This is a genomic window from Kiritimatiellaceae bacterium, from assembly GCA_013141415.1.
Lineage (GTDB): Bacteria > Verrucomicrobiota > Kiritimatiellia > Kiritimatiellales > Tichowtungiaceae > Tichowtungia.
This window is the reverse complement of record JABFQY010000001.1, coordinates 113643-572251: the sequence shown is the minus strand read 5'-3', so window position 1 is coordinate 572251 and position 458609 is coordinate 113643. Positions and strand designations below refer to the sequence as shown.

The following is a 458609-nucleotide window of genomic DNA, read 5'->3' as shown; positions in this document are numbered from 1 at the left end:
CACGGATAGAAGGTTGTTCGTTCAGTCGAAATGAACGCACTTTTAAATCAGCCGGACAGTCTTTTGAAACAGAGAAAGGAATGGATTATAAGCAGAAGCGGTTGACAGACTCCATAGAAGGCCCGGTGACCTCACCGGGCGTTAACTTAAAATGTAGTGCAGACACTCTGTGTCTGCAAAAAAACCGACAGACAAGAGTGTCTGTCGCACAAGGCCGCCGGGACGGCGGCGGTACGTATCGCAAGCGTCCCGGTTTCGGCGAGACTCACCGCGGGCCGCTCTTGCCTTGGAATTTTCCACCCAGAACAAGGCCGCCGGGACGGCGGCGGTACGTATCGCAAGCGTCCCCGCTTGCCTTGGAATCTTCCACCCAGAACAAGGCCGCCGGGACGGCGGCGGTACGTGGGAAACCGACAGATAAGGGTATCCGTCGCACAAATCGCCCTATTTCATCACGCTCAGCAGGTTGCTGTAGTCATCGGTCCATGGCCGGATGTCGCGAACCATCTGGTTTTTAAGCGAATCAACCTGAGCAATCGCCGGTTGGCGCAACCATTCCGCATCACGGCTGAGGAGAACCCACTGGGCGTTGGCGCTGATTTTCATGTCGCCCGGTGTGGTGATGTAGGCCGCGTTCAGGTTGAAATGGTTCCTGACCTGTACCAGCACCGGCAGGAGGTCAAGGTAGCGGTTGGAAATGTTGACCGCAATAACGCCGCCGTCGGCCAGATGATTTAAATAGAGCCCAAAAGCTTCGAGCGTTAAAAGATGCGCCGGAGGCGAGTCGCCAGTGAAAGCATCCAGCACCAGAACATCGAACCGGTTGGCCGGGTCCCGTTCGAGCGAGATGCGTCCGTCGCCTTGAACAACTTCGATTCCGGCTTTGGAGTCTTTCAGGAACGAAAACCACGGGCTGTTTTGCGCCAGCTTGATCACGGCGGGATCAATTTCGTAGAGCCGGTACACATCGCCGGTTCTTCCATAAACCGCCAGCGTTCCAATGCCAAGCCCAAGAATCCCGACGCGCATGGGTTCCGGATTCTGCTGCTTCAATTGCATGGCCAGCCCCACCCCGCTGTTGGCGGTGAAGTAGGTGGTCGGACGGGTACGGAATTTCGGGTGGTCGATCTGCATGCCGTGGTTGATTTTCCCGTGCAGCAGACTGTAGATCGGGATGCCGTTGTTGATTTCTTTCGCCACCCGCACACAGCCGAAAAAGTTTCGCTCTATGTAAACCGAGCGGCGCAGTTCTTTCACAATGCCGGAACCGAGAAACACGGCAAACGCCGCCAGCAGAACCGGAAAGGCGTGCCGAACGACCCGGAAGGTTTTGCGGGTTTCTGCGTCGGTGTAGATAAAATAAACGGCCAGCGCACCGGACAGGATGAGCACCAGCTGATATTCCCAGTATCCTTTGAAGAGAAACGGTGCCGCCAGCACCGTGAACAGTCCGCCCAGCGCGCCGCCCAGTGAAATGCAGAGATAAAAGCCGGTCAGGTGCTTCGGATCCGGTTTTGCACGATACAGTGCGTTGTGACAGAAAAGACAGATGGCCAGCAGGATGAAGCTGTACGCGGCAATCTGATTCCGGATTTCCAGTTCCAGTCCTCCTCGCATCAGGTACCACGCCGCACCAAAAGCACATAGCAGAAGGTAAACATAAACATCCTGCCAGCCGCGCAGTTTTTCCATGAAGCCGAGGATGTAGCTGAGTAGATAAATGGACAGTGGCAATATCCATAGAAACGGAACCGGCGGAATGTCCTGCGTCATTTGATTGGTGACCGCCATCAGCGCCAGCACTCCGCCGAACGAAAGAAGCGTCCACAGAATCGGATGGCGTTTGGAATGTGTTTCACTCTGAATACATTCCTTCTGCTTTATTTCCGGCACGTTCCGAACCATGGAAGAGCAAACTGCGCACAGCACCGCATAGATCAGAAATCCGCCGCTCCATATCCACGCCTGTTCGCGAATCGTTAAATGCGGTTCCACCACAAACGGATAACTCAGCAGGGCCAGCAGGGATGCCGTGTTGGATACCACATAGAAAATGTACGGCGAGCGTTCCGGCTGAATCCGGTGTGACCACGCCTGCAGAAGCGATGCGCTCGTAGAAAGAAGAAAATAGGAAAGGCCGACACTGATCAGCAGAAGCCGCAAAATATCCGCCGTCGGGCGTTCCGAACCGGCAACCGGCCTCCATGACGCGCCGGGAAGAATCGGCGACCCCCACGCGAAAACCAGCAGTCCGCCCGTCACCAGTGCCGCAACCAGCAAGCCGACATGCAGCGCAGATTGTCTGCCGGACGGAAGACGCTGAAGAAAGTGAGCGTAGGTATAACCGCCGAGAAGCAAAAGCTGGAAAAACATCAGACAGGTCAGCCAGACGGCAGGGGCTCCGCCAAACCAGGGGAGAAAGTATTTTCCGATGATCGGCTGAATCTGGAACAGAAGGAATGCGCCGAGAAATACAGTGAAAGGAAACGGGCCGCCGGTTTTCGTTATTTTCATACCCGGAATCTAAACGGCCAGACTGACCGCTTCAACGTTTTTCGCCCCGGTTACGGTTTGCGGATGGCGTTTTTTTCATCCACCAGCAGAACCGTCGGCTTATTGGCGCTGGCTTCCGCTTCGTTCATCTGGGCATAGGTGATGATGACCACCTTGTCGCCGACATATCCGAGACGGGCGGCCGGGCCGTTCAATTCGACGATGCCGGAGCCGCGCTGGCCGGGAATGGTGTAGGTGATCAGACGGCTACCATTGTTCAGGTTGACCACATGCACCTGTTCGCCAACCAGTATCCCGGCGGCGTCCAGCAAATCCTGGTCAATGGTGATACTGCCTTCGTAGTACAGTTCCGTACCGGTCAGCGTCGCCATGTGAATCTTGGACTTTAGCATTGTGATCGTCATCGTCTTATCCCCTCACCTGTCTTCAATCGGGCTGAGAATATACATTGTTCCGGCCCGAACATCCAACCTGAAAACGGGGCACCATACGCACCTGCTCTCCGTTTTTCCAGCACTGTCTGCGGATTTTAATTACGCACATTGACCGTCGATTCTTCACCCTTGTTTCCGTACAGAGAAACTATTACGGTTAAACCCATGAAGAAGGAATTCAACGTGGTTATTGAAAAGGATGCGGAGGGCTGGTTCGTCGCCTCGGTTCCCGAGCTGAACGGTTGTCATACTCAGGCAAAATCACTGGATACCCTGATGAAGCGCATCCGGGAAGCCATTGAGCTGTGTCTCGAGGTCGAGCAACATCCGGCGGGCGCGGATTGCTCGCAAAAATATTGAAAGATTGTGACCTGTCGCAAACCGATCTTCAAAAACTTCTGTAATTCGTCCCGGACGCTCCTGCTCCGCTGAATGATTTTGTAACCCTCCCCGCCGGGCATTGAACATTGAGTATTGAATATTGCCCTTCCTCTCCCCTACAATCCGCCCCCTATGAACCGCATACTTTTTAAAAAACAGCTCTCCGGCGAAGTGTTCCAAATGCGCATCGAAGCTCCGCTGATTGCCCGTGAGCGGCGTGCCGGACAATTCGTCATCCTTCAACTCAACAGTCATTTCGGCGAACGAATCCCGCTGACGATTGCCGACGCCGATCCGGTCGAAGGTTCCATCACCATCATCTTTCAGGCGGTCGGACGCACCACGCATCTGCTGGCGCTGAAAAACGTCGGCGATACCGTCGAACATCTCGTCGGCCCGCTCGGCCAGCCGACTCATATTGAAAAGTTCGGACGTGTCATTTGCGTCGGCGGCGGAATCGGCGTTGCCCCGCTCCACCCCATCGCACAAGCCATGAAAGCTGCCGGAAATGAAGTGATCATCATCATGGGAGCACGGAACAAAGAACTTCTGATTCTCGAAAACGAAATGCGTGCCATTGCCGACAAACTGATTATCTGCACCGACGACGGTTCCTACGGCCGCAAAGCGCTGGTCACCGCGCCGCTCAAGGAACTTTGTGAAGCCGATCCGAAACCGGCGCTGGCCGTTGCCATCGGCCCGCCGGTGATGATGAAGTTCTGCGCCGAAACCACCCGGCCTTACGGCGTACACACGATGGTTTCGCTCAACACCATCATGGTGGACGGCACCGGCATGTGCGGCGGATGCCGCGTAACCGTCGGCAAGGAAACCAAATTCGTTTGTGTGGACGGCCCGGAGTTCGACGGCCATCTGGTGGATTTCGACAACATGATCAGCCGCCTGAAAGCCTATAAACCGCGCGAAGACGCCGACCACCACCGCTGCCACCTCGAAGAGGAAATCGAAAAAGTCGAAGATCAAAAGTCTAATATCCTCAGAAAACAATGAATTCAAATTTGTTAATCCCTTTTGAACCACCCGCTCACCCGTTCGCTGGAGAAAACAGCCGAGTGTGTGGTTGAGTTTAAAAAAGGAACTTCCATGGATAAAGAACTGGATCTGACAGAAAAAATCATCGGCGCAGCAATTGAGGTTCATAACTACTGGGGGCCCGGACTTCTGGAAAGCATTTATGAAAAAAGCCTCGCTCATGAGTTAGTCCTACGAGGAGCGAGCGTCAAACAACAGGTTCGTCTCGACCTGAAATATAAAGATCTGGTTCTGGATGATGAGTTTGTTCTGGATTTGGTTGTGGACGAAAAGGTTGTTGTTGAACTGAAAGTGGTTAAGGAGCTTGCTCCGATTCATGAAGCTCAACTTATTACGTATATGAAGTTGACGGGATGTAGGGTCGGTCTTCTCATTAACTTTAATGTATTGAAGCTGAAGGACGGAATTCGAAGAATTGTTTTATAGAAACCTCGGGGTTCACTCGGCTGTTTTCTCCAGTGAACAAAGAGAACGAGTGGTCAAAATCGGCCCAATCCATTCGTCTCCGCGAGCCCCAACAATAGAAAGTCAGAACGCTGAAACATGAACGCTGAACACAAAACTTCTGAACAACTCGCCGAAGAAGCCCGCGCCGCGCTCGCCGGATTGACGAAACCGCTTTCGCCGAAACAGCGGCTGGCGATTCCGGCGCAGGAAATGCCCGCGCAGGACCCCGCCGTACGGCGATGCAATATGCAGGAAGTCGCGCTGGGCTATTCGGAGGAACAGGCAAAGCTGGAAGCCGAACGCTGTCTGCAATGCCCGACCAAGCCGTGTATCAAGGGCTGCCCGGTCGGTATCGAAATTCCTGCCTTTATTCAGAAAATCGCCGACGGCGACTATAAATCCGCCATCGGCATCATTCGTGAAAGTAGTCTGCTACCTGCCGTCTGCGGACGGGTCTGCCCGCAGGAAAGCCAGTGCCAGGAACCGTGTACTGTCGGCAAGGCGCTCAAGTCGATCGACAAAGCTGTCGCCATTGGCCGCCTCGAACGCTACGTCGCCGACTGGGAACGCGAAAACGGATTGATTCAATCGCCGACCGTTAACCCGGCCACCGGTAAAAAAGTCGGCATCATCGGCAGCGGCCCCGCCAGTATCACCGTCGCCGCCGACGTTCGACGCGAAGGCCACGAAGTTACCGTCTTCGAAGCGTTCCACCGCCCCGGCGGCGTGCTTCTTTACGGCATTCCCGAATTCCGCCTGCCCAAAGCCATCGTCGATCAGGAAATCAGCAGCCTTCAATCCATGGGCGTTGAAATCAAAACCGACTTCGTGATCGGCCGCACCCGCCGCCTGACGGACTTGCTCGAAAAAGACGGCTACGATGCCCTTTTCATCGGTACCGGCGCCGGTCTGCCTAAGTTCATGAATATCGAAGGCGAAAATTTGGTCGGCGTATTTTCCGCCAACGAATACCTGACCCGCGCCAATCTGATGAAGGGCTACGATAACCGCGCCGCCACGCCGATTTTCCCGTCGAAAAAAGTCGCCGTGCTCGGCGGCGGCAACGTCGCCATGGATGCCGCCCGTAGCGCTATCCGCCTCGGCGCGCAAGAAGTCCACCTGATCTACCGCCGCACTGAAGCGGAAATGCCGGCCCGCGTTGAAGAAGTCGCCCACGCCAAAGAAGAAGGCGTGATCTTCCACACCCTGCGCAATCCGAAACGTATTCTCGCCGACGAACGCGGCTGGGTTTCCGGCATGGAAGTTCTGAAATACGAACTCGGCGAACCGGACAGCTCCGGACGCCGTCGCCCGGTCGAAATCAAGGGCAGTGAATTTGAAATGGACGTGGATACCGTCATCGTCGCCATCGGCAACGAATCCAATCCGCTCATCCGCCAGACTACGCCGGGCCTGCAAACCAGCAAATGGGGCACGCTGATTGTGGATGATACCGGAAAAACCTCGCTCGACCGCGTCTTTGCGGGCGGCGACATCGTCCTCGGTGCCGCGACCGTAATTCTCGCCATGGGCGAAGGCCGCCGCGCCGCCGCTGCCATTAACAAACTGCTGGCCGAATCATAATCCGGTTTGGAGTGCGGCGGGAAACAAAGTGCCAAGCCGCTCTTAGCTGACCGACTGGAAAAGCGGTGTCGCGCTGCGCTTGCCCCCGCACTCCAGATTGTGCAACCTCATTGATTATGAAGCTGAATGTCTTCCCGAACTTCGACGAACTGGCATCCCAATGTCTGGAACTTTTGCGTCAGACATTTCCGAAACTGGGAACCCATGACGGCATCATGCTGGCTGGCGGAAAAACTCCGCTCGAAATCTACCGTCGCGCCGCCGCAGAAAATCTCTCCACCGCCGGAAAACTTTTCCTGAGCGATGAACGCTACGTTCCCTTCACTGATCCGCAGAGCAACTACAGAAGCATTGCCCCGTTTTTTCCAACGCTTGGAAGAGTCCCGACAGAGCTTCCGATTGAAGCCGCGGCACAGGCGTTTTGTGAATACTTAAGCCGAATGCAATCCGTTCCGCTCGGACTGCTCGGTCTCGGCGCCGACGGCCACACCGCTTCGCTGTTCACTCTGCAAGATGCCGCGTTTCGCAATGGGCGACTCGCTGTTCCGGTGATTAAAACAGAAAAGCCGGATCGCATCAGCGTAACGCCCGTTCTGCTCCGACGGATCGAAAAAATCATCATCCTCGCCACCGGCGAAGAAAAAAAAGCGATCATCCAGACCTTGCTTGAAAACTCGGAAACGATTCCGGCGGGTGCGGCCTTAGCTGGCCATCCAAACGTCGAAGTCTGGACTGATAATAGGGGTCAGGCCTTGACTTTTGCCAAATTTGCAAAAGTCAAGGCCTGACCCCTATACTAAATTCACAGCCGCAATAGCTCTGGCGGTAGAGGTCGTATTCTTCAGCCAATTTAATGCCGCGCAGGAAGCCGCCCTGCTTTTTAAAGTCGATCGGCACAAAGCGCGGGAACTGTGCGCCGATTTCAAAAATGATGCGTGATACTTTGTGCGGACTAAGCGTCAGCGTCGTAGCGAACGCCGGAATGCCAAGCCGTTCCGCCATCTGGCTGGTGCGCGCCAGACTGAATTCAAAACATTTGCGGCAACGCGCGCCCTTTTCCGGCTCGTTCTCCAATCCCCGGATATGCGCCAGCCATTCGGCGTGGTCGTACTGATCTTCTTCAATCACCAGATTCATCACCTTGGCCAGTTTACGGGCCGCTTCCAGTCGCTTGAGATATTCCGCTTCGGGATGAATGTTGAAATTGCTGAAATAGAACACCACTTCATGGCCGTCGAGCACCAGCCGTTCCGCCGACGGCGCGGCGCACGGCGCACAGCAAGTATGGAGTAGAATGCGCTTCGTTATTGGATATTCGTTATTGGTTGTTGGTTTTCCCACAACGATCCTTTTTGTGTTTTTCGCGGCTAAACTTCTTCAATGTCGCCGCTCATGTAGTCGACATGAAACTTCTCTGCAAAAGCGGCCAGCGCTCCGGCTTCAATCGCGCCGCGCAGTCCGGCCATCAGCTCCTGATAGTAATGCAGGTTATGCTGGGTCAGCAGCATCGGGCCGAGCATTTCTTCGCACCTCAGCAAGTGATGAATGTAAGCGCGGCTGTAGTTCCGGCAAGTGTAGCAGGTGCAGTCGGCATCCAGCGGACGCGGATCGGCGGCGTGGCGGGCGTTCATAAAGTTGAGCGTGCCGCGCCGTGTAAACGCCTGCGCCGTGCGGCCCGATCGGGTCGGCAGAACGCAGTCGAACATATCCACGCCGCGCAGTACCGCGCCGACAATGTCCGACGGCTTACCAACACCCATCAGGTAACGCGGACGATCTTCCGGCAGGTGCGGCACGGTGGTTTCCAACGTTTGGAACATCAGCTCCTGTCCTTCGCCGACAGCAAGTCCGCCGATGGCGTAACCGTCGAAGCCGATCTGTTTGAGCGCCTCCGCCGACTCGACACGCAGTTCGGAATAAATACTGCCCTGCACGATACCAAACAGTCCGTAGCCGTCGCGCACCTTGAACGCATCTTTGGACCGTTGCGCCCAACGCATGGAAAGACGCATCGATTCGGCGGCGGTTTTTTCGTCGGAAGGAAACGGCGTGCATTCATCGAACGCCATCGAAATATCGGCGTCGAGCAGGTGCTGAATTTCAATCGAGCGTTCCGGCGACAACTCGTAGGTGCTTCCATCCGTATGCGACTGAAACGTCACGCCTTTTTCGGTGATTTTCCGAAGCTTGGAAAGCGACATCACCTGAAAGCCGCCGGAGTCGGTCAGGATCGGCTTATCCCAGTTCATGAACTTATGCAGACCGCCGAGCGACGCGACGCGCTCCGCGCCGGGGCGCAGCATCAGGTGGTAGGTGTTGCCGAGCAGAATCTGCGCGCCGGTATCCGCCACCTGTTCGGGGCGCATCCCTTTAACCGTCGCCGCCGTGCCGACCGGCATAAAGGCGGGCGTATCAATTACGCCGTGCGCCGTCGTGATTTTTCCGCGCCGCGCCGCGCCGTCTTTTTTAGATAGTTCAAATTTCATCATTCAGCATTCGTCCTTTTCAACAGACACGCGTCGCCGTAGGAGTAGAAACGGTAGTCCTGTTTCTTGGCATGTTCGTAGGCGGCGTGCATCCGGTCAAGTCCGGCGAAGGCGGAGACGAGCATAAAGAGTGTCGAGCGCGGCAGGTGGAAGTTGGTCATCAGCAGGTCAACGGTTTTAAACTGATAGCCGGGCGTGATGAAAATGTCGGTCTCGCCGGTGAACGGTTTGATGATGCCCGGTGCGGTTGACGCGCTTTCGAGCAGACGAAGCGACGTCGTGCCGACGGCGACAATCCGTCCGCCAGCCAGCCGCGTCGCGTTAATCCTGTCCACCGTCTCCTGCGAAACGGTTCCCCACTCGGCGTGCATTTTATGGTCTTCGGTATTGTCCACTTTGACCGGCAAAAAGGTTCCGGCGCCGACGTGAAGCGTGACGGTTTCAAACGCCACACCGCGCTTTTCCAGCGCCCGGAAAAGTTCCGGAGTAAAGTGCAGTCCAGCAGTCGGCGCGGCAACCGCGCCTTCTTCTTTGGCGAAAATGGTCTGATAGTTTTCGCGGTCGCTGGCGGTCTGCGCCCCGTCCTCGCCGCGCGGAATGTATGGCGGAAGCGGCATGCGGCCGTATTTTTCCAGACATTGGAAAAGTTTTTCGCCGCCGCAGTTGAAGCGCAGACGGATTTCGCCGCCGTCGCGTTTTTCCGTCACCTCGGCGAAAAAATCGTCAGCAAAATCGATCAGGCTTCCTTCTTTGAGCCGTTTACCGGGCTTGGCGAAAGCGAGCCATTCGTTATCGGCGGTGCGCATGTGCAGAGTCACTTCAATTTTCACCTCGCCGCGCAGACCGTCGAGCCGCGCCGGAATCACCTTGGTGTTATTGCCGATCAGCAGATCGCCGGACTGAAGAAGTTCCGGCAGGTCGCGGATGATCCGGTCGGCAAAGCCGTCGCCGGTCAGGTCGAGCAGGCGCGCGGAATCGCGCGGACTGGCCGGGCGGTCCGCGATAAAGCGTTGCGGCAGTTCAAAATCAAACAAGTCAACTTTCATGGACGCCGGTTATTGGTTATTAGTTATTGGTTATTGGCCCGCTTGGTGGTACTCAAGGCCGAGTAATTTATGAACAAAACCACTGAAATGACAGCTTTTGTGAGCGAGATATTCAGCTCCGCGCAGGGCGAAGGAATTAATATCGGCCGCCGCCAGCTTTTTGTCCGCTTCTGCGAATGCCACCGCAATTGCCTCTACTGCGACACGCCGGTCGAACGGACGGAATCCGTCGCTATTGAGCGCGAGCCGGGCAGCGGAAAGTTCGAGTCCGTTCCGAACCCGCTTTCTGCAAAACAGCTTATTGAACTGCTGGCCGGACTGAACCGTCCGGAATCGGCTCACGATGATTTGTTCATCACCGGCGGCGAGCCGTTGTTACAGGCGGACTTTCTGGCAGAGTTCCTGCCGGAGGCTCGTAAACGGCTCGACCTGCCGGTACACCTCGAAACCAGCGGCGACCTGCCGGAAGAATTTGCCAAGGTCGTCGAATGGATCAACCACGTTTTGATGGACATCAAACTCCCCAGCGTCACCGGCGAGCCGGAAGCGTGGGCAATGCACCGCGCATTTCTGAACATCATCGAGCGCGAAGAAACCGGAGCGACGATCAAGCTGGTTGTCGGTGCGGACACATCCGACGAAAACCTTGCACAGGCGGCAGAAATCATTCGTGCGTCCGGCTCGCTGGCCGCCGTCGTTTTGCAACCGATGACCGCCGCATCAAAAACCAACCGCGTGCCGACTGCGCGGCAGGTGCTGACATGGCAGTCGGAAATGGCTGTTGCTCTCGGTCGCAGTGTACGCATCATTCCGCAGTGTCATAAAATGATGGGATTATTGTGAGGAAGAAAGCCGTAGTTCTTTTGAGCGGGGGACTCGATTCCGCCACCGTGCTGGCGATTGCCAAAGATCAAGGCTATGACTGCTACGCTCTTTCCTTCCGCTACGGCCAGCGCCACGCCGTTGAACTGGAATGCGCGGCGCAGATCGCCAAAATGCCGGGGGCCGTCGAACACCGTACCGTCACCATTGACCTCGGCGCGTTCGGCGGCTCCGCGCTGACCGACCTGAACATCGCCGTGCCGCACGAACCGGGCCGACCGAACGAAATTCCGGTCACCTACGTTCCGGCGCGTAACACCGTTTTTCTTTCCTATGCGCTGGCGTGGGCCGAAGTGCTCGGCAGTTTCGACATTTTCATCGGCGTCAACGCACTCGATTACAGCGGTTATCCCGACTGCCGGCCCGAATTTATCGCCGCCTACGAAACCATGGCCAACCTCGCCACCAAGGCGGGCGTGACCGGTTCGGAAAAGCTGACGGTTCACACGCCGCTGATTTATCTGACCAAAGCGCAGATCATTCAAAAGGGGCTGGAACTGGGCGTGGACTACGGCGTAACGTCCAGCTGTTACGACCCGGCAGCGAACGGCAAAGCCTGCGGAACCTGCGATTCCTGCCGCCTGCGCCTTAAAGGATTTAAAGAAGCCGGCGCAACCGATCCGCGCCGGTATGTATAAGGAGAACTGCTATGCCTGAAATGGAAATTTATAAAACGCTGCGCTTTGATGCCGCCCACCGCCTGACCGGCGTTCCGCCGACGCATAAATGCTCGGCCATGCACGGCCACGGCTTTGAGATCGAGGTCTATCTGCGCGGCCCGGTTGACCCGAAGACCGGTTTCGTCATGGATTTCGGAGATCTGGCTAAAGTATGCGAGCCGGTCATCAAACAGCTCGACCACGCTATCCTGAACGAGATTGAAGGATTGGGAAATCCGACCAGCGAGAACATGAGCGTCTGGGTTTGGAAAAAACTGAAGCCGCAGCTTCCCCTGCTCTCCAAAATCGTCATCAAAGAAACCGAAACCTCCGGCTGCATTTATCGGGAAGAAAAGTAACACCGCCGCTGCGAATCTATTTCCCTGCGTCCGGTCCCTTGAAAAACAGAGCCGTTCCGCTATACGGCTTCGTCAATCCGGTCAGTTCGCGCGGGACTTCCCTTATCGGAGTTTTACCGGCTTCCTGCAGACAGATAAAATTCATGACCGGCACAGTCAGCCCCTGCGAAACATAGTTCAGTTTACATACTGTCGCAATGTGAGACATGATCTGCCCGCGCGGATATTCAATCGAGTTCAGAATATCCGGAACAAAGTTAGATGACAGACCGGCCTCCTGACGGGCTTTCTTTTCCGCCGCGATCCGGTCGAGGGTTTGTTTTAAAAGCGCGGCGGCCAGTTTCTTATCCTGTTGAAGCGATTGTAATTTACCGCCGGACGTGGCGGCGGTTCCCGTGATAACAGGATTTCCGTTTTCATCTTCTTCACCAACGTTTCCGGACGAGCCGCCCAGAGAGTTCCAGATGGAAAAATCGAGCAGACGGGCGGCTTTTTCCGGGCTGACCGGCTGAGGCCCGATTCCTGTCGACACAATGAATATCGCATCGGCCTGTTCTTCCATCGCCGCCTGCACGGCATACGGCAGAGACTGAACATCCGCTCCGATCGCGGTATCGTAAACGTTTGTCGGCGTATAGTTGTTTTGTTCGGGCCGCAAACCGGATCGGGCAACACTGCTGTTCAGATTCTTCAACCAATCGGCCAGCTCCCGGCTTTGCGATACAGGAGCCATTTGACTGCGGAACTGCGTAACCTGCTTGCGGTCGTAGGCGATCACATTAAACAGCGTGCCGGGCTGCAGTTCCGCCACGGCCTTTATTATGCAATCCTTGATCAGCGCATAGGTATTGGTTCCGCCGGTCTTAACCGAAAGCATCCCGGCGGACGCATCGAGAATAAACGCGATCCGCGAACCGTCCGCATTGGCTCCGAGAAATTTAACCGGAGAAACCGGTGCTTCCGGATTCTGCGTCATGTCCGCAGTCTGATCCGCAACAGATTCTTGCAGACCATTAACTGAAGAAGCGCTTTGTCTGCCGGAGAAAGCTTCAAATTCGCCGTTATAGCGGCGAACAAGATTCCGCATATACGTCATAAAATAGTCGGAGTTGCTATTACTGCCCTCCGAAAGAAGCCGGACGACGTGCACTCTGGGACGTTCAAGCTGATACGGCATATACTGTGTGCGATAAACCCCCTCGGCGTGATCCAGAATCTGATCCGCCGGATATTCAATATATGCGGGAATGTCGTGCAGGAACTCACCGGGAAGCCCGGCGTTTTTGCGCGAATCCGCCTGCTTCTGAATCGTTTCCACGGCCCGCTTCAATAGATCGTCCCGAAGCTTCCGGTCATCGCGCAGAATCGACGACCCGCCAACCGAGGCCGCCCCCCCGCCGCTCAGCAGCTCCCAAAGCGAGAAGTCGCGCAGAAGCCGCTGTTTTGCCGGACTGATATTGTGCTTCCCCCAATCGGAAGTGAGGATAAAAACGTTATCGGGACGCTGCTCGAAGGCGGCCTGAAGAGACAGCAGCCAGCCTGCGGAATCCGAACCGACCGCCGTCGGGTACGGCTCCGGGCGGCGGTAATTGTCCTGCTCGTTCGCCAGACCTGCGGCGGATGAATCCTGATTGACGGCTTGAATCCATTTGCTTAACGCGGCGTTGTTTCCCTTGGTGGCCGGAACCGGCTGAGGACGAAACAGGCTGATCTTTCCGCCGTCATAGAGAATCACATTATACAGAACCGCCGCAGGCAGTTTGGTGATCGTCTGGCACAGCGTATCTTTGATGTAGTTATAGGCCGGAAGCCCGCCTGTTTCCGGTGTCAGCATGCCGGCCGATGCATCAATAACGAAAACAAACTTTTCACCCTCAGTTGAAATTCCGAAAAAATTGATCTGCGGTGTTCCGCCGCCGAACCGGCCGGAAATCGCTTCAACGTCGCGCCCGGCCTGCGCGGCGGGGAGAGAAAACTTCTGCGAACTGGCGTGTTTGGGTTTGTTATCGGGCGCAGCAACCGTTGGCGCGGTGAACGTCGGCGCAGATACGGAAACCGAGCGGCTGACGATTTTTGTCGGACGGATCATTTCACGCGGCGGTTCAGGTTTGGCTTTCGCCGTCTGTCGGCGCTCCTGTTTCGGCGAAGCGGTCGATACCGTAAATTCGGCATTCTGCTTCTGAATATAGTGCACGGCCACAATTGAACCGGCAAAAAAAACCAGCAGAGCATGAAAGGTCAGGCTGAGTGCGGCGGCCTTGAACGAGGTGGAGCGGCTTTTCAGTTTTAAATTGGACAGCGTGTTCTTCATTACAATTTACCAGCCCTGTTCAATTCCCGATTCCAAAGGTTATGGTTTTAATGCCGGCACCGGCGCAGGCGTTCAGTGCGTCAACGACCCGTTCATGGGTTGCCTCGTCATCCGCTTCAATCGTGATGGCCGGAAGCACGTTGGCCAGCTGGGAGGCTTCGCGGTACCGGAGCAATGTATATCCCAGTGCATTAATATCCGCCTTGGATGGATCGGTATAGGTTCGCCCGTTCATGACAATGGCCCCGTCGGCATGAACCTCAATAATCTGCTCGTCGGGAATACTGACGGCCTGCGTCTGAACCACGGCGCCGGGCAGAGCCAGGCTCAAATCGGCTTCCGATTTTTTCATAGACGAACTGACCATGAAGTAGATCAGCAGCAGAAATACGCAGTCGATCAGCGGAGCAATCTGCAACCCCACCTTTTCGTTTATTAATTCGTCCAGCCAGGCTTTCATACTATTTTCCGGATTCAACCACCCCGAAGATGATATCGGCAATTCCCGCTTCCGCACACGCCGACATCACCGCTTTAATGTGTTTCTGCTTCACCTGTCGATCGGCTCGCAGATAGATCCGCACGTCTTTATTGGCAGCCTGCTGCCGGATCATCTCGGCAGATAACTCCTGAATATTCACCTTTTGCAGGTTGATGTAGTAGCTCACTCTGCCGCCGGACTCTGCCGCAACCGTGACGACCTGCCGGTCGCGCGCCGTCTCCGGCACCTTGGCCTTATCCGCTACCGGCAGATTAACCGGCGTCAGTTCCAGCGACTTAATGTGTGAAGTCACCATGAAAAAGATCAGCAGGAGAAACACCATGTCAATCATGGGCGCCATGTTGATCTCGTCATCGCCGCCTTCGGTTGGAATTTTGAACTGCATTCCTGCTCCAGACTTTTTACCGGCTTACGGAATTCCGATAGACATTCATGAAGTGCCCGACCATCCGGCCCATCGTGGACATGTTTTTGATAAAGTTGTTTTTGAAGATGAAATAGGCCGTCATGGCGGGAATGGCAATAATCAGCCCGGCGGCCGTGGTAATCAGCGCTTCGCCAATGTTACCCGCCAGCAGTTCCGGTTTCCCCATTCCGCCGGCCGAGATATTCGCGAAGGCTTTAATCATCCCGGAAACCGTTCCCAGAAGCCCGAGCATCGGAGCAACACTGCCGATCATGGAAAGATAATTGATTGGCTTCATATAGGTAACCATCTGTTCATTCCCGGCCTCCTCGATCGCTTCCATAACATGCGCGGGATCAAAATCGTTTTCCGAAATACGCTCCAGTCCGGCATCGAGCACCGAGGTCATCAGACTGGGGTTGTTCTGACAAACTTCGCGCACACCTTTCAGATCACGGCGGGCGAGAAACGTTTCGATTTCGGACTTCAGATCCGACCGGAGAAGATTTTTTGTGCGAAGCATGATGATATTACGGATTACAAAATACATTGCAGCAACCGAGCAAAGTCCCAGCGGCCACATACACCATCCGCCTACCCGCCACATTTCGGCAAACGTCACGGTCTTCACTCCGGCGGCCGAGCTCTGCGCCTGAATGGCCGCTGCCGTTCCGCTTTGAGCACGGGCTTCAACCAGAGAACCGGCGGCCATCAACAGAACCGCCGCCACAATGAATACATTCAAACGGATTTTTTTCATAACCGGACTCCTCTTTTTATTTCGAAATCTATTTCAACTGCTCTTTTGCTATCCGGCACCAGCGACTGGCCGGATAAAGTGTTTCCAATTCCTGAACCGCTGCCGCAGATGCCGTTGGCAGTTCAGCCTGTTTAGACACCAGCCCTTCGTAAAACAGGGCGCACGGCATCCATTCTTTTTCGCGGTAATAAAAGATCTGCAGACGGGCCAAATGCTGCAACGCCTCCTTATAATCCGAACGGGAGGCCGACAGCCGGGCGAGAATAAACTCCGCCGCCGCCTTGTCCGACATCTTCGCAGCATCGAACATCTTTGCCGCCTCGGCAATGCGGTTCGCCTCAATCAGTGAAATAATTTCATACGGTGCGAATTCTTCAGCGGACAGGTTACCGGTCTGGCGGAGAGTCTGCATCGTTGCGATGGCCGCAGCGTAATCACCGCTATGAAACTGCGCCCGGCTCAGCAAGCGAAGCCACTCCGGAGCATTTCCCTTCATAGATACGGCGGCCAGCAATGAAGTTCCCGCATCCGCAATCTTTTTGATAACGCCGTCGGCGTCACCCCGATCCAGAAGTTCCCGGCACTGTCCGGTTGAAAATCCGTCGAAAGTAAATTCTGCCGAGACGACCTGCACAACGGGAACCTGCACGTTTTCTGCCGACAGAAGAAGACGGCCATCTTTCACGACCAGCGAATCCATCGTGCGTACCGTACCGCTCTGAAGCGTCACCTTCACTTTGGCAAAGGCTGCATGGCAGACCAGAAGCATCAGAAAAATGAGTTTTGAAATTTTCACCGGCTTGCCTCCAGCTCAGCCTGCGCACGGCGGCCTTCAGGTGTCGCGGCGACCTCCGCATTGCTGACCATCTCCTTCAAGGTTTTAATCAGCTCCGGCTGGCGTCCGAGTTTCCGCAGACAGTTCGCACTGCCTTCGTAGGCTTTGGAAGTCCACTCCGTGTGTCCTCCATAAAGCACATATACCCGCTGAAAAAATGCGAACGCTTCCTCAAACCGCCCCTGTTCGTAGCGGCATATTCCGATCCAGTAAATCACTTGCGGCGTCAGCGGGCCGCGCCATTCGCGAACCGGCAGGAACCGGTTATACTGCTCAACCGCTCCGTCATAATCCTTCATCAGCCGGAGCGCATCGGCCGCCAGCTTCTGAGTCAGCCCCTCTTTCGGATTACCGGAAACCTTTTGCAGATTTTCCTGCGCCATCTTCAGCGCCTCTTCATATCTGCCGGCACTCAACAGCACGGAGGTCTCGATATTCGCCATGTCCGGCATCAGCTCAGACGAAAAGAACGCGTGCCGGAACTGCCCGTAGGCGGCCTGCACCCGATCCATGTCAGAGCGCGCGGCGGACTCTCTGGCAAACAGCAGCAGTAAAAACGGCGAAAACGCAGTCATATCCTTTTCGCCCAGAATGGCGTTCACATATACTTCCCGGTCCGAACCTTCACTGGCACCTGCAAACAGTGCGTTCATCCGCAAACAAAGCGTCTTCTTTGCATTGTCACGACAGGCCGCTTCCCGGTCACCCGCCAGACGGGACTTCATCCGTTTGGCGAATGCACCATCCCGCTTCACGTCCGGTTTTTCGTTCGCCAAGGCTTCGATCAGCAGATCAACGCTTTCGAGTTGAGGGTCGTTTCCGTACTTGGCAAAAATTTTTCCGCAAGCATCCAGAGTCTTATCGCAGTCATCCGGAGTTTTGCAGGATTCGATCATCCAGCGACCGGCTCCGGCGAAGTCGCCCTTGCTGTCCGCTGTCGCAAGGTATTCTTCCATCAAAGCAATAACTCCGGCGTAATTTTTCTGCAACGTGTACACCTGCGCCATCTGAACCACGGCACGGGTTTTCTGTTCTGTACCGACAGCACAGTCCCTCGCCTGCCGGTAATAGTCGAGTTCCGCGTTTAAATCGCCGCCCGCTCCGCGCAGATCGCCCGTCAGACTCAAAACATCCGAACGCAAATTGCTTTCGGGGAACTGCACCAGAAACCGGCGGAATGTCTTTTCAGATTCCGCGGCATCGCCTTTACCGCGGAAAGCCATGCCGAGCCGGTACATTGCATCTTCGGCAAACTCTTTTTTCTCCCAGACCGGATTATTCAGATAGCCTTCGAATACGGCGATCGCCTCGTCGAACCGCTCCAGAAAAAGATTGCACATACCGGTCCAGTAAACTGATTCCTGCGCATAAACGCCGGACGGCCACTTTTCCGCCGCATTAGAAAAAAGTTCGAGCGCCGCTTCATAGTTCTGCTGTTCAAATTTGACATAGCCCAGCAGATAGCTCACCTGATCGGCGAAACGGTGCGGCGGTTGCTGTGCCAGCAGTTCCTTTCCGAGAGTCTCCGCCTTATCCGCCTCATTCATTGCCAGATGCAGATTCATCAGACTCAGCGTCAACTCATCATGGAAAATTCCCTGCGGGTAAAGTTTCATGCAGGCGTACCCTTCCGCCTTGGCCACCTCCTGTTCCTTCAGAGAAATCAGCGACTGGAATGCAAAATACCGGCACTGTTCCGCCAGCGGATTTTCCGGGAACCCGGCATAAATATGCTTAAAGATCAAATAGGCCGGCCAGTTGCGGTCCATCGCCTCGTAGCACCGCGCCATACGGATCATCAGTTCCAGATCATAATTCCGCACATCGAGTTCCTGCCGCTCTTTCAGCATTTGTTCATAGCGCACCTGATCATCTTCCCGCCCGGCCTTCTGCGCCTCGCGCTGAGCCAGCGGAACCCACGGCGGCGGTTTGGACAGTTCATCTTTCAGCGCCTTCAGCCGCTGGTCATACGCGACCTTCAGCTCTCCGCTCAACTGCACCATACGGTACAGTTCCAGCGCGTGAATATAATCCTTCTGCTCAAATACAAGGTCTCCGCCTTCCATCAGCGCGACATTCAATCCGACATCACTGCGGGCCGGTGTGTCGCAATAGGGAAGAAACCGCTGAACATTTTCCAGATCGGCGGAACGGGCATACGCTGTGACCAGCAATAATGCCGCATGCCGGTACGTATCTGAATTTTTCGAATCGGAGAAAACAGACAGCAGGCGATCCATCTCACCGCTGGCCTTCAACTGTTCGATGTAGTCCTTCATCGGGCGGGTATCGGACTGCCATGCGTAGGCTTCCAGAATCAGGAAGCGCGCCATCAGCGCCGCTTTATCATCCGGGTAGGTCTGAACAAACGTCTTAAACAGCTCCACCGCTTCCGGAAATTTTTGCATTTGGAGGTAACACATCCCCAAATGATACATACAGGTTGCGCGGGTGTTGACGGTGGACGCATCGGTCAACCCGTCAAGCCGGACTAGAATTTCCTGAAGATAAGGAATCGCCTGCTCCGACTGCACTTTCTCCAGCAAGTCACGAACCGTTCCCAGCAATGCACTGGTTGACTGCTCGGAAATCGGGATTGCTTCCGGCTCCTGCGCGGTGGCCGTGCCGTTTAAAAAAAATAGCGTGCACCCGAAGATCAGGATGCTGGACACAAAAAACCTGCGGCGAAGAGTGCACGGTAGATTCATGAAGCGGACATGAGTAACAGAACCATAGGGAACAATCAACCGCTGATTGCAACCATGCAAATCGATCCGGCGACTGCGGCATTGAGGGATTCAACATTCCCGGACATTGGAATCGAAAGGCTCCTTGTCGCCCGCTGCTGAACCGCCGCCGAAACGCCGTGCGCCTCATTGCCGATCACCAGTACATTTTTCGGTCCGAGCTTCATGGTATGCAGATTTTCGCCGCCGTGAATAACCGTCGAAATCAAATCGTAGCCCGATTGTTCCAGAGTCTGGAAAACCGTTTCATCGGTCTTCCAGACATTGGCAAACGGCAGAGCGCCCATCGTTGCCCGAACCGTTTTCGGGTTAAACACCTCCACCGTGTCGCCATGCAGAAAAACGCCGGAAAAACCGAAAGCAACCGCCGAGCGGATCAATGTGCCGAGGTTGCCGGGATCGGTCAGTCCGTCAACCAGCAGATAGTTTCCCTTCTCCGGAAGAATCGTCAGCGGCTCCTGTGTGTACTGCACCACACCGAGAATTCCCTGCGAAGTCTGGCAGTCGGAAAGCTGTTCCATCACGGCAGGCTCAACGGCATAAACCGGTACCGCAAAATCCTTCGCCAGCTCAACCGCATCGGAAGCAACCCAGATTTCTCTAAGCCGGTACTGAGGAAGCGCGGAACCGTCGCTCAGTGCGCTGAGTGAACGGACGCCTTCCATCACAAACGCGGAGGCTTCCTGCCGGTCTTTCTTAGAACGCACCAGCGCACGTACCGCCTTGAGCTTCGGGTTGTCCTTCGAAGTAATCGTCTGCATCAATTCCGCCTTTCATTCAGCAACTTGATTCCGCCCGCGCCGCGCTCCAGCTCCTGAAACTTCAGCTCCGGACGAGCCGTTACACCAATTTTAAAAATATCAATCAGGTGAAATGAATCGGCACCGGCGCGGTGCCACATCTCATTCTGCAAGCCGAGATATTGAGCAAGCGGTTCGAGCGCGAAACTTTTCGCCTGCGGAAACCAGACGCGGAACAGCGGCAGTGTATCGAGTATCGGCAGTTCCGGCGCGGAAACTCCGGCGCGCGCAAACCCGGCTCGGAGAAACCCGACATCAAACGTCGCGTTGTGCGCCAATAAAACACTGCCGTCGCAGAATGAAACAAACTCCGGACAAACCGCCGAAAACGGCGGCGCACCGGCTACCATCGCATCGGTAATTCCATTCACTTCCGTGGCCTGCGGGCGAATCGGCATTCCCGGATTAATCATCCAGTTGGTGACCGCCAGAATTTCGCCGTTACCGCGAAAGCGCACCGCGCCGATTTCAATCAGCCGGTCATTCTTCGGACTGAAGCCGGTAGTTTCGGTATCGAGTGCCACGAAAACAATCTCCGCAACCGGCGTTGCGGGCTCCGGCAGTCCGGCAAAAAGCGTTCCGGAGACCAGAATGACGGCAATCAAAATCTGTGCTTTTACAAACATTGGAAACAAATCATAGTGCACCGCGATGAAATTGGTATCCGAAATTCAAACTCTTTTCCCGCAACTGCGCGTCACTGAAAACGCCCTGCTCCGCGACATCACCACCTTCCGGGTCGGCGGCCCCTGCCCGCTGTTAATCGAAGGCGCCGCCGCCGCGCAACTCCCCGCCATCATTCAACGGCTCAACAAAACCGGCCAGCCGTTTCTCGTGATCGGTCAGGGCGCCAACCTCGTCGTTTCGGACAAAGGAATTGATCAAGCCGTCATCCGGTTCTGTTCGGAAACGCCGACCATCACCGCGGACGGCAAGCGCGTAACCGTTTCCGGCGACACCCTGCTCGACGATCTGGCGGTCTTCACCATCGAAAACGAATCCGGCGACCTCTCCTACTGCTCCGGAATTCCCGGTACCGTCGGCGGCGGCATCGCCGGCAACGCCGGAGCCTTCGGACGGCAGATGGGCGACCACTTAATTTCCGCCGAAATCCTCGGATTGGACGGACGCACACGAACCGCCGCGAAAGCGGATTTGGAATTTGCCTACCGCCACTCCAAGCTGAAAGAAACCGGCGAGATCGTTCTTTCCGCGACGTTTGAACTTCCGATAGAGAAGAAGGAAATCATGCAGGCCGAGCGCGACCGGATTATGCAATTCCGGAAAGACCATCACCCCGACTGGCACAAAGAACCCTGCGCCGGAAGCGTGTTCCGCAATATCGAACCGACCTCAGCAGTCGAACGGCGCAAAGCCGCCGGATTCTTTTTACAGGAAGCTGGCGCGCATTTGTTTCGCGTCGGCGGCGCGCGGCTCTACGAAAAGCACGCCAACATCATCGTCGCCGACCCCGGCTGTACCGCGCAGGACGTCTGGGAGCTTTCCGAAAAAATGGCGCGCGCCGTCAAAAACAAATTCGATATCACCCTCGTCCGCGAAGTCCGCTTCCTCGGAGAATTCTAAAGCAAAAATTTTGGAGTGCGGTGGCAAGTTTACGCGACACCGCTTTCTTCTTTTAGACTCACACGAGACATTAAAAACGCGACGAGGGCGTCGCGTCTACGTTTTCCAAATAACCAATCTCGAATAACCAATAACAAAGAAGTCAGCCGCTAGGCTGACTTCTTCTTTAGATCACCGAGTTCGATCGGATGGGCGCGTCCTTCGACAACATCTTTGGTAATGCGGCAGTTGGTGATGTCTTTGCGCTGCGGCACTTCGTACATGACGTCGAGCATCAGGTGTTCAAGGATGGCGCGCAGTCCACGGGCACCGGTCTTTCGTTTCAGCGCCATCTTCGCTAGTGCCCGTAAGGCATCGTCGTCGAATTCCAGTTCCACGCCATCCATGGCGAGCAGTTTTTTGTACTGCTTGACCATCGAGTTTTTCGGCTGAGTCAGAATGTGAACGAGATCGTCTTCGGAAAGTTCCTGAAGCTGAACCACCAGCGGCAAACGGCCGATAAATTCCGGAATCAGTCCGTACTTGAGCAGGTCTTCCGGCTCGACGTTCATCGTCTCCGGCTTCCAGTCTTCGGAAACCTGTTCATTAATTGCGCCGAAGCCGAGCACCTTTTTATCGGTGCGGCGTTTGATGATGTCGTCGAGGCCGACGAATGCGCCACCGCAGATGAAGAGGATATTGCTCGTGTTGAGCTTAATGTATTCCTCCTGCGGATGTTTGCGTCCGCCCTTCGGCGGAATGCTGGCAATGGTGCCTTCGATAATTTTCAGCAAAGCCTGCTGAACGCCTTCGCCGGAAACGTCGCGGGTAATGGAAACGTTGTCGGTCTTGCGGGAAATTTTATCGATCTCGTCGATGTAAACGATGCCGCGCTCGGCGCGTTTGACGTCGTAGTTGGCGTTCTGCAGCAGCGCCAACAGAATGCTTTCCACGTCTTCACCGACGTAACCGGCTTCGGTAACGGTGGTCGCATCGGTGATGGCGTACGGCACATCCAGCATGCGCGCCAGCGTTTTAGCCAGCAGGGTTTTGCCGCTGCCGGTCGGGCCGACCAGCAGGACGTTGCTCTTTTCGAGTTCAACGCCGTCGTCTTTGGACGACGTATCCGTCATCCGTTTGTAATGATTGTGAACGGCAACCGAGAGAACCTTCTTGGCGTGTTCCTGTCCGATGACGTATTCGTCGAGCCGCGCTTTGATTTCGTGCGGCTTGAGCACTTTGACGGCTTCGGACGACGCATCCGCTTTGCCGCGCTGTCCCTGCTGTTTGACCATGGCATCGCAAAGTTCGACGCACTCATCGCAAATACAAATGCCGTCCGGCCCGGCAATCAGATGGCGGGCGGCTTTTTCTGGTTTTCCGCAAAAGGAGCAGACAGGCTTTGGGGGCCGCTTGGTGTTATTCATAAAACCTGATTCCGGTTACATCTTTTTGGTGACGACTTCGTCGACAAGGCCGTATTTGACGGCTTCGGCGGCGGACATGAAAAAGTCTCGGTCGGTGTCTTTTTCGATCGTCTTGATCGGCTGTCCGGTATGGAACGCCAGAATTTCATTCAGCCGCTTTTTCATGCGGAGAATTTCTTTGGTCTGGATTTCAATATCAGTTGCCTGACCCTGCGATCCGCCGAGCGGCTGATGGATCATGATGCGGGCATTCGGCAGTGCGAAACGTTTGCCTTTGGTGCCTGCGGACAGCAGAACCGCGCCCATGCTGGCGGCTTGGCCGACGCAATAGGTCGTGATCGGGCACTTCAGGAATTGCATCGTGTCGTAAATCGCCATGCCGGAGGTGACGACACCGCCGGGCGAGTTGATGTAGATGCTGATGTCTTTCTCGGCATCTTCGCTCTGTAAAAACAGCAACTGCGCGATGACGAGATTACTCACGTCATCATTGATCTCGGTGCCGAGGAAAATGATCCGCTCTTTCAGCAGACGCGAATAAATGTCATAGGACCGCTCGCCGCGCCCCGTCTGTTCAATCACCATTGGAATAAGCATGTGCGCCCTTTCAGGGGCCGTGGGCCCCGTTAACCGATAACCTACTTGATTTTGGCTTTTTCGAGCAGGAACTCAACGGTTTTTCCGAAACGGATCTGATCGCCGACGGATTCCAGATGACCGTTCTTTTCCAGTTCCTTGCGAAATTCAGCGGCATCGCGGCGCTGTTGAACGGCCATACGAACCACTTCGGCGGAAATTTCATGATCGTCAACTTTGATCTCTTCCGCGTCGGCAATCGCCATGATGATGTAGCGCAGCTTGACCTGCTCTTCGGCTTTTTCTTTAGCCTCTTTCATCATGTCTTCCTGCTGGGCTTTGATCTGATCCTGATTCATGCCGCTCATCATGCGCTGGCGGGCCATATCGTACATCACGTTGCGAGTCTGTTCCTTCACGGCGCTTTCCGGCACGTCGAGCTTGGTTTTGCCGAGGAGGAATTCGCAGACCTCGTCCTGCTGGCGGCCTTTTTCTTTATTCTTCGCCGCTTCTTCCATGTGCTCGCGGATGTTCTTGCGCAGTTCCGCTTCGGACTCCACGCGGATCTTCTTCAAAAATTCTTCGTTAAGTTCCGGCAGTTTGGTTTCGCGCATACCGGTGACTTCGACCTTGAACTCGGCCTTCATGCCAGCCAGTTCCTTGACAATAAAACCTTCCGGGAATTTAACGGTGACATCTTTCTTATCGCCGATCTTCGAGCCGACCAACGCCTTGCCCATGCCGGGCAGGAATGACTCTTCGTCGCAGGTGATCCAGTAGCCGTTACCGCGGCCCATGCCGCGCGCCTGTGGAACTTTTTCTTCCAGCGGCTGACCGCCGATAGTGGATTCGTAGGAAACCTGCACCATATCTTTTTCTTTGGCGGCGCGGCCTTCGATATCTTCATAGGTCGCGTGCTGACGGAGAATGCTCTGCACGGTTTCTTCGACCTGTTTTTCGGAAACGTCGGTCTTCTCGGCCTTAATGGAAATGCCTTCGTACTTCGGCAGTTTAAATTCCGGCAGAACGTCAACCGTCACTTCAAACTTCAGCGGCTTGCCTTCGACCAGTTCCGGCTCACTGACATCCACCACCGCCACCACTTTGACTTTTTCCTGTTCGATGGCTTCGTGGTAAAACTTCGGCACCACGCGATCCTTGAGATCGGCGGCCATATCCTTGGCAAACTTCTTTTCCACCAGCGCCTTAGGCGCATGACCTTTACGGAAACCCGGCACGGCCACGCCCTTGGCGTAATAGTTCAACAGTTCGGCGCGCTCGGCGGCCACAGCCTCGGCAGGCACCTCGATTTTCAGCGTCTGGCGGCAGGTTCCGGTGTTTTTTACAGTAACTTTCATCAAAATTCTCCTGTTTATTAGAAATCTAAAAGCGGCACAGAATACGGTACGCCTATGGTGAGGTCAATTTCCAAGGTTTGGAAAAACAAACGTGGGGAAAGGCACGAGGGCAAAAGGAATGAACTTCCTTGCGCGGAACGATTTGCGGACAGATAGCCGATCAATTCACCACGCGCAATTCGCCGTAGCCGGTGTCTTTTTTACCTCTGGTGGTTTCGCAGTGCGTCATCTTAATGACACCATCCTTCGCCGTACCTTCGAAAGCAAACGAGCGCTCCTTCCCTTCGGTGGTATTGGCGGTGCCGGTGACTTCGCCGTCGAGCAGATTGCCCTTCACGATGCCAACATACGTCACAGGTTTATTGCCCCACTGAAAGTTCCAGGTCACGCTCCACTCATTCGGCCCGACGGGCGTCAGCTTGGCATCAAGCCCGTGGGTCGTCTCCGGCTTTTTTTCCCAAACAAACGTACCTTTAATGGCGACCTCTTTGCCGCCTGTCACATCTGAAGCCCAAAGCGTCGCCGCCGTAATGAAAAAAACCGCCATAAGAAATTTTATCTTCATTGCTGCGCCCTTTCGTGTTTACTGCGCGGGAGTATACCCAACCGCACCGGTTCGTCAATGCGGCACACCGCCGCCGCGCAATCAGCTGTCTCAGGTGGCGGGAAGTCTAATGTGGAAGCCCTCTCCAGTAAAAAGTGATCTTCAATCCTACCGTATTTTCAGCGTTGCGATGCCGATCAGCGCAAAAATGATGGAGAGAATCCAAAAGCGGATGGTGATCATATTTTCCGCCGCGCCGACGGAACGGCCTGCCGCCGCCGCACGGTCTCTGGCGATGAATTCAAAATGATGATGAAGCGGTGCACAGCGGAAAACGCGCCGTCCTTCGCCGTACATTCGTTTCGTGATTTTGAACCAGCTCTGCTGAATCAGCACGCTGGCTGCTTCCATGACGAATACGCCGCCGACGATGACGAGCACCAGTTCCTGTTTAATCAGAATGGCGACCGCCGCAATGCCGCCGCCAATAGCCAGACTGCCGGTGTCGCCCATAAACACGCGGGCCGGATGGCAGTTAAACCACAAAAAGCCGAGTCCCGCGCCGAGCAGTGCGCCGCAAAAAACGGCCAGTTCGCCGCAGCCTTTTACAAACGGAACCTGCAGGTATTCGGCAAAAGCAAAGTGCCCGGCCACATAGGCCATCACCAAATAGGCCGCCGCCGCCGAGTTGGTACAGCCGATCGCCAGTCCGTCGAGTCCGTCTGTCAGATTCACCGCATTGGAAGAACCGACCAGCACAAGAAACAGAAACGCCAGTGTACCGAAACAACCCATGGATAAAATTAACGGATGTTTAAGGAACGGAACCATGAGCTGCTGGGTGCGCACACAGGTTTCCGGATTCGAGCAGAGCGCAAACATCAGCAGTACCGTCCAGACCGCCTGAGCCACCAGTTTTACACGCGGAGACAACCCGCCCTGTGCACCTTTCCGTTTAATCTTCAGGTAGTCGTCAATAAATCCGAGCACGCCGAGAAAACAGAAGGTGGTCAGCGCACAAAGCATGAAAAAATTACCCGGCTCGGCCCACAGCACCGTTGCGGCGACCGTGCTGAAAATAATCATCAGCCCGCCCATGGTCGGCGTGCCGACCTTGGCTTTACGTTCCAGACCGGCCACCCGGTCGTCTTCGCGCAGTTCGCCGAATTTGACCACGCGCAGTTTTTCGATCAGCCACGGGCCGATGATCAGACAAAGAATAAAGGCGGTTCCGGCGGCCAGCACGGCTCGGAAGGTGATATAGCGGAACATGCGCAAGGGCGAAAACACATCGGTAAACTGAGACAGCCAGTAAAGCATAGTATCTTCCTCCAGGTTAAATTTTTGTTTTTAATTCCTCTAAAACAGTTTCGAGCCGCTCGCCGCGCGACGCTTTGAAAAGCACCATGTCACCGGCACGAAGATGAGTACGCAGAATGTCCGCCGCCGCAGTTTTTTCGAGACCGGCGATACTGTCGCAACCAATCTGCGCGCCGGCCGCTCCGATCGTAATAACGCTATCGAGTTTCAGCGCATCCACGAACTGTCCCAGCTCCCGGTGTTCGGCTTCGCCTTGTACGCCGAGTTCACGCATGCCGCCGAGCACGGCAAACCGCCGCCCTTCGCACGGTAATTGCGCAAAGGTTGCAAGCGCCGCACGCATGGAAAGCGGATTGGCGTTGTAGGCGTCGTTGATGAAAACAATTCCGTTATGCAACGTCCGCTCCCAGCGCATCGGCGCAGACTGGAAAGAAGACAGTCCGGTCTGAATCGCTTCCGGCGAAAGTCCCAGCGCAAGACCGAGAGCCGCCGCACGACGGGAATTGCGGATCATGTGTTCGCCCGGCAGCGGCGGAATGAAGGTGAAAGGTTCGCTGCCGAACGTAACGATACGGCCTTTGCATTTTGACCGGAACAGCTCAACCCATTCCGACGTTTCGTCGAGCAGTGCGTTATCGGCATAAGCCAGCAGCGAGGCTTTCTCTTCCGCAATGCCATCCAGTCCCTGAAAAAACTCAATATGCGCTTTCCCGATTTCTGTAATGACGGCCCAGTCCGGCTTGAGCAGGCCGGCAAGCGGGGCAATTTCTCCGGGATGGTTCATGCCGAGTTCAAAAACGAAAAAATCCGCATTGCGGTCGGCGGCCAGCATACTGAGCGGCAGGCCGATATCGTTGTTCCAGTTGCCAAGCGTTTTAGCGACCGTTCCCTTTTGTGCCAGCACAGAGGCGATCAGTTCTTTGACGGTGGTTTTACCAACGCTGCCGGTAATGCCGATCACCGTGCCGGCCCAGCGACTGCGTACTCCGGCGGCCAGCGCCCACAGCGCGGCCATCGTATCGGAAACGACCATCTGAGGAATTTCAACGTTTGGAAATTCCTTTTCAACAATGATTCCCGCCGCACCCTTTTCCGCCGCCTGCGTAACAAAGTTGTGCCCGTCATGCGTCGCGCCTTTGATGGCAATATACACGTCGCCCGGCGTCAAGGTGCGCGTGTCGTGGGAAATTCCACGGATCGGAAAATTGGTTGCTGATTTTTTCCAGTCGCCGGAAACCCATGCGGCGCATTCCGCCGCGCTGTATTTTACCTGCTCCATCAGAGTGCCTCCCGAACGGCTTCACGGTCGTCGAAAGGAAAAATCGCGCCGTTAAATTCCTGATAGTTCTCGTGGCCCTTGCCCGCGACAAGAAGGATATCTTTCCTGCCGATCAGCTTCAGGCCGCGCGCAATGGCGGCCTTGCGGTCGAGGACGATTTCGTATTTCCGTTCGGAATCAAATCCGGCGGCGATTTCGGCGGCGATTTTTTCAGGAACCTCGTTGCGCGGATTGTCGTTCGTGATGACGGAATAATCGGCCAGCCGCGCGGCGACCTTGCCCATCAGCGGGCGCTTGCCTTTATCGCGATTACCGCCGCAGCCAAAGACAACGACCAGTTTGCCGGGCGTGATTTCGCGCAAAGTTTCGAGAACGTTGAGCAGAGCGTCGTCGGTGTGCGCGTAATCCACAAAGACCCTCTTCCCTTTATGGTTTTCAACGGCTTCAAGCCGACCGGGCACACACTGCATTTCGGCCAGCGCTTTGGTAATAATAACAATCGGTATGTCCAAAGCGGCGGCGGCAGCAAAAGCGGCCAGCGCGTTATACAGGTTGAACCGTCCGATGAGACTCAAACTGATTTCGGCATTACCCCACGGGCTTTGAACGTGCATCCGCGATCCGCGGGCATCGGTAACCGGGTTAAGGGCGCGCACGACGGCGCCTTCGGCAAATCCGTACGAAACCAGTCCGGCCAGAAACTTTTTCTCGCTGAGCAGGCGGCGGCCCCACGGATCGTCGCAGTTGATGACCGCGAACCGCCGAACCTGATTAAACAGGCGGGCCTTGACGTTGAAATATTCTTCGAGCGTACCGTGATAATCGAGATGATCCTGCGTCAGGTTTGTAAAAATGGCCGCATCATAAAGAATTCCATCCACCCGGTGCTGAGCCAGAGCATGCGAAGAGACTTCCATCACCGCGCTGTCGCATCCGGCGCGTTCCATCTGCGCAAACATAGACTGAAGATCGGGGGCTTCCGGCGTGGTGCGCGAGGCGGGAATAACGCGATCGCCGATTTCGTAGCGCACGGTGCCGAGCAGGCCGGGACGCCGTCCGGCGGCTTTAAAAATTTCGCGCAGCATGAAGCTGACCGTCGTCTTTCCGTTGGTTCCCGTGATGCCGACCGTGCAAAGCCGGGACGCCGGATGATTAAAAAAGGCACCGGACAGCCGGGCCAGAGCCAGCCGCGCATCAGCAACCTGAATGCACGGAAAACTTCCACCGGAGGCGCAGGGCGTCTGAGAAATAACCGCTGCCGCACCGCGCTGAATGGCATCCTCCACATAGGCGGCACCGTCTGCTTTCTCGCCGTGCAGCGCCACAAAAACAGAACCCGGCAAAGCGCGGCGCGAGTCATAGACGACGCCGGTGATATCACAAGATGTGTCTCCGGTAACTTCCACGGTTTCGATGCTGTTTAGCAGTTCGTTCAGGTTCATGGTCTTCTCAGTCTAAAACGTTTTCTTCGCCGGAACCGCCGGCATTAATCTCCGTCAGATATTCGGTGGTGAATCCTTCGGGCGGAATACGCAGGTAGCGCACGGTCTGATCGGCAATTTCACGAAAATAGGGAGCGCAAACAGTTCCGCCGTAGTAACCGCCCTGCTGAGGTTCGTCCGCCACAACGATAATGCTGATGGCCGGATTTTCAACCGGCAGAAAGCCGACAAACGAAGCGATATATTTGTCATGATAGTATCCGCCGTTCTCCAAATTCACTTTCTGCGCCGTACCGGTTTTGCCTGCCACCAGATAACCCGGCAGTGCAGCCATCGTGGCGGTGCCGCCGGGTTGCGTGACGCGCGCCAGCAGACGGCGCATTTGTTTCGCTGTTTCAGGCCGGATCGGCCGGCTCAACGCTTCCGATTGCGTTGCCAGAATTGTATCGCCGTCTCTGCTTACCACTTTGCGAATAATAAATGGACGCATCCGAATCCCGTCATTGGCGATCGTACTGACGGCATTCAAAATCTGCATGGAGGTGACGAGTACTTCGTGGCCCATCGCAATGCGGGTAATGCTCATTTTTTGCCAGCGGTCGGTTTTCCAGAGAATACCGGCGTCTTCGCCGGGCAGATCAATCCCCGTTTGACTGCCGAAGCCAAAGGCGCGCAGCGATTGATAGACTTTCGCGTTTCCCATCTGGAGCGCCACTTTGGCCGCGCCGATGTTGCTCGATTTTTTTATAATGTCCGCCACGGTCAGTCTGCCGCAAGGGTGCGAGTCATGAAGAACGGCTCCGCCGTAAAACCAGGCTCCGTTTTCACAGTCGAAAATATCGGTCTCGCGCACAGCACCGCAATCGAGTGCCGCAGCAACAATCATGGCCTTCATGGTTGATCCCGGTTCGTAGGTGTAATTGATGGCACGATTGCGCATCCATTCCGCCGGAGTTGTACCGAAACGGTTTGGATTATACGTTGGCAGCGATGCCATCGCCAGAATTTCCCCGGTACGCACATTCTGCACAACAGCCCATGCGGCCTTGGGGTGATATTTCGCCATCAGATTATCGAGCGCCACTTCCGTGAAATGCTGAATCTGCTGGTCGATGGTCAGATATACATCAGCACCGGACTGTTCTTCGATGTCCACGGTACGGCGGCCGTAAATTTCACGCCGGCGGCCGTCTTTTTGGCTGATACGCAGACCGGCCACCCCCTGCAGTTGAGAATTCATACGTTGCTCCGCTCCGGCACTGCCGACCCCCTCATGGTTGGCATAGCCGATCACATGCGCACCGAGCACTCCTTTGGGATAGTCGCGAATCGGCACATCCTCAAACACAAGACCTTTCAAATTCATTTTTCGCAATGGATCAACCGCTTCTTCGCGCATGAATTTTTGAATTTTAACATACTGACGATTCGTCTGACTGAGAAGATTCGACACAACTGAACGATCCATCGAGAGCTGACTCGACAAAGCTGTGCACACGGCATTGATATCGCCGTTTTGCAGAATAAACTTCGGATCGGCGCAGACATTCTTGGCGGCAATATCCACAGCCAGCATATTTCCATTGCGGTCAAGGATCCGTCCGCGCGGCCCGCGGGTTTCCTGCTCAAGCCGCCGGGAGGTTTCAATACGCGCCAACGTTCCGGGAGAAGGGCGTAAATGCAAAAAGGCCAGGCGAACACCCAGCCCTGTGAAGACCGCCGCGATTGCGGCGGACGCTACTATTATTCTCCCGTTATATTTCATTCATAGATGCCCATCGGAATATTATTTGTTGTAGGCCAATGCCGCAACCGAAGAGGCCGCGCCATTGCGAACTCGCACAATCTGCTGTTCATCCGGAAGACGCATCGCGAGCTTGTGATGCTTAAGCGCACGTTCCAGGCTGCCGGGTGACGTCTGGCTGGACCAGCGATCCTGCTCGTTGTTCAACAGGCGACGGGTGTCGCGCTGTGCGGATTCCAGTCTTTTAATCTCCTGCCCAAGCGTATCGCAACGGGCGCACAGCCAGACGTAACTGAGACCGAATACGGCCACAAAGACCAGAAAGTTAGCTAATACCACTGGAAATGGTATGCGCACCTGGGCCTTACGGTTTCCTGTTCTCTGTCTTTTTTTCATGCTGCTTTCTCCCTTTCCGCCGCGCGCAGTTTGGCTGAGCGCGAACGCGGATTATCCGCCAATTCCTGTTTCGAGGCCGTCAGCGGCTTTTTCGTCAGCAGCCGTACAGCCGGTTCGTCATAAACCAGTTTCTCTCCACCCTGCTGAAGCGACTCACGCTTCACCGTGTGGCGTTTAAAAAATTCTTTCACCGGACGGTCTTCCAAACTGTGGAACGTAATCACCGTGATCCGCCCGCCTTCACGCAGCATCGAAAGTCCGGCTTCAAGGCCTAACGCCAAACTCTCCATTTCGGTATTCACCGCCATCCGCAACGCCTGAAATGTCTGCGTCGCAGGATGAATCGGGCCGCGCCGTCCGCCTTTGGCCTGCTCGACGATTTCCGCCAGCTTCAGCGTCCGCTCTATCCGGCCTTTTTGACGCTCCAGCACAATCGCCCGCGCAATCCGGCGGGAATCGCGCTCTTCACCAAGGCGGTAAATCAAATTGGCCAGCGTTTCTTCATCGTCCTCATTCACCAGATCGGCGGCAGAACGGCCTTGCGTGCGATCCATGCGCATATCAAGCGGCCCGTCCTTGGCAAAACTGAACCCGCGCTCCGCGACATCCAGTTGCGGCGAGCTGACGCCGAGGTCGAGGAGAACCCCGTCCACCTCTGTCACGCCAATCTGTCCGCAAAGTTTTTTCATATCCGCAAAATTTCCGTGTATCCGTGTTGCCCGCTCTCCGAAGGGTTTGAAAATCTCTTTCGTCTCTTCAATGGCCTCCACATCGCGATCCAGTCCGATCAACCGCCCGTTCGGAGAAAGCCTTTTCAAAATCTCTATCGCATGCCCGCCCCGCCCCAGTGTGCCGTCGATGTAGATACCCGCCGGGTTCGTCACCAGCAGGTCCATCGTCTCGTTCAGCAGCACCGGTACATGCATAACTCCCCTTTTAAGCCGTCATTGCTCCAATGACCCGTCGTGAACAGGCCGACGAAAACGTAGCCGCCCGGGCCGGGGTCATTAGCACTGTGCGGTGCATTCCGCTATCCGGCAGCCGGAGGTAGCGGTCTTTTTCCGGCGTCAGGTCGATCGCCCGCGAAAAGTACATATATTTTGCAATGCTGTTCATGCTCATGCCGTTTTCTAGTAGCCTCCGTAAAAAGCGCTCTCCGCCAGCGCCGAAACGGCGGGCAGCGCCATATCAAAATGTTCTTCACTCCAAAGTTCGATGCGGGTAAGCGTGCCAACCAAAACCACCTTGCTCTGGACTTCAATATGCGCCAGCAGTTCATCCTTAATCCGAACCCGGCCTTGGGCATCTACAGTCAAAGCGTCAGCAGAGGCCGTCATCGCCCGAACCGCCTGCTCGTCCTGAGCGTCTACCGCAACCGACTCGCGCAACTGCCGCAAACGGCGGTTCATTTCCGCTAAGGTGTAGAGATACAGGCATTTGCGTTCGGGATGAGGGAAAACATACAAGCGGGGCGTTTCGCCCATCATTCCGCGCCAGTCCGACGGAATAATCAGCCTGCGTTTAGGATCCAGCGAGTGATGGAAGGATCCGACAAACAGCTCTTCAACCTTCACTTCTACCGTATTCATACTCCACTTCGCCCTTCTTGGCTCCCATTTATGTCACCTCATACCACCTCCGTCAAATTTTTTATGAATTATTTTTCGTAAAGAAAGTCCGGAACAAAACCATCCGGCTGTTTGACTAAAACGGCATAGACAGATACCATGGAACCCATAAACCACAAGGAGGTTCCGTGAAAAAGTTCATTGTTGCTATCGCCGTGACCGCGCTAACCGTGTCCGTGTATGCCATGTCTAAGACCCCCGCCGACACAAAAGACTGCGGTGCAAACAAACCCAGCGCTGTAAAAGCCGCCTGCCCGGCCTGTACGGCCGCCGGCGGAATGTGCGCCGCATGCAAAGCAAAAGCTGACGTAACTAAAGCGGCTGGTGACATAAAGGCCTCCGCGTGTCCCGCGTGTAAAGCGGCTGGCGGAGCGTGTCCGGCCTGCAAAGCAAAGGCTGATGCAAAGAAAGCAGCAAGCACCACAGAAGCAGCCGTAAAAGACGCCGGTTGCGCAGGCGGTGTCTGCCCGCTCAAGAAATAAGCCGCCTCTTTAAAAACCCACCCTGTACCCCCCTCTCCTTCACGGGAGAGGGTTTTTTGTTTTCGGGAGGGTGCGCACTAAGCACGACGGGCACGAAGCTGGCCGCAAGCGGCTTTGAGCGCGGAACCTTTTGAATCGCGCAATGTCGTGTTGACGCCGGCGTTTTCCAAAATCTGGAAAAAGGTTTTCATTGTTTCCGAATCAGGACGCTCTCCGTCGAACTCTTCCACCGGACTAAGCGGAATCAAATTCACACGGCAGGGAAATCTTTTGAGCAGCTTCACCAGAGACCGCGCCTGCTCTGGCGAATCGTTCAGGTCTTTGATCAGCGTGTATTCGAAGGTGATAATCCGGTTCGTCTTGGCGGTGTAATCCGCACACACGGAAATCAGCTCATCAAGCGGCCAGCTTTCATTAACCGGCATCAGTTTTGAGCGAAGTTCGTTTTCCGGGGCATGCAACGAAACCGAAAGCTCCACCTGCAACCCTTCATCAGCCAGCCGCTGAATGCCGGAAACCACACCGCAGGTGCTGATGGTGATGCGGCGTGCGCCAATACAAAGGCCATCTGGATGATTCAGAATGCGGATGGCTTTCATAACCTCATCGTAATTATCAAACGGTTCGCCAATTCCCATAAAAACCACATTGTCGGGCCGCCCGCCGAGAAGCGTCGTCACTGCCATCACTTCGCCAACAATCTCGCCAGCGGTCAGATTCCGAATAATCCCTTTTTGTCCGCTGGCGCAGAAGGCGCAGCCGAAGCGGCATCCGACCTGACTGGAAAGACAGACTGTATTTGCCTGCCTGCGTGGCGCGGGAATAATCACGGTTTCGATCAGCTCATTATCCGCAAGTTTGAAAAGCAGTTTTTGGGTCTCACCGGATGCACCGCTGGTTTCGATTTTCTCCAAACATTGAAAGTTGAACTTTTCTGCAAGTTGCGCCCGAAATGGCGCGGGCAGATTTTGCATTTCATCGGACGAGGAGGCGCGTTTGACGTAAAGCCAGTCCCATATCTGTTTTGCGCGAAAGACAGGCTGCCCCTGCTCTTTGCAGAAGGCTTCAAGCTCTTCAGGCAAAAGTCCGTGAATAGAAACCGGAGACATCAGAGTTCTTCCGCAATATGAACGGCAAGACCGATGTAGCTTGCCGGAGTCATGGCGAGTAGGCGCTTTTTGTCTGCCGCATCAATTTCCAATCCCCGAACAAAGGTGTGGATTGTTTCGGCGGTAATCGCTTTACCGCGCGTCAGCTCTTTCAGTTTTTCGTAAGGCTTCTCAACACCGGCTTTACGCATAACCGTTTGAATCGGCTCCGCCAGCACTTCCCACGCGTTATCGAGGTCGGCGACCAGCTTGGCTTCATTAAGTTCCAGCTTACCGAGGCCTTTGAGCGTTGAGCTGTATGCCAGCAATGTGTAGCCGAAAGCCACGCCCATGTTACGCAAAACTGTCGAATCCGTCAGGTCGCGCTGCAACCGTGAGACAGGCAGCTTCTCCGCCATATAACGAAGCAGCGCATTGGCGAGACCGATATTTCCTTCGGAATTTTCGAAGTCGATCGGATTAACTTTGTGCGGCATGGTGGACGAACCGATTTCACCCTTCACCGTTTTCTGTTTGAAACAGGCAAAGGAAATGTACGTCCAGACGTCGCGATCCAGATCGAGCAGGATGGTGTTGAAGCGCGCCAGCGCATCGAACAGTTCTGCCATGTAGTCGTGCGGCTCAATCTGCGTCGTGAACGGATTTTGCGTCAGCCCAAGTTCGCCTTCGATCACTCGCTTGGCCAGTGCAGGCCAGTCGACATCCGGATAGGCCGCGAGGTGCGCATTATAGTTTCCGACAGCGCCATTCAACTTACCGCGAACTTCCAGAGCTTGAAAAACTTCTGCGGCACGGCACAGGCGGCTGGCGAATACCGCCAGTTCCTTTCCGATGGTCGTCGGCGAAGCGGTCTGGCCGTGCGTGCGGGCCAGTAACGGAACCGCCTTCCACTGTTTCGCTTTGGCGGACAGATCCGCAATCAGCTCGTTCTGTGCAACGGCTAGAATTTCACGCCCCTGCTTCAGCATCAGCGCGTGAGAAAGGTTATTAATATCTTCGGATGTGCAGGCGAAGTGCAGGAACTCACCCAGCGCTTCAAGCGACGTTCCGGCTATTCTTTCCTTGAGATAATACTCAACCGCCTTGACGTCATGGTTGGTGGTTTTTTCGATCAACTTAACCTTCTCTGCTTCGGCGGGCGAAAAATCGGCGATGACCGCATCGAGCAGTTTGCTTTCCGCTTTTGACAGCGCACGGCATTCCTGAACTCTCTTTTCGGCGCAAAGCGCCTTAAGCCAGAGAACTTCGACCTGCACGCGGCAGCGGATCAGCGCGTATTCTGAAAAAATATCCTGCAGTTCCGCCACTTTGGATTCGTAGCGGCCATCAAGAGGACTCAATGCTGTGATTGACATAAATATTCTCCTTCAAAGAAGCCCCGAAAATATCCCGCCGGAGCTTTCATGACAACGTAAATTCCGAGGTTCCGTCTCCGCCTCCGGCTCCGCTGTGACACATTGGAAATGGTTCGCCTTGCTCTGGCCCGGTTCGCTATGGTTCACCGCATGAAAAACAGAATCAATAAAGAACAGGCCATACAACACCTGATGGATCTGCTCGCAGTCGAAGGGCCGAGCGGCGGCGAAGGGCCGGTAGCGGCAGCGGTGAAACAGAAACTGCTGGCGGCGGGCTGCCGACCGGAATGGATTCGCTCAATCGGACTCAAGCGCCTGCCGAAAGGATTTACCATTGGAAATCTGGTCGTAAAAATTCCCGGCACGGTCAAAGCGCCGCGCATTATGTTCTCGGCCCACCTCGACACCGTGCCGCTCTGCCGCGGAGCGGTGCCGGTCAAAAAAGGAAACCGGATTGTGCCGAAATCTAAAACCGGACTCGGCGGCGACAACCGCGCCTCGGTGGCCGCCGTGGTTACGATGGCGGAAGCCATACTGAAAACTAATCTGCCGCACCCGCCGATCACGTTACTGTTCACCGTCGGCGAAGAAAACGGACTGCACGGCGCGAAAGCCTTTGAACCGGCCGACGGCGGAAATCCGGCGATGTGCTTCAACCTCGACGGCAGTGGACGGCGCAACGGTGTCGTCGGCGCGCTCGGCGCAAACCGCTGGATTGCTACTATTCACGGCAAAAGCGTTCACGCCGCCGTCAATCCGGAAGGCGGCGTTTCCGCCGTCGTCATCGCCGCAAACGCCATCGCGGAATTGAAAGTAAACGGATGGTTCGGGCGAATTAATAAAGGCCCGTGCACCGGAACCGCCAACGTCGGATCGATCAACGGCGGCGAGGCCGACAATCAGGTCATGGACTTTTTGAAAGTCACCGGCGAGTGCCGCAGCCATAATCCCGCTTCGCTCAGGAAAATTTCCGGCGTCTGGAAAACGGCGTTTGAAAAAGCCGCACGCGAACTGAAAAACGCCAAGGGTGAATGCGGCTCGGTTGATTTCATCACCGCCAGCGACTACCGCAGTTTCCGGCTGAAAAAAAGCGAACCGGTTGTCCGGCATTTTCTACGCGCCGCACCGCTGGCGGGCCGCACAGCGGATGTTGAAATCATCAACGCCGGACTCGACGCCAACATTCTGAACGAAAAAGGAATTCCGACGGTCACCTTCGATGCCGGAAATTTCCACGCCCACGACCTGAATGAATATGTGGATATCCCGCGCTACCTCGAAGCCTGCAAACTGGCAACGATTCTAGCGACAGAAGAATAAAAGTGGCGGAGAGAGAGGGATTGCCGTTCGCTCCGCTCACTGCCTCGCGTTGCGAGGCCAGTCTCGCCCTGCGGGCTCGGCTCGAACCCGTCGTTCTCATCCCTTACGCCAAAAAACCGCCATCTGGCGGTTTTTGGCGGAGAGAGAGGGATTCGAACCCCCGGAACCTTGCGGTTCTCCGGTTTTCAAGACCGGCGCGTTAAACCACTCTGCCATCTCTCCGAGTAAGTCGGGGAATATACGGAGCCCGTTAAGAATATCAAGCGCCTAGCCGCAATACTTCTTCAAGACGGCGACGAGGGCCTCAACGTGAACCGGCTTGGATAAATAGTCGTTCATGCCGACATCCAGACAGTGCTGGCGGTCTTCTTTAAGAGCGTGCGCGGTCATGGCGACGATCGGAATGTCGCGGATTTCTCCAACCATCTGCCGAATGGCGATCGTAGCTTCAAACCCGTCCATGATCGGCATCTGGCAGTCCATAAAAATGAGGTCGAATTTGCGCAAAGCAATCTGCTCCAGCGCCCGGGCGCCGTTCGGCACAACGGTTACAGTGCATCCCATTTTTTTGAGCATTGCCGAGGCGACTTTCTGGTTCACCAGATTGTCTTCGACCAGCAGAATATTCCCGGCAATTTTTTTCTTTTCGTCCGGAACCGGAGCGGCAGGTGCCGGAACCGGCGTCTCATTTTCCACGCTGCCCAGTTTTAAATTAAACTGGAACGTGGCCCCCTTGTTGACGTCGCTCTCCACACTGATCTCGCCACCCATCAGACGGACCAGCTGGCGGGTAATAGCCAGTCCGAGACCGGTTCCGCCGTACTGGCGCTTCGACGATGTATCGCCCTGCGTAAATTTCTCGAAAATGCGCTCCTGCAGTTCGGGCGTCATACCGATGCCGGTGTCTTTAACATCGGCCAGCAGGTTCCATCCGTCTTCGGCGCGTTCAGCCTGCATACGGATCTGAATGTGACCGTCGTGTGTAAATTTCAGCGCATTGCCAATCAGGTTGATCAAAACCTGACGAATGCGTCCGGGGTCGCCGAGCATTCGCTTCGGCACGCTGTCATGAATGGCGATCGAAATATCCACGCCTTTTTTCCCGGCGCGGTCGGCAAACAGAAGAACCACTTTCTCAACCGTTTCCCGCATGCAGAACGGTTCGGGATACAACCGCACCTCTCCAGCCTCAACGCGGGAAATATCGAGCAGCTCATCAATGATACGCATCAGTTCCTGAGTTGATTCCATGATGGTCTGGATGCTGTCGCGCTGATCGGCGGTCAGTTCTGTTTCGAGCAGCAGATGAGTCATTCCCATGACACCATTCATCGGTGTGCGTATTTCATGGCTCATGTTGGCAAGAAATTCGCTCTTGGCGCGGCTGGCGCGTTCTGCGAATTCCTTGGCTTTCACCAGCTCTTCGCTGGCGCGCTTCAGCTCAGAAAGATCCACATCAATTACATACAGTTCCCACTCGCCGCGGTGATTGCGCGTGGCCAGACGACTGGAATAAACAGCCACCTGACGTCCGTCGGCTGTGCTTTTCAGCATTTCGCCGGAAGGAATCGGCGCGCCGGTTTTCACCCAGTTATCGAATGCGGCTACCATTTCCTCCCGCCGGTCAGCGGCCAGCACAATCTCTTCCATTTTCCGGCCAAGGACATCCTTCTTGGAATATTTGTAGAGTTCTTCGCTGGCGCGGTTCCAGAAAATGACTTCGCGAGCGGTGTTGTAGCCTTGCACCGCAATATGAGGAATTTCTTCAAATAAAAACCGGAGCCGTTTTTCGCTTTCCTGCAGGGCTTCATAAATGCGGCGGCGTTCCGTGATGTCCTGACCCACGCTTTGGATTTCAACCACCCGGCCTGATTCGTCAAATACAGCAATATTTTCCCACTGTACCCATGCCGTGCGGGTGCGGGCGCGCATCCGGTGTTCAATGGTCACGCCCCGCTCGCGGCGAGATACCAGCGCCTCGATTGCCTTGTTGAGAATCGCAAGGTCATCGTAGTAAACGAATGAGCGGCTGTCGGTGCCAACCAGCTCGCTGCGCGAACGCCCCACAAACCGGCAGAACGCTTCATTAACAAATGTAAAAAGACCTTCCGTATCAATACGGACAATGAAGTTGCTTTGCGCCTCAATTAATCCGCGGTAGCGCATTTCGCTCTCTTCCAGCGCCTGCTCGACATGCTTGCGCTGAGTCATATCCCGCACCAGAAGCAAAACGGCACTCTTTCCTTCAAACCGCATCGGCGCACCGATTACTTCAACCGGAACTTTTCGGCCGTCACCGGACTGTAAAAGCGTTTCGTAGCGTTTCAGTTCGCCGGTAAACCATTTGCGGAAATCCCGTTCCACTTCATCACGGCAGGCGGCGGGAGCCATGTCGAACGCATTTCTCCCAACCATTTCGTCGTGGCGCAACCCGTGGAAAGCGCACGCCACCGGATTTGCATCCAGCACCATGCCGCGATCATCCTCAATCAGAATCGCATCGGGCGAATTCTGAAAAATAGTGCGCAGCCGTTCTTCACTGTTGCGCAATTGCCGGGTCTTTTCGATCACGCGCCGCGAAAGCCGGATGTCCCATATCCAAAACAAAAGGAGCGCTGCCAGCAATACCCCGATTCCAATGATGACATAATGCACATACCGGAATATACGGGCGCCCAATGTGGTGTATTCGGGGCCGATCCACTGGCGCTGAAGCCGACGGGCCAGCCCTTCCTGCTGCGCCGCCAGAACTCCTTTTGAGAGAATCGACTGCAGAATCCGGTTTGTTCCGGCCACTGCAATGCATGATTCTCCCGTCAGAAGCGGTTCATTGATCTTTTTAATACGATCGCCCAGACTCATACCGTATATGTAATACTGCACGACCTGATCAATTCCCACCATGGCATCGGCCCGCCCGGAAACAACCGCCATTAGTTGGGGTTCAATCTCTTCATAAAACATCGGCGTATGTTTTATATTCAGGTCGTCCAACAGCTTGTTATCCGGATCATGCGCCACGATCCGGCCCTCCAAATCTTTTAGTGTGCGGACACCCGAATCGGCCACCGTAAACGCAGAGATCGGCATTTCTATAACAGTGGGTGTAAAAAGAAATTCCTGATGTCTTATGCCGTTCCACAGACTGGTCTTGGCATCGAACTCACCCGATAATACCGCCCGTCCGTCTTCTCGTGTGTCCGCATGGAATTCCGGCGTAAACCCGGTCTCTCTCCCTATCCAGCGGATAAAATCAATCATGATGCCGGAGGGTTGATTGTTTTTGTCCAAAAACTCCACCGGCATATAGTTGGGATGAAAAACAAAACTGATCTTCCGCCCGTGTTCATCCAGCCAGGCCTGTTCCTGCGCAGTCAGCTCCACGACTGGAGCCGCAAGCGCAATAACGGCGGTAAAAAAGAAACAAAGTACGAAGACACCTTTGGAAAAAGATTTGTACATGATTCGAAAATACCTTTTCAACCCGTCCGCCGTCGAGCGGGAAGCTCTCGTTTTCAAAACATTGGCTGATCTTAGCCAACATCAATGATACTTGGCGTATAGTCGGCGGGCGGCTCATAGCCGAGCAGTTTCAAACAGGTTCCCGCCAGACTGCTGATTCCCAGACCGTTCACCGCTGAAAGCCGCGCTTTCGAAACGCCGGACGGGTCATAAACGACAGCCGGAACCGGATTGAGCGAATGGGCCGTCTTGGCTTGCGGCTGACCGGCTTTGTTGAGTTTCACCGCGCCGGTCTTGTCGTGCTCATACATGTCGTCGGCGTTGCCGTGGTCGGCGCTGACAACCATAATGCCGCTGGCTTTTTCGACGGCAGCTTTGAGTCGGCCTAACGCTTCGTCCACCGCCTCAACCGCGATGGTAACGGCGGAAAAGACGCCGGTGTGGCCGACCATGTCGCCGTTGGGATAGTTGAGGCGGATGAATTCATACTTGCCGCTTTCGATCGCTTTCACCACGGCATCGGTGATCTCGGCAGCTTTCATGCGCGGGGCATTTTCAAACGGACAAACATCGGATTTGATTTCGATATAGTCTTCGAGCGCTTCGTTGAATTTGTCGGCGCGGTTGCCGTTAAAGAAATAGGTGACGTGGCCGTACTTCTGCGTCTCACTGATCGCAAGCTGATGCACGCCGGACGCAGCGAGATATTCGCCCATCGTGCGGTTTATGGCTGGAGGGGTGACAAGATAGTTGCGCGGGATGCGCAGGTCGCCGTCGTACTGCATCATACCGGCATAGCAGACCTTCGGTTTCGATCCGCGGTTGAACTCTTTGAGATTATCGGCTTCGAACGCTTTGGTGATTTCGAGCGCGCGGTCGCCGCGAAAGTTGAAAAAAACAACACTGTCGCCGTCCACGATTTTTCCGATGGCTTTTCCGTTACGCTCAATCACGAACGGCGGCAAGTCCTGGTCGAGAATGCCGGGCTTTTCGGCGCGGAACGTTTCGACCGCCTGTGTCATACTGGCAAACAGGCGACCTTCGCCTTTGACGTGCGTGTCCCAGCCGCGCTTGACCATGTCCCAGTTGGCGTTGTACCGATCCATGGTGATGTTCATACGCCCGCCGCCGGAAGCAATGGCGTAGTCCACAGTTCCGCCAGCGTTCAACTCCGCCAGAAACACTTCGAACGGCTTTACGTATTCGAGCGCGGAAGCGGGAGGAACGTCGCGGCCGTCGATTAGCGGATGAACTCGCGCGGTCTTGATTCCTTCCGCCTTGGCCTGCTTCAGCATCGCTTTAAGATGATCAATGTGGCTGTGGACATTGCCGTCGGAAAACAGCCCTATGAAATGAATTGTTGAGCCGTTGGCCTTAACATTGGCAACCAGTTCCTTCCACGTTTGACCGGTAAACATCGCGCCGGAAGCGATGGCCTCACTGACCAGCGCCGCGCCCTGATGAAATACACGCCCGCAACCGATGGCGTTGTGGCCGACTTCGCTGTTGCCCATGTCTTCGTCGCTCGGCAGGCCGACGGCGGTACCGTGCGCCTGAAGCTGTGTTGAAACACCATTCTTCATCAGCCAGTCGAGGTTTGGCGTATTTGAGGAGAGAACAAAATCGCCTTCGGCGTATTTGCCGATACCAACGCCGTCCATGATAACCAGCACCACCGGCCCTTGCGGCCCTTTAAAAACAGTCGATTTTTTCAATGCTTCCATATGTGCATCCTCTCTAAAAATTTTCTGGGAGTTGGAGCGCAGAAATATGCCTTGCGAGCGGCCCTCACTCAAGTTTTCGCGCCAACTCTTTTCAAATGCCTTCTTGCAATGGCGGGGTGCGCGTGTAGCATCGGCGCGACAAAAACGAAACCGGACTGGAGAATGCATGGCCAAAGATGAAGTAATTGAACTCGAAGGTGTTGTGGAAAAGGTTCTGCCGGCCACGATGTACAATGTGAAACTGGTAAACGGACACCGTGTTCTGGCTCACATCTCCGGCAAAATGCGCAAAAATTTCATCCGTATCGCCATCGGTGACCGGGTAACCGTTGAAATCTCTCCTTACGATTTGACCAAAGGACGCATCTCGTTCCGCCACCGGGAATGACGGGCCTTTCCGCCGGATAATCGGTTGACAAAGCAACGCTCATCACCTAACTTCTCCGCCTTTGTGAAAAATCCTATCCCGTTTAAGGGGGTGTTAAAATTATGGCCAGTACATCTTGTGAAGTAAAACTCCGCCGCGGCGAACCCGTCGAAAAAGGTCTCCGCCGTTTGAAAAAACTGCTCGACCGCGAAGGAATTCTGAAGGACATGCGCGAACGCCGCCGCTTTGAAAAGCCGGGCGACAAACGCCGCAAGAAACAGGCTCGTGCCCGTTCGCGCGCTATGCGCGACAGCCGTCCGCCCAGCAGCAGTGACTCAATAAAACCGAGGTTTAAACATGCCGAATATTAAAAGTGCAAAAAAAAGAGTGCGCTCGTCTGAAAAGCGGCGCATCGGCAACATGACGGCAAAGACGAAAGTCAAAACCGTCCGCCGCAAAACGCGCGAAGTGCTGACCGCAGGCGTTACAGCAACGTCTGAGCAGGCCGTGCGCGAATACAGCTCGGTGCTTGATAAAGCCGTCAAACGCGGCGTCATCAAGAAGAACACCGCGACCCGCCGCAAAAAGCGGGCCGTTGCCGCCCTGCGCAAGCTGGCAAAATAAGCACATATGGACTGCGCAGGCTTGCCTGCGCTTTCTGCGCCGAAGCTCGCTTCGGCAATAAAAAACCGCCCTGTGAAAACAGAGCGGTTTTTTTATTTCCCTCCAAAGCGGCGGCAGGCCGCCGCAGTCCAAAGTTTTTTTACCAGGCGGTTACCACCGTGCTGACCACTTTGCGCGCCAGATCATTTGCCGCCTTCGGCAACGCTTCGCGCTTCGTCGTGGTCAGGTCGGCGGCATAAGGAAATTCCGCCTCGCCCCGCACAACCGGAGACTCCAGAATCACCTCGCTGGTCTGAGCATCGCTGAGCACTGCTCTGGCTATCAGTGTCATACGGTATTCTTCGGCCAGCGAACCCTGCTTGCGATTAAACGCCAGCGCATCCAGATCAAACTTCGTCAGCGTCACAGTCAGCGAGGCATCCGCCTCTTCCAGCGGACGAACCTCAAGACGGCCGTCCATTTGCAGTTCGGCAATCAAAGCTTTCTTCACCGCCACCTCAATGGAGGGTTCATCCGTTTTATTGATTACCGACAGACTGACCGTCCGGACCGACTCGGGAAGCGTACTGCCGACGCGGTAGCCCGCGCAACCGGAGAGAACCAGCATCAGGATGGGAAACAGAAGGAGTTTTGCGGATTTCATGCCGACACCATAGAAGAGCGCCCTGTTCACGGTCAAGCTAAGAGTCCGTTCTGGGGTTCATTCGGATTAGAAGAGTACGACACCGGATCGCCGGAGCCGGTGGTGAAATGCATAACCACATTCACATCGGTCAGATTAATACCTGCCAGACCGTTATGAATTACCAGCTTCGCGTTGAAGGCCTGACGTTCCAACGTCACTTCCTGACTGATATCCATCGTCACGGAGGCGCACAGAGACTCTTCCGCCTGAACGGATAGTGTGAATAGTAATAGGCCCAACAGGGCCAACAGGATGGCAGCAGATTGTTTTTTCATAGTTATGCTCCGGTCATTTAATTTCAAATCGTTCTCCTCACGAAACACACAAATTTTCACGAATCATTTCTTCACCGCAAAGGCGCCAAGACCCTTCGCGTGCTTCAGACGCCTGAACCGGTCGAAATTTTCGACCAGTTCCTGTTTCTCGGATTCACCAAATTTGCGGTCATCTTAAATCCGCCCTCAGATTTACTTCCCATGTAGTTTCTTCTGTTGCTTGCGTTCGATCTGTTTCACAGTTTTTTCAGGTGTCGGCAGATTCTCCGGCATCGTGCCGCCAAGCTCTTTAATCGTTTCCCGGACTTTTGCGCCGACTTCATAGTGAGTCCGGTTGGCGTTCGTTTTGCCTTTTACCTCGTCACGCCGGAGCTTTTCTTCCGCCTGTGTGGCCCGGAAAAGGTTCGCGGCCAATTCGGTGCTACCCATGTGATCGAGAATCTTGTTCCCCTTTTTGAGTCCTTTACGGGCATGGATATCGGCGGCATCCAGCCCGCCGTACAATCCCCAGTATCCGTGGTTCTGGAATATGGCAAAATCCAGATTGGTTTCAACCCCCGCCTGCAGGGCGGCTTCGACCAGCTGTTTATTATGTTCTTTGAGTTCGTTGCGGAGAAACAGGCGCTTTTCATCCTCCCTGAGCTGCTGAAAGGCCGCGTCATCAGAAAGCTCCTGGCGGCGGGTTTGAATGGCAAAATAGGTTTGCCCGTTTGCGATCACCGGTTTGGACGGATCGCCGTTCTGAACAATCAGATAACATGCGTAGCGGGAAAGAGCATACGACTCCATTTTACGCTCGGCCCCTGATCCGATGGAGACCATCTCGTGCATCTCCACGAAATGGTTCTCAACCGCCTGCCCGCTGTTTTTACAGGCCGCCTTGGCTTTTTCAATGACGGGAATAAAATTCCGGTATTCAGCATATTCCAGCACCTTGCCCAGCGGACGGGCCAGCCAGAACTCCTGACCGAACTCATTAACCTTCCTGATTTCCTCAAAGGTCTGATGATGCTTTTTTGTAATCTCATTTTCCGGCATAAGATATTCCCGTCTCACTCATACACATTGATCTCAATCCACCCAAAGCCTTCCGCCTTCGTACCCTTTGCCTGCCACGCCGAAGGCCTTGTGGTTACCTTCTGTAAAAAATCTTTTTTCCGCTCTCTGCGCTCTTTCTTGACCGCCATAGCCTTTGGCAACGGCTGGTCGTGGAAAATCTGTCATTTCTCACCCAAAGCCTGAAGCCTAAGGTCTACAGCCCATCCATCCATTCATCATTTAGCGTTTATCGCTCATCACTTCTCTTCAGCGTTCATCACTTCTCACGGTCCCCGTCCCTGTCCTCTTCCCGTCTCCGGAGGTGGAACGCGACCGCCGGGCGCGTTTTCTCCTGCGGCGGAAAGTAAGCACGCTCGGCGATCGTGCTCCACCTAAAGCCTAAAGTCTATTTGCCTTTCCCTTCCCTGCCCTCAGGCCTCTTCCCCCTCGATTCTAAAAATCATCGGCTGACCCCTTTTCTTTTTCGGCTGACCCCTTTTAAACCAGGCTCTATTTCACCCAACGGACTCCCCCGATGAATGCACCGCGCTCGACCTTTGATGGCTTGGCATCAACGAACCGCTTTTTCTGGCCGGTTTTCAGATCGCACAAATAATAAATGCTGTCCATTCCGTTGCCGGTAATAAAACTCCCGCCGACAAGAGCATAACGAAGACAGGGGGAGACCTGTTGAAGAATAAGACCCGCATCTCTCCCATAAAACCGGCACACCTCGCGACCGTGTTCGCGATCCACTGACTTTCCCGCACCCTCGGGCACCTTATATACCTTTACTGCACCTTCATCCCACCCGACATAATCTCCGGCATATGAATAGTCAAAGAAGTCTGAGTCTTCTCCCGCCGTGCGTGTTGCCGCGCCAGTGTCCAGATCGCACATATATAACCCGCTTTCACGGCTCGATAAACTAAAACGACTTACGAACAGGTGGTTCGTATCCGCCATTCTGGAAGCCACATATATGGATTCTGCGGCCTCCGCAACTCTAACGTTTATCGCCCGCTGAGTTTGCAAATCGATAATATCCACACGCTGGCCGCCACGAGGTCCTGATTTGACACACAACCGGCCATTGATGATGACCGCAGCAATTTCGTCTGACGCAAACATATGCGGAAATTTGAATGTGTGCGTATATCCCTTGGCTGGCGAAGACACCAAAATTTCACCGTTCTCGAATATTATTCCGATCCATATTCCATCCGCTGAAACAAAAAGTTCGCCAGCTTCTTTGACATCCAGCAACTTTACTTTTTCTTTTGTCACCAAATCATACGACCACACTTCTGCAGGGGGTCGGACGCCAAATTCTGGAAATCGTCCTTTAAGATAAATCAGTCTGCCGGTCAGGCCGTGAAAAGCATCGTGGATAATGATCCCGTCGGCCGTTTTGTATCTTCTGATAGTCTGGCCGGCCATTATCGCGACGGCAATCAAGCCCACCAATGTGACCGACATCATGCACCATTTGGATGTTTTCATTGGGAATTCCCTAACATTTCATCTGCGCAACAACCATCAGCCTGAACGGCATCCGCAAATCGCCGTATGTCTCTTCTCGAGTCACCTCTAACGTCAATCTGCGCCCTTAACTGAGAGTTGCGCTAGAAAAGGGGTCAGAAAAGGGGTCAGTCCTATAAATTAATGTTTTTAATCGCGCAGAACTCCTCATATCCCCACCCGCCTTTCTTTGCCAATTCAATCCGCCGAAGATACGCCGAAAAATTGGTGGCGGCTCCCATCTGAAGCCGGTTTTTAATCCAGTCGTTCCTTACGCCGGTGCGCCTGCGGACAAGCCAGGCCAGCGCATATTTTTCCGGACTGCCTTTTTTCTGCTCCGTCAGATTTTTCTCTGTAAGTCTCAGCACCCTCATCCCCAGACTAATCAGCCGTTCCGCCTCAGCTTCATCATGCCGCCGGACATCCGTACCACTGAACGACTCCCTGCGTGTTACTTTCAACATCCCGCCCAGATGATCCACGATTTCTTTTCGAAACATATCATCTCCGAAGCACCAGCCGCGACGGATATGGCTCCAGTTTTCATCTGTCTGCCATGGCTTCGCACTATTGCGCATCTCCAGAATCCGCCGCTCCACCGTTTCCCGGTAGCTGCGCCGTCCGTTGGGCGTATCTTTCAGACCCAGTCCTCCGAATACGCGCTCCACACAAAGCCACTCCGGACGTTTCCCAGTCTGAAGATATCCGGGATAACTGCTCCAGACATGCTCCTCCAGTTTTGCCTTCTCAAAGTCAAAGCCCTTGATCCGGGCTGGATTCAGATGAATGTAAGCGGCAACTGTCGAAAAATAATCTCCGCGTCCATCCACCGGCAACGCCTTATACCGCCCTTGGAACAAATGGCCCCATTCCTTATGCCGGACATTAAACCTTTTCGTGTACGTTCCCTGCAACCACTGCATCCCCGTCACCAGATTCGCCTCAGGGGTTTCTACCAGCAGGTGATAGTGATTCCCCATTAACACAAAGGCATGAACCCGCCATCCACAACGGACACAAGCCGCCCCCAGTGTGTCCAGAAATATCTCGTTATCCCGCGCGTCCCGGAACACGGTCTGCTGCCGGTTACCCCTGCACATCACATGGTAGGTCGCCCCATCATATTCAATTCTCGGCTTTCTTGGCATATCCGCATGCTACCGTCCACACAGCAACCGTCAACGCCAAAATCATTAAATTATAGGACTGACCCCTCATGCGCCCCAGCTGCTTGCTAATTTTCTGCATCATAAAACCCGTCTGCACTTGATTCGGTTAAGTCCGCCGATTACCTTGTTGGCACTCACTTTCCTACGGAGAAAAACTATGAAAAAAGTACTGATCCCGACCAAACTCGATTCAATCGCCAAAGAACTGCTCGAAGCCAACGGAAATTATACCGTTGTGCAGGAAGCTCAGACTGAATTGTCCGCGCTCGTCGCGCAGCATCCCGATACATACGCCCTGATCGTCCGCAGTGAAAAAGTCACTGCGGAAATCATCGACGCCCTGCCCGCCCTGAAAGTGGTCATCCGCGCTGGCGCCGGTTACAACACGATCGACACCAAACACGCCCGGCAGAAAAAAGTTGATGTAATGAACACCCCCGGCGCCAACGCCAACGCCGTCGCCGAAGAAGTCGTCGCCCTTATGCTGGCCGACGCCCGTCACCTGATTGCCGCCGACGCGTCCACCCGGCGCGGTGAATGGGAAAAAACCAAATTCATGGGCCGCGAAGTTACCGGGAAAACCGTCGGAATCGTCGGCCTCGGTGCCATTGGAAAACTGGTTGCCAAACGCCTCAGCGGTTTCGAATGCAAAATTCTGGCCTTCGATCCGATTCTTTCTGAAGAAGCCGCCGCGCGGATCGGCGCGAAGCTGGTTTCGCTGAAAGACCTTTTTGCTCAGAGCGACTATGTTTCTCTCCACATCCCGGAAAACGAGCACACCAAAGGCCTGATCAATAAAGAACTGTTCGGCGTCATGAAAAAAGGAGCCACGCTCATCAACTGCGCCCGCTCCGGCGTTGTGAACGAAGGCGATCTGCGCGCCATTAAGGCCGAAAAATCGTTGCGCTTCCTGAACGATGTTTACGCCAAGGATGCCGAAGGACCGAAGAGCGTTATTGATATCGCCGACATCATGGTACCGCATCTCGGCGCGTCCACCAAAGAAGCCAACTTCAACGCGGCCCAGCGTTCGGCGGAGCAGCTGATCGATTTCGACAGCAAGGGCATCACCTCGTACATCGTCAACCGCGATATTCCGGAAGGACTCGACGAAGCGTACGCCGACCTGACCTACACCATCACTACACTGGCCCGCGCCATGATCGGCGGCGACACGAAGCTCAGCCGCATCGAAGCCAGCTTCTACGGCGACCTGCAGCGCTTCGGAAAATGGCTGGCGGTTCCGGTCGTCTGCGCGCTCAGCGATGAGTTCGACCGCTCGATGGATCCGAAAGCGGCCATCGCTTTCCTTAAGGACATGGGAATTGAATATTCCGTCCGCGAAGCCGACGGAACCAAGGGCTACGGCAACTCCATCACCATCGACCTGATGGCCAGCGTTGATAAAGACAATCTGCGCCGCATCAGTGTGCGCGGCACGGTGGCCGAAGGCGTCATGATGATTTCGCGCATCGGTGGCTTCGACAAACTTTACTTCGAACCGAGCGGACACATCGCCCTCTTCACCTACATGGATCGCCCCGGCGTGCTCAGTGAAATCGCCGGTGCCATGGCGAAAGAAGGCATCAACATCGACGATGTCCGCAATCCGCACGACAAGAGCGGCGAGCGTTCCATCGCGATCTTGAAAGTCAGTCAGCCGGTTCCTGAAAAGGTTCTCGCTAAAGTCGCCGGGAAGATTGAGGCCATCAGCTTCTGCACGGTTTCGTTCTAATTAAGGAGTCCGTATGATTAAAAAATTATTCTGCCTGATTTCAATGCTGCTACTCTGCAGTTCGTGCGTCAGCCGCACCCTCACCAAAGAGCCGGGACTGAAAGGCGCTGATGCCGCCGGCAAAGCCAACACCTCCACAAAAATCGTCTGGATATGGGACAAAGATTTTTAATCGTCTTTGACGATTATCGCATCGGCTTGGCGGCACGTAACGCCGCGTCAGCGTCGGCAAAAAGATCGTCCGACGGCAAAGCGGCCGCTCCGGCGGTCGCTTTGATTTTTCCCAAGGCTTGGGAAACCCGGTTCAAAAAGTTTCCGATATTGACTGATCCGGTCTCCGGAAGAATAACGGCAAACTCATCGCCGCCAGTGCGGCAGACGATATCGGCTTTGCGTGCGGTTTCCTGCAAGAGCCGGGCGAAATTTTTCAGCACCTCATCTCCGGCCTGATGACCGCAGGTGTCGTTGATCCGCTTAAAGCCATCGAGGTCAAAAAGCACCAGACTTAATTCGCGTCCATACCGGCGGGCGGCTTCAATGTTACGCGTGAGCGCTTCATCAAAGAACCGGCGATTATAAAGTCCGGTAAGCGGATCGCGGACGGCCAGCTCAGCCAGCTCAGCTGCAAGCTCACAGACATCGGAAGGGGCTCCGATTTCGGCGAGGCGGCGCTGGAGGCGGTCAGGCATGGTGCGTTACCAGAAAAAGTTTCGCGTAGAACCAGGAGATAAACTCCGTAACAACATGCTTGAAGCCGGCGCTGTGACGATACCAGTGTTTAAGATCGTAGTACGGCGGTTCCACCGCGATGACACCAAGAGGATAGTTTTGTCCAAAAACACAGCGGAACATGAGATAGGAACGGCGGGCATGCGCGCCGATGGTGTAGAGGTTGGCGGATTTACCAAACAGCCCAAGATCTTCCAGCGTGCGGCGCGTGGCCTGAGCTGAAACATAGGTTCGGTCGCGCAGGGTTTCCGGTGCCGGAATGGTAATAATGGTTTCGGCAGGAATGCCCAGAGCAATAAGGCGTGCGGCGGCCATCTCAGCGTAATTTTCGTAGTTGAGGATTTTCTGCCCGAAAGTAACAGGCCCGCCGGTGGTGACAACAATCTGGCCGGGCCGAATGGCTTTGGCGGCCTCCTTGAGTTCGGCATCAGCCAGCCAGCCTTCGATGATAATCATCTCGGCATTTGGCACCGGATGATTCTGCGCCAGAAACGGATAGAGATGCCGCACCGCGCCATAAAGGAGGCCGCCGACCAGCAATAAAAGCACGGTCAAGCCCTGCCAGGTGGGTATCCAGACCTCTTTTTTGCGGAAAAGTTTCATACGGATGGGTATAGCCTTTCAGCTGGCTCAGAACAATTCCTATCTTTTTGTGTAAAACTTTGGGCAGAGGTGTTGACACGGGGTACCCCCTCGTATATTTTCCCCGCCTTGCATTTGAACTGGAAAGATTTGTAATGAAGACATTTGTAGCAAACGAAAATGATATCAAACGGGACTGGTACGTGGTGGATGCCGCAGACAAGTCCACCGGACGTCTGGCTGTTTTTATCGCAGATCTTCTGCGCGGCCGGAATAAACCGACTTACACTCCGCATGTGGACACCGGGGCCTTTGTAGTCGTCATCAACGCCGAAAAGGTGAAGCTGACCGGCAATAAGGAAAAGGGCAAAATTTATCAGGACTACAGCGGATTCCCGAGCGGTCTGAAAGAACGCACTGCCGCAACCATCCGCGAAAAGAATCCGACGCGCATTATCATGCAGGCGGTTGAAGGAATGCTTCCAGGCAACCGGCTGATGCGCAAGACGATCACCCGCCTGAAAGTTTACACCGGCCCGAACCATCCGCATTCGGCGCAGAAGGTTCAGACACTCGAATTTAAAGGCTAAGCAAGGAGTACAACGTGGTAGCAGCGAAAAAAGTTGATCAGATTGCCGCAACAGGCCGGCGCAAAACATCGGTAGCGCGGGTCATTCTCGTTAAAGGCTCCGGCATTATCACCGTGAACGGCAAAACCGCTCAGGATTATTTTGACACCAAAGACATGCTCGACACCGTGGTTCGTCCGCTGGTGCTCACCGGACGCGTCGATCAGTACGACATGATCGTCAAAGTCAGCGGCGGCGGCAAAGTCGGCCAGTGCGGAGCCATCTCGCACGGCACATCCCGCGCCCTGATCAAAGCGGAAGAAGATCTGAAGCCGATCCTGAAAAAAGGCGGCTTCCTCACCCGCGATGCGCGTATGAAAGAGCGTAAGAAACCGGGTCAGCCGGGTGCTCGCAAACGCTTCCAGTTCTCGAAACGTTAAGCCACTTGCGGCTTACGGCGAAGTCCCGGCGCTCTTACGAGACCGGGACTTTTTTTATTCCGAAAACATGTGCGGGAGTGTAGGCTCCTGCGTCTGGAGTTAGAACACATGAAAAAATCATTGCCCCTGCCAAAAGGATTTTCCGCGACCGGAATTCAGGCCGGAATTAAAAAGCATAAAAAGGATATGGCCCTGATCGTCTCGGATGTTCCGGCGGTCAGCGCAGCGGTTTTTACAACCAATCAGGTTAAGGCCGCGCCGGTAAAGTGGGATCTCAAGGTTGTTGAGCATGATAGGGCTCGGGCGATTGTGATGAACAGCGGCAACGCCAATGCCTGCACCGGTGCACAAGGTATGGCCGACGCCGAAGCCATGGCCGCCCTCGCCGCCGGGAAACTGGGTGTGCAGTCGCTCAATATTTTCGTCTGCTCGACCGGAACAATCGGCAAGCCGCTGCCGATGGATAAAATCGCCGGCGGCATTGAACTGCTGTTTGACGATGCTTCCCCGGACGGCGGTATGGACGCTGCGGAAGCGATGATGACCACCGACCTCGTCAGCAAAACAGTTACGGTGGAAATTGACCTCGGAGGGAAACCGGCACGGATCACCGGCCTCGCCAAAGGTTCCGGCATGATTGAGCCGAATATGGCCACGATGCTTGCGTTTATTCTGACCGACGCGGCGGTTGAAAAACATACGTTGCAATGCGCGCTGCGGGCCGCCGCCGACATGAGTTTCAACCGGATCACCGTGGACGGCGACCGGAGCACCAACGACACCGTCATCTGTCTGGCCAACGGTCAGGCGGGCAACGACGTCCTCACGCAGGATTCCAAACACTGGAAAACATTTTACCACGCGCTGGAAAAAGTCCTTTTCGATCTCTCGATGATGATCGTCAAAGACGGCGAAGGCGCGACGCGGGTTATCACGGTACGGGTGAATGGCGCCGCTTCCGGCGGCGAGGCCGAAGAAGCCGCGCGGGCCGTGGCCAACTCCATGCTTAACAAAACCGCGTGGGCTGGCAAACGGCCGAACTGGGGCCGGATTATGGACGCCATCGGCTATTCCTACGCGCAGGTTCAGGAAAACAAAGTCGATATCGATTACGACGACGTGCCCGCCGTGCGGAACGGCATGGCCGCCGGAACGCCGGAAGAAAAACTGGTCGCCGCCGTTTCTAAAGAAGCGTTCACCATCAATATCAATTTGAATCTCGGCAGCGGAAGCACCGTGGTTTACACCTGTAACTGCACCGAAGATTATGTGCGGATCAACGTGGAATAATTGGTTGAAATGAAAACGGTCTATATTGAAACAAGCGTAGTCAGCTATCTGGCATCAAAACCCAGCCGCGACATCATCATTGCGGCGCACCAACAGATCACTCAAGAGTGGTGGGAAAATGTGCTGTTTCAAAACTTTGAGCCCTGCATTTCTGAAGTTGTAATTGAAGAGGCCGGACAGGGAGACCCTTCTGCTGCTGAAAGACGACTGAGCAAGCTGGTCGGTATTCGTATCCTTCCCACCTCCTCAGAAACAAAAGAACTGGCAACAGCTTATCTTCACTGCCTGTCACTGCCGCAAAGCGCAGGGCTGGATGCCGCTCACCTAGCCATAGCGGTCTTGAACGCCGCTGATTATCTCGTTTCATGGAATTGCAAACACATTGCCAACGGGCGCATCATTCGATTGATTCAGGAAGAAAACAAAAAAAGAGGGCTAAAAACTCCGGTTATCTGCACGCCAGAGGAACTGTGGGAGGCTTAACATGTACAACGACCCAATTATTGCCGAGCTGAGAGAAGTCCGGAAGAAAATCTACAAAGAGTGCGGAGGAACAATGGACGGACTTTTTGATTTTCTAAAAAAGAAAGAAACTGAAAATGTCCGGAATGGCGTTTTTTGCCCGCGCCTATCCGACAAAACGCTGAGCATCGCGGAAGACCCGGCGGAATATAAAGTTAACTCAGGAATTAAAAATGCAGCAGATGATTGAAAAAGCGTCGGTACTGATTGAAGCCCTGCCCTACATCCAGAAGTTCCGGGGCGATACCGTTGTCGTTAAGTTCGGCGGCAGTATCATGGAGAGCGAGATCGGCTACCGGAATATTCTCAAGGATGTCGCGTTCATGGAATGCGTCGGCCTTCAGCCGGTGATTGTACACGGCGGCGGAAAATCCGTTTCCAAAAAAATGCGGGAAGCGCACATCCAGCCGAACTTTGTTCAGGGCCTGCGGGTGACCGATGAGAAAACCATCACCGTGGTGGAAAGCGTTCTCAACAACGAAGTGAATCCGCATCTGGTGGAAATCATCAAAAACTACGGCGGCAAAGCGCACGGCATTCACGGCGAAGACATCATCAAGGTGAAGAAGCATGTCGGCGTTGATCCGCAGACCGGAGAAACTCTCGACTGGGGCTACGTCGGCAAAGTGATCCATGTGGATGTTGAGCCGATCAAAGCGTTCCTGAAAGCCGACATCATTCCGGTCATTACGCCGCTCGGTCGTGGCGAAGACGGCCATCTTTACAATGTGAATGCCGACGACGTCGCCAATGCCATCGCCTGCGCCCTGCAGGCACGGAAACTGGTTTTCCTGAGCGATGTGCCGGGACTGTTGCGGGATCCATCCGATGCAACCACGCTGATTTCAACGCTAAGCCTGTGTGAAGTCGAAGACCTGATCAAACGGGGCATTATTTCCGGCGGCATGCTGCCGAAAATCGGCGGCGCAGTCGAAGCGCTCAAAGCAGGCGTCAGCAAAACGCATATCATTGATTCCGCCCTGCCTCACTCACTCCTGCTGGAACTCTTCACCGACAAAGGCGTCGGAACCGAGATTGTGAAATAAAAACCGAAGGTAGCTACGCACTTATCAAATGAAAATTACTAGATTACGGGACTGACACTTTTGACGTTCGGCAAGAGAAAAAGAAGGAGCAATAAATGCCAGAGACTTTCAAACAAGCCATAGCTCGACTCGTAGCCGCTACTCCATTTGGAGTCGATCCAAACATCCAAATGACAGGCAGACCGCCAACGATGGCCAGTTCAGAATTTCTGACCAACAAGGAACAGGGGGATTGGGCGGAGCAAATTGTCTTCACGGCAATCAACGAGAATTCCTCCGACTACCGTGCCGTGAAATACGGACGTTCCGATACTCTAGCTGCTGGCGATTCTGGGTTTGAAGACTTCTACCAAGCATATCAGGATGAGTTAAACAGCATAGGCAAGCGTCCCGATCTGCTGATCTTCAAACGAAGCGATGTCGGGGATGCGATACTCAACCTGGCCGACGACCAAACAGTCTCCAGAGCAATCGCAGCTATCGAGGTCAGATCAAGCTCGTTCTTGGCAAATCGATACAGTCAGTTTATGGAAACAAGGGTCACCCAAGCGGTTCGGCGGTGTCGCGAGTTGAAAACCGCAATACTGCAAAACCGAATGAGAGACCTGCTACAGCAAAAGAGCCCAGAAATACTGGCCATGATCCAACACTCAAACGACGAGACGTTCAGAGAGTTGGACTTCAGGTTGCGGTCATGGTCGTCGTCTGCTGAACTTCAGGAATTAACAGCACTGCTACGCGAACTCAAAGATCAGATTAAAATACTGCACAAACGTGATTACCTCAGCATTACCCCAAAGGTAGAGGATCTTGCTCTTGTTAATCGGTGGATTCAGCATTTCAATGTGCGCCACTTCTATCTTCAAGTGTTCTTTGACAAGGCATACGTTATCCCCTTCCGTAGCATCCTTGAGATTGCCTCTGATCCAACCAAAGAAGATGTGGTCTTTTCGGTAGAGCAGGACATTAAGAACCAAGGTAAAACAACCATTAAGATTAACGTTCAAGTAGGAAAAGAGATACTCGGTCGAATTGACATGCCGGAGCACAAGTCGGCCATGAAGGAGTTGGATAGAGGAAGGCTCTTATTCTACGTTACCTTCCAAAATGGTCGTGGATACTTGGACAATAAGGTTTTCACTACGGAAATTGTAAATGAGCCATGATTCCATAGAGCAGTACACAGCCTCTGTAGGTCTTGGCCACCGGCGCGATCACGGACAGTTCTTTACGCCGTTCGATGTAGCCCTTTTCATGTGCCGATGGGTGATGGCACATAAGCCCACAGACGTTTACGACCCATCTTTCGGTCTTGGCGCATTTTTCAAGGCCGCACAGGCTGTTGATTCGCAGATGATATTTCGCGCCTCGGAGATAGACCCGCGTATTCTGGAGTTCTACTCGCAAGCCAATGGTAGTCCGAAGACCCTGCATGTTACGCGCGAAGATTACCTTTCGGCCTGGAATCAGCGGCACGAGGCCATTGTTTGCAATCCGCCCTATATGAGATTTCAGTTGTTCACCAATCGCGATGCCGTGTTCGCATCCTTTGCGAAACATTTGGATTGTCAGTTATCGGGGTACACAAACATTGCATCGGCGTTCTTGATAAAGTCGCTTGCAGAACTGCGCCCTTCGGGGCGTCTCGCTTACATCATGCCTCTTGAATTTCTGAATACCGGTTATGGAGAAGTTGTAAAGGAGCGGTTGCTGAACAATGGTTTACTGAAAGCACTAATCCGAATAAACCCTGAAAAGGATGTATTCCCGGACGCAACAACATCCGTGGGCATAGTTCTAGTAGAAAACGACGGAGTACATTCACCCGTTAAGTTCTACACTGCATCGAGCCTTTCCTGTCTGCCCTCTTTGCTTGAATCAACGCCAACGAAGGAGTTGAGTGGTGACAAACTGAAACCTAAAGACAAGTGGCTGAAACACTTTGATGAGAGACATTCCGATTTTCAATCCTGTGATCTAGTCACCATTGACACCTACGGAACATTCAACCGGGGAATTGCCACAGGAGCAAATGAGTTCTTTGCCATGTCAAACAGTGAAGCGGAGTGCCGTCATCTTCCGCGTTCTGTCTTTCTTCGGTGCATAACAAAAAGCGCCCAAGTGACAAAAAGCGTGTTCACTGAGGACGACTTGAACGCGCTAGACTCTGGCGGCGCTCCTGTTTTACTGCTCAATCTGAATGGTGCAGTTGGTGGCGCCGCGCGTGATTACCTGAAATGCGGAGAGGAAAAGGGTTATAATCAGCGATATTTAACAAGAGTCAGAAATCCTTGGTATAAGCTGGAGAAAAGAACCCCGGCTCCTCTTCTCTTTGGTGTCTTTTCACGAGAACGGTTCAAGGTGATTAGAAACCTGAGCACGGCAGTCAATCTCACCTGTTATCACGGGTTCTACCCGAATCTGTTTGGACAAGTGATTATTGACTCTTTGTTTCTGTATTTTCAATCACGAGCAGCTAGAAGGCTGCTCGAGTTAAATATGCGCCGATATGGGGATTCGCTCGATAAGTTTGAGCCAAACGACTTGAACCGGGCTTTTGCTCCCTCCGTCGAATGGTTCGCGAAATTGCCGCCTGATGCAGTAAGCAAGGCACTTGAGTTATGCCGCAATGGCAACGGACTCCCCGGTTTCATGGACGATCTATTTGATGAACTCATATCGGAAGCCGAACACTCGCATGGAACATTACAACTTGCCCACCGTGGGCCCGCCGTGGTTCATGCGTAACGTTAGTCATAGCTACTTGCTGTCCGACTCTCTCTTCTGCCGTTTAAACCACTGGCAATTCCGGCGACCGTGCGTTACATTCCCCCGTCTTTTAGGGAATGGAAGTCATGAAAACAGAAGAAATTATCCAGTTGCACAAAAAGTATGTAATGCCGACCTATGCGCCGGGCCTCGTGCTCGTTAAAGGTCAAGGTTCCAAGGTTTGGGATGCCGACGGCAAGGAATATCTCGATTTCCTCGCCGGTATCGCCGTGCTGAACGTCGGCCACTGCCATCCGGCGGTCGTCAAGGCCACCCAGGAACAGGCGGTGAAGCTGGTGCACGTCTCCAACCTTTATTACAACGAAAACCAGCCGCGGCTCGCACAGGCTCTTTCTGAACGGTCGCTGAGCGGCAAATGCTTTTTCTGCAACTCCGGCGCGGAAGCCAACGAAGGACTGATCAAACTGGCGCGGCTCTGGGGTTCGACCAAGGGCAAATATGAAGTGATCACCATGAAAAACTCCTTTCATGGCCGGACGCTCGCCACGTTGACCGCCACCGGTCAGGAAAAGGTGCAGAAAGGTTTCTATCCCCTGCCCGAAGGTTTTAAATATGCTGAGTTCAATAATCTCGAATCGTGCAAAGCCGCTGTAACCGAAAAGACCGCCGCAATTCTGGTTGAAGCCGTTCAGGGCGAAGGCGGCATTCTTCCCGCCGACCCAGCGTTCATCAAAGGACTGCGGAAACTCTGTGACGAAAAAGATCTCCTGTTGTTTTTTGATGAAGTGCAGGCCGGTGTCGGCCGGACTGGTAAATGGTTTGGCTTCCAAAATTATGACGTACAACCGGACGCTTTCTCGGTCGCCAAAGGACTCGGCAACGGATTCCCGATCGGCGCGGTCGTCGCCGCGCCGAAAGTTTCCGACGTGTTCCAGCCGGGCAACCACGCGACCACGTTCGGCGGAACCCCGCTGGCCTGCGCCGCCGCGCTGGCTGTCATCGAAACAATCGAGAAAGAACACCTGCTCGAAAACGCTCAGAAGATGGGCGCGCTGTTCCTTGAAAAACTTCAGGCGATTGCCGCGAAGTACGATTGGATCGAAGGTGCGCGGGGCTGCGGCCTGATGGTTGGTCTCGTACTGAAAGATAATGCAGCTCCGCTCCAGAAAATTTTACAGGATAAGGGCCTGCTGACCCTCGCCACCGCCGTGCGGGTGCTGCGGATGCTTCCGCCGCTCAACGTCACCGCCAAAGAAGTCGAAAAAGCCGCCGCTCTCATTGCAGAAGCCTGCGCAGAACTGGATAAAACACAATGAGCCGAGCATCCTTTCAAATCACACCGCACGAAGACGGACTGCCGCTGGTCGACGTCCTCGCCGACCGGTTGCGTTGCTCCAAAAAGCAGGCGCGCGTACTGCTCGACGCCCGTCAGGTTTTCGTGAACGGTCAACGCGTCTGGATGGCCAAGCATACGCTTAAAATCAAAGACGTCATCGAGACAGTCCGCCCTGAGGCAAAGACACACAAAATCGAAATTCTGAAGCGGTCAGGAGATATCCTTATCGTCAACAAGCCGTCCGGCATGGTGACGAACGGCAGCAGTCGCAGTCTGGAAGTCCGGCTCCAGCATGAGTTGAATAATCCGCAGCTCTGCGCCGTACACCGCCTCGACCGCGATACGTCAGGCTGTGTGATGTTCGCCGCCAACGCGGCGGCAAAGGACAAGATGATTCCTCTTTTCAAAGAAGAGAAGATTGTAAAAATTTACCGGGCCATTGCGGTCGGTCGTGTTTCTGACTCTCTCAAAACGATCACGCGGGACATTGACGGTGAGTCGGCCACCACGATGGTGAACGTACTCGACCGCAACCGCGACGCGAGCTATCTGGAACTTCGTATTCATACCGGACGAACTCACCAGATTCGCAAACACCTTGCCGCCATGCGCCACCCGGTTCTGGGCGACAAAGAGTACGCGGGCGAACAGCGCGGTAATCCGATTTTCCGCGCCGTGCCGCGCCAAATGCTTCACGCCTGCCGGCTGATCCTTCCCGATCCGCAGGGCGGAGCCGCTCTGCGCGTCAGCGCGCCGGTTCCGGAAGACTTTCAGGCGATTCTGAATGCGCTGAAACTAAAGTGATTCCAACGCCCGAAAACAGAAAACCCCGCCAAAATGACGGGGTTTTTCAATATCCGGAATTTCCGGTTATTGAGTGACGGCTGGAGTCGCGGGTTTTTTGCCTTCTTTCTTCGGGGCTGCACCTTCGGGCCGTTTGCCTTCCGGATTTTTCAGCGGCTCACCTTTTAGAATCCGCTGAACCTGTTCTTCAATGCGGGTGGCCTTGTTCTTCTCAGCATCCGCCAACCGTTCTTTGAGTTTTGGCATCTCCTGATCGGCCTGCTCAACACGCTTTTTCAGTTCTTCAAGCCGTTTATCGGCATCGGCGGTAAGCTTGGTGCGAAGCTGGGCAACCAAAGCTTCTTTTTTGGCCGGATCAGTTTCATTACGCGCGGCTTCGCCAAGTTTCATGAGCGCCTCACGCTGAGCTTTCATTTTTTCCATTTGTTCCGGGGCGATCTGCGGGCGCTTGCCTTCGACTTTGCCATCCGGACGTTGCATCCGCGGCATTTCTTTCGTCGGAGCTGGCACTGGAGCCGAAACCGCCGGAGCCGGAGGAACAACCTGAGCCTGCTCATCTGCGCTCATGCCGAATAATCTCTTGTACCATGGCGCCTTAGCTTCTTCCGCCACGGCAATGCCAGTCGTAACTGCACCGATCAGTACCATCATCATCCACTTTTTCATCACTTCTCCTTCGGGTTACATTTCCATGATATTAAGGGAATCGCTTGAAGCCACAATCAGGCGTTCCAATTTGCTCAGGTCTTCTTCAAGCGGATCGTTCCACACGTCCACTCCCGCCGCCGCAACAACGGCAACAGGAGTTGAAGAAACCCGTTTGTCATGGAAATTAAAAACTCCGCTAACGGCCATCAGGCAAGCCGCCAGCGCAAGGGCCGACTTCCAGACTCTGGCGGAAGCCAGAACCGGCACGGGTCCAACGTGCAGGCGGGCGGAAATCTTTGCGACAGACCACGGTGACGGCTCCAAAGCGGGCGTGATGACGGTATCTTTCAGCCATCCGAGTTCACTACGCAATACACGGGCCTCTTCAGAGCCGGCCAGTTCACGGTGAAGGGCACGGAGTTTCCGAGGCGATAATTCCCCGGACTGTTCGAGCAGTAACCATTTTTCGATTTTCTTTATTTTCATATACCCGCCTCCTGCAACTCGCGGTACTCACAGGCCAGTTCCTTCCGGAGTTTTGAAACGGCGTACTGCATCCGGGCCAGCGCGGTGTTGATAGAGCATTTTTGAATTTTTGCGATTTCTTTGAAACTGAGATCCGCCTGCATACGAAGCCAGAAAACCTCGCGCTGTTCGGGCGGCAGTTGCGCGGCGGCGGTTTCGATCCGAAGCCCCAGCTCTCTTCCGCCAGCTTCGCCGTCGGGGCCGAGAAGCGCCGAAGCCAACTGTTCGCTCAGCGGAATTCCACCATCCGTCGCAGCCACATCCAACGAGAAGCCCGGTTTGTGGCGCCGGATACGGTCGATCATCAGGTTATGCGCAATGCGGAACAACCAGCTGAGCAAACTTTTCTGACGGTAACGGTTCATATTTTTAATCGCTCGCACCCATACTTCCTGAAAAACCTCGTCTGCATCCTCGCGTCCTTCTGAAAACCGGAGAATAAACCCGAATAGCGGACGTTTGTACTTTTCGACCAGCTTCCCCAGCGCCTCTACATCGCCGGATCTGTACGCTGACAGAAGCTCTGCATCGTCCTGATCCATTAGGTGATTTCCTGTATCGCCGGTTTTCATGACATATAACGAAAGAGATGAGTGTTTATTGCAGGCCGGATTCTACTTTTAGAGGTTAGCCGTCCGGCCCATGCCGTAAAAGACAAATATTAGCAGTTGATTTTATTATCCCGAAAAGTTTCAATGCCGCCTCATTTTGCACCACGAGGAGAACTGTTATGAGTAAGTACGTTGCCATTTTCCACGCCAATATGAACTATGCCTTCCTTATTCCGGAAAGCTACGAACGGGTTATCCGTTCATCGTACGAAGTAATCATCGACGGGTTCGATAAATATCCGGACGCCAAATACGTTTTCGAGGCCTCTGGGTACACGATTGAGCAGATGGCGAAAATAACGCCGGACGTTCTCGCAAAACTCAAAGCCGCCATCGCCCGCGGTCAGTGCGAATTCATGGGTGCGCCCTACTCCCATCCGATCATGGCTAACATTCCCGAAGAGGATGGCTACTGGTCCTGCGAATTCGCCCAGCGCATCTACGAAAAATATCTGGGACAGCGCATCGAAAGCTTCTGGAATCCGGAATGCACATGGATGCAGTATGTTCCGAACGCGTTCGCCCGTGCCGGTGTTAAATACCTGACGCTCGACTTCGAATCCTACATGACCTGCTCCGACAAGGACTACAGCTGGACCGAGCGCAACCGCGCCAAAGAAATGCTCTGGGGCGGCCATCTGCCGTGGTACAACCTCGACCCGAACTGTAAATTCCTCCATCGCCCGTTCAAAAATATCGTTCCCGGCCTCGACGGATTCTGCCGTTCCGATCGCCTGATCGGAAAATACCTTTCCTACTTCCGCGGAAACACGACGGTAGAGGAGTATGTAGATAACGTGAAAAAATGGAGCGGAAACGGCAAAGGTGCCACCATCATTATCGCCGACGATGCGGAATACTGCGGAACCACCGGCTATTACTTCATCAAATATAAGGGCGACTACTCGCAAACCTTCCTCACCGATCCAGACGCTCCGGCAAAACTCGACAAGCTGATCCCTGCCGTCATGAAAATCGGCAAGCTGGTCACATTCAAAGAAGCCTGCACCGAGATTGAGCCGGTAGAAGAACCGTTTTTCGTCGAAGACCGCTTCGCTTGGCACCGCACCTACGCTGATGCCTGGGCCAATACCCCCGAAGCCCGTGAATGGGAGCCGATCCTTCAGTCCATGCGCAAGGAATACAAAGAGAAATATCAACCCATCGTTGAGGCCGAAGAAAATAAAGAAAAGTTCAAGGAAATCGTCAGCCGCTTCTGGTTCCACATGACTAACTCCGCTAACTCCGACGGACGCTGGCCGCCGCCGCCGCAAGCTACCTGCGAGTTCAACCGCGACTGGTGTCTCAATGAAATTGAAGAAACCAAGAAAGTACTGGTCGAATTAGCGAAAGTCACCAAAGGCTACACACTGCCTGAGCCGAAAGAACCTGTCCTGCCTGGACAACGGGATTGGCGCTACGGTTTTCACTTTACGGATAAAGATCCGGAGGATATTAAAAACCTCAACAACTATGAACTACAGCACGGCATTTACTACGCCCACAAAATGGTGGATAGCGATAATGCGGAAAAAGTTGAACACGGCAAAAAAATCCTTAAAGAAATTTTTGACGAACTCGACAAACGCGGACAAGTCGGCATCCGCCCTGGATGTATTACCGGCCAGAAAGAACACGGAACCAAATAAGTTTCCCTGTTGATGCGACAAAAGCCCTGCCATAATCGGCAGGGCTTTTTGCTTTCCCAATAGAATCAGAACTGCTCGTCGTCGCGGAGGTAGCGCCACCGTCCGGAAGGAAGATTGCCGAGCATGACACGCCCGATGCGAACACGCTTTAAGCCGATGACTTTGAGTCCGACGAGTTCACACATGCGGCGGATCTGCCGCTTCTTGCCTTCGTGCAGCACAAAACAGAGCTGATCCTCGTTCTGCCAACTAACCTGCGCGGGCTTGAGTTTTTTCCCGTCGAGGCTAAGTCCGTGGTTTAAAATTTTCAGTCCGTCGGCGGAAAGTTTGCCGGTGACACGAACGAGGTATTCTTTATCCACTTCCGATTCTTCGCCGATGATTTTGCGAGCGATGCGCCCGTCCTGCGTTAAAACAAGCAATCCGTTGGAATCAATGTCAAGCCGGCCGGCCGGTTCGAGACCTTTGAGCTGAGTGGAGTTAAAATTACGGGGCGATTTATCGCCTTCCCAGCGACTGGAGGCCCTGATCAAATCAACGGCGGGCTTGTAGCCGTCCTCCGGCTGGCCAGAAACGTAGCCGACAGGCTTGTTTAGAAGGATTGTGACCTGTGTTTGCTGGCGCGCGAGACCTTCCTGCGAAAGTTCGATTTTTGCATCAGGCAAAATTTTTGTGCCGAGTTCGGATATGCGCACGCCATCAACCAAAACGAGACCGCGTTCGATATAGCGGTCGGCCTCGCGGCGGGAGCAGAGTCCGCGCTGCGCCATGATTTTTGAGAGTCGTTCTAATTGCATTGGATTTTTTTACCACAGAGAACACAGAGGAGCACAGAGAATAAAAGCCTGCGAAAAAATGCACAGGCTTAAAAAGGTGAAGGCCGTTCTGATTGCTCAGAACGGCCTTCGTAGATCCGGCAGCGTGCTACTCTCCCACAGTCTTATCTGTAGTACCATTGCCGCTGAGAGGCTTAACTTCCGTGTTCGGAATGGGAACGGGTGGATCCCTCTCGCTATAGCCACCGAAAAAGTGGTTTGGTTGACGGTTTTGTCGCCGGGACTCAGAAGAAACAGGGGTTTCCTCCTCGCTTTGCCAGTAACATAGAACTGTTAACCGAAAAATTAACTGCATAGATTAGGGAACTGCGCACATGCGTGCCGTTATAAAAGTAAGATTAAGCCTCACGGCTAATTAGTACTGGTCAGCTTCACTCCTCACAGAGCTTCCACACCCAGCCTATCAACGTCCTAGTCTAGAACGAGCCTTTAGATTCTTGCGAATAGGGAAGTCTTATCTCAGAGGGGGCTTGGCACTTAGATGCTTTCAGCGCTTATCCTTTCCGTACATAGCTACCCAGCGATGCTCCTGGCGGAACAACTGGAACACCAGAGGTACGTCAATCCTGGTCCTCTCGTACTAAGGATTGATCTCTTCAAACTTCCTGCGCCCACGGCGGATAAGGACCAAACTGTCTCACGACGTTCTGAACCCAGCTCGCGTAACGCTTTAATTGGCGAACAGCCAAACCCTTGGGACCTTCTCCAGCCCCAGGATGCGTTGAGCCGACATCGAGGTGCCAAACGACTGCGTCGATATGGACTCTTGGCAGTCATCAGCCTGTTATCCCCAGAGTACCTTTTATCCGTTGAGCGACGGCGCTACCACTAGCAACCGCCGGATCACTTAGACCTGCTTTCGCACCTGCTCGACTTGTAGGTCTCGCAGTTAAGCTCCCTTATACCTATACGCTCTACGCATGATTGCTGACCATGCTGAGGGAACCTTTGCGCTCCTCCGTTACTTTTTGGGAGGAAACCGCCCCAGTCAAACTGACCCTCTGACACTGTTCCGCGCCCGGTTTCACGGGACGCAGTTAGAATTTCGCTTAATCAAGACTGGTATTTCACCAATGGCTCCACCGTACCTTACGACACAGCTTCAAAGCCTCCCAGCTATCCTACACGTGATGAATCAAAACCCAATATCAGATTACAGTAAAGGTTCATGGGGTCTTTCCGTCCTACCGCGGGTATCCGGCATTTTCACCGGAACTACAACTTCACCGAGATTATCGTTGAGACAGCGCCCAGATCGTTACACGATTCGTGCAGGTCGGAACTTACCCGACAAGGAATTTCGCTACCTTAGGACCGTTATAGTTACGGCCGACATTCACCGGGGCTTCGGGTCGGAGCTTGCACCCCTTGCCTTAACCTTTCGGCATTGGTCACGTGTCACACCATATACATCCGCTTGCGCGTTAGCATAGTGCTGTGTTTTTGATAAACAGTCGCCTGGGCCCTTTCATTGCACCTCCTTGGAGCTTATGGAGTAAATCCTTCACTCTAAAGAGGGCCCCTTCTTCCGAAGATACGGGGCTAGTTTGCCGAGTTCCTTAACGATGATTCTCTCGCGCGCCTTGGAATATTCTTCCCTCCCACCTGTGTCGGTTTTGGTACGGTTACCTATTTGACTCGCTAGAAGATTTTCTTGGCAGCATAGTATCAGCTGATCCGCATTGTCCGAAGACTCTGCGTCCCATCGCTTCTCGGAATTGTTCCAACGGATTTGCCTGTCAGAACTTCCTACGAGCTTAGACTGTCATTTCCAATCGACAGCCAGCCTAACTTCCTGCGTCCCTCCTTCGCTCAAATGTCAAATCGGCAGTACGGGAATATTAAACCCGTCATCCATCGTCTACGCTTTTCAGCCTGGACTTAGGAACCGACTAACCCTGGGCGGACGAACCTTCCCCAGGAAACCTTAGGATTTCGGCGGACAGGACTCTCACCTGTCTTGTCGTTACTCATGTCCGCATAATCGCTTGTATGCGCTCCATGCTGGGTCACCCCCACACTTCAATGCACATACAACGCTCCTCTACCACGTGCTAAAAGCACATCCGCAGCTTCGGCAGATAATTTTAGTCCCGATCATTTTCGGCGCCAGATCACTCGACTAGTCAGCTATTACGCTTTGTTTAAATGGTGGCTGCTTCTAAGCCAACATCCTAGCTGTCTGTGCAATCTGACATCCTTCATCACTTAATTATCTTTAGGGGCCTTAACTGGCGGTCTGGGCTGTTTCCCTTTCGACTATGAAGCTTATCCCCCACAGTCTGACTCCCGACGTGACTGAAACGGCATTCGGAGTTTGATAGGCTTCGGTATCCCGGTAAGGACCCTATTCCAATCAGTGCTCTACCTCCGTTTCGAGCATTCGTCGAGGCTATCCCTCAAGGTATTTCGAGGAGAACCAGCTATCACCGAGTTTGGTAAGTCTTTCGCTCCAACCCACAGCTCATCCAAGTATTTTTCAACATACACTGGTTGGGGCCTCCCCCTGATTTTACTCAGGATTCACCCGGGCCATGGGTAGCTCACTCGGCTTCGGGTCTACCGCATGTGACTGGACGCGCTATTCACACTCGCTTTCGCTTCGGCTCCACATCGTAGATGCTTAACCTTGCCACATACGGTAACTCGCGGACTCATTATGCAAAAGGCATGCAGCCACCCCCTAAGGGGCTACTACAGTTTGTAAGCGCACGGTTTCAGGTTCTATTTCACTCCGCTAACAGCGGTTCTTTTCACCTTTCCCTCACGGTACTGGTACGCTATCGGTCATTGATTAGTATTTAGTCTTGGAGGGTGGGCCCTCCGGATTCAGTCAGGGTTTCACGTGTCCCGACCTACTTGGGATACCAATAGAGTTTGTTTCAATTTCGCGTACAGGCCTATCACCTTGTATTGGAGAACTTTCCAGAACTTTCCGCTATCGTCTCAAATCTCATGTTATGGTCCCGCAACCCCAGCCTGCAAGCAGGCTGGTTTAGACTCTTCCGCGTTCGCTCGCCACTACTTGCGGAATCACTGTTGTTTTCTATTCCTCCGGTTACTGAGATGTTTCACTTCACCGGGTTTCGCTCTGAAGCCCTATTTGATTCAGACTCCAGTGACGGGACATTACTCCCGCCGGGTTTTCCCATTCGGACACCTCCGGATCAAAGCTTGTTTGCAGCTCCCCGAAGTTTATCGCAGCTTACCACGTCCTTCATCGCCTATCAATGCCAAGGCATCCACCGTGCGCCCTTAGTAGCTTAATCAAAAGTCTACTATTGTAACGACACGCATGCTATATAATGTATCTCAATTATAAGTTGCAGTTACCCTAATCTATGCAATTGTCAAAGAACACTTCCCCGAAGGGAAAAAATGTTTTCTGTCTGTTTTGTTTGCCTGTACTTCCAGCCAGCCCGCCTTGCGTCCACTTTCGCCATGCGAAAGTTGGTGGGCGTGCCTGGAGTCGAACCAGGGACCTCGTCCTTATCAGGGACGCGCTCTAACCAACTGAGCTACACGCCCTTCTAAGGTTGGTGGAGGTAGACGGGTTCGAACCGACGACATCCAGCTTGCAAAGCTGGCGCTCTACCAACTGAGCTATACCCCCAGTGCGGTCCGACCGGCTCCAAAACAGCCAGTTGAATGATTTCACGATTTTTAACTTCGATCTAGAAATGGTACGATTTGTTTCTTGCTTGCGTGGTGCTCCGGGTCGCGCCGGAGCGATACTTCATTACTGAAGCATTTACCCTATCCATCTGCCGGCCAACAAGTTGGTCGGTCAGAGGATTCTCCTTAGAAAGGAGGTGATCCAGCCGCTGGTTCCCCAACGGCTACCTTGTTACGACTTCATCCCAGTCATCAGCCACACCTTCGGCGCCTTCCCCCTTTTAACAGGTTGGATCAGCGACTTCGGGTGCAACCAACTTCCATGATGTGACGGGCGGTGTGTACAAGGCCCGGGAACGTATTCACGGCGCCGTAGCTGATGCGCCATTACTAGCGATTCCAACTTCATGGAGTCGAATTTCAGACTCCAATCTGAACTGGGGGTGATTTTGGGGATTTGCTCCACCTCGCGGTATTGCTTCCTTCTGTACCACCCATTGTAGCACGTGTGCAGCCCTGGACATAAGGACCATGCTGACTTGACGTCATCCCCACCTTCCTCCGGCTTTCACCGGCAGTCTGTTTAGAGTGCCCAGCATTACCTGATGGCAACTAAACACAGGGGTTGCGCTCGTTGCGGGACTTAACCCAACACCTCACGGCACGAGCTGACGACAGCCATGCAGCACCTGTGTAACACCCTCGAAGGCTACGTCGGTTTCCCGTCGTATGCAGTTACATGTCAAGCCCAGGTAAGGTTCTTCGCGTTGCATCGAATTAAGCCACATGCTCCACCGCTTGTGCGGGCCCCCGTCAATTCCTTTGAGTTTTAACCTTGCGGCCGTACTTCCCAGGCGGTGCACTTATCGCGTTAGCTTCGACACGGAAGGGGGTAAACCTCCCACATCAAGTGCACACCGTTTATGGCTAGGACTACGAGGGTATCTAATCCTCTTTGCTCCCCTAGCTTTCGTTCATGAGCGTCAGTATCGGTCCAGAGAGGCGCTTTCGCCACCGGTGTTCTTCATGATATCTACGCATTTCACCGCTACACCATGAATTCCCCTCTCCTCTCCCGTACTCTAGCCCTGTAGTTTCAAATGCATTTCCACGGTTAAGCCGTGGGCTTTCACATCTGACACACAAAGCCGCCTGCGAACCCTTTACGCCCAGTAAATCCGAACAACACTTGCCACCTCTGTATTACCGCGGCTGCTGGCACAGAGTTAGCCGTGACTTCCTCTTGAGGTACTGTCAAGGATGCAGGGTATTAGCCCGCAACCATTTATTCCCTCATGACAGGAGTTTACAACCCGAAGGCCTTCATCCTCCACGCGGCGTCGCATGTTCATACTTTCGTACATTGACAAATATTCTCGACTGCAGCCTCCCGTAGGAGTCTGGGCAGTGTCTCAGTCCCAGTGTGGCTGGTCGTCCTCTCAGACCAGCTACCCGTAAGCCTTGGTAAGCCATTACCTTACCAACTAGCTGATAGGATATGGGCTTATCTTGAAGTGGCAGGTCCGAAGATCCCCGCCTTCACATAAGGAGTTATGCAACCCCCGAGCACATCCGGTATTACCTACCCTTTCGAGTAGCTATCCCGGGCTTCAAGGCAAATTACCCATATATTACTCACCCGTTCGCCGCTCTCACCCAGTACTTCTTTTCCGAAGAATTGAAGCACCAGGATCCCGCTCGACTTGCATGCCTAATCCACGCCGCCAGTGTTCGTTCTGAGCCAGGATCAAACTCTCCGATAATTATTACGGAAACATTTTTGAAACGTTTGCTTAAAACAAATCGCACCATTTCTAAATCGAAATGATGATCGTGAGTCATTCAGTTTTCAAAGAGCAAAAAAAACACCAACGAATTTTTAAACCTGCCGTAACAGGCCTTTCCCGTTGGAGCGGCAGACAAGCTATGTTATTCACTTCGTCCGGTCAACCGCTTTTTTAAAATTATTTTTTACAACAATTTCCTGTTCAACTCTCACCCGCTTTACAGCGCGTTTTGTTTCGAACAAGGCGGGTCATTATACGCACATCAGTTTGTTAGGCAACCCGTTTTTGAAATTATTTTCAGAACAATTTTCTCACTCGATCCTCACCCGCTTTGCAGCGTGTTTTGTTTCGAACAAGGCGGGAGATAGTACGCATATAAAAAAACCGTGCAACTTTTTTTTAGACAAAAATGCTGCCTGCCAGCTGAAACATAAAAAACACCAGTAAATCGACGAAAAATACCGTCCACTAGGGGTGCCAAGTCCGCCATTATTTCGTCAAACCAGCCAGATACTCAATAATGACTGTTGCAACTATTTACAAACGAATGGGTTTCGCATAACAGTCAACTTGTGACAAGCCGCAAAAATACAAGGTTACCTATGAGAATTTATGATGTAATTCGTTCATATTCAACATGGTTGCATTTTTTAAAACAAAACGGCAGTTTCCAAACATTGGACACTGCCGTCTTTTCCCCTCTTTAAATCCTAGCGGCCTAAAATCTAACGCCTTCTCATCTTCTGCTTTGAAGCTTCGACAGCAACCGCAGAATCTCCATATAAAGCCATACCAGCGTCACAATCAACCCGAACGCCGCATACCATTCCATGTATTTCGGCGCGCCCTGCTCTGCACCCTGCTCAATAAAATCAAAGTCCAGCACCAGATTCAGCGCAGCCACTACAACAATCACAGCACTGAAAATAATACCCACCGGCCCGCTTCCGGCAATCATCGGAATCTGCACACCGAAAAAGCCAAGGATCCACGACACCAGATAAAACAGCGCGATACCGCCAGTAGCCGCGACAATACCGAGCTTAAAATTTTCCGTCGCACGAATGAGTCGTGATGTATAGGCCAGCAGCAGCGCGCCCAGCGTACCGAATGTCAGTAACACGGCCTGCATCACAATGCCCGGGAAACGGTTTTCAAACAGACTGGAAATCCCGCCAAGCAGAAGCCCTTGGCACACCGCATAAAGCGGCGCGGTAACCGGCGCAGCCTTTTTGTTAAAAACCGTAATCAGAGCCACCACAAAACCTGCAATTGCTCCGATCAGTATCCACCCAGTGCTCTCCTGCGGCGTCGCTGGCTTCCACGTCAGCAGCGTTGCCGCAAACAGCAACGCCAGCAGCATTGCCGTGCGACTTACCGTTCCCTGAATCGTCATCACCCCCGCGCCTTCATTGGCTACATCAAACGTTTTGGCATTTAATGCTGGATTCGCTGTACGCATCATAAAACAACCTCCTGTTAAAATTTTTCAGAACATACCGATTCACCCAGAAAAATGCAAAACCGTTCACTCTCTTGTGTCCCGTATGTTAAATTCCTCCTGATGAATTTCGACCTGACAGCACTGCGCGCAACGCTCGCAAACGGCCCGTGCCGTCTGCCTATTGTGCCGCCGTCTGCACAAGCGTTTCTCGGTTGCGAACTGCTCCGGCAAGAACCTCGTCCGCAACTGTGGGTTACGGACCACCTCCAAAATTTAGAAAAACTGGCTGACAGCTTCCGTACACTTTGCCCGCAAGCCACATTGCTAACACTCCCGCCGTTCGACGATAAAGATATGGAGGCGCAAAGCGAGCGGCTGAAAACATTGGCGTTTCTACAAAACAAAAAGAAAAGTGCACAACCTTTCTTCCTGATCACGACATTTCAATCACTGGAGGAAAAACTTCCAAGTATTAAAAAAACAACCGTTCTAGAATGCGGTCACTCGGTTAATCCAGATAAACTTTTACAAACCTTGGAAAAACAGGGCTACACGCTCGACGTCGAAATCTACGAAAAAGGTTTCGCCGCTCGGCGCGGCGGCATCATTGACGTCTGGCCGCCCACGTCCGCCCTGCCCGTGCGCATTGAATTTTTCGGCAACGAAATCGAAAGTCTGCGTACCTTCGACCCCGACACCCAGCGCTCGATCGAAAAAATTGAAAGCGTCGAAATTTTTCCGCTCAACTCCACAGGCGACACCACGCTCGCTGACATCCTGACCCCTAACACGCTGAGAGTCTTTTCTAACGTAGACGCGGTGTCCCCACCGCGTTCTCTGCGCTCGCAACGCGGTGGGGACACCGCGTCTACAATTGAGATTGGATGCATAACTTCTGATGCAACCCCGATTGATTTAGATTTTTACAATACCAACCTAAAGCCTGTCAGCGAACTGCACCGCCCCGAAGCCGCAGAGCAGCAACGCAAACTGTTTTTTCGAACACTCGAGAAAATGGCGAGTGACGAGTGGCTGATTGATATCTACATGGAAACCCCCGGAGCGGCAGAACGCCTCAGGGAGGCTTATCTGCCAGAGGTCAGGAGTCAGGGATCAGGAATCAGAATTCTGATTGGAATGTTGCATGGGAGTTTTATTTCAAAACAGCACCGGCACATCGTCATTACTGAAGCCGATATTTACGGGTATCGGCCCAAAACTGCACACCTGCGGCGCGGCGAAAAAGCCGCCAAAGCCGCTGGCGTGCGCGTCGCGGAGTGGACTGACATTCAGCCCGGCGAACTGGTCGTGCACGTTGACCACGGTATCGGCAAATACATGGGCCTGGTCGAAATGGAAATGGCGGGTCGTCGTCAGGAGATGCTCCTCATCGAGTATGCCGAAGGCGCGCGAATATACCTGCCGACCGGTCAGGCACACCTGCTGACACGCTATGTCGGCATGGGCAACGCCGCCCCTGCCCTGCATAATCTCAAGGGCGCTCGCTGGCAAAACGAGCGCGCCTCCGCGCAATCGGCGATTGAAGACCTCGCCGCCAAGCTGCTCGAAACGCAGGCGGCACGCGCACTGAAAAAGGGGCTTGCCTGTGGGCCGGATACGCATTGGCAGAGCGAGTTTGAAAACTCATTCCCATACATGGAAACGCCCGACCAGCTCACGGCGATCAACGCCGTCAAAGCCGATCTCGAATCGCCTCAACCGATGGATCGTCTGATTTGCGGCGACGCCGGTTACGGCAAAACCGAAGTCGCTATGCGTGCGGCATTCAAGATGGCAATGGAAGGTCGGCAGGTTGCCGTACTCGTTCCGACCACCATTCTGGCACAGCAGCATTTTGATACGTTCACTGAGCGCATGGCGGCCTTTCCGGTGGTCATTGAAATGCTCAGCCGCTTCCGCACGCGCCACGAACAGAACGAAACGATCCAGCGTCTGCGCGAAGGCGAAGCGCACATTGTCATCGGCACACACCGGCTGGTTTCCGGCGACGTACAGTTCAAGGATCTCGGCCTTGTCATTATTGATGAGGAGCAGCGTTTCGGCGTACGCGCCAAAGAACATTTAAAACAGCTTCGCCAGCAGGTGGACGTGCTGACGCTGAGCGCGACGCCGATTCCGCGCACGCTGTACATGAGCCTGACCGGCTCGCGCGACATGAGCACAATTCAGACGCCGCCGCAGGAGCGTCAGCCGATTGAAACCATCGTACTGGAATATCACGCCGACATTGTGCGCGAGGCGATCCGCCACGAACTGGCGCGCGACGGCCAGATTTTTTATCTGCATAACCGCGTGCAGACCATCGGAAAAGTCGCCGCCAAAGTGAAAAAACTGGTGCCGGAGGCTCGTGTTGAATTCGCTCACGGACAAATGAGCGAGCATGAACTGTCTGGAGTCATGCACCGCTTTGTGCGTGGCCTGTTCGACGTGCTGATCTGTACAACGATTGTCGAAAGCGGTGTCGATATCCCGCGCGTCAATACGATCCTGATCGATCATGCCGACCGCTTTGGCCTGGCCGACCTCTATCAATTGCGCGGACGAGTTGGTCGCGCCCGGCATAAGGCCTATGCCTTTCTGCTGCTGCCGCCCGGCGGCTCGCTGTCCGATGATTCGCGCAAACGCATCGAAGCACTGAAACGCTACACCGGTCACGGCACCGGCTTCCGCATCGCCATGCGCGACCTGGAAATCCGTGGAGCAGGCAATCTGCTCGGCGCACAACAAAGCGGCCACATCGCCGCCATAGGCTTTGACCTCTACTGCCAACTGCTCAAACGCAGCGTCGCTAAACTGCAAGGGAAGAAAGTTCCGCCGATCATTGATGCCTCCGTCGAACTCGACTTTCTCGACCGATCGCCATCGCTCGGTACAGCGGACAACGCGGCATTTATTCCGTACAGCTATGTGGATGATGAAAATATGCGCGTGAAGCTTTACGGACGAATTGCTTCTCTGGCGACGGAAGGTGAGGTTCGCGAACTGACAAAAGAATTCGCCGACCGCTTTGGCGCCTTGCCCGTCGCCGTAAAAAATCTTTTTGAAATCGCGCGAATCCGCATTGCGGCGGCACAGGTTGGCGTGCAATCTGTCAGGACAAGTGAAGAGCGTCTAATCGTGATTCGTAACGGCGGAGCCGTCATGCCGGACGGACGTTATCCGCGACTCAAGGCGCGCACTGCGGCGGCCCGCCTCAAAGAAATTCTGGTACTGATCAAAAGGATGAAGTCATGAAAAAAGAGCTGAAACACCTGCTCGAAGAATATACGGAGCTGGAGCGCGAGGTGCAGGTGCTGGTCAGCGCACAATGCCGCGAAGTCTGCGAACTCTGTACCGCCTGCTGCTGCCGGGCCGATCTGTGCGAAGAGGCGCTGGAAAGTCCTTTTCTGTGCGCTGTGCATGGTCGAAACGAACTGGACAGTGACCGGTACGGATTTCTCACAGAAACGGGCTGTGCGCTTGAGATCGGCCGTCCGCCGGTCTGCTATGAGTTTTTCTGTGACGAGCTGATGGCGGCTCAGCCGGACGATCTGCACCGTGAAGTTTTGCTGGTTCTCGGCCGGCTTCCGGCCTACGCGGGCGGAAACGCCTCCGGTGACACGCATCTGGTCGAAATCATGCAGGTGGAAGAGATGGAGCATCTGGCTTTCCAGCGCTTGGAAAAGCAAATGCAGAATGCCCGCGAAGCGCTCGACTGCATTCAAACCTTTTACAACGAAGGAGCCCTGCCGGAAAATTCCCGCAGGGCTCTTCAACGCATCACGCCAAGCAAGGCGTAATTACATACCTTTTTCAACAATCACTTCACGAATGCCTTCGAGATAGTCGCGGTTTTTCGAAATCAGCTCAATGCGCTGCTGCACACAGAGATTGCTCGTCAGCGGGTCGGCGGGCGTGTTGAGAACATAATCGAGCATCTTTTCAACCGTCGTCGTGGCGACATGCAACCGTGTGTCGCTCGATGCGTAGTAAATGAAAAGACGCCCATCGTCCTTAACGATCATGCCGTTTGAAAAAACGACATTCGACACGTCGCCGACGCGCTCGGAACAAAGCGGGGAAATTAGATGCCCGCCGGGATTGGCAATCATTTTGGTCGGATCGTTCAGATCGTACAACGAAGCGTACAGCACATAACGCAGACCGGCGGCGGTATTTCGCACACCGTGATCCACATGCAGCCAGCCTTTGGCCGTTTTCACCGGTGTGCCGCCCATGCCGTTTTTCACTTCCTTAATGGTGTGATAAACGCGCGGGTCAATCACCTGCTCTTTGCCGACAACCGGTTTCTCCATGCTGTCCGCCAGCGCCCAGGAAATTCCTCCGCCGGAACCGGTGTCGATAAAGCCGTCCTGCGGACGGGTATAGAGCAGATACTTCCCGTTCACAAATTCCGGATGAAGAACCACATTGCGCTGCTGTGACGAATTGGACTTCAGATTCGGCAGACGCTCCCAGTTTTTCAAATCTTTGGTGCGCACAATACCGCAACTGGCCGTCGCGGCGGACGGATCGTGCGGCTTGCTGTCGTCGTGATATTCCGCGCAGAACAGACCGTAAATCCAGCCGTCCTGATGGCGGGTCAGACGCATGTCATACACATTCGTTTCGCCCTGCGAACCGATCCGGCACGGCTCATCCCAGAAACGAAAGCCGTCAATGCCGTTATCGCTCTCACAGATTCCGAAGAATGATTTACGGTCGTTGCCCTCAATGCGGCAGACCAGCAGATGCTTACCGTTCCATTCAATCGCACCAGCGTTGAGCACCGCGTTAATTCCGATCCGCTCAATCAGCCAGGGATTAGTTTCCGGATTCAGATCATATCGCCACTCCAGCGGAATATGGTCGCGAGTTACCACCGGATTCACATGCCGGTCGTAAAGACCGTTGTCCCAGCAACTGCTCAAACTATTCTTCTTGGCCAGCAACTGCTCGTGACGTTCACGCAGCCGCACCATTCGTTGATCGAATTCTTTCGTTTCCATCGGTATCCTTTTGTTTAGAATTTAAGCTGTGCCTTGGCCAGCCGCGCGGCCAGCTCATTTAAAACCCGTTCGTCATCGGCTTCGCCGGCAGATTCAAACACCGCGCCGAAACGGATAAACGGCCCGGTGTTATCCCACGGCACGGTCGAGATGCCGAAATTTTCAATCAGATAGAGTGAAACTTCTTCCGCATTGGCAAAGGTTGTTCCGCCCGCGCTCTTCGGCGCTTTGACGTACAGGTAGAACGTTCCGCCGGGCATTTTCGCGTCGAAGCCGACACCGCGCAGAACTTCGACCATCCGGCGCAACCGTTTTTCGTAATGGTCACGGATTTCTTCGGCGAGACGTTCGTCGGCAATGCCCGCACAGGCGGCGTGCTGAATCGCTTTAAACTGTCCGCTGTCGCAGTTGTCTTTGATCATCGCCAGCGCATCCACCGCCCACGCCGCGCCGCAGAAAAAGGCCAGACGCCAGCCGGTCATGTTGTACGCTTTACTCATGGAGTGAAGCTCAATCGCGCATTCTTTGGCGCCGGGGCGCTGCAGAATGGATTTGCGCGGAGCATCGTAAACCAGCGTGGCATACGGCGCGTCCTGCACGATCAAAATATTGTGCTTTTTGGAGAAGGCGATCAGCTCGTCATAAAATTTGTCCGTCGCCACCGCGCCGGTGGGGTTGTTGGGATAGTTGATGTAAAACAGTTTGCAGCGGTCCGCCAGCGCCGTGTCGATTTTCTTGAGATCCGGAAGGAATCCGTTTTCTTCCAGCAGCGGAATATTCACCACTTCGCCACCGAGATATTTGGTGTGCGTCGCCATCACCGGATAGCCGGGAACCGTCTGAAAAATCACGTCGCCGGGATTCACAAAGGCAAGCGGGAGCATCGCCAGCGCGGGCTTGGTGCCGATGCTGTGGTTGATTTCGGTGATTGGATCGAGCGTAACACCGAAGAATTTTTTCATGTAGTCGGCGGCGGCCTGCTTGAACTCCGGAATCCCGTTGTCGGAATAACCGCGGTTGGACGGCTTATCGACTTCCACCTTGAGCGCCTCGCGAATCGGGGCTGGGGCCATGCCGTCAGGTTCGCCCACGCCAAAGTCGAGAATTTCAAGCCCGGGGTGTTGTTTGCGGGCTTTGGCTTTGGCCCGCTTTATTTTTTCAAACTTATAAATCTCGGTCGATTTGCCGTAGTTCTCGCCGCCGATCCGTTCAGCAAAAAGTTTTTGTGCATCCATCATGCTTTCATTTCCTTTACTTCATCAAAACGCCTCGTTGTCGCTCTCTTTGGTCCGAACCGGACTTCCCTTCGGAATCAGCTTATCCAGCCGTTTTTCAAATTCTTCAACCGAGTACTTCGACAGCGGAATGCTCATGTCCGAGTTTTCCAAGACACCGTTCTCGATGGATACATTCTCGCGGAAAAACCCGACCACCAGTTTTTCGCTCAGCACGTCCACGCCGAGAAAAATGATATCCACCACCTTTTCATGTCCCCGTTTAAATTCCTTGGAAAAGGCATACTGGGTGTTCCGGGCATAGTCGCCGTGCCGGGTGAATTCCCCGTCACTTTTGCAATGGTGATAACCCCGCGCCGCGAGAACCTTTTTCATGCTTTGACCAAACAGCATAGCCATTGCTCCTCTCCTGCCTTAAAGGCGGAGAACCGTAGTAAAAACGGGGCCGCCTTGTAAATGATGAATCACCCGGTTACAGCAAATTGGCCGCCTTTTCAGCAATCTCGGAGCGCACACCTTCCGTTAGAAGCATGTGGGCCGCCAGCGGTTCCCTGCGGAACTTGTCCACCACCGCGCTCAGTCCGTTGGACATGCTGTCAACATACGGATTATCAATCTGGTAGAGATCGCCGGTCAGCACAATCTTGGTGTCATGCCCGACGCGGGTAATCACCGTCTTCACTTCTAACGGTGTCAGGTTCTGCGACTCATCCACGATCATAAACTGATTCGGAATGCTCCGCCCGCGAATATAAGTGAGCGGCTCCACGTCAATCAGCGGATTGGAGGCCAGCAAAGCACCGCCCTTCTTGCCCGTTGAGGTGCCGGGGCGGGTATGAACAATCAGCTCCAGCGCGTCGTGAATCGGCTGCATCCACGGGTCGAGCTTTTCTTCAATCGTACCGGGCAAGTAACCCAGATCGCGGCCCATCGGAAAAATCGGACGGGAAACCAGCAGGCGCTTGTAATATTTTGTGTCCATCACCTGATGATAGCCTGCGGCGATAGCCAGCAGGGTTTTGCCTGTACCGGCTTTGCCGGAAAGCGTCACCAGCTTGATCTTGTCATTCAGCAGCGCATCCATCGCAAAGCGCTGTTCGCGGTTGCGCGGAACAATCGGCGCGCCCTCGCCCATCGTCAGGAGCTTTACCAGCCGGTGAGTTTCCGCGTCATAGCGCGCCAGCATGGTCTGCCGGGAATCGTTCTCGTTCCGCAGCGTCACATACTGATTCGGAAACAGATTTTCCATGTCTGGAAGCACCGCATGACCTTCCTTGGCAAAGAAGCTGATTGCCTCCGAATCCGTGTCGAGCACCGTCTGGCCGGTATAGATTTCGTCGGCCTCGCGGCTGTTGCCGTTTTCGTAATCCTCGGCTTCCAGCCCCAGCGCATCGGCTTTCAGCCGCAGATTGATATCCTTGCTCACCACCGTGCAACGCACGTCCGGCTGAGCCGTCTGCACATCCATCGCCATCTTCAGAATCAAATCATCCGCCGACAAGCCGACCGAAAAGGGATTCTCTTTGTCGGCAAAAACGACCTTGATCGTACCGCCGTGTTCCAGCGGCACTCCATCGGAAAGCCGTCCCTGCTTGCGCAGCTCGTCGAGTGACCGCGAAATCGTACGGGCATTACGCCCGCGCTCGCTGAGTTCCCGTTTAAATTGATCAATCTCTTCCAGCACCTTCAGCGGAATAATCACGTTATTCTCTTTGAAGTGGCGATAGGCGGATGGATCGTGAAGAAGGACGTTGGTATCCAGAATGAAATTTTGCATATCCTAGGTATAAGGCTTTCCGCCCGCTCACAAAAGCCCGTTTTTCCAAACCATGAAAAAAAACGTTCCAACCCCGGAAACCCGGACGGTCAGCGGCGGAAATTGTACTTCAAAATACACCAGACGGCGCGGACGCCGTCGCGCCAGCCGATTTTTTTGCCTTCGTCATAGGTGCGACCGTAGTAGGAAATACCAACCTCATACATCCGAACCTTGAGCTGAGCCACCTTCGCCGTGATTTCCACCTCAAAACCAAAGCGATCTTCTTCGATAGTAATCTGATCCAGAACCGATTTACGGAAGAGTTTGTAGCAGGTTTCCACGTCGGTGAGGTTGACGTTGCTGAACATATTGGAAAGCAGCGTGATCAGCCGGTTGCCCGCCGAGTGCCAGAAGTAGAGCACACGGTGCGCAGAGGAACCGGCAAAGCGTGAGCCATAGACGACGTCGGCCTTGTCCTGAAAAACCGGCGCGAGCAAACGCGGGTATTCCGCCGGGTCGTACTCAAGGTCGGCATCCTGAACAATCACATACGGCCCTTGCGCGGCGGAAAAACCAGTACGCAATGCCGCGCCCTTCCCTTGATTCCGCTCATGCAGAAAAATCCGCACGCGCGGCTCGTCCGCCGCCAGCTGTCTAATTATTTCGCAGGTGCCGTCCGCCGACCCGTCGTCCACGACAATCAACTCCTTCACGCAGGGACGTTGCAACACCAGCTCCGCCATTTTCCGAATGGTTTGCGCTTCGTTATAAACCGGCATTACAACCGACAAACAGGATTCCATGATCATTTCTCCTTCTGCTGTGCCAGTAATCGGCGGCTCGTTTCCAGATTCAGTTCCGCCTGCGCGGAATGGCGCGGATTGGCGCAGGCCGTTTCAAAGCAAATCAACGCCCTCTCCAGATCGCCGCGCTGGAAAAAAAGCAGGCCCAGATTATTAACAGATGGTGAGTAAGCCGGGAAAAGTTTAACAGCGCGAAGCAGATGCGGCTCGGCTTCGTCGAGCCGTCCTTCTTCGACCAGCCAGCCGCCATAGTGACTGTGCGCGACAAAATTATTTTCCGTTACGGCCAGCGCCCGGCCGAAGAGCGCGTCGCTGTCGCGCCAGAAAGCAATCTGCCGGATCGTCAACAGAACCAGTCCGGCCACCACAACCAGCGCGATTTCTTTTTTGAAAGGAATTCGCCGGAGCGCCGCGACGCCCCAAACCAGCGCCATCGTCAAGCCGATGGACGGCAGATAGGTGAACCGGTCGGTTGTGGTCGTATTTCCGATCTGGATAAATCCGCAGACCGGCGCCAGTGCGATGCAAAACCAGAACCAGCCGGTAAAACCGAACGGCGCACGACGGATCAGCAAAAGCGCGGCCAGTGTGATCGCTGCCAGAACTGCCGCCGACGCCAAAGCTGCCGGAACAGTCGGAGCCAGCATCGGGTACGGCGTCGCCAGTCCGAACGGCCAGAAAAATTTTACGATGTAGAAAAGACAGTTCTGCAACGCAATGCCGGCGCGCTCGACCAGCGAATACGTTTCGAGCGACGAAATCGCCGTGCGGTGCGCCAGCCAGCCTGTCACGGTGAAAACAACCGCACAGAGAAACAGCGGAATTTTCTCAGCGATCTTCTGCCTGACCTTTGAAAAATTTTCCAGCGGCCAGATATCGAGCAGAAGCAGCAGTACCGGCAGAGTCACCAGCACCGGCTTCACCATCAGCCCTGCCGCCATAAATAACAGCACGGCGATGTAACGCGCCGCGCCGCCGCAGCGGGAAAATGAAACGTAGGTGTGCAGCGATAGAAACATGAAAAAAGCACTCATCACATCTTTGCGTTCCGTGATCCACGCCACCGATTCAACGCGTAGCGGATGGAATGCCCACAACGCGGCGGCGATCAGCGACAACCATACCTTGCCGGTCATTCGACGCAGCAGCAGAAAGAGCATCCCGGCATTGAGACTGTGAAACAGCACATTGGTCAGGTGAAACGCCCACGGCTTTGGAGCCAGCAGCGTACTGTCGAGCATGTAGGAAATCCAAAGGAGCGGACTCCAGAAGCCGTTGTTCTCACGAAACGCCCAGCGGATATTTTCCAGACTCAAACCGGAGAGAACATGATGGTTATTGAAAACGTATGCGGGATCATCAAAAAAAACGGTTCCGCAGAAAAGGGCAGGCGAAAAAACCGTTGCTGTACTCATAAACAGCAACACCGCGATCAACCATTCTGAGCGCCGGTTTTTCATGGTCGTTATAAAACCATACCGTTTGTGTGGTGCCGGGGGAGGGACTCGAACCCTCACGATATTACTCGGCAGATTTTGAGTCTGCTGCGTCTACCAATTTCGCCACTCCGGCTTCGTGAGAAGTGGGGAAGATAGAAAAAGCCCCCGCCTTTGGCAAGCAGGGGCTTTCGTTCTCAACCGGTTTTCTTACTGTCCGGTCATTTCATCATAGAATTTGATGAAGTCATTTTTCTTATCGCTTTCCCGCAACGCCATGGCGGAGCGCGGATGCTGATTCATCTGTCCGGCAATCATGTACGGAATGCTGTAACCCCAGTCGATGGTTTCGCGCAACGGAAGCGTCAGCTTTTCAACCGCTTCAATGATCGGGCGCTGTTTGAATTTCGGATTACGCAGGAAGCCCAGCAGCAGTTCCGTCGGGCAGTTGCCTGCGCCGCGCCCAAGTCCGTCGATGGTCGAGTCGAGCATCGTCGCGCCGTGAATGGCGGCAAAGATGGTGTTGGCATAGGCCATCTGCTGATTGTTGTGTGCGTGAATACCAACCTGCTTGTCCTTGCCCATGGCATCAAGATAGCGGCGCATCAGGTCGCCGATCTGCTCGAAGTAGAGCGATCCGAAACTGTCGACGAGATAAACCATATCGGTTTCGCTTTTGCCGATCAGCTCCAACCCTTTGTTTAGTTCGAACTCCGGCACGGTGGAAATCGCCATCAGGTTCACAGATACTTCATACCCCTTATCCTTGCAGTCCTTCACCATATCCAGAGCTGCCGGAATTTGATGGATGTAGCAGGCAACACGTATAAGGTCGATCAGACTCTTCTCACACGGCACAATATCGGTCTCACTGGTACGTCCAACGTCGGCCATTACGCTGAACTTGAGACCTTTTTCAACGCCTTCGAAAAAGCGGTTCAGATCGTCTTCGTCGCACGATTTCCACAGACCGTATTCTTCCGGACTGAAAAGTTTTTTGTCCGCCTTATAGCCAAACTCCATGTAGTCCACACCGGCGGAAACCAATGCCTTGTGCACGCCCAGAACAAATTCGTCACTGAACCGGTGATCGTTCATCAGTCCGCCGTCGCGAATGGTGCAGTCGAGCACCTTCAGTTGCGGCCAGTAATCCACCCACCCTGCACTGGTATCTTGTTGTTTGGTCATTTTCTTCTCCTTTATAAATTCTCCGCTCTTCGCGGCTTGGGATTTTTCGGTCATTCGCTTGATGGCTTCGGCTTTATTGCCGGTCTGAAGCGACTCGGAATACTGGACGCCGCCGACCTTCTGCCGCCAGTAGTAGATTCCACCGCGCAGCTTTAAATTTTTTATTCCAGTTCCTTCAAACGTTCCCATAGCGCATCACCAATGTGAACAACTTTTATTTTTGTGATGCGCAAATGATGCATATTATCTCCGCATTCATCAACCTTTATTTCAAATTGATTGAATCACCCTTCCCAATCATCCATCATCCGGCGTCCTAAGTATTCATGGAGGTTGTCTATGGCACACATCATCGTTCCGGAAGCCGAAAAACTGCTCGATCAGGAAATCAAAGTTCTCGACCACGGATTCGTCAGGCTGGTGGATTATATGGGCGGCGACGCCCGCATCGTGCAAACCGCACGCGTCTCCTACGGCGAAGGAACAAAAACCATCCGACAGGACGCCGGGCTGATTGATTACCTTCTGCGCCACGAACACAGCTCGCCCTTCGAACACGTCATCTTTGAACTCCACTGCAAAATGCCGATCTTCGTCGCCCGCCAGTGGATCCGCCACCGCACCGCACGCCTGAATGAAATCTCCGGCCGCTACAGCGTCATGAAAGACGAATTCTATCTTCCGCCGCGCAGCCAGATCAGCCTGCAAAGCCTCGACAACAAACAGGGCCGCGAAAAAGAAGCCGTGCCGGTTGAACTGCAGGACAAAGTGCTCGAACTGCTCAAGCAGGATCAGTCATCCGCATACGCCAACTACAGCGAAATCCTGAACGACGGCATCGCCCGCGAACTGGCGCGTATCAACCTGCCGCTCTCCATGTACACCGAGTGGTACTGGCAGATGGACCTCAAAAACATGCTGCACTTTTTGAAACTGCGCATGGACTCACACGCTCAGTGGGAAATTCAGGAATACGCCCGCGCCATCGCGAAAATTGTTAAAGCGGTCTGCCCCCTCGCCTACGAATCGTTCGAGCGGCACATCCTGCGCGGCGCGAAATTTTCCAGCGACGAAATCGCCGCCATCAACGCCCTGCTCGCCGGAAAGCCCAACCCGCTCGAAGAACGCCGCCGCGCTGAATTCGAAGATAAGCTTAAAGGCAACCTCTCCCTCTTCGAAAAACCGGCTGAATAGTTTTCACCACAGAGAACACAGAGGCTCACGGAGGTTTTCAGATATTGGAATTGTAGCCGCGATCCGTGATCGCGGAGAATCTCAACCCCGAGGCCTCGGGCCTCGGCTACAAAACATCCAGCATCTGCTGTAGCCGCGTCCGTCGGGCGCGGGTTTCCAAACATTGGGAAAAAGAATTCCTCGCAACCGTCTTCGCCGGAGGCTCCGCCGTGTCAGGAAGCTGCGGAGAGTTCCCAGACATTGGACGATTTTCACCACGAATTACGCAGATGGGTTCGGATTTTCACAAGCACTGGAATCTATGATACCGTGCGAAGCGGATTACTTTTTACGGTCACGCACATAGACCGTTTTCGTTGCGCCGTTGCTGCGGCGATCAACTTCAAAAAGACCAGTGGCCTCAAAAAGAAGCGTGAAGGTGCGACATCCGTAACTACGCGGATCGAAATCGGGATACTGCCGCTTGATTAAACTGCCGCAGGAAGAAAGAACCGCCCATCCGTCCGCATCGGCATATTCAACGACCGCATTGTGCAACACATTCACCAGTTTGCGATCCTGGCTAAGCGGCTTCCGGGTTGTTTTTGCCGCTGGAGCCTTCGCCCCCGCGCTCTTTTCAGGCTTGATCTCGTCGGGCGACTGGAGCACTTCAGTCAGGATGAAATCGTCGCATGCGTTGCGGAAAGCAGTCGGCGTTTTTCCTTCACCAACACCAAAGACAAATATCTGTGACTCCTTCAGACGCGATGCCAATTTGGTGAAGTCGCTATCGCTCGTCACTAAAGCAAAGGCATCGAATTGCTTGGTATAAAGCAAATCCATGGCGTCGATGATCATTGCTGCATCCGAGGAGTTTTTGCCCTGCGTGTACGAAAACTGCTGCACGGGATTGATCGCCAGCTCGTTCAGCGGTTGCTTCCAGTTCCTCAAGTGGGAGCTGCCCCAATCGCCATAGGCTTTCTTCACAACAATGTGTCCGTGTTTGGAAATTTCATTCAGCACGGCGGCGAGCACACTGCATTGCGCATTCTCCGCATCAATCAATACAGCGATCTTCTTGGCGGTTTCAATGTCCTTCATATTCGCTTCCTTCGCTTGACTGAATTCCAATCCTTGGAGGGTTTTTAGCGGATTCTTCCAAGGTTTGCAACCTGCGTGGCTATGCAGGCCAAGAATCAGGGCAGCGTGAGGATTTCGGGAGCGGTGATGCCGACGGCGACGGTGTGTTCGAAGTGCGCGGAGGCACTGCCGTCTTTGGTTACAGCCGTCCATTTGTCTTCAAGCACTTCGACTTTCGGTCCGCCGATATTAACCATCGGTTCAATCGCGAGCGTCATTCCGGCTTTGAGCTTCGGGCCGCGCCCAGGATTTCCAAAGTTTGGAATCTGCGGGTCTTCGTGCATGTCGCGGCCGATGCCGTGGCCGACAAATTCTCGTACAACGGAAAAACCAGCCGCTTCAACGACGGTTTGGATGGCGTGAGAAATATCGCCGAGCCGGTTACCGGCAACCGCTTTGGCAATTCCGGCGTCGAGCGCGGCTTTGGTGACTTCGAGCAGTTTCTTTTTTTCGCCGTCAATTTTTCCGGCGGCAACGGTGACGGCGGTGTCGCCGATAAATCCGCCGAAAGTAATACCGGTGTCTATACTGACGATATCGCCTTCTTTGATAACCCGCTTGCCGGGAATACCGTGAACGACTTCGTCGTTTACGGAAACACAGATTTGCCCGGGAAAGCCGTGGTAGCCGTGAAATGCGCTGACTCCGCCAAGTTTGTGAATGAGTTCGAAGGCAGCATTACCGAGTTCGAGTGTGGTGATGCCGGGGCGAACCATGGCGGCGAGCTCATCGCGAACGCGGGCGGTCATACGGTTGACACGACGCATGGCGTCGAGTTCAAGCGGGGTTTTGATTACGATCATCAGAAACCCTTACGCAGTGAGCACTTTAAGGACAAGCGCATCGGTTTCCGCTGCACTGCCGCCCGCCGCAATGTCGCGGATGAGGCTCTGCTGCTGATAATAGTGAATCAGCGGAGCGGTCTGTTTTTCGTAAACATCGAGCCGGTTTCGAATAGTGGCTTCGCTGTCGTCGGCGCGCTGATACAGTTCGCCGGCATCCATATCGCACACGCCCTCTTTTGCCGACGGACGGCGGGTCATATGGTAAACTGCCCCGCAGGTTTTACAGATGCGGCGTCCGGTAAGACGTTGCAAAATAATTTCGTTCGGAACGGCCAGATTAAAAACGTGGTTGATGGCTCCGCCCCGCTTTTTAAACAGCAGATCGAGACCTTTCGCCTGTTCAATGGTGCGGGGAAATCCATCAAACATAAAGCGGGTTCCCGCCGGCTCCTGTGAAATGCGTTCTTCAATGATGCGCAGGATGACGGAGTCCGGAACGAGCTGGCCGGCTTCCATGAAGGCTTTGGCTTCAAGACCGACAGAGGAGCCGGCCTGAATGGCCGCACGAAGCATATCGCCGGTAGAGACATGCAGATAGCTGGTCTGCTTTTTAAGAAAATCAGCCAGCGTGCCCTTTCCGGCTCCCGGGCCGCCAAGGAGAATGATCGCTTCCATGCTTACTTCCTTCCGGACTTGAGCTTCCCTTTTTTCAGAAATCCGTCGTAGTGGCGCATCAGCAAGTGAGATTCAATCTGGCGCATGGTGTCGAGCATGACGCCAACAATGATCAGCAAGCTGGTTCCGCCGAAGAATGAGGCGATCATTTGAGGAATACCGAACTGGTTGCCCATGATGGTGGGAAGAACGGCAATACCGGTTAGAAAGACAGCGCCAGCCAATGTAATGCGGGTCATGGTGCGATCCAGAAATTCTGCAGTCGGTGTCCCCGGGCGGATGCCTGGGATGTAGCCGCCGCCTTTTTTCAAATCATCTGCAATCCGGACGGGATTGAACTGTGTGGCAACCCAGAAGTAGGAGAAGAAAAGAATCATGAGACCGAAAGATGCCATGTAAAGGCCGCTTCCATAACTGAGCGCGGCACCGATCTGCCTGGCACCGGCCCAAGGCAATTTGTTAAAGATATAAATTGGAACCATCAGAATCGATTGTGCAAAAATAATCGGCATAACACCGGCATAGTTGACGCGCAACGGCATAAAGGTGTGCTGTCCGCCGTAAACTTTGCGGCCGACGACACGCTTGGCGTACTGCACAGGAATCTTCTGCTGGGCCTGAGTAACCGCAATAACCAGCGCAATCACAGCCAGCACCATAACGAGCATGGTGGCTGCCATGAAAGGAGAGTGGCGAACCACTCCGTCAACCGGCTTGAACATACTGATCATTGCACCGATCGAAGACGGCATGCGGCTAACGATCCCGACTGTGATGATCATAGAAATTCCGTTACCAATCCCGCGGGCAGTAATTTGTTCACCGAGCCACATCAGCATCAAAGTGCCGGTGACCAGTGTCATGGTGGTAAGCAGTTCAAATCCAAAACCTGGAATACGGACGACTTCTGCAGGAAAGTACTGGCTAAGGTGTCCGCCCTCAAGGGCGCGGGCCATCAAAAACCCCTGAAACGCGCAAAGCACAACTGTAAGATAGCGGGTGTACTGAGTGATTTTCGCGCGACCCGCCTCGCCTTCGCGTGCCAGCTTTTCGAGCATCGGCACAACTGCGGTCATCAGCTGAATAATAATTGAGGCGCTGATATACGGCATAATTCCCAGCGCACTGACAGCACAGTTTTGAACCGCGCCGCCGCTGAAAAGGTTAAACATATCCAGCAGGCCGGTTCCCTGATTACCGGCCGCATTTTTAATGCTGCTGGTAATCATACTGAAGTCAACACCCGCAATCGGAATGCTGGACAGCAAACGGCACAAAAAGATTACGCCCAAAGTGAAGAGTATCCGCTGGCGTAATTCCTGAATCTTAAAGCTGTTGACGAAGGCGGAAAGCATCGTTTACCCCGCTTAAATTGTTGGATCAGATTGTTTCACAGCTGCCACCGGCAGCTTCGATCTTTTCCTTGGCCGTGGCGCTAAAAGCGCTGGCTTTGACCGCGATTTTTTTCGTGATCTCGCCATTACCAAGAATTTTTACGCCGTCCCAGTTGCCATTAACAAACCCGGCTTGGCGAAGCAGGTCGATGGTGACACTCGTGCCAGCTTCGAACGCGTTCAACGTAGCCACGTTAACCGGTGCAAGCACCTGACGGTTGACGTTTTTAAACCCGCGCTTAGGAATGCGGCGAGCCATCGGCATCTGTCCACCTTCGAAAAGCGGTTTGTGTTTATGTCCTGAGCGGGCATAAGCTCCTTTGTGACCGCGTCCGGATGTCTTACCTTTTCCGGATGCCCGTCCGCGACCGACGCGCATTCTCCGGTGAGTCGAACCTTTTGTTGGCTGTAATGAGTGCAGTTCCATTTTAAAAACCTCTTAATTTATTTTCCGCGGGCCGCAAACACAGACTCGCGCGAACGCAGGGATGCGAGAGCTGCCATGGTGGCCTTAGTTACATTCAAACGGTTGCTGCTGCCAAGCGACTTGGCCAGCACATCTTTAACACCGGCCAGTTCCAGCACGGCACGGCAGGATCCGCCCGCAATTACACCGGTACCTTCAGACGCGGGACGCAACAGAACCTGTGCGCCGCCGAATTCGCCCGTTATTTCATGCGGAATGGTTGTGCCTTTCATAACGACTGGCTTCATCGCACGTTTGGCGCTTTCGCCGCCTTTACGAATTGCATCGGCCACTTCGTTGGCTTTGCCGAGGCCGTAACCGACCCGTCCGGCTCCATCGCCGACGACAACCAGCGCTCCGAAGCTGAACCGGCGTCCGCCTTTGACCACTTTTGAATTGCGGTTAATGTGAACGACGCGTTCTTCGAACTCGGATTTCACTTTTTTTTCTGCTGATTTTTCAGTCACTTCAAGCAACTCCTCATTTACATAAAACTAAAACTGCAGACCGGCTTCGCGGGCACTGTCGGCCAGCGCACGCATGCGCGATCCGAAAGCAAAACCGCCGCGGTCGAACACAACTTTGGACACACCCTGCGCTTTAGCCGCTTCGGCCGCCTTGGCGCCGAGCGCTTTGGCGGTTTCGACGGTACACTTGTCGCCCAGCGATGAAGCCGAGCAAAGTGTCTTTTGCGCATCGTCGTCGATGACTTGCACGTAAATATAACGGTTGGAAACATAGACAGCCATGCGCGGACGCTCGGCGGTTCCCTGTACCTTGTTCCGCAAACGAAGATGTCTGCGCTTCCGATAATCTGATTTGTTTTTGACCTTCATGATTAAGCCACTGCCTTACCTTCTTTGCGCCGAACCTGTTCGCCTTTATAACGCACCCCTTTGCCCTTGTAGGGTTCAGCAGGAGCAAATGAGCGAATCCGTGCGGCGACCTGACCAACCAGAGCCTTGTCGTGCCCTGACACTTTTACATCGGTTGTCCCGGCAACTTCCACTTTAATGCCTTCGGGAATTTCATATTTAATCTCGTGAGAAAATCCGAGCGAGAGAACCAAAACTTTTCCCTGCAACTGCGCTTTATAACCGACGCCCTGAATTTCAAGATCCTTAACATACCCGGACTGCACCCCAAGAATCATATTCTTGAGAGTGTTGCGAATGGTTCCGTGCAACTCACGGGATTCTTTGGTTTCGGCTTTGCGATCAACAATCACCTGATCGCCATTCACATTCACAGTAATCTGCGAAGGAACCCGCAATACGCTCTGCCCTTTGGCACCTTTAACCGTCGCGACATCTCCGCTGAGCGCTACTTCCACGCCCGCCGGAATCGTCAGAGGCATTTTTCCTATTCTAGACATCGTATGACCTCAATTTGAAATTACCACACATAGCAAAGGACTTCGCCACCCACATGGGCTTTGCGAGCCTCTCCGTCGCTGAGCATACCGGATGAGGTGCTCAAAATTGCTGTGCCGATACCGCCCAGTACGCGCGGAACATCATCGGCTCCGACATAGTGATGGCAGCTCGGACGGCTAACTCGCCGCAACCCCTGAATCACCGGCTTCTGGTCGGCCTGATACTTAAGATGAAGAACGAGGGTCGGCTTACCTTCCACTTTTTCCGTGGTGTAATCCTTGATGTACCCTTCCTGTTTTAAAATGCGTGCCAGCTCACTCTTCATTTTGGAGTGGGGCATCTGCACCTTGATGTGTCCCGCCATGTTGGCGTTACGGATACGAGTCAGCATATCAGAAATAGGATCGCTCAATATCATTGCTGTTCACCTTTGTTTTTGGCGGTTTCAAACGGCATCCCCAGAAGGCTGAGCAGTTCGCGAGCCTCTGCGTCGGTCTTAGCCGTCGTGACAAACGTCACATCCATGCCGTGCACCTTACGGACGTTATCCGGATTGATTTCCGGGAAAATGGTCTGCTCCTTGAGGCCGAGGGAATAATTCCCGCGTCCGTCGAACGATCTGGGCGAAATGCCGCGGAAGTCGCGGATACGCGGCAGGGCGACATTGATCAGCCGATCCAGAAACTCGTACATCCGGGCACCGCGCAGGGTCACTTTGCCTGCCAGCGAAACCCCTTCGCGCAGTTTAAAGTTCGATACGCTTTTCCGCGCCTTGATGGTTACCGGACGCTGGCCGGAGATCTTGCCCAGATCGTCCAGCACCGCCTGTAACGCATCACGGTCATGCTGCATGCCGACCGAGACGTTGATCGTAATCTTGGAAAGCGACGGGATCTGCATGCGGTTGCCGTAATTGAACTTCTTCTGAAGTTCCGGCACCACCTGTTCACGATATTTTTTCTTCATTGCCGGTATCATGGATACCCACCCCTCTGGATAAATGGATTTAATTATTCTGCTTTTTTCAGGTTCGACATGTGAATCGAAGCTTCTTTTTCGAACACGCCGCCCTGCGGATTGTCCTGCGTTTTTCGCGTGTGCTTCTTCACAACATTCAGCCCCTCAACCACGGCTCGTTCGTTGCCCGGAAGCACCTGCAGAACCTTTCCTGTCTTACCTTTGTCATCACCGGTAATGGCTTTGACCAAATCACCTTTTTTAATACGTGCTGCCATACAAAACGTTCCTCTCCTTAAAGCACTTCCGGCGCAAGCGAGACAACCTTCATGAAGTTGCCGTCGCGCAGCTCACGGGCCACAGGGCCGAAGATGCGCGTTCCGCGCGGATTTTTCTGGGCGTCAATAATGACGGCCGCATTATGATCGAAACGCAACACGGAACCGTCGCGGCGGCGGATTGCCGATCTGGTACGAACTACAACCGCTTCGCAAACATCGCCTTTTTTGACGACACCGCCCGGCTGAGCTTCTTTAACGGCCACCTTAATTACTTCGCCGACTTTAGCGTAGCTGCGTTTTGTTTTTAAAACACGGATGCACATCACGCTACGCGCGCCGGTATTATCCGCGACATCCAGTCTGGTCTGTACTGAAATCATTTACTCACCCTGCCTTATTTGGACAAAATTTCTACAAGCCGCCAGCGTTTCAGCCGGCTGATCGGACGGGTTTCCATGACGCGAACCACGTTACCGATTTTTGCTTCGTTGTTTTCATCATGCGCATGAATTTTCTTCGTCACACGCAGTTCCTTGCCCAGCAATGGATGCCGAACCCGGCGCTCAATGAGCACCGCAATGGTTTTGTTACCCACCGCGCTGCAGACGCGACCTTCGCGTGTTTTTCGATGACCTCTTAGCTCCATCTTTTACCCCTCGGCTTTCGCAGCCTGATTCATAACCGTTTTGATGCGCGCTACCGAACGCCGTGCGGCACGGATGCGCAGCGGATTTTCCAGCTGACCGGAAACCTGCTGAAGGCGCATGGTGAACAGCTCCTTCTTTGCATCATCCAGCTGCTGCTGCAGCTCAGCTTTTGTCAGATCCGTAAGTTGTTTTACTTTTTTCATTCCGAAATACTCTCAATTATTTGCCTGCATGGCGGGTCACAAAGCGCACGCGAATCGGCAGCTTAGTGGCCGCGAGCCGCATGGCAACGCGGGCCTGCTGTTCTGTCACACCGTCGAGTTCGAACAGCATCCGTCCGGGGCGGACAACCGCAACCCAGCCTTCGACGCCGCCCTTCCCTTTACCCATTCGGACTTCAAGCGGTTTTTTAGTAAACGGCTTGTCCGGATAAATACGGAGCCAGAGTTTCCCTTTGCGTTTCAGATTGCGGTTGATCGCCACACGGCAGGCCTCAATCTGAATGTTTGTAATCCATGCGCGCTCCAGCGCCTGCAGGCCGTATTCTCCGAACGACAATGTCGTGCCGGCTTTGGCCATACCACCGCGGGAGCCCTTTTGGACTTTCCGATACTTAACTCGTTTGGGCATTAAAGGCATTGGTCAATACTCCTAAGCTTGCGCCTTTTCATCCTTCTTACAAATCCACACCTTGATACCGATTGCGCCGGCTACAGTCCGGGCAGTTGCCGTTCCGTAATCAATGTCGGCCCGCAACGTATGAAGCGGAACTTTGCCTTCTTTATAGCTTTCCGTACGGGAAATCTCGGCTCCGCCCAAACGTCCGCCAGCCAGCACTTTAATGCCGTCCGCACCGGTATCCATCGCCATCTGAATTGCACGCTTCATCGCTCTGCGATATGAAACGCGGCGTTCCAGCTGCACAGCAATTCCTTCGGCTACCAGTTTGGCATCGATGTCGGGGTTTTTTACTTCATCAATCTCAATGTAAACTTCTTTTTTGGTCATCTTACCGAGCTGCTCGCGCAACTTTTCGATGTCTTCGCCTTTGCGGCCAATCACCAGACCTGGACGGGCTGTACGAATGGTCACGCGGACACGGTTGGCATAACGCTCAATAAAGACGTTCGAAATCGAAGCATCTTTAAGGCGTTTGTGTACGGCTTCGCGGATAGCGATATCCTCTTGAAGCAGATCAGCAAACTCTTTCTTGCTGGCAAACCAGCGCGAGCGCCAGTTCTTGTTTACCGCAATTCGGAGTCCGATAGGATTTACTTTCTGTCCCAAAACGATTCCCTTTCCTTATTTACGATCCGTTAAAACCACTGTGATATGAGACGTACGCTTCCGAATGGGCGACGCCGAACCGCGAGCACGCGGGCGGGATCGCTTGAGCGCCGGACCACCATCCACATAGGCTTCTTTTACAAAAAGCTTGTCCGCAGAGACCCCTTCGTTGCTCTCCGCATTGGCAACGGCCGACTGAAGTGTTTTACCGATTTCAGTTGCCGCTTTCATTGCGTTAAAGCGTGTAATACGAAGGGCTTCCGCAACCGAAAGTCCCTGAATCTCGGACGCCATATAGCGTGCCTTGATCGGCGACATTCTTACATATTTCGTTGTTGCTGAAACTTCCATGTTTTTCTCTCAGTTTGCTACCGCTTTCTGAACGCAAAGGCGGCAACTATACGTCATTCCATTTTCAAATCCAGAACTTCTATAATAAAAATAAATTATTTCGAAACGGTCTTGTCGGTCGCAATACCATGCGACTTGAAAGAACGGGTCGGAGCAAACTCGCCGAGGCGATGTCCAACCATGTTTTCCGTCACAAAGACGGCAACAAACACCTTGCCGTTATGAACGGAAAAGTTGTGGCCTACAAATTCCGGTACGATCATTGAGGCGCGAGCCCATGTCTTGACCGGTTTTTTTCTGCCTGACACTTCCATCTGCGCAATTTTCTTGAGCAGCTTCGCATCAACGTAAGGACCTTTTTTAAGTGAACGAGCCATAGCTTACTTCTTTCTCCGTGCAACGATGTACTTATTCGAAGCCAGTTTGTGTTTGCGAGTGCGTTTGCCTTTGGCCAGCGTGCCCCACGGCGACTGCGGATGACCGCCGCCGGACGTACGACCTTCACCACCACCCATAGGATGGTCAACCGGATTCATCGCCACACCGCGAACGGTCGGGCGAATACCAAGCCAGCGTTTCCGTCCGGCCTTACCGCTGGAAATGTTCTCATGATCCGCATTACCGACCTGCCCTATCGTTGCGTAGCAACTGATGCGTATGCGGCGAATTTCACCGGACGGCATTTTCAGATTGGCGAAATCGCCTTCGCGAGACATCAGCTGTGCGCCGGTTCCAGCCGAACGGGCAATCTGCCCGCCGCCGCCCGGTTTCAGCTCGATGTTGTGAACCGTCATGCCCAGCGGAATTTTTTCGAGCGGCAGCGCATTGCCTGCAACCGGCTCTGCTTCTGGGCCGGATAGGACGACCGTGCCGACCTGAAGGCCGACCGGCGCCAGCATATAGCGCTTTTCGCCGTCCACATAGTTCAGCAACGCAATGCGCGCCGAGCGGTTCGGGTCGTACTCAATCGTAGCAACCGTTGCGGGAATGCCGTGCTTGTTGCGTTTAAAATCAATAAGGCGGTAACGCTGTTTGTGTCCGCCGCCGCGATGCCGGGTCGAAATGCGCCCTGCGCTATTGCGTCCACCGGTGCTCTTCTTGGCACGAATCAACGACTTTTCGGGCGTTGATTTTGTGATTTCTTCAAACGCGGAAGTCACCGTATGGCGGCGGCTTGGCGTGGTCGGTTTATATGTTTTTAAAGCCATGACTTAAACTCCTTACACGAAATCAATTTTGCTGTCTTCAGCCAGCGTCACTACGGCGCGCTTCAATCCGGCTGTGCGACCGGCGCTTGCGGTACGCTCGCGTTTGCCTTTACCCATCCGTTTCATGGTGTTGACCGCCGTCACCTTCACCTTGAACAGTTCTTCCACCGCCTGCTTAATCTCTGCCTTGTTTGCGGCAGGATTGACGTTGAAAATGTATTTGTTTTCAGCTTCGGTAAGGCGAGTGCCCTTTTCCGTCAGCATGACCTTTTGAATTACCTGATATACGTCTTTCATTGCAAATTCCTCTCTAAGCCAGGCGCTGTTCGAGTTTTTCCACACCCGCTTTGGTGATCACAATCTGCGGATAACGGACAATCTGATAGGTGTTAACATTCGCGGCGCAAACCACTTCAATATCCTGCAGATTACGGGCGGCCAGACACACATTTGCGTCCAGCGTATCCAGAATCAGCAGAGTCTTGCCTTTGATTTCCAAAGCCTGCAGTAGCGAACACATTTCCTTGGTGCGCGGTGTCGCCAGTTTCAGATCATCCAGAACCATTACCTGACCGGCTTCAGCTCTTTCACCGAACGCACGGGCAAAAGCTAAACGAACCACTTTACGCGGAACCTGCTTGCGAACCTTGCGCGGATGCGGACCGAACGCCACACCCCCGCCGCGCCATACGGGCGACTGACGGTATCCGGCGCGAGCACGTCCAAGACCTTTCTGCTTCCAGGGCTTCTTACCGGAACCAGCCACTTCACCCTTGCGCTGCGTGTTAGCAGAACCTTGGTGCTGATGGGCCTGATGGGTGATGACAGCCTGATGGACAGCCTGAGCGCCCTTATCAGAAACAGCGAAATTTTCGCTGAGGGTCACTTCGCCCAGCTTCTTCCCTTTGCAATTTTTAAGCGTTAACGTACTCATGATCATCCTCTCAAATTACTTCCTCTTGAGCGCTTCGCGCACAACCAGCGTCGTGCCGTTTGCACCGGGTACTGCGCCTTTAACTAAAATCAGGTTTTCAGCAGCGCGCACCTGAATCACCTTCAAACTCTGAGTGGTGACTTCTGTGTTGCCCATCTGACCGGCCATCTTCTTGCCTTTGAAAACACGACCGGGTTTTTCTTTCATACCGATCGAACCGGTCGTGCGGTGAAAGTGCGAACCGTGAGTCGCGCGTCCGCCGCCGAAGTTATGACGCTTCATAACCCCCTGAAAACCTTTACCTTTAGTAACGCCCACGATGTCAACATAGTTAACGCCTTCTAAAACAGAGGCGGTCACGGTGTCTCCGGCTTTGGCTTCATCCGTCGCATCCACACGGATCTCACGCAGTTCGCGCAGAGTGGCAACACCGGCTTTTTTGAAATGCCCCGCCAGCGGCTTGGCAACCCGTTCCGGTTTCTGTGCGCCGAAACCGAGCTGAACTGCTTCATAGCCGTCAGTCGCAACCGTTTTGCGCTGAACCACGCTGCACGGACCAGCCTCGATCACCGTTACGGGTATCAGTTTTCCTTCTTCGTCGAAGATCTGGGTCATACCCAGTTTTTTTCCTAATAGACTCTTCATGATTTCACTCAGATTTTAATGGTGATGTCCACGCCCGCCGGCAGATTAAGCTTTTTGAGCTCATCTACTGTTTTAATCGTCGGGTCAATAATGTCGAGCAGTCGCTTGTGCGTTCTGATCTCAAACTGTTCCATTGATTTCTTATTCACAAACGGACTGCGATTAACGGTAAGCCGTTCAATACGGGTCGGCATGGGAATGGGTCCTGCCACGCGAGCACCGGTGCGTTTGGCGGTCTCGACAATTTCCTTTGACGAGGCGTCCAGCACCCGGTGGTCAAAAGATTTTAAACGTATGCGTATGCGCTGATTATTCATAATTTCTCTCTGCTACCGGTTTAAGATGGTCTCCTGTATGGAATCCGGCACCGCCTCAAAGCGGTACGGCTCCATCGTGTAACTGGCCCGGCCTTTGGTTAACGAACGCAGTGTCGTGGCGTAGCCGAACATTTCTGCCAGCGGAACATCCACATGTACAATCTGCACCGCATCGCGGGCCTCGATCTCGCGGATCCGTCCGCGGCGACCGTTTAAATCATTCATCACATCGCCCAGATGTTCATCCGGAGCAATAATCTCAAGCTTCATGATCGGCTCCAGCAAAGTCGGCGAAGCATTGCCGATTGCCGCACGCAACGCCATAACAGCCGCTGTGCGAAAAGCCATTTCAGATGAATCAACCGGATGCGCGCTTCCGCCGGTAACCGTCACTTCAATATCCACCAGCGGATAGTTGCCGAGCACACCGGTCATGAGCGCATCGCCCAGACCTTCTTTAATGGCATCGTGAAATTCCGCCGGAATAATTTCTTTTGAAACTTTAACGGTCAGGTGGTTTCCGGAACTGCGCTCACGCGGAGCGACCTGAACGATCACATGTCCGAAGTGGCCGCGCCCGGCAAACTCACGCTGGAAAGTAAACTCACCAGAAGCAGTTTTCTGAACGCTCTCGCGATAAGCGACAACCGGCTTGCCGGCATTGGCCTGAACTTTGAATTCTCGGAAAATACGATCTTTGATAATCTCAAGGTGAAGCTCGCCCATTCCATTAATGATGGTCTGTCCGGTGTCTTCATTCATGGTGACACGGAAAGTCGGATCATCTTCGGACAGCGAAACAAGCGCGGATTTTAAAGCATCACGGTCAGCCTGAGTCTTCGGCTCAATCGCCATGGCGATCACCGGCTCCGGAAATTCAATGCGCTCAAGAACAATCGGGTGGTTCTCAAAACAAAGCGTATCGCCGGTTGTAAAATTCTTCAGGCCGGAAATTGCGCCGATTTCTCCGGTGTACAGCACTTCGATATCTTCACGGCTGTTGGCGTGCAGGCGCAGCAGGCGGCCAATCTTTTCACGATTCTTCGTGCGCGGATTATAAACGTTCTGACGTTTCTCAAGCTTGCCCGAATAGATACGCACAAAAACAAGTTTTCCGACGAAAGGATCAGTGGCCAGCTTAAACGCCAGTGCGCTGAGCGGCTCAAAGTCGCTGGCTTCGCGATGAATCACGTCTTCGGTTTTAGGATGGACTCCTTTGACAGCCGGAACATCGACAGGAGATGGCAGAAAATTAACAACGGCATCCAGCAACGGCTGAATTCCTTTGTTCTTCAGAGACGATCCACAAAATACCGGAACGATTTGTCCGGAAATCGTGGTGCGGCGCAGAGCGGCAATCAGCAACCCGGACGGAACATCCGGATTTTCGAGATACGTTTCGATCAGCTGCTCGTCTGCTTCCGAGACACGTTCGATCAATTCAGCGCGGGCTTTTTCAGCCGCAACAGCCAACTCTTCAGGAATGACACCTTCGATCACTTCGCTACCGAGGTTTTCTTCTTTGAAGAAAAGCGCCCGCATAGAAATCAGGTCGATCACGCCTTTAAAATTTTCTTCGGCTCCGATCGGAAGTTGTACAGGAACGGCTGGCGCCGCAAGCTTTTCGCATATCTGTTTTACAACCGAATCAAAGTCAGCACCTTTGCGATCCATCTTGTTGACGAATGCCAAACAGGGAACGTGATATTTTTTTGCCTGACGCCAAACGGTTTCGGACTGCGGCTGAACGCCCCCGACTCCGCAGAAAACGCCAACGGCTCCGTCAAGCACGCGCAAGGATCTTTCAACTTCAACGGTGAAGTCAACGTGTCCGGGCGTGTCGATTAAATTAATCTGATGGTCTTTCCAGAAACAAGTAGTCGCAGCGCTGGTTATAGTAATGCCGCGTTCCTGTTCCTGCTCCATCCAGTCCATGACGGCAGTACCTTCATGTACTTCGCCCATTTTATAGACGCGACCGGTGTAATACAGAATGCGTTCTGAAGTTGTAGTTTTTCCGGCATCAATGTGCGCGACGATTCCGATGTTGCGAATCGAGGACAAACTGCGTCCGCGCGCCGCGTCTTCCCGGTGGGAGGGCGCAGAGCTCTTCGCATTTTTTCCATCCTGTTTCACAGCAACCTTCATTTCGAATCCAAATCATTACCACTTGTAGTGAGCAAACGCCTTGTTAGCCTGAGCCATCTTGTGCGTATCGTCGCGTTTCTTAACAGCAGAACCTTGGTTATTGTAGGCATCCAGAACTTCCATCGCCAGCGCGCGGCGCATCGGCTGACCGCGGCGGGTCTTGGCATACAGAATGAGCCAGCGGCAAGCCAGCGCGGTTTGGCGCTTCGGGCTGACTTCGAGCGGAACCTGATAGGTTGCACCGCCGACGCGCTTGGACTTCACTTCCAGCTTCGGTTTGATGTTATCAACGGCACGGGCAAATACGATCAAAGGATCTTCGTCTTTCAGTTTCTGCTGAATGTCTTCCAGCGCACCGTAAACGATCGCGGCGGCGGTCGATTTTTTTCCACCCCCCATGATGCTGTTGATCATGTAAGCCAACAGTTCGTTGTTAAAGCGCGGGTCCGGAGTAACCGTACGTTTTTCTGCTCTGCGTCTTCTTGCCATGGTTTAAAGCTTTCTCTTAAGATTCTTTCGGTTTCTTGGCCCCGTATTTGGAACGTCCCCGGCGGCGACTGGTTACACCGAGGCAGTCGAGGGTGCCGCGCACGATATGATAGCGAACCCCTGGCAAGTCCTTCACCCTTCCGCCGCGAACCAGCACCATGCTGTGCTCCTGCAGATTATGCCCTTCACCCGGAATGTAAGCATTGACTTCGCGACCGTTCGTCAACCGTACACGAGCGACTTTCCGCAACGCGGAGTTCGGCTTCTTCGGGGTCATGGTCTTCACGAGAAGACAGACGCCGCGGCGCTGAGGACAGTTCATCAACGCGGGTGATTTCTTCTTCTTCTGAAGCGGTTTACGCGGTTTTTTTATAAGCTGATTAATCGTCGGCATAAGTTCCTTCCATCAAAAAAAACGAGCGGCAGATAATAGGAGCCCACCGCTCATCCAGCAAGCATTAAGATTTAACTTTCTGCGGTTTTTTCTTCCTGACCCAATAACGGATTCGAACCCAGCGCATCCTCTACGCTGATCTCCTCACCCAGCTTGACCGGGCGGATGTTCTTGTAAAGCGGGAAGCCGCTACCGGCCGGAATCAAGTGACCCATGATCACGTTCTCTTTAAATCCGCGCAGCTGATCAATTCGTCCCAGTGTCGCCGCCTGCGTCAGTACGCGAGTGGTGTCCTGGAACGATGCTGCCGAAATAAAGCTCTCGGTTGCCAGCGCCGCCTTGGTGATCCCCAGCAGAACCGGTGAAGCTTCCGCCGGACGGCGACCTTCTTCCATGGCCCGCTGATTGACTTCCTGAAATTTCTGTTTCTCGACCTGTTCGCCCCAGAGAAACTCTGTGTCGCCCGGATCGGTAATTTTTACTTTGCGAAGCATCTGGCGGACAATCACCTCGATATGCTTGTCGTTGATTTCCACACCTTGGAGGCGGTAAACCGCTTGAACTTCGTTCACCAGGTATTCCTGCAGTTCCTGCGGACCGCAAACTTCGAGCAGTTCCTGCGGAACAATCGGTCCTTCCGTAAGCTGCTGCCCTTTCTGAACCACGTCGCCGGAATACACGATCACGTGCTTGCCCATCGGAATGAGATGCTCTTCTTCGGTGCCGGTAGCTGGGTCGCGAACGATCAGCTGACGTTTACCTTTAGCGATACCGCCCAGTTCGACAACCCCGTCGATCTTCGCGATCTCGGCGGCTTCTTTCGGACGGCGGGCTTCCACCAATTCGGCCACGCGCGGAAGACCCCCGGTGATGTCCTTGGTACGGGCCTGTTTGCGCGGTGTCTTAGCCAGCGTGGCACCGGCGCTGATCTTCATGCCTTTAAGCACCATCACGTGGGCTGCAGACGGAATCGAGTAATACGCGATCGCTTTGCCGGAAGCGCCTTTGACGACGATCTGCGGATGCAGGTCTTCTTTGTGCTCCAGCACAACAAGACCTTCAATGCCGGTCGTTTCGTCTTCGGCGCGCTGAACGGTAACGCCTTCAATAAAGTCATGGAAATCAACCGTTCCGTCTTGCTCCGAAAGAATCGGCACGCTGTACGGATCCCAACTGACAAAGGTTTCGCCTTTTTTGACCCGCGCTCCATCTTCAACTGCAATCACTGCGCCGATTACGGTCGAATAGCGCTCAAGTTCGCGGCCATCGTCGTCGTACGTCACCACAAAACCGTTTTTATTAAGAATGACGTGTCCGGTCTCAACTTTAACTGTGCGCAGATTTTCGTACCGGATGACCGAGGTCTCTCTTGCCGTAATCTTTGGCTGTTTAAAGACCGAGCTCGCGGTACCACCGATATGGAACGTACGCATGGTGAGCTGTGTACCGGGTTCACCGATGGACTGTGCGGCGATAATACCGACCGGCTCGCCCAGACGGGCCTCACGGCTCGACGCCAGATTGCGGCCATAGCACTTGGCGCAGACGCCGCGGCGCGACTCACAGGTCAGTACGCTGCGAATACGGATTTTCTCGACGCCGACCCGCTCAATTTTCTTGGCGGCGTATTCGTCGATAATCTCATTGGCCGCAACAATCACTTCCTTCGCGTTGTACGGGTCACAGATATCGTCGCAGGCGGTACGCCCGATGATGCGCTGTGCCAGAGAGACGAGTTCGTCATCACCGTCGGTGATGGCACTCACTTCAATACCGTTAAGCGTGTGACAATCTTCTTCCATGATGATGATGTCATGGGCCACATCGACCAGCTTGCGAGTGAGATAACCCGAGTCGGCAGTCTTCAACGCGGTATCGGCAAGACCCTTACGGGCACCGTGCGTCGAAATAAAGTATTCCAGCACGCTCAATCCTTCGCGGAAGTTCGCGAGAATCGGACGCTCGATAATTTCACCGGACGGTTTGGCCATCAAACCGCGCATACCGGCCAGCTGACGAATCTGCTGACGGCTACCGCGGGCACCGGAATCCACCATGATGAAAACGGGGTTCAGGTCTTTGGCCGAATCTTTGTTGACTGGATCATCGTTGCGTTCCAGTGCGCTGAACAGCTTGCTGGTCAGCTTATCGTTGGCATCGGTCCATTGGTCAATGACCATGTTATAACGCTCGCCGTCTGTGATTAGACCTTTTTTGTATTTGTCTTCCACCGCGCTGATCGTCTTGCGGGCCGCCGCAATGATTTCCGCCTTTTCCGGAGGAATGATCATATCGGAAAGACCGATTGAAATACCGGCGGCAGTCGCTTGAGCAAAGCCGAGGTTCTTGAGGCTGTCGAGTACGCGAACCGTTTCGTCATGACCCGCCACTTCGTAGCAATGCTCAATGAGCTTGCCGAGGAGTTTCTTGGTAATGCGCTCATTGACAAAACCGATGCTGTCAGGCCAGACCTCGTTAAAAAATACACGACCGACTGTGGTAATAATCGCCGACTTGTGCTGATCGCCGAATTTTGTTTCCCGCTGATAATCGGTATTGCGATAACGAATGCGGTCATGCAGGCGTAAAGCACCTTCATCAAACGCAGTGTGAACTTCGTTAATGTCGGCCAGTAGCGGCAGGCGCTCCTGATCGTCCTTACCGCTGTTCTTGCGGGATTCCAGCATGAAAGTCTGTGAAAAACTGGTCAGGAAGTAAATTCCGAGCGCGATATCCTGCGTTGGTGTCATGACCGGTTTTCCGCTGGACGGCGAAAAGATATTGTTCGGAGCCAGCATCAAGCTCTTGGACTCGATCTGCGCTTCAACCGAAAGCGGAACGTGAACGGCCATTTGGTCACCGTCGAAGTCTGCGTTATACGCCGTACAAACGAGAGGATGAACCTGAATGGCCTCCCCTTCGATCAAGATCGGCTCAAACGACTGAATCGAAAGACGATGCAACGTCGGTGCGCGGTTCAGCATGACGGTGTGACCTTTGGTCACCTGATCCAGAATGTCCCATACGACTTCTTCTTCGCGCTCAATCATCTTCTTGGCGCTGCGCACGGTATGCACAATGCCACGCTCTTTGAGCTTGCGAATGATAAAGGGTTCGAACAGGACAAGTGCCATTTTCTTCGGCAAACCGCACTGGTTCAGCTTCAGGTTCGGGCCGACCACGATCACGGAACGCCCGGAGTAGTCAACGCGTTTGCCAAGCAGGTTCTGACGGAACCGGCCCTGCTTACCTTTAAGCATGTCGCTTAGCGACTTGAGCGGACGGTTCCCCGGGCCGCTGACCGCGCGACCGTGGCGACCGTTATCAAACAGCGCATCCACAGCCTGCTGCAACATCCGTTTTTCGTTGCGGATGATCACTTCCGGCGTTTTGAGTGCCAGCAAAGTTTTTAGACGGTTATTGCGGTTGATGACGCGGCGGTAGAGATCGTTCAGGTCGGACGTTGCAAACCGTCCGCCTTCAAGCGGAACCAGCGGACGCAGATCCGGAGGAATCACCGGCAGTACTTCAAAAATCATCCACTCAGGACGGGAGTTGCTCTTGATCAGTCCTTCGATGACCTTCATCTGACTGACCAGTTTCTTGCGGGTCTGCTTGCTACGGGTGCTGGCGAGTGAGTCTTCAAGTTCACCCAGCTTTTCAGCCAAATTAATCTTCTTGAGAAGCTCACGAATCCCTTCGGCGCCGATACGGGCGTCGAAACTGCCTTCGCCGTAATTATCCAGCGCCTCACGGTATTCGAGTTCGGTCAGTAATTGTTTTTCTTTGAGCGGTGTATCCCCCGGCTCAATGACAACATAGTCATCGTAGTAGATAATGTGCTCGAGGCTGCGCAGAGTCATGTCAAGCAGAAGACCCATGCGGCTCGGTGTGGCTTTGAAAAACCAGATATGCGATACCGGAACGGCCAGCTCAATGTGAGCCATGCGTTCACGGCGGACGCGTGACAAAGTCACTTCAACGCCGCAACGGTCACAGATGACCCCTTTGTGCTTGATGCGTTTGTATTTTCCGCAGCTGCACTCCCAGTCCTTGGAAGGACCAAAAATCCGTTCGCAGAAAAGGCCGCCCTTTTCAGGTTTGAATGTCCGGTAGTTGATGGTTTCTGGGTTTTTAACTTCCCCAAAACTCCAGGAACGAATGTCTTCGGGCGAAGCCAGTTTGATGCTGGCCACGTCGACGATCGCTTCTGTCTCTACGCCGAGTATGTCTGCTGCGTTGCGTGTATCCACCGTTTTTCTCCTGTCAAAGATTAAATACGTCCTGTGAACGAAACATTGTCTGTGTTCGGCTTCTTAACTTCAAAATTCAAGCCGAGCCCCTGCAGTTCCTTGATGAGCACGTTGAACGATTCCGGACGTCCGGCATCAAGTACGTTCTCACCCTTCACAATGGACTCATAAATACGAGTACGGCCAGCGAGGTCATCGCTCTTTACCGTCAGCACTTCCTGTAATGCATGGGCCGCGCCATAGGCTTCCAGCGCCCACACTTCCATTTCCCCGAAGCGCTGTCCTCCGTACTGCGCCTTGCCGCCCAGCGGTTGCTGAGTGACGAGCGAATACGGACCGACGGCACGGGCGTGGATCTTCTCCGTTACCAAGTGATGCAGTTTGAGCATGTAAATGGTTCCGACCACAACGCGCTGTTCAAATGCTTCGCCGGTACGACCGTCGTAGAGCATCGTCTTGCCGTCTTTGGGCAATCCGGCTTCTTCGAGCATTTCGCGAATTTCTTTTTCCGAAATCCCGTCGAAAATCGGTGTAGCGGCGTGGATGCCAAGATGTTTACAGGCCCAGCCAAGATGGGTCTCAAGAACCTGACCGACGTTCATACGCGAAGGTACGCCGAGCGGATTCAGTACGATTTCGACCGGTGTTCCGTCCGGCAGGAAGGGCATGTCTTCTTCGGGCAGAATGCGCGAAATAACACCTTTATTACCGTGACGACCGGCCATCTTGTCCCCGACCGACAGCTTCTTCTTGCTGGCCACATAAACCTTGACCTGCTTGACGATGCCTTCGTCGACTTCTTCGCCGCTTCCGGCGCGATCCAGTGAACGCTGCTTGTCCGCTTCGGCTTCCGTGAACTTGTTGCGGAAGTTGTCGATGATGCTCATGATCTTGATCCGGATGGGGCTCGGATCGATTTCGATGTGTTCAAAACTGGCAGCCAACTTGCGCAAAAGAGTTTTGGTGATTTTGCGGTTGGCCGGGATGATTACATCGCCGGACTGCACATTCACCACATCCAGCGGAATCTTTTCGCCCAGCAGAATATTGCTGAGGGCTTCCGTCAGATCTTCAGTCAGTTCATGAACCGAACTCCTATAATGCTCTTCGATGTCCTTTTGGCGTTTGCGCATGTCGGCAGCCGGCTTGGCTTTCGGTTCTTCCTTAGCATTCTTATTCTTGGAAGAAACTTTAACGTCCATCACGATGCCGTACGTGCCGCTAGGTGCACGCAGGGAAGTATCGCGAACGTCGGCCGCTTTTTCGCCGAAAATGGCGCGCAGAAGACGTTCTTCAGGAGCCAGCTCGGTCTCAACTTTCGGTGTAATTTTCCCGACAAGAATATCGCCGGGCTTCACTTCCGCACCGATCTGAATAATTCCTTCGTGCGTCAGGTTCTTGAGAGCCTCTTCGCCGACATTCGGAATGTCGCGGGTGATTTCTTCCGGACCCAGCTTGGTGTCGCGGGCACCGCACTCGAACTCTTCGATATGGATTGAGGTATAGACATCTTCCTTAACGATCTTCTGACTGATCAGAATCGCGTCTTCAAAGTTATATCCGCACCACGGCATGAAGGCTACGGTTACGTTACGGCCGAGAGCGAGCTCGCCCTGATCCGTTGCGGGGCCGTCAGCCAGAACCTGACCCTTCTTAACCTTCTCGCCGCGTTTGACAATCGGGCGCTGATTAAGACAGGTGCCTGCGTTGGAACGCATAAACTTGCGCAGATCGTATTCCTGATAGTCTTCTTTGGGTGTCTTCTTTTTGACCGGCACTTCACCGTCTTTAGAGACAATGATCTTATCAGCCGAAACGTAAGCCACTTTGCCGGCCTCTTCGGCAAGAATCAGTACCCGCGAGTCGCGGGCAATACGCCCTTCAATACCGGTGGCCACAAACGGACGCTCAGACACCATCAGCGGAACAGCCTGACGTTGCATGTTCGAGCCCATCAAGGCGCGGTTGGCGTCGTCGTGCTCAAGGAACGGAATCAGTCCGGCTGCAATACTCACCACCTGCTTGGGCGAAACGTCCATGTACTGCACTTCGGACGGGGCCACTTCTTTAAAGTCGCCGCGAACACGAACCATGACGCGATCATTCTGGAAAGTGCCGTTGGCGTTGAGCGGAGCGTTCGCCTGAGCAATAACAAAATTTTCTTCTTCATCCGCCGTCAGCGATTCGACCTTGTCGCTCACGCGACCTTTTTCAACCTTGCGGTAGGGAGAGATGATGAAGCCGTACTCATTGATGCGCGCAAAGGTGCTCAACGAGGAGATCAAACCGATGTTCGGACCTTCCGGTGTTTCAATCGGGCAGATACGTCCGTAGTGCGAACTGTGAACGTCGCGCACCTCGAAACCGGCGCGGTCGCGATTCAACCCGCCTGGGCCAAGCGCCGAAAGACGGCGTTTATGCGTCAGTTCAGACAACGGATTGGTTTGATCCATGAACTGGCTGAGCTGCGAGCGACCAAAGAAATCTTTGATTACAGCGGAAAGCGCTTTGGGATTAATCAGCTTTTGCGAGCTGAGGCGGTCAACCGTCGTATCAAAGATCGTCATACGTTCTTTGACCAGCCGCTGAATACGGGCCAGACCGACACGACACTGCCCTTCAAGCAGCTCGCCAACCGTACGAATGCGACGGCTTCCCAGATGATCGATGTCATCAAGCGTGCCATTCCCCATGCGGATATTGATGAGATAGCGGACAGCTTCCACAACGTCTTCTTTATCCAGCGTCAGTGAAGTCGCTTTGGTTCTCAGCTTTTGCTGAATCTTGTAGCGACCGACACGGCTCAGGCTGAAGCGGGTTTCGTCGAAGAAAAGACGCTTGAGCATCTGGCGGGCGGAAGCGGTAGTTGGCGGATCGCCGGGCCGCAACTTTTGGTAAAGGTCTTTGAGTGCTTCGTCGACTGAACGGGTGGTGTCCTTCTGGATAGTCTTCATGAAAAGACCTTCGTCCCAGGAAACATTGACCACTTCGACATTCTTATAGCCGGCGAGCTTCATGCGCTGAATCATGTCCAGCGTGAGCGCATCGTAACGGCGGCCGATAACGGACTGAGAGTCGCTATCCACCGCATCGTCTTTGAGCACCAGATTGGAAAGCTCCGCTTCATCGCCGATCCGTTTGCTCAGCTGGAAACTTTCGATTGTGTAATAGAGATTAATAATTTCTTCGTCGGTTCCATATCCGAGAGCGCGCAGGAATGTTGACGCAAGAAATTTTCTGCGGCGGCGCTTGCGGTCGAGATAGACATAAAGCAGGTCGGAGGTGTCAAACTGGGTTTCCACCCATGAACCATGATCCGGAATGATGCGGAAAGAATAGAGCAGCGAACCGTTTGCGTGAGTGGTCTGCTCGAAGCAGATACCCGGCGAGCGATGCAACTGGCTGACAATAACGCGTTCGGCTCCATTGATCACAAAACTACCGCGTTCCGTCATCAGAGGAATTTCACCCATGAACAAGGTGTCTTCGCGAACATCTTCGTTTTCGCGCAACCGAAACGTTACATAGAGCGGAGCTGCGTAGGTTTCGCCTTCTTTAATGGCTTCCACATACGACAGATTCGGCTCTTTGATTTCGTAACTGGCGAAATCAAGCGCAATCTGACCATCATAACTTTCAACCGGAAACGCTTCGCCTAAAACCGCCTGCAAACCGGTTTTCTTTCGGCGCGACGGGGCGACTCCCTGCTGGAGAAACTCCGCATAGGAATTAGTCTGAAGCTCAATGAGATCCGGTGCTTCAATTACGTCTATCAGTTTTCCAAAGTTTTTTCTATCGGCCATTCAATCACCTTCAGGCTCTTATTGGACGCTTCATCCCGCGCTTTATAAAAAGACGGCGGGTCACGAAATACAAACACACTACCTGACGCACAGAAGCACCGGCGGGGAAACCGCCGGGCCATGCCTGAGCATCGCTTCTGTTACTTGATTTCGATGGTAGCGCCGGCGGCTTCGAGCTTTGCCTTGATGGATGCAGCTTCTTCCTTGGAGACGCCTTCTTTGACCGTCTTCGGAGCGCCATCCACCAGATCCTTAGCTTCTTTGAGACCCAAGGCGGTAACGCCGCGGAGCTCTTTGATCACCTGGATCTTCTGCGAACCAGCCTGCGTCAGCACAACCGTGAACTCAGTCTTCTCAGCAACCGCTTCGGCTGCTACCGCGCCGCCCGCTGCCGCAACTGCGACCGGAGCTGCTGCAGAAACGCCCAGACGGGTTTCTAGAGCTTTGACGAGCTTCGAAAGCTCAAGTACGGAAATGCCTTCAATCCAGTCAACAAACTCGGCCATTTTGCCTTCGAGCTGGACGCCATCTTTTACTTCTACAGTTTCTTCAGCCATTTTATCTTCCTCCCTACGAATTGAATTCAACCAACCAATTAAAAAATTACTACGCCGCTTTTTCTTTTTTCTCAGCGACGGCATTCAGTACATACAGCAGGCTACAAACCTTCTGATTCATCACACCAACAACCTGCGTCATCGGAGCCGCCAGCGTGCCGACCAACTTGGCCTGCAGCTCTTTCTTGCCAGGCAGCGATGCCAATGCAACAACATCCTTTGCCGAAAGAGCGGCGCCTTCCAGCACACCGCCTTTGACCGCCGGCCTATTCTTGTCGGCGGAGAATTTCTTCAGAATCTTAGCAACTTCAACCACATCGCCCGAACCAAAGATTACGGCGGTCGGCCCGGCCAACGTTGCATTTCCAATACCACAACCCATTTCGCTACTGATGCGTCCGAGCATGCTGTTCTTTACAACCTTCACCCGGGCATTGGCACCGCGCAGAAGCTTTTTGAACGCATCGGTTTCAGGCATGGTCATGCCTTTGTAGTCGGCCAGCAACATATAGAGCGCTCCGGAGACATTCTCCTGAACCTCGTTATACATGGCCTGCTTTTCCGGTCTGATCTTTTTGTTTTCTTTGCTCATGACTCTTTACCCTGCTTTACGATTAAACTGTTGCAGACTCTTTGGTGTCAATGTGCAACCCCGGCCCCATCGTGCTGGAAATCGTGCACCGCTTGATGTAAATCCCCTTCGTCGAAGCCGGTTTGGCAGCTAGAATCGCTTCGTATACGGCGTGGAAGTTTTCAGCAAGCGCCTCGGCAGCAAACGACCGTCTGCCAAACGGCACCATGACGTTTCCGTTCTTATCCATACGGAATTCAACGCGACCCGCCTTGAACTGCTTAACGGCAGTAGCGGTATCGTCTGTTACAGTTCCGGTTTTCGGGTTGGGCATCAAACCGCGCGGGCCGAGAACTTTACCGAGCTTGCGGACTTCCTTCATCGCATCGGGCGTGGAAATTACGATGTCAAAATCCATCCAGCCGCCGGTTACTTTGGCCAGAAGATCTTCAAAACCGGCTTCGACAGCACCTGCCGTGCGGGCTGCTTCAGCAGCCGAACCGGTAGCAAATACAATCACGCGAACGTCTTTACCCGTTCCATGCGGAAGCGCCACGGTCGAGCGAATCGCCTGATCCGATTTGGTCGGATCGACGCCCATTCGCAGAGCCACTTCAACGGTTTCGTCAAATTTTGCGGTCGGATTGTTTTTGATGAACTGGATCGCCTCTTCGATTGGATACAGTTTTTCGACCGAAACTTTTTTCTTTACTGCGGTATATGTTTTTCCGTGCTTAGCCATGGTTATTCAACCTCAATTCCCATACTGCGGGCTGTGCCGGCGATGATACGGCAGGCCGCATCAATATCGCTTGCATTTAAATCAGCCTCTTTAATTTTGGCAATCTCCGCCACCTGCGCGCGGGTCACTTTTCCCACTTTATCGCGGTTCGGAACTCCTGATCCCTTAGCAACAGCTGCCGCCTTTTTGAGCAACGCGGAGGCCGGGGGACTCTTAGTGATAAAACTGAACGAACGATCCTGATAGACGGTAATCACCACCGGGATGATCATGCCCGCTTCTTTTTGCGTGGCCGCATTGAAGGCCTTGCAAAACTCCATGATGTTCACGCCGTGCTGACCCAATGCAGGACCCACCGGCGGCGCCGGATTGGCCGCTCCGGCCGGAATCTGCAGTTTGATCATTCCTTTTTCTTTTTTTGCCATAACAAAACTCCGCTCAAATTACGCTTTGTCCGCCTGCCAGTATTCAAGTTCTACCGGAGCTGACCGGCCGAAGATCGAAACTGAAACTTTCAGTTTGCCGCGACCCGGATCAACTTCTTCAATCACTCCGTTAAAGTTAAGGAACGGCCCGTCTGTAATCTTGATGGTCTCACCTGGTTCAAAATTGATCTTGGGCGTAACCGTTTCCTTCTTCTCTTCCACCTGATTGATAATCCGATCCACTTCGTCAGCGCGCAACGGCACCGGAGATTCTCCTCCGACAAAACCGATCACACCGGGAGTGTTCTGAATAAAATACCAGGTTTCCTCTACCAAATTCTTTTTTTCGCCATACAGCGCCAGATTGGCCAGCACATAGCCGGGGAAAAACTTGCGAGAGACCGTCGTCTTTTTGCCCTGCTTCACTTCCGAAACTTTTTCGGTTGGAATCAGAACTTCGCCGATAAATTCTCCCAGCTCTTCCTGCTTTACCCGGCTAACGATGCTATTCTGCACCTTATATTCGTGCCCGGAGAGCGTATGTAAAACAAACCACTGTTTTTCCATTGTTTTCTTTCTCTCCGATTACCGAAGAACCGTCCGCAACAGGCCCATCAGAACCGTATCACTCAACCCGACAAAGACACCGAGAATCAAAACCGAAATCACCACAACCATCGTCGATCCGAAAAGCTCCTGCCTCGTCGGCCAGACACATTTCTTCAGCTCGATCTTCACCTCGCTTAGAAACGTCTTCAGTGCATTGAACAGTTCGACTATTTTTTTCATCTCGTTTTCCCGAAGAACTGGCAGGCCAGGAGGGAATTGAACCCCCAACCTGCGGTTTTGGAGACCGCCGCTCTGCCAATTGAGCTACTGGCCTACACCGAAATTTTTCCTACTTGGTTTCCTTATGCACCGTGTGACTGCGATCGTGCGGGCAGAATTTCTTTACCTCAAGCCGACCCGTCGAAAGTTTTTTGTTCTTTGTCGTCGTGTAGTTCCGCCGCTTACATTCCGTGCAAGCCAGTGTAATAATATCGCGCATGATTTAAAGCCCTTCTTCCGGCAGATTGCTCATAAAACAGTGCACCTCTTTACAGATGCACTGCTTCCAGTTTCCGTCACCGCTTACTTAATCACTTCGGTTACACGTCCGGCACCGACAGTACGTCCGCCTTCACGAATCGCAAAGCGCATGTGCTGTTCCATGGCGATCGGAGTGATCAGCGCAACATTCATTGTCACATTGTCGCCGGGCATAACCATTTCCACGCCTTCCGGCAGGGTGATGTCGCCAGTCACGTCCGTTGTGCGGAAGTAGAACTGCGGACGATAGCCTTTAAAGAACGGAGTATGACGTCCGCCTTCGTCTTTGCTCAAAACGTACACTTCGGCTTTGAAGTCCGTGTGCGGCAGAATAGAACCCGGCTTGGCCAAAACCTGACCGCGCTCGACATCTTCTTTCTTGGTGCTGCGAAGCAAACAACCTACGTTGTCGCCAGCCTGCCCCTGATCCAAAATTTTACGGAACATTTCAACGCCGGTACAGGTCGTTTTAACGGTCGGCTTCAAACCAACGATTTCAACGTCATCACCGGTATGAACAATACCGCGTTCGACACGACCAGTCACCACAGTGCCGCGACCTTCAATCGAGAACACGTCTTCGATCGGGAGCAGAAAAGCCTGGTCGGTAACACGCACCGGCTCCTTGATGTAGTTGTCGAGAGCGTCCATCAGCTCCTGAATGCAGGCAGCACCCGGGCCGGATGGATCAGCGATCGCGCCCGTTGCAGAACCGCGAATCACCGGAATGTCGTCACCGGGGAATTCGTACTTACAGAGAAGTTCGCGGATTTCCATTTCGACGAGGTCGAGCAGTTCAGCATCGTCCACGAGGTCGCACTTGTTCATGAACACCACGATGGCCGGAACACCGACCTGACGGGCGAGAAGAATGTGCTCACGGGTCTGCGGCATCGGTCCGTCGCAGGCGCTGACCACCAGAATCGCGCCGTCCATCTGAGCGGCACCGGTAATCATGTTCTTGACGTAGTCGGCATGGCCGGGGCAGTCAACGTGTGCATAATGTCGATTGGCCGTGGAATATTCGACGTGCGAGGTGGCAATCGTCAAAATTTTGGTCGGGTCGCGGCGGCCCTGTGACTCGGAAGCTTTAGCAACCTGGTCATATGCAATGTAGCTTGCGAGGCCTTTGGCGCCCTGCACGCAGGTGATGGATGCCGTCAGCGTTGTTTTACCATGGTCAACGTGGCCGATCGTGCCCACGTTCACGTGCGGTTTTGTCCGTTCGAATTTATCTTTAGCCATGACTTCTCCTTCTGATCCGTTTACTACTTACTTAATCCAGTTAACAAATTCTCTCTTCTCTTGTGGAGCCCACGAGCGGAGTCGAACCGCTGACCTCATCCTTACCAAGGATGTGCTCTACCAACTGAGCTACGTGGGCGGTTTTCCCCCGTGCTCGCGCCATCTCATCCAAAAGTAAAAAAGTATAAAAAGGCCCGCTTCCTGTTTTTCGCCTCAAGAAACAGACTTTTCTTACACCCGTTTAGTCCTAAATTACTCTGCGCAAACACCAACAACTGCTTGGTCTATCACACAAAGGGGAGCGACTTTAGCGGAAACGAACAGCCTGTCAACTATTTTGGGGTAAATATTTTCAACCGATCCAAACGAACGGTTTTCAACCTCTTCGCTACGAAATGCATGAAAAATTTAGTTGATTGTAAAAATGTAATGACTACAATTTTTGTCATGTTTAAAATCGAACTGTAACATAAGGAAATATCGAATATGTTAAAAATAGGAAAACAGGTGCCCGACTTCGAAATGGATGCCTTCCATAACGAGGAAATCAAAAAAATCAAACTCTCGGACTACAAAGGCAAGTGGGTCGTAGTGATTTTCTACCCAGCCGACTTCACCTTCGTCTGTCCGACTGAACTCAAAGAAGCCGCTACTCTCTACCCTAAATTCCAGAAAGCGGGCGCGGAAGTCATCAGCGTCAGCACCGACACCGCCTTTGCCCATAAAGCATGGCATGACACGTCCGATGCCATCAAAATAGTCAAATACCCAATGGGGGCCGATCCGACAGGCAATATCAGTCGCGCTTTCGGCACCTACATCGAAGAAAGCGGCCTTGCTCTGCGAGGCACGTTCATCATAGATCCAGACGGTGTACTGAAAACCGTTGAAATGCACGATCTCGGCATCGGCCGCAGCGCGGTTGAAGCCTTGCGGAAACTCGAAGCTGCCAAATTCGTCCGCGAACACGGGGATCAGGTCTGCCCAGCGGCGTGGCAGCCCGGTGACGAGACACTCACTCCAGGCCTCGACCTCATCGGAAAAATCTAAAGTTTCAACGATTGGAACTTTGCCGACCCCGTTTTCAAACCATTGGAAAACGGGGTTTATTTTTTCCATACACTGGAAACAAGCGCGTCGTACTCGGCGCGGCGCCAGAGTTCGTCGAGACCCGGATGCACCATGATAATTCCAGGCTCTTGAACGGTGCGGAGAAATTTTTCAAGGTGTTGCGGGTAGCGCACGAAATCGGCGTAGTTATAAATTCCGCCAAAGCCGTCGTTGGTTGGAATCCCTGCCTTTCTCAATTTGAACTTCAGTACGCAGCCCGGCGCGGCGATGAAAAAACTTTTTAGCGAGCACTGTCTCAACGGCATCGCCGCATTACGTACGAACGGCAGGTTACCCGCACAGCGGTTTTGAATAAACCCGATCACCGCATCGCGAATGACCGGCAGCTGCTGAACATGCAAATGGCCGTCGATGAAATCCGGGCGACGCCCCGTGATTTCTTCGAACCGCTCGTATTGCATCGAAAGCTCGTTGTAAATCTCCCTCTGAACAAGTTGCCGAGTGTAAGCCCGGAGCACAAGACAGCGAAACTCCGGCGGAGTTTCTGCCAGTGTAAAATGCAAACCAAGCTGCGCCGAACCGAGTTCAGAGATTTGATCAGCCGTAAAAAACGGCATATTGACCATGCAGGAAACTGCGCTGATTTTTCCGGCACGGGCCAATTCCGCCGTGGCGCGGTTAATGTCTATCGTCATTCCGAAGTCGTCGGCACAAATAATCATTGCTTCGTCCCATGCAGTAATTCGAGTAGCAGTGCGGCGGCTTCGTCACCTCCATTAAAATCAACCGGCACGCGGTTTTCTTTAATTCCATCCCAGCGGTTAAGCCGGTACACATCCTTCAGCCGTTGGATAATTGTTCCGGTGGCTGCAACATCCCCCGCCCCAACATCTTTCACCATCTGTGCGTTGATTAACTGCTCGGCGTGATTGGGTACAGGAATGACATACACCGGACGCATCATGGCGATCGCTTCGCTAACGGATGAAAACCCGCCATTAATCACCAGTGCGCCGGCATTGCGGACAAACTCAAGGCTCTCGCGGATTTTCCCGTGATAGGTGACGTTGCCGGCGCTGACGCCTTCACGGCCGATCACGTCCACTTTCCATGGCAGGGTTTGAAGTTCAGAAATTTGCGATGCAAACGCCGAGCCGCTGAGCATGACTACAATACGATCAATCTCCTGCGGAAGCGGAACCGGCTTCCCGGCACGTTCCAGCGCGGTTTCGCGGGCACCATCGCGCACAATCAAACCAACGCGTTTGAAAACATCGCTGCGCGGTTTATCGGCGAACGGCGACGGGCTGACCGCCAGCTTCCACTTCATGCGGTGGAATAAATAGTCCGAATATTCGATACCCCAGAAGTGAGAGCGGATGGACGCCGGAAGATTCTTCCGCCGGAAGTATTCCGTCACCACGACATCCGAATTATTGATACCGGCCAGCGGAATGCGGCGGCGCAAAACCGGACTGACAACATATTCAGAGTCTGTAACCACCATGTCCGGCTTCAGCTCACCAAGAAGTGCTTCGAGTTTGACTCTCTTCTCACATAACGCGCCGCGCATGTTTCGCACCCCTGCCAACGTGCCGAGCGCATTCACGCCGTCGCCGGAAAAAGCGTAGGCCAGCGGCGGCGTGGCGGTGAGAGAGGCAATGCCGGGGCGATCATTAAAAAAGAAAATTCCGTTTCCGGAAGTAATGATGTGTACTTCAGCTTCGGCGATCAAACGCTGAATAATTACATGGCAACGCGTGCTGTTGCCCATGCCGAGCCCGTTAATCGCAAAAAGGATGACCGGTTTCTTTGCCATTTGTTTATGCCGTCATGGTACGAAGGAAAGGACTCTGTTGTATAGCGGAAAACCCGCAGAGTATCCGACCGGTATTTCGCCGACAGTCCTGCCTTCTGTTTTAGGGCGTGTCATTAATTAATAAGAAAGTCTTCGTTTTTAACGAAAGATAGAGCAGGATTCCTCTTTTTTTGGAGGGTTCTTTGACCTGCCCCATGGACTGGACAGGGTCTAATGAGAGTCCAGCACGGTTAGTTTTTCTTTCTTTGGATGAAGCAACCCCGGTTTGACGGACACTCATCTGGCTTAATTTATGACACGCCCCAGACCTCTCATGTCAGGCCGATTGAGAATCAATTCGCAAGCCGAACATTCACCCGATAATAGCCGCGAGAAGTGATATTTGAGTTGGTATAGTTTCCCTGCGTCCAAAGAATATTGGTCGCCAAAGATTGAAACCCGTTCATCAGATTGGTTGTCCAGTAAACTGAATACACACGGCCGGATGCAGCATTCCATCCGATTACTTCCCCAGAAAAGGAGGCCGATATGCGAAGTACACTCTGCGGGTCATTCGGGTTGAGTCCGGCAACGTAGGCTTCAATTACGGTGTTGATTCCGTTAGAGCAGATTGAAACCGGATTGGCGTTCGTTATCCCGCCAAAGTACTGCTGCTCCCATGCATCAGGAATTCCGTCTGTATCCGCATCTCCATCTGCATTCTGCGACGCCCACAGAGCGGTCGGCCGTCCGCCCCAAACGTCCGGAACAGTCGGCCAGCCAGTGGCTTCAGATAAACGATAGACTGTCGCGTCATTGTCATTGGCAAATATATTTTCACCAGCCGTCGGGGCATTCCCCCGAAAATAGATACCCGACAGGCGGGAACACTCCTCAAACGCCGATCCGTCGATGCTGATGACCCCAGAACCGACCGTTGCATTGGTCAACGCGTTACAGTAGTAGAATGCTGAAAACCCGATGCTGGTGACACTGTCGGGAATATCAAGGATTGGCAGGTTGTCGCAACGGTTAAACGCCGACTCCCCGATGCTGACAACGCTTTGTCCGATCACGAGGCGGGTCAAAAAACCACATCCATAGAATGCCTCGGTTCCTATATTAACGACGCTGTCAGGAATTGTTAAGTCAGTCATCACGCCGTAGTACTGAAACGCATAATTCCCGATATCTGTAACCGGCAGGCCATTAATCGTAGCCGGAACAATAACCACTTCATTGGTGCCGATGTATTGGGTAATTGTGATCGTTCCGCTATTGGTCGTGTAATAATAATCAGAATTCTCAGCATGTACGGCGGAAAATGTCAGCACAAGCAACCCTAATATTTTCAACCCCGTTTTCATTATTGGTACCTCACACCCGTTTACAACGTTTTTATTGTGCCCTTCTGCTCCTGTTTTTAACAGCAATTTTTTACAGGAACAGATCAGGATGGAAGTTCTTATTCCATCGGTTACCAGTCGCCGCCGCATTGAACAACTCATGAACCCGTTTATGCGGGAAGTCGTTGTCCGCGAAGCGTGAAAAAATCAGCTTTGGCAAGCGCCCGCCGTCTTATTCGTTCAGGGGTTGAATTCTGGCGCCAGGCAGACATGCTCCAAGTTTTATAGTTGGAGTTGCGCATTCACACGGATAGTTCGCCGACCATTCGACCGTGTTCCGTTCAAATACGAGACCATCAACAAAATCGGCGTGCAACAGCGGAGCGCGGCAGAGAATAAAGCGGTTATCCGAAAAACGCAGATTACGGTGAACCGGCGGGGCCCCTTCAGGGTTCTGCACTTTAGGCGATACATGGATAACAGCGGAGCCTGATTGACCATAGCAGCAACTCTCAAAAATATTGTTGCTCACCAGCAGATCGGTGAGCGGGCCGGATTCCCACCAGTAGTTGCAGTCACTTTCGACCAAAACCCCCGAACAGGAGGAATGGATGATGTTGCGCTCAACGCGAACTTTTCCGGGAACGGAAAGTAATAATCCGCGTCCGCGGTTGGGGCCGAACTTACAATCCGTCACGTTGACTTCAAAATCCGGGCAATGGCGCCGGATCGCCATTTCGGGGCAGTCCGGTACCGGCCCGTCGAACACGATTTTTGTGATGACCAGGTTGATGGGAGAAACCTCAACTACGTTTCTATGTATCAGGCCGGCGAGGTTGGCGCGGTTGTGGAATGCCGCGATGTCGCCGGACTTGAGCATGGCCACGCCGCGCTGTTGCGTATGGCGGACTTCCGCCAGAATTGTGCGGTCGTCAATCCGTTCGGCAACCGCCCAGTAGGCTCCGTGTATGTTGCCGGCATCATCGCATTGCCCGCTGAATTCGCATCCGCAGATATCGAGCCGTCCGTCGCAATCGGTAAAATGTGAAGCGTCAACCCAGGTTGAAAAAATGCGGTCGCCGGAAGGAACCACCTTGCAGCGGCTCAGAGCCGTGTTGCGACACATCTGGCCGAGAAATCCCATACCCGGCGCATGGTGAATCGTTACGTTTTCGATCAATGTATCCTGACAGCGATCCATAAAAACAGCCGGGGCAATCCGGTCGCCCTGCATGAGCAAAGCCCGCTGGCCCGGTTTCGGGACGGTGATCCATTTCCCGTCTATACGGAAACGATTCGGCGCCGTTTGCGTGGCAACGTGGTGGCTGGCCAGCGAAAAATTGTCGCCCTGATCAAATGCGAGTTCCGGTTTTTGCGGATCGAAGCCCAGGATATTCCATAGGGAAGTGTTACGGTATCCAGCCTCATCACACAGCACGAGCCGGTTACCCTCCACCGTCAGCGGATATTTTTCTGTATCGACCTCCACCTCAACAAAATCAGCCCCCGATTTCAGCACCAGCCCTTGCGTAAAGAAAGGGCGCTTCCAGTCGATAGAAAAGTTGAGCAGCTTGACGTTGCGGCATTCAACCATGCGTACAGGCAGCATTTCGCCGTGAAACACCAGCGTTGCACCTTGTCCGTCGATCGTCAGATTATTCACGCCAACGAGATCAAAGAGGATGCGCTTAACGCCTTCGTCGTTGTTGGATGGGCAGCAAAAGCTGTCAGGCAGCAGTTCTCCGGATACTTCATAGCATCCCGGATCGAGACTGACTTTAGAACAGCCGCTCTTAACGGCCTGCTGAATCCTGTTATGCAAATCCAAGGCGGTATATGACGACGCACGAAGCATTATAGACTCCTGAGCTTTATCAATATTTCTCTCTTCATGAAAAATCTCTATTCGCGTCCGTGCAAATCCGAGCGATCCAGCGAAGTCCAGCCGCCGCCGAGCGCTTTGTAGAGCTGGATGAGGTTCAGCGTGATGGCACTGCGGCTTTGTACCAGCTGATCTTCAAGAATGAGCCGCGCACGCTGCCCGTTGAGAACCACATCAAAATCAACGAGTCCGTTTTTATAGCGGTCGTCGGCCAGTTCCGCTGCCGTCCGCGCGGCGGAAACAGCGGCGTCCAGTGATTGGATGCGTAACTGCTCGTTTTCAAACGCACTGAGCGCGTCGCGGGTTTCCTGAACGGCACCCAGTACGGTTTGTTCGTAGGCGGCGAGGGCCTGCTCCTGCGAAGCTTTCTGCACTTCGATGCGGTTGCGCACAGAACCCATATTGAAAATCGCCCAGCGGACGCCGGGGCCGATGCTGTAAAATTCACTGCCGGACTTCACCAGCGACGAGGCGTGCAACGCTTCAATACCGATCGAGCCGTTCAGCGTGAACTTCGGGTAAAGGTCGGATTCGGCGACACCGATGCGCGCCGTTTCGGCGGCCAGCTTACGTTCCGCCCGGCGCACGTCGGGGCGGCGTCGCAACACATCCGCCGGAATACCGGTGACGGTTTGCGCCGAGGCAACCGGAATGTTTTGCACCGCGCTCAGCCGTTCGTGCAGCGAGCCGGGCAGAACGCCGGTGAGAACCGCCAGTGCGTTGAGACTTTTTTCAACGCCGGTTTCCAGCGACGGAATGACGGAACGTGTACTTTCCAGTGTGTAACGGGACTGCTGAACCGAGAGTTCGTCAACCAGTCCGCTGTCGAAGCGGGATTTCAGCAGATCAAAAGTCTGTTGCTGAAGTTCAAGATTTTCGCGGGCGACCTGCAGACGCTGCTGGTAAGTGCGCAACAGAACATAACTTTGCGCGGTTTCGGCAGACAGCGAAACCTGTACATCGGCCTGACCGGCTTCCTGCGCTTCAAGTCCGGCGACAGCGGCTTCGACCGAACGGCGGTTTCCGCCGAACAGGTCGTATTCCCAGGATGCGTCAAAACCGGCGCGGTAAAGATCTCCGGCACCAGCACTGGATACGTCTTCACCGGCCTTTCGCCGGGCGTAACTGCCGGTTGCGTTCAGTTGCGGACCGAACACAGCCTGTGCAATTCCAAGTTGAGCGCGAGCCGCACGGACGGCGGCAACCGCCGACTTGATGCCATTATTATTCCGCTGAGATTCGTCAATGAGCGCTGTCAATTCCGGATCGTTCAGCGTCATCCACCACGCCGAAGGAACTTCGAACAGCTGGCCGCCGAGCTGCGGAAGTTCCGGTTCTTTATAGTCCGGCCCAACGGTTTTGCATCCGCCGAACAGGAACGGGATAAGCAGAATCACCAGCAGGTGCAGTTTATTTCTGCCGGAACGGATCGTATGACTCTTTTCACGCAAGGTTTGAAAAAGCACGTAGAGCGCGGGAATCAGAAACATGCCAAAGACCGTCGCGATGGTCATACCCCAGAAGACCGTCGTACCGATCGACTTGCGCGCGGCGGAACCGGCGCCGGTGGCCAGCATCATCGGCAGTACGCCGAGAATAAAAGTAAACGCGGTCATCAGCACGGCGCGGAACCGTTGCTTCATGCCGTCAGCCGCCGCCTCAAGAATAGTAAGACCTTCTTCGCGGCGGGCTCGCGAAAACTCGACAATCAGAATGGCGTTTTTGCTGGCGAGTCCGACGAGCAGAATCAATCCGAGCTGCGCGTAGATACTGAGCGGCATGTGGCTGAACAGCAGACCGGCCAGCGCGCCCAGACTCGCGACCACCGTGGAAAGCATTACCGGCAGAGGAATGATCCAGCTTTCATACTGCGCGACGAGAAACAGATAGCCGAAGATCAGCGCCATGACGATGAGCAGAGAACTTCCGCCAGCCGCTCTGGCTTCCTGATAGCTCAGACTGGACCAGTCGAAGGTGTAACCGGCAGGCAGCGTTTCGCCAGCCAGCTTGGAAACGGTCTTCATGGCTTCGCCGCTACTGATAAACGGCAGCGCGATGGCCGTGACGGCCGCGGAGGTGAATTTGTTGTAACGATCCACCGTTCGCGGAGAAAGAATGACGCGGGACGTTAGCACACTGCCGAGCGGAACCATGTCGCCGCGGTTGTTTTTGACGTAAATCTTTTCAATGTCGGCCACCTGATTGCGGAACGGCCAGTCGGCCTGTACGTTGACGTTATTCACCTGTCCATCAAAGTTCACGTTGTTGACATAGCGCGAACCGAGGTTGTCCTGAAGCGCCGCAAAAATGGCGCTGGTATCTACGCCCATCAGCGACGCTTTGACACGATCCACATCCAGAAACAGATACGGCGTGTTCGCGGTGTAGGTGCTGAACGCGTACATGATTCCCGGCGTTGTGTTGAGCTTCATGAGAAAACCTTTCAGCACCGCGTCGAGTTTTTGCGGATCATTGTCGCTGACCGCCTGCAGGCGGATATCCATCCCGCTGCTGGCGCCAAGCCCGCGAATGGCTGGCGGGGTAAAGAGATTAATCTGCGCACCGGAAACCTGCGCCAGTCGGCCCTGCAGTCTCTTTAAAATCGCGGAAGACTGTAACTCCGGCGTCTTGCGTTCGCTCCAGTCCTTCAGACCGCAAACGAAGAAGGCCACGTTTTCGCCGGCGCCGCCCATCAGGCTGAACCCGGTGATCTGAATGACAAAAGCAACGCCGGGCTCGTTGCGCAGCGGCGTGACCGCCTGCGTAAGCAGCGCGTCGGTACGGGCAAGCGTCGCGCCTTCCGGAAGCTGGACAGCACCAAAGATGATGCCCTGATCTTCGTCCGGCAGGAACGAAGTCGGACTGAATTTTCCGATCATATACGCACCGCCGATAACGGCCGCCAGAACCACAACGGTCAGAATCAAATGCCGCGACAGAAGACTGGACGCCGATACATAGCCGCTTCGCACCTGCCCAAGCCCGGCGTTAAACCAGCGCAGCGGGCCGTGCCGCTTTGGCTTGATAACCTGAAGCATGCTGGCACATAACGCCGGACTGAGCGTCAGTGCGTTGATGGCCGAAAACAAAACGGCCGCCGAAATCGAAACGGCGAACTGCTGATAAATTTTCCCGACGATTCCGCCCATGAACCCGATCGGCACAAAGATCGCCAGCAGGACCAGCGTGGTTGCAATAATCGGGCCGCTCACCTGTTCCATCGCTTTAATGGTTGCGGTTCTCTGATCCAGATGCTCGTGCTCCATCAGGTGAAGAACGCGCTCCACCACCACGATGGCATCATCCACGACGACGCCGATGGCCAGCACCAGACCGAACAGCGTCAGCGTGTTAATGCTGTAGCCGAAGGCCGTCAGCACCGCGAAAGTGGCGCACAGCGAAACCGGAATCGTCAGCGCCGGAATCAGCGTTGCCCGCCAGTCTTGAAGGAAAATGTAGCAGACGCCAACCACGAGCAGGAAAGTCAGCAGCAGCGTTAAAGCGATTTCTTCAATACAGACGCGCACAAACTGGGTGGCGTCGTACGGGAACTGGCATTCGACGCCGGACGGAAATTGTTTTTGAAGAGAGGCCAGTTCCTTGCGCAGGTTGTTCATCGTCGTCAGCGCGTTGGCGTCCGAGGTGCGGCTCACCATCATCGCCACCGACGGCTCGCCGTTGTAGCGTGCGGAGAACAGATAATTGTCCGCACCCTTTTCTATCCGGGCAACGTCGCCCAGAAAAACAACTGCGCCGTCGGCGCCGGTGCGGACAATAATTTTTTTGAAATCCTCTACGGTATTCAACCGTCCGGTGGTTTTCAGTGTATAGGTCATTTGCTCCGAGCCGTCGCCGGGAACACTGCCGATGGCACCGATCGACGCCTGAACGTTCTGACTGCGAATCGCGGCAATCACATCCGAAGAACTCAGACCCAGCGCGGCCAGCCGGTCGGAATCCAGCCAGACGCGCATGCTGTATTTCGAGCCGCGCACGCTGGCGCTGCTGACGCCGGAAATCCGCTCCAGCGCCGGCTTGATGACTTTATAGGCGTAGTCGCTCAGAAAAAGACTGTCGCGTGAACGGTCGGGCGAACGCACCATCAGGAATCCGAGAATGTCCGACGACTGGTTCTGTACCGACACGCCCTTCTGAACAACTTCGGCAGGCAGCAGCGGTGTGGCCTGCGCAACCCGGTTCTGTACTTTAACCAGCGAAATATCGATGTCGGTGCCGACGGCAAAAGAAACGGTCAGAGCGTAGTTGCCGGAACTGTCGGACGTGGATGACATATAAATCATGTCGTCCACGCCGTTGACCGCATCCTCAAGCGGACCGGCCACGGTGTCGGCCAGCACTTCCGCGCTGGCGCCGGGATAACTCGCCGACACGGTGATCTGCGGCGGCGTTACCAGCGGATACTGCGCGACCGGCAGTGAAAAAATCGAAATGATGCCGGCCAGCATCAGCACGATGGAAATCACGCCCGCCAGCCGCGGACGGTTAATAAATACGCGGGATATCATTTTCCGTCCTCCGCTAACGTCACTTTCACCGTGGCTCCGGGAACGGCTTTCTGCACGCCGTCGATCACGACGTGATCCCCCGCTTTAAGTCCGGACTCCACAATGACGTCCGCACCAAGCTGTGCACCGGTTTTAATACGCGCCGCAGAAACCTTCCCGGCTTCGTCCACTGTCAGAACATACGAACCCTGCTGATCGACCAGAACCGCCTTTTGCGGAATTTTGATTCCCTGCGGCGCGTCTGGATTTTCGAGCAGAACTTTCACATATCCGCCAGCCACCAGCAGTCCGTCGGCATTATCAAAGGCAAAGCGAACCGCCATCGTACCGGTGCGGTCACTCATCATGTTGTCGTCGAAATCTTTTTTTCCAACGACTGGAAGAACGGTGCCGTTCGGCAGACGAACGTGCGCCGACAAAGACGACGCGGTTCCCGCCAGTATTTGCTGGCGCAAACTCAAGTAAGCGCGGTCGGTCACGGAAAACACCACCCGCACCGGATCAGTCTGTACGATGCTGGCCAGCGCGGAGGACGCAGGCGTCACATAATTTCCTTTGGTTATCTCCGCGATGCCGATACGTCCGCTGATCGGAGCCGTGATTTCTGTGTAGCCCAGATTAATGCGCGCCAGATTCAGGTTGGCTTCGGTTTGTTTGACGGCGGCTTTTGCCTGAAGGCAATCGCTTTCCGCTGTGTCTAGAGAGGTTTTCGAAATACTGCGGGCGTCGGCGCTCTTAATCCGGTCGTAGTATTTCTCGGCGCGGCTCAGCGCCGCTTCCGCCTGAGCTAGCTCGGCTTCGCGGACAGCGATAGCGGCCCAGTACGAGTCCGGCTGAATGGTGAAAAGCCGATCGCCCGCTTTGACAAAATCGCCTTCTTTGAAATGAACAGCCTCAATCGTTCCGGAAATCTGCGGACGAATCGTCACCTGCTGAACCGGCTCAACCTTAGCGATATATTCTTCGACCGGCTGAAGCGACTGCTCTTTCAATACCTGAACAGTAACGGCCGCAGGCGGCATCGGCGGACGGGCCATCGCCATCGGCGGCATGCCGGCAGTCTTCGGTTTTCCGCCGTACAGTCCGTGAACATACCAGCCCGCAAAAGCAGACAGGCCGATGATCACTACAGTTGAAACGAATTTTTTAATCATGCCGTCACCTCTTTCTTCAAGACACCGTTCATTATGCAATCAAATCCATCCGCCGCAGCGGAAACCAAATCAATCTTCGGGCAGGACCCCAGATAAAACTTACACAGCCCGACCCAAAGCCCCGCCAGCGTAACGGCCAGTTTTTCAGGATCAACATCTTTACGGAAACGGTTTGAGATCGGCGACGAACGGAGAATCGCAATCAGCTTTTCAAACGGATCCTTGCGGATTCGATCAAGAATCTTGTGCGTCTCCGTCAGCAGTTCCTCCGACCACTCCATCTGGAAGGCCATGAAGAATTCAAACTTCTTGAGCCGCTTATCCTCCACCACCGCCCGGGCGTGTTCCAGAAAAGCTTCCCGCAATTCTTCCAGCGAATGGATTTCAGAAAAATGCTGCCGCACCCGGTCTTCCCTGAGGCCGCAGAAATAATCCACCATCGCGGCGAGCAGTGCCGGTTTGTTATCGAAGTGCCAGTAAACCGCACCGCGCGTCATGCCGATTTTTTTGGCGATGTCGGCGAAGGTCGTGCGGGAATATCCTTTTTCGCTGAACAGATCCAGCGCCGCAATCAGCACGCTTTCTCTGGTCGCCTGCGCATCCTCTTTGGTTTTTCTGGCCATTTCTTACTCCGGTAATTCCGGATGGCTTATACATACATTCGTGAATGTATATCAAGCGGATAACCGGACTTTCTCGAGACAAAGTAGTTTTATCAGCCGACAGGCGCAGTGACCGGTTCGACGGGCGCACGGCGGGCGGGCTCGACTGGTTCACTGCGTACCGGCTCGACCGGCACCACATTAGTCTGCACCGGCACCGTCACGGATTTCTCAACCGCAGGCGGAGTCGCCGCCGGTACCGGTATCAGATCCGCGACCTGAGAAGGCGTGCGATCATAAAGTTCAAAAATGAAAATGCACTCGAAGATGAGCATCGCTGCGCATCCCAGAATGGCCAGAAACGGGATCAGTTCGAATCGCTTATAGTTTCGTTTTTCTTTCACGCGGCGCAGTCTCGACTTTTAAATTTTAACTTTCAACTCCAAACCGTTTCGGGCATCCTCTGCGGCCTTATGAAAGCAAACGATTACTCAGTTTCGATGGACGCGCTGGCCTCGCTCTGCAAGCGCCGCGGCTTTATTTTCCAAACCTCGGAAATCTACGGAGGCATTAACGGCTTCTGGGACTACGGCCCGCTCGGTGTCGAACTGAAGCGCAACATCAAGGAAAGCTGGTGGAAAGCCACCGTCCAGAGCCGCGAAAACGTCGTCGGCCTCGACAGCGCCATCATCATGCACCCGAAAGTCTGGGAAGCCTCCGGCCATATCGGCAACTTTAAAGACCCGATGGTGGACTGCCGCGAAACCAAGAGCCGCTACCGCGCCGACCAGATTCTCGTTTTCAAACACAAAACCGACGCTGCCGCGCTGATGTTCGCCTACCCCGAGGACGAAGAAGCTCCGGAGAAGAAGGCCAAGAAAGCCAAGGTCAACACCGCCGACTACGAATCCGTTCCGCTTTCCACCATCGCGCTCGACGCCTATGACAAACTCGTCGGCCCCGACACCGACAAGCCGGGCACGCTCACCGAGCCGCGCTCGTTCAACCTGATGTTCAAAACGTTCGTCGGCCCGATGGAAGACAGCTCCAACGTCGCGTGGCTCCGCCCCGAAACCGCGCAGGGCATCTTCGCCCAGTTCGCCAACGTACTGTCCGTCTCGCGCCAGAAAGTACCGTTCGGCATCGCGCAGATCGGCAAAGCCTTCCGCAACGAAATCAACCCGCGCAACTACACCTTCCGCTCGCGTGAGTTCGAACAGATGGAACTCGAATTTTTCATCAAGCCCGGCACCGATGCCGAGTGGCATGAATACTGGGTTTCCGAACGCCTCAAATGGTACGAAACCGTCGGACTGCCGGAAGGCCGTATGCACCGCGACGTCCACGAAAAAGATAAACTGGCCCACTACGCCAGCGCCTGCACCGACATTCTCTACGACTTCCCCTTCGGCACGCAGGAACTCGAAGGAATCGCCGCGCGCGGCAACTTCGACCTCACCCAGCACCAGAACGCCAGCGGCAAATCGCTCGAATACTTCGACGAAGAAACCAAGGAAAAATTCCTGCCGCACGTTGTCGAGCCGTCCGCCGGGGTTGACCGTATCGCCCTCGCCCTGCTCTGCGAAGCCTACCGCGAAGAATGGATTCCCAAAGAAGGCCCCGTCCTCACCGCCGAGCCGGGCAAACAGGCTCCGGAAGGCTACGAAGCCCGTACCGTCCTGCGCTTCGCGCCGTGCATCGCGCCGTACAAAGTCGCCGTCTTCCCGCTGCTCAAAAACAAAGAGGAACTCGTCGGCAAAGCGCGTGAAGTATTCGAAAAACTCAACCGCCGCTGGAACTGCTTCTACGACCACGCCGGTGCCATCGGCCGCCGCTACCGCCGTCAGGACGAAATCGGCACGCCGTGCGGCGTCACCATCGACTTCCAGACTCTGGAAGATCAGACCGTCACCCTGCGCGACCGCGACACCATGCAACAGATCCGCGTCTCCATCGACGAACTCGAACGCATCATCGAGGAGCGCGTGCGGTTTTAAGAATCGCCACGAAAAACACAAAAAGCGAATCTGTAGGGTGGGGTCCACGACCCCGCCTTTTCTTTTCCCAATGTTTGAAAGATTCTTTGTCGCCTGCACCCACAGAACAGATGCCCTCGCAAAAGCCGCAGAGATTTTCCATCCTCACAATCCTGCCTCTGCGCCCTCTGCCTCTCCGCGGGGAAAAATCCACTGCAAGAATTCCAATGCCGTCTTGCACATTCGTCGACTGTAGGGTAGTTACTCGGCCATGATTTTATTTGTCAAACTAGTCTGCTTGGTGAGAGGAAAATTGTTAAAAGCCCTCGGAATATTAATCCTCCTTTGCCTCACAGTCTCATGCTTCGATAGACACGGGGTCATCGGTGCCATTTTTAGATTGCGGGACGACTCTACCCTTCCTCAATGGTTCGTCCTTCCATCCGGGATGTCGCGAGGTCAGGTGAATATTGAAATCGTGAGGTACGAGGCGACGTTCACTCCAAAATGCAAAGTACGATTCGTGATCTCCGACAAACAAAGTCACGTCCTTCAGGAAAAGCTCGGGTATATGTGGTGGCATCCCGACTCAGAACGAGAAGATCGCCCCGCAGGTACGCTCCCAAGCTGGAGTATCATTGAAGTCGATGGCATCAAGGAGGTCTACGAGAAGTCGGAAAGGAACGAACTCCTTAGAATCGTAGAGAAACCTTTGAATTGAATCAGCGCAACTGAGAAAAGGTGTCGGCCCTATAAATTAATGAGTCCGTTTTAAACCTCGGAAGATTTCCTCCCGAAGATTCTGAACATCTTGTCGCGCCGAAAAAGAAAAAGGGGTCAGCCAATGAATTTTAGAATCTACTGATTTCCAAACCCCGGAAGATTTCATCCCGAAGTTCCGAACATCTTGTCGCGCACGGCGGGCGGTAAAGATTTTGGAGTGCGCCGGCAACCAACCTGTCACGCCGAAGTGTACGAAGGCGGACGGGCGACGGCGCTTTTACGGCGGAACGGCAAAAAAAGGGGTCAGCCAATGAATTTTAGAATCCACTGATTTCCAAACCCCGGAAGATTTCATCCCGAAGATTCTGAACATCTTGTCGCGCCGCAATTCAACAGTCCGGCCCCTTTTCCTTGGAAAGGCATGTAGTACCGGCTTTAGCCGAAAAAGGGGTCAGCCAATGAATTTTAGAATCCACTGATTTCCAAACCCCGGAAGATTTCATCCCGAAGATTCCGAACATCTTGTCGCGCACGGCGGGCGGTAAAGATTTTGGAGTGCGCCGGCAACCAACCTGTCACGCCGAAGTGTACGAAGGCGGACGGGCGACGGCGCTTTTACGGCGGAACGGCAGAATAACCAGAGCGGTGTCGCGCCATGCTTGCCACCGCACTCCAGAGCACTCAAATCCGTGCCCATCCGTGTCATCCGTGGTTAATAATTTTATTGCCTCGATTTCCTTCTCATGTAGGGAAAAGGGGTCAGCCAATGAATTTTAGAATCCACTGATTTCCAAACCCCGGAAGATTTCATCCCGAAGATTCCGAACATCTTGTCGCGCCATAATTCAACAGTCCGGCCCCTTTTCCTTGGAAAGGCATGTAGTACCGGCTTTAGCCGGAAACGTCGGAGCCGCCTGAAGGCGGGACTACATACCTCACCGGAGACGGCGCTCTTTGCGGCGAAACAGTGTGACTGCAAGAGCGGTGTCGCGCTTCTCTTGCCGCTGCACTCCAGAGCACGGCAAGGGTGTCCTATAAATCCGTGCCCATCCGTGTCATCCGTGGTTAATAATTTTATTGCCTCGATTCCCTTCTCCTGTAGGGTTTCCGCTCAATTTAACCCGAAGGACAACCATGATCGCAGACGGCAAAACAGTACGTATTCACTACACCGGCACGCTGAACGACGGAACGCAGTTCGACTCTTCCGCCGGACGCGATCCGTTTGAATTTGAAATCGGTGCCGGCAAAGTGATTCCCGGTTTTGACATCGCTGTACGCAGCATGGAAATCGGCGACAAAAAGATTGTCACGATTCCGACGGCGGAAGCGTACGGAGAAGTGCGCGAAGAAATCATCGGCGATCTGCCAAAAAAGATGTTCCCGCCTGAAATGAAACTGGTCGTCGGCGCACCGATGCAAATGATGAGTCCGCAAGGGCCGGTCATGGTGACGATTAAAGAGATCAAGGAAGATGCCGTCACCGTCGATGCCAACCATCCGCTCGCCGGAAAAGACCTGACGTTCGAACTCGAACTGGTTGAAGTCGTCTGAGAATTCGGCTCGCAGAGCCGACTCTACAAAATCGTAAATTGTAGCGTTGGCTCTATGAGCCAATCTCAGCTCTACATTTCAATTCGTACAACCTCGCCCTGCCATGGCCAGTCATTCACTGTTGTACATAGGCCAGCCCGCACAGGGTTTTCGCGAACATAATTCCACTTTTCTGAATAACTGTCCGAATGGCGCAACAACCGGTCAAAAAATCCGGGTTGCCAAAAATTATCGGTCGCACCAAGCTTTCCGATCTCCTTGGTTAAAGCCTGTTTGAGCAAACGCACGAAATCATTCAACCGAGAGTCCGTTCCGATTCGCACAAAAAGATGGATGTGATCCGGCATAATGACGAACCGACCAACCGCCCGACCACTCACTGCATTTTTACGGGCATATTCAAGAAAAGCATCGAAGACTTCCTGCCGCGCCAGCAATGATCTGCGGTGCTGAGTATTGAGGGTCACGAAATAAAGAGGCGGATCATACGGCTGAAAGACCCTCTCAAGTCTCGGCGGAGTCTTTTTGATTTTCTTCTCCATACGAACCCCTTAAGCAAGATCGGCTCATAGAGCCGACTCTACAATCTTTGTTGTAGCGTTGGCTCTATGAGCCAATTATTTATCCTTCTCTTCAAACTTCAGCGCTTCGGAATTGATGCAGTAGCGCATGCCGGTGGCGGTCGGGCCGTCGTCGAAGAGATGGCCAAGGTGCCCGCCGCAGTTGGCGCAAAGCACTTCGGTACGGGTCATGCCGAGGCTGTTGTCGGGGCGGAGAACCACAGTTCCCGCTTTGGCCGCCGCGTCGAAACTCGGCCAGCCGCAACCGGAATGGAATTTTGAGCCGGATGTAAACAGTTCCGCACCGCAGGCAGCACAGCGGTAAACGCCGGGCTTGTCATTGTCGGTGTAAATTCCGCTGAAAGGCCGTTCCGTTCCGGCCTGACGCAAAACACGGTATTGCTCCGGTGTCAGCTCTTTTTTCCACTCGGCGTCACTCTTCTGGACAGGGAACTGCTGTTTCATCGGGGCCTCCTTTTCTGTGCAGGAGCACAGGATGATTGGAATGATGGAATAAAGAATTGTTCTTTGGAGTGCGGCGGCTCGCCGCCGCTTTCCATTGCGGAGCTTGCTCCGCAACCCGCCAAAGCGAGCTTCGTCAAACAAAGCGCAGGCAAGCCTGCGCACTCCATATTGTTTTTCCATCACTCCAACCCTCCATTCGCCAGAATAGACAGCAAGCGGTCGGTATCCGTTAGATCTTCGAAGACAAAATCCGCACCGGATTTTTCCAGTGTCTGAAAATCAAAACCTCCGGTGGCGACGGCGATGGCGGTAAAACCGTTAACCTTGGCGGCGTTAATATCGCTCGGCGTGTCGCCGATCAGGAAAACTTTCCCCGGACGCTCAACGCCGGAAGCTTTTAACGCCTGCCGGGCGATCTCGGCACGGTCGGCGTGCGTACAGCCAAAGCCGCCGAAGTCGAAATAGTGCGCGATACCGGCATGGTGTAGCTTGGCCCACGCTGTCGCTTCAATGTTGCCGGTAACGAGGCCCATTTCCCAACGTAGACGCGACGCCCTCGTCGCGTTTCTCCGGTTCAGCAAACGCGACGAGGGCGTCGCGTCTACGTTTTCATCCGAGAGAAGTTTTAAAATGTTTCCAACGTTCGGGAAAAGTGTCGGCGGGCTGACGGCCAGCCGCATTTCGAGCGCCGGAGCGAGCCGTTCAAAGAAGGCTCGCTCCATGTCCGGCGTCGATTCAACACCGCGTTCGACGCAAATTCCGCGAAAGACGTTCAAATCGGTCGCGCCGTAAAAATTGATGTGCTCGACGCCCTGCTCCCAGCCGAACGCCTCTTGGAAGGCCAGCGCAAAAGCTTCGCGGCCTCCCGGCGCGTGAAGCAGAGTTCCGTCGATATCAAAGAGGATCAGTCCTTTTCCCATAAATTCTGTTTCCAAGGCTCAGGCGGAGTGATAAAAACGCCGTCTTAATTTTCCCCGGAGTCTAAAGGAAGAAAGCAGGTTGGCATGTCAAAAACGTACAAAATTACAGTGATGGCCGGCGACGGTATCGGCACCGAAGTGATGGCGGAAACCATTCAACTGCTGGATGCGGTATCGGCCAAATGCGGATTTAAACTGGAATACAACGAACAGGCCGCCGGCGGAGCAGCCATCGACAAATATAACGATCCGATGCCCGACCACGTCATCGCCGCCTGCAAAGCCTCCGACGCGACTCTTCTCGGCGCTATGGGCGGCCCGAAGTGGGATCATCTGACCGGCGCGCTCCGTCCGGAGTCCGGCCTGCTCAAAATCCGCAAAGAACTCGGCGTTTTCGCCAATCTGCGTCCGGTTTCGGTTCCGGCGGCACTGGCTGACTCGTCGCCGCTCCGCCCGGAAGCCGTGACTGGCGTCGATCTGCTGACCGTGCGAGAACTGATCGGCTGCATTTATTTCGGCCAGCCGACCGGCAATGACGGATTCGAAGCGTTCAACACGATGCGTTACACCGTTCCGGAAATCGAACGCGTTGCCCGCGTGGCGTTTGAATGGGCGCGCAAACGCCGCAACAAAGTCACTTCCGTGGATAAAGCGAACGTGCTGACCGTTTCCCGTCTGTGGCGCGACACCGTTAAGCGTCTGCACGAAACAGAATTTCCTGATGTTGAGCTCAATCACATGTACATCGACAACGCGACGATGCAGGTGGTTCTCAACCCCCGCCAGTTCGACGTGATTCTCACCGGCAACATTTTCGGCGACATTCTTTCCGACACGACCGCCACGCTCGGCGGCTCGCTCGGACTGTTGCCGTCGGCCAGCCTCGGCGAAAAATACGGACTGTTCGAACCGATACACGGTTCGGCACCGGACATCGCCGGTCAGGGCAAAGCCAATCCGGTCGCGATGATGCTGTCATCGGCCATGATGCTCGACTTCCTCGGCGAGCCCAAAGCCGCCGCCGCCATCCGTAAAGGCTACGAGTCCGCACTGGCTCAGAATTACCGCACCGCCGACCTGTGGCGCGAAGGGTACAAGAAAGCTTCGACCTCGGAAATGGGCCGTGTGATTCGCGAAGAAGCGCTTAAACAGCTGTGACCGGAACTCAGCGGCGCGATCCCTGCTGAGGCATAGCGGAAGAGTCAATGCCCACATGCATTGCAAGCCCGACGATGCCGAGAACGACCAGCAGTGCGATGACAAAAACGGTAGTCAGATAAATATGTTTGGCGTGCTCAAACTGCCATATCCGGCAGCGCTCCCGCCAGTCATGCACCGGAGCCCCTGACCGGATTCCTAAATATTCACTGTTGAGATTTACGCTGTCTTTCAAAACCCCCTTACCGTCAAACGTGTGTCTCCACGATTTCAGCGGAAGATCGATTACGGCAACACCGGAAGCCGGCAGGTCGGCATAGTTCTCATCGGTCAGATAACGAAGAAATTCGCTTAGACCAGGATTGTGTCCAACCAGAACCGCCGTGCCGTGGCGATCATCCATGCCATGCACAACCGCCAGCAGTTGATTCAAACCCGCTTCGTAAATACGGACATCAGGGTTGACCGGAAGAGAAAGTTTTTTTGCAAAGGCTTCGGCCGTAGATAAGGCCCGAACCGCCGGACTGCTGATCAGGACATTGACCCGCAGACCAAGCGCGGCAACCCGCTCCGCCAGACCCAGCGCGTCGCGTTCGCCATTCCGTCCGAGCGGACGGTCAAAATCGCGAAGTGACGGATCCGTTTTATCCGACTTCGCGTGACGCACTAGAACCAGAGTTTTCATCAAACTTATTTAACAACCGCGCCGGTGGCGGGCAGTTCGCCATCGACCGTGATCAGCTTGAGTTGATCGCCGATGGAGGCGCACAACAACATGCCCTGAGATTCAACGCCGCGGATTTTAGCGGGCTTCAGGTTGGCGACAATGACAATCGTTTTGCCGACGACCTGTTCCGGTGTGTAGTGCAGTGCGATTCCCGCGACGAGCTGGCGCTTTTCCTCGCCGACTTCAATCTGAAGCTTGAGAAGCTTGTCCGCGCCTTCCACCTTTTCGGCGGCGAGCACTTTGGCGGTGCGTAGCTTCACATTCATAACTTCGTCGTAGGTGATGACGCCTTCGGCTTTTTCGGATTCAGTATTCATTTTTTTCGTAGACGCGACGCCCTCGTCGCGTTTTTCTTTCTTTGACTGAGGCGACGGGGGCGTCGCCTCTACGTTTTCAACCTCGACGCGCGGGAAGAGAATGCCGGGATTACCAATGACGGTTCCGGCTTTGATCACGCCGAAGGTGCGCAGCCGTTTCGGATCGGGCCTGCCGAGGCCGAAGGCGGCACGCAAGACGCTCATTTTTTCCGGCATAACCGGATAGAGCAGCGCGGCGCAGACCCGCAGGCTTTCGGCGGCGAGCGCCAGCGTAACGCCGACTTCTTCCGTCTTCCCTTCTTTGGCCTGCGTCCACGGCTGTTTGATTTCAAAATATTGATTCACCTTGCGCACAGCGACCAGTACGGCATTGAGACCCCCATTGAGGCGCATGGTGTCGATGGAACTTTCCATTTCAACGACTGCCAGCTGAACAGTTTCCCAAAGCTCTTTCTCGGGTGCGCCGTCCAGTGCGTTTGTTCCAATGTTTGGAAAAATTCCGTCGCAGTAGCGGCCAAGCATATTGACGGTGCGGCTGAGCAGGTTACCGAGGTCATTGGCGAGATCGCTGTTGTAGCGGCGGACAAAAGCTTCTTCGGTGAAGGAGGCGTCTTGACCGAGCGTCATTTCAGCAATCAGAAAATAGCGGAAGGCATCGACGCCGTATTTATCAACCATCTCCATCGGGTTGACGACGTTGCCGAGGCTCTTGCTCATTTTGGTGCGGCCCGTCAGCCACCAGCCGTGCGCGAAAACGGTTTTCGGCAGCGGCACGTTCATCGCTTTGAGCATGGTCGGCCAGTAAACCGTGTGCGTGGTGAGAATGTCTTTACCGATCAACTGGTGCGTCGCCGGCCACCACGTTTTAAATTTTTTGTCGTCGCGCTTGTAGCCGATGGCGGTGATGTAATTCAGGAGAGCATCGAACCAGACGTAGGTGACGAAATCCTTGTCGAACGGCAGCTCGATGCCCCACGCAAGACGCGCCTTGGGGCGCGAAATGCAGAGGTCTTGCAGCTTTTTCGTTTTCAGGAAGCCAAGCGTTTCGTTGGCGCGGAAGTCGGGCTGAATGAACTCCGGATGCGTCTCGATGTATTCGATGAGCCAGTCCTGATATTTGCTCATGCGGAAGAAATAGTTGGTTTCCTGAATGGCATCCACTTTACGTCCGCACTCCGGGCAGTTCCCGTCCACGAGATCTTTTTCGGCGAAGAACCGTTCACAGCCGACGCAGTACCAGCCCTGATAATCGGCGCGGTAAATTTCGTCGCGGTCGAAAAGATCCTGCAGCACCTCCTGCACAATCACTTTGTGGCGCTCTTCGGTGGTGCGGATAAAATCGTCATTGGTAATTTCAAGGCGCTTCCAGAGTTCCTGAAAGCGGACAACCGTCTGATCGCACTGCTGCTGCGGCGTCAGGCCGTTTTTGTCAGCCGCCTGCTGGACTTTTTGTCCGTGCTCGTCGGTACCGGTCAGAAAATAGGTTGGAACGCCCAGCAACCGGTGATAGTTCGCCAGCACGTCGGCCAGAATCGTTGTGTACGCGTGGCCGATGTGCGGCTTATCGTTCACGTAATAAATCGGCGTGGTTACGTAGTAGCTCTTGTCTGACATGGCTTGGTTCCGGTGAAACTAAAACTTATAGCGAAGGCCGGTGTTGATTGACGCATCGTTCTTTTCGATATTTCCCTTGGACTCCGGCTGGCTGTCATAATCATCTTCGAAAATGATCAGCAGGCTGAGGTTGCCGCTGATTTTGGTGTCAACACCTGTTCTAAAAACGGCGAGGTAGGAAGCGACCTCTGTAGCATTCATGTCCAGTTCCATCGAAGTCCACCACCGGAACGTATCTGTAATCTGCCAGCTGAGTCCCTGCGCAAACCGCCACGCCAAATAACCGCTCCGGGTTCCCGATTTCTGTTCGGACACATAAAGCGGGCCAGAGCTGATGTCAGACGTTAAATCCTTAGTGTCGGAAAAATAATAGCCCAACCCCGGACCGGTTTTTACGCGGTAATCGAGATCCTTAAGCCCGTCATTCAATGCGGACAGCAACCCGTAGGCGAACCAGCGTTCATCGAGCATCCGGCGCATTTCACCGGAAGCTTCCGTTTTTGAAACGGTAACCTCATCCTCACTCTTGCTGTATTTTCCATCCAATTTCAGTTTGCCGCGATAAATCTTGCCCTGCCGACTGTAGTCGCCGCCGTAGTTGTACGAGCTGGAAGTCTTGTTGCCGCTCTGGGCGGAAAAACCGCCATAGATACTCGCCTTCCAGTCGTTGGTCGTTGCCGACTTAACGATCTCCGCGGGCTCAACAGCCGCCGGAATGAGCGCTACCGTCTGGTTCGTTTGCACAAAGCCACAATGAGGACAGGCCGCCACCGCCACGGTCTGATTGGTTTCCGCGCGAACCCCGATGGCCGCCAGCAGAAGCCCCAACACAAACGCTTTTCTAAGTATTTTTATCATCACCTTCACCTAAAGTACCCGCCTCGGGAGGCGGCTCAATCATTCTTTTTGACCATAGCTGAATTGTTCGGCTTCCTACAAGAACTTCATTCCGAAGTTCGGATCGACTGCGCCTAGATTTTGTTTGAACAACCTCGGTTTTTTGCCCACATTCACCCCCATTTGAGAGGTTCTATGCTGAAAAAAATATTCCCGTTCCTTAAGTGGCCCGTTTCCAAAGAGACCGTCCGCGCAGATTTTATCGCCGGGCTGACCGTTGCGCTGGTGCTCATTCCCCAATCCATGGCCTACGCCAATCTGGCCGGACTTCCGCCCTATGTCGGTCTGTACGCAGCCTTTCTGCCGGCCATCGTCGGCGCTCTGTGGGGATCATCCAATTATCTCCAGACCGGCCCGGTCGCAATGGTTTCACTGCTGACCGCCACAGCGCTGGCAACCTTCGGCGCAATCAGTCCGGAAGAATATTTCCGGCTGGCCGGACTGCTGGCCTTCATCGTCGGAATCATCTGGCTGATTATCGCCGCCGGACGCCTTACGTTCGTCGTAAACTTTCTCTCCCGTCCGGTGATCGAAGGCTTCATTCACGCCGGAGCCATCATTATTGCGGCCTCACAGCTAAGTAAAATATCCGGCATCAGCATGCCGGGCAGCGGCCATTTTTTTTCCAACCTCTGGAAATACGAAGTTTTAGAGCTCAACCACGCACACATTCCCACGCTGATCATCGGCGTCGGCTCACTGGCTCTTCTGCTCGGCCTGAAAAAGCTTTGGCCGAAAGTACCCGCCGCATTAACCGTCATGATCCTCACCAGTCTGGCCGTCTATTTTTTCAAACTGAATGAACTCGCGAAGCCGGTCAGCGTAGTCGGCTTAATTCCGTCCGGATGTCCGCGTTTCACGCTGATCAGTCCCGATTGGGAAACCGTCAAAAAACTGCTCCCCGGTGCGGCGGTAATCGCCTTTGTCGGCTTCATGGAAATGTGCTCGGTCGCCAACGCGCTGGCCGCTAAAAACAAACAGAAGCTGAGCATTTGTCAGGAAACAGTCGGCCAGGGACTGGCTTCGCTTACATCGGCATTCACCGGCGGCTACCCGGTCAGCGGTTCTTTTTCCCGCTCTGCCCTGAGCGATGCCTCCGGCGCAAAAACCGGCCTGAGCGCTGTGTTTGCCGGACTGTTCGTGCTGCTGTTTTTGATGTTCTTCACCAAGCTGATCTTCTTCCTGCCGCAGGCCGCGCTGGCCGCCGTCATTATTGCCGCCGTACTTAACCTGCTCCATTTCAAAAAATTCGCTCACTATTTCAAAGTCAGCCGAACCGACGGTGCAGCTGGCGTTGCAACCTTTGTTGCAACACTCTCAATGGCTCCCGACATGGACAAAGGGATTATTTTCGGTGCCGGACTTTCAATCATAATGTATCTGTACCGCACCATGAAACCGAACGTCGCCGTACTGGGCCGCCACGAGGACGGAACCTACCGCGACGCCCAGAAGCACAACCTGACCGTCGATCCGATCATGCCGTCGGTGCGTTTTGACGGACGGCTTTATTTTGCCAACACGACTTATTTCGAGGAACATATCTTCCGTCTCCGCGAAGAATATCCTGGCGCAAAATTTATCGCGGTGGACTGTCAGGGAATCAATGCCATTGACGCTTCGGGCGAGGAAATGCTCGGCAACATCGTTTCACGGTTGCGCAACAGCGGCATTCAGTTGTTTTTTTCCGGCGTCAAAGCGCCGGTACGAAGAGTTCTGGATCGTTCCGGCCTGACGAAAGAAATCGGCGAGCAGAATTTTTTTCACAAGCTCGATGCCGCGCGCGCCAGTATTGAAAGGAGCCCTGTTAAATGAGTGATAAACCGTATTCGAAATTTGAAAGCGACGACCTGATCCTGCGGGATGAACTGGCCATTGACCGGACGCTGCTGGCAAACGAGCGGACACTTCTGGCTTATCTGCGTTCCGCCGTCGCCCTGATTATCGCCGGAACATCCATCATGCACTTCGCCGATCAAAGTTGGTTCTGGGCTGTCGGAATCGCCTGCATCCCGACCGGCATCGTCACCGGCATCATTGGCGTGATGCGCTACCGGAAAATGAACCGTGCCATCGCCTTCGTCCGACACACAAAAAAATCCGGCGACGCAAACAACTGAAACCGGAAATTATGAACGAAGATTTTTCAGCCGATGTGATCTACATGCGGATGGCACTGCGCGAAGCGGAGCGCGCCGCCGAGGCGGGCGAAGTGCCCTGCGGCGCCATCATCGTCAAAGACGGACAAATCCTCGGCAAAGCGCACAACCAAACCGAACTGCTCAAAGATCCGACCGCCCACGCCGAAATCCTCGCCATTACGCAGGCCGCCGCCGCGCTCGAAAACTGGCGACTGACCGATGCCGTCCTATACGTCACCAAAGAACCCTGCCCGATGTGCGCCGGTGCTATCGTTCTCGCCCGGCTCAAAAAAGTCGTCTGGGCCGTTGACGATCCGAAGCGCGGCGGCGCCCGCTCCAAGTTTGAAATTCTCGACCACGCCGACCTCAACCACCGCGTCGAAATCCAAACCGGCGTCCTTGAAGCTGAATGTAAATCTCTTCTTCAGGGGTTTTTCCGCGAACGGCGCGCCGAGAAAAAAGAATCCCTCTAACAGTCAACTCAACAATTAAGGAATGAAATGAAAAAAATAAGCAGGTTAATACTATCAATGGTATTGCTACTTCCATTAGCGAGCTTTGGGCAATTGCCGAAACCACCAGAAGGATATACGTGGCATAAACTTGATGTCATTAAAGCCGCCCTGCTGGTGCCTGATGGCTGGCACGTGAAACATCAAGGAGCTGGCGATAAAAATTTATGGGCCGTCAGCAAAGAGGATATCGATAAAAACGGCAGTTTTGAAACAGGACTGACATTTATATCTACACAAAATGTAAGCACCAAACCTCAAGGAAAGGTTCCACCTTCAAAATTTGCCGACGCTATGCTCAAGGAAATGAAAAAGAAATGTCCTTTAGAACGCGAAAGCTCCGGCCCTCAAGGCCCTTTTTATACGGTGCGGTATCAGTACATCGATGCGCCGAAAGGAAAAACTGCTATCCGTATTTACAATTTACTGATGGCAAACGATCAAACCGGAACACTTTATCAGGTCGTTTATGAGGCTCCATTGAGAGAATGGGATAAAGCGTGGGAAATTGGTGAACAGATTCTGAAAAAAATCCTTGTTGATGACGAAGTCTGAACGACGATTCGCCAGACGACCCTCTCATAAGCTAACGAAACAGAGTAAGTGCCTCAGCACAGGTTCCAGCGAGCGGGAGGCGGTCGGTGAGTTTAGAGAATTCAAACAGCTTCCGAATTTTTGAACCGGCGTGGAGTAAAACAACTTTTTCAACCCGCTTACTGAGTTCGAGCAACGCGCCGATTTCCTGACTGTTGAGCCATTCGATACCGCGCAGATCGATGATCACTTTGCCGGATAAGTCGTCGGGCAAATCTTCCAAACATTGGAACTTATGATACACGGCTCCGAGCGGCGGAGCCGACGAATCGACCTTCGCCGGAACGTTCCGGCCCAGCCGCAGTTCCAGCGTCAGTCCGATTGCGCGGAACATAAAACCGATATTCGTAATGTAGCGTTTGGTCAGCCGTTTCGGATCAGTGCCCCACCGCCAAAGCCATTCGCACTGCATCTTCTGAACCCAAACCGGCGCGCGGGTCTGCACACCGGCTATAAAGTCGAGTGTGCCGCCAACGCCGATCGCCACCGGAACGTTCCAGTGCTTCACATGCATGTGGTTAAACTTGTCCTGCTTCGGCGCACCAAAGGCGGTAAACAGAATGTCCGGCCTTGCCTCGGCCAGACGGCGCAGGATTTCGGCGTGATCCATTTTGTCGAGCGGCGCGTACTGCGGCGACCACGCTCCGGCTATCTTCAGGTTTGGATACCGCCCTTTCAGCACCGCCATCGCCTTCATGGCGACGCCTTCGGCGGCACCGAGACCGTAGATGGAAATTCCTTCCTTCGCGGCGCGTTCGGCGAGCATCGGCGTAATGTCACTGCCGGTCACGCGATCCTTAAGCGGTGGACCGAAAAACGGCGCCAGCTTCACCGGCGGAAACCCGTCGGCAATGACAAGGTCGGCTTCACGCAATATGTTGCGCAGTTCGGTGTCGTGCTGAGCCTGAACAATAAAGTCGAGATTGGCGGTAGCGATATAGCCGGGCCTGCCGGAACGAACGCGGTCAACCGTCCACTGAATCGCCTCTTCGAATGTCACGTTATGAAACGGCACTCCGAAAAGTACCAGCGGAACCGGGCTGAAGGTTTTTTGCATGCCGCGAGGATAGATAAACAGCTAGGCTCTTTCAAGCGCCATGACTCAGCACCTCGGTAGCCGAGGCAACCAGCGCGGCGATATCGGCATCGGTGTGAGTCGCAGAAATAAAAGCCGTTTCAAACTGCGCGGGTGGCAGATAGATCCCGCGTTCCAGCATTCCGTGAAAAAACGCGGCATACCGCTTTGTGTCACACTCTTTCGCCTCCGCCAGATTCCGCGGCAATCCATTCCGGAAGAAAACCGTAAAGGCACTTCCCTTTGCCTGAACGCTGATATTTCCAAATCTTGGAAACGTAGACGCGACGCCCTCGTCGCGGTTTCCAAACTTCGGAAACGGATTATCTCGCCCGATTTTCTCTAACGTTGTCAGCCCAGCGACGACGGCCAGCGGATTGCCACTGAGCGTTCCGGCCTGATAGACCGGGCCGAGCGGCGCGAGCTGTTCCATAAGTTTCCGCCGTCCGCCGAGCGCGGCCAGCGGCAATCCGCCGCCGATGATTTTTCCGAGACAGGTCAAATCAGGTTCCACTCCGCACAGCGCGCCGTAGGTCGTCGGCCCGAACCGGAAGCCGGTAATCACTTCGTCAAAAATCAATAACGCGCCGTAGCGGCCCGTCAGCTCGCGCAGCGCTTCGAGAAATCCCGGCTCCGGCAAAACCAAGCCCATGTTGGCGGCCACCGGCTCGACGATAATCGCGGCGATCCGGTCGCCGGAATGCTTCATAATTTCTTCCACCGCCGCGACGTCATTGTACGGTGCGACCAGCGTATCGTCCGCCACCGCCGCCGGAACGCCAGCGGAGGAACTCAGTCCACCGGTCAGCAGCCCGCTTCCGGCAGAAACAAGCATTGAATCGGAATGACCGTGATAACAGCCGTCGAACTTCAGAATTTTATCCCGCCCCGTTGCGCCGCGAGCTAGGCGGATCGCCGTCATCACCGCTTCCGTGCCGGAGCTGACACAACGCACCTGTTCCACATACGAAATCATCGAACAAAGTTTTTCGGCAAACAAAACTTCCCGCCGGGTCGCCGCACCGAAGCCGGTACCGTCCACCGCAGCTTTCTGAACGGCTTCGACAATTTCCGGATCGGCGTGACCGAACAGTAGCGCGCCCCACGACATACAAAAATCAATCAGCTCGCGCCCGTCGGAGGTGTAAAGTTTTGATCCCGCGCCGCGCTCGATAAAAATCGGCGTTCCGCCGACCGAGCGGAAACTGCGCACCGGACTGTTCACCCCGCCGGGGATTACCCGTTCCGCGCGTTCAAAAAGTTCTTCATTTGAAAAAGCGGTCATATTGATTGGCCCAGTAAGAGATGAAAATATCGGTTCCGGCGCGCTGCATGGCCGCCGTGCTTTCGCGCACCATGGCGCGCAAATCGCCCCAGCCGCGTTCGGCCTGAGCAATCAGCATAGAATATTCGCCGCTGACGTTGTAGGCCGCCACCGGCAGGTCGGTTGATTCGCGCACCTGTTGGATCACATCGAGATAAAAGAGTGCCGGTTTGACCATCAGAATATCCGCGCCTTCGTCTTCATCAAACTCCGATTCGCGCAGTGCCTGCCGCAAATCGTTGTACGGCGCCTGATAGCCCTGCCGGTCGCCTTTGCCGGGAGCCGACTGCTCCGCTTCGCGGAACGGGCCGTACATGGATGAAGCGAACTTGCTGGAATAACTCATAATCAGCGTGTCGGTCAGCTCCTCTTCGTCGAGCGCTTCGCGAATCGCCAAAACCTGTCCATCCATCATCGCGCTCGGCGCGACGCAGTCGGCACCGGCGGCGGCGTGCGAAAGCGCCACCTTTTGCAGCATTGTCAGCGCAGCATCGTTATCGACTTCGCCGGCTTTATTCAGCGGACCGCAATGTCCATGATCGGTATAAGCGCACAGGCAGACATCGGTGAAAACCGTCAGTTGCGGAAACGCTTTTTTGATTGCCGGAATCGCCCGCTGAACCGCGCCCTTTTCATTGAAGGCCTCTGAGCCGCTCGCATCTTTTTTCGCCGGATCAGGCAGTCCGAAAAGAAGCACGCCGCCGACGCCGCTTTCTGCCACCGGTTCCAGTTTTTTAAGCAGCACATCGACGCTCATGCGGGACTGGCCCGGCATGGCGGAAATCGGCTCATCCACTTTTTTGCCTTCGCGAAGGAACACCGGCCAGACAAATTTTTCCGGCCCGGGCAACGGCTGTCCCAGCATCCGGCGCAACGATTCCGTGCGGCGCAACCTCCGCAGTCGGGTTTCAGGAAATCTGCTCATTTTAAACCTCTCTCTTAACCCGGGAAATATGCACCAGCGAATGAATAAAATCTACGAATCAACATTGCAGTTCTCTTATCTATGTATTCGTAAATTTTATTCATTCGCTGGTCATTTCTCAATTTCACCTCGAACCGTAAATTCTGCAAGTGCGGCAACCGCATCTTCGACCGTGGCGCGGCGAGGTGCAATAAGATTACTGACGCCGTGACAGCGCAAAGCCTCCGCATCGCGCGCGCCGATCACAACAACCGTTTTGTCCGCCAGTTTTCCAACGCCGAACTGTTCGACAAAACTTTCCACCGCCGAAACGCTGGCAAAAAATACAGCATCGCATCCGGGCATTTCACAGCGCACCGGCTGATTGCGGCAGATCACGACATCATCAACGCGTGAAAATGTTTTACGCAGTTCAGCCGAAAGTTTTTCTCCGGCGCGATCTGAGCGCAGACGTAAAATCCGCGCGTCCGGAGGAATCACTTCCAGCGCCGTACGCAGAACGCCTGCGGTATTAAATTCGCCCGGCGGCATCGCATCAGTCTGAATCCGGAAAGCGCGCAGCGCGGCGGCAGTGCCTTCACCGCAGCAGATAATTTTCGGCAGGCCGCGCAAATCATCCAGTTGCGCCAGCAGACAGCGAACCGCCGACGGCGAAGTCAGAATGAGCCAGTCGTAAACTCCAAGCGGAGGAACTTTTTCCGGCACCAGTTCAATCAGCGGCTGTTGAACCGGCACACCGCCGAAATCGAGAACCGCCAGCGCGGCGCGCGGCTGAACGTCGCGACTGCATGTCAGCCAGACGCGCTTGCCGCGCAAGGCACCGTGAGCGCGGTAGATAAATTTTGATTCGGCGGCCTCGCCGATTAAAACCAGCCCCGGCAAATCCGTCGACCCGATCTTCGCGGCGATTTCATCGAGCGGTGCCGAAATGATTTGCTGTTGTGGACCGCCCGCATCCAGCACCACCGAAACCGGCAGGCTCGGAGAATATCCTTCAGCCAAAAGCCGCGCCGCTGTTTCTTTCAGCGATTGAATTCCCATAAATACCGCGATGGTTTCGCCGGAGCCGCCGTCGGCGGTTTTTGCCGTCAGCACACGAAAACGGTCAGCCGTTCCACGTCGTGTGAGCAGAAGACCGGTTCCGGTCGTCGCTGAACTTAAACTGCTGACGCCGGGAACAACGCGATACGGAAGCTGAAGCGCGTCGAGCGCATCAATTTCCTCGGCGAGCCGTCCATAGATTCCGGGATCGCCGCCCTTCAACCGCACAACGCGCTTTCCCTGCCGGGCGAAACGGGCAATCAGTTTACAGATTTCATCCTGCGACCTGCTGTGCTGTCCGCTACGTTTACCGACGAAAATTTTCCGGGCCGTTTCCGGCAGTTCGGCCAGCAGGGCTTCGTCGAGCAACGCGTCGTACAGACAGACTTCGGCGCGTCGGAGCGCCGCGACGCCCGACTGCGTGCAAAGTCCGGCATTCATGCCCGCGCCGACAAAAACAATCGGTTTGATGAAGAGCGAGCGAAGCCGGAGAAAGCGTTCGTCGCCGGAACGAAAAGTCAGCGCCAGCGCGCCCTGCCCGTCGGGAACCGGAAGATCGTCCGGTGAAATCCATTCGGCGATTCGATCGTCTAATCCCAACCGCTGGAGCGCGGCGGCGGCCATGATAAGCACATCGAATTTCCCGGCGTCAAGTTGCGCGAGCCGTTCTTCAATGGTTCCGCGCAGCGGTTTGATTTCCGCCGACGGAAACCTTTTTTTTACATACGCGGCGCGGCGGTCGCTGCTGACGCCGACGGTACGCGGCGTCAGCGACCCGACCAGCACGTCGCGCGGATCGGCGGAGTCGGGCATCCAGAAAAAATCCAGACCGGCTGGCAATGGATCGGATAAATCTTTGGCGCTGTGGACGGCGCAGTCGATGGACCCGGCCAACAGCGCTTCGTCGAGGTCGCGCGTGAAAAAATCGTCCGGCGCCGTCGTCAGATCGGCGATTTTGTCGCGGTCGCCGGGACTGGAAAAGGGAGCAAGCTCCCATTCCAGACCAGAAATCTTTTCGCGCAAAAGACAGAGCACGGATTCCGTCTGGATGAGCGCCAGACGGCTGGAGCGTGTTCCGGTTTTGATCGGTCGTTTCATTGGAATTTCACCAGCCGGTCGTATTCGTCGCGGTGTGCATTGATTATTTCGCGGGCCTTTGCGAAAAGTTCGTCCGCATTTCCCGGCGGTACGGCGGCGCGCAACGCGCTCAGTCCGATGACACCGGGAAGTTCCGGGTTGATATTGCGCGGCAGGGACAAGTCAATCAGGACAGCTCCGGCGCGCAAAAGCGGACGGTGTGATTCGTCGATGAGAAAACCGGCGCTACCGGTGGCGCAAATGATTACATCAGCGCGAGGCAGTTGCTGACGGAGTTCATCGTCAGAGCGTCCGCTGATTTGGACGGCATCCGGAAAGCGGCGCGCCAGTCCCTGTCCGATTTCGCCGCGACCAATAATCAAAACCTTTCCAACGGCTGGAAGATTTCTCTTCAAGGTCTGGGAAACAAGATCTTCCGTTTCCAGCGCAGGCAGCAACGAACCGGTCACTTGCCGGATTTCTTTAGAGATGTGGAGAGCCGTATCCGTCCAGTTTTGAAGAAAACTTCCGGCAAACCCTTTTTCCTGTGCATCGGCGAGCGACTGTTTAATTTGAGCCACGATACGACTTTCACCGAAAGCCTGTGAACGGAGTCCGGCGGCAGTTTCGGCCAGCCGACAGAAAGCGTCCATTCCTCTGGAGACAAAAACGTCGGACGTTTTCCGTAAAACAGTTTCAACCGCCGCGCAGGAGCCAGAAGAAATGAGCGCGACGATTTCAAAGCGGTTGCAGGTATCTAGAATCATAAATTCATGAACGCCCCAGACACACGGCAGCAATTCTTCGAGTTCCGTCCGGGCGGCTTTCAGTTTTTCCACCGATTGAAAGCCGCCGGTACTGTGATCCGCGCCGATGACAATCAGATCGATGTCGCGCAGAAAGCGGACGTGGCGGCTGAGGCTTTCGCGCAGAAGGCGCGACCGGCGGCAGGAGCGTCCTGACGTGCTGACAGAAACGGTTAGTCCGTCTTCGCTGAAACTGGCAGGCAGAATCAGATCGCCGTCAGGCCAGTTGCCGTCGGCAGCCGAGCAGAGGATTTTCTTCTCGCGGCAGAGTTCGACAATCCGGCGGTTAAGCACCGGATTATCCGTCAAAGCAAAAACCAGAAAGGCTCCGTCGAGGTCTTCGGGGACAAAACAGCGCTCAACCAAATTGATGCCGGACAGTGCTTTAATCGGCGGTTTGATTTCCGGAGCCACCACCGTCAGTGCCGCGCCGGCCTCGGCCAGTTTGGCGGCTTTCCGCACGGCGACCCGCCCGCCGCCGACAAGCAGACATTTCCGTCCCTCTAAAATAAGGGCGGCCGGAAACATTTTTTTTGACAATGGCGCTCCAGACATGGTTCTATCTCTTTTAGTGATAAATACTATCACGTTTTAGGTATATGACTTTTAAGTCGAAGTCAACACCCGAAAACCCGTGCGCAGGATGAGAAAAAATAGAAGAGTTGGCCAGTGAATTATCCGGCGGCAACTTGGGGGAAATAATTTGATGACAGCACAACCGGAATTAACGCAGGTCGAACGCGATAAACTCGAAATCAACCCGGACTTCGATTTCCGCGAGATTGCCACCCGCCCTTTTGATCAAATCACGCCGAACGAGCTGGCGATGTTTAAATGGAGTGGCGTTTACCACCAGCTTCAGCCTAGCTTTTTTATGATCCGTGTCGTCACCCCTGGCGGACTGATGACAACCGCGCAGTTTAACCGCGCGATTGATCTGGCTGAAGAATTCGCGCAAGGCGAGCTGTGCATCACCACCCGCCAGACGCTTCAGTACCACTGGATCCGCAAAGAGGACATTTATAAAATTATCGAAGGCATGGCTGAAGTCGGCATCACCACCAAGAACGGTTGCGGCGACGTACCGCGCAATATCATCGGCTCATCGCTGGCAGGCGTCGCTCAAGAACAGATCGGCGACTCGCACAAAATCATCCAAATGCTGGCGACCGACCATGAAATCCGCGATTTACAGCGCAACCTTCCGCGCAAACACAAGATCAGCGTAGCGTTCGCCAACGAAGCAGGCGCGCAGACGCTGATGAACTGCCAGGGCTGGGTGCCGGTAAAACGCGGCGACACAGTCGGCTGGAAATTCCATGCCGGCGGCGGACTCGGCGCTCGTCCCTATCTGGCCAAAGTAATTTTTGACTGGGTGCCGGAAGAATTGGTACTGCCGGTCGCCCGCGCCACCGTGGAAGCGTTTCGCCGTCACGGCGACCGGCGCAACCGCGCCTTCTCCCGCCTGAAAATTGTCGTCGATAAGATGGGCGCCAAAGGCTTCGGCGATGTCGTCATGGACATTCTGAAGGAGCGTGGCATCACCGGACTTGAGCAAATCGAATATGCCAAAAATCCGCTTCCAAACATTGGAAGAATGCTACTGAACGGTCAGGAAATCATTCCACAGAAACAGGCCGGACTAAGCGTCGTGCGAGTAATGATTCCGCGCTCGGAGCTAAAGACGGCGCAGTCCAGAATCATTTCGCGGCTGGCCGATAAACTCGGCGGCGGAAAAATCATGTTCACCAACCGTCAGAATATTGAATTGCACGACGTTCCAGACGCCAACGTTCCGGCGCTGCTGGAGGCGCTGCATGCCGCAGGCTTCCGCACCAGCGGTCACGAACACCTGCCGGATATTGTCGCTTGTGTCGGCACCACCATGTGCAAGATGGCGGTATCCGATTCGCCGGACGCCTACCGTCGCCTGTACGCCGCACTGGCCGGTGACGAAAAATACTGGAAGGATGTCGGTCCGCTGCGGATTAACATTACCGGCTGCCCGAACAACTGCGCTCACGCCTGGATTGCCGACATCGGACTGCGCGGTCGGCGCACTCGTAACGAGAGCGGCGGCAGCACCGAAGGCTATACCGTCTTTGTCGGAGGAAAATTGAGCGAAGCCGGAAAAATCGGCGAACCGCTTTGCGATGCTGATTCGGCTGAAATCGTTCCGGCGGTGAAGAAGATTCTGAACGCTTATCTAAAGCACCGTAACAGTCAGAATGAACTCTTCACCGACTTCTGCGAACGGATCGAAATCGAAGCTTTCCGGGCGTTTATTGCCAGCGAATGAATAAAATCTACGAATAAATCTCTGGTATGCCGAAACATGAAACATATAACCCGGATCTGTTGCACCCCGAATTATCGCATCAGATTATCGGGGCAGCATTCGATGTTCATAACGAACTTGGACCGGGATGGGATGAATGGGACTACCACCGGGCCATGCTGAATGCCTTGCGGACAAGAGACCTGACCGCTGAAAGTCACTTGAGCAAGCGGCTGATGCACCGGGATGACCCGGTTGATGAATTTGAACTGGATATTCTGGCGGGAAACCGGGTCATCCTCGAGCTCAAGCACATCCGGACCGGCTTTGCATCTCAGCATTACACACAACTGATCAATTATTTGAAATGCTGGGAAAAAGACCTCGGGATGCTCATTAATTTCGGCTTGGAACGTCTGTCTTACAAACGAGTGCCGCACACACCTGTCAGCGGGGAAATCTGCTTTGAGGGATGCTGGGATTCCATTGAGTCGCAAATGCCAGATATTACCGGGAAAATCCGAGCGTCTTGTAAAAATGTTCTGGCGCTGCACGGCCTTGGTTACGGCGCAGAATCTTCTAAAAAAATTCTGCGACGAGAACTCGCCGGGCAGAACCTGAACCCTCAAGTGCCGGAAGCGGCCCCGTCATTTAACGGAATCGTTTTTGAACGGCGTATGCTGGATTCCGTTCTTATTGATAAAAATCTTCTTCTTTCTGTAACTGCTTTTGAGGATACCACCGCCATGGAGCTGGCCCGGTTGCGCAGCGGTATGAAACATCTTTTTGTTCCTGCCGGAGTTTTGCTGAATTTCGGGAAATCAAAACTGACGTTACGAGGAGTTCTTCTCTAATTTTCCATTCGTAGATTTTATTCATTCGCTGGAAAAACAGGATACCCATGAAACAACTGCTAAATGAAGCCGGAGAACTGATCAAAGCAGACCGCTGCGAAGAAGCGGTTGCCGTTCTCTGCCGACTCGGCCCGCCGGAAGGTGCGCCGATCTGCGAACTGATCGCCAAGGCTTACCACGGGCTCAACCGGACGCGCGGCGATGTGTACACGGCGAAGGTTTTCGCGGAGCAGGCCATCGCGCACGGCAGCGCCGATCCCGAAATGCAGGAGATTATTGCGAACGCCGCACGGACTGATTCACCGCTCAACCATCCGCTTGCTCTGCCGGATTGCAAACTGGGCGGCTGGCAGGAAAAGCGTCCGGAAGGCGACGCGCCCTACTCCTTCTGCGCGCTTTCAAAAACCTGCGGCAGCGCGAACTCACCGAAAGATTTCGACTGGCTGGAAAAAAATATTCCGTGCCAGAAAGCCTGCCCGGCTTCGACGAACATTCCCGGCTACCTCGACGCCGTCTATCGCGGCGAACACGACAAAGCGTACCGGATCAATCTGGAAGCCAACGTCTTTCCCGCCGTGCTGGGTCGCGTCTGCGCGCGGCCATGTGAAGCGGCCTGCCGCCACGGCTGGGACGGACTCGGCCAGCCGGTAGCAATTTGTTTTTCAAAACGTTCCGCCGCTGACTTCGGCGGACAGTCGCCGGTGGTGATGAATAAATGGTTTCCGCCGAGTGGCAAAAAAGTCGCCGTGGTCGGTGCCGGCGTCGCCGGTCTGGCGGCGGCGCGCAATCTGGCGCTACTCGGACATCAGGTGACGGTTTACGAAAAGCACAACAAGCCCGGCGGCATGATTAACCAGGGCATTCCGGTTTTCCGCCTGCCGCGCGAAATTATCACCAAGGAAATTGCGCAGATTGAAGCGCTGGGCGTGAAGATTATCTGCAATACAGAGATTGGAAAAACCGTCACGCTGAGTTCGCTGGCAAAGGAAAACGACGCCGTAATTCTGGCGGCCGGAACACTGAAACCTAATCTGCTCGACCTGCCCGGCAAGGATCTCAACGGCATCCGCCACGGTCTGGATTTTCTACTGGAAGTGAACGAAACCGGGAAAGGCGACGTCGGCAAAACGGCCGTGGTCATCGGCGGCGGCTTTACCGCAATGGACTGCGCCCGCACCGCCAAGCGGCTCGGCGCGCAGGTTAAAGTCTGCTACCGCCGGACGGCAGCGGAAATGCTGGTGACGCCCGGCGAGCTGGAAGAGCTGGAACACGAAGGTATTCCGATGGAGTACATGGTGGCGCCGAAGGCCTACACCGGTACCAGCGGTCGTTTGAAAACAATTCAATTTGTCCGTACCGAAATGGGCGCGCCCGACGCCAGCGGACGCCGCCGTCCGGTTGAAATTCCGGGCAGTGAATTTGAGCTGGTCGTGGATACGGTTTTGCTGGCGACCGGACAGTTTCCCGATACGTCATGGCTCGATGAAACTTCCGGAGAAGCCAAAGTTTTCTCCGCCGGTGATTTCAAGAACGGCGCGAGTTCACTGATTCAAGCGATCGGCCACGCCAAGGAGTGCGTACGCGAAGTTGACCGGTTCCTGACCGGTAAAGTCCGGCTGAACGATTACGCCGTGATCGAAGACGTCACCGCAACCGGCCGTATCCGCGAAATGGATTATGTCGGTCTGCAACCGATGCCCGCCGTTGAACTGTCGCAACGCGACCTCACCACCGAAGTCGAAACCGGCTTCGGCAAGGAAACCTCCGGCGACGAAGCGCAGCGCTGTTACCAGTGCCACTACAAGTTTGAGATCGACTCCGACAAGTGCATCTACTGCGACTGGTGCGTCAAAGCCAAGCCGCGCCCCGAGTGCATCCTGAAAATCAAGGAACTGCATTACGACGCCGAAGGTCGCGTAACCGGCTGGACGCTCGCGCAAAAAGCCGACGACGTTCACCTGATCTGGATTAATCAGGACGACTGCATCCGTTGCGGTGCCTGCGTTTCCGCCTGCCCCGTGGACGCCATCAGCATTCAGAAGGTGTCCTTGCGGGCCGGTTCGCCAACAAAGTAGCGCACCATCGTTCTTCTGTAGCCGGGGCCGGTGGCCCCGGAAAAATTGGAAAGAAAGAGGCGCGGCCACCGTCCGCGCCCTCTGATAGTTCCCAATATTTGGAAAAAGTCTTCTCCCTTTATACCGCCTCTGTTACATTCCGTCCGTCTGTAAAAGTTTATACCCAAAAGGAATATAGCTCATGGCCATACCAGACTATCAGACGCTCATGCTCCCCGTTTTAAAACTGGCTTCAGATGGTGCAGAGCATAAATTCAGCAAAGCTGTTGAACTCCTTGCCGACGAGTTTTTGCTAACCGATGATGAAAAAAACGAGCTTCTCCCTAGTGGCAGTCAGGCCGTCTTCAATAACCGTGTCGGATGGGCTCGATCCTACCTAAAACAAGCCGGCCTTCTTAACTCTCCCAAACGCGGTTTTTTTACAATAACTGACTGTGGTCTGAAATTCCTGCAAACCAACCCTTCGAAGATTAATGCGTCTGTTTTGGAACAGTTCCCGCAATTCATCGAATTCAGAAATCGGAAAAGAGAAAGAACGGGTCTCGAAGATGACATTACAATTCAGTCTGAACCCGCTGAGCACCAGACCCCTGAGGACACTCTTGCTACGGCATACGCTCAGCTACGTAGCGCTCTTGAATCTGAAATTTTAAGCTCCGTGAAAGAAGCCTCCCCGTCATTTTTCGAAAGGCTTGTCGTCGATCTCTTGGTTCAAATGGGATACGGAGGAAACCGCCGGAACGCCGGAAAAGCTTTAGGAAAAAGCGGTGATGGAGGTATTGACGGAATCATTAACGAAGACAAACTCGGCTTGGATGTGATCTATATTCAAGCTAAACGCTGGGAAGGCACTGTTGGGCGTCCAGAAATTCAAAAGTTTGCAGGAGCACTCCAAGGGCAACGGGCAAAAAAAGGCGTTTTCATTACTACTTCATCATTCACAAAAGAAGCCAGAGAATACGTTGCACTCATAGACGTAAAAATCATCCTCATCGACGGAGAACAATTGGCAACCTTAATGACAGACCATAATGTGGGGGTCTCGACCGTCGGCCAGTACGAAGTGAAAAAGATAGATTCCGATTACTTCGACGAGTAGCGAAAAGTGTCGACTCGATCCTCCGGTCAATCATTGAAGCAGGAAAGGCGGAGGGCATAAGCCATCCGCCTTTCCTGCTCACTGATTCAAGCCCGGCTTAAATGCAGTACTCGATAATCACTTGAGCGCGGGTGAGTTCGCGCACAACGGACTGTACGGCTTCTGCTGGCGAAACGTCCGGTTCGATCACCAGATCGACCTGATAATTTTTGAACGGATTTCCGCCGATGCTGACGACGAACAGTTCGTTCGGTGAGTTCAATATTTTCAGCCTTTGCAGGTCGTATTCGTCGGCACGCTCCAGCGAGCTGATGAAGATGAGTCCGGCGTCGGTCATGATGCGCGCCAGTTCGCCGACGCGGCGGATGTGTTCATCGCGGTCGCGGAAGTTCTGTCCGATGTCGGCATCCAGCCCTTCCAGCAGACTGGAGATGCCGAGGTAGTAGGACTGAAGACCTTTATCGTAGAGTTTGAGTTCCAGCCGCCGCGCCAGATCGCTCTTGCCGCCAGCCGGGCCGACAAACAAAACCGTTTTCCCGCGATGCTGGTTCCGGTTGATCCGGGCTTCCGGAGAAACCAGTCCGCGCTCCCAGAGAAATTCGCGCCGGTCAACCTGCGCTTCCAGCGGAGCCCGTTCTCCGGTGGTTGCCTGCGGTCGCTCGATCATTCCGGCGGCAACGGTGTTGTTGCTGATCGGGTCGATCAGAATGAAGCTGCCGGTTTCGCGGCAGTCGCGATAGGCGTCGAAAAACAACGGCTGATGCGTCGTAATATTCGCCCGCCCGATTTCGTTGAGCTGTAAAATGTCGGCAGGCTGCTTCTCCATCGTGTTGACGTCCACGCGATACTCCAGATCCGCAAGCCGCGCCTTGGTCGTGTGCGAGGTGTGGCGCAACAGGTAGGTCGCGCTCCGGTTCATCGGCGTTTCCGAAAGCCACAGAATCATCGCCTCAAAATGAGTGGCGACATTCGGAATATTTTCGGCGTGGACAATCATTTCGCCGACGCTGATGTCGATTTCGTCATTCAGCTCCAGCGTCACCGCCTGCGGAACAAAGGCCTCGTCCAGCTCCCCGTCGGCGGTGACGATCCGCTTGATGGTGGATTCCTTCAGCGACGGCAACGCTTTGATGCGGTCGCCTTTGCGGATTACGCCGGAAGCCACACTTCCGGCAAAACCGCGGAAGTCCAGGTTCGGGCGGCTGACAAACTGCACCGGAAACCGGAAGTCGCCGAGATTACGGTCGGCGGAAATATCCACCGTTTCCAGAATGTTCAGCAGCGACGGCCCGTCGTACCACGGCATCCGCTCAGACGAATCTACGATGTTGTCGCCTTTCAGTGCCGACAGCGGAACAAAGCGGATATCCGGAATCGAAAGTTCTTTGCTGAGCACTTCGTAATCCGCGCGGATTTCTTCAAACCGCGCCTGACTGAAATCCACCAGATCCATTTTATTCACCGCCACGACGACGTGGCGGATGCCGAGAAGCGACACGATAAAACTGTGCCGCCGCGTCTGCGTGATGACGCCTTTGCGGGCATCGATCAGAACAATGGCCAGATCAGCCGACGATGCGCCGGTGGCCATGTTGCGGGTGTACTGCTCATGGCCGGGGGTGTCGGCGATAATGAATTTCCGGTGCGGCGTGGTGAAGTAGCGGTAGGCCACGTCGATGGTGATGCCCTGCTCGCGCTCGGCTTTCAGACCGTCCAGCAGCAGCGCATAATCAATTTCGCCTTCGCCGGCGTTGCCTTCGCGGGCGCTGTCGCGCTCCAGCGCGCTCAGCTGGTCATCGAACAGCAGTTTGCTGTCGTACAGCAGCCGCCCGATCAGCGTGGATTTGCCGTCGTCCACCGAGCCGCAGGTCAGAAACCGCAGCAGGCTTTTGTTTTCATGTTCACTTAAAAAATTTTCGATATTCATCAGAAGTAGCCTTCCTTCTTCTTTTCTTCCATGGAGGAGTCGCCGTCTTTATCAATGATGCGGGTCGAGCGTTCGCTCAGCCGCGTCGTCATCATTTCCTCGACGATCTTGTCGACGGTATCTGCATCCGACTCAATCGCGCCAGTCAACGGGTAGCAACCGAGCGTACGGAAACGCACCAGAATTTCTTTCGGCTTTTCGCCCGGCTCCAGAGGAAAGCGCTCATCATCGATCATGATCAGTACGCCGTCGCGTTCGACGACCGCCCGCTTGGCCGCCAGATAAAGCGGAACCAGCGGAATTTTTTCGAGCCGGATGTATTGCCAGATATCGAGCTCCGTCCAGTTCGAAAGCGGAAACACCCGCACGCTTTCGCCGGGATTCACCCGCGCATTAAAATTCGACCAGAGTTCCGGACGCTGATTTTTCGGATCCCACTGATGATTCCGGTCGCGGAACGAAAAAATCCGTTCTTTGGCCCGCGACTTTTCTTCGTCGCGCCGGGCACCGCCGAAGGCGCAGTCGAATTTATGTTTATCCAAAGCCTGCAACAGCGCCTGCGTTTTCATGACGTCGGTGTACTTGCGACTGCCCAATGTAAACGGCGACGCGCCGGAGGCGCGGCCTTCTTCGTTGGAGTGCACCAGCAGATCCAATCCGTTTTCCAAGCAGAAGCGGTCGCGGAAGGTAATCATTTCACGAAATTTGAAGGTCGAATCAACATGCAGAAGCGGAAACGGAACCCGTCCGGGGTAAAACGCTTTTTGCGCCAGCCGAACCATGACGCCGGAATCCTTGCCGATGGAATAAAGCATGACCGGATTCTCAAACTGACTGTACGCGTCACGAATGATCCGGATGCTTTCGGCCTCCAGTTGTTTAAGTTGACTCAGCTGATACCTACTCATGACTCTTCTCCAAATCTTTACTCCGCACGAATTTCCCGTTCACCAAATGCAACCCGCACTCTTTCTGTTCGGGTGTTTCCCACCACCAGCGGCCCGACCGGATATCTTCTCCCGGCTGAACCGCCCGCGTGCAGCAGGCGCAACCGATACTGATAAAGCCCTGATCATGCAACGGATTATACGGAACCCCGTTTTCTTTCAGATAGGCGACCACCTGCGCCAACGACCAGTTGTACAGTGGATTGATTTTAGGAACTTTGTTGGCCTCATCCCACTCGATCACTTTCAGTTCTGATCGGGTCGATGACTGTTCCTGCCGTAACCCGCAAATCCAGCCGCCTGACTCGCGAAGCACACGCCGCAACGGATTAATTTTGCGCACCTGGCAGCAACGCTTCCGTTGATCTACGCCTTTAAGAAACAGATTGATCCCTTCTTCTGCGACCATCGTCTCCACTTCCGCCGCATCGGGAAAGAGAATCCGGATTTTTACGCTCAATCTGGATTCGGTCTCGGCAATCAGATCGTACGTTTCCGGAAACAACCGGCCGGTGTCCAGTGTGATCACCGGAATTGGCAGCCGGTGGGCAGCAATCAGATGTAAAATCACCTGATCTTCCTGACCGAGTGAACTGGCAAACACCGGACGGTCGATATTTTTCACCACCCATTGCAGGACTTGCAGCGGGCCGAATCCGCTAAGTTCCGGCTGATTTTTTTCAATTTCTTCCTTCAAAAAGTCACTTTTCACAACAACTACTCCCAATCTGATTTGCAGATATATAAGTTTGTTTATCACCTAAGTAAAGTTTAAACACTAAAAATATACATATAACATGATAATGTTTCATGTAAAACAAACTGCACCCCAAATAAACCTCTACAAATTGAGGATTTTATATAGATTTACGGAGCTTAAACCGGAACTTTGCCTATGCCACTACTTTCTATTTTTCTGATCGCACTCGGTCTGGCGATGGACGCCTTCGCCGTTTCCATCACCAGCGGCATTACCATTAAAAACCTCAAAGTGCGTCACGCCCTGCTCGTTGGCGCGGCTTTCGGTATTTTTCAGGCCGTCATGCCGATCCTCGGCTGGCTGCTCGGCCAATGGGCATACCGTTTTATCTCCGTGGTGGACTATTGGATTGCCTTCGGCCTGCTTCTTTTTGTCGGCGGACACATGATCATTCAGGCCATGCAGCCCGAAGATGAAGAGTCAGGCCCGAAAAATCCGCTGCACCTGCCGACCCTGCTAACACTGGCCGTCGCCACCAGTATTGACGCTTTCGCTATCGGCATCAGCCTTTCGATGCTGCGCGTCTCGATTCTGCAACCGGTGCTGATTATCGGCCTCGTCACCTTCGCCCTCTCCTTCGCCGGTGTTTATTCCGGACGTTTGTTCGGCCACCTGAACGAGAAGAAAATGGAGGTTTTCGGCGGACTGGTATTGATCGGTCTCGGCGCAAAAATGCTGATTGAACATCTGATAGAAAATCACGAAATGTTCACCGATTCACAGACCGTCTGGTTTGCCTTCGGTCTGACGCTGGCCGCCGGAATGGCGACCGGCATCGGCAGCCTGCTGGCTTTTTTTACCCGGCGTAGCGGCGCACGGCGCTTCTCATTTTTCCTCGGCGTTTCGACCGGATTACTTCTTTGGATCGCCTTCCGGCAGATGCTGCCGAGCGCCGGGAATGACCTCGGCAGTACGTTTCCAATGATGGCGGCCTTCTTCGGCGGCCTTCTGATCACCGCACTGATTGATAAACTGGTTCCAACTTTTGGAAACCCGCACGAACCGCACCGCATCGAAGATTTTGCAGGAACGCCCGCCTTCCGCCGTACCGGTATGCCCGCCGCACTGGCCATCGTCGCGCACAGCTTCCCGGAAGGTCTGGCCATTTTTGTTGTGGCACTGCACGCACCAGCGCCGGTCGCCATCGGCGCGGCCATTGCGCTGGCGCTGCACAACATTCCTGAAGGAATCGCCACCGCATTACCGATGTATCACGCCACCGGCAGCCGCGCCAAAGCGTGCGGCTTCTCGTCGCTCACCGGACTGGCCGAACCGCTCGGCGCGCTGATTGTTTATACTCTGCTCTACCAGTTCATGAGTGACCGGGCGCTCGACCTTCTCACTGCGGCCAGCGCCGGCATTATGGTCTTCATCGCACTCGACGGACTGCTCCCCGCCGCCCGCGTTTACGGAAAATATCACCACGCCGTCTGGGGTGTCCTGACTGGCATGCTCGCCGCCGCCGCGCTCTCTCTGCTTTGATTTTGCCTTTCCGCCGCACGCGGCGAAGTATATACAAACGACATGAAAACCATTTTCACCGCTGTCATTCTGCTGGCCGCAACCGCCGCCTTCGCTGAAAGCAAATCACCGTCCGATGGTGTTGTGACAAACATCGTAACGGTCACCAATGCCGACGGCACCGTGATAATCAAAGCAGTTCCGGCGAAAGCGGATGCCTACACCGGTGCCACCCGCAAAGGCAATAAGCGGAAATAATATCCTGACTTTGCCGCAAGGACACATGGTTGCGCTTTTGGTGAGAGATCGCCGCTGCCCGCGTGCTATAAAGCTCAAACCAAATTAAAGGAACACCTATGGCCAAACCCAACTACACCTTCGAAAAACGCCAAAAAGAACTCGCCAAAAAACGGAAGAAGGAAGAAAAGCAAAAGCGCAAAGCCGGAGCCTCGAACGAACAACCGACGGATGACGCACCCCAGTCGCCCGCCGTCTGATTTTTCGGTTGTTTCCCAGCACTGACAACTTAAGTGTGCCACATGCAATAAGGGAGGATGATCAATGGACATACCTGAAACTGCTGAACGATTTGTCGCTTTCTTCGACATTATGGGATTTAAAGACCTCGTTTACCGGAATGATCATAAAGAGGTCCAAAAAATCATGGCTCGGGTTTGCAAAACCGTAGCAAGCCTCGAGAAATTTAGAGGCGACGTACTGAAAAATATTGCCCCGCCCATTATGTTTTCCGATTCCATTATTTTTGTTTCTCACGGCAATACACCAGAAGATGCCGATGATCTTCTCCTTACAGCGACCTACTTATTGTGCGAAATGCTTGTAGCTCGTGTTCCAATCAAAGGCGCGCTCGCATACGGCTTATTTACTGCAGATTTTGAAAAATCGAGTTTTTTTGGTCGCCCTCTAGTAGACGCCTGCCTGCTAGCTGAAGAAATGCACTTTTATGGAGCCATCCTCCATCACAGTGTTGAACCACACCTCCCGCCTCATAAAGAAAAGAGTGATAACATTGCGTTGACGCTGCGCGCCCCAGTACCGATGAAAGGAGGGCCGGTGACACATTCCTATGCTGATTGGCGTCATTTCATGAAAGATGGTCAAACGCAAGAATCTGTTCTGGAGCCTTTCTACTCAACTGTATCAGGAAGCACACGCCGATATGTGGACAACACTATTGGTGTTTATACCCCTGTTAAAAAATGATTCCTCAGCGAATAACTGTACGGTATGAAGGCTGGGTGCAGGGCGTCGGGTTCCGGTACACGGCGGTAAGTCTGGCGCAGGACTTGGATGTAACCGGCTGGGTGAAGAATGAGTTCGATGGCGGCGTGTCAGTGGTGGCGGAAGGCGCGGAAGAGTCGCTGATGGAGCTTTTGCAGGCGATCCGCCGGTCGAACCTCGGAAAATACATCACCACCGAACTCGTCCGCCGGTCGGCGGCAACCGGTGAATTTAAAGGTTTTACCGTCGCACATTGACGGTTTCCCAGCAAGGCAACCGGGACGGTTGCGGTACGTATCGCCGACGTCCCGTCGGCCTTGTGCGGAAGTTATGGCGTGCGGCGTGCGACACTGAGGATGGCAGAAGCGACTTGCAGATCGTCCGGCGTGCGGATTTTCATGTTGCCGGTCGAACCAGCCACCAAATGAACTTCCTGTTTCCCCTTCGCCAGCAGTTCGGAATCGTCATCAATCAACTTGCCAGAGCCTTTGAGCATCTTCCTGAACACGTCGATTTTATAAACCTGCGGGCTTTGCACCAGCCAGACGCTGTTACGATCGACCGATTTGGTAACCTTCTGCCCTTTTTCGGCGAACTTAACTGCTTCGGGACTCTTCACGGCGGCGATGGCGGCACCGTAGCGTTTGCCGGCTTTGATGGTTTCGGCGACCACTTCGTCGGTTACAAACGGACGGGTGGCTTCATGAATCAATACTGCGGTTGCTTCTTCCGGAATTTTTTCCAGCGCGTTCTTCAGGTTCGTCAAACGGATCGGCCCGCCAGCAACGATGGCAGAAATTTTGCGGCAGCCGAAGGAGCGAACGGTATGCAATGCGCTGTCCACGCGCTCTTTGCGAACGACCAGTACGATTCCTTCGATGAGCGGATTCTGTTCCAGTGTTTGAATGGAACGCGCGACGATCGGCCGGGAACCGAGTGTGAGAAATGCCACATCGATGCCTGCTCCAATTTCCTGATCCTTACCGCATGCTAGAACAATCGCCCATGCTGACATATCTTACGCTCCTTCCGGGTTTGCACAAATGCAACCAGCGAGACGGCAGGAATTTAACAAGACAATGATGGACTGTCAAATGCGGCGGGGCTTTTGAGGCATTTAAAATGACCGAAAAAGCTCTGGAAGCCGGAATGATCCGTTAGTCTATGCGGCACATTGACTTAAGCTGGTCAGCGCGGAGGTCAATCTGCTTCCGGTCAAGGGCTGCCAGACGTTCCAGACTGAACTCTTCGACGCCAAAGGCGGCGGTGACGCTTCCGTAGAGCATGGCGCGGCGGATTGCCGGCTCATCCGTTCCGCCGGATTCGGCCAGCGCGCCCATCAATCCGCCGGCAAAGGTATCGCCCGCGCCGGTCGGATCTTTGAAGTCCGCCAGCGGAAACGCGTGCAGCAGAAAGATTCCGTTTTTGGAAAACAGCATACTGCCGCTGGCCCCTTTTTTGATCAGGACAAAACGCGGCCCCATCGCGAGCAATGCGTTGGCGGCATCCATGAGCGAATGTTCGCCGGTGAAAAGGCGCGCTTCGGATTCGTTAAGCGTGAGCATGTCGCACTTACCGACAACCTGAACCAGTTTTTCGCGGGCAATGTTGATCCAAAGATCCATGGTGTCGATCAGAACAAACTTCGGCGAGTGCACCTGCTCAAGAACATGAAGCTGGAGTTCCGGCGCGATATTACCGAGAAAAAGGTACGGCGCGTCACGGTAGGCTTCCGGCAGTTCCGGCGTAAAGCGCTCGAAAACATTCAGCTCGGTGAGAAGCGTACGGCGGTTGTCCATGTTGGCTTCATAGACGCCGGACCAGCGGAAGGTTTTGCCTTCTTCGGTCTGAAGCCCGGCCAGATCAATCCCCATCTTTTCCCAGAGATCGCGGTGCTCGGATGGAAAGTCGGTGCCGACGACGCCAACCATGCCGGTTTTGACAAAGAACGAGGCGGCGGCACAGGCGTAGCTGACGGAGCCGCCGAGAATTTCGACGCGTTTTTCGCGGGGCGTTTCGATGGTGTCAATTCCGATGGAACCGACGATAACCAATTGGGGAGCGTTGTTTTTCTTCATGGGATTAATTAGCGGCGGGAAGGCCGCGGCGTTCCGACAATTTCCTGAATGCGTACTTTGACTTCCTTCACTTCAAGAATACCCAGACTGTCCTGCATCCCTTCGCGAACCCGGTTCTGAAGAGCTTGAGAGAATTCCGGGATGCGGACGCCTGTCTGGACTTTCACATCCAGATCGACACTGATGGCGTCTTTTTCGGAGCGGATTTTCGGGTCGATACCGACCACGGCACCGAATTCATCGCCGAGCTTGCGGATAAAATCACGCACGGCACTGACGCTAATGGATACCGCGCCGTTGCCGGAATCGAAGGAGATGTAGCGCGCCTTCTGGCGACGAGGAGCGAAGGTGATGAGGTAGAGCATGGCAAGCAGTATGATCACACCGCCGATACCAGTCGTTTTGATACTCTGAAGCGGTGGCAGGACGTCAAACAGACTTATCGTTACACCAGGAATGTTCGCATGAACCAGTGCACCGCCCAGCGCGGCAAAAAGAAACCAGATCACCAGTCCGGAAAGTACATGAAGAAACTTTGTCATTTCACACCTCCTTCTGCCGAATCCTTCACCGCGCGGCGAATACTCTGCACCGAAATATTAACCGCCTGCACCCGCTTGCCGGTCAGCTCTTCGATCGACTTGCGGACTTCGAGCTGAAGTTTTCCGCAAACCTCGGGAATATAAACGCCGTACTCAAGCACGGCGGTCAGTTCGACGATGATGGTATTTTCCGACTCAACGGCGACGCGAACGCCGCGATCGCGGTGGCGTTTACCGATGATATCAACCAGCTCGTCAACCAGCGTTCCGGAAAGCTCCACCACGCCGGGAACACGGTTGGCCGCTTCATGAGCGATGACGGCGATGACGTTGTTGTGAATCTGTACCGTGCCAAGACCGGCATCTTCGGATTTTTCTTCCGGAATCGGCCAGTTCCTGGAAAAAGGAACGTTTCGCTCACTCATCGCCGCACCTCCCTGCTACCGGTCTACCATGAAATTTTCATGCATGAATTTTTCGAGGAAAGCGGTGTTGTACTCGCCGCGCCGGAAACGGTTATCCATCAGCAGCGCCATGCCGACCGGTACCGTGGTGTGCGGGCCGTTGATAGTGAACTCTTCCAGCGCGCGGTGCAGGCGGTTCAGCGCCTCTTCGCGATTGGCTCCGCGGGCGATGATTTTGGCAATCATGCTGTCGTAGTAAGGCGAAATGGTGTAGCCGCTGTAAACGTGCGAATCAATCCGGATGCCGGGGCCGCCGGGGAAATGCACCGCTTCGACTTTACCGGGGGACGGAGTGAAGTTCTTATAGGGATCCTCGGCGTTCACACGGAATTCGATGGCGTGGTAGCGCACTTTTACATCGTCCTGCGTGAACGAAAGCTTTCTGCCCGCAGCGACCAGAATCTGTTCCTTAACCAGGTCGATCCCCGTCACTTCTTCACTGACGGTATGTTCCACCTGAATACGGGTATTCATTTCCATGAAGTAAAACTTCTTGGCCTTTTCGTCGTAAAGAAATTCCAGCGTTCCGGCACTGTTGTAGCCGACCGACTTGGCGGCTTTGACACCGGCTTCACCGAGTGCCTTACGCTCGTCGGGCGTGAGCACCGGACAGGGCGACTCTTCCACCAGCTTCTGGTGGCGGCGCTGAATACTGCAATCGCGCTCGCCAAGATGCACCACGTTGCCGTGCTTGTCGCCGATCACCTGCACTTCAACGTGCCGGGCGGACTCAATGTATTTTTCCATAAACACATCGGGATTCCCGAAAGCACTTCCGGCTTCGGCGCTGGCCATCATAAATCCCTGCGCCAGACTGACGTCGTTATGCGCCACGCGCATTCCTTTTCCGCCGCCGCCAGCCACCGCTTTAATCAGAACCGGATAACCCATTTTATGAGCCAGCGCCAGCGCCTCTTCCTTCGTGGCGAGAATTCCGTCGCTGCCGGGAGTAATCGGTACACCGGCGGCTTTCATCGTATCGCGGGCAATCGCCTTGTCGCCCATCTTGCGGATCACTTCCGGATCCGGCCCGATGAAGGTGATATTGCAGTCCCGGCAGATTTCGGCGAAGTGCGCGTTTTCGGCCAGAAAGCCGTAACCCGGATGAATGGCATCCACATCGGCCACCTCGGCGGCGCTGATGATATTTGCCATTTTCAGATAACTGGATGTCGCGGAAGCCGGACCGATACAAATGGCCTCATCAGCCATCTGAACGTGGAGAGATTCCGCGTCGGCCTCGGAATAAACCGCGACCGACTTGATTCCCAGCTCTTTGCAGGCCCGGATAATCCGCAGCGCAATTTCGCCGCGATTGGCAATCAGTATTTTTTCAAACATAGAAAATCCCGTGATTCAGGTGTCAGATTCAGCCGGTGCTATTTCGACTAAGCCGGTTCGACGAGGAAAAGCGGCTGGCCGAACTGCACGGGTGTGGCGTTATCGACCAGAATCTTTTTGATCTTACCCTTCACTTCGGACTGGATCTCGTTCATCACCTTCATCGCTTCGATGATGCAAACGACCGTTTCGGCGGATACGTCCTGCCCGATCTGAACGAACGAGTCGGAATCCGGGGACGGTGAGCGGTAGAACGTTCCAACCATTGGAGATTTAATGGCAACCAGCCCGGCATCAGCGTCGGCAGTCGGAACGGCGGCGGGAGCTGAAACCGGAGCGGCAGCGACCGGAGCGGCCATCATCTGTTGCGGAGCGGAAACGATCTGGGTGATGCCCGCGGTACCGCGTTTGAGCTGCAGGGTAAAAGCTTCTTCTTCGAGCAAAAATTCAGCGAGGTCGTTCTCGGTCATCATCTCGACGATCTTCTTGATTTCCTTGAGTTCCATCTGGTCGTTCTCCTTTTGTTTTTTAAACAGGGCACGCAAACTACATTAAACCGGTTTTGAACGCAAGGCTTCCGGCAGGCCGCGTTGGTGGGCGTGGCAGATGGCCGCCGCAAGCGCATCGGCGGCATCGTCTTGCGGAATTTCTGCCAGCCCCAGCAGACGCGCCACCATCTTGGCAACCTGATCTTTGGTGGCGGCTCCGGCTCCGACCGTCGCCTGCTTGATTGAGCGCGGCGAATATTCATAAACCGGAAGATTACGCAAGGCACAGGCCGCCAGCACGACGCCGCGCGCCTGGCCGAGAATCATCGCCGTTTTGGCGTTCTTGGCAAAAAAAGCACCTTCAATAACGGCTTCATCGGGGGAAAACTCTGTAATCAGCTTATCGACTTCGCGGTGAATCGCCGCCAGACAGCCGGTGTGCGACAAAGCGGCTTTATTGTGAATCCGCCCGTATGCCAAAGCCCGCATTTGCTGGCCCGACACCTCAATCACCGCCACGCCGGACGAGCGCAGTGAGGTATCGACCCCTAGAATGCGGACTTTATTCATTCCATTTCCGCCAGAATGGCGTCGTCGATTTCAAACGCGCCGTACACATTCTGAACATCGTCGAGTTCGTTCAGCGCATCAATCAGCTTCATCACCTTCTGCGCCTGTTCTTTATCCTTAATATCCGTCGGCATCTCGGGAAGCATCGTCAGCTCCGATGAAGCCGTCGCAATACCCGCTTTCGTCAGGGCTTCGGACACAGCGGAATAATCGGCAAACGCCGTCAAAACTTCGAACTGGTCGCCGTCGCGCCGCATATCTTCAGCTCCGGCTTCCAGCACGATATTCATCAGCGAATCTTCATCAATCCCGGCGGCATCAATATAAATCTGTCCTTTGCGCTGGAAACTGCGGCTAACGGCTCCCTGCTGAGCCAGACTGGCGCCGTTCTTGGTGAACGCATTACGAATTTCGGAAGCCGCGCGGTTCTTGTTATCAGTCAACGCCTGCACAAGAATGCCGACTCCGCCCGGAGCATAGGCTTCATACATCAGCTCTTCCAGTGATCCGCCTTCCAGCTCGCCGGTACCTTTCTTAATGGCGCGGTCGATATTGTCCTTGGGCATATTCACGGACTTGGCTTTGCCGATCAGCATGCGCAACGTGATATTGCCGGACGGATCGCCGCCGCCAATACGCGCCGACACCGTCATTTCCTTGGCGATCTTGCTGAACGCTTTACCGCGGGCGGCATCCGCCTTGCCCTTTTTGATCTTAATATTCGCCCACTTACTATGACCTGACATGAAACTCTCCCGCTAAACCATAAAATTGCCGTCCGTCCTCCGGACACCGGAAGCGCACCTTATACACAACCATCGGAGTGAAATAAACCGTTTTTTACCGCTTCCGGCGCCCCTCCTCCCATCCTGCTTCGCTCTCCTTCACAGAACCCTTTCTTAATCCGGCTGTACCGGTTACGGGAACTCAAGTCCTGTTTTGCATAAAAAATTCAGTTTATTTCTGATTGGGCAATCCAGGCACACCACGTATTCATTGCGTTGCATTGCGCCCCCGTCAGTGCGGGCGGCGAACTGCAATCGGGATAAGGCGTAAGAATCAGAAGGCGGCCTTGCGCACAGAGATCGTAATATCGCCCGGATGGCTTGTAACCGTCAGGGAACCCTCCGGCCTTCATAAGAATCACGTCACCGCGACCGGCATCAAGAATGGCCGACACCACCGCCTTTTCGCCGGATGAAATAAAGGGCGAAATCACCACCGCGCCGCGTGCGGCCTGATCAACAAACGATTTGCACAAGCCCTCAATGTCTGCCGGAGAAGCCCGCCGCGAAACCCGAAGGCTGATGATCTCCGGACGGTCGAGCAGAAAGCGGTTGCCATACCCGTTCCATATAGGCTCCGGCGGCAACCGGGAATGCCGCAGATGATTGACCCGGATAAAGAGATCCGGATGCTCTTTTCGCAGACAATACCGGCGCGGATTGTCGCAAAGATAATGCGTATACGCCTTCAGCGCCCCTTTGCGCCAGACACACAGATCATGATAACCCGGATTCCAGACCGCAAGAGACGGGTTTTCATATTTCTTTCGCAACGCACTGGTCACCTGCGATTTGAAGGCACGCAGCGGCACGCCCACGCTGTGTGCCATGCGTTCCGTCACGCGCACAATTCCGTGCAGGTGATCGGGCATAATCACCAGCGTCGAAAGAGTCAGCTCCGGATAGGTTTTGGGCATGGCATGCCACAGGTTGTAAACCAGCCAGCCATCCTCATTCAGCGTCGAGAGGTTATCTGCGCAGGCAGAAAAAAGTGGACGGCGGCTGAGCGTCGTCATCGTAATCATGTAAAAAGCCGGTGCACGGTAATCCTGAAAAGAATTGCGGTGGTTCACGTGTTCTTCCCTGCCGGAGGCGTTAACGCCCGTCTTTTGACTGAATATCCCGTCGCACTTTCGTGTTCACACGAACCAGACCCGGCGTTCATCCGCCCAATCTGCTTCACGGAACCCTCCGCGAATTATCCCAAGGGCTGGAAGAATCTCTTCCAACCCCTGGAAAATCAGATTAATCCTCGACGGCGACTTTGTCTTTCTGGGCGGCGGCGATGATTTTCTGGGCGATGCTGGCGGCGACCTGTTCGTAGCGGGCGAAGGTCAGCTCGAACGAGCCGCGTCCGCCGGTGACGGAGCGCAGTTCAGAACAGAATTTGAAGGTTTCGACCTGCGGCACTTCGGCGGTGATAACCTGCATCCCTTCGTCCACGCCCATGCCGAGAATCCGGCCGCGCTTGGTGTTGAGGATGCCGGTGATGTCGCCCATGTACTCGTCGGGCACGGTGATGGCGATGGTCATGATCGGTTCCAGCAGAACCGGCCGCGCTTTTTCGATCGCTTCGTGCAGGGCGCGCGAACCGGCGATTTTGAAAGCGACTTCGGACGAGTCCACGTCGTGGTAGGAGCCGTCGTAGAGTTCCACTTTTAGATTACTGACTTCGGAACCGACGAGCGGGCCTTTGGCCATTCCTTCCAGAAAACCTTTCTGGCAGGCGGGAATGAAGTTATGAGGAATGGTTCCGCCGACGACTTTATTGGCGAACCATTCGTTATCGCCCGGCGCGCGCGGATGAACCCGCACAAAACATTCGCCGTACTGGCCGCGTCCGCCGGACTGCTTTTTGTGCTTATAGTGCCCTTCGCCGGTTCCGGTGATGGTTTCGCGGTAAGCGACTTTCGGCGTGTGGTGGGTGATGTCCACTTTACTGCGGTTCCGGATATGCTCGAGCGTGACGTCGAGGTGCATATCGCCCATACCCCACAGCAGGGTTTCGCGGGTCTCCGTGTTGCGCTCGACGCGGATGGACGGATCTTCGTCCGCCGCGCGGTGCAGTGCCGTGCCGATTTTGTCTTCGTCGCCTTTGGTCTTGGGTTCGACGGCGTAGGCGGAAACCGGATGCGGAAATTCAATCGGTTTGAACGTAATTTTTTCCGTCGTCGCACAGAGCGTGTCGTTCAGGAAAGTGTTTTTCAGCTTCGGTAGCGCAATGATATCCCCTGCCTTGGCCTCCAGACAGTCAGTCGATTTTTTACCGTTGATGTAAAAAATACTGCCGATGCGTTCCTTTTCGCCTTTGGTGGCGTTGAGCACTTCGGAGTTGGGCGTAAGTTTGCCGCGATAGACGCGCACAAAGCTGAGCTGGCCGGTAAACGCATCGTTGACCGAGCGCCAGACGAGTCCGGCGAACGGCTGGTCTTCGCCGGTGGCGACTTCGTGGCCGTCGGCGCATTTGACCGGATAATCTTCCGGCGACGGGAAAAGGCGGCTGATGGAATCCATCGTTTCCTTCACGCCGATTTTCGTTTTGGCCGAGCAGGCGAACACCGGAATCAGGTGCGCTTCGTGTACCGATTCGCGCAGGCCGTGCGAGAATTCGTCGGCAGTGAGTTCTTCGCCGTTAAAATATTTTTCCATCAGCTTGTCGTTGGTCTCGGCGGCCAGCTCGATCAGATGGTCGCGGATCGCCTTCACCGTGGCCGCCATATCGGCGGGCACGGCATCGGTCGGCATGTCGAGAATATCGACTTCAGATTTTCCGTCGGTCGTCGGCAAAACGACCGGCACACAGCGGATGTCGCCCCACATGGCTTTAACGGCAGCCAACGCTTTTTCAAAACTGGCTTCCGGCTTGTCGAGACCGGTGATGACGACACCGCGCGGCAGATTGCGCTTCTCGCATATTTTCCACGCGCGGTTGGTGCCGACCTGAATGCCGGAAACGGCATCGACCACGATCAGCGCGGCGTCGGTGATTTCGGCGGCGGCCATTTGCTGGCCGACGAAGTCGGCGTAGCCGGGAGTGTCAATAACGACGAAGCGGCGCTGTTTGCCGCTGGCGGCGGTATAAACGCCGTCGAAGGGTTTCGCCCAGATCGAAATTTCGTGTTCCTGCTCTTCCGGCGTCCAGTCGGCCATGCTGGTTTTATCGTCCACGGAGCCGGCCCGCTCATTGGTTCCAAGGATATTGAGCATCACATCCAGCAGGGACGTCTTGCCGCTGCCCGTGTGGCCCATCAGTGCAAAATTGCGGACACCTGAGATTGGAATACCCTTCATCGCAACTCTCCTTGGATTTAATTTTTAGTCAAAACCGGCTCCGCACACAAAGCGCGGCGCATGAGGATGCCAAGGTACACGGCTTTGCAAATGGCCGCAATTAATTTTCCGAACCTTGGAAATAAAAAACGCCCCGCGGATGCGGGGCGTTGTCTGGAACTAAATGTTCCGGTTATTTCTTGGCGGCGAGCTCCTTGGCATAAGCTGCCATCTGGTCTTTCAGCTTGCCGACTGATGTGGTGATTTTGTTCATGTCGCCCTTGAGGGTCTTGGCTTTTTCGCCCATCAGTTCGGTCAGCGGAATATCTTTAACCTTTGCCGCGAGGGCTTCGAGTTCTTTGCCTTTTTCAGCAATAGCGGCGTCATATTTCGCCACCATCTTCTGCAGATCGGCCTGCGTCATCTTCTGCGCATCAGCCGCAACCTGGCTGACCGGCTTGTTTTCATCAATACCGCTTCCACCGCATCCAGTGAGCATCGCAACCAGCATCAACCCGGCAAGTAATCCGTAACGCTTCTTCATGAACCCTCCGTTTCCGGCAGGCGCACCATGCCCCCGCCAACTGCTCCGCATTCTAAACAGGAAATTCTTTTCTGCAACCTCAAATCCTGACCTTCCAACTTGGATTTACCAAACATTGAAAAAACTTCCAGACATTGGAAGCCTGCTTTGTTAGCTTGTGCGGGCTATGGCAGAAAAAAGCACACCGATGATGGATCAGTACCGGCGCATCCGCCGTGAACTGCCGGAAAACACCCTGCTCTTCTTCCGCCTCGGCGATTTTTACGAAATGTTCATGGAGGATGCCAAGGAAGCGGCGCGCATCCTGGACATCACGCTAACCAAACGCCATGACATTCCGATGTGCGGAATTCCCTATCATGCCGCCGAAGGCTACCTCGCCCAGCTGATCGACGCGGGAAAAAAAGTCGCTATCTGCGAACAAGTTGAAAATCCCGCCACCGCCAAAGGGATTGTAAAGCGCGAGATTACCCGCGTGGTGACGCCCGGAACGATTCTCGACGAAACGTCGCTCGACCGCACCAGGAACAATTATCTCGCGGGCCTTGTTCGCGACGGCGGGCGTTTCGGCCTCGCCATGCTCGACCTTTCGACCGGCGCGTTCTGGATCGAAGAGTCGGCCAGCGCCGACGCGCTCTCCGGAAATCTGGCGCGCTACGCACCGCAGGAATGCATCGTCGCCGAAGCGGCGGCGGACGATCCGGAAATTCAGGCCGTCATCGGCCGGACGCTCAAAACTGTCGGCGAAGACTGGACGTTTGAATCCGCCAGCGCGGAAGATGTTTTGCTGCGCCACTTCAAGGTGCATTCGCTGAAAGGGTTCGGCTGCGAAAACTCGCCGCTCGGACTGCGCGCCGCCGGTGCGGTGCTTTATTACGTAAATACCGGACTGCGCCGGAATCTTTCTCACGTCCGGCGCATTCAGGTTAAAAATCCGGACGACTATCTTCTGCTCGATGAAACGACGGTGATGAATCTGGAGCTGGTCGCGCCGCTCAATCCGGCGCGGCAAGGTCCGAAGTCCACGCTGCTTTCCGTACTGGATACGACCCGCACCGCGATGGGCGCGCGAATGCTGCGCGACTGGATTGTCCGCCCGCTCCGCGATCTTTCATCCATCAATGCGCGGCTCGACGCCGTGGAAGCATTCACCGCCAACCGGACACTGCTGGCCGAAGTGCGCGAACTGCTCGGCGAAATGCGCGACCTCGAACGGATTATGTCGCGGCTCGGTTCGGGCGGCGGCAATGCCCGCGACCTGCGCGCCGTCGGCGAATCACTCGACCAACTGCCGAAGCTCAAAAAACTGCTGGCGGCAAACGGAAGTTTTCAAGCACTGGAAAAATCGCTGACCGAACTTCCAGCCATTGGGAAAATGATCGACGAGGCGATCGACGACGAGCCAGCGGTTTCGACCAAAGACGGAGGAATGATCCGGCGCGGCTTTTCGGCGGAACTGGACGAACTGCGCGACGCGGCCGGTAAAGGCAAACAGTGGCTGGCGGAGTTTCAGGCGTCGGAACAGGAACGTACCGGCATCAAGTCGCTCAAGGTGCGCTTCAATCAGGTGTTCGGTTACTTCATCGAGATCACCAACAGCAATCTTGCGATGGTGCCGGAAACCTACACCCGCAAACAGACGATGACCAATGCCGAGCGGTTTATCACGCCGGAGCTGAAGGAATACGAAAATAAAATTCTCGGCGCGCAGGAACGGGCCGTCGCGCTGGAATTCGAACTGTTCACTCAACTCCGCGACGAAGTCGTTAAACACATTGACGAAATTCAGCGCAATGCCCGCGCCGTCGCCGAAGCCGACGTATTGGCGTCCTTCGCCGAAAATGCGCTGACGCGCCGCTATGTAAGACCCGTCATGAGCGACGGCGATGAACTGATCATCCACGATGGCCGCCATGCGGTGGTCGAGCAGATGCCGGACGCCGAGCGGTTCGTGCCGAACGATACAACGCTTAATTGCGCCGACCATCAGCTGATCGTGATTACCGGGCCGAACATGGCGGGCAAATCAACCTATATCCGGCAGGTCGCGCTGATTACGATCATGGCGCACATCGGATCATTCGTTCCGGCGTCGGAAGCGAAGATCGGACTGGTTGACCGCGTTTTCACCCGCGTCGGGGCCAGCGACGATCTGGCGCGCGGACGAAGTACGTTTATGGTGGAGATGCAGGAGACGGCGAATATTCTGAACAACGCGACGCCGAAGAGCCTGATCGTGCTCGACGAGATCGGCCGCGGCACCAGTACGTTCGACGGCATCAGCATCGCATGGTCGGTGGCCGAATTTCTCTGCACAAACCCGGCGGTACGCGCCAAGACGCTGTTTGCAACACATTATCATGAACTGACCGACTTGAGCCTGACGATGCCGGGAGTGCAGAACGCCAGCGTACTGGTGAAAGAGCGCGGCGATCAGATTACTTTCCTGCGTAAGATTGTTCCCGGTGCGGCGGATAAGAGCTACGGCATTCACGTCGCACGGCTGGCGGGACTGCCGCAATCCGTGTTGGAGCGAGCCAACGAAATTCTGCATAACCTTGAAGAAGGCGAATTCGAATCCGAGGGTCTTCCGAAATTGGCTCAACATCGCACCCGGCGCAGAAAAAACGATGATTCACAAATGAACCTTTTCTGAAACGACGGGCTTTCCTGCTTGTAAAAAAGGCTTGAGCTACTAACATTCGCCCCGTTGTTTCAAACAGGGAGTTTTTACTTTATGAGTAACAAGAAATCGCTCGGTCTCGTTCTGGTTGTTCTCGGATTCCTCCTTCTCGCCCTCACCGGCGTACGCACCATCAGCAGTCCGGATATCTTCACGCATATCGCGCTGGGTCAGGCGGGCGGAGTTTCGGCAGATCCTCTTTCGTACACCATGAGCAGTCAGCCGTGGATCGATATGAACCCGCTCTACAACAGCATGGTTTCCTTCTTCTGGAATCTGGGCGGAGCCGGACTCGTCACACTGGTTCATGTTCTGGCCCTGCTGGCGGCTTTCATCATGATGCTCCGCTTCAGCAAAGAATGGGGCGGCCCGGTAAGCCAAGGGCTGGCGCTGCTTCTTTGCGCACGCCTGCTGGTTCCGGTATTCAACCCCGGCCCGGGCATATTCTTTATGCTTTTCTCCGCGCTGTTTTTAACCCTGCTCTATCGCGTTAAGAACTTCAACCTGCTGGCCGTTCTTCTCATGGTGCTGCAAATCCTCTGGACCAACATTCACCCCTCTTTTCTGTTTGGCCCTGCGCTGATCCTCTTTTTCGCTTTCGAAAACTGGCAGAAAACCCGCAACGCTTCGCGCACCGCGATGGTCACGCCGCTGACGACCAAGCTCTTCGGCCTTTCCGTTGCCGCATTACTGGTTACTCTGATCAACCCGAACCTGATCAATCTGCACCGCCATATTTTCTCCAACTGGCTGGTGCTGACGGGAAAAGAAAATATCGAGTGGGTATCTCTCTTCGGCCAGTTTTTCTCGCAGGACTTCTTTAACAATCTGACCCGCTTTGCGCTGTTGCTGGGTGCCGGCGGACTGATTACGCTGCAGAAACGACTTCCCACCATGATCACTCTGCTGGCGCTGACAGGCGCAATACTCTCCGTGATCTCTCCCGACATGACGCATCTGTTCGCCTTTCTCGCGTTCCCTTTCATCATATTGAGCTTTAATGCCGTCAGCGAATATCTCTCCCGCACCTTGACCATGGTGTTCAAAACCAGCGATACGATGCTTCACGATGTGCTGACCGTCATCACGCTGATCTTAATCGTCATCTCCACCGGATCGCTGGTCACAAACCGGACCTACACCCACATCGGCAGTGCTTCGCGGTTCGGGCTGGGCATCGAAGACGGCGCATTCCCCGTAGCGGCAGCCGGTATTCTATCGCGCGCCGATTTCCCGAAAAACATTCTGAATATCGCGCACGACGGCGGGTACATCGCTTTGAAGGCTCCGGGCCGGAAAATTTTCTGCGACACCCGCACATCGTTCTACGGAGAAGAATTCTACAAGACACTCGATGCCGCTCTGCGCGGACAGCCGGGCGCGTGGAAAACCATCCTGTCGGACTGGAACCCGCACGCCGTCGTTCTTAACGGATGCTGGCCGGACGCCGGAGCATTGGCCAACCGGTTGATTTCTTCCGGAGTCTGGAAGCTGGTCTATTTTGACGGAGCGACGGTTATCCTGGTTCGCAACCTGCCGGAATATGAAACGCTCATCAAAGATGCATCCATTCAGAGCCAAGGCGTTGCGATTCTCGAAAAATCCCGCACTGACTATCTGGAACAGAGCAAGGGCTTTGTTAAAGCAGGCAACCCGGCCCGGCTGATCGGCGCCGGAGGAATCTATCTGGCGCTCAACCGGCCTCAGGAAGCGCAAAGTTTTTACGAAGCCCTCACTCAAAACAGCCCTAAAATGGCTGGCGCATGGCTTGGCCTTGGACAAAGCCTGATCCTCCAGAAACAGCTCTCCAAAGGTCTGGCCTACATGGAAAAGGCCGCCGATATCACACCTCGCAACGGCCGCGTCTGGATCGGTCTTTTCCAGGCCTATCAGCTGAAAGGTGATGATAACAAAGCCCGCAATGCCGCCGACCAGCTCAACAAGTTCTACAAGGCGGAAAAGGCAACGGTTGAACAGCAGGCCGTTAAGGAACAAAAGAGAGCCTCGACGAAATCAGCCGAGAAACCGGTGCAAAATCCCGGTACGGCCCCCGAGATGCCGACGCAACTGAAATAGCAATCCGGTTCAGAACAGTCAAAACCGCCTCTTTCGGAGGCGGTTTTTTTATTGCCGGACTGTCAGCGACTGCGCCTTCGCCGTTGGACGATGGTTTTCAAACAGGTAGGAATAAGCAAACAGTGCGTAGCCTCGGCACCCGGCTTTGCGCACGGCGGCAATCTGACGGCGGATTTCGGTCGGACTGGCTTTGCAATCGATGCCCACCACCAGTTTCTCGGCAGTCGCGCCGCGACCCAGCGACTTACGGATTTTGCTGAGCCGTTCATCGAAAAGCGGCGCGTTGTAATTCATCGGCACCAGCCAGTCCACCATCTGGTCTTTGGCCCAGCGCCGGCTGTCCTGAAACGCGGAGCCGTACCCTTTATCGAAGTCGGCCAGTACACTGGACGAAACGATGCATTGCGGGCCGCGCTGCGCCTTAAAGGTTTTATTCAAGGCGGCGACAACCTGCGACACGGCATCACGGCGGAATGCGCCCCAATTTCCGCCGAAACGCTGCCGCGCCTGTTCCGTGGAGTACCGGTCATAGGAAAAATCTGACCGCTTGGCGATTTCCGCCGCCGAAGCCCGCGGATAAAGCTGCGGCGCCACGTCTTTGTAGTCGTAAGGGAACCGGATGTAATCGAGATGCAGTCCGGCAATGTCGTAGCGTGCCAGTTCGGCGGCCAGTTGCGTCAGATGCTGGCGGACTTCCGGTAGCGCCGGATTCAGAAAGGAATACCAGCCGCTGGTCGGGCGCATCCGCTGGCCGAGTGAATCGACCATGAACCACTCCGGATGCGCCGTCCAGTTCTGACCCGCCGAGCGCGGCGGCTCCTGCGTGCCCCGCCAGCCGGGCAGCACATTCATGTAGGCGTGCAGACGGATTCCGTTTTTCTTCGCACCGTCCGCCGCGATTTTTAACGGATCCCAGCCGGGATTCCGTCCGGTCGTTGCGGCGTTTTCGCCGGTAAGCTCAAAAGCCCACGGTTCCGTCCGGCTTGGATAGCAAACCGTGCCGTTGCCGCGAATCTGGAAAAAGATATCGGTGAATCCGGCGCGGGCGCAATTGGCGACGATCGCCTCCACATCGGCAGGTTTTTTATAGTCAAACCGCGTCACCCAGATCGCGCGGACTTCCGGCAGATGCGCCGGTGCAGCTCCGGTCAGAAGCAGGGAAATCAGCAGAGGAAAAAGCGTCAGGAGCGCGGTCGGGATTTTTTTCATGCGGCGGAGCATAGTTGATTTTTACGATGTTTGGAAAAAAAACTGTACTGTTTTTCCAAACCTTGGAGAATACGGCAACTTTTCCCCAACGACCGGAAAAGAATGGAGATAATAAATTATGAATGGACTGCTGTCCCCCTTGATGCTGGCCAATATCGGTCTGGCGTTCAGTCAAAGTGAATTGAACGGCAAAGTGATTGTGATTCTACTGGTTCTCATTTCGGTAGGCGCATGGACCGTCATGCTGACCAAGTTCACCCAGTTGCGTGCAGCCCGGCTGGCCAGTAATCGTTTCTTGAAAGTTTTCCGGGAACAGGCCCGTGCAACCAATCTGTTTGTGAAAAAGCAGCGCATGCCCGAAACCCCGCTCGACTCGATTTATGAGGCCGGATGCAAAACGCTGATTGAGCAACTCATTTTAATCGGCGGAAACCGCGACGAAATCCTGCTGGGGCACGTCTATCCGCAAGGACAGCGTCGGCTTGATACGCACCAGATGGATGTCATCCGCGACGCGACGGATTGCGCGCTGGCAGACAAGGCGCTGGAACTGGAAAGCCTCATGGGTCTGCTGGCGACCGCTGTCAGCGTCGGCCCGTTTCTCGGATTATTGGGAACCGTCTGGGGCGTGATGGGAACGTTCAGTGGGATGGCGACGGCCGGCTCTGCCACGCTTTCCGCCGTGGCGCCCGGCATCTCCGGCGCACTGTTGACTACCGTCGCCGGGCTGTTGGTGGCCCTGCCCGCCTCAATCGGCTATGGCCTGCTGGCGACCCGCATCCGCTATCTCTCGGTGCAAATGGATAATTTTTCACAGGAATTCACGGGACGCATTCAGCAGGAATTCATGCTGGATTATTCGAACTAAAGGAGCCGCGTGTGAGAAGGAGAAGAAGAAAAACCAGTCTGATCGCGCTCCGGGAAAACAACGAGATCAACATCACTTCTCTGATGGATATCATCGTTATTCTGCTGTTCGCCTTCATCATCACCATGCCCATCATCGAACAGAGTCTTCCTGTCAACCTGCCGAAGGGAAAGGCTGAGGCAATGGATTTAACACAAAAACACCACACGATTGAACTATCCATCAAAAATGGATTAACGCTGGATGGCGCGGCGATGTCCGTGCAGCGGCTGGAAGAAAAAATGAAAACAATCGGCGCAGCCAATCCGAAAGTCGCAGTTTATGTGCGCGCCGATGAGAAGCTTGATTACGGTCAGGTTGTGGAAGTTATGCGAATTCTGAATGCTGCCGGGATCAAGACCATGAAACTCGTTACACAGGCCGAATAAACGCCGTATAAAAACGTGAAAAATCCCCTAGCAAAAAAAATATTCGGACGGGTTTCCATCGCGCATGGAATTGTAATCCTTCTGACCATTTTTCTACCGCTTTTCCGCGGATGCTTCCATAAACCAAGTCCAATGGTTACGGAGGTTGATACTTCCGGCGCCCCGCCACCCGCGCCTGCACCTGAACCTGAATCTGCGGCGGCTCCCGAACCAAAACCGGAAATTAAATCAAAACCGGAACCGAAGCAGGAAAAGAAGCTGACTCAAAAGCCGGTCATCACCAATACGCCGCCAGCGAAAATCGAAACCAACGCACCGCTCAAAAAAGCGGAAAGTAAAAAACCGGCGGTCACCAACGCACCGCCAAAAGCAAAAACGTTAGAAGACAGGCTGGCCGAAGTACGTAAAAGCGGCAAAGTGATGACCGCTTCCAAAACAAAAACAAGCGCACAAACAAGCGCACAAAACAATCTCGACCGACTCAGGGCAGCTGGGGAAGCACTAAACCGCGAAACTGCCGGCTTAGGAACAGGCCGCGGAGGATCAAGCACCGGATCCGGTTCGGGTTCCGGCGGCGGGATGTACAGTCCGTTCGCCGGCTACTATGACGACATTAAACAGCGCATGTACTCCGTCTGGCCGCAGCCCAACGCTCCAAGAGGCACTACGGCGACCGCAACGATCCGGGTCGAGCGCAATGGAACCGTCTCTTTGAAATCCATCACCCAACGTTCCGGTAATTCGCAATTCGACCAATCGGTACAAAGCGCCCTTAACGCCACTACGCAGCTGCCTCCGCCGCCTTCCGATCCGGATTTCGACCGCACTATTGAGGTTGTATTTGAACTCTCAGACTAAATTGTGTCGCAATTTCACCTCCGTTTGAGACCCTGTCGGCATGAGAAACGGATTCTTATGTGCAGTCGCGGGACTGTCTATATCAGCAGTAGCGTCACAACTTCCGCTTTCAGAGACATTTGAGATTTCAGGCGGCGTCACAAACGGCACAGTTCACGGACAAAACGGCTGGGCGGTCGAGGGGGGAACGGCCACCGTTCAGTCTAGTATTGTTCAGTCCGGCACTCAGGCTCTTGAAATAAGATCCGGAACGGTTACACACGCTCTTTCCAGTAGCGACAATTCATTACAGCTCAGCTTTCAGGCGCGCATCACCGCCAAACCCGACATAGACCCCGCTGTAACAAACACCAATACCAGCGCGGCCTTTTTCATAAATACCAATCTGAATCTAGTGGTGTACAACGGAACAGCCCCCGTGGTGCTGGACACTAAAATATCCACCAACATATGGATCCGCTTCGACGTCCGCTGTGATTACAACACCATGACGTGGGCTTTGGGAGTCAACGGTGTCAATGCGGCAACCAACCTGACGTTGTACTCTGCAAACAACCAGCTGGAGTCTGTTCTGATCGCCAACTACAGCGCCGCACCGGCCTACTTTGATGAACTGACCGCAGAGGATGCCGATGATACCGATAACGACGGCCTGCCGGACTGGTGGGAACAGTATTATTTCGGCGGTATCACCAATGCTATAGCCAATTCCGTTATGTCAAACGGCACGACCTGCATCCAAATGTATATCGCGGGACTGAACCCGGATGACCCGGCAGACCGACTCGCCCTGAATAAAACAACCGGACAAAAGTTCAATTGGACCCGCAAGCCCGGACGGCTGTATGACATCTACTGGAGTTCTAATCTCCTCGCGGGGTTCTCCTGTATTTACCCGGCAGTCTCTGCCAGCGAGTTTGAAGATACCGATGCCGGACGCACTCAAAATGCCTCCGGATTTTACCAGATTCGCGTGCGCAAATAGACGCCAGACAACGTTCCGGAAAATTCCACTTTCATCGGCCACCTTGTTGCGCTAATGATGAGAGCTATGAAAAGGTTTTTATCTCTCTGTCTCTGCCTGATTATTCCCGCGCTGTCAGCTCACGCTCAAGTGAGAGTGGTAAAATCCGCTGATCGCAAAATTACCATTAATCTCTCCGGCCTGCGCACAGCAGGCGATTCCGCTTCACAGACCTTTCTCCAGACTCTGGAAAAAGACCTGCGTCTTTCCGGCTGGCTCGATCCGGTACGCGCTGGCGGTGAAGTCCTCGTGAACGGAACCGCTTCCCCCTCCGGCAACGCACTGAAAGCGGGGTGTCAGGTCGTACGGCTTGGCGATCAGACCACACTGCTTTCCAAAAGCTACGGCGGACAACCGCGCGAAATCGCCCATAAAATGGCGGACGACATTGTAATGGCTGTCACAGGACGTAAAGGGTTTGCCTCGATGAAAATTGTACTGGTCGGCAACCGCACCGGCAAAAAAGAGCTTTACCTTTGTGACGGCGACGGCGGCAATGTGCGCCCGCTCACCGGCGAGGGACGTATTGCGATCGGCCCGAACTGGGGACCGGACGGAAACAGTATCGTTTACACCTCGTACATGCGCGACTTCCCCGACGTCTGCCGAATTTTTGATCTTGGCCGTAACCCGCGGCGCGAAACGCTGGCGAGTTACGGCGGACTGAATACCGGCGCAGCCGTTTCACCAGACGGCAAAGATGTCGCACTGATTCTGTCCAAAGACGGCAACCCGGAACTATACATCAAAAATATCCGTAGCGGGAAACTGACCCGTCTAACCAATTCACCCCGCGCCGCCGAGGCCAGCCCGGACTGGTCGCCAGACGGCCGCCAAATCGTGTATGCCTCCGACCAGAACGGCACCGGCAGGCCTCAGCTCTACATCATCTCCCGCGAAGGCGGCACTCCAAAACGCATCAGCAACCGCGGAACGGAAAATGTCGCGCCCGACTGGGGGCCGAACGGCATGATTGCCTGCGCCAGCCGGACGGGAGGGCAATATGTAATTGCCATCATCCAGCCGTCCAATGGACAAATGTTCTACCTGCCGCTTGACGGGGCCGACTACGAAGACCCTTCCTGGGCTCCGGATGGACGTCATATCGTCGCCGCCCGCACGGTTAAATACCAATCAGCCCTCTACCTCCTTGACACAGTCAGCGACCGTCCGGTAGCTTTACTCCAAGGTAGCGGAAGCTGGTATTCGCCCGCTTGTTCGCCGCAGTAGGAAAAAGTTAAACGCGAGGTTCGTTGTCATGAAGAAAAGTGCTTCCTTTGTTGTTGGTCTATGTTTGTTGATGGCTGTCTCATCTCTCACCGGTTGCAAGAGCCTGAAAAAGAACCCGGCAGGAGTTTCCGGTTCCGACGGTCTTTACGGCGACGGTATGGGCGGCGGACTGGCCATGGGCAACCGCTTTACGGGCGGAACCGAACATCCCGGCATGTTTGCTCCGGTCTATTTTGACTACGACAGCTCGCAAGTAGCTTCCACCGAACGTTCGAAGATTGAAACCGTTGCACAGCATCTCAAGAAGAACAATTCTGTTGCCGTGATTATCGAAGGAAACTGCGACGAACGCGGCAGTAACGAATACAACCTCACGCTCGGCGAACGCCGTGCACAGGCTGTCCGCGACTATCTGGCCGGTCTCGGCATCGAAGCCGAACGGATTCAAACCAAGAGCTACGGCGAAGAAAAACCGGCTGGCACCGGACACGACGAAGAAGCCTGGGCTGCAAACCGGCGCGGTGAATTCGTGCTCTATTACTAGGCCGAGCTTCGCGCTTTCCCCGAAGCGACTCCTACATGCCGGGTTCTATCCTACAGATCTCACTGATCGCACAGCTGCCCTTGGCGCAAGCCGGGCAGCTGTTGCTTGTGGTTGGAGTTGCATTTGCAATCATCACCATGGTCAGCAGTACCTACCGCTTTCATAAAATGATTCAGCTCAGTGAAAACGAGCTCGTTACTGTCGACGATTGTAACGATTTCTTTTTTATTCAGGTCACTCGCTACCTTAGCAAAATCAACCGCACATCTTCCGGATTCGGCGTATTCATCCTGCAGTTCATCGCCGAGACAGACGACAACCGGAAAGTGCAGGAAGAACTGCTTGGCGCACTTAAAGACACCGTCCGGAAGGCAAGCGACAAGGTCTGCCTGTTCCGAAACGACTGTGTGGCCGCCATTATTGATACCGAGGAAGAGCATGTGCCGATGGCGGCACGGCGCATGGCAGACCGCCTTGGGAAAAAAATGGCAACGCTCTCCGGAGTCAGTGCTGTCCGGGCCGGCGTCAGCAGCTTTCCCCTGCATGGACTCAATACTCAGACATTAATTGATGCCGCCACCAATGCGCTTGAGACGGTCGGCTATGATAATCCACAGACCCTTTGCATCGCATCGGCACCGGCAACCGCAGAAGAATCTAAAAACGAATCTGAATCCATCGGCGAACTCAGCCGTCAGGATAAAAATGCCGCGCTTGATCCTCTCACCGGGGTGCTCAAACCAACGGTTGTCGGTTCGTACATGCGCAAATATCTCGACGAGATCCGCCGCAGCAAAAAACCGGCTGTTTTGCTCTGTGTCGGTATCAGCCGCATTGACCAAATCATTAAAATGCACGGCGAACTGGCCGCCGACGACGTGATCGCCGGGGTCGGCCGGATACTTCAACGCCTCACCCGTGATTGCGACCTGATCGGCCGCTATCATCGCGACGACTTTCTTGTACTCGCTCCCTGCACCCTGCAGCAGGGTGAAACGATCGCAACCCGTTTGCGCGAAGCGGTTCAAAAAGAAGTTTTTGTTTCCGGAGTTAAACGAATTAAAACCGCCGTCAGCATCGGAATCACAGCGCATCCCGAACACGGACGCAACCTGCGAGATCTTTTCCGCTGTGCTTATCGTGCACTTGAAGTCGTTCGCGGATGGAATACCACCGCCTGTCTGGTGTATGATTCGGCGCAACACGGAAAAAAGGCCTTAGATGAACCTCGGCGTTAACATTGACCATGTCGCAACCTTGCGCCAAGCGCGCGGAACGATCTATCCGGACACGCTTGACGCCGCGAGAATCTGCGCAAAAGCCGGGGCCGTCAGCATCACCATTCACCTCCGTGAAGACCGCCGTCATATTCAGGACACCGACGTTTACCGCCTCAGCAAAGCCTGCCCGCTGCCTATCAATCTTGAAATGGCTAATGCCGAAGAGATCATCCGGATCGCGCTTGAGGTAAAACCTGCCGAAGTCTGCCTCGTTCCCGAAAAACGTCGGGAACTCACCACGGAGGGCGGTCTCGATGTAATCGGAAATTTTAAGGCGTTGGAAAAAACCGTTTGCCAGCTTCAGGACAACGGCTCAATCGTCAGCCTGTTCGTCGAACCGGACTGTAAAACGCTTGAGGCCTGCGCAAAAACCGGCGCACGCGTTGTCGAACTGCACACCGGTTCTTTTTGTGATGCAACCGCTCCGGAAAAGGCGGAACAGCTTTTGCAAAAACTGATTTCAGGAGCGAACTGCGCTCATTCACTGGGCCTGCAGGTCAATGCCGGTCACGGCATCAACCTCGCCAATATCGCGGACATCCTTAAAATTCCGCATTTGGACACGCTCAACATCGGCCACAGCATTATTGCCAGAGCCGTTTTCTGCGGGCTGGAAAACGCGGTTCGCGAAATGCTCGCCGCGATGTCAGAGCGCGGAACGGGTTAACTGTTCTTGTTACGTGTCGCCTGCGTCATCGGCAGACCCGTGTCGTAATCCATCTGCCGCGGTTCGCCGATATCCGGCTCGCGCTGACGGGTATATCCGGTGAACGCCCATGTCGCCGCCGGAGCATCCTGCCGCCACGGACGCCGCAACCAGTAATATCCGCGAAAGGGATCGCGCGATGTATTCATCCAGTCGAGGAGCTTATCGTGAAGTGCGTCGCGGAGTTTCATGTGCTCCGGACTTTCAATCAGGTTAACCATTTCGTCCGGGTCGTTCTGCATATCATACAGTTCGTCTGTGCAGAGCAGATTGATCACCAGTTTATAACGGTCGTCGCGCACGCAGCGAACCGGCTGGAATCCGCCGAACCCGTCGTGATCGACCTCGTAACGCCCGAACTCCATGAAAATTTCTTTATGGGTCGGCTTCGAAAGATCCGTAAACATCGGAACCATGCTCTTGCCTTGAAGGGTTTTCGGTATTTCTTCCGCGCCTGCCGCTTCCAGAATGGTATTCACTACATCAATGTGCGACACCAGATTCTGCGAAACAGACTGCGGCGGAATCACATTCGGCCAGCGCACGATGAACGGAATGTTTGTAATCTCGTCGTACATCACCGGCCCTTTATTCCAGATCCGGTGGCTTGCCAGCATATCACCGTGGTCGGCGGTGTACATAACCAGCGCATCCGGAGCATATTGATCAATTGCGTCAATCACCCGTCCGATCTGATCATCGACAAACGAGTTGCAGGCAAAATAATCCGCGGGCCGGTAGCCGCACTGATCTGTTAGCTCTTCGTGAACCGCTTTACCCGCCCACACCCGATGATGTTCCGGCTTATTCGTCAGCGGATCGGCAAGATTCTGATTCCGCGGAATCGCAGTGTCTTTGTGCATTTCCCGCCATGAATCAGGGCATAGATACGGGCCATGCGGTTCATCGTACGAAACGACCAGCAGAAAATCCTCGTCGCCGTGCTTATTCAGAAAATCAACGGCGCGGTTAGACACGCGGTATCCGTAGGTGAATTCCTTGGCGATGCCGCCTTTCAGTTCGTTCATCAGGTTCTGCCGGCGCGAAGCCACGCGTTCTTCAGGTGTGAGTTCGTCGAGATAATTCTTCATCTCGTACCAGTAATCCGGATCCCACCCATCCGGACAGTCGCCGTAGCCAAAATAATCGCCGCCGTCCAAATGATATTTCCCGATGTAGGCCGCGTGAAGACCCAATGCGGAGGCTCGCTGACCGATCGTCCGAGTTTTAAAATCCGGCACCAGACTGTTCGCCCAGCCGTTATTGAGGTGCGGCCAGGTTCCGGTAAACAGCGCGATACGCGCCGGCCCGCAGACTGGCTGACAGGTATACGCCTTCTCAAACCGGGCTCCGCCCGCAGCCAGCCGGTCAAGACATGGAGTCCGCATCGCCGGATTCCCATAACAGCTCACCATATCGGCCCGCTGTGTATCCGTCATGATCAGTACGATTTTCCGTTTTTTCATAAGCTCCCGTTTCCGTTAAATCCGCGATCGGCTGTTTTCACTCTCTCATTCCATTAGGATTGATTCATGTAAAAAATCGGTTCATTTTCATCCCCATGAAGACCGTGTCAACCATGGAAATGCGCGAACTCGAACGTCAGACGATCGCAAACGGCGTGACCGGCGAAGAACTCATGCGCCGCGCCGGACAGGGCGTCGCCGATATTGCGCAGGATATTCTCGCCAGCCGCAGCGGACATTCCGTTCTGCTGATCGCCGGAACCGGCAACAACGGCGGTGATGTCTTCGCCGCCGCCACCGACCTTTCACAAACTGATCTCGATATCGAGGTCTGGCTCTGCGGTTCGCAAAGTCAGATTAAAGGCGACGCCCAACTGCACCTGAAAAAAATGGTGCGCGCCGGAATCATCCCAAAAGAAATTCGCAGCCCGAACGATCTCTTTCCGAAAACGTGGCCCCATCTCATCGTTGACGGACTGCTCGGAACCGGCTCCAACGGTGCGCCGCGCGGCTTCATGGGCCCGCTCATCGAATGGATCAATGCTGAAGGACAACACGCCTTTGTGCTCGCCATCGATATTCCATCCGGTATCGACGCCGACACCGGCATTGCCGAAGGCTCCGCCGTGAAAGCCGACCTGACCGTCACCATCGGCCTGCCGAAAACCGGACTCATCCGTCCCGAAGCGCTTCCGTACACCGGAACCGTCGAAGTCCTCGACATCGGCATTCCGCTTGAATTTATAGAGGATATCGCCGGCTGCGAAGAAGCCGCACTGATTAATCGCTCCGATATTTTCATTCCGCGCCGCGAACGCGACAGCCATAAAGGAAGTTACGGCCACGTTCTGCTCATCGGCGGCTCCAAAGGGTTTACCGGTGCCATCGCGATGGCCGCGCGCGCCGCGCTCCGTTCCGGCGCCGGACTCGTCAGCGTGCTGACACCGGAAGAAGTGTATCCCATCGTCGCACAGGCCGCCGGGCCGGAAGTGATGGTTCATCCTTTCGACAAAACCATTCCCTTTGACCTGTCAAAATTTGACGCCCTGCTGATCGGCCCCGGCCTTGGCCGCTCCAAAGAAACCGCCGCGCTGGTCGAGACACTGCTTAAAACATGCAACGTTCCGCTGATTCTCGATGCCGATGCACTCTGCGTGGCACCGAAAAAAATCGGCGCAGCAAAATGTCCGGTAATTCTTACGCCCCACCCCGGCGAGTTCGAACGGCTTTTTGGCGTTCCGGTTTCCGACCGTTGGAAACAGGCGCGGGAAGCCGCGGAGTTAACCGGCAAGACGATTGTTCTGAAAGGCGCCGGAACCGTGGTGGCAGAACCGGAACACAAGCTGGCGATCAACATGACTGGAAATCCGGGCATGGCGACCGGCGGCTCCGGCGATGTGCTCGCCGGCCTTCTGACCGGCCTGCTCGGTCAGGGAATGGAACCGTTTGATGCGGCAATGAGCGCAGTTTATCTGCACGGAATCGCCGGGGATATCGCGGCGCACGACCTGACACAGGAATCGTTAATCGCCACCGATATGATCAACGCCCTGCCCGATGCATTCCGGTTTCTCCAGTCGCGCTGATTATCCGTTCACCATGCGGGCCGGCTGATGCGTTGTCTGCAAAACGGCCTGCCAGTTCCATCCGCGAGGATCAACCAGTTTGCGCTCGCCGATCGTCGAAATCGGCATGTGAACCAGCCGGTGATTATGCAATCCGACCACCATGCCGGTTTTTCCGGCCATCGCGGCGTGCATCGCGTTGTAGCCGAGAAAAAGACAGTATTCCGCATCGTTGGCGTTGGCAGGCGTACTGCGGATTAAATAACTCGGATCAAAATATTTGACGTTGAGTTCGCAGTTCTTTCCGGCGAACCAGCGTAGCATCTCATCGCGCAGAAAAACTCCGATATCGGCCAGCTTCTTATTGCCGGATCGGTCTTTAGATTCGCCATGCTGAATCAGATTTTGGCCCGCGCCTTCGGCCACGACAACCACAGCATGATCTTTGCGTTCCAACCGCTGACGGAGGTGTTCAAAAAATCCGTTCGGCCCGTCGAGATCAAACGGCACTTCCGGAATCAGACAGAAATTGACGTTGCTGTTGGAGGTGGCGGTCGACGCGGCGATCCAGCCGGACTCGCGGCCCATCAGCTTCACCAGACCGACCCCGTGACGGTACGCCTTGGCCTCGGCGTGAGCGCAATTGACCACACCCCAGGCACCTTGCACAGCGGTTTCATAACCGAACGACCGCTCGATCATGCCGATATCGTTATCAATCGTCTTGGGCACACCAATGACTGCGATCTTCAGTCCCTGCGTTTTAATTTCTTCCTGAATGGCGCGGGCACCGCGCAACGTGCCGTCGCCGCCGATGGCGATCAGAATGTTCACGTTGTAGTGCCGCAGAGTGCGAACGATTTCCTTGATGTCCTGCGGGCCGCGGGAAGACTTTAGAATGGTGCCGCCTTTTTCGTGAATGTCGTCGGTGTTATCGGTGTTCAACTCGACCGGCGGATGAGCATATTCGGCAACCAGCCCTTCGTAGCCGTACTGAAAGCCAAGCACTTTCTTGACGCCATAGCCTTCAATCGCACAGAACGTCACCGCACGAATGACGTCGTTGAGCCCCGGACAAAGTCCGCCGCAAGTCACCACCCCGACGACAACTTCCTTCGGCTTGAAATAAATCTTTTCGCGGGCGCCCGCCCGCTGAAAGTATTCGATACCGTCCACCGATGAACCCGGCGCGTAATCCAGCGAATGCACCCGGCAGATCACTCCGTTATCATCATTGAAAAATTCCTGCTGCTGCGCCTGAAACGGCGAATCAACTTTGCATTCGCCCAGCGTTTCGATGGGAATAATCCTGCTCATATAGCCCCTTAGAACTGCGCGAGGAAGCGCACGTCGTTTTCGTAGAGGTTGCGGATGTCTTTGATGCCGTACATGATCATGGCGAGCCGTTCGATGCCCATGCCGAAGGCGAAGCCGGTCACTTTATCCGGATCGTAGCCGACTTTGCGAAAGACGTTGGGATCGACCATACCCGCGCCGAGAATTTCGATCCAGCGGCTCTTGCCGCCGACTTCGAAAAAGAAATCGACTTCGAAACTCGGTTCGGTGAACGGGAAGAAGTGCGGACGAAACCGGATTTTCACTTCATCGCCAAGAAACTGTTTGGCGAAATAAGCCAGCGTGCCCTTCAAGTCGGCCATCGAAACTTTTTCCGCAACAAACAATCCTTCAACCTGATGGAAGTTGGCGCTGTGCGTGGCATCCGGCGTGTCGCGGCGGTAGCAACGGCCGGGCGCAATGATGCGGATCGGCGGCTGATGGCTTTCCATGTAGCGCACCTGCACCGGCGAGGTGTGGCAGCGCAGCAGTTCACCGCTGTTCAGATAAAAGGTGTCCTGCTCGTCGCGCGACGGATGATCGGCGGGCGTGTTGAGCGCGTCAAAGTTGTTCCAGACGGTTTCAATATCCGGCCCGTCGGCGACGGTGAAGCCAATCGACTGAAAGATTTCGACGATGCGCGACGTTACTTTACTGATCGGATGTTCCGAGCCGAGTTCCGGCCAAAGGCCCGGCAGAGTCGGATCAAACACCGCGCCGGATTTGGAACCGGAAGTCAGCGCGCCCTGCCGTTCTTTGATCAGCTCAGCCAGTTCGTTCTTGAGCGCGTTGGCGCCTTTTCCGAACAGAGGCTTTTCTTCGTTCGGCACTTCTTTGAGCTGAGCCATCACGTCGGGAAGAAGTCCGCTACGGCCCAGATATTTAATGCGCACCGCTTCGAGCGCAGCGGCATCCGCCGCGCCGCGTGCTTCGGCCAGCGCTGTTTCTCTGATCTGATTGAGTTCCTGCAGGTTCATATGTTTTTGAATCCTTGAAAAATCCATTCACCGTCACAACCGGCTTCCACTGTTCGGAAGAGTTTCTTCCAAACATTGGAAAATATAGCAAGCCGCAACGCAGTTGCTACTTCAATGTGCCCAGCGAGAACACCAGCACAAACAGCGCGACGGTTTCAATGATCCCGATGGTCATCAGGTAGTTGCCGAAGCCCTGATTGGTTTCCGCCAGCGCATCCGCACAGGCCGCTCCGGCCTTGCCCTGTAGCCAGGCGGATACGCCCAGCGCGATGCCGCCCAGAATTCCGGCCGTTGCCATCGCCAGCCAGTTTTCAAACGACGGCGCATTCCGGATAGCATTCATCAGGATCATGCCGTAAATGGTTTGTGAAAGCGGCGCGCCGATAAAAACCACCAGAATAAACGGGGCGGCCTTTTTCTGCGCGTAGCATTTCTTCCATCCGCCAACGGCCGCCAAACCGGCAGCGCAGGCTCCAATAGCAGATCCAAGAGCCGCCAGACTGAGCGTCGCCACCGCACCGGCCTGCGCCACGGTCTTCATCATTGCTGCATCCATATTCATTCCTCCTTTTTATGCGTCTGTTACAGAAATCTTCCGGAACGGATTATATTTCCGCCCGGCCCACTGCACACCGATGTGCCCTGAAAATTCGAGTGTATTCAACCGGATGCCGTGAACCATGATGCCCATCGCCGACAGCACAATGTTCAGCAAGTGGGAAAAGAAAAGAATCATGGACGCGCCGAGTCCGCTTAAAAAACTGTTGAACCCGACATCCATCGCCATCTGATTGAACGCGCTGGCCAGAGCAAATGAGGCCACGCCAACGGCAAATAGTCGGACGTAGGAAACTACGTCCACAAAATTACTGACGATGTTGAGCGGCAGAATGACGTAGTTGAACCATTCGCTTTTCATTTTGTTCACCGGAGTCATGAAAAACAGAATCAGCACCACGCTGACCGCAAGTACCCAGAGCATCACCGGCGGGAACGGAGCGTTGAGCACCAGCGTCCGGGCGGCAAAAAACATCGTCCAGGTGGAGCCGATCCAGCCGATCTGCGCCAGCACCTGCCAGGTATTGCAAATGCGAATGGCATTCCAGGCATGCGCGATGGTCAGATGTACCGCACCGATCAGGAAGCACAGCCACATGATATGCGCGTCCGCTTCCGGCCCTGTCAGCCAGCCCAGCCGCAGCTGTTTGAGCGGAGCGGGAATGTTGGCAAGACCGAAATACGTACCGGTCAGTACGCCCCAAATAATCGTACTGACACTGGTGACCAGCAGAAGATTGAATACGTCCTGCGGCGCTTTCCGAAACTTTTGTTTTCCAATCAGAGTCAGCACGAGGAAGAGAACTCCGTAGCCCGCGTCGCCGACCAGCATGGCGAAAAACAGACTGAAGAAAATCAGAAATACAGCGCTGATGTCCACTTCGTGATAACCGGGCGACACACCGATCATTTGAAATACGGCATTAATCGGACGGACCCATTTCGGATTGCGCAACAGGGTCGGCGGCTCATCCCCTTCTCCGACAGCACGAACCATCGCCGCCCAGCCGTTCAGTTCCGCCGCCTTCCGCACAGCGGGCTCCTGTTCGCACGGAAAAAATCCTTGCAGATAAACAACCGGCCCTTCCTCGCCCATGCCCGCTTTCACTTCAAGGTAACCGACCGTGTCTTCAGACTGCTGAACCGCCGCCGCGATCCGCGCGCGGTCTCCGGCATACGATCCAAACGCCTCGTCAACCCGGCCGAGATCATGCTCAACTTTTACGAGCTGTTCTCTCACGACGGTCGGCGAATGCTCCGGAAGAGCCATTCCCTGCACATTCAGCTCCACCCCGGCACGACTGATTACAGCAAAAGTAATGGTGCCGCGATCGCGACTGAGTTCTTTCAGCACACATCCGTCCGGCATGCTGATTTTTTCTTTAGCCGACGCCTGAAAAAACCGCACGGCAATACCCTTATGCGCCAGATCGCGAACAGTATCCGGATCGAACTCACCGAACGGCACCAGGCGCTGTTGTTCCATCCGCAGCATTTCGAGCTTTTCTTCCAGCTCGACACGCTGATGAATTAGCTTCCAGACGTTTTCGATCACCGTATCAACCGGCTCATCAGACGGTTCGATATGAGGATGTTTCGGAAGCACTTCGAGAGCCCGCCGGACGTAAGCAAGATGGTTACGAGCCTGCTCCAGATCGCCGCCTTCGGGCATACGGATCGACTCGACATGCAGTACACCCAAATCACGCAAGGCATTCAGTGTGCCCTCCTGTGAAGCAGAAGTGCATAACAACGTCAGTTTTTTCATTTTGACGATCATGCGGAGCGAACCTTTTCTACGCTCTTGCCTTTCGCAATCTTGGCCCGGGCGACGGCGGCGGTTTGCTGGTCGCCCATGAAAATACGGATGACGCGGATGTTTTCACGGCATTCAGGAATCTTCACCTTCTCGAACAGATTCACGCGCTGCGACGTCGTGCGTAATTCGTCGGACAGCAGACGATGCTGCTCTTCAATCACCTGCCGCTCAATCCGCAAACGGATGAGCTGACGGAGCAGATCAATCCCGCCGTCCACCCAGGCAGGCGTTTCAAATAAATCCGGCAAAGCCTCTTCAAAGCGCAACCTTTCAAACAGCGGAATCGTGACGCCCGCGATATTGCCGCTGGAGCGCTTAATCTCTGCAACTTTGATGTACGGTGAAAAATCGAACGGTTCGGCGGAGCTCACCGCAGGCGGCTCGGAAAACAGTTTTACCCAGACAGACAGATCGGCGCGTGTCTTTTCTTCTTCGGCGCGCTTGGCGGCAATCTGTCCTTCAAGCAGACGCATCTCGAGCTGCAACTGCTGCTTTTTGAGCAGCAGCGTCGGCAGATAGCGCCGGAAGCGCGTCAGCGAATCCCGCTGCGCCTTCAACTCGTTTTTGGTGTACTTGATTTTTGCCATGCTGTTTTTCAGGTATGGGCAGGATGCATCCTGCCCTTACGATTTCGGCCAGAACTTATCCGTCAGTTTAGAGGCGATCCCCGTCTCCTGCGGTTCAAAGCAGTCGGCCAGAATCTGCCAGCCGAGATCGAGCGCGCCTTCGAGCGGAATATTCACCGAGAGCGCCATCATTTCCTTTTCGAACCGTTCGCCGTATTTAAGGAGCTTGGTGTCCCAGCCGCTCATGCGGAAACCCATCGACTGCTTTTCCAGCGTTTCTTTGTACGAAGCGTAGAGCTGGATCATGGTGTCCATGATGGTGCGATGGTCGGCGCGCGTCTTTCCGTTCACCTGCTGTTTCAGACGGCTGAGCGAACCGAACGGCTCGATGCGTCCGTTCTTGAGATAGAACTGCCCTTCGGTGATGTAGCCGGTGTTGTCGGGAACCGGATGGGTCACGTCGTCGCCCGGCATCGTCGTCACCGCCAGAATGGTGATCGAACCGGCACCTTCAAAGTCCACGGCCTTTTCGTAGCGCGAGGCCAGCTGGCTGTAGAGGTCGCCGGGATAGCCGCGATTCGAAGGAATCTGCTCCATCGTAATGGCGACTTCCTTCATTGCATCGGCAAAGTTGGTCATGTCGGTCAGCAGTACCAGCACGCGCTTATCCTTCAGCGCGAACTGCTCGGCAACCGCCAGCGCGATATCCGGAACCAGCAGACATTCCACCGTCGGGTCGGAGGCGGTATGCACAAAAAGCACCGAGCGCGACAGCGCACCGTTTTCTTCGAGGTAGTCGCGAAAGTAAAGGTAGTCGTCGTGCTTCAGTCCCATGCCGCCGAGAATGATGATGTCCACTTCGGCCTGCAGGGCGATACGCGCCAGCAGTTCGTTGTAGGGCTCGCCCGCGACCGAAAACACCGGCAGCTTCTGCGATTCGACCAGCGTATTGAACACGTCGATCATCGGAATCCCGGTACGCACCATATTGCGCGGAATAATACGTTTGGCCGGATTCACCGACGGCCCGCCGATTTCAATCATGTTTTCACTGAGCACCGGCCCGCGGTCGCGCGGTACGCCCGATCCGGTGAAAACACGGCCCATCAAGTTTTCCGAGAACGGCACCTGCATAGTGCGGCCGAGGAAGCGCACCTGCGAATCCGTCGAGATACCGCGTCCGCCAGCAAAAACCTGGAGGTAAACGCGCCCGCCTTCGAGACGAATCACCTGTGCCAGCGAAGTGCCCATATCGGAGGTGACCTGCGCCAGCTCGCCGTAGCTGATCCCTTCGGCGCTGACCACGATCACGTTGCCGGCGATCTGTTCAATGCGGTGATAAACCTTATGCATAATCCGTAACCTCCGCGAGCAGTGCGTTGATCTGCTCCTGCTGTTTCTTAAATTCTTCGCTTTCAAAGGCGGCGTTGTTCCAGTCGCGCGTTGCCTGCGTCAGCTTATGAAAGAAGGTGCGCGCCGCATCTTTGTTTTCAAATTCCAGCTTGGTTCGAAGAATAGCGGCAAGTGCGCCAAAAACATACCGCTGGCGATCCACCGGCGTGGCAGCGTCCACTTCACTGAACGCGTTTTGCTGAAGATATACGGAGTCGATGTATTCGCCTTTCAGGTAAACCACAAAATCCTCAATCGAGGTGCCTTCTTCGCCGACGACCTTCATCATCTGGTTCACTTCGCTGCCTTCGCGCAGGAAGCGGCGCGCCTGTTTCAGCTCTTCGGCATCCACGACGCTCGGATATTTGCTCCAGCTTTCCAGCGGGTCAATGGCCGGATAGCGGCGCGCATCGGAACGGGCGCGTGACAGACCGTGGAACGCGCCGACCACTTTAAGCGTGCTCTGCGTGACCGGCTCCTCAAAGTTACCGCCCGCAGGCGAAACCGTTCCGCCGACCGTCACCGAACCGGTTGAGCCATCGTGCAGACGCACCACGCCACCGCGTTCGTAGAAGGCGGCAATTACGGATTCGAGATAGGCCGGGAACGCTTCTTCGCCGGGGATTTCTTCGAGACGTCCCGACATTTCGCGCAGCGCCTGTGCCCAGCGCGAAGTTGAGTCGGCCAGCAGCAGAACATTCAGTCCCATCTGGCGGTAATATTCAGCAATCGTCACAGCGGTATAGACCGACGCTTCGCGCGCAGCCACCGGCATTGAACTGGTATTACAGATAATCAGTGTGCGCTCCATCAGACTCTTGCCGGTACGCGGGTCGGTCAGTTCCGGAAATTCGCGCAGCGTTTCCACCACTTCACCGGCGCGCTCGCCGCAGGCCGCAATGATCACCACATCCACATCGGCGTGGCGGCTGGTGATCTGTTGCAAAACGGTTTTGCCCGCGCCGAACGGACCGGGAATACAATAGGTTCCTCCGCGCGCCACCGGAAAAAAGGTATCCACGATGCGCACTTTGGTAATGAGCGGTTCCGTCGGGCGCAACCGTTCGGCGTAGCACTTGATCGGCACTTTGACCGGCCAGAGCTGCATCAGCTTCACGTCATGCTCACGGCCTTTTTCGTCGGTGACTTTCGCAACCACATTCTCGACCGTATATTCACCGGCAGGCGCGATTTCTTTAACCGTCAACCGTCCTGTGATGCGGAACGGCACCATAATGCGGTGATCGAAAATTCCTTCCGGCACGGTTCCGACCGCAGAACCGGCCTGTACAGCATCGCCGATTTTCACCGACGGCGTGAACTTCCACTTTTTATCGCGCGGAAGCGCTTTTAGATATTTTCCGCGCTGAAGAAAAAAGCCGCACTCTTCGGCCAGCGCAGGCAGCGGATTCTGCAAGCCGTCGAAAATCTGTGTCAGCAGACCGGGGCCGAGTTCGACGGAAAGCAGCGCACCGGTAAATTCCACCTGGTCGCCGACTTTCAGACCGGCGGTGGATTCGAACACCTGCAGTTCAGCGTGGCAGCCGCGAATACGGATCACTTCGGATTTCAGGTGAATGTCGCCGAGCCGGGCAAAACCCGTTTCGTTTTGAATGACAGGTTTTTCAAACTCCACCGTCAGTAGGTTTCCGTTTACACCGACAATTTTCCCAAGGTTCATGACTCTGTTCCTGTTTTAAGCGGTTGCCTGTTCGATAAATTCTTCGACTTTACTCTGCCCTGCGGCGTCATCCAGACCGGCCCAGCGCTCCGCAATGCGCAGTTTGATGGCAAAAGCAAAAACACCGGGGAAACCGAATGGAGCAGCCAAAGCCAGCTCGTCCGCCTGCGCCCAGCGGATACGATCCAGCTCGGCTTCCTGCTCCAGCGGGTTGGCGCGCGTAAAAGCGTCCGCCACCGTTTTTTCAACCGACATATTGAACCCGTCGCATGGGCGGATAAACCGGGCCGCATCGGTATTGCGGTTTTTGGCGCGAACCCGCACCACGGCATTGCGCAACTCAACCTCGCCATTCCACCAGCGCCGCGAAACATCACTGTCCGGTGAGCACCGGTTTTCGAATGCGGCTTGAAGTGCCGTCACATCTTCTTCTGCCAGCCATTCAGTGCAAGCCGCTAAAAACGCCGCGCGGTTCACCAGCGGCTTTTCGCCGAAGCGCAAATACGGAAGCGAGGCGACTAGATACCAGTGGTTCACGATTAGAAGTTCTCAATACACAATGTTCAACTTTCAATATTCAAGTTTAGAACATCCTGCACTTAGCCCTTTCCCTGTTCATTGAGCATTGAAAATTGTTTGTTGATTATTTTCCGGGTTCCTTCGCCACGCGGCTGACGATGGCGGCCAGTTTGGGACGCAGGAAGGCGGTCAGCGAAGCCGCGATGGCTTCGCTGGTAAAATCCAAATAGACGTGATCGTCGGCAAAACTGACCTTGAATCCCTTCAGGATTTCCTTATCGGTGTGCAGCTCAATACCGTGAATCATCTTCTCGCGGTATTTGTTAGCGAAAAACGTCGCCATCTCTTTCTGGTCGGCTTCGCTGATCAGCAGTTCGATGCGGGTCTCACCGTGGTTCGCGGCACAGGCCTCGGCCATCTTCACCATCATCTGCTCCAGCACTTCGATCTTCAGCGCGGAATCCACCGACTCGGCGATAATGTCGGCAATAATGTTTTCAATCCCCTGTCCGACGGTAATCAGCAGGTCGCGGGCGGCCTGTTCGAGGGTGGCCGTGCTGCGCTGCGTGTAAACCTCGGCATCCGTTTCGGCTTTGGCAACCAGTCCTTTGGCCTTGGTTTCAGCCTCGCGCACGGTCTGCGCCGCTTTAGCTTTGGCCTGCGCAAGAATCTCGGCAGCCTGTGCCTCGGCTTTTTCGACACCTTCCTTGCGAATCTGTTCGAGTAACGGTTGCAGTTCTTCAGCCATAAGCCACTCCGGTCGTTTAGGTGAAAATGAAGCGGAAGTCTAAAGGATGCCCGCCTTCCTGCAAGCTTCTGATGAATAAAACGGGGGTCTTCGCGGGTTTAACGCCGTACTATGACACGAAGAAAACCATCCCTGCCGGATCAAAGTTCAGGCTGTATTGTTATACCGGCAGATCCGGCGGCAGTTCATCCGCAGTTGATTCACGGCTGGCGGTGTATTCACGCATCAGCGCATAGCCGACAGCCAGCAGCACCGGTCCCAGAAAAAGACCGATAAATCCGAAAGCCACCACGCCGCCGACTGCGCCCAGCAGAACAATGATAAACGGCAGATTCGATCCCCGGCTGATCAGATACGGGCGAACCAGATTGTCGATGCCGCTGATAATGAAAATGCCCCAGACGATCATGAAAATACCCCAGCCGGGATGTCCTGCGTTAAACAGCCAGAACGCTGCCGGAATCCAGATACACGGCGGGCCGCCGGGAATCAGTGCCAGCAGGAATGTCAGCAGACCCAGCAGGAACGACGACGGCACGCCCGCCACCCAGAATCCGATCGCCGCAGCAATGGCCTGAGCCAGCGCCGTGCCGATAATGCCGTAAACGACACTGCGAACCGTATTGCCGGCGATGGACAGCAGGCGTTGTGAAACGTCACCGGCAATACGCTGCGCTCCGGCAGAAATTCGCGCCGATACTCTTTCGCCGTCCCGGTAAAACACGAACATGATAATCACGCTCAGTATCAGCTGAAGAACTCCTTTACCGAAATCAATGCTGTGAGCCAGCAACCATCCCCCGGCCTTCATCCCGACAGACTTCACACTGGTGGAGAGCCAGCCGGTATCCTGCGCAATTCCCGGCCAGGCATGCTCGATCGCCCGGCCGACCCACGGCAGTTGCTTCACCCATTCAGGAGCATTGACCGGCAGCCCGCCTTGCAGAGCACGAAACAGTTCTTCCAGCCGCGATACATTTTCCGTCAGCGTGATTCCCGCCAGCACAAACGGGAAAACAAGAATAAGCGCGATCAGCGCGGTCATGGTGAAAGCGGCCAGCGTGCGGCGCCCTTTCATCCAGCCTTGCAGTTTCAGCAGTAGCGGCCATGTAGTAAAGGTCAGCACAGCGGCCCACAGGATGGCCGACACAAACGGACGCAGTACCAGCAGACATCCGACCGCCAGAAAAGCCGCCGCCGCTACTGCCGCCACCGCTTCGATCCGGTTCATATTTTTCAACATCATCGTCAGTCTCCTTTACTTCACCCATCCACAGCAAATGGACAGTAACAGGATTTCCTGCGAAATTGCCAGATTCAACATTGGTTGACCGCCCTTCGCTATTCAAACCCGCCCTGCCGTCAGAAACTAACGGCCAGCACCGGCACCGTCAACCACAACGAACTCCCGAAGTGCGATAAAAGTGACTTTTGGCGGCCTGAACTATTGCGCCGGAGGGGGCTCGCGTGCTATCAAGTTCCAATGTACCTGAAATCTGTAGAGCTTGTTGGTTTTAAAAGTTTCGCCGAAAAAACCCGTCTGGAGTTTGAACCGGGTATGACGGCGATTGTCGGCCCGAACGGCTGCGGAAAAAGTAACGTCTCGGACGCGATCCGCTGGGTGCTCGGCGAATCCCGCCCGACCGCCATTCGCGGCTCTTCGATGGAAGACTGCATTTTTAACGGCACCGATTCCCACAAACCGCTCGGCATGGCGGAGGTCACCCTCACCCTCGCCGACTGCGAAAAGGAGCTCGATCTCGGACTGAACGAAGTCAGCATCACCCGCCGCGTTTTCCGTTCCGGCGAAAGCGATTATTTCATCAACAAAAAAGCCTGCCGCCGCAAAGACATCCAGCGGCTGTTCATGGACACCGGGATCGGCACCGACGCCTACTCTGTCATGGAACAGGGTAAAATCGACCGCGTTCTTTCCTCGCGCCCCGACGACCGCCGCGCCGTTTTCGAAGAAGCGTCCGGTATCACCAAATATAAAACCGACAAGCAGGAATCTCTCCGTAAGCTCGAACAGACCGAAGCCAACCTGCTCCGTCTCGCCGACGTAATTCGCGAAGTGAAGCGTCAGATTATTTCCCTCCAGCGACAGGCCGGCAAAGCCCAGCGCTTCAAGGTCCTGCAGGAAGAACTCCGCGCGCTGGATATTTATTCCACGCGCCACCGCCTCAAACAGCTCAGCACCCGTATCGACGAAATCCGCGCCCAGCTCGAAACCTCCCGCGTCAAAGTGGACGAAACCCACCGGCGCATCGCCGCCGCCAACGGCGAAACCGATGCCCTGCGCGCCGAACTCCAGCAGCTCGAAACCGCGATCGGCTCGGCGATGGACGATTCGATGCGCGTTAAAAATGAACTCGAACGCGCCCAGCAGACCATCCGTACCAACGCCGAACGCATCACCGAACTCGAAACGCTAGCCCAGCAGAACACCAAAGAATCTGAAGAGGCGAAAAGCCGCCTGACCCAGCACCGCGCTTCGCTCGAAGAAGTTGTACAGATGATGCAGTCCGCCGAAGCCGAACGGCTGAAGGCTAAGACCGAACTGGAAACCGCGACAACCCGTCAGCGCGAAACCGAAGCGCAGGTTCATTCAGGCCGTGAAGCGCTGAACCGTCTGCGCAACGAATCCATGACGCTCGACCAGCGTATCGGACGCCTGCAGAACGAACTTTCCGAAATCGACGCCAAGGAGCGCGCCGGTGTGATCCGCAAGGAACAGCTCGCCGCCGAAAAGAGCGGACTCGAACGGGCGCTGGCGTCCTATCAGGAACGCGGCACTCAAATGGCCGCCAAAGCGGAAGAACTGAAAGCGGCCGTCGCCGCACAGCAGACCGCGATGGCTGAACTGCGCGACCGCCGCTCGTCCGCCGCCGAAAAAATCCAGACTCTGGAAAAAGAAATTTCCGAACTCCAGCGGAAGCTGGCCGACAAAAACGCCCGCCTCGAAATGGTTTTTGAAGCCCGCAAAGAAGGTTTCCCCGCTGGAGCCCAGCACCTGCTGGATCGCGGCGACGAAAACGTCGTCGGCCCGCTGGCCGAACAGTTTACCGCCGCGTCTGGTTTCGAAACCGCGCTCGAAGCGGTCCTCCGTCCGTGGATGGATGCACTGGTTGTCCGCACCCGTTCCGGCGCACGCAACGTTCTCACCCTGCTGGCCGAAAGTAATCAGGGCGCGGTACGCCTGCTCGCCGCCGAAGGCGACGCTCCGGCCGCTGCCGAAAATTCACTGCTCGGAAAAATTTCCTGCGCCGACGAAGTCCGCCCGCTGGCCGCGCGACTGCTCGCTAATGTTTTTGTCGCTGAAACGCTTCAGGCGATTCCGCTCACCCTGCCCGCCGGTTCGGTGTTTGTAACCAAGCGCGGCGAACTGCTGACCGCCGAAGGCACCGCCGAACTTTGGAAACCCGAAGAAGGCGAAATCAATCCGCTGGGCCGCCACCATTTGCGCGAACAGTTGCAGGGCGATATCCAGACCTTGGAAAAAACGCTGGCCGATAAACGTAAACTGCACGAAGCCCTGCGCGCCGAGCAGAACGGAACCGGCGACGCGCTCGAAGCCGCTCAGCGCGAACTCGATGACCGCCGCCGTTCCCTCGCCGTACAGGAAGGTGAAAGCCAGGTCATTGCCCGCGAACTGAAACAGGCCCGCGAACGGGTCGAAACCGTCACCTACGAATTTAATAAACTGATGGAGCAAAAAGGTTCCGGCGAAGACCGCCGTACCGCCGTTGCCCGCGAAGGGGCCGAAGCGCGCGATAAGCTGGCGCAGACCCGCCAGCAGATTTCGACCCAGACCGAAACGCTCAACGCGCTCGAAGAACTGCGCGCCACCGTGCTTTCCGAAACATCCGAGTGCCGCGTGCAGTATTCCCAGCACGAACAGCGGATCGAATCGCTCAAGAGCCGCCGCCAGCCGCTCGAAGCGCGGCTGAAAGAACTGCAGGAACTGATCGAAGAACGGACACGCGGCGTCAGCTCCTACCAGCAGCGCGTCGCCCAGCTCAAAGCCGCCAGCAGCGAGGCCGAGCAGAAAGTTGCTCCGCTCAGCGCCGCCGTCGCCGCCGCGGAAAAGAAACTGGCCGAAGCCCGGCAGGTACGCGAAGGCCGCACCGCCGCCCTTTCCGAACGCGAGCAGACTCTCCGTACGCTTCAGAGCGAAATGGAAGAAATGCAGAACGGCAAAACCAAACTCGAAGTCGAACTGGCGGAACAGCGTATGCGCCACCAGAACTCGCTCGACCGGTTGACCGCCACTTGGCACATCACGCCCGACCAGCTCGCCCGCGAGCCCGCCCCGAAATGGGAAAACGATGTCGAACCGGCGATGGAAGAAATTGAAATTCAGGCCGCTGAACACCGCGCTAAGCTCGAATCCATGGGCCCGGTTAATCTGGTCGCCATCGAAGAACACGCCGAACTCGAAGAACGCTTCGCCTTCCTCAGTCAGCAGGAAGCCGACCTGATCAGCGCCAAAGACCAGCTTGTCGAAATGATCAAAAAGATCAACGCCACGACCACCGAACTGTTTAAAGACACGTTTGACAAGGTGAACGAAAACTTCGGCATCATCTTTGAACAGCTCTTCGGCGGCGGCGCGGCCAAGCTGGTCTTGGTGGACGAAACGGACGTACTGGAATCCGGCATTGAAATTATCGCCCGGCCTCCCGGCAAAAAGCTCCAGACCATTTCGCTGCTCTCCGGCGGCGAACGCACGATGACTGCGGTCGCCCTGCTCTTCGCGCTGTTCAAAGTTAAGCCGAGCCCGTTCTGCGTACTCGACGAAATGGACGCGGCGCTCGACGAAGCTAACGTCAGCCGGTTCGTGAAAATGGTCAAAGGCTTCCTGACGCAATCGCAGTTCATCCTGATCACGCACAGCCGACAGACCATTTCAGCGGCCGACGTGATCTACGGCGTAACCATGCCCAACCGCGGCGTCTCGCGCACCATGTCCATGAAGTTTTCCGACTATCAGGACTCCGACGCCGCCAAGCCATAATTCTTCCAAGGAGAAGTTCCGGAAATGATCTGCAGGCGGGAATTCATCGGTGAAGCACTGGGCACCTTTTTGCTGGTGCTGTTCGGATGCGGATCGGTCGCAGTTTCCATTCTGTTTAATGCGTATCAGAGTTTGATGCAGATCGCTCTGGCGTGGGGAATCGGCGTGACGCTGGCGATTTATCTCACGCGGCATCTGTCGTGTGCGCATCTCAACCCGGCGGTGAGCGTGGCGATGGCCGCCAGCGGACGCATGCCGGTTCGGAAACTGCCGGTCTATATCACCGCCCAGTTCGCTGGCGCGATTCTCGCCGGTCTGACGGTGTACGCGCTATTCGCCCCGTCCATCGCGGCCTACGAAAATGCTCACGGCATTGTGCGCGGCACGGCGGAATCGGTGGCGACCGCCCGAATGTTCGGCGAATATTATTCCGGCTCCGGCGCCGTTGTTTCTCTTCCACTGGCCATCGGCGCGGAAGCGTTTGGTACGTTCCTGCTGGTACTGATGATTTTTGCGCTGACGGAAGGCTGTAATGTCGGCCGCCCGGACAATGCGCTGGCACCGGTATTCATCGGCCTGACCGTGACATCCATCATTTGCCTGATCGCGCCGCTGACTCAGGCGGGACTGAATCCGGCGCGCGATTTCGGCCCGCGTCTGGTGGCCTGGCTTGCGGGCTGGGGCGACGCCGCATTTCCAGATCGCTCCGGCGGGTTCTTTTATGTTTACATCGCCGCCCCGTTAGTCGGCGGCGTAACCGCCGCGCTCTTTTTTATTCACATATTGGAGAAAGCCATGAAACAACCTGCCAATTCCTGCTGCTGTGCGCCGGATAAAACCGACGCCGCAAAAAAAACGTCCTGCGAATGCGACTGCTCGACGGATAAATCCGTATCTGCAACCAAATCGGCCTGCCAGTGCGATTGCTCGACAGACAAGCCCCGGTCATCCGGGTGCTGCTGTTAGATAACTGCGTCGTCACGGAAAACAAGGCATGATGCATAGCCGTCAAATTGACGATCTCAACTGCGTCATCCGCTTTCTTGCCCGGCAGGATTTGACGGAGCTGACTTCCGCCGAACTGTTCGCCCGGCGCGGCATCCGTCAGGTCGACCGCCTGATTCTGCTGGGCGGCATCACGTCGCCCGACTTTGCCGAGATCACCGCCGAAGCGTTTCATAACGGATTCGCGGCGGGGCTGATGGTGGTCGGCGGAATCGGGCACTCCACGCAAAACCTGCGCGACAATATTGCCCGCCATCCGCGCTACGGAAAAGTTCCGACCGTAGGCCGTCCGGAGGCCGACATGCTGTTTGATATTCTGACGACCTTCCTCGGCGTCCCGCCGGAACGGATTCTGGTCGAACGCCAATCCACCAACTGCGGAAACAACGCAACCTTCGCGCTGGAAGTCGCACGAAAAGAAAATGCTGTGCCCCGGACGGCGGTTATCCTGCAGGATCCAACGATGGAGCGCCGAACCTGTGAAGCGTTTTTGCGCGGATGGGAAACTGAGCCAACCACCTTCGACTGCGTCGCGCCGGTCATTCCGCTTCTGACGGTTCAGAACGGAGCAATCGCTTTTGAAAATCCGGTTCACGCCGGATATTATAAAATGGACGGCTTCCTGAAGCTGGTAATGGGCGAAATCCCGCGACTGCGTGACGACGAAAACGGCTACGGCCCCAAAGGACACAATTTCATCAATCACGTCGATATTCCGGCCTCCGTGCTGGATTCTTTCAACCGGCTGACCGAAAACTTTTCCGGCCACATCCGTCCAAGGTACACACCTTATAGCACTTAACAATTGAGATGCCGTGCGATTCGCTTGTAGGACGCGGTTGCCACTTCCTTCGGGCGTTGCTTCACGATAGTGAAGCCTCTCTCCCCTTGGTCGAGTCCCGTATTCGGGAGCGTGTGTGCTCCTGCCCGTGCATGGGACACAAGCTCTCTGGATACAGAGAAGCTCGTCCTACAAAATATGGGTGCGGCATTTCATTCGTGAAATGCTCTAATCAGGCCCTGAACTATTTTTTCTTTTTGCCGGATTCGAAGTAGCGGTCGGTTTCGTCTTTGATCACCTTGGACAGCACCAGCAGCCCGATCAGATTCGGAATCGCCATCAGCCCGTTCATCAGGTCGGAAACATTCCAGACCAGCTCCAGCTTGGTCATACAGCCGACCATGACCGCCGCGATGAAAATAATGCGGTAGATGCGGATGGAGCGCGGCCCGAGCAAATACTCGATCGCTTTCTCGCCGTAATAGTTCCAGCCGATCAGCGTCGAATAGGCGAACAGCGCGGTGGAAATCGCCACGATAATCCGTCCCGTTTCACCCAGCGTTTCGGCAAAACTGGCGCTCGTCAGTTCGCCGGGAGCGATACCTTTCGTCCAGGACGTCGCCGTCAGAATCACCAGCGCGGTCATCGTGCAGACCACCAGCGTGTCAATAAACGTCTGAGTCATGCTCACCAGCGCCTGCTTGACCGGATCATGCGTACGGGCCGCTGCGGCGGCGATCGGCGCGGAGCCCAACCCGGACTCGTTGGAAAACACGCCGCGTGCAATCCCGAAACGCATCGCGGCGGCTATCGTGGCTCCGGCGAATCCTCCGGTGGCCGCCGCCGGAGAAAACGCGTGGCGGAAAATCAGCATGAAGGCGTGTGGAATCTCGCCTGCGTTCAGCACCAGCACCACCAGCGAGGCGATCACGTAGCCGAGAATCATCACCGGCACGAGGAACGAGGTGAATTTGCCGATGGAGCGGATGCCGCCGATAATCACCAGCGCCGTCAGCACCATCAGCACCAGCCCGGTGATCCACGGTTCGACATGAAAGACCGTCGCAAAAATTCCGGCGGTCGCATTGGCCTGCGTCATATTGCCGATCCCGAATGTCGCCAGCGCGGTAAAGATGGCGAACAGCGTTCCGAGCCACGGAAGGCCGACGCCTTTGGAAAGATAATACATCGGGCCGCCGCGCATTCCGTGCGGGCCGTGTTCGCGGTATTTCACCGCCAGCACCGCCTCAGAATACTTCGTCACCATCCCGACCAGACCGGTCATCCACATCCAGAACACCGCGCCGGGGCCGCCGAGCGTAATCGCCGTCGCCACGCCGACGATATTGCCGATACCGACCGTCGCCGCCAGCGCCGTCATCAGCGCCTGAAAATGGCTGATATCGCCCGCGTGGCCGTGGTCTTTTTCCCAGATCATGCGGAACGCCATCGGCAGAGCACGAAATTGCAACCCTTTGAGCCGGATCGTCAGGTAAAGGCCAGTTCCGACCAGCAGAATCAGCATCGGCGGACCCCATACCCAGCCCGACAGAATGGAAATCAGTTTTTCAAATGTTTGCATAAGAGTTTTTCCTCCGGATGAATGCGGAAAGTGTTAAACATTCCGACCGCCGTCTGCAAGCGAACAGAGAGTTTTTAACCGCGAATGGACGCTAATCAGCACGAAAGTACTGCCGGAACTCAGCCGTATCCCGGCGTGGATCCGGCAAATCCGGTCGCACCGCCCGCCTCTAAGCCGGATCTACGAGCTCCGCTCTAAGTTCCGGCTTTACTCAATTGCCGGAAAATTCCCGGCGGCGATTGATTTGCTCCCGCCCAAAGCCGTTAATGCCGTAAGGCGCCTATTAATTATCGACTCCGTCCCCACTCCCCAAACGGCGGACTGCCTTCCAGATTTGTAATGCGGCCCTTTTCGACATCAAGCGTCTGGCCGCTGATCGTCACCTGAAAGTACGGAGTGTGGCAAAGTTTCCAGTCGTTGGAAGAAAGTTTTTCGATGATCGAAAGAAGCTCCACTTCTGTGATATTTTTCTCAACGTAGGACAGGCTTCCAGCCTGTTCAGACAGGCAAGATGCCTGTCCTACATTCCTGCCATACATCTCACGGAACGTTTCAATCAGCGCAGCGGAAATTTTTTCAACCGTCAGCTCCGGCGCAAATGTTGAAAGATTGGCGACGTCCGCCGGAACGGAAGCGACGGCTTTGGTTTCGATTCCTTCAATTTCGGAGCCGAGGTAGCGGCCCAGCCGGTTCAGATCGCTGTTCACCAGCAATGTGCCGTGATGCAAAACGTGCTGTCCGCGAAAGCTAAAAGCCTGTCCGGAAAATTTCTTTCCATCCACCGCCAGCGAGTTTTTCCGAAGCTTGGAAGCTTTCACTCCGAATTCTTCCAGAGTTTGGAAAATCAGTTCGTACTGCTTTTCTTCGCGGTATTCTGTACGCGGCACAATGACGCCGACGTTCAGATTGCCTTCGTCGTGATAGACCGCTCCGCCGCCGGAAATACGCCGCGCCAGCGGCACGCCCTCTTTTTCCATCAGCGACAACCGGCATTCGCGCCACGGATTCTGGTTTTTACCGATCACCACGCACGGCGCATTGACGCAGAGAAACAGAATCGGCCCGCGCCCTTCGGCGTGGTCGAGCAGCCACTCTTCCACCGCCAGATTGCGGTACACATCCGTGCTTTGGGATTGAACAATTAACATGGGCCGAAAACTACCAGCTCCCCGGCGCTTCGGCTACAAAACTCTGAAAGAGCGGAGTGACCGTCTGCTCGTGAACTCCATCGGTTTCCCCGTGACCGGATCCGTGAATTCAAGGCGGTGCGCCAGCAGCTGCATTGGCCGCTGATAATCATCCCCGTCGATGTCTGAATACTCCGAATACAACGGGTCGTCGATAATGGCCGATCCGATCGCACAGAGATGGACGCGCAGTTGATGTTTTTTTCCCGTTACCGGTTGCAGGTGGAACAACCCGATCCCGTCACGGCGGTCAACGAGATTAATGATACTCTCCGAATTGACCGGCCCATCCGGAACAATCTGCATATGAAAATGGTCGCGGGGTTCCATGCGCGCCTTAATGTGCCAGTGAGTTTGGTCGGTCTCCGCCGGAAGAGTTCCCGCCGCGAGGTAAATCTTTTTTACCAATCCCTCCTTAAACATCTGCTGGTACAAACCACGCTTTGAACAGTTTTTTACGCAGAGCACCAAGCCGGCGGTTGATCGGTCGATCCGGTGCGCGCTGCCAAGCTCTTTATATCCATACTTGGCGCGCAGTCGCGTGATCAACGTCTCGTTTACATATTCCCCTGCAGGATGAACCGGCAGAAAATGGGGTTTATCGGCCACCAGAAAGTCGTCATTCTCAAAGATCACCTCTTCCTCAAAGGGAATCTTTGTTTCATTGATGACCTCCCGGAAATAACAGATGCGGCGGTGCGCCTGATAAGGGGTAACAAAACCGATCAGCTTGCCATCATCGAAACGCACCTTGTTGAGTTCGATCCGTTCGCGCCAGACCGGTTCCGGAATGCGCGGGAACCGAAACACAATAAACTCATAAATGGTCGCAAAGCCGCCGCCCTCAGGAAGAGTCACATAAGACGGAATCGCCGATTTGCTGTATGAATTCATCCGTGCGAACTGTACCTCAAAACCTCCGCGTATCAATACGGACAACCTGAAAGCGCCGTTTTATCTGCGAAACCCGGCGAGACGCGCAGAATCGTAAAACAGGATTGACTCGACCCGCACTGAACGCCAAGCTGTTGCGGCAAAAGGACACATTCCATGAGCCAGAACAAGTATCTCGATAAATTTATGAGCACCTTTCCTTTTGAAGGGCTCACCTTTGACGACGTCTCCCTCATCACCCAGTACGCCGACTTCCTGCCCGGCGATACCGACATCACCAGCCGCCTGACCGCTAATATCAAGGTGAACATTCCGTTCCTCAGCGCGGCGATGGACACCGTGACCGAAGCCGACATGGCCATCGCGATGGCGCTTCACGGCGGCATCGGCGTCATCCACAAAAATCTCGATCCAGACCGGCAGGCGGGCGATGTGGCTCGCGTTAAACATTATCTCAACGGACTGATCAGCAAGCCGGTCACGTTCAACATCAACCAGACGCTCGCACAGATTCAGCATCACCGGCTGGAAAAAGGCTACAGCTTCAGCGGCTTCCCGATTCTGGACGACGGCGGCAACCTCGCCGGCATTCTGACCACCAAAGATATTAAGTACGCCGCCAATAAAAATGTCCACGCTGGCGACATCATGACAAAGGATGTCATCACCGCGGCAGAAGGCACCGACCTGCGACAGGCCTACGAAATCATGAAGGCCAATAAAATCGGCAAACTGCCGCTGGTTAAAAACGGCAAGCTGATCGGTCTCTACAGTTACACCGACGTCGCCGACCTGATCGAAAACACCCGCCCGCTCTATAACCGTGACGAACACTACCGCCTGCGCGCCGCCGCAGGCATCGGCCCCGGCGACTATGTCCGCGCCGAAGCCCTCGCCGGAGCCGAAGTCGATGTGCTGGTCGTTGACACCGCGCACGGCCACAGCAAAGGCGTGATCGAAATGACCGCGTGGGTCAAAAAGAATCTTCCCGGTATCGACGTCATCGCGGGCAACATCGCCACCGGCGAAGCAGCGCTCGCTCTGCGCAAAGCGGGCGCAGACGCCGTAAAAGTCGGCATCGGCCCCGGCTCCATCTGCACCACCCGCGTCGTCGCCGGAGTCGGCATTCCGCAGATCAGCGCGATTTATAACTGCGCAGATGCGCTCAAAGGTTCTATTCCGATCATCGCCGACGGCGGCGTCCGCCACTCCGGCGACATCGCCAAAGCGCTCGTCGCCGGTGCGTCCAGCGTCATGATGGGTTCCGTTCTCGCCGGTACCGACGAAAGCCCCGGTGAAAAAATTCTTTACGAAGGCCGCCAGTTCGTCGTCTATCGCGGCATGGGCAGTCTCGACGCCATGAAGTCGCGCGAAGGCTCCCGCCAGCGCTACGGACAGAAAGACGGCGCAGAAGACGATCTCGTTCCGCAGGGTATCGAAGGTGTTGTTCCCTACGCCGGAGCCGTCAGCAAAATGCTCAAGCAGTACAGCGGCGGCCTGCAGGCCAGTCTCGGCTACTGCGGATGCCGCACCATTCCTGAACTGCAGGAAAACGGACAGTTCATCCGCGTTTCCCACGCCGGAGCGCTCGAAGGCCACGCCCACGACATCAAGATCACCAAAGAAGCCCCGAACTACCGGCGGTAGGGAATGCCGAATATCGAACAAGGAACTCTGAACTCCGAAGGGCGGGTGAAAGGCTCTTCACTTAGAAATTCGTTATTCTCTGTTCGGTGTTCTGCGGTTCTCCTTGTCGTCCTGACATCCGGCTGTACCAAAATGATTACCACGCCGATTAAAGCCGCCGGAAAAGTAGCCACCACGTCGATCGGCGTCGCCGGAGATGTCACCGTAGCTGGCGTAAAAGCCGGAACCAAAGTGGCAAAAAGCGCCGGAGGAGACTCCACGGCCGTTCAGGCGGCCGCTCTGCTGGCCAAGTAACATGAACCATCTAAAAACAGCTTTAATCCAGATGAACCCCGCCGTCGGGGCGCTGGAGGAAAATGCCGGACGCATGATCGCCGATGCCGAAGGCGCGGCGGGAACCGGCGCACAGCTGATCGTTTTTCCGGAACTGGCGCTGTGCGGTTATCCGCCGGAAGACCTTGTCCTCCGTCCGCAATTCATTCAGGACTGCGATAAACAGCTCAAGCGGCTGGCGGATAATCTGCCGAAACAGGTTTACACCGTCGTCGGCGCGCCGCTGACCGACGGCACCGGCCGCTATAACGCCGCCGTGGTTTTTCACGCCGGTAAAGTCGTCGGCATCTACCGCAAAATGCTTCTGCCGAACTACGGCGTCTTTGACGAAAAACGGGTCTTTGATGCAGGAAACGAAGCCTTCACTTTTGACGCCTTCGGCACCAAAGTCGGCATTCACATCTGCGAAGATTCGTGGCAGCCCGACGGCGACGCCTGCCGCGCACTCGCCGCTGAAAGGCCGGAACTGGTGATTAATCTGTCGGCGTCACCATATCACCGCGGCAAGCGGTTTGAGCGCGAAGCGGTTTTCGCCGCCGCCGCCAGGAAACTCAACGCGGCGCTGCTCTTTTGCAATCAGGTCGGCGGACAGGATGAACTGGTCTTCGACGGCGGCAGCGCCGCTTTCGATGCCGCCGGAAACGTCACCGCCCGCGCTCCGCTTTTTGTTGAACACACGCTGATACCGACCGTTGTAGGACAAGCTTCTCTGTATCCAGAGAGCTTGTGTTCTGCATGCGAGCAAAATGACACACGCTCCCGAATACGGGAAGCGCGTCCTACAAGTTCCAAGGATTGGGACTCGCTCGATCCGGTCGAGGAGGTTTATGAAGCGCTCAAGCTCGGTCTGCGTGATTATGTAAACAAGAACGGCTTCAAGAAAACCGTGGTCGCCGTCAGCGGCGGAATTGATTCCGCGCTGGTACTGACGCTGGCGGTTGACGCGCTCGGCAAAGACCGCGTCGCCGCCGTCACCATGCCGTCGCAGTATTCATCAAACGAAACCCTTTCCGACGCCGGACTGATCACCAAAAACCTCGGCGTTGAATTCCACACCATTCCGATTTTCCCGATCTACGAAAAATTCACCGGCGCGCTGGCCGAAGTCTGGAAAAGCGCGCAGCCGGATCTGACCGAAGAAAATCTCCAGGCGCGCATTCGCGGTACGCTGATTATGGCGCTCTCGAATAAGTTCGGCTGGCTGGTGCTCACCACCGGCAATAAGAGCGAGTTTGCCACCGGCTACTGCACGCTCTACGGCGATATGGCTGGCGGCTTCGCCGTCATCAAAGACGTTCCGAAAACACTGGTGTTCGATCTCTGCCGCTGGCGCAACCGGCAGGGCGTTGTCATTCCGCCGTCCACCATCGACCGTCCGCCAACGGCTGAACTGCGGCCCGACCAGAAAGACAGCGACTCGCTCCCGCCGTACGACGTGCTCGATCCGATTCTCGAAGCCTACGTCGAAAAAGATATGGGCGTCGCCGAAATGCTCGCCGCCGGATTCGACGAAGCCGCCGTGCGTAAAGCCGTCCGGCTGGTTGACCTCAGCGAATACAAACGCCGACAAGGTCCGCCCGGCATTAAGATCACACCGAAAGCCTTCGGACGTGACCGCCGCATGCCCATCACCAACCGCTACCGCGGGTAACTGGATCAATAAAGATGAATAGATTGCTGTTTACTGCTGGAATTCTTCTCGTGGCCATAATCCTCTACTTCCTCGGTAATTTTGCTATAGGGAAAAAACGAGAAGGAGGTTTTCGTGTAATTGCATTTGTTGCAGGCCTGCTATGTTGCGGACTCGGAGGACTTTTCCTTAAAGACCTGATGTCGGGAACTCCATCCAATCACACGCTCTGTTTGATAGTAGGCTCCGGACTTACCCTATTTGGAATATCATTGGTCCTGATGTCCCTTCTCGCGAGTAACAGTACCGTCAAAAAAATCGTCGACGGCCTGTCGTGCGGCCTATAAAAACGCTCAAAGAACTTTCCAATAGCAAGGGCTGGCGGGCGGTGCGGAAAACGGTTATACATCCTGCCAGTTTCTAGAACCTTCTAGCCTGAATAATTCATGAATGAATTATTCACCCCGGAGGGGCTTCGACAGAACCCTTGAAAGGGTTCGCTCAGGGCTAGCCTTGAGCGAGCCAAGGGCGAGTCGAAACCTGCAAGACGAGCATAAGCTTGATTTGCAGGTGGCTATGAAGGAAGTGAATAGATCAGGCTAGGAGTTAATTATGGTTAAAATTCTTTGCATCGGTGCGGGTTATGTCGGCGGGCCAACCATGGCGATGATCGCCAAGAAGAATCCGAAGGTCAAAGTGACCGTGGTGGACATCAACCAGAAGCGCATCGACGCCTGGAACTCCGACACATTGCCGATCTACGAGCCGGGTCTCGACGAGGTGGTTAAGGCCGCCCGCGGCAAGAATCTCTTTTTCTCCACCAACGTGGTGAAGGGCATCAAGGATGCCGATATTATTTTCGTGAGCGTGAACACGCCGACCAAAATGTTCGGTCACGGCGCGGGCTGCGCCGCCGACCTCCAGTACTGGGAAAAGTGCGCCCGCCAGATTCTGGAAGTTTCGACTTCCGATAAAATCGTGGTCGAAAAGAGCACCCTGCCCGTCCGTACCGCCGCCGCGATGGAACGTATTCTGAACAGCGGTAAGAACGGCGTGCATTTCGACGTTCTCTCCAATCCGGAGTTTCTCGCCGAAGGCACCGCCATCGCCGACCTCGAAAACCCCGACCGTATTTTAATCGGCGGACATCCGACATCTAAAGGCAAGAAGGCGATTAAGGCGTTGGCAGATGTTTACGCCGCATGGGTTCCGCCGGAAAAAATCCTGACGACCAATCTCTGGTCGAGCGAGCTTTCCAAGCTGACGGCCAATGCGTTCCTCGCCCAGCGCGTCAGTTCAATCAACAGCATTTCCGCGCTGTGCGAAGCAACCGACGCCGACGTCGGCGAAGTGGCGCGCGCCATCGGCATGGACAGCCGGATCGGCCCGAAGTTCCTGAAAGCCAGCGTCGGTTTCGGCGGATCGTGCTTTAAGAAAGACATCTTGAACCTCGTTTACCTCTGCGAAAGCTACGGACTGCACGAAGTGGCCGAATACTGGCGGCAGGTTGTGAAGATGAACGAATATCAGGAACGCCGCTTTGTCGCCCGGATGCTCAAGGAAATGTTCAACACGATTGCCGGCAAGCGGATCGCGCTGTTCGGTTTCGCGTTTAAGGCCGATACCGGTGATACGCGCGAAAGCCCGGCCATCCTGATCGCCCGCGAACTGCTGGCGGAAAATGCCGAAGTGGTGATCACCGACCCGCAGGCCATGGAACACGCCAAGGTTGATCTGGCCGATGTGATCGACCGCGTCAAGTTCGAGGCTGATCCGTACAAGGCGGCCAAAGGCGCGCATGCCATTGCTCTGCTGACCGAGTGGAAGGAATACAAAACGCTCGACTATAAGAAGATTTTCGACGGCATGGTTCAGCCCGCGTTTCTGTTCGACGGACGCAATCACCTCGATCACAAGGCGCTTCACAAGGTCGGCTTCAACGTCTATTCCATTGGCAAAGCCGCGCGGAAGCACATCTGAGACTTCGGCAAGCGGGACGCTTGCGGTACACGTATCGCCGCCGTCCCGGCGGCTTTGGTGTGATACTCACCCGCAGAAGATAAACAGCGCCATCAGGACGAAGAAAAGTCCGAGGAGAAGCTTGGAGACGACTACGTTCCGGCGGCTCCAGGCGAGCAGCGTTTCCGTCCGCAGGCCGAAGTAAACCGCGGCGAATACGACAACCAGCGGCAGAATAAACAGCGCGTTATAAAGCAGCAGAAGCATCCACGCCCGGAATTCGGAGAAGGCGCTGTCTTTCAGAATCAGAACCAGCGTCGGGACATAGACCTGCCCGGTGCAGACACTTTCCAGTACCGTCACCGCGCAACCGATCAGCAATCCGCCCCAGATGATGCTGGTACTGCCAAGTCCGCGGCGCATGACGTCGTGAATGCGCTTCTTCATGCCGGCGGAAAGCTGAAGCGTCACATCGGCGGCGCGGCCGGTTTTCCGGAAGCGAATGGCGTCGCGGAACGACAGGACGGCGAGAACCAGCAAGGCCGTGACCATTCCCAATTCCACCGCGCTGCGCAGTGCGGTAAAGCCGGAGAACAGATGTATGATGCGGAACAGTCCGAAGCCGATACCCAGATAGGTCAGAAATGAAGCGGTACAGAATGAGATTCCCAGCAGGATGAGCTGGCGGTTCCGGACTTTAGCAACTGCCAGCAGGCTCATGAAAAAGACCAGCGTTGAAATCGCGCACGGATTGATTCCGTCAATCAGTCCGGCGGCGATCACCGCGGAAAACGTAAATCCGCTGTACCATTTCTCTGCCAGATCCGGCGCGACCGTTTGCGTCGCCGGACTGACGGTGCTTTGGGTCAGCAGATTGGAGACTGCGGCGAAAAAATCCTCGTGCGACGGCGATGGGCCGAAAACAACCTGCCGGTTGACGATCAGGTAAGCCCGATCCGGACTTGTATAGCCCAGCTCATGCTCCAGCTGGAGCAGATGCAGGAAGTTTGTCTCGACGCCGATGTCATGACGCCGAATTGAGCAGGTTCCGGGAAACCTCTTTCCGATCTCCGGAAGAAGCTCCGTTTCGATCCGCTCGCACTCATGACAGCCCGGCTCGAAAAAGAAATCGACCTGTACCGGCTCCGCGCCGCGCGCGATTCCGCAGAGAACCATGGCCGCCAGAATTCTAAAAATGGTCTTCGCGTTCATCACGGACGGCACTGTACACCGGCAGCCGATTCCCTGCCAAGGCTGTTACCAACTTTGCGGGGGAAGTTTATTTTAAATGCGCGGCGGTGTGGTTAGAATCCGGCGGCAATGAAGATTGGATTTTCAGCTTTTGTAATGCAGGGCGGGCGCTCCGGCGTGGCTTCCTACATCCGCGAACTGCTCCGGCACCTCCAGCAGGAGGATCCGGTCAGCCGGTACGACATCATGATGCCGATGCGCGAAGCCGAGCTGATTAAGCTGACGTCGCCGAATTTCCAGAAGCGGCTCTATTCGGATTTTATTTCCCATCCGGTGGTCAACATTGCGTGGCACAACACCGTTCTTCCGGTTCTGGCAAAACTCAGAAAGTTTGACCTGCTGCATGTGCCAAGCTACCGGCGGATTCCGCTGGTAAAGGAATGTCCGATTGTCGCGACCGTTCACGATGTCGCCACGCTTTCGATGGACGCCAAATATGATGCCGCGCGAATGTTCTATAACCGCCGCATTGTTCCATCGCAGATTCGCAATGCCGACCACATCATCACCGTCAGCCATTATTCCAAGAAGGACATCGTCGAACGCGTCGGCGTTGCGCCGGAAAAAATCACCGTGCTCTACTCCGGCATCAACCATCAGATTTTCTGCCCTGCGGAAAAATCATCCGCCCGCGCACAACTCGCCGAAAAGTACAAACTCGACAAGCCCTTCATCGTTTATGTTTCCCGGCTGGAGCATCCGGCGAAAAATCACGTCCGGCTGATCGAGGCCTTCGAACAGTTTAAGACGGCAACCGACAGCCCGCATAAACTGGTCCTGCCGGGAGCCGACTGGAACGGCGCGGACGTGATTCGCGCACGCGCCGCCACCAGCCCGGTACACGACGATATTCTTTTCCCCGGCTTCGTGCCGTTGGAGGATATGCCGCTTTTCTACAACGCCTGCGACCTGATGGCGTTTCCGTCGCTTTTCGAAGGCTTCGGCTTCCCGATCATTGAAGCGCTGGCTTGCGGAGCGCCGGTGATCTGTTCCAACACGTCCTCCATGCGCGAAATTGCCGGCAATGTGGTGCCAAAGTTTAATCCGCACAGCACGGAGGAAATTTTTCAGTGTCTGGAAAAAACGCTTTCCGAAGGCTGGAGCTATGCGAAACGCCGCCAAGGCGTTGAGTATGCGGCGGAGTTTGACTGGAACCGCACGGCAAGGCAGACTCTCGACATCTACGAAAGGGTCGCCGGATTATGAGTCGCGTCGCCGTCATCATGCGCTCAAAGAACGAGATGCCCTATCTTCCGGAGGCCATCGCCAGCCTGAGGCGTCAAACGTTCAAAGACATCGAGCTGTTCGCGGTAGATTCCGGCTCGACGGACGGGTCGCTCGATATTTTGCGCAACACGATTAATCCGGAGCACCTGATCTGTATTCCGCCGGAATCATACCTTCCGGGTAAGGTGCTGAATGATATGTCGGCGCGTGCCACGCAGGAGTTTATTGTTTTTCAGAATGCCGATGCGATTTTCCAAAGCGAAGACGCGCTCGAAAAATTGCTCCGCCCGCTGTTTGACGGCGAAGCCGACGCCGTGATGAGCGCACAGGTCACGCGCTCCGACGCCCGCTTCATCATCACCTACGATTACCTGCGCGCCTATGATCCGAAAAACATCAAGGGTGACAATGCCGACTTTTTTTCCGCCGTCACCTGCGCGTTCCGGCGCGATCTCTGGCAAAAAATCAAATTCCCGGAAAAGGGTTACGCTGAAGATGTCGCATGGGCACATGAATGCCGCGCACAGGGCGCACGATTCAAGCTGGCAGCCGATTCCGTTGTGGAGCATTCCCACAATTACACGCTCAAGGAGCTTTACCGAAAAAAATTCCGGCACGGACTGCGGTTCGCGCACACCTATGGCCGCCGGACGAATCTGTTTTCCCAAACCATGGAACTCTGCAAGGAGTGGGCGCGCGATTTGTTTTATGCCCTGCGCAAAGGACGGCCCGATACAATTCCCTATAACATCGCCTATCGCGCCGTCATCCATACGGCCCTCTACCGCGGACTGAAAGAAGGCTCCCGTGGGTAAATATTCCGTCAAAGGGTCTCCGGCATTCGATGCCCGCATTGACGCAGACATGAAACGTATCGCCGACGCGTTGTACGCATCGCCTTTTTCAAGACATTGGATGGCGCTGATCCTGCTCGGCGGCTATGGACGCGGCGAAGGATCGCCGATGATCGGCCCCAGCGGACAAGAGCTCCCCTTCAACGACTACGACTTGATTGTGGTGACCGATACACTGGATCCGCTACTGAAGAGGGCTCTCAAAAAACTGGAGAAAGAACTTTCCGGAGAGATCGGCCTGCCGGTTGACCTCTACCCTTATCTTTCCTCCGCACTGCCGAAGTGCGAATTTTCCCTGCTCAACTACGAAATGAAATACGGCCACCGGGTGATCCGCGGAAATCAAAAAATTCTCAGCGCCATGCCGGCTTATCCGCGCAACGCCATTCCGCTTTCCGAAGGTACGCGACTGCTGATGAACCGGGGTAAACTGCTGCTCGATATCAAACGGCGGCTCGCCCAGCCGGAAATACTGACACACGATGAAAAAGAGCGCTTTTTGAAGTTCCTTTTCAAAGCCGATCTTGCCTTCGGCGACTGCGCGCTGCTGATGCGCGGCGCTTACGACCCCTCGTATGTTGTTAAACGGCACCGTCTGCCGGAAATCGATCTTTCCGGGCTGGACGATGCGCGAACCTTCATGAGCGCCTACAGCCAAGCGATTGATTTCAAGGAACGGGTCGATTTCCAGGCTCTGGACAACGGAAATGTCCATTTGCGCTTTGCAGAAACCGTGCAACGTTACGAGCAGTTCTTTCTCTGGTATGAGCGGCGCCGGCTTAACCGGAAGTTCCAGACACTGGAAAAATATGCTCACTATTTTCCGCACCTCGGAAAAGAAGGGTCGCCGGTGAAAAACACAATACACAACCTGCGCACCTTCGGGCCGGGCGCTCTCCGCTATGGATTTGCTCACCCCCGCCTGCGGCTTTATGCGGTGCTGCCGTTACTGCTGACGAAACATGCGGATCGCGATGTCATCGGCCACCTGCTTTGTTCCTATGAAACCGAATTTGAAAAACTGTGCAGTGAATTTTATGCCCTTCAGCAGAGATTCTCATGAAAAAGCCCAAGCTGAGTCTTTTCATTTTTATTGATGCGTTCGGCCGGGAAATTTTTCTCCGGCACCCGTTCTTCCTGCACGGGTTGATCCGTGACCACAAAAAACTGGATACCATTCTGGGCTATTCTTCGGCGTGCGACCCGTCCATTATTTCCGGCAAGCTCCCCAGTGAACATTTGATGTGGTCGTCATTCTACTATGACCCGAAAGGCTCGCCGTTCAAGTGGACAAACGTGCTGGCGGTTTTGCCAGACATCATTTTCCGGCGCGGACGGGTTCGGCACTATCTAAGTAAAATTATTAAGAAGACTCTGGGGTTCACCGGTTATTTCCAGCTCTACGGCGTACCGTTCAAAATTCTGCCGCTGTTCAACTACGCCGAAAAGAGACGTATCTGGGAGCCGGGCGGATTGCTGCGCGGCGAAACCATTTTTGATGAACTGGTGCGGCGCGGCATTCCGCACTACGTTCACGACAGTGCGGTAAGCGATGAAACCAAGCTGGCACGCCTCACGACCGACATAGAAACACAACGGATTGAGTTTGCCTACTGCTCCCTCGGAAAGCTGGATGCCCTGATGCACGCTGTCGGCACACACGACCCGAAAGTTACAGAACTGATTCACAGGTACGATCTGCAGATACGTCAACTGATTGCGACAGCGGAAAAAAATTATGACGAAGTGGCGTGGTATGTTTTTACCGACCACGGCATGCACGATGTCACCGCAGGATACGACTTGATTGCCGACATCAAAAAAACCGGCCTGCGCTGGAATAAAGATTATGTCGCATTCTATGACTCTACGATGGCGCGGTTCTGGTTTCTCAATGACGGCGCGCGACAGGCGATTACAGCTCTATTGAGCCGTCACCCGAAGGGCCGGGTTCTGACCGATGACGAGCTGAAACGCGAAGGCGTATGGTTTGGGAACGGCATGTACGGCGATCTTATTTTTCTGATTCATTCAGGTCTGCAAATCGTTCCCGGCTTCATGGGCGTCAAGCAAATCAAAGGGCTGCACGGCTACGACCCTCAGGATGCGGATTCCGCCGCCTCTATTTGTTCCAACCGTGAACTGCCGGCAGACTTGACAAACATCCGCCAAATCTATCATCTAATGCACAAGGAGCTTGGCTTTAGTGACTGAAAAAACTCAAGAGTTTGCCGCGAAGGAAAAGGACGCCGTTCTGGTTATTGACGACGACGCGTTCATGCTGAAAGTTCTCTACCGGGTTCTTCAAAAAGAATACGTCATCTATCAGGCCGGATCGGCCGAAGAAGCCGTTGAGGTTCTGCGCGGACGGAATATCAAAGCCATCCTGTGCGACCATATCCTGCCGGGCCAAAGCGGCCTCGACTTTCTGGTCACACTAAAACAGCGGAATGCCCAGATCAAAAGCGTACTCTTCAGCGCAGCGCTTGAAACTGATCTGTTTATTAAAGCCATTAACGAGGGCCAGATTTTCCGTTTTATAAAGAAGCCTGCCTCGCCTGCCGACATTCAGCAGGCCGTCCATGCGGCCGTACGCCAATACGATATCGAATCCTTACAGCAGCAACTGGCGCTCAACCAGAAGGAAATTGACAAGCAGGTCTACAGCGCACCTTACTGGCTTTACCGGCTACGAGTGATCTCTCAGCAATCCTTCCGCTACGGCGCGCCGCTCTTTGGCAACATTCTGGCGCTCATGCTGGCTCTAGGAGTCCTCGCCCTGAGCGTTGGCATTTGCATTATGCTGATTATCTATTTCGTAAAAAGTTATCTGGGAATCGACATTTTCAGTCAAAGTCATTTTCTGACCCGCTGAGCCCCGGTTTTTTTACAAAATAAAAAGGCTCCCTTTTTGCAGGGAGCCTTTTCGGTTTTGATGCGCTGACGCGAATTACATCATGAACAGCATCTCGACGTAGGTCGGAACCGGCCAGATATCATCCGGAACCATCTTCTCAAGCGCATCAACTGAAGCGCGGACTTTGCCCATCGCGGCAATCAGTTTTTCCGCACCGTGCGCTTTTTCAAGCGCAGCCGCAGCCTTATAGAGTTTTTCGGTCTCAGCACTCATGGCTTTGAGCTCCGCTTTGGCGCCAGTCACCGTTCCGCCAGCCGCTGCAATCGCCTTGATGGATGCGGCCAGTTCGCTTTGCGCAGTCACGGCCGCCGGAATAAACATGGTTTTCGCCATGGTCAGCGTCACGCCGGCTTCAATCTCAACCGTCTTTTCATAGGTCTCGTTGTAGATATCGAAGCGGGAGTGCAGTTCCTTCTCAGACAACACACCGTACTTCTCAAAGAGCTTCTTCGCTTTAGGTGTGTTGAAGGCTTTGAGTGAATCCGGGGTCTTTTTGACGTTCGGCAGGCCGCGCTTGGCAGCTTCTTTGGCCCAGGCTTCGGTGTAGTTGTCGCCGTTGAAAAGAATCCGTTTGTGCTTTTTGATGATCGAGGCCAACAGGGTCTGGAGGGCATCATTAAACTTCTTGCCGTCTTTTACGTCGGCTTCGAGTTTCGTGCAGATTTCATCGAGGGCTTCCGCGACGATGGTGTTGATCGTCACATTGGAACCAGCACAGCTCTGGTTGGATCCGACAGCGCGGAACTCGAATTTGTTTCCTGTGAAGGCAAACGGCGATGTGCGGTTGCGGTCGGTATTACCGCGCGGCAGGGCTGGCAGTGTGTCCACACCGAGGTTGATGTGCCCGCCCGCCTTAGAGCTCTTCGCTCCGCCTTTTTCGATCTGCTCCACGATGTCGGAGAGCTGATCGCCGAGGAAAATGGAAATGATCGCCGGGGGCGCTTCATTGGCTCCCAGACGATGATCGTTACCGGCAGTGGCAACTGTGGCGCGAAGAATGTCCGCGTGGGTATCGACCGCTTTCATCAGCGCGCAAATCATGGTCATGAACTTGGCGTTTTCGTGCGGATTGTCGCCGGGCGAAAGCCAGTTCTTCCCATCCGGACCGCAGAGCGACCAGTTGTTGTGTTTGCCGGATCCGTTAACGCCCGCATAGGGTTTTTCGTGCAAAAGACAGACAAACCCATGTCGTTCAGCCGTCTTGCGGAGAACTTCCATGGTGATCATGTTGTGGTCTACCGCGAGGTTCAGGCTTTCGAATATCGGAGCGATTTCAAACTGGCCGGGAGCCACTTCGTTGTGGCGGGTTTTGGACGGAACGCCTAAACGCCAGAGCTCCAAGTCAAGGTCTTCCATGAAGGCCACCACACGGGTCTTAATGGCGCCGAAATAGTGATCTTCCATCTGCTGATGCTTGGCTGGCTTGCTGCCGAAAAGAGTGCGACCGGTCTGCTGAAGATCCAAACGGGCATTGTACATCTCTTCGTCGATCAGGAAATATTCCTGCTCTGCGCCCAGCGTAGAAAACGCGGTCTGCTTGCAAGGAAGCTTGAAAAGCTTAGCCAAACGTTCGGCCTGCTCGCTGAGGGCCTTCATAGAGCGCAACAGTGGAGTTTTCTTGTCCAGCGCTTCGCCATGGTAGCCGCAGAAAACGGTCGGAATGCACAGGGTGTTGTCTTTGATGAATGCTGGGCTGCTGGGATCCCAACCGGTATAACCGCGGGCTTCAAAGGTGGCGCGCAGCCCGCCGGACGGAAAACTGGATGCGTCGGGTTCACCCTGAATCAGCTCAGCACCGGAAAATTTACAAACAACAGAACCTTCTCCGTCCGGAACAATAAAGGAGTCGTGTTTTTCGGCGGTTGAGCCGGTCAATGGCTGGAACCAGTGGGTGAAGTGAGTCGCACCTTTAGCAATGGCCCATTCTTTCATCGCTTCAGCGACTTCATCTGCGATACCAGCATCAAGGCTTTTGCCGGTTTTAATGGTCGCTTCGAGCGATTTAACGGTCTTCTCAGAGAGGTGCTCGCGCATAATGCGCATGCTGAATACGTTTTCTCCAAACAGTTCGGTGGGATTGGCCATTTTATGTCTCCTTAGCGTAGTGGGTTCAGTTCTTTTTCAAATAAATCAATATCAGCTCTTCTGCCGACAACTTCAGTCGAAGGCGCCCTTTGTCTTAGCAACAAGCGTACCTCTAAGCGCCATAGACCACATAACATCCTCAACATATTTATTAACAACAAATTGCGACAACATAGTCGCCGCCTCGCAATTATTTTCCCGGACGACTAGATACCAAAGTGTATTTTATTTGAAATTTAAAATACAATTGTGTTCCGCTTATTCAGATTTGTTGCGCTCCTCCAGCTTACTCACTCTGTCCTGCAATGCGGCGATACGTTCCTTCATTTTCGGAAGGAGCATAACACTGGCGTTCATTCTCTTCATTTTATCGGCCGGCATTGCAGGCGCACCCATAACGTGGATTCCATCCGGGAGGTCCTTGGTGACGCCGGATCTTGGGCCAACGATCACCCCGGATCCTATGTTGAGATGGCCGGCAATGCCGGCCTGTGCAGCTAAAATAGTTTTATCCCCGATGGATGTGCTCCCGGCAATACCTGTCTGTGAAACGATAACGGCATGATCACCAATGGTGACATTGTGGGCAATCTGCACCAAATTATCGATTTTAACGCCTTTCCCGATCCGGGTTTTCCCGAAACGGGCACGATCAATGGTTACGTTCGCGCCGATTTCAACATCGTCGCCGATTTCAACGTGACCGATCTGGGGAATCTTCGTACGGACTCCTTCGCCGTCCACCGAGTAACCAAACCCGTCGCTGCCAACCACCGTTCCGTTGTGGATAATCGTACGGTTTCCGATTTGTGTAAATTCACGCAGGGATACCTGAGGGTAAAGAAAACTTTTTGCGCCGATAACGGACCGGAATCCAATGTAGCACTGAGCAGAAATCACCGTTCCTTCACCGATTTTTACACCTGATTCGATTACGCAAAACGGGCCAACGCTAACTCCAGACCCCAGCTCGACATCTTTTGCAACAACCGCTGTCGGATGCACGCCGGACGAGGGGTCTGGCGCGGGAACATAGAAAAGCAAGGCAACCTTGGCAAACGCCGCATCAGGATTTTTGACACGGATAAGTGTCGCCGGACAATCTGTAGCCCAGTCCTCGGCAACAATTACAGCTGATGCTTTAGTTAAAGCGGCTTCCGGGGCGTAACGCGGGTTGGCAATAAAGGAAACGTCGCCCGCCTCGGCTTCCCGAATACCGGAAACGCCGCAGATTTCCACCGCCCCATCGCCATCGAAAGAGCCGCCGATCTGCCTGGCTAAATCAGAAAGCTTCATGGCTTTTTATTTTCCTTCGCGGAGGGTTTATTTGTTTCTGTTCCATCATCGAACAGACCTCCCCCTCGGGATACATCAGGGTGCTTGCTATTGAGTATAACCAGAATGGCCTCCGTGATTTCGACATCAGGATGGGTGTAGATAAAAACGCCGATGGCTGCGCGGCGTGATGAGTTATCCACCACGGCAGTAAATCCTTCTTTTTTTGCATACTCCACGACGGTTTGGCGTATTTCATCCATAATGGTCTGGCTCATACGGGAAACCTGAAGCTGAAGCTGCTGCTGCCGCCGAGAGGTGAACTCTTCAATCTCTTTTTGCTTGGCTCGCAATGTAAGTAGCCGTTCTTCGTAAAGCATGCGCTTACTGTCGCGAATTTCATCCGTCAACGTGACGTCGCGCGCTTCTTTTTTCAGCGCATCAACTTCGTTGTTAATGATGGTCATTTCATCCACCATGATCTTCCGCTCAGCCTCAATGTCCTGCTGCTGAACTTCGACCTTTGATTTAGCCAGCTGTGTTTTGTAGAACTCGTTAAACGTCCGTTCAAGATCTATGAAAACGATACTTTCCACCGACATCGCTGAGCCGGCCAGCAGAAAAACAGCAGCGATCGATAACAAAAATTTCTTCATACCATCTCCTTGTTTCGTTGATTAAAACGAGTATCCCAGCAGAAAACTGAACCGCCCGCTGGCCCCTGAATTGTTTTCATCCATAATATGCGGAATTGCATAGTCCAGACGCAACGGGAACATCGGCAAGTCAACGCGGGCGCCGATTCCATAGCTGGAATTAATATCCGCACTGAAGAAATCAAACGAGTTTGCCGAAACCGCCCCAATGTCATAGAAAACAGCGCCACGGATTTTACTCCAAAGCGGAACCGTGTATTCGGCTGTTGCGTACCAGCTACTCAAGCCACCCATTGGTTCATTACCATTGATCGAATCGCGCGGGCTGATATCCCGATAGGCAAAACCGCGAATCGTGCGCGGTCCACCAAGAAAAAGGCGGTCGAAAATCGGAACCCGACTCGAATCGCCATAACTATCAACCGTACGAACCTCGCCCTTGAGATTAAACACATGATCATTCAGCACCGGCCAGAACTGGGAAGATTTTGCCTCCAGCGCATAGATGCTTTCATCGCCTGCAAGCGGTCCGCCGGACAACTCGACACCGACCGAACTGAAATTTCCTTTAGTCGGAATAAAGAACTGATCACGCGTGTCGCGCGAAATACTGGTTCCGACTGTTGATTTTAGCCAAGTTCCCGCATCGTTCAATATATCGGAGCCAGCTGGAGCCGTCACATTATCGACATTAAACTGTTCGAGTGAATAGCTCACCGTTCCGCGAGTAAACGGATCCCAAATCGGTTTCGTCAGCGAGGTCTTACTTCCCACGGTCTGTAAATCGAATTGATCGCTGTAATAGCTGGCATTGCGATAATACAAATCCTGACCCAGTGCCAACTTGCGATCCATAAACCAAGGCTCAATAAACGAAACTTCCAAGTCACTGCGTTTCGTACCGGCCTGTACCCGCACTTTCATCTTCTGCCCGTCGCCGACCGGCGGCCAGCGCTGGATATCAAAGTTGCCGTGGGAAAGTTCGGCGAAGCCGACCAGACTGTCCACGCTGGAAAAGCCTGCACCGATTAAGAAACTGCCCATCGCCTTTTCTTTAACCTTAAACGCGAGATCATAAGTATTGGTGGTTGCCGCCGGAGTGTATGAACTACTAACGGTTTCGAAGTAGCCAAGATTTTTAAGCCGACTCTCGCTGGTTTCAACTTTGCCCTGATGGAAGAGCTCGCCGGGATAAACCGCCAGTTCACGGCGCATCACTTCGTCGCGGGTTTTTTCGCTGCCGCGGATATCAATCTCATTGATGTGTGCCAGTTCACCCTCACGAACGACAAACCGGATGGACGCTGTTTTTGTCGCCGGATCCGTTGTAATCAACGGCTGAACGTCGTTGCGAATATATCCGCGGTTGCCGTAATAATGGTTCACAGCAGAAGCGGAATCGTCAATCGCCGTGCGGGAAGCCAGCGCACCGGACTGTATTTTTATCTGCTTTTCGAGTTCTGCGCGGTCATACAGAGTATTTCCATCAAATTCAATCGGGCCGATTTGATACTTAACTTTTTCCTGCACGCGATAAACCAGCTCTACATTCCCGTCGCCAAGAGGCTTGATCTCCGGACCCTCCACCTGCACATCCAGAAACCCGCGATCCTGATAAAGCTTACGGATGGCGGCCAGATCGGCTTCCTTCATTTCCGGCTTATACGCGCCGAACCAGGGAGTGATCCACCAGGTCTTTTTCTGCTGCATCACCTTCCGCAGTTCCCATGGATTGAACTTATCGGAAGCTTTCCGGGACGGAAAAATGTTGGGCGTCATCCTCCGGCAAACGCTGTCGCTCGCAATGTTATCGCCCTCAAAAGATATCCGCTTAACCCGCAGTTTTTCACCTTCCGTCACCTTCAGTGAAAGATCGCCTGCGCCGGTTTTTTCATCCGGCTTCAGTTCCCATGTGATGGTGGCGTCGGGATATTTGTTTTTCCGGCAATAGGCTTCGACTTTACGCACCTTCTCACCAATCAGCGCCTCATCCACATAATCGCCCAGCGTCAGATCAAGTTCCTTTTTGATTTTGCGATTACCAATCTCTTCGGCACCGATAATATCAATCTGCCGGAGACGCAACCGGCTGGCCACCTTGTACACCAGCGTAAATTTATCGCCGAACTGCTCGATAACAGCGCGCACATAAGCGAACCGTCCGGATTTTTTAAGATTATCAACATCGTGAGCAACCGCCGCGTTCAGCTCAAATTCACTTCCGATTTCCTGACCGGCCCGCAACGAGACGTAGGCCCGCACAAACGATTCGTCAAGCACGGCGCTTTCGATGTTTTCAATGCGGACTTCACTGAGCACCAGAGCAGAAAAACCGGAAGCCGCCAGCCCGGTTGTCAACAGCAGCAGTCCAAAAAGTAATTTTGTTTTTTTCATTATGTTTTACTCCGCCGATCCATCTACCCCGTGCCGTTCGTCCCGATCCTCGAACCGCGTAATCTCTCTAAAGAAATTCAACTTCACTTCGCCGGTAGGCCCATTACGATGTTTGGCAATATCAACAATGGCCAGTGTGTCCTCCCCGGAAGCTGCGTCCAGCTCTTTGTTATAGTAAGATGGACGCTGAAGCAAAAGCACGACATCGGCATCCTGTTCAATCGCACCGGAATCGCGCAGGTCGGAAAGTCGCGGCTTGCCGTCGCGGGTTCCCTGCTCCGGAGCGCGGCTGAGCTGGCTGAGAATCAGAACCGGAATTTTCAACTCTTTCGCCATCGCTTTGATGCTGTTGGAAATCGAAGCGGTTTCCTGCTGCCGGCCTTCGCGAGAGCGGCGCTTATCCGCCAGCAATTGCAAATAGTCGATCACGATTAAATCGACATTGTGGATTCGTTTCATCCGGCGGGCGCGGGCGCGCAAATCCATCACATCCAGACCGGCAGAATCATCCACGATGATGGAGGCTTTCCCCAGCTGGTCGGCGGCGGACGAAATTTTTCTCTGATCGACTTCCGAAAAATAATCTTTCCAGGCCGGCACGCCGGCTTTGCTGTAAAGCATGCGGCGGACAAGCTGTTCCTGCGACATTTCGAGACTGAATACACCAACCGCATGTTTTTTATCTCCGCCCCGGCCGAGCGCGGCGTGTTCCGCAATGTTCATGGCGAGCGACGTTTTTCCCATGGAGGGGCGCGCCGCCAAAACGATCATGTCGGTATTATGGAGACCGCGCAGTTCCTTATCGAGACCGGCAAACCCGGTCGGTACGCCGTTGTCGAGCATGTTGCCATTGATAATCTGCCCGGCGGTCTTATAGACTATGTCTTTCCAAGCTTCGGAAGACGCCGTCTTTTTATCGCTGAGTTCAAAAAACGCCTCTTCGGTCCGGCTGAGCAGTTCTTCTGCATCATCGTCCGTGTAGCAATGGTCAATGGCTTCGGCCGCCTGACTGATGATGCGACGCAGCAGGTGTTTCTGCTGGACGATATCAATGTAGTAGTCGGCATGCGCCGATGTTGGCGTACTGTCGATCAGCCCTTCAAGAAAGGCGTACCCGCCAACCTGATCGAGCCGTCCGCTTTTTTTAAGATCTTCGCCGACCGTCAGCAGGTCGACGGCACGCGCGCTTTGATACATTCCCAGAAGCTGCTCAAAGAGCAACCGGTGGGCGGGAACGTAAAATGAATCAGTGGACAGCGACTTGATCAGGCAGAGTTCAATAACCCGGTTGGATTCGATCAGAGCGGAGCCGAGAACGCCTCGTTCGGCTTCCTCACTATAGGGCGGAAGACGACGCCCGCTCTGATCGATAGAACTCATTCTTCAACGATCCATACCTTCAGCACAGGTTTCACTTCCGGGTGGAGGGTCACAATAACGTCAAATACACCCAATTCATGCAACGGAGCATCCAACTTCAACTGAGCGCGTTCCAGCGTGATACCCTGTTCGGCCAGTTTTTCGATAATCTGCGCCGCTGTAACGGAGCCGAACATCTTACCGCCTTCCGAGGTCTTCACCGCAATCGTGCAGGAAATGCTCTCAAACTTTTTGGCCAGCTCTTCAGCGGCGGTCTGTTCTTTGCGCATCAGCTCAAGACGCTCAATGCGTTTCTTCTCAATCTGGCGTTTTTTGCCCGCGGTTACTTCCGAGGCCAGCCCGTTTGGAAAAAGATAGTTCCGTGCATAGCCGTCGGCCACACGAACCACATCGCCTTCGATGCCGAGTCCGGGCACCGCATTCATCAATAAAACTTCTACAGCCATTTCAATTCTCCTCTATTCGCGCCTTAGCGCAAAAGTCCCATTACGCGCGCCTGACGGACTGCCCGTTTCACCTGACGCTGCTGTTTGGATGTTACACCAGTATAACGGCGCGAAAGAATTTTGCCGCGTTCGGTCATAAATTTACGGAGCAGCTCCGCATCCTTGTAATCAATTTCGGTCACGCCTTCCAGAAGCCGACCGCCTTTTTCCTCTTTGTCGTATGCCATGTTCTATGATCCTTTCCTTATCAAAACGGAATATCGTCTTCATCCGCCGCCGGGACTTCAAATCCTGCTGACGTCGGCATGCTGTTATGGGGAGCATCAGCTGTTTCGGCGCCGCGTTTTGGCGCACCGAGAAACTGCACCCGGTCCGCGCGCACTCTCAACTTACTGCGCTTTTCTCCCTGCGGATTCGTCCACTGATCGAGCTTCAAACGTCCTTCGACGAAAACGGGCGACCCTTTATAAAGGTATTCCGCGCAGGTCTCCGCCTGGCGGGCCCACACTTCCACATCAACAAACACCGTGCTTTCAACTGTTTCGCCGGCTTTGTTTTTGTAGCTTTCGTTGATGGCCAGACCGAGGTCGCCGACCGCAGTTCCAGAAGGCGTATAGCGCACTTCCGGATCGCGGGTCAGATTGCCCATCAGGAATACTCGATTCAGGGTCGACATATTTTACGCCTCCTGAGCTGTAGCCGCCTCGTCCTTCTGCATAAATTGTGCACGGAACACATTGGTGGTGAGCTTCAAACGGTGCTTGAACGCGGCCATCTGTCCGCCTTCGAGACGGAACATGTTCACCACATAAATGCCGCCCTTTTTCTTTCTGAGCGGACGCGCAAACGAACGCTTGCCGAGCCGTGTCGAACTTTCCAGTGTGCCGCCCAGCTTTTCCAATTCAACCTTCACGGCCTCAAGAGCCTGATCCAGCTGTGCCTCGTCCAGTGTTTCGGGGAAAATATAAAGCCCCTCGTACAGTGTTTTCAATTTCTCTCTCCTTGCTCCTATACTCTATTAAAGCAGTTCATGGCCTGCTCAATCCCTGCAGTGCAGACCTTCTCCACCGCATCTGCGGCGCGGCGAACCACATCCTTCAAATCCTGTTCCTCGGCATCCGAAAACGGCCCCAAGACATAATTTGAGAGCGACACACTATCAGGTTTCGGGCCGATGCCAATCCGAATCCTGCCGAAAGCGCCGCTCCCCAGCACATCCGTTACAGACTGCACTCCGTTGTGTCCGCCCGCCGAACCTTGCGCTCTTACGCGCAACTGACCCCAGCCGAGCGCCACATCGTCAAACACCACAATCAGGCCATCTGCTTTCCCGCCTGCCTTGCGAAGCGCTGTTCCGACCGCCAATCCGCTGCGATTCATGAACGTCTGAGGTTTTACCAGCCGAACTGCTTCACCACCGATTGTTCCTTTGGCCGTCTGCGCCGGGAACCACCAATTCCGGCGAAAAGAAACTCCTGAGCGCCCGGCGAGTTCATCCAGCACCAGAAATCCGATGTTATGGCGGGTCATTGCATATTCCCGCCCGGGATTTCCAAGTCCGACGATAACCTTCACGCAGACGGTCTCCTCAGAAAACAGCGGGGTTTACTCCGCGGCTTCTTCCGGTTTTTTCTCGCGGATCACTTCGGGCTCGCCCGGTGCCGCAACAGCACCTTCTTCAGCCGCCGGCTCTTCAACAACCTTCGGCAGCGAAACCGAGGCCACACCGGTGTCAGCATCCAGTAAAATCGTGTATTTCGAAGCGTCTATCTGAATATCTTTAACGGCAAGAACGTCACCAAGTTTCAGTGCGCTGACGTCCACATTGATCGCCTCAGGAATATCAGCCGGGAAGCACGAAATTTCGATGTGGTGCAGCAGATGATCCAGCACGCCGCCCTGATTTCTAACGCCTTCGGGCTCGCCGATAAGCTCGACCGGAACTTCGATGTGCAGCTTCTTGTCCATTGCAACTTTTTGCATATCGACATGAACCACGCCGCCGGAAAGAGCGTCATGCTGAACATCTTTCAGAAGTACAGATTCCTCTTTGCCGCCTTCGATCTGAATCTTAATCATCACATGCTCGCTCGTGTGATGCCGCAGCATCTGCTCGAACTCATGTTTCGGCAGCGAAACAGAGCGGGCCGCCGTGCCTTCACTGTAAATTACACCTGGTACCCGGCCGTCGCGGCGCAGTCTGCGTGCACTGGCGGAACCCTTCTCATCTCTGCTCATTACTATAATTTTTGCGTCCATAGCTTTCTTCTCCTCAAGTTATTCTGAAAAGTGATGTTACCGAATTATTGTCATGAATGCGGCGGATTGCTTCGGCCAGCAACTCCGCCACAGAAAGAACCTTTACTTTACTGCCGGTCTCACAACGGGCCGGCACGCTGTCGGTGGTCACCAGTTCGATAATCGGCGATTCATTCAACCGCTCTACTCCTTTGCAGTTCAGCAGGGAGTGACTCACCGCTGCACGGATCGAAGAAGCTCCGGCCTGTTCCAAAAGTTTGGCGGCAGCCGTCAGCGTGCCAGCGGTTGATGTCATGTCGTCCACCAGCACCGCGTTACAACCTTTTACATCGCCAACCAGATGAGTTGCCTCAACCCGCTCAGCGCTTTTGCGTTCTTTACCGACCACAGCGACACCGGCATCCAGCATATCCGCATAGGCCGCAGCCAGCTTCATGCCGCCTGTATCCGGTGCCACAACGACCAGATCTTTAAGTTTTTTCTCGCGCAGGTATTTTACAAAAACCGGCGCGGCATAGAGATGATCAACAGGAATATCGAAAAAGCCCTGAATCTGCTGAGCGTGCAGATCCATGGTCAGCAGACGGTTGGTTCCTGCCGCCACCAAAAGATTAGCCACCAGCTTGGCCGTGATCGGAACGCGCGGCTGATCTTTGCGATCCTGCCGGGCATAGCCGTAGAACGGCATCACAGCCGTGATGCGGGACGCCGAAGCGCGCTTGGCCGCATCAATCATAATCAGCAGTTCCATCAGGTTTTCATTCGGGGGATAGGACGTCGGCTGAATAATGTACACATCACGCCCGCGGACATTTTCGGCAATCTTCACGAAGATTTCCCCGTCCGGAAAGCGGCTGATCTGAACATCACAGAGCTTTTCGCCGACTTTGGCGGCAATGCGTTCCGCCAGTTCCGGATGGGCTGTACCTGCTAAAATTTTCACCGTTTCATTTCCTTAATACCATTGCGTTCTTTTCAGCCGGTCGCTTTACCCGTCCTAGTGGATTTGCCCGACTAGGATTTGAACCTAGACGCCAAGAATCAAAATCTTGTGTGCTACCATTACACTATCGGGCAGCCCTTTTAGTACCAAAAAAAACACCCCTCTCCCCCGAGAGAAGCGTTGAACCATAAAAAGAGCCCCTATCGTTGTCAAATTAAAACGGGAAAGAGAAAAATTGCATCAGCTAAAAGCGGATTTATGCGTCCCGCCGCTCTTTTTTCGTGCATTTACATGCATCTTGAATATGCTTCGCGCGTGAATAAATACAGACTTGCTCCAGTGATACTGCTTTGCGCAACGCTCAACGGGTTCGCGCAGAATGAAAGTTCGGCTTTCGACTTTAACGCGCTCAAAAACCGGGCGCAGAATCTGGCCGCCGCGCCATATCAGCCTTCGGATCGAAGCCTGCCCGACGAGTTGCAGCGCTTTAATTACGATAATATGCGCAACATCCGGTTCGATCCGAAATCCGCCATCTGGCGCATGGAACGGCTTCCCTTCCAGCTCCAGTTTGTTCATCGCGGCGGCCCGCAAAACGGACACATCACCGTGAACTCCATTGAAGACGGGCGGGCAGAACTGATCCCGTTTTCCAAAAATCTGTTCAACTATTCGCAGGTTAAAATAAACGGGCGCCTTCCCGACGATTTAGGCTTCAACGGCTTCCGCATCCATTATCCGCTCAACTCCATGGAATACCTTGACGAGATCATCGTCTTTCAGGGCGCTTCCTATTTCCGGGCGCTGGGCAAAGGACTTCACTACGGTCTTTCCGCACGCGGACTGGCCATCAACGTAGTCGGAAAAACGCCGGAAGAATTTCCAGAGTTCACTGAATTCTGGATCGAAAAACCAAACAGCCGATCCGCCAGCATCAAAATTTACGCTCTGCTGAACAGCCCGAGCCTCGCCGGGGCCTACGAAATGCTGCTCATTCCCGGCATCGACACGGTCATGGAAATCAAAGCGGCACTCTTTGCCCGCCAGACGGTCGAAGGTCTCGGTCTGGCCCCGCTGACCAGTATGTTCTGGTTCGGTGAAAACTCCACTTCGCGGCATGGAGACTTCCGTCCCGAAGTGCATGACTCCGACGGACTTTTGATCCACACCGGCACTGACGAATGGCTATGGCGCCCGCTCTCCAACGAAGGCGGCATCAAAGTATCCTGTTTCGCCGGAGAAAATCCGCGCGGATTCGGACTTCTTCAGCGCGACCGGAATTTTCCCAACTACGAAGATCTTGAAACATTCTACCAGAACCGTCCCAGCGCGTGGATAGAGCCTGGCGCAGACTGGGGCCGCGGCGAAATCCGGCTCGTCGAGCTCCCAACTCACATGGAATATGCCGACAATATCGTTGCGTTCTGGATGCCTGAAAAACCGCTCACCCCGGAAAATCCCATCGAGTTTTCATACCGTCTGCACTGGTTCAGAGATGACGCAGCCCTGCCGCCTCTGGCACGGGCCGCATCCACCCGGATCGGTGATGCCAGTGAATATCCCGGTGCCAAAAAATTTGTACTCGATTTCAGCAACCACCCGGGCCTTGACCGGAACAACCCGGACAGTGTGGAGCCGATCATCTCCGTCACCAACGGAAACCTGAAAGGTAAGCATCTTCAGCGCAACGATCTCGGCAACACGTGGCGCGTCTTCTTTGATGTCGAGCCGGTTGACCGCACCAAACCTGTCGAAATGCGCTGTTTCCTGCAATCAGGCGGACTGCCGCGGAGCGAAACGTGGACCTACTTCTGGAACCCATAGAACCCTTCGTTCCCACCTGGGGCAGCCCGGAGGAATGGAACAGCGCCTACGAAAAACTCGAGAGCTACCTGCGGGCTCATGAGGTGGATAGCCATTTACACCGAGCTCACCTTAACACCATGATTCTTCGCCGTGTCAGCCGCCGATGGCAGGATCAACGCCCGGCAGCGCCTCTGGCAACCTTGGTCATCGAAGAAGCGAATCGTCTGTTAAACGAATGGTTCACTATGATTATGGAGCTACCCGCCGGAACCAATACCAGTTTTACCGCCGCCGACGGTCGTGTCGCCCTGTTCCTCTGTGACGGGCCGTTGCGCTGGCCCTACGCATTCCTTGAATCCCGCCAGATCCCGACCGACCTGAAAGTCGCCATGCGCAAAAGCCTTATCCGCGCCGGGCCCGAACTTCAGATCAGCAACATGGTGCCGCGTCCGATTGATCTGGGGCTGATTCCTGAATTTGCCGACGACGCCATGGATGCCTTAAACCGCATGCCGGTTATCAAAGCATTGGTCGGCTGGCTGATTTTTCTGGCATTCCTAACTTATCTTTTCTGGATGACACGATGACGGCAGTAAAACTTTTATCTGGCATTCAAAAAATACGCCGGCGCATTATCTTCTTTTCGCTGGTGTTCCTGCTCATCACGCTGGCCACCTGGGTCATGGCAGACATTCTCTGGCGTGGCGGCATGAACAGCTGCGAAGTCGCCATCCTGATTCTCTTTGCCATCCTCTTCACACCGGTCTCTCTCGGAATCGTTCAGGCGCTGACAGGATTCATCGTTCTCTGGCGGCAAAAGGATCCGGCACGCATTCTTTCCCTGCTTGAAAAAACAAAAGACCTTCCGGAACTCCCCGTCACAGCGGTTGTTCTGCCCATCTTTAATGAAGACGTCAGCCGCGTATACGAAGGCCTGCGCGCCATCTACCGATCTGTCGAACGAACCGGAAATCTTTCGCGCTTCGACTTCTTCATCCTGAGCGACTCCAACGATCCCAACAAATGGATCGAAGAAGAAATGGCCTGGGCTGAACTCTGTAAACAGGTCTCGGGCTTCGGACGCATCTTCTACCGCAAACGCAAAACCGCCCTTAACCGCAAGAGCGGCAACATCAGCGATTTCTGCCGCCGCTGGGGCAGCAAATACCGCTACATGGTCATTCTCGATGCCGACAGCGTGATAAGCGGAGACTGCCTCGTCAAACTGGCACAGCTCATGGAACTGAATCCGCAGGCCGGCATCATTCAGGCCGCCCCGGTTCAGGCGCTCAGCGAAAGCCTCTTCGGGCGCGGTATGCAGTTCGCCGGCTCATTATACGGCCCCGTCTTTCAGGCCGGACTGAATTTCTGGCAGGCCGACGAAGGCAACTACTGGGGCCACAACGCCATCATCCGCCTTGCTCCATTCATCGAACACTGCGCTTTACCCGATCTGCCGGCCAGCAAAACGCCCCGCGCCAAATTCATGAGCCACGACTACGTCGAAGCGGCTCTCATGCGCCGCGCCGGTTACGAAGTCTGGCTGGCCTACGGCCTTGACGGAAGCTACGAAGGCGGCCCGCCGACGCTCCTCGACATGGCCAAACGCGACCGGCGCTGGTGCCGCGGAAACTTTCAGCACAGCTGGCTTGTGCTGTCGCCACACGTCCGGCCGATTAACCGCCTGCACCTTGCCCTTGGCATCATGAGCTATCTTTCCTCTCCGCTCTGGCTCTTTTTCATGATCATTGGCACGCTCCAGTTCTGGATCGCCTCCCGGCTGACCGTTCGCACATTCGACTATGATGTCGGACTCTCTTCACTGCTCGACATCGGCGGCAATCAGCTGGCCATTATTCTTTTCGCCACCACCATCTCACTGCTCTTCCTCCCCAAACTGCTCAGCCTGATTTTAATTCTGCGCAGCCGGCAGGCCGCCCTGCCGTTTGGCGGACGCCTGCGCGCCACCATCAGCGTTTTCCTGGAACACTTCTTCTCCATGCTCATCACCCCGATCCTCATGCTCTTCCACTCCCGGTTTGTCCTCGGCGTTATGGCTGGACAGGAAGTCGGCTGGGGGCCTCAGCGGCGCGGCGGCGAAAACGGCATCGACTGGGGCGAAGCGATCGAAGCGTACGGTGGACACACGATCATCGGCATCCTTTGGGGCGCAATGGCCTGGCATATCAACCCGGCTTTTTTCTGGTGGATGAGCCCCATTTTTATCGGCCTCGTCGTCGCCATTCCGGTTTCGTTACTGCTCGGCAAAGTATCGGCAGGAGCCGCCGCCCGCCGGATGAAACTTTTCATTACCCCGCAGGAAAGCAATCCGCCGGTCGAACTGGCGGAACTGCAGGTCAGCCTGGATGTCTGCACTCAGCATGTGCCGCCGCTCGAACCGTTGCGTAAAAATTACGGCTTCATGCAGGTTGTCATTGATCCCTACGTCAACGCCATCCACATTGCCTTGTTGCGGCGGCACAACAAACGCCGGCTGGAAGGCACCTACTTCACACAGCTTCAGGATCGCGTCGTGACCGAAGGCCCCGACGTGCTGAGCCGCCGCGAACAAATGGCACTGCTGATGAATCCGGAATGCATGGCATGGCTCCATGAGCAGATATGGCTTCTGCCGCCGGAAAAACTGGCACCGTGGTGGATGATGGCGCTGCGGCAGTACAACGTTCTCGAAAGCAAGCCGCAGACCGCGCTTTACCTATAGTTTCCGGGAACTCAACAGACTCCGGAATCCGTGCGTGAGGTGAACGCCGGCAATCGCCATACCGACCAGCAGAAGCGATGTGCCGCAAGGATAGGACAGATAGCGGGCCTCCCAGCACGGCTGATATTTCTGCTTAAAGAAGAACAGCCGTTTATAGCCGTAGAACCGTTCGAGATTTTCAAAGACAAACCGGATGGAGCGGTCATACATGCTGTGCTCGCTCGGATCCGCTGTGTTCGCAAGCGGCGCGCTGCCAAAACTGATTTCTTCGATCCCTTGATCACGGAACGACTGAATGGCTTCCAGAATCAGAAAATCCATCACATCCCGGGTTTCGGCACGACTCCGCATGATGTCAAGACAGCGGCCTTTGTTATGGTCATAGGTGTGCCATGTTGCAAAAGCTTCCAGCCGGCCATCCGGCGAACGGACCACCGCAGCGCCTTTTTCGCGAATGGCCTGCAGATCAAATGAGCTGAGATCAAAACCCATTTCTCCGCCGCGTTTCCGTTTCAGCCATTCTTTGGATAGCTCCAGAAGCTGCCCTTCCATCTGCTCATCCGGCAGAGACCCTTCGCCCCCGTACCACCCGAATATCAGTCCGTTTTTCCGGGCCTTGTTCCGGGCCGTGCGCAAATTCTGAAAGCGTGCACCGTCCAATTTGAAATCCGCCAGCCGGAGCCGGGCCTCCTCGGCAATCCGGATGAGCTGAAATCCGATCCGCTCGTAAATGTCGCGATTGGTGTAGTGGGAACAGTAAAAAACCGGCTTCCAATCGCAACTGCGGCAATGGCGGATAAATCCGTGCACCAGTTTTTCCCGGCAGTCCGGTTTGCAAATCGGATCGGCCAGCACCACGGCGACATTCCACCAGAGCGCGTAAGCGACAACACCTTCAACGCCTTCTTCAAAGTAATAGTGCTTATCCGGAAGCAGAGCAAACACGGCCATCGGATCATCCGAATAGGTGTCCACCAGCCATTTGACGTTTTCAAAATCTTCCGGACTGTGTGCCTGTTTTCTCAGAATCACCGGGCGTAAAACCATAATCAGCGCAAAAAATCCGATAAACAGACCCTGAAGGCGGATCGTATGCAAAAAATGAGAAGCTTCCCGCCCGGCAAGTTCATTAAGCTCGGTTTTGATCTGCAGGGCGGCAGAAACCGCTCCGTGAAACGCCTCGCTCCAAGACAGCGGATCCCCGAAAACCCCGCGTGCGCCCAGTCCGTGAATGGCTATTGTTCCATAACTCGCAAGCAATAGGAACATGACACCGGCAGCGGCAATACCAAGCCGGAAAGAAGGCGCATCGGAGCGGGCATCAAACAGACTACGCCGCCGGAACAGCGCCATCAGGATCACCAGCGCAACCGCTGAGCGGTTCCAGTTAAAGGTTTGTGTGAAATCCAGAACCGCAGCCGCCGACAGAATAGCGGCTGTCATATTCCATGCAACCCGTTTACGCCGGCGCAATCCACGGGCCAGAGCAAGAAGCATCGCGCCGGATAGAAACAGAACAAACCGTCCGTGCTGACTGACTTCCAATGGAATCCATTCCTGTATTTTATCAATAATCGCGGGGGATGCCGGAATGATGGAGTCGAGAATGTTTGAGAATCCGCACAGAGCCACCGAAGCCGGCAGAAGCACCAGCGAGGCCCGGCGCGAAACCATTCCGGCCAACAGCATGAGCAGAAGAATTCCATATATGGTCATCCGTACCGGGCGCAAATGCCGGCCTTCTTCCGGCGGAGCGGCGGCGGAATCGTCCCCCAGCGCCCAGGCCACGCCCTGCAGCAATACGGATTGGAACTCAGGGCCAAGCCCGTCAAAGCCATGGTTCATTCCCTTCAGCAGGTACAACTGATGCGGCGACTTCAACAAACGGATCCACGTCGTTTGGGCCATGAAGTCTGCCGTACCGTGATACTGAACCACTCTGATGTCGCGCAGATCCGGATTAAACTCATTCAGATCAAATGTTCCCGGCCCGGTTGGCGTGATACCGACCAGATCCGGCGCGCGAATACCGTAACGTCCGCGGCTGTCCAGACTCATCAGCAGCAGGCCGGCAAGTTCCGGCGGACGGTTTGTTCCCTTGGCGGCGGCAATTGCCTGAGCCGCGCCCATACTCCACCCGCCGTAAAGAACCGGCAGGCCGTCGGCATGTAACTTCTTCGCCGCAAAATCCGCCACGGCGGCCATATCCTTCGCAACAGTTGGCTGGTCAAAATCTGTCGCTGAATATTTTTCAAAATCAAAAGAAACAACCGCCAGATTAGCCTCTTGCAACCAGGTGGCAATCACATGCTCCCACGCGCTCCAGCCGCCGTCCCCCGATCCGAAAACAACCAGCGCACGCGGATCATTACCCTCTGTCGCATAAAGCCTGACGTCAAAATCGCCGTGCGTGAGAGCAATTTTCGTCAATGGTGGAAATTCGGATCCGCCTCCTTCAGCGCCTCGCCCCGCTGGCGGGGAAAGCAGAAGGCTCAGAAAAAGAATCACACCGGAAGCCCGTATCAACATGGAACCAGCCATATAAATTACTCCGCACGCCCCTTAAAACCACCACTCGCAGGGCGTGGATATAAGCATAGAAGGCTGAGCAAAGGCAATCACAGCCACAGACCAAGCAAAACCAGAACCAGCGCGGCAAACGCCTCAATCAGCGCGATGCGCGGAACATTAATCTTCGGTGCCAGCGCCCGAACCCGCTCGTGATTCCAAAGCCCGAACGCCGCATCCAGCAACAGAATAACCGCCGACCATATACTGACTGAACCCCAGTTCATCTCATCTCAACTCGTATTCGATCGGCAGCAGAATATCAAACCGCTCCGGCAGGGTCTGGCCAATCGACCGGCCCCTGATTTTATCCAGCGTCGTTTCGACGGCTTTTCCAATCAGCGGATGTCCGCGCCGCGCCGTAATGGAACAGCCGGAAATCGTACCGTCCGGCTCAAGTCGGATAAGTGCCTTGAACTCTCCGGTATAGCCTGCTTTCTGCGCCGCCGCCGGATAGAATTTTTCGCGCTCAACCATCGCGCGGAGTTTTGCAATCGCCAGCGCCCGCCAGTCCGCTTTCTGTGCCGTGCCCGCCATTGATTCCGCGGCATTCACCTGCACTCCTGACGCGGAGGCTTCCTGTGCCACTTGTGCCATGGCGGGCGCCTTGGACTCTCGGACTGCATCAGAGGGCGACACCTCAGGTTGAATTTTTGGTTCGGGTTCCGGCGCTTTCTGAATTTCTTCCAGTGCCACATCCGCCGGTTCAGGCGGTGGTCTTGGCAGCACCGGAACCGGGGCCGATTCCGCGGGCGAAGCGGCAACGGCCTGCAGTTCGATCTGCGCAAAACTCAGGCTGACCGCTTTCGGCCCCATCGCGGGCTGCTTTTCGACACTGTTTCTCTGCGCCAGAACAATAACCAGCACTCCGACTGAAATATACGATAGTCCACTGAGCGCAAAGGCCAGCAGACTGCTAAGCCGCTCGGATGTACGAAAGCTATTCACGGTCTGCCGGACGCGTGGTGATCGAAATATCTTTGCGGTTCAAAAGACGCGCTTCATCCACCACCGTCAAAAACGACTGAAACGGCGCGGTCTCGGCGACAAACAGGTTGATGCCCTTTTCCGGATTCGCTTTAAGCAGCGAGGGAATGTCTTCACGGGTCAACAGTTTGCCGCCGTGAAAAATTGAACCCTGCCGATCCACCGTAATCTCCAGCTGGTCTTTCCGCTCGTCCGTTATCGCCGCCGAGGCGGCCTTCGCCAGATTGACCTGCATGGACGGACTCACAAATGTCGTCGTGAGAAAGAAAAAAATGAGCAGAATAAAGATCGTATCCACCAGCGGCGTCAGATCAATTTCCGCATCGAATTCATCATCCAGTGAAAAGTGTTCGAACATGGCAGGATTTCTATTTTGAACTTCTCTGCAAATCCCGGGCGGTTTCAATACATTCGATCATCAGAGACCGGATGCGCAGACGAACCAGATAGTAAAAGACCAGCGTAGGAATGGCGATCGTCAGCCCCATAATGGTAGTGATCAGTGCCTCCCAAATCCCATTGGCCAGCACCGACTGATCAACCGCGACCGCCTTTGCACCGATTTCGCGAAATACTTTCGACATCCCCAGCACCGTTCCGTACAGCCCCAGCAGCGGCGAAATCACGGAGATCAGCCGCAGCACCGTGACCGCGACGTAGGTGCGTCCAAACGTGCGCTGAAAGAGATACTGAACTTCTTCCTGAACTTCTCCGCGCGGCGTCTGATGCTTCAGCACATCCCAAAGTACAGAACTGAGCGGATTACAGCGCGCCTGACTTTCCGTTACTGCCGGAGCGGGCTTTTCAAATGCCGCGCAAAACGTTCTGAATCCGCGCGGAACCCATGCCAGATAAATCAGCGGTTGTATAAAAAAGTAGAGACTGAATAACGGCAGGAACGCCAGCACCACGCCCGCCATCCCGATTTTGTCATAAATGCCATCGAACATAATTATTCTCCAAAGGCCCGGAGCATAAGCCTGCTCAGCGGAAATGATCAATGCTCAATATTCAGTGTCCGCCGTTCCGGTATTGGAAAATCGCGGCGTCTTCGGGTTTCACTTCAGCGCAACCTTTGCAGCGCGAGCATTTGGTGTCCAGCCGCTGAATGCGGCCCTTGCGTTCCAGCATCTCCAGCATACCTTCCATCGCTGGGACGTCGGTTTGAAAATGGCGTGCCAGATCGGCGAGCGACATCGGCCCGCGTTCTTTCAGCAGTTTGATGATTTCTGTCAGCATCAGCGCACCTGAATTTTCGTCGCGGCTTCCTTAGAAATGATGTAACGGCTTTCGCCGGCGGCAACCACCATGCTGGTATCGCCGGGACGGTTTTTCATGACATGAACCAGCGCACCGCTGAAGAGTCCCATCTCAAGCGTCTTGCGGTCGCCATTGGAAATAACGACCACATCGGCGCCTTGCGCGAAGTCGCTAAGCGGATGAGCACAGCAAATTCCCTGCCCGGCGCGCCGTCCACACCGCTGCTGCTGCCGTTTTTGAAAAAGACGTCTGAACATGAATTTATCCTTTTCTTCGAGAAATCAATTTAAGTGTGAGCGCAAATAAAAGTCCCGCCAGAAAAATCGCGCCGAGCCATCCGGCCGACCGTACAGGATGCGCGGCGAATGTGGCAAATTGATAGAAGAGCGTCGCCAGCGTCCACGCCAGCACGGTGAGATAGCTGACACTGAAAGTCATCCACTTCCAGCCGGTTTCGCGCTGAATGGCGGCGATGGATGCCACGCACGGCGAGTAGATCAGCACAAAAAGCAGATAGGCAAACGCGCCCGCCTGGCCGTCGAACGCGGCGAGCATGGTCGCAGCCGGATCGGCGCCGTTGGCGCTGTAAAACGTGTTGAGTGTGCCGACGACCAGTTCCTTGCCAAAGACGCCGGTGATGAGTCCGAGCGTAGCGGGCCAGTTGTCAACGGTGATTCCCATCGGTTGGAATAGCGGCGTCACCGCACGGCTGAACGCGCTTAGAACCGAGCGTTCTGATGTTTCGTTGCCGAAACTTCCGTCCGTGCCGATGGACCAGAGAACGCTCAGAACCAGCACGAGAATCAGAATGATTTTCCCGGCACGCAGAATAAATTCTTTGAGGCGCTCCCAGGTGTGGTGAACGATCGCCACAGCGCGCGGCAGGTGGTACGGCGGCAGTTCCATGACAAAGGTCGTGGCGTCGCCTTTCAGAATCGTACGACGGAAAAGCAGTCCGCTCCCCACAGCCAGCAGAATGCCGGTGAGATACAGCGCGAAGATCACCGCGCCGCCGGTCTGCGGAAAAAAGATGCCGGCAAACAGCGCATAAACCGGCAGGCGCGCGCCGCAGGACATAAACGGATTCAGCAGAATCGTGAGTGTACGGTCGCGCTGATTTTCAAGTGTCCGCGCCGCCATGATGCCGGGGACGTTGCAGCCGAAGCCGACCAGCATCGGAATGAAGGCTTTGCCCGGCAGGCCAATGGCCCGCAAACTGCGATCCATCACAAACGCCGCACGCGCCATGTAACCGGACTCCTCCAGCAAAGACAGACAGAGGAACATAAAAAAGATCGGCGGAATGAACGTTGCGACGGTCTGAATGCCGCCGCCGAGGCCGTCGGCCAGCAGAACCTTCAGCCAGACCGGCGCGCCGATTCCGGTGAGCCAGCCGCCGAAGCCGTCAACCAGCAGCGCACCGAAAGCGGTGCCGATCCAGCCGGTGATCGGAGCGGAAAACGTAATGGTGACGGTGAATACCAGATACATCACAGCCAGAAAAAGCGGAATGCCGAGCGGTCGGCTGAGGACAATCTGATCAATCGCATCGGAAAGATTTTTCCGCAGCTCGCCGGTGCGGCGCGAAACGTCGAGCGCAAGGCCATGGACAAAACCGTAGCGGCCGTCCGCCATGACAATTTCGATGTCTTCGCCGATGTGCTTTTCGACCTTCGCGATTTCCGCCGCCAGCAGTTCGTCACAGACCCCGATCGTCAACTCTTCCGCAACCGGATCGCGCTCCAGCAGTTTGACGGCGAGCCAGCGGGCCGGTACAGAAACCCGCTCGGCGGCGGGCGTAACTTCAGGAATCAGCCGGGCCAGCGCCTTTTCAACCTGCTCGTCATACGTCACATTCGTGGCACTCACCCAGTGCGTTGCGGCGGCTTCCGCCACGGCGGCTTGCAAAATGTCCAACCCTTCCTTGCGGGCGGCGACCATCGATAGAACGGGACAGTCAAGGTGCCGTGCGAGATGATCCACCTGCACTTCAATACTCCGTCGCTTTGCCAAATCCATCATGTTGAGCACAACGATCAGCGGCACACGCATCTCCAGAAGTTGCGCCGTCAAATAAAGTCCGCGCTCGACGTTACGGGCGTCGATGATGTTCACGACCGCATCGGGTTTTTCCTTGAGGATATAATTGCGGGCGGCGTTTTCGTCGGGAGATCCGGCCGAGAAGGAGTAGATACCGGGCAGGTCAACCACTCGAACAGCCGCGCCGTCATGCTGATATTCGCCTTCGAGGTGTTCAATGGTAACGCCGGGCCAGTTGCCGACCCGCCCTCGCGAGCTGGTCAACGCGTTAAACAGCGTGGTCTTCCCGCAATTAGGATTCCCCGCCAGAGCTATAGTGAACTGCTTCATTCCGCCTCAATTCAGAGATAAGACTAAACCCGTCAGGTTCATGAAATAACGGTACAATAATCCGTTAGAAAAGAAACGCGGCGATTAAACGGGTTTGATAATCCGCTTCGTCCTGGACATCTGAAACCTGCGCCAGCTGGCTGACGGTGAAATATCCGCCCAACGCCTGAACAGACAGAGATGGTCCGGCATAAACGACATTACGACCGGCCTGCTCCCAATTTCCGATCTCCAGCTCATGCACAGCCTCTACGCCAAGAGAGAGACGATCACAAAGGCGATATGAGGCGCCAACGGTCTGCCCCACCTCACCCTTCTTCTCATCATAGCCTTTGCTTTCCCATTTCGCGGCGACGGAACCGTTCCAGACCAGCGCCCAGTCACCGATGTTTTTTTGCAACAGCAGCTTGCCCTCCGTTTCGATAATTTCGTCGCCCAGCTTAACTTCCCCGTACAACGCACTGCCGAAAGCCTCCTGATCGGGATCGGTCAGCTGATAAATTGTCTCCCAGGCCACATCGCGAAACCGCGCACGATCCCGCTCAACTGATTCGCCGTCCTGATAGCGCCAGTCGAAGTATAGCGCTGTCTGCAGACGATCTGTCAGCCCGTATTCGATCTCGTGCCGGATATCCAGCCGGTCAAACGAGCTGTCCGTATCATGCTTGTGAGTCTTCCAATTCAGGTGCTGCTCATATTCCCACACCCCTTTAGGCATCACTGTGGTCTCATAGTTATAAGCAAAACTACGCGCACCGGCCTGAACATCCAGCCCCGCCGCCAGCACCAGCCCAGCCAAACCCTTTCTCCAACGCAATCCGCTGCAAGTCATCGACGCCCCCTTATTTTGCCAAAGCGAAACAATTTAGCTTGGCCTAACTTTTAGTCAATCCGTTTCTGTCCAAAAAAACAGCGCTCCGGCTCTTGGGAAACAGAAGGAAGCCTGCTAGGCTTTGCGGCATGGAAAAACTCAGCGCCAGCCTTGAAGATTATCTGGAAGCCATCCTGACCGTTGCCGGAGAAAAAGGCGCCGCACGGCCCAAGGACATTGCCGACCGGCTGAATGTGAAAGCCGCTTCGGTAACGGGAGCCCTCCGCCAGCTGGCTGAAAAAGAGCTGATTAATTACACCCCGTACGACATCGTCACGCTGACACCGTCCGGCAACCGGGCCGCGAAAAAAATTGCCGGAAAACACAAGGCGCTTCTGAACTTTTTCGCCAATGTGCTGGATATCCCGCGCGAAGAAGCCGAAGAGTTTGCCTGCCAGATGGAACACGCGATTCCCGACCATGTGTTAGAGCGTTTTATCGGTTTCGCAGAATTTGTCGAACGCTGCCCGAACAGCGGCGCAGTCTGGCAGGGAAAAACCAAGGGCTATTTCTGCAAAGCTCAAGGATCCGGCCAGATCGCCTGCGAAAAATGCAATCTCGCCGAATAACCTGCCTTCCAAACATCGGAAAAAAGAATGCGGAGCTTCCAATATTTGGAAACTCCGCATTTACACAGACAAAACCCGCTTACCAGTTTTCGCCGAGCAGTTCAAAGTGAGCCTGGGGATGGTCGCAGGCGGCGCATTTGACAGGAGCCTTATTGCCGGTATGCAGATAGCCGCAGTTGCGGCAGCGCCATACAACCTTTTCTCCGCGTTCAAACACCTTGCCCGCTTTGATGTTGGCGGCGAGTTCACGGTAGCGCTTATCGTGCTGCTTTTCAGCGACAGCTATGGCGCTGAACACAGCGGAGATCAAAACGAAGCCTTCTTCTTTGGCGATTTTGGCGAAGGACGGATACATATCGGTCCATTCGTGCTCTTCGCCTGCGGCGGCGGCCAGCAGATTGTCAACGGTTGTTCCAACAGGTCCGGCCGGAAAACATCCGGCGATCGAAATTTCGCCGCCCTGCATCAGTCCAAACAGACGTTTGGCATGTTCTTTTTCCTGATTGGCGGTTTCTTCAAAAATATCGGCGATCTGAACGTAGCCTTCCTTTTTGGCTGCGCTGGCGTAATAGGTGTAACGGTTGCGGGCCTGCGATTCGCCGGCGAATGCGGCCATCAGGTTCTTCTCGGTTTGGCTTCCTCTGAGTTCCATGGTTCGTTCTCCTTTTGGTTTAACGGGCGCATTATGCGGGTTGCCGCTTATATTTCAAAACAGATTTAAAATGTTTTGGCTTTTCTCCGCAGGCATTAACCGCTAACAGATAACACTCTTTTTGAACGCACCTGTAGTTCAATGGATAGAACACTGGCCTCCGAAGCCGGTGATCTGGGTTCGACTCCCGGCAGGTGCACCAGCCTTCGCTCGAAGCGAAGCGCAGAGACTCACTATGATCAGGCGTTTGAAACAGCGTTTTGCAAGCACCAGCGGCGATGTCCGCCGATTTCTGGGGGCCATTGCCATCGCCAGCTTTTCCGGCAGTATCGTGGAAGCCGTCTTTAATAACTTCCTGAACGAAACGTTCACCATCAGCAGTCTGACCCGGACGCTGATTGAAATCCCGCGCGAAACGCCAGGCCTGCTGGTGATGTTCTTCTCCGCCCTGCTATTTTTTTCTGTGCAATCGTCGGCTGGCGGCCTTCGCACTGGCGCTGTGCTCCGTCGGACTGACACTGATCGCCTTCAGTTCAAATTCGCTGATCATCGCTCTGGCCTGCCTCTTTATTTACAGCACCGGCCAGCACCTGATGATTCCGCTTCAGTCCGGCATCGGTATGGAGCTGGCCCGCGAAGGACAGGACGGACGGCGGCTCGGCCAAATCAACGCCATCCGTAATTTCTGCGCGATCGGCGGCGCCTTCTTCGTCTTCGCCGGATTTCACTGGCTGCACCTCAACTTTTCATACGCTTTCCTGACGGCCTCGGCGGGATTTCTCTGCGGAGCGATCATGCTCTACCGGATGAAAGCCAGCCGCCCGCATCCGCCGTCGATGCATCTGAAGCTTCATAAAAAATACCGGCTGTTTTACTGGCTCTCCATTCTCTACGGAACCCGCAAACAAATCTTCCTCACCTTCGCGCCGTGGGTGCTGGTTAAAGTATTCGCCCAGCCGGTGCAGAACATCGCCATCCTGATGACCATCGGCGGAATTCTCGGAATCATTCTCCAGCCAATGCTCGGACGGCTGATCGACACCCGAGGCGAACGGTTTGTGCTGGCCGGTGAAGCGCTGGTGCTGATCGGCGTCTGTTTGCTTTACGGCTTCGCCGGAAAACTGTTCTCCACGTCCATCGCCCTGCTCGTCACCGGCGGATGCTATATCGCCGACCAGCTTTTGATGTCCGTCGGCATGGCCCGCGCCACGTACCTGAAAAAAATCGCGCTCTCACCGGATCACATCATGCCCGCGCTGTCGGCCTCGACCAGCATCGACCATATATTTTCTATTTCGACCGCCATCCTGTGCGGATGCATCTGGCAGAAATTCGGCTACCAATACGTTTTTCTGATCGGCGCCGCCGTGGCCTGCGTCAATCTGGTCTCCGCGCTACAGATCCGCATTCCTGTCAAAACTGCTGTAGCTTTTCGCGATTGAAATGCCGGTACAGCCGGAACTAGTGCTCACGCCATTTACGTTGGATATTCGGTAAAAAGTCAGCGGGAGTCCCTTTTTCATGGCAAGGTATGTAGTACCGGCTTTAGCCGGAGCAGGTCATGCCGCCTGAAGGCGGGACTACATGCCTTGCCAAAGACGGCCTCATTATTGGAGAAGGCGGCCCACACGATGCTTCCGGCAAAGGCGGGGTCGCTGGATGCGTCGCTTAAATTGCTACATGCTCCAAATAAAAAATCCGCAACCACGCGAACGCGGTGGCGGATTTTCGGTCGAGCCGGAATCAGGCTTAGCTATTCTTGGCTTCGAAATCCTTCATGAAGGCAACCAGCGCATCGACACCTTCGGTCGGGAAAGCATTGTAGATCGAGGCGCGAACGCCGCCGACGGAACGGTGACCTTTGAGGCTGGTCATTCCCAGCTTGGACGCCGCTTTGATAAAGGCTTCTTCCAGCTCTTCGGTCGGCAGACGGAAGGTGACGTTCATCGGCGAACGGTATTCCTTCACCGCAGTGCCTTTGTAGAAGCTTGAAGCGTCAATCGCGGCATAGAGCTTGGCCGCTTTGGCGTCGTTGATCTTCTGCATTCCTTCGAGTCCGCCCTGCGCGATCAGCCAGCGGGTGACCAGCATGATGATGTAGATCGGGAACGTCGGCGGCGTGTTCTTGAGCGAGTTTTCTTCGATGAAGGCGCGATACTGAAACAGTTCCGGCAGCGTTTCTTTCGGTGCAAGTTCAGCCAGGTCGTTACGGATGATGACCAGCGTCACACCCGCCGGAGCAAGGTTTTTCTGCGCACCGGCGTAGATGAGGCCGAACTGCGAAACGTCGATCGGACGCGAAAGAATGTCGGACGACATATCGGCGATCAGCGGCGCTTTGGTTTTCGGAAATTCCTTAACCTGCGTTCCGGCGATGGTTTCGTTGGACGTGATGTGAACGTATGCGGCGCCATCAGTGAACTTCAGTTCGCTGTTGGCCGGCATACGGGTCGGAATTTCTTTCGAGGTGTCGGCAATCACGTTGACTTTGCCGAGCTTCTTGGCGGCCTTGACCGCTCCTGCGCCCCACGAGCCGGCATTGATGTAGTCGGCGCTCTGTCCGGCACCGAGCAGATTCATCGGAATAAAAGAAAACTGGCTGGTTGCGCCGCCGGTCATGAATAGAATGCTGTAATTGTCCGGAACGTTCAGCAGCGTCTTAAGATTGGCGACAGCCTCTTCGTGCACAGCGGTGTATTCCTTGCCGCGGTGACTCATCTCCATAATGGACATGCCGGTTCCTTTGAAATCCAGCAGATCCCGTTGAGCTTCGAGAAGAACTTCGGTCGGCAGAATTGCCGGCCCCGCACTGAAATTATACGCACGCGCCATATTGACATTCCTTTCGGTTAAAAACGACGGAAGACATCTAGCACGGCGAGCCCCGCGCGGGCAAACGGAATGTTGAAATTCTCTTTGGAGTGCGGACGCAAGCGGAGCGCGAGGCCGCTTTTTCACAAACTTTCGGCAAAAAGCTCCGTCGCACTATTCGTTTGCCGGAGCACTCCAAATCATCTTAACCAATCGCTTCCGAACCGGTTTCATCGGTGCGGATGCGGATGCACTGTTCCAGCGGCATGACAAAAATTTTGCCGTCGCCGATTTTACCGCTCTTGGCCGCTTTGATAATCGTCTTGATGGTGAGATCGACGAAATCGTCATTCACGGCGATTTCCAGCCGCACCTTTTCGATCAGGTTAACGGAGCGAACCTGCCCGCGGTAGTGCTCGGTAAACCCCATCTGCTGGCCGCAGCCGCGCACGCGGCTGACGGTCATTTTATGCACCTCAGCGTTGAACAGCGCCGCTTTAACGTCTTCGAGTTTTTCAGGCTGGATAATGGCAATAATCATTTTCATGGCAAAAGTTCCTTTCAGGTTTAGAGCGCGTCTTCAGGATGTGCTTCAATCCGGTGTACCGCGAGATCGGAGCCGATCAGTTCTTCGTGCGGATTCAGCCGGATGCCGACGGTAATTTTCATCAGACCGTACACGATGGTGCTGGCGGCCAGACAGAATAGAATCACCGCCAGTGTCACAATCAGCTGAGAGAAGAACGAAACGCCACCGACTCCGCCGAGCGCCTTCTGGCCGAAAATACCGGCGGCGATCCCGCCCCATGCGCCGCAGACACCGTGCAGCGGCCAGACGCCGAGTACGTCGTCGATCTTCCACTTGACCGTTTCGGTTTCGAACAGGAAAACAAAAATCGCGCCGGCCATCGCGCCGACAACCAGCGCACTCACCGGATGATAAATATCCGAACCGGCGCAGACCGCCACCAGTCCGGCCAGTGCGCCGTTATGCACGAAACCGGCGTCGTTCTTGGAAATAAACATCGCCGCCATCGTGCCGCCGACCATCGCCATCAGTGAATTGATTGCCACCAGACCGGAAATGGCTTCGACCGAACCGGCGCTCATCACATTAAAGCCGAACCAGCCGACGATCAGCGTCCAGCTTCCCAGCGCGAGGAACGGAATACTGCTGACTTTGATCGAATTGGTTTCGTAGCGCTTCAGCCGCGCACCGAGCAGCATAATCGCCGGGAGTGCCAGCCAGCCGCCGACGGCGTGTACCACCACGGAACCGGCATAATCATGGAACGGCGCGCCGAAGGTTGTCGCCAGCCAGCCGGTAGCTCCCGCCAGCGTATTCGAGAACTGACCCCACAGCGAACCTTCGACCAGCGGATAAACCAGACCGACAAAAATTCCGCCCGCCAGCGAGTTCGTCCAGAACTTGGAACGTTCCGCCACGCCGCCGGAAATAATCGCCGGAACGCAGGCCGCAAAACCGAGCAGCAGGAAAAACTTCACATAGGCGAAACCGTGATCAACCGTCAACACTTCAACCGGAACCAGAAAGGAAACGCCGCGTGCAATCGGATAGCCGATCAAGAAATAGACGATGGTCGAGAAGCCCCACTCGCAGATGATCTTATTGAGCGCGTTCACCTGGTTTTTCCGGCGCACCGAACCGACCTCCAGGAAGGCGAACCCGCCGTGCATCGCCAGAATCATCACTGCGCCGATCAGAATGAACAGCGTATTGGAAGATTGCGCCAGTTCGCTCGGTGCGCTTTCCGCCGCCTGCGCGGCACCGACCGACAAAACCGTAAGTAAGAACAGACTCCATCTTTTTCTAAACCACATCTTTGTTTTCCTCCGTTTGTCAGCGTCAATTTTTCCGTGAAAAGTAAAGACCCGAGAAAAGCACGATCTATGCCCCAGCCAAAAATGCCGCCGCAACACCGCGGTCTTAGATGCTGGAGGTGAATGGATTAGAATTATTTTCTGCAACGATCCGTCGCGCCGCCAGAACTGACCAATGTTACACGCCTGTATTTTTTGGTGAACAAATCAGACAAATCTGGTCCGTCCGCGCCGAAATTTGTCCCGCCGCCAGTTTTGTATTTTCTTCTGTAGCCGAGGCCGACGGCCTCGGAATGTGGAAGCGGCATCTTTGCCGCTGGTCACAACGTAGATGCGACGCCCTCGTCGCATGTAAATGAATGAGAAACGCGACGAGGGCGTCGCGTCCACACTTTAAAACTCACCGCTGGAACTTGAGCATGAGTGCGCCGAGCGGCGGCAGGTCGAGCTGGATGGAGAATCCTTTGCCGTGCCACGGCAGGTGGTGCGCGTCGTAAACATCGGTTTCTTTCGGGCCAGAGTCGCTTCCGCCGTAGGTGGCGGCGTCGGTATTAAGAATGACTTTCCAGTCGCCGGCCTGCGGCAGGCCGATGCGATAACCAAGGCGCGGCGTCGGCGTGAGGTTAAGCGCGCAAACAATGATTTCCTGCGGGTCGCGCCCTTTGCGGAGAAATGAAACGACGGAACTTTCCGCATCCTGAAAGTCAATCCAGTCGAAACCCTGCCAGGAAGATTCAATATCGTAGAGCGCGGATTCGCCGGTGTAGAGGCCGTTCAGCCGCTGAACCAGCGTTTTGAGTTTCCGGTGCGGATCGTAGGCGAGCAGGTTCCAGTCGAGGCTGGTCGCGGCGTCCCATTCGCGCCACTGGCCGATCTCGCATCCCATGAAAAGCAGTTTCTTGCCGGGATGCGCAAACATATAGGCAAAGAGCAGGCGCTGGTTGGCGAACTTCTGCCAGAAGTCGCCGGGCATTTTGTCGAGCAGTGAGGCTTTGCCGTGAACGACTTCGTCGTGTGAGAACGGCAGGATGAAGTTTTCGGTGAAGGCGTAGATCATGGAAAACGTCAGGTCGCCCTGATGGTATTTCCGGTGAACCGGATCTTTACTGAAATATTTCAGCGTGTCGTTCATCCAGCCCATGTTCCACTTGAAGTCGAAGCCGAGGCCGCCGATATCAACCGGATGCGAAACCTGCGGGAAGGCGGTGGATTCTTCGGCAAACGTCAGAAAGCCGGGGCATTCCGCGTGTACCATGCTGTTGAAGTGTTTGATAAATTCAATCGCTTCGAGGTTTTCGCGTCCGCCGTATTTATTTGGAATCCACTGTCCAGCTTCGCGGGAATAGTCCAGATACAGCATACTGGCGACGGCGTCCACACGCAGGCCGTCGATGTGATATTCATGCGCCCAGAAGATGGCGTTCGAAAGCAGGAAGCCGCTCACTTCGTTGCGGCCATAGTTGAAAATCAGCGTGCCCCAATCCATGTGCTCGCCCTGGCGCGGATCGGAATGCTCATAAAGATGTGTGCCGTCGAAGTAGCCGAGGCCGTGCGCGTCTTTCGGAAAATGCGCCGGAACCCAGTCGAGAATCACGCCGATATTTTCCTGATGGCAGCAATCCACAAAATGGCGAAAATCGTCCGGCGAACCGAACCGCGAGGTCGGCGCATAATAGCCGCCAGTCTGATAACCCCACGAACCGTCGAACGGATGCTCGGCAATCGGCATCAGTTCAATATGCGTGTAGCCCAGCTCTTTGACATAAGGAATCAGCTGTTCGGCCAGCTCACGGTACGTCAGCCAGCGGTTACCCTGCTCAACGTTGCGCTTCCACGATCCGAGATGGACTTCATAAACACTAATCGGCTTTTCGTGCCACTTGGTCTGCCCGCGCTGTTTAATCCACGCGGCATCGCTCCACTGATAACGGCTGAGGTCGCAAACGACCGACGCCGTGCGCGGACGCACTTCGGCGGAAAAAGCATATGGATCGGCCTTTTGCGCCCAGAATCCGTCCGGCCCTTTGATCTCAAATTTATACGGGTCGCCTTCTTTGACACCGGGAATGAACAACTCCCAGATGCCGGAATTGCCGATGAGTTTCATCGGATGAATCCACGCTTCCCAGTTATTGAACGAGCCGATCACACTGACGTGCTGAGCATTCGGCGCCCAGACCGCGAAATAGACGCCCTGCTTGCCGCCTTCTTCCAGCAGGTGCGCGCCGAACTTTTCATACGTCCGGTAATGCGTTCCTTTGCCGTGCAGGAACAGGTCAAAGTCCGTCAGCTTCGGTCTCGTTTCCATTATCAGTAAGCCCTCGCGTCGCTGTTTTCCATGAAGTTGACAAACGAGCGGTTGACGACGCGATTGCCGCCGGGCGTGGGATAGTCGCCGGTAAAATACCAGTCGCCCTTATGCTTCGGACAGGCGGCGTGCAATCCTTCGATGCTCTGGTAGATCACCTGAAACTCAGCCTTGAGGTCGGACGGTCGCAGAATCGCCGCGATTTTTTTCTCCACTTCATTCGGTTTGAAGAGTTTGTAAAGCGCCTGCACTTCGTTCTGAACCTGATCGCGCGGCAGTTCGAGGCTCGCTTTACAGGCGTCATAGATATTCTTCAGGATCGTATCGCGTCCGGTTTCCTTCACCAGCGCGACGGCCGCCTGAAACGCAACGAAATCCTTCAGCTTCGACATATCGATGCCGTAGCAGTCCGGATAGCGGATTTCCGGAGCCGAGGAAACGATAACGATTTTCTTCGGATTCAGCCGGTCAAGAATCCGCAAGATACTCTCGCGGAGCGTCGTGCCGCGCACAATCGAATCGTCGAGGATCACCAGCGTGTCGGTTTTTTTGACCACGCCGTAGGTCGTGTCATACACCAGCGAAACCAGATCGCGCCGGTCGGCGTCAGCGGTGATAAAGGTGCGCAGCTTGGCGTCCTTCGTCATGATCTTTTCCATGCGCGGCTGATAATTCACCAGCTCGGCGATTCGCTCGGCGGTCAGGTTCCGTTCATGCAGAATGTGATATTTTGCCCGGTCGGCGACGTAGGCTTTCGCCCCTTCCATCAAACCGTAAAATGCGGCGTCGGCCGTGTTCGGAATGTAGGAGAACACGGTGTTATCGAGATCATAGTCCACCGCCTTCAGAACCGGCTCGGTCAGCTGGCGGCCCAGCTGTTTGCGCTCGCCGTAAATGTCGCGGTCGGTTCCGCGCGAAAAATAAATCCGCTCAAAGGAACACGGCCGGATTTCCTGCACGTCTGAAATCGGTTCATGCAGCACCTCGCCGTTTCTACGGACAATCAGCGCATGACCCGGTTTGATTTCCTGAACCGCGTCAATCGGCACATCAAACGCCGTTTGAATGGCCGGTCGCTCAGAAGCCACCACCACAAACTCATCGTCGTGGTAGAAAAATCCGGGGCGGATACCGCAGGCGTCGCGCATGACAAACAGATCGCCGTTACCGATAATACCCGCCATCGTGTAGCCGCCGTCAAAATTCTTCACGGCCCGCTTCAGCACGGTTACCAAATCGAGATGATCGGAAATTTTTTCTGAAATCGCCGAGCGCTCCACACCTTCCTTGCGGAACTCACGAAAAAGACGGTCGTTCTCTTCGTCGAGGAAATGGCCGATCTTTTCCAGCACCATCACCGTATCGGTTTCATCGATCGGATGCTGACCCAACTCGACCAGCGCGTCAAAAAGTTCATCGTTGTTGGTCAGATTAAAATTACCCGCCAGCACCAGATTGCGGCTGCGCCAGTTGCTCGGCCGCAGGAACGGATGACAGAAATCAATGCCGCCGCGGCCGCGTGTGCCGTAACGCAGATGGCCCAGCAGCAGTTCGCCGGCAAACTTCGCGTTGCGCTTCAGCCAGACCGGATCGTTTGCGTTCGCCGGATTTTCGGCCTGCGATTCCGCCAGCGCCGCCAGCATTTCCTGATGAACCCGCGCAATCGGGTCTTTGTCTGCGGAACGCGAACGGAAGATAAACGGCTTGCCCGGCTCGACATCCAACTTGATGACCGCCGCGCCAGCACCGTCCTGCCCGCGGTTATGCTGCTTTTCCATCAGCAGATACAGGCGGTTAATGGCGAAAGCGGGTGAACCGTACTTTTCGACGTAATATTCGAACGGCTTCAAGAGCCGGATCGCGGCGATGCCGCATTCATGGCCAATCCAGTCACTCATATCCCATACACTCCTTGGTTCCGGATAAGATTGAGCGCACATCCTTGCATCCGGCCCCGCCCCGGTCAAACGGAAATCTAACCGAACATCCGCGCCCTTCCCCAAACAGTCAAAAAAAATCCGTGAAATCGGGGCGGTTCGTGGTAGATTTTCGGCCCGCTTAGCACTGATAACTTATAACTGAGAGTTGCCCCATGACTTCTAACGAAATCCGCCAGTCGTTCCTCGATTTCTTCCAATCGAAACAGCACACCCTCGTCAAATCCGGCAGCCTGCTGCCCGACTCCCCGAACTTGCTGTTCACCAACGCCGGAATGAACCAGTTCGTGCCGATCTTCCTCGGCCAGTCGAACTGCCCCTACTCGCCGGGCCGCGCCGCCGACACCCAGAAGTGCATCCGCGCCGGTGGCAAGCATAACGACCTCGACGACGTCGGCCTCGACACCTACCACCACACCTTTTTTGAAATGCTCGGCAACTGGTCCTTCGGCGACTACTTCAAAAAAGAAGCTATCGACTGGGCGTGGGAACTGATCACCAAAGTCTGGGGCTTCCCGAAAGAGCGCCTCTACGCCACCTACTTCGGCGGCGACGACAAAATGCCCGCCGACACCGAAGCGCAGAACTTCTGGCTGAAATATCTCCCGGCCGACCACGTCGTCCCCGGCAACCGCAAAGACAACTTCTGGATGATGGGCGATACCGGCCCGTGCGGCCCGTGCTCCGAACTGCACGTTGACCTTTCCCCGAAAGGCGACGGCGGCGCAAAGATGGTCAACGCCGGTTCCGCGCAATGCATGGAAATATGGAACCTCGTCTTCATCCAGTTTAACGCCAACCCCGACGGAACCTTCTCGCCGCTCCCGGCCAAACACGTTGACACCGGTATGGGCTTCGAGCGCGCCTGTTCCGTCATCCAGTGCACCAAAGGCTTCAAGGATTTCTCCGGCGTCATCTCCAACTATGAAACCGATGTCTTCACACCGATCTTCCAAGCTCTGGAAAACATGAGCGGCAAAAAATACGGCAGTTCGCTCACCGATCCGACCGACATCGCCTTCCGCGTTATCGCCGACCACATCCGCTGTCTCAGCTTTTCCATCGCCGACGGCATCGCGCCGTCGAACGAAGGCCGCGGCTACGTTCTGCGCCGCATCTTGCGCCGCGCCGTCCGCTACGGTCGCGCCCTCGGTTTCCGCGAGCCCTTCTTCTACAAACTCGCCGACACCGTCGCCGACAGCTTCGGCGACGCCTTCCCCGAACTGCGCAAAAATGCGGACCGCGTTCAGAAAACCCTCAAAGCCGAAGAAGAATCCTTCAACCGCACCCTCGACCGCGGCCTCGACCTGTTCGAGCAGGTTGTTTCAACCCTTTCTTCTGTAGCCGAGGTCCGCGACCTCGGTCCGCGATCAGGGATCGCGACTACAGTTTTCCCGGCCAACGAAGCCTTCCGGCTTTACGACACCTACGGTTTCCCGCTCGATCTCACCGAACTGCTGGCCCGCGAACGCGGCCTGACCGTCGATGTCCCCGGTTTTGAAAAACTGATGGAAGAACAGCGCAACCGCGCCCGCGCCGACCACGCCAAAAAGAAAACCGTCGTCACCGTCGAGAGCGAAGGTCTCGAAGTGAACCCGACCGTCTTCATCGGTTTCGATAACCTCGAAGCCGAAGCGCTGGTTGAAGCGATCTCCCCAGTTGTAGCCGCGATCCCTGATCGCGGTTCTTCTGTAGCCGAGGTCCGTGACCTCGGTCCGCGATCAGGGATCGCGGCTACAGAATATAACATCATCTTGGACAAAACTCCGTGCTACGCCGAAATGGGCGGACAGTCCGGCGACACCGGTAGAATCCGGCTCATCGCCGACGAAAATCTGATCGGCGAATTGCAGATTCTCGATACGCAAAAACAGGGCGAACTGATCGTCCACCGCGCCAAGCTGGTTTCCGGCCGCGCGCCGGAGCCGGGCGAAGGCGTGCTCGTTGACGTCGATGCGGAGCGCCGCGCCGATATTCAGCGCCACCACACCGCCACCCACCTTTTCCACTGGGCGCTGCACAACGTCGTCAGTAAAGAATCCCGCCAGCGCGGCTCGCTCGTCGCGCCGGAACGGATGCGCTTCGACTTCAACTCGCCGGAAAAAATTTCCGACGAACAGATCGCCAAAATCGAAAAGCTGGTCAACGACCGGATTAAAGCCAACGAGCCGGTTTACTGGACCGAAGTTCCGTTCACCGAAGTACAGAAACAACCCAGCATCCAGCAGTTCTTCGGCGAAAAATACGGCGACACCGTCCGCGTTCTCCAGATGGGCGGACACAAAGGTAAGTTCGACGGTTTCTCGATGGAACTGTGCGGTGGCTGTCACGTCCGCAACACCGGCGACATCGGTCTCTTCAAAGTCATGCGCGAATCGGCCATCGCCGCCGGTATCCGCCGTATCGAAGCCGTCTGCGGAAAATTCGCCAAACAGTTTATCGAAGAGCAAAAGGCCGCCGGCGCCGCTGAAGCGGAACGCACCAAAGAAGTGGAACGCCAGAAACAGCTCGCCAAGCAAAGACAGGCCGAAATGCAAGCGAAGGCTCCGGCGATTGCGGAAGAACTGCTCGGCAAAATCAAAGACGGATTGCTCATCGAAAACATGGGCGAAGCCGACGCCGAATTGCTCAGCGCCGTCATGGACGCGCTTCAGCCGAAACTCACCAGTGCCGTCGTCATCCTCGGCGGAGTTTCCGACGGTAAAGTCGCTTTGGTTTGCGCCGTCACACCGGATTTAGTCAAAGCCGGAAAGAACGCCGGAAAAATCGTCGGCGCGATTGCCAAGCAGTGCGGCGGCGGCGGCGGCGGCAAACCCGACCGCGCCCAGGCTGGCGGCAAACTGCCCGAAAAACTGGCGGAGGCTCTGGATAGTGCAGGGAAATCGATCTAGTCGCTTAAACCGCAAATGAAAAATTACGTCAGCCAGCGGGATATAGACTTAACTGTAGCTTTACTGGATGAACTCCCTGTTAAATCAGCGCACATCCAGTATTTGTACGAAGAGTCTTCTTGCTTAAACGATGAATTCCCAACGCCACTAATAACGTGGCTTGAAAAGTGGAGATCGGTTGATTTTCATTTTGAGAACAAGCGCCTTGAAAAAAGAAGAATGGCCTTTCAACAAGCATTAGATATCTTGTCTTTCAATCTACTCACCGGCAAGTACGCTCCCAAAAAAGCCGTGTGCGATAAATACCTAGATTTAGTTGCCGAAATCAAAAAAGCCGAACTGGAACCACCGTGGAGAACCTCAAAACCCCATTCACGACGAAAAGAGATTTTTTGGATCATCATCGCATCAGCAGTGTGGACGCCGTTATTTACACCTCTGTGGATTAAACTGGAAGAAAGCGAGGGTGTTAGAACGGGAGGAATCGCTTTTACGAGCATCTTCATTCTCATCTGGATACTTATTACCAGTTTGTACTATGCAAAAAATAGCGGTCCGATTTTTATTGGCCGCTATAGAATCTGTTCGGTTTTTATTTTTGTTTTTGCCATGGAGCTTGTAACGCTTATTTCACTAGCTATCAATATTGCCATGTACGGATTTTAATCAGGCAAAAAAGTCAGTCCCGTAATCTAGTAAATTTGGATCTGCTATGGAGATAATCGAATGCCCGTGCGGGAGCGGGAAAAATTTTCAGGGCTGTTGCGGGCAGTGGCTTTCCGGAAAACAAAGCGCACCGACGGCGGAGGCGCTGATGCGTTCGCGCTATACCGCCTACGTTTTGAAGAATGTCGATTATCTGGTGAAGACCGCCCTGCCCGCGTCGCGCGAACCCGATCTGGCGGAATCAATCCGGGACTGGATCGGTCAGGTGACGTGGCAGAAACTGCATGTGCTCCAGGTTGGAGCCGGCGGACGTTCCGATAACGAAGGCACGGTTGAATTCATCGCCGAGTTTATCGGCCCGCGCGGTGCCGACCGCCACCACGAGCGCTCGCTGTTCAAGAAAGTCCGCGGCATCTGGTATTACGCCGAAGCCATTCAGTAATTTTCCAAAATTTCACCCTCGCAGAGATTCAGAGACCGCAGAGTTTCCTGGCGTCTTTGCGCCTTTGCGAGAAAAGCTCCCCGCTCCAATAAATCATCTTCGGCATAGCCGAGGCGACAGCCGGTTCATAGATGGTCATCAGGAATACATGTTCTGCGACCTTGAAGAAACCAGCTCCGCGGATTAATGATTCACCGATTCTGAGATGAAGGGGCGGAACCTATGCAGACGCTTGTTAGATCGTTGGGTGCTGTGCTGTTTGTTTTCATGTTTTCACAGGCGGTATCCGGCGAAGAGTTGCCGTTCCAAGGAATAGAGAAGACAAAAACGTTTCCGGAACTGCCGGACACGCTGTTTAAAAAAATACGAGGAATTGACGAGCCGCCCGCGGTGTCCGTTTCTTTTCCGCTGGATTACGATGCGACCAAAAGTTATCCGGTTGTCCTGTTCATGGGCGGATCACAAGGCCACAGCGGACTCTCAGCGCAACCCGTCCGCAGAATTTTCGGCGACCGGGATTTCATCTGCATCAGTCTGCCGCTTTTTCTGGAACACCTTGACCCGTTGGCTGAGAACGGATCGAACAAGTGGTCGCGTATGTACATTGCTCCGTCGGAAGCCGGGTTTATCTGGGCCCAGTATAAGGTACTGCTTGCGGCGGCTTTTGAGATGATTCCGAATGCCGACCCGCGCCGGTGTTTTATCGGCGGTTTTTCCAACGGGGCGAATACCACCGCCGCCCTGTTGAGCCATCCGGAAACCCGCGACGGGCTCCTGAAGTATTTCAGGAATTTTTTCCTCATTGAAGGCGGCGATGAAATCGATCCGGTCATTGCTCCGGCAGACGCGACCTACTATATGGCATGGGGCGACGACCGGCAGGATTGGCGGCAGGAATTCATTAATCAGTTTCAGAAAAAGGCGGCGGAGCTTTCAGCGTTATCTCAAAAAGTGGTCACTCATGAAATGCCCGGCACCGGCCATGCGTTCCCGCCATCGGAGCAAAAGCTGCTGCGCGAATATATCCTGAAGCTGGCGGGTGAGCCGGTCGCAACACGACGTCCTTGACCCGCCCTATCCGGCCGCTGTACAAACGACACCGGAATCGGGGTTACATCATTCTCTGCAAACAGGAGGTTTTTATGTCTCTCTCAGGAAAAGCGTTTCGCGCGATCATGCTCGCACTCGGCGTTTCTGCTTCGGTGTCGTCGGCGCAAACCAACTACATTTACAATGGCGACTTTTCTGCGCCCATCACGACAACAACTAAAATGCTCCTGCTCAATAACGGCCACGACTGGTCTGTTAGCACAAACAATATTGTCACATGGGACAAAATAAACGGACACAACGCCCCCGGATGCATGAGAATCAAGGCCGATACCGTCGGGGCTGTAAAGCCGAAGTTCGACCGGATCATCGCGCCAATTACGACAACCGGCGCTGACGTTTATGCTCTAGGTGCGACCAAAATGCAGATCAAATTCTGGGTGCGGAGCGGCCGGGCGGATGGCGCTGACTCAAAGGTCTTTGCGCGGTTCGAGGCCTTTCTAAACCATTCCCCGTGGACAATGGTTCCCAAGGGATTCTTGACCTATCCTCAGCACAATAAAGGCGCAGGCAAGTGTGACTCCGTGTGGCGCGAGTGCGTCATAAACGACATGCCGGTCACCAGCAATAACGTTTACAACTTCCATTTTCTCGTCAACGACACCGACAGCGAAATCCTCGTTGACGACATCACGTTTGTGATTTCCGAAACCGGCTCGGCGGCGACATCAACCCATTAAATGAAGACGATTCACTTCTACCCTTGTATTGGAGAATAAAATGAAACTTAGCTTAAGCCTTAACCTTGTAAAAATCCTCGGTCTTGGTCTGGCGGGCAGCGTGACAGCGGAACAACATTCCCTGCCTCTCGAAAAGCCGGTTGCGCCCGGTGGTGAACGACCGAACGTGATCCTGATTCTCACCGACGATCAAGGCTTCGGCGACATCGGGTTCAACAATAATCCCAAAATCCGCACACCGAATATTGATCGTCTGGCGCGCGAAGGAGTCCGTTTCGAGCAGTTCCACGTCAACCCGGTCTGCTCACCCACGCGGGCCAGCCTGATGACCGGACGTTACTATTACCGTACCGGCGTCGTGGACACATGCAACGGGCGTTCAATGATGTTTCCCGACGAAACAACCGTTGCCCAAATGCTCGGCACCGCCGGATACCGTACCGGCATTTTCGGTAAGTGGCATCTGGGTGACAACCACCCGATGAGAGCGATGGACAAAGGTTTTCAGGAATCGCTCGTCATGAACGGCGGCGGGCTGGCGCAAGGCGGCGACGCGCCGTTCGAGATCAGCCCCAACGGCGCTTATTTCGATCCATGGCTTCAGCACAACGGAGAGTGGACTCGAACGAAGGGCTACATCACCGATGTCCTCACCGACGCGGCGCTTGCTTTCATAGAAAAGAAAACGGATCAGCCGTTCTTTATCTATCTGCCCTATAATGCGCCGCACATCCCGTTACAGGTGCCGGAAAAATATTATGCGCACTATAAAGACGCCGATCTGCGCGTTCCGCAGACCGGCGGCCACCCCGTTCCGAAATTCGACCATGAAACCACCGCCCGCGTTTACGCAATGGTCGAATGCCTGGATGACAACATCGGCCGTCTGCTGAACCGTCTGGATCAGCTCAAGCTTGCTGAAAATACCGTTGTGATTTTCATGAGCGATAACGGCCCGGAACAGATGCGCTACAACGGCGGCCAGCTCGACCTCAAGCACAGCACCCATGAAGGCGGAATCCGCGTGCCGTTTTTTGCGTACTGGCCGGGACATTTCCGGGCCGGTCAGTCCATAGACCGGCTGACCGCGCACATTGATGTACTGCCGACACTGCTTGATCTGTGTCGTGCGGAAAAACCGGAAGGCGTGAAACTGGACGGCCTCAGCCTTCTGCCTTTGCTGACGGGCAATGCCACCAACTGGCCTGACCGTACGATCTATTTTCAGTGGCATCGCGGCGACATGCCAGAGATGAACCGGGCTTGTGCCGCGATCTCACAACAGTACAAGCTGGTACAGCCGAAGAGCGCTTTTCGTCTGGAAGCCGGACAATCGGATTTTGAACTCTACAACCGTGAAATCGATCCGCTGGAAATGAATAACATCGCTGCGCCGACTCCAGATGTCGTCATGCAGATGCGGCGCGATTACGAAGCCTGGTTTAAGGACGTCACCGGAGCCAGAGATTACACGGTGCCGCCGCGTATCTATATCGGCGCGCCGGAACAGAAAAATGTACTGCTGACCCGCCAGGACTGGCGTGTGCAGGGCGCGCGCTGGACGCCGGTGGGTGCGGGCTATTGGCAGGTGGATGTCCGGCGGGCTGGCGATTACAAGATCACACTGCGCTTCGAGAAAACGAAACAGCCGTCCACCGCCAAACTCACGCTGGCGGATGTTAGGCTTCAGCAGAAAATCCCCGCCGGCGAAACGATCGTTGTACTGCCGAAGATTCACCTGCCCAAAGGTCCGGCGATGCTTGAAGCCGTTCTGGGAAGTGACTCCCGTCAGACGGGCATGCGATCCGTCGAGGTAACCTCACTGGAATAGAGACGGGCGTATCCGGTCGATTTCCGGAAGCGAATTTATTCTAACCCGCGCTTAAACAAGTCGTCTTCGTCGAGGCCGAGGTAATGGCCTAATTCGTGCAGATAGGTGATGCGAACCTCGTTCCGGAAGGCGGATTCATTCCCTTCTGCTTCGTCCCAGAGATTTGCAAGAAACAGGATGATTTGCGGCGGCATCGGCTCGTCTCCCGCACAGGCGAGTTCCGGGCCGGTGAAAAGGCCAAGCAGATCATCTTCCAGTCCGTCGTCCGGATCAGGTTGTGCCTTAAACAAAACCGGCACCTGCTTCGCCGGCCCGGCCAGTGGCTTCGGCAGTGCCGCGAGCACCGCCGCCACTTCGTCCGCCGCCACTTTTTCCAGCCGCCTATTCATTGCGGTAAAAATTCTTTTCACAGGATCTCTTTGAGGGCTTTCAAAACAACTCGGTTCTGAACCGGTGTGCCAACGGTAATGCGAATCCATTCGGGCAAGCCGTAGCCGTCCATCGGGCGGACGATAACTTTGCGTTTCTGCAGTTCGCCGAAAACTTTTCGTCCGTTACCGGTTTTAACGAGAATGAAGTTCGCATACGAAGGAACATAAGCCAGACCGAGCGCGGAAAAACTCGATGCGAAAAGTTCCAGACCCTGAAAATTTGTCTTCCGCGTTTTTTCTAAATGTTTGTCATCGTCGAGCGCGGCGAGCGCGGCGGCCAGCGCCATGGCGTTGACGTTGAACGGCTGGCGGACGCGGTTGAGCAGTGCGATCAGCTTTTCGTGCCCGACGGCGTAGCCGATGCGCAGTCCGGCCAGTCCGTACGCTTTGGAGAAGGTGCGCAGAACGATGACATTCTCTCTGCCCTTCTGGATTTCTTTGACCAGATCGGGCTTCGAGCTGTCGGGCATGAATTCAAAGTAGGCTTCGTCAAAAACGGCCAGCACATGCGCGGGAAGTTTCTTCAGGAAGGCCTTGATCTTGGCAGGCGAAACAATGGTGCCGGTCGGATTATTCGGATTACAGATGATCACCATGCGGGTTTCCGGCGTCACCGCCTCCAGCATTGCGTCGAGGTCGTGCGAGAACTTCTTCATCGGCGCGGCAATCACCTTCGCGTTGAAGAGCATGGCGACGAGGCGGTAAACGACGAAAGCGCCTTCGCTCATGACCAGATTGGTTCCGGCGCCAAGATAAACGTGGCCAAGGAATTCAATCAGCTCGTTACTGCCGTTACCGAAAAGCAGGTTCTGCGGTTTCACACCGAGTTTTCCGGCCAGCTTTTCTTTCAGGTAAAAGCATCCGCCGTCAGGATAGCGGTGCATTTCTGCCGCCGCGACGGCCATCGCTTTCATCGCCTTCGGCGACGGGCCGAGTTCGTTTTCGTTCGAAGCGACTTTGATGATTTCGGAAATGTCAGCGAACCCGAGTTCGCGCGCCACCTCTTCAATCGGTTTGCCCGGCTCGTAAACCGGCACACTGGAAATCCATTCGTTCGTTTGCATCACGCGACAGGGGCTCTCATTTTATTTCTCGCAAATTTCCAGACATCGGAAATGCGACCGGTTTTAAGGCGCCATGCGGCGGAAAGAATAACGGGGATGTCAAAAATAAAGGCCATGACGGCCACCGGAAGCATGCCGAGTTTTTTAACCGTTCCGATCTTCGGGTTTTTCCAGAAGCGGAAGCGGAACCACGGCGACGGCATCGTTGCGTAGAGTCCGTTCACGTGGATGTTGAGCTGGACGAGGCGGTGCAGCCACGACGGGTCAGTCTCGTCGCGTGCGCGCAGGTAAGCCATTAAATTAAGATTCGGCTGTTCCGTACGCATCGTCTTGAGATGGCTCATGAGTGTTTCAATAAAGGTCTGCCCAACAAAGAGACGCACACGGCGATGATAAATATCGGTGAACGTACGATACGCTTCAAAGGTATAGGCGGCATTGCGTGCGAGACCAATCCGCATCGGTTTGTCCTGCGTCGATGCCATATTGCTGACAATCATCCGCTTGAAACAGCCGTCCACCGCGCCGGGGAAATATTTAGGGAGCCAGACGGAGCGCATTGCGGCGGCGCGTGCGCAGAAGCAGTGTCCGCGCACCTGTGCCGTCTGGTTTTTTTCCGTGAAGCGAGTGACGGCCAAATTCAGCCGGTCGCAGAAAGTTCGGCATTTCGCCGCTTCAATGTGTTTGCGACCGACCGGCGAAACGACCTGCATACCGGAATCTTTCTGAAGCTCGTTGAGCATCCACTCAAACGCGTCGTCCTGATCAATAACAATGTCGGCGTTGACGAAATAGATGAAGTCGGCGTCGGCCCGGCTGTAGGTATGCGCCAGCAGGTTCCAGGCATTGGCAAAGCCCGCTTCAGGAACTGTTTCAAGCCGCAGGGAAACTGTACCATTCTCCGGAAATTCGCGGCGGGCCTTTTCGAAAAACTCCGCCGTCACTTCGACGGTGGAATCGGTGCAGCCGTTGGCGATAACAATTAATTCTGTTTCAAAGCCCGATCCAGCCGCGTTGCGAAAAATGGTCTGCTTAAGAACAGATTCCAAGGCCTGCACGATACCGGATTCTTCATTCCAAGCCACCACGCCGACCGAAAGTTTCAGCTTATCGCCCGATCCATCCCGTTTCAGAAAACGCGACGGAGACGGTGCTTCTGCGGCTCCGAACTCCGGAAAAAAGTCACTCATTCTTCCATCCCTTGAACATTTACATTTCTGCTTTCGGATATGAACCGAGAATATTGAGCACGGCACAGTGCTTTGAGAGCGCTTTGAGGGCGTCCTTCACATGCGGATCGTCCGCATGGCCTTCGAAGTCGACGAAGAAATAGTATTCCCACGCCTTGTTTTTGCTGGGGCGAGACTCAATCTTGGTCATATTGATCCGGTTAATTTTGAGCGCGTCGAGCGCGTCGTGCAGAGCGCCGACTTCGTCCTTGATGCCGAAGTAGATCGATGTTTTATCTTCACCGGTCGGTTCGCTGTATTTTTTACCGATGACCAGAAAGCGGGTCGTGTTGCCGCTGGAGTCCTGAATATTATCGGCGATGACGTTCAGACCGTAGAGGTCGGCGGCCAGCGCGCTGGCAATGGCGGCGCAGTCACTTTTCGCAGCCATTTCAGCGGCCAGCGCAGTACTGTTGACCGCATCCATTTCCACGCCGGAAAGATTTTCGCTGAGCCAGCGGCGGCACTGGCCGATGGCTTCCTGCTTACTGCAAACCCGCGTGATTTTTTCCTTCGGTACGGAGGCGAGCAGATAAAGCGCGACTGGCAGATAAATTTCCGCACAGATTTTGAGCGGCGTTCCGGTGAACTGATCGAAGGTGTGCGTAACCGCACCTTCGATGGAGTTTTCAATCGGTACGACGCCGTAGTCGGCGGTTCCGCGCTCGACGGCGGTGAACACATCGGTGATGGTGCCGACCGGATGGTAATCGACGCTGGCGCCGAACTTGGCGTGCGCCGCCTGATGCGTGAATGTGGCCGGAGGGCCGAGATAAGCAATCTTCAGATTGCTTTCCAGTGCCAGTGCGGCCGACATGATTTCGCGGTAGATGGCGCGCGCCGACTCGGCGGGGAGCGGGCCGTTATTCAGCGCGGCAATCCGGTCAAAGACGGCTTTCTCGCGGGACGGAACATAAATTTCGCCGCCTTGCTCTTTTTTGGTTTTCCCGATTTCGAGCGCGACTTTGATCCGCTCGTTGAGGAGCTTCACCAGCTCCGCATCGAGACCGTCAATCTGCTTCCTCAGCTTCTCCAGACTCATGATCGCCCTCCGTTTCCGCCTGTTCCGCCCGCAGTTCTAGCTCTTTTTCCATCGCAGGGAAAGTTTTTGTCCGCTCTGGTTTTTCCATCCGCTTCAGTTCTTCCATACCGGGCATCTCGTCGAGCGCCCGCAGGCCGAAGTGTTCGAGGAAGCGCTGGGTCGTTCCGAAAAGCCACGGACGGCCCGGCAGGTCACTGCGGGCGACCACCTTGACCAACTGCATTTCGACCAGATTGCGGAGAACCTGATCAACTGCGACGCCGCGCACCGATTCAATCTCAGAACGCAGGATCGGCTGGCGGTAAGCGATGATGGCCAGCGTTTCAAGCGCGGGCTTGGAAAGCCGGGCAGCGTGGTCTTTGTCGAGCAACGTGCGCACCCATGGGCCGCAGTTGATTTCGTTCTGCAACCGGTAGCCGTGCGCTATTTCAGCAATGCACAAACCGCTACTGCTGCGCGCCAGCTCGTTTTTCAGTTCCTCGACGGCGGAAACGATTTCGTCCTCCTTGATGGCGGAAAACTGTTCGTAAGAACCTCCGTAGCCGGCGCCTGCATCGGTCAGCACCTTGCGCAGCTCCTTGGAAGTCATCGGTTTCTTCGCCGCGAACAGCAGCGAGCCGATAATCTGTTTGAGTTCAGGAAGTACTTCAATATTGCTCATGGTTGTTCATTCTCCTGCAAAACCGGTTCGGACTCGCCGCCCTCCACCTGCTCAATGACAATTTCACCGAAATGATTATCCTGCCGCGCCGCCAGCCGGTTGAGTTTCATCAGCTCCAGCACAGCGAGAAACGTACAAACGATTTCCTGGCGCGAGCGCATCCCGCGGAACAGACGGCCCAGCGTCAGCGGTTTGCCGTTTTTTGTCGTTTCCAAAAGGTAGTCCACTTTTTCGCTGACCGTGAACTGCTCGGCGAAAATTTCGTTCAGTTCTTCTTTCGGCGCGCGATCCAGCGCCTGATTCAGTGCACTGATTAAATCAAAGATGCTGACATCCGACATGCCGATTTCAGGCCGCGCGCCGAGTTCGACATGTTCGCCTTCCCGCGAAAAAACATTTTCCTGAACCTCTTCAAGGTGCCCAAGGAACCCGGCGGCATCCTTGAACTTTTTGTATTCAACCAGCTGGCGTACCAGATCCCAGCGCGGATCGTCTTCGTCGTCCTCTTCCACCGGCCCGCGGTCTTCGTCGGGCAGCAGCAGTCGGCTCTTAATCACCATCAGCGTCGCGGCCATCACGATGAAATCGCCGGCGATCTCGAGATTGAGGATTTTCATCAAATCGAGATATTCCATGTACTGGGTGGTGATCCGCCCGATCGGAATGTCGTAGATGTCCACCTCATCTTTTTTGATGAGATAGAGAAGCAGATCGAGCGGGCCTTCAAAGACCTCCAGATTCACTTTGTATTCTTCGTTCGGAAGCAGATCGGGCATATGAAAATCCTTAAAGCTCATCCAGCGTCACCACACGCAATTCTGTAATTTTCTTCCAGGCGTGATCATTCGTAATAACAATATCCGCCCCGAAAACCTGCGCCGTTGCCAGTTGAATTGCATCCGGCGTTTTAAAACCGTATTCAGCCCGAAAATGGACACACTGGTTCATGATTGACGGATTGGTTTGTACAATTTTAAGAAACCGGGTTTGGGTTAACAGATGGGTATAAAGTTGCTCCATCGGCTGGTCTTTCATTTTGCGGGGAAGAGCCAAAACTTCGACATACGTGACAAATGAAGTAATCCACTGTTGACGAAAATTCGCCACAGCATCTATCAATGCATCCATTTTACTGGAAAACTGCGGATGATTTTCGATGTAATAAATCACCGGAGCGGTATCAATGAACAGGATTTCGTCGCCTCTAAAACTTAATCCCACTCTTCACGCTCCTTCCGGACGTATTCGTCAGGAGTCTGTCCCGTACTCTCCCACATCTCTTTTCCCGCCCCTCGCAATCGGCGGAACTCATTGACCGCTTCAGTAACACGCCGGTATTCTTCATCATCCCATGTACCGAAAAATTCAGAAAAATCTATTTTGCTTCCACCCTTTTTCTTCACTGCGTACGCTTCCGCAACCGGCTCACTGACGGCACTCTCTTCAATCGCCGTCAGCCGGGCGATTTTTTTTCCGGCCCGCTCAATGATGACTTCTTCGTGTTTAATGGAAACCAGATTGAGGAGTTCCCCAAGATTCTGCCGCGCTTTAACTGCCGTAACGGTAATACTCACGATGCACCTCCAATCGACATGATCATACTGATTGATATGACCATGTCAATCACTCCAAACCAACGGCCTGACGGGCGGCTTGAAGGGTTTTACGGGTTTCGGCACGCGCTCTTTCCGCACCCTTCTTCAAGACGTCGTTTACGAAGTCAGGATTCTTTTCGAGTTCGGCGCGCTTTTCGCGCATCGGCGCAAAGTAGTCATTAATTTTGGCAAGCAGTTCTTTCTTGGCGGTGCCGTAGCCGAAGCCGCCTGCACGGTAGCGCGCGGCGAGGTCGGCGGCCTCGGCATCTGTGGCGAAAAGCTTATAGAGCGCAAACGCGTTGCAGGCGTCGGGGTTCTTCGGATCTTCCAGCGGCGTACTGTCAGTCACAATCTGCATCACCCGTTTTTTCAGAATCCCTGGATCGCCAAAGATTTCCAGCGTGTTGTCGTAGGACTTCGACATCTTCTGCCCGTCCACGCCGGGAACCACGGCGACCGAGTCGCGGATGGACGGCTCCGGAATCGTGAACACCTCGCCGAACTGGTTATTGAATTTGATGGCGATGTCGCGCGTCACTTCGACGTGCTGCTTCTGGTCGCGCCCGACCGGCACCACGGTGGACTGCACCGAAAGAATATCGGCGGCCATCAGCACCGGATAGGCGAACAGGCTGTGCGTGGCGGCGATGCCTTTGGCGGTTTTATCTTTGAAGGAATGACAGCGCTCCAGCAGGCCCATCGGCGTCACCACCGACAGCAGCCACGCCAGCTCCTGAACTTCCGGCACGTCGCTCTGGCGGTAAAACGCGGTCTTGGCCGGATCAAGCCCGGCGGCCAGAAAATCGAGCGCGACATCTTTTACCATCGTACGCAGTGCGGCGGCATCGTTCACCGTCGTCAGCGCGTGGTAATCGGCGATGAACAGAAACGCCTCGCCCTGCTCCTGCAGTTCAATCGCAGGCTTCATCATCCCGAAATAGTTGCCGATATGCAGTTTGCCCGAAGGCTGTATGCCCGAAAGAATTCTCATGGGTTTGGTATTTTTCATTCTTACTTCTTCTCAACTCTATATTCGCCGCCTTCTTCCTGAACACGCAACGCTTCTGCCGCCGAAATCCGGTACGTCTTCCCATTCCGGCTGACAATCACATCCTGACCGAGTTTGGATTTTTTCACCATCTCGTCATGCACCGCTCGTTGCAAACATTGACGAGCTTCTTCAGTTTTTTTCAGCAAATATGTGTTACTCATTGCCGCTCTCCAAAACCAACCGGTAACGGTCGGCATCCAGCACTTCCTTCTCGCCACCGACAATAGAAAATACCGGCACCGTCCCCAAATCGGAGTTATCGTAGCAGAAAACTTCATCGCACAAAGGCGCAAAAACCGTCAGAAAATTAGAAACGGTTCTGCGGTAGCGGCGGGCAATCGCCTCATCCGGAATATCATGTCCGCCCGCCTCAACCCGTTGCTGGACGCGAAGCCGGGAAAACTCCGCCCCAGGAATCCAGAGATAGAACAAAACGATTTTCCAGCCTTTTAAACGCAACTCTTTCAGTAGCCGGATGTACATGAGACCCGATAACGTCGTCTCGAAAGCAAAGTCGGTTCCTGCCGCCACATTCGCCTCGATTTCCCGCAGGAAGATTTTCCCGGCTTCGATTTGAACTCCGGCAGGATTGAGCGGCGACAACCCGTCCGCAATCAGGTCGGCATTGATGAAATTCCGGCAACCAGTCATTTCCGGCAGATAGCGCAAGGCAAAGGTCGTCTTGCCCGCCCCGTTCGGCCCGGCAATCACGTAACAGGTTGGTTGAGAGACAGAAGACATTTTTCAACCCGCCTAAGAAGACTCCTTGGACAGCCCGTTCTCCGGTTCGGCGGAGAGCAATCCTTCGATTTGCCTAACAGCCTTGTCGAAATCGCTCTCAAACAGCCGATCCTGCACCATGCGGTATTTTTCAAACTCGCTTTCAGCGTGGGTTTTAGCCAGTTCTGCGGAGACCTTCCCCGCATCCTGAAGAATATCCCGATCCCATAGTTTAAGGAATCCACCCAGACGCCCTTCCCAGTCAGCCATCGTCATAGGAATTTTCCGCATCGCCTGCATTTCCGCCATATCCAGATAAGCCGAAACAATTCGCTGCATCTGCCCAAGTTCAAACTCGGACAGGTAGTTCTTGGCAACCAAAACATCGTACTTATAGATTTTCCCCGAAGGAGCCCCGTCCCAACTGGTCAGCCCCATATTGTCCTTTTTATGATCCGCACGATCCACAATCACCTCTGCGGCCGTATTCCCATGGACGGCATAATGCATTTTATTTTGAACGGCGGCAAAGAAACGCTGGGTGGCCGCAGCAGACGGATCGTAGTCGAGCGAGGTCGCATAGATATCGGTGATTTTTTGATAAAACTTACGTTCCGAAAGCCGAATTTCCCGAATCTTCTCTAACTGACGCTCAAAAAACTCATCCGTCAAATTTCCGCCCTGTTTCAGGCGCTCAACATCCATGACCCACCCCTGGATGGTGTAATCCTTCACAATCCGCCCGGCCCACTTGCGGAACTGCACCGCGCGTTCGTTTTCGATCTTGAACCCAACGGCGACGATCGCCTGCAGGTTGTAGTGCTTTGTAGTGTAGTTTTTGCCGTCAGCGGCAGTTATTAAGTATTGCTTAACAACTGAGTTTTCCTCCAGCTCGCGGTCCGCGAAAATACGTTTCAAGTGCTGGTTGATGGCAGGAATCGAAACATCATAAAGAACCGCCATCGTCTTCTGCGTCAGCCAGATATTCTCATCTTCATAACGCATTTCCACGCTGGTTTCCGAGCCGCCACCGGCGGCAATAAAGGTCAAATACTCAGCCGTACTGCTGCGAATCAGCTTGTTCTTATTCTGCTCACTCATATTTGTCCTTATTTAACCGCGAATGGACGCAAATTGACGCCAATTTCCAGACATTGGAACCGATTTTCATTCGGCCAAACCCTGCCCGTTTGCTCTTTTGTCGCCACCTGCCGCGCCCGCCGTACGCGGCTACAGAAAATCATCTTTCCCCTGTGGGTGCGGACGGTGGCCGCGCCTGTATGGGTCTTCGCTCTGGATCAATACACCTTGATCATCACAACCGATTTTTTCAGTTCCTCGACCAGAGACAGCAGATGGACTGGCTTGGTCTGGGAAGGCTGAAGCTTAATTCCATCCACCGTTTTCAGGAGCGGAACGAGATAGTCCGACTTAATGGCATAGTTGACGTTCTGGGTCAGATCGCCGGTAGCGGCCAACATCTTCAGAGAGTCGAGTTTGGCGGCGACGATTCCCACCAGATTGCCGTACTCGTCGAAAAGCGGTCCGCCGGAGTTGCCAGACTGTAACGGCGCACTGATCTGGTAATAAACCGGCGTGTTACCGGGGCCGGTCAAACCGCTGATTGAACCGGTCGTAAATTTAACATCCGAACCCTGCAAACCGGGATGTGGAAATCCCATTGTGAACACCTGTTCACCCAGCTTCACGCTCTTAGAAAAGCTCATCGAAACCCCGGCGGCAACACCATCCATACGCAAAATGGCAAGGTCATTACCCGCATCCTTCTGTACCACACTGGCGTTGAAATCCTTTCCCTGACAACTGACGGAGATTTTTTTGGCGTTCTCAACCACATGCCAGCAGGTCACAACGTAACCGCCTTTAACCAGCAACCCGCTACCATATCCGGATGGAGCAATATCCGCAGAAGGCACTTGGTCGGCAGGTAATTTAGCAAGTTGCTTTTTTCGCTCAAAATTCGTGATTAACTCTTTTGCTCGAGCCTGTCCCGCAGATATCTGAATACTGCTTAACTTCTTTTTCAACGCATCTTTGTCTGTCACTTCATCTTTTTGTGTAACCCTAGGCATGCCATTCACTTCCGCGACTAGGTACCAAGCGTATGCCTGAACATAATCTTCCAGTACGCCTTGGCCTTTTTCATAAGCACGCCCCAGATTTAATTGCGCTCCCGCATTACCCTGTTCTGCAGAAGAACGAAGCCATTTGACGGCCTCTTTATAATCCACAAAGGTACCGCTTCCCCAAGCATAGTTTAATCCTAGAAAGCATTGTGCGTCAGCATGGCCCTGCTCTGCAGCTTGGCGATACCACTTGTTCGCCTCTTTCTCATCCAGGGGAAACCCGTCAGTTCCAGTGTCATAACCGCGGCCAAGCCTGTACTGAGCCTCGGCATCCCCTTGTTCTGCGGCTAGGCGATACCATTTGGCAGATTCTTTGGCATCATAAGGAACACCAAAAGACGTGGAGTAAATGTAGCCGAGACTTCTTTGGGCATCCACGTCGCCCCGATTAGCTTTTTCTCGTTTTTCCACCACAAACGAAGGCTCATCAACTTTCACCGTAGATTTCTTTTCATCAATCATTCGGCGGTCATCAACTCCCACCACTCGATTCCCCTCAAGCTCTACCTCACAGTCTTTAAACATCAAAACTTCCGTATTACCAAATACGGCGCAACCAGTAGGCTTCCCCATTTTTGAAATAACCGACTCCCGCGTATCATTCCTGAAAATCTTTGCATCTGATTGCAGACGAGCCGCCGAAACAATGATCGGCAGAAAGGCGAATCCAACAATCAGCGAAACCCATCGAATTTTGTGTTTCATAAAAATCTTTTCCCTTTGCGCAATCTTTGATCCTTCGCGGTAAAAAAATCTCTTCTGCCATGGAAAAGCATGACACTCATCCTGCTTGGGGCTCACGTTTTTGAAACTAGATAATTACGGATCGCCGACTCGTCGTTGGCAAGGGTGTCGCAGCGGGTTTCGGCGGCGGCGAGTTTGTCGAGCGTCGGATGGTGCGCAGCGATGCCGATCGCCTGCTGAATGGCGTCCGTAAATTTAGCCGGGTGCGCGGTCGCCAGACAAATCGTAGGAATGGCTGAATCAGCAAAGCGTTCAGCGACCGCGACGCCGACGGCGGTGTGCGGATCGAGAATGTAACCTTCCTGTTCGTAGCATTTTTTGATCATCGCCAGCGTTTGCGCGGTGCCCGCTTCACCGGCGGCGAAAAGATCGTCGGTGCCGGGAACGGTCAGCGATTTGTTTTTGGCAAAACCAGCCATCAGTTCGCACAGCTTGGCGGCGTCCTGGCCGACCCGGTAATAGAGATAGCGCTCAAAGTTGCTGGCGACCTGAATGTCCATCGACGGACTGATAGTCGGCACGACTTCGCCGATGCTGTAAACGCCGGTATTGAAAAAGCGCGACAGAATGTTGTTTTCGTTGGTGGCCAGAATCAGCTTTTTAACCGGCAGTCCCATTTGTACTGCAATGTATCCGGCCATGATGTCGCCGAAGTTACCGGTCGGAACAGAAAACTGAACCTGCTCCGCGCCGGTGTTTTCCTGTACACGGAAGAAGGCGTAGAAATAATAGACGATCTGGGCCAGCACCCGCGCCCAGTTCACCGAGTTAACGGAACCGAGCGAGTGTTTTTCTTTGAACTCCACATCGGAGAAAATGGACTTCATCAGGTGCTGGCAGTCGTCGAACGTACCTTCGACCGCGAGGTTGAAGACGTTGTCGTCGAGCACGCTGGTCATCTGCTTTTCCTGCACCGGACTGGTGCGTCCCTTCGGATGCATGATGAAAATGCGGATGTTCTTTTTGCCGTGCACGCCATAGATGGCGGCCGAGCCGGTGTCGCCGCTGGTCGCGCCGAGAATATTCAGCTCTCCCCCCTGCTTTTCGAGAACGTACTCGAACAGGTTGCCGAGGAACTGAAGCGCCACATCCTTGAAGGCCAGCGTCGGGCCGTGCCAGAGTTCCAATACATGGAATCCGTCAACCGGAATAACCGGAGTCACTTCCGGCGCGCGGAAAGTGGAGTAGCTCTTTTCAATCAGCGCTTTGAGATCGGCGGACGGAATGTCGGTGGCGAACCGACTCATTACTTCGAACGCCAGCTCCTGATAGGAAAGTTTCTTCCATGCCGTCAGTTTGCCTGCAACGTTTGGAAGAGATTCCGGCAAAAGCAGTCCGCCGTCGGGCGCCAGCCCGGTCATTACGGCATCAAGGAAGCCGACCGGCTCCATCCGCCCTCTGGTACTGATGTATTTCATATAAAATCCGTAACAAATAATACCAACACCTCACGATCTTCGGCATAAGAACGCCCGGTCGGGGACCGGGCCTACAGATTTTGTAGGCCGGGTGACCTCACCCAGCGGATCTGGTTAAATACCGAATTTCATCCGCACTTGGTATAATGCGTAACTGTCAAAATTTGAATGGCGGAGCATAGACCAAAGAATCCGGTGAACACCAGCCTTTGTTGACACGTCGGCTTGGCGGGCCAGCCGTTGTTAATACAGCGGCTTGGCGAGCACGTAAAAAACCCGCAAGGGAGAGTTTCCAAGGCCCGGACGGGCCGTTATATTGCCGACGTTCCCGTCAAACAGCAGAAAGTGAATCAGATGATTTTTGATAGTATTGAAAACCAAAGCCTCTACCCGTTCGGCGCAGAGTGGAAAGCCGCCTTTGACTTTCTAAAAACCGCGGCGCCGGAGATGGAAGATAAAAAATATTTCATTCAGGGCGATGATCTATTCGCTGGGGTGAACAGTTACAGCACCAAGCCGCGCGACATCGCCAAACTGGAAACCCACCGGAAATATGTCGATATTCAGGTGCTTCTGAGCGGCGAAGAAATTATTGAGGTTTTCGAGAAGCCGGGATTAGTTGTCAGCGAGCCATACAATCCGGAAAAAGATGCCGAGTTCTATCAGGTTCCGGCAAAGCCGCCTGTAACGGTCACACTCAAACCGGGACATTTCGCCGTCTTTTTGCCGGAAGATGCCCACATGCCGTGCATCATGACCGGAAGTTCGCCGCAACCGGTCAAAAAGGTCGTCATCAAAGTCGCTATTGATCTGCTGTTTTAATTCCAGCTTCCGGAAGCGTCCTGGACTTTGTCGCCGGGATCGGCTTTATCACGCTGAACGCGGGCAAAGACCGCTTCAACCGTCGGAAGCGCAGCCGGGCCGAGCTTGTTCTGCTGAACAATCGCTTCATAAACCTGCTTGCGATCCTTGTTTTCCGCCGCAACCAGCGCCTTCACGTCGGCACCGCCGCCGAGAGCCTGAACGTAACCGCGATTGTTTTCGCCAACAACGCCCTGCGCTTTCATCGTCTTCAATTCGGCGAACCGTGACTTGCGTCCGTCCAACGCCGACTTCACCGCCGGAGTCATTTCCTTGATGTCATACGTCGCCTGCGCCGAAACCGTCATCGCCGCACAAATCAGCAAACCAACCAGTAAAAGTTTTTTCATAGGTGCTCCTTTATTTTCCACCGCTGACATAATCCTCGATGCCGGAAGCCGTCTTCTCCAGCCCTTTGATATCAATGGTCACATGCGCATTGATCGTGATTGGACGGTTGGGATCGCCCACCGCCTTCACCGTGCATCCGGCGCAACCCATCAGCATGGCCGCCAACAAGAGATACTTCATTCGATTTCCTTTCGACTTACCGCTTCTCACTTAAACACCGCCTGCCACGCCTGCAACAGCGAATCAATCCGCGCATCCACCCGGATCTCGTGCGTCACATTCAGCTCCAGATTCGCCTCGCGGCTTTTCAAACCAATCACCCCGCTCAACTGTTCGGGCGAATCGTTCTTCAGTGTAAACAAAAAGGACTCTACCGCAAGCTTTCCGCCGGAACGGATCAGAAAATCGATCCGCTTTTTTTGAACCGAATCAGGGATGTAGCGCGTGATCGACGACAGCAGTTCCGCGCTGATCGCGCCGCCCGACGGCATATTCCACGACGTATCGAACAAATCGACGCGCTGACCCACACCCGCCACATGCAGCCGCCCGGACAACTTACCGCCCAGCTCGCGGAACACTCCGCCCATGGCGCGCTCCAACTCATCGACATCGGCGTTCTGTAAATCCACATTCACGTCGTAGCCGGACGGAAAAGTGAACGCCGCCGCGCCGGACAGCTTACCGCCGTAAACCGCCGCCGTCAGATTACTCAGCGTCACCGACTGCGGATCGCCGGTAAAATCCGTCTTCACATCCGACACGCCAAACGGCGACTGCGAAACGTCCGCCAGCAAAATATTCCCGCGATAGGAAATTCCGTTCGTCAGTTTGCGTAAATCCACAGCGCACGAAGCGCCGCGCACCTTGAGCTGGTCATACGCCGCTTCGACGCCGGAAACGTTCACCTGAGCGTGCTCGCCGTCGGTCAGCAGATGAAGCACGTCCGTCAACTCGACCCGCCCGGCATAAATCAGCGCCGGTTTGCCTTGTGCCAAAACCGTGGCGCGCACACCGCCCAGCGTCCAGCTCGACGGAAACGTATAGTCCAGCGAGCCGAGACTGAACGACTGAACCTCTTTGGCCGTCCGCTGTAAAACCTGCCGAACGACAAACTCCATCGCGCGGACATTCGTCGCCACCACCGCCAGCACGACCAAACCCGTCAGCACAAATAGCATCAAGCCGATCAAAATGTTTCGCAGAGCTTTCATCTTCGGCTGGCACTCTATCGGGTTTCCGAGGCTTGGAAAATCTCTTTATTGCCCGGCGACTGCCGACGTGTTAAGAACGAGCCGTTCTGCCAACTATTCAAGGAGACACCATGAGCCTTGCCGATGAGATTCAGAAATTGAACGACCTCAAACAGTCCGGCGCCATTTCCGAACAGGAATATCAGACCGCCAAGGAATCCCTGCTGACGCAAAACCGTCTGGCGGAACCAGCGCCTCCATGCGCCCCGCTGGATGTGAACACCTGGGGACTGTTCATCCACCTCTCGCAGTTTTTCACCTACATCATTCCACTGGCCGGACTGATCGTTCCGCTCGTCCTCTGGCAGGTCAAAAAAGATCAATCCGCGATCATCGACCGGCACGGAAAAATCGTCATGAACTGGATTCTCACCGAATTCGTCCTGCTGCTCCTCATCGTCCCGCTCTGTTTTATCCTGATTGGATTTCCCCTGCTGTTCATAGTGGGCATTGTCGGCATCATCTTCCCGATCATCGGCGCCATCAAAGCCGGTAACGGCGAAGTCTGGCCTTACCCCTGCTCCATTCGGTTTTTTAAGTAATGAAAAACATCATCCTCATAGCCGCTGCTGTGATCATTGGAGTAGTGATACTGATCGCGACGATTCCCGTTGAACGCGAAAGCAAACGGCGGCTTCAGCGGTATTGGGATAGAACCTGCACCGGAGCCAACTGGCATAGTCGTTTTCCAGATGCTCCAAAGGATGAGCTTCGTAAATTTCTACAGACATTTGTTGATGGGTTCGCATTCAAAGACCAGCAACGACTCAAGTTCGCCCCCGACGACAAAGTTATGGACGTGTATCGCGCCCTTTATCCTTCGGAAGGCTGGCTGGATTCATTGGAGATCGAGACGTTTTCCAAAAATCTGAAAAAGGTGTACAACTTCGATCTCGCAACGGTGATTGATCCGGATGTAACGCTTGGGCAGTTGTTTGCGATGATACACGTTCCCAATATCCAAAACTGAACTGGAGGGTTTCGCTCTGTCGAAACCGGCTCCGGCGGCGACGGAGCGCCGCCCTCCAGAATACATTAACCCTCAGTAAGCTTGCGGGATGGACGCGCGGACATCCAGGATTTCATTTCGGCATCGAGTTTTTTGCACGCGCCTTTATCGTCGCGCAGTTTGGCGAAGGTGCAGTAGAGGCCGAGGATCGCCTGCCGGAAGGTTTCGAGCATTTCCATCCGTTCCTGAAAACGGCCTTCGGCGTCGATGGCTTCGGTCGGCGGCAGTTTGATACCGCGGAAAGCAAAGGAATCGGCGTCGAGCGTAACCGTCCAGCACTCTTCGCCGCGCGCCAGCGTGAGTTTGGCGCGGCGCAGTTTTTTACCGCTGAGCAAAGCGGCACGCGTTTCGGCGCTGAGCATCGGTTCGCCTTTACGGATGGCGGTTTCGCCCTGCTCTTCCTGATCAAACAGCAGCGGCCCTTCAACCAGCACGGCAAATTTTCCGCCTTCGGGCAGATCGACTTCGCCGCCTTTGGCTTCGGACATAAACCAGAGCCACATCAAAAATTCGCGGCCGGGGGTGCAGTCGGCCCACTGCTCGGCGGCGAAGCTCCACGGCGACCACTGGTCGGCGCGGCAGCGCGCTTCGCTCCACGCGGCGGAAACCGGCTCGACCGGTATCAGTTTGACGCCGGTGGTTTTGCCGAAGTTGATCAGAAAAGCGTCGAGCTGTTTTTCGGACAGCGCGGAGGCGTAGAGAATTTTTTCTTTCGGGTCGTAACAAAAGTCGATCCCTTTGAGCTGCGGCGGCATTTGCGGCAGGAGCCGTTCCGTCACCTGCTTTTTGATTTCGCTGCGGGTGGCGCGGTTGACGTAGTCGCGGTGCTCGGCCTGCATACGGGCCAGTTCTTCCATGCGGCACTCGGCGCGCAGGAGCGAGGCGGGAATTTTCCGCTGGGCCTGACAAAGCGTCAGACGCAGAAAGCCGGACGGCCACGCCGAGCCTTCGTTGATGTCGCGGTCGAGCAGATGGCGGTGGCCGACCCAGCCGTGGATTTCTTCGTCGAGCAGGTAATCGACCGAGCCGAGCACGTCGGCGGCAAACTTTTCATAGATATCCACCGGCAGCTCGCCGGGGACATAGAACATACGGAAACTGATGGAGCCGCTTTCAAAAGACATGGGGGAAGACCTTGGTTATTAGTTATTTGATATTAGCTATTCGTAATAAAACCGGGCGGCATCTTTCCGGTTCCGCGCACTGACCGCCAGCCTTTTTCTTAACTTCCGACCGCCGGAAAAATCCGGACACAAAAAAGCCGCCCCGGAAACCGGAGCGGCTTGGCACTGAGACAGGTCAGCTTACTTGCTGATGACTGCGATCAGGTCGAGGACTTTGTTGGAGTAGCCCCATTCGTTGTCGTACCAGGCAACGACTTTAACGAAGGTCTTGTCGAGCTGGATACCGGCTTTGGCATCGAAGATCGAGGTGCGGGCTTCGTGGCGGAAGTCGGTGGAAACGACATCGTCTTCGGTATAGCCGAGGATGCCCTTGAGGGAACCGGCAGCAGCTTCTTTCATCGCCGCGCAGATTTCTTCGTAGGAAGCTTCCTTGACCAGTTCGCAGGTCAGGTCGACAACCGATACGTCGGAGGTCGGAACGCGGAAGGCCATGCCGGTGAGCTTGCCTTTGAGTTCCGGAATCACCACGCCGACCGCTTTAGCAGCGCCGGTCGAGGACGGGATGATGTTTTCGAGAATACCGCGGCCGCCGCGCCAGTCTTTGGCGGAAGGACCGTCAACGGTTTTCTGAGTGGCGGTAGCGGCGTGAACCGTGGTCATCAGACCGCGCTTGATGCCGAACTTGTCGTTCAGAACTTTGGCGACCGGAGCCAGACAGTTGGTGGTGCAGGAAGCGTTGGAGACGATGGTCTGACCGGCATATTTGTCGGTGTTGACGCCGCAGACGAACATCGGAGTGTCATCTTTGGACGGAGCGGAAAGGACAACTTTCTTCGCGCCGGCGTCGATATGCTTCTGAGCCGTTTCTTTGGTCAGGAAGAAGCCGGTGGATTCAACGACGACTTCAGCGCCGATATCGCCCCACTTGAGAGCGGACGGATCTTTTTCCGCGGTGATGCGGATCGGCTTGCCGTTGACGACGAGCTTGCCGTCTTTGACTTCGACGGTGCCTTCGAACTGGCCGTGTACAGAATCATACTTGAGCATGTACGCCAGATAGTTGACGTCCAGCAGGTCGTTGATGCCGACCACTTCGATGTCTTTGCGACCGGCGGCGGCGCGGAAAACCATGCGGCCGATGCGCCCGAAACCGTTAATACCAACTTTGATAGCCATTCTTCTCTCCCTTTGCGTTGCGCCCCGAGGGGCTGTTTTTCTATAAAATCCCGCGAACCCTACCGGAACACCCCCACCCCGTCAATCCTCCGAACCCGCAAACTTGACAGCCCTGTTTAAAGCCTCAACACTCTATGCAAACAAAGGATTTTTTTATGATTAAGCGTTCCTATCTGCTCACAAAAGTTATGGGCATCCCGGTGCGGATGCATATCACGCTGGTTATCCTGCTCATTTTCGCCGCCTTTAAGTTCAGTCTTCTGGGCGTCCTTTATATGACTGGACTCTTTGCCAGCATCGCGCTTCATGAATTGGGTCATTCATGGGTGGCGATCCGCAAAGGATGTCGCGTACATGAAATCATGCTGCTGCCGATCGGCGGCGTTGCCAAAATGAGCGGTCTGCCGTCACGGCCGATGGACGAGTTTCTGATTGCGGTCGCCGGACCGCTGACCAGCTTTGCACTGGCGGGTCTGTTCTGGTTTCTATACGAAACCGGATTTTTGGTGATGCTGTTCGCCAGTCTGGCCGGCATCAACCTGATGCTCGGTCTGTTCAATCTGCTTCCGTCGTTCCCGATGGACGGCGGACGAATCTTCCGCGCCTTACTGACGCCGCGGCTTGGACGCCTCAAGGCCACTGAACTGGCTGCCCGTATCGGGCGGATTATGGCGGTCGTCGGTGGAATTTTCGGACTGTATTACCACGAATGGATTCTCGTCCTGATTGCGGTGTTTATTTATCAGGCGGCGGGCGCGGAATACCGTGCAGTTTATATGCAGCAGATGAGTCAGGACTGGTTTACCGCCAGCCAGCCCACGGACTTTGAGGCAAGTCCGCCGCCCTACGCGCGCAAAGCTCCGCCGTTCTGGAAAAAGTGGAAAAACAAAACCAACGCTTTTTTCAACGACCTGTTTAAAAACTGGCAGTAGAAACTTACTTCAGTCTCGCCGGATAAGTGCTCGGCGAAGGATCAAGCTGCTTCGGATAACGGAAGAAAAGATCCCAGAAGATCAATAAAAGCAAAATCAATCCCGCCGACCCCAGCGTGATGAACCAGAATTTTCTGCTAAATTCAGGCTGTTTCATCCGGTGCCGGAACCGGCGCATCCCGCTGTTATGACTGCGGCGGCGGTGCGTGCCGGAAATATCAACTCCAGCCGTTTCGTCAAAGCTTTTGTTGTGCCGACGACGACGGTGATGCTGCGATGCAGTTGCCTCCGCTTTCTTTGCCCACGAAGGTTCTTTTACTTCGTAAATGTCGGATGAAGCCATGAATCAGTTCCTTTTCGCGGGTAACCCTACACCAACCCTGCCGAAAGCAACAATTACAAATCGAGTCCAAAAAAGGTACGGCTCGGCGTTAAACAATTGCTTTGCCTCCATCCGGAGCTTTAAATTCCGCACTAAAGGAGACCTCCATGAGTACCGTTCGACTGTCAGACAAAATAGATCAGATATTGCAGGAAGCCGGAAAACGCCTTCCCGTTTTTTTAGAAGACCCTGCCGATCGCGGCAGTGAAGGCAACGTATCCATGTGCATCATTGACGAAAACGGCCATGTGTACGGAACCATGTGGGGCGAAAACAAAGTGAAACGGCGCGGCAGTTTTCAGGTCGCCTGGCGCAAGGCCAGTCAGGTGTGGATGACCGGTATCGCGACCGGTAAATATGAAGAGCTCGTTTACTCCAAACAGATTGATCCATCAAAATACGGAATCATGCATCCGGACTTTATCGGCTGGGAAGGCGGACTTCCGGTAATGCTGGCGGACGGAACACGTCTTTCTGCGGGTGTCAGCGGAATGCGCGGTCAGAGCGACCTCAACCTGATTATCCAGTCCGTCACCGCTGTTGGCGGGAAAGTAATCTGACAAATCAGATGGCCGCCACCATGTGGGAAATAACCCCGCGGCGGGATTCCACTACGCCGCGAGCGGTCTGGCCGAGCTGGGCGCGGGCCGAAGGATCAGCCAGCAGTTCGGCGACGGTTTTTTCCAAAGCTTGGACGTCTGTAACCTGCCGGATGGCGTTCGCCGAAAGGAAGTCGTCCATCACGGCCGGAAAGTTTTCCATATTCGGGCCGACAACGACCGCCTTGCCAAACAGCGCCGGTTCAATCGGATTCTGTCCGCCGTGCTCACAAAGACTCTTGCCGACAAACACCACATCGGCAGCGGCATAAAAACTCATCAGCTCGCCGGTGGTGTCCACGACCAGCACATCGGACTTCGCCGCGCCGCCCGCCATCTGACTGCGCAGTACCAGCGAAAGTCCCTGTGACCGGATGGCTTCCGCCACGTCATTACGGCGCTCGGCATGGCGCGGAACCAGCACCAGAAAAAGATTTTGATGCTGCGTACGCAACGTTTTATAAATTTTACAGAGAGCCTCTTCTTCACCCGGCCAGGTTGAACCGCCGAGCAGAATCAGCGCATTTTCCGGAATCGAAATCTTTTTGAGCACTGCGCGGGCGACAGCGCCGGCATTCGCTTCCGGCGGCGGCAGATCATACTTGGCCGTTCCAGGCGTCTTCACGGTCTCTGGCCGAGCCCCCATAGCGATGATGCGTTCGGCATCCTGCCGTCCCTGCATACAAACCGGATTGATCAGAGCCAGCAACCGGCGGGTGAATGGACGGAGTGCCATGTACCCTTTGAACGACGAGTCGGAAATCCGCCCGTTAATCAGCGCAACCGGAATGCCGCGTTTATGCGCCTCCCGCACCAGATTCGGCCAGAACTCGCACTCGACCAGAATCAGTTTGAGCGGATTAATCGCATTGAAAACACGTCGCATTACAAACGGCAGATCGAGCGGAAAATAAATCAGCACATCGCGCCGATCCATCTTCTGCTCGGCGAGCGTGTGGCCGGTTGAAGTGTTGGTGCTGACGACGAACAGTGCTTCGGAATGAGCCGTGCGGTATTCTTCGATAAAGCGAAGCGCCACAAACAACTCGCCGACACTGACGGCGTGAATCCAGATACGGCGACTTTCCGCCAGCCGAGCGGCGGTTCCGTGGCCATAGATGCCGAGCCGCTGTTCAAAGTGCCGACGATAGCCGCCGCGCCGCATCATGCGCGAAATAAACTTCGGTAGCATCAGCAGAAACACCAAAGGGAAAAACAGGTTGTATAAAAACCAAATCATAGGCATTTAGGATTTTGGATTGATGATTTTCGATTTAAAACCGCTCTAATGTCCATATTCAAAGCCGTTCTGGCCAGTTCAATCTGCAATCGGCAATCATAAATCGTCATTGCCTAAGCGCGCGGATGTGCTTCTTCATAAACTTTCTTCAGCTTCTCAACCGAAACGTGGGTGTAAATCTGGGTGGTGGACAGACTGGCGTGGCCAAGCAGTTCCTGCACACTGCGCAGGTCGGCTCCGTTATCCAGCAGGTGCGTGGCAAAACTATGGCGCATCGCGTGCGGGGAAATAGTCGGCTTCAGTCCGCAATATCCGACATATGTCTTCATCATCCGCTCAATGGAGCGCGCGGTAAGCGGCCCGCCATGCTTGTTCAGGAAAATTGCGCGCCGCAGGTCGCCCTTCACGCCGAGCGACAGCCAGATATCCTGCCGCCACGCCAGCGCATTCTGCAACGCCCGCTCCGCCGGACGTCCAAGCGGACAAAGCCGTTCCTTTTTACCTTTGCCAAGCACGCTGATGATACCGGACAGAATATCAATGCGGGATTCGGTCATCGTCACCAGCTCGCCAATACGCATGCCGGTGCTGTAAAGCACTTCGAGAATGGCGGTATCGCGCACCGGAATATATTCCTGAAACAGGCCGAGCGGTTTTTCAGCCGCCGCCATCGCATGCGGTGCCGCCAGCAGCTGCTCGATTTCATTGACCGAAAGAACGGCGGGCAGATAACTGCCTTTCTTCGGCAGATGCAATCCGCTGAACGGATTGAGCGGCACATATTCCTCTCGCACCATAAATTTATAAAACGAACGCAACGCGGAAAGCTTCCGGCTCGTCGTCGTCGGCTCCATTTCCAGCTTCTGAAAAAAAACGAGAAACTTGCGGGCGGTGAGCCGATCGGCCTCTTTCCAGTTATACGGCGGCTTCGCCTCTTCGCCCCAGATCAATTCGATGAACTGCCGGATGTCGATCAGGTAATTGCTGACCGTATGCTCCGAGGCGTTTTTCTCCCCTTGGAGATATTTAACGAAATGCTCCACACAAGGATCTGCAATTGCGTTCATCGCAACGGATTCTACTTCTTCACTTTTGGTTCAGGAAGGCCGTACTGTTCGCGGAGGGAGTCGAAATCCGGAATCTGCGCGGCATAGCGGGAAACAATCTTCTTGAGCGCAGCAACCTGTTTTTCAGACAGCGCGCCCTTTGTTCCGAACTGGCCGGACAGTGATTCGTAAAAGCTCTGGTCGTTGAACTCGCGCTTTCCGCGCATGACCGGCGGGTTCCACACCTGAATCGGCTTGAGCAGTTCGAGCAATGCGCCGGTCAGACCAGAATCCGCCGTTTCAGGTTTGGCGGCCATGTTGAGGCTCGCCTTGATCGTTTCAAAGTCAGGAACCTGCTCGGAATATTTTGTCAGCACAGAGTCGAGTGCGGCGAGCTGGCGTTCGCTCAGGTTGCGTCCGCCCTGCACCTGCTGGCGCAACGACTCACAAAACTTTTTGTCGTCGTACGTTTTCTTGCCGACCTTGCGAGCTTCGGCGAACTGGACGTGTTCCAGCAGTTCCAGCTTGCGGACGGTTTCACCGGAAGCCGCTTCAGGTTTTTCAAGCTTGAGCGCACTCACCTGATCGCCGCTGACCTGACTCATGTACTTGCAGGCCAGATTATGAAGCATCTGCTGCTGCCGGGTCGTGATTTGTCCGTCAGCCGCGAATTTTTCGCGCACCGACTGCACCGTTTCGCGGTCGTCATAGGTGCGGCGTCCGCGCTTGACCGGCTCGGTCCACTCCTTGACCTGATCGAGCGCCGCGAGAATGTTTTGGGTTTCACCGGCATCGGCCATATCGCGCGCACCTTCGAGCCAGACAAGAAACTGCGTATAGAACGTCTGCATCATGTCGGCCCATTCGACGGAACCGTCCTCGATCCGGTCGAGCTTCTCTTCCATTTCCGCAGTGAACTTAACGTTGAAAAGCGGATCGAGCGCGCCGACCAGAAATTCGCAGACGCGCATCCCGGCTTCTGTCGGAACCAGCGAGCGCTTTTCTTTGGTGACGTATTCGCGTTTATCAAGAGTCGCCAGTGTTTGCGCGTAGGTGCTCGGACGACCGACGCCGTTTTCTTCGAGCGCCTTAATTAAGGCCGACTCGCTGTAGCGCGCTGGCGGTTTGGTGAATTTCTGTTCGCCAAGCCATTCCACGCAATCCAGCTTTTCACCTTCGGTCAGCGGCGGAAGTTTGACTTCTTCGTTTTCTTCCTCGTCGTCCTCGTTTTTCTTGTCGGCAGCTTTTTCAATTCCGCTGGCGCGCATGTAGCCGGGGAAAACAATTTCCGAAGACGTGGCGCGGAACAGATAGACGTTGGCTCCGGCGGTTTCAATTTCCGCCGTGCGGCGGGCAATGCGTGACGGCACCATCTGGCTGGCCACAAAACGTTCCCAGATGAGTTTGTAGAGTTTTTGCTCTTCCGGTTTTAGATTAGAGAGGCCTTGCGGCGTCTGCGTAACATCGGTGGGACGAATCGCTTCGTGCGCTTCCTGCGCATTGCCGCGGCTCTTATAGAAGTTCGGCTTCTCGGGCAGATAGTCCGCGCCGTATTCCGCAGTGACAAATGCATGACAGGCTTCCTGCGCACTCTTGGCAATATTGAACGAGTCGGTTCGCATGTAGGTGATCAACCCGTTTTCGTACAACGCCTGCGCGATACTCATGGTGCGGGCCGGAGCAAATCCGCAAAAGCTGGACGCCGCCTGCTGAAGCGAACTGGTGATAAACGGAGCGCGAGCCTTGCGCTGAATTTCTTTTTCGATGATCCGTGCAACGTGCAACAAACTCGCTTCGAGTTCGGCGCGAACCTGCGCCGCCTGTTCGCTGCTTTTAATTTCAGCTTTCTCGCCGTTGATCTGCGCCAGCTTGACGGCAAACGGATCGCGCGGATTAACCAGCTTGCGAACATTCGCGCCGAGCATCCAGTATTCTTCAGGATTGAAATTCTTAATTTCGTTTTCGCGCTCGCAAACCAGACGAAGCGCTACCGACTGAACACGGCCTGCGCTGACGCCGCCGCGAACCTGCTTCCAAAGCAGCGGGCTGACTTTAAAACCGACCAGCCGGTCGAGTACACGGCGCGCCTGCTGTGAGTTGACGCGATTCATATCGATCGCGCCGGGCTTGGAAAACGCCTCTTTAATCGCCGGCTTGGTAATTTCGTTATAGGTTACGCGGCTGAATTTTTCCGGCGGAACGATTTTCTTGAGCAGTTCAAACAGATGCCAGGCAATCGCCTCTCCTTCGCGGTCCGGGTCGGGCGCCAGAATCACTTCGTCGCACTGCTTGGCCGCGGCTTTCAGATCGGTGATTACCTTGGCCCGGCCGGTCGTGTTGACATATTCCGGCTCAAAGCCTTTTTCAACATCCACGCCGAGTTTTTTCTGCGGCAGGTCGCGCACATGGCCCATCGACGCTTTGACGATATAGTCATCGCCCAGATATTTGTTAATTGTCTTCGCCTTGGCGGGAGACTCTACGATGACCAGTTTTTTCATTTAAATCCCTCAGTTTCTTAAATCGTCCGCCAGTTCGACCACGCGGCCCGGCAGCATTTTCACGACACGCTTCATTTCGAGCCCGACCAGTAATGCGCTCACTTTAGCACTCGGCAGTCCGGCGGCACGGGCCAGGCTGTCCACATCCAATTCTTCATCCCAAAGAGCTTTTACCAGCGTCTGTTCGTCTTCCGAAAGCGGCACTTCCGGCCGCGCCGAAGGAGCATTAAGGGGTTTTTCAAACAGTCCCGGCGGCACCAAAAGCTCGAACTCTTCTAATATATCGCCGACGTTGTCCACCAATTTCGCCCCGTTTTTTATTAACCGGTTGGTTCCCTTCGATGCCGGACTGTCGATTCGGCCCGGCACGGCAAAAACACTCCGGCCCTGCTCTATGGCGGCATCAACGGTATGTAACGAACCGCTTTTAGCGCCCGATTCAACCACAATAACCCCCATCGAAAGTCCGCTGATAATCCGGTTGCGGTACGGGAAAGTCTGGCGGTCAGCGGGTCGGCCAAGCGGATATTCGCTGATCACCGCGCCGCTGCTGGCGATAGCGTCGGCCAGATCCGCATTCTCCGGCGGATAGAGCTGATCGATTGCCGCACCGAGCACGGCGACGGTGCGCCCTTTGGCTTTGAGTGCTCCCTGATGCGCGGCGGTGTCGATGCCGCGGGCCAAACCGCTCACCACGGTAAAGCCGGTTTGCGCCAGCTGGTAGGCCAGCCGGTCGGCGGTGCTGAGTCCGTAGCTCGTGCATTTGCGTGAGCCGACGATTCCCAGTGCGTGGCGGTCGCCCGGCTCAAATTTTCCGCGCACATACAGCGCCAGCGGCGGGTCGTGAATCGTCTTCAGCGCGGCGGGATATTCGTCGTCAAGCGGAGTGATGATGTGGATTCCGAGCGCTTCGGCCTTTTCGATTTCCGCCTGCGGGTCAACCTGTGTGCGCTGAGTCAGAATCGATTCGGAAAGTTTTTCGCCGATTCCTTTCACCGTCCGCAGGTCGGACTGTTCCGGATCAAAGATCGCCTGCGGCGAACCCAGCGCTTCAATCAGGGACTGAACCTTGATCGGCCCGATCCCTTCAATCATGTTCAGGGCAATATACGCTTCACGATCGGTCATTGTTTTACGTTCTGTCGTTTTGTCTTTTTGGCGGCAAACAGATCGAGCTGGGCATCTTTAAGCAGGTCGTAGGTTTTCAGAATACGCAGGGTTTGTATGAGATCCGATTTTTCATAATTTTTGGCAACATCCACACTTTCGATCAGCTCAAGCAGCATCGTGCGGAATGAAAGCACGCCATCGATGCCACCCTGCCGCAAAAGCGACAGTGTTTCTTCCTGCGGCGCAACAGTTGTTGTCAAATCGGAAAGGCAGAGAATCTTCGTAACCGAGCCGGCGCCGAGTGTTTTCCGCGCTTCCTTGACAACGGACAGTTCGGCAAACCGGAAAATATCGGGATTTTTTTTGAGCACCGCCGGACTGAACCGGTCGGTATGCCAGCCGCGAATACTGACGATTGCGCGCTGCACTTTTTCCAGTTCCGGTGCGCCCCAGACAATCTGCGCGGGCGTGGTAAACACACCGGCCTGCCCCGGACGCGCAATCAGCAGATCGATCTCTTCCGCATCCAGCTTATGGCGCGCGGCTACTTGATGTTTGTTGGGCTGGATCACGAAAAAGCCGAGCGTTTCAAAATACTCGCGCACAATCTGTTCATTGACTGATGCCATGCCAAACCTCCTCCAGCAACTTCTCCGGAACTTCGCAGCCGAACTCGACGTGGCCGATCCGGTCGGCCAGCACGAACTTCGGTATGCCGCCGACGGTCTTCTTGTCGACAGCCATTGGCGCACGGAGTTCCTTCCACGTTAAGCTCGGAACACCAACCGGCAGATGAAGTTTTTTCAGCAGGGTTTCGATTCTTGCGACGTCTCCGGCGGAAAGTTTTTTGACCTTTGCGGAAAGACGCGCGGCATAAACCATACCGATAGAAACGGCCTCACCGTGAAGATATGCACCATAGCCCATCCCATTCTCGATAGCGTGCGCCGCAGTATGTCCGAAATTCAGAATACCGCGCAACCCGCCTTCGCGTTCGTCCTGCCGGACGACCTCGGCTTTGATTTCGCAGCAACGGGCAATTAATCCGGCATCAACCAAGGAACCCTGCTCCAGTTTCCGGAACAGCTCTGCATCCCAGATGACGCCATATTTAACGACTTCGGCCATTCCGGCGGCCAGCTCGCGCGGCGGTAATGTTTTAAGTGTATCGAGATCCATCAAAACCAGTTCCGGCTGATGGAACGCGCCGACCAGGTTTTTTCCTTCCGGAATATTGATGCCGGTCTTTCCGCCGACGGAGCTATCGACCATTGCGAGCAGTGATGTCGGCACCTGCACAAAGCGGATGCCTCGCAGCCAGCTGGCGGCGGCAAAGCCGGTCAGGTCGCCGATAACGCCGCCGCCGAGGGCGACCATAAAGCATTTGCGGTCGAGGCTGTGCGCGGCAGCTTTGCTGTAGAGATTCATCAACTGCGTCTGACACTTGGTGGTCTCGCCCGCCGGAAGAACTTCGAGCGCAGGCTTGAATCCGGCTTTTTCCAAGGATTGGACAACTTTGTTGGCATAGAGCGGCGCGACGTTTTCGTCGGTGACGATCAGGCAGCGCCCTTTAAGCCCGGCGTCTTGGCAAGCGGCACCGATCGAATCGAGATTTCCCGAACCGATGTGGATGGGATAGGAGCGGTCGCCCAGATCAACATTTACGTCGCAATTCATGTTGCGCACGCTACTTAAAGAAGCAGGCAGGTTCAATCCTTCTTTTCAGGGCAGGTTCACCCGGAGGCGGTAAAAGGACTTGGTGTCTCCATTTGTCACCGTAATCGACGAGTTGGTTCCGGCGCCCCAGACTTTATTGGTATTCGCCGCAATCCAGATCAGATTGGTGGCCGCTAAATCGTTGGTCGCATAGAAAACCTGGTACTGCCGCGCCGTGCTGCCATTGAAATATATAGTCTCACTGCCTGCGGCAAGAAACCCGCTTATCTCAAAAAATGACGCCGGATTCGTCGGGTTGGTGTCGGCTAGATATTCCAGATAATTGCTGAATCCGTCGTTGTCGTTATCAGCAGAAGCAACCAATCCGGTTGTCGTTCCATACTGCTGTTCCCAATAATTCGGAATTCCGTCGCCATCTAAATCACCGGTCAGGCTCATCACATTGGTCGCCCAGGTTGAATATGCGGGCATTGAAACAGAAAATAAGCGATCAAGCCCGTCTACCGGCGTGGCAACATTGACTCGATAAACAACCGTATTGATGCCAGCTAGCTTCCACGTTCCTCCGTCATTCACAAACGTTCCCCCGCCGGAGTCATACGTTCCAAGCCCAGCTTCATAAACCGTATCGCTTAATGAAAAATCCATCCTAAACCCGTCATTGGTCGTCATTCCGACGACTCCATCTGGGTCATACGACAACGTATAAGGCGCATCAATTTTTTGGGTTCCCCACCTTTTTGTTCCTTTCGATGAATCAGTATAAGCTCTCGCCGTATAATAGTTGTTGGAAACGGTTCCGATTACCCCGTAACCGATCAAGACCACATTGAGACGCTTATCCTGCCCGTGGCCGGGATAAGTCGGGAAAGTATTGGTATAGAGCGGGTAATATCCGGGAAACGGCTTGTCGAAACGTACTAGAGCTAAATCCGCTTTACTGGTGTGCTGCGGATCATTTGCGACCGCATGAAAAATTATTTCTTGCTGATAGTAGTTGGTTCCATTGATCGCCAGCGTCCCCGCGCCGCCGTCATTAGCCAAATGCGCCGCCGTTAACAGCCAATGAGAACCAACGGCCACAGCCGAGCCACCCTGATAATTATAAACATATCCCCAATCCACATTCCAGACGCCGGGCGGTGGATTGGTGGCCGTTGCATAATCCGCCACGACAATGGCCGACGCCGCACCAGCCAGAAAAAGGAACAGCAGAATGATCGCAAAGGATTTCACTGGTACATATACCGCAGGCGCTTGATCGCGCCGAAAACAATGCCGACGCCGACGAGCAGAATCCCTGTCGCCGGCTCCGGAATCGTTTGAGTAACCCATGACGCATAAGCCGGCATAGACGCCATATATGAAACCGTATAAGGCGGCGTGCTGGGATTACGCGCAATATTGATCCCGACCACTTTCCAGGTTCCGGCATCATTAAAGAACGACCCGCCGCCGGAATCGAACACCCCCACTCCGGCCTCATTGGTGGTCGCCCCATTGTTGAAGTTGGCCGCCAGCACATAGGTACTGCCCAGCCAGCCGCCGGCGTCAATTTTATTACTTCCCCAGCGTTTCGTTCCACTGCCTTGGCCGCTATCGGTATAGGATGCTGATGAAACCGTTCCGGTGTCGCCATAGCCGACCATGAGAATGCCATCGCCGACGTAAAGCGCTCCGGCATACAGACCGTAATATCCCGGCAACGCCTTGTCATAGCGTACCAGCGCCAGATCGGCTGAGGCGTGATAGACAATCTCCTGCTGATAATACTTCGTTGAGCCGATCGTCAACGAGCCGTCTCCCGCATCATCAGCCACATGCGCAGCCGTTAAAATCCAGTAAGGATTAACCGCAACCGATGAGCAGCTTTTATAATTATAAACATAATCCCAGTTAAGCCCCGGCGGGGCTTGCTCCGCCATACCGTTGTTGGCGGTAACAATGGGAAATCCGGTCAACGGGAGCAGGATACAGGTCAGTACAAAAACTATCTTCGCTCTCATGGTTTTCTATAAATACGATAAAAACCGCAAAAACTCAAACGTATTTAGGCTCGATGAAAACCGGCGGATGCATGTAGAGCGGCTCTAAAGGTTCATAAATTTCCTGCATTAAGGCCAGCACCGCCACGTCGCTCGCCAGCGGAAATCGCGGCGCTCCAATGTTCGGAAAATACTGGGCCAACCGTTCGGCTTCTGGGCTGATAACGAGTGTTTCGGCAGGAACGACGAGCTCTTCGTAGGGAACAAGCTTCCAGTCTTGAGCCAACGCAGGACCGGCTTCAAACAGCCCATACCAAAACTGCCCGCGCCGGGCGTCGCCGACAACAGCGATCCGTCCGGCCCCTTCGCGTGCGACGGCCAGCGCCAGTGCCGCGCCGCTACTGACGGAACGTACTTCCGTTTTATTCGGCAAAGCCAGCGCCTGCGCCACAGCGAAAGACATCCTCATACCGGAAAATGATCCCGGCCCGCGACCAACGGCATAGAGCGATATATCGCTGTACGAAATTCCGGCGTCACCCAGAAGCGTTTCCAGAGTTTTGAAAAGTATGTTGTGGCGAACGTTTTCCCCAATCCACGTTTTTTCCGCCAGCAGCTCGCCGTCCTTGAGCAGCGCCAGACCGCCCTGCCGCGACGAAAGTTCGATTCCGAGTGTGATCATAAAGGGTTCTCCACAATACGGATGATGCGTTGGTCATCGCCTTCGCCGCGTTCAAGCCGGATGTGAACCGTTGAAGGCGGCAGCATTTCGGCGGCGCGCTCGGCCCATTCAATAACGGTAATGCCGTCGGTTTCGAGATATTCATCAAGACCGAGATCATAGGCTTCTTCGGGGCCGCCGAGCCGGTAAAGGTCAATGTGGTGAAATGGAATGGTTCCTCGATATTCGCTAATGATCGTGTAGGTCGGACTGCAAACCGGCTCTTTGACTCCCGCCGCCTGCGCCAGTCCTTGTGTGAAGCAGGTTTTTCCTGCGCCGAGATTCCCGTGCAAAGCAATCACCGCCGGTTTTTCCAGAGTCTTAAAAAACTCCGCCGCGATTTCCCACGTGCGGGAAGGACTGTCTGAAATCCATTTCATGAGGCGGAGTTTCTATTCAGCTTGCGGCTTAAATGCAATGGCAAAAGCCTGCGGCGCACTGCGCACTTCCATGCCGTCCGGATAAACAGAGACGGCCTGAATGCGCTGAGGGCCTTCGCCAGCCAGCCGTTCGTCAAACGAAAGCTCGGCACCGACGACATACGGTTTACGATCCAACGCCCGTCCGTTCCACAGCAGATAAATTTCTTTGGGCGTTTCTTTTCCGCCCGCCGCGACCTTTACCGCAATCTGGTGCGATGCGCCGTCGGCCATTCCGGTGATTAATGTTGAGCGCCCTTTTTTATTGATGATCACCGGAAAATCTTTGAACCCGCCGGGTGTCACTGGAGAAAAGGCCTGTGCGATGATGCGAACTTCGTGCCAGCCATCGCCCATCTCCTTAAACGGAAGCTCAATCAGTGAAATAGTATCGGCTTCTTTAATCTGCTTCCCGTCGAGTAGCGCGCTGTAAAGAATTTGCGCGGGCATCGGAAGTTTGGCTTCAGCGACAAACGCCGAATCGAGACTGCTGGTGATTTCCTTGCTCAGCCCGACCGTTTTGATTTCAACCGGAAGTCCGGCAATCTGCGAAAGTGGATCGCCCAGCAGCAGCACCTGAACCGGACTGTAGATTGATTGGTAGAAGCTTTCCATCGCCGAACAGCCGGAGGCGTAGTGTACAAAAAAACGGGCGTGCGGGAATTTGACCCAGGCATTGTACGGCTCCGTCACCATGCCGGCCGTCACCGTCGCACCCGCCTTGAGCCACTCGATACATTTGGTCTGTTCTTTTTGAAACTCGGCCGACCAACTGGTCAGATGTTCTGCCATCGCCCCTGGCGCAAACGTGCCGAAGTCCGCCGGATTCACGGTCGCCGCGCCGGTCAACACACCCAACAAATTATTCTGCGCGGGCGGCTGATTGGTGTAAATCTCTACCGAACCGCCGCGGGCCGCCATTTCTGTTTTCACTCCGGCATACTGCCATTCGCGCGGGCCGGAGCGTTTTTCATCCGCCGTTTTGACGAGTAAAATTCTGGATCCGATTCCGGCCTGCCGGGCGAGAACGCCGTTCTGCAGACAGCGCAGAACCGTGTCCATGTCCGTACCGTTTTCTCCGGTATAGCCAAGCATCATCGAAGGCAGCGGCATTTTTTCTTTCAGCCCGCCCTGCAGAATATCGAATGAGCGCGATGGATTCGCTGGCCCGCCTTCTTTCACCGGACCGGCGAACAGCGGCGACAGGAACTGTCCCTTCTCAATCATCTCCGGCGACGGCACTTTGCCGCGCGTAAACGTCACCCCCATCAGCGACATCTGCTGGCGGTCGTTCGGCGACGTGACCACGCGGATCGGGAAATCAACAGAGTAAACCCACGCCAGCACCTGATTGGTCAGACCACGCTCTTCGACTGTCTTCTGCGCCGGATCATAAATGTACTTCATGAACTCTTCCGGCGTGCACTCGGCACGGCCGGTTACGATGGAGTCAGGAAGATTCAGATAGACGATATTGACATTCGGCACACCGTGTACAGCGGCAAAAACATTGGCGGCCTTTTTGGAATTCTGCGAGTTTTCGTTCACCAGCACCGCGACGCGGTGCGGCATCTGTGCTTTCGCCCTTCCGGGTGAGAGCAGAACCACAGAACATAGAATCAGAAATATTGAACTCCGAAGGAATTGCCACTTCTGCCTTCTGCGGTTCGTCACTTGATATTCAATATTCATGTTGCCGAGCCTACCGCTTGACGAAAATTAAACAAGGACGGATAATGCCCGCCGTGAAAGCCCTTGTTGTCATCCTGATTCTATCCGTTTCCGCCGCGTTCAGCTGGTCGGACGATGCAGGATTCAAGCGCTATCAGCCCATCCTCGATAAGAAGCCTTTCGGTCAGGAACCGCCTGAAGCTGAAATGGTTCAAGTGCCCGCTTCGCAGTCTTTCGCCCGCAACCTCCGCCTCTCAATGCTTTTCGAAGGACCGGACGGCACCACACGGGCCGGCATTGTCGATAGTGCCACCAAAAAAAGTTATATCCTTCGCATCGGTGAGCCGCAGGACGGACTGGAAATGGTCGAAGCGGATGTTAAGACATCCGAGGCCATGATACGCAAAGACAACGAGGTGGCTCTTTTCAAACTGGAAGCGGGCGCAGGCGCGCCGATTTCAAAATCAGAACAGTTCTCCCGTCAGTCCTCCTATGCGGAACGCCGCCGCGCGCTTCTGCAAAAAATTAACGAGCAACAGAAACCCGCGCCGCCGCCTGAACCTCTACTGACCGGTGAAGCACTCAAAAAACATCTTGAAAATGTACAAATGGATGCCATCCGCAATGGACTGCCGCCGCTGCCGCTGCCGCTCACGCCGGAAATGGATGCCCAGCTTGTCAAAGAAGGTGTACTGCCTCCGCAGTAAGGGCGAGATGCATCTCGCCCTTACTGAAGATTTTCGATCATCCTCAGCACCGTGTCTCCAACGGTTTGCAGGCTTTTGATGGACAGCTTGTCGAGCGTATCGTTCGGCGTATGCCAGTAGTCGTTGCGGCCCGGCGCGGAACCGTAATCAAAATCAATCACATCAATCGCCGGCATGCCGGCAATCTGAAACGGAACGTGATCGTCCAGAATGGAGCCGGGGCCGAGGGCGAATTGCGGACGAACGTTTAACTCGTGGGCCGCATAAAAAAGTTCTTTGACCAGCTCGCGCGAGCTGTTGCGCGGAACCGAAATGTTCAGGTTTTTATCGCCGACCATGTCGAGCACGATCACCGCATTAACCAGCTTTGCGCCGCCGGCCTCATAAATCTGCTGAGCCAGACGGCGGCTGCCGTGCAGTCCATCGTGCGGGCCGTATTCTTTCCGGCACTCTTCACCGTCAAGAAACGCAATCAAAAATTCCGTTTCATACGGGCCGCGCCCGCTCAATATTCGTGTCAGCTCCAGCAGCACGCCGGAACTGGAGCCGGAATCGTTTGCACCTTGAAAATCTTTGGAAATGCCGCTCTTGGTGTCGAAGTGCGAAACGAGCACGATCAAGCGGCTGGTCTTGCCCGGAATGCGTCCCAGCACATTGTTGAAGTGCATTTTACCGCTCGGCGTCTCTTCGGAAAAGGTGTCGATCGTTGTCTTCAGTCCGAGCGCTTTAAGTTTTCCTTCGAGCAGTACCGAGGCGCGCCGGGCTCCGCCGCCGCCCGCTTCGCGCGGGCCGATCTTCACCAGCGCCTCGGTCTCGGCCATTGCCTTTGCGCCATCGAACGCTTCCTTTTTACATCCGGAAAAAACAAGCACTGCACTCACCAGCAGTAAAATTTTCAACATCTTCATCGCATAACCTCAAAACAGAGTTTGACAGAAAGAGGCAGGAAAATATCCCGCTCAACCGCGTATGACAACGCAATTCCGGCTCTTCCGGAAAAACATCGCCAGGCCGGTTTCCACTGCAATCCAAGCCGACAAAACAATCAAAACCACTGCAACAATCGGCACGACGCCTCCGGCTTGTTTTGCTGTCGCGGTCTGAATCAGCGACCAGTCGGAAATGACAAACATAAACACTGCTGGCAGAAACGACACCAGCCAGACTTTGGAATTCCGGCGCGTATTCATCAGCCAGACCGACACGCCAATCAAAGCCAGCGCAGCCAGTAACTGATTGGACGCGCCGAACAGAGTCCAGAACGTCTTCCAGGCTGGCACCGGATTACCTCTACCGTCCAGCACCGTACGGAAAATAAAGAACAATGGAACTCCGGCAGTAAGAATCGTTCCGGTCAACCGCCCAAACCAGTTCCGCAGACCGGTCAGCTCCTCGAAAATATAACGCCCTAGCCGGGTACAGACATCCAGCGTGTCATACACAAACGTCGTAAATGCCATCAGGCCGAATGAAATGCCGAACGACGCCGAAATGCCGATCAGTTCCAGAAACCGGCCGATCCCGGATGCATAAATAAAATTCGGCGCCTTTGAAGCCAGCGGGCTGTCTTTCGCCACAATCATCACGCAGGCCAGTGAAACCACCGCCACCATGCCTTCGAGCAGCATCGCGCCGTAACCGATCGGCGTGACATCGCTTTCTTTTTTAATCTGCTTACACGTCGTGCCGGACGACACCAGCGAATGAAAGCCGGAACAGGCGCCGCAGGCGACCGTGATGAACAAGAGCGGAAACATCGGAAACCAAAAACCGGCGTTCAGTCCGTCGGCGAGTTTGGTAAACGCCGGATATTCAATCGGACAACCGCCGAACACCACTCCGATCGCGGCGGCGATCAGCGCGGCATACAGAAAACAACCGCCGATCGCGCCACGCGGTTGGAGAACCAGCCATACCGGACACACCGACGCGACGACACAGTAAACCAGAATCAGAACGCACCATATCTTCTGCGCCGCGGCGGGATCCGCCGCCAGCCATGCTGGAAAATCAATTGGCATATATTTGCCAGCCCAGATGGCGACGCCGACCAGCGGAAGAAAAATCAGCAGTGCCCAGCGCTCGCGAAGCCGGGTAAATTTCAGGAGAAGGCCCATCAGCACCGGCAGAATCAGATAAAGAACCGACGAAGCCGCAATCGCTCCGCCGCCGACTTTTTCCCCGGACTCCAGCGTTACCGTGCCGATGAATGATCCGGCGGTGATATCCGTGAACGCCACGATGATATAAACCAGCGTGATCCAGATAAAGACCATGAACAGCGCCCACGCCCGGCGGGAAACATGCGTACGAATCACCTCCGTAATGGAACGGGCTTCGTGGCGGATCGAGGCAATCAGCGAACCCATATCGTGAACGCCGCCAATCAGCACCGACCCGATCAGAATCCAGATCAGCGCGGGCGCCCAGCCGAAAAGAACTCCGGCGAGAATCGGCCCATTGATCGGCCCGGCGGCGGCGATGGCGGAAAAATGCTGACCCAGCAACATACCCTTTTTCGCGGGAACGTAATCGAGGCCGTCGTTCAGCTCAACCGCCGGCGTGATCCGGCTGTCATCCAGACGGAATACTTTGCGGGCGAGGAACCGACCGTAGGTGAAATAGGCCAGCAGAAGAAAGAGTCCCGATCCACCGACTACCAAAAAAAGACTCATTGCTGCCTCTCAGAAACGTCCGGAATAATTCCGTTTTTATTCCACCGTTAGCATTTTCTGAGTACATTTAACGGCAAGAGGCGAGGACGCTTTGTTGCGCTCGACCAGCTCCTCTTTGCTTTCCGTCCGATAATATTGCTTATCAAAACAAGTGAATTCCTTTCCCTGCTGGTAGCCGAATTCGACAACGTAACCGGTGATCTTTGGCCTTTTTAAATCTCCGTGCAACGCCTCAAAAACCCAACGAACCGCGCCGGAATATGAAGTCCCCGCAAACTCTCCGCCCTTCACCTGTCCGGCCGGAGAACTGGCCTTCGCCTTACCCCAGGCGACTCTTCCGTCTTTATCCGTCAATTCCACAAAAATCTGAACCGTGCCGGGAAATTTCCCGCCACCCCCGTTCTGCTGAGTATTGAATATGAAACGCTCAACCTTTCCCCCGTCCTTCGTTTCGGTGGAACTGGTCTGAACTGACGAAAGAGTTCCTCTAGCGACGTCGTCCGCTCCGAGACAATTCAGAGACAGACAGCTGGCCGCCAATAAAACAACGATACGTTTCATCATACCCTCCTTTTATTTTTCAACTCGAAACACCCGTACGGAGTACGAAACCAAAGAAACTATTCGCTGCCGTCGGTCTTGGCTTTGGCGGTCGCTTTGATTTTTTCAGCCAGTTCATTGGCCATCTTCGGATCTTCCATCAGCGCTTTGCGCGCTCCGTCGCGGCCCTGTCCGAGCTGCTGACCGTTGTAAGAAAGCCACGAGCCTTTCTTTTCAATGATGCCGCAATCGGTACCGGCGTCCACGATGGATCCGGTCCACGAAATACCTTCGGCGTAAAGAATGTCGAACTCGGCCATGGTAAACGGCGGAGCCACTTTGTTTTTGACCACTTTGACCTTGGTGCGGTTGCCATAGATCGAGCCGTCGGTGTTCTTGAGCTGACCGATGCGGCGGATATCGAGCCGCACGGAGGAGTAAAACTTCAGCGCGCGGCCGCCGGGCGTTGTTTCGGGACTGCCGAACATCACGCCGACTTTTTCACGAATCTGGTTGGTGAAAATACAACAGCAGTTCGAGCGGGCAATCGCCGAAGTCAGTTTACGCAAAGCCTGAGACATCAAACGAGCCTGTAAACCAACGTGCGACTGACCCATTTCGCCGTCGAGCTCGGCGCGTGGCGCCAGCGCCGCGACGGAGTCCACGACTACGACGTCGATCGAATTACTCTTCACCAGCGCTTCGCAGATGTTGAGTGCTTCTTCGCCGGAGTCGGGCTGAGAAACCAGCAGGTCGTTCAGGTTTACGCCGATCTTCTGGGCGTACCCCGGATCGAGCGCATGTTCGGTATCAATAAAAGCCGCCGTGCCGCCCGCTTTCTGGACGTTGGCGATGATGTGGGAAACCAGCGTGGTTTTACCGGACGATTCCGGGCCGAAAATTTCAATCACACGACCGCGCGGAACTCCGCCAATGCCGAGTGCGATGTCGAGCGTCAGCGCGCCGGTGGAAATACACGGAATTTTCCGCGGACCGGCTTCGTCGCCGAGGCGAACAATTGCTCCGTCGCCGTATTGTTTTTTGATGTCAGCGAGTACTGCCTCAAGGTTGGAGGCGCCTTCTTTTTTATCGGTTTTTGCAGCCATGCGGGACAGCCTACACAGCTCGGAAAATTGTTCAAGCGCAGAAGCGGACTTCTTTTGAAGAAAGTGACGAGACATCCCTCGCAAAGGCCGTGGAGTCAATAAGGTGGAAGCGGCATCCCTGCCGCTTCCACATAAAACCCGCTGCAAAACTTACCGGCCCTCAAATCTGTGCTTGGACCAAGCGAGCCTACGTGACGAACGCCCGTTGCCCAGATGAAGCACACTCCACGAGGCTCCCTTCAGACGTTCAACAAGCTTTTCCCACCTTCTCCACATACCCATCGATATCACATTTGCGTTTAAGGCCGACGGCGTTCATGTAGCGCGTTTTCCCGAAGATTGAACGCTCAGCCCACGCGGTGTCGTGTTTGCCGAAGACCCAGGCAACTCCGGCGTAGGAGTTCGGGTCGCGGCCATCCAGAAAATATCTATTGTTGATGGCGAGCAGCGTTTCAAACGCTTCTTCCGGTGACGGACTCCACTCCAAAACCTTTTTACCCCAGTACATCCGCATGTAGTTATGCATGAATCCGGTGACGCGCATTTCGGTCATGGCCGCATTCCAGTACGGATCGTGTGTCTGCGACTGCTCCAGCTGTTCACGGGTGTAGAGAAATTCCCGTTTATCTTTGGCGTGGTTTTTCAGCGTCAGCTTTGCCCAATCCGGCAGACAGGAAAAGCGGTCGTAGTCCGGCGTGAACCAGACAAAGTTCATCGCCAGCTCGCGGCGGACAATCAGCTGTTCCAGAAAGCGGCTTTTCGGATCAGCCTTTTGAATTTCCAGCGCGATGTAGAGCGGCGAAATCTGTCCGAAGTGAAGATACGGACTCAGCATGGAAATGTCGTCGGTCTGCGGCTGGTTGCTGTGCGCTTCATAAACCGTCAGACTCTCCGCAATAAACCGTTTCAGCCGCTTCTTCGCTTCCGCTGTTCCACCTTTAAAACGCGACGAGGGCGTCGCGTCTACCTTGGGAACCGTCTTGATTAACGTAGACGCGACGCCCTCGTCGCGTTTCCAAGGTTTGGAAAGTTTTACTTCTCGAACAGGCTGAAGAAATTCATCCAGCCGTTTCAGGAGTTTCGGGCGGATGGTGCGGGCCATGTATTCGGCGTGATCCGATGCGGTTTCGACCGGCACGACGACATCGCTTTCGATTTCGACGACTTCACATCCGGCTTTTTCGGCAACTTTTGCGCGCCATTCGGCCTGATGGCGCAGATACCCCATATCGCAGACGATCAGCGCGGCGTCTTTACCCGCTTTAAGCGCGACCTCTGCCGGATGTCCGCGTCCGATAAATGCGCCGATGCCGCGTTTCTCCAATGTCTGGAATGTTTCCCGCAGTCCTTCGAGCATGAAGGCGTAGTGACGTTCGGTGGCTTCGGGATAATCGTCCATCAGGCCGAAAACGACGGCGACCGGCAACCCAAGCGCATTGGCGCGCTCCACGGCATATTCGAGGGCGTGGTTCCACTCGGCGCGCTGGCTTTGCTGCATCCAGTATAAAACAAACCCGCCTTTGCGGGCGGGTTTGTCGTTAAGCCGGTGAATTCTCGCGGGGTGTATCATCTTCCCGCTTCCTGATTACATCTGCGGCGGTTCACATTCGAAGCCGGCTTTCTTGAGACACCAGCAGGTGCGCTTCAATAGCAGCCAGGCGACAAGTCCCTGAGCGACTGGGACAACCAGTCCGGACAGCAGAACCTTGACCAGAATGATGCCGAGCATTTTGATATAACTGACACTTGCGGGACGATCCGAGAAGATGAGAGTCAACAGGGTGTTCAACACTGTGGAACTCGCACCGATTAACGCCAGCACCGCAATGTAAATCCCCACCAATTTGGTTCCTACCGCTACCCAATCTTTTTTCTGCATAATTTAACCGCGCGCCGCGGGACATACCGGACGCGAACTTCCTTTCGTGCGTTACATTACCGCTTTTAAATGAAAAAGCAACCGGCAGGAAAAAGTTCCCGAATCCGTCAAACTCAGGAATCTTCTTCGTCCTCTTCGCTGACGCGGAGGATTTCCTCAACGGTGGTGACACCGTCGAGAACTTTGCGCCAGCCGTCGTCACGAAGTGTATGCAGGCCGTGACGCATCGCCTCGCGTTTGATGTCGCTGGAAGCGGAGCGATCGATGATAAGCGGACGGATATGATCGTCCACGGTCAGAATTTCGTAGATCCCGGTACGGCCTTTGAAACCGGAGCCGCGGCAGGCATCGCACCCGACCGGTTCATAGATTGTGTGCGTGGCAAGTTCTTCAACAGGGAACCCTTCTTTACGCAACAGATCAATTTTAACGTCGGTCAATTCAAGCGGTTTGCGGCAGGCAGGACAAAGCCGGCGGATGAGGCGCTGGGCGACGATCCCTTCGACAGCGGAAGCCACCAGAAACGGCTCGATGCCCATGTCGAGCAGACGGTTGATACTGGCGGCGGAGTCGTTGGTGTGAAGTGTACTGAAAACAAGATGGCCGGTAAGCGCGGCGCGAATGGCGATTTCGGCGGTATCGCGGTCGCGGATTTCACCGACCATGATGACGTCGGGGTCCTGGCGCAGAAAGGTGCGCAGAGCGTGGGCGAAGGTGAGCCCGATTTCCGGCTTCATCTGCACCTGATTGACGCCGGCCATTTCGTATTCAATCGGGTCTTCCGCCGACATGATGCGGATATCAACGGAGTTAATGGTGTGCAACCAGGCGTAGAGCGAGGTGGATTTACCGGAACCGGTCGGGCCGGTACAAAGCAGAATGCCGTGCGGCCGGGTGATCATGCGTTTGAGAATTTTTTCATCTTCCGGACTCAGTCCGAGCTGATCCATACCGATCATGCCGCTGCCGCGCAGAAGCAGACGAAGGCTGACGCTCTCGCCGTAAACCGTCGGCATGGTAGAAACGCGGACATCGATTTCCTCGCCCTGAATACGCAGACTGATACGGCCGTCCTGCGGAAGACGTTTTTCGGCGATGTCCATATTCGCCATAACCTTGATACGGGAAATAATGGAAGACTGAAACCGTTTCAGGGTCGCCGGCACCGGCGTCTGAATCAGAACACCGTCAATGCGGTAGCGAATACGCAAATCCACTTCCAGCGGCTCAATATGAATGTCGGTGGCGCGGCTCTGGTGCGCTTCCCAGATGATCTGGTTAACGAATTTTACGACGGAGGCTTCCTGATCGAGGTCGCTCAGATCCTGTTTAAAGAGCCCTTCCTCGTCGAGGTTGATGCGGTCGTCGTCCTGCATCATGCGGTCGAGCGTTTCGGCGCCGACGCCGTACAGACGCTTGGCGGCGGATTCAATGTCGGACGCCGGACTGAGCGCGAGCTTGATCCGCCCGCCGGTGACAAGGCGCATAGCGTCGATCAGGCCGGGTTGCAGTGGATTGGCGGTGGCGATACACAGCGCGCCGTTTTCTTCGGCGACCGGCATGATGTTGTATTGGAAAACTGCTTTAGGCGGAATTTTTGCGAGCAGTTCGGGTTTGATCTCGGCCTTAGCCAGCCGCATGAACGGCAGAGCCATGACACCGGCCAGTTTTTCGAGAAACAATTCTTCTTTAACACCGGTTTTTTCAACAACGGTGTCGGTGAAGGCGGCGCCAGCTTCTGCCACAGCCGGAAGAAGCACTTCCACCTGTTCCGGTGTAAAGAGATCCGTCCGCTGTAATAAATCCGCTAGCTGGCCGTTTTTCATTTCATCTCACAATTCCAACCTTCGAGGCGCGTATGAAATTAATCAGGTGCTGCACTTCCGGTGTGGACGGCAGTTCTTTTTCCATCTGCTCAAGCGCCTCGGCAATAGGAAGTTTCTGCCGGTAAAGAATTCGGTAGGCCTCCTTGATGGCGTTGCGCGATTCTTCGGAAACGCCGCGCCGCTCCATACCGATCTTATTAAACCCGCGAATTTCGATGTCGAGACCGTCGGCAATCATGTACGGCGGAACGTCTTTGGTGGCTTTGGTATAGCCGCCGAGGAACGCCATGGTTCCGATTCGCCGGAACTGCACCACACCGCAAAGACCTTCGATAATGGCAAAATCTTCGATGATGACATCGCCGGCGAGCTGAGTTCCGTTGGCAATGATTACGCCGTTGCCGACTTTGCAGGCGTGGGCGATATGGCTGTAGGCCATCAGCAGACAGCCGGAGCCGACTTCGGTCATTTCGCCGTCGTGCGTTCCGGCATTGATGGTGACGCATTCGCGGATGACGGTCTTGTCGCCGACGATCACGCCGGGCGCGCCGCCTTTAAATTTTAAATCCTGTGTGGGGCCGCCAACGCGGGCAAAGGGATGAATGACGCATCCGGCTCCGATGGTGGTGTTGCCGTCAACCACGGCGTGCGCCATCAGTTCAGTGCCGTCACCGATCTTTACGCCGGGACCGACGATGCAGTACGGACCAAGCTTAACGTCCGCGCCGAGCACGGCGCCTTCGCCGACAATTGCTGTGGAGTGAATCGTACTCATATCTTGATTACCCAGCGGAGCTGAACATCAGGTCGGCTTCAGAAACCAGCTTGTCTCCGACAAATGCTTTGGCGTGAACCTTAGAGAGACGCGGCTTGGCATTGACGATATCAATTTCCATGCGGAGCTGATCGCCGGGCACAACGGGCCGGCGAAAACGGGCGTTGTCGATGGCCGCAAAAAAAGAAATCTTTCCTTCCCCGCCGAACATTTTATTCAGCAGAATACCGGCGACCTGCGCCATCGCTTCCATTTGAAGAACGCCGGGCATCACCGGCTTGCCGGGAAAATGGCCCTGAAAGAACTGCTCGTTGAAGGTTAGGTTCTTAATGCCAACGATCCGTTTTCCGTCTTCGATCTCAATGATGCGATCGACGAGCATGAAGGGATAGCGGTGCGGCAGAATGTTTAGAATTTCGTTAGCTTCGATTACGGACATGCAGCGGGTCTCCTTTTTATAAGTTCAGGACGGTGATTATCTTTAAACCGAGAACTTTGTTCAACGCTTAAACTGCGCTGGTTTTATCCAATGCTTCGAGCGCAGGACAACCTTCAGCCACCCGCCAGCTGTGAGGAAAGCCGCGGCACTGGGCGGGCCGCGCCTCATAGAGCGCGCACCGTCCGCCTTTGAGCAGCACACAGCTTCCGTCGGACGCATCTGCCAGACTCAACTGGCGGCGATTGGCTGCCAGTACCGTGTACCGGGCAATAAACACGTCCTCAGAAAGCCCCGCCGCAACGGCCAGTCTGGCGATGTCCTCATCGGAAAGAAGGACATGCCCGGACCAGCGGCAACAGGTACCGCACTGCTGACATTTAAATGAACGTTCTGCTGAATCCATGGTCTACCTGTTCCGAATGTTATTTAAAGGCGATTGGATTGACATAAAACCCTTTAAATATAAATATGCCGCCCTTGCCCGCCGAAAGGATTGCGCGGCATGAGGATTAACAATCAGAGGGAGAATTCTGAACATGACCACGCTCGTCAAGAAAACAAAAATCGCTGGCTTATTCGTTACCGTATCTACACTGGCCCTGCTCATCGCAGGATGCTCGAAGGAAGTGAAAAAAGAAACGGCTAAAGAAACAGTATCGGCAGCGCCGACCGCCCAGACCATTGATCTACCCCAGCAAACACCAGACCTCTTTGAACAGCCGATCCAGCCCAACCCGTTGGCCCTTTCTCCCGAAGAAGTCGTCGTAACGGTTGATGGCGAAAAAATCACCCACGGCGAAATCATGCAGGGCGTGCAGATGAACATGATGCAAATGAGCCGCAAGGTTCCGCCTCAGCAGCTTTCCAAGATGGCCGGTCAGATGTACCAGAATGTCACGGATACACTGATCGCCAACATCCTGCTCACCAAGGCGGCTGAAAAATCCAGTCTGGTCGTTAGCGATGAAGATCTGGCTAAAGAAATCGCGCGCATTGAAACCAACGCCCCGGAAGGCACTTCATTGAAAGATGCGCTGGCTGAAAACAAAATCGACTTCGCCGAATGGAAAAATGACCTGCGCAAACAGATGCTGGTTCGCAAACTGGTCGAAGAGAAAACCGCAGATGTGCTCGGTGCTACCGCTACGGAAGTCACGAAATTCTATGAGGAAAACGCTGACTCCTTCAAAGTGCCCGAAAATGTAACTGCCAGCCATATTCTGCTGACCTTCAAACCCGAAGATACGGATGCAACAAAAGCTCTGAAGAAAAAAGAGATTGAGAAAATCCGTGCCGATATTCTTGCCGGAGCGGATTTCGCCGTGATCGCAGGAGAAAAATCCGACTGTCCCAGCAGCAAGCGGGGCGGGGATCTCGGCAGTTTCGCCCGGGGACAGATGGTTCCTGAATTCGAAACTGCGGCGTTCTCTCAGGCCGTCGGAGCCGTCGGCGACATCGTTGAAACCCAGTTCGGTTACCATCTCATCAAAGTCACAGACCACCAGCAGGCCGGCATTCGTCCTCTGTCTCAAGTAAAAGACCAGCTTCAGGAATACCTGACCGGCAAGAAAAAGCAGGAGTCTCTGCTGGCCTACATCGAAGACCTTAAAGGAAAGGCTGATGTTAAAATCAACACACCGAACCTTGACGCGGCAGCTAAATAAACCGGCTGTCACGCAAAACAAAAAAGCGTTCCCTTCCAAGGAACGCTTTTTTGTTTTCGGCTTACTCGCCGCAACGAAAGGCTGGTGCGCTCGAGAGGACTCGAACCTCCACACCTCGCGGCACAAGAACCTGAATCTTGCGTGTCTACCAATTTCACCACGAGCGCTTTTTCTGCAAAAACAGAGCGCGTATTAAACAGGAACTTTCAGCAAAGTCAACGGTTTCAAAAACGATTTTCTTTACCCCTTGCCATCAACCGGTCTGAAACCTATACTCTGGCTCGTGCTGTAGCTGGTTCTCAGGAAAGGAGGCGGGTGTTGTTGTGCAAAATATTGATGAAAAACAGTGGAAAACACTGAAATTAAAACTCGCCCGCTCCAAACAGATCGTAACTCCTGCCATGGGTGAGCCGGAGAAAGAGTACGTTCAGTCGCGCGGAATTGATATCCTCAGGCTTCATGCAACCGATTTCGTTAACAAAAGACTCGCGCCGGCCGATCCGAAAAACGACGGGCGTCAAACGCCGCTTAAGGGACATCCCGTCTTTATCGCCCAGCACGCCACCGGCACCAGTGATCGGGAAAAGCTCGAGAAATTTCATGGCATTAAAACCGGCATTGAGCTCACCGAAAAGGAAGTCTCTTACATCGTGAGCGTCATTCTCCGCTGGATTCAGGAACAGATCGGAGAACCCGTCTGATTTTCCAGTGTTTGGAAAAAAAACTTTCACCTCTTCTCTGCACCAATTACATTTCTCCGAACCTTGGGAACGTTTTTATCATATGGAACCTCAAATCATAGCCCGCCCCGAACACAACATCAGCCGCAAGCAAATCAGCGCCGCCGCACTTAAAGTACTTTACGGACTCAAAGATGCCGGGTACACCGCCTATCTGGCCGGCGGAGGCGTACGAGACCTGTTGCTCGGACGCAATCCAAAAGATTTCGACGTCGCCACCAACGCCACACCGGAAGAAGTCCGGAAAGCCTTCCGCAACTGCCGCTTGATCGGCCGCCGCTTCCGGCTTGCACACGTTTACTTCCACAACGAAATCATCGAAGTATCCACCTTCCGCGCTCCCGCGCCGCCCGCCGACGAATCTCCGCAGGATGATGATAACACCTTCCGCGCCAAAGACGGTCTCGTCTTGCGCGACAACCTTTTCGGAACTCCTGAGGAGGATGCTTTGCGCCGTGACTTCACCGTCAACGCCCTTTTCTACAACATTGACGACTTCTCTATCATCGACTACGTCAACGGACGAGGCGACCTCGAGAAACGTATTATCCGCGTCATCGGCGACCCCGACCAGCGTTTCACCGAAGACCCTGTGCGTATTCTGCGCGCCATCCGCTTTGCCGCCGCACTTGGATTCGATATTGAACCATCCGCCCGCGAAGCCATTCGCCGCCACGCCGCGCGACTTGAAGACTGCTCATCCTCACGTCTCTACGAGGAAATTCAAAAACTTCTCAGTTGCGGAAAAGCCGAACAGGTTTTCTCTCTCTGCTGTGAACTTGAAGTTTTCGAACATCTTTTTCCCGAACTCGGCGCATGGCTCAACGCGCCCGACGGAGAAGGCAAAACCCATTGGCTCCGTAAAAGCTTCGCGCAGATCGACCGTTGGCGCGCCGCCGGATTCAACGTCGATCCCGCCCTGCTCTTCGCCCTCATTTTCGGCGAATATCACGAATGGGTCGCCACACAGATTATGCAAAGCGAAGAACTGCCTCACGCCGAAGCCTTACAGGATGCCACTCACCGCCACATCCGTCAGCTTGACCGCATTCGTATTCCTAAAGCCATCGCCCATCACATTGCAGAGATCATGAGCGGCCAGCCGCGCTTTCTGAAAACCACTCCGAAAAACGCCCAGCGAATCATGCGCCACCGCTGCTTCCTCGACGCCTTTCTCTACTTTAAATTCGCCGCCCGCACCGCCGGACGCCACACGGCCGAACTCGAATGGTGGGAACAGCAGCGGAAAGCGAGATAAAGCCTTTTGCCGCTTGCCCTGCACGGCTGAATATCATACATAAAACGTCCTTCGCGGAGAGGTGGCTGAGTGGCTTAAAGCAGTGGTTTGCTAAACCGCCGTACGCCGTAAAGGCGTACCGGGGGTTCGAATCCCCCCCTCTCCGCCAAACCTTTAACCCTGCCAGACCTCGGTCTGGCGGGGTTATTTTTTGGTGAAGCGGGGCGGGATGAAGAACCCCCGGGTTCGAGCCGAGGCCAACGGCCGAGACAGGCCCCGAGCATTCGGGGCAGTGAACAACGTGAACGTCAATCCCCCCCTCTCCGCCACTTTTCAACCCGTTATCCTGCAATGGATAACGGGTTTTTCCTCCCAATAAAACCTCAACTTACAATAAGGCTTACAATGGGCTCGCCAAGACTCAAGGATGCTCAGGGATGTCGTTTATGCGCTTTCCATAGGGGAAAATGACGAGAATTCGACCCGGAAAAAACATAACAGGCCATCTCTACACTTAATTTTTAAGGCGAGCCACCACACTCAAAGGCACAATACATATTCAGAGAACCGCGCTCCGCTTGCGCGTCATCGCGTTCCGCCCCTGCTGCTCAAAGGCTCTCCGTCTCGATCGCCCCGATTTTATGACATGGCTCCATCTTTGAACCCATGGAATCCGTTTATCCGGATTCAAGGATTGTCGATTGCGTGCCGCCACGGTCTCTGTTAGATTCACGACATGAAACTGAAAGACAGACTAAAGACCGGCCCCCTGCTTCTCGATGGCGCGGCAGGAACTTATTTGCAAAATCAGACGATCACCCGCGACCAGTGGGGCGTTTATGAAGGCTGTAACGAGTGGCTCAACCTTTCCGCGCCGGAAATCATCCACGGACTGCACCGCGCTTATCTCGAAGCCGGTTCGGACGCGATTGAAACCAACACGTTCGGCGCTTCACCCATAACACTCGGCGAATACGGCCTTGCGGATCGCGCTTACGAAATCAACAAAGCCGCCGCGAGCCTGGCCCGCGAATGCGCCGACGAGTTTTCAACCCCGGAACAGCCGCGCCACGTTTTCGGCTCGATCGGCCCCGGCACCAAACTGCCGTCACTCGGACATATTTCGTTCGACGAGCTGGTCGATGCCTACAAGATTCAGATTCAAGGCCTGCTCGACGGCGGCGTGGACGGCCTGCTCATCGAGACCTGTCAGGATCCTCTGCAGATTAAAGCCGCACTGGCCGCCGCCGATGACAGCCTCGGCCCGGACAGCGATATTGTCCGCTACGTCTCAATCACCGTGGAAGCCACCGGAACCATGCTGGTCGGCACCAGCGTCCCCGCCGCCGCTGCAATTCTTGCGCCGTATCCGATTGATGTGCTCGGTCTGAACTGCGCGACCGGCCCCGACGCGATGGAGCACCACCTCGACACACTTAGAGAAGTCTGGCCGGCACATCTCGCCTGCATGCCCAACGCCGGAATGCCCGAAGCACGCGCCGACGGCAATGTCCGTTATCCACTGGAGCCGACCCCGTTCGCGGAAAAGGTCGCCGCGCTGGCGAAAGAACACGGACTCTCGATTGTCGGCGGCTGCTGCGGCACGACACCGGAGCATATCAGGCTGTTGCGAGCGCAACTGACAGGAGTCAGGAGTCAGGAGTCAGAAGCCGGCAATCGGCAATCTCAAGTCGCCAGCCTTTTTACGGCGGTTGACCTGACACAGGAACCTGCGCCGCTGTATATCGGAGAGCGAGCCAACGCCACCGGCTCGAAAAAATTCCGCGACACGCTGCTGGCCAACGACTATGAAAACGCTTTTCACATTCTGACGGAACAGGAAGAAACCGGCGCGCATGTCCTCGACCTGAGTTGCGGCTATGCCGGACGCGATGAAAGCAAAGATGTCGCCGTGCTGGTGCCGCGAATGGCGCGTGAATGCAAGATTCCGATGATGATCGACTCCACATCCGCCGACGTGATTGAAGAAGCGCTCAAACTCTACGGCGGCCGGGCTGTCATCAACTCAATCAATTTTGAAGACGGCGGGAAGCGCGCCGAACAGGTTGTACCGATGGCACGGCGCTACGGCGCGGCACTGGTCGCGCTGACGATTGATGAAAAAGGTATGGCAATGAACGCCGATGAAAAATTCGCCGTCGCCAAACGACTGGTTGATTTTTGCGTCGAACGCGGACTTAAAGCCGAAGAAATTCTGATCGACCCGCTGACGTTCACCATTTGCAGTGGCGACAAAACGCTGCGCGATGCGGCGCTCCAAACTCTGGAAGCGATCAGCCGCATCAAGGCGGAACTGCCGGGCGTGAAGACCATCCTCGGACTGTCCAATATTTCGTTCGGCCTGAAACCTGCACTGCGCAAAGTACTCAACGCCGTATTCCTGCATCAAGCGGTACAGGCCGGCATGGACGCCTGCATCATCAATGTCGCCGCAATCGTGCCGCTCAACGAAATTCCGGAAGATCTCCGCAAGGCCGCCGAGGCTTTGCTGGCCGACGACCGTTCCGGCGGCGATCCGCTTGAAAACTATATCAACCTTTTTGAAACCGTGCAGGAAACCGTCGAAGTCGCCGTTGAAAGCAGACCTTCCGTCGATGTGCTGGCCGATGCGATTATTCGCGGCAAATCGCCGTGGCTCGAACCGGCGATTCCCGATCTGCTGAAAGAAAAAAGCGCCGAAGACATTCTCAACACCATTTTGCTTCCGGCGATGAAAGAGGTCGGGCGTCTTTTCAACGACGGAACGATGCAGCTTCCTTTTGTGCTGAAGTCTGCCGAAGTGATGAAACGCGCCGTTGACATGATTAAACCGTTCATGAAGAAAAGTGCGGCGGGCGACAGGGTTCCGCTGGTTATTCTGGCGACCGTGGCGGGCGATGTGCACGACATCGGCAAAAATCTGGTCGGCATTATTCTTTCCAACAATGGATTCGACATCGTTGACCTTGGTATCAAAGTGCCGGTTGAACAAATGATGGAAGCAGTGAAGAAACATAACGCCGCCGCGCTCGGCATGAGCGGACTGCTGGTAAAATCCACCGCCGTCATGGCGGAGAACACGAAAATTCTCGAACACGCCGGATTCAAAACGCCGGTATTGCTCGGCGGCGCGGCGCTGTCGGAAGAATTTGTTGATCTGGCCTGCCGTCCGCACTATTCTGGACAGGTTCTTTACTGCAAAGATGCCTTCGCCGGACTGTCCGCCATGCAAACACTGAAAGACACCGGCAGACTGCCTGACTATGTCGCGCCGGTGCGTGACGTTCTCGGCTGTGAAGTGAAGCCGGTTGACGAAAAACCGGCAGAGCCGATCGACCGCGACATTCCGATTCCGGAAGTCCGGCTCGGCACGACCGTGACCAAAAATATTCCGCTCGACGCCATCTGGAACTATCTCGATCTGAACGGAATGATCAAGGGCGCGTGGGGCTACAAGCAAGGCAAACTTTCCGACACCGAATATCAAAAACTGCTCGCCGACGAAGTTTATCCGAAGCTCGAGGAGATGAAGCAGATTGCCCGCGGCGTGTTTGAACCAAAAGTCATCCACGGCTTTTTCAACTGCCATTCCGAAGGCGATACATTCCTTCTCGAAAATCCGGCGGGCGGAACTATTCCGATGCCCTTCCCGCGCCAGAAAAAATCCGACGGACTTTGTCTGGCTGACTTTTTCCGCCCAGACCGCGACGTCGCCGCACTGATGGCGGTCACGCTTGGAAACAAAGTGATGACCAAAGAGCACGAACTGCGCGACGCCGATCGCTACCACGACTATCTGCTCTTCCACGGACTGGCCGTGATGACCGCCGAAGCGCTGGCGGAAACCTGGCACCGGCAGATCCGTCTGCTGTGGGGATCGAATGAAGGCGAGCTGACGCTGGCCGAAATCTGGAAACGGAAACTCGATCAGAGCCGCTTCGGCTTCGGCTATGCGCTCTGCCCCGACCTTGCGATGAACAAAGTCTGCTGCGACCTGCTCGATACCGACCGGATCGGTCTGAACGTCACCGAACTCTTCATGGCCGACCCGGAAGTTTCCACCTTCGCGCTCGTCACCCATCATCCGCAAGCGTACTATTTCGACCTGTAATACAGAACTAGTCAGGACGCGAATGAAACGTGATATTGAATGGATTGAAAAACTCGACGACGGCGTAAAGCGCACCGTGCGCATTGCGGTTTCCATGGATAAGGGAATCAAATGGCAGTTTAAACGCTCCGACGAAGAGCGCTGGGATTACGACACCCCAGCCTCCCCCGAAGACTGGGAAGCTCTCGACGAAAAAGTCGCCGCGCTCTACAACCGCCGCCGCGCCACACACGAAGAGCTGCAAATGGTTCGCGCGCAGAGGAAAAAACATGGATGAGTTCACCATTACCGGCGACTACATCGAACTGGATAAGCTGCTGAAAGCCGCGCGGCTCTGCGGAACCGGCGGCGAGGCGCGGATTGTCATCAGCGAAGGTCTCGTTACCGTGAACGGCGAAACGGAACTGCGCCTGCGCCGGAAAGTCCTCCCCGGCATGGCTGTCTGTTACGACGGCCAGACCCTCACCGTCCGCTGATGCAGAAAATTATTCGCGCACAGCGCCGCGACAGGGTATAAAGCCCGCAGAAACAGAGGCCTGCTTTGAAACGGAAGTTTTTCAAAAAGACAAATTATCGCGGCACCGCGACCAGAAACATCACGGCTCGCAAAAAGGTGCGGCGGTTTTCATTTTTCAATCTGTTGCTGGCCGTTGTCCTTTGGCTGGCGCTGGTCGTGTTTTTTTACAGCGGACGCCTGCTCCGTCCGCAGACGCTGGTGCTCGGACAGAAAGCCCCCGAAACCATTGCGGCATCAGTCGATTTCCGCGCCGAAAACGTCGCCGCCACACAAGCCGGGCAGCGTGCCGCCACCGATGCGGTTCTGCCGGTTTTCTCCATTGATTCATCCGCCATCGAAAACGCACGCCTGCTGCTGACCACCAACCGGCTGACAGAAATCCTGCCGACAGATAAACAGGTTGACGTTCAGACCATCCTTTTCACCGCGCTTTCCAATACCAGTTCTCGCGGCATCATTTCCGTCAGCGACGCGCAGACAAAATTTAACGGCAAAGCCCCGTCCGGAAAAATAGCACTGCGCGGCGGCAAAACGGACGTGATCCGCACACTCGACAGTTTCGTCCAGCAGGCCGATGCGCTCAAGGCGGCCACGGCAGAAATTCTCCACGAGCTTCCGCGCGAAAGCCGCAACGAAGAAAAAACCATTCGCGCGCTGATCGCGCCGTGCCTATGGCCCAATCTGGCGTACGATGCCGCCGAAACCGATATGCGCCGCGCTCAGGCAACCGCACTCGTCGATCCGGTCATTGAGCCGGTGAGCGCCGGAACCATTCTCGTTCGTAACGGGGACACGGTGAGTGAACAAACACTCAAGCGGCTGGCCGCGCACGAACAGCGGCTGAGCGAACTGGAAACACCTGCCGAACGCATCCAGCGGCTGGCGGGCAACGGATTTCTGCTGCTGATCGGCCTCACGCTCAGCGCGGCAATCGCCGGCATCGTGCAACCTTTACTGCTGCGCAGCCGCCGGCAAATGCTGTTACTGGTAACGCTCTGCGCTTTGCCGCTGATCGTCGGCAAAGGCTTACTGTACGCCACGGTCGATTTACATCTGATTCCGGCAACCTTGCTTCATTTTGCTCTGCCGCTATCCATCGCGCCGCTGCTGGCTTCCATCCTGCTCGGCAGTGCGCCGGGGTTGATCTCCGGCTTCTGGGTCAGCTTTGCGCTTGCGACACTGCTCGGCGGAAACTTCGATGTGTTTGTGCTCGGCCTGCTGACTTCCGTGGCGGCCATCTACACTACCCGCGACGTCAAACGCCGCACTGCGCTGTTCCGCGCGGGGTTCTGGATCGGCGCGGTCGAAATTATTTTTGCACTGGTGATGGCCGTGCTTGAACATCCGTCATGGCAGATTCTGATTCCGCAGATTGGAACCGCCATGCTGTGCGGACTGGTCAGCGCGCTGCTGGCCCTGTTGCTCATCCCGGTCTTTGAACACCTCTTCAAAATCACCACCGACATTTCTCTGCTCGAACTTTCCGACCTGAGTCATCCGCTGCTTCAGAGCCTTGCCATCAACGCGCCCGGCACCTACCACCATTCTCTGATGCTCGCCAGCCTCGCGCAGAATGCCGCTGAAGCCGTCGGTGCTAACGGACTCATGCTGCGCGTTTGCGCTTACTTCCACGACATCGGCAAACTGGTGAAGCCCGGTTTCTTCAGCGAAAATATTCAGTTCTCGGAAAACCCGCACGATGACCTGACACCGAGTATGAGCACGCTGGTGATTGTCTCGCACATCAAAGAAGGCGTCATGCTGGCGAAAAAATATAAACTGCCGCAGGTTGTCATCGACGGCATCGAACAGCATCAGGGCACCAGCCTGGTTTCCGTTTTCTACCAGCGCGCCAAAACCCGCGCCGCCGGTCAGCCGGCAATCAACGACGAAGATTTTCGCTACGAAGGTCCTCGCCCACAAACTCGCGAAATGGCCATTCTGATGCTGGCCGACAGCTGCGAAGCCGCATCGCGGTCACTCGAAAAGCCGACGCCGGTTCGCGTCACGAACCTGATCAACGATATTTTCGACGCTCGTCTGCGCGACGGCCAGCTCGACGAATGCACACTCACGCTCGCTGAACTCAACAAAATCAAACAGTCCTTTGTCTTCTCGCTCACCAGTATGCTCCACGGCCGTGTCGCCTACCCTAAAGATGAAAACCGTTCTAATAAACCGGCAGAAACGCCGGATCAGCCTGTCGGCAATCCGCCGGCTGACCGCTAAACTGGCCGCCGCGCTGGAAGCCTCCGATCCGGATACCGTCTGGCAGGAAGTCACGCTTCTGCTGACGGACGATTCCGGCATTACGCAGTACAACCGCGAATTTTTTGGCAAAGACCGCGCCACCGATGTCATCAGTTTCCGCAGTGAACCGTTTCCCGGCGAAGACGGCGTCACTGGAGACCTGATCGTCAACGTCGAGCGCGCCGCACTGGAAGGCCCGAACCACGACGGCATCAAAGCCGAACTGGCTCTCTACATCGCTCACGGCTTCAACCATCTGTCCGGTGCCGACGACAACACGCCCGCCAAACGCGCCGCCATGCGCCGTACAGAAATGCGGAGGCTTGCGGAGTTGCAACCGGAAATCAAAAATCTGATAGTGGGCTGACATGAACGAAATCAACTTCAACCACCTCGCAGGCAGTATCGCCGCGCTCCTTCTGGCCGCTCTATGGGCCGTTCTTTTTGCCGCTTTCCGCGAAACCGGTAATGCGGGCATCAGCCGCCTCGCCGAAAAAAAACCACAAGCCGAAAAGGCTCTTGAAAGCTGGTCGGGACGATGGAACCTGCTGCGTACGACACTTCGTTTCTGCCTGACGCTCTGTGAAATCACCGCCATCTATTTCGCTTTTCACACCTTCAAACTCTCGCTGGCCGTCGAGTGGATCGGCCTGATGCTGGTAATGACACCGCTCTACCTGATTTTCATCCGTGTCATTCCTTTCGTGCTGGCCGAAAGCTACGCTGACCGCCTTTCTCTCTTTTTCCTTCCGGCGGTTATCGGCCTGACCCGCGTTCTCTGGCCGCTGGTCTGGCCCATCTACGCGCTGGAACGCGGCCTCCTCGCCCGCGCTCTTTCCTCCGCCGACGAAGACGACAGTCCCACGCCGGAAGAAGAAATTATGACGCTCGTCGATCAGACCGACTCCGAAGAGCTGGAAGAAGAAGAACGCGAAATCATCCGCAGCGTTTTTGAATTCGGCGACACCGTCGTCCGAGAAATCATGACGCCGCGCATCAATATCGAAGGGCTGCGCACCGGCAATACCGTCGCCGAGTGCGTTGAAAAAGTACAGCGCTCGACCCATTCCCGCTTTCCGGTTTACGAAGAAACCGTCGACAACATTGCCGGTGTCGTACACGTCAAAGACCTATTGCGGCTCTTCGCCAGCGGCGAAGAATCCCGCCCGGTCAGCGACATCGTCAAAAAACTCAGCGCCGTTCCGGAAACCATGCCGATCAACGACCTCCTGCGCCAGATGCGCGAACAGCACTTCCACATGGCGCTCGTCGTTGACGAATACGGCGGCACCGCCGGGATTGTCTGCATGGAAGATATTATCGAGGAGCTCATCGGTGAAATCCGCGACGAATACGACCTTGCCGAAAAAGACATTCTGAAATGCTCTGACGGCACCGCGCTGGTCAAAGCCAGCCTCGCCGTCGCCGACCTCAACGAAGAACTCGGACTGAACATTCCCGAGAGCGACGAATACGATTCCATCGGCGGCTATGTTCTAAACGAACTCGGCAGTATTCCGCCTGCCGGAACCAAAGTCGCCGCGCCCGGCCTCGAAATCACCGTCCAGAACGCCACGCCGCGCCGCATCCATACGTTGCTGCTCACGCCGGTTCAGGAAAAGGACTAGCATGTTCATTCAACAGGCGCTGACCGATCCGTTCCTTTACTTCGGCTGGATTATCTTCGTGGTGTTTTCCATCTGCTGTCACGAATACGCCCACGCCGCCACTGCACTGCGCTTCGGCGACGACACGGCCGCACGCAACGGACACCTGACGTTAAATCCGCTGGTGCAAATGGGATTGCAGTCGCTAATTATGCTCGCGCTCTTCGGCCTCGCCTGGGGCGCTGTTCCGGTCAATCCGGTCGCGGTGCGCAGTGCATCCAAACGGGCGCTGATTGCCTTGTCCGGCCCGCTGACAAACCTGTTGCTCTGCCTGATCTTTTCGCTCCTGATGGTAATCGCCGACACCGCTGGCAATCCCAGCGCCGTGCATTTCCTGCTCATCGGCGGCGCGGTTAACGGCATGTTATTTGTCTTCAATATCCTGCCGGTGCCGGCACTCGACGGCTTCGCCGTCGTCTCCGCCTTTCATCCGGCATTCGATCGGTTCGCGCAGAAACACGCCACTGCAATTTTCCTGATCTTCCTCCTGCTACTATGGAACTCTCCGCTCGGCTCCTTCATCTTCGCCGCCGGCTACGCTCTCGAAGGCATCTTCGTCGCCTTCTTTCACAGCCTCGCCGCGCTGATTGTTTGACCGCGAAGGCACAAAGGCCGCCGGACGATCAATTCCCCTGAAATCTGGATACACACTCGGGGGCAGGCCACACTGAACCCGCGAATCAGCGTGTACATAGATATTTATTGTCGCGCTTGACTTTTTCGGCATATCCAGCAACATCTGGCCATCTTTTAAACCTCTTTCCTAATACGGTCTTGCCGGGCGTGTGTCCGTCCCGTATTTGAAAATGGGTTGTTGGAGTTGGATATTTAGTGAGGTGTATCATGAAGTGGATGAAAAGTGTTTTGTCCGTTACCGTTCTTTCCTTGTGTGTAGTTGCTACAGGTTGCCGCTCGCCCAAAGTACCATTGACCCCCACACAGCAGGGTGCTGTCGCTGGTGGTGCAGCTGGTGCAGCCGTCGGTGCCGTCTGGGCGCATAATGCCATCAATGGCTCCCTGACCTCTTGGGAAGGTGCCGGATACGGTGCCGTGGCCGGTGCTGCTGGCGGTGCTCTCATCGGCGACGCACTCGACGAATATGCAGGCGATAATGCTGCCGGCATGAAAGACAAAGAAGCTCAGATCAATGATCTTCAACGTCAGCTCGCAGATGCCGAAGCCAAACTCCGCGGTCAGCCCGGCATGGAAAATGTGCAGGTTGAAGCCGTTAACGGTCAGATTCGTTTCACCATTCTGAACGAAGTTCTTTTCGAAGCTGGCAAGGCCGACCTGAAAGTCAGCAGCAAAACCACGCTCGACAGCGTGCTGAACGTCATCTCTGCTGATTTCGCCGACCGCGATATCACCATTGAAGGCCACACGGACAGCGACCCGATTCAGAAGTCGAAATGGAAAGACAACTGGGAACTCTCTTACAACCGCAGCATGTCCGTTCTCTACTATCTGATGAACGAAAAACAGATTCCTGCAGAACGCCTCAAAGCGGTTGCCTGCGGCGATGCTCAGCCGGTTGTTCCGAACGATAGCGCTGCCAACAAACGCCTGAACCGCCGCGCGGTTATCGTTGTCATGCCTGCTAAGAACTCGATCGTTGTAGAAAAGAAATAAGTGCGGAATCGCACCGATCTGTTGTTCATGAAAGCCGCCGTTCCATTGCTGATTGCAGGAACGGCGGTTTCTTTTTTGCTGTGCGGATGCGCCACCTCGATTGAGACGCCGATCCGCAAGCCAATCCCCGCTTCGAAACCGAACCCGTTTCGGGTTGCCGTTCTGCCTCCGCGTATCCATCCGGATATTGAGCCGGACAATCTCAAACCGGAAAGTCCGCTCTATAAACAGCTGATGGACGGACGCGGCGTGGTCGTCACCAGTGCCTCGGCATCAAAAGACATTGGGCTTGAAATCGTCTCCACGCTGACACAGGCCGGCACATACGAACGTATTTTCACTGTTGAAAATGAAGAAGAGGCTAAGCAGTTTGGGGCTGACTCCTTGCTGACGGTTACCGTCTGGGACTACCGTACCGTTCATCTCGGCTCAAACAAAAAATATCCGCTAATGGCTCTGTTCGGCCCGCTTCTATCGCAGTACTGGATTCGTTGGCAGACATTGGAGGCGCGGTTTGAATGGGATGTCCGGCTTACCTCGATAGCCGACGGCTCGACGCTTTATCATAAACGGCTGAAACGCGAATATACATCGTCCGTGAGATCGGCGTCCGGCCGTCATTTCACTAACAAGATGCTTTCGTTTCTACAGAACCGCGCCGCGCCCGATTTTATCGGCGAGTTGTTCGATTTAGAAATGCCTGCGCCGTCGCTGGAAGAAAAACTTCCAGATTCTGAAAAATCAATTGCCCTCAGTGCGGAGCCGCGGGTCGAGAGCATCACGCAAAGCATCGCCGAGTAGATTGAAGGCGAGAACAAGGCCGAAGATGGCCAGCGTGACGAAAGTCATTTCCCACCAGACGCCTTGCCAGAGCCGCATCCGAGCGCTGTTAATCATCACTCCCCATGACGGTTCGCTGACGACGCCAATGCCGAGAAAGCTCATGAACACTTCCGTGCTGACCGCCGCCGGGAAGCGCAACGTGAAGGTGACGATGATGACGTGGAAAACGTTCGGCAGAATGTGGCGGAACAGAATCCGCGGCCAGCTCAGCCCAAGCGCTTTGGCCGCCATCACATAAGCCTGCTCTTTGTGCTTAATTACTTCGCCGCGAATCAAACGGCATAATCCGACCCAGGTGGTGAGTCCAATGCCGAGATAAATACCGAGCAGTCCTTTTCCAACCACCATGGCGATGGCGAGAATAAACAAGAGGCCCGGCATGGAAGCGACCGTTGAATAAAGCCAGACAACAAAGCTGTCCACCCGACCGCCGAAGTAGCCGGCAAGACAGCCGAAGAAAACGCCAATGGGAATCGCGATGAGTGCGGTGATGATGCCGACCTTGTAGGCGATGCGTGTTCCCTGAATCAGCCGCTGCATCACGTCGCGACCGAGTGCGTCGGTGCCCATCCAATGGCCGGAAGACGGTGGCTGATAGGCCTGATTCAAATCGGTCTTCTGATAAAACGCCGTTTGATCTTTTGCCTGATAGTAGCGAAAAACTACTTCGCCGTAGATCGCCAGCACGGTGTAAACCGTGATAATGCCGAGACAAGCCATCGCCAGACGGTTTTTCTTCAACCGCCGCCAGGCATCGCTCCACAAACTGTTTCCTTTTTCGCTCATTTCAATTTTACCCGCGGGTCAACCAGCGCATAGCAGATGTCGGTCAGGAGGTTGGCGATCACAAATATAATGGCGCCAACCAGCACGATGGCGCGAACCACATCGACGTCAGATGAATTGATGGCGTTGATGCCGAGATAGCCGAGGCCGGGAATGCCGAAGAAACTTTCGAGGAGAAGATTGCCGGTGTAAAGGAACGGGATAGCGATAACGGTGTTGGTAATGATGGGGATCATCGCGTTTTTCAAAACATGTTTAAACAGCACTCCGCTACGCCCAACCCCTTTGGCCCGTGCGGTACGGACATAGTCGCGGTGTGCTTCGTCAAGCATGATGGTGCGATAGAAGCGCAACTCAGCTCCGAGGCCGCTGAAGACGCCGATCAGCACCGGCAGAATCAGATAGCGCAACCCTTCAAAACCCCAAACTGGAAACCAGCCGAGTTTAAAGCCAAGTAAATATTGCCCGCCGACAATCCAAACCAGATAGTTGACGCTCATTAACGCGACAGAAAAGACGATGAAAAAGCGATCTACCCATGTGTCGCGCCAAAAGGCACAGAAGAGCGAAAGCATGACCGCAGCAATCAGTCCGGCGAAAAAAATCGGCACGGCGAGCATCAGCGAGGGGCCGATGCCGTCGAGCAACAGCTTGGAAACGCGCTGATTGCTACTGCCCGAAATACCGAAATCAAGATGCGCGAGCTGGTTCAGATAAAACACGAACTGCGAATCAAATGGGTTGCTCATGATGCGGCGCAATTTAATGGAATGAATTTCGATCGGAGCATTACCGGGAATGATCTTTCCCCATTCGACTTCGCCTTTGGCGTCGCTCAGGGCGGGCCTTGCCTGAAACCGCAGTTCGATTTTTTTCCAGTCTTTCGGGAGTTTAAGCTGTTCGTCGCCGAACATCGGGAATCCAGCGGAACGGCCTTCAATTTCCAGCTCATATTCGCAGTCGGTGCGCAGTGAAAATTTTAGCGGCAAAGCATATTCGCCGCCTGCCGGGAGAATGATTATGCCGTTCGTCCAGATAACACCATTCTGCTTTTGCCAGTCACCAGCGGTGCGAGTGAAATCAGAGTCGGCGTAGGCGCGGGTCGTTGTGCGAGCTCCGATAAACAGCGGCTTGTTGAAGCCGCGCTGCTCATCAAACTGTTCGAGTGTGTCGGCCTGCGCGTGCGGACCGAGCACCTGTTGAGCCGGACTGCCGCCGACCATGTTAAACAGAACAAACGTAATCATGATGACGCCGAACACCGTCGGGATCATCTGGAGGATTCGCTTGCCGATGTAACGAAGCATCAGTTTCTCCTCCCCTGCTTCGCTTTCCACTCATTCCATGCGGCGTTGTCGATACGACGGTATTTGGTCATGGTATAGGAAAAGTCGTGGAGACTGAAATTTTTCAGCCAGTTGTGGGTAACGGCAAAATCCATCGGCTGGTACAGGAAAACCCACGGACAGTCTTCGATCACGATATCCGCCATTTGCTCACAGAGACGGTCTTTCTCCGGGCCGGGCAGCATGGTGCGCAACTGATTGTAGAGTTTATCAAACTCCGGATTTACGTAATTAGAGTGATTGGGGCCGGGCGACACATTCGCGCCGCAGAAGAGCTGAAGAAAGTTTTCAGAGTCCGGATAATCAGCAACCCAGCCGAGCTTGAATATCTGCGCCTGACGGCGATCCATCTTGTCGAGAAAAGCCGGCCAGTTGTTGTAACTGGCTTTCAGCACAATGCCGATTTTATCGACCATGCCGACCATGAGTTCAACCGACTGTCGCGTATCGGGCGCCGCGTCGCCAAGCTCGAGAGTCAGCTCAAGACGGCGTCCGGTTGCAGGATTGATGCCGTTTGGATAACCCGCTTCAGTCAAAAGCCTTTTTGCCTTTTCAAGGTTGAATGAATAGTCGGTCGGCTTGGGTTTAAAGCCCGCCAGCGGACTGGGAAGCGGGCCGTAGACCGGCGTGACGCGACCGTTGTAGTACTGCACCAGAAGCTCGGGATCGAACGCGCAACTGAGCGCCTGCCGCAATTTCTTATTTTTACCGACGACGGGATCATCCAGATTGAAGCCAATGTAAGAAAGATAGAGCGTCGGACTGGAAAGCAGTTCAACACCCTGCTCTTTCATACTGGCAGCCAGATCCCGGCTGGGCGTGATGACAGCGCTCCAGTTGTCGCGAGAGATTGTGCTATAGCTGAACTGTCCCGACAGAAACATCATCCACGCAGTCGTTGGATCGTCCGTCACATATTGCACAATGCGATCAATAAAAGGAACCTGCTTGCCTGCATCATCAAGCAGTCCGGCGGCGCGGGCTTCGGCGGTTCCGGTGGATGGATAGAGTTCAACGCGACCGGTCTCCACCCATTTCGGATTACGGACAAATTCGATGCGGTAGTTGTTTTTTTGCGATTTAAGAATGTACGGGCCGGTACCGACAGGATGATTGATGAACTCTATGCCGTACCGTTCAACCGCTTCGCGCGGGACGGCGAAAGCATAGTTCATGGCCAAAACCCAAAGCAGTTGCGGATAAGGTTCTTTGAGCTGAATCTGAAAGGTATAGCGATCCGGCGCGCGCAGACCTTCGACCGGTGCGCTGTAATCTGTCGGCAAATTGCCCGCTGATGCGGCGCGGAATTCATCGAGCCCGGCAATGCGCCCGTTGAAAGCCCAGTAGCCGGAAGAGGCGACCTTCTGATCCGCGATGCGCTTGATGGAATAGACGAAGTCCTCCGCCGTCAGCTCGCGCCCTTTTCCGTTTGGAAAGCACGGATCGTCCTGAAAGAAAATGCCTTGGCGGATGCGAAAGGTGTAAGTAAGTCCATCGGCGGAAATATCCGGCATGGCGGCGGCGAGCATCGGCTGGAGGTGATATGGACGATCCAGATAGGAATATTCGAGCAAACCCTCGTAAATGCGCCCGACCACCATAGATGAAGAAACATCGCCCGCTTTTGCAGGATCCATTCCTTTGATGCGCGCCGTCTGTCCGTAGAGAACCTGCTCGCCTTTGAAACGCAACGTATCGAGATCGCTCCGTCCGCAGGCGGACAGGAGCAGGAAAAGAAAAACGGCGGAACCGTGGAGGAACAAATTCCATCCGCTAATCCGCCGTTCCATGAATTCACATCTCCGTTTTACTGCGCAGGAGCCGCTGGCATTTCTACCGGAAACTGAGGCGCGGACGGTTGAGCCATAGGAATCGGCTGTGCAATTGAAGCATTGTCCATGAGCGACTTACTGGCGCTACCGGCAAAAAGCATACCGAGAATCAGCGTGTTCACGAGGAAAACGATTCCGATACCAACGGTGGCCTTAGTGAGAACATTGCCGGCACGCGCGCCAAAAAGTGAGTCGTTACCGCCCGATCCGAAAGCGAGGCCGAGACCGCCGTCTTTGGATTTCTGCAACAGGATTAAACCGATCAGCGACAGACTGCATGCGGCTTCAAGAACGATGAGCAATGTACGAATAATAGCCATTTTTAAACCTCCGAGGCTGTGAACTTTAGGCTTTAGGGGCTGAATTGCGAGTACAATTTCAGCCCCCGCCCGATTACATTCCCGCTTTGACGATATCAATGAAGGACCGGGCGTCAAGTGCCGCGCCACCAATCAGTCCACCGTCAATGTCCGGCTGAGAAAGCAGTTCTTTGGCATTGGAAGCCTTCATGCTTCCGCCGTACTGGATACGCAAACCCTTGGCCGCTTTTTCGCCAACCATGTCGCGGATGATACCGCGAATGAAGGCGTGTACTTCCTGAGCCTGTTCGCTGGTCGCGGTTTTGCCGGTGCCGATCGCCCAAACGGGTTCGTAGGCGACAACAACGTTTTCAAACTGCTCAGCGGTGATATCAGCCAAACTGCCGCGCACCTGTGCTTCGACCACTTTTTCGGTGTTTCCGGCTTCGCGGTCGGCGAGCTTTTCGCCGACACAAACGATCGGACGCAGATTTTTATCGAGCGCCTTTTTGACCTTCTTGTTCACCCAGAAATCGGTTTCCTTGTAATACTCACGGCGTTCGCTGTGGCCGAGAATAACGTATTTGACCGACAACTCGTGAAGCATGGTGTGGGAAATTTCGCCGGTATAAGCGCCGTCGTCTTCCGAGCTCATGTTCTGACAGCCCAGCTTGATCTGGCTGTTGGCCAGCGCGTCGCTGACGGACTTAAGCGCGGTGAACGGCGGGCAGACCACCACTTCAACATCCTTGCAACCGTTCAGTTCAGCCTGAATTCCTTTAACCAGCGTCAGCGCATCGGCAATCGTCTTATTCATCTTCCAGTTGCCAGCAATAATTTTCTTTCTCATGAGATTCTCCTATTTGTTTTAAAAGGTTACTTGTCAGTCAGAGCGGTAACGCCGGGAAGCTGTTTACCTTCGAGAAACTCGAGACTCGCTCCGCCGCCGGTGCTGATATGGGTCATCTTGTCGGCCAAACCGCTCAGGTTGACCGCGCTCACGCTGTCGCCGCCACCGATGATGCTGACACTGTCAGAATCGGCCACCGCCTGGCAAACCGCAAAGGTGCCTTTGGCGAACGGGGCCATTTCAAAGCAGCCCATCGGACCATTCCAGACCACGGTTTTGGCCTTGGCGATTTCCGCGCAATAAAGCGCGATGGTCTTCGGGCCGACATCCAGAGCCATCCAGCCGTCGTCAATGTTTTCGCCAACCACTTTGGTGTTGGCGTCGGCACCGAACTTGTCAGCCGCGATGTTATCAACCGGCAGCATCAGCTTCACGCCTTTGGCTTTGGCCTGAGCGAGAATGTCTTTGGCCATTTCGACGCGGTCATCTTCAACCAACGATTTGCCGACCTTGAAGCCTTGCGCTTTGTAGAAAGTATAAGCCATGCCGCCGCCGATCAGAATCGCGTCGCATTTGCTCATCAGGCTAGTGACGACGTCGATCTTGCCGGAGATTTTTGCGCCGCCGATGATGGCGACGAACGGTTTTTCCGGAGCTTCGAGCGCTTTGCCGAGGTAATCAATTTCCTTCTCCATCAAGAAGCCGGCGACGTTCTTTTTGTAGAACTGACAGACTACAGCGGTGGAAGCGTGGGCGCGGTGCGCGGAACCAAAAGCGTCGTTGCAGTAGATTTCGCCGTCGCCGAGTTCGGCGAGTTTTTTGGCGAGCTCTTTCTGCTTAGCTTTCATTTCGGCCTTAGCGGCTTTCTTCTGCTCGTCGGTGGCGTCGTCGGCCAGCTTGGCTTTGCCTTCCTCTTCCTTATAGAAACGGGTGTTTTCTACCACCATGATTTCGCCAGCCTTGAGCGCCTTGGCCTGAGCGATGGTTTCCGCGCCGACGCAATCGGTACCGAATTTGACCGGCTTGCCGAGCAGCTCTTCCAGCTTGGCAGCAACCGGCTTGAGACTGAATTCGGCTTCGTAGCCTTTGCCCTTCGGACGACCGAGGTGGCTCATCAGCACGAGCGAACCGCCCTTTTCGAGCACATATTTGATCGTCGGTAGCGCGGCGGTGATACGAGTCACATCGCCTACGACGCCGTCTTTGACCGGCACATTAAAATCCACACGCATCAGAACCCGATGGCCCTTTACGTCCACATCGCGAATCGTCATTTTCTTCATTTTCTATTTCCTTTCCAGTTGGCCTGCCCTGAGCGACATAAGGAGTCGAAGGGTTTAAAAATGAGCCCCGAATATAAGGAAAAAAGAACCGGAGTCAACCAGACTCAACCCCTGTTTTTCCGAACCGGCGGAAGAAAAGTTTCCGATGCTCGGAAATCAACTTCCCTTCCGGGGCGGGCTTCTGTAAAAACTGCCAACGGAGAACCTCTATGAGCATAAAAGTTGTTATTCAGGGCGCGGCGGGCCGCATGGGCAAAACGCTGATCCGCTGTATTCAGGAACAGAAAGTCGCCGGTCTCGAACTGGCGGGCGCGATTGACCTCTGGGACGTTCCGGACATTGGAAAAGATGCCGGACTGGCCGCAGGCACCAAAGAAACAGGTGTTAAAATCACCACTGATCTCGCCGCCGTCGCTCCGGGCGCGGATGTCATTATTGATTTTACCTCTCACTTCGGAACCGCTGGCAATGCCGAACGGATTGCCGGATGGAAGACCGCCTGGGTGATCGGCACGACCGGCCTCGGCGATGCCGAGCTGGCGGAAGTGAATGCCGCCGCGAAAAAAGTTCCGGTGGTGATGGCAGGCAATATGAGCCTCGGCATCAACCTGCTCTGCAACCTCGTCAAGGAAGCGGCCAAAGCGCTTCACGCCAAAGGTTACGATATCGAAGTTATTGAGCGGCACCACAACCAGAAGAAGGACGCCCCGAGCGGTACAGCGCTGATGCTCGGCAAAGCCGCCGCCGACGGCGCGGGCCTTGATTTGAAAAAATCGCAGGTTGATGGCCGCACCGGATTGCCCGGCGCGCGGACAAAAGACGAAATCGGATTTCATGCGGTGCGCGGCGGCGACATTGTCGGCGACCATACCGTGTTGCTGGCCGGAACCGGCGAAATGATCGAGCTTTCACACCGCGCCACCAGCCGCGAAACCTTCGCCGTCGGCGCGCTCAACGCCGCCGCGTGGGTTGTTCAGCAAAAGCCCGGTCTTTACAGCATGAAGAATGTGCTGGGGCTTTAATCCACACGCTCCCGGTTACGGGAAGCGCGTCCTACAAATTGCCAAATCGCGTGTCCTTTAAAAACTTTCCCCTAACTTGTAGGACAAGCTTCTCCGGTATTCCGGAGAGCTTGTGTCTCAGTACCGCAGAGGAACAATCTGCCCAGAATACAGCCACTCATCCGCAGATTGAACCAATCCGGCGCGCACCGGATTCTGATAAACGTATTCCCATTTTTCTGAATAGCTCGTCGCGCTTCGCACCATGTGATCAAAAAATCCGGGCTACCAGTGCGGCAGAGAATGTCCGCTTTCTTTAAGAGCAACCGACAGTGTCTTTTTCAAGAATCCAACAGTGGCACCCAGTTTGTATTGGGGAGCAAGCCGAACGAAAAAGTGAATATGATCCGGCATGACCACATACTGACCGATTGCGATTCCGCAGCCGGAATGTTCCTTGCCAAATGCAACAAACCGGTTGTGTACAGCATCGGCGGCCAATACAGGCTTGCGTTCAAAGGTTCCGATTGTGATGAAGAACAGCGGTGAGTCGTATTTCTGAAACGGCTTCAATCGCGGCGGGTGTTTGGAAATCCGATCCATACATCAACCTACACACGCTCCCCTAGCGGGGAAGCGCGTCCTACAATTCCAATTTATTCTTTTTCATCGAGTTCTTCATCAACAGCCATGCGATAGATTGAAGAAAGTTCGTCGGCGCCGCGCACACAGACGTGCAGGTCGCGCAGCAGTCCGTTGTCCAGACCGTAAACCCAGCCGTGAACCGCCAGTTCCTGTCCGCGCCGCCAGACATCTTGCACAATCGTGGTGTGGCAGACGTTGGAAACCTGCTCAATCACGTTCAGCTCGCAGAGTTTATCACTGCGGCGCTTCTTGTCCGTGATGCGGTCGAGCGTCAGTTCATACTTCTGGTAAATGTCGCGAATGTGCCGCAGCCAGTTATCCACCAAGCCCTGCGGACGGTTGTCCATCGCGCCTTCCACGCCGCCGCAACCGTAGTGTCCGCAAACGATGATGTGTTTCACCTTCAGAAAATCGACGGCGTACTGAATGACGGAGAGGCAATTCATGTCGGTATGAATCACCATGTTGGCGATGTTGCGGTGTACAAATACTTCGCCAGGCGCCAGACCGATGATTTCGTTGGCTGGCACACGGCTGTCGGAACAACCGATCCAAAGATATTGCGGCGCCTGCTGGTTCGAGAGTTTTTTAAAAAACTCCGGATCTTTTTCGACAATGCTCCGCGCCCAGTTCCGGTTGTTTTCAAACAGTTCGTTCAATATGCGCATTTTTCTACAAAGCTCCTTATGACTGATTGCATCTGAGGCATCGCGGCATCCGCTGTACGAAGGACATCTTCGCCGCTCAATTTTTCGTCGCCGAGTCCCGCCGCCCAGTTACAGATACAACTAAGTCCGGCAACTTTCAATCCGAGTGCGTTGGCGAAAATCGCTTCCGGCACAGTGGACATACCGACGGCATCGGCGCCGAGCGCGCGGAAGGCGCGGATTTCAGCTGGTGTTTCAAAGTTCGGCCCAGCGGTCGCGATATAAATACCGGAAGCGTCCGCGCCGGAGTCCATCAGCGCCCGACGCAAATCGTGACCGTAAACAGACGTCTGATCAGGAAAGCGCTCGCCGAACGCCAAGTTGTGCGGGCCGGCGAGCGGACTGCCGCCGAGCAGATTAATATGATCCTCAATCGCCATCAGCGTGCCGGGCCGCAGGTCTTCGCGAATTCCGCCGGAAGCGTTCGTCAACAAAACCGTCTGCGCACCAAACTGCTTCAGAATCCAGACCGGCAGAACGACCGGTGTCCAGCCCTCGCCTTCATAAACATGGCGGCGACCCTGAAAAATAAAAATTTCTATTCCGTCTAGTTCCGCATAGAGCAGTTTCCCGGTGTGGCCTGGCGCGCCGGGCCTCCCAAGGTTTGGAATTTTGTCGTACGGCAGCTCGTCTTTGATCTGAAATCCGCTGACGGCTTCGCCCCAGCCGGAGCCGAGCACGATGCCAAGCCGCGGCTCCGCCTGCGGCCACGCTTTTTTGACGGCCAAAGCGGCCTCATTCATTACCAATTGATTGATTGCCTGCATGATTACTTGGTGTCAGCTTGAGGAAACCACGCCTTAAACTCTTTCCTCATGGCTTTTAGTGCTTCGGCGTGGGCGGGATCGTCCGCGAACTGCTTTGTCTCGTAGGGATCTTTCTGCAAATCCATCAGCTGCTCCTGAACAGCGCCCTTGTCGTAGCGGATATACTTGTAAGGCCCGCTGACCACCATTCGCCCGATCTGACTTTCTACACCGAGACTTTTCCGCCACTCAACCGAAGCCTTGCCTTCAATAAGATTCCGCAGGCTCCGGCCCCGATCATCCGTCTGGGCGTTTTCGATTCCGGCGTAATCCAGAATGGTCGGCAGGAGATCAAGTCCGTTGGATATCAGATGCGTGGTGTCAACCTGTCCGGCCGGTACAACGCCCTTATACATGACCAGAAAGGGAATGCGCGCCGACTCTTCATAAAGAGAGCTCTTATGCTCCAAACGGTGAGACGCATCGTGATCGCCGTGGTCGCTGGAGAAAATAATCAGGGTGTTGTCTTCCTGACCGCTAGCCTTCAGTGCATCCAGAATCGGCTGGATCTGCCGGTCTGCCACCTCTGTAAGACGGTGGTAGGCCCAGCGGTGCAAGCGCCAGTCCCGATCCGTATAATTCTGCCGGGCAAGAAGTCTGAACTTTTCGTCTTTAACCATCCCCTTGATTGCTTCCGGCTCGTCCTGCTGAGGTGCATAGTTGGGCGGAAGCGGCGGGCAGTATTTGCCGAAGAACTCGTCGTCAGTGACACCTTCCGGAATTGTTATCGCATCTTTGAGCTTCTTCGGTACGCCCGGCCCGGCCTTTTTTTCCTTAACCACAACTTGATCACGCGTTGCATAGCGGACGTCTTTAATTGCAAAAAAACAGATGTCGTGGGGATTTATGAACGAAGCAATCAGACAGTATGGTTTGTCGTGGGCGCGCTTGATATAGTCAACACAAGCTTGGGAAAGCTCTTCCGTCGCACTGGCGGTCAGCATTTCAAAGCCCGTTCGTTCAGGGGTCATAAGATCCGGCAGATGGACTTTCCCTCCGTACGCCAGATCATACCCGGCCTTCTTTAACTGGTTTCCGAGAAATGTCTTTTTCACTTTCTCATCTATCTTTGAGATACGAAGGCTGTCGTCATTTTCCAGCGCCGACCCAGACGGCGCGACAAAGGCTGTAGGAAACCGTCCGGTCATCATACTGATTCGGGCGGGAACGCAGACCGGATTGGCTGTGTAGGCGCGTTCGAAACGGATTCCGTTCTGAGCGATGTAATCCATGGCCGGAGTTTTGAGCCATTGGTTTCCGGCGCAGCTCATCATCGTGGCGCTTTGCTGATCCGTAAAAATATAAATGATATTGGGGCGTTTACTTTCCGCCGCGTTACCTTCCGCCGTCAGAAATAAAGATCCAAACCCCGCCATGATGCTGCCAATCAACTCGCGCCGCGATTTTACATTCATTGTTCCGCTTTTCCCTGTCCCTCTTCCCCGTTATCTATCGGACTGAAATAGTCGCAAACTGGAAGTGAAAAAATAAATCCCAGCAACAGCCCGTTTGAAATCGCGGTCAGCAGTGCCGCACTAAGCATGACGACAAGACCCCGATCCTTCAGGGAAAAGACCGCGCTGATCACCGTGAACAAAAGAGAAAAAGCAAACAGGGCCGAAAGCATTGTCTGAGCGACCAGCCAAGCCAGCCGGGAGCGTTGGATGAATCCGCGGAATACCGCCACCGCCAGCAGGAGGTAACAGAAAAGCTGCATGATATTAAAAACCAGATGAACCGGACGAACTAAACCAGCCAACAGAAGATACTGCACCACCATCACCACAAGGATAGCCCCTAAAAGGCTGTGAAGATATTTCGGCATAATTTTCCAGTTCCGCTTCATACAATTCACCCTCCGGTTCGTCTCGAATATCAGCACAGGCCTTTGTCCTGCACAGCCAAAGCATACCGCGAGATTATCGCGCCATCATTTATTTGGCAAGACGGGCCGCTTTCATTATGCTCGCCCCCTATTTTTTGATCGGAGACAGAACTATGCCAACCAAATGCTATCTTGCAATCGACCTCGGAGCCTCCAGCGGACGCGTACTCGCCGGCCTTTTTGAAAACGAAAAACTGGAACTGAAAGAGATGCACCGTTTCTGGAACGGCGCCATTGAGAAAGAAGACGGGCTGCACTGGGACATCGACCAGCTCTTCACCGAAATTAAAACCGGATTGAAAAACGGCTTTGCAGCCTACGGCAGCGCGGTTCAGGCTATCGGTGTGGATACCTGGGGCGTGGACTACGGTCTGCTTGATGCAAACGGAAAACTGGTTAACACACCTTTCCAGTATCGCGACGCCCGTACCGACGGCATGATGGAGAAGGTTTTTAAGACCGTCCCGAAAGCGGAAGTCTATAACCGCACCGGCTTGCAGTTCATGTTCTTCAACACCCTCTATCAGCTTTCCGCCGAGCTCAGCCGCCCGGACTTCAAGAAAGCGGAACAGATGCTGTTCATGCCCGACCTGCTCAACTACTGGCTGACCGGCAAGGCGGCCACGGAATACACGATTGCCTCCACCAGCCAGCTGCTCGACGCCAAAAAACGCGACTGGGATTTTGATCTGATCGAAAAGCTGGGCCTGCCGAAAAAAATCTTTGGAAAGATTGTTCCGCCGGGAACCGTTCTCGGATCGCTGACCGCAGAGCTTCAGAAAGAACTGGGCGGCAACGCACAGGTGATTGCCGTCGGCGGCCACGATACCGCCTCAGCCGTCGCGGCCGCTCCGCTTGCAAATAAAGACTGCGCCTATCTCAGCTCCGGCACATGGTCGCTCATGGGACTCGAAGAATCGAACCCGATCATCACAGCGGAGAGCGCGAAATACGATGTCACCAACGAAGGCGGCGTCTGCAATACCATCCGTTTTCTCAAAAACATCGGCGGACTCTGGCTATTGCAGGAATGCCGCCGCAACTGGATGGAACAGGGTGAAGAACTCGACTTCATACAGATTGCCGAGCTGGCCATGGCCGCTGAACCGTTCGTCGCATTCATTAATCCGGACGCCCCGGAATTCGCCAAGCCTTGCGACATGCCCGCCGCGATTCAGGCGTTCTGTAAAAAGACCGGCCAGCGCGTGCCGCAGACCAAAGGGGAAATTGCCCGCACCGCCTATGAAAGTCTCGCCATGCGTTACCGTTCCGTTTTCCAGACTCTGGAAAAACTGCACGGACGGCGGCTGGAAAAACTGCATATTGTCGGCGGCGGATGTCAGAACAAAGTTCTCAACCAGTTCTCTGCCGATGCACTTAACCGCCCGATCGTCGCCGGACCGATCGAAGCGACGGCCATCGGAAATATTCTGATGCAGATGATTGCCAAAGGCGACGTCGGCGGACTCGCCGAAGGACGCGCCATGATCAGCGAATCGTTCGCTGCCAGAGTCATTCTGCCGGAAGACACCGCCGCGTGGGACAAAGCATTCGAGCGCTTTACCGCGATTGTCTAATTATCGGCGTATCCGTTCGGATGCGCCTTGTGCCAATTCCATGCGCTTTCAACGATAGAGCGCAGGTCGGCATATTCCGGTTTCCAGCCGAGGACGGTTTTGGCCTTGGCGGAGTTGGAAATCAGGCGGGTACAATCGCCGACGCGGCGCGGCTGAAGCTCCGCCGGAATCGAATGTCCGGTAACAGCGCGGGAAACTTCAATGACTTCTTTAACGGAATAACCATCGCCGTTGCCGAGATTGAATGCACCAGTGATGCCGAGCTTGAGCGCAAGAATATGAGCCTGTGCCAGATCGCGGATGTGAATGTAGTCGCGGATACAGGTTCCGTCCGGCGTGTCGTAGTCGTCACCGAAGATAAAAATTTTCTGCCGCTTACCGAGCGGAACTTGCAGAATCAGCGGAATCAGGTGGCTTTCCGGCGCGTGGTCTTCGCCGTATTTAGCGGTGGCGCCGCAGGCGTTGAAGTAGCGCAGGAAAACGCACTCGACACCGTGAATCTGCTGCGCCCACTGGAAGATTTTTTCACAAAGCAGTTTGGATTCGCCGTAAACGCTCTCCGGCTTCTGCGGCAGCGATTCGTCCATCGGAACCCGCTCCGGCGTGCCGTAGGTGGCGCAGGTCGAGGAGAAGATCAGCTTTTTGCAGTCCGCCGCAACCATGGCCTTCATCAGGTTCAGTGAGCCAACGACGTTGTTTTCGAAAAACGGTAGTGGATTGACCATGGATTCGCCGACTTCGATGTAAGCAGCGAAGTGAATAACGGCTTCCGGCTTCACTTTTTTCAGCGCGGCTTCAATGACTTCCGGCCGGCGCAGGTCGCCCTGAATAAATTTGGCGCGCGGATCAATCGCGGCGCGATGCCCGCGTTCCAGATTGTCAAACACGGTAACATCGTGCCCTGCATCGCAAAGCATCTCGGTGGTGACACTGCCGATATATCCGGCACCGCCGGCAACTAAAACATTCATGCCTTCTCCTGTTGGACTTCAAAGCGGTGAAAGATAGCGTCCAAAGAACCCCTCCGCCAATTAAAATCCCCGCCCAGAGACTGAAAAACGCCGGTGATATGCCCTGTTTTTTTGAATGCCTTTTTCAGGCGAGTCCCTATACTCGGCTCCGAGAAGAGCGTTATTGAGCGGCAAAGAAATCATGAACACACACAAAACCGGCTTTTGGACATTAGACGCCGCCCCGGGGCGCAAGCGTTACTGGATTATATATGCCACAGCGTTCCTGCTGCTGCTCGTCGGCATTCTGGCCGCCAAAGAGGCGGGACTGCAGACGGATTTGAATATGCGCCGTGAAGCAGCCGGTCAGATCCGCCGCATCGCCGAAGCGATTCCGGCAGATCTCGTCCGCAAACTTTCTTTCAGCGCGGAGGATGTTGACCGCCCAGAGTTCCAGCGGCTGCGCGATCAGATCAAAGCCTATGCCGAGGCGTCCGGCATCCGCAGTCTCTACACCATGGCTCTGCGTGACGGCCAACTGGTATTCGGGCCGGAAAACTTTGAACCGGGCCATCCGCAAGCCTCGCCGCCCGGAACGGTTTATCTGACTCCCACAAAAAAGGATTTCGGGATTTTCGAAACCGGCGGCGCCACCGTTCAGGGTCCGGCCCGCGACGAATACGGAGACTTTGTCACGGCGACAGCTTCTGTCATTGACCCTCGTGGCGGTGAAGTGCTGATGACGGTCGGAATCGACATCGAAGCGGCGGTCTGGCAGGCCGAAATCCGTAAAGCGCAATGGGTTCCTTTTCTGACCGCAATGGCTCCGCTGCTGATGCTGGCACTTGGGTTTGCCGCATTAAAAGTCCGCACACGCCTCTCCGCCGCGAACCATCGGCGCTTCCGCCACATCGAAGCGTTCACCTGCGCCATCATCATGCTGCTGCTGACGGGAACCGTGGCGCGGCTGCTTCATGTTGCGGACAAAAAATCGCAAGAAGAAAATTTCTACTCCCAGGCGCAAATCAAAGCGGAAATTTACACGACCTTGTTTAAAAACATCTCTCACGACCTGAACATGCTGGTCTGTTTTTTTGAGTCCAGCGATTACATCAGCCGTCAGGATTTCCGAACCTACTGCGGACCGCTCATCGATAAAAACCCTATCCGGGCCTGCTTCTGGTTTCCGGAAGTTTCCGCCACCGATGCCGCCGGCTTCACCGCGCGCGTTCGCTCGGACGATCTGCCGGAATTTTCCATTTGGCAGTTTAATGAGCAGAACGCCCGGATTCCGGCGCAAGGCACAGTGCTCTATCCGGAGGTTTACATTGAACCGCTGGCCGGACACGAAAAAGCTCTGGGATATGACCTCTACTCTGAACCGGTCCGCAGAGCCGCCATCGCCGACGCACTGCGCACCGATCGGGCAACGGCTACCGACCCGGTCACTCTGATTGCGGAGAACGATCATCCAACCGGCCTTTTTATTCTTCAGCCGGTTCACGCCAAACAGGGTCTCGGTATGGCCGGGTTTTCTGTAAGCCCAAAGGCTCTGCTGGAATCCCACGCCGGAGGTTCAGGCAGCGAAATCTCCGGGCTCTCGGTCAGTCTGGTTGAATTGCGCGCCGGACGCCCGCCGCTCTGGCTCGCCTGCTCACGGAAAGATTGTTACGAGTGCGAAACAACCTTACGAACCGGGCTTTATTCCAGCACACCGGTTTTCGCCTTCGGCAAAACCTACGATCTGCTGATTACCCCGGAGAAGCAGTGGCTGGAGGCGCACCCCCTGCACGCCGGACAGACCGCGCTGTTCACCGGACTCATTCTGACGCTGCTGCTGACGACGCTGGTCGCCATCTTATCCAACCGTCCATTCTTACTCGAACAGCTTATCCAGCGGCGCACGGCGGAACTTCTCCGTCTTTCCACGGCGATTAATCAGTCGCCGGAAGCCGTCGTCATCACCGGCACCGACGGCACGATCCAATATGCCAATCCGGCTTTTGAACGCATAACCGGATATTCCCTTGAGGAGGCGATCGGGAAAAACATGCGGCTGATCAAAAGCGGACAGCACGATGCCGGCTTTTATTCCAGCCTCTGGAAAACCATTACGGCCGGAAATATCTGGTATGGCCGGTTTACCAATAAGAAGAAAAACGGCGAACTCTACACCGAGGAAGCTTCCATTTCGCCGGTACGCGACCCGTCCGGAGAAATCGGCGGATATGTCGCCGTTAAGCGGGACATCACCGGCGAACTGGCCAGAGAAGAAAAGTTTCAGCAGAGCCAGAAGATGGAAGCAATCGGCCAGCTCGCCGGGGGCGTCGCGCACGACTTCAACAATATCCTTCAGGCCATTCTCGGATTCTGTGAAATTCTGCAGACCCGAATGAAAACCGACACCGTCGAACACCGGAACGTGAACGAAATTCATAAAGCCGCACTCCGGGCCGCCGAACTGACCCGTCAACTGCTGGCCTTCAGCCGCAAACAGCCGGTGGATAAAAAACTGTTCAACCTCAACAGCGCCGTTCGTGATGCGGAGGTGCTGCTCGATATGCTGCTGGGCGAAAAAACCCGGTGCGTCTTTGATCTTGCCCCGGATTTACAACCGGTTCATGCCGACCAGGGGCAGATCACACAAATCATCATGAATCTGGCCATCAATGCGCGGGACGCCATGCCCGCAGGCGGACGCCTGAGCATTGCAACCGAAAACATCGCTTTCGATTCGCAGGCCGCCGCCGGGATACCTGAAGCGGAAGCAGGAACCTTTGCCTGTCTGTCCGTCACCGACACCGGCACCGGCATGAGTCAGGAAGTGAAAAATCATCTGTTTGAACCGTTCTTCACAACCAAAGAAGTTGGTAAAGGCACCGGACTCGGTCTGGCGGTGGTGTACGGAATCGTTAAACAGAGCAACGGCTGGATTCACGTTTACAGTGAGGAAGGGCACGGAACGACGGTCAAAATCTATCTGCCCGCATCCCGGCCGGCTGAAACGGCTCCGGTTCGCCACGGACAGGCAAATCAGGAGCGGATTCTACTGGTGGATGACGATACGGATGCCCGCAATCTGGTTCTCCGCATCCTGACTCCGGCGGGATACGAAGTGGCCGCCGCCGCTTCCGCAGAAGAAGCGTTACAGCTTTTCGAACAGGACGGCCCCGGTTTTGACCTGCTCTTCAGCGACGTCGTCCTGCCCGGAAAAAACGGTGTCGAACTGGCCGATATAATCCGTGAAAAAAATCCCGGAATCCCAGTACTGCTCTACAGCGGCTACAGAGATCCATACGAACGCTGGAGCGATCTGGATCGCAAAGGGTACCGCTTTTTACAAAAACCGTTCGGCGTAACCAGTCTGATCGCGGCGGTCCACGACACATTGGCAGAACGAACCGGCTGAAAGGAATAAACCATGGCCCATATTCTGGTGATCGAAGATGACGAATCGGTGTGCCGGCTTTTCGGGCAGTTTCTCGAAGGCGAAGGCTTCACCGTATCTCAGGCGTCGAACGGAAAGGAAGGGCTTGCTCTGCTCAAACAGCAGAAGCCCGATCTGGTCATCACCGACATCATGATGCCCGAAATGGACGGGCTGGAAGTGATCCGGAATCTGCGGCATCAGCATGCCGGTCTACCGGTGATCGCCATTTCCGGCGGCATGAAAACGGCCTCGGTTAATTTTCTGCCGCATGCAAAAAAATTCGGCGCAGACTGCGTGTTTGAAAAACCGGTTTCGCTGACCGCTCTGCTGGCCGTCGTCAGGAAACTGCTCAGCAAGCCGGACTAGGGCGTGTTAACACGATTGAGATGTCGGTATAGCCGGAACTCAGGCGAAGCCGTGGATCCGGCTATTAGCGCTAAGAAGCCGGATCTACGGGCGAATACGCCCTAAGTTCCGGCTTTACCTTTTGTGGTGCTTAAATCGTTACATGCTCTAACTATCTTTGGCGGTTTCCGGCTTTTCAAAATAGATCGCCCCCTCTTTCGGGCAGACCGTGATTTTAAAATTCTTCAGCAACTGCGCACCGATCCGCAATCCGCCGGGAGACGAAGACGCCGCCGGAGACGAAAAACCAAGGCCTGGATCAAGCTGAACGGAGGAAACGGCCTGCGCGCCAGCTGTCGCCACTTCAAAATCGCCCGCCGGATCAATCAGAATAATCTCCGGCTTGCCATCCACCAGACCGCGCACCGCACAGACTCCGGCATGCTTAACCAGCGGAACTCTGGCGATTAACAGCGACGGTTCCGGAACATAAGCCGCTTCGACCGTCGAAATAACCGTCCGCTTCCCGGCGTAGTCTAAATGAATCTGGCCGAAATTTTTGAGCAGATCCCAGCCAAGTACTCCCTTGAGCTCCGGCTCCTCAATGCCGCGCGCCAGCGTTCCGATCGGCCCGTTCGCCATACGCACATAAACCAGCGGACGTTCAACATGAAGCTGCTTAAACCGCATAACGGGCACTGTTGAAAGACAGCCGGCAAATTCCTCGCCGGGCATTTTGACCAGCTGAGCCGTGCGTTCGTTGAGCGGGATCGCGCCGAGTTCCTGCGCCAGATCAAATTCCAGCCAGCCGGCTGCTGCTGTGAAATCAAAAAGAACCGGAGAGTCCAAGCCAAAATTCCCGCGCAGCATCACCACCGGACGGAGCGGTTCCTTCGCTTTCATCGGAAGTTCTGCGATCTGGTTCGGATGCAGACGGCAGCCGTCGCGATATTCGATTCCTCCGCCGGGTGTCTGGTAAATATTAAAACCGTAAATGCGCGGATCGCGCACTTTCGCCATGTAGGCCGACTGTTCTTTCCACTTCACCGGCTCCGGCGGTTTCGGTTCGGTAGTCTTGCATCCTGCCGCCAGTAAAACAGCAGACGCCGCCAGAATCATCGCAGTTGTTTTCATCGGGGTTCCTTTTGTTCCGCCGAGGGGCGGCGGCCATCGAGTGTATCAAGCAGGTAGTAGATATCATGACTGTCATCGGAAATCGAACAAATCAGCAATCCCTCGGCAATCGAGAAACGAACCCGCACCCACGGCGGCAGTGACGGATCGCTGTACTGCCAGATCGGCCAAGAGCCGTACGAACGAATCGGCTTAACACCTTCCGGCGGAGAAAACCTCAACTTCCAGTGCAGAAAAACGGCGCGCGGCCCGACGGCGCTGACCGCAATCCATGTATCGCGCCGGTCGCGTCCGCCGAGCGGAACCGCAGCCAACGTCAGGGGACTTTTTTCCAGCGTTTGGGAAAAGCGGCCCGCCGCCTTCCAGCCGTTTGAATCGTGAAGCTGTTTTAGAACGGATAGATCGGGCATCGCACTGCGGTAGATAATCTGAGCGTGCGCCGGAACCGGCTTGAGCGTCTGCAACGCCGCCGGAGGCATATAAAAAATCCATCCGGCCACAGAAAGCGCCAGCAGAAGCGTCAGCGCACCAATCGTCCAGCGGCGCATCATGCCTGCACCGTTCCTCTAAACTCTGCAACCGAACCAATGCCTTTGGCCGCCATCCACTTCTCCATTCCGTCCATCACGCGGACGGCGGTGGACGGATCGGAGAAACTGGCCGTGCCGACGGCGACGGCTGTTGCCCCGGCGATGATAAATTCGAGCGCGTCTTCAGGCGTATAGATGCCGCCCATTCCAATGATTGGAATTTTGATGGCTTTGGCGGCTTCCCAAACCAATTTGATGGCTATCGGTTTAATCGCCGGACCGGAAAGTCCGCCGGTACGGTTGGCGAGTTCCGGTTTGCGCGTTTCGATATTAATCGCCATCGCCGGATAGGAATTCATGATGGAGACCGCATCGGCACCGCACTCTTCGGCGGCGCGGGCAAACGCTTTGATGTCGGCAACATTCGGCGCCAGTTTGATGATGAGCGGTTTCTGCGTCTTGGCGCGCACAGCGTCCACGACGGTGCGGAAAAGATTTACGTCGGTTCCGTAAAGCGCCCCGCCCTCTTTGACGTTCGGGCAGGAAACATTCACTTCGAGCGCATTGATCCGCGACTGTTCGTTAAAGATCTCGGTGACACCAGCGTAGTCTTCGACCGTTTTTCCCCAGATATTGACGATGAGCGGAACCCGGTAATCGTCGAAGAACGGTAGATATTTTTTGATGAATCCCTGTGCGCCGGGGCCCGGCAGGCCGATCGCATTGAGCATGCCGCCAGCGGTTTCAAAGGTGCGCGGCGTGGAATTGCCGACATGCGGTTCAGTACAAATGCCTTTCACCGTGATCGCACCGAGGCGATCAAGATCAACGAGGTCGGCGTATTCCGGGCCGTAGCCGAACGTTCCGGAAGCCACCGTCACCGGATTTTTCATTTCCAGTGCGCCGATTTTTACGCGCATGTCGGGTTTTTTATTCATCCCAAAGAATCTCCCGTGCTTTGAAGACCGGGCCGGTTTTGCAACAGCGCGCCCATTCCCATCCGTCGGCGGTTTTGCGTTTGATAACACAGGTGAGACAGGCGCCGACACCACAGGCCATGTTGCGATCCATGGAAAGCCACGCGGTGATGTTTTTCTTAACAGCACGATCACCGACAGCTTTGAGCATGGCGTTCGGTCCGCAGGCAAAAATCTCCAGAGTTTGGGTGTCTTTTTGTTCCTCAATCCATGGATCGAGCGCAGCGGTGACGAGACCTTTTTGCCCAAGCGATCCGTCGTCGGTGGTAACTCGTACGTCCCAGCCGAGCGCCTTGAATTCATCGACACAAAGAATGTCTATCGCGCTGCGTCCGCCAAAAAAGGCAACCCCTTTAACCGGAAGTTTGGCCGCTTGCAAATAGAGCGCGGCGTTGCCGTACCCGCCCGCCACCAGCACCGGTGTTTTCGAGCTTTGCCCGATGATTGGAAACCCGTTGCCGAGAGGGCCGATCAGATTGATCTCTTCGCCTTCCAGCACAAGACACATTGCGGCGGTGCCCTTGCCGACGGATTTATAAAGGATCGAAAGGCTTTCAGCGTCCGCTTTAAAAACGCTGAACGGGCGGCGCAAAACAGCGCCGGAGAGGCGCGGTACACGCAGATGAACGAACTGCCCCGGCTTCACAAGCGGGCCGATGGCCGGAGCAGAAAGTTTAATCAGGCGGTATTCGCCCTGAAAGATGCGATGTTCAATTACGGTGGTGTTTTCCTGTATCATCGGGCGGAGATTGTGCGAGGTTTCAAAAGAGAGGTCAAACGCATTCCGCCCGGCGGCAGATCAATCCCGCAGTACAGGGGTCTTCTTGATTTCCCGCTGTTCGCGATGGTAATCAGAAAGAAACTGTATGATTTCAGGATGACGCTCGGTAGCGGCCAGATCGAAAGCAGTTTCACCGGAAGATAGCTTGGCATCAGTTTTTGCGCCGCCCCGCACCAAAGTTTCAAAAACATCCACGAGACCCGTCTGCGCTGCCATGAGTAAAGGAGTGCGACCCTGATTCCCGCAGATTTCTGTATCCGCCCCGCGCTCAAGAAGTATTCGAACCACGTCGGCCTGGTTTCCGCGCACGGCATGATGCAGCGGAGTCCATCCCTGCCTGTCCTTTGCATTGATCTTCGCGCCGTGATCAAGAAGCAGTTCAAACTCCTCCAGATGGCCCCTGTTCACGGCATAGTGCAATGCGGTCGCGCCGTTTTTCGCGCTGACATTGACATCGGCTCCGCGTTCGATCAGAAGTTTCAGCATGGCGAAATTACCGGTTCGGGCCGCGCATAAAAGGTAACTTTCTCCGGCGCAGGAAAAATCGGCCGGAAGTGCGCCTGCGGCCACCAGCCGTTCAGCCGCCGGAGAATTGGCCTGTATGGCAAGATAAAGCGGCGTGGCTTTGTCGGCGTTGAGCCGCTGGAAATCAGCACCGGCAGCGACCAGCCGGTCGGTTAGACGCGAATCGTTCTGCTGTGCGGCAACGTGCAGCGCGGTGTTTCCCTTCTGTCCGGCCCGGTTGACGTTCGCTCCGGCAGTCAGCAGGAAATCAACAGCCCCCGCATCTCCGCCCTGGACGGCGCACATCAGCGGCGAAAGCCCGTTCTTATCAAGCGCGTTGATGTCGGCGCCGGCGGTCAGCTGTTTTTGAATCAGCCTCAAATTCCCATCGGCGGCGGCACGATGAAGGGTCTGAACCGGACGCATATCCAGCCAGCACAGTCCGGCAAAAATAAACAGTGCGACCGTGAAAACAGAAATTGAAAACCACAGTTTATTCAAAACAGCATATCTCCTTAGACCGGTACGGGTTTGTATGCTGTTCACTTCCAGAGATGCTGTATAGCGGGAGCCTGCCTGAAAGTTCTGTGGGGAAATGTATTACAAGACAACAGAGGAAAAATCATCACTTCTTGTCGAGAAGCCACTGAACGGCGCGTTGCATCAGCTCGGTTGCGGTTTGCAAGCTGAGTTTGGCCTTGATGCGTGCGCGATACGTTTCGACGGTCTTAACACTCAGGTGCATCGCTTCGGCGATATCCGCCGTGCTCTGCCCTTTCCCGATCTGCTCGAAAACCGCCAGTTCACGGTCGCTAAGAGTGGTGACCGGATCGCACCCCGTCTCATTCCGTCGAACGGTCTGCATAATTTTCTGTTTAACCGCTTCGCTGGCATAGACACCGCCATCCAGCACGCAACGGATCGCTTCAACCAGCTGGTTGGGAGGAGCGCTCTTGCCGACGTAGCCGCCGGCACCGGCACGCAGAACCCGCTCGGCGTAAAGCAATTCATCCTGCATGGAAAGCACAAGCATCTTAAGGCCCGGAAACTGAACCGCGACGTCTTTAACCAAATCCAGCCCAGACTCTCCGCCCAGTGATAAATCGATGAGAACCAAATGAGGATCTGCGCTAGAACAAAGCTGCAACGCTTCCGCGCGACCCGCCGCTTCGCCGCAAACAGAAAGGTCAGCTTCGCATTCTATACAGCCCCGCAACCCCTGCCGGACAAACGGATGGTCGTCAACAATGAGGATTCTCTTCTTCGCTGTTTTGGGATTTGTTGCGCTCATGCGACGCATACTGCCAAATTTTATATGAATTACAACGCCTGTTTTCAGGACTTTTGTCTCTCCGCCGTTTTAACTGCAACCCAAACCGCTTCGAGTTCTTCCAGCGAGCATTTTTCAATCTCGCGTCCTTCGGCGTGAAGCCGGCTTTCCAGGCACTGGAAACGGCGCATAAACTTGGCGATGTTTTCGTTAAGCAGTTCTTCGGACTCGTGGCCAAGGTAGCGGCTTAGATTGACGGTGGAAAAAAGCAAATCGCCAAGCTCCTCGCGAATGGCCGCAACATCTTTCTGCTCCATCGCTTCTTTTACTTCGGCGAGCTCCTCTTCCAGCTTGGCGATAACTCCGCCGATCTCATCCCATTCGAAACCGGCACGGGCAACACGCTTCTGTACCAGATGCGCCTTAGCCAGCGCTGGCAGATGGCGCGGTATTCCTTCGACCAGCGACCGCGGCGTTTCCGTGTCCTTCTCGGTCTTCTTGATTTTTTCCCAGTTGCGCAGCACTTCGCCGGAAGTATCCGCCTGCACATCACCGAAAACGTGCGGATGACGCCGGACGAGTTTGTCGGCGATGCCGGTAACCACGTCGTCAAAATTAAACTCCCCGGCTTCGTCACAAATCTGCGCCTGAAAAACGACCTGCAAGAGCAAATCGCCCAGCTCGCCGCGCAGCTCGTCGCGGTCGCCGCTTTCAATGGCGTCGATCACCTCATAGGTCTCTTCGATCAGATTGGACTTGAGTGAATCCAATGTCTGCTCACGATCCCACGGGCAGCCGCCCGGCCCGCGCAGTTTGCGCATAATTCCAAGCAACCGCTCAATCGGCTTCTCTTTCATTGCACTCCTTATAAAACAAAAAGGCTGAACCGCGGTTCAGCCTTTTCTCAGAATACCGGAATTCGCGTTACCGGCGGCTGACCAGTTCCAGCAGTTCTTTGGCCGACATGTCGCCGAGCGTTTCGAGTACCACTTTGGCCCCGGTGAAATCTTCGAAGGCTGTGTAGGCATCCGGCAGAGCAACCGCCGTGGCGCCCGCCGTCAGCGCGCCCTTGCAGGCGGCGCGTGAGGCAACAACCGCGATCAGCGGAATGTTTTCCTGATTGCGCAGTTTGAGAATACGCAACCAGTGGTCGGCACGCGGGAAAATCGGATCGACACTGTCCATCGCCACCAGATCAACCCCCAGCTCGTCGAGTCCGGTTTTCTTCATCAGTTCTTTAGCGGCGGGTTCCGGCCAGGCCGAAAGAGCAACAACCTGAATGTTTCGATCCTGAGCCGCTTTAATCAGCGCCGGAAGGCCTTTATTCAGCACCGCTTTGTCCGCGAAGGCTTTAACCAGCAGATTTTCGGCCTGCTCGGTCAGCTGGTCGCCAGTGGTCAAATTGCGTCCCGTGGATTCAATCATCGCAGAAATCGCCTTCCCTGGGCGGGGCGTGAGACCGTAGCGGGCAAACAGCGCCGGAGTGACGTCGATATCTTTGCCTTTCATCACCTGTTTGAGCACGTCAAACATGATCTGCCGGCCATTGATCGCGACGTATTCGAGTTCGAAGAAAAGGACTTCCCGCGCCTTGATTTTTTCGGTCGGCGGTTTAGTTTCGATTTTGACTTTGCTCATTCAATTCTGCTCCGGTTAATTACACTTTTTTCATAAAAACAGGGGGGCAGTGTATGCGTCGGAACCGGTACAGTCAACCCCTGAAAAATATCCCCCTTCCGGAGCAGGAAAAGGGTTGCAAGGCTCGGTTCGGCTTGTGATTATGTCCGGAATTTTGGCGGAATTACGGGACTTTTCAGCGGACACAAAATGAAAAAAGCAATCATTGCACTCGAAGACGGCACCTGCTTCACCGGCCGGGCCTTTGCCGGTTCGGGCGAATTCTACGGCGAGCTGGTGTTCAACACCTCGATGACCGGCTATCAGGAAATTCTGACCGACCCTTCCTATAACGGCCAGATCGTCACCATGACCTATCCGCTCATCGGCAACTACGGTGTAAATCCGGAAGATGTCGAGTCACGCGCCGTTTTTGCCAGCGGACTGGTGGTCAGCGAGTGCAGCCGTATTGTCAGCAACTGGCGCGCCACCATGAGCCTGCCCGACTATCTGGAACAGGCTGGCATCATCGGCGTCGACCAGATCGACACACGCGCCGTCACCATTCACATCCGCGACAAGGGTGCCATGAAGTGCGTCATTTCAACCGAAGACCTCGACTGCAAGAGTCTCGTTCAGAAGGCAAAAAACTCAGCCGGACTCGTCGGGCGCGACCTTTCCACCGAAGTCAGCGCACAGAAACCTTACGTTTTCCCGGAAGGCGGAAAGAAAAATGCCCGCTTCCGCGTCGCCGTAATCGACTGCGGCATTAAGACGAATCAGCTCCGTATTTTCGACGAACTCGGTTGCGAATGTCATGTATTCCCGAACACGGCCTCGGCCAAAGAAATCCTTTCCTGCAAACCCGACGGTCTTTTCCTTTCCAACGGCCCCGGCGACCCGGCTGGCGTTCCGCAGATTGTCGCGACCGTCAAAGAACTGATCGAATCCAGACTTCCGACCTTCGGAATCTGCTTCGGCCACCAGATGCTCGGTCAGGCGTTCGGCGCAAAAACCTATAAACTTAAATTCGGCCACCGCGGCGCAAACCAGCCGATTCAGGATCTGCGCACCGGCAAAGTGGAAATCGCCTCGCACAACCACGGCTTCTGCGTTGATCCAGCCACCCTTGATCCAAAAATCGCCGAAGTGAGCCACATCAACCTGAACGACAACACCGTCGCCGGCCTGCGGCACAAAACGTTGCCGGTATTCTGCGTACAGTATCATCCCGAAGCCTGCCCCGGCCCGCATGACCCTTATTATCTGTTCGAGGAATTCATTGCGCTGATGGAAAAAGGAAAGAAGTCATGAAACATAGCGAATGGATTGCCATTTTAGATTACGGCTCGCAGGTGACGCAGCTGATCGCCCGCCGTATCCGCGAGCAGAAGGTGTATTGCGAAATCATCCGCTTTGACACCAAAGCCGCCGACCTCGCCAAACGCGCCCCGAAAGGCATCATTCTTTCCGGCGGACCGGCCAGCGTCACCGACCAAGGCTCGCCGCTGTGCGATCCCGCAATTTTCGAACTCGGCATTCCGATTCTCGGAATCTGCTACGGCATGCAGCTCACCGCCCAGACACTCGACGGAAAAGTGCACCGCGGCACGAAGCGCGAATACGGCAAGGCGATGATGCAGGTCACCAAAGACTGTCCGCTTTTCCAGGGTCTCGACAAAAACCTTCAGGTCTGGATGAGCCACGGCGACAAAGTCGAAGCGATACCCGCCGGTTTTGAAGCCGTCGCCGAATCCGACAACTGCCCGTACGCCGCCATGCAGAACTCTGCGAAGAAAATCTATGGCGTGCAGTTCCATCCGGAAGTCGTCCATACGCCACAGGGCGCGCAGATGCTCGGCAACTTCGCCTACAAAGTCTGCGGATGTTCCGGCGACTGGAAGATGAGCAAATTTATTGAAGACAACATTCAGGCCATCCGCACCAAAGTCGGCACCGACCACGTTCTGCTCGGACTAAGCGGCGGCGTCGATTCTTCTGTCGTGGCCGCCCTGCTTCATAAAGCAATCGGCCCGCAACTTCACTGCGTCTTCGTGGACAACGGCCTGCTCCGCTACAACGAAGCCCGCGAAGTCGAAGAACTTTTCGGTAACGCCTTCGGCATCGATCTGCACACTGCCCACTCACAGGATATTTTCCTCGACGCACTGGCTGGCGTCAGCGACCCGGAGAAAAAGCGCAAGATCATCGGCAAAACCTTCATTGATGTCTTCGCCGAAAAAGCACGCACCCTGAGCGGCAAGGTTAAATACCTCGCGCAGGGCACACTTTATCCCGACGTCATCGAAAGCGTTTCGCCGATCGGCGGACCTTCAGCCACGATTAAGAGCCATCATAACGTCGGCGGACTGCCCGCCGATCTAAAATTTGATCTCATTGAACCGCTACGCGAACTTTTCAAAGACGAAGTACGCGCCGTCGGCCGCGAACTTGGACTGCCGAGCTATGTTGTCGATCGCCAGCCTTTCCCCGGTCCCGGTCTGGCCGTGCGCATTCTCGGCGACATCACCCGCGACCGCGTTGACCTGCTCCAACTCGCCGACCTGCGCGTCCGCGAAGAAATTTTAAAAATGCCGAACCACCTCGATGTCTGGCAATACTTCGCCGTACTGCTTCCGATCCAGACCGTCGGCGTCATGGGCGACGACCGCACCTACGAAAACGTCGTCGCCGTGCGCGCCGTGCAAAGTCTCGACGGCATGACCGCCGACTGGTTCAAACTGCCGTACGAAGTGCTCGACAGCATTTCCAACCGCATCATCAACGAAGTCAAAGGCGTCAACCGCGTTGTCTACGACATTTCTTCCAAACCGCCTTCAACGATTGAATGGGAATAATTTCAACGCAAAGACGCAGAGGGTGCCAAGGATCGCTGAGAAGATGACAGAGAATGAACTTTCTAAAGAGATTATCGGAGCAGCAATCGAAGTCCATCGGGTGCTGGGTTCCGGCCTTTTGGAAAGCGCCTATGAGGAAGCTCTTTGCTATGAGCTGGAATTGCGGGGAATTTCCTATGAGCGACAAAAGTACCGTCCGTTGAATTATAAAAACAAAGTGCTGAAAACAGATTACCGGATTGATCTGCTGGTTGACGGAAAAGTGGTTATTGAAATCAAAGCCCGCGAAACAGTCTCTCCGATTGATAAATCTCAAACTCTGACATACCTTCGCCTAAGCGGCATAAAACTGGGACTGCTGATTAACTTTCATGAACCTTTACTGAAAAACGGAATTACACGAATTGTAAATAACCTTTAATTGAACTTTGCGAAACTCGGCGCGCTTTGCGCCTTTGCGTTGAGGATCCGACATATGCCTAAAAGAACTGACATCCACCACATCCTGATCATCGGCTCCGGCCCGATTGTAATCGGCCAGGCGTGCGAGTTTGACTACTCCGGAACACAGGCCTGCAAAGCCCTGCGCGAAGAAGGGTTCCGCGTCACGCTGATCAACTCTAATCCGGCCACGATCATGACCGACCCGGCCACGGCGGACGCGACCTATATCGAGCCGATCACGCCGGAAACCGTCGAAAAGATTATTATCAAAGAACGGCCCGACGCCCTGCTGCCGACGCTCGGCGGTCAGACCGCGCTTAACACCGCCATGAAGCTTTACCGAAGCGGCGTGCTCCAAAAGTACAATGTCGAAATGATCGGCGCCAACTACGACGCCATCATGCGCGGCGAAGAACGCGACATTTTCAAATCCGTTATGAAGGAAGCCGGCATCGAAACGCTCAAGAGCTTCCATGTCCACAATCTCAAAGAAGCGATCCACGTCGCCGAAAAGGAACTGCCCTTCCCGATCATTGTGCGCCCCAGCTTTACGCTCGGCGGCACCGGTGGAGGTATCGCCAACAACATGGAAGAGCTGATGCAGATCGCCGAGCGCGGCCTCAAGGCCAGCCTCAGCAGTGAAGTCCTGCTCGAAGAATCCGTTTACGGCTGGAAAGAGTTCGAGATGGAGGTCATGCGCGACAAGAAGGATAACGTCGTCATCATCTGCTCCATCGAAAACATGGATCCGATGGGCATTCATACCGGCGACAGCATCACCGTTGCACCGACCCAGACACTGACCGACCGCGAATATCAGGCGATGCGCAACGCATCGATCAAGATTATGCGCGCCATCGGCGTCGAAACCGGTGGATCGAACGTGCAGTTCTGCATCCATCCGGAAACCGGCCGCATGGCGGTGATCGAAATGAATCCGCGCGTATCGCGTTCCTCGGCGCTGGCCTCCAAAGCCACCGGCTTCCCGATTGCCAAACTGGCGGCCAAGCTGGCCGTAGGCTACACGCTCGACGAACTGCCGAACGACATCACTAAAGAAACGCCCGCCTGCTTCGAGCCGTCCATTGACTACTGCGTCGTCAAAATGCCGCGCTTCGCCTTCGAAAAATTCCCGTCGGCGGACGCGCACCTCGGCGTCAGCATGAAGTCGGTCGGCGAAACGATGGCGATCGGTCGAAATTTTAAAGAAGCGCTCCAGAAAGCGTTCCGCTCGCTGGAAATCGGTGTGGACGGTCTCGACCTGAAAGCCGAAGCCAAAGTTCCGCTCGCCCGGCTGGACGAATGGTTGACGCGCACCAAGACCGAACGGTGTATCGCTATCAAGGTCGCCCTCAAGCAGGGCTACACGGTTCAGAAAATTGCCGAGATCACCAAAATTGATCCGTGGTTTATCGACAACATTCTGCAAATTGTCGAAATGGAGCGCGAAATTCTTGATGCACCGAAAGACAAGCCGCTCGACATCGACCTGCTCAAAAAGATCAAGTTAAACGGTTTCTCCGACGCCCAGATCGCCGTACTGCGCGGTCAGGATCCGCTGGCGTTCCGCGAAGAGCGCAAAAAAGCCGGCGTCATTCCGGTTTACCGTCTAGTGGATACCTGCGCTGGCGAGTTCGAAGCCGCCACGCCTTATTTTTATTCCAGCTACGGCGACCTCAACGAAATCCGGCACACCGGCAAAAAGAGCATCATCGTTCTCGGCTCCGGCCCCAACCGTATCGGCCAGGGAATTGAGTTCGACTATTCCTGCGTGCATACCGTCATGGCTCTGCGCGAAATGGGCTATGAAGCGATCATGGTCAACTCGAACCCGGAAACCGTTTCGACCGACTACGACACCTCCGACAAACTCTATTTCGAGCCGCTGACCTTCGAAGATGTGATGAACATCTACGAACAGGAAAACCCAATCGGCATGATCGTCCAGATGGGCGGACAGACTCCGCTGAATCTCGCCGACCGTCTGCTCGCCGCTGGCGTGCCGATCCTTGGAACTTCGCCGACGAGCATTGCGATGGCCGAAGACCGCGAACTCTTCCGCCAGATGATCATCAAGCTCGATCTCAAACAGCCGGAAAGCGGAACCGCCAAAACCATGGATGACGCGCTGAAGATTGCGCACCGCATCGGCTTCCCCGTCATGATCCGTCCGTCGTTCGTACTCGGCGGACGCGCCATGATGGTCGCCTACGACGAAACCGAATTTGTTCCGTTCACTCACGCCGCATTCAACGCCAGCCCCGGCCATCCGGTGCTGATCGACCGCTTCCTCGAAAACGCGATCGAGATCGACGTGGACTTAGTTTGCGACGGCAAAGACGTTTACGTCGGCGGCGTCATGCAGCACGTCGAAGCCGCCGGGATTCATTCCGGCGATAGCGCCTGCTCGATTCCGCCCTACTCGCTCGACCCGAAAGTCGTCAAAGAAATCGAGGCGGCCTGCACCCGCATGGCACTCGAACTGAATGTTAAAGGGCTGATGAACGCGCAGATGGCCGTTAAAGGCAGCGATATCTACGTCATCGAAGTCAATCCGCGCGCCTCGCGCACCGTGCCATACGTTTCAAAAGCCACCGGCGTGCCGCTGGCGAAAATCGCCACTGAAATCGCCGTCGGCAAAACGCTCAAAGAACTCGGCCTCGTCGGCTTCCGTCCGGAACTGAGCTGGTATGCCGTCAAAGAAGCGGTTTTCCCGTTCAACCGCTTCGCGGGCGTCGATCCGATCCTCGGACCGGAAATGAAATCCACCGGTGAAGTCATGGGGATCGACACCACCTTTGAAATGGCCTACTGGAAATCACAGATCGCCGCCGGACAGATGATCCCGACCGAAGGGTGTGTATTCCTCAGCGCCACCGACCGCGATAAAGGCTGGATGGTGGAAATCGGCAAAGCGCTCGTCGGTCTTGGCTTCACATTGACGGCCACAGAAGGAACCGGCAAGGCGTTATGTGACGCCGGACTATGCGTCACCGAAACCTGCAAACTCGCCAGCGGACAGCATCCGAACATTATCGACTTCATGCAGGACGGCAAAATTGCCATGGTCATTAACACGCCCAGCGGACCGGTCTCGCGCATGGATGAAATAAAAATCCGGTCAGAGTGTATCCTGCGCAACATCCCGATCGTCACCACCGAATCCGGTGCCCGCGCCACACTTGGCGCCATTAAAGCGGTCGCCGGAAAAGATTGGGACGTTAAGCCGATTCAGGCCTATCACGCGTAACCGATTATTATTCTGGAGTGCGGCGGCAAACGCAGTGCGACGCCGCTTTAAACAGAGCGGCCTCGCGCCTTTGGCTTGCGTCCGCACTCCAAAAGGGAGCGGCGCTCGAAGAATGCTCGACGCCATTCGTGCCGCGCTCTAATCTATCCCGATGATTCCAAAGAAAACACCGTTTCACCTGATGGCTAAGCCTGCCGGGCCGGATTGCAATCTGGCCTGCCAGTACTGTTTCTATCTGGAAAAAGAGGTTCTCTTTAAGGAACAGAAAATCCACCGGATGAACGACGAGGTGCTTGAGGCCTATACCAAGCAATACTGTGAGTCGCAGAATACGCCGGAAATTCTTTTTGCCTGGCAGGGCGGCGAGCCGACACTGATGGGTCTGGAGTTTTTCCAGAAGGCCGTCCAGCTCCAGAAAAAATATTCCGCCGGGCGCCCGGTTCTGAACGCTTTTCAGACCAACGGTACACTGCTCGACAACGACTGGTGCAAGTTTCTGGCGAAAGAAAAGTTTCTGATCGGGCTGAGCCTCGACGGCCCGCGCCACATCCATGACAAATTCCGCGTTTACCGCGGCGGCCAGCCGACCTTTGACCGGGTGATGAAATCGCTCAAGCTGATGAAATCTCACCGGGTGGATTTCAACACACTTACCTGTGTCACCCGCCAGAGCGCGCCGTATGCGCTGGAAATTTATGACTTCCTGAAAAGCACCGGCAGCACGTTCCTCCAATTCATTCCGATCATTGAGCGCAAGCCCGACGATGCCGCCGCACGGCTCGGCCTCAAACTCGCCATGCCGCCGGATCTAGCCGCCGACGATACCGACGACCGCGTGATGCCGTGGACGGTTCAGCCTAAACAGTACGGCCAGTTCCTGATCGATATTTTCGATGAGTGGGTGCGGCACGATGTCGGCAACGTCTTCGTGCAGATATGCGATGTCATGCTGAATGCCTGGATGGGTATGCCGCCGCCGCTGTGCGTCTTTGCCGAAAAGTGCGGTAGCGCGATGATTATCGAACACAACGGCGACATCTACGCCTGCGACCATTTCGTTTATCCGGAATACCGTCTCGGCAATATTCTGGAAACACCAATGACGGAAATGGCCGCCTCGGAAAAACAGCGGCAGTTCGGCAGCGACAAATTCGATAAGCTTCCGGGGTACTGCCGTCAGTGCAATTTTTTCTTTGCCTGCCACGGCGAATGTCCGAAACACCGTTTCATCAAAACACCGGACGGCGAACCGGGCCTAAACTGGCTGTGCGAAGGCTACAAAATGTTCCTGCCGCACATTGATCCGTACATGCGTACCATGGCGCAACTGATCCGGGACAAGCGGCCCGCCTCGGATATCATGGCCATGATTCCTCCGAAAAAATAAAGTAGGACGGGCTTCCAGCCTGTCCAGACAGCCAGGATGGCTGTCCTACATTTCGAAATCAGACAACGAAACCGCCGGATGATGATAGCGGTGCTGCTTTTCAGAGCGGCCGTACTGTACCGCCTTCTGCGGGCACCAGTGGAAACAGGCGTAGCACTGCTCGCAGTGTCCCATCCATGACGGACGGCCATCAACCATCGCCACGTTATTCACCGGACATACCCGAGTGCAAAGACAGCACCCGTTGCATTTCTTGTCCGCACGGAAAGAGCGGTCGGCGCGCGCCGCCCTCTTTTGGAATACAGGAAACATCATCCGGCTGACGATCTTCCAAACCGTCTTGATTTTTTCATGCCGTCCGCGCGGCGACTGCTGAATCTCGGCGGCAATTTTATTAATCCGTTCAGCCGCAGCGGCGTTGACCGTCTGCTGTTTTTCCGGTGCGGGCGCGCCGCCAAACGGTGGATAGTTTTCCGGCATCTTAACGCCCCAACTGGCGGACAGATCAAGACCGCGCTTTTTCATCAGACGCTGTAAAACAGAGATTGTTCCGCCCGGACTGCCCGCATAGGTGATGACGGAGAAAATATACGAATCCGGTGAGGCGTTGAGTTTTGCGACAAAACGCGCCACCAGCGCGGGCGGACAGAATGCGTACACAGGGAAAACCAGTCCGATGCGCCCGGCGGACGGCGGCGGATTTCTGATGGCGCGGGCAACCGGAATCAGCTCGGCATCGCCGCACTGTTTCGCCAGCTCTTTGGCAACCGCCAGCGAATTTCCCGTTCCCGAGAACCAGTAGATGATCGTTTTCATACTCCCCCGCATTGATGGAGGGTTTCGCTCTGTCGAAACCGGTTCCGGCGGCGACAGAGCGCCGCCCTCCCGTAATATTACGCTTTCATTAATTTCGAAACTGCATGGTCGATGACACGGCGCTCTTCGCGGACGGTTTCGGCGACGGCGGATACGCGGTCTTTGAGCAGTTCCCAGTCTATGCCGAGCGGCGCGCCGAGGTGCGTCTTTTGCATAATCGCTTTCACCGGATCGATATTCGCCAGTTCGCCGAGGTTTTCTTTGACGTGGTGATACGCGTCGCGGAACGGCATCCCCTGCCCGACCAGTTCCAGCGCGCGGTCGGTGGCGAAAACATCCGGCGTGAACCCTGCAAGCAGGGCTTTCTTATTAACCTTGATTGTGTTCACAAACGGGGACAGCACGCGCAAACAGGCGCGGGTCATAGAGATTCCTTCCATGAACGGTTCTTTGGCATCCTGCAGATCGCGGTTGTAACCGCCGGGTGAACCTTTGATCAGGTCGTAAACCGCCAGCTCACACGCTTTCACGCGGGTGGCGCGGGCGCGAACCAGCTCGATCACGTCCGGGTTTTTCTTCTGCGGCATAATGCTGCTTCCGGTCGTCAGTTCGTCCGGCAGTGTGAAGTAGCCGAACTCCGGCATGGTGAACAGCATCAAATCCTGCGCCATGCGCGACAGCGACAGCATCACCTGGCTCATCGCGCCGAGCACGATAGATTCCAGTTTGCCGCGTCCGTTGTTGGCGTAAAGCACCGTGTGCGACGGACGGCTGAAGCCGAGCAAGTCGGCGGTCAGCTCGCGGTCAATCGGAAGCGGTACGCCGTAGCTGGCAGCGGAGCCGAGCGGACACTGGTCGTTCAATTCATAGGCGTTGACCAGCAGAGCGCAGTCGTCGAGCAGACTTTCGGCGTGCGCGGCGGCCCACAGGCCGACGGACGACGGCATGCCCGGCTGCATGTGGGTTCTTCCAACCATTGGAACTTTTTCATTTTTCTTCGCGAAGGCCAGCAGCGCGGAAATCAGCGCGGCAGCTTCGTCCAGCGTGCCGAGAATTTCTTCGCGGGCATAAAGGCGCAGATCGACGGCGACCTGATCGTTGCGGCTGCGGCAGGTATGAACCTTCTTGCCTAGATCGCCCAGCTTTTCGGTCAACGTCCGCTCGACCGCCAGATGAACATCCTGATCGGCGAGGCGGATTTTAAATTTTCCTTCGGCCGCCAGCGCGACAATTGCATTGAGCTCTCTGATTACTTTCTTTTTCTCAGCAGCCGTAATAATAGCAGGCTTCATTTTCGAAAGCATCGTCACATGCGCGGCAGTCCCGATGCAGTCGGCGGCGATCAGGTTGATGTCGAGTTCAACATCTCGCCCCGCCGTAAACGCCAGCACTTCCTCGTTAATCGTTCCAACCGTTGTTTTCTGTGTTTTCATAAATCTGATTCCTTCATTTTTCCCGGCCACTGAAATTAACTCCTGCTCCGAGCCGTCCAACCAACTTGATGGCATCCTTTTCGATTTTCGAGAAGGCAAACCATTTTTTGCCCAGATCCTTGAGCGAGGCGCCAATGTGGTAAACCTCCGTATTATCCAAAATCAAAAAGCGGTCATGTGCCTCCTCAAATGGAACGATCTCAACCGGTCGATATTGCGCATTGTGCTTTTCCAGGTCGAGCTGAAGCTGTTTTGAAATGCGCCGACTGTAAATCCGTGCGGACACCTTTTTGCCGCGCTTGGAAAGCAGGGTCAGCACCGAATCGTCCACATAGTTGTCAATCAGAACAACAGACGACCTCGCCTTGCGGACAAGCTTGGACACGAAGGCGTAGGCATCAAATATTTGTCCGTCAAAAAATATCCCCTGTTTTGGCTCCGGCTCTTGAGCGCTGATGGCGTCCAGAACGGCATCCACTTTTTGCTCTGTCTTGAGTTGTCTGATTTCCAACGACCCGATCCGCTGGAATATTTCCGCATTTGCCATCATGAAGCGGCGCACCTCTACGAATGCGCGAATGATTTTGATACCCATTTCGACCGCAAGAGGCGTGCGTAAAACGCTGGAAAGCATGGCTACACCTTGTTCGGTGAAAACCAGCGGCACAGCACCTCCGAAGTGCTTTTTAGAAGGTATCACAGATTGTGATACCAGCAGGTTGATATCCGCATCCTCAAGCTCAAACATAAAATCCGCCGGGAATCGTTCGATGTTTCGTTTGACGGCCTGTTTGAGTATACGGGTTTCGGTCTCATACAATTCCGCTAGATCGCGATCCAGCATCACCTGAACTCCGCGAATCAGATAAATCTTCCCCGCAATTCCATCTTTTCTGACCAGCTCATTCATCGATGTTTCCCCACGTCATCTATTTGGACGCCCATTCTCTCTATCACTTTCCCAACCATCCTGTCACGCCGTAGCCCCTGCGAAGGCGGATGGATTTTTGACCGCTAAGACGCAAAGAATTTTTCCGAACCTTGGAAACCGAATCCAAAAATTACTAGATTATGGGACGGACCCTTTTAGCCGTCCATCAAAACTGTTTTTTCTCCCTTCCGAACGGCCTCTTCGTTGTCTTGCACTTTTTTGTAGTAGGAAAATAGCACCTCGTCAGCGGTAAGCCGACTCTCGTAGCTCTTATGAATATCCCAGTCTTCTTGTGAGATGTACTTGCGGATGTTGGAAAGTGGAGGCAAGCAGAACTTTCCTCCAATAGACTCTCCGTCTGGATAGCCAAGAGACATTCCGCTGGGAGGATTCCTGATATTAAGAAGGGAAACGAAGTCTGTAACTCTTTCGGCCAGCTCAGGCAGCTCAATAACTTTGCTAATCCAAGCTCCACACAGCTGCAAATACGCACCATTCCCATGTGCAAGTCTCGCCGCGCCTTTATCTTCTTCGCACAGCTCATTTTTTATCAAGGTTAAATAATTTTCCACACAACGGCGGACGCCTTCTTTAAGCCGTTCCTCATTGCGTTTTTCATAAGCACAGATCGCGAGCCCAACAAAGCCAAAATACTCTTGTTCCCAGTCAAAAACAAAGCCCTTCGTGATGTACAGCGCTGGCATGACTTTATTCCACGCGATGAACAGTGCAGCTTCCAAACGATTGCGCGGTTCGTCCTCGCTCGTCCGACGCCGTCTCAAAATTACAGGGCAAGCATCATAGAATGGGTCATGTATCACCTCAAAAGTTTGCGGCAGCTTTTGGAACACAAAAAAGGAGACCTCATAAAGAGCGGCGCTAATGGTTTTTGCATCGGAGCTGCCTTCTCTTGCGGCATGAACGGCTAATTCCGAAATGAGATTAATCACCTCAATCAATCCGTTTGTTGCGTCATTCTGCTCGTAAATGTCAGCGATCTGCCGTTGTACGATGGACATAAAAATATCCTGAAGTGCGAGCCTCCCGTCCAGCGCACATCCCGTAAGACGTTGTGCTAAATTTTGTGCAGGAAGAAACATATCTCGTGCGCTTCCCACCCCGCCATGCTGAGCCGCGCTTTGGATTGTCTTGATAGCCCGCTTGTGTATCGACCCATAGTCGCCTAGATAATCATGGTGACTTCTGAGGTTAGTATTCCAAACTGTGAGCACGTCACAAACGCATTGAACCATGAGTATTTGGTGATATGCATCTCTGTGTAAAACGCACACCATAATAAGCCTTTCGATCGTTGGGAAATACGAGTTCACCACTACCGATGGATCCCCCTTACTATCTGCGTGTATTGCAAAGCAACGCAACTGTTCTAACACGTCTTTTGGCGCAGCACTTCTTTGCAAAGAATGTAGCTGATCAAAGGATTCTTCCAGAAGACCGATCCAGTACATGGCTAAGGTGTGCTCTCTCCGAGTGCGGCGGTTTTCTTCGGTTCCGCCAGGAGGGTCAGGAAGGTATTTGATTCGAAGCACTGTTTGTCCCACACGCCCAATAGTGCAGACGATCTCTTCCGCAAGGTGTTCGTTGGGAGCCCTTGCGGCGGCCCGCATTAGCGCCGAAAACTGATCGTTGCAGTACGAATATGCAGAATCCTCAGATGACAAGTGGTCTGCCCTCTTCAACGAGTAGGTGTCCATCACGAGATATATCGAGTAAAGAGCCGCTCGCAACGACTCGTGCTGCCCGTCCATAATGGTCTTGTTAGCGGCGCTGAATAACAATGTTAATTGCTGTTTACAGAGGGATGCCCCCGCAATCGGCTCAGAGAACACCTTGAACCGTTCCATGCGCCGAAAATCCAGTCCGAGAATCTGCAACAAGCGCCACCATAGCTTGGCACTGTCCGCGCCGGCTGTTATTGGGCGAACTATTGCTTTTCTTAGTTTTCTGGAAAAAAGATGTCCTGCGTAAACAAGAAGTCCATCTGTGTCGACACCCTTTCTTGATACAGAAATTGTGAGAATAAGGGAGGCCACGAGCGATACGTGCAAAAGCCAGAGTGACGTCAAACAAAGGCGGGGACAGCCCCACTGCTGAATTGTCAGGAGGATCGCCACTAATAAAACCGCAGTATATTGAAGCGCCGCAACAGCCCGGTGTTTAACTATTATGGTCGCAAGCTTTGTAGAGTATTTTCCGAGGCTATAGCTGAAGAGAAAATTAAATAATGCGATCTGTCCAGCGAGGAGCCAACCCGCGAAAGTTGTGGTCACTTGTAACTTGTTGAGCATTGACGCGAACGGTGCAGTGTCTGGCAGCACCATGTTTTTAAGCCCCAGCAGGAAGAACGCTAAGAAGACAACGAAAGGCAGCACAACAAACAACAGGCTCAACCAATACCGTGTAGCTAAAAAATCACCGCGCCCAATGCGGGTTCGCCATATCACCACTTGTAACATTCGATATGCCGTCTTGTCCTGTATAGACGCGCTCGTTCTAAGGTATTCGCCTAAAATTAGTACGAGAAGCGCGAGTATTGCCAGCAGGCTGCCCACTATCCAAGAGCCCTCTGGGATTGCCCAAAACACAAGGAAGAGCAAGAGCCCAAACGCCATACAGCTCGCAACAATGGTAATCAGATAATAGGCGGCCCACTTAATCCGATGAAGAAAAAGCTGATTCATTACTGCGCCTTGCGTTTGTCCGAGGTGGCGCTCCATTTCCTCTTGTATCAGGTGCAGCATTCCTAATCCTCCTCAGCAGGCTTGCTCTCCTCTAAAGGAGGCGTTGGAGCTCGGAGCATGTCTCGGAATGCTGAGTAGTAAAAACGGCGTGTCATAGTGACCGTGATTGCGGCGAGGTAAAGAAGCCCCAGCAGAGCTGTCGCTTCAGAAATATGAGATGCCGTGATGCCGATGCGATGAAGAATCATTAATACGAGGCATTGTGCGATTGCCCATATAACAGAGATGATCAGTGCCGTAGCTGTGAGATCAACGCAAACAGGCATCAGAACGGACAGCCAAATGCGCCGCATATATGCGGAGGCAACAACCTGCGTGTCTTGTTTTAGTCGTTTTTTGGCGCTTTTTTCTGTTGGTGACACATCAACGGACATTGCCATAATGAATTCCTTTTATTCCATTAACACCATTCCACTATTCCATTCCCTTTGTCCGATATTTTTCAGCCCACTCGCGGATGATCATTCCGGTTTCGCCATCATTGTCTTCTTCGACCTTTTCGGCAATTTCTGCCACCGCTTGTGGCAGATTTATAACCATTTCTCTTTCAGCAAGATAGATACTTTCTACTCCTTCAACACTCCAGCATTCCAGTATTCCATTATTCCGATCTTTCGGTGCTTTCGAGAATCAGTGTAACCGGGCCGTGGTTGATGAGGCTGACTTCCATTTCGGCCTGGAAGATGCCGGTTTCAACACGCGGGCCGAGTTCGCGGAGCTGTTTGACATATTCTTCGTAGAGCTTCAAGCCTTTCTCCGGCGGGGCGGCGTCAATATAGCTGGGGCGGTTGCCCTTTTTACAGTCGCCGTAGAGAGTGAACTGGCTGACGGCCAGAATCGCGCCGCCGGTATCGAGAACGGAAAGGTTCATTACACCGTTCTCGTCGTCAAAGATGCGCAGGTTGACGGTTTTCCTGGCGAGGAAGGCGGCATCGGCGGCGGTGTCGCCGTGCGAGACGCCGACTAAAACGAGAAGGCCGCTTCCGATGTCGCCGACGGTTTTCCCGTCAACTTTTACGGACGCGGCCTTCACGCGCTGGACGACCAGCCGCATAGGCTTACTCGGTAGCGTGCGATACGCGGAACGTCGGCAGGCGGTTGAGCGCGGCAGCCAGTTCGTAGCGGCGCGGACGGGCCAGGTCGCCGCGCAAGTCGCGGGAAATGGTTCCGAGGCCTTCACTACTGAGGTCGCGGTCGATCATGTCGAGCATTTCGCGCAACGGATAGCCTTCCTGCATGTAGCGCAGTTTGGCGTAATAAAGAAGCAGTCCGAGGGTGAGCGTCTGGCTCTTGTCGGCGATCTGCGGAACGCCGTCGAGTTCGATGACAGAACGGCCGAACTGGATGGCATTGAGGTCGATCGCTTCGATGACGACGTCTTTTCTGCCGACGGCGGCGTCGATACTGCTCGGCATAATCCAGCGCGAGCGGCCCAGCATCGGGCCGAGGTTGACGGCGGGCGCTTCCGGCGGAACGGCCAGATTGAGCGCTTTGGCTTCTTCGGTAATGTTGGTGACCTGGAAGTCTTCAACTTTGAGGATGGTGTCGGCGACGGGAATATATTCAGCGACGAGGTTTTCACCGCCGATGATGATCGAGACACCGAGTTCGTCCACCATCTGGCGGGCGCGCTGTGCCAGTGAGGAGCGCGGCGTGGAACCGAGCAGTCCGGCGACGCGGGCGTCGGTAGTGAGAAACGCGGGCGCGGAGCTGTTTTCGTCAACGATCAGTACGCGGGCGCCAACTTCGAGCGCTTCGATGGTGGCGGCGGCCTGCGAGACAAACGAGTCGGCAGAGCGGGTGCTGTAAGAGGCCGGGTTGCTGGTCTCGGATTCGGCAAGGAACGGCGAGATATTGACTTCCTGCACACTGCGGCCGCGTTCTGCGGCAATCTGAACCGCATCGGAAACGGTGACGACCGTTTCGCGTCCGTCGCCGGGAATATGATTGAATACACCGGCGGCAAGGGCGGACATGAAATCTTTCCGGCCGTTGGCGGCGTCGCCGAGAACAACAGTCAACCCGGCAGGAATGCCAAGGCCGATAATTTTGCCGGCGTTCGGAACATCAATTTCGGTCTGCGCAGCTTCGGAAACTTCGAAGGGCGCAATGCAGTCGTAATCCGGCAGGTCGCTATCCTGTTCACGGGCCAGCAAAGAACCTTCGCCGACGAAGCTGACGAGTCCGAGGGTGGCAAGCGTCTGGCGGATCCGGTCGGCGTCTTCCATGCCGCTGACGAATTCTTCGACTTCGTCGAGATTGAGATTGCAGCAGAAAATACCGTTGCTGACCACTTCAGGAAGGTCTTCGAAAAACACCTTGCGGGCCATTTCTCCGTCAACCAGCCGTTCGCCGGAGGCGTAGACTTTATAGGGCAATGCGATGCGGACGCGGGCGTCGATATATTCTTTGCTGACGAATACTGAAGTGCGCGGCAGAATTTTCTGTCCGGGTTCGGCGATGATGATGTTGCGGCGGGCCCAGCCGCTTTCGTTGAACTGGGCGATGTGTCCGGCGACCGAGCAAAGATGGCGGGTGATGTAATCTTCCAGCGCGGTACGGCGGACGGGCGAGTCGTAAAGGTGGCCCGGCAGTTCGGCAATCGACTGGGGAACGCGGATGTTGAATACCGGGTTTTCGCCGTCGGCGGCGGTTTCAAGCTTGGTGAATTTGATCACATAACGGGCAAAGTCAAAGTCACCAATCAGCCGTTCGTATTCAGCAAAAGGCTTTCCGTCGATTTCGGCGAGCAGGTTATAGAACTCTTTTCTGTCTTTCATAGCGAAGCTTCCCCGTTTTGGTGGTTGACCGTCTCCATCTGCAAAATGAGTCGGGATAGTAGGATTGCCCCCCTGCCGCTGTCAAACCATTCTACCCTGCTATTACTTTACTAATAAAGGCGTTGGGCTATCATCCGCCGCATGAATGAGCTGCAAAATTACCTGAAACAGCAGGCAGATACCATTAACCAAGCGCTTGAAACTTTGCTTCCGCTGGCCGGAGAACGCCCGGTCAGACTTCATGAAGCGATGCGGTACAGCGTTTTTGCCGGCGGCAAGCGGTTGCGCCCCGCACTTTGCATTTCAGCGTGCGAGTCCTGCGGCGGCACGGCGGCACAGTCGATGCGGGCCGCCTGTGCGCTGGAACTGCTTCACACCTATACGCTGATTCACGATGATCTGCCCGCGATGGACAACGATACTTTGCGGCGCGGACATCCGACCTGCCACATCGCTTTTGACGAAGCAACCGCGATTCTGGCGGGCGACGCTCTGCTGACGCTGGCCTTTGAAGTGCTGGCCGGGATTCCGGACATCGGAGGATCCCTCGCTTTGGAGCTGGCGCGGGCGGCAGGCAGTCGCGGTGTAATCGGCGGGCAAATAGAAGATATGGATGCCGAAGGGAAAACGCCGGACGCAAATCTCGTGGAGTACATCCACCGCAACAAAACCGCCGCACTGATCCGCGCCGCCTGCGTTATGGGCGGAATCTGTGCCGGAGCAAATGTCCAGACACTGGAAAAACTGACGTCCTACGGCGAAAACATCGGGCTGGCGTTTCAGCTGGCCGACGATCTGCTGGATGAGAACGCAACGGTCGAAGAATTGGGCAAGGATATCGGCTCCGATAAAGCACGGGGGAAAATGACCTGGCCCGCCGTTCACGGAACAGAAAAAACCGCCGCCGATATGCGATGGTTGGAAACCGAAGCCCTCGCTGCACTGCGAGGATTAAAAAACTCCGCCCGCCTCGAACAGCTGGCTGGATTTGTCGTCCGGCGGAGTTTCTAAAAAATCGGCTTAGCCGGATTTTCCGGTGCCGGTAAAAATTGAGGACAACTATCCGTCGCCTGAACTTCTTTTTTATGCAGCGAGCAGAACTGTATAAACGGGTTCACCACATAATTCGCGCAGTAGCGGCAAATGAGTTTGTTTTCACCTTCGTCAAAAACCGTCACCTTTTTCGAGCGGTCAGCATCGGTGAAAATTTTTGGAGCGGAGGATATCTCCTTGAATGGAACCGCCGTCTCGGAAGCAAATACAAATCCACAGGCGGAGCAGCTCAGCTCCTCGCCGGTTTTTTTGAATCCGTCATAAACCGGCTCGCGCTTCAGGAACGTTTCCGCGCCGCAATGTGTGCAGATAATCTCAACGGTCGGCTTCATTGAGTTGCAACGTCTCCTCGTCTTCGCTCATCGACTGGATCACCCGCGGATAACGTACCGTGAACCGCGTTCCCTCTTTTTCGTTGGAGACAAATGAGACATGCCCGTGCAGATATTTTTCGCTGATCAGCTTGATGCTGTAAGTGCCCAGTCCGCGCCCGCTTCCCTTGGTTGAAAACGATCGCGAAAAAACCTGCAACTGAATTTCGGGCGGCATCACCGCCGCGTCGTGCACCGTAAAGCAGACTGAATCGCCGTCCGCATAAGCTCCCAGGGTAACCGTGCCGCCTTCATCAATCGCTTCCAGCGCATTTTTCACCAGATTAATCATCACCCGCCGCAGCAGCACCGGATCGGATGTAAAATCAAAATGCACAGCCGCTTCGTCCACCACCAGCACTTTGCCGCGAGCGGTGCTGTGCGAATGGAACTGCCGGATAATCCGGTAAAGAAGTTCCAGCGAGTGAAGCTCCTGCGTTGAAACCTTCAACTCGCCAGTTTCGGCCGCCGAAAGCATCCGTTGTGCACTGATCTCTTCGATCAGCTGATCGGACGATTCAGAAATCATACTGGCGATATCTTTGATTTCCATTTCCGAAAGCCCGACCTGAATCAGCAGATCGGCCAATCCCTTCACGCCGCCGGCCGTATTAAGCACATCGTGAAAGAAAATCCGCTCCAGCACCTTGCGCCGTTTTTCGTTACTGATATCAACCACCGAAAAAACTGTAAAAAAATCATCCGCCACGGAGATCGGCCGTGACCAGACCCGTAAATCGAGCGCCGTTTCGTTTACGCCTTCTTCGCCGCAGACCATCCGGCATTCCTGAATATCCAGCGTGCGGAACTTCTGACTGTTCATGATCGAAATGACCGCGCCGCAGGTTTTGCAAAAGGCGGTGGTTCCGCAGCCGCCTTCGGTCAAACGTGCGCGGATACAGCCGACTGCCTCGCCGGGGCGGCGACCGAGAAATTCGCCGTAAAGACAGCTGAACGCTTCGCAATGACTTTTACCGAGCAGTTCGTCAGCGTTTTTCAGACCAAGGAATTCCGCAAAAGCGCGGTTGGCAAAAATGATCTGCCGCTGTTCGTTGAGAACCACCGACATGTTCGGAACGGCATCGAGAAAATCGCGAACAAACGGCAACGCTGCCAGTGTTTCATACTGCCGCCGGATTGCTTCCTTCGAAGCGCGTTCCGCTGGCGCGAATTCCGTTGTCATAGTCATTGGATACCCTCCGGTCGCTTAACTGCAATGACCTTAACATAAGCTTCCAAAGGCTGGAAACTTTAGCGTATGGTTTTTCCGATGATTGAAAAAATTCACTGTTTGGAAAATCCGGAATGGCTCGCGCGGCTTGATAAAACCCGTAACGGCCTTTCAACCACTCTTTACGCGATGTACTCCGGCCTGACCGGAGGCATTACCGTTGACCCGTCACTGATGATGATTCCGGCGGACGACCACCTGCCTCAGCGCGGCGACGGCGTTTTTGAATCGCTCAAATGTCTGAACGGGCAACTCTACAATGCAGAGGCCCATCTCACACGGCTGGAGCTTTCGTGTAAAGGCATCGGCATGGAATTGCCCTGCTCTTACGCGAAACTTCTTGAGATCATCTGCTCGACGATCCGCGCCGGGGGAAAGCGCGATTGTCTGATCCGCGTACTGGTTTCGCGCGGCACCGAAAACATGGGGATTGATCCCGCACTCTGCAAAGGGCCGGTGATCTACGTCGTCGTTTACCGTTACACCGCACGAATTGAAAACGGAAAGCTCAAACCGGCGCGTGTTGCGCTAAGTGCTGTTCCGATTAAGTCGCCGGATTTTGCCACAATCAAGACCTGCAACTATCTGCCGAACGTGCTGATGAAACTTGAAGCGAACCGGCGCGGACTCGATTTCGTTATTTCCATAGACACGAACGGCAATCTTGGCGAAGGCGCCACGGAGAACATCGGCATCCTGACACCGGACAACGAATTGCTGATGCCGACACCCGATTATGTTCTTTCCGGCACCACCGCCCGGCGAGCGCTCGATCTGGCCAAAACACTGGTTGCCAACGGTACACTCAAAACAGCCGAATACCGCGATATTTCTCCGGCACAAGCGGCACGGGCCAAAGAAATTTTTATCTTCGGCACCACCACCGACGTCACACCGGTTATCGAATGGGAAGGCCGGCCCGTCGGCGACGGAAAGGTCGGCCCAATCGCCGAACAACTGCTCGCGCTGTTGAAAAACGATATGACGCCCGAAAGTGAAACGTTAACGGAGGTATTCAAATGAAACAATGGATTGCCTTGCTCCTGCTCGTCCTTCTGGCCGGGTGCGCCACCGCACCGAGAGATACCGTCGTGCAGGTTTCGACGATTGATGCTCTGCTGGCAGGCGCTTATGACGGCCAGGTATCACTCGATGACCTGTTAGACTGCGGCGATCTCGGCATCGGCACCTTCGACGCGCTCGAAGGCGAGATGATTATGCTCGATCACCATGTCTATCAGGCTCGTGCCGACGGAACCGTTCGCCAGATGCCGGAAGATTCCTCTACACCGTTTGCCAGCGTGGTGAACTTTAAGCCGGACATGACGCTGGGACTGACCGACGTTCTCACTAAAGAGACGTTCCAAACCCGTGTGGATGGCTTGGCACCCAACCAGAATCTTTTCCTTGCCGTGCGGTTCGACGGATACTTTACATCCATGAAAGTCCGTTCCGTTCCAAAACAGGAAAAACCCTATCCGCCGCTGGCCGAAGCCGCAGAACACCAGTCGGTGTTTGAGTACACCGGCGTGCACGGCACCGTACTCGGCTTCCGCTGTCCGTCATTTGTGAAAGGCGTCAATGTTCCCGGTTACCACCTCCATTTTATTTCTGACGATAAAACCAAAGGCGGACACATTCTTGACTTCACCACCGTCGGCGGCAATCTGCAACTCGATGCCTGCAACCGCTTCTATATGATACTGCCTGACCAAAACCAGCTGCGCGCGCTCGACCTTTCTAAAGACCGTTCCGCAGAACTCGAGAAAATCGAAAAATGATGATTCCCGATCTCCAGTCCAGTCTGATTTGCGACGACGTCCGTCAGGAACGAAACGGCAAGTTTATGCTGATCGGCCTGTTCGATGCCATCCACGCCGAACGCCTGCCGGTCGCTTTCGCCAAGATGTGCCTCGTCACCCGCTGGTGCAGCGGCGAAGGCGCTTTCACCCAGCGGTCGAGGATCGTTCACCCTGACCAGAAAAAAGTGTTGGCCGAAGGTCAGGATGTGCAGGTGAATCTGCCTTCGCCGGAGGCCGCCGCCACCAGTGTCGAAGTGTTCATGAACGTCACATTTCCCGAAGCCGGCACCTATTGGGTGGAGATCCTGCTCGATGGCGATTTGAAAATACGCTATCCGTTAAGAGTCAATCGGCTTGAACGCTGAGTTGTAAATTTTAAAAATTCAGGCTACCGTCCGGATGGTTTTATTTAAACGGGCATTAATCCTGCGAGTGACCTGATTGCAATATGACAGAGAACCTACAACAGAACAGTGATCAGAAGGGGCCGTTCTCGCCGCTTCAAACCGGCTGTGCTGTTGTAATGCTCACCAACATGCTGATTTATCTCGGCGTCGTGGCTTTCACCTTCAACCTTCTCGACCCCTCCAAGATTGACGCCAGCTATCTGGCAAAACGCGGATTCACCTCCAAGCCTGATCTGGAACGCAAGGAAGACACGACGTTCCGTCAGATTGCCGAAGGGAAGCAGGCGGAGCAGAAGGCCGTGCAGGATGAACTGCTCAACGCATCCAAAGAGGGGTCAAAACAGGAGCCTTCGCCAGCCGTCCGCCTGTCTCAAATTGACCAGCGCAAATTTACGCCAAGCGGTCCGGAGGAGCCGCAAAAGCCGAAAGCCGCACTGACCGCAAGTGCGCACGGCGAAGGCTCGACCATACGCTCGGCCCAAACCCGGCTTTACTCTATAGCAATATTCCCGCAAGCCACCCTGGGACTGGGCTATTCCCCTTACCGTCTAGCCACTCCGCGAATTGTCACACTGGAAAGATATGATACCTTGCCGGTTGAAATGGCTTCCGGCATTTCCTTCCCGTCGTTCAGCCTGCCATCAGCCGATCCGGCAGGAGCTTATCTTTATACACCGCCCAACCCGGTTCCTGAAGCCGCGCGCGGCGGATTAAAGCTCAGCTCGCCGCCCGTCGGAGCCGAGTCGCTTTATACAAACGGCATCCAAAAAGCCGCAAAACCGCCGGTCGCAAAAGATCGGCCATAAGGTGTTGACAGCCCCCGCCTTCTGGCCTACTTTCTCACGTCTTTGACTCAAAAAGGAATTTGATATGGAAGCATACGCAGTGATTGAAACCGGCGGTAAACAGTACCGCGTGGAAAAAGATACCGTGCTGAGCGTCGAACTGCTGGACGCCGCTGAAGCCGGTAAAACCGTTGAATTTGATCAGGTGCTGGCCGTCTCCAACGGCAGCCAGCTCACCATCGGCGCGCCCGTTGTGGCTGGCGCCAAAGTAACCGCCACGGTGGTCGAAAACTACCGCGGAGACAAAGTGGTGGCGTTCAAAAAGAAACGCCGTCAGGGGTACCGCAAAAAAATCGGTCACCGTCAGGGCCTGACGAAGATCAAAATCGAATCCATCCGCGCTTAATTTTGAAGGAGCAGAACAATGGCACATAAAAAGGGACAAGGGGCTTCTACCAACGGTCGCGACAGTCAGCCAAAACGCCGTGGCGTCAAACGCTACGCCGGTCAGGAAGTAACCGCAGGCAGCATCATCGTTCGTCAGGTCGGCAACAAATTCGTCGCCGGATCCAACGTCGGTCAAGGCCGCGATTTCACGCTTTTCGCGCTCAAGCACGGCATCGTCGAGTTCGACAAAGCCGGTCGCCGCGTCAACATTCGCGAAATGCAGACTGCATAATTGTTTTCCCAATGTTCGGAAAAAAGAAAAGGCGGGCTTTCTGGGCTCGCCTGCTTCATTTAAGGTGTCCGCCGTGATTGTATTTAAAGACCGCGTCAAAATCTTCGTCAAAGCCGGCAACGGCGGCAATGGGATTTCCTCATTCCGGCGCGAAAAATTTGCCCCGCACGGCGGCCCTAACGGCGGCGACGGCGGGCACGGCGGCAGCGTCATTCTGCGCGGCGATACCAACGCCGACTCGCTCAACCACCTCTACCACCACCCCCACCAGAACGCTGAAAACGGCGGGCACGGTAAGGGTTGTGACTGCACCGGACACACCGGCGAAGACAACATTCTGGTTGTTCCCTGCGGAACAGTTGTTCTCGACGCGGACACCGAAGAATTCGTCGGTGAGATTCTCGAAGACGGTCAGGAGCTGATCATTGCGCGCGGCGGTCGCGGCGGACTCGGCAACCCGCACTTTAAATCATCCGTGAATCAGGCTCCGACCAAATGCACCCCCGGAACTCCCGGCGAAGAGCGCGACTACCGGCTGGAACTCAAGCTGATGACTGACGTCGGACTGGTCGGGTATCCAAATGCCGGGAAATCCACTTTGATCACCGAACTCACCAGCGCCCATCCTAAAGTCGCTTCGTATCCTTTCACCACGCTCAACCCGATCATCGGGACGCTGATCTACGAAAACTTTAATCAGATTAAAATCGCCGACATTCCCGGCCTGATCGAAGGGGCCAGCGAAGGCCTCGGCCTCGGCCACTATTTTCTGCGCCACATCGAACGCTCCCGCTTCCTCATGTTTGTCATCGACATGGCCGCCGAAGACGGGCGCGATCCGGTTGAAGACTACCGCAGCCTGCGGCGCGAACTGAAAGCCTACAACCCGGATCTGGCCAACCGCCCATCTCTCGTACTGGCTAACAAAATGGACATGCCGACTGCGGGCGAAAATCTGAAAATTTTTAAAAGAAAAACCCGCCTGAAACCGCTCGAGATTTCCGCCGGACTCGGCGAAGGCCTCGAACAGATTAAAGAAATCCTTTACGAACAGTTTTTCGGCAAGTAAAAGGTATGCTTCTTTTTTGTCGCGCCGGAGTTCGGCGGCGGCGAACGAAGGAGGATTTGAGGGCGTTTAGCTCAGTTGGTTAGAGCGCTACCTTCACACGGTAGAAGTCACAAGTTCGAATCTTGTAACGCCCACCATTATTTAACCCGGGAAAATATGCTACACCCCGACACAGAAGTTCGCTGGATCAGTGAGGAGATCGGTTGCGGCATTGTCGCCACCCGCGATATTCCCAAAGGCACCGTTACCTGGACGATGGATCCGCTCGACCGCTTCTTCACCGCTCAGCAGGTCGCCGCGCTTCCTGACCGCTGCCGCGAGACGCTCTATAAATATTCCTACCGCAACCGCGACGGCAATTATGTCTTCTGCTGGGACAACACGCGCTTCATGAACCACAGCTTTAATCCCAACTGCATCACCACCGCCTACAACTTTGAGCTGGCCGTGCGCGATATCCGGGAAGGTGAAGAGCTCACCAACGACTACGGCTCGCTCAATATCCTCGAACCGTTCCACGCCTGCGACGAAGGAACCGATCGCAAAGTCGTCTACCCCGACGACCTCGCCCGCCACTACGCCGACTGGGATCGCCAGCTCGAAAAAGCTTTCAAACGCATTCAAACGGTCGAACAACCTCTGCGCGAACTGCTTTCCGCAGAACAATGGGAAACCGCCGGCAACATCGCCGAACAGCGCGCACCGATGGATTCGATTCTGAACTGCCTGCATTGTGGATAAGCAGACCTTCGACTTTCAGCTTTCAGCTTTCAGGTTTCGTCTCTAGACTCCCGCCCCATGAACGACGACTATGAACTGATCGACAGCGGCGACGGCCGCAAGCTGGAGCGCTTCGGCGATGTGAAACTGGTGCGCCCCGCCGGACAGGCCGCTTGGCAGCAGTCGCTACCCGAAAATGACTGGCAGAATATTTCCGCCGGATTCGACCGTGAAGGCGGGAACCGCTGGCATAACCGCCACAACCTGCCCGACAACTGGAAGGTCACCGTCGCCGGAATCACCTTTAAACTTTCTTCCACCGACTTCGGACATCTCGGCATTTTCCCCGAACAGCGCGTCATGTGGAAATGGATCCGCGAAACCGTGCAGCGGCGCAAAGAGCAAACCGGAACCTCCAATGTGCTGAATCTCTTTGCCTACTCCGGCGGATCGACATTGGCTGCCGCGCAGGGCGGCGCGGAAGTCTGCCACCTCGACGCCTCCAAAGGAATGGTCGACTGGGCGCGCGAAAATGCTGTGCTCAACGGACTGGAAGAAGCGCCGATCCGCTGGATCGTCGACGACGCCATCGGCTTCCTGCGCCGCGAAGTTAAACGCGAGCGGCGCTACGACGGCATCATTCTCGACCCGCCGTCGTTCGGACGCGGGAAAAAAGGCGAGGTCTTCAAGATTCAGGAAGCCCTGCCGGAACTACTCAGCCTCTGCCGCGACCTGCTGTCGGACAATCCGTCGTTCCTACTCCTGAGCTGCCACACGCCCGAATACTCGCCGATGATCCTCAAAAACCTGCTCACGCAGTGGCTCAAGGATTTAAACGGCGCCACCGACTGCGGCGAAATGCTCCTCACCGGCAACCCGGATGTCATGCCGCTACCAAGTGGTGCGTTTGCGAGATGGATCGGCAACAGATGAACAGATTGATTTTCATATTTCTTCTTTCGTTCTCCGTTTCTCTCGAAGGATTCGGGAGTGGCGGCGACGCGGTTGTGGCTTCGGCTTTCGCCAATCACAAAAGCAATATTCAGGTACAAGGCTCCGGACAGGTCATAAAGGTTCTGTCTGATGATAACAATGGAAGCCGACACCAGCGCTTTATCATCAAGCTCGCATCAGGACAGACGCTTTTAATAGCTCACAACATTGATATAGCGACGCGGATTGATTCGCTAAAAGTCGGTGATACCGTCGGGTTTTCTGGCGAATACGAATGGAACCCGCAAGGCGGTGTAATCCACTGGACTCATCACGACCCCCAAGGCCGGCACACTGCAGGCTGGATAAAACACAACGGTCAAGCCTATCAATGACCTCACCATCTGAACAACCGTGGAATCTGCTGCACGGCGTTACGCTGGAGATGATGCTTAATCAGCTGGTGGAGGATCACGGCTGGGAGGAGATGGGCGAGCGTATTCGAATCCGCTGCTTCAAGGTCGATCCATCGATCAAGTCCAGCCTGACGTTTCTACGCAAAACACCGTGGGCGCGGGAAAAGGTCGAACAGTGGTATGTCGCCGACGCCCGCCGCAAACGAAGAGGAAGATAGCCCATGACTCTTGATGTGCTTTATCACGACAACCAACTGCTGGCGGTGAATAAACCGGCGGGCTTGCTGACGCAGCCGAGCGGAACGGATAAGGACAATCTCGAAGACCGCGCGAAAGCATACATCAAGGAAGTCAAAGGCAAGCCGGGCAATGTGTTCCTGCACGCCGTTCACCGGCTCGACAAGGACGTGAGCGGCATCGTTCTGTTCGCCTGCACCGATAAAGCGCTGTCGCGTCTGAACGCCGATATGCGCGCCCACCGCTTCACCAAAATCTACCATGCGGTCGTTTCCGGCGCGCCGCCGCAGAACGAAGGTTCGCTGCGTCATTTTCTGATTCACGACGATTACCGCGCCGAAGTGGCGAAGGAAGGCGATCCCGAGGCGAAAGAGTGTCTGCTGGATTATCGGGTTATTACGCCCGCTGAGGGCAGCGGGCCTACAAACCATTCCGCACCTGTAGGCCGGGTGACCTCACCCGGCGACAAACATACGCTACTGGAAATTCAACTGCACACCGGGCGCTACCATCAGATCCGTGCGCAGCTCGCCGCGGTCGGCTGTCCGATTGTCGGCGACGAAAAGTACGGCTCAAAAGTAAAGCTGGCCTGTGGTGCGATTGCCTTGCACCATGCGCGGTTGACGGTGATTCATCCGGTCAGCAAAGCGGAGATCGTTATCGAAGCACCGTATCCCGATCACTGGCCGACGGTCTAAAAGCGTTACGCTTCGGAAATGCAGCTGACGGGACAGACGGGTTCACAGGCTCCGCAGTCGATACAGTCCGCCGCTTTGATGAAGCGTTTTTCGCCTACTTCAGAAATACAGCCCACCGGACAAACCGGCTCACAGGCTCCGCAGTTTATACATTCGTCTTTTTTGATGATTCGTGCCATGACGTTCTCCCTTGGTTAAATGAACAGGTTGGCCGATGAACAGCTAAGACGGTCAATGTACATGGCGACTCCGCCTTCTTCAACTCCATCGATCAGTTCTTCTTTCTTAATGCCCATCAAATCCATGCTCATGGTGCAGACAACCAGCTTAACTCCGCCAAGTTTTGCCTGAGCGATAAGCGCCGAAAGCGGCATGACGTTTTTCTTCTTCATAATGCCTTTGATCATCGCCAGACCCATGCCGCCCATATTCATCTGCGAAAGCTTCAGACGCTCCGCACCTTTCGGCATCATGAAGCCGAACATTTTTTCGATCAGGTTTTTCTTCGCCGCAACCGGCCCGGACTTCCGCAGAATGTTAATTCCCCAGAAGGTGAAAAACAGCGTCACTTCATAACCTGCCGCCGCCGCGCCGTTGGCGATGATAAAGGCGGCCATGGCTTTGTCGAAATCGTTGCTGAATACGACATTGGTCATGGCGCGTTTACCGGAACCCTGCCCGCCGCGTTTGATAACGGTGGCGCGATATTCACCTTTCCCCGCCGGCTCCATGCTGACGAGCTCATGGCCGGTGGTGTTGCACCAGGCCGGGGCGTCGGCGACAAACCCCGGATCCGTGGCGGTGATGCTGACGGCTTCGCCCTCGTTGACTTCATCAATCGCATTTTTAAGCTGAAGAATCGGGCCGGGGCATTGCAGTCCGCAGGCATTAACGGTTTTAACAATTTTCATGGTCGGTTCCTTTTCAACATTCTGAGCGGGTTTGTGTTTTTCCGGCATTTCGGCGGCAGGTACTTCAACCGTCCGCTGATACGTGGTATAGCCGCCGCTGAGGTTCCGGCATTTAAATCCGTTCTGCGTCAGAATGCGGCAGGCGAGATAGCCGCGCTGTCCCACTTTACAGAAGACGAGATATTCCTTTTCTTTCGAAAGCTCGCCAAGCCGGTCGCGCAGTTCATCGAGCGGAATATTCTTCGCACCGGGAATCGTGCCCGCCGCCACTTCGCCGGACGTGCGGACATCGAGCACCTGCTGATGCGCCGCCGGTTTCAAAACATCTTCCACCTGACAGAGTTTGACGTCGCCGCGCAAAGCATTCGCCGCGACGAATCCAGCCATATTAACGGGATCTTTGGCGGAGCCGTACGGCGGCGCGTAGGAAAGTTCAAGCTCCTCGAGATCATAAACGGTCAGTCCGGCGCGAATGGCGACGGCAAAAACATCAATTCGCTTATCCACGCCGTCGGAGCCGACCGCTTGCGCGCCGAGCACTTTTCCATCTTTCGGATCGAACAGCATTTTAATGCTCAGCGGCGAGGCGCCGGGATAATATGATGCGTGGCTGGCGGGATGAACGTAGATTTTTTCAAACGGAATTCCGGCGCGCTTCGCCGCTTTTTCGCTGAGGCCGGTCATACCGATAGCGAGGTTGAAGACCTTGCAGATCGCGGTGCCCTGCGTGTCTTTGTAGCGCGAGTCGCGACCGAACATATTGTCGGCGGCAATGCGTCCCTGCCGATTGGCCGGTCCGGCCAGCGGAATCAGCGCAGACTGGCGGGTGATAAAGTCGGTGACTTCGACCGCATCGCCGACCGCGTAAATGTTTGCGTCCGAGGTTTGCATCCGGTCGTTCACCTTGATGCCGCCGTGCGGACCGAGTTCAAGGCCCGCCGCTTCGGCGAGCGCGGTTTCGGGTTTTACGCCGATCGCCAGAATTACCACGCCGGTTTCAAGCGTTTCACCGGAGCTGAGTGTCAGCTTCAACCCGTTCGCCGACTCGCTGTAGCGGGTGACCGAAGTATTCAGACGCAGATCAACGCCGTTGAGTGTCAGTTCCTGATGAAGAATCGAAACCATTTCCGGATCAGCCAGATTCATCACCTGCGCCGGACGTTGGATCAGCGCGGTGGCGATTTTCCGCTGACGCAGCGCTTCGACCATTTCGAGACCGATGTAACCGCCGCCGATGACAGTGGCGTGCTGCTTGCCGTCGAGCGCTTTGATGATGCGATCCATGTCCTCCATGTTGCGGAGCGAAAGAACCTTCGGACTGTCGATGCCGGGCACTGGCGGATGAACCGGATGTGCGCCGGGACTGAGAATCAGCGCGTCGTACGACTCGCGGTAAACTTTTCCGGTTTCCAGATTTTTGATTTCGACTTCTTTCGCCGCCGGATAAATCGCGGTGACTTCGTTTTGCGTGCGCACATCAAGCCGGAATCGGGTGCGGAGCTGTTCCGGCGTGGTGACGAGCAAACGGTCGCGGTCGGCGATTTCGCCGCCAATGTGGTACGGCAGACCGCAGTTGGCGAACGAGACGTACAGGCCGCGTTCGAGCAAAATGATTTCCGCTTCTTCGCTCAGCCGCCGGGCGCGCGCCGCCGCGCTGGCTCCGCCAGCCACGCCGCCAATGATGATAATTTTTTTCGGTTTCATAATTTATTCAGTCCTTGAAGTGTAAAAAGGTTCTCAGGTGTTTGCTCATACAGTCGAACAGTTTCAGGAAATCAGGATTCTGCAACGCGCAGTATTTCTGCGTCCCCTCCTTGCGGATGGAAATCAGCTTCTGCTGACAGAGGATTTTAAGCTGTTGCGACATCAGCGACTGGCTGCATCCCAGCTGCTCAAACAGTTCCGTACAGGTTTGCTCGCCGTCCGCCAGCAGTTCAATCACGCCGAGCCGTACCGGATGCGCCATCGCCTTAAGCACCTCTGCCGTCATTTCCCGTTCTCGATTGTTCATATCCACCTCATACATTAGAAAATTATAATGTTATAAATTTAAAGCAATTAAAATCTCCGGTTTTTCGGCATTAATACCCTTATAGCTAAATACGTATTACGCGATAATGTTTATCATGTTTATCATTGCAGGCCGACCGCAGTTCTGGTTATCTGTCTTTAAATACTGAGAAGTTGATCATGAAACTTGTAAATATTGATTTGGCAACTAACCCCGCCGGTGCTGAGCATGCGACATTGGATTTATCCCCGATCGAAACGTCGGTCGCACATCCTGGCGACCATCCGATCCTGAGAGTCGGAGCCTGGCTGGCGGCGTTCATGTTTGTCGGAGCTGTCGGCTATCTGGCTGTTCGTCTATTCAACTTTTCGGGCAGCCTTGAAAGCGCAGGACAGATCGTTCTGGGAACCTTGCAAAGCCGACTGTTCTGGAGCGCCGTCGCCGTGGGCGTGCTCGCACAAACCATCGACGGGGCTCTCGGCATGGCCTACGGCATAACGTCGAATACATTTCTGCTGGCGTCGGGCATTCCGCCGGCCGTTGCAACAGCCAGTGTGCATATTGCCGAGGTTTTCACGACCGGTATCTCCGGAATTTCCCATGTCCGGATGAAAAACGTGAATGCGAAGCTGTTCCTGCGGCTACTGGTGCCGGGAATTATCGGCGCGGTCGCCGGAGCATTTCTGGTTTCATCCATTGATGGCAAGGTGCTGAAGCCGTACATTTCAATCTACCTGTTCTTAATGGGGCTGTATCTCGTCAGCAAAATTTTCCGCAAATATAAGGCGGCGCAGCACGAACCTAAGCATGTGGCGAAGCTCGCCCTGTTCGGCGGCTTTGTTGATTCCGTGGGCGGCGGCGGCTGGGGCCCGGTTGTAACCACCACGCTGATCGGCTCGGGTCACGATCCCAGAACAACGATCGGTTCGGTGAATTTTGCCGAGTTCTTCCTGACCTTCGGCAGTGCGATTGCCTTTTCGCTGCTGGTGGGTAACGGGCCCTGGCCGGTTGTCGCCGGACTGGTGCTCGGCGGCGTGTTTACCGCCCCGCTGGCGGCACTGCTGACACGCAAAGTTCACGCTAAAGCGCTGTTAATCATGGTTGGCGTTCTGATTTCACTGGTAAGCGCACTGAATTTGTATAAAGCGTTTTTCGCCTGACCGGCGGGATCCCTTGGAAAAGATTCCGGCCTCATAAAAGCCGCTCCGCCGCCGGGGCGGATTTCTTTTTCCAAAACATTGAAAAAAATCTGCTGGCCTGACCGGCTCATCCGGCCTAAAAAGTTTTCATGCAATCCAAACCGCCCATCAAAAAACAATCGTGGAAACCCGGCAATATGCTTTCGCCGGTTCCGGTGGTTCTCGTCAGTTGCGGCGGCACCAAAGAATGGAAGCCAAACCTGATCACCATCGCGTGGGCCGGAACCGTCTGCACCAATCCGCCAATGCTTTCCATCTCTGTCCGGCCCGAACGGCATTCCTACGACATCATCAAACAGACCGGCGAATTCGTGGTAAATCTTCCCACCGTCAAACAGACCAAAGCCACCGACTGGTGCGGCGTCGTCTCGGGCCGCGAGCACGATAAGTTTGAAAAAACCGGGCTGACGCCCGCGCCCGGTCTGAAAGTTAAATGCCCGATCGCCTTGGAATGTCCGGTGAACATCGAGTGCCGCGTCACCCAGACCTTGGAACTCGGTTCGCACGTCATGTTCCTCGCCGAAGTCGTCGCTGTGCAGGCTTCCTCGGAACTGATCGACGCCAAAGGCAAGCTCTGCCTCGAAAAAGCCGGACTCATCGCCTTTGTTCACGGCGAATATTTCGCGCTCGGCCAAACCCTCGGCCACTTCGGTTTTTCTGTCCGCAAACACAAACCCGCACCGACCGGAAAAAGGAAACCGCATGAACGAACCAAGCGTAAAACCTGAACGTGAGAAGTGGAGCGGCCAACTCGGATTCATTCTCGCGGCGGCGGGCTCGGCCATCGGACTGGGAAGTATCTGGCGCTTCCCGTACATCACCGGCGAAAACGGCGGCGGCGCTTTCATGCTCGTCTATCTGTTATGCTGCGCCGCCGTCGGCATTCCGGTGATGATCTGCGAAATCACGCTCGGACGCCACACCCAGCGCAATCCGGTCGGCTGCTTCAACCAGCTCACACCGCCCGCCTCTCTGCTGGCCCACTTCCTCGGCGGCGGCATGGTGCTCACCGGCATCGCCCTGCTCTGCTTCCACGCCATCGGCTGGGGCATCACTTCGCTGATTCTCGGCGGACTGGTCTTCTGGAAAAGCTGGCGGATCGTCGGCATCATGGGTGTCGTTGCCGGATTCCTGATTCTTTCCTACTACAGCGTCATCGGCGGCTGGGCCATCGGTTACGTCGTGAAAGCCGCCAGCAACCAGCTCGTATTTGAAACTGTTGCACAGGCAAAAACGACTTACCTGGATTTCATCGGCAGTACCGGTCTGGTAATCGGCTTCCACTTTGTTTTCATGCTGCTCTGCGTGGCGATCATCTACAAAGGTGTCCAGAAAGGGATCGAGACCGCCTGCAAATTCATGGTGCCTCTGCTCTTCATCATCATGCTGGTGCTGATTCTGCGCGCCCTGACTCTGCCCGGCGCCAAGGCGGGCGTCAGCTTCTGCTTCACGCCGGACTTTTCCAAACTCACCGCGCAAGGCGTGCTGGTCGCGCTCGGCCACGCCTTCTTCACCCTCAGCCTCGGCATGGGCGCAATGATCACCTACGGCAGTTACCTCGGCAAAAACGAAAATATTTTTGCTTCCAGTGTCTGGATCACCGGACTCGACACGCTCGTCTCGGTGCTCTCCTGCCTGATGATTTTCCCCGCCGTCTTCGCCATGGGCTTCGAACCGGGCGAAGGCCCCGGCCTTGTCTTTCAGGTCGTTCCGGCGGTCTTCCACCGGCTACCCGCCGGGCCGCTGTGGGGAACTCTGTTCTTCATCCTGCTCGCCGTGGCGGCGCTCGCCGCCGGCATCAGCCTGCTCGAAGTCGTCACCGCCTACTTTGTGGACGAGAAAAAATGGACGCGCCACCGCGCCGCCATCGTCACCGGCATCGCCATCTTCCTGCTCGGCGGACTCTCCGCCGTCAGCATTGAAAACTGGGACAAACTTCCGGCCATTCAAAAAGCAGTCGCCGCCTGTTTCGGCGGAGCCAGAGCCAGCTTCTTTGACCTGGTGGACAACCTCACCTGCAACTGGATGCTTCCGCTCGGCGGACTCTTCATCTGCCTCTTTACCGGCTGGATCTGGGGAACCCGCAAAGCGATTGAAGAAATCCGCCACGGCTCAAAAAACTTCGCCGACGTTCACCTGCTGGCTCTGCTGGCTGGACTCAAAGACGACCCATCGCACAACTCCAGCACTCATCCGCTCACGCTGGCATCCATGTGGGGCATCTTCGTCCGCTTCGTCTGCCCCGTCGCGATCCTAATCACATTCCTGCACACCATCGGCTGGCTGAATCTGAAGCCGTGAAACTCATCCAGATGCTCGCTAAGTTATGAAAAAAATTAAGAGAAAAAAAAGACGTGGAGGAGTCCTCTATTGGATCTATTCCTGCCTGTTGCTGATACTAGTACTCATCCTCCCAAGCATCGCCACAACTAAAGTTGTAAGTTTGTATGGCTGCGGGCTCGTCATCGCATACCTATCAATAATTTCGGCCACCACTACTTACGCCTATTGGTCTGATAAAAAGAAAGCTCGGCTTGATTTAAGGCGCACACCGGAGAGCACGCTTCATCTGTTCGAGCTTCTCGGGGGATGGCCCGCCGCATTTTTTTCCCAACGGATATTCAGACACAAAATTTCTAAAACCGAATACCAGGTTTCATTCTGGTTGATCGCGTTAACACAGCAATACGCATCATTCGACTACATTCTCAACTGGCGGTACACAAAGATGCTCTACCAATTCGCCAAACCGTATCTGGATCACTGAAGCCCGCGGGCAAAGTTTCCGGCGTGGCCGGGAACGGCGGAGCAGGAGGTAATGCGTCGGACGATGTCGGCAACTTCGTCCGACGAACTGATTCCATACGACAGATCGATGCGGAAGCGGCGCGCGCCTTTGGCTTTCAGTTCATCCAGATGACCGGTCAGCGAAAACGGTGTCTCGTTGAGAAACACAAACTGCCGTCCGTTCGGTTCGACGCGGAAATTCCGCCGTGAACGGTCGGTTAATTCATCGCCGGACGCCGCCGGACGCGTGGCGGAAATCATCAGCGGCGTATGCTGATAAACCGGAACAACCGCCGCGCCTCCGAGCTGTTCGATCAGCGCAAAAAGATTTTTGGCGTCGTCTTCCGGTGAAAGCACAAACTGCTGAACGCCCTGCTCGCGCCACTGCAAAGCGGCTTGTGTATTGAGCGTATAGAGCGGCCAGTCGGTGGTGATGTCATATTCAATATCGCCCGCTGAGGTCAGCGGGCCTACACCAATCTTCTGTAGGCCGGGTGACCCCACCCGGCGCAGCAGATTAAGTCCGCCGACATTGGCCGCTTCCCACTTTTGCTGATCCGGCAATGCCGCAATCAGTTTACGGAATGCCGCAACGTCTTCTTCGCGAATAATCACCGGCAGAGCCAGCCGAAGTTTATCGCCATAAAACGACAGCGCCTTTTCGATCTCTTCCGTCCGCGCCGGATCAATTTCCAGTACGAATTCGTCGATGTTTTCCAGCGGTTGAAAGACCCGTGACTTCACTGCCCAAGCAACCGGCTCCTGTTTGTAGCCGAGGTCCGTGACCTCGGAAACCGGCGGGATCACGGATCCCGCCCTACAATTATTTTCCCAGAGATTGGAAAAATCTGAAATCAACCGGCGGCGGGCATCGTTTAAAACGGACACCGGAATAAAAACCGGCGCGCCTTCCAGCGTCAGTTCGCCAAGTTTACAGTCGGTGTCGCCGAGTTTTTCAAAACACTGACGAATTGTGGCCGCAGCTTTCTCCGGATTTTTCGCCGCTTCGAACGGGCCGGGCAAAACCAGTTCAGACTGCACGCCGTCCGCTGACGCAACAAACTTCACGTTTTCCGAAGATTGGGAAACGTAAATGTTCACCGGCTTCCGCTGACGGAACTGTCCGGGGCGCGGGGCAGTAAATTCGTAGCGCTGACGCACCACCTGAGAATAGGAGCAGTAAACCGGCGCGCCTTTTTCGAGTCGCGGTGCATCGGCCGGAAGTTTGAGCGCGATCTCCGCATCCGCCGGAAGTTCAAACCGGCGCTTGGATTCCGGATCGCTCGCCAGCCGCATTTCATCGGCGGCAAAGCCGAATGCGTTTTCAAATTTCAAGCCGTCGTGTTTCTGCAATGCGCGATTGCTGTGCAGAATCAGCCACGGCCCGGCGACGGCCTTAACGGTTCCGATCAGTGCGCCGCGATGTCCGTCGTTGACCGGATCGACCGGACTGGTTTCAGAATTTTTTAAATACAGTTCGGTGGAAGGTCTGCCGAAAATCGTCTGAATGTCCGCCAGCCGCTGCGCGGAGTCGGCAGAGTCGCCCGCCAGTGCCTTGCGATAGAAGTCGGTGACGGCGGCGACATAGAGCGGACTTTTCATGCGCCCTTCGATTTTGAGCGAGGCGACTCCGGCATTGAGAAGTTCCGGCAGATGTTCAGCGGCAGAGAAATCTTTCATTGAAAACGGCAGGGTTTCTTTGCCGTCGCCGTCACGGAACGGCTGGCGACAACAGTAGGCGCAACGTCCGCGGTTGCCGCTACGGCCCAGCAGGTGCGACGAGAAAAGGCAAAGCCCGCTGTAGGAATAACACAGCGCACCGTGGATGAACGTTTCGGTTTCGATGCCGCAGTGGAGGCTGATGTGCACGATTTCTTTCAGGCTCAGCTCGCGCGCCAGCACGACACGCTTGAAACCGAGCGACGCGAGCTGTTTGGCTCCTTCGAGATTATGAACTGCCAGCTGTGTGCTGGCGTGAAGACGGAGTTCCGGAAAGTTTTTCTGCGCCAGACGCACGACGCCCATGTCCTGAACGATCACGCCGTCAGCGTTCAGATCGCGGATGAGCGCGAGCGTTTCGAGCGCCGCATCCAGTTCGCGTTGCTGAACCAGTGTGTTGAAGGTGATGTAAACGCGGCGGCCGAGGTGGTGCGCGTAGCCGATCAGCTCGTCGAGCGCTTCGGCGGAAAAATTACCGGCTTCGGCGCGGGCGGAAAAGCGCGGCAGTCCGGCGTAAACGGCATCCGCGCCGTAGGCCAGCGCGGCCCACGCCGCTTCCGGCGTTCCGGCGGGTGCTAAAAGTTCTGGAGGTTGTTTATTCAAGCGGCCCGAACGCTATCCTGCTTCCGCCGCTGCTTCAAGTTCCGGATGTTACAACCGGATTGCTGAAAAGTTAATTTTGTTGAAGCAAATCTTTTCATTCTTTAAATCTCTGGTATGTTCTCCGCCAGAATGCGGCACGGGGTCGTATTCGCGTAAACAGGAACCATCACAAGGAGACGGGATGAAAAAGTTAGCGATCATTACAGCAGCCGTATTAAGCGCAGCGTTTGTTTCTATCGCCGCTGACGCAGGAGTCGAGACCACATATAAAGGCAATCCGGACAGCAAGACCTTCCATAAATCAAGCTGCCGATTCTTCAGTAACACAAACTGCACCGCTACATTCAGCGCGCCGGAAGCCGCGCTCAAGGCCGGATACAACGCCTGCAAAGTCTGCAAGCCGTAAACCGTCATTGGAACGGAAAACGCCCCGGAAAAATCCGGGGCGTTTTTGTTTTCTGTCAGCTTACTTCGCCAAACATTGTTTCAGATCGGCTTCAGCCGTAGTCGTCGGTGCAATGTTGAATTTTTCAACCAGTACATTCAACACGGCAGGCGTGACGAACGCCGGAAGGCTCGGGCCAAGTTTGATGTTCTTGATGCCGAGGTGCAGCAGTGTCAGCAGAATGCAGACGGCTTTCTGTTCGTACCACGACAGGATCATCGAGAGCGGCAGGTCGTTGACGCCGCAACCGAAGGCTCCGGCAAGCGCGACGGCGATCTGAATCGCCGAGTAGGCGTCGTTGCACTGCCCGATGTCGAGCAGGCGCGGAATGCCGCCGATGTCACCGAACTCCAGTTTGTTGAAGCGGTATTTACCGCAGGCCAGCGTGAGGATCACGCAGTCTTTCGGCACAGCCTCGGCAAACTCGGTGTAATAGTTGCGTCCGCTCTTGGCGCCGTCGCACCCGCCGATCAGGAAGAAGTGCTTGAGCGCACCGCTCTTGACCGCTTCAATGACAGTCGGAGCAACGCTGAGCACCGCATTATGGCCGAAGCCAACCAGAATGGTTTTTTCCGGTTCGGTCGTGGTGAAGCCGGGAGCTTCGAGCGCGGCTTTAATGACCGGCGCGAAGTTGCCGTCGTCGATATGCTCTACGCCGGGCCACTGAACAAGGCCGCAGGTGAAGATGCGCGCTTTGTAGTTTTCCTTCGGCTTCTGGATGCAATTGGTGGTCATCAGGATGGCGCCGGGAAATGCTTCGAATTCTTTCTGCTGATCCTGCCATGCACCGCCGTAATTTCCGACGAGGTGTTTATACTTTTTCAGCTCCGGATAACCGTGGCATGGAAGCATTTCACCATGAGTGTAAATGTTAATGCCTTTGCCTTCGGTCTGCTTGAGAAGCAGGTCGAGGTCTTTCAGGTCGTGACCCGAAACGAGGATCGCTTTGCCTTTGACGGCCTTGATATTCACTGGCGTCGGTACGGGGTGGCCGTAGGTTTCGGTGTTGGCCGCGTCGAGCAGTCCCATGACCGTCAGGTTGACTTCGCCGACTTTGAGAGCCAGCGGCAGAAGCACATCGACGGTCGCCGGGCCGTTTTTGAGAGTTGCCAGCGCTTCGTGGAAGAAGGCGTAAACGGCGGGATCTTCTTTGCCGAGAACATAGGCGTGGTCGGCGTAGGCCGCCGTGCCTTTAAGGCCGAACAACACCAAGTCCAATAAACCGGCGATATCGTCGCCGAACTTTTGCTTGCGACTGACAACGCCTACGGCTTCGCCCTGCTTAATCAGGCCGGCGAGATTGGCGTTGAAATCGATTGTTGATTTTGCGCCGAGACCTTTAAGTACATCCGCGCCACGGCGGATGACACCGGCGATATCTTCGACATCGAAGTTGACGTTGGTGACGGTGGTGAAGAGCCCTTCCATCACGTAGAGGTCGGCGGCACGGTTCTTCTTATCTTTCGCAGCAACGGCAATCTGCTTGCACACTTCGACCAGCAAGTCCTGAAGCGTCGAGGTGTCCGGATCTTTTCCGCATACGCCAAAGGTGGTGCATCCGGTGCATTTGACAGTCTGTTCACACTGATAGCAAAACATGCTCATGAGAGTTCCTTTCGGTTTTGGTTTCCTACATTCAATGCCAGAGATTATGCTCACTTCTGAAAACAGCTCCTTGACCTGCGTCAAGTTGGTAAAAAAAAGGTGTCCTCATGGAAATCGCCGTTAACGTAGTCCTCAAAGCGTGGGATGTCATGGCAATTATGGCGCCGTATCTTCTGCTCGGCTTTTTCGTGGCGGGCGTACTCAGCGCTTTTGTCCCGGTCTCCTTTATCGAAAACCATCTCGGCAAGCGCGGTCTGTGGCAGATCACCAAAGCTTCCCTGTTCGGTGTCCCGATTCCGCTCTGTTCGTGCAGTGTCATTCCGGTTACCGCTTCGCTACGCCGCCACGGCGCAACCAAAGGCGCCGCAATTTCGTTCCTCACCTCCACGCCGCAAACCGGCGTGGACAGCATCGCCGCCACGTGGGGACTGCTCGGTCCGCTCTTTGCCATTTTCCGCATGGCGGTAGCATTCATCACCGGTGTCATTTGCGGCGCGGCGGTCGAAGCCTTAACACCACCGGACGAAGAGTCCGATGACAAATGCGGTGATGACGACTGCCCGACATGCAACCGGAAAACCGGCGCAAGCAAATGGAAACAGGTTTTCACCTACGGCTTCGGGGTTCTGCCGCGCGATATTGGCCGCGCCCTGCTGATCGGCGTTATCATCTCCGGCCTGATCGGAGCACTGGTGCCGGAAGACTTCTTCACCCGCTATTTAAGTTCCGAGTGGCTTTCGATGCTGGCCGTTATGGCACTCGGCATTCCGCTCTACGTCTGCTCCACCGGCTCGATTCCGATCGCGCTCGCTATGATCGGCATGGGACTTTCGCCGGGCGCGGCGCTGGTTTTTATGATCACCGGTCCGGCCACCAACGCCGCAACCATCGCTACGGTTCTGCAAACGATGGGCCGCCGCACCATGATCATCTATCTTGCCACGCTCGCCAGCTGTTCGCTGGCCGCTGGCTGGTTGCTTAACCGGATCCTTACTCCCGGGATCATCAACGAACAGGTTCACCACCATGCCGCTGAGACTGGCCGTCTTGACAAAATTTGCGCCATCCTCCTCGCCGGGCTGCTAATCTCGGCCGTCCTGCCCCGCCGGAAGGAACGCTGCTGCAATCACAATTAACCGTCGGTCCGGCCTGCGTAAAGGCTCCCCTGACAGCAACATCATCAAAACTATATGTAACTAAAATTGACGCAACCCGCTTCATTATGATTAATTGCGCTCCGTTAATCGCTCTATAGATTGATTTCAAATTGCATGAAGGACGAAAAATGAAAAAAATACTGATTTTAATCTCCGCATTGCTTGTTGCCGCCGGAACCCTTCAAGCGGCCACCATTACACAAACAAAGACATTCAGCGGTTCGCCGAATTACTCGTCGATCCTAACATTCAACAAGTTTGACGACGCTGGAGGGACTTATACCCTGAACTCAATTTTTGTTTCCGTTGTTCTCAATACAGCGGCGGGCGCAAGCTTGGGCATTGATAATGACGGGCAAAATCCTGCTTCCGGCACGGCCTCGTTCGGATCGAATGGCGGCATTACCGCTTCGGATGTCACGTTGCTGAAACAAAACTTTTCTACATTCTACGGAACACTGGTCTCTACATCATCGAAACAGATGACACTGGCTGCTGATGATGGCGACAGTACGACCTTCAGCACCAGCGGCACAGACTATGATGCTCTGGTTACAAGCGCCACATCCGTAAGCGACAACGCCTATCTTTCTTCTGCCGTGTTCGACCAGTATAAGGGAAACGGCACCTACACTGTTACTTACGGTGTAAATCAGTATTTAAGCATGGGTGCATTTAGCGGTGCTCAGTTCCAAGGCAATCCGGTTTCTGCAGACGGCTCGATGTCCATTCAATACAATTACACCATTCCCGAACCAGCCTCCGCATCTTTGACGGCGCTGATATTTGTCGCCGGATTCTGGATCCGCCGCCGCTTTCTGGCCTGAGTTGACTCCGAACTCATTGAAAAGGATGCCATCCCGGCATCCTTTTTTTGTGCCAAAATTTATCCATCCATGATTAAACTTCGCCCATGACCGATCCCTACCAGCTCATTCGCGCCGCCAAGTTTTTCAGCGGCCTTTCCGAAACCGCCTGTAAACGGCTGGCAGAACTCAGCCGTCGCCGCGCAGTCGAAAAGCGCGATCTGCTTTTCATGGAAGGATCCGACGGCAAAGCGGTTTACCTGCTCACTTCCGGCAGCATCCAACTGGTCAAAACGAATGCCGACGGGCGCGAAACGGTCATCAAAACCGTCAAAGAAGGTGAGCTGTTCGCCGAAGTGATCCTGTTCGAGAAAAGCAAATATCCCGTCACCGCCGTCGCTTGTACCGAAGCCGAAGTCATCGAACTGCCGCGCGCCGGCTTCCTCAAACTGCTTAACGAAGAAGAATTCCGCAATGATTTCATGGCGATGCTCATGCACAAACAGCGCTACCTCGCCGAGCGCATTCAGCAGCTTACCTCGATGGATGTCGAAGCGCGCTTCGTGGAATTCCTGCGCGACCACTACGGCGAAAAACAGGTGATTACCCCAGACCTTCCAAAAAAAGATATTGCCTCCGCCATCGGTGCTACGCCGGAGACTTTCAGCCGCCTGATCCAGAAACTGGAAAAGCGCGGCGGCTTTGTATGGGAAGGAAAAACCATCCGGCTGTCGCCCGGGTTCTGGGAAAACTTTTAGGTTCATAAACCAAACAGGAAGGAGCGGGTCATGAGCATGATGAAAGAGTTCAAGGCGTTTGCCATGCGCGGCAATGTGATTGATATGGCGGTCGGCATTGTCATTGGCGCGGCATTCGGAAAAATTGTGTCATCCTTCGTGGCGGATGTGATTATGCCGCCGATCGGACTGCTGATGGGCCGCGTCAATTTTTCAGATCTGGCCGTAACACTCCAGAAGGCCAACGGGGCGGTCGCGGCCGTAACGCTGAACTACGGAAAGTTCATCCAAACCCTGCTGGATTTCACCATCGTCGCCTTCGCCATCTTTATGGTGGTCAAGGGCATGAACTCGCTGAAGAAAAAAGAGGATTCCGCGCCGGTTCCGCCGCACGCCCCAACGAAAGAAGAAGTATTGCTGACGGAAATCCGGGACATCCTGAAGCAGAAGTAATCAACCGGTTCCGGCAAAGCACCGCCGCACTTTGTGCCGCGGTGCTTGGTTGCCTTTAACCCTTCTTCCGAGTACATTCCCCGCCATGAAAATATTCGGAATTATTTTAGCTGTGTTGCTGGTGATCCTCGCGTTGCTGGGCGTCGGTCTGCAGATGTTTCTCACCAAAGGGCTCACGACCGCGTTGAATCAGAAGGTTTTCCCGGCTGTCAAAACCATGTACGGCCTCGATATCAGCATCACCAACGCCTCGGTCAACCTGTTCAAAGGCACAGCGGAACTTAATGGATTTGCCGTCCGCAATCTTAAGGGCTATGAAGAACCAACCCTGCTCACCTTCGATAAATGTCTGCTTGAAGTCGAAATGATGTCGCTGCTGAAGCGCAATCCCGTCGTCGTCAAACAACTGACCGCTCAGGGCGCGATGCTGGTTATCGAACGGAATAAGGAAGAGCGGTTCAACGTCAAAGAACTGGCCGATGCTCTGAACCCGATTAAAAGCACGAAGGCTCAGGCCCCCGCACCGCAGCAGACAGCACCCGCCATGGAACCTGCGAAGGCAAAATCAATACCGGTGCATATCCGCCGCCTCGCCGTGGACACGGTGGTTAAGTACGTCGATTCCAAACAGAACAAAACGAATGATCTGAATCTCCGGCTGACTGGCAGCGATCTCTTCACCATCCCCGCCGCAGGCCAGCCGAACAGCCTGTTGGTTCTGCGCGGATCAATGGATCACGGCAAAGACAATTTTGTGACCGACCTGAATGCCATTTTAGAACCGCTGACTGATCCGGCCAATCCGAGTTTTAACGCAACCGGCAGTATTCTGGATATCGACACCGGACTTCTGGGCAGCTTGTTGAAGAAAAATAATCTGGAAAGCAGCGCATTCTCCATCAAACCATCCATTACCTGCGCCAAAGGTCGGCTCGATGGATCGCGCATTGATCTGGTGCTGAAGTCTCTCAAAATTTATGGCACGGACATCGGCGATACCACGCTCAAACTGCCGCTCAACGGCACACTCCAACGTCCAATGCTCGATATCACCGGCGCCATCCAGTCGCTCTTTTCAGAACAAGGACTGAAAATCGGAAAAACTCTCGGACTGCGCGAACTCAAAAAACAGCTGGGTGCTGATGCCGATGCCGCGCCGCGCGAAGCGCTACTTGGAGCTCTCACCAACAACGTAAAAGAGATCTCCGACAGCCCCGCCCTGCAGCAACTGATTGAGCAGGTCGCGCCCGGAACCAATAACGCGGCAGCGACCACCCAGACACTCGGCGAAGCCGTCGGAAACGCACTCTCTGAGCAACTCGACAAAAACGTCAAAGGGTTTGAAAATAATCAGGCCGTCAAAGATTCACTCAAGAGCCTCGGCAATTCACTTTTCGGAAAATAACCATGACGATCTTTAATGCCATACTTCTCACCGCACTCGCCTACCTGCTCGGTTCGGTTCCGTTCGGACTGCTGATTTCAAAAGCCAAGGGTGTGGATATCCGTAAACAAGGCAGCGGAAATATCGGCGCGACCAACGTACTGCGCTGCCTCGGCAAGCCGCTCGGCATCACCTGCTTTGTGCTCGACGCGCTGAAGGGTTATCTTCCGGCGGCGCTTTTCCCTGTCATCGGAAAAGTTGACCCGACGTTCGGGATTCTCTTCGGCACGGCGGCGATTCTCGGACACAACTTTCCGGTGTTCCTGAATTTCAAAGGCGGAAAAGGCGTAGCGACCAGCGCTGGCGTATTGCTCGGCGTCGCGCCGCTGGCCGTCGCCATCGGTGTCCTGACCTGGGTTATTGTCTTTAAAATCTCCGGCTATGTCTCACTCGGCTCCATCATCGCCGCGCTGGTCGTCGTCATCACTGGCTGGGTTCGCGCCGGAAAAGATGGGAAAACCGTTGCCGTTGCACTCACGCTACTCGGCGCGCTGACCATTTGGCGTCATCGCGACAACATCAAGCGACTGACTGCCGGAACGGAAAACAAGTTCCGTCGAAAGTCGAAAGGTTAAATAATGTAGGACAGGCATCCTGCCTGTCCCGACAGGCTGGAAGCCTGTCCTACGTTGAAAAAGGAATTTTTATGAACTGCTTCGTTATAGGAAATGGCGGATGGGGAACCGCGCTGGGAATGGTGCTGGCCGGCAACGGCAATCAGGTGACCATCTGGGGTCCGTTCGAAGAGGAAATCAAAGCCATTCGCGCCGCAGGTGAAAACACGGTTTACCTGCCGGGCGTAAAAATTCCGTCAGCCATCAGCTGGACTTCTAATCCCGCCGACGCCAAAGATGCCGATTTGATCGTCCTCGTCGTTCCGTCGCGCTTCATGCGCACGACACTTGAAACTTTTAAGCCATACCTCGCCGCTAACGCGCTGATCGTCAGCGCCACCAAAGGGCTCGACGAAAAAACTCATCACCGCATGAGCGCCACCGCTTTCGATGTGCTGGGCCGCGACATCGCCGCCCTCTCCGGCCCGAGTCATGCCGAAGAAGTGGCACGCGGCGTTCCGACCGCCGTCACGGTGGCCGGAAAAAATGCCGCCGCGATTCAGAAAGCGTTCATCGGAAAAACATTCCGCGTTTACACATCGAACGACGTCATCGGCGTCGAACTGGGCGGCGCGCTCAAAAACATTATCGCGGTCGCCGCCGGCATTCTCGACGGCATCGGACTGGGCGACAACTCGAAGGCCGCATTGATGACGCGCGGCCTCGCCGAAATTACACGGCTCGGCACCGCACTCGGCGCGAAGCCGGAAACTTTTTCCGGACTGAGCGGCGTCGGTGATTTGATTGTTACCTGCGGAAGCCGCCACAGCCGCAACCGCTCTGTCGGCGAGCGGCTCGGCAAAGGCGAAAAACTCAGCGACATCATGGGCGGCATGAAACAGGTCGCCGAAGGTATCTGGAACGCCAAAGCCGCCCGCGACCTCGCCCATGAACACGGCGTCTCCATGCCGATCACCGAAGAGGTCTGCCAGATTGTCGAAAACGGCAAAGATCCTCGCCAGGCGCTCAAAGACCTGATGAGCCGCGATCCGAAAGCAGAATGACGCGCATTAAATGTTTGTAGGATAAAATAATGACGAAACAACCTAAACAAAGCATGCAGGCGCTAAAGTACTTCTCCGTTGCTCTAATGTTTTCAGGTGGCATCTTGTGTTTAATACCACTCCTATTGAAATCACATAACACGGATCAATTCCCTGTAGCTATGGTACTTATTGGAACTCTAGGGTTAAATATACATCAAATACTGAAATCCATATTTCGTCGGATTGACGCATTGGAGCAGAAATAGGGTTATAAAGTTAAAAAATACGAACCATCGCATAAGCCCTACTCGGCACAACGCCCGGCAAGTCAGGCCAGCTTTAATCCCCGAGTCGGGTCATGCTTAACGTTATTTCCCAGCCGACATAATCTTTCCGCTTCGCTTCAATCGGTCAGCTTCGTACACTGCCCGTCATGCCATCCTCTCTCCACAAAGCGCCCGCTGAGGGCAGCGGGCCTACAAACTCTGTAGGCCGGGTGCCCCCACCCGGCGAAAGTTCAGCATCAGGATTCTGTGCCGCCTGCGGAATGGTTCACTCGCTGCCCGTCGGCAACAGCCGTAAGTATGCGCTGGAGCTGATGGCTCAGCTTGAAGAACACAAGCGGATCGATATCTGGAGGGGCAGCGGCCTCGCTGCCCAGGTCGCGGCTCGACTGAGCTCGCCGAAGTCCGAGGCCGGCGACCCTCCACAGAACCCATTTTCTACCGATTATTTATGGGGAAACGCGCGCGGACAAATGTTCGGCGTTCTCGAATGTGCAGATGCTGCCGGAAATATCGTCGTGCTAAAGGCCTTTTCCTGCCAGTACGACGGCGAGTGGCTGGTCGACGGCTGGGTTCCGCCGGTCATCGATCCGAAACAGTTTTACGACCTGATCGCTGAGCCGGATCGGCAAATCAACATCCGCACCCGCGCGCTCAAGGCGATGAAAAAATCCGATCCGGAATACAAAAACCTTTCCGACGAGCGCAAAGCGCTTTCTCAGCAGCTGATGAAAGAGATTCATGCGCTCTATCACCTGACCAATTTTCGCGGTGAAACCCGTCCGCTGACGAAGATCATCCCCGGCAATATTCCCATGGGTGTCGGCGAATGCTGCGCCCCGAAACTGCTGAACTATTCCGCGCTCAACGGGCTCAAGCCGCTCGGCCTGAGCGAGTTTTACTGGGGCAAAGAGAACAAATCCGGAACCCGTAAGCATGGCGCGTTTTATCCGGCCTGCGCCGAAAAATGTCAGCCGATCCTCGGCTTCATGCTTTGCGGTTTAAATATGGAGTGCGCAGGCTTGCCTGCGCTTTCTACTCCGAAGCTTGCTTCGGAAAATAGCGTAGCAAGCTCCGCCGAAACAAAGCGGCAGCAAGCTGCCGCACTCCAAATTGTTTTCCACGCCGATAACGACATTGTCGTTATAATAAAGCCGTCCGGACTGCTGGCGGTTCCGGGTAAGGGCAAAGAAAACCAGGACTGCGTGGTCGCGCGGATCAAAGCGCTTTATCCAAACTGCATCGAGCAGCCTGCCGTCCACCGGCTCGATATGGATACCTCCGGATTGATGGTGCTCGCGCTGACCGCTGACGCGCATCGTGAGCTGTCACGACAGTTCGAACATCGCGAAACAGAAAAACGCTACATCGCGCTGCTCGACGGCGAACTCGCCGAAGAGTCCGGAACCATCAAACTGCCCTTCCGCCTCGACGTCAATAATCGGCCGCATCAGATTTATGATCCGGTGAACGGAAAGACCGGAATCACGCACTGGAAGACGCTAGGCGTCGAAAATGGAAAAACAAGAGTGGAGTTTATTCCTGTTACCGGACGAACCCACCAGCTCCGCGTGCACGCCGCGTCGGAACACGGACTCGGTATTCCAATTTCCGGAGACCGCCTTTACGGTTCCGGCACCGCGCCGGGTCAACTTAAACTCCACGCCAGTTTCCTCAGCTTCACCCATCCGCATACCGGAGAACGGCTGGAGTTCCGTTCCCGACCATCGTTTTGAAACTCTCTCGCCAAGCCGCAAAGTCGCTGAGTTGTCCAGTCATTGGAACCGTTTTGCGCCTCCGCGCCTTTAGCTTCTGTGTTTCTCTGTGCATTCTGCGGGCTGAACCTGCCGATTTTTAAAATCCGGTTTTCCTGTTTCATTTCCACGGGCTGGTTCTGTACACTGCGCCGCATTATGAAAATTAATCCCTTCAAAGCATGGCGGCCCGCCGAAAGTCTGGCGGAACAAATCGCGACTCTTCCTTACGATGTGATGGACCGGAAACAGGCCGCCGAAATGGCCGCCGGCAATCCGCTCTCGTTCCTGCGCGTGACCCGCTCGGAAATTGATCTGCCGGAAAGCACCGATCCCTACTCCGACGCCGTGTACGCCAAGGCAGTCGAAAATTTTGCCAAACTGAAAACCGGTGGCTCGCTGATTCGTGAAGATAAGCCGACGCTCTATCTCTACAGCCAGGAAATGGACGGGCGCATCCAGTACGGCGTCGTCGCACTCTGTAACGTGGCTGACTACGAATCCGGCAAAATCAAGATTCACGAAAAAACCCGCCGCGCAAAAGAAGACGACCGCACCAAACACGTCGACCGCACCAACGCCCACACCGGCCCGATCTTTCTGACCTACCGCGACAATGCGGCGATCACCGGCCTGATGCAAAAAACCGCGCAGGAAAAACCGCTTTATTGCGTCACCGCCGCCGGAGGTATCATCCACACCGTCTGGAAAATCGCCGACTCCGCCGCCGTGCAATCGGCTTTCGGCGTGGTTCCGGCGTTTTATGTAGCCGACGGCCACCACCGCGCGGCCAGCGCCGTGCGTGTCGCGCAGATGCGGCGCAAAGACAACCCGAAGCACACCGGCGACGAGCCGTACAACTGGTTCCTCACCGTGCTCTTCCCCGCTGGTCAGCTCAAAATCCTGCCTTACAACCGCGTCGTCTTCGACCTGAACGGCCAGTCGCAGGAAGAGTTTTTCCTGGGATTGGAAAAAGCGTTCACCGTCACCGCGACCGACCGGAAAATGCCCGCCGCGCCCGGCGCGGTCTGCATGTACATCGACCGCAAATGGTTTCTGCTGACGCCGAAAGCCGCGCTGTCCAAAGATCCGGTCGCTTCGCTCGACGTGAGCGTACTGCAGGATCGCGTGCTGGCCCCGCTGCTCGGCATCGCCGATCCGCGCGAGAGCAACCGGATCGACTTCGTCGGCGGCATCCACGGAACACCGGAACTCGAACGCCGCGTCGATGCCGGCGAAGCCGTCGTCGCCTTCTCGCTCTACCCGACCACGCTTGACCAGCTCATGGCCGTCGCCGACGCCAATCTGCTCATGCCGCCCAAGAGCACCTGGTTCGAACCAAAACTCCGCGACGGACTGCTGGTCAACACAATCGACTGATAAGACTGGAATGATGGAATACTGGATTGGCGGAAGGATGGAGGAATCCATATTCAAACGTAGACGCGACGCCCTCGTCGCGTTTTTTGTTTTCTGGTAACGCGACGAGGGCGTCGCGTCTACGAGATCACAAATCTCTAAATGCCCGTTGATTCGGCATCCGACGAAAGGCATATTGCGCTTCAGTAACCTTGCGTTGCTATACACCACTCAAAACCGGTACGCGAAAGCCGAGCCGCTCTACAGACGCTCGCTGGCAATCAGAGAGAAAGCTTTCGGACTAAATCATCCCAATGTCGCCCAGACCCTTGAGAACATGGCGGTTCTCTATCGAAAAACGGGGCGGGAAAAGGAAGCCGAGCCGATGGAACAGCGTGCCGCCGCCATTCGGGCTATGAAGCGGTGAGTTCCGAACTTTGTAAAAAAGTTTGACTGGGTATAACCGCGGTTATACCCTTCGGGCATGAAAACCGCGATATCCATTCCGGATGATATTTTCACTTTGGCCGAGCAGTTTGCAAAGCGGCAGCATCTTTCCCGTAGCGAACTCTATACGCAGGCCGTGAGCGAATATGTAGAAGAGCACGAAGCCCTTCTGGTCAGAGAAAAGCTGGACGCCGTTTATTCCACCGAGCCGTCTAAACCCGATCCCGTGCTTACCCGCCTGCAAACTCAGGCCATCGGCAAGGAGGATTGGTAAATGCGGCGCGGCGAAATCTGGTGGGCGGATTTGCCCTCGCCTGATGGTTCCGAGCCGGGATATCGCAGGCCTGTTCTCATCGTGCAACAGGACGATTTCAATCAAAGCCGCATTTCCACCGTTATTGCCGTCGCACTGACCTCCAATCTGCGGCTGTCCGAAGCCCCCGGAAATGTCCTGCTGAAAAACCGCTGGACAGGACTTCCAAAAGATTCCGTAGCGAATATTTCCCAAATTATTACGCTGGATAAGGCCTGTCTAACCGAAAAAGTTTCCATGCTGCCGGCGTCAAAAACGACTGAAGTGGATGCCGGACTGAGACTGGTGTTAAATATTTAACACCGCGGAAAATCAAGGTGTTCTTATGAAAAGAAAAAGCCATCTGCTGAGACCGAAGCGTACGCCGGGCCTGACGCCGGGCACACTGGTAATTGATCCGTCGTGGCCGAAGCCGGTGATTCAGGTGATCGCCTACAGCCCGGATCAGTATCTGGAAAAGCGCATCAATGACGTCAGCGAACTGGACGGTCTGATCGGAAAATATCAGGTGCTTTGGGTCAATGTGGACGGACTGGGCGACGAAACCGTACTCCGTTATCTCGGCCAGCTTTTCAAACTCCATCCGCTGGCGCTCGAAGACGTGGTGAGTCTGCGGCAACGCTCCAAGGTGGATGATTACGAAAACAATCTCTACACCGCCATGCGGATGCTTTACCTGCAGGATGGCAAACTTTTCTCGGAGCAGATCAGTTTTTTTCTCGGCTCCAATTTCGTGCTGACGTTTCAGGAGAACGAAGGCGACTGTCTTGATGCGGTGCGCGAGCGCATCCGCAAGAAAGGCGGAATGGTCTGCAACATGAACGCCGACTATCTGCTCTACTCGCTGATTGACGCCATCGTGGACGCCTATTTTCCGCTGCTGGAATCCTACGACTCGCGGCTCGACGACATGGAAGAGGTCATTCTGAAACACCCGGACTCTTCGTCCGTCGCCCTGCTGTTTGAGGTTAAGCGCGACCTGATGACGCTGCGCCGCACACTCTGGCCGGTGCGCGAAATGGCCAGTGCCTTGGTAAACTCAGCTTCTCCGCTAATCACCCAGCCGACACGGGTTTATCTGCGCGACTGTCAGGACCACGCCGTACGTCTGCTTGATCTGGCCGAGACCTGCCGGGAGCTGGATTCCAGCCTGATGGACTTTTATCTCTCTACCATCAGCAACCGGATGAATGAGATCATGAAGGTGCTGACGATTATCTCCACCATCTTCATCCCGCTGACGTTTATCGCCGGCGTGTACGGCATGAACTTTAAACACATGCCCGAACTGGAAACCCGCGCCGGCTATTTCATCGTTCTGGGTCTGATGGCGTTTCTCGGAATCGGAATGTTCGGACTGTTTATCAAAAAAGGCTGGCTCAACCGGAGCCACAGCCGCCGAATGCGATAAAAAAAGGCCGCCCGGTCAGGGCGGCCTTTGCGTTTCCGGAATTAAGAAACCTTATGCCTTTTTGAAGCACAGCGTGGCGTTGTGTCCGCCGAAGCCGAGCGAGTTGCTCAATGCGGCGCGCACTTCCATCTTGCGGGCGACGTTCGGAACGTAGTCGAGGTCGCAGTCCGGGTCGGGCGTTTCATAGTTGATAGTCGGCGGAACGATACCTTCCTTGATCGCCAAAGCACAGATAATGGCTTCGACGCCGCCAGCCGCTCCGAGCAGATGCCCGGTCATCGACTTGGTGGAGCTGACCGCCACTTTATAGGCATGGTCGCCGAGCGCTTTTTTGATCGCCAGCGTTTCGCCCTTATCGTTGAGCGAGGTGCTGGTTCCGTGGGCGTTAACATAGTCGATGTCTTCGGCTTTCAGGCCGGCATCTTCAAAGGCAAGGCGCATGCCGCGGGCAGCCTGTGTGGCATCCGGATCCGGCGCGGTGATGTGGTGCCCGTCGCAGGTGCGGCCGTAACCGGCGAGTTCACAGTAAATTCTGGCGCCGCGTGCTTTGGCATGCTCTTCGCTTTCGATGACGATCACACCGGCGCCTTCGCCAATCAGGAAGCCGTCGCGGTTCAGATCGAACGGACGCGAGGCACGGGCCGGATCGTCGTTACGGGTGGTCAGCGCGCGCAGGGCGCAGAATCCGCCGACGCCAAGCGGAGTGATTGCACCTTCGGTTCCGCCCGCCAGCATGACATCCGCTTCGCCGTGCTGAATGATGCGCAGAGCTTCGCCGATCGAGTGCGTCGCTGAAGCACAGGCGCTGGTGACGCAGAAATTAGGGCCTTTGAGTCCGTACTGGATCGCGACATGACCGGCGACGATGTTGGTGATCATGACGGGAATAATGAAAGGGGACAGGCGGGAGGCTCCGCGCTCGCGGTAAGTGTCCTGCGAGGCTTCCATGATCTGCAGTCCGCCGATACCGGTGCTAACGATGACGCCGATCCGCTCCAGATCTTCTTTGGCGAGATCGAGGCCGGAGTCCTGCATGGCCATGATGGAGGCGATCAGCCCGTACTGGGTGAAGGGATCCATTTTGCGGACTTCTTTTTTCGAAATGTACTGTTCGGGATCGAAGTTTTTGATTTCGGCGGCAATCGTCGAGGTGAAGCCGTCCAGATTCGCGATCTTGGTAATGGTTGCGCCGCCGGAGCGACCCGCCTGAAGACCTTCCCAAAATTCGGCGAGATTGTTGCCGATCGGGGTGATCGCGCCCATGCCAGTAATAACCACTTTACGACGACTCATAATACTCCTCCGAAAATTAAACAAAAAAGCCGGGAACCCGCTTAAAGGTTCCCGGTTTTTTTATCACAAGCGGTCTTTATTCTCCAAGACCTTTTGACTTGAGATAGTCGATGACGGCGCCGACGGAGGTGAGCTTTTCAGCATCTTCATCCGGAATTTCCGCACCGAATTCTTCTTCGAAAGCCATCACGAGTTCGACGGTGTCGAGCGAGTCGGCGCCGAGGTCTTCGATGAATGATGCTGCCGGGGTAACCTGATCTGCATTTACGCCAAGCTGTTCAACGATGATATCTTTTACTTTGTCTGCAAGTGCCATAGTATTTCTCCTTAGTTTCGGCTCCTGAATGAACGTCTCTTTAACCTACATAACCATGCCGCCGCAAGTCGAAATCACCTGTCCGGTGACATAACCTGAGGCGTCCCCCGCCAGGAAAGCGACCACATTGGCCACGTCTTCAGGGTCGCCGAAGCGGCCCAGCGGGATATTGGCGAGCATTTTTTGCTGCACCTCTTCTGAAAGCGCGTCCGTCATTTTCGTACGGATAAAGCCGGGGGCAACCGCGTTACAGCGGACGTTACGGCTGGAAAGTTCTTTGGCCACGGTCTTGGTGAACGAGATCACCGCGCCCTTGGAGGCCGCATAATTGGCCTGGCCGGGGTTGCCGATGAGGCCGATGATCGAGGCGATGTTGACGATACTGCCGGAACGCTGCTTCATCATGCCGCGCATTGCGGCTTTGGTGAAGAGGAACACGCCTTTAAGATTCACGTTCATCACGGCATCCCAGTCGGCTTCGCTCATACGCATGATCAGACCATCTTTGGTAATCCCCGCATTGTTTACCAGAACATCTACCGCTTTGCCGAAGTCGGCTTCGATTTTTTTGACTGTGGCGTCCACGCCGTCGGCACTGCTGACGTCCACGCTGTAGCACTCCGCACGGCGACCAAGCGCTTTGACTTTTCCGGCGGTTTCTTCGAGCCACTCGGCTTTGAGATCGCAAAGCGCGAGATCGGCGCCATCGGCGGCAAGCTTCAACGCAATCGCCTGACCGATACCGCGGGCGGCTCCGGTTACCAATGCAACTTTTCCATCAAACTGTCCCATGAAAAATCCCCTTATTCTCTGTTTTCGTTTCTCTTGCGGTTCAGGCTTCCAGATCGGAAATGGCGCCTATGTTAGAGACGGCGACGTTCTTGTCAATCCGCTTCATCAGACCGGCCAGAACTTTACCCGGACCGCATTCCAGCACTTCAGTAACGCCTTGTGCGGCAAGCCACTGCATCGACTCAACCCAGCGCACCGAACCGGTAATTTGAGCAATCATATTGGCGCGAATCGCCTCAACACCTTCATGCGGCTTACCAGTGACATTCGAAAGAACCGGAATGGACGGTTCATTCAGCGTAATGGTTTTCAGGAATCCGGCGAGCTGGTCAGCAGCGGGTTTCATCAGTGGAGAATGGAACGCCCCAGCAACCGGAAGCGGCAAAGCGCGTTTGGCCCCGGCGGCTTTGCAAAGCGCTTCGGCTTTGGCGATGCCTTCCGCCGTTCCGGAAAGCACAATCTGGTCGGGCGAATTAATGTTTGCCAGCGTAACGCCGGTTTCGGCGGCGATCGTTTCGAGCACAGCGCGGTCGAGATTGATAACGGCCAGCATGGCACCGGGATTGGCGATGCAGGCGGCCTGAATAAATTCTCCGCGCGCTTTGAGAACGCGCAGTGTGTCTTCAAAGGAAATTACACCGGCGGCGTAAAGCGCGCCCCACTCGCCAAGGCTGTGTCCGGCGGCATAATCAAATTTAAGTTCCGGCTTTTTGAGCTGCATCGCTTTGAAGGCGGCGGCGCTAACGGTAAAAATCGCTGGCTGAGTATTGTGCGATTTTTTCAGCTCTTCTTCCGGTCCGTCGAAGCAGATCGCGGCAATGTCGTAGCCGAGGACTTCGTTGGCTTTTTCGAAAAGCGCTTTGCACTCCGGAATCGTGTCGTAGAAATCACGGCCCATGCCGACCGACTGCGAGCCCTGTCCGGGAAAAAGGATGGCTTTCTTCATTTTGTCCACTCCACAATATTAGCGCCCCAGGTGAAGCCGCCGCCGAACGCGACCAGTAGCATCAGATCGCCTTTGGCGACCTGCCCGGATTTGACTGCTTCATCAATGGCGATCGGCAGAGCGGCCGCCGAGGTGTTGGCGTATTTTTCCACATTCAGGAACATCCGGTCTTCTACGCCGAGACGCGAGCCGATGGCGTTGATGATGCGGGCGTTGGCCTGATGCGGAATAAAACATTTGATGTCGTCGGAGGTGACACCGTTCTTTTCGAGCGCGTCGAGCGAGGATTTTGTCATCTGGGTCACGGCGTGTTTATAAACTTCGCGCCCTTCCATCTTCAAATACTGCTCATTCCGGTCGAGCATTTCGTGCGTCATCGGATTGCGCGATCCGCCGCCGGGAGTCCAGAGCTGGTGCGCCAGCGAACCGTCGGAACCGAACACGCCTTTCATGATGCCGCGCTTTGCGCCGGTGGCGCGAAGAACTAACGCGCCGGCCCCGTCGCCGAAAAGTACGCAGGTGTTGCGGTCTTTCCAGTCAACAAACGTGCTCATTTTTTCTGCGCCGATAATCAGCGCTGTTTCAATCGCGCCGCAGGCGATCTGGTTTTTGGCGGTTTCGAGAGCATAGAGTGAACCGGAGCAGGCCGCTCCAAGGTCGTAGCAATAGGCGTTCTTTGCACCGATTTTATCCTGCACGAAGCAGGCGGTGCTCGGGAAAAACATATCAGGAGAAAGCGTGGCGACGATCAGCAGATCCACTTCGTCGGCGCCGATACCGGCATCGGCCAGCGCCGCTTTCGCGGCTTCGGTTGCCAGATCGGACGTCGCCTGATCGGCCCGGGCAATCCGGCGTTCGCGCATACCGGTTCGCGAATAAATCCATTCATCGTTGGTATCGACGATTTTTTCCAGATCACGGTTCGTCACCGTTTTTTCCGGAAGATAGGTGCCGGTTCCAATAATCGAAACCGTACGCAAACTGTTGGCTGTTTTACTCACCGTCTTTGAAAACCTCGTTGATCTTCGCTTCAATCAGCTGATTTACCTTCTGTTCGATTGCCGTGCCCGCCACACGAATGGCGTTATAGACAGCAAAAGAGGACGACGAGCCGTGACCGATGATACAAATCCCTTTAACGCCCAGCAGCGGTGCGCCGCCATAGGCTTCCGAATCGGTTTTTTTCTTCAGTTCAGCGAAAGCTCCTGAGGCTTTCAGGATTCCGGCACCGATTTTGCGGATCAGCGACGCGGAAAAAGATTCTTTAATCCATTGAATCATGGCGTGCGCGGCGCCTTCGGCGGTTTTTAAAACCACATTGCCGACAAACCCGTCGCAAACCACCACATCAACGGCGCCTTCGAACATGTCGTGGCTTTCCACGTTGCCGATAAAATTGAGCGGCGTCTTCTCCAGAATTTGGAAAGCTTCTTTGGTTGATTTACTGCCCTTGGAATCCTCTTCGCCGATACTCATCAAGCCGACGCGCGGATTGGCGATGTTCAGAATATGCTCAGCGTAGATGCTGCCCATGATAGCAAACTCGGCCAGCATTTTCGGAGTGCAGTCCGGCGTCGCTCCGGCGTCCAGCAGGACGAACGGCCCTTTAATAGAAGGCATAACGGTGGCAATGGCCGGACGATCCACTTTATCCATCGTCCGCAGACGAAGCTGGCTGGCGCCGACAGCCGCCCCGGTGCTTCCGGCAGAATAAATCGCATCGGCCTCGCCGGCTTTAACCAGCTCAACGGAGCGCATGATGGAAGAGTCTTTTTTGCGGCGCAAAGCCAGCGCGGGCGAGTCGCCCATCTCAACCACTTCGGATGCGTGGCGGATTTCAATGCAGGCGGGAATTTTTCCGTACAGTGCGAGCTCGGCTTTAATAGCCGTTTCATCGCCAACAAGGAACAGCTTTTCAATCCCGGAAAGACCGCGGGCCGCCTCAACGGCTCCTTTAACAATCTCACGAGGGGCGAAATCGCCGCCCATGGCATCAATTGCGATACGCATGACTTACTCGTCAGAGACGGTAATAACCTGACGGCCTTTATATTTGCCGGTGGTCGGGCATACGCGATGCGGCAGCGCGGGGGCTCCGCTTTCGGCATCAAACCCGGCATTATTCAGCTTGCGCTTCATGTTTTCGGCTTTGGTGCGTCTCGTTCTGCTTTTCGATGATTTTCTTTTTGGTAGGGCCATTTCTACAATCTCCCGCTAAACTGCTTTTCTATAAAGGCTCGGCATAGTACCCCAGCCCCGTTCTGCTTTTCCATTACAATTTCAAACTATTGAGCGCGCTCCACGCCACGCCCTTCTCGATCTTCCCGCATCCGCACGGCTCGCCGTTCAGGCTTTTACCGCACTGCGGACAAAGCCCCTTGCACCCTTCGTCGCAAAGCGGAAAGTGCGGTAAACTCAGAAGAATCGCCTCGCGGATATCCTCTGTAACATCCACTTCCTCTGTCCCTTGAATGCCGGAGAAGTCGCGCAGGAAACCGGAATCAGTGGCGGTTGTCGAGAAAATTTGCGTGCATCGTGCACAGTGCGCCTTCAGCGGAACCGACACGGTTCCCCGGACAATCAGCGTTTCATCCACCACCTGAGCATAGAGGTCACAGCTCACCGGCCCCGCCGCATAAAACTCGTCCGCTTCACTCAGCCCGAGAATCTCTCCCGGCTCCTCTTCATGAAACTTCCGTCCCGACTCGGGAATATGGGCTACGTTGATGATCATGGGAGGATTTACCGTTTCAGTTTACGGGTTAAAGCCGCCAAAACGGCTGCTGGCACAAACTCAGACACATCGCCGCCGAGCGAGGCGACCTGCTTGACGTTGGTCGAACTGAGGAAGCTGTAATCCTGCTTCGGCATCAGGAAGAGCGTTTCGATATCCGGTGCCAGCCGACGGTTGGTCAGCGCCATTTGAAATTCGTATTCAAAGTCCGAAAAGGCCCGCAGTCCGCGGATCAATACGCCGACGCCCTGCGACCGGGCATATTCCACCAGCAGGCCGTCAAAGAGCGTCACCTTTACATTCGCCAGCCCGGAAACCGACTTTTTCACCAGTTCGACGCGCTCTTCCTGAGAAAACAGGGTGTTCTTACCGGTCACGGCGGTCACCGCCACGATCAACTCCGGAAAAATCTTAGCGGCGCGCTCCACCACATCGAGGTGGCCCAGCGTCATCGGATCGAACGTTCCGGCATAAATTGCTTTTTTATTCATTTTAACGGCTCCAGAAAAAGCATCTTGGTTCCCCCGTAGCGCTTCTCCTTAATCAGATTCCACTCAGGCGGCACACTATAATCATCACGGGAGCGCATTTCAAATACCAATAACCCGCCCGGGGCCAGCGCGCTGGCCAGTGCTTCCAGCAGTTTCGCCAAATCTGCCTCCTCATAAGGCGGGTCGGCGAAGATCAAGTCAAACGGTCCGGTGCCGCGTTTCATAAATTCGTAAACATCGGCCTGAACGGCCTGCCAGCTTCCGAGATCCGGATCGCCAGCCAAGGTTTGGAAGTTTTCCTGCAGGGTTTTCCAATGCTTGGAAACTTTTTCGACCGCTGTCACGCTGGCCGCGCCGCGACTCCACGCTTCCAACCCCAGACTGCCCGATCCGGCAAACAGATCGAGTACCCGCGCTCCCGGAACCCGCGCCGCCAGCGACGAAAAGACCCCTTCGCGCGCCTGTTCCATCGTCGGACGCAACCCGTCCTTCGGAACATTGAAATTCCGCCTGCCTAAAATGCCGCTGTTAATTCGCACGGCGCGCAATGTAACAGCAAACAACCGAATATCAATAACCGGTTTGTCTTTTCCGGCACGGCGTGGCAATAATGCGTCCCTTCCTATGAAAGAAACACGCAACCAACTGAAAAAGGCCAAACGGATCGTTGTAAAAGTCGGCAGCCGTGTACTGGTGGACTCCACCGGCAAGCCCGACCACGAACGCATCTTTTCTCTGGTTTCCGGAATCGCCGCCCAGCGCGACGCCGGATGCGAAATGATTCTCGTTTCCTCCGGCGCCATCGCCGCTGGCATCGAAGCGCTCGGTATGACCAAGCGTCCGACCGACCTGCCCGAACTCCAAATGGCCGCCGCCGTCGGACAAGGCCGCCTGATGAGTCTCTACAGCCACCTCTTCGGTCAGAAACACATCAAAGTCGGCCAGGTTTTGCTCACCAACGATATTTTTCAGGACGAGGAGCGCCGCGCCAACGCCCAGAACACCCTGCTCAAGCTGATCGAGTACGGCATTGTTCCCGTCATCAACGAAAACGACACCGTCGCCACCGAAGAAATCAAATTCGGCGACAACGACCTGCTCGCCGCGCTCGTCTCTATCCTTATCAAGGCCGACGCGCTGATCCTGCTTTCCACCACCGACGGACTCAAAGACGACGCCGGACAGCGCGTACCTTTCGTCGAACAGGTTTCCGACGACATTCTCGCGCTCGATAAAGGCAAAAACGGCGAACTTTCCACCGGCGGAATGAAATCCAAGCTCATGTCCGCCGGAAAAGCGGCGGCGGCCAATATTCCTGTCGTTATCGCCGACGGCCAGACCGACGGCATTATTCAGTCCGTACTCGGCGGCAAAGATACCGGCACATTAATTGTTTCGAGATAAAAAAGTAGGACAGGCTTCCAGCCTGTCTGGACAGCCAAGATGGCTGTCCTACGTTGAGAGGAAATCGAAGATGACCTTACATGACCAGATGATCGAAATGGGTGTCAAAGCGGTTCACGCGTCGCGCGAGCTGGCGAAACTTTCATCCAAAAAGAAAAACGCCATTCTCGAAGCGATGGCCGACGAGATCGGCGCGCAGAAAGGCGTAATCCAGGAAGCCAACGCCAAAGACCTCGCCGCCGGACGCGAAGCCGGACTTTCCGCCGCGATGCTCGACCGGCTTACGCTGACCGATGCCCGCATCGACGGCATGATCAAAGGTCTGCGCGAAGTCGCCGCCCTGAAAGATCCCGTCGGCAAAAAGCTCGCCACCATCCAGCGCCCCAACGGACTGCAGATTAAAAAAGTCCGTGTGCCGATCGGCGTGATCGCCATCATTTTTGAATCGCGGCCTAACGTTACCGCCGAAGCCGCTTCGCTCTGCTTTAAAACCGCTAACGCCGTTATCCTGCGCGGCGGCAAGGAAGCGATGTATTCCAACGCGGCGATCGCCAAAGCTCTGCGCGACGGCGGCAAGAAAAAGAAAATGCCCGCCGACGCGATTCAGCTGGTCGAAACCACCGACCGCGACGCCGTGCGTGAATTGGCCCAGATGGTCGGCAAGATTGACCTGATTATGCCCCGCGGCGGCGAAAGCCTCATCAAAGCCGTCACCGAAATGGCCTGGGTTCCTGTCATCAAGCACTACAAAGGCGTCTGCCACACCTTCGTGGACGCTAAAGCCGATATCGACATGGCGCTCGCCATCGCCGAAAACGCCAAGTGCCAGCGCCCCGGCGTCTGCAACGCCATGGAAACGCTGCTTGTCCATAAAGATATCGCCGACGCCTTCCTGCCCCGCATGATCGCCCGCTTCAAACGGCTCGGCGTCGAACTGCGCGGCGACGAAGCGGTGCAGAAATTTGACGCGGCGATTAAACCCGCCACCGAAGAAGACTGGTACGCCGAATATCTGGAGCTGATTCTCTCCATCCGCATCGTCAAAAACGTGAAGGCCGCCATTGACCACATCAACACCTACGGCTCGCAGCATTCCGACGCCATCGTCACCACCGACGCAAAAGCGGCGAAAAAATTTCTGGCGCAGGTTGATTCCGCCACCGTGTACGTCAACGCCTCAACGCGCTTCACCGACGGCGGCGAATTCGGCATGGGTGCAGAGATTGGAATCAGCACCGACAAACTCCACGCCCGCGGCCCCATGGGACTCGAAGAACTGACCACCTACAAATACGTCATCTCCGGCTCCGGCCAGATTCGGCAATAAAAAGAGATGTGTGTTTTGCGCGAAAAAATGCATGCCTAAAAACAACCCGTGAATATTCCTGATACTATTCTAACATCTGTTCGCTACCTTCTTGCCTTCTTAGGCACAATCCTGACGGTGTTGATCGGAACCAGCTTCACTAAGTCCGCCAGAAATCGCTGGTCCATCCTCAGGTGGCCCGACGGCAAAAAACCCCTGCTGATCCTAATAACAATCATTTGTTGGGGTGGGTTCTATACTCTCTCTGTAATCAGCGAAACGGCCACAAACGATTTGATGGCATCGCTTAAGCAACGTGCTGAAAACTCGGGCACCCCGCTTTCTCCAGAAGATGAAATGGCCTACAAAGCCATCGTCGCCAAGATATACGGCGATTTAAATCCACAAGCAATTATTCGACTGCGTGCAAGCATACCATCTCTCACCAGCGACACGGTTCACGTTGTAGATGTTAGCATTCGATCCGTTCAGGCAGGCCAAGAGATTTTAACAATAGTAAATGCCTATCCGGGCTCCTCTTTGGTTGACGAGGGTGTGGTATTAGAGTTTGCCAAAATCCTTGCCGATAGCGGTGCCTCCAAAGGCGTTCTTGTTTGTAATGCCAGCTTTACAAGACCGGCGAAAGCGCTGGCCGAATCTTTGGGAATCGGCCTTTCTTCCATTCAGGACGCGCAGTCTAGAAGATGGCGTGAAGACATAAAAATTCCCGTGATGCTCATTAAGCCAAAAGTATTACTTCACTTCGGAATGAAGATGAATCTCGATGCAGGTGACGTGATCCCGCGAACGCTTGATGAGTATCTGTTTTCGACGAATAACGGAACAACTACTTTTAAAATAATGGAGGTGTTCACCAACCTATGGGATCGTAACATGATTCCGCATAATCCTCAGGAATCACTACAGATCAAATTGGATTACTCGAACTGGAAATTCAAACTCATATCACCTGAAAAATGGCGCGAATTTCTTGCTGATCCACTTGTGTACAAGGTGACAGAAGAAGCTTGGGTTAAGTATCACACTCCTCTTGAATACACCGCGATCCAAGATCAACTATCTGACAATATAAATGTAGCTTCCGTATCTCTTGATATTCCGGCCAATTCCCTCCTAGAACAGGATGAGACGTGGATCCGCGTACCAGACAAAAACTTGTTCATCAGCCGAAATAAGGGCGTCCTCGTCACATTCAAAGTTTCCATAGAAACTCTTGGTGATTTTAAGGACGAAGGAATGCTGCTACGCAAAATTGAAAATACCGAATGAACGGGGCAGGGGTCAGCCAATGAATTTTAGAAAACCAAACTGAGGTTGTCTCGCATTCAAGCAGGAACGGGGTCGGGAACGGGGTCGGTCCGATAATTTGACAATTCCGTTTTCCATCCGCCTTCGAAATTCTACGGCGCGACGGGATGACCCGGCAGGTTCAGGTGGTAGCGCGTTTGTTTCAGTTCGCCGGTACGGCGCAGAGCTCTTTTGGCGACCAGGTCTTGAAGGTCGCGGGTCGCTGTGGATGCCGAGGTTTTGGTGATGCGGATATAGTTCTCAGCGCTGAGTCCGCCTTTGAAGCCGGAAAGCCCTTCTTTAAACATACGGGCGAGCACTTTCTGCTGTCGCTCGTTCAAAGCACCGGCCAGCCGGTCGTATAGTCTGGCTTTTTCGATCAGGAATTCGACGCAACGAATCGTGTATTCCTGTGCATCCAGAACTGTGTTCGCGAAATAAACCAGCCAGTCGGTGATTTCCAGATGCTGGTTAATCCGCTCCAACGCGGAGTAATAGGCCTTACGCTTTGCTTCAATGGTGTGCGCCAACGCGATCAGCGTCGGACGTTGCAGATTCTGCGCCAACGACTTTTCGGCGATGGCGCGCCCGATTCGTCCATTGCCGTCTTCAAATGGATGGACACTGACGAAATAAAGATGGGCGATCCCGGCGCGGGTCAGCGCAGGCAAAGGCTGTTTCCCGCCGGGTGCTGTGCGGTTAAACCAAGCGTTGAAAGCTGTCATTTCCTGCGGAACAACTTTTGAAGGCGGAGCCTCAAAATGTACTTTCCGGCGGTCAACCGAACCGGAAACCACCTGCATCTGCTCAAAGGAGGTGCGGTAACATCCGAGGTCGGTGAGGTCACGCCGACCTTGTGTCAACATGGCGTGCCAACGGAAAAGAGTTTCGTCCGTAAGCAGTTCCGCCCACGTCTGATAAACCTGAACGGTCATTTCAGCAATGCCCTGCTCGGCAAGAGGAACTTTACGACTGTCGGTCTGCAAACCGAACTGCCGACGGATTGACGACTGAAGGCTGTCCCGACTCAAAAATTCACCCTCGATCTCGGAGGTTTTCAGTGCCTCTTCGCTCATCAGCTCAACGGTCAGTGCTTTCAGCTCTCCGCTATCAAGGTGCTTGCAGGTTCCGAGCAGAACGCCGGAAGCAGTCAGAAACTTCGCTTCCAGCGCAGTCAGCGCGGCGGAATCAAACGTAAAGTCCGGCCAGTTCTCTTGCTGCCAATTCCATTTCATGAGCTATAAACCTTTCTTCTATAGCCCACAAAAGACCATTTTTATGAGCTATAGAAAAGCTTTTTATAGCCCAATCCTCAGAACGGCTTGGTCAGTGTCAGCGTGATCAGATCGCCTTCGGGCCGTTCGACGGCGTCGAATTCACGGGCGTAGCGAAGCGAGGCAAACAGTCCGAGCTTCGGGCAGAAGGCGGAGATTTCGGGGCCGGCACCGATTTTACGATCCAGTTCGTGAGTCGCCATCCGTCCGGAATCTTCGGTGACCTGCTGCTGGTAATAGCCGATAAAGCCGATGTCGAGGCCGGGGCGCAGGCTTTTGCTGAGACCCCATTCGGTGGTGAATACCTGGCCGGGATCGGTGTGTGTATCTTTCTGCTCATGACAGAATTCGTAGCGGTTGAGCAGTGACATGGCCCAGGTTTTTTCTTTGTCCGGATACCAGGTGCCGCCGAGCGTCAGCATGTGCGACCAGAAACCTTTCGAGACCAGATCCGGCCGGTTGGGATCGTAGTCGCCGGTCGGCACCCAGACTGCATAACCCGCCGCAAGGTCGAACTGTTTGAACTTCCACGAAAGAAGCAGCGGTTCGATCTGGATGTCGCCCATACCCGAATAACGGTCGCTGGCGCCGCCCCTGGTCCAGTCCATGGAAACCAAAGGAACGATCACGTCCATTCCGTACTGCGCGCCGAAAATTTTCTTATCCGTCATCCAGATCAGACGCGGAGCGTTGATGTAGGCTTTGATATCGAAATCCGGGCCATCCTGAAACGTGTCGGCGAAATAGAACATATTGTAGTCGCGGAAGTACACGCCGGGCGGCGGAAGCGATGCGCCTTTGATGCCTTCGGCACCCGCTGGATAATGTCCGGCCACGACCGGAACGGCGAGGTATGCGTGGGCCTGCGCGGCGAACGAGAGAACCAGACAGATTTTGGCGAAGACAGATTTCATGAACGCTCCTTCGATTAAGGTTTAACTTCCCGCAGTTCTGCGGGCAGATAACTAAAAATGGCGCCGTTCCGCAATCCGGTAATTTAAATGTGTGTTCTTTAGCGGCTTCAGGGTTAACATGCGCCTTATGGAAAAAATTGCAGAGAAACCGGAAGCGCGGCTGGATACATGGCTGGCGGAAGCAGTACCCGAACATTCGCGGTCGCGCTGGCAGTCACTGATTAAAGACGGCCGCGTCACTGTCAACGGCGCGCCGTCCAAGGCGAACCAGAAAATCCGCGCCGGTGACCGCGCGGAGTGGTCGGTTCCCGATCCGTCGGCCGCCACACCGCAGGCGGAAAATATTTCCCTGAACGTGCTCTACGAAGACCGCAACATGATCGTCATCAACAAGCCCGCCGGGCTGGTGGTGCATCCGGCGGTCGGCAACGAAACCGGTACGCTGGTGAACGCCCTGCTCCACCATTGCAAAGACCTGACCGGCATCGGCGGCGAAAAGCGCCCCGGCATTGTTCACCGGCTGGACAAGGACACCAGCGGCGTGATGGTGGTCGCCAAGAACGAAAAGGCGATGAACGAGCTGGCGCGGCAGTTTAAGGAGCGCGAGACGGCCAAGGAATATCTGACGATCGTCTGGGGCGTTCCGTACGGCAAGCGCGGTACGGTCGAAACGACGATCGGGCGGCATCCGATCCACCGCAAAAAAATGGCGGCGAATGTCCGTAACGGCCGCGAGGCGGTTTCCCATTTCGAAGTGATGGAACCGCTCGGCGAGGCGGCGCTGGTGCAGATAAAGATTGAAACGGGCCGGACGCATCAGATCCGCGTTCATATGGCGCATATCAAACATCCGGTGATCGGCGACACGGTTTATGGCCGCGGACGGGCTTCGACGATTAAAGCTGACCGTCAGATGCTGCACGCCGCAAAGCTTTCACTGAACCATCCAATCTCTGGAAAACCGATGACGTTTGAAGCGCCGCTTCCGGCTGATATGGAAGCCCTGCTCACGCAGTTGCGTTTGGGAAATAAAAAATAAACACGATCCGGAAGGAGAACGAAGATGAACCTGCTGAAACCTGTTATTGCCCTGCTTCTGGCTGTTTCATTCCGCACGGCAACCGCCGAAGAAATTGCGCCGATATCCGGTGAAAATTATAAGCAGCAGGTTTTCGCCGACGACTTCTCCGGCCCGGTTCTGTCGGGGAAGTGGGGCCGGTATAAATGTTCGTCGGTCGTTACAAACGGCATTCTAGTCGGTATTCAGGAAGAAGGCGGCGGCCACCCCGCAGTCCACACCGCCTCCATAGAGCCGTCCAGCGACGTTGAGCTGAATGCCGATCTCCTGTTTGCGGGAATCCGGCCGGTCGAACTGGCGTTCGCTCAAAAGGGATACACCAATTCGCTCGGCGGAAAAATCTGCCGGGCTGTTATCTCTACAACAAAACTTGTTCTATACGACGATAGGACGGGTGGTTATAAGAATGAAATTTACGCAATGAAAATTGCCAAAACAGTCGATGCCGCCACGGAAGCGCTGCTGAAAACCAAAGAAGCCGCGTTTCCGGTGCAACTGGAATCCGGTAAATGGTACGCCGTATCGGTTCGAGTCAAAGGCGATATGATACAGGCATTCATCGACGGAAAACTGGTCGGCTCACTTTGTTCGGAAGGCATTGCATACCCGAAGAACAAGATCGCGCTGGTAACCCCCGGCAATGGAATAATCAGTTGCGACAACTTCGCAATCAAAGTGCCGTGAGATTTTAATGAACAGTAAAACGGTCATTGTCGGCGGCGGCTTTGCCGGACGGCAGGCCTGCCGCGCTTTGCGCGGCGCGGACACAGAAATTGTTCTGTTCGATCCGCGCAGTTCCACGGTGATGCTGCCTGCCCTGCCCGATTTGGCAGGCGGCTGGCTCGATGAAAAACTGTTGTATTCTCCGCTGGCAAATCTTCTACCGAAAAACGTCCGGCACATTCAGAAGTCGGTCAGCTCTATAGATCTCAACGCCAAAACACTGACCGCAGACGGCCAAACATTTGCTTTCGACAAGTTATTGATCGCCGCCGGCTCGGTGACGGATTTCCGCGGATTCAACCAGCACCGCGAACAGATTTATCACCTCGACTCGCTCGAAACCGCCCTGCACATCCGCAATGACTTTGTGAATTATCTGCGGCGAACAAAACAGCCGCATATCGTGATGGCGGGCGGCGGCTACACCGGACTGGAACTGGCGATGAGCCTGTATTACCGCGCTCTAGCCGAAAACAAACCGTGCCGTGTAACAGTGATTGATCCGGCGCCGGACATTCTGCCGTTCCTGCCGGAAGCAAAACGGCAGTACATCAAAACATTTCTCGCCCGCACCGGCGCAACGATTCTTCCCGGTCAGCACGTAACCGGCTTTGACGGACAGAACGTTACTGCCGGAAATCAAACCTTTGAAAATGGTTTCTTCTGCTGGGCGGGCGGCTCGACATTCGCGATACCGGAACTGAAAGGAACCGTCGCACGGCTCGGCGACGGACGGTTGAAAGTAAACCCCGATCTTTCGCTGCCGAACTATCCGGATGTTTTCGCCGCCGGGGATTCCGCCGCCGTCGAACAGAACGGTCAGATTCTGCGTAAGGCGATCAACTTTGCGTGGTACGAGGGCAAGTGCGCCGGAAAAAATATCGCGCGCCACTACCGCGGAAAGACAACCAAACCGTTTCGTCCGTTTGATGCGGGCTGGGTGATTCCGTTGCATAGCGACAGTGTCGGACAGCTCTTCAGCCGGATTTGGATTAAAGGAAAACTCGGTCTGCGCCTGCACTATTTCATGTGCGGATTCCGCAACACCTGTCTCGCTAATTTTGCCGGATTTGTCAGAATCGCCGCGAAACTGTTCAAGGAGGTATCTCATGATTAAGAAGCTTCTGTTCGGAACAACTCCAGATGCCTGTGCTGGCATCTTTCTCCTGCGTGTCTTTACCGGCACGGCCATGATGACCCACGGTATTACAAAATTGGTTGGCGGAATGGATCAATTCACCGGATTCGTCGCCAGCCTCGGCGTACCTGCGCCGCATGTCATGGCGTTTCTAGCCGCGTTCGCGGAAAGTTTCGGCGCGGCGTTTCTGGCGCTCGGCCTGCTGACCCGTCCGGCGGCGTTTATGATTCTCTGCACCATGAGCGTCGCCATTTTCGGCGCGCTCCACGGCCAGCCGTTTGCCAAGCAGGAAATGGCGTGGCTCTACTTTTTCCCCGCCCTGCTGTTCCTGCTGAAAGGCGCCGGACGCTGGTCGCTTGATTTTATGATTTCCAGAAAATAAACGTAATCAGAAAGCTAACTCACAAAACCGAAAAAGAGATTTCTCCAGCGAATATATGAAATCTACGAATGAACAGTTCTCATCGTCAGCTTTCTGATTCGTAGATTTTATTCATTCGCTGGTCACATTCTTTATCACGGCAAAGGTGCAGGTATGACGAATACTGGCATAACGTTTAGAATCTGGTGGCGCGCACTGCGCGCCTATTCGTTTACCGCCACCATCATTCCGGTGGTCTGCGCTTTTCTGTCGGCCCGCGCCCAAGGACTGCCGGTAGTGTGGATGATGTTTCCGCTGATGCTTTACTGCGCGCTGCTGCTGCACGCCGGAGTCAATCTGCTGAACGACTACTACGATTTCGTGCTCGGCTTCGACACCGCTGAAGCGCGCGGTTCAAGCGGACTGCTGACGGGAGGCGTCGTTAAGCCGGAATACATGCTTCGCTGGGGCCGATTCTATCTTTTCACCGGCGCGGCGGCGGGTCTTCTGCTCGCGGCGGCATGCGGCTGGCCGTTGCTGTTCATGGGTGTCGCCGGACTGACGGGCGCGTGGTTTTATTCGCACCGCAAAGGCTATAAATACAAAGGACTCGGCGAACCGTTCGTTTTTATTCTGATGGGGCCGTTGCTTTTCTACGGCGCGTTTTACGCCGCCGCTGGAACCGTGACCGCTGACGCGTTCTGGCCCGCGCTTTCCTGCGGCTGTCTGGTGACCGCCATTCTGCTGGTGAATAATCTGCGCGACATCCAGATGGATAAGCAGGCGGGGTTTAAAACGCTTCCGATGCGACTCGGTGCGGAGCGGACAAAAAAACTGTACGTCGTTTTCGTCGTCATCGCTTTTTGCGCAACGAGTGCCGCCGGAACCGTTCTGCCGTGGCTGAGTCTGCCGCTCGCGGTGAAGCAGATATACCGCGTGTTCACCGCTTCAGAACTGAATCTCGATCTGGCCGACGCGCCGCAAAAAACCGCCGCGCTCTATCTGGTCTTCGGCGTACTTCTCGCCGCCGGACTGACGCTTTGAAGAAACGTCCGCGCAAAAAACTTCCGCCGCCGGACAAATTCCGGTATCCATAAAACCGCAATGGCCGATATCAGACAGTTTGCGAACAACCTTCAGGACTTCCTTGAATATAAAAAAGAGGAAGGCTTCCAAACGCTGGACGTTTCGCCGGAAACACTGGCCGCAATCAGAAGTCAGAAGTCAGGGGTCAGGGGTCAGGAGTCAGGGAACAGGAGTCAGGGGTCAGTCCCGAATTCTGCGCCGCGTCCCGTTCCGGTCGCAACAGCAACTCCGCAAAGCAGTCTTCGCGTCACCGGAAAAACACTCGACGAAATCGCCGGGCAAATCCGCGTCTGCTCCGCCTGCCCGCTTCAGGCCTCGCGCAAAAATACGGTGCCCGGCGAAGGCAACCCGAACCGGCCCGACATACTGTTCGTCGGCGAAGGCCCCGGCGCGGACGAAGACGATCAAGGCCGACCGTTCGTCGGCGCGGCGGGCCAGCTGCTCGACAAAATGATTGAGGCGATGGGCTACAAACGTTCCGAGGTTTTTATCGCCAACATCGTCAAATGCCGCCCTCCCGGCAACCGCGTTCCGCTGCCGGAAGAAATGAACGCCTGCGTTCCGTATCTCAAAGCGCAGATCGCGCTCATCAAACCAAAAATCATCGTCGCGCTCGGCAAAACCGCCGTTCAGGGACTGCTTCAGGAAGATGTCGCCATCACCAAATTCCGCGGAACGTGGTGCCGGTACGAAGGCATCGACCTCATGCCGACCTACCATCCCGCCTACCTGCTCCGCTCGCCCGGGAAAAAAGGCGAAGCGTGGGCCGACCTCAAAGCCGTCCTCACAAAACTCGGCAAGGAAGCCCCGCCGAAAAAAGTATAAGATTTTTCCGGTATTTCCCCAAGGTCAGGCGTTATAGTCTGCACCCATGTTGCCAAAGTTCCATCGTTTCCCTGTGGTAGCGGCCCTGCTTTTACTGGCGGGTGCGCTCTATGCCGATGATGCACTGACCTGGCAGGACTGTTTCAGTCGGACCGTGGAGAACAATATTGATCTCGGAGTCGGCCGGTTAAAACTGAAAGAGGCGGAAGCCGCGCTCAAGTCGCAGCAATCGGTTTATTATCCCGACTTAACTGCCAAAGCAGGCCGGTCAGTCGGCGGAAGCAAGCCGGAGAGTTCCGACGGCTGGAACAACACCGACAGTCTGTCGGCTTCACTTAACGCCAGCTATACGATCTTTGACGGGTTCGGCAACCGCGCCCGGGTGACTAAAACCGAGGCGGAACTTTACGCCGAAAAAGCCAACTTCGATCAAACCCGCTCGAATGTTGAGTATGCCTTGCGCAAAGCTTTTTCAGATCAGCTCTACGCACAGGAACTGCTCGATCTGGTGAAAAATATCGCGTCGCGTCGCGCTGACAGTGTGCGGCTGGTTGAAATGCGCTATCAAGGCGGCCGCGAAAACAAAGGTTCGCTGATGCTGAAACAGGCACAGCTCGCGGACGCGCTTTACAGTGTCGGAGAAACGGAGCGGGCGCTGGAACTGGCCCGCCGCCGTCTGGCAGGCCTGATGAAGCAAACTAAGTTTTCTGATTTCGCGGTCGCCGGAGAGTTAAGCACAAACCCGCCGCCGACAGGAGTGTCGCTGGATGAACTGGCGCGGCAGACGCCGTCGTATCATTCAGCTGAAGCCAACATGAAAGCCGCTGAACAGGGCTTTATCATCACACGCAGCGCCCGCTTTCCGCAGGTCACGGCCTCCGCCAGCCTGAACGGCTCCGGTGAAACGGAGATTAAAAACAAAAGCTGGCAGACCGGCATCGCCGTTTCCCTGCCGCTCTTTACCGGCGGAAAGCTTTCGCAGGACATCATCATTTCCGGCCTGAAACGCGAGCAGTCAAAACTGGATGCTGAGAATACGATACTGACTCTGCTGAATAATCTGCAGACCGCGATCAACACCTACCGCGACCGTTACGCCGCCCTGAGTGTGCAGAAAGCACAGTTGGATGCGGCGGATATGCGGGCAACGGTGGCAAGAGCGCAGTACCAGCAGGGGCTGATCAGCTTTCAGGACTGGGATACGATTGAAAATTCTTTAATCACGGCCCAGCGCAGCTGGCTGTCGAGCCGGCGGGCGGCCGATCAGGCGGAAGCCGCCTGGCAGAACGCGATGGGAATTTCAGGGATCAGGTAACAGGGGTCAGGAGTCAGAGACTGGAAAGTAAAGCCATGGCTGTGCAGAACATCAAAGAGCTGGAGGTGTACAAGAAGTCCTATCGGCTGGCCATGATCTTCTTTGAAGTCAGCAAGCGTTTTCCTGCAGAAGAGCGGTATGCGCTGATCAGTCAGGGACGCCGGTCATCGCGCTCGGTTCCAATGAATTTAAGAGAAGCGTGGGCCAAGCGCCGCTATGCGGCACATTTCGTGAGCAAGCTTACAGATTGTGATGGTGAGAATTCTGAAACGGACACGTCTCTGGATTTTGCCCGTGATTGCGGCTATATCACGATCGATGAACATGCGGACATGACGGCGTTGAACCATGAAATAGGAAAGATGCTTGGTGCCATGATCAAGGAACCGGAGAAATTCTTACTGACTCCTGACTCTTGACCCCTGACTCCTGAAAACAAGGATCCATTATGAAGAAAACCATTTTTGTTTTTATCGTGCTCTCACTGGCTGGTGGCGGATTCTGGTTTTACACAGCGCACAAAAAAAAGGCCGCCAGCGCCGCTGAAGCACAAAAATTTGTGCCTGCCAAAGTGGAACTGAAAACACTTCGCCGCGTCGTTGAAAGTACTGGCGAGATCCGTCCGGACAACCGGCTGGAAGTCAAATCACCGATATCGGGCCGCCTCGAAGAACTGCTCGTGAACGAAGGCGACATGGTTCAAAAAGGTCAGATCGTTGCATGGATCAGCTCAACCGAGCGCGCCACCCTGCTTGACACCGCCCGCGCCAAAGGCGAGGACGAGGTAAAATACTGGGAGCAGGTTTACAAAGCCGCTCCGCTGGTCGCCCCGCTCAGCGGCACAGTCATTGTCCGCACGCTGGAGCCCGGACAAACTGTATCGTCCGCTAATGCCGTTATTGTGATTGCCGACCGGCTGATTATTGTCGGACAGGTGGACGAAACCGATATTGGCGCGATTTTCCCCGGCCAGCATGTGAACGTACAGCTCGATGCCTATCCGGATGCCGCATTTGAAGGCTCCGTCAGCCGCATCGCCTACGATTCAAAAATGGTCAGCAATGTCACGATGTACGAAGTGGACGTCTCTCCGGAAAATCTGCCGGCCTTCGCCCGCAGCGGGATGACCGCCACGCTGACTTTCCTGGTGGAAGAACATAAAGATGTCCCGGCGGTTCCGACCGCCGCGCTTGAATACCGAAAAGGAAAATCGTTTGTTCGCCTGCCCGCCAAAGACGGCAAAGAGCCGGAGTCTCGTCCGGTTAAAACCGGCCTCAGTCAAAACGCTTTCACCGAAATCACCAAAGGCCTTGCGGCTGGCGAGGAAGTTCTGATTCCGCAAGTCGTTCGCAAAAAAGGGAGTGGGGCCAACCCGTTCATGCCCGGCGGATCATCAACCGGCTCCCGCCCGCAAGGCGGCGGCTCACCGCCGACGCGTTCGCAAGGGGGAAGTCCCAGCCGCTCCGGAGCTCAATAATCGCCATGCTCCGCTTAAACAGCATTTGCAAAAGCTACCAGATGGGCGAGTACACCGTACACGCCCTGCGCAATGTTTCGCTCACCATTGAACACGGCGAATTCATTGCCATCATCGGCACCTCCGGCTCCGGCAAATCCACGTTGATGCACACCATCGGTCTGCTCGACCGGCCCGAAAGCGGAACGTACGAAATAGACGGCCAAGACGTCACCAAGCTTTCCGATACGCAAACCGCACGGTTGCGCAATCGCACGATCGGTTTCATCTTTCAGCAGTTCAACCTGCTTCAGCGCGCCTCAGCGCTTGAAAACGTCAACCTGCCTCTGCTCTATTCCGGAAAAACCTCGGAAGGACTGCGCGGACAGAAAATGCTCGAACGCGTCGGACTCGGCGACCGGATGCACCACCGCCCGAATGAGCTGTCCGGCGGACAGCAGCAGCGCGTGGCCATCGCCCGCGCTCTGGTCAACAATCCTTCCATCATTCTGGCCGACGAGCCGACCGGCAACCTCGACTCCAAAAGCTCCAAAGACATCATGTCGCTTTTCCGCGCTCTGCACCGGCAGGGACTCACCGTGGTTCTCGTCACACACGATATTGAAGTAGCTGAACACGCCGACCGCATCATCACCATTCGCGACGGAGAAATTCAGGAAGACCGCCGCAACGAAACGCCGGTGATTCATGAAGGTGCAAAAGAAGAAGTACTGGAACTTCTCCGCGCAAGTGCACAGAGAAGAAGCTGGCTGGCCGTAGTGCACGAAGGCACCGCCCTCACCCGGCAAAGTCTGCGGGCGCTTTGGAATAACAAAGCGCGCACCTTCCTTTCTGCTTTGGGCATTTTGATCGGTGTGGCCGCAGTCATCGCGATGGTTTCACTGGCTCTCGGCGCCAAAGCTTCAGTGAAAGAACAGCTCGCCCGTCTCGGGTCTAATCTGCTGAACATCCACCCCGCTTCACGCAGCGTTCAGGGGGTACGGTTGCAGGCGGGAGATGTTTCAAGAATGGTTCTCAGCGACACTTCTGCTATTGCCGAAAAAATTCCATCCGTCAAACGTGCCGCGGCATCGGTGCGCGGCAATGTACAGCTCCAGTACGGCTCAAAAAACTGGGCCACATCCGTTTCCGGAGTTTCGCCCGATTATGCCCCCATGCGTTCCGAGGTTCCGACCCTTGGACGATACATCACCGACGACGACATTTTAAATCGTGCACAAGTTGCCGTAATCGGCATGACACCGCTCCGCAACCTGTTCGGCGAAAATGAAAATCCCATAGGCAAAACCATCCGCGTCAACCGGAGATCCTACGAAATCATCGGCGTTCTGCCCGAACGGGGTTCCAGCGCATTCGGCGATCAGGATGATACCGTCCGCATTCCGATCACCACCGCCATGTATCGGCTTCTCGGAAAACGGTACATTGACAATATCGATGCAGAAATCGACACGGTCGAAAACATCCCGCAGGCGCAGGACGACATTCAGACGCTCATGGCCACCCGCCACGGCAAGAATCCGTCTGAAAATCCGTTCGACATCCGCAATATGGCCGAGATTCAGGCTGCGCTCGGCTCCACCACGAAGATCATGTCCATCCTGCTCGCCAGTATCGCTGGCATTTCGCTAATCGTCGGTGGCATCGGTATCATGAACATCATGCTCGTCTCTGTCACCGAACGTACCCGCGAGATCGGCCTGCGCAAAGCCATCGGCGCACGCCGTCAGGATATTATGGCGCAGTTTCTGATCGAAGCGCTCGCCATCAGCCTGCTCGGCGGACTGTCCGGCCTCGCGCTGGGCGTCGGCCTCAGTCTGGGAATGGCGAAAGGCGCGGGCTGGCCGATGGAAATCAGCAACCTCTCCATCATCGTCGCCTTCGGCTTTTCTGTCTTCATTGGCATCTTCTTCGGCCTCTGGCCCGCCATGAAAGCCTCCAAACTCGACTCGATCGAAGCCCTGCGCTACGAGTAGTTTTCCAAGGTCGAAACCGGTTACGCGGCTTGACTGCCAAGGCTTCTCATAGATAATGCCACGGTTGTTTCCGGAGCGCTTTGTATATGATTAAAGTTTCCAATCTGACTAAACAGTTTGCAGGCCATACGGCGGTGGACGATGTGTCGTTCGAGGTGAAGCGCGGCGAAATCGTCGGCTTTCTCGGCCCGAACGGCGCCGGAAAAACTACGACGATGCGTATGCTGACCGGGTTTCTGCACCCGACACGCGGCGCGGTGGAAATCGCCGGCTGCGATGTTTTTGAAGATCCGATTGAGGCTCGCCGCCACATCGGTTACATGCCGGAAAGCTGCCCGCTCTACACCGAAATGCGGGTAGATGAATATCTGAAGTTCCGCGCCCAGATTAAGGGCGTGGCGCGCAAAGAAATCCGCGGGCGGCAAGATATTGTAAAAGAACAGTGCGGACTCACCGAAGTCGGTCGCCGGATTATCGGCCAGCTTTCCAAAGGCTACCGCCAGCGCGTCGGCCTCGCCGACAGTCTGCTTCACGATCCCGATCTGCTGATTCTCGACGAGCCGACCGCCGGTCTCGACCCGAACCAGATCCGCGAAGTGCGCGAACTGATCCGCCAGCTGGCCGAACGCCATACGCTGCTGCTTTCAACTCACATTCTGCCGGAAGTCGAAATGACCTGCCGCCGGATTCTGATTATCAACAAAGGGAAAATCGTGGCGTCCGACTCGCCAGAAAGCCTGCAAAAGCGGCTTGAAGGCGACATTCTGATCAGCGCCGAAATTTCCGGCGACCCCGGCGTGATTGAGGCGACACTGAAAAGCCTCGGTACGGTGGACGTGGTGGAACATGAATCGCTGGGCGAAGGCTGGAACCGGTACCGGATTGATTCGTCATCGCCGGATATCCGCACACAGGTTTTTGAATGTGCGGCATCCAAAGGCTGGAAGCTCCGCGAACTGCATCTGGAAAGCCGCTCGCTCGAAGATATTTTTGTATCCATCATCCGCGACGATGCCGCGACGGAGGCCAAACGATGAGGACTTTTTTTTCACTTTGGCGGCGTGAGCTGGCGGCGATGTTCCTTTCGCCAATCGCCTATGTGATGCTGATGTTTTTCCTGCTGGTGACCGGCTGCGGCTTCTACTGGCTGGTGAAAGAAAATCTGGAAGTAATGCGCTCCGTACAAGGGCTGATGGTGGTGATCTGGGCCTGCATGCTGATCGTGATACCGATTCTCACCATGCGCACCTTTGCCGAAGAACGCAAAAACGGCACGTTTGAAACGATGATGACCGCGCCGGTGAAAGATTCCGCCGTGGTCGGCGCCAAGTTTGCGGGCGTTCTTTCCTTCTTCATCGTGATGTGCGCGCCGACCCTGCTCTATCTGGTAATCGTCCGTCTGCTGGCCCCCGAAGTCGCACACCTGATTGATGCCGGCCCGATTGCTGGCGGTTATCTGATGGTCTGCCTGATTGCCTCAGCTTTTATCGCGCTCGGCCTGCTGGCTTCGGCGCTGACTTCGAATCAGATCATCGCGGCCATTTCGACCTTCTCGGTGATGAGTCTTCTGTTTTTCGGCGGACTCTTTGAACCGCACCTTTCAAAAAATCTGATGGTTCGCGAGGTCGGCGGCTACCTTTCCTCCGCACTGCACCTGCTGGAGGCAGCGCGCGGCGTGTTTGATTCCCGCTCACTGGTGCTCTATCTGAGCGCGACCATCTTTTTCCTCTTCGCAACCGTGAAGGCGGTCGAAGCCCGCCGCTAAAGCATGGAATGTTTGATCATGAAAAACCGCAGACACCGTTTATGGATCACGCTCAACACCGGCGCCGCTTTACTGCTGGCGCTGGTCGTCACGCTGATGGTCAATTATCTTTCCTTCCGCCACTACTACCGCGAGGACTGGAGCCGGACGCAACTTTATAAACTCTCATCCAAAACAATCGGCCTGCTGGAAAGTCTCGATAAACCGGTCGAAGTAACCGTTTTCTTTCAGCCCGGCAATGTGCTCTACGAAGACATCCACAACCTGCTCCGCGAATACCAGTTCCGCAGCAGCCGCCTGAACATCCAATGGGTGGATCCCGACCGCGACATCTCCCAGACAGAGGAGCTGGCGGTGAAGTATCAGGTAAAAGAACCCAACGTGGTGGTCTTCGACTGCGATGGCCGCAGCAAATATGTCCGCGCCGACGAAATCGCCAATATCGACAAGTCCAGCGGGATTGACCGGATCACCTCATTTAAAGGCGAGCTGGCCTTCTCGTCCGCCATTCAGGGCGTCGTTCAAAAAACGATTCCGGTGGTTTACGTTCTGACCGGCCACGGCGAGCGCGACATCACCGACTTCGACCGCCGCACCGGATTTTCCGGCGCTGCCCAGCTGATTGAGCGCGACAATATTTCAGTTAAACCGCTGTTGCTGAGCACCGAAAAACAAATTCCCGCCGACTGCTCGGCTTTGCTGATCGCCGGTGCTTCGCAAAGTATGTCGGGCGCAGAAGCCGATCTGATTTCCGTCTGGCTCCACCGCAGCGGGCGTTTGATGGTGCTGGCGGATACCGGACAAACCTCGGGGCTTGAAAAGCTGCTCCGCGAATGGGGTGTGCTGCTGCGCAACGATGTCGTTATCGATCCGGATCGCACGCTGACCGGCCGCGAAGTTTTCGTCTCCGCCTACAACCGCCATCCCATCACCGCTAAACTCGGCACCACCGCCGCTATTTTCCATCTGCCGCGCTCTGTTCAGCCGGACTACGCTCTGCTCAAAAACGCCTCGGCCGACCGCCCGAAAGTGACGCCGCTGGCGCTCTCTTCAAAAAACAGCTGGGCGGAAGCACAGCCTGACCAGGTTCCGGCAAAATACGATGCCGGTACCGGCGACATGCCCGGCCCGGTTTCTCTGGCCGTCGCAGTCGAAAAAGGCGATACCGCCGGTGTGCTGGATATGAAAATCCGTCCGTCACGGCTGGTCGTTTTCGGCGATTCCGGCTTTGTTTCCAACAGCGGCCTGACCGGCGGCGATACCAGCCTTTTCATGAGCTCACTCAACTGGCTGCTCGACCGCGAACAGCTGATGGCTATCACTCCCAAGGATGTGGATGATACGCGCCTGAAGCTATCCCGCGAAAAAGTCCGCACCCTTTTCTGGAGCACCATCGGCATCATTCCGGCACTGGCCGCGCTGGTGGGCACCGCACTCTGGTTCCGGAGAAGAAAATAATTCCATGAAACACAGAATGTCCAACTGGATGCTTCTAATCGGCGTGCTCCTGCTCGGCGGATTCATTCTGCTCTTTGAACGCGGCAGCGAAAACTCGCACCAGCAGATGCGGCGCACAAAAACTGTGTTTGCCGTTTATCCGGAAAGTATTGAGCGGATCCTGCTGGAACGCGACGGCGTTCAAATTGAATGCACCAAGACCGCCGGGATCTGGCGGCTCACCAAACCGGCGGACGCACCGCTTGATTCCGGTCTGGTTGAAAAAATGATCGCCGGTCTGGTTCGCGTTGAGCGCGGCGAACTCATCACGGCGGAAACGCTCCGCGAACGGAACCTCGCGCCGTCCGCCTACGGCTTCGATGCTCCGCGGGCACGCATCACGTTCAAAAACAATCGCGGCACATTCACCTGGCTGATCGGCCGCGATGCGCCGGTCGGCAAATCACTCTATGTCATGCCCGAAGGCGGCGGCGACATTATCGCCGCGCCGCAAACCCTGCTGAACCTCGTTCCGCAGGATCCTTCGTGGATTCGCGACCGTACGATTTTCTCCGGCGAACCGTCCGCCGTGCGCGGTCTTGACCTGCGCCGTACCGGCGGATTCCTTCAGCTTCGCCAGCCGGAAAATAACGGCTGGGTCCTTCAACAGCCGCATGCAGGCCGGGCCGACAAACAGGCTGTGCATACGCTGATTGAAAAAATATTTTCCGGACGCATCACGGATTTTGTCACCGATAAAAAAGCCGACCTGACGGCTTACGGCCTCGAAAAACCGGCCTTTGCTCTGACGGTTTTCATGCAGGATGAACGCACACAGACCCTGCTCGTCGGAAAACCGGTTCCCGAAAAACCGGAAACACTCTACGCCAAGCGGGTCGAAAGCGACTCCGTTTTCACCATGCCGGCCGCATGGGCCGGAGAATTGGAAATCGACGACGACCTGCTGCGCAGCCGCAGCGTGCTTGGTCTGCAGGCGGACCGTGTCACCGCCATACAACTCGCCCGCAATGAGCAGCAGGTTGATCTCGTCCGCACCAATACCCTGTGGCAGGTCGTCCGTCCCGTACGCTGGGATGCCGATCCGGAGCAGACCACCCTGCTGCTGAAGGCGCTCGCCGAAGCCACCGTTGAAACGTTTGTGGACGAACCTTCCGCCGCACAGACCGCGCAAATGAAGACCGCCCCGTGGACCGTCGCACTGACGTCCGATAACAAAACCAATACGTTGCATATCAGCGCATCCGGTACGAACGGACTCCGAATGGTTCAATACAACGATGAGCCGGCGATTTATACCACCGCCGACAGCATCATCCGGGACAGCTTCGCCGATCCGCTCTTTTACCGCAGCCGCACTGTGCTTGAGGTCAGCCCGACACTGATTCAAAAAATCACCATGCAAACCGGCGGAACTGAACGATCCGTTCAGAAAACCGATACCGGGGTTTTTGCAGCCGGTCAGCCGGATCGCCAGGTCAGCCCCAAAGCGCTGACCGATATCATGTGGGCGCTCAACGATCTGCGCGCCGAACGTTATGTTGATTTCAACCCGTCTTCTCTCCAGCCATACGGACTGGACGTACCGCAAACTTCGCTGACGGTTGCGCTCAGCGATACCAATGTCATCGGACGGATTGTTCTGGTCGGCGCAAAAACCGGAGACGGACGCTTTGCCATGATCCAGGGCCAGAACATTGTCTTTGTGGTTTCAGAAGAAACTGCGCAAACTCTCACCCGTGAACTGACGGTGCCCATTGAAAAACACGCTGAAGAAATCAAACAGCCCTGAACCGCGCGCAGCCCGCCCGGCAAAACTCCGGCTGCATATTTTCCGTCTGACGGGATTTGCGCTCGGCCTTTCTCTTTTGCTGACGCTTTTTGCGCTGCTGGTTGTCGGCCTGCCGCCCGGCCTGACGCACCGCATCATCACAAAGGTTCAGGCGGAGGGCATTCCGTTACAGGTTGAGTCCATCCGGCTCTCGCCGCACCGCGGCTGGGTACTGAAAAACGTCCGGCTCTACAGCACGTCACCGGATGACCTGCAACCGCTCCTGAGCGCAAAAAAACTTTATCTTCTGCCCTGGCCGGTCGACTGGAAAAACCCCGGACAAGGCGGCTGGCATGTCAGAGTTTATGTCAAAGATCTTGGCGTCTCTCTGGGCAGTCCGTGGGAAAGCGTACTTCCTGAAAATCACCCGTTCCGGATCGTCGGCCGGCTGAGAGCATCGCTGACCGCCGCGCCCGGGCAGATTCGCGTCGAAAAGGCCGAACTGGACTGGGGCGGCATCAACATTTTCGCGCAGGGCACCGCTATTTTCTCCGGCTTGGAAACGCAGCAAGGCACCGATTTCCGCCGCCGTGCCGCTAAAGCGGCGGACGCACTGAGCCGGCTGAAATGTGAACAGCCGCCGCAGCTCAGTCTGAATTTTAATTTCAACGATATCCGGCCTGAAGAATCGTTTCTGGATGCCGCTCTGTCCGCCAAAGGAGTCACCTGGCGCGACCGCGTTTACAAACGGCTCAACGGCGAACTCAGCTACCGCGATTCCGTCTGGACGCTCGCCGCACTGCGGCTGAACCGGTCGGATATTGAGCATCTCGCTCTGCACGGCGCAATTAATCTCAATACCAGCAACGCGCAGGTATCCGTCGAAAACACCCTTTCCGCCGCCGATCTGTTTAATCTGCTGCCCGACGAGGCGCAGTCCGCCGTCGCGCAGACCGGAGTCAAACCCTACGGACGATTCGACTTCACCGCGTCAGCCGGTCCGGCCCCGTACACCCTGCTGGCTGAAAAAGTTGCGGTGCAGGTGCAGCAGGCTCACCTTAAGCGCCACGACATCACACTCGACCCGCTCGCCTTCAACCTCACCCGCGACGGTAGCCGGGTTGAGGTGAGCAATCTACAGGCCCGCGTCAATGGCGGCTCTCTTTCCGCCAGCCTCATTCTCGATCTGGACTCCAAGGCATGGACAGCCCATGCACAGACCCAATGCGATCCCAATATTGCCGGCGGTTACGACGAAGACCTCCGGGACTTCCTCCTCCGGTTCAATTTTCCGACCGAATGGCCGAAAGCCGATCTGACCATTTCGCAATCCGGAACCGACGAATCGGTTGCCATCGCCGGAACGCTCTCCGGCAACCGCTTCACCTGCGGCGGCGTGCCGATTGAACACCTCGAAGCGTTCATGGTGTACTCCAACCAGATGCTCGACCTGACGCCGGTTCATGCCGTCCGCGCTAAGGAACAATTCGACGGCAGCGTACAGGTGGACTTCAATCGGGGCATCGCTTTTTTCAATGCCACCAACAGCTTCTCTCCGGCGGATGTTGCCCGCGCGCTGGCACCGGAAGAACACACCGTCCTCGAACAGTTCCGCTTTACCGGGCCGGTCTACACCGCCGGGCGAGGACAGATTGACTACCTCGGATGGACCAACCACGCCTTCAAAGGAACATTTCACGCCGAAGATGTGAGTATGAGCAAACTGCGGGCATCTCTTTTCAATACCGATATTGAGGCGCGCGGAACGCAGCTTCTCTTCACCAATTCGGCCATTCAGTTCTACGACGGATTTGCCGAAGGCTCCGCCGAATTTGATATTCTTCTTACGGACGGCTCCGCGCCCTACCGCATCAACGCCAAAGTTAATCAGATCGATTTGGGCCAGATGCTGGAACAACTCTCCGCCGGCGACTATGGCCGCACACACGGCCGGCTTTCCGCCACACTCAACCTCACCGCAGATGCAAAAACCGGATTCTGGCAATCCGCGCGAGGTAACGGCCGGGTCGAAATTAAAGACGGACATCTGGCCGACGTACCGTTTCTGGGCGGATTCTCACGGCTGATTCAGTCCACGTTCTCCGGCTTCAAGCTCTTCTCCCTCACCGCCTTTTCCGCCGACTACGAACTGCACGACAAAGCCATTTGGAGCGACAACGCACAGCTTGGCGGAACGCTCTTCAGCGCCCGTGGACGCGGAAATTATTCGCCGGAAAAAGGTCTCAACTTCACTGTCGCCGCCGAACCGCTACGACAGACAAGCGGTGGAGAAAAAGAAGGCAACCAACTCCAGCGCTTAGCCATCGGTGCATTGCGGGAAGGAACCGCGCCATTCTTCCGGTTGCTGGAATTCAAACTCGAAGGGCCGATCGAAAAGCCGGAATGGCGCTTCGTCAACCTGCCCACAGAAGTTCCCAACCTGCTCGGCCGCTCCAAGGAAAAATAGGTTCCGATAGCCGGAAACTATTTCTGCCAATGGCCGGGCTTTTTTCCGCCTTTGGCGTGGTTGCTCTTCGGATGGTTCGGACGATGCGGATTGGCGGCGCGTTTTTCGTCGCGCTTCGCGGGATTGCCGGCACCGGCCAGCGTCACGCTGACGCGGCGGCCTTCAAAATCAACCAGGCTCTTGGCGAAGCTGTCGATCACGGCCTGCGCGGCATCGCGCGGAACTTCAAAAAATGATTGCAGATGCGTGATATTGATCCGGCCGATTTCCACACTGCTGGCACGGTCGGCGACATTCACCAGATTCATCAGCTGCTTGGGTGCCAGCCGGTTGGCTTTGCCGATATTCATGCACAGCTCAACCAGTCCGCCTGCGGCGGTCTGTTTTTTGCGCGCGGCATGGCTGCCTTCGTGCAACGGCTCGGCGTTAATGTCCGGCTCTTTGCTGTAGTAGTCGAGCATGCGCTGCAATTCCATCGAAGCGAAACGGCGCAAAAGTTCTTCGCGCGAAACGCCTTCGAGGCTCGCACAGAGCGACGGTAGAATTTCGTCAATCAGTCCCGGCTCCGGATTCATCTGGCTCAGCCGTTCCATCAAGCCGAGCAAGCGGGCCTGACAGATATCCGCGCCGGTCGGCACGGAACGCTGTACAAATCTGCGGCCCAGCTGTTTTTCGATGAACTTGACCTTGTTGTGCTCGCGCATATTGATCAGCGCAATCGAAACGCCGGTTTTGCCGGCGCGGCCGGTACGGCCGCTGCGGTGCGTGTAACTGCCGAGATCGTCGGGCAGGCTGTAATTGATGACGTGCGTCAGATCGGTCACATCGAGACCGCGCGCGGCGACGTCGGTGGCGACCAGCATTTGCAGTTCGCGGGCGCGGAACCGTTTCATTACGCGGTCACGCTGTTGCTGTGTCAGATCGCCGTGCAACGATTCAGATTTATAACCGTCTTTGCCGAGGTGATCGGCGATATCCTGCGTCTCCTGACGCGTGCGGCAGAAAACAATCCCGTACATGTCCGGATAAAAATCGGCGAGGCGCTTGAGCGCGCGGTAGCGGTCTTTGGCGTGAACCACCAGATATTCGTGGCTGACGTTTTCGGCACCGGCGTTGCGCGTGCCGACCGTGATCTCTTCCGGATCCTTCATGTACTTCTTGGCAATCGACGCCACCTGCCGCGGCATCGTCGCCGAAAACAGCAGCGTCTGCGCACCGTCCGGCACTTCAGAAAGAATCGCTTCGAGGTCTTCTTCAAAACCCATGTTCAGCATTTCGTCGGCTTCGTCGAGCACCACGCGCTTGATCTTGGAAAAGTCGGCGCGCTTGCGGCGCAGCAAATCAACCATGCGGCCCGGCGTGGCAACGACGATATCAACGCCGCGAACCATCGCCGCTAACTGTGGCTTAATGTCGGCTCCGCCGTAAACGGCCAGCACTCTCACACCGCGCACACAGGCGGCAAAATTTTCAAGGTCGCGGGCAATCTGCATACAGAGCTCGCGGGTCGGACAGAGAATCAACGTCTGCGGTGTTTTGATGTCGGTGTCGAGCATCTGCAGAACCGGCAGGCCGAACGCGGCGGTTTTGCCGGTACCGGTTTGTGCCAGAGCGACGAGATCGCGACCGTTTTTAAGGATCGCAGGAATGACGGCGGCCTGAACCGGCGTCGGGGTTTCGAACCCAAGGCGTGAAATGCCTTCGAGAATTTCGGGACTAAGTCCCAATTCGGTAAACTTCATTGAACCACCCATGTTTATTGCAGGAACCCAAATAACCGATCTTCATTCCTGCAAGTAAACACCGGGGCCTCAAAATTTGAGGGAGCGCGGAGGATGGACATCGCCCGCCCGAAGATCAACCTAAATATTCAGGAGATTTTTTCACATGGAGAGTGAGACGCCCGCTGAGGGCAGCGGGCCTACAAACTGGACTGTAGGCCGGGTGCCCTCACCCGGCGGAAGCATTTCAAGGATTAAACGCTTGTCGGCGAACGGGCGGCGCGGATATATTCCGGCCTTCTTTTCGGGGCGGTAGCTCAATTGGTAGAGCGCCACGTTCGCAACGTGGAGGTCGAGGGTTCGATCCCCTTTCGCTCCACCACCTTTTGCTCCTCATCTCTTCGGTATTTCGAATATGCGTCATGCCGCATAGCACGTCGCCATAATCAACATCTGGCAATAGAGATGTTGCCAACACCACAAACCGACCCCTATGCTTAGCCTTGTTCCAAAGAAAATGCGTCAGACACCCATTAAATATTAGTTTCACAATGATTAAATCAATTAAGACCATAACGAGCAGTTTCTTTCATGAGCGTAGCGTCGCTCGTAAAGCCACATATGCATCGATACTTCTTGCGTGGGTAGTTGTGATGTTTCTTAACGCCGTTGAGCTAAAAGAAATCGTTTTTATGGGAGCATTTTTTTTAATCAGCGCAGTTCTACTTTATTACGTCATGGGTTTTTGCATAGCGTTGTTACGGTTTTTCACCAATACACTTGGCATTTACCAACTGATCTACTGGCTTGCATTGTTCTCATCAATCAGTTGCCTCTGGGTAATGGCCTCTCCTGATTATGAGAGAGGAGAAGCTGAGTTACTGGTCTTTGTAGGCGTAGCGACATCACTGAGCGCCCGATCAATATACTTCAACTGTAAGAAGCTGAATAAAAAGAAAAACTAACCACCGCGTTCACCTAAAATGCTCAAACGCCTTGCGCTCCAGAACGATGCCGTCGAGCGTCAGGATTTCCGGCTGGTCGGTGATGGTTCCAATCCTTGCCAGCCGCTTGCTCGCGCAAGCGAGTGACGCGGGAAACTGCTGATCTAAATTCTCCAAGCATTGGAAATCAAAATCGTCGGCATCTTCAGCGCGAACGGTGAAGAGCAGTTCAAAATCCTCGCCGTCGAACAGCGCCTGTTCCACCGTTTTTATTTTCGGAATCGCCGCGCCATCCAGCGCCGCGCCGACTTTTGACGCCTTGAGAATATGGCGCAGATCGGTGGCGAGGCCGTCACTGATATCCATCATGCAGCGAACGAAGCCGGACTGCCGCAACCATTTGGCTTCTTTGATACGCGGCATAAAGGTCAGGTGTTTGCCGCTCTCGAATGAGCCGCCGAGCGGGCCGGTGACGTAGATGACATCGCCGGGGCGCGCGCCGGAACGGAGCAGTGCTTTACCTTTAGCGACGCGCCCGACGCCGAAGACGTGCAGTTCGAGTACCGGCCCTTGCGCGAGGTCGCCGCCGACGAGATCAACGTCGAACAGTTTCCGAACCTTGGAAACGCCGGCGTAAATTTTTTCCAAGGTTTGGAAATCCTGTTCCGGCGGCGCGACGAGGTTGATGAGCAGGTACTGCGGGTCGGCGCCCATCGCGGCAAAGTCGCTCAGGACGCGAGCGGCGGCTTTCCAGCCGATCTGTTCAGGATCGGTGCCGGGCGTGAAGTGTACACCGCTGATGAGCGGGTCGGAGGTGAGGACAAGGTCATAGTTCGCGTCGAGCGGCAGAACGGCGCAGTCGTCGCCGACGGCTTTCAGGTTTGCAGTCAGCGCGGCAATGGCGTTATGTTCTCCGACGTCTTTCAGTGTTTTCATCGACTCAAGGTTAGTTCAGGAGCGCTTTATGAACAAGAAGGTTTTGGTCACCGGCGGTAGCGGGTTCCTCGGCATTAACGCGATCCGCTATCTGCTCCGGCAGGGCGTCACCGATATCACCGTGCTGGATCTCGTCGAGTTCGATTATCCAGAAAGAAACCAAATCAAAGCCGTGGTCGGTGACATCCGTAATGCCAAGACCGTCAGCGAAGTGATGAAGGGCGTGAACTGGGTCATTCATACCGCCGCCGCTTTACCGCTGTACACAAAGGAAGAAATTTTTTCCACCGACATCGAAGGTACGCGCATTCTGCTGGCCGCAGCGGAAAAGGAAAAGGTCGAGCGGTTCGTGCATATCTCTTCGACAGCCGTTTACGGAATTCCGGATCACCATCCACTGCTCGAAGACGACAAGCTGATCGGCGTCGGCCCGTACGGCATCGCCAAGATCGAAGCGGAAAAAGCCTGTCTGGAAGCCCGCGCCAAAGGAATGTGCGTACCGATCATCCGTCCGAAGTCGTTTGTCGGCCCGGAACGGCTCGGCGTGTTTGCCCTGCTCTACGACTGGGCGAAAGACGGCAAACGGTTTCCGATGATCGGCAGCGGTAACAACCGATACCAGCTGCTCGATGTCGAAGACCTCTGCGAAGCGATCTACCTCTGCCTCATCAAAGACGCGGCGGCGGTGAACGACACGTTCAATATCGGCGCAACCGACTTCACGACGATGAAGGAAGATTATCAGGCCGTGCTCGACCGCGCCGGATTCGGGAAAAAGATTATCGGGACTCCGGCCAAGCCGATCATTTGGGCGTTGCGCATTCTGGAGTTCTTCAAGCTGTCGCCGCTCTACAAGTGGGTTTATGAAACCGCCTGCGAGGATTCGTTTGTCTCGACAGAGAAGATTGAGCGGAAGCTGAACTTTCATCCGAAGTTTTCCAACAAGCAGGCACTGGTGCGCAACTACGAGTGGTACCTCGCCAACCTGCATACTTTCGCAGGCAAAGGCGGCGTCTCACACCGCGTTCCGTGGAGTCAGGGTATTCTGAAATTCTTCAAGCTGTTCTTCTGATTATGAAAACGTTCCTTCTCTTCATACTCTGTTCGCTGTTGCTGACCGGATGCGGCCAGAAGAGCGGAGCGACACTCGACGCGGCGGACGAAAAAGATTCGCGTGTCAGCAAAGGCCTCGAGCTGGTTCAGCAAAAAGACTGGGACGACGCCGTTAAACAGTTTGATGCCGCGCTGACGAAAAATCCGGAACTCGGCCGCCCCGATCTGGAACTGGCGATGATTTATCACCAGCAGAAAAAAAATTATGTCCGCGCCGTTTATCATTATGAGCGCTATCTCGAAAAACGCCCACTCACCGAAAAGCGCGCGCTGATTCAGGAATGGATTAAGCAGGCCAAAGTTTCGCTGGCCGGAGAAGTCGGCGGAGCCGGAGGCGACGTGGCTGGCGAACTGGTGCGGCTGACGCGCGAAAACAATATGCTTCGCAAACAGCTTGAAACAGCGGGCGGCGCAAGTGCCTCCCCTGCGGCCAGCGTGAAAACGCTTCTGACCGAACCGCCGCCAGCGCGGCCCGCGCCGGTCGCAGCTCCGGCACCGAAACCGGCCCGCACCTATACCGTCCGCCCCGGCGATACCCTTTCGCGGATTTCCGGCGCGGTGTACGGCGACGCTTCGCAGTGGAAAAAAATCTACGAGGCCAACCGCGAGCAGATGAAAACCGAAACCGATATTCAGATTGGTCAGACGCTCGCCATCCCGAGTCTGTAAAACGTATTTTTCAAAGCTGTCACGTTTCGCGACGCCCCGTTTATATTCGCTATATTTCCCATTTTGAGCTACATTCTCGGCAGTTTGATGGGTTCTTTTTTTTGATCGAACCATCACACTGAAATGACAGAAATATTAACTTGGGAGCGTCGATTATGCGTCAATACCGTTCTCGTTCTTCAACATGGACTCTTGCTCTTCTCACCGCGACATCGCTGTGCAGCCACCAGCTGTTCGCACAGGATACCGACACGACTCCCCCGGCAACCCCCGCTCAGGAGCAACCCGAAGTTCTGGGCCGCGGCCCAATACACGAAGCTTTTGCCGAACCCGTTACCATGCAAATTCAAGCCGGACTGGTCGTTCCGCAGCAACCTCCGCCCAACATTGAAGAAATCCCGTCGGCAGAGAAGCCGCAGGGCCAGCAGTTTGTCTGGATTCCAGGATACTGGGCGTGGGATGCCGATCGGCTCGGCTACATCTGGGTCAGCGCTTGCTGGCGGGCGGCTCCGCCGAACATGTCCTGGACGCCTGGATACTGGGTTCAGGTGTCCGGAGGCTGGGAATGGGTTGCCGGATTCTGGGCGCCTGCCGGCGTTCGGAACATCGCGTATCTGCCGCCGCCACCGGTGATTGAAGATCTTGAGCCGGTCAGCGTCCAGATATCTTCGGATATGATCTGGGTACCTCCGTGTATGTACTGGTCCGAGGAACACTATATCCGGCGGGCTGGATACTGGTTAAAAGCGCAGCCGAACTGGGTTTGGGTTCCGGCGCACTATGTTACGACACCGCGCGGCTACATCTTTGCCGAAGGACACTGGGATTATTCACTGGAGCGCCGCGGCGTGCTGTTTGCACCCGTTTATTTCCCGGCTTCGGTTTATGGTCGGGTCGGCTTCACATTCACTCCCGGTATCGTCATCGACATGGGCCTGTTACAGGTCAGTCTGTTTGCCTATCCTCGCTACAGCCACTACTACTTCGGTGATTACTACGATGGTACCTACCTGCGCATTGGAATTTTCCCTTGGTTTGAAAGCCACCGGCACCACACTTGGTACGATCCGATCTACGAGCATGCCCGCTGGAGAAACCGGGCCGAACCACGCTGGGAAGAACACACGCGGGATGAGTACCGCCGCCGCCATGACGATAAGGATCTTCGTCCGGCACACACGTTCCGCGAACAGGAATCCCGGACGGCCAGACTGCCCGAACCGCAGCGCCACACTTCACAGCTGGTCCGGCCTATGGAATCGGTCGTCACCAGCCAGAAAACCTCGATGAAGCTCGAACGGACCGACCCCGGCACACGGCAGAAGATGTCCAAACAAGCGACCGAAGTACACACGTTCAGCAACGAGCGGCGCAATTGGGAGTCCTCGGTGCCAGACCGCAAAAACGTCCAGCCGATCGAGGAACAAAAACCGACCTTGACGCAACCGTCCGAACGAAAGAAAACCGTCCAGCCGATCGAAACACGCAAACCCGCAACTCTGCCGTCGACCGAACACAGGCAGACCGTCCAGCCGATCGAGGAACATAAACCGACCTTGACGCAACCGTCCGAACGAAAAAAACCCGTCCAGCCAATCGAAACACGCAAACCCGCAACTCTGCCGTCGACCGAACACAGGCAGGCCGTCCACTCGCCTGAAAGGAGCGAAAGCCCGGTTGCTGCACCGGTATCACAGCAGATTTCTGTACCCAGCCCGGTTCACGAAACCCGGAGTGTCCGCCCGGAACGAGTCCAGATTCCGGCGTCGCCAGTGGTCGGCAACTCCGGAAGGTCAGGATTTTTCAGAAAAGGTCCGCCGACGCAGCCTGACGATGAAACCAAGAAACGTTCATTTGAATAATTGGACCAAAAAAAAGGGATCGCGATTGTGAAGAAAGTACTGATGATTTTGGCTGGTGTAGCCGTTGTAAACGGAGTTGCCGCTCAGAGCCTGCCGTTTAACGCCAGCCTGACACCGGATCGGGCCCTTCACAACCGGAGTGAACAGATAAACGGTGTAACCCTCAGCGTGTGGGGCGAGAACCCGCAAAACGGTCTGGCGCTTGGGTTCGTCAACGGATCGATTGAACAAAGCACTGGTCTCACTCTGGGACTTTTGAACTATACGGAAAACTATACCGGGGTTCATTGGGGCTTGGTCAACCTTGCGGTAGATGATTTCACCGGCTGGCAGGGCGGTCCGATTTTCGGACTTCTGTTCAGCATATTGAATTATACCGGCGGCACCATGACCGGATTGCAGATCGGCGGAGCCAACTATGCGGGCCGCCTGTCCGGCGTACAGATCGGACTGGTCAACTATGCACAAACCGCCGATCCTGGAGTGCAGATCGGACTGCTCAACCTGATGCCCGAAAATGTCTGGTTTGATCAGCTTCCGAACGAGCTGGCCCCGGGAATGATCCTAGTCAACTGGCGTTTTTAACCGGAGCCGCGATGAAGCCCGTCAAAATTCAAACCGCGTGGGGCATCATCACTCTATCACTGGACGACGGCGGAAAAGTCGTTGCGGTAAATCTGCCGCACCTCGATGAGCAACCGTGCGCGGAATTCTCCCCTGCAAACTTTTTTCCGCAATTAGTGAAAAAATTCGAGCCGGTAAAGATTCCCGAAGGCACCGAATTCCAACAAGCCGTGTGGCGCGAGATGAAAAAAATTCCACGCGGACAAACTCGTACTTATGGCGAAATCGCGGCGGCCGTCGGACGACCCAAAGCCGTGCGCGCGGTCGGCACAGCCTGCGGCGCGAATCCGCTGCCGGTTTTTATTCCGTGTCACCGTGTCGTCGCCAAAAACGGACTCGGCGGTTTCGGCAGCGGTCTGCCGTGGAAAGTTCTGCTTTTACGAATGGAAGGTGCGCTATGAACAAACAACCGACACCCTATCTCTGCCATATTTTTGTCTGCTCGAATGTGCGTGAAAACAATCCGGCCAATCCGGGGTGCGGCGCAAGAGGCGGCGCGGAGCTGAAAAGCAAACTGAAAGCGGCGGTGAATGCGCGCGGCTGGAAAGGCAGAGTCCGCGTTTCTTCCGCTGGCTGCCTCGGCCTCTGCGCACAAGGGCCGAATGTTCTGCTCCATCCGCAAGGCATCCATTTTTCGAGCGTCACCGAAAATGATCTGGACACCATCCTCACGGAAGTGGAAAAAACCTTATGAAACATAAACCCAATATTCTACTGCTCTTCACCGACCAGCAACGGTTCGATACCATCCGGGCGCTGGGCAACACGGTAATCAAAACGCCGAATCTGGATCGGCTGGTGCGCGAAGGCACCGCGTTCACCAGCGCCTATACGCCGAGTCCGGTCTGTGTGTCGGCGCGCTGTTCGATGCACTTCGGACAATATCCGCACCACACCGGTTGCTACGAAAATAATTTCAAGATGCCGCACGACGGACGCCCGACGTTCATGCAGCTGCTGACGGAATCGGGATACCGCACGCACGGCGTCGGCAAATGCCATTTTTATCCCGACGAGGACAGTCTGTACGGATTTCAGACGCGGGCGACTCAGGAGGAATTTTCCAGCGACTGGCGCAAGGACGACTACATGCGCACCCTGCGACAGGATGAGGGGCTCGATCACATCATCGACCCGCACGGCATGCGCGGCGAAATGTATTACATGCCGCAACTGGCACAGATGCCAGCCCGGCTGCATCCGACGCAGTGGATCGGCGATCAGTCGGTCTCGTTCCTGAACGAACAGAAAGAAAGCGACCAGCCATGGATGCTGTTCAGCAGTTTCATTCATCCGCATCCGCCGTTCGTGCCGCCCGCGCCGTGGCATAAACTTTACCGCGCGCCGCAAATGCCGCTGCCGTTCGTGCCGCCGGAATGGGAATCGCTGCTGATGCATGTGAACCATCACCAGAACCGCTACAAATACCGCGACCGCGGAATCGACCAGAATCTGGAACGCTGCATGAAGGCGTTCTATTACGCCTGCATTTCGTTCGTTGATTTTCAGGTCGGCCGGATTTTCCAGACGCTGGAAGAAACCGGACAACTGGACAACACGCTGGTCGTCATGACATCGGATCACGGCGAACTGCTCGGCGATTACAACAGTTTCGGCAAACGCAGCATGCACGACGCCGCAATGCGGATTCCCCTGCTCGCCCGCTGGCCCGGAGCCTTCAAGGCCGGAGCGCAATGCAACCATGTCGCCAGTCTGGTGGATCTATTCCCTACGTTCACCGCCGCCGCTGGAATCGATACCGGCGGACTGCAACTCGACGGCGAAAATCTACTGGATGTCGCCAACGGAAAGAGCGACCGGAGTATGGTGATTTCGCAAATGAACTGCGCGGAGAACGGCGTGTATGCGGGCATCACGGAACAGTACAAACTGGCGTTCAGCGCGCCGGATCAACGCGAATGGTTTTTTGATCGCACGGCGGATCCGCAGGAAAGCCGCAATCACATCAACGACAAGGCGCAACGAAATGCGCTGGCCGAAACGCGCCGTCAGTTAATGGATATTCTGCGTTCCGGCGAAGAAGCCGCCACATTGGACGGCGACTCGTGGAAAACCTATCCGGTGAAAACCGTTCCCGCCGACCCCGACGCAAATCTGATTACTCAGGATCAGGCGTGGAGCAACGCGCACATCGACGGCTACTCATAGCCTCTCTTCACCGGCGCGGAACGCTGCGGGCGCAACGCCGTAGATGCGTTTAAAGACGCGCGAAAAGTGGTAGGGATTTTCGAAACCCAGTTCGTAGCTGATTTCTTTCACGGGCTGGGCGGTGTGCGCCAGTAACTGCGCGGCTTTTCGAACTTTGAACCGGGTGAACAGTTGCGCCGGAGAATCGCCCAGCAGTGCGCGGCATTTAATGGAAAGCGACCGCTTGCTGATCTGCATCCACCCGGCCAGTTCATCAACGGTTAGATTTTCTTTCACATGCTGCTCGAAAAGCCGGAACAGCCGTCCGGCAAAATCCTGCTCGGCGGAGCGGCGGCGGAACTGCGGCGAAAGCGATTCGGCGGGCAGAAGGCGCACCATGCGCCAGAAAAATGCTTCCAGCATCGCGTCCTGAATCGCCGCCGAATAATAGTCGGACTGCTTCGCTTCTTCTTCCAAGGCATGGAAGATCGCGTTCTCGTTCGGCATCGGCGCGGTACAGACCTGATCCTGCGGCAGAACCCATTCATTGAAAAGGCGGACGGTTGAAACCGGATGAGACGGTTCGTCGGCCAGCAAAAAGTGCAGCACATAGTGCCGCTGTCCGTCGTGAAGGTGGTCGCTGTGCCGGTCGCCCGGCTTAATCACCAGCACCTCGTGCCGCCCGATTGAAATTTCCGCGCCGTTGAGAGTGCAGGTGTAAGGGCCGCGATCCACGAGGATTACTTCGTAGTTGGCGTGCTGATGCGGCGGATAGTCGTGGTTTCCGCTCATTCGCAGAAGATGAAAATCCTGAAATACAGGGCGCAGCCCGCCGCTGCGAACCTCATTCGCTGACCGCAGATATTTTTCCTTTTCCACTCTCATGCCGGAGACGTTACCACGAAAATTCCGTTGCTCAAATAGATATCCGTCTGCCCGCCAGGTCATGGACGGCCAGCAGAAAACATCGTATCGTGGTGCCCGTTTTTTAAATTAACCAAACGAAGGAGACTCCTATGGCTGAAAAACTGACCTCTCATGATATCGCAAAAATGATCGATCATTCCCTGCTGCACCCGACACTGACCGACGCCCAATTGATCGCCGGTTGTGAAGTGGCGAAAAAATATGACGTGGCTTCCTGCTGCGTGAAGCCCTACCACACCAAGCTGGCCGCGGACTGCCTGAAAGGCTCCACCGTTCTGGTCTGCACCGTCGTTAACTTCCCGCACGGCAACAACCCAACCGCGCTGAAAGTGATTGAAACCGAAGCGGTCATCAAAGAAGGCGCGACGGAAATCGACCTCGTCGCCAACATCGGCAAAATCTGTCAGGGCGACTGGGCGTATGTGGAAAACGACCTCGGCGAAGTTTCCAAAGTCTGCAAAAAGCACGGCGCAAAACTGAAGGTGATCTTCGGCGTGGACTTTCTGAACGACGAGCAGATCGCCAAGGTCACGCAGATCTGCAACAAAGTGAAGGCTGACTGGGTGAAAACCTCGACCGGCTACAACTACATTCAGGACAAGAACGGCGCACCCGTCTATTACGGTGCCACCGACCGCGTCCTGAAAATCATGGCCGATAACGTCGCTCCCGGCGTACAGGTCAAAGCCGCCGGCAAATGCCGGACACTGGAACGGGTCATTGAAATCCGCGAAAAATTCGGCGTGACCCGCGTCGGCGCAGGCAACACCGCTGAAATCATGGAAGCGGCCCGCGAAAAGCTGGACGGCGCAGGCCCAGCCAAAAAAGTGGATGCCAGCATCAGCACCTACTAACAGGCGGACTGTCCGCTAATTCCCCGCTCAGCAGACAGACATTCTCTGTTCGCTGCAGCGGGATTTCTTTGTGTTTAAACTTGTACAAAAACCGCCGAATCGTAACGTGACGCCATTTGCGAACTAAGGAGACATATGAAAAAGAAACCCAATATTCTTCTGATCACCACAGACCAGCAACGCTGGGATGCCATCGGCTTTAATAATCCGCAGGTTAAAACACCGAATCTTGATGCGCTGGCAAAAAAAGGCATTGTCTTTGAAAAATCCTACACTTGCAGCCCGGTCTGTACGCCGGCACGCGTATCCATCCTCACGGGGCACTACCCATCACGGCACGGCTCCTACACGATCGGCGTTGAATTTCCCGATAACTATCCAACCATCCCGAAGAAACTTGGCGAAAACGGCTATTTCACCAGCCTGATCGGTAAAGCGCACTTTCACCCCTGCTGCCTTGAGGGAAGTTTTGAGTACATGCCCAACATTGGAAACCGGGCCTTTTTCAAAAACTGGACTGGGCCTTACCACGGCTTCGACTACGTCAAGCTTGTCATCGGTCACACCACCGAGGACCGCGTACCGCAAATGCATTACGGCCTCTGGCTCGAGGAAAACGGCGTCAATCCGGCCGACTATTTCGGAAACAACCACTACACAGACATTGGAACATGGAATATTCCGGAAAAGCTCCACCCTTCCACCTGGACGGCGAACGAAACGATTGAAGCCATCGACCGCGGCGTCGACAGCGATAAGCCGTTCTTCCTCTGGTCCAGTTTTCAGGATCCGCATAATCCGCTTTTCGTTCCCGAACCGTGGGCCAGCATGTACGATCCCGCCGATATGCCGCTCTACGAATACAAAGAAGGCGAGCACGACAACCGCCCGGCGTTTTACAACGACACCCTGAATCACAAGCTCGGCGAAAATCCAATGGAGCACGGCCACGGAGCCAGCCTGCCGTTTAAGAAGAACTGGATTACCGCCGCACGTCTTCCTTTCATGGAACCCGAAGACAAAACGCGCAAGGCGCTCGCACTTTACTACGGCATGGTCAGCTTCATGGATGATCAGGTCGGTCGCATCATCCGGCATCTTGAAGAAAAAGATCTGATGGATAACACGATCATCGTCTTTACCACCGACCACGGCGACTACATGGGCGAACACGGCTACTGGTGGAAAGGCCTCCCCGCCTTTGACGCCGCGCAAAAAGTACCGTTCATGGTGTACGACCCCGCCTGCAAAACGCCAGGAGCGCGCTCGGAGGCGATCCAAAGTCTGGTCGATTTCGGCGCGAGCTTCCTTTCCATTGCAGGGATTGAAAGACCCGCCGGCATCCAAGGGTTCGACCAAAGTGATACATGGAAAGATGCGGCGGTTAAAGCCCGCGACGGCGCCATTATTGAGCTTCGCCCGACTGAAGACTCCTTCATGCAAAAAACGTTTGTTGAAGCAAAGTACAAACTCGTCCTCTACACCAAGACTGAGTGGGGCGAGCTTTACGACATGGAAAGCGATCCTTGCCAGTATAAGAACCTGTGGGATCATCCGGACTATCAGTCCGTTAAATGCAATCTCATGCAACGTTTGATTGCCGACGAAATGCTCGAAGATAAACCCAAAGAACGTCTGATGTGGGCCTAACGGCCCAAGCCAGCTGTGCGGCAGATTGGCGCCGAAATTTTTCGCTATTGGCTTGCCTGTTTCGTCATAAAAACTCAAAAGAAACCGCTTCAACAAAGGGGAGATCGCTATGCGCTACGGAATTTTTGATGATGCCAACCGGGAATATGTAATTCAGCGTCCGGACACGCCGACCCCGTGGAGCAATTATATCGGCAGTGCGAGCTTCGGCGGACTGGTCACCAACAACGCGGCGGGCTACACGTTTTACCGTTCCGCCGCACAGGGCCGCCTGACGCGCTTCCGTTTTAACGAATCCCCGTCCGGCCTTCCGGGCCGTTTCATTTATCTGCTGGATCGCAAGAGCGGGGATTTCTGGACGAACTCGTGGATGCCGGTCGCCAAGCCGCTTGATCAGTTCAGCGTCGAGTGCCGCCACGGCTCCGGCTATACCGCCATTAAATCGGTTTACAGCGGCATCGAAAGCGAAGCTGTATATTTTGTTCCGAAAGACGCCCTGCACGAAGTCTGGAAAATAACTATAACCAATCGCGGCCGCACGACGCGCTCCATCCGGGCGATTCCGTTCATTGAGCCGCAGTGCAACTGGAACGCGATTGATGACAGCACGAACCTGCAGTACACGCAGTATATCGCATGCACCGAATATAAAGACGGCATCATCGATCTCGGCTCAAATATCAACATGCCGGTTGATCCGGATAACTTCCAAAACAAAGACCAGAAGCGGCATACATTTTTTGCGCTGACCGGAGCTTCCCCGTCCGGCTTCGACAGCGACTTGAAGAAGTTTCTCGGCACCTACGGACGCTATGACGCCCCGCAGGCGTTGTTAAATGGAGGTTGCTCAGACTCCACCGCAACGGGCGATATGCCCTGCGCCGCGCTGCAAACCGACCTTGAACTGGCGCCGGGCCAAAGCTGCACCTTCGCCGTCGTTTTCGGAGTCGGCAGAACAGCCGAAGCGCAAACGGCTATCCAATCCTTCGACAACGCAGCCAAACTGGATGCCGCGCTGGCCGCAGTGAAAGCTCACTGGCATTCGCGCCTGAACCGCCTGCATACAGAAACGCCGGACGGGCATTTTAATTCCATGGTGAACATGTGGGCGCCCTTCAACAACCTGATGACTTTCTACTGGGCGCGCACGGCAAGTATGGTTTATGCCGGCGAGCGCGACGGTCTCGGCTACCGCGACGCCGTGCAGGATATTGTCGGCGCCTCGTCGATCGTACTCGAAGAAGCGGGCGAGCGCCTGAAACTGCTTATAACCGGACAGTATGCCAACGGCGGCGCCATGCCGGTGGTCAAACCGTTTGCACACAACCCGGGACATGAAGAGCTGCCGTCACACTACCGGTCCGACGACTGCATGTGGCTCTTCAACGCGATTCCGGCCTACGTCAAAGAATCCGGCGACTTTGGTTTTTACCGGCAGGCGCTGCCCTTTGCCGATCAAGGTGAAGCCACCGTATTCGGCCACCTGCGCCGCGCCATTGAATTTAATATCGAACGTTCTGGCGCGCACGGACTGCCCTGCGGTCTGGCCGCCGACTGGAACGACTGTCTGCGCCTCGGCGAAAAAGGCGAAACGGTTTTCGTCGCCTTCCAGCTACGCTATGCATTGCGCGAGTACATTGACATTGCCAACCGCCTCGGCGAATCGTCCGAAGCGGCGTGGGCACAGGCGCAGCTGAAAACTCTGGATGCCGCTCTCGAGAAATATACCTGGGACGGCGAATGGTATCTGCGCGCTTACCGTTTCGACGGGATGAAGTTCGGCTCAAAGGAAAATGATGAGGGTTCCATTTTTATGAACCCGCAGGTCTGGGCCGTACTCAGCGGCCACGCCACCGGCAAAAAAGCGATGCAGGCCATGGACTCCATGCACAGTCGCCTGTCCACTGACCACGGCATTATGCTCTGCACGCCTCCGTATGTTCATACGGATCCGAAAGTCTGTCTGGCCCGCCTGATGAATCCGGGCATGAAAGAAAACGGCGGCATCTTCAACCACACGCAAGGCTGGGCTGTTCTCGCTGCCGCCGAGCTGGGGCTCGGCGACCGCGCCTGGGAATATATGCGTAACGTGATGCCGGCTTCGTTCAATGAGCGCGCGGAAGTCCGCGAAGTAGAACCGTATGTCGTCTGCCAAAGCACGCACAGCCGCTTCAGCCCGCGTTTCGGCGCGGGCCGTGTTTCGTGGCTTTCCGGCTCCGCCGTCTGGAACTATGTCGCGATGACAACCGCCATTCTCGGCATTCAGCCGGACTACGAAGGGCTTCGGATCAATCCGTGCGTTCCAAAGGATTGGAAAAAATTCAGCGCGACCCGCCAGTTCCGCGACGCGGAATACCGCATCACCGTCGAAAATCCGAACGGCGTCTGCAAAGGCGTTAAGAACATGACGGTGGACGGCAAAGCGGTTGAGGGAAATCTGGTTCCTCTCGCCAAGGCCGGATCAACCGTTACCGTACACGTTACGCTCGGATAGCGACCGTGCTCTTATGAAATAGAAAAACGGCCGGGAGAAACACCAAGAGCGATCAGTTTTTCTCTCCAGCCGTTTTTTATTTCAGCAGACGGATCTGTCACACCCGGCAGCGGATTATCGAGCCCGCAACGGGCCCATTTGTCCCGCGCCATGCTGTGATACGGCAGAATGTTTATTTCAAGCTTCGGCATTTCGGCGGCCAGCGCGGCGATTCCGCGCAGATGGATATCGTCGTCGTTGACACCGGGAACGAGCGGGCAGCGCAAAATAATCTTCGCGCCGCGCCCATAGAGCGTCCGAAGGTTGGAAAGAATCGGCTCCGGCGGAACACCGGTCCACAGCAAATGATCCTGCGGATCGGTTGCCTTGTAATCATAATGGAAAACATCGGTGAGCGGCAGAACTTCAAGGAACTGTCCGGCAGCGGCGAAGCCCGATGTATCCAGACAGGTTCGGATTCCGCGAGCCTTGGCTGACATCAGCAGTGCTTTGGTAAACTCAAACTGAAACATCGGCTCGCCGCCGGATAAAGTTATTCCGCCGTCCGGCTCGTAATAGGCGCGATCCTTTTCAACAACCGCCATCACTTCATCGACCGTCATCCTGTATCCGAACATTTTTCCCGGCGTTTTCAAATCCGGCTCGATGTCCGGCGAAATGGATTCCGGATTGTGGCACCACATACAACGGAGCGGACAGCCTTTCAGGAACACAACGGTTCGTATGCCGGGCCCGTCATGGATGCCGCCGCGCTGAATATCAAATACGATGCCGCCGACCGGTTTCATTCGTTTAGCGTCCGGCTTAGAAGCTCCTGCTGGATATCCGGCTCCAGCTCAACGAAACGGGCGCTCCATCCGCCTACACGAACCATGAGTCCTGCATATTTTTCCGGCTCGCGCAGCGCGGCTTCCAAATCGCCGCGACTGACCACCGTGATCATGGCCTGAGCTCCGCCGTTCGCCCAGTAGGCGTTAAGTAGCGCATCAAGTTTCGGACGCATGCGCGGCGTAAAAAATTCTTTACTGAATTTCATGTTCTGTACCGCGCCGGCGTGGTGATCCGTCCGCAGTTTGGATATGGAATTCAGAAACGCCGTAATGCCGTTGCGATCCACGCCGGACTGCGGGTTGTTGGCGTTGGCCATATATGTAAAGGCCTTGCGCCCGTCCGCAGAAGCCAGCGTCTGCCGGCCAAGAATCGTATTGGCCGAGTTGTTGATGACAACGATCAGATAAGAGTCCAAACCAACCCGTTTGGCCTGATCGCGGGTCGTTTCGCAGACGAAGTCGTGTACTTCCTGCGCCATGGCATCAGCCTGCGGGTCATCATTTCCATATTTCGGAACAGCGAGAAGCATTTGCCGGATCTCATCAAAGCCCTCGAAGTCGGCATCCATTGCCGCGACCAGCGCGTCTGGGGCGATTTTTTTCTCGTCATAGACAAGCTGCTTGATGGCCAGCAGTGCGTCTGCCGCGTTGATCTGCCCGTAACTTTCCAGCGTTCCGCTAAGGTGGTAGAGTCCGCCGTTCAGCACGCCCTTGCCGCGCGCCATGCAGTCGTCGAATACCATGCTCCAGAAAAGACAGCGGCATTCGCGTCCGACAACGTCGTACTCGAGCTTTTCCTGATCCGCCAGAATTTCAATCCAGTAGCGCAGATTAGTTTTGAAAGCGGTAAACAGCTCAGCGAAGGTTTTGAAGTCCCGCAGAAAACCCATCGGAACCCCGACGGTATTTCCGTTAACAGCTTCTCTTCCGTTGCGCAAAACGGTTTCCAGCACTTTGAGAACATTCATGACACTGCTGGGTGTTGCGATGCTCTTTTTATAGAGAACATATTCGCCGCAGCCGTAGGGAAGATAATCTACGGCAACTTCCTCGGGCACATTCATGGCTTTCGCCACCGAAGGAATATTAACCTCGTCGTTGTACAACATCGGATGCGTGCGTCCTTCGCCGATCGACTTCATGGCCAGATCGTACAGCAAAGGGTTCTGCCCTTTGTAAAACCGAAGCGTCAGTTGCGGAAGCGGCTTGAGCACCGTGCGCGTCGCCTCAATGGCAATCTGTGCGAAGCGGTCGGCGTGAGCCTCGTTCGGACGCCCTTTCCCGCCGATAATGACGCGGTTATCGAAAGGCGCGCCGTTGTCGTTGATAATGCGCCACAGGCTTTGTGTCAGACAAAGCGCCCGATCTTCGGTAAGTAATCCGTGTTCGATATCGCGCACAAGAAAACTGCCGAGATAAATATCCATTCTTCCGAAACAGTAGGCGGTCGAAAGCACGGCATACAAAAGGGCGAGCTGCATCGCGGCGTGAAATGTTTGCGGCGCCTGATCGGGCAGAGCACGCAAAACATTTTCCAGATCACGCAGTTCCTGACCGCGCGCATCGGAAGTCGCCTTGTTCCGCAAAGCGGCCGCCTGATCGGCATAAAACCGGCAAACGCCGGACAGCACATCCAAAGCTTTAAGCATTCCTTCGAACAGTTCCGGCTCGCCATGTCCGGCGCGGGCGCGCTGCAATCCTTCTGCTGCCTCGGCGCGCAAACCGGGAATGCCAAGCTGCACGAGTTTATCGAAGTCAAAGTGCGGCCCGGCGATCCGGTAAAGCGGATGCGCAGGATGGGCAACGTGAACCCAATCGTCGTAAGGCAAGGCCGCCTTCATACGATCCGGATAAGCGGCGCGCACTTTGGCCGCACAGGTTTCCGTTTCCCAGAAAGTGGAGATCTCCCTCAGTTTTGCCTGCAACGCCGGTTCAGGCTGAAGCACGTCGATTTTTTTCTTCATCACTTCCGGATCGAAAAAATATCCGGCTCCATTTGGTCCGCCGCCGACAAGCCCCGCAAACCCAAGTGCCGGAATATTATCCGTTTGAGGATTCCAGTTGCCGCGGAATTTGTCCGTGCCGGTTCCGCAGGTGAACCGGCCAGCCAGCAGGTCACCCGGTTCGATCGGCGAAAGTGCCGCCGGAAACATAGTCGCAAGACATTCCGCCTCGCGAATGGCGGGGTGCGCATTCCGATATTTCCGATACGTTTCTGTAAACCCGGTTTCCACCGAAAAAAGCATCTCTGAGTCCGTTTTCATGAATGCATTAAATCATACTCATTATGATGCGTCTTGCCTTCCAATGACTTTTTATTCCACTATATTGATATGATGAAAATGCTGAAGTGGCGCGATTTCGCTGAATCTGGAGAGGCTTTTCACGTTGCGCGGATTGAACTTAAAAAGGCCTCCCGCGTAGTGGCACACGGTCATGCGGACTATATGGAATTACTGCTCGTGGAATCCGGGAGTCTTCTCCAAACCATTAATGGCAGACAAACCGTACTTGAAAAAGGCGCGTTACTTTTGATCCGCCCTCAGGACACCCACGGACTGCGGCCTGTCGGAAAAGGCGCTGTCTTTGTAAACATCGCCATCCCGATCGGCCTCGTGGACGACCTGCAACAGCGTTATTTTCCGCCCGCATCCGCCCCGTGGAATCTACAGTCAGAAAACCCGCCTCTATTCACACTTGATCAGGCTGTGCAAATCCGGCTGACCGGAAGAATTGACCTGCTGGCCCGCGCACCGCGCACCCGTTTTGAGATCGACTGCTTCCTGATGAACCTGCTCCGCGAATTACGGGTTCCTTCGATTGAAAACAAATCCGGTGAAATGCCGAACTGGCTGGCAAGTGCCTGCCGGGAAATCCAAAACGCCGACCTTTGCAGAGAGGGACTTCCGGCGTTTGTTAAACTGGCCGGCCGGTCGCCGGAACACGTTTCGCGCGTCCTGAAAAAATGCACTGGAAAAACACCGACACAATTGATCAATGAAGCGCGCCTCACAGAGTCGGCGCGGCGTCTTTGTATGACCTCAGATGGAATACTCGAAATTGCAGCGGTCTGCGGATTCGACAACCCCGCCTACTTTTACCGGTTGTTCAAACAGAAGTACGGCCAGCCTCCGAGACGCTATCGGGTAACAAACCGCGCCGCCGCAGGCGCGGCATAACTACTGAATGGTTTTCTTGGTGGCCTTAACCAGCACCTTCCAGAGTTCTTCCTGTGTTTTGGCTGTCAGCAGAGTGTCGCGCGCTTCTTTGGTTGAAAAGCTCTGCGTCAGGCCGGAAAGCAGCTTCAGATAGAACGCGCTGGCGGCAGTCGGAATGACCATGTAGAAGAAAATTTTGGAAAGTTTGTCACCCGCCGCGCCGAATTTGACGCCCTTTTTACTGATGCCGAGCGTCAATGTCAGTCCGCCGCCCTCGACTCCGCGAACGTGCGGAAAGGCAATGCCATGTTCGACCGCCGTCGAGACGATGGCTTCGCGGCGGAGCGCCGCATCATGCAGATCGTCGCAGCTTTCGACATAGCCCTGCTCGCGCAAATTGGAACACATCTCGAGGAGAATTTCTTCTTTGGTTGTTCCCTTGAGCGACGGAATCATCAGCTCAGGCGAAGAAAAGCGCTCAATGCCGCGCTTGACGGGATCGCCCCAGCGGCGGCGCGGAGAGTTGCGGGTCAGCGGCACATCGGGCGCATAAAGAATGCGGGTGCAGTTGGGGCAACGGTTGAGCTCGTTGCCGCTGTGAATACTGTTAACCATCGTTTTAGTCAGGGCATAACCGCAGCCGGAACAGTTTTCTCCGGTGATCGGAACGATTGCCTCAATGTTCTTCTGCAACAGGCGGTTGAAGTGCGTCTTGAGATCAACCGGCAGTTCACCGGCCAGTGTGGCCACGTTCTTGTCGAGCTGTTGAAGACGGGCTGACGGCATGGACGCCTGCTGCTGGGCGCGGGCGACGATGAGATCCTGTAACTGGATCAAGTGTTTGATTGTGTGAGTTTCTTTGCGAACCATGGGTTTCTCCTTTAAATTTTTGCGGCGGCGGCGAGGAATGCATCGTACAGATCGTTGTAGGATGTTGTGACAGGAAACTGCGGAAATTGTTCAATTACGTTTTGCGGCGGACAAAAAAGGATGCCCGCGTCAGCCTCGGCCAGCATCGATGTGTCGTTGTAGGAGTCGCCAGCGGCGATCACTTTGAATTTTAGCTGATGCAGTGCTTTAACCGCTTCACGTTTCTGGTCGGGCATTCGCAGGTGGTAATCGGCCACGCGCCCCTCGCCGTCAATTTTGAGGCGATGGCACAGCAGTGTCGGATGGCCGAGTTGCTTCATCAGCGGCGCGGCAAAATCGTAGAAGGTATCGGACAGGATGATCACCTGAAACTTTTCGCGCAGCCGGTTGAGGAATTCATGCGCGCCGGGCAGCGGACCCATGCCGGAAATCACCTGCTGGATGTCGGCGAGCTTCAGCCCATGCTGATCAAGGATTTTCAGGCGCTGTTTCATCAGTACATCATAATCCGGAATATCGCGGGTTGTGGCGCGAAGCTCTTTGATGCCAGTACGCTCCGCCACATTGATCCAGATTTCCGGAACCAGCACCCCCTCCAAATCTAAACAGGCAATTTGCATGAATATCCTTTCCACCCTCGAAAGCGCCCCATTTTAAATTTCCATCTGGTTATGGCAAAATAATAAGGAAACCATTTTTTCCGGTTGAATCAGCACCGAATCCCGCTACGCTCTTCCCGGCACACCTCGGTTCATCAGGCTGCCTTTTTGATAAATGGAGCCCCTTCATGAGACCTCAATTTGTAATTCCCGTACAAAAACAGAAGTGGATGGACGGCTCATTCATCTGGCCGGCCAAGGCCGTCTTTGCGGGAGAACGTTCCGGCGACCCCGTTGCGCTGGATACTCTGCGAGATGAAGCCTCTCCGTACACACACGCAGAAATTCAAACCGGAAGAGATATCCCAGCCACCGTGGCCATGAACTATTCCGACGACGTTGCCCATAAAGAGGGTTACATTCTGGATATCACTCCGTCCGGCATTCAAATTTCAGCCCAGACAGAAGCCGGCGCCTATTACGGCGTGCAAACTCTGCGGGAATACACGCGCATACACGGAAAAATCCTTCCCTGCATCCGGATTGAGGATTGGCCGGAGTTTGCTGTACGCGGCGTCTATTTCGACATTTCCCGTGGAAAAGTTCCGACAATCGAGTCTCTCAAAGAGGTCATCGAGAATCTGGCTCACTGGAAAATCAACGAATTCCAGCTCTATATTGAGAATGTGTTCACCTTCTCGAAACATCCAGCTATCGGACAGGGGTACTCTCCGCTGACGCCGGAAGAAATTCTCGATCTACAGGCTCACTGTGAAAAACATCACATTCGATTCACACCTTCGCTGGCCAGTTTCGGACACGTTGAAAAAATTCTGGCAATTCCTAAATATCAGCATCTGGCGGAACTGCCCGGACACCTTGGCTATCCGGGCGGCACCACCCTAAACCCCGGAAGCCCGGATTCCATCAGGCTGGTGAACGAACTGTACGATGAATTTCTTCCGCTTTTCAACGCCTCCGGCTTCAATGCCTGTTGCGACGAACCCTGGGAACTGGGCCAGGGCGCAAGCAAAGCCGATGCGGATGAACGCGGCAAAGGGCAGGTTTTCCTCGATTTTCTACTGAAGCTTTATCGCGCGGCCCGAACACACGGCAAGCAAATGCAGATATGGGCCGATATTGTGCTCCAGCACCCCGAAATCCTGAGTCGGATTCCCAAAGACATTGTGATGATTAACTGGGAGTACTCCGGCGACCCTGCCCAACCAGGACGCATGGAACATTGCGCCCTTTTTGATCAGTATGGCTTCTCCTGGGTAGCGGCTCCCGGCATCAGCTCCTGGAATACCCACGGAACAAACCGGGCAAACGCCATGCATAACATCCGCGCTTTTTCCGGACTGGCACGCAAACACCACGCCCTTGGTATTTTGAACACGCACTGGGGCGATAACGGAGCGCGAACTCCGCACGCCGCCATTCTGCACGGACTCGCTTACGGCGCGGCCCATTCCTGGCATGGAGAAGGAATTGATGAAGAAAACTTTACAGCCGCATTTGCAAACAGCCTTTTCGGCCAAGCCGCCGATCTTGCGGATCGCCTGATCCGGCAGATTGGAAACGCAAATGAGCAGTCATCCGCCAAACTCTATCATTGCTACATTGCGCCGATTGATCCGCAGCGCGATGCATTCCGGAGCATTGACCCCGCATCTCCCGTGCGCTGGCAATGGTCTCCTTTTGCCGGGTTTATTGATCCGCCCGACCCGAAGGGATGCGCCCATGTCATACGCGAACTGAGCGAGACCCTCGCGCTGCCTGTCGCCGGCGGACTCTCCGGCGGGCAACAGCTCTGTATCGAAGAGTTGCGACTGGCCGCCCGCATGGATCTCGTCGCCGCCAAAAAAGTTATTCTGGCACAACGCCACCGCGCCAAACAACCGGTTGCGCCATCCGAATGGATCTCTCTGGCCAATGAACTCGATGAAGTCTCTGCCGCGTTTGAAGCCAACTGGCTGTTATGCAACAAACCATCGCGATTGGCTGATAATCTGCTCGTTATGAAAAGAGCCGAAGAAGAGTGCCGGGCGCTTGCAAACGGATAACCTGCTGAACCCGAACCTTTGAGTTCGGTTTAATTCTAATTTATTTGTGGCAATACCGCTACGAAACCTCTTTAATCCAGACCCTCTTCAAAGAGTACGCCCATCTGAGGCGACAAATCATAGATCGGAAACCAAAAGTTATTATGCCTTCTTTCATCGAAAAAATCGGAAAACTGTTCAAAAAGCAGGAAACCTACCGCCCCTCGCAGTCCAAAGCTGCCCCCAAGCCTGTTGTTGAGGCAAAAAAAACTCCGACCAGACAGCAGCCTAAAGCGGAAGCACCCCGCAAACACACCACCCATCGCGGCGGACGCGCAAATCACCAAGAATCGCCGCACCAGCCCGCACCAGCCCGCAAGCCCACGGAACCTTGGGATCCAGCCACCTTTCAGGTCGAACCGAAAGAAGGCAAAACCCGCTTTCAGGACATGAACCTGCCGGTCGATATTTTCCACGCCATTGCCGATCTGAACTTTCAGTATTGCACGCCGATTCAGGCCGGAATCCTGCCGCTCACGCTGGCCGGCAAAGATATGGCCGGTAAAGCGCAGACCGGAACCGGAAAAACAGCCGCCTTCCTGCTCGGCATCCTCACCCGCTTTATCAAAAATAGACAGGAAGCTCCCAAGCCCGGAACGCCCCGCGCACTCATCCTCGCCCCGACGCGCGAACTCGCCATGCAGATCCGCGACGACGCTGAAAAACTCAGCAAATACACCCCCTTCCACACCGTTGCCATCTATGGCGGCATCGACTACGACAAACAGCGCCGCATGCTCGAACAGCCCGTGGACATCATCGTCGCAACTCCCGGACGCCTCATCGACTTCGTTAATCAGGGTGTCATCAACCTGCGCGAAGTCGAAGTTCTCGTCATCGACGAAGCCGACCGCATGCTCGACATGGGCTTCATTCCGGATGTCCGCAAAATCGTCTACAAAACCCCGCCCAAAGAAAACCGGCAGACCCTGCTCTTTAGCGCCACTCTCGACGACGAAGTGATGCGTCTGGCCTCTGCCTGGATGGTCGATCCCGGCAAAATTGAAATCGAACCCGACCAAAATGCTACCAAGCTGATTGATCAGCAGGTCTACATCGTCACCGATGACCAGAAATTCGCCCTGCTCTACAACATCCTTAAAAAAGAAGTGGTCGAAGGCACCGCGCTCATCTTCACCAACCGCCGCGACCAGACCGAACGCCTTGCCGACGCCCTTTACCGCTACGGCATCGACTGTGAAATCCTCTCCGGTGCCGTCGCTCAGAACAAGCGCCAGCGCATTCTCGCCGACTTCAAAGACGGACGTTGCAAACTGGTCGTCGCCACCGACGTCGCCGGGCGCGGCATCCACGTTGACGACATCACCCACGTCATCAACTTCAACATCCCGGCGCAGCCCGACGACTACGTTCACCGCATCGGCCGCACCGGCCGCGCCGGTAAAAAAGGAATTTCGGTCACCTTCGCCTGCGAAAAAGAATCGTTCGAGCTGCCCGCCATTGAAGAACTTCTCGGCAAACGCCTGCCTTGCATTCAACCCGAACCGGAAATGCTTATCCTGCCTGCACCGGTACGCAAAGCGCCTCACCGTGAAAGCCGTCCACCTGCTCGCGACGGTGGTCGCAGTGGAGGCCGCCCGCCACCCCGCCGTTCGAATCGCTCACGGTAAACCGTTCCGGCCCGCGCCGCTAAACAAAAAGGCCGTCCTTCCGGGCGGCCTTTTTATTTCCAATGATTGGAAAGCTTCTGCGTTATTCTGCGCCTTCTGCGGGCTGAACTTCTTCCGTCTTCGCCTCTTGCGCTGCGACGGGCGCGGTGTGTCCGTTGCCGTTTTTCAGAAGCTCCTCGGGCACTTCACCGGTGCTCAGGATTTCCATGACCTGATCGCCGTCGAGCGTTTCATATTTGATGAGCAGTTCGGCAATCAATTCAAGCCGGTCGCGGTGATCCTTCAGAATGTTCGCGGCGGTTTCGTGCGCTTCTCTCAGGATGTTATCGATTTCAACGTCGATCAGTTGCGTGATTTTCTCGCTGTGAATTTCGTTCCGGCTGATTTCACGGCCAAGGAACATCTGCTCCTGCCCGGAACCATAGTTGCGCGGGCCGAGCGTTTCGCTCATACCGAATTCGCAAACCATCGCGCGGGCGATCCGGGTGGCGCGTTCAATATCGTTCTGAGCGCCGGTGGTAACATCGCCGAAAATCATTTCTTCGGCAGCGCGTCCGCCCATCAGGCCGATCAGCATACCCATCAGCCGTTTGCGTCCCTGTGTGTAGCGGTCTTTTTCCGGCAGCTGCATGGTGGCGCCCAGTGCGCGTCCGCGCGGAATGACCGTCACCTTATGCAACGGTTCGGTCTGTTCGGTTTTCGCCAGCACGATGGCATGCCCTGCTTCGTGATAGGCCGTCAGCTTTTTCTCTTCGGTGTCGAGCATGTGGCTGCGGCGTTCGCGACCCCAAGAAACTTTATCGCGCGCTTCTTCGAAGTCGGGAAGCTCGACCGCTTCCGCGCCGCGCCGCGCCGCGAGCAGCGCCGCTTCGTTGACGAGATTCATTAAATCCGCGCCGGAAAAGCCGGGCGTACCGCGCGCCACTTTGGTGAGATCAACATCTTTGGCCAGAGTCACCCGTTTGACGTGAATATTGAGAATCTCTTCGCGCCCTTTAAGGTTCGGCAGATCGATAAAAACCTGACGGTCGAAGCGGCCCGGACGCATCAGCGCGGGGTCGAGCACATCGGGACGGTTGGTGGCTGCAATGATGATCACGCCTTCGGTAGTATCGAAGCCGTCCATTTCAACCAGCAGCGCATTCAGCGTCTGCTCGCGTTCATCGTGCCCGCCGCCCATACCGGAAAACCGGCTGCGACCCACGGCATCAATTTCATCCACGAAAATAATACACGGCGCGCTCTTGCGGCCCTGCTCAAACATATCTCGCACACGGCTGGCGCCGACACCAACGAACATCTCGACGAAGTCCGAACCGCTGATCGAGAAGAACGGCACTTCGGCCTCGCCTGCGACTGCTTTGGCAATCAACGTTTTACCGGTACCGGGCGCGCCCGCCAGCAGAACGCCTTTCGGCATTTTACCGCCGAGCCGCTGGAACTGTTTCGGATTTTTCAAAAACTCGACCACTTCCTGAAGTTCTTCTTTTGCTTCGTCCACACCGGCGACATCGGCGAACGTCGTGCGGTTTTTATCGTCGCGCTGAAGCAGTTTGGCGCGGCTCTTGCCAAAGCTCATTGCCCGTCCACCTGCCATCTTCATCTGCCGGAAGAAGAAGAAATAGATGAGAAGAAAGCCGACAGCAAACGGCGCCACGTTCCAGAACACCTGCCAGAACGGCGAAGCCGCGCGCACTTTGAAGGTGACGTTTTGTTCCTGAAGCATCTTTAGCAGGTCTTCGGTGACCACCACATCGACGCGGAATTTTTTTGCCTTGCCGGTTTTGCTATCCAGATCCTTCAGGTCGCCGGTGATGTAATCATTGCCGGAGGTTTCGCGCACGATATCGCAACTGATAATGCGGCCTTCCTTCGCCATCTGGACAAAGCCGGGGTTATAGTCCAGCTTCTCCTGCTGTTCCGGCTTCTGAAAAAATTGCAGCCCCATCAGCACCAGCGCCATCATCAGAAACCACATCGCAAAGCCCTTCATCGGCATCGGCGGTTTCACCACCGGCGGCTTCTTGCGCGGCTCTTTTTTCTCAGGGGTTTCGGGAATATTCGAGTTTTCTTCCATAATTAAATCCTTATCGGCGAAGACCCTAACACCGGACCCCGCCCAAATCAACTTGAAGGGCGGGAGAATAGCCGCCGAACCCGCGAAAAGACACCAAAAAGGCATGGGAAATCCGATTCCTTCTTGTAGCCGAGGGCCGCCCGGCCTGAGCAACGTCGAAGGGTGCCCTCGGACCGCGATCGCGGATCGCGGCTACAATCCCATCGCCTTATGAAGTCGTTATTTTAGATTGTGTGCCTTTCAGACGGCGGCTAGTCTGCCGACTCAGAAGAAAGAGCCATTTCTAAAACAGCAACCTTGAGTTTGCCCAATAACACACCCTGTCGGATACGGTAAGAGAATGAATCAAAACAAAAAAATCTTCGGATGGGTTATCGGAGTTCCGATTATCTCCACGGCTCACTGTTTCATTCAATATCGGTTAATTGATCTTTTTGTAGCTTGGGGTTACAGCGGGGCTCCCCCGTCAATTTGGGTTACGGCACCATTTCATGTCATATTTTTCATCTTAAATCCCTTGATGCCCGCGGTAGGGTATTTAGATGGGAATATTGTTAGATTGCATGACTACTGGTATTCCCTGTCCTCGATTGCAAGTGCGGTGATTTGGTCGTGCCTGATAGTTTGGCTCATAATAAAGCAGTTGAAACGTAACCAGCCCACCACGGGTTGAGTTTACGGCTAACGCCGATGTGCTCTTGTAACCATTAAGCCCAATCTTCATTCACAAACAAATGCAGGGCTGGTTCGGAATCCGATGACAGTTCCCAGCCACGGGCAATGCGGTAGCCGGGGAGCCAGACAATTTCTCCGCCGCATTCGACGATGGGCCATTGTTCGCGCTGAGCCTTCGGAATTTTCAGGTCGGTGAAAATATCCTGAAGTTTTTTGGAACCTTCCATGCCGTACGGTTCCATCCGGTCGCCGGGCCGCGCGGCACGAACGGCGACTTCCCTGCCTGCGACTTTGGCGAGCGAAACGGAGGCGCACCACGATCCGCGCAGAATTCCGACGCCTTCTTCCGTCTTGATGAACAACGTAGACGCGACGCCCTCGTCGCGTTCTTCGTGCATGTAACGCGACGAGGGCGTCGCGTCTACGCTCAACTTCCCATACTCATTAACCAATCGTAGTCCTTCCAGGTCGAGGAACTGCGTTCCGCTTGTTTTTTCGGAAAATGAAACAACCTGTTCGACCGCATCAAAGGTTGGTGTTACGCCTTGCTCAATCAGCCAGTCACGGATTTCGCGCCGCCGGGCCGCTTTTTCAGGATGATCTTCTTCGTCACGCAGAATTTCCATGGTGCGGAGAATATTTTCGGCGGCGCGCTCATTGAGTTTTCCAAACATTGGAAGAAGCTGACGGCGGATAAAATTGCGCGAAATGGTTTCATCGGTGTTGGTGGCGTCTTCGCACCATTCGATTTTTTCTGTTTCCAGCCACTGGATAATTTCTGTCCGCCGGATTCCAAGCATTGGACGAATGAGCGTTAGTGTTCGGGATCGTAGACGCGACGCACCCGTCGCGTCCGCAGTGTCTGAGAAACGCGACGAGGGCGTCGCGTCTACGTTTTCCAAACATTGGAAAGAGCGCATTCCGCTGAGTCCGCTTGGCCCGGTGCCGCGTGCGGCGCGCAGGAAGAAGGTTTCGAGTTGGTCGTCGGCGTGATGTGCCAGTGCGATGCGCGCCGGTGCAAAAGTGCGAAAGAATTCGTGGCGGGCTTCTCGGGCGGCCATTTCGAGCGAGATTCCTTTTTCTTTGGCGAGCGCCGGAACATCGGTCTTGGCGGCAACACACTTGATCCCGAGTTTTTTGCAAAGCGCTTTGACGAATGCTTCGTCGCCATCGGCTTCCGCGCCGCGAATGGAATGGTTCAGGTGTGCGGCGGTCAGCCGATATCCGAACCGGTGCAAAATGTGGAGCAACGCGACAGAATCCGCACCGCCGGAAACCCCGACGACAACATGCGTGTCGGCAGGAATCAGATTTTCCCGCTCAATCACTGCTTTGACTTTTTCGATCAGGTTCACAGCCGCTAATTAACGCCAATGAGGTTGAATAGACAAGCGCGCAAAATTTCTGGAGTGCGGACGCAAGCGCAGCGCGAGGCCGCTTTTAAAACTCCGTCGCACTTCGTTTGCCAGACACTCCAGAAATTCAGCCGAGTTTCGTCAGTCCACCCATGTAGGGGCGCAGGGCTTCGGGAATGGTGACCGTACCGGAGCCGTTCTGGTTGTTTTCGATCAGCGCAACGACAAGGCGCGGCAGAGCGACGCCGGAGCCGTTGAGCGTATGCAAGAATTGCGGTTTACCGTGTTCGTCGCGACAGCGGATGCGGGCACGGCGCGCCTGATAATCCCAGAAGTTGCTGACGGAAGAAACTTCGAGCCACTTTTCGACGCCGGGCGCCCACAGTTCAATGTCGTAGCATTTGGCGGCGCTGAAGCCGATGTCGGCGGTACAGAGTTCGATAACGCGGTAGTGCAGACCGAGTTTTTGCAGAACGGCTTCGGCTTCGCGGACGAGGATTTCGTGCTGTTTTTCAGAAGCTTCCGGCTTCACAAAGTTAACCATTTCGACTTTATCGAACTGGTGCAGGCGAAGCAGTCCGCGGGTGTCGCGTCCGGCGGCGCCAGCTTCGCGGCGGAAGCACGGCGTGTAAGCCGTCAGCTTGAGCGGTTTTTCGACGTCGATGATTTCGTCGGCGTAAAGATTTGTAACAGGTACTTCGGCGGTCGGTACCGGGTAAAGTTCGTCGGTGCTGATGTAATACATGTCTTCGGAAAATTTCGGCAACTGTCCGGTACCGGTCATGGCAGCGGCGTTGCAGACAAACGGCGGTTCGACCTCGGTGTAGCCGTGTTCGGTCGTGTGCAGGTCGAGCATAAACTGGATGAGCGCACGCTGAAGCTTTGCCCCCTGCCCCGTGTAAACCGGAAAGCCGGAGCCGGCAATCTTCGTGCCGCGCTCGAAATCGACGAGCTTGAGCGCCTCGCAGATGTCCCAATGCGGCTTGATTTCAAAATCGAATTTTTTCTGTTCACCCCAGGTGCGGACAACGACGTTATCGGTTTCGTCTTTACCAACCGGAACGGCAGGAAGCGGCAGGTTGGGAATAAAAAGAAGCGTGTTCAGAATTTTTTCGTCAAGTTCGCGCACCTTTTCGTCGAGCGCAGTAATGCGGTCGCCAATGACGCGGACTTCTTCCTTGGCCGCTTCGGCCTCGGACTTTTTACCGTCCTTCATAAGTCCGCCGATTTTTTTCGAAGCGGCGTTCCGCATACTTTTCAGTTCTTCCGCTTCGGTGATGGCGGCGCGGCGGGCGGCATCGAGGCCGAGCAGTCCGTCGATATCGGCCTCGGCCTTGCGATGGACGAGTGCCTTTTTGATGACGTCTGGATTTTCGCGGATGAATTTGATGTCGAGCATGGCAGTTATCCTTTATTCAATTGGCGGGTACCGTCGATGGCAACGGCGATGGCAGCCAGTTCGCCAATATTGGTGAGTACGCTGGCCTCAATCCGGCTGCAAGTCTCCAACACACCTTTCCATGCATACTTCGGAAGTCGCTCCATCATCTGAGGGATGAAGGTGTCGCCGCCGTGAATGGCCAGTGTGCCCATGACGATGGCCTGAGGATTGAGCGTCTGTAACAGGATGCTGACGGCATGCGCCATTTTTTCAATGAACCCTTCCCACTTTTTGCAGGCGTAAGGATCCCCGGCGCGAATGGCGGCGCGGATTTCCTGCATGCTGATCTTCGCCGGATCGCCGCCCGCTTCTTTAAGGATTGATGTTTGCGCGCCTTTGGCGATGTCGGCACGCACCTGATCGGCAAAATTTTTGCCGCCGCAGTAGGCTTCCCAGCAACCAGTCTTCCCGCAACCACAACGCGGGCCGTTGAGATCCAGTGTGATATGCCCCACTTCGCCGGCCAGATCGTTAGTTCCTGCAACCAGCTGTCCGTTACAAATAATGCCGGCACCGATACCGGTGCTCATTGTGAGATAGATCAAGTCCAGTCCTTTGCAGGCTCCGAACCAAAACTCTGCCAGTCCGGCGCCGTTGGCATCGTTCTGCATAAAGGTCGGACGTTTGAATTTTTCTTCAAAGAAATCGCCAACCGCAAAGGGCTCCCAGCCGCGCAAATTCGGAGTCTTTAGGATCATACGGCGCTTCGAACACATCGGCGCCGGAGACGTGATCCCGATCGCGGCGATCTGGCCGCCTTTCAGTCCTGCCGCCGCAATCAGTTCTTCGGCGACCTGTGCGGCCTGCTGCATAGTGTCCTGCACGCTTTCCGGATTGGTCGGAAACCGACGGTCGGCAATAATCTTTCCCTGTTCGTCGCCGATGGAAACTGCAATTTTGGTTCCGCCAATATCAATGCCTAAAAAATTCATGGGTTCCTTTTCCTCTGGAGGTCTTGCTTTTTACCCATCCTCCCGATGCATGCAATCAAAATATAGGTTTATCAGCCCATGAGCAGAAGCAGGACGACTGTCACCCCGTTAAACAAGACGTGCATTCCAATCGGAACCAGTAGCGACTGCGTGCGGGCATAGGCCAGACTGAACATCACCGAAAGCAGAAAAAGCGGGAGAAACGACGGCAGATGGAAATGCATTCCGCCGAAAACCATGGAGACCAGCACGATCCCCGGCCAGAAGCCGGTGCGGCGAACCATGAACGGAAGCAGCACGCCGCGGAAAACAATCTCTTCGAAGACCGGGGCAACGATGATCACGATAAAGAAAAGTAATGTACGAACCGGCCACGGTGCGGACACGGTCAGCACTTGTGCAATATCCTGCAGGAGCATTTCACGACCGAAGTGCTGAAGAAAAATCTGATAGAGCGCGCTGCACAGCCAGAGCAATGGAAGCGCCGCCAGATAAAAAATCACCGAAAGGCCCAGCCAGGCCGGAGCTTTTTTCCAGTGCAGTCCGAACAATTCGCACGCCCGAACTCCGGCAATATGAAACAGCAGGCCGAGAAGGCCCAGCCCCGGCAGGTGAAACAACAGGGTCTGAAAAATAACGGTATGCGGCTCGACCTCTCCTTGCGGGAACATGAGCAGATAGAGCCACGATGTAAGCAGGTAGAATCCGATTACGCCGCCGAAAAAAATCATCACCAACTGCCACGGAAGAGCGCGCGCGGAAAGCCTTCCGGACAGCTCCGGCAGAGGAACGGGCCGCTTCATCCAATGCAATACCAGTCCGATCTCCGCAGTAATGCCGAGACAGATCAGCAACAGAAAAAAAAGGCCGGAGGCAACCGTGCCCGGAGGCGGGCTACTGTATTCCCAGAACGGTTTGGCCGACGGCAGTATTTCAGCTAACAACAAGGAAAAGGTCATGGTCAGCGGACAATAGCGGCTTGCGTTCAGTTTTTAAATCAAATACCGTGGCCGCCTTTTTAAGGGTGGAGAAAATACATGATGAAAACAGGTCTGGTTGGATGGCGCGGCATGGTCGGCTCGGTGCTGATGGAACGTATGCTTGCGGAAAATGATTTCGCAACGATCGATCCCGTGTTTTTCACCACATCGCAGGCGGGACAACCCGCTCCGAATGTCGGGAACGGCAGTTCCATCCTCCTCGACGCCTCAAACATTGATGCGCTCGGTGCCATGGATACCATCATCACCTGCCAAGGCGGCGATTATACAACGGCTGTTCACGGCAAACTGCGTGCCGCCGGGTGGAATGGATACTGGATTGATGCCGCCTCGACTCTGCGCATGAGCAAAGATGCCGTCATTATCCTCGACCCGATCAACCGCCCGGTCATCGACAACGCTCTCGCCGACGGGAAAAAAGATTTTATCGGCGGAAACTGCACGGTCAGCCTGATGCTGATGGCTATCGGAGGACTCTTCAAAGCCGGCCTAGTTGAGTGGCTTTCATCCATGACCTATCAGGCCGCCTCCGGTGCTGGCGCACAGAATATGCGCGAACTGCTCAGTCAGATGGGCACGCTGCATCAGACCGCTTCCGCTGACTTGAAAACGCCATCCTCCGCGATTCTCGACATCGACCGCAAAGTGACGGCCAGTCTGCGCAGTCAGGAAATGCCGACCGAATATTTCGGCGCCCCGCTGGCAGGTTCACTGATTCCGTGGATCGACAAAGCAGTCGAGGACGGCCAGACCAAAGAAGAGTGGAAGGGTTTTGCGGAAACCAACAAAATTCTGGGAACCAAAACTCCCATCGCAATTGACGGCCTTTGCGTACGGATCGGCGCCATGCGCTGCCACAGCCAGGGTCTGACCATTAAGCTGAAGAAAAATATTCCGGTCGAAGAAATCATCGAAATCATCCGCAACGACAACGAGTGGGTGGATGTGGTCGGCAACACTAAAGCGGAAACGCTCGCCAGACTGACGCCCGCAGCAATTTCCGGCACGCTGACAGTTCCTGTCGGACGCATTCACAAAATGAAAATGGGGCCGGAATATCTGGCTGCCTTCACCTGCGGCGACCAGCTGCTCTGGGGCGCGGCCGAACCGCTGCGCCGGATGCTGCGCATCCTGCAGGGATAAGACCGTTACTCGTATCCGCCCATACCGGGAATGTTCATCGAACCTTCCCAGCGGGCAGGCGTATTCCAAGGCATGTCGGAATATTCGCGCTTTGTACCGTCCTCATATTTGGGCGTTGAGCACCCTGTGAGTACGATGAAGAGAAGGGCCAAGGCTGTAAGTTTTCCAGTCATAGGGAAACCATATGCCCTTTTCCCGGATATTTTGGAACCTTTTTTTCCAAAACATCCAGACCTACCCGCCGCGAACACGCGAGAGACAGGCAAAGAGTTCCGGATAGAGCGCCGTTCTGGCGCGATTGAGCAGATAGAGGTGAATGCCCGGTGCGCCGCCTTCAACAAGTTCCGAAATCTGTTCAATCGCCCAGTACAGTCCGATGCGTTCCATTTTGAGCGGATCATTCTTCGCCGCTTCAAGATTCCTCAGAAATTCATCCGGCACATGGAATTCACAGAAAGTGCGCATTCGGGTGATCTGTTCGAGTGAAATCACCGGCAGCAGCCCCGGAATAATCGGCACGGTGATGCCGACTGCGCGACACGCTTCGACAAACTCAAAATAGACATGGTTGTGAAGAAAGAGCTGCGTCGTAATGAAGTCGGCGCCGGCATCTACTTTTTCTTTCAGCCGGCGAATATCTGTTTCAAGGCTGGATGCCTCCGGATGTTTTTCCGGATAACCGGCCACGCCGATGCAAAGTTGCGGATGACGATCTCGCAGGAACCCAACCAGTTCGGCGGCATAGCGGAATCCACCGTCCGCCGGTTTGAAAAATTTTTCTCCGCGCGGCGGATCGCCGCGCAACGCCATAACGTTTTGAAACCCCTGTTCGACCAGCGCCTCGGTTGAGCTCGCCAATTCGCTGCGAGACATGCCGACGCAGGTGCAGTGCGGCATAACCGCATCATAGCCGAGTCCGCACAGCTGCTTTGAAATTTCAAGTGTGGGGCCTGCGGCAGAACCGCCCGCGCCGCAGGTTACTGAAACAAAGTCCGGCTTCAAGCCGGTCAGTTCGACGGCCCCTTTATGGAAAGCGGTTTGAGCCGCTTCGGTTTTCGGCGGAAAAAACTCCACGGAAATCAGCGGGTATCCGGTTGTTTTTAATTTTTGAGTAACGGTCATGTGAATCTGTTTATCCGGATAAACGGAATTCAGCAAGTCAAAAAAACAGCCGCCCGTTGCGGGGCGGCTGTGTTCGTTCCAGCTGAACGCTTAGCCGAGGACAGCGTCCTTGGCGGCTTTGGCGATGCGGAATTTGAGAACCGTCTTGGCGGCAATCTTGATTGTCGCGCCGGTGGCAGGATTACGACCCATGCGGGCTTTGCGTTTTACTTTAACCAGTTTGCCGAGACCCGGAACGGTGAAGCCGGCGGCGGCACCTTTATAGGCCTGAGCGATGATGGATTCGAGGGCTGATTTTGCCTGAACTTTGCTGATGCCGGCGTCTTCGGCGATCTTGGCGATGATCTGAGACTTGGTTGCTGCTTTTGCCATTGCGGATTCTCCTGTTACACTATGGTTTCTGTTTCCGGCCTTTGATCGGCCCCTTTTTGTTGGGGAATTCTTACTGCAAACACAGAAAGCGCGCAAGGCGAAATGCGATAATAATTAAGTATAGCCGATGGTTCGTGAAGATCGGCGCAATTACACGCCGACCGTTTTCACCGCATGCAGCGTGTCGATGAGCAGACTGACTTCATCCTGCGTCACCCGGAAAAAGCCTTCGTCCACCGCAAAACAGGCCGGATCTGCGCCGGGGCTTTCGATGCGAACGATTCCTTTTATAACACGCGCCAGCACCGGAATGTGTCCTTGATATACCTGCATTTCGCCCTGCTCTGCCGGTATTGTCACAGCCAGAGCCGTTCCATCGTAGGCGACTTCTTTCGGCGTAATAATTTTTACTCTGAGCATTGCGGCCATGATCAGATCCCTTCGATCGCTTCCGCGATGCCGCCCTTCATATAGAAATTGGATTCCGGCACCGCATCGTGCTGTCCTTCCAGAATTTCTTTGAATCCGCGCACGGTTTCCTGAACCGTTACCTGCCGGCCCTGCTGTCCGGTGAACACTTCCGCCACTGTGAACGGCTGGCTCAAAAATTTCTGTATGCGGCGGGCGCGATTGACGATGACCTTGTCTTCATTGGACAGTTCATCAATCCCCAGAATGGCAATGATGTCCTGCAGTTCTTTGTAGCGCTGAAGTACCGCCTGAACGCCGCGCGCCGTGTTGTAATGTTCTTCGCCGACAATTTCCGGAGAAAGCGCACGCGAATTCGAGGCCAGCGGGTCAACCGCCGGGAAAATTCCCTGCGCGGTGAGTGCGCGGTCGAGCACGATGGTGGCATCGAGATGGGCAAACGTCGTGGCCGGTGCCGGGTCGGTCAGGTCATCGGCGGGGACATACACAGCCTGGAATGATGTGATGGAACCTGACCGCGTGGAAGTAATCCGCTCTTGCAGCTCGCCCATTTCCGTAGAAAGGGTCGGCTGATAGCCCACCGCGCTGGGCGTGCGTCCAAGCAGGGCCGACACTTCGGCTCCGGCTTGCGAGAAGCGGAAAATATTATCGATGAAAAGCAGTACGTCCTGAAATTTTTCGTCGCGGAAATATTCAGCCACCGTCAAGGCCGTCAGCGCCACACGCATACGGGCGCCCGGCGGTTCATTCATCTGGCCGTAGACCAGAGCGATTTTCGATTTTTCGAGATCCGCCTGATTGATGACGCCGGCTTCGGACATTTCATGATAGAGGTCGTTTCCTTCGCGCGAGCGTTCGCCGACGCCGGCAAAAACAGAGTATCCGCCGTGCAGTTTGGCGATGTTGTTGATCAGCTCCATAATCACGACGGTTTTCCCTACGCCTGCGCCGCCGAACGCGCCGACTTTACCGCCTTTCAAAAAAGGGCAGATCAGGTCGATCACTTTGATACCGGTCGTCAGCACTTCCGGCTTGGTCGTCTGTTCAGTCAGCAGGGGAGGACGCCGGTGAATAGGCAGCCGTTTTTCCGCTTTAACCTCACCGCGTTCGTCAACTGGATCGCCGGTGACATTCATCATGCGCCCCATTACACCCTGTCCAACCGGAACCGTGATCGGCCCGCCCGTGGGGTTGACCGGCGTGCCGCGCTGGAGACCTTCCGCCGCGCCCATGGCAATGGTGCGCACCCAGTGTCCGCCGACGTGCTGCTGAACTTCCAGCACCAGCTTGCGAACCGTACCGTCAACATCGGCCTGCTCGACCGTCAGCGCTTCATAAATCCCCGGCAGATCGGCGGCGCTTTCGAATTCGACATCCACTACCGGCCCGATCACCTGAACAATTTTGCCCTGCTTCATTTACCGCCTCGTTTCCTGAACATTGCTTCGTTAAAATTCTGCCGCCCGTTATCCATCGATTCCGGCGGCGCTGCCAATTTCCAAAAGTTCTTTCGTGATAGACGCCTGCCGAAGGTTGTTATGAACCAGCTGCAGGCTGTTGTTCATGTCTCTGGCATTATCCGTCGCCTGCTTCATCGACACCATGCGGGCGCTGTGTTCGCTGGCACGGACTTCGCGCATGATTTGCAGCAGCTGATAATCCAGACTGCGCAATAGAAGTGATTCATAGACGGTGTTGGCATTCGGTTCAAAACTGAATTCTACGATGTTTTTCAGACCCTGCTGCGCCTGCTCCATTTTGGTGCGTCTCAGCGTTTCCGGCATCAGGTCGAAAAATTCCTGCGACTGTCCTGCCGGCAGGAAGCGCCATGTCAGCGGCACCTGTTTAAAGGTGGAGACATAGTCGCTGAAAACAATATCCGCGCTGTCGATTTCATCATCCATAAAAAGCTGCGCCACGAACCGGCAGACCATCCGGGCTTCGGAAAGTTTCGGTTGATCGCTATAGTCGAAATCCACAATCAGCAGCCGTCCGGTTTTTTGCACGAACTGGGCCGCCTTGGCTCCGATGGTTACAAACAGCGTGTTGTCGCGGTCATACTTAACGACCTCACGGAAAATATTGGTATTCAGTGAGCCGCACAATCCGCGATCCGTGCCGACCAGAATAATTAATTTCCGCTCGCCGTTCCGCTGCTCCATCAGCCCGTGCTGATAGGTGCCGATATATTGCGTCACCTGAGTGAGGATGTCGTTCAGCATGTCGGCGTAGGGAATTCCGTACAACGCCGCCTGCTGGGCGCGCTTCATTTTTGAAATCGACACCATCTGCATGGCCTTGGTGATTTTGGCCATGGAGCGGATCGATTTGATGCGCCGTCGGATGTCGCGTAAATTTGCCATAGCTGTCCGTCAGGCCAAACTTTGATATTCAGCCATTACTTCTTCGAGGCCCTTCTTAATTTCCGGCGTCAGCCGTTTCTGCTGCGCAATATCTTTCAGCAGGTTCTTCCGCCGCATCCGGATGAATTCGAGAAGTTTAGCGCTGACTTCGCGCGTTTTCTCAACCGGCGTGCTGTTGAAAAAGCCCTGCTGGGCCGCCCACAGCTGAATGACCTCTTCTTCCATCGGAAAGGGATTGTATTGAGTCTGTTTAAACAGCTCGGTAATGCGCCGTCCGTGTTCGATCAGCGCGACAGTCTTGGCATCCAGATCGGAACCGAACTGGGCGAACTCTTTCATTTCATAATACTGCGCCAATTCCAGCTTCACTTTTCCGGCCACCTCTTTCATCGCTTTGGTCTGCGCGGCGGAACCGACGCGCGACACGGAAATCCCGATCGACATCGCGGGCCGGATCCCTTGATAGAACAGATCGCTTTCCAGATAAATCTGCCCGTCGGTGATGGAAATGACATTAGTCGGAATATAGGCGGATACGTCGCCGATTTGAGTTTCAATGATTGGAAGCGAGGTGAGCGTTCCGCCGCCGTGCGCTTTCGACATACAGGCCGAGCGCTCCAGCAGGCGGCTGTGCAGATAAAAAATATCGCCCGGATACGCTTCGCGTCCGGAAGGCCGGCGCAAAACCAGCGACATCTGCCGGTAGGCCACCGCGTGTTTAGAAAGATCGTCGTACACCACCAGCGCATCCATGCCGTGATCCATAAACCACTCGCCGATCGCCGTGCCGCTGAACGGAGCCAGATATTGCATGGCCGCCGAATCAGCCGCCGTAGCCACCACCACCACCGTGTACTTCAGCGCGCCGTGCTCTTCCAGTACGCGCACAACCTGCGCCACGCTCGATTGCCGCTGTCCGATCGCCACATAAACCGAAAACACCGGATGAACATTGGTGTCCCCGGCGACTTCAGCTTCATGGTTCAGGCGCGCCTGATTAATAATGGCATCCACCGCGATGGTCGTCTTGCCGGTCGAACGGTCGCCGATGATCAGTTCGCGCTGGCCTCGTCCGATCGGAATCACCGCGTCAATGGCGAGAATGCCGGTTTGCAACGGCACGGAAACCGACTGCCGGCCGATAATGCCAGGCGCCGAACGCTCCACCGGATTCATCCCCGCAGCATCAATCGGGCCTTTGCCGTCGAGCGGATGTCCGAGAGGATCCACCACGCGGCCAAGCATGGCGCGACCGCAGGGAATTTCGAGCAACCGGCCGGTCGAACGGACGGTCTGTCCTTCGCGGACGGTTTCAGCGCCGCTCAGAACCACAGCGCCCACGCTGTTTTCTTCAAGATTCAATGCCAGACCGGTCACCCCGTTACCGAAGTCGATCATTTCGTTCAGCCGGATATTACGCAACCCTTCGATCCGGGCCACGCCATCGCCAACTTCCATGACCTTGCCCGTTTCCTCGCTCTGCGCCTCCGGGTGAAATTGTGCGAGAGTCTGTTCAATGTCCGCCACGATAGATTGCATAGT

436 protein-coding genes, 12 tRNA genes, 3 rRNA genes and 3 pseudogenes are annotated in these 458609 nt (G+C 54.9%); 177 read left to right on the top strand and 277 right to left on the bottom strand.

The genetic code is table 11. From position 1 onward, the window contains the following. Nucleotides 1-444 precede the first annotated feature (444 nt). Together HOO88_02840 and HOO88_02835 are read right to left on the bottom strand one after the other, a co-directional pair. The gene (locus HOO88_02840; protein NOU35697.1) at nucleotides 445-2514 is read right to left on the bottom strand and encodes a fused MFS/spermidine synthase; all 2070 of its coding nucleotides are present in this window, start codon (nucleotides 2512-2514) and stop codon (nucleotides 445-447) included. Between the two features lie 50 nt (nucleotides 2515-2564). Next, nucleotides 2565-2918 (bottom strand): aspartate 1-decarboxylase, encoded by a 354-nt coding sequence (locus tag HOO88_02835; protein NOU35696.1) that lies wholly within the window; start codon nucleotides 2916-2918, stop codon nucleotides 2565-2567. Between the two features lie 195 nt (nucleotides 2919-3113). On the opposite strand from HOO88_02835, the gene HOO88_02830 reads away from it, so the two are divergent. From HOO88_02830 to HOO88_02810, 5 genes are all read left to right on the top strand, one after another. After that, complete coding sequence (locus HOO88_02830; protein ID NOU35695.1) at nucleotides 3114-3308, top strand: type II toxin-antitoxin system HicB family antitoxin; 195 nt, start codon at nucleotides 3114-3116, stop codon at nucleotides 3306-3308. A 153-nt stretch (nucleotides 3309-3461) separates the two neighbouring features. Further along, complete coding sequence (locus HOO88_02825) at nucleotides 3462-4340, top strand: sulfide/dihydroorotate dehydrogenase-like FAD/NAD-binding protein (GenBank protein ID NOU35694.1); 879 nt, start codon at nucleotides 3462-3464, stop codon at nucleotides 4338-4340. 93 nt (nucleotides 4341-4433) lie between these two features. Continuing rightward, nucleotides 4434-4808: a GxxExxY protein gene (locus tag HOO88_02820; GenBank protein NOU35693.1), complete on the top strand. Its 375-nt coding sequence runs from the start codon at nucleotides 4434-4436 to the stop codon at nucleotides 4806-4808. 117 nt (nucleotides 4809-4925) lie between these two features. Continuing rightward, the gene (gltA, locus tag HOO88_02815; GenBank protein NOU35692.1) at nucleotides 4926-6413 is read left to right on the top strand and encodes an NADPH-dependent glutamate synthase; all 1488 of its coding nucleotides are present in this window, start codon (nucleotides 4926-4928) and stop codon (nucleotides 6411-6413) included. Between the two features lie 116 nt (nucleotides 6414-6529). After that, nucleotides 6530-7201 carry a hypothetical protein gene (locus HOO88_02810; protein ID NOU35691.1) on the top strand — a complete coding sequence of 224 codons (672 nt, stop codon included), beginning with the start codon at nucleotides 6530-6532 and terminating at the stop codon, nucleotides 7199-7201. Here the strand turns inward: HOO88_02810 and HOO88_02805 are convergent. Genes HOO88_02805 through queA form a run of 3 tightly spaced genes read right to left on the bottom strand, consistent with a single transcriptional unit; the run spans nucleotide 7191 to nucleotide 9945 of the window. Next, entirely contained in the window at nucleotides 7191-7760 is a 570-nt protein-coding gene (locus tag HOO88_02805; protein NOU35690.1) for an epoxyqueuosine reductase QueH, read from the bottom strand. The two genes, HOO88_02810 and HOO88_02805, sit on opposite strands and share 11 nt — an antisense overlap. 20 nt (nucleotides 7761-7780) lie before the next feature. After that, a complete protein-coding gene (gene tgt, locus HOO88_02800; GenBank protein NOU35689.1) occupies nucleotides 7781-8902 on the bottom strand; it encodes a tRNA guanosine(34) transglycosylase Tgt in 1122 nt (373 codons plus the stop codon). Further along, entirely contained in the window at nucleotides 8899-9945 is a 1047-nt protein-coding gene (gene queA / locus HOO88_02795) for a tRNA preQ1(34) S-adenosylmethionine ribosyltransferase-isomerase QueA (protein ID NOU35688.1), read from the bottom strand. The genes tgt and queA overlap by 4 nt, the downstream gene beginning before the upstream one ends. A gap of 69 nt (nucleotides 9946-10014) precedes the next feature. Between queA and HOO88_02790 the strand changes: the two genes are divergently transcribed. The 3 genes from HOO88_02790 to queD are packed head-to-tail and all read left to right on the top strand — an operon-like array spanning nucleotide 10015 to nucleotide 11845. Further along, nucleotides 10015-10788 (top strand): 7-carboxy-7-deazaguanine synthase QueE, encoded by a 774-nt coding sequence (locus HOO88_02790; GenBank protein ID NOU35687.1) that lies wholly within the window; start codon nucleotides 10015-10017, stop codon nucleotides 10786-10788. Next, nucleotides 10785-11465, top strand: coding sequence for a 7-cyano-7-deazaguanine synthase QueC (gene queC, locus HOO88_02785; GenBank protein ID NOU35686.1), 681 nt, complete (start codon nucleotides 10785-10787; stop codon nucleotides 11463-11465). Before HOO88_02790 ends, queC begins: the two co-directional genes overlap by 4 nt. 20 nt (nucleotides 11466-11485) lie before the next feature. Further along, nucleotides 11486-11845, top strand: a complete 360-nt coding sequence (gene queD / locus HOO88_02780; protein NOU35685.1) for a 6-carboxytetrahydropterin synthase QueD — start codon at nucleotides 11486-11488, stop codon at nucleotides 11843-11845. Between the two features lie 16 nt (nucleotides 11846-11861). Here queD and HOO88_02775 read toward each other — a convergent pair whose 3' ends face one another. The 8 genes from HOO88_02775 to HOO88_02740 all read right to left on the bottom strand — a co-directional run bounded on the left by HOO88_02775 (nucleotide 11862) and on the right by HOO88_02740 (nucleotide 20832). Further along, a complete protein-coding gene (locus tag HOO88_02775; GenBank protein NOU35684.1) occupies nucleotides 11862-14156 on the bottom strand; it encodes a hypothetical protein in 2295 nt (764 codons plus the stop codon). 19 nt (nucleotides 14157-14175) lie between these two features. Continuing rightward, nucleotides 14176-14616, bottom strand: coding sequence for a biopolymer transporter ExbD (locus HOO88_02770; GenBank protein ID NOU35683.1), 441 nt, complete (start codon nucleotides 14614-14616; stop codon nucleotides 14176-14178). 1 nt (nucleotide 14617) lies between these two features. After that, the gene (locus HOO88_02765; GenBank protein NOU35682.1) at nucleotides 14618-15043 is read right to left on the bottom strand and encodes a biopolymer transporter ExbD; all 426 of its coding nucleotides are present in this window, start codon (nucleotides 15041-15043) and stop codon (nucleotides 14618-14620) included. 16 nt (nucleotides 15044-15059) lie between these two features. Further along, a complete protein-coding gene (locus tag HOO88_02760) occupies nucleotides 15060-15824 on the bottom strand; it encodes a MotA/TolQ/ExbB proton channel family protein (protein NOU35681.1) in 765 nt (254 codons plus the stop codon). 28 nt (nucleotides 15825-15852) lie between these two features. After that, on the bottom strand, nucleotides 15853-16620 hold the full coding sequence (locus HOO88_02755) for a hypothetical protein (protein NOU35680.1): 768 nt from the start codon (nucleotides 16618-16620) through the stop codon (nucleotides 15853-15855). Next, on the bottom strand, nucleotides 16617-19331 hold the full coding sequence (locus HOO88_02750; GenBank protein NOU35679.1) for a tetratricopeptide repeat protein: 2715 nt from the start codon (nucleotides 19329-19331) through the stop codon (nucleotides 16617-16619). The genes HOO88_02755 and HOO88_02750 overlap by 4 nt, the downstream gene beginning before the upstream one ends. Nucleotides 19332-19402: 71 nt before the next feature. Next, nucleotides 19403-20167: an RNA methyltransferase gene (locus HOO88_02745; GenBank protein NOU35678.1), complete on the bottom strand. Its 765-nt coding sequence runs from the start codon at nucleotides 20165-20167 to the stop codon at nucleotides 19403-19405. Beyond that, nucleotides 20167-20832: a 3'-5' exonuclease gene (locus HOO88_02740; protein ID NOU35677.1), complete on the bottom strand. Its 666-nt coding sequence runs from the start codon at nucleotides 20830-20832 to the stop codon at nucleotides 20167-20169. Before HOO88_02740 ends, HOO88_02745 begins: the two co-directional genes overlap by 1 nt. 25 nt (nucleotides 20833-20857) lie before the next feature. Between HOO88_02740 and murB the strand changes: the two genes are divergently transcribed. Then, the gene (murB, locus tag HOO88_02735) at nucleotides 20858-21790 is read left to right on the top strand and encodes a UDP-N-acetylmuramate dehydrogenase (GenBank protein ID NOU35676.1); all 933 of its coding nucleotides are present in this window, start codon (nucleotides 20858-20860) and stop codon (nucleotides 21788-21790) included. Between the two features lie 149 nt (nucleotides 21791-21939). On the opposite strand, the gene clpX is transcribed toward murB, so the two are convergent. From clpX to HOO88_02675, 12 genes are all read right to left on the bottom strand, one after another. Then, nucleotides 21940-23196: an ATP-dependent Clp protease ATP-binding subunit ClpX gene (clpX, locus tag HOO88_02730; protein ID NOU35675.1), complete on the bottom strand. Its 1257-nt coding sequence runs from the start codon at nucleotides 23194-23196 to the stop codon at nucleotides 21940-21942. 15 nt (nucleotides 23197-23211) lie between these two features. Next, on the bottom strand, nucleotides 23212-23793 hold the full coding sequence (gene clpP / locus HOO88_02725; protein NOU35674.1) for an ATP-dependent Clp endopeptidase proteolytic subunit ClpP: 582 nt from the start codon (nucleotides 23791-23793) through the stop codon (nucleotides 23212-23214). Between the two features lie 41 nt (nucleotides 23794-23834). Next, nucleotides 23835-25130, bottom strand: a complete 1296-nt coding sequence (gene tig / locus HOO88_02720) for a trigger factor (GenBank protein NOU35673.1) — start codon at nucleotides 25128-25130, stop codon at nucleotides 23835-23837. A 160-nt stretch (nucleotides 25131-25290) separates the two neighbouring features. Continuing rightward, nucleotides 25291-25695, bottom strand: a complete 405-nt coding sequence (locus HOO88_02715) for a hypothetical protein (protein ID NOU35672.1) — start codon at nucleotides 25693-25695, stop codon at nucleotides 25291-25293. Between the two features lie 147 nt (nucleotides 25696-25842). Next, a complete protein-coding gene (mraY, locus tag HOO88_02710; GenBank protein ID NOU35671.1) occupies nucleotides 25843-26994 on the bottom strand; it encodes a phospho-N-acetylmuramoyl-pentapeptide-transferase in 1152 nt (383 codons plus the stop codon). Between the two features lie 16 nt (nucleotides 26995-27010). After that, nucleotides 27011-28273, bottom strand: a complete 1263-nt coding sequence (locus tag HOO88_02705) for a hypothetical protein (GenBank protein ID NOU35670.1) — start codon at nucleotides 28271-28273, stop codon at nucleotides 27011-27013. Further along, a complete protein-coding gene (locus HOO88_02700; protein ID NOU35669.1) occupies nucleotides 28273-29715 on the bottom strand; it encodes a UDP-N-acetylmuramoyl-L-alanyl-D-glutamate--2,6-diaminopimelate ligase in 1443 nt (480 codons plus the stop codon). The genes HOO88_02705 and HOO88_02700 overlap by 1 nt, the downstream gene beginning before the upstream one ends. A gap of 7 nt (nucleotides 29716-29722) precedes the next feature. After that, nucleotides 29723-31480 carry a penicillin-binding protein 2 gene (locus tag HOO88_02695; protein NOU35668.1) on the bottom strand — a complete coding sequence of 586 codons (1758 nt, stop codon included), beginning with the start codon at nucleotides 31478-31480 and terminating at the stop codon, nucleotides 29723-29725. A 21-nt stretch (nucleotides 31481-31501) separates the two neighbouring features. Further along, entirely contained in the window at nucleotides 31502-31855 is a 354-nt protein-coding gene (locus tag HOO88_02690; GenBank protein NOU35667.1) for a hypothetical protein, read from the bottom strand. Next, entirely contained in the window at nucleotides 31852-32781 is a 930-nt protein-coding gene (gene rsmH / locus HOO88_02685; GenBank protein ID NOU35666.1) for a 16S rRNA (cytosine(1402)-N(4))-methyltransferase RsmH, read from the bottom strand. Before rsmH ends, HOO88_02690 begins: the two co-directional genes overlap by 4 nt. Nucleotides 32782-32791: 10 nt before the next feature. Further along, a complete protein-coding gene (locus HOO88_02680) occupies nucleotides 32792-32971 on the bottom strand; it encodes a hypothetical protein (GenBank protein ID NOU35665.1) in 180 nt (59 codons plus the stop codon). Between the two features lie 14 nt (nucleotides 32972-32985). Then, nucleotides 32986-33444, bottom strand: coding sequence for a hypothetical protein (locus HOO88_02675; GenBank protein NOU35664.1), 459 nt, complete (start codon nucleotides 33442-33444; stop codon nucleotides 32986-32988). A 167-nt stretch (nucleotides 33445-33611) separates the two neighbouring features. On the opposite strand from HOO88_02675, the gene HOO88_02670 reads away from it, so the two are divergent. Continuing rightward, a complete protein-coding gene (locus HOO88_02670) occupies nucleotides 33612-33965 on the top strand; it encodes a hypothetical protein (GenBank protein ID NOU35663.1) in 354 nt (117 codons plus the stop codon). Nucleotides 33966-34042: 77 nt separating this feature from the next. Here HOO88_02670 and rlmN read toward each other — a convergent pair whose 3' ends face one another. Next, nucleotides 34043-35074, bottom strand: a complete 1032-nt coding sequence (gene rlmN / locus HOO88_02665) for a 23S rRNA (adenine(2503)-C(2))-methyltransferase RlmN (GenBank protein NOU35662.1) — start codon at nucleotides 35072-35074, stop codon at nucleotides 34043-34045. After that, complete coding sequence (purB, locus tag HOO88_02660) at nucleotides 35074-36429, bottom strand: adenylosuccinate lyase (protein ID NOU35661.1); 1356 nt, start codon at nucleotides 36427-36429, stop codon at nucleotides 35074-35076. Before purB ends, rlmN begins: the two co-directional genes overlap by 1 nt. A 150-nt stretch (nucleotides 36430-36579) precedes the next feature. Between purB and HOO88_02655 the strand changes: the two genes are divergently transcribed. Continuing rightward, nucleotides 36580-37749 carry a M20/M25/M40 family metallo-hydrolase gene (locus HOO88_02655; GenBank protein ID NOU35660.1) on the top strand — a complete coding sequence of 390 codons (1170 nt, stop codon included), beginning with the start codon at nucleotides 36580-36582 and terminating at the stop codon, nucleotides 37747-37749. Between the two features lie 134 nt (nucleotides 37750-37883). Here HOO88_02655 and HOO88_02650 read toward each other — a convergent pair. The 3 genes from HOO88_02650 to HOO88_02640 form a co-directional block, all read right to left on the bottom strand. After that, nucleotides 37884-37971: transfer RNA gene (locus HOO88_02650), tRNA-Ser, on the bottom strand. Nucleotides 37972-38016: 45 nt separating this feature from the next. Further along, complete coding sequence (locus tag HOO88_02645; GenBank protein ID NOU35659.1) at nucleotides 38017-41211, bottom strand: PAS domain S-box protein; 3195 nt, start codon at nucleotides 41209-41211, stop codon at nucleotides 38017-38019. A gap of 71 nt (nucleotides 41212-41282) precedes the next feature. Beyond that, the gene (locus HOO88_02640; protein NOU35658.1) at nucleotides 41283-42935 is read right to left on the bottom strand and encodes a 2,3-bisphosphoglycerate-independent phosphoglycerate mutase; all 1653 of its coding nucleotides are present in this window, start codon (nucleotides 42933-42935) and stop codon (nucleotides 41283-41285) included. A 166-nt stretch (nucleotides 42936-43101) separates the two neighbouring features. On the opposite strand from HOO88_02640, the gene infA reads away from it, so the two are divergent. The 3 genes from infA (at nucleotide 43102) to rpsT (ending at nucleotide 43926) form a co-directional block, all read left to right on the top strand. After that, nucleotides 43102-43323, top strand: a complete 222-nt coding sequence (gene infA / locus HOO88_02635; protein ID NOU35657.1) for a translation initiation factor IF-1 — start codon at nucleotides 43102-43104, stop codon at nucleotides 43321-43323. Between the two features lie 101 nt (nucleotides 43324-43424). Further along, entirely contained in the window at nucleotides 43425-43673 is a 249-nt protein-coding gene (rpsU, locus tag HOO88_02630) for a 30S ribosomal protein S21 (protein NOU35656.1), read from the top strand. Continuing rightward, the gene (gene rpsT / locus HOO88_02625) at nucleotides 43660-43926 is read left to right on the top strand and encodes a 30S ribosomal protein S20 (protein ID NOU35655.1); all 267 of its coding nucleotides are present in this window, start codon (nucleotides 43660-43662) and stop codon (nucleotides 43924-43926) included. The genes rpsU and rpsT overlap by 14 nt, the downstream gene beginning before the upstream one ends. Nucleotides 43927-44065: 139 nt before the next feature. Here rpsT and HOO88_02620 read toward each other — a convergent pair whose 3' ends face one another. The 5 genes from HOO88_02620 to HOO88_02600 form a co-directional block, all read right to left on the bottom strand. Next, complete coding sequence (locus HOO88_02620) at nucleotides 44066-44569, bottom strand: hypothetical protein (GenBank protein ID NOU35654.1); 504 nt, start codon at nucleotides 44567-44569, stop codon at nucleotides 44066-44068. A gap of 32 nt (nucleotides 44570-44601) precedes the next feature. Then, the gene (locus tag HOO88_02615; GenBank protein NOU35653.1) at nucleotides 44602-44886 is read right to left on the bottom strand and encodes a hypothetical protein; all 285 of its coding nucleotides are present in this window, start codon (nucleotides 44884-44886) and stop codon (nucleotides 44602-44604) included. A gap of 192 nt (nucleotides 44887-45078) precedes the next feature. Beyond that, nucleotides 45079-45924: a DNA damage-inducible protein D gene (dinD, locus tag HOO88_02610; GenBank protein ID NOU35652.1), complete on the bottom strand. Its 846-nt coding sequence runs from the start codon at nucleotides 45922-45924 to the stop codon at nucleotides 45079-45081. Between the two features lie 510 nt (nucleotides 45925-46434). Next, on the bottom strand, nucleotides 46435-47427 hold the full coding sequence (locus HOO88_02605; GenBank protein ID NOU35651.1) for a hypothetical protein: 993 nt from the start codon (nucleotides 47425-47427) through the stop codon (nucleotides 46435-46437). Between the two features lie 152 nt (nucleotides 47428-47579). Continuing rightward, entirely contained in the window at nucleotides 47580-48593 is a 1014-nt protein-coding gene (locus HOO88_02600; protein ID NOU35650.1) for a transposase, read from the bottom strand. A 178-nt stretch (nucleotides 48594-48771) separates the two neighbouring features. On the opposite strand from HOO88_02600, the gene HOO88_02595 reads away from it, so the two are divergent. After that, complete coding sequence (locus HOO88_02595) at nucleotides 48772-50349, top strand: ACT domain-containing protein (GenBank protein ID NOU35649.1); 1578 nt, start codon at nucleotides 48772-48774, stop codon at nucleotides 50347-50349. Nucleotides 50350-50362: 13 nt separating this feature from the next. Beyond that, the gene (locus HOO88_02590; GenBank protein NOU35648.1) at nucleotides 50363-50521 is read left to right on the top strand and encodes a hypothetical protein; all 159 of its coding nucleotides are present in this window, start codon (nucleotides 50363-50365) and stop codon (nucleotides 50519-50521) included. Between the two features lie 13 nt (nucleotides 50522-50534). Here HOO88_02590 and HOO88_02585 read toward each other — a convergent pair whose 3' ends face one another. Both HOO88_02585 and HOO88_02580 read right to left on the bottom strand, forming a co-directional pair. Continuing rightward, nucleotides 50535-51038: a GGDEF domain-containing protein gene (locus tag HOO88_02585; protein NOU35647.1), complete on the bottom strand. Its 504-nt coding sequence runs from the start codon at nucleotides 51036-51038 to the stop codon at nucleotides 50535-50537. Next, nucleotides 51031-51681, bottom strand: coding sequence for a DUF218 domain-containing protein (locus HOO88_02580; protein NOU35646.1), 651 nt, complete (start codon nucleotides 51679-51681; stop codon nucleotides 51031-51033). Before HOO88_02580 ends, HOO88_02585 begins: the two co-directional genes overlap by 8 nt. 134 nt (nucleotides 51682-51815) lie before the next feature. On the opposite strand from HOO88_02580, the gene rplM reads away from it, so the two are divergent. The 10 genes from rplM (at nucleotide 51816) to HOO88_02530 (ending at nucleotide 60397) form a co-directional block, all read left to right on the top strand. Then, complete coding sequence (gene rplM / locus HOO88_02575) at nucleotides 51816-52250, top strand: 50S ribosomal protein L13 (GenBank protein ID NOU35645.1); 435 nt, start codon at nucleotides 51816-51818, stop codon at nucleotides 52248-52250. Nucleotides 52251-52291: 41 nt separating this feature from the next. Beyond that, nucleotides 52292-52669: a 30S ribosomal protein S9 gene (gene rpsI / locus HOO88_02570; GenBank protein ID NOU35644.1), complete on the top strand. Its 378-nt coding sequence runs from the start codon at nucleotides 52292-52294 to the stop codon at nucleotides 52667-52669. Nucleotides 52670-52777: 108 nt separating this feature from the next. Next, nucleotides 52778-53959 (top strand): bifunctional glutamate N-acetyltransferase/amino-acid acetyltransferase ArgJ, encoded by a 1182-nt coding sequence (argJ, locus tag HOO88_02565; protein NOU35643.1) that lies wholly within the window; start codon nucleotides 52778-52780, stop codon nucleotides 53957-53959. 9 nt (nucleotides 53960-53968) lie between these two features. Further along, nucleotides 53969-54442: a type II toxin-antitoxin system VapC family toxin gene (locus HOO88_02560; GenBank protein NOU35642.1), complete on the top strand. Its 474-nt coding sequence runs from the start codon at nucleotides 53969-53971 to the stop codon at nucleotides 54440-54442. A 73-nt stretch (nucleotides 54443-54515) separates the two neighbouring features. Beyond that, entirely contained in the window at nucleotides 54516-54671 is a 156-nt protein-coding gene (locus HOO88_02555) for a hypothetical protein (protein ID NOU35641.1), read from the top strand. After that, the gene (argB, locus tag HOO88_02550) at nucleotides 54655-55527 is read left to right on the top strand and encodes an acetylglutamate kinase (GenBank protein ID NOU35640.1); all 873 of its coding nucleotides are present in this window, start codon (nucleotides 54655-54657) and stop codon (nucleotides 55525-55527) included. Before HOO88_02555 ends, argB begins: the two co-directional genes overlap by 17 nt. 95 nt (nucleotides 55528-55622) lie before the next feature. Further along, nucleotides 55623-56693 (top strand): AccI family restriction endonuclease, encoded by a 1071-nt coding sequence (locus HOO88_02545; GenBank protein ID NOU35639.1) that lies wholly within the window; start codon nucleotides 55623-55625, stop codon nucleotides 56691-56693. Then, a complete protein-coding gene (locus HOO88_02540; GenBank protein ID NOU35638.1) occupies nucleotides 56683-58275 on the top strand; it encodes an N-6 DNA methylase in 1593 nt (530 codons plus the stop codon). The genes HOO88_02545 and HOO88_02540 overlap by 11 nt, the downstream gene beginning before the upstream one ends. 98 nt (nucleotides 58276-58373) lie before the next feature. Then, nucleotides 58374-59573: an aspartate aminotransferase family protein gene (locus HOO88_02535; protein NOU35637.1), complete on the top strand. Its 1200-nt coding sequence runs from the start codon at nucleotides 58374-58376 to the stop codon at nucleotides 59571-59573. Continuing rightward, nucleotides 59570-60397: an RluA family pseudouridine synthase gene (locus tag HOO88_02530; protein ID NOU35636.1), complete on the top strand. Its 828-nt coding sequence runs from the start codon at nucleotides 59570-59572 to the stop codon at nucleotides 60395-60397. The genes HOO88_02535 and HOO88_02530 overlap by 4 nt, the downstream gene beginning before the upstream one ends. A gap of 66 nt (nucleotides 60398-60463) precedes the next feature. On the opposite strand, the gene HOO88_02525 is transcribed toward HOO88_02530, so the two are convergent. From HOO88_02525 to HOO88_02515, 3 genes are read right to left on the bottom strand one after another with little or no spacing between them, the layout of a single operon-like run. Beyond that, nucleotides 60464-61063, bottom strand: coding sequence for a hypothetical protein (locus HOO88_02525; protein ID NOU35635.1), 600 nt, complete (start codon nucleotides 61061-61063; stop codon nucleotides 60464-60466). A gap of 15 nt (nucleotides 61064-61078) precedes the next feature. Next, nucleotides 61079-61531 carry a hypothetical protein gene (locus HOO88_02520; GenBank protein ID NOU35634.1) on the bottom strand — a complete coding sequence of 151 codons (453 nt, stop codon included), beginning with the start codon at nucleotides 61529-61531 and terminating at the stop codon, nucleotides 61079-61081. Further along, a complete protein-coding gene (locus HOO88_02515) occupies nucleotides 61528-62112 on the bottom strand; it encodes a sigma-70 family RNA polymerase sigma factor (GenBank protein NOU35633.1) in 585 nt (194 codons plus the stop codon). Before HOO88_02515 ends, HOO88_02520 begins: the two co-directional genes overlap by 4 nt. A 188-nt stretch (nucleotides 62113-62300) precedes the next feature. On the opposite strand from HOO88_02515, the gene HOO88_02510 reads away from it, so the two are divergent. Next, nucleotides 62301-63830, top strand: a complete 1530-nt coding sequence (locus HOO88_02510; protein ID NOU35632.1) for a hypothetical protein — start codon at nucleotides 62301-62303, stop codon at nucleotides 63828-63830. A 65-nt stretch (nucleotides 63831-63895) separates the two neighbouring features. On the opposite strand, the gene HOO88_02505 is transcribed toward HOO88_02510, so the two are convergent. The 7 genes from HOO88_02505 to HOO88_02475 all read right to left on the bottom strand — a co-directional run bounded on the left by HOO88_02505 (nucleotide 63896) and on the right by HOO88_02475 (nucleotide 71530). After that, on the bottom strand, nucleotides 63896-64627 hold the full coding sequence (locus HOO88_02505) for an rRNA pseudouridine synthase (protein NOU35631.1): 732 nt from the start codon (nucleotides 64625-64627) through the stop codon (nucleotides 63896-63898). Nucleotides 64628-64741: 114 nt separating this feature from the next. Continuing rightward, a 5S ribosomal RNA gene (rrf, locus tag HOO88_02500) occupies nucleotides 64742-64856 on the bottom strand. 142 nt (nucleotides 64857-64998) lie between these two features. Beyond that, nucleotides 64999-67938: ribosomal RNA gene (locus HOO88_02495) — 23S ribosomal RNA — on the bottom strand. A 179-nt stretch (nucleotides 67939-68117) separates the two neighbouring features. Continuing rightward, a tRNA-Ile gene (locus HOO88_02490) sits at nucleotides 68118-68194 on the bottom strand. 9 nt (nucleotides 68195-68203) lie between these two features. After that, nucleotides 68204-68279 (bottom strand) — tRNA-Ala (locus tag HOO88_02485). 189 nt (nucleotides 68280-68468) lie between these two features. Next, nucleotides 68469-70044, bottom strand: a 16S ribosomal RNA gene (locus HOO88_02480). Together the 16S, 23S and 5S rRNA genes with 2 tRNA genes alongside form the textbook arrangement of a ribosomal RNA operon. 760 nt (nucleotides 70045-70804) lie before the next feature. Continuing rightward, entirely contained in the window at nucleotides 70805-71530 is a 726-nt protein-coding gene (locus HOO88_02475; protein NOU35630.1) for a Bax inhibitor-1/YccA family protein, read from the bottom strand. A 102-nt stretch (nucleotides 71531-71632) separates the two neighbouring features. Between HOO88_02475 and mfd the strand changes: the two genes are divergently transcribed. Then, nucleotides 71633-74767, top strand: a complete 3135-nt coding sequence (gene mfd, locus HOO88_02470) for a transcription-repair coupling factor (protein ID NOU35629.1) — start codon at nucleotides 71633-71635, stop codon at nucleotides 74765-74767. Then, the gene (locus HOO88_02465; GenBank protein ID NOU35628.1) at nucleotides 74764-75312 is read left to right on the top strand and encodes a hypothetical protein; all 549 of its coding nucleotides are present in this window, start codon (nucleotides 74764-74766) and stop codon (nucleotides 75310-75312) included. The genes mfd and HOO88_02465 overlap by 4 nt, the downstream gene beginning before the upstream one ends. On the opposite strand, the gene HOO88_02460 is transcribed toward HOO88_02465, so the two are convergent. From HOO88_02460 to HOO88_02425, 8 genes are all read right to left on the bottom strand, one after another. Next, nucleotides 75313-76494, bottom strand: a complete 1182-nt coding sequence (locus HOO88_02460; protein ID NOU35627.1) for a glycosidase — start codon at nucleotides 76492-76494, stop codon at nucleotides 75313-75315. A gap of 41 nt (nucleotides 76495-76535) precedes the next feature. Further along, complete coding sequence (locus HOO88_02455) at nucleotides 76536-77759, bottom strand: LL-diaminopimelate aminotransferase (GenBank protein NOU35626.1); 1224 nt, start codon at nucleotides 77757-77759, stop codon at nucleotides 76536-76538. A 21-nt stretch (nucleotides 77760-77780) separates the two neighbouring features. Next, entirely contained in the window at nucleotides 77781-78155 is a 375-nt protein-coding gene (locus HOO88_02450; protein NOU35625.1) for a hypothetical protein, read from the bottom strand. Nucleotides 78156-78228: 73 nt separating this feature from the next. Continuing rightward, nucleotides 78229-79533, bottom strand: coding sequence for a PhoH family protein (locus tag HOO88_02445; protein NOU35624.1), 1305 nt, complete (start codon nucleotides 79531-79533; stop codon nucleotides 78229-78231). Nucleotides 79534-79622: 89 nt separating this feature from the next. After that, the gene (locus HOO88_02440) at nucleotides 79623-80318 is read right to left on the bottom strand and encodes a glycosyltransferase family 2 protein (GenBank protein NOU35623.1); all 696 of its coding nucleotides are present in this window, start codon (nucleotides 80316-80318) and stop codon (nucleotides 79623-79625) included. A gap of 2 nt (nucleotides 80319-80320) precedes the next feature. Then, the gene (locus HOO88_02435; protein ID NOU35622.1) at nucleotides 80321-81733 is read right to left on the bottom strand and encodes a hypothetical protein; all 1413 of its coding nucleotides are present in this window, start codon (nucleotides 81731-81733) and stop codon (nucleotides 80321-80323) included. 72 nt (nucleotides 81734-81805) lie between these two features. Next, nucleotides 81806-81890 (bottom strand) — tRNA-Leu (locus HOO88_02430). 74 nt (nucleotides 81891-81964) lie between these two features. Then, nucleotides 81965-82942 (bottom strand): nucleoid-structuring protein H-NS, encoded by a 978-nt coding sequence (locus HOO88_02425; GenBank protein NOU35621.1) that lies wholly within the window; start codon nucleotides 82940-82942, stop codon nucleotides 81965-81967. Between the two features lie 339 nt (nucleotides 82943-83281). On the opposite strand from HOO88_02425, the gene HOO88_02420 reads away from it, so the two are divergent. Continuing rightward, on the top strand, nucleotides 83282-84136 hold the full coding sequence (locus HOO88_02420) for an FAD-dependent thymidylate synthase (protein ID NOU35620.1): 855 nt from the start codon (nucleotides 83282-83284) through the stop codon (nucleotides 84134-84136). Nucleotides 84137-84457: 321 nt separating this feature from the next. On the opposite strand, the gene HOO88_02415 is transcribed toward HOO88_02420, so the two are convergent. From HOO88_02415 to HOO88_02230, 38 genes are all read right to left on the bottom strand, one after another. Then, on the bottom strand, nucleotides 84458-85216 hold the full coding sequence (locus HOO88_02415; protein ID NOU35619.1) for an NYN domain-containing protein: 759 nt from the start codon (nucleotides 85214-85216) through the stop codon (nucleotides 84458-84460). A gap of 95 nt (nucleotides 85217-85311) precedes the next feature. Then, nucleotides 85312-86058: a type I methionyl aminopeptidase gene (gene map / locus HOO88_02410; GenBank protein NOU35618.1), complete on the bottom strand. Its 747-nt coding sequence runs from the start codon at nucleotides 86056-86058 to the stop codon at nucleotides 85312-85314. A 9-nt stretch (nucleotides 86059-86067) separates the two neighbouring features. Then, complete coding sequence (locus HOO88_02405; GenBank protein ID NOU35617.1) at nucleotides 86068-86715, bottom strand: adenylate kinase; 648 nt, start codon at nucleotides 86713-86715, stop codon at nucleotides 86068-86070. 2 nt (nucleotides 86716-86717) lie between these two features. Continuing rightward, a complete protein-coding gene (gene secY / locus HOO88_02400; protein NOU35616.1) occupies nucleotides 86718-88070 on the bottom strand; it encodes a preprotein translocase subunit SecY in 1353 nt (450 codons plus the stop codon). A 25-nt stretch (nucleotides 88071-88095) separates the two neighbouring features. After that, nucleotides 88096-88536, bottom strand: a complete 441-nt coding sequence (gene rplO, locus HOO88_02395; protein ID NOU35615.1) for a 50S ribosomal protein L15 — start codon at nucleotides 88534-88536, stop codon at nucleotides 88096-88098. Nucleotides 88537-88553: 17 nt separating this feature from the next. Continuing rightward, nucleotides 88554-89015 carry a 30S ribosomal protein S5 gene (gene rpsE / locus HOO88_02390; protein NOU35614.1) on the bottom strand — a complete coding sequence of 154 codons (462 nt, stop codon included), beginning with the start codon at nucleotides 89013-89015 and terminating at the stop codon, nucleotides 88554-88556. 54 nt (nucleotides 89016-89069) lie between these two features. Continuing rightward, entirely contained in the window at nucleotides 89070-89411 is a 342-nt protein-coding gene (locus HOO88_02385; protein NOU35613.1) for a 50S ribosomal protein L18, read from the bottom strand. Nucleotides 89412-89413: 2 nt separating this feature from the next. Further along, nucleotides 89414-89950: a 50S ribosomal protein L6 gene (gene rplF, locus HOO88_02380; GenBank protein ID NOU35612.1), complete on the bottom strand. Its 537-nt coding sequence runs from the start codon at nucleotides 89948-89950 to the stop codon at nucleotides 89414-89416. A gap of 20 nt (nucleotides 89951-89970) precedes the next feature. Beyond that, on the bottom strand, nucleotides 89971-90369 hold the full coding sequence (gene rpsH / locus HOO88_02375; protein NOU35611.1) for a 30S ribosomal protein S8: 399 nt from the start codon (nucleotides 90367-90369) through the stop codon (nucleotides 89971-89973). Beyond that, complete coding sequence (gene rplE / locus HOO88_02370) at nucleotides 90366-90926, bottom strand: 50S ribosomal protein L5 (protein ID NOU35610.1); 561 nt, start codon at nucleotides 90924-90926, stop codon at nucleotides 90366-90368. Before rplE ends, rpsH begins: the two co-directional genes overlap by 4 nt. Nucleotides 90927-90961: 35 nt before the next feature. Continuing rightward, nucleotides 90962-91186: a 50S ribosomal protein L24 gene (locus HOO88_02365; protein NOU35609.1), complete on the bottom strand. Its 225-nt coding sequence runs from the start codon at nucleotides 91184-91186 to the stop codon at nucleotides 90962-90964. 17 nt (nucleotides 91187-91203) lie between these two features. After that, on the bottom strand, nucleotides 91204-91569 hold the full coding sequence (gene rplN / locus HOO88_02360; GenBank protein ID NOU35608.1) for a 50S ribosomal protein L14: 366 nt from the start codon (nucleotides 91567-91569) through the stop codon (nucleotides 91204-91206). A 14-nt stretch (nucleotides 91570-91583) separates the two neighbouring features. Further along, nucleotides 91584-91835, bottom strand: coding sequence for a 30S ribosomal protein S17 (gene rpsQ / locus HOO88_02355; protein ID NOU35607.1), 252 nt, complete (start codon nucleotides 91833-91835; stop codon nucleotides 91584-91586). 3 nt (nucleotides 91836-91838) lie between these two features. Continuing rightward, nucleotides 91839-92039 (bottom strand): 50S ribosomal protein L29, encoded by a 201-nt coding sequence (gene rpmC / locus HOO88_02350; protein NOU35606.1) that lies wholly within the window; start codon nucleotides 92037-92039, stop codon nucleotides 91839-91841. A 16-nt stretch (nucleotides 92040-92055) separates the two neighbouring features. Then, nucleotides 92056-92475 (bottom strand): 50S ribosomal protein L16, encoded by a 420-nt coding sequence (gene rplP, locus HOO88_02345; protein NOU35605.1) that lies wholly within the window; start codon nucleotides 92473-92475, stop codon nucleotides 92056-92058. A 12-nt stretch (nucleotides 92476-92487) separates the two neighbouring features. After that, nucleotides 92488-93123 (bottom strand): 30S ribosomal protein S3, encoded by a 636-nt coding sequence (gene rpsC, locus HOO88_02340; GenBank protein ID NOU35604.1) that lies wholly within the window; start codon nucleotides 93121-93123, stop codon nucleotides 92488-92490. Between the two features lie 15 nt (nucleotides 93124-93138). Then, nucleotides 93139-93474 carry a 50S ribosomal protein L22 gene (rplV, locus tag HOO88_02335; protein NOU35603.1) on the bottom strand — a complete coding sequence of 112 codons (336 nt, stop codon included), beginning with the start codon at nucleotides 93472-93474 and terminating at the stop codon, nucleotides 93139-93141. Between the two features lie 95 nt (nucleotides 93475-93569). Then, nucleotides 93570-93851, bottom strand: coding sequence for a 30S ribosomal protein S19 (gene rpsS, locus HOO88_02330; GenBank protein ID NOU35602.1), 282 nt, complete (start codon nucleotides 93849-93851; stop codon nucleotides 93570-93572). Nucleotides 93852-93854: 3 nt separating this feature from the next. Next, nucleotides 93855-94682 (bottom strand): 50S ribosomal protein L2, encoded by an 828-nt coding sequence (gene rplB, locus HOO88_02325; GenBank protein ID NOU35601.1) that lies wholly within the window; start codon nucleotides 94680-94682, stop codon nucleotides 93855-93857. Nucleotides 94683-94694: 12 nt separating this feature from the next. Next, nucleotides 94695-94979, bottom strand: a complete 285-nt coding sequence (gene rplW / locus HOO88_02320) for a 50S ribosomal protein L23 (protein NOU35600.1) — start codon at nucleotides 94977-94979, stop codon at nucleotides 94695-94697. Between the two features lie 13 nt (nucleotides 94980-94992). Continuing rightward, a complete protein-coding gene (gene rplD, locus HOO88_02315; GenBank protein NOU35599.1) occupies nucleotides 94993-95616 on the bottom strand; it encodes a 50S ribosomal protein L4 in 624 nt (207 codons plus the stop codon). Between the two features lie 15 nt (nucleotides 95617-95631). Next, entirely contained in the window at nucleotides 95632-96273 is a 642-nt protein-coding gene (gene rplC / locus HOO88_02310) for a 50S ribosomal protein L3 (GenBank protein ID NOU35598.1), read from the bottom strand. Next, nucleotides 96270-96578, bottom strand: a complete 309-nt coding sequence (rpsJ, locus tag HOO88_02305; GenBank protein NOU35597.1) for a 30S ribosomal protein S10 — start codon at nucleotides 96576-96578, stop codon at nucleotides 96270-96272. The genes rplC and rpsJ overlap by 4 nt, the downstream gene beginning before the upstream one ends. Before the next feature lie 12 nt (nucleotides 96579-96590). Next, nucleotides 96591-98726 (bottom strand): elongation factor G, encoded by a 2136-nt coding sequence (gene fusA / locus HOO88_02300; protein ID NOU35596.1) that lies wholly within the window; start codon nucleotides 98724-98726, stop codon nucleotides 96591-96593. Between the two features lie 15 nt (nucleotides 98727-98741). Beyond that, the gene (rpsG, locus tag HOO88_02295) at nucleotides 98742-99215 is read right to left on the bottom strand and encodes a 30S ribosomal protein S7 (GenBank protein ID NOU35595.1); all 474 of its coding nucleotides are present in this window, start codon (nucleotides 99213-99215) and stop codon (nucleotides 98742-98744) included. Nucleotides 99216-99231: 16 nt separating this feature from the next. Further along, entirely contained in the window at nucleotides 99232-99609 is a 378-nt protein-coding gene (locus HOO88_02290; GenBank protein ID NOU35594.1) for a 30S ribosomal protein S12, read from the bottom strand. 71 nt (nucleotides 99610-99680) lie between these two features. After that, nucleotides 99681-103862 (bottom strand): DNA-directed RNA polymerase subunit beta', encoded by a 4182-nt coding sequence (rpoC, locus tag HOO88_02285; protein ID NOU35593.1) that lies wholly within the window; start codon nucleotides 103860-103862, stop codon nucleotides 99681-99683. Between the two features lie 20 nt (nucleotides 103863-103882). Then, nucleotides 103883-107665 (bottom strand): DNA-directed RNA polymerase subunit beta, encoded by a 3783-nt coding sequence (gene rpoB, locus HOO88_02280; protein ID NOU35592.1) that lies wholly within the window; start codon nucleotides 107663-107665, stop codon nucleotides 103883-103885. Between the two features lie 140 nt (nucleotides 107666-107805). Beyond that, entirely contained in the window at nucleotides 107806-108171 is a 366-nt protein-coding gene (rplL, locus tag HOO88_02275; protein NOU35591.1) for a 50S ribosomal protein L7/L12, read from the bottom strand. A gap of 100 nt (nucleotides 108172-108271) precedes the next feature. Further along, nucleotides 108272-108814, bottom strand: a complete 543-nt coding sequence (locus tag HOO88_02270) for a 50S ribosomal protein L10 (protein NOU35590.1) — start codon at nucleotides 108812-108814, stop codon at nucleotides 108272-108274. 22 nt (nucleotides 108815-108836) lie between these two features. Further along, nucleotides 108837-109535 carry a 50S ribosomal protein L1 gene (locus HOO88_02265; GenBank protein NOU35589.1) on the bottom strand — a complete coding sequence of 233 codons (699 nt, stop codon included), beginning with the start codon at nucleotides 109533-109535 and terminating at the stop codon, nucleotides 108837-108839. A gap of 2 nt (nucleotides 109536-109537) precedes the next feature. After that, nucleotides 109538-109960 (bottom strand): 50S ribosomal protein L11, encoded by a 423-nt coding sequence (gene rplK, locus HOO88_02260; GenBank protein ID NOU35588.1) that lies wholly within the window; start codon nucleotides 109958-109960, stop codon nucleotides 109538-109540. An 18-nt stretch (nucleotides 109961-109978) separates the two neighbouring features. Further along, nucleotides 109979-110527 (bottom strand): transcription termination/antitermination protein NusG, encoded by a 549-nt coding sequence (gene nusG / locus HOO88_02255; protein NOU35587.1) that lies wholly within the window; start codon nucleotides 110525-110527, stop codon nucleotides 109979-109981. 18 nt (nucleotides 110528-110545) lie between these two features. Then, entirely contained in the window at nucleotides 110546-110749 is a 204-nt protein-coding gene (secE, locus tag HOO88_02250) for a preprotein translocase subunit SecE (GenBank protein NOU35586.1), read from the bottom strand. Between the two features lie 18 nt (nucleotides 110750-110767). After that, a tRNA-Trp gene (locus HOO88_02245) sits at nucleotides 110768-110843 on the bottom strand. 15 nt (nucleotides 110844-110858) lie between these two features. Continuing rightward, entirely contained in the window at nucleotides 110859-111008 is a 150-nt protein-coding gene (rpmG, locus tag HOO88_02240; GenBank protein NOU35585.1) for a 50S ribosomal protein L33, read from the bottom strand. 83 nt (nucleotides 111009-111091) lie between these two features. Next, nucleotides 111092-112294: an elongation factor Tu gene (tuf, locus tag HOO88_02235; protein NOU35584.1), complete on the bottom strand. Its 1203-nt coding sequence runs from the start codon at nucleotides 112292-112294 to the stop codon at nucleotides 111092-111094. Nucleotides 112295-112357: 63 nt separating this feature from the next. Continuing rightward, nucleotides 112358-112433 (bottom strand) — tRNA-Thr (locus HOO88_02230). A 347-nt stretch (nucleotides 112434-112780) separates the two neighbouring features. Between HOO88_02230 and HOO88_02225 the strand changes: the two genes are divergently transcribed. After that, nucleotides 112781-113344, top strand: a complete 564-nt coding sequence (locus HOO88_02225; GenBank protein ID NOU35583.1) for a redoxin domain-containing protein — start codon at nucleotides 112781-112783, stop codon at nucleotides 113342-113344. Nucleotides 113345-113400: 56 nt separating this feature from the next. Here the strand turns inward: HOO88_02225 and HOO88_02220 are convergent, their stop codons facing one another. The 8 genes from HOO88_02220 to HOO88_02185 form a co-directional block, all read right to left on the bottom strand. Continuing rightward, nucleotides 113401-114087: a ChbG/HpnK family deacetylase gene (locus HOO88_02220; protein ID NOU35582.1), complete on the bottom strand. Its 687-nt coding sequence runs from the start codon at nucleotides 114085-114087 to the stop codon at nucleotides 113401-113403. After that, nucleotides 114084-115184, bottom strand: a complete 1101-nt coding sequence (locus tag HOO88_02215; GenBank protein NOU35581.1) for a hypothetical protein — start codon at nucleotides 115182-115184, stop codon at nucleotides 114084-114086. Before HOO88_02215 ends, HOO88_02220 begins: the two co-directional genes overlap by 4 nt. 332 nt (nucleotides 115185-115516) lie before the next feature. Beyond that, a complete protein-coding gene (locus HOO88_02210; GenBank protein NOU35580.1) occupies nucleotides 115517-116530 on the bottom strand; it encodes a leucine-rich repeat domain-containing protein in 1014 nt (337 codons plus the stop codon). Between the two features lie 211 nt (nucleotides 116531-116741). After that, entirely contained in the window at nucleotides 116742-118364 is a 1623-nt protein-coding gene (locus tag HOO88_02205) for a hypothetical protein (GenBank protein NOU35579.1), read from the bottom strand. Nucleotides 118365-118411: 47 nt separating this feature from the next. Further along, nucleotides 118412-122917: an efflux RND transporter permease subunit gene (locus HOO88_02200; GenBank protein NOU35578.1), complete on the bottom strand. Its 4506-nt coding sequence runs from the start codon at nucleotides 122915-122917 to the stop codon at nucleotides 118412-118414. Continuing rightward, a complete protein-coding gene (locus HOO88_02195) occupies nucleotides 122914-124071 on the bottom strand; it encodes an efflux RND transporter periplasmic adaptor subunit (GenBank protein NOU35577.1) in 1158 nt (385 codons plus the stop codon). The genes HOO88_02200 and HOO88_02195 overlap by 4 nt, the downstream gene beginning before the upstream one ends. Further along, entirely contained in the window at nucleotides 124068-124694 is a 627-nt protein-coding gene (locus HOO88_02190; GenBank protein ID NOU35576.1) for a TetR family transcriptional regulator, read from the bottom strand. Before HOO88_02190 ends, HOO88_02195 begins: the two co-directional genes overlap by 4 nt. A 92-nt stretch (nucleotides 124695-124786) precedes the next feature. Continuing rightward, complete coding sequence (locus tag HOO88_02185) at nucleotides 124787-125077, bottom strand: hypothetical protein (protein ID NOU35575.1); 291 nt, start codon at nucleotides 125075-125077, stop codon at nucleotides 124787-124789. Between the two features lie 69 nt (nucleotides 125078-125146). Here HOO88_02185 and HOO88_02180 point away from each other — a divergent pair, with 69 nt between their 5' ends. Both HOO88_02180 and HOO88_02175 read left to right on the top strand, forming a co-directional pair. Beyond that, on the top strand, nucleotides 125147-126670 hold the full coding sequence (locus HOO88_02180) for a glycine--tRNA ligase (GenBank protein ID NOU35574.1): 1524 nt from the start codon (nucleotides 125147-125149) through the stop codon (nucleotides 126668-126670). 1836 nt (nucleotides 126671-128506) lie between these two features. Then, entirely contained in the window at nucleotides 128507-128926 is a 420-nt protein-coding gene (locus HOO88_02175; protein NOU35573.1) for a peptidylprolyl isomerase, read from the top strand. Nucleotides 128927-128997: 71 nt separating this feature from the next. On the opposite strand, the gene HOO88_02170 is transcribed toward HOO88_02175, so the two are convergent. The 3 genes from HOO88_02170 to HOO88_02160 form a co-directional block, all read right to left on the bottom strand. After that, nucleotides 128998-129468 (bottom strand): hypothetical protein, encoded by a 471-nt coding sequence (locus HOO88_02170; GenBank protein ID NOU35572.1) that lies wholly within the window; start codon nucleotides 129466-129468, stop codon nucleotides 128998-129000. Between the two features lie 75 nt (nucleotides 129469-129543). Further along, nucleotides 129544-129951, bottom strand: coding sequence for a peptide-methionine (R)-S-oxide reductase MsrB (gene msrB, locus HOO88_02165; GenBank protein NOU35571.1), 408 nt, complete (start codon nucleotides 129949-129951; stop codon nucleotides 129544-129546). Between the two features lie 179 nt (nucleotides 129952-130130). Then, a complete protein-coding gene (locus HOO88_02160) occupies nucleotides 130131-130871 on the bottom strand; it encodes an HAD family hydrolase (GenBank protein NOU35570.1) in 741 nt (246 codons plus the stop codon). A gap of 84 nt (nucleotides 130872-130955) precedes the next feature. On the opposite strand from HOO88_02160, the gene leuB reads away from it, so the two are divergent. Further along, a complete protein-coding gene (gene leuB / locus HOO88_02155; protein ID NOU35569.1) occupies nucleotides 130956-132029 on the top strand; it encodes a 3-isopropylmalate dehydrogenase in 1074 nt (357 codons plus the stop codon). 7 nt (nucleotides 132030-132036) lie between these two features. On the opposite strand, the gene HOO88_02150 is transcribed toward leuB, so the two are convergent. The 3 genes from HOO88_02150 to HOO88_02140 are packed head-to-tail and all read right to left on the bottom strand — an operon-like array spanning nucleotide 132037 to nucleotide 135545. After that, entirely contained in the window at nucleotides 132037-132714 is a 678-nt protein-coding gene (locus HOO88_02150) for a hypothetical protein (GenBank protein NOU35568.1), read from the bottom strand. Between the two features lie 5 nt (nucleotides 132715-132719). Then, nucleotides 132720-134687 (bottom strand): methionine--tRNA ligase, encoded by a 1968-nt coding sequence (gene metG / locus HOO88_02145; GenBank protein NOU35567.1) that lies wholly within the window; start codon nucleotides 134685-134687, stop codon nucleotides 132720-132722. Nucleotides 134688-134705: 18 nt separating this feature from the next. Then, the gene (locus HOO88_02140; protein ID NOU35566.1) at nucleotides 134706-135545 is read right to left on the bottom strand and encodes a DUF481 domain-containing protein; all 840 of its coding nucleotides are present in this window, start codon (nucleotides 135543-135545) and stop codon (nucleotides 134706-134708) included. 174 nt (nucleotides 135546-135719) lie between these two features. Between HOO88_02140 and sulP the strand changes: the two genes are divergently transcribed. The 4 genes from sulP to HOO88_02120 are packed head-to-tail and all read left to right on the top strand — an operon-like array spanning nucleotide 135720 to nucleotide 138792. Further along, the gene (sulP, locus tag HOO88_02135) at nucleotides 135720-137399 is read left to right on the top strand and encodes a sulfate permease (GenBank protein NOU35565.1); all 1680 of its coding nucleotides are present in this window, start codon (nucleotides 135720-135722) and stop codon (nucleotides 137397-137399) included. Next, nucleotides 137396-137704: a DUF202 domain-containing protein gene (locus tag HOO88_02130; protein ID NOU35564.1), complete on the top strand. Its 309-nt coding sequence runs from the start codon at nucleotides 137396-137398 to the stop codon at nucleotides 137702-137704. The genes sulP and HOO88_02130 overlap by 4 nt, the downstream gene beginning before the upstream one ends. Before the next feature lie 11 nt (nucleotides 137705-137715). Further along, complete coding sequence (locus tag HOO88_02125; protein NOU35563.1) at nucleotides 137716-138198, top strand: nucleoside deaminase; 483 nt, start codon at nucleotides 137716-137718, stop codon at nucleotides 138196-138198. A 27-nt stretch (nucleotides 138199-138225) separates the two neighbouring features. Then, a complete protein-coding gene (locus tag HOO88_02120) occupies nucleotides 138226-138792 on the top strand; it encodes a hypothetical protein (GenBank protein NOU35562.1) in 567 nt (188 codons plus the stop codon). A 31-nt stretch (nucleotides 138793-138823) separates the two neighbouring features. Here the strand turns inward: HOO88_02120 and HOO88_02115 are convergent, their stop codons facing one another. The 5 genes from HOO88_02115 to HOO88_02095 form a co-directional block, all read right to left on the bottom strand. Continuing rightward, entirely contained in the window at nucleotides 138824-139888 is a 1065-nt protein-coding gene (locus tag HOO88_02115; protein NOU35561.1) for a WecB/TagA/CpsF family glycosyltransferase, read from the bottom strand. 31 nt (nucleotides 139889-139919) lie between these two features. After that, nucleotides 139920-141191: a glutamate-1-semialdehyde 2,1-aminomutase gene (gene hemL / locus HOO88_02110; GenBank protein ID NOU35560.1), complete on the bottom strand. Its 1272-nt coding sequence runs from the start codon at nucleotides 141189-141191 to the stop codon at nucleotides 139920-139922. Further along, on the bottom strand, nucleotides 141172-142155 hold the full coding sequence (gene hemB, locus HOO88_02105) for a porphobilinogen synthase (GenBank protein ID NOU35559.1): 984 nt from the start codon (nucleotides 142153-142155) through the stop codon (nucleotides 141172-141174). The genes hemL and hemB overlap by 20 nt, the downstream gene beginning before the upstream one ends. A gap of 111 nt (nucleotides 142156-142266) precedes the next feature. Further along, nucleotides 142267-144294, bottom strand: a complete 2028-nt coding sequence (locus HOO88_02100) for a hypothetical protein (GenBank protein NOU35558.1) — start codon at nucleotides 144292-144294, stop codon at nucleotides 142267-142269. Next, on the bottom strand, nucleotides 144291-145619 hold the full coding sequence (locus tag HOO88_02095) for a hypothetical protein (protein ID NOU35557.1): 1329 nt from the start codon (nucleotides 145617-145619) through the stop codon (nucleotides 144291-144293). Before HOO88_02095 ends, HOO88_02100 begins: the two co-directional genes overlap by 4 nt. Before the next feature lie 166 nt (nucleotides 145620-145785). Between HOO88_02095 and HOO88_02090 the strand changes: the two genes are divergently transcribed. The 4 genes from HOO88_02090 to HOO88_02075 all read left to right on the top strand — a co-directional run bounded on the left by HOO88_02090 (nucleotide 145786) and on the right by HOO88_02075 (nucleotide 151385). Continuing rightward, nucleotides 145786-147378: a nitrite/sulfite reductase gene (locus HOO88_02090; GenBank protein NOU35556.1), complete on the top strand. Its 1593-nt coding sequence runs from the start codon at nucleotides 145786-145788 to the stop codon at nucleotides 147376-147378. A 26-nt stretch (nucleotides 147379-147404) separates the two neighbouring features. Then, complete coding sequence (locus HOO88_02085) at nucleotides 147405-148211, top strand: GxxExxY protein (GenBank protein NOU35555.1); 807 nt, start codon at nucleotides 147405-147407, stop codon at nucleotides 148209-148211. Between the two features lie 47 nt (nucleotides 148212-148258). Further along, entirely contained in the window at nucleotides 148259-150286 is a 2028-nt protein-coding gene (locus HOO88_02080) for an FAD-dependent oxidoreductase (protein ID NOU35554.1), read from the top strand. A 181-nt stretch (nucleotides 150287-150467) separates the two neighbouring features. Next, nucleotides 150468-151385, top strand: a complete 918-nt coding sequence (locus tag HOO88_02075) for a restriction endonuclease (protein ID NOU35553.1) — start codon at nucleotides 150468-150470, stop codon at nucleotides 151383-151385. A gap of 97 nt (nucleotides 151386-151482) precedes the next feature. Here the strand turns inward: HOO88_02075 and cysN are convergent, their stop codons facing one another. From cysN to HOO88_02060, 3 genes are read right to left on the bottom strand one after another with little or no spacing between them, the layout of a single operon-like run. Next, complete coding sequence (gene cysN, locus HOO88_02070; GenBank protein NOU35552.1) at nucleotides 151483-153312, bottom strand: sulfate adenylyltransferase subunit CysN; 1830 nt, start codon at nucleotides 153310-153312, stop codon at nucleotides 151483-151485. Then, nucleotides 153312-154220, bottom strand: coding sequence for a sulfate adenylyltransferase subunit CysD (cysD, locus tag HOO88_02065; GenBank protein NOU35551.1), 909 nt, complete (start codon nucleotides 154218-154220; stop codon nucleotides 153312-153314). Before cysD ends, cysN begins: the two co-directional genes overlap by 1 nt. Beyond that, the gene (locus HOO88_02060; protein NOU35550.1) at nucleotides 154213-154956 is read right to left on the bottom strand and encodes a phosphoadenylyl-sulfate reductase; all 744 of its coding nucleotides are present in this window, start codon (nucleotides 154954-154956) and stop codon (nucleotides 154213-154215) included. The genes cysD and HOO88_02060 overlap by 8 nt, the downstream gene beginning before the upstream one ends. Before the next feature lie 198 nt (nucleotides 154957-155154). On the opposite strand from HOO88_02060, the pseudogene HOO88_02055 reads away from it, so the two are divergent. The 6 genes and pseudogenes from HOO88_02055 to HOO88_02030 all read left to right on the top strand — a co-directional run bounded on the left by HOO88_02055 (nucleotide 155155) and on the right by HOO88_02030 (nucleotide 157979). Then, nucleotides 155155-155715 (top strand): annotated as a pseudogene (locus tag HOO88_02055) (manganese efflux pump). A 9-nt stretch (nucleotides 155716-155724) separates the two neighbouring features. Next, the gene (locus tag HOO88_02050) at nucleotides 155725-156501 is read left to right on the top strand and encodes a ZIP family metal transporter (protein NOU35549.1); all 777 of its coding nucleotides are present in this window, start codon (nucleotides 155725-155727) and stop codon (nucleotides 156499-156501) included. Between the two features lie 42 nt (nucleotides 156502-156543). After that, nucleotides 156544-156738, top strand: coding sequence for a hypothetical protein (locus HOO88_02045; GenBank protein ID NOU35548.1), 195 nt, complete (start codon nucleotides 156544-156546; stop codon nucleotides 156736-156738). Between the two features lie 98 nt (nucleotides 156739-156836). Further along, a complete protein-coding gene (locus tag HOO88_02040) occupies nucleotides 156837-156977 on the top strand; it encodes a hypothetical protein (GenBank protein ID NOU35547.1) in 141 nt (46 codons plus the stop codon). Nucleotides 156978-157041: 64 nt separating this feature from the next. Continuing rightward, complete coding sequence (locus tag HOO88_02035; GenBank protein NOU35546.1) at nucleotides 157042-157704, top strand: hypothetical protein; 663 nt, start codon at nucleotides 157042-157044, stop codon at nucleotides 157702-157704. Further along, nucleotides 157701-157979, top strand: coding sequence for an acylphosphatase (locus HOO88_02030; GenBank protein NOU35545.1), 279 nt, complete (start codon nucleotides 157701-157703; stop codon nucleotides 157977-157979). Before HOO88_02035 ends, HOO88_02030 begins: the two co-directional genes overlap by 4 nt. 71 nt (nucleotides 157980-158050) lie before the next feature. Here the strand turns inward: HOO88_02030 and HOO88_02025 are convergent, their stop codons facing one another. From HOO88_02025 to HOO88_01975, 11 genes are all read right to left on the bottom strand, one after another. Further along, nucleotides 158051-158737, bottom strand: a complete 687-nt coding sequence (locus HOO88_02025; protein NOU35544.1) for an NTP transferase domain-containing protein — start codon at nucleotides 158735-158737, stop codon at nucleotides 158051-158053. Nucleotides 158738-158879: 142 nt separating this feature from the next. After that, nucleotides 158880-159800, bottom strand: coding sequence for a sugar kinase (locus tag HOO88_02020; protein ID NOU35543.1), 921 nt, complete (start codon nucleotides 159798-159800; stop codon nucleotides 158880-158882). Nucleotides 159801-159808: 8 nt separating this feature from the next. Continuing rightward, a complete protein-coding gene (gene amaP / locus HOO88_02015; protein NOU35542.1) occupies nucleotides 159809-160342 on the bottom strand; it encodes an alkaline shock response membrane anchor protein AmaP in 534 nt (177 codons plus the stop codon). Further along, nucleotides 160339-160767 (bottom strand): Asp23/Gls24 family envelope stress response protein, encoded by a 429-nt coding sequence (locus tag HOO88_02010; protein ID NOU35541.1) that lies wholly within the window; start codon nucleotides 160765-160767, stop codon nucleotides 160339-160341. Before HOO88_02010 ends, amaP begins: the two co-directional genes overlap by 4 nt. Before the next feature lie 15 nt (nucleotides 160768-160782). Further along, nucleotides 160783-162147 (bottom strand): acetyl-CoA carboxylase biotin carboxylase subunit, encoded by a 1365-nt coding sequence (gene accC / locus HOO88_02005; GenBank protein NOU35540.1) that lies wholly within the window; start codon nucleotides 162145-162147, stop codon nucleotides 160783-160785. 47 nt (nucleotides 162148-162194) lie between these two features. After that, nucleotides 162195-162653: an acetyl-CoA carboxylase biotin carboxyl carrier protein gene (accB, locus tag HOO88_02000; protein NOU35539.1), complete on the bottom strand. Its 459-nt coding sequence runs from the start codon at nucleotides 162651-162653 to the stop codon at nucleotides 162195-162197. A 45-nt stretch (nucleotides 162654-162698) separates the two neighbouring features. Continuing rightward, a complete protein-coding gene (gene ruvC / locus HOO88_01995; protein ID NOU35538.1) occupies nucleotides 162699-163205 on the bottom strand; it encodes a crossover junction endodeoxyribonuclease RuvC in 507 nt (168 codons plus the stop codon). After that, nucleotides 163202-163951, bottom strand: a complete 750-nt coding sequence (locus tag HOO88_01990; GenBank protein ID NOU35537.1) for a YebC/PmpR family DNA-binding transcriptional regulator — start codon at nucleotides 163949-163951, stop codon at nucleotides 163202-163204. The genes ruvC and HOO88_01990 overlap by 4 nt, the downstream gene beginning before the upstream one ends. 206 nt (nucleotides 163952-164157) lie before the next feature. Further along, complete coding sequence (locus HOO88_01985; GenBank protein ID NOU35536.1) at nucleotides 164158-165063, bottom strand: hypothetical protein; 906 nt, start codon at nucleotides 165061-165063, stop codon at nucleotides 164158-164160. 172 nt (nucleotides 165064-165235) lie between these two features. Then, entirely contained in the window at nucleotides 165236-167281 is a 2046-nt protein-coding gene (locus HOO88_01980) for an elongation factor G (GenBank protein NOU35535.1), read from the bottom strand. Between the two features lie 172 nt (nucleotides 167282-167453). Beyond that, nucleotides 167454-167804: a hypothetical protein gene (locus tag HOO88_01975; GenBank protein NOU35534.1), complete on the bottom strand. Its 351-nt coding sequence runs from the start codon at nucleotides 167802-167804 to the stop codon at nucleotides 167454-167456. A gap of 166 nt (nucleotides 167805-167970) precedes the next feature. Here HOO88_01975 and mutS point away from each other — a divergent pair, with 166 nt between their 5' ends. Both mutS and HOO88_01965 read left to right on the top strand, forming a co-directional pair. Further along, nucleotides 167971-170460 (top strand): DNA mismatch repair protein MutS, encoded by a 2490-nt coding sequence (gene mutS, locus HOO88_01970; GenBank protein NOU35533.1) that lies wholly within the window; start codon nucleotides 167971-167973, stop codon nucleotides 170458-170460. A gap of 81 nt (nucleotides 170461-170541) precedes the next feature. Then, the gene (locus tag HOO88_01965; GenBank protein NOU35532.1) at nucleotides 170542-172563 is read left to right on the top strand and encodes a hypothetical protein; all 2022 of its coding nucleotides are present in this window, start codon (nucleotides 170542-170544) and stop codon (nucleotides 172561-172563) included. A 48-nt stretch (nucleotides 172564-172611) separates the two neighbouring features. Here HOO88_01965 and HOO88_01960 read toward each other — a convergent pair whose 3' ends face one another. Then, the gene (locus tag HOO88_01960) at nucleotides 172612-173772 is read right to left on the bottom strand and encodes a family 10 glycosylhydrolase (protein ID NOU35531.1); all 1161 of its coding nucleotides are present in this window, start codon (nucleotides 173770-173772) and stop codon (nucleotides 172612-172614) included. Nucleotides 173773-173890: 118 nt separating this feature from the next. On the opposite strand from HOO88_01960, the gene HOO88_01955 reads away from it, so the two are divergent. The 8 genes from HOO88_01955 (at nucleotide 173891) to HOO88_01920 (ending at nucleotide 180671) form a co-directional block, all read left to right on the top strand. Beyond that, nucleotides 173891-174640: a biopolymer transporter ExbB gene (locus tag HOO88_01955; GenBank protein NOU35530.1), complete on the top strand. Its 750-nt coding sequence runs from the start codon at nucleotides 173891-173893 to the stop codon at nucleotides 174638-174640. An 11-nt stretch (nucleotides 174641-174651) separates the two neighbouring features. Next, the gene (locus HOO88_01950; protein ID NOU35529.1) at nucleotides 174652-175068 is read left to right on the top strand and encodes a biopolymer transporter ExbD; all 417 of its coding nucleotides are present in this window, start codon (nucleotides 174652-174654) and stop codon (nucleotides 175066-175068) included. A gap of 132 nt (nucleotides 175069-175200) precedes the next feature. Continuing rightward, a complete protein-coding gene (locus tag HOO88_01945) occupies nucleotides 175201-175926 on the top strand; it encodes a cell envelope integrity protein TolA (protein ID NOU35528.1) in 726 nt (241 codons plus the stop codon). A 40-nt stretch (nucleotides 175927-175966) separates the two neighbouring features. Then, a complete protein-coding gene (locus HOO88_01940) occupies nucleotides 175967-176911 on the top strand; it encodes a hypothetical protein (protein NOU35527.1) in 945 nt (314 codons plus the stop codon). A 66-nt stretch (nucleotides 176912-176977) separates the two neighbouring features. Beyond that, on the top strand, nucleotides 176978-178180 hold the full coding sequence (locus HOO88_01935) for a biopolymer transporter Tol (GenBank protein NOU35526.1): 1203 nt from the start codon (nucleotides 176978-176980) through the stop codon (nucleotides 178178-178180). Nucleotides 178181-178208: 28 nt separating this feature from the next. Beyond that, nucleotides 178209-178724 (top strand): peptidoglycan-associated lipoprotein Pal, encoded by a 516-nt coding sequence (gene pal, locus HOO88_01930; GenBank protein ID NOU35525.1) that lies wholly within the window; start codon nucleotides 178209-178211, stop codon nucleotides 178722-178724. Nucleotides 178725-178831: 107 nt separating this feature from the next. Continuing rightward, nucleotides 178832-179962 carry a GGDEF domain-containing protein gene (locus tag HOO88_01925; protein ID NOU35524.1) on the top strand — a complete coding sequence of 377 codons (1131 nt, stop codon included), beginning with the start codon at nucleotides 178832-178834 and terminating at the stop codon, nucleotides 179960-179962. Beyond that, nucleotides 179946-180671, top strand: a complete 726-nt coding sequence (locus tag HOO88_01920; protein ID NOU35523.1) for a pyridoxine 5'-phosphate synthase — start codon at nucleotides 179946-179948, stop codon at nucleotides 180669-180671. Before HOO88_01925 ends, HOO88_01920 begins: the two co-directional genes overlap by 17 nt. Here the strand turns inward: HOO88_01920 and HOO88_01915 are convergent. After that, complete coding sequence (locus tag HOO88_01915) at nucleotides 180668-182176, bottom strand: sulfatase-like hydrolase/transferase (protein ID NOU35522.1); 1509 nt, start codon at nucleotides 182174-182176, stop codon at nucleotides 180668-180670. The genes HOO88_01920 and HOO88_01915 overlap by 4 nt on opposite strands. Before the next feature lie 95 nt (nucleotides 182177-182271). Here HOO88_01915 and HOO88_01910 point away from each other — a divergent pair, with 95 nt between their 5' ends. After that, the gene (locus tag HOO88_01910) at nucleotides 182272-183762 is read left to right on the top strand and encodes an NAD(P)H-hydrate dehydratase (GenBank protein NOU35521.1); all 1491 of its coding nucleotides are present in this window, start codon (nucleotides 182272-182274) and stop codon (nucleotides 183760-183762) included. Here the strand turns inward: HOO88_01910 and HOO88_01905 are convergent, their stop codons facing one another. The 10 genes from HOO88_01905 to HOO88_01860 form a co-directional block, all read right to left on the bottom strand. Next, on the bottom strand, nucleotides 183763-185058 hold the full coding sequence (locus tag HOO88_01905; protein NOU35520.1) for an ATP-dependent 6-phosphofructokinase: 1296 nt from the start codon (nucleotides 185056-185058) through the stop codon (nucleotides 183763-183765). It abuts the gene before it with no gap. 8 nt (nucleotides 185059-185066) lie between these two features. Beyond that, nucleotides 185067-186053, bottom strand: a complete 987-nt coding sequence (pheS, locus tag HOO88_01900; protein NOU35519.1) for a phenylalanine--tRNA ligase subunit alpha — start codon at nucleotides 186051-186053, stop codon at nucleotides 185067-185069. 106 nt (nucleotides 186054-186159) lie between these two features. Next, entirely contained in the window at nucleotides 186160-186609 is a 450-nt protein-coding gene (locus HOO88_01895) for a V-type ATP synthase subunit K (GenBank protein NOU35518.1), read from the bottom strand. A 15-nt stretch (nucleotides 186610-186624) separates the two neighbouring features. After that, complete coding sequence (locus tag HOO88_01890) at nucleotides 186625-188391, bottom strand: hypothetical protein (protein NOU35517.1); 1767 nt, start codon at nucleotides 188389-188391, stop codon at nucleotides 186625-186627. Further along, nucleotides 188388-189017 (bottom strand): V-type ATP synthase subunit D, encoded by a 630-nt coding sequence (locus HOO88_01885; GenBank protein ID NOU35516.1) that lies wholly within the window; start codon nucleotides 189015-189017, stop codon nucleotides 188388-188390. Before HOO88_01885 ends, HOO88_01890 begins: the two co-directional genes overlap by 4 nt. Nucleotides 189018-189053: 36 nt before the next feature. Continuing rightward, the gene (locus tag HOO88_01880) at nucleotides 189054-190349 is read right to left on the bottom strand and encodes a V-type ATP synthase subunit B (GenBank protein ID NOU35515.1); all 1296 of its coding nucleotides are present in this window, start codon (nucleotides 190347-190349) and stop codon (nucleotides 189054-189056) included. Further along, nucleotides 190342-192069, bottom strand: coding sequence for a V-type ATP synthase subunit A (locus HOO88_01875; protein NOU35514.1), 1728 nt, complete (start codon nucleotides 192067-192069; stop codon nucleotides 190342-190344). The genes HOO88_01880 and HOO88_01875 overlap by 8 nt, the downstream gene beginning before the upstream one ends. A gap of 15 nt (nucleotides 192070-192084) precedes the next feature. After that, the gene (locus tag HOO88_01870; protein ID NOU35513.1) at nucleotides 192085-192606 is read right to left on the bottom strand and encodes a DUF2764 family protein; all 522 of its coding nucleotides are present in this window, start codon (nucleotides 192604-192606) and stop codon (nucleotides 192085-192087) included. Nucleotides 192607-192712: 106 nt separating this feature from the next. Further along, a complete protein-coding gene (locus HOO88_01865; protein ID NOU35512.1) occupies nucleotides 192713-193336 on the bottom strand; it encodes a hypothetical protein in 624 nt (207 codons plus the stop codon). Nucleotides 193337-193496: 160 nt separating this feature from the next. Then, nucleotides 193497-194567, bottom strand: coding sequence for an AI-2E family transporter (locus tag HOO88_01860; protein NOU35511.1), 1071 nt, complete (start codon nucleotides 194565-194567; stop codon nucleotides 193497-193499). A gap of 252 nt (nucleotides 194568-194819) precedes the next feature. On the opposite strand from HOO88_01860, the gene smc reads away from it, so the two are divergent. The 3 genes from smc to HOO88_01845 are packed head-to-tail and all read left to right on the top strand — an operon-like array spanning nucleotide 194820 to nucleotide 200160. Continuing rightward, a complete protein-coding gene (gene smc, locus HOO88_01855; GenBank protein NOU35510.1) occupies nucleotides 194820-198353 on the top strand; it encodes a chromosome segregation protein SMC in 3534 nt (1177 codons plus the stop codon). 24 nt (nucleotides 198354-198377) lie between these two features. Then, entirely contained in the window at nucleotides 198378-199319 is a 942-nt protein-coding gene (locus HOO88_01850; GenBank protein NOU35509.1) for an aquaporin family protein, read from the top strand. A gap of 28 nt (nucleotides 199320-199347) precedes the next feature. Continuing rightward, entirely contained in the window at nucleotides 199348-200160 is an 813-nt protein-coding gene (locus tag HOO88_01845) for a YdcF family protein (GenBank protein NOU35508.1), read from the top strand. Nucleotides 200161-200383: 223 nt separating this feature from the next. On the opposite strand, the gene HOO88_01840 is transcribed toward HOO88_01845, so the two are convergent. The 3 genes from HOO88_01840 to HOO88_01830 all read right to left on the bottom strand — a co-directional run bounded on the left by HOO88_01840 (nucleotide 200384) and on the right by HOO88_01830 (nucleotide 203802). Next, complete coding sequence (locus tag HOO88_01840; GenBank protein ID NOU35507.1) at nucleotides 200384-201721, bottom strand: sodium:alanine symporter family protein; 1338 nt, start codon at nucleotides 201719-201721, stop codon at nucleotides 200384-200386. Nucleotides 201722-202008: 287 nt separating this feature from the next. Continuing rightward, entirely contained in the window at nucleotides 202009-202869 is an 861-nt protein-coding gene (locus tag HOO88_01835) for a lipoate--protein ligase family protein (protein ID NOU35506.1), read from the bottom strand. A gap of 33 nt (nucleotides 202870-202902) precedes the next feature. Beyond that, nucleotides 202903-203802 (bottom strand): pseudouridine synthase, encoded by a 900-nt coding sequence (locus HOO88_01830; protein NOU35505.1) that lies wholly within the window; start codon nucleotides 203800-203802, stop codon nucleotides 202903-202905. Nucleotides 203803-203958: 156 nt separating this feature from the next. Here HOO88_01830 and guaB point away from each other — a divergent pair, with 156 nt between their 5' ends. The 4 genes from guaB (at nucleotide 203959) to HOO88_01810 (ending at nucleotide 209392) form a co-directional block, all read left to right on the top strand. Then, on the top strand, nucleotides 203959-205449 hold the full coding sequence (gene guaB / locus HOO88_01825) for an IMP dehydrogenase (GenBank protein ID NOU35504.1): 1491 nt from the start codon (nucleotides 203959-203961) through the stop codon (nucleotides 205447-205449). A 132-nt stretch (nucleotides 205450-205581) separates the two neighbouring features. Then, nucleotides 205582-205743 carry a hypothetical protein gene (locus HOO88_01820; GenBank protein NOU35503.1) on the top strand — a complete coding sequence of 54 codons (162 nt, stop codon included), beginning with the start codon at nucleotides 205582-205584 and terminating at the stop codon, nucleotides 205741-205743. Between the two features lies 1 nt (nucleotide 205744). After that, nucleotides 205745-207433 carry an NAD+ synthase gene (locus HOO88_01815; protein ID NOU35502.1) on the top strand — a complete coding sequence of 563 codons (1689 nt, stop codon included), beginning with the start codon at nucleotides 205745-205747 and terminating at the stop codon, nucleotides 207431-207433. Nucleotides 207434-208024: 591 nt separating this feature from the next. Beyond that, nucleotides 208025-209392 carry a UDP-glucose 6-dehydrogenase gene (locus tag HOO88_01810; protein NOU35501.1) on the top strand — a complete coding sequence of 456 codons (1368 nt, stop codon included), beginning with the start codon at nucleotides 208025-208027 and terminating at the stop codon, nucleotides 209390-209392. Nucleotides 209393-209458: 66 nt separating this feature from the next. On the opposite strand, the gene HOO88_01805 is transcribed toward HOO88_01810, so the two are convergent. Further along, the gene (locus tag HOO88_01805; protein ID NOU35500.1) at nucleotides 209459-210583 is read right to left on the bottom strand and encodes a hypothetical protein; all 1125 of its coding nucleotides are present in this window, start codon (nucleotides 210581-210583) and stop codon (nucleotides 209459-209461) included. 108 nt (nucleotides 210584-210691) lie between these two features. On the opposite strand from HOO88_01805, the gene HOO88_01800 reads away from it, so the two are divergent. The 5 genes from HOO88_01800 to HOO88_01780 are packed head-to-tail and all read left to right on the top strand — an operon-like array spanning nucleotide 210692 to nucleotide 215578. Then, nucleotides 210692-211828: a glycosyltransferase family 4 protein gene (locus HOO88_01800; GenBank protein NOU35499.1), complete on the top strand. Its 1137-nt coding sequence runs from the start codon at nucleotides 210692-210694 to the stop codon at nucleotides 211826-211828. Further along, complete coding sequence (locus HOO88_01795; protein ID NOU35498.1) at nucleotides 211825-212664, top strand: glycosyltransferase family 2 protein; 840 nt, start codon at nucleotides 211825-211827, stop codon at nucleotides 212662-212664. The genes HOO88_01800 and HOO88_01795 overlap by 4 nt, the downstream gene beginning before the upstream one ends. After that, a complete protein-coding gene (locus HOO88_01790; GenBank protein ID NOU35497.1) occupies nucleotides 212657-213766 on the top strand; it encodes a hypothetical protein in 1110 nt (369 codons plus the stop codon). Before HOO88_01795 ends, HOO88_01790 begins: the two co-directional genes overlap by 8 nt. After that, on the top strand, nucleotides 213763-214917 hold the full coding sequence (locus HOO88_01785) for a hypothetical protein (GenBank protein NOU35496.1): 1155 nt from the start codon (nucleotides 213763-213765) through the stop codon (nucleotides 214915-214917). The genes HOO88_01790 and HOO88_01785 overlap by 4 nt, the downstream gene beginning before the upstream one ends. Next, nucleotides 214910-215578, top strand: a complete 669-nt coding sequence (locus HOO88_01780) for a response regulator (protein NOU35495.1) — start codon at nucleotides 214910-214912, stop codon at nucleotides 215576-215578. The genes HOO88_01785 and HOO88_01780 overlap by 8 nt, the downstream gene beginning before the upstream one ends. Nucleotides 215579-215653: 75 nt before the next feature. On the opposite strand, the gene HOO88_01775 is transcribed toward HOO88_01780, so the two are convergent. The 13 genes from HOO88_01775 to HOO88_01715 all read right to left on the bottom strand — a co-directional run bounded on the left by HOO88_01775 (nucleotide 215654) and on the right by HOO88_01715 (nucleotide 227192). After that, entirely contained in the window at nucleotides 215654-217705 is a 2052-nt protein-coding gene (locus HOO88_01775; protein ID NOU35494.1) for a glutamine synthetase type III, read from the bottom strand. Nucleotides 217706-217963: 258 nt separating this feature from the next. Then, on the bottom strand, nucleotides 217964-219001 hold the full coding sequence (lpxD, locus tag HOO88_01770) for a UDP-3-O-(3-hydroxymyristoyl)glucosamine N-acyltransferase (protein NOU35493.1): 1038 nt from the start codon (nucleotides 218999-219001) through the stop codon (nucleotides 217964-217966). Next, entirely contained in the window at nucleotides 218998-219636 is a 639-nt protein-coding gene (locus tag HOO88_01765) for an OmpH family outer membrane protein (protein ID NOU35492.1), read from the bottom strand. Before HOO88_01765 ends, lpxD begins: the two co-directional genes overlap by 4 nt. A 21-nt stretch (nucleotides 219637-219657) precedes the next feature. After that, complete coding sequence (bamA, locus tag HOO88_01760) at nucleotides 219658-222030, bottom strand: outer membrane protein assembly factor BamA (protein ID NOU35491.1); 2373 nt, start codon at nucleotides 222028-222030, stop codon at nucleotides 219658-219660. A 6-nt stretch (nucleotides 222031-222036) separates the two neighbouring features. Next, on the bottom strand, nucleotides 222037-223410 hold the full coding sequence (dnaB, locus tag HOO88_01755; protein ID NOU35490.1) for a replicative DNA helicase: 1374 nt from the start codon (nucleotides 223408-223410) through the stop codon (nucleotides 222037-222039). Then, complete coding sequence (locus tag HOO88_01750) at nucleotides 223407-223856, bottom strand: 50S ribosomal protein L9 (protein NOU35489.1); 450 nt, start codon at nucleotides 223854-223856, stop codon at nucleotides 223407-223409. The genes dnaB and HOO88_01750 overlap by 4 nt, the downstream gene beginning before the upstream one ends. 23 nt (nucleotides 223857-223879) lie before the next feature. Then, nucleotides 223880-224083 carry a 30S ribosomal protein S18 gene (locus tag HOO88_01745; protein NOU35488.1) on the bottom strand — a complete coding sequence of 68 codons (204 nt, stop codon included), beginning with the start codon at nucleotides 224081-224083 and terminating at the stop codon, nucleotides 223880-223882. 20 nt (nucleotides 224084-224103) lie between these two features. Further along, complete coding sequence (gene ssb, locus HOO88_01740) at nucleotides 224104-224532, bottom strand: single-stranded DNA-binding protein (GenBank protein ID NOU35487.1); 429 nt, start codon at nucleotides 224530-224532, stop codon at nucleotides 224104-224106. 3 nt (nucleotides 224533-224535) lie between these two features. Further along, complete coding sequence (rpsF, locus tag HOO88_01735) at nucleotides 224536-224847, bottom strand: 30S ribosomal protein S6 (protein NOU35486.1); 312 nt, start codon at nucleotides 224845-224847, stop codon at nucleotides 224536-224538. A 17-nt stretch (nucleotides 224848-224864) separates the two neighbouring features. Then, a complete protein-coding gene (locus HOO88_01730) occupies nucleotides 224865-225431 on the bottom strand; it encodes an aminoacyl-tRNA hydrolase (protein ID NOU35485.1) in 567 nt (188 codons plus the stop codon). A gap of 30 nt (nucleotides 225432-225461) precedes the next feature. Next, complete coding sequence (locus HOO88_01725) at nucleotides 225462-226115, bottom strand: 50S ribosomal protein L25 (GenBank protein NOU35484.1); 654 nt, start codon at nucleotides 226113-226115, stop codon at nucleotides 225462-225464. A 13-nt stretch (nucleotides 226116-226128) separates the two neighbouring features. Beyond that, nucleotides 226129-227058 carry a ribose-phosphate pyrophosphokinase gene (locus HOO88_01720; protein ID NOU35483.1) on the bottom strand — a complete coding sequence of 310 codons (930 nt, stop codon included), beginning with the start codon at nucleotides 227056-227058 and terminating at the stop codon, nucleotides 226129-226131. A gap of 63 nt (nucleotides 227059-227121) precedes the next feature. Beyond that, nucleotides 227122-227192 (bottom strand) — tRNA-Gln (locus HOO88_01715). 181 nt (nucleotides 227193-227373) lie between these two features. Here HOO88_01715 and HOO88_01710 point away from each other — a divergent pair. From HOO88_01710 to mdoH, 3 genes are all read left to right on the top strand, one after another. Continuing rightward, a complete protein-coding gene (locus HOO88_01710; GenBank protein ID NOU35482.1) occupies nucleotides 227374-228882 on the top strand; it encodes a glucan biosynthesis protein in 1509 nt (502 codons plus the stop codon). A gap of 119 nt (nucleotides 228883-229001) precedes the next feature. Continuing rightward, nucleotides 229002-229451 (top strand): hypothetical protein, encoded by a 450-nt coding sequence (locus tag HOO88_01705; protein NOU35481.1) that lies wholly within the window; start codon nucleotides 229002-229004, stop codon nucleotides 229449-229451. Then, complete coding sequence (mdoH, locus tag HOO88_01700; GenBank protein ID NOU35480.1) at nucleotides 229448-231586, top strand: glucans biosynthesis glucosyltransferase MdoH; 2139 nt, start codon at nucleotides 229448-229450, stop codon at nucleotides 231584-231586. Before HOO88_01705 ends, mdoH begins: the two co-directional genes overlap by 4 nt. Here mdoH and HOO88_01695 read toward each other — a convergent pair. The 9 genes from HOO88_01695 to HOO88_01655 form a co-directional block, all read right to left on the bottom strand. Next, the gene (locus HOO88_01695; protein ID NOU35479.1) at nucleotides 231581-234016 is read right to left on the bottom strand and encodes a DUF2156 domain-containing protein; all 2436 of its coding nucleotides are present in this window, start codon (nucleotides 234014-234016) and stop codon (nucleotides 231581-231583) included. The two genes, mdoH and HOO88_01695, sit on opposite strands and share 6 nt — an antisense overlap. A 188-nt stretch (nucleotides 234017-234204) precedes the next feature. Then, complete coding sequence (locus HOO88_01690) at nucleotides 234205-234381, bottom strand: hypothetical protein (GenBank protein ID NOU35478.1); 177 nt, start codon at nucleotides 234379-234381, stop codon at nucleotides 234205-234207. A 1-nt stretch (nucleotide 234382) separates the two neighbouring features. Continuing rightward, on the bottom strand, nucleotides 234383-235102 hold the full coding sequence (locus HOO88_01685) for a hypothetical protein (GenBank protein ID NOU35477.1): 720 nt from the start codon (nucleotides 235100-235102) through the stop codon (nucleotides 234383-234385). Next, nucleotides 235095-235499 (bottom strand): biopolymer transporter ExbD, encoded by a 405-nt coding sequence (locus HOO88_01680; GenBank protein ID NOU35476.1) that lies wholly within the window; start codon nucleotides 235497-235499, stop codon nucleotides 235095-235097. Before HOO88_01680 ends, HOO88_01685 begins: the two co-directional genes overlap by 8 nt. Before the next feature lie 10 nt (nucleotides 235500-235509). Beyond that, nucleotides 235510-236091 (bottom strand): MotA/TolQ/ExbB proton channel family protein, encoded by a 582-nt coding sequence (locus HOO88_01675; GenBank protein ID NOU35475.1) that lies wholly within the window; start codon nucleotides 236089-236091, stop codon nucleotides 235510-235512. Between the two features lie 61 nt (nucleotides 236092-236152). Next, the gene (locus HOO88_01670; protein NOU35474.1) at nucleotides 236153-236380 is read right to left on the bottom strand and encodes a MarR family transcriptional regulator; all 228 of its coding nucleotides are present in this window, start codon (nucleotides 236378-236380) and stop codon (nucleotides 236153-236155) included. Further along, nucleotides 236380-236658 carry a ferrous iron transport protein A gene (locus HOO88_01665; protein ID NOU35473.1) on the bottom strand — a complete coding sequence of 93 codons (279 nt, stop codon included), beginning with the start codon at nucleotides 236656-236658 and terminating at the stop codon, nucleotides 236380-236382. The genes HOO88_01670 and HOO88_01665 overlap by 1 nt, the downstream gene beginning before the upstream one ends. Before the next feature lie 4 nt (nucleotides 236659-236662). After that, nucleotides 236663-238771, bottom strand: coding sequence for a ferrous iron transport protein B (gene feoB / locus HOO88_01660; protein ID NOU35472.1), 2109 nt, complete (start codon nucleotides 238769-238771; stop codon nucleotides 236663-236665). Between the two features lie 64 nt (nucleotides 238772-238835). Next, nucleotides 238836-239570 carry a hypothetical protein gene (locus tag HOO88_01655; GenBank protein ID NOU35471.1) on the bottom strand — a complete coding sequence of 245 codons (735 nt, stop codon included), beginning with the start codon at nucleotides 239568-239570 and terminating at the stop codon, nucleotides 238836-238838. Between the two features lie 161 nt (nucleotides 239571-239731). On the opposite strand from HOO88_01655, the gene HOO88_01650 reads away from it, so the two are divergent. Then, nucleotides 239732-240211, top strand: coding sequence for a metal-dependent transcriptional regulator (locus HOO88_01650; protein ID NOU35470.1), 480 nt, complete (start codon nucleotides 239732-239734; stop codon nucleotides 240209-240211). Nucleotides 240212-240290: 79 nt separating this feature from the next. On the opposite strand, the gene HOO88_01645 is transcribed toward HOO88_01650, so the two are convergent. Beyond that, nucleotides 240291-240863, bottom strand: a complete 573-nt coding sequence (locus HOO88_01645) for a rubrerythrin family protein (protein NOU35469.1) — start codon at nucleotides 240861-240863, stop codon at nucleotides 240291-240293. A gap of 127 nt (nucleotides 240864-240990) precedes the next feature. Here HOO88_01645 and HOO88_01640 point away from each other — a divergent pair. Further along, nucleotides 240991-241065, top strand: a tRNA-Arg gene (locus HOO88_01640). Nucleotides 241066-241324: 259 nt separating this feature from the next. Beyond that, complete coding sequence (locus HOO88_01635) at nucleotides 241325-242305, top strand: MFS transporter (GenBank protein NOU35468.1); 981 nt, start codon at nucleotides 241325-241327, stop codon at nucleotides 242303-242305. Between the two features lie 307 nt (nucleotides 242306-242612). Here HOO88_01635 and serC read toward each other — a convergent pair whose 3' ends face one another. From serC to HOO88_01610, 5 genes are all read right to left on the bottom strand, one after another. After that, nucleotides 242613-243695 (bottom strand): 3-phosphoserine/phosphohydroxythreonine transaminase, encoded by a 1083-nt coding sequence (gene serC, locus HOO88_01630; GenBank protein NOU35467.1) that lies wholly within the window; start codon nucleotides 243693-243695, stop codon nucleotides 242613-242615. A 184-nt stretch (nucleotides 243696-243879) separates the two neighbouring features. Continuing rightward, on the bottom strand, nucleotides 243880-244221 hold the full coding sequence (locus HOO88_01625) for a transcriptional regulator (protein NOU35466.1): 342 nt from the start codon (nucleotides 244219-244221) through the stop codon (nucleotides 243880-243882). A 20-nt stretch (nucleotides 244222-244241) separates the two neighbouring features. Beyond that, the gene (locus tag HOO88_01620; protein ID NOU35465.1) at nucleotides 244242-245516 is read right to left on the bottom strand and encodes an ammonium transporter; all 1275 of its coding nucleotides are present in this window, start codon (nucleotides 245514-245516) and stop codon (nucleotides 244242-244244) included. A gap of 400 nt (nucleotides 245517-245916) precedes the next feature. Then, nucleotides 245917-247824 carry a 1,4-alpha-glucan branching protein GlgB gene (gene glgB, locus HOO88_01615; protein NOU35464.1) on the bottom strand — a complete coding sequence of 636 codons (1908 nt, stop codon included), beginning with the start codon at nucleotides 247822-247824 and terminating at the stop codon, nucleotides 245917-245919. A gap of 2 nt (nucleotides 247825-247826) precedes the next feature. Then, nucleotides 247827-249722: an amidophosphoribosyltransferase gene (locus tag HOO88_01610; GenBank protein NOU35463.1), complete on the bottom strand. Its 1896-nt coding sequence runs from the start codon at nucleotides 249720-249722 to the stop codon at nucleotides 247827-247829. 194 nt (nucleotides 249723-249916) lie between these two features. On the opposite strand from HOO88_01610, the gene alaS reads away from it, so the two are divergent. The 6 genes from alaS to HOO88_01580 all read left to right on the top strand — a co-directional run bounded on the left by alaS (nucleotide 249917) and on the right by HOO88_01580 (nucleotide 257381). Beyond that, nucleotides 249917-252652: an alanine--tRNA ligase gene (gene alaS / locus HOO88_01605; protein ID NOU35462.1), complete on the top strand. Its 2736-nt coding sequence runs from the start codon at nucleotides 249917-249919 to the stop codon at nucleotides 252650-252652. Nucleotides 252653-252667: 15 nt separating this feature from the next. After that, nucleotides 252668-253318 carry a hypothetical protein gene (locus HOO88_01600; protein ID NOU35461.1) on the top strand — a complete coding sequence of 217 codons (651 nt, stop codon included), beginning with the start codon at nucleotides 252668-252670 and terminating at the stop codon, nucleotides 253316-253318. A 52-nt stretch (nucleotides 253319-253370) separates the two neighbouring features. After that, entirely contained in the window at nucleotides 253371-253760 is a 390-nt protein-coding gene (locus HOO88_01595) for a zinc chelation protein SecC (GenBank protein ID NOU35460.1), read from the top strand. 222 nt (nucleotides 253761-253982) lie between these two features. Continuing rightward, a complete protein-coding gene (locus HOO88_01590) occupies nucleotides 253983-254828 on the top strand; it encodes a hypothetical protein (GenBank protein ID NOU35459.1) in 846 nt (281 codons plus the stop codon). 74 nt (nucleotides 254829-254902) lie between these two features. Beyond that, nucleotides 254903-255550 carry a hypothetical protein gene (locus HOO88_01585; GenBank protein ID NOU35458.1) on the top strand — a complete coding sequence of 216 codons (648 nt, stop codon included), beginning with the start codon at nucleotides 254903-254905 and terminating at the stop codon, nucleotides 255548-255550. Nucleotides 255551-255590: 40 nt separating this feature from the next. Beyond that, on the top strand, nucleotides 255591-257381 hold the full coding sequence (locus HOO88_01580; GenBank protein NOU35457.1) for an arylsulfatase: 1791 nt from the start codon (nucleotides 255591-255593) through the stop codon (nucleotides 257379-257381). Between the two features lie 35 nt (nucleotides 257382-257416). On the opposite strand, the gene HOO88_01575 is transcribed toward HOO88_01580, so the two are convergent. From HOO88_01575 to HOO88_01510, 14 genes are all read right to left on the bottom strand, one after another. Then, entirely contained in the window at nucleotides 257417-257770 is a 354-nt protein-coding gene (locus HOO88_01575; GenBank protein NOU35456.1) for a metallopeptidase family protein, read from the bottom strand. 17 nt (nucleotides 257771-257787) lie between these two features. Then, nucleotides 257788-258876, bottom strand: a complete 1089-nt coding sequence (locus tag HOO88_01570) for a histidinol-phosphate transaminase (GenBank protein NOU35455.1) — start codon at nucleotides 258874-258876, stop codon at nucleotides 257788-257790. Continuing rightward, nucleotides 258876-260066, bottom strand: coding sequence for a glycosyltransferase family 2 protein (locus HOO88_01565; protein NOU35454.1), 1191 nt, complete (start codon nucleotides 260064-260066; stop codon nucleotides 258876-258878). Before HOO88_01565 ends, HOO88_01570 begins: the two co-directional genes overlap by 1 nt. A 19-nt stretch (nucleotides 260067-260085) precedes the next feature. Beyond that, a complete protein-coding gene (pheA, locus tag HOO88_01560) occupies nucleotides 260086-261147 on the bottom strand; it encodes a prephenate dehydratase (GenBank protein NOU35453.1) in 1062 nt (353 codons plus the stop codon). Beyond that, nucleotides 261116-261808: an SMC-Scp complex subunit ScpB gene (scpB, locus tag HOO88_01555; protein NOU35452.1), complete on the bottom strand. Its 693-nt coding sequence runs from the start codon at nucleotides 261806-261808 to the stop codon at nucleotides 261116-261118. Before scpB ends, pheA begins: the two co-directional genes overlap by 32 nt. Then, nucleotides 261805-262584, bottom strand: coding sequence for a segregation/condensation protein A (locus HOO88_01550; protein NOU35451.1), 780 nt, complete (start codon nucleotides 262582-262584; stop codon nucleotides 261805-261807). The genes scpB and HOO88_01550 overlap by 4 nt, the downstream gene beginning before the upstream one ends. Before the next feature lie 10 nt (nucleotides 262585-262594). After that, nucleotides 262595-263029, bottom strand: coding sequence for a PIN domain-containing protein (locus tag HOO88_01545; GenBank protein ID NOU35450.1), 435 nt, complete (start codon nucleotides 263027-263029; stop codon nucleotides 262595-262597). Next, nucleotides 263020-263382: a type II toxin-antitoxin system Phd/YefM family antitoxin gene (locus HOO88_01540; GenBank protein ID NOU35449.1), complete on the bottom strand. Its 363-nt coding sequence runs from the start codon at nucleotides 263380-263382 to the stop codon at nucleotides 263020-263022. Before HOO88_01540 ends, HOO88_01545 begins: the two co-directional genes overlap by 10 nt. Nucleotides 263383-263431: 49 nt before the next feature. Then, on the bottom strand, nucleotides 263432-264394 hold the full coding sequence (gene trpS, locus HOO88_01535; GenBank protein ID NOU35448.1) for a tryptophan--tRNA ligase: 963 nt from the start codon (nucleotides 264392-264394) through the stop codon (nucleotides 263432-263434). A gap of 20 nt (nucleotides 264395-264414) precedes the next feature. After that, nucleotides 264415-264615, bottom strand: coding sequence for a hypothetical protein (locus HOO88_01530; GenBank protein NOU35447.1), 201 nt, complete (start codon nucleotides 264613-264615; stop codon nucleotides 264415-264417). Then, nucleotides 264608-265195, bottom strand: coding sequence for a hypothetical protein (locus HOO88_01525; protein NOU35446.1), 588 nt, complete (start codon nucleotides 265193-265195; stop codon nucleotides 264608-264610). Before HOO88_01525 ends, HOO88_01530 begins: the two co-directional genes overlap by 8 nt. A 12-nt stretch (nucleotides 265196-265207) precedes the next feature. Continuing rightward, complete coding sequence (locus HOO88_01520; protein ID NOU35445.1) at nucleotides 265208-266275, bottom strand: virulence RhuM family protein; 1068 nt, start codon at nucleotides 266273-266275, stop codon at nucleotides 265208-265210. 197 nt (nucleotides 266276-266472) lie between these two features. Beyond that, on the bottom strand, nucleotides 266473-268026 hold the full coding sequence (locus HOO88_01515; GenBank protein ID NOU35444.1) for a hypothetical protein: 1554 nt from the start codon (nucleotides 268024-268026) through the stop codon (nucleotides 266473-266475). 92 nt (nucleotides 268027-268118) lie between these two features. Continuing rightward, a complete protein-coding gene (locus HOO88_01510; GenBank protein ID NOU35443.1) occupies nucleotides 268119-269483 on the bottom strand; it encodes a threonine synthase in 1365 nt (454 codons plus the stop codon). Between the two features lie 354 nt (nucleotides 269484-269837). On the opposite strand from HOO88_01510, the gene HOO88_01505 reads away from it, so the two are divergent. Next, nucleotides 269838-270305 carry a YhcH/YjgK/YiaL family protein gene (locus HOO88_01505; GenBank protein ID NOU35442.1) on the top strand — a complete coding sequence of 156 codons (468 nt, stop codon included), beginning with the start codon at nucleotides 269838-269840 and terminating at the stop codon, nucleotides 270303-270305. On the opposite strand, the gene HOO88_01500 is transcribed toward HOO88_01505, so the two are convergent. The 3 genes from HOO88_01500 to HOO88_01490 are packed head-to-tail and all read right to left on the bottom strand — an operon-like array spanning nucleotide 270302 to nucleotide 271909. Continuing rightward, on the bottom strand, nucleotides 270302-270694 hold the full coding sequence (locus tag HOO88_01500; protein NOU35441.1) for a DUF1318 domain-containing protein: 393 nt from the start codon (nucleotides 270692-270694) through the stop codon (nucleotides 270302-270304). The genes HOO88_01505 and HOO88_01500 overlap by 4 nt on opposite strands. Before the next feature lie 10 nt (nucleotides 270695-270704). Next, nucleotides 270705-270875: a hypothetical protein gene (locus tag HOO88_01495; protein NOU35440.1), complete on the bottom strand. Its 171-nt coding sequence runs from the start codon at nucleotides 270873-270875 to the stop codon at nucleotides 270705-270707. A gap of 26 nt (nucleotides 270876-270901) precedes the next feature. Beyond that, complete coding sequence (locus HOO88_01490; GenBank protein NOU35439.1) at nucleotides 270902-271909, bottom strand: hypothetical protein; 1008 nt, start codon at nucleotides 271907-271909, stop codon at nucleotides 270902-270904. Nucleotides 271910-272019: 110 nt separating this feature from the next. Here HOO88_01490 and HOO88_01485 point away from each other — a divergent pair, with 110 nt between their 5' ends. Next, nucleotides 272020-272490, top strand: coding sequence for a DUF4870 domain-containing protein (locus HOO88_01485; GenBank protein ID NOU35438.1), 471 nt, complete (start codon nucleotides 272020-272022; stop codon nucleotides 272488-272490). Then, complete coding sequence (locus tag HOO88_01480; protein NOU35437.1) at nucleotides 272490-272918, top strand: hypothetical protein; 429 nt, start codon at nucleotides 272490-272492, stop codon at nucleotides 272916-272918. Before HOO88_01485 ends, HOO88_01480 begins: the two co-directional genes overlap by 1 nt. 65 nt (nucleotides 272919-272983) lie before the next feature. Here HOO88_01480 and rdgC read toward each other — a convergent pair whose 3' ends face one another. Together rdgC and gap are read right to left on the bottom strand one after the other, a co-directional pair. After that, nucleotides 272984-274081, bottom strand: coding sequence for a recombination-associated protein RdgC (gene rdgC / locus HOO88_01475; GenBank protein NOU35436.1), 1098 nt, complete (start codon nucleotides 274079-274081; stop codon nucleotides 272984-272986). A 180-nt stretch (nucleotides 274082-274261) separates the two neighbouring features. Then, nucleotides 274262-275257: a type I glyceraldehyde-3-phosphate dehydrogenase gene (gap, locus tag HOO88_01470; GenBank protein ID NOU35435.1), complete on the bottom strand. Its 996-nt coding sequence runs from the start codon at nucleotides 275255-275257 to the stop codon at nucleotides 274262-274264. 155 nt (nucleotides 275258-275412) lie between these two features. On the opposite strand from gap, the gene HOO88_01465 reads away from it, so the two are divergent. Continuing rightward, complete coding sequence (locus HOO88_01465; GenBank protein NOU35434.1) at nucleotides 275413-276189, top strand: site-2 protease family protein; 777 nt, start codon at nucleotides 275413-275415, stop codon at nucleotides 276187-276189. A gap of 4 nt (nucleotides 276190-276193) precedes the next feature. Here the strand turns inward: HOO88_01465 and HOO88_01460 are convergent, their stop codons facing one another. After that, entirely contained in the window at nucleotides 276194-276532 is a 339-nt protein-coding gene (locus HOO88_01460; GenBank protein NOU35433.1) for a hypothetical protein, read from the bottom strand. A 146-nt stretch (nucleotides 276533-276678) separates the two neighbouring features. Between HOO88_01460 and HOO88_01455 the strand changes: the two genes are divergently transcribed. Continuing rightward, nucleotides 276679-277131, top strand: coding sequence for a hypothetical protein (locus HOO88_01455; protein NOU35432.1), 453 nt, complete (start codon nucleotides 276679-276681; stop codon nucleotides 277129-277131). A 4-nt stretch (nucleotides 277132-277135) separates the two neighbouring features. Here the strand turns inward: HOO88_01455 and HOO88_01450 are convergent, their stop codons facing one another. The 11 genes from HOO88_01450 to HOO88_01400 form a co-directional block, all read right to left on the bottom strand. Further along, nucleotides 277136-278410, bottom strand: a complete 1275-nt coding sequence (locus tag HOO88_01450) for a 3-deoxy-D-manno-octulosonic acid transferase (GenBank protein NOU35431.1) — start codon at nucleotides 278408-278410, stop codon at nucleotides 277136-277138. A gap of 113 nt (nucleotides 278411-278523) precedes the next feature. After that, on the bottom strand, nucleotides 278524-279477 hold the full coding sequence (locus HOO88_01445) for a tyrosine recombinase XerC (protein ID NOU35430.1): 954 nt from the start codon (nucleotides 279475-279477) through the stop codon (nucleotides 278524-278526). A gap of 11 nt (nucleotides 279478-279488) precedes the next feature. Further along, nucleotides 279489-281957 carry a type I DNA topoisomerase gene (gene topA / locus HOO88_01440; GenBank protein ID NOU35429.1) on the bottom strand — a complete coding sequence of 823 codons (2469 nt, stop codon included), beginning with the start codon at nucleotides 281955-281957 and terminating at the stop codon, nucleotides 279489-279491. Nucleotides 281958-281966: 9 nt separating this feature from the next. Next, on the bottom strand, nucleotides 281967-283085 hold the full coding sequence (gene dprA, locus HOO88_01435) for a DNA-protecting protein DprA (GenBank protein ID NOU35428.1): 1119 nt from the start codon (nucleotides 283083-283085) through the stop codon (nucleotides 281967-281969). Further along, nucleotides 283082-283696: a hypothetical protein gene (locus tag HOO88_01430; protein ID NOU35427.1), complete on the bottom strand. Its 615-nt coding sequence runs from the start codon at nucleotides 283694-283696 to the stop codon at nucleotides 283082-283084. The genes dprA and HOO88_01430 overlap by 4 nt, the downstream gene beginning before the upstream one ends. Continuing rightward, nucleotides 283680-284744 carry a 3-dehydroquinate synthase gene (locus tag HOO88_01425; protein NOU35426.1) on the bottom strand — a complete coding sequence of 355 codons (1065 nt, stop codon included), beginning with the start codon at nucleotides 284742-284744 and terminating at the stop codon, nucleotides 283680-283682. The genes HOO88_01430 and HOO88_01425 overlap by 17 nt, the downstream gene beginning before the upstream one ends. Nucleotides 284745-284789: 45 nt before the next feature. Then, nucleotides 284790-285980, bottom strand: a complete 1191-nt coding sequence (locus tag HOO88_01420) for a hypothetical protein (protein NOU35425.1) — start codon at nucleotides 285978-285980, stop codon at nucleotides 284790-284792. Further along, nucleotides 285977-286750 (bottom strand): trypsin-like peptidase domain-containing protein, encoded by a 774-nt coding sequence (locus HOO88_01415; GenBank protein ID NOU35424.1) that lies wholly within the window; start codon nucleotides 286748-286750, stop codon nucleotides 285977-285979. The genes HOO88_01420 and HOO88_01415 overlap by 4 nt, the downstream gene beginning before the upstream one ends. Nucleotides 286751-286784: 34 nt before the next feature. Then, nucleotides 286785-287411: a tRNA (adenosine(37)-N6)-threonylcarbamoyltransferase complex dimerization subunit type 1 TsaB gene (gene tsaB / locus HOO88_01410; protein NOU35423.1), complete on the bottom strand. Its 627-nt coding sequence runs from the start codon at nucleotides 287409-287411 to the stop codon at nucleotides 286785-286787. After that, the gene (tsaE, locus tag HOO88_01405; GenBank protein ID NOU35422.1) at nucleotides 287408-287830 is read right to left on the bottom strand and encodes a tRNA (adenosine(37)-N6)-threonylcarbamoyltransferase complex ATPase subunit type 1 TsaE; all 423 of its coding nucleotides are present in this window, start codon (nucleotides 287828-287830) and stop codon (nucleotides 287408-287410) included. Before tsaE ends, tsaB begins: the two co-directional genes overlap by 4 nt. 12 nt (nucleotides 287831-287842) lie before the next feature. Further along, the gene (locus tag HOO88_01400; protein NOU35421.1) at nucleotides 287843-289441 is read right to left on the bottom strand and encodes a TIGR03790 family protein; all 1599 of its coding nucleotides are present in this window, start codon (nucleotides 289439-289441) and stop codon (nucleotides 287843-287845) included. A gap of 164 nt (nucleotides 289442-289605) precedes the next feature. On the opposite strand from HOO88_01400, the gene HOO88_01395 reads away from it, so the two are divergent. Next, nucleotides 289606-290247 (top strand): hypothetical protein, encoded by a 642-nt coding sequence (locus HOO88_01395; GenBank protein NOU35420.1) that lies wholly within the window; start codon nucleotides 289606-289608, stop codon nucleotides 290245-290247. A 20-nt stretch (nucleotides 290248-290267) separates the two neighbouring features. On the opposite strand, the gene HOO88_01390 is transcribed toward HOO88_01395, so the two are convergent. The 10 genes from HOO88_01390 to HOO88_01345 all read right to left on the bottom strand — a co-directional run bounded on the left by HOO88_01390 (nucleotide 290268) and on the right by HOO88_01345 (nucleotide 299890). Next, nucleotides 290268-291155, bottom strand: coding sequence for a M28 family peptidase (locus tag HOO88_01390; protein ID NOU35419.1), 888 nt, complete (start codon nucleotides 291153-291155; stop codon nucleotides 290268-290270). Between the two features lie 51 nt (nucleotides 291156-291206). Then, on the bottom strand, nucleotides 291207-292922 hold the full coding sequence (locus HOO88_01385) for a carbon starvation protein A (protein ID NOU35418.1): 1716 nt from the start codon (nucleotides 292920-292922) through the stop codon (nucleotides 291207-291209). 36 nt (nucleotides 292923-292958) lie between these two features. Beyond that, nucleotides 292959-293486 (bottom strand): hypothetical protein, encoded by a 528-nt coding sequence (locus HOO88_01380; GenBank protein NOU35417.1) that lies wholly within the window; start codon nucleotides 293484-293486, stop codon nucleotides 292959-292961. 56 nt (nucleotides 293487-293542) lie between these two features. After that, nucleotides 293543-294568, bottom strand: coding sequence for a recombinase RecA (gene recA, locus HOO88_01375; GenBank protein NOU35416.1), 1026 nt, complete (start codon nucleotides 294566-294568; stop codon nucleotides 293543-293545). Between the two features lie 247 nt (nucleotides 294569-294815). Then, complete coding sequence (locus tag HOO88_01370; GenBank protein ID NOU35415.1) at nucleotides 294816-296138, bottom strand: deoxyribodipyrimidine photolyase; 1323 nt, start codon at nucleotides 296136-296138, stop codon at nucleotides 294816-294818. 15 nt (nucleotides 296139-296153) lie between these two features. Beyond that, nucleotides 296154-296408: a hypothetical protein gene (locus HOO88_01365; GenBank protein NOU35414.1), complete on the bottom strand. Its 255-nt coding sequence runs from the start codon at nucleotides 296406-296408 to the stop codon at nucleotides 296154-296156. Between the two features lie 152 nt (nucleotides 296409-296560). Beyond that, nucleotides 296561-298273, bottom strand: a complete 1713-nt coding sequence (tadA, locus tag HOO88_01360) for a Flp pilus assembly complex ATPase component TadA (GenBank protein NOU35413.1) — start codon at nucleotides 298271-298273, stop codon at nucleotides 296561-296563. Between the two features lies 1 nt (nucleotide 298274). After that, nucleotides 298275-299048 carry an acyl-ACP--UDP-N-acetylglucosamine O-acyltransferase gene (gene lpxA, locus HOO88_01355; protein NOU35412.1) on the bottom strand — a complete coding sequence of 258 codons (774 nt, stop codon included), beginning with the start codon at nucleotides 299046-299048 and terminating at the stop codon, nucleotides 298275-298277. A 7-nt stretch (nucleotides 299049-299055) separates the two neighbouring features. Continuing rightward, nucleotides 299056-299487 (bottom strand): 3-hydroxyacyl-ACP dehydratase FabZ, encoded by a 432-nt coding sequence (gene fabZ / locus HOO88_01350; GenBank protein ID NOU35411.1) that lies wholly within the window; start codon nucleotides 299485-299487, stop codon nucleotides 299056-299058. Between the two features lie 67 nt (nucleotides 299488-299554). Continuing rightward, entirely contained in the window at nucleotides 299555-299890 is a 336-nt protein-coding gene (locus HOO88_01345) for a YkgJ family cysteine cluster protein (protein ID NOU35410.1), read from the bottom strand. A 133-nt stretch (nucleotides 299891-300023) separates the two neighbouring features. Between HOO88_01345 and HOO88_01340 the strand changes: the two genes are divergently transcribed. After that, nucleotides 300024-301151, top strand: coding sequence for a hypothetical protein (locus tag HOO88_01340; protein ID NOU35409.1), 1128 nt, complete (start codon nucleotides 300024-300026; stop codon nucleotides 301149-301151). Between the two features lie 82 nt (nucleotides 301152-301233). On the opposite strand, the gene HOO88_01335 is transcribed toward HOO88_01340, so the two are convergent. Further along, nucleotides 301234-301318: transfer RNA gene (locus HOO88_01335), tRNA-Leu, on the bottom strand. Nucleotides 301319-301552: 234 nt separating this feature from the next. Here HOO88_01335 and HOO88_01330 point away from each other — a divergent pair. The 12 genes from HOO88_01330 to HOO88_01275 all read left to right on the top strand — a co-directional run bounded on the left by HOO88_01330 (nucleotide 301553) and on the right by HOO88_01275 (nucleotide 314103). Continuing rightward, nucleotides 301553-301852, top strand: a complete 300-nt coding sequence (locus HOO88_01330) for a DUF4186 family protein (GenBank protein NOU35408.1) — start codon at nucleotides 301553-301555, stop codon at nucleotides 301850-301852. An 82-nt stretch (nucleotides 301853-301934) separates the two neighbouring features. Further along, nucleotides 301935-303149: a polynucleotide adenylyltransferase PcnB gene (gene pcnB, locus HOO88_01325; GenBank protein ID NOU35407.1), complete on the top strand. Its 1215-nt coding sequence runs from the start codon at nucleotides 301935-301937 to the stop codon at nucleotides 303147-303149. Between the two features lie 55 nt (nucleotides 303150-303204). Then, nucleotides 303205-303297, top strand: a tRNA-Ser gene (locus tag HOO88_01320). 567 nt (nucleotides 303298-303864) lie between these two features. Further along, nucleotides 303865-307239 (top strand): methionine synthase, encoded by a 3375-nt coding sequence (gene metH / locus HOO88_01315; GenBank protein NOU35406.1) that lies wholly within the window; start codon nucleotides 303865-303867, stop codon nucleotides 307237-307239. A 22-nt stretch (nucleotides 307240-307261) separates the two neighbouring features. Next, nucleotides 307262-307516 carry a hypothetical protein gene (locus tag HOO88_01310; GenBank protein NOU35405.1) on the top strand — a complete coding sequence of 85 codons (255 nt, stop codon included), beginning with the start codon at nucleotides 307262-307264 and terminating at the stop codon, nucleotides 307514-307516. Beyond that, the gene (locus HOO88_01305; protein NOU35404.1) at nucleotides 307509-307715 is read left to right on the top strand and encodes an RNA-binding S4 domain-containing protein; all 207 of its coding nucleotides are present in this window, start codon (nucleotides 307509-307511) and stop codon (nucleotides 307713-307715) included. Before HOO88_01310 ends, HOO88_01305 begins: the two co-directional genes overlap by 8 nt. A gap of 65 nt (nucleotides 307716-307780) precedes the next feature. Beyond that, nucleotides 307781-309985 carry an HDIG domain-containing protein gene (locus HOO88_01300; GenBank protein NOU35403.1) on the top strand — a complete coding sequence of 735 codons (2205 nt, stop codon included), beginning with the start codon at nucleotides 307781-307783 and terminating at the stop codon, nucleotides 309983-309985. Continuing rightward, on the top strand, nucleotides 309915-310373 hold the full coding sequence (ybeY, locus tag HOO88_01295; GenBank protein ID NOU35402.1) for an rRNA maturation RNase YbeY: 459 nt from the start codon (nucleotides 309915-309917) through the stop codon (nucleotides 310371-310373). Before HOO88_01300 ends, ybeY begins: the two co-directional genes overlap by 71 nt. Before the next feature lies 1 nt (nucleotide 310374). Beyond that, complete coding sequence (locus HOO88_01290) at nucleotides 310375-311634, top strand: HlyC/CorC family transporter (GenBank protein NOU35401.1); 1260 nt, start codon at nucleotides 310375-310377, stop codon at nucleotides 311632-311634. A 1-nt stretch (nucleotide 311635) separates the two neighbouring features. Next, nucleotides 311636-312268: a site-2 protease family protein gene (locus HOO88_01285; GenBank protein NOU35400.1), complete on the top strand. Its 633-nt coding sequence runs from the start codon at nucleotides 311636-311638 to the stop codon at nucleotides 312266-312268. A gap of 248 nt (nucleotides 312269-312516) precedes the next feature. Continuing rightward, entirely contained in the window at nucleotides 312517-313302 is a 786-nt protein-coding gene (locus tag HOO88_01280) for an OmpA family protein (GenBank protein NOU35399.1), read from the top strand. Further along, complete coding sequence (locus HOO88_01275; protein NOU35398.1) at nucleotides 313303-314103, top strand: hypothetical protein; 801 nt, start codon at nucleotides 313303-313305, stop codon at nucleotides 314101-314103. Here the strand turns inward: HOO88_01275 and HOO88_01270 are convergent. The 6 genes from HOO88_01270 to HOO88_01245 form a co-directional block, all read right to left on the bottom strand. Next, nucleotides 314044-314931, bottom strand: a complete 888-nt coding sequence (locus HOO88_01270) for an ABC transporter permease (protein ID NOU35397.1) — start codon at nucleotides 314929-314931, stop codon at nucleotides 314044-314046. The two genes, HOO88_01275 and HOO88_01270, sit on opposite strands and share 60 nt — an antisense overlap. Next, nucleotides 314928-316238 carry an ABC transporter permease gene (locus HOO88_01265; protein NOU35396.1) on the bottom strand — a complete coding sequence of 437 codons (1311 nt, stop codon included), beginning with the start codon at nucleotides 316236-316238 and terminating at the stop codon, nucleotides 314928-314930. Before HOO88_01265 ends, HOO88_01270 begins: the two co-directional genes overlap by 4 nt. Next, complete coding sequence (locus HOO88_01260; GenBank protein NOU35395.1) at nucleotides 316238-318067, bottom strand: hypothetical protein; 1830 nt, start codon at nucleotides 318065-318067, stop codon at nucleotides 316238-316240. Before HOO88_01260 ends, HOO88_01265 begins: the two co-directional genes overlap by 1 nt. A 17-nt stretch (nucleotides 318068-318084) precedes the next feature. Continuing rightward, entirely contained in the window at nucleotides 318085-318429 is a 345-nt protein-coding gene (gene secG, locus HOO88_01255; GenBank protein NOU35394.1) for a preprotein translocase subunit SecG, read from the bottom strand. Nucleotides 318430-318502: 73 nt separating this feature from the next. Continuing rightward, entirely contained in the window at nucleotides 318503-319258 is a 756-nt protein-coding gene (locus HOO88_01250) for a triose-phosphate isomerase (protein ID NOU35393.1), read from the bottom strand. 26 nt (nucleotides 319259-319284) lie between these two features. After that, nucleotides 319285-320541, bottom strand: a complete 1257-nt coding sequence (locus tag HOO88_01245) for a phosphoglycerate kinase (GenBank protein ID NOU35392.1) — start codon at nucleotides 320539-320541, stop codon at nucleotides 319285-319287. Between the two features lie 209 nt (nucleotides 320542-320750). On the opposite strand from HOO88_01245, the gene HOO88_01240 reads away from it, so the two are divergent. Further along, the gene (locus HOO88_01240) at nucleotides 320751-321563 is read left to right on the top strand and encodes a 4-hydroxy-tetrahydrodipicolinate reductase (protein ID NOU35391.1); all 813 of its coding nucleotides are present in this window, start codon (nucleotides 320751-320753) and stop codon (nucleotides 321561-321563) included. A gap of 264 nt (nucleotides 321564-321827) precedes the next feature. Here HOO88_01240 and HOO88_01235 read toward each other — a convergent pair whose 3' ends face one another. Genes HOO88_01235 through HOO88_01215 form a run of 5 tightly spaced genes read right to left on the bottom strand, consistent with a single transcriptional unit; the run spans nucleotide 321828 to nucleotide 325546 of the window. Next, nucleotides 321828-322145 (bottom strand): hypothetical protein, encoded by a 318-nt coding sequence (locus HOO88_01235; protein NOU35390.1) that lies wholly within the window; start codon nucleotides 322143-322145, stop codon nucleotides 321828-321830. 53 nt (nucleotides 322146-322198) lie between these two features. After that, on the bottom strand, nucleotides 322199-322855 hold the full coding sequence (gene can / locus HOO88_01230; protein NOU35389.1) for a carbonate dehydratase: 657 nt from the start codon (nucleotides 322853-322855) through the stop codon (nucleotides 322199-322201). Next, nucleotides 322843-323661, bottom strand: coding sequence for a purine-nucleoside phosphorylase (locus tag HOO88_01225; GenBank protein NOU35388.1), 819 nt, complete (start codon nucleotides 323659-323661; stop codon nucleotides 322843-322845). The genes can and HOO88_01225 overlap by 13 nt, the downstream gene beginning before the upstream one ends. Before the next feature lie 2 nt (nucleotides 323662-323663). After that, nucleotides 323664-325115 carry a sulfatase-like hydrolase/transferase gene (locus HOO88_01220; GenBank protein ID NOU35387.1) on the bottom strand — a complete coding sequence of 484 codons (1452 nt, stop codon included), beginning with the start codon at nucleotides 325113-325115 and terminating at the stop codon, nucleotides 323664-323666. Then, nucleotides 325112-325546 carry a hypothetical protein gene (locus tag HOO88_01215; GenBank protein NOU35386.1) on the bottom strand — a complete coding sequence of 145 codons (435 nt, stop codon included), beginning with the start codon at nucleotides 325544-325546 and terminating at the stop codon, nucleotides 325112-325114. Before HOO88_01215 ends, HOO88_01220 begins: the two co-directional genes overlap by 4 nt. A gap of 152 nt (nucleotides 325547-325698) precedes the next feature. Between HOO88_01215 and rhaB the strand changes: the two genes are divergently transcribed. Continuing rightward, complete coding sequence (gene rhaB / locus HOO88_01210) at nucleotides 325699-327162, top strand: rhamnulokinase (protein NOU35385.1); 1464 nt, start codon at nucleotides 325699-325701, stop codon at nucleotides 327160-327162. Here the strand turns inward: rhaB and galE are convergent. After that, nucleotides 327159-328133 (bottom strand): UDP-glucose 4-epimerase GalE, encoded by a 975-nt coding sequence (gene galE / locus HOO88_01205; GenBank protein ID NOU35384.1) that lies wholly within the window; start codon nucleotides 328131-328133, stop codon nucleotides 327159-327161. The genes rhaB and galE overlap by 4 nt on opposite strands. Nucleotides 328134-328314: 181 nt before the next feature. Here galE and HOO88_01200 point away from each other — a divergent pair, with 181 nt between their 5' ends. Together HOO88_01200 and HOO88_01195 are read left to right on the top strand one after the other, a co-directional pair. Beyond that, nucleotides 328315-331521: a PAS domain S-box protein gene (locus HOO88_01200; protein NOU35383.1), complete on the top strand. Its 3207-nt coding sequence runs from the start codon at nucleotides 328315-328317 to the stop codon at nucleotides 331519-331521. 12 nt (nucleotides 331522-331533) lie between these two features. Then, a complete protein-coding gene (locus HOO88_01195) occupies nucleotides 331534-331908 on the top strand; it encodes a response regulator (GenBank protein NOU35382.1) in 375 nt (124 codons plus the stop codon). A 147-nt stretch (nucleotides 331909-332055) separates the two neighbouring features. On the opposite strand, the gene HOO88_01190 is transcribed toward HOO88_01195, so the two are convergent. The 8 genes from HOO88_01190 to HOO88_01155 all read right to left on the bottom strand — a co-directional run bounded on the left by HOO88_01190 (nucleotide 332056) and on the right by HOO88_01155 (nucleotide 338721). Beyond that, entirely contained in the window at nucleotides 332056-333021 is a 966-nt protein-coding gene (locus tag HOO88_01190; GenBank protein NOU35381.1) for a hypothetical protein, read from the bottom strand. Beyond that, entirely contained in the window at nucleotides 333018-333572 is a 555-nt protein-coding gene (locus tag HOO88_01185; GenBank protein NOU35380.1) for a hypothetical protein, read from the bottom strand. Before HOO88_01185 ends, HOO88_01190 begins: the two co-directional genes overlap by 4 nt. Continuing rightward, nucleotides 333569-334489 (bottom strand): dihydroorotate dehydrogenase, encoded by a 921-nt coding sequence (locus tag HOO88_01180; GenBank protein ID NOU35379.1) that lies wholly within the window; start codon nucleotides 334487-334489, stop codon nucleotides 333569-333571. The genes HOO88_01185 and HOO88_01180 overlap by 4 nt, the downstream gene beginning before the upstream one ends. Continuing rightward, the gene (locus HOO88_01175) at nucleotides 334482-335267 is read right to left on the bottom strand and encodes a dihydroorotate dehydrogenase electron transfer subunit (protein ID NOU35378.1); all 786 of its coding nucleotides are present in this window, start codon (nucleotides 335265-335267) and stop codon (nucleotides 334482-334484) included. The genes HOO88_01180 and HOO88_01175 overlap by 8 nt, the downstream gene beginning before the upstream one ends. 60 nt (nucleotides 335268-335327) lie before the next feature. After that, a complete protein-coding gene (locus tag HOO88_01170; protein NOU35377.1) occupies nucleotides 335328-336314 on the bottom strand; it encodes a hypothetical protein in 987 nt (328 codons plus the stop codon). A 124-nt stretch (nucleotides 336315-336438) separates the two neighbouring features. Next, entirely contained in the window at nucleotides 336439-337104 is a 666-nt protein-coding gene (locus tag HOO88_01165) for a response regulator transcription factor (protein NOU35376.1), read from the bottom strand. Nucleotides 337105-337148: 44 nt separating this feature from the next. Further along, nucleotides 337149-337940 carry a nucleoside triphosphate pyrophosphohydrolase gene (gene mazG / locus HOO88_01160; GenBank protein NOU35375.1) on the bottom strand — a complete coding sequence of 264 codons (792 nt, stop codon included), beginning with the start codon at nucleotides 337938-337940 and terminating at the stop codon, nucleotides 337149-337151. A 67-nt stretch (nucleotides 337941-338007) separates the two neighbouring features. Further along, nucleotides 338008-338721: a hypothetical protein gene (locus HOO88_01155; protein ID NOU35374.1), complete on the bottom strand. Its 714-nt coding sequence runs from the start codon at nucleotides 338719-338721 to the stop codon at nucleotides 338008-338010. Between the two features lie 189 nt (nucleotides 338722-338910). On the opposite strand from HOO88_01155, the gene carA reads away from it, so the two are divergent. From carA to HOO88_01130, 5 genes are all read left to right on the top strand, one after another. Next, nucleotides 338911-340014 (top strand): glutamine-hydrolyzing carbamoyl-phosphate synthase small subunit, encoded by a 1104-nt coding sequence (carA, locus tag HOO88_01150; protein ID NOU35373.1) that lies wholly within the window; start codon nucleotides 338911-338913, stop codon nucleotides 340012-340014. Continuing rightward, on the top strand, nucleotides 340011-341558 hold the full coding sequence (guaA, locus tag HOO88_01145; GenBank protein NOU35372.1) for a glutamine-hydrolyzing GMP synthase: 1548 nt from the start codon (nucleotides 340011-340013) through the stop codon (nucleotides 341556-341558). The genes carA and guaA overlap by 4 nt, the downstream gene beginning before the upstream one ends. Nucleotides 341559-341601: 43 nt before the next feature. Continuing rightward, complete coding sequence (locus HOO88_01140; GenBank protein NOU35371.1) at nucleotides 341602-341979, top strand: GxxExxY protein; 378 nt, start codon at nucleotides 341602-341604, stop codon at nucleotides 341977-341979. A 54-nt stretch (nucleotides 341980-342033) separates the two neighbouring features. Further along, on the top strand, nucleotides 342034-345252 hold the full coding sequence (carB, locus tag HOO88_01135; GenBank protein NOU35370.1) for a carbamoyl-phosphate synthase large subunit: 3219 nt from the start codon (nucleotides 342034-342036) through the stop codon (nucleotides 345250-345252). A gap of 151 nt (nucleotides 345253-345403) precedes the next feature. Continuing rightward, nucleotides 345404-346639 (top strand): anaerobic sulfatase maturase, encoded by a 1236-nt coding sequence (locus tag HOO88_01130; GenBank protein ID NOU35369.1) that lies wholly within the window; start codon nucleotides 345404-345406, stop codon nucleotides 346637-346639. Between the two features lie 45 nt (nucleotides 346640-346684). Here the strand turns inward: HOO88_01130 and HOO88_01125 are convergent, their stop codons facing one another. The 7 genes from HOO88_01125 to HOO88_01095 form a co-directional block, all read right to left on the bottom strand. Next, nucleotides 346685-347455, bottom strand: a complete 771-nt coding sequence (locus HOO88_01125) for a hypothetical protein (GenBank protein NOU35368.1) — start codon at nucleotides 347453-347455, stop codon at nucleotides 346685-346687. Nucleotides 347456-347532: 77 nt separating this feature from the next. Next, entirely contained in the window at nucleotides 347533-348888 is a 1356-nt protein-coding gene (gene argH / locus HOO88_01120; GenBank protein NOU35367.1) for an argininosuccinate lyase, read from the bottom strand. A gap of 13 nt (nucleotides 348889-348901) precedes the next feature. Continuing rightward, nucleotides 348902-349798, bottom strand: coding sequence for an ORF6N domain-containing protein (locus HOO88_01115; GenBank protein ID NOU35366.1), 897 nt, complete (start codon nucleotides 349796-349798; stop codon nucleotides 348902-348904). Nucleotides 349799-349974: 176 nt separating this feature from the next. Then, nucleotides 349975-352581 (bottom strand): hypothetical protein, encoded by a 2607-nt coding sequence (locus tag HOO88_01110; GenBank protein NOU35365.1) that lies wholly within the window; start codon nucleotides 352579-352581, stop codon nucleotides 349975-349977. Nucleotides 352582-352583: 2 nt separating this feature from the next. After that, complete coding sequence (locus HOO88_01105) at nucleotides 352584-352961, bottom strand: hypothetical protein (protein NOU35364.1); 378 nt, start codon at nucleotides 352959-352961, stop codon at nucleotides 352584-352586. Nucleotides 352962-353182: 221 nt separating this feature from the next. Next, nucleotides 353183-353635 carry a D-tyrosyl-tRNA(Tyr) deacylase gene (locus HOO88_01100; GenBank protein NOU35363.1) on the bottom strand — a complete coding sequence of 151 codons (453 nt, stop codon included), beginning with the start codon at nucleotides 353633-353635 and terminating at the stop codon, nucleotides 353183-353185. A gap of 4 nt (nucleotides 353636-353639) precedes the next feature. Next, a complete protein-coding gene (locus HOO88_01095; protein ID NOU35362.1) occupies nucleotides 353640-355361 on the bottom strand; it encodes a hypothetical protein in 1722 nt (573 codons plus the stop codon). Between the two features lie 141 nt (nucleotides 355362-355502). On the opposite strand from HOO88_01095, the gene HOO88_01090 reads away from it, so the two are divergent. Next, nucleotides 355503-356372 carry a polyprenyl synthetase family protein gene (locus HOO88_01090; GenBank protein NOU35361.1) on the top strand — a complete coding sequence of 290 codons (870 nt, stop codon included), beginning with the start codon at nucleotides 355503-355505 and terminating at the stop codon, nucleotides 356370-356372. Here the strand turns inward: HOO88_01090 and HOO88_01085 are convergent. Together HOO88_01085 and HOO88_01080 are read right to left on the bottom strand one after the other, a co-directional pair. Next, nucleotides 356369-356746, bottom strand: a complete 378-nt coding sequence (locus tag HOO88_01085; protein ID NOU35360.1) for a hypothetical protein — start codon at nucleotides 356744-356746, stop codon at nucleotides 356369-356371. The two genes, HOO88_01090 and HOO88_01085, sit on opposite strands and share 4 nt — an antisense overlap. Next, complete coding sequence (locus HOO88_01080; protein NOU35359.1) at nucleotides 356730-357974, bottom strand: PAS domain-containing protein; 1245 nt, start codon at nucleotides 357972-357974, stop codon at nucleotides 356730-356732. Before HOO88_01080 ends, HOO88_01085 begins: the two co-directional genes overlap by 17 nt. An 81-nt stretch (nucleotides 357975-358055) precedes the next feature. Between HOO88_01080 and HOO88_01075 the strand changes: the two genes are divergently transcribed. The 13 genes and pseudogenes from HOO88_01075 (at nucleotide 358056) to HOO88_01015 (ending at nucleotide 365762) form a co-directional block, all read left to right on the top strand. After that, nucleotides 358056-359039, top strand: a complete 984-nt coding sequence (locus tag HOO88_01075; GenBank protein NOU35358.1) for a peptidase — start codon at nucleotides 358056-358058, stop codon at nucleotides 359037-359039. Further along, nucleotides 359036-359797 carry an acetolactate decarboxylase gene (gene budA, locus HOO88_01070; GenBank protein NOU35357.1) on the top strand — a complete coding sequence of 254 codons (762 nt, stop codon included), beginning with the start codon at nucleotides 359036-359038 and terminating at the stop codon, nucleotides 359795-359797. The genes HOO88_01075 and budA overlap by 4 nt, the downstream gene beginning before the upstream one ends. Further along, a complete protein-coding gene (locus HOO88_01065; protein NOU35356.1) occupies nucleotides 359794-360183 on the top strand; it encodes a hypothetical protein in 390 nt (129 codons plus the stop codon). The genes budA and HOO88_01065 overlap by 4 nt, the downstream gene beginning before the upstream one ends. 83 nt (nucleotides 360184-360266) lie before the next feature. Then, nucleotides 360267-361031 carry a hypothetical protein gene (locus HOO88_01060; protein ID NOU35355.1) on the top strand — a complete coding sequence of 255 codons (765 nt, stop codon included), beginning with the start codon at nucleotides 360267-360269 and terminating at the stop codon, nucleotides 361029-361031. A 64-nt stretch (nucleotides 361032-361095) separates the two neighbouring features. Continuing rightward, nucleotides 361096-361416 carry a 50S ribosomal protein L21 gene (rplU, locus tag HOO88_01055; protein ID NOU35354.1) on the top strand — a complete coding sequence of 107 codons (321 nt, stop codon included), beginning with the start codon at nucleotides 361096-361098 and terminating at the stop codon, nucleotides 361414-361416. A gap of 18 nt (nucleotides 361417-361434) precedes the next feature. After that, complete coding sequence (gene rpmA, locus HOO88_01050) at nucleotides 361435-361689, top strand: 50S ribosomal protein L27 (protein ID NOU35353.1); 255 nt, start codon at nucleotides 361435-361437, stop codon at nucleotides 361687-361689. 76 nt (nucleotides 361690-361765) lie between these two features. After that, a pseudogene (gene obgE, locus HOO88_01045) lies at nucleotides 361766-362818 on the top strand (GTPase ObgE). Next, nucleotides 362819-362895: transfer RNA gene (locus tag HOO88_01040), tRNA-Val, on the top strand. Between the two features lie 19 nt (nucleotides 362896-362914). Beyond that, entirely contained in the window at nucleotides 362915-363499 is a 585-nt protein-coding gene (locus tag HOO88_01035; protein ID NOU35352.1) for an SET domain-containing protein, read from the top strand. Between the two features lie 57 nt (nucleotides 363500-363556). Beyond that, nucleotides 363557-364411 (top strand): hypothetical protein, encoded by an 855-nt coding sequence (locus HOO88_01030; protein NOU35351.1) that lies wholly within the window; start codon nucleotides 363557-363559, stop codon nucleotides 364409-364411. Next, nucleotides 364408-364806: a DUF3465 domain-containing protein gene (locus HOO88_01025; protein ID NOU35350.1), complete on the top strand. Its 399-nt coding sequence runs from the start codon at nucleotides 364408-364410 to the stop codon at nucleotides 364804-364806. Before HOO88_01030 ends, HOO88_01025 begins: the two co-directional genes overlap by 4 nt. Further along, complete coding sequence (locus HOO88_01020; protein ID NOU35349.1) at nucleotides 364803-365045, top strand: DUF2132 domain-containing protein; 243 nt, start codon at nucleotides 364803-364805, stop codon at nucleotides 365043-365045. The genes HOO88_01025 and HOO88_01020 overlap by 4 nt, the downstream gene beginning before the upstream one ends. Nucleotides 365046-365048: 3 nt before the next feature. Beyond that, the gene (locus HOO88_01015) at nucleotides 365049-365762 is read left to right on the top strand and encodes an RNA pseudouridine synthase (GenBank protein ID NOU35348.1); all 714 of its coding nucleotides are present in this window, start codon (nucleotides 365049-365051) and stop codon (nucleotides 365760-365762) included. Nucleotides 365763-365767: 5 nt separating this feature from the next. On the opposite strand, the gene HOO88_01010 is transcribed toward HOO88_01015, so the two are convergent. From HOO88_01010 to HOO88_01000, 3 genes are read right to left on the bottom strand one after another with little or no spacing between them, the layout of a single operon-like run. After that, the gene (locus HOO88_01010) at nucleotides 365768-365941 is read right to left on the bottom strand and encodes a 4Fe-4S binding protein (protein ID NOU35347.1); all 174 of its coding nucleotides are present in this window, start codon (nucleotides 365939-365941) and stop codon (nucleotides 365768-365770) included. A gap of 15 nt (nucleotides 365942-365956) precedes the next feature. After that, nucleotides 365957-368377: an FAD-dependent oxidoreductase gene (locus HOO88_01005; protein ID NOU35346.1), complete on the bottom strand. Its 2421-nt coding sequence runs from the start codon at nucleotides 368375-368377 to the stop codon at nucleotides 365957-365959. A gap of 7 nt (nucleotides 368378-368384) precedes the next feature. Then, nucleotides 368385-368684, bottom strand: a complete 300-nt coding sequence (locus tag HOO88_01000; GenBank protein NOU35345.1) for a helix-turn-helix transcriptional regulator — start codon at nucleotides 368682-368684, stop codon at nucleotides 368385-368387. A gap of 179 nt (nucleotides 368685-368863) precedes the next feature. Between HOO88_01000 and HOO88_00995 the strand changes: the two genes are divergently transcribed. The 4 genes from HOO88_00995 to HOO88_00980 all read left to right on the top strand — a co-directional run bounded on the left by HOO88_00995 (nucleotide 368864) and on the right by HOO88_00980 (nucleotide 372650). Beyond that, entirely contained in the window at nucleotides 368864-369844 is a 981-nt protein-coding gene (locus HOO88_00995; GenBank protein ID NOU35344.1) for a sulfite exporter TauE/SafE family protein, read from the top strand. 146 nt (nucleotides 369845-369990) lie between these two features. After that, nucleotides 369991-370611 (top strand): flavin reductase family protein, encoded by a 621-nt coding sequence (locus tag HOO88_00990; GenBank protein ID NOU35343.1) that lies wholly within the window; start codon nucleotides 369991-369993, stop codon nucleotides 370609-370611. Continuing rightward, entirely contained in the window at nucleotides 370586-372184 is a 1599-nt protein-coding gene (locus tag HOO88_00985) for a sodium-dependent transporter (GenBank protein NOU35342.1), read from the top strand. The genes HOO88_00990 and HOO88_00985 overlap by 26 nt, the downstream gene beginning before the upstream one ends. Before the next feature lie 25 nt (nucleotides 372185-372209). After that, entirely contained in the window at nucleotides 372210-372650 is a 441-nt protein-coding gene (locus tag HOO88_00980) for a DUF1294 domain-containing protein (protein ID NOU35341.1), read from the top strand. On the opposite strand, the gene HOO88_00975 is transcribed toward HOO88_00980, so the two are convergent. Then, nucleotides 372644-374992: a U32 family peptidase gene (locus HOO88_00975; protein NOU35340.1), complete on the bottom strand. Its 2349-nt coding sequence runs from the start codon at nucleotides 374990-374992 to the stop codon at nucleotides 372644-372646. The genes HOO88_00980 and HOO88_00975 overlap by 7 nt on opposite strands. Nucleotides 374993-375173: 181 nt before the next feature. Between HOO88_00975 and HOO88_00970 the strand changes: the two genes are divergently transcribed. Beyond that, nucleotides 375174-375398: an Ada metal-binding domain-containing protein gene (locus tag HOO88_00970; protein NOU35339.1), complete on the top strand. Its 225-nt coding sequence runs from the start codon at nucleotides 375174-375176 to the stop codon at nucleotides 375396-375398. A gap of 60 nt (nucleotides 375399-375458) precedes the next feature. On the opposite strand, the gene hcp is transcribed toward HOO88_00970, so the two are convergent. After that, nucleotides 375459-377036 (bottom strand): hydroxylamine reductase, encoded by a 1578-nt coding sequence (gene hcp / locus HOO88_00965; protein ID NOU35338.1) that lies wholly within the window; start codon nucleotides 377034-377036, stop codon nucleotides 375459-375461. A gap of 113 nt (nucleotides 377037-377149) precedes the next feature. Between hcp and HOO88_00960 the strand changes: the two genes are divergently transcribed. The 13 genes and pseudogenes from HOO88_00960 to corA all read left to right on the top strand — a co-directional run bounded on the left by HOO88_00960 (nucleotide 377150) and on the right by corA (nucleotide 388807). Then, a complete protein-coding gene (locus HOO88_00960) occupies nucleotides 377150-378178 on the top strand; it encodes a permease (protein ID NOU35337.1) in 1029 nt (342 codons plus the stop codon). Between the two features lie 149 nt (nucleotides 378179-378327). Beyond that, a complete protein-coding gene (locus HOO88_00955) occupies nucleotides 378328-379026 on the top strand; it encodes a choice-of-anchor E domain-containing protein (GenBank protein ID NOU35336.1) in 699 nt (232 codons plus the stop codon). A gap of 86 nt (nucleotides 379027-379112) precedes the next feature. Further along, on the top strand, nucleotides 379113-379763 hold the full coding sequence (locus tag HOO88_00950; protein ID NOU35335.1) for a Crp/Fnr family transcriptional regulator: 651 nt from the start codon (nucleotides 379113-379115) through the stop codon (nucleotides 379761-379763). A gap of 30 nt (nucleotides 379764-379793) precedes the next feature. Further along, nucleotides 379794-380195, top strand: a complete 402-nt coding sequence (gene mscL / locus HOO88_00945) for a large-conductance mechanosensitive channel protein MscL (protein ID NOU35334.1) — start codon at nucleotides 379794-379796, stop codon at nucleotides 380193-380195. Nucleotides 380196-380280: 85 nt separating this feature from the next. After that, nucleotides 380281-381600 carry a hypothetical protein gene (locus tag HOO88_00940; GenBank protein ID NOU35333.1) on the top strand — a complete coding sequence of 440 codons (1320 nt, stop codon included), beginning with the start codon at nucleotides 380281-380283 and terminating at the stop codon, nucleotides 381598-381600. A gap of 8 nt (nucleotides 381601-381608) precedes the next feature. Further along, complete coding sequence (plsY, locus tag HOO88_00935) at nucleotides 381609-382214, top strand: glycerol-3-phosphate 1-O-acyltransferase PlsY (GenBank protein NOU35332.1); 606 nt, start codon at nucleotides 381609-381611, stop codon at nucleotides 382212-382214. A 71-nt stretch (nucleotides 382215-382285) separates the two neighbouring features. Then, on the top strand, nucleotides 382286-383257 hold the full coding sequence (locus tag HOO88_00930; protein ID NOU35331.1) for an NAD(P)-dependent glycerol-3-phosphate dehydrogenase: 972 nt from the start codon (nucleotides 382286-382288) through the stop codon (nucleotides 383255-383257). Between the two features lie 478 nt (nucleotides 383258-383735). Beyond that, nucleotides 383736-384527, top strand: a pseudogene (locus tag HOO88_00925) (hypothetical protein). A gap of 909 nt (nucleotides 384528-385436) precedes the next feature. Beyond that, entirely contained in the window at nucleotides 385437-386657 is a 1221-nt protein-coding gene (locus HOO88_00920) for a DUF1015 domain-containing protein (protein NOU35330.1), read from the top strand. Between the two features lie 133 nt (nucleotides 386658-386790). Further along, nucleotides 386791-387063 carry a tetratricopeptide repeat protein gene (locus tag HOO88_00915; GenBank protein ID NOU35329.1) on the top strand — a complete coding sequence of 91 codons (273 nt, stop codon included), beginning with the start codon at nucleotides 386791-386793 and terminating at the stop codon, nucleotides 387061-387063. 57 nt (nucleotides 387064-387120) lie between these two features. Then, nucleotides 387121-387357 (top strand): ChpI protein, encoded by a 237-nt coding sequence (locus HOO88_00910; protein ID NOU35328.1) that lies wholly within the window; start codon nucleotides 387121-387123, stop codon nucleotides 387355-387357. After that, nucleotides 387358-387696 carry a type II toxin-antitoxin system PemK/MazF family toxin gene (locus tag HOO88_00905; protein ID NOU35327.1) on the top strand — a complete coding sequence of 113 codons (339 nt, stop codon included), beginning with the start codon at nucleotides 387358-387360 and terminating at the stop codon, nucleotides 387694-387696. A 25-nt stretch (nucleotides 387697-387721) separates the two neighbouring features. After that, nucleotides 387722-388807, top strand: coding sequence for a magnesium/cobalt transporter CorA (corA, locus tag HOO88_00900; protein NOU35326.1), 1086 nt, complete (start codon nucleotides 387722-387724; stop codon nucleotides 388805-388807). A gap of 51 nt (nucleotides 388808-388858) precedes the next feature. Here corA and fabF read toward each other — a convergent pair whose 3' ends face one another. From fabF to rsmD, 10 genes are all read right to left on the bottom strand, one after another. Then, nucleotides 388859-390100: a beta-ketoacyl-ACP synthase II gene (fabF, locus tag HOO88_00895; GenBank protein ID NOU35325.1), complete on the bottom strand. Its 1242-nt coding sequence runs from the start codon at nucleotides 390098-390100 to the stop codon at nucleotides 388859-388861. Between the two features lie 76 nt (nucleotides 390101-390176). Beyond that, entirely contained in the window at nucleotides 390177-390416 is a 240-nt protein-coding gene (gene acpP, locus HOO88_00890; protein ID NOU35324.1) for an acyl carrier protein, read from the bottom strand. Between the two features lie 45 nt (nucleotides 390417-390461). Beyond that, the gene (gene fabG, locus HOO88_00885; GenBank protein ID NOU35323.1) at nucleotides 390462-391208 is read right to left on the bottom strand and encodes a 3-oxoacyl-[acyl-carrier-protein] reductase; all 747 of its coding nucleotides are present in this window, start codon (nucleotides 391206-391208) and stop codon (nucleotides 390462-390464) included. Between the two features lie 40 nt (nucleotides 391209-391248). Next, nucleotides 391249-392154: an ACP S-malonyltransferase gene (gene fabD / locus HOO88_00880; protein ID NOU35322.1), complete on the bottom strand. Its 906-nt coding sequence runs from the start codon at nucleotides 392152-392154 to the stop codon at nucleotides 391249-391251. After that, nucleotides 392151-393134, bottom strand: coding sequence for a ketoacyl-ACP synthase III (locus HOO88_00875; GenBank protein NOU35321.1), 984 nt, complete (start codon nucleotides 393132-393134; stop codon nucleotides 392151-392153). Before HOO88_00875 ends, fabD begins: the two co-directional genes overlap by 4 nt. Before the next feature lie 13 nt (nucleotides 393135-393147). Further along, on the bottom strand, nucleotides 393148-394164 hold the full coding sequence (gene plsX / locus HOO88_00870) for a phosphate acyltransferase PlsX (GenBank protein ID NOU35320.1): 1017 nt from the start codon (nucleotides 394162-394164) through the stop codon (nucleotides 393148-393150). 3 nt (nucleotides 394165-394167) lie between these two features. Then, nucleotides 394168-394353, bottom strand: a complete 186-nt coding sequence (gene rpmF, locus HOO88_00865; protein NOU35319.1) for a 50S ribosomal protein L32 — start codon at nucleotides 394351-394353, stop codon at nucleotides 394168-394170. Between the two features lie 73 nt (nucleotides 394354-394426). Continuing rightward, on the bottom strand, nucleotides 394427-394888 hold the full coding sequence (locus HOO88_00860; protein ID NOU35318.1) for a DUF177 domain-containing protein: 462 nt from the start codon (nucleotides 394886-394888) through the stop codon (nucleotides 394427-394429). 8 nt (nucleotides 394889-394896) lie between these two features. Next, nucleotides 394897-395379, bottom strand: a complete 483-nt coding sequence (gene coaD, locus HOO88_00855) for a pantetheine-phosphate adenylyltransferase (protein NOU35317.1) — start codon at nucleotides 395377-395379, stop codon at nucleotides 394897-394899. Beyond that, nucleotides 395376-395987: a 16S rRNA (guanine(966)-N(2))-methyltransferase RsmD gene (rsmD, locus tag HOO88_00850; GenBank protein NOU35316.1), complete on the bottom strand. Its 612-nt coding sequence runs from the start codon at nucleotides 395985-395987 to the stop codon at nucleotides 395376-395378. Before rsmD ends, coaD begins: the two co-directional genes overlap by 4 nt. Before the next feature lie 16 nt (nucleotides 395988-396003). Here rsmD and proB point away from each other — a divergent pair, with 16 nt between their 5' ends. The 3 genes from proB (at nucleotide 396004) to HOO88_00835 (ending at nucleotide 399379) form a co-directional block, all read left to right on the top strand. Then, nucleotides 396004-396783 carry a glutamate 5-kinase gene (gene proB / locus HOO88_00845; protein ID NOU35315.1) on the top strand — a complete coding sequence of 260 codons (780 nt, stop codon included), beginning with the start codon at nucleotides 396004-396006 and terminating at the stop codon, nucleotides 396781-396783. A 70-nt stretch (nucleotides 396784-396853) separates the two neighbouring features. Then, nucleotides 396854-398110: a glutamate-5-semialdehyde dehydrogenase gene (locus tag HOO88_00840; protein ID NOU35314.1), complete on the top strand. Its 1257-nt coding sequence runs from the start codon at nucleotides 396854-396856 to the stop codon at nucleotides 398108-398110. A gap of 48 nt (nucleotides 398111-398158) precedes the next feature. Further along, nucleotides 398159-399379 carry a hypothetical protein gene (locus HOO88_00835; protein NOU35313.1) on the top strand — a complete coding sequence of 407 codons (1221 nt, stop codon included), beginning with the start codon at nucleotides 398159-398161 and terminating at the stop codon, nucleotides 399377-399379. Between the two features lie 131 nt (nucleotides 399380-399510). Here HOO88_00835 and HOO88_00830 read toward each other — a convergent pair whose 3' ends face one another. Both HOO88_00830 and HOO88_00825 read right to left on the bottom strand, forming a co-directional pair. After that, nucleotides 399511-400632: a Fic family protein gene (locus HOO88_00830; protein NOU35312.1), complete on the bottom strand. Its 1122-nt coding sequence runs from the start codon at nucleotides 400630-400632 to the stop codon at nucleotides 399511-399513. A 77-nt stretch (nucleotides 400633-400709) separates the two neighbouring features. Continuing rightward, entirely contained in the window at nucleotides 400710-401585 is an 876-nt protein-coding gene (locus HOO88_00825; protein ID NOU35311.1) for a hypothetical protein, read from the bottom strand. 118 nt (nucleotides 401586-401703) lie between these two features. On the opposite strand from HOO88_00825, the gene HOO88_00820 reads away from it, so the two are divergent. The 15 genes from HOO88_00820 (at nucleotide 401704) to HOO88_00750 (ending at nucleotide 419022) form a co-directional block, all read left to right on the top strand. Beyond that, entirely contained in the window at nucleotides 401704-402624 is a 921-nt protein-coding gene (locus HOO88_00820) for an RluA family pseudouridine synthase (protein ID NOU35310.1), read from the top strand. Nucleotides 402625-402648: 24 nt separating this feature from the next. After that, nucleotides 402649-403347: a hypothetical protein gene (locus HOO88_00815; GenBank protein ID NOU35309.1), complete on the top strand. Its 699-nt coding sequence runs from the start codon at nucleotides 402649-402651 to the stop codon at nucleotides 403345-403347. Between the two features lie 7 nt (nucleotides 403348-403354). After that, entirely contained in the window at nucleotides 403355-404503 is a 1149-nt protein-coding gene (locus tag HOO88_00810; GenBank protein ID NOU35308.1) for an FAD-dependent oxidoreductase, read from the top strand. Continuing rightward, nucleotides 404496-404906 (top strand): DoxX family protein, encoded by a 411-nt coding sequence (locus HOO88_00805; GenBank protein ID NOU35307.1) that lies wholly within the window; start codon nucleotides 404496-404498, stop codon nucleotides 404904-404906. The genes HOO88_00810 and HOO88_00805 overlap by 8 nt, the downstream gene beginning before the upstream one ends. A gap of 153 nt (nucleotides 404907-405059) precedes the next feature. Then, nucleotides 405060-405929, top strand: a complete 870-nt coding sequence (gene menA, locus HOO88_00800; protein ID NOU35306.1) for a 1,4-dihydroxy-2-naphthoate octaprenyltransferase — start codon at nucleotides 405060-405062, stop codon at nucleotides 405927-405929. 60 nt (nucleotides 405930-405989) lie between these two features. Beyond that, nucleotides 405990-406796, top strand: a complete 807-nt coding sequence (locus tag HOO88_00795) for a uracil-DNA glycosylase (protein NOU35305.1) — start codon at nucleotides 405990-405992, stop codon at nucleotides 406794-406796. A gap of 46 nt (nucleotides 406797-406842) precedes the next feature. After that, nucleotides 406843-408111: a TolC family protein gene (locus HOO88_00790; protein NOU35304.1), complete on the top strand. Its 1269-nt coding sequence runs from the start codon at nucleotides 406843-406845 to the stop codon at nucleotides 408109-408111. A gap of 35 nt (nucleotides 408112-408146) precedes the next feature. Further along, nucleotides 408147-408530 (top strand): four helix bundle protein, encoded by a 384-nt coding sequence (locus HOO88_00785; protein ID NOU35303.1) that lies wholly within the window; start codon nucleotides 408147-408149, stop codon nucleotides 408528-408530. 29 nt (nucleotides 408531-408559) lie between these two features. After that, nucleotides 408560-409588, top strand: coding sequence for an HlyD family efflux transporter periplasmic adaptor subunit (locus HOO88_00780; GenBank protein NOU35302.1), 1029 nt, complete (start codon nucleotides 408560-408562; stop codon nucleotides 409586-409588). A 5-nt stretch (nucleotides 409589-409593) separates the two neighbouring features. Then, on the top strand, nucleotides 409594-411564 hold the full coding sequence (locus HOO88_00775) for an ATP-binding cassette domain-containing protein (GenBank protein NOU35301.1): 1971 nt from the start codon (nucleotides 409594-409596) through the stop codon (nucleotides 411562-411564). An 86-nt stretch (nucleotides 411565-411650) separates the two neighbouring features. Then, the gene (locus HOO88_00770) at nucleotides 411651-412601 is read left to right on the top strand and encodes an ATP-binding cassette domain-containing protein (GenBank protein NOU35300.1); all 951 of its coding nucleotides are present in this window, start codon (nucleotides 411651-411653) and stop codon (nucleotides 412599-412601) included. Next, nucleotides 412598-413329, top strand: a complete 732-nt coding sequence (locus HOO88_00765) for an ABC transporter permease (protein ID NOU35299.1) — start codon at nucleotides 412598-412600, stop codon at nucleotides 413327-413329. The genes HOO88_00770 and HOO88_00765 overlap by 4 nt, the downstream gene beginning before the upstream one ends. An 18-nt stretch (nucleotides 413330-413347) precedes the next feature. Next, complete coding sequence (locus HOO88_00760; protein ID NOU35298.1) at nucleotides 413348-414787, top strand: GldG family protein; 1440 nt, start codon at nucleotides 413348-413350, stop codon at nucleotides 414785-414787. 4 nt (nucleotides 414788-414791) lie between these two features. Then, entirely contained in the window at nucleotides 414792-416576 is a 1785-nt protein-coding gene (locus HOO88_00755) for a DUF4340 domain-containing protein (protein ID NOU35297.1), read from the top strand. Next, nucleotides 416542-419022, top strand: coding sequence for a hypothetical protein (locus tag HOO88_00750; GenBank protein ID NOU35296.1), 2481 nt, complete (start codon nucleotides 416542-416544; stop codon nucleotides 419020-419022). Before HOO88_00755 ends, HOO88_00750 begins: the two co-directional genes overlap by 35 nt. 17 nt (nucleotides 419023-419039) lie before the next feature. On the opposite strand, the gene HOO88_00745 is transcribed toward HOO88_00750, so the two are convergent. Further along, nucleotides 419040-420764 (bottom strand): DEAD/DEAH box helicase, encoded by a 1725-nt coding sequence (locus HOO88_00745; protein ID NOU35295.1) that lies wholly within the window; start codon nucleotides 420762-420764, stop codon nucleotides 419040-419042. Nucleotides 420765-421049: 285 nt separating this feature from the next. On the opposite strand from HOO88_00745, the gene HOO88_00740 reads away from it, so the two are divergent. Together HOO88_00740 and HOO88_00735 are read left to right on the top strand one after the other, a co-directional pair. After that, nucleotides 421050-421125 (top strand) — tRNA-Ala (locus HOO88_00740). A gap of 169 nt (nucleotides 421126-421294) precedes the next feature. Beyond that, nucleotides 421295-421708: a hypothetical protein gene (locus HOO88_00735; GenBank protein ID NOU35294.1), complete on the top strand. Its 414-nt coding sequence runs from the start codon at nucleotides 421295-421297 to the stop codon at nucleotides 421706-421708. 9 nt (nucleotides 421709-421717) lie between these two features. Here HOO88_00735 and thiL read toward each other — a convergent pair whose 3' ends face one another. Then, complete coding sequence (gene thiL, locus HOO88_00730; GenBank protein ID NOU35293.1) at nucleotides 421718-422623, bottom strand: thiamine-phosphate kinase; 906 nt, start codon at nucleotides 422621-422623, stop codon at nucleotides 421718-421720. Between the two features lie 28 nt (nucleotides 422624-422651). Here thiL and HOO88_00725 point away from each other — a divergent pair, with 28 nt between their 5' ends. From HOO88_00725 to HOO88_00695, 7 genes are all read left to right on the top strand, one after another. Then, nucleotides 422652-423695 (top strand): NAD-dependent epimerase/dehydratase family protein, encoded by a 1044-nt coding sequence (locus HOO88_00725; protein NOU35292.1) that lies wholly within the window; start codon nucleotides 422652-422654, stop codon nucleotides 423693-423695. A 2-nt stretch (nucleotides 423696-423697) separates the two neighbouring features. Further along, on the top strand, nucleotides 423698-424405 hold the full coding sequence (locus tag HOO88_00720; GenBank protein ID NOU35291.1) for a LysM peptidoglycan-binding domain-containing protein: 708 nt from the start codon (nucleotides 423698-423700) through the stop codon (nucleotides 424403-424405). A 155-nt stretch (nucleotides 424406-424560) separates the two neighbouring features. Then, a complete protein-coding gene (locus tag HOO88_00715; protein NOU35290.1) occupies nucleotides 424561-426267 on the top strand; it encodes a hypothetical protein in 1707 nt (568 codons plus the stop codon). Nucleotides 426268-426309: 42 nt separating this feature from the next. Next, nucleotides 426310-426852: a hypothetical protein gene (locus HOO88_00710; GenBank protein ID NOU35289.1), complete on the top strand. Its 543-nt coding sequence runs from the start codon at nucleotides 426310-426312 to the stop codon at nucleotides 426850-426852. Between the two features lie 11 nt (nucleotides 426853-426863). After that, nucleotides 426864-427292: an MGMT family protein gene (locus HOO88_00705; GenBank protein NOU35288.1), complete on the top strand. Its 429-nt coding sequence runs from the start codon at nucleotides 426864-426866 to the stop codon at nucleotides 427290-427292. Continuing rightward, nucleotides 427289-427585, top strand: a complete 297-nt coding sequence (locus HOO88_00700) for a (2Fe-2S) ferredoxin domain-containing protein (protein ID NOU35287.1) — start codon at nucleotides 427289-427291, stop codon at nucleotides 427583-427585. The genes HOO88_00705 and HOO88_00700 overlap by 4 nt, the downstream gene beginning before the upstream one ends. Continuing rightward, the gene (locus HOO88_00695; GenBank protein ID NOU35286.1) at nucleotides 427582-429060 is read left to right on the top strand and encodes a sulfatase-like hydrolase/transferase; all 1479 of its coding nucleotides are present in this window, start codon (nucleotides 427582-427584) and stop codon (nucleotides 429058-429060) included. The genes HOO88_00700 and HOO88_00695 overlap by 4 nt, the downstream gene beginning before the upstream one ends. Here HOO88_00695 and HOO88_00690 read toward each other — a convergent pair. Further along, a complete protein-coding gene (locus tag HOO88_00690) occupies nucleotides 429055-429918 on the bottom strand; it encodes an AraC family transcriptional regulator (protein ID NOU35285.1) in 864 nt (287 codons plus the stop codon). The genes HOO88_00695 and HOO88_00690 overlap by 6 nt on opposite strands. A gap of 137 nt (nucleotides 429919-430055) precedes the next feature. On the opposite strand from HOO88_00690, the gene deoC reads away from it, so the two are divergent. From deoC to HOO88_00675, 3 genes are all read left to right on the top strand, one after another. Beyond that, entirely contained in the window at nucleotides 430056-430820 is a 765-nt protein-coding gene (deoC, locus tag HOO88_00685; protein NOU35284.1) for a deoxyribose-phosphate aldolase, read from the top strand. A 135-nt stretch (nucleotides 430821-430955) separates the two neighbouring features. After that, nucleotides 430956-432470 carry a sulfatase-like hydrolase/transferase gene (locus HOO88_00680; GenBank protein ID NOU35283.1) on the top strand — a complete coding sequence of 505 codons (1515 nt, stop codon included), beginning with the start codon at nucleotides 430956-430958 and terminating at the stop codon, nucleotides 432468-432470. 109 nt (nucleotides 432471-432579) lie between these two features. Next, nucleotides 432580-434964, top strand: a complete 2385-nt coding sequence (locus HOO88_00675; GenBank protein ID NOU35282.1) for a N,N'-diacetylchitobiose phosphorylase — start codon at nucleotides 432580-432582, stop codon at nucleotides 434962-434964. An 11-nt stretch (nucleotides 434965-434975) separates the two neighbouring features. Here HOO88_00675 and HOO88_00670 read toward each other — a convergent pair whose 3' ends face one another. After that, entirely contained in the window at nucleotides 434976-435752 is a 777-nt protein-coding gene (locus HOO88_00670) for a radical SAM protein (GenBank protein NOU35281.1), read from the bottom strand. Next, on the bottom strand, nucleotides 435749-438058 hold the full coding sequence (locus HOO88_00665; protein ID NOU35280.1) for a hypothetical protein: 2310 nt from the start codon (nucleotides 438056-438058) through the stop codon (nucleotides 435749-435751). Before HOO88_00665 ends, HOO88_00670 begins: the two co-directional genes overlap by 4 nt. 69 nt (nucleotides 438059-438127) lie before the next feature. On the opposite strand from HOO88_00665, the gene HOO88_00660 reads away from it, so the two are divergent. After that, nucleotides 438128-438973 carry an AraC family transcriptional regulator gene (locus HOO88_00660; protein ID NOU35279.1) on the top strand — a complete coding sequence of 282 codons (846 nt, stop codon included), beginning with the start codon at nucleotides 438128-438130 and terminating at the stop codon, nucleotides 438971-438973. Here the strand turns inward: HOO88_00660 and HOO88_00655 are convergent, their stop codons facing one another. Both HOO88_00655 and thrH read right to left on the bottom strand, forming a co-directional pair. Then, entirely contained in the window at nucleotides 438974-439822 is an 849-nt protein-coding gene (locus HOO88_00655) for a PTS transporter subunit EIIA (protein NOU35278.1), read from the bottom strand. Nucleotides 439823-439833: 11 nt separating this feature from the next. Continuing rightward, a complete protein-coding gene (gene thrH, locus HOO88_00650; protein NOU35277.1) occupies nucleotides 439834-440442 on the bottom strand; it encodes a bifunctional phosphoserine phosphatase/homoserine phosphotransferase ThrH in 609 nt (202 codons plus the stop codon). A gap of 167 nt (nucleotides 440443-440609) precedes the next feature. Here thrH and HOO88_00645 point away from each other — a divergent pair, with 167 nt between their 5' ends. After that, the gene (locus HOO88_00645; protein NOU35276.1) at nucleotides 440610-442487 is read left to right on the top strand and encodes a family 20 glycosylhydrolase; all 1878 of its coding nucleotides are present in this window, start codon (nucleotides 440610-440612) and stop codon (nucleotides 442485-442487) included. 143 nt (nucleotides 442488-442630) lie between these two features. Continuing rightward, nucleotides 442631-444157, top strand: a complete 1527-nt coding sequence (locus HOO88_00640; GenBank protein NOU35275.1) for a DEAD/DEAH box helicase — start codon at nucleotides 442631-442633, stop codon at nucleotides 444155-444157. Nucleotides 444158-444239: 82 nt separating this feature from the next. Here the strand turns inward: HOO88_00640 and HOO88_00635 are convergent, their stop codons facing one another. The 5 genes from HOO88_00635 to HOO88_00615 form a co-directional block, all read right to left on the bottom strand. Continuing rightward, nucleotides 444240-446123, bottom strand: coding sequence for an ATP-dependent zinc metalloprotease FtsH (locus HOO88_00635; GenBank protein ID NOU35274.1), 1884 nt, complete (start codon nucleotides 446121-446123; stop codon nucleotides 444240-444242). 818 nt (nucleotides 446124-446941) lie between these two features. Beyond that, the gene (tilS, locus tag HOO88_00630) at nucleotides 446942-448264 is read right to left on the bottom strand and encodes a tRNA lysidine(34) synthetase TilS (protein ID NOU35273.1); all 1323 of its coding nucleotides are present in this window, start codon (nucleotides 448262-448264) and stop codon (nucleotides 446942-446944) included. 127 nt (nucleotides 448265-448391) lie between these two features. Next, nucleotides 448392-449663, bottom strand: a complete 1272-nt coding sequence (serS, locus tag HOO88_00625; GenBank protein NOU35272.1) for a serine--tRNA ligase — start codon at nucleotides 449661-449663, stop codon at nucleotides 448392-448394. Between the two features lie 5 nt (nucleotides 449664-449668). Then, nucleotides 449669-450637, bottom strand: a complete 969-nt coding sequence (locus tag HOO88_00620) for an ROK family protein (protein ID NOU35271.1) — start codon at nucleotides 450635-450637, stop codon at nucleotides 449669-449671. 71 nt (nucleotides 450638-450708) lie between these two features. Continuing rightward, a complete protein-coding gene (locus HOO88_00615) occupies nucleotides 450709-451596 on the bottom strand; it encodes a CPBP family intramembrane metalloprotease (GenBank protein ID NOU35270.1) in 888 nt (295 codons plus the stop codon). A gap of 81 nt (nucleotides 451597-451677) precedes the next feature. Between HOO88_00615 and asd the strand changes: the two genes are divergently transcribed. Continuing rightward, nucleotides 451678-452781 (top strand): aspartate-semialdehyde dehydrogenase, encoded by a 1104-nt coding sequence (asd, locus tag HOO88_00610; GenBank protein ID NOU35269.1) that lies wholly within the window; start codon nucleotides 451678-451680, stop codon nucleotides 452779-452781. 5 nt (nucleotides 452782-452786) lie between these two features. On the opposite strand, the gene HOO88_00605 is transcribed toward asd, so the two are convergent. The 7 genes from HOO88_00605 to HOO88_00575 form a co-directional block, all read right to left on the bottom strand. After that, nucleotides 452787-452954, bottom strand: a complete 168-nt coding sequence (locus HOO88_00605; GenBank protein ID NOU35268.1) for a hypothetical protein — start codon at nucleotides 452952-452954, stop codon at nucleotides 452787-452789. Nucleotides 452955-453015: 61 nt separating this feature from the next. Beyond that, nucleotides 453016-453903, bottom strand: coding sequence for a methylenetetrahydrofolate reductase [NAD(P)H] (locus HOO88_00600; protein NOU35267.1), 888 nt, complete (start codon nucleotides 453901-453903; stop codon nucleotides 453016-453018). Between the two features lie 90 nt (nucleotides 453904-453993). Further along, nucleotides 453994-454275 (bottom strand): HU family DNA-binding protein, encoded by a 282-nt coding sequence (locus HOO88_00595; GenBank protein ID NOU35266.1) that lies wholly within the window; start codon nucleotides 454273-454275, stop codon nucleotides 453994-453996. Nucleotides 454276-454425: 150 nt separating this feature from the next. After that, the gene (locus tag HOO88_00590; protein NOU35265.1) at nucleotides 454426-454704 is read right to left on the bottom strand and encodes a F0F1 ATP synthase subunit epsilon; all 279 of its coding nucleotides are present in this window, start codon (nucleotides 454702-454704) and stop codon (nucleotides 454426-454428) included. A gap of 2 nt (nucleotides 454705-454706) precedes the next feature. Beyond that, nucleotides 454707-456122: a F0F1 ATP synthase subunit beta gene (atpD, locus tag HOO88_00585; protein ID NOU35264.1), complete on the bottom strand. Its 1416-nt coding sequence runs from the start codon at nucleotides 456120-456122 to the stop codon at nucleotides 454707-454709. A gap of 48 nt (nucleotides 456123-456170) precedes the next feature. Next, on the bottom strand, nucleotides 456171-457067 hold the full coding sequence (atpG, locus tag HOO88_00580; protein ID NOU35263.1) for an ATP synthase F1 subunit gamma: 897 nt from the start codon (nucleotides 457065-457067) through the stop codon (nucleotides 456171-456173). Between the two features lie 9 nt (nucleotides 457068-457076). After that, nucleotides 457077-458606, bottom strand: a complete 1530-nt coding sequence (locus HOO88_00575) for a F0F1 ATP synthase subunit alpha (protein ID NOU35262.1) — start codon at nucleotides 458604-458606, stop codon at nucleotides 457077-457079. Nucleotides 458607-458609: the final 3 nt, after the last annotated feature.

What these genes read in the sequence shown, in the direction of transcription:
- HOO88_02840 (NOU35697.1), bottom strand. Translation starts at nt 2,514, where the DNA reads ATGAAAATAACGAAAACCGGCGGCCCGTTTCCTTTCACTGTATTTCTC.
- HOO88_02835 (NOU35696.1), bottom strand. Translation starts at nt 2,918, where the DNA reads ATGACGATCACAATGCTAAAGTCCAAGATTCACATGGCGACGCTGACC.
- HOO88_02830 (NOU35695.1), top strand. Translation starts at nt 3,114, where the DNA reads ATGAAGAAGGAATTCAACGTGGTTATTGAAAAGGATGCGGAGGGCTGG.
- HOO88_02825 (NOU35694.1), top strand. Translation starts at nt 3,462, where the DNA reads ATGAACCGCATACTTTTTAAAAAACAGCTCTCCGGCGAAGTGTTCCAA.
- HOO88_02820 (NOU35693.1), top strand. Translation starts at nt 4,434, where the DNA reads ATGGATAAAGAACTGGATCTGACAGAAAAAATCATCGGCGCAGCAATT.
- gltA (NOU35692.1), top strand. Translation starts at nt 4,926, where the DNA reads ATGAACGCTGAACACAAAACTTCTGAACAACTCGCCGAAGAAGCCCGC.
- HOO88_02810 (NOU35691.1), top strand. Translation starts at nt 6,530, where the DNA reads ATGAAGCTGAATGTCTTCCCGAACTTCGACGAACTGGCATCCCAATGT.
- tgt (NOU35689.1), bottom strand. Translation starts at nt 8,902, where the DNA reads ATGATGAAATTTGAACTATCTAAAAAAGACGGCGCGGCGCGGCGCGGA.
- queA (NOU35688.1), bottom strand. Translation starts at nt 9,945, where the DNA reads ATGAAAGTTGACTTGTTTGATTTTGAACTGCCGCAACGCTTTATCGCG.
- HOO88_02790 (NOU35687.1), top strand. Translation starts at nt 10,015, where the DNA reads ATGAACAAAACCACTGAAATGACAGCTTTTGTGAGCGAGATATTCAGC.
- queD (NOU35685.1), top strand. Translation starts at nt 11,486, where the DNA reads ATGGAAATTTATAAAACGCTGCGCTTTGATGCCGCCCACCGCCTGACC.
- HOO88_02775 (NOU35684.1), bottom strand. Translation starts at nt 14,156, where the DNA reads ATGAAGAACACGCTGTCCAATTTAAAACTGAAAAGCCGCTCCACCTCG.
- HOO88_02770 (NOU35683.1), bottom strand. Translation starts at nt 14,616, where the DNA reads ATGAAAGCCTGGCTGGACGAATTAATAAACGAAAAGGTGGGGTTGCAG.
- HOO88_02765 (NOU35682.1), bottom strand. Translation starts at nt 15,043, where the DNA reads ATGCAGTTCAAAATTCCAACCGAAGGCGGCGATGACGAGATCAACATG.
- HOO88_02760 (NOU35681.1), bottom strand. Translation starts at nt 15,824, where the DNA reads ATGAAAAAAATCCGTTTGAATGTATTCATTGTGGCGGCGGTTCTGTTG.
- HOO88_02745 (NOU35678.1), bottom strand. Translation starts at nt 20,167, where the DNA reads ATGCAGACGATTACTTCGAAGGACAACCCGAAGCTCAAGGCGGTACGT.
- HOO88_02740 (NOU35677.1), bottom strand. Translation starts at nt 20,832, where the DNA reads ATGTTTGTAAAAGCACAGATTTTGATTGCCGTCATTCTGGTCTCCGGA.
- murB (NOU35676.1), top strand. Translation starts at nt 20,858, where the DNA reads ATGAAATTGGTATCCGAAATTCAAACTCTTTTCCCGCAACTGCGCGTC.
- clpX (NOU35675.1), bottom strand. Translation starts at nt 23,196, where the DNA reads ATGAATAACACCAAGCGGCCCCCAAAGCCTGTCTGCTCCTTTTGCGGA.
- clpP (NOU35674.1), bottom strand. Translation starts at nt 23,793, where the DNA reads ATGCTTATTCCAATGGTGATTGAACAGACGGGGCGCGGCGAGCGGTCC.
- tig (NOU35673.1), bottom strand. Translation starts at nt 25,130, where the DNA reads ATGAAAGTTACTGTAAAAAACACCGGAACCTGCCGCCAGACGCTGAAA.
- HOO88_02715 (NOU35672.1), bottom strand. Translation starts at nt 25,695, where the DNA reads ATGAAGATAAAATTTCTTATGGCGGTTTTTTTCATTACGGCGGCGACG.
- mraY (NOU35671.1), bottom strand. Translation starts at nt 26,994, where the DNA reads ATGCTTTACTGGCTGTCTCAGTTTACCGATGTGTTTTCGCCCTTGCGC.
- HOO88_02705 (NOU35670.1), bottom strand. Translation starts at nt 28,273, where the DNA reads ATGGAGCAGGTAAAATACAGCGCGGCGGAATGCGCCGCATGGGTTTCC.
- HOO88_02700 (NOU35669.1), bottom strand. Translation starts at nt 29,715, where the DNA reads ATGAACCTGAACGAACTGCTAAACAGCATCGAAACCGTGGAAGTTACC.
- HOO88_02695 (NOU35668.1), bottom strand. Translation starts at nt 31,480, where the DNA reads ATGAAATATAACGGGAGAATAATAGTAGCGTCCGCCGCAATCGCGGCG.
- HOO88_02690 (NOU35667.1), bottom strand. Translation starts at nt 31,855, where the DNA reads ATGAAAAAAAGACAGAGAACAGGAAACCGTAAGGCCCAGGTGCGCATA.
- rsmH (NOU35666.1), bottom strand. Translation starts at nt 32,781, where the DNA reads ATGCATGTACCGGTGCTGCTGAACGAGACGATGGACCTGCTGGTGACG.
- HOO88_02680 (NOU35665.1), bottom strand. Translation starts at nt 32,971, where the DNA reads ATGAACAGCATTGCAAAATATATGTACTTTTCGCGGGCGATCGACCTG.
- HOO88_02675 (NOU35664.1), bottom strand. Translation starts at nt 33,444, where the DNA reads ATGAATACGGTAGAAGTGAAGGTTGAAGAGCTGTTTGTCGGATCCTTC.
- rlmN (NOU35662.1), bottom strand. Translation starts at nt 35,074, where the DNA reads ATGTCTCCGGTTTCTATTCACGGACTTTTGCCTGAAGAGCTTGAAGCC.
- purB (NOU35661.1), bottom strand. Translation starts at nt 36,429, where the DNA reads ATGTCAATCACAGCATTGAGTCCTCTTGATGGCCGCTACGAATCCAAA.
- HOO88_02655 (NOU35660.1), top strand. Translation starts at nt 36,580, where the DNA reads ATGAAAAACAGAATCAATAAAGAACAGGCCATACAACACCTGATGGAT.
- HOO88_02645 (NOU35659.1), bottom strand. Translation starts at nt 41,211, where the DNA reads ATGTACAAATCTTTTTCCAAAGGTGTCTTCGTACTTTGTTTCTTTTTT.
- HOO88_02640 (NOU35658.1), bottom strand. Translation starts at nt 42,935, where the DNA reads ATGGAAGCATTGAAAAAATCGACTGTTTTTAAAGGGCCGCAAGGGCCG.
- infA (NOU35657.1), top strand. Translation starts at nt 43,102, where the DNA reads ATGGCCAAAGATGAAGTAATTGAACTCGAAGGTGTTGTGGAAAAGGTT.
- rpsU (NOU35656.1), top strand. Translation starts at nt 43,425, where the DNA reads ATGGCCAGTACATCTTGTGAAGTAAAACTCCGCCGCGGCGAACCCGTC.
- rpsT (NOU35655.1), top strand. Translation starts at nt 43,660, where the DNA reads ATGCCGAATATTAAAAGTGCAAAAAAAAGAGTGCGCTCGTCTGAAAAG.
- HOO88_02620 (NOU35654.1), bottom strand. Translation starts at nt 44,569, where the DNA reads ATGAAATCCGCAAAACTCCTTCTGTTTCCCATCCTGATGCTGGTTCTC.
- HOO88_02615 (NOU35653.1), bottom strand. Translation starts at nt 44,886, where the DNA reads ATGAAAAAACAATCTGCTGCCATCCTGTTGGCCCTGTTGGGCCTATTA.
- dinD (NOU35652.1), bottom strand. Translation starts at nt 45,924, where the DNA reads ATGCCGGAAAATGAGATTACAAAAAAGCATCATCAGACCTTTGAGGAA.
- HOO88_02605 (NOU35651.1), bottom strand. Translation starts at nt 47,427, where the DNA reads ATGAAAACATCCAAATGGTGCATGATGTCGGTCACATTGGTGGGCTTG.
- HOO88_02600 (NOU35650.1), bottom strand. Translation starts at nt 48,593, where the DNA reads ATGCCAAGAAAGCCGAGAATTGAATATGATGGGGCGACCTACCATGTG.
- HOO88_02595 (NOU35649.1), top strand. Translation starts at nt 48,772, where the DNA reads ATGAAAAAAGTACTGATCCCGACCAAACTCGATTCAATCGCCAAAGAA.
- HOO88_02590 (NOU35648.1), top strand. Translation starts at nt 50,363, where the DNA reads ATGATTAAAAAATTATTCTGCCTGATTTCAATGCTGCTACTCTGCAGT.
- HOO88_02585 (NOU35647.1), bottom strand. Translation starts at nt 51,038, where the DNA reads ATGCCTGACCGCCTCCAGCGCCGCCTCGCCGAAATCGGAGCCCCTTCC.
- HOO88_02580 (NOU35646.1), bottom strand. Translation starts at nt 51,681, where the DNA reads ATGAAACTTTTCCGCAAAAAAGAGGTCTGGATACCCACCTGGCAGGGC.
- rplM (NOU35645.1), top strand. Translation starts at nt 51,816, where the DNA reads ATGAAGACATTTGTAGCAAACGAAAATGATATCAAACGGGACTGGTAC.
- argJ (NOU35643.1), top strand. Translation starts at nt 52,778, where the DNA reads ATGAAAAAATCATTGCCCCTGCCAAAAGGATTTTCCGCGACCGGAATT.
- HOO88_02560 (NOU35642.1), top strand. Translation starts at nt 53,969, where the DNA reads ATGAAAACGGTCTATATTGAAACAAGCGTAGTCAGCTATCTGGCATCA.
- HOO88_02555 (NOU35641.1), top strand. Translation starts at nt 54,516, where the DNA reads ATGGACGGACTTTTTGATTTTCTAAAAAAGAAAGAAACTGAAAATGTC.
- argB (NOU35640.1), top strand. Translation starts at nt 54,655, where the DNA reads ATGCAGCAGATGATTGAAAAAGCGTCGGTACTGATTGAAGCCCTGCCC.
- HOO88_02545 (NOU35639.1), top strand. Translation starts at nt 55,623, where the DNA reads ATGCCAGAGACTTTCAAACAAGCCATAGCTCGACTCGTAGCCGCTACT.
- HOO88_02540 (NOU35638.1), top strand. Translation starts at nt 56,683, where the DNA reads ATGAGCCATGATTCCATAGAGCAGTACACAGCCTCTGTAGGTCTTGGC.
- HOO88_02535 (NOU35637.1), top strand. Translation starts at nt 58,374, where the DNA reads ATGGAAGTCATGAAAACAGAAGAAATTATCCAGTTGCACAAAAAGTAT.
- HOO88_02530 (NOU35636.1), top strand. Translation starts at nt 59,570, where the DNA reads ATGAGCCGAGCATCCTTTCAAATCACACCGCACGAAGACGGACTGCCG.
- HOO88_02525 (NOU35635.1), bottom strand. Translation starts at nt 61,063, where the DNA reads ATGAAAAAGTGGATGATGATGGTACTGATCGGTGCAGTTACGACTGGC.
- HOO88_02520 (NOU35634.1), bottom strand. Translation starts at nt 61,531, where the DNA reads ATGAAAATAAAGAAAATCGAAAAATGGTTACTGCTCGAACAGTCCGGG.
- HOO88_02515 (NOU35633.1), bottom strand. Translation starts at nt 62,112, where the DNA reads ATGGATCAGGACGATGCAGAGCTTCTGTCAGCGTACAGATCCGGCGAT.
- HOO88_02510 (NOU35632.1), top strand. Translation starts at nt 62,301, where the DNA reads ATGAGTAAGTACGTTGCCATTTTCCACGCCAATATGAACTATGCCTTC.
- HOO88_02505 (NOU35631.1), bottom strand. Translation starts at nt 64,627, where the DNA reads ATGCAATTAGAACGACTCTCAAAAATCATGGCGCAGCGCGGACTCTGC.
- HOO88_02475 (NOU35630.1), bottom strand. Translation starts at nt 71,530, where the DNA reads ATGCGTACAGCGAATCCAGCATTAAATGCCAAAACGTTTGATGTAGCC.
- mfd (NOU35629.1), top strand. Translation starts at nt 71,633, where the DNA reads ATGAATTTCGACCTGACAGCACTGCGCGCAACGCTCGCAAACGGCCCG.
- HOO88_02465 (NOU35628.1), top strand. Translation starts at nt 74,764, where the DNA reads ATGAAAAAAGAGCTGAAACACCTGCTCGAAGAATATACGGAGCTGGAG.
- HOO88_02460 (NOU35627.1), bottom strand. Translation starts at nt 76,494, where the DNA reads ATGGTGCGGCTGCGTGAACGTCACGAGCAGTTGCTGGCCAAGAAGAAT.
- HOO88_02455 (NOU35626.1), bottom strand. Translation starts at nt 77,759, where the DNA reads ATGATGGATGCACAAAAACTTTTTGCTGAACGGATCGGCGGCGAGAAC.
- HOO88_02450 (NOU35625.1), bottom strand. Translation starts at nt 78,155, where the DNA reads ATGGCTATGCTGTTTGGTCAAAGCATGAAAAAGGTTCTCGCGGCGCGG.
- HOO88_02445 (NOU35624.1), bottom strand. Translation starts at nt 79,533, where the DNA reads ATGCAAAATTTCATTCTGGATACCAACGTCCTTCTTCACGATCCATCC.
- HOO88_02440 (NOU35623.1), bottom strand. Translation starts at nt 80,318, where the DNA reads ATGGAATCCTGTTTGTCGGTTGTAATGCCGGTTTATAACGAAGCGCAA.
- HOO88_02435 (NOU35622.1), bottom strand. Translation starts at nt 81,733, where the DNA reads ATGAGTACAGCAACGGTTTTTTCGCCTGCCCTTTTCTGCGGAACCGTT.
- HOO88_02425 (NOU35621.1), bottom strand. Translation starts at nt 82,942, where the DNA reads ATGACCAAACAACAAGATACCAGTGCAGGGTGGGTGGATTACTGGCCG.
- HOO88_02420 (NOU35620.1), top strand. Translation starts at nt 83,282, where the DNA reads ATGGCACACATCATCGTTCCGGAAGCCGAAAAACTGCTCGATCAGGAA.
- HOO88_02415 (NOU35619.1), bottom strand. Translation starts at nt 85,216, where the DNA reads ATGAAGGACATTGAAACCGCCAAGAAGATCGCTGTATTGATTGATGCG.
- map (NOU35618.1), bottom strand. Translation starts at nt 86,058, where the DNA reads ATGATCGTAATCAAAACCCCGCTTGAACTCGACGCCATGCGTCGTGTC.
- HOO88_02405 (NOU35617.1), bottom strand. Translation starts at nt 86,715, where the DNA reads ATGGAAGCGATCATTCTCCTTGGCGGCCCGGGAGCCGGAAAGGGCACG.
- secY (NOU35616.1), bottom strand. Translation starts at nt 88,070, where the DNA reads ATGCTTTCCGCCTTCGTCAACAGCTTTAAGATTCAGGAATTACGCCAG.
- rplO (NOU35615.1), bottom strand. Translation starts at nt 88,536, where the DNA reads ATGGAACTGCACTCATTACAGCCAACAAAAGGTTCGACTCACCGGAGA.
- HOO88_02385 (NOU35613.1), bottom strand. Translation starts at nt 89,411, where the DNA reads ATGAAGGTCAAAAACAAATCAGATTATCGGAAGCGCAGACATCTTCGT.
- rplF (NOU35612.1), bottom strand. Translation starts at nt 89,950, where the DNA reads ATGTCTAGAATAGGAAAAATGCCTCTGACGATTCCGGCGGGCGTGGAA.
- rpsH (NOU35611.1), bottom strand. Translation starts at nt 90,369, where the DNA reads ATGATATTGAGCGATCCTATTTCTGATATGCTGACTCGTATCCGTAAC.
- HOO88_02365 (NOU35609.1), bottom strand. Translation starts at nt 91,186, where the DNA reads ATGGCAGCACGTATTAAAAAAGGTGATTTGGTCAAAGCCATTACCGGT.
- rplN (NOU35608.1), bottom strand. Translation starts at nt 91,569, where the DNA reads ATGATTTCAGTACAGACCAGACTGGATGTCGCGGATAATACCGGCGCG.
- rpsQ (NOU35607.1), bottom strand. Translation starts at nt 91,835, where the DNA reads ATGGAGCTAAGAGGTCATCGAAAAACACGCGAAGGTCGCGTCTGCAGC.
- rpmC (NOU35606.1), bottom strand. Translation starts at nt 92,039, where the DNA reads ATGAAAAAAGTAAAACAACTTACGGATCTGACAAAAGCTGAGCTGCAG.
- rplP (NOU35605.1), bottom strand. Translation starts at nt 92,475, where the DNA reads ATGCCTTTAATGCCCAAACGAGTTAAGTATCGGAAAGTCCAAAAGGGC.
- rplV (NOU35603.1), bottom strand. Translation starts at nt 93,474, where the DNA reads ATGGAAGTTTCAGCAACAACGAAATATGTAAGAATGTCGCCGATCAAG.
- rpsS (NOU35602.1), bottom strand. Translation starts at nt 93,851, where the DNA reads ATGGCTCGTTCACTTAAAAAAGGTCCTTACGTTGATGCGAAGCTGCTC.
- rplB (NOU35601.1), bottom strand. Translation starts at nt 94,682, where the DNA reads ATGGCTTTAAAAACATATAAACCGACCACGCCAAGCCGCCGCCATACG.
- rplW (NOU35600.1), bottom strand. Translation starts at nt 94,979, where the DNA reads ATGAAAGACGTATATCAGGTAATTCAAAAGGTCATGCTGACGGAAAAG.
- rplD (NOU35599.1), bottom strand. Translation starts at nt 95,616, where the DNA reads ATGAGTACGTTAACGCTTAAAAATTGCAAAGGGAAGAAGCTGGGCGAA.
- rpsJ (NOU35597.1), bottom strand. Translation starts at nt 96,578, where the DNA reads ATGAATAATCAGCGCATACGCATACGTTTAAAATCTTTTGACCACCGG.
- fusA (NOU35596.1), bottom strand. Translation starts at nt 98,726, where the DNA reads ATGAAGGTTGCTGTGAAACAGGATGGAAAAAATGCGAAGAGCTCTGCG.
- rpsG (NOU35595.1), bottom strand. Translation starts at nt 99,215, where the DNA reads ATGGCAAGAAGACGCAGAGCAGAAAAACGTACGGTTACTCCGGACCCG.
- HOO88_02290 (NOU35594.1), bottom strand. Translation starts at nt 99,609, where the DNA reads ATGCCGACGATTAATCAGCTTATAAAAAAACCGCGTAAACCGCTTCAG.
- rpoB (NOU35592.1), bottom strand. Translation starts at nt 107,665, where the DNA reads ATGGCCGATAGAAAAAACTTTGGAAAACTGATAGACGTAATTGAAGCA.
- rplL (NOU35591.1), bottom strand. Translation starts at nt 108,171, where the DNA reads ATGGCCGAGTTTGTTGACTGGATTGAAGGCATTTCCGTACTTGAGCTT.
- HOO88_02270 (NOU35590.1), bottom strand. Translation starts at nt 108,814, where the DNA reads ATGAGCAAAGAAAACAAAAAGATCAGACCGGAAAAGCAGGCCATGTAT.
- HOO88_02265 (NOU35589.1), bottom strand. Translation starts at nt 109,535, where the DNA reads ATGGCTAAGCACGGAAAAACATATACCGCAGTAAAGAAAAAAGTTTCG.
- rplK (NOU35588.1), bottom strand. Translation starts at nt 109,960, where the DNA reads ATGGCAAAAAAAGAAAAAGGAATGATCAAACTGCAGATTCCGGCCGGA.
- nusG (NOU35587.1), bottom strand. Translation starts at nt 110,527, where the DNA reads ATGGAAAAACAGTGGTTTGTTTTACATACGCTCTCCGGGCACGAATAT.
- secE (NOU35586.1), bottom strand. Translation starts at nt 110,749, where the DNA reads ATGAAAAAAATAGTCGAACTGTTCAATGCACTGAAGACGTTTCTAAGC.
- rpmG (NOU35585.1), bottom strand. Translation starts at nt 111,008, where the DNA reads ATGCGCGATATTATTACACTGGCTTGCACGGAATGTAAGCGGCGGAAC.
- tuf (NOU35584.1), bottom strand. Translation starts at nt 112,294, where the DNA reads ATGGCTAAAGATAAATTCGAACGGACAAAACCGCACGTGAACGTGGGC.
- HOO88_02225 (NOU35583.1), top strand. Translation starts at nt 112,781, where the DNA reads ATGTTAAAAATAGGAAAACAGGTGCCCGACTTCGAAATGGATGCCTTC.
- HOO88_02220 (NOU35582.1), bottom strand. Translation starts at nt 114,087, where the DNA reads ATGATTATTTGTGCCGACGACTTCGGAATGACGATAGACATTAACCGC.
- HOO88_02215 (NOU35581.1), bottom strand. Translation starts at nt 115,184, where the DNA reads ATGGCAAAGAAACCGGTCATCCTTTTTGCGATTAACGGGCTCGGCATG.
- HOO88_02210 (NOU35580.1), bottom strand. Translation starts at nt 116,530, where the DNA reads ATGAAAACGGGGTTGAAAATATTAGGGTTGCTTGTGCTGACATTTTCC.
- HOO88_02205 (NOU35579.1), bottom strand. Translation starts at nt 118,364, where the DNA reads ATGCTTCGTGCGTCGTCATATACCGCCTTGGATTTGCATAACAGGATT.
- HOO88_02200 (NOU35578.1), bottom strand. Translation starts at nt 122,917, where the DNA reads ATGATATCCCGCGTATTTATTAACCGTCCGCGGCTGGCGGGCGTGATT.
- HOO88_02195 (NOU35577.1), bottom strand. Translation starts at nt 124,071, where the DNA reads ATGATTAAAAAATTCGTTTCAACTGTAGTGATCATCGGCCTGTCTGCT.
- HOO88_02190 (NOU35576.1), bottom strand. Translation starts at nt 124,694, where the DNA reads ATGGCCAGAAAAACCAAAGAGGATGCGCAGGCGACCAGAGAAAGCGTG.
- HOO88_02180 (NOU35574.1), top strand. Translation starts at nt 125,147, where the DNA reads ATGAAAGCAAACGATTACTCAGTTTCGATGGACGCGCTGGCCTCGCTC.
- HOO88_02175 (NOU35573.1), top strand. Translation starts at nt 128,507, where the DNA reads ATGATCGCAGACGGCAAAACAGTACGTATTCACTACACCGGCACGCTG.
- HOO88_02170 (NOU35572.1), bottom strand. Translation starts at nt 129,468, where the DNA reads ATGGAGAAGAAAATCAAAAAGACTCCGCCGAGACTTGAGAGGGTCTTT.
- msrB (NOU35571.1), bottom strand. Translation starts at nt 129,951, where the DNA reads ATGAAACAGCAGTTCCCTGTCCAGAAGAGTGACGCCGAGTGGAAAAAA.
- HOO88_02160 (NOU35570.1), bottom strand. Translation starts at nt 130,871, where the DNA reads ATGGGAAAAGGACTGATCCTCTTTGATATCGACGGAACTCTGCTTCAC.
- leuB (NOU35569.1), top strand. Translation starts at nt 130,956, where the DNA reads ATGTCAAAAACGTACAAAATTACAGTGATGGCCGGCGACGGTATCGGC.
- HOO88_02150 (NOU35568.1), bottom strand. Translation starts at nt 132,714, where the DNA reads ATGAAAACTCTGGTTCTAGTGCGTCACGCGAAGTCGGATAAAACGGAT.
- metG (NOU35567.1), bottom strand. Translation starts at nt 134,687, where the DNA reads ATGTCAGACAAGAGCTACTACGTAACCACGCCGATTTATTACGTGAAC.
- HOO88_02140 (NOU35566.1), bottom strand. Translation starts at nt 135,545, where the DNA reads ATGATAAAAATACTTAGAAAAGCGTTTGTGTTGGGGCTTCTGCTGGCG.
- sulP (NOU35565.1), top strand. Translation starts at nt 135,720, where the DNA reads ATGCTGAAAAAAATATTCCCGTTCCTTAAGTGGCCCGTTTCCAAAGAG.
- HOO88_02130 (NOU35564.1), top strand. Translation starts at nt 137,396, where the DNA reads ATGAGTGATAAACCGTATTCGAAATTTGAAAGCGACGACCTGATCCTG.
- HOO88_02125 (NOU35563.1), top strand. Translation starts at nt 137,716, where the DNA reads ATGAACGAAGATTTTTCAGCCGATGTGATCTACATGCGGATGGCACTG.
- HOO88_02120 (NOU35562.1), top strand. Translation starts at nt 138,226, where the DNA reads ATGAAAAAAATAAGCAGGTTAATACTATCAATGGTATTGCTACTTCCA.
- HOO88_02115 (NOU35561.1), bottom strand. Translation starts at nt 139,888, where the DNA reads ATGCAAAAAACCTTCAGCCCGGTTCCGCTGGTACTTTTCGGAGTGCCG.
- hemL (NOU35560.1), bottom strand. Translation starts at nt 141,191, where the DNA reads ATGACCGCTTTTTCAAATGAAGAACTTTTTGAACGCGCGGAACGGGTA.
- hemB (NOU35559.1), bottom strand. Translation starts at nt 142,155, where the DNA reads ATGAGCAGATTTCCTGAAACCCGACTGCGGAGGTTGCGCCGCACGGAA.
- HOO88_02100 (NOU35558.1), bottom strand. Translation starts at nt 144,294, where the DNA reads ATGAAACGACCGATCAAAACCGGAACACGCTCCAGCCGTCTGGCGCTC.
- HOO88_02090 (NOU35556.1), top strand. Translation starts at nt 145,786, where the DNA reads ATGACAGCACAACCGGAATTAACGCAGGTCGAACGCGATAAACTCGAA.
- HOO88_02085 (NOU35555.1), top strand. Translation starts at nt 147,405, where the DNA reads ATGCCGAAACATGAAACATATAACCCGGATCTGTTGCACCCCGAATTA.
- HOO88_02080 (NOU35554.1), top strand. Translation starts at nt 148,259, where the DNA reads ATGAAACAACTGCTAAATGAAGCCGGAGAACTGATCAAAGCAGACCGC.
- HOO88_02075 (NOU35553.1), top strand. Translation starts at nt 150,468, where the DNA reads ATGGCCATACCAGACTATCAGACGCTCATGCTCCCCGTTTTAAAACTG.
- cysN (NOU35552.1), bottom strand. Translation starts at nt 153,312, where the DNA reads ATGAATATCGAAAATTTTTTAAGTGAACATGAAAACAAAAGCCTGCTG.
- cysD (NOU35551.1), bottom strand. Translation starts at nt 154,220, where the DNA reads ATGAGTAGGTATCAGCTGAGTCAACTTAAACAACTGGAGGCCGAAAGC.
- HOO88_02050 (NOU35549.1), top strand. Translation starts at nt 155,725, where the DNA reads ATGTTCACCGATTCACAGACCGTCTGGTTTGCCTTCGGTCTGACGCTG.
- HOO88_02045 (NOU35548.1), top strand. Translation starts at nt 156,544, where the DNA reads ATGAAAACCATTTTCACCGCTGTCATTCTGCTGGCCGCAACCGCCGCC.
- HOO88_02040 (NOU35547.1), top strand. Translation starts at nt 156,837, where the DNA reads ATGGCCAAACCCAACTACACCTTCGAAAAACGCCAAAAAGAACTCGCC.
- HOO88_02035 (NOU35546.1), top strand. Translation starts at nt 157,042, where the DNA reads ATGGACATACCTGAAACTGCTGAACGATTTGTCGCTTTCTTCGACATT.
- HOO88_02030 (NOU35545.1), top strand. Translation starts at nt 157,701, where the DNA reads ATGATTCCTCAGCGAATAACTGTACGGTATGAAGGCTGGGTGCAGGGC.
- HOO88_02025 (NOU35544.1), bottom strand. Translation starts at nt 158,737, where the DNA reads ATGTCAGCATGGGCGATTGTTCTAGCATGCGGTAAGGATCAGGAAATT.
- HOO88_02020 (NOU35543.1), bottom strand. Translation starts at nt 159,800, where the DNA reads ATGAAGAAAAACAACGCTCCCCAATTGGTTATCGTCGGTTCCATCGGA.
- amaP (NOU35542.1), bottom strand. Translation starts at nt 160,342, where the DNA reads ATGACAAAGTTTCTTCATGTACTTTCCGGACTGGTGATCTGGTTTCTT.
- HOO88_02010 (NOU35541.1), bottom strand. Translation starts at nt 160,767, where the DNA reads ATGAGTGAGCGAAACGTTCCTTTTTCCAGGAACTGGCCGATTCCGGAA.
- accC (NOU35540.1), bottom strand. Translation starts at nt 162,147, where the DNA reads ATGTTTGAAAAAATACTGATTGCCAATCGCGGCGAAATTGCGCTGCGG.
- accB (NOU35539.1), bottom strand. Translation starts at nt 162,653, where the DNA reads ATGGAACTCAAGGAAATCAAGAAGATCGTCGAGATGATGACCGAGAAC.
- ruvC (NOU35538.1), bottom strand. Translation starts at nt 163,205, where the DNA reads ATGAATAAAGTCCGCATTCTAGGGGTCGATACCTCACTGCGCTCGTCC.
- HOO88_01990 (NOU35537.1), bottom strand. Translation starts at nt 163,951, where the DNA reads ATGTCAGGTCATAGTAAGTGGGCGAATATTAAGATCAAAAAGGGCAAG.
- HOO88_01980 (NOU35535.1), bottom strand. Translation starts at nt 167,281, where the DNA reads ATGAAGGGTATTCCAATCTCAGGTGTCCGCAATTTTGCACTGATGGGC.
- HOO88_01975 (NOU35534.1), bottom strand. Translation starts at nt 167,804, where the DNA reads ATGAAGAAGCGTTACGGATTACTTGCCGGGTTGATGCTGGTTGCGATG.
- mutS (NOU35533.1), top strand. Translation starts at nt 167,971, where the DNA reads ATGGCAGAAAAAAGCACACCGATGATGGATCAGTACCGGCGCATCCGC.
- HOO88_01965 (NOU35532.1), top strand. Translation starts at nt 170,542, where the DNA reads ATGAGTAACAAGAAATCGCTCGGTCTCGTTCTGGTTGTTCTCGGATTC.
- HOO88_01960 (NOU35531.1), bottom strand. Translation starts at nt 173,772, where the DNA reads ATGAAAAAAATCCCGACCGCGCTCCTGACGCTTTTTCCTCTGCTGATT.
- HOO88_01955 (NOU35530.1), top strand. Translation starts at nt 173,891, where the DNA reads ATGAATGGACTGCTGTCCCCCTTGATGCTGGCCAATATCGGTCTGGCG.
- HOO88_01945 (NOU35528.1), top strand. Translation starts at nt 175,201, where the DNA reads ATGGTTACGGAGGTTGATACTTCCGGCGCCCCGCCACCCGCGCCTGCA.
- HOO88_01940 (NOU35527.1), top strand. Translation starts at nt 175,967, where the DNA reads ATGAGAAACGGATTCTTATGTGCAGTCGCGGGACTGTCTATATCAGCA.
- HOO88_01935 (NOU35526.1), top strand. Translation starts at nt 176,978, where the DNA reads ATGAAAAGGTTTTTATCTCTCTGTCTCTGCCTGATTATTCCCGCGCTG.
- pal (NOU35525.1), top strand. Translation starts at nt 178,209, where the DNA reads ATGAAGAAAAGTGCTTCCTTTGTTGTTGGTCTATGTTTGTTGATGGCT.
- HOO88_01920 (NOU35523.1), top strand. Translation starts at nt 179,946, where the DNA reads ATGAACCTCGGCGTTAACATTGACCATGTCGCAACCTTGCGCCAAGCG.
- HOO88_01915 (NOU35522.1), bottom strand. Translation starts at nt 182,176, where the DNA reads ATGAAAAAACGGAAAATCGTACTGATCATGACGGATACACAGCGGGCC.
- HOO88_01910 (NOU35521.1), top strand. Translation starts at nt 182,272, where the DNA reads ATGAAGACCGTGTCAACCATGGAAATGCGCGAACTCGAACGTCAGACG.
- HOO88_01905 (NOU35520.1), bottom strand. Translation starts at nt 185,058, where the DNA reads ATGAGCAGGATTATTCCCATCGAAACGCTGGGCGAATGCAAAGTTGAT.
- pheS (NOU35519.1), bottom strand. Translation starts at nt 186,053, where the DNA reads ATGAACCTGCAGGAACTCAATCAGATCAGAGAAACAGCGCTGGCCGAA.
- HOO88_01895 (NOU35518.1), bottom strand. Translation starts at nt 186,609, where the DNA reads ATGGATGCAGCAATGATGAAGACCGTGGCGCAGGCCGGTGCGGTGGCG.
- HOO88_01890 (NOU35517.1), bottom strand. Translation starts at nt 188,391, where the DNA reads ATGATCGTCAAAATGAAAAAACTGACGTTGTTATGCACTTCTGCTTCA.
- HOO88_01885 (NOU35516.1), bottom strand. Translation starts at nt 189,017, where the DNA reads ATGGCAAAAATCAAGTACACCAAAAACGAGTTGAAGGCGCAGCGGGAT.
- HOO88_01880 (NOU35515.1), bottom strand. Translation starts at nt 190,349, where the DNA reads ATGCATAAGGTTTATCACCGCATTGAACAGATCGCCGGCAACGTGATC.
- HOO88_01875 (NOU35514.1), bottom strand. Translation starts at nt 192,069, where the DNA reads ATGAACCTTGGGAAAATTGTCGGTGTAAACGGAAACCTACTGACGGTG.
- HOO88_01865 (NOU35512.1), bottom strand. Translation starts at nt 193,336, where the DNA reads ATGGCTGAAGAACTGCAACCGTTACTCGAACAGATTCGCAAGGAAGGT.
- HOO88_01860 (NOU35511.1), bottom strand. Translation starts at nt 194,567, where the DNA reads ATGAACCGGATCGAAGCGGTGGCGGCAGTAGCGGCGGCGGCTTTTCTG.
- smc (NOU35510.1), top strand. Translation starts at nt 194,820, where the DNA reads ATGTACCTGAAATCTGTAGAGCTTGTTGGTTTTAAAAGTTTCGCCGAA.
- HOO88_01850 (NOU35509.1), top strand. Translation starts at nt 198,378, where the DNA reads ATGATCTGCAGGCGGGAATTCATCGGTGAAGCACTGGGCACCTTTTTG.
- HOO88_01845 (NOU35508.1), top strand. Translation starts at nt 199,348, where the DNA reads ATGATGCATAGCCGTCAAATTGACGATCTCAACTGCGTCATCCGCTTT.
- HOO88_01840 (NOU35507.1), bottom strand. Translation starts at nt 201,721, where the DNA reads ATGCAAACATTTGAAAAACTGATTTCCATTCTGTCGGGCTGGGTATGG.
- HOO88_01835 (NOU35506.1), bottom strand. Translation starts at nt 202,869, where the DNA reads ATGTTAATTGTTCAATCCCAAAGCACGGATGTGTACCGCAATCTGGCG.
- HOO88_01830 (NOU35505.1), bottom strand. Translation starts at nt 203,802, where the DNA reads ATGAATTCATACAGCAAATCGGCGATTCCGTCTTATGTGACTCTTCCT.
- guaB (NOU35504.1), top strand. Translation starts at nt 203,959, where the DNA reads ATGAGCCAGAACAAGTATCTCGATAAATTTATGAGCACCTTTCCTTTT.
- HOO88_01820 (NOU35503.1), top strand. Translation starts at nt 205,582, where the DNA reads ATGATTACCACGCCGATTAAAGCCGCCGGAAAAGTAGCCACCACGTCG.
- HOO88_01815 (NOU35502.1), top strand. Translation starts at nt 205,745, where the DNA reads ATGAACCATCTAAAAACAGCTTTAATCCAGATGAACCCCGCCGTCGGG.
- HOO88_01810 (NOU35501.1), top strand. Translation starts at nt 208,025, where the DNA reads ATGGTTAAAATTCTTTGCATCGGTGCGGGTTATGTCGGCGGGCCAACC.
- HOO88_01805 (NOU35500.1), bottom strand. Translation starts at nt 210,583, where the DNA reads ATGAACGCGAAGACCATTTTTAGAATTCTGGCGGCCATGGTTCTCTGC.
- HOO88_01800 (NOU35499.1), top strand. Translation starts at nt 210,692, where the DNA reads ATGAAGATTGGATTTTCAGCTTTTGTAATGCAGGGCGGGCGCTCCGGC.
- HOO88_01795 (NOU35498.1), top strand. Translation starts at nt 211,825, where the DNA reads ATGAGTCGCGTCGCCGTCATCATGCGCTCAAAGAACGAGATGCCCTAT.
- HOO88_01785 (NOU35496.1), top strand. Translation starts at nt 213,763, where the DNA reads ATGAAAAAGCCCAAGCTGAGTCTTTTCATTTTTATTGATGCGTTCGGC.
- HOO88_01775 (NOU35494.1), bottom strand. Translation starts at nt 217,705, where the DNA reads ATGGCCAATCCCACCGAACTGTTTGGAGAAAACGTATTCAGCATGCGC.
- lpxD (NOU35493.1), bottom strand. Translation starts at nt 219,001, where the DNA reads ATGAAGCTTTCTGATTTAGCCAGGCAGATCGGCGGCTCTTTCGATGGC.
- HOO88_01765 (NOU35492.1), bottom strand. Translation starts at nt 219,636, where the DNA reads ATGAAGAAATTTTTGTTATCGATCGCTGCTGTTTTTCTGCTGGCCGGC.
- bamA (NOU35491.1), bottom strand. Translation starts at nt 222,030, where the DNA reads ATGAAAAAAACAAAATTACTTTTTGGACTGCTGCTGTTGACAACCGGG.
- dnaB (NOU35490.1), bottom strand. Translation starts at nt 223,410, where the DNA reads ATGAGTTCTATCGATCAGAGCGGGCGTCGTCTTCCGCCCTATAGTGAG.
- HOO88_01750 (NOU35489.1), bottom strand. Translation starts at nt 223,856, where the DNA reads ATGGCTGTAGAAGTTTTATTGATGAATGCGGTGCCCGGACTCGGCATC.
- HOO88_01745 (NOU35488.1), bottom strand. Translation starts at nt 224,083, where the DNA reads ATGGCATACGACAAAGAGGAAAAAGGCGGTCGGCTTCTGGAAGGCGTG.
- ssb (NOU35487.1), bottom strand. Translation starts at nt 224,532, where the DNA reads ATGTCGACCCTGAATCGAGTATTCCTGATGGGCAATCTGACCCGCGAT.
- HOO88_01725 (NOU35484.1), bottom strand. Translation starts at nt 226,115, where the DNA reads ATGGACGCAAAAATTATAGTAATGAGCAGAGATGAGAAGGGTTCCGCC.
- HOO88_01705 (NOU35481.1), top strand. Translation starts at nt 229,002, where the DNA reads ATGATTCTTCGCCGTGTCAGCCGCCGATGGCAGGATCAACGCCCGGCA.
- mdoH (NOU35480.1), top strand. Translation starts at nt 229,448, where the DNA reads ATGACGGCAGTAAAACTTTTATCTGGCATTCAAAAAATACGCCGGCGC.
- HOO88_01690 (NOU35478.1), bottom strand. Translation starts at nt 234,381, where the DNA reads ATGAACTGGGGTTCAGTCAGTATATGGTCGGCGGTTATTCTGTTGCTG.
- HOO88_01680 (NOU35476.1), bottom strand. Translation starts at nt 235,499, where the DNA reads ATGTTCGAACACTTTTCACTGGATGATGAATTCGATGCGGAAATTGAT.
- HOO88_01675 (NOU35475.1), bottom strand. Translation starts at nt 236,091, where the DNA reads ATGTTCGATGGCATTTATGACAAAATCGGGATGGCGGGCGTGGTGCTG.
- HOO88_01670 (NOU35474.1), bottom strand. Translation starts at nt 236,380, where the DNA reads ATGCTGACAGAAATCATCAAACTGCTGAAAGAACGCGGGCCGATGTCG.
- HOO88_01665 (NOU35473.1), bottom strand. Translation starts at nt 236,658, where the DNA reads ATGTTCAGACGTCTTTTTCAAAAACGGCAGCAGCAGCGGTGTGGACGG.
- feoB (NOU35472.1), bottom strand. Translation starts at nt 238,771, where the DNA reads ATGAAGCAGTTCACTATAGCTCTGGCGGGGAATCCTAATTGCGGGAAG.
- HOO88_01650 (NOU35470.1), top strand. Translation starts at nt 239,732, where the DNA reads ATGGAAAAACTCAGCGCCAGCCTTGAAGATTATCTGGAAGCCATCCTG.
- HOO88_01645 (NOU35469.1), bottom strand. Translation starts at nt 240,863, where the DNA reads ATGGAACTCAGAGGAAGCCAAACCGAGAAGAACCTGATGGCCGCATTC.
- serC (NOU35467.1), bottom strand. Translation starts at nt 243,695, where the DNA reads ATGGCGCGTGCGTATAATTTCAGTGCGGGGCCGGCAATTCTGCCGACC.
- HOO88_01625 (NOU35466.1), bottom strand. Translation starts at nt 244,221, where the DNA reads ATGAAAATGATTATTGCCATTATCCAGCCTGAAAAACTCGAAGACGTT.
- HOO88_01620 (NOU35465.1), bottom strand. Translation starts at nt 245,516, where the DNA reads ATGTGGTTTAGAAAAAGATGGAGTCTGTTCTTACTTACGGTTTTGTCG.
- glgB (NOU35464.1), bottom strand. Translation starts at nt 247,824, where the DNA reads ATGGAAACGAGACCGAAGCTGACGGACTTTGACCTGTTCCTGCACGGC.
- HOO88_01610 (NOU35463.1), bottom strand. Translation starts at nt 249,722, where the DNA reads ATGAGTGACTGGATTGGCCATGAATGCGGCATCGCCGCGATCCGGCTC.
- alaS (NOU35462.1), top strand. Translation starts at nt 249,917, where the DNA reads ATGACTTCTAACGAAATCCGCCAGTCGTTCCTCGATTTCTTCCAATCG.
- HOO88_01600 (NOU35461.1), top strand. Translation starts at nt 252,668, where the DNA reads ATGAAAAATTACGTCAGCCAGCGGGATATAGACTTAACTGTAGCTTTA.
- HOO88_01590 (NOU35459.1), top strand. Translation starts at nt 253,983, where the DNA reads ATGCAGACGCTTGTTAGATCGTTGGGTGCTGTGCTGTTTGTTTTCATG.
- HOO88_01585 (NOU35458.1), top strand. Translation starts at nt 254,903, where the DNA reads ATGTCTCTCTCAGGAAAAGCGTTTCGCGCGATCATGCTCGCACTCGGC.
- HOO88_01580 (NOU35457.1), top strand. Translation starts at nt 255,591, where the DNA reads ATGAAACTTAGCTTAAGCCTTAACCTTGTAAAAATCCTCGGTCTTGGT.
- HOO88_01575 (NOU35456.1), bottom strand. Translation starts at nt 257,770, where the DNA reads ATGAATAGGCGGCTGGAAAAAGTGGCGGCGGACGAAGTGGCGGCGGTG.
- HOO88_01570 (NOU35455.1), bottom strand. Translation starts at nt 258,876, where the DNA reads ATGCAAACGAACGAATGGATTTCCAGTGTGCCGGTTTACGAGCCGGGC.
- HOO88_01565 (NOU35454.1), bottom strand. Translation starts at nt 260,066, where the DNA reads ATGAGTGACTTTTTTCCGGAGTTCGGAGCCGCAGAAGCACCGTCTCCG.
- pheA (NOU35453.1), bottom strand. Translation starts at nt 261,147, where the DNA reads ATGAGTCTGGAGAAGCTGAGGAAGCAGATTGACGGTCTCGATGCGGAG.
- scpB (NOU35452.1), bottom strand. Translation starts at nt 261,808, where the DNA reads ATGAGCAATATTGAAGTACTTCCTGAACTCAAACAGATTATCGGCTCG.
- HOO88_01550 (NOU35451.1), bottom strand. Translation starts at nt 262,584, where the DNA reads ATGCCCGATCTGCTTCCGAACGAAGAATACAAAGTGAATCTGGAGGTC.
- trpS (NOU35448.1), bottom strand. Translation starts at nt 264,394, where the DNA reads ATGAGAATTCTTTCGGGCATACAGCCTTCGGGCAAACTGCATATCGGC.
- HOO88_01530 (NOU35447.1), bottom strand. Translation starts at nt 264,615, where the DNA reads ATGAGTAACACATATTTGCTGAAAAAAACTGAAGAAGCTCGTCAATGT.
- HOO88_01525 (NOU35446.1), bottom strand. Translation starts at nt 265,195, where the DNA reads ATGTCTTCTGTCTCTCAACCAACCTGTTACGTGATTGCCGGGCCGAAC.
- HOO88_01520 (NOU35445.1), bottom strand. Translation starts at nt 266,275, where the DNA reads ATGAGTGAGCAGAATAAGAACAAGCTGATTCGCAGCAGTACGGCTGAG.
- HOO88_01515 (NOU35444.1), bottom strand. Translation starts at nt 268,026, where the DNA reads ATGAAACACAAAATTCGATGGGTTTCGCTGATTGTTGGATTCGCCTTT.
- HOO88_01510 (NOU35443.1), bottom strand. Translation starts at nt 269,483, where the DNA reads ATGAAATACATCAGTACCAGAGGGCGGATGGAGCCGGTCGGCTTCCTT.
- HOO88_01505 (NOU35442.1), top strand. Translation starts at nt 269,838, where the DNA reads ATGATTTTTGATAGTATTGAAAACCAAAGCCTCTACCCGTTCGGCGCA.
- HOO88_01500 (NOU35441.1), bottom strand. Translation starts at nt 270,694, where the DNA reads ATGAAAAAACTTTTACTGGTTGGTTTGCTGATTTGTGCGGCGATGACG.
- HOO88_01495 (NOU35440.1), bottom strand. Translation starts at nt 270,875, where the DNA reads ATGAAGTATCTCTTGTTGGCGGCCATGCTGATGGGTTGCGCCGGATGC.
- HOO88_01490 (NOU35439.1), bottom strand. Translation starts at nt 271,909, where the DNA reads ATGAAAGCTCTGCGAAACATTTTGATCGGCTTGATGCTATTTGTGCTG.
- HOO88_01485 (NOU35438.1), top strand. Translation starts at nt 272,020, where the DNA reads ATGAGCCTTGCCGATGAGATTCAGAAATTGAACGACCTCAAACAGTCC.
- HOO88_01480 (NOU35437.1), top strand. Translation starts at nt 272,490, where the DNA reads ATGAAAAACATCATCCTCATAGCCGCTGCTGTGATCATTGGAGTAGTG.
- rdgC (NOU35436.1), bottom strand. Translation starts at nt 274,081, where the DNA reads ATGTCTTTTGAAAGCGGCTCCATCAGTTTCCGTATGTTCTATGTCCCC.
- gap (NOU35435.1), bottom strand. Translation starts at nt 275,257, where the DNA reads ATGGCTATCAAAGTTGGTATTAACGGTTTCGGGCGCATCGGCCGCATG.
- HOO88_01465 (NOU35434.1), top strand. Translation starts at nt 275,413, where the DNA reads ATGATTAAGCGTTCCTATCTGCTCACAAAAGTTATGGGCATCCCGGTG.
- HOO88_01460 (NOU35433.1), bottom strand. Translation starts at nt 276,532, where the DNA reads ATGGCTTCATCCGACATTTACGAAGTAAAAGAACCTTCGTGGGCAAAG.
- HOO88_01455 (NOU35432.1), top strand. Translation starts at nt 276,679, where the DNA reads ATGAGTACCGTTCGACTGTCAGACAAAATAGATCAGATATTGCAGGAA.
- HOO88_01450 (NOU35431.1), bottom strand. Translation starts at nt 278,410, where the DNA reads ATGATTTGGTTTTTATACAACCTGTTTTTCCCTTTGGTGTTTCTGCTG.
- HOO88_01445 (NOU35430.1), bottom strand. Translation starts at nt 279,477, where the DNA reads ATGAACGCAATTGCAGATCCTTGTGTGGAGCATTTCGTTAAATATCTC.
- topA (NOU35429.1), bottom strand. Translation starts at nt 281,957, where the DNA reads ATGAAAAAACTGGTCATCGTAGAGTCTCCCGCCAAGGCGAAGACAATT.
- dprA (NOU35428.1), bottom strand. Translation starts at nt 283,085, where the DNA reads ATGACCGATCGTGAAGCGTATATTGCCCTGAACATGATTGAAGGGATC.
- HOO88_01430 (NOU35427.1), bottom strand. Translation starts at nt 283,696, where the DNA reads ATGGCATCAGTCAATGAACAGATTGTGCGCGAGTATTTTGAAACGCTC.
- HOO88_01425 (NOU35426.1), bottom strand. Translation starts at nt 284,744, where the DNA reads ATGAATTGCGACGTAAATGTTGATCTGGGCGACCGCTCCTATCCCATC.
- HOO88_01415 (NOU35424.1), bottom strand. Translation starts at nt 286,750, where the DNA reads ATGAGAGCGAAGATAGTTTTTGTACTGACCTGTATCCTGCTCCCGTTG.
- tsaB (NOU35423.1), bottom strand. Translation starts at nt 287,411, where the DNA reads ATGATCACACTCGGAATCGAACTTTCGTCGCGGCAGGGCGGTCTGGCG.
- tsaE (NOU35422.1), bottom strand. Translation starts at nt 287,830, where the DNA reads ATGAAATGGATTTCAGACAGTCCTTCCCGCACGTGGGAAATCGCGGCG.
- HOO88_01400 (NOU35421.1), bottom strand. Translation starts at nt 289,441, where the DNA reads ATGCCGCACCGCGTCGCGGTGCTGGTGAACGAAAACTCGCAGAATTCC.
- HOO88_01395 (NOU35420.1), top strand. Translation starts at nt 289,606, where the DNA reads ATGCCCGCCGTGAAAGCCCTTGTTGTCATCCTGATTCTATCCGTTTCC.
- HOO88_01390 (NOU35419.1), bottom strand. Translation starts at nt 291,155, where the DNA reads ATGAAGATGTTGAAAATTTTACTGCTGGTGAGTGCAGTGCTTGTTTTT.
- HOO88_01385 (NOU35418.1), bottom strand. Translation starts at nt 292,922, where the DNA reads ATGAGTCTTTTTTTGGTAGTCGGTGGATCGGGACTCTTTCTTCTGCTG.
- HOO88_01380 (NOU35417.1), bottom strand. Translation starts at nt 293,486, where the DNA reads ATGATGAAACGTATCGTTGTTTTATTGGCGGCCAGCTGTCTGTCTCTG.
- recA (NOU35416.1), bottom strand. Translation starts at nt 294,568, where the DNA reads ATGGCTGCAAAAACCGATAAAAAAGAAGGCGCCTCCAACCTTGAGGCA.
- HOO88_01370 (NOU35415.1), bottom strand. Translation starts at nt 296,138, where the DNA reads ATGATACACCCCGCGAGAATTCACCGGCTTAACGACAAACCCGCCCGC.
- tadA (NOU35413.1), bottom strand. Translation starts at nt 298,273, where the DNA reads ATGAAAAACGGCCAGCTAGCGGATTTATTACAGCGGACGGATCTCTTT.
- lpxA (NOU35412.1), bottom strand. Translation starts at nt 299,048, where the DNA reads ATGAGTACGATTCACTCCACAGCAATTGTCGGCGAAGGCGCCGTGCTC.
- fabZ (NOU35411.1), bottom strand. Translation starts at nt 299,487, where the DNA reads ATGTCCGTAATCGAAGCTAACGAAATTCTAAACATTCTGCCGCACCGC.
- HOO88_01345 (NOU35410.1), bottom strand. Translation starts at nt 299,890, where the DNA reads ATGGATTCAGCAGAACGTTCATTTAAATGTCAGCAGTGCGGTACCTGT.
- HOO88_01340 (NOU35409.1), top strand. Translation starts at nt 300,024, where the DNA reads ATGACCACGCTCGTCAAGAAAACAAAAATCGCTGGCTTATTCGTTACC.
- HOO88_01330 (NOU35408.1), top strand. Translation starts at nt 301,553, where the DNA reads ATGGGTGAGCCGGAGAAAGAGTACGTTCAGTCGCGCGGAATTGATATC.
- pcnB (NOU35407.1), top strand. Translation starts at nt 301,935, where the DNA reads ATGGAACCTCAAATCATAGCCCGCCCCGAACACAACATCAGCCGCAAG.
- metH (NOU35406.1), top strand. Translation starts at nt 303,865, where the DNA reads ATGAAACTGAAAGACAGACTAAAGACCGGCCCCCTGCTTCTCGATGGC.
- HOO88_01310 (NOU35405.1), top strand. Translation starts at nt 307,262, where the DNA reads ATGAAACGTGATATTGAATGGATTGAAAAACTCGACGACGGCGTAAAG.
- HOO88_01305 (NOU35404.1), top strand. Translation starts at nt 307,509, where the DNA reads ATGGATGAGTTCACCATTACCGGCGACTACATCGAACTGGATAAGCTG.
- ybeY (NOU35402.1), top strand. Translation starts at nt 309,915, where the DNA reads ATGAAAACCGTTCTAATAAACCGGCAGAAACGCCGGATCAGCCTGTCG.
- HOO88_01290 (NOU35401.1), top strand. Translation starts at nt 310,375, where the DNA reads ATGAACGAAATCAACTTCAACCACCTCGCAGGCAGTATCGCCGCGCTC.
- HOO88_01285 (NOU35400.1), top strand. Translation starts at nt 311,636, where the DNA reads ATGTTCATTCAACAGGCGCTGACCGATCCGTTCCTTTACTTCGGCTGG.
- HOO88_01280 (NOU35399.1), top strand. Translation starts at nt 312,517, where the DNA reads ATGAAGTGGATGAAAAGTGTTTTGTCCGTTACCGTTCTTTCCTTGTGT.
- HOO88_01270 (NOU35397.1), bottom strand. Translation starts at nt 314,931, where the DNA reads ATGAGCGAAAAAGGAAACAGTTTGTGGAGCGATGCCTGGCGGCGGTTG.
- HOO88_01265 (NOU35396.1), bottom strand. Translation starts at nt 316,238, where the DNA reads ATGCTTCGTTACATCGGCAAGCGAATCCTCCAGATGATCCCGACGGTG.
- HOO88_01260 (NOU35395.1), bottom strand. Translation starts at nt 318,067, where the DNA reads ATGGAACGGCGGATTAGCGGATGGAATTTGTTCCTCCACGGTTCCGCC.
- secG (NOU35394.1), bottom strand. Translation starts at nt 318,429, where the DNA reads ATGGCTATTATTCGTACATTGCTCATCGTTCTTGAAGCCGCATGCAGT.
- HOO88_01250 (NOU35393.1), bottom strand. Translation starts at nt 319,258, where the DNA reads ATGAGAAAGAAAATTATTGCTGGCAACTGGAAGATGAATAAGACGATT.
- HOO88_01245 (NOU35392.1), bottom strand. Translation starts at nt 320,541, where the DNA reads ATGAAGAAAATGACGATTCGCGATGTGGACGTAAAGGGCCATCGGGTT.
- HOO88_01240 (NOU35391.1), top strand. Translation starts at nt 320,751, where the DNA reads ATGAGCATAAAAGTTGTTATTCAGGGCGCGGCGGGCCGCATGGGCAAA.
- HOO88_01235 (NOU35390.1), bottom strand. Translation starts at nt 322,145, where the DNA reads ATGGATCGGATTTCCAAACACCCGCCGCGATTGAAGCCGTTTCAGAAA.
- can (NOU35389.1), bottom strand. Translation starts at nt 322,855, where the DNA reads ATGCGCATATTGAACGAACTGTTTGAAAACAACCGGAACTGGGCGCGG.
- HOO88_01225 (NOU35388.1), bottom strand. Translation starts at nt 323,661, where the DNA reads ATGCAGGCAATCAATCAATTGGTAATGAATGAGGCCGCTTTGGCCGTC.
- HOO88_01220 (NOU35387.1), bottom strand. Translation starts at nt 325,115, where the DNA reads ATGAATGTAAAATCGCGGCGCGAGTTGATTGGCAGCATCATGGCGGGG.
- HOO88_01215 (NOU35386.1), bottom strand. Translation starts at nt 325,546, where the DNA reads ATGAAGCGGAACTGGAAAATTATGCCGAAATATCTTCACAGCCTTTTA.
- rhaB (NOU35385.1), top strand. Translation starts at nt 325,699, where the DNA reads ATGCCAACCAAATGCTATCTTGCAATCGACCTCGGAGCCTCCAGCGGA.
- galE (NOU35384.1), bottom strand. Translation starts at nt 328,133, where the DNA reads ATGAATGTTTTAGTTGCCGGCGGTGCCGGATATATCGGCAGTGTCACC.
- HOO88_01200 (NOU35383.1), top strand. Translation starts at nt 328,315, where the DNA reads ATGAACACACACAAAACCGGCTTTTGGACATTAGACGCCGCCCCGGGG.
- HOO88_01195 (NOU35382.1), top strand. Translation starts at nt 331,534, where the DNA reads ATGGCCCATATTCTGGTGATCGAAGATGACGAATCGGTGTGCCGGCTT.
- HOO88_01190 (NOU35381.1), bottom strand. Translation starts at nt 333,021, where the DNA reads ATGAAAACAACTGCGATGATTCTGGCGGCGTCTGCTGTTTTACTGGCG.
- HOO88_01185 (NOU35380.1), bottom strand. Translation starts at nt 333,572, where the DNA reads ATGATGCGCCGCTGGACGATTGGTGCGCTGACGCTTCTGCTGGCGCTT.
- HOO88_01180 (NOU35379.1), bottom strand. Translation starts at nt 334,489, where the DNA reads ATGAATAAAAAACCCGACATGCGCGTAAAAATCGGCGCACTGGAAATG.
- HOO88_01175 (NOU35378.1), bottom strand. Translation starts at nt 335,267, where the DNA reads ATGATACAGGAAAACACCACCGTAATTGAACATCGCATCTTTCAGGGC.
- HOO88_01165 (NOU35376.1), bottom strand. Translation starts at nt 337,104, where the DNA reads ATGAGCGCAACAAATCCCAAAACAGCGAAGAAGAGAATCCTCATTGTT.
- mazG (NOU35375.1), bottom strand. Translation starts at nt 337,940, where the DNA reads ATGAAAGAGAAGCCGATTGAGCGGTTGCTTGGAATTATGCGCAAACTG.
- HOO88_01155 (NOU35374.1), bottom strand. Translation starts at nt 338,721, where the DNA reads ATGAGCAAAGTCAAAATCGAAACTAAACCGCCGACCGAAAAAATCAAG.
- carA (NOU35373.1), top strand. Translation starts at nt 338,911, where the DNA reads ATGAAAAAAGCAATCATTGCACTCGAAGACGGCACCTGCTTCACCGGC.
- guaA (NOU35372.1), top strand. Translation starts at nt 340,011, where the DNA reads ATGAAACATAGCGAATGGATTGCCATTTTAGATTACGGCTCGCAGGTG.
- HOO88_01140 (NOU35371.1), top strand. Translation starts at nt 341,602, where the DNA reads ATGACAGAGAATGAACTTTCTAAAGAGATTATCGGAGCAGCAATCGAA.
- carB (NOU35370.1), top strand. Translation starts at nt 342,034, where the DNA reads ATGCCTAAAAGAACTGACATCCACCACATCCTGATCATCGGCTCCGGC.
- HOO88_01130 (NOU35369.1), top strand. Translation starts at nt 345,404, where the DNA reads ATGATTCCAAAGAAAACACCGTTTCACCTGATGGCTAAGCCTGCCGGG.
- HOO88_01125 (NOU35368.1), bottom strand. Translation starts at nt 347,455, where the DNA reads ATGAAAACGATCATCTACTGGTTCTCGGGAACGGGAAATTCGCTGGCG.
- argH (NOU35367.1), bottom strand. Translation starts at nt 348,888, where the DNA reads ATGAAAACACAGAAAACAACGGTTGGAACGATTAACGAGGAAGTGCTG.
- HOO88_01115 (NOU35366.1), bottom strand. Translation starts at nt 349,798, where the DNA reads ATGAATGAGCTGGTCAGAAAAGATGGAATTGCGGGGAAGATTTATCTG.
- HOO88_01110 (NOU35365.1), bottom strand. Translation starts at nt 352,581, where the DNA reads ATGCTGCACCTGATACAAGAGGAAATGGAGCGCCACCTCGGACAAACG.
- HOO88_01105 (NOU35364.1), bottom strand. Translation starts at nt 352,961, where the DNA reads ATGGCAATGTCCGTTGATGTGTCACCAACAGAAAAAAGCGCCAAAAAA.
- HOO88_01100 (NOU35363.1), bottom strand. Translation starts at nt 353,635, where the DNA reads ATGCGGCTGGTCGTCCAGCGCGTGAAGGCCGCGTCCGTAAAAGTTGAC.
- HOO88_01095 (NOU35362.1), bottom strand. Translation starts at nt 355,361, where the DNA reads ATGAAAGACAGAAAAGAGTTCTATAACCTGCTCGCCGAAATCGACGGA.
- HOO88_01090 (NOU35361.1), top strand. Translation starts at nt 355,503, where the DNA reads ATGAATGAGCTGCAAAATTACCTGAAACAGCAGGCAGATACCATTAAC.
- HOO88_01085 (NOU35360.1), bottom strand. Translation starts at nt 356,746, where the DNA reads ATGAAGCCGACCGTTGAGATTATCTGCACACATTGCGGCGCGGAAACG.
- HOO88_01080 (NOU35359.1), bottom strand. Translation starts at nt 357,974, where the DNA reads ATGACTATGACAACGGAATTCGCGCCAGCGGAACGCGCTTCGAAGGAA.
- HOO88_01075 (NOU35358.1), top strand. Translation starts at nt 358,056, where the DNA reads ATGATTGAAAAAATTCACTGTTTGGAAAATCCGGAATGGCTCGCGCGG.
- budA (NOU35357.1), top strand. Translation starts at nt 359,036, where the DNA reads ATGAAACAATGGATTGCCTTGCTCCTGCTCGTCCTTCTGGCCGGGTGC.
- HOO88_01065 (NOU35356.1), top strand. Translation starts at nt 359,794, where the DNA reads ATGATGATTCCCGATCTCCAGTCCAGTCTGATTTGCGACGACGTCCGT.
- HOO88_01060 (NOU35355.1), top strand. Translation starts at nt 360,267, where the DNA reads ATGACAGAGAACCTACAACAGAACAGTGATCAGAAGGGGCCGTTCTCG.
- rplU (NOU35354.1), top strand. Translation starts at nt 361,096, where the DNA reads ATGGAAGCATACGCAGTGATTGAAACCGGCGGTAAACAGTACCGCGTG.
- rpmA (NOU35353.1), top strand. Translation starts at nt 361,435, where the DNA reads ATGGCACATAAAAAGGGACAAGGGGCTTCTACCAACGGTCGCGACAGT.
- HOO88_01035 (NOU35352.1), top strand. Translation starts at nt 362,915, where the DNA reads ATGCTACACCCCGACACAGAAGTTCGCTGGATCAGTGAGGAGATCGGT.
- HOO88_01030 (NOU35351.1), top strand. Translation starts at nt 363,557, where the DNA reads ATGAACGACGACTATGAACTGATCGACAGCGGCGACGGCCGCAAGCTG.
- HOO88_01025 (NOU35350.1), top strand. Translation starts at nt 364,408, where the DNA reads ATGAACAGATTGATTTTCATATTTCTTCTTTCGTTCTCCGTTTCTCTC.
- HOO88_01020 (NOU35349.1), top strand. Translation starts at nt 364,803, where the DNA reads ATGACCTCACCATCTGAACAACCGTGGAATCTGCTGCACGGCGTTACG.
- HOO88_01015 (NOU35348.1), top strand. Translation starts at nt 365,049, where the DNA reads ATGACTCTTGATGTGCTTTATCACGACAACCAACTGCTGGCGGTGAAT.
- HOO88_01010 (NOU35347.1), bottom strand. Translation starts at nt 365,941, where the DNA reads ATGGCACGAATCATCAAAAAAGACGAATGTATAAACTGCGGAGCCTGT.
- HOO88_01005 (NOU35346.1), bottom strand. Translation starts at nt 368,377, where the DNA reads ATGAAACCGAAAAAAATTATCATCATTGGCGGCGTGGCTGGCGGAGCC.
- HOO88_01000 (NOU35345.1), bottom strand. Translation starts at nt 368,684, where the DNA reads ATGAACAATCGAGAACGGGAAATGACGGCAGAGGTGCTTAAGGCGATG.
- HOO88_00995 (NOU35344.1), top strand. Translation starts at nt 368,864, where the DNA reads ATGAAACTTGTAAATATTGATTTGGCAACTAACCCCGCCGGTGCTGAG.
- HOO88_00985 (NOU35342.1), top strand. Translation starts at nt 370,586, where the DNA reads ATGAACGAACCAAGCGTAAAACCTGAACGTGAGAAGTGGAGCGGCCAA.
- HOO88_00980 (NOU35341.1), top strand. Translation starts at nt 372,210, where the DNA reads ATGAAAAAAATTAAGAGAAAAAAAAGACGTGGAGGAGTCCTCTATTGG.
- HOO88_00970 (NOU35339.1), top strand. Translation starts at nt 375,174, where the DNA reads ATGAAAAAGTTAGCGATCATTACAGCAGCCGTATTAAGCGCAGCGTTT.
- hcp (NOU35338.1), bottom strand. Translation starts at nt 377,036, where the DNA reads ATGTTTTGCTATCAGTGTGAACAGACTGTCAAATGCACCGGATGCACC.
- HOO88_00960 (NOU35337.1), top strand. Translation starts at nt 377,150, where the DNA reads ATGGAAATCGCCGTTAACGTAGTCCTCAAAGCGTGGGATGTCATGGCA.
- HOO88_00955 (NOU35336.1), top strand. Translation starts at nt 378,328, where the DNA reads ATGAAAAAAATACTGATTTTAATCTCCGCATTGCTTGTTGCCGCCGGA.
- HOO88_00950 (NOU35335.1), top strand. Translation starts at nt 379,113, where the DNA reads ATGACCGATCCCTACCAGCTCATTCGCGCCGCCAAGTTTTTCAGCGGC.
- mscL (NOU35334.1), top strand. Translation starts at nt 379,794, where the DNA reads ATGAGCATGATGAAAGAGTTCAAGGCGTTTGCCATGCGCGGCAATGTG.
- HOO88_00940 (NOU35333.1), top strand. Translation starts at nt 380,281, where the DNA reads ATGAAAATATTCGGAATTATTTTAGCTGTGTTGCTGGTGATCCTCGCG.
- HOO88_00930 (NOU35331.1), top strand. Translation starts at nt 382,286, where the DNA reads ATGAACTGCTTCGTTATAGGAAATGGCGGATGGGGAACCGCGCTGGGA.
- HOO88_00920 (NOU35330.1), top strand. Translation starts at nt 385,437, where the DNA reads ATGAAAATTAATCCCTTCAAAGCATGGCGGCCCGCCGAAAGTCTGGCG.
- HOO88_00910 (NOU35328.1), top strand. Translation starts at nt 387,121, where the DNA reads ATGAAAACCGCGATATCCATTCCGGATGATATTTTCACTTTGGCCGAG.
- HOO88_00905 (NOU35327.1), top strand. Translation starts at nt 387,358, where the DNA reads ATGCGGCGCGGCGAAATCTGGTGGGCGGATTTGCCCTCGCCTGATGGT.
- corA (NOU35326.1), top strand. Translation starts at nt 387,722, where the DNA reads ATGAAAAGAAAAAGCCATCTGCTGAGACCGAAGCGTACGCCGGGCCTG.
- fabF (NOU35325.1), bottom strand. Translation starts at nt 390,100, where the DNA reads ATGAGTCGTCGTAAAGTGGTTATTACTGGCATGGGCGCGATCACCCCG.
- acpP (NOU35324.1), bottom strand. Translation starts at nt 390,416, where the DNA reads ATGGCACTTGCAGACAAAGTAAAAGATATCATCGTTGAACAGCTTGGC.
- fabG (NOU35323.1), bottom strand. Translation starts at nt 391,208, where the DNA reads ATGGGACAGTTTGATGGAAAAGTTGCATTGGTAACCGGAGCCGCCCGC.
- fabD (NOU35322.1), bottom strand. Translation starts at nt 392,154, where the DNA reads ATGAAGAAAGCCATCCTTTTTCCCGGACAGGGCTCGCAGTCGGTCGGC.
- plsX (NOU35320.1), bottom strand. Translation starts at nt 394,164, where the DNA reads ATGCGTATCGCAATTGATGCCATGGGCGGCGATTTCGCCCCTCGTGAG.
- rpmF (NOU35319.1), bottom strand. Translation starts at nt 394,353, where the DNA reads ATGGCCCTACCAAAAAGAAAATCATCGAAAAGCAGAACGAGACGCACC.
- HOO88_00860 (NOU35318.1), bottom strand. Translation starts at nt 394,888, where the DNA reads ATGATCATCAACGTAGCCCATATTCCCGAGTCGGGACGGAAGTTTCAT.
- coaD (NOU35317.1), bottom strand. Translation starts at nt 395,379, where the DNA reads ATGAATAAAAAAGCAATTTATGCCGGAACGTTCGATCCGATGACGCTG.
- proB (NOU35315.1), top strand. Translation starts at nt 396,004, where the DNA reads ATGAAAGAAACACGCAACCAACTGAAAAAGGCCAAACGGATCGTTGTA.
- HOO88_00840 (NOU35314.1), top strand. Translation starts at nt 396,854, where the DNA reads ATGACCTTACATGACCAGATGATCGAAATGGGTGTCAAAGCGGTTCAC.
- HOO88_00830 (NOU35312.1), bottom strand. Translation starts at nt 400,632, where the DNA reads ATGAAATGGAATTGGCAGCAAGAGAACTGGCCGGACTTTACGTTTGAT.
- HOO88_00825 (NOU35311.1), bottom strand. Translation starts at nt 401,585, where the DNA reads ATGAAATCTGTCTTCGCCAAAATCTGTCTGGTTCTCTCGTTCGCCGCG.
- HOO88_00820 (NOU35310.1), top strand. Translation starts at nt 401,704, where the DNA reads ATGCGCCTTATGGAAAAAATTGCAGAGAAACCGGAAGCGCGGCTGGAT.
- HOO88_00815 (NOU35309.1), top strand. Translation starts at nt 402,649, where the DNA reads ATGAACCTGCTGAAACCTGTTATTGCCCTGCTTCTGGCTGTTTCATTC.
- HOO88_00810 (NOU35308.1), top strand. Translation starts at nt 403,355, where the DNA reads ATGAACAGTAAAACGGTCATTGTCGGCGGCGGCTTTGCCGGACGGCAG.
- HOO88_00805 (NOU35307.1), top strand. Translation starts at nt 404,496, where the DNA reads ATGATTAAGAAGCTTCTGTTCGGAACAACTCCAGATGCCTGTGCTGGC.
- menA (NOU35306.1), top strand. Translation starts at nt 405,060, where the DNA reads ATGACGAATACTGGCATAACGTTTAGAATCTGGTGGCGCGCACTGCGC.
- HOO88_00795 (NOU35305.1), top strand. Translation starts at nt 405,990, where the DNA reads ATGGCCGATATCAGACAGTTTGCGAACAACCTTCAGGACTTCCTTGAA.
- HOO88_00790 (NOU35304.1), top strand. Translation starts at nt 406,843, where the DNA reads ATGTTGCCAAAGTTCCATCGTTTCCCTGTGGTAGCGGCCCTGCTTTTA.
- HOO88_00785 (NOU35303.1), top strand. Translation starts at nt 408,147, where the DNA reads ATGGCTGTGCAGAACATCAAAGAGCTGGAGGTGTACAAGAAGTCCTAT.
- HOO88_00780 (NOU35302.1), top strand. Translation starts at nt 408,560, where the DNA reads ATGAAGAAAACCATTTTTGTTTTTATCGTGCTCTCACTGGCTGGTGGC.
- HOO88_00775 (NOU35301.1), top strand. Translation starts at nt 409,594, where the DNA reads ATGCTCCGCTTAAACAGCATTTGCAAAAGCTACCAGATGGGCGAGTAC.
- HOO88_00770 (NOU35300.1), top strand. Translation starts at nt 411,651, where the DNA reads ATGATTAAAGTTTCCAATCTGACTAAACAGTTTGCAGGCCATACGGCG.
- HOO88_00765 (NOU35299.1), top strand. Translation starts at nt 412,598, where the DNA reads ATGAGGACTTTTTTTTCACTTTGGCGGCGTGAGCTGGCGGCGATGTTC.
- HOO88_00760 (NOU35298.1), top strand. Translation starts at nt 413,348, where the DNA reads ATGAAAAACCGCAGACACCGTTTATGGATCACGCTCAACACCGGCGCC.
- HOO88_00755 (NOU35297.1), top strand. Translation starts at nt 414,792, where the DNA reads ATGAAACACAGAATGTCCAACTGGATGCTTCTAATCGGCGTGCTCCTG.
- HOO88_00745 (NOU35295.1), bottom strand. Translation starts at nt 420,764, where the DNA reads ATGAAGTTTACCGAATTGGGACTTAGTCCCGAAATTCTCGAAGGCATT.
- HOO88_00735 (NOU35294.1), top strand. Translation starts at nt 421,295, where the DNA reads ATGATTAAATCAATTAAGACCATAACGAGCAGTTTCTTTCATGAGCGT.
- thiL (NOU35293.1), bottom strand. Translation starts at nt 422,623, where the DNA reads ATGAAAACACTGAAAGACGTCGGAGAACATAACGCCATTGCCGCGCTG.
- HOO88_00725 (NOU35292.1), top strand. Translation starts at nt 422,652, where the DNA reads ATGAACAAGAAGGTTTTGGTCACCGGCGGTAGCGGGTTCCTCGGCATT.
- HOO88_00720 (NOU35291.1), top strand. Translation starts at nt 423,698, where the DNA reads ATGAAAACGTTCCTTCTCTTCATACTCTGTTCGCTGTTGCTGACCGGA.
- HOO88_00715 (NOU35290.1), top strand. Translation starts at nt 424,561, where the DNA reads ATGCGTCAATACCGTTCTCGTTCTTCAACATGGACTCTTGCTCTTCTC.
- HOO88_00710 (NOU35289.1), top strand. Translation starts at nt 426,310, where the DNA reads ATGATTTTGGCTGGTGTAGCCGTTGTAAACGGAGTTGCCGCTCAGAGC.
- HOO88_00705 (NOU35288.1), top strand. Translation starts at nt 426,864, where the DNA reads ATGAAGCCCGTCAAAATTCAAACCGCGTGGGGCATCATCACTCTATCA.
- HOO88_00700 (NOU35287.1), top strand. Translation starts at nt 427,289, where the DNA reads ATGAACAAACAACCGACACCCTATCTCTGCCATATTTTTGTCTGCTCG.
- HOO88_00695 (NOU35286.1), top strand. Translation starts at nt 427,582, where the DNA reads ATGAAACATAAACCCAATATTCTACTGCTCTTCACCGACCAGCAACGG.
- deoC (NOU35284.1), top strand. Translation starts at nt 430,056, where the DNA reads ATGGCTGAAAAACTGACCTCTCATGATATCGCAAAAATGATCGATCAT.
- HOO88_00680 (NOU35283.1), top strand. Translation starts at nt 430,956, where the DNA reads ATGAAAAAGAAACCCAATATTCTTCTGATCACCACAGACCAGCAACGC.
- HOO88_00675 (NOU35282.1), top strand. Translation starts at nt 432,580, where the DNA reads ATGCGCTACGGAATTTTTGATGATGCCAACCGGGAATATGTAATTCAG.
- HOO88_00670 (NOU35281.1), bottom strand. Translation starts at nt 435,752, where the DNA reads ATGAAACCGGTCGGCGGCATCGTATTTGATATTCAGCGCGGCGGCATC.
- HOO88_00665 (NOU35280.1), bottom strand. Translation starts at nt 438,058, where the DNA reads ATGAAAACGGACTCAGAGATGCTTTTTTCGGTGGAAACCGGGTTTACA.
- HOO88_00660 (NOU35279.1), top strand. Translation starts at nt 438,128, where the DNA reads ATGATGAAAATGCTGAAGTGGCGCGATTTCGCTGAATCTGGAGAGGCT.
- HOO88_00655 (NOU35278.1), bottom strand. Translation starts at nt 439,822, where the DNA reads ATGGTTCGCAAAGAAACTCACACAATCAAACACTTGATCCAGTTACAG.
- thrH (NOU35277.1), bottom strand. Translation starts at nt 440,442, where the DNA reads ATGCAAATTGCCTGTTTAGATTTGGAGGGGGTGCTGGTTCCGGAAATC.
- HOO88_00645 (NOU35276.1), top strand. Translation starts at nt 440,610, where the DNA reads ATGAGACCTCAATTTGTAATTCCCGTACAAAAACAGAAGTGGATGGAC.
- HOO88_00640 (NOU35275.1), top strand. Translation starts at nt 442,631, where the DNA reads ATGCCTTCTTTCATCGAAAAAATCGGAAAACTGTTCAAAAAGCAGGAA.
- HOO88_00635 (NOU35274.1), bottom strand. Translation starts at nt 446,123, where the DNA reads ATGATGGCGCTGGTGCTGATGGGGCTGCAATTTTTTCAGAAGCCGGAA.
- serS (NOU35272.1), bottom strand. Translation starts at nt 449,663, where the DNA reads ATGCTCGACATCAAATTCATCCGCGAAAATCCAGACGTCATCAAAAAG.
- HOO88_00620 (NOU35271.1), bottom strand. Translation starts at nt 450,637, where the DNA reads ATGAATTTTTTAGGCATTGATATTGGCGGAACCAAAATTGCAGTTTCC.
- HOO88_00615 (NOU35270.1), bottom strand. Translation starts at nt 451,596, where the DNA reads ATGACCTTTTCCTTGTTGTTAGCTGAAATACTGCCGTCGGCCAAACCG.
- asd (NOU35269.1), top strand. Translation starts at nt 451,678, where the DNA reads ATGAAAACAGGTCTGGTTGGATGGCGCGGCATGGTCGGCTCGGTGCTG.
- HOO88_00605 (NOU35268.1), bottom strand. Translation starts at nt 452,954, where the DNA reads ATGACTGGAAAACTTACAGCCTTGGCCCTTCTCTTCATCGTACTCACA.
- HOO88_00600 (NOU35267.1), bottom strand. Translation starts at nt 453,903, where the DNA reads ATGACCGTTACTCAAAAATTAAAAACAACCGGATACCCGCTGATTTCC.
- HOO88_00595 (NOU35266.1), bottom strand. Translation starts at nt 454,275, where the DNA reads ATGGCAAAAGCAGCAACCAAGTCTCAGATCATCGCCAAGATCGCCGAA.
- HOO88_00590 (NOU35265.1), bottom strand. Translation starts at nt 454,704, where the DNA reads ATGGCCGCAATGCTCAGAGTAAAAATTATTACGCCGAAAGAAGTCGCC.
- atpD (NOU35264.1), bottom strand. Translation starts at nt 456,122, where the DNA reads ATGAAGCAGGGCAAAATTGTTCAGGTGATCGGGCCGGTAGTGGATGTC.
- atpG (NOU35263.1), bottom strand. Translation starts at nt 457,067, where the DNA reads ATGGCAAATTTACGCGACATCCGACGGCGCATCAAATCGATCCGCTCC.
- HOO88_00575 (NOU35262.1), bottom strand. Translation starts at nt 458,606, where the DNA reads ATGCAATCTATCGTGGCGGACATTGAACAGACTCTCGCACAATTTCAC.